This window comes from Pseudomonas sp. 10S4, assembly GCF_034344865.1.
GTDB lineage: Bacteria > Pseudomonadota > Gammaproteobacteria > Pseudomonadales > Pseudomonadaceae > Aquipseudomonas.
Map to the genome: position 1 here is coordinate 5048094 of NZ_CP133774.1, position 461373 is coordinate 5509466.

381 protein-coding genes, 3 tRNA genes and 51 pseudogenes (2 of these 435 running past the window's edge) are annotated in these 461373 nt (G+C 56.2%); 175 read left to right on the top strand and 260 right to left on the bottom strand.

Features of this window, described 5'->3' with window-relative positions; all coding sequences use genetic code 11:
* Together RHM58_RS23715 and RHM58_RS23720 are read right to left on the bottom strand one after the other, a co-directional pair.
* Positions 1–996, bottom strand: a pseudogene (locus RHM58_RS23715) (3-deoxy-7-phosphoheptulonate synthase); it reaches 94 nt to the left of the window's first position.
* 337 nt (positions 997–1333) lie between these two features.
* Positions 1334–1462 carry a hypothetical protein gene (locus RHM58_RS23720; RefSeq protein WP_277952909.1) on the bottom strand — a complete coding sequence of 43 codons (129 nt, stop codon included), beginning with the start codon at positions 1460–1462 and terminating at the stop codon, positions 1334–1336.
* A 160-nt stretch (positions 1463–1622) separates the two neighbouring features.
* On the opposite strand from RHM58_RS23720, the gene RHM58_RS23725 reads away from it, so the two are divergent.
* The 7 genes and pseudogenes from RHM58_RS23725 to RHM58_RS23750 all read left to right on the top strand — a co-directional run bounded on the left by RHM58_RS23725 (position 1623) and on the right by RHM58_RS23750 (position 7527).
* Positions 1623–2381, top strand: coding sequence for a carbon-nitrogen hydrolase family protein (locus RHM58_RS23725; protein ID WP_201256883.1), 759 nt, complete (start codon positions 1623–1625; stop codon positions 2379–2381).
* Complete coding sequence (locus tag RHM58_RS23730) at positions 2382–2825, top strand: GNAT family N-acetyltransferase (protein ID WP_322268336.1); 444 nt, start codon at positions 2382–2384, stop codon at positions 2823–2825.
* 127 nt (positions 2826–2952) lie between these two features.
* On the top strand, positions 2953–3594 hold the full coding sequence (gene uvrY, locus RHM58_RS23735; protein ID WP_082356623.1) for a UvrY/SirA/GacA family response regulator transcription factor: 642 nt from the start codon (positions 2953–2955) through the stop codon (positions 3592–3594).
* Between the two features lie 2 nt (positions 3595–3596).
* Positions 3597–5419 (top strand): annotated as a pseudogene (gene uvrC, locus RHM58_RS23740) (excinuclease ABC subunit UvrC).
* A 431-nt stretch (positions 5420–5850) separates the two neighbouring features.
* A complete protein-coding gene (locus RHM58_RS23745) occupies positions 5851–6579 on the top strand; it encodes a hypothetical protein (protein ID WP_322268337.1) in 729 nt (242 codons plus the stop codon).
* Positions 6580–6794: 215 nt separating this feature from the next.
* The gene (locus RHM58_RS34105) at positions 6795–6968 is read left to right on the top strand and encodes a gp19.5 family protein (RefSeq protein ID WP_369125115.1); all 174 of its coding nucleotides are present in this window, start codon (positions 6795–6797) and stop codon (positions 6966–6968) included.
* A 70-nt stretch (positions 6969–7038) separates the two neighbouring features.
* A complete protein-coding gene (locus RHM58_RS23750) occupies positions 7039–7527 on the top strand; it encodes a hypothetical protein (RefSeq protein WP_322268338.1) in 489 nt (162 codons plus the stop codon).
* Here RHM58_RS23750 and RHM58_RS23755 read toward each other — a convergent pair.
* From RHM58_RS23755 to RHM58_RS23770, 4 genes are all read right to left on the bottom strand, one after another.
* Positions 7524–8264 (bottom strand): hypothetical protein, encoded by a 741-nt coding sequence (locus RHM58_RS23755; protein ID WP_322268339.1) that lies wholly within the window; start codon positions 8262–8264, stop codon positions 7524–7526. The genes RHM58_RS23750 and RHM58_RS23755 overlap by 4 nt on opposite strands.
* 294 nt (positions 8265–8558) lie before the next feature.
* Complete coding sequence (locus tag RHM58_RS23760; RefSeq protein ID WP_416195270.1) at positions 8559–8972, bottom strand: hypothetical protein; 414 nt, start codon at positions 8970–8972, stop codon at positions 8559–8561.
* Positions 8973–9015: 43 nt separating this feature from the next.
* On the bottom strand, positions 9016–9441 hold the full coding sequence (locus tag RHM58_RS23765; RefSeq protein WP_322268340.1) for a hypothetical protein: 426 nt from the start codon (positions 9439–9441) through the stop codon (positions 9016–9018).
* Positions 9404–10549: a polymorphic toxin type 44 domain-containing protein gene (locus RHM58_RS23770; protein ID WP_322268341.1), complete on the bottom strand. Its 1146-nt coding sequence runs from the start codon at positions 10547–10549 to the stop codon at positions 9404–9406. Before RHM58_RS23770 ends, RHM58_RS23765 begins: the two co-directional genes overlap by 38 nt.
* A 288-nt stretch (positions 10550–10837) precedes the next feature.
* Here RHM58_RS23770 and RHM58_RS23775 point away from each other — a divergent pair, with 288 nt between their 5' ends.
* From RHM58_RS23775 to RHM58_RS23785, 3 genes are all read left to right on the top strand, one after another.
* Positions 10838–11203: a hypothetical protein gene (locus RHM58_RS23775; protein ID WP_201256879.1), complete on the top strand. Its 366-nt coding sequence runs from the start codon at positions 10838–10840 to the stop codon at positions 11201–11203.
* Positions 11204–11765: 562 nt separating this feature from the next.
* Positions 11766–12326 (top strand): CDP-diacylglycerol--glycerol-3-phosphate 3-phosphatidyltransferase, encoded by a 561-nt coding sequence (gene pgsA / locus RHM58_RS23780; protein WP_201196552.1) that lies wholly within the window; start codon positions 11766–11768, stop codon positions 12324–12326.
* A 63-nt stretch (positions 12327–12389) separates the two neighbouring features.
* A tRNA-Gly gene (locus tag RHM58_RS23785) sits at positions 12390–12465 on the top strand.
* Between the two features lie 147 nt (positions 12466–12612).
* Here the strand turns inward: RHM58_RS23785 and RHM58_RS23790 are convergent.
* From RHM58_RS23790 to RHM58_RS23805, 4 genes and pseudogenes are all read right to left on the bottom strand, one after another.
* Positions 12613–12963, bottom strand: a pseudogene (locus RHM58_RS23790) (pirin family protein); the annotation flags it as partial.
* 3 nt (positions 12964–12966) lie between these two features.
* A pseudogene (locus RHM58_RS23795) lies at positions 12967–15986 on the bottom strand (EAL domain-containing protein).
* Entirely contained in the window at positions 15974–16993 is a 1020-nt protein-coding gene (locus RHM58_RS23800; protein WP_201256920.1) for a substrate-binding domain-containing protein, read from the bottom strand. The pseudogene RHM58_RS23795 and the gene RHM58_RS23800 overlap by 13 nt, the downstream one beginning before the upstream one ends.
* A 637-nt stretch (positions 16994–17630) precedes the next feature.
* Positions 17631–17834 (bottom strand): hypothetical protein, encoded by a 204-nt coding sequence (locus RHM58_RS23805; protein ID WP_416195336.1) that lies wholly within the window; start codon positions 17832–17834, stop codon positions 17631–17633.
* A 247-nt stretch (positions 17835–18081) separates the two neighbouring features.
* Between RHM58_RS23805 and RHM58_RS23810 the strand changes: the two genes are divergently transcribed.
* Complete coding sequence (locus RHM58_RS23810) at positions 18082–18921, top strand: SDR family oxidoreductase (RefSeq protein WP_322268342.1); 840 nt, start codon at positions 18082–18084, stop codon at positions 18919–18921.
* An 850-nt stretch (positions 18922–19771) separates the two neighbouring features.
* Here the strand turns inward: RHM58_RS23810 and RHM58_RS23815 are convergent.
* The 14 genes and pseudogenes from RHM58_RS23815 to RHM58_RS23880 all read right to left on the bottom strand — a co-directional run bounded on the left by RHM58_RS23815 (position 19772) and on the right by RHM58_RS23880 (position 38935).
* Positions 19772–21011 (bottom strand): annotated as a pseudogene (locus tag RHM58_RS23815) (DUF2599 domain-containing protein).
* 170 nt (positions 21012–21181) lie between these two features.
* Entirely contained in the window at positions 21182–22876 is a 1695-nt protein-coding gene (locus tag RHM58_RS23820) for a DUF2599 domain-containing protein (protein ID WP_322268343.1), read from the bottom strand.
* Between the two features lie 253 nt (positions 22877–23129).
* Positions 23130–24185, bottom strand: coding sequence for a hypothetical protein (locus RHM58_RS23825; protein WP_322268344.1), 1056 nt, complete (start codon positions 24183–24185; stop codon positions 23130–23132).
* A gap of 33 nt (positions 24186–24218) precedes the next feature.
* Positions 24219–26026, bottom strand: a pseudogene (locus RHM58_RS23830) (hypothetical protein).
* A gap of 3 nt (positions 26027–26029) precedes the next feature.
* Positions 26030–27321 (bottom strand): annotated as a pseudogene (locus RHM58_RS23835) (hypothetical protein).
* A gap of 19 nt (positions 27322–27340) precedes the next feature.
* A pseudogene (locus RHM58_RS23840) lies at positions 27341–28263 on the bottom strand (hypothetical protein).
* A 67-nt stretch (positions 28264–28330) separates the two neighbouring features.
* On the bottom strand, positions 28331–30697 hold the full coding sequence (locus RHM58_RS23845; RefSeq protein ID WP_322268345.1) for a hypothetical protein: 2367 nt from the start codon (positions 30695–30697) through the stop codon (positions 28331–28333).
* A gap of 10 nt (positions 30698–30707) precedes the next feature.
* Complete coding sequence (locus RHM58_RS23850) at positions 30708–31847, bottom strand: hypothetical protein (protein WP_201256870.1); 1140 nt, start codon at positions 31845–31847, stop codon at positions 30708–30710.
* Positions 31826–33271, bottom strand: coding sequence for an alkaline phosphatase family protein (locus tag RHM58_RS23855; protein ID WP_322268346.1), 1446 nt, complete (start codon positions 33269–33271; stop codon positions 31826–31828). Before RHM58_RS23855 ends, RHM58_RS23850 begins: the two co-directional genes overlap by 22 nt.
* Positions 33261–34493: a metabolite traffic protein EboE gene (eboE, locus tag RHM58_RS23860; RefSeq protein ID WP_322268347.1), complete on the bottom strand. Its 1233-nt coding sequence runs from the start codon at positions 34491–34493 to the stop codon at positions 33261–33263. The genes RHM58_RS23855 and eboE overlap by 11 nt, the downstream gene beginning before the upstream one ends.
* Positions 34490–35373 (bottom strand): annotated as a pseudogene (locus tag RHM58_RS23865) (TatD family hydrolase). The gene eboE and the pseudogene RHM58_RS23865 overlap by 4 nt, the downstream one beginning before the upstream one ends.
* A gap of 36 nt (positions 35374–35409) precedes the next feature.
* On the bottom strand, positions 35410–36183 hold the full coding sequence (locus RHM58_RS23870; RefSeq protein ID WP_322268348.1) for an EboA domain-containing protein: 774 nt from the start codon (positions 36181–36183) through the stop codon (positions 35410–35412).
* Positions 36180–37070, bottom strand: a complete 891-nt coding sequence (locus RHM58_RS23875; protein WP_322268350.1) for a UbiA family prenyltransferase — start codon at positions 37068–37070, stop codon at positions 36180–36182. The genes RHM58_RS23870 and RHM58_RS23875 overlap by 4 nt, the downstream gene beginning before the upstream one ends.
* A complete protein-coding gene (locus tag RHM58_RS23880) occupies positions 37067–38935 on the bottom strand; it encodes a 3-dehydroquinate synthase (protein ID WP_322268352.1) in 1869 nt (622 codons plus the stop codon). Before RHM58_RS23880 ends, RHM58_RS23875 begins: the two co-directional genes overlap by 4 nt.
* A gap of 740 nt (positions 38936–39675) precedes the next feature.
* On the opposite strand from RHM58_RS23880, the gene RHM58_RS23885 reads away from it, so the two are divergent.
* Together RHM58_RS23885 and RHM58_RS23890 are read left to right on the top strand one after the other, a co-directional pair.
* Positions 39676–40827, top strand: a complete 1152-nt coding sequence (locus RHM58_RS23885) for a DUF2235 domain-containing protein (RefSeq protein ID WP_322268353.1) — start codon at positions 39676–39678, stop codon at positions 40825–40827.
* Between the two features lie 164 nt (positions 40828–40991).
* Positions 40992–41357, top strand: coding sequence for a hypothetical protein (locus RHM58_RS23890; RefSeq protein ID WP_201256862.1), 366 nt, complete (start codon positions 40992–40994; stop codon positions 41355–41357).
* 487 nt (positions 41358–41844) lie between these two features.
* On the opposite strand, the gene RHM58_RS23895 is transcribed toward RHM58_RS23890, so the two are convergent.
* The 8 genes from RHM58_RS23895 to RHM58_RS23930 form a co-directional block, all read right to left on the bottom strand.
* On the bottom strand, positions 41845–42543 hold the full coding sequence (locus RHM58_RS23895; protein ID WP_322268354.1) for an outer membrane protein: 699 nt from the start codon (positions 42541–42543) through the stop codon (positions 41845–41847).
* A gap of 87 nt (positions 42544–42630) precedes the next feature.
* Complete coding sequence (locus tag RHM58_RS23900; RefSeq protein WP_201256860.1) at positions 42631–43104, bottom strand: SRPBCC family protein; 474 nt, start codon at positions 43102–43104, stop codon at positions 42631–42633.
* Positions 43105–43163: 59 nt separating this feature from the next.
* Positions 43164–46580, bottom strand: a complete 3417-nt coding sequence (locus RHM58_RS23905) for a beta-ketoacyl synthase N-terminal-like domain-containing protein (protein ID WP_322268355.1) — start codon at positions 46578–46580, stop codon at positions 43164–43166.
* A 295-nt stretch (positions 46581–46875) separates the two neighbouring features.
* Entirely contained in the window at positions 46876–47739 is an 864-nt protein-coding gene (locus RHM58_RS23910; protein WP_322268356.1) for an acyl carrier protein, read from the bottom strand.
* Positions 47740–47857: 118 nt separating this feature from the next.
* Positions 47858–49618, bottom strand: a complete 1761-nt coding sequence (locus RHM58_RS23915; RefSeq protein ID WP_201256857.1) for an FAD-dependent monooxygenase — start codon at positions 49616–49618, stop codon at positions 47858–47860.
* A gap of 3 nt (positions 49619–49621) precedes the next feature.
* Positions 49622–50233: an HAD-IB family hydrolase gene (locus RHM58_RS23920; RefSeq protein WP_201256856.1), complete on the bottom strand. Its 612-nt coding sequence runs from the start codon at positions 50231–50233 to the stop codon at positions 49622–49624.
* Positions 50220–51743 carry a class I adenylate-forming enzyme family protein gene (locus tag RHM58_RS23925; protein ID WP_322268358.1) on the bottom strand — a complete coding sequence of 508 codons (1524 nt, stop codon included), beginning with the start codon at positions 51741–51743 and terminating at the stop codon, positions 50220–50222. Before RHM58_RS23925 ends, RHM58_RS23920 begins: the two co-directional genes overlap by 14 nt.
* A gap of 81 nt (positions 51744–51824) precedes the next feature.
* Positions 51825–52838, bottom strand: a complete 1014-nt coding sequence (locus RHM58_RS23930) for an SDR family oxidoreductase (protein ID WP_201256854.1) — start codon at positions 52836–52838, stop codon at positions 51825–51827.
* A gap of 201 nt (positions 52839–53039) precedes the next feature.
* Between RHM58_RS23930 and RHM58_RS23935 the strand changes: the two genes are divergently transcribed.
* The 4 genes from RHM58_RS23935 to RHM58_RS23950 all read left to right on the top strand — a co-directional run bounded on the left by RHM58_RS23935 (position 53040) and on the right by RHM58_RS23950 (position 54485).
* The gene (locus tag RHM58_RS23935) at positions 53040–53339 is read left to right on the top strand and encodes a hypothetical protein (protein ID WP_322268359.1); all 300 of its coding nucleotides are present in this window, start codon (positions 53040–53042) and stop codon (positions 53337–53339) included.
* Between the two features lie 192 nt (positions 53340–53531).
* Positions 53532–53648 (top strand): TetR/AcrR family transcriptional regulator, encoded by a 117-nt coding sequence (locus tag RHM58_RS23940; RefSeq protein ID WP_322270891.1) that lies wholly within the window; start codon positions 53532–53534, stop codon positions 53646–53648.
* A 32-nt stretch (positions 53649–53680) separates the two neighbouring features.
* Positions 53681–54049 (top strand): hypothetical protein, encoded by a 369-nt coding sequence (locus tag RHM58_RS23945; RefSeq protein WP_322268360.1) that lies wholly within the window; start codon positions 53681–53683, stop codon positions 54047–54049.
* A gap of 241 nt (positions 54050–54290) precedes the next feature.
* Positions 54291–54485 carry a hypothetical protein gene (locus RHM58_RS23950; RefSeq protein ID WP_322268361.1) on the top strand — a complete coding sequence of 65 codons (195 nt, stop codon included), beginning with the start codon at positions 54291–54293 and terminating at the stop codon, positions 54483–54485.
* Positions 54486–54562: 77 nt separating this feature from the next.
* Here RHM58_RS23950 and RHM58_RS23955 read toward each other — a convergent pair.
* Positions 54563–56175: pseudogene (locus RHM58_RS23955) on the bottom strand (carbohydrate porin).
* A gap of 206 nt (positions 56176–56381) precedes the next feature.
* On the opposite strand from RHM58_RS23955, the gene RHM58_RS23960 reads away from it, so the two are divergent.
* The 3 genes and pseudogenes from RHM58_RS23960 (at position 56382) to RHM58_RS23970 (ending at position 60266) form a co-directional block, all read left to right on the top strand.
* A complete protein-coding gene (locus RHM58_RS23960; protein WP_201256850.1) occupies positions 56382–57674 on the top strand; it encodes an MFS transporter in 1293 nt (430 codons plus the stop codon).
* A 13-nt stretch (positions 57675–57687) separates the two neighbouring features.
* A pseudogene (locus RHM58_RS23965) lies at positions 57688–59162 on the top strand (glycoside hydrolase family 32 protein).
* 105 nt (positions 59163–59267) lie between these two features.
* Positions 59268–60266 carry a LacI family DNA-binding transcriptional regulator gene (locus RHM58_RS23970; RefSeq protein WP_201256848.1) on the top strand — a complete coding sequence of 333 codons (999 nt, stop codon included), beginning with the start codon at positions 59268–59270 and terminating at the stop codon, positions 60264–60266.
* Positions 60267–60379: 113 nt separating this feature from the next.
* On the opposite strand, the gene RHM58_RS23975 is transcribed toward RHM58_RS23970, so the two are convergent.
* From RHM58_RS23975 to RHM58_RS24000, 6 genes and pseudogenes are all read right to left on the bottom strand, one after another.
* Positions 60380–61171: an ABC transporter ATP-binding protein gene (locus RHM58_RS23975; RefSeq protein WP_322268362.1), complete on the bottom strand. Its 792-nt coding sequence runs from the start codon at positions 61169–61171 to the stop codon at positions 60380–60382.
* 18 nt (positions 61172–61189) lie between these two features.
* Positions 61190–61927, bottom strand: a complete 738-nt coding sequence (locus RHM58_RS23980) for an ABC transporter permease (protein WP_201256846.1) — start codon at positions 61925–61927, stop codon at positions 61190–61192.
* A gap of 21 nt (positions 61928–61948) precedes the next feature.
* On the bottom strand, positions 61949–62665 hold the full coding sequence (locus tag RHM58_RS23985; protein ID WP_201113906.1) for an ABC transporter permease: 717 nt from the start codon (positions 62663–62665) through the stop codon (positions 61949–61951).
* A gap of 67 nt (positions 62666–62732) precedes the next feature.
* Positions 62733–63497 carry a transporter substrate-binding domain-containing protein gene (locus tag RHM58_RS23990; protein WP_416195337.1) on the bottom strand — a complete coding sequence of 255 codons (765 nt, stop codon included), beginning with the start codon at positions 63495–63497 and terminating at the stop codon, positions 62733–62735.
* A 293-nt stretch (positions 63498–63790) separates the two neighbouring features.
* A pseudogene (gene hutU / locus RHM58_RS23995) lies at positions 63791–65501 on the bottom strand (urocanate hydratase).
* Positions 65502–65978: 477 nt separating this feature from the next.
* Positions 65979–67519: pseudogene (locus tag RHM58_RS24000) on the bottom strand (HAL/PAL/TAL family ammonia-lyase).
* Positions 67520–67690: 171 nt separating this feature from the next.
* Here RHM58_RS24000 and RHM58_RS24010 point away from each other — a divergent pair.
* From RHM58_RS24010 to RHM58_RS24020, 3 genes and pseudogenes are all read left to right on the top strand, one after another.
* Positions 67691–68413 (top strand): LysR family transcriptional regulator, encoded by a 723-nt coding sequence (locus tag RHM58_RS24010; protein WP_322268366.1) that lies wholly within the window; start codon positions 67691–67693, stop codon positions 68411–68413.
* Positions 68350–68640, top strand: a complete 291-nt coding sequence (locus RHM58_RS24015; RefSeq protein WP_322270892.1) for a LysR substrate-binding domain-containing protein — start codon at positions 68350–68352, stop codon at positions 68638–68640. Before RHM58_RS24010 ends, RHM58_RS24015 begins: the two co-directional genes overlap by 64 nt.
* A gap of 159 nt (positions 68641–68799) precedes the next feature.
* A pseudogene (locus RHM58_RS24020) lies at positions 68800–69033 on the top strand (alkylhydroperoxidase); the annotation flags it as partial.
* Between the two features lie 22 nt (positions 69034–69055).
* Here RHM58_RS24020 and RHM58_RS24025 read toward each other — a convergent pair.
* Positions 69056–69256, bottom strand: coding sequence for a helix-turn-helix transcriptional regulator (locus RHM58_RS24025; RefSeq protein WP_322268367.1), 201 nt, complete (start codon positions 69254–69256; stop codon positions 69056–69058).
* Positions 69241–69768 carry an autoinducer binding domain-containing protein gene (locus tag RHM58_RS24030; RefSeq protein WP_322268368.1) on the bottom strand — a complete coding sequence of 176 codons (528 nt, stop codon included), beginning with the start codon at positions 69766–69768 and terminating at the stop codon, positions 69241–69243. Before RHM58_RS24030 ends, RHM58_RS24025 begins: the two co-directional genes overlap by 16 nt.
* Before the next feature lie 919 nt (positions 69769–70687).
* On the opposite strand from RHM58_RS24030, the gene RHM58_RS24035 reads away from it, so the two are divergent.
* The 3 genes from RHM58_RS24035 to RHM58_RS24045 all read left to right on the top strand — a co-directional run bounded on the left by RHM58_RS24035 (position 70688) and on the right by RHM58_RS24045 (position 73584).
* Positions 70688–71842, top strand: a complete 1155-nt coding sequence (locus RHM58_RS24035) for an aminotransferase class I/II-fold pyridoxal phosphate-dependent enzyme (protein ID WP_322268369.1) — start codon at positions 70688–70690, stop codon at positions 71840–71842.
* Positions 71843–72380: 538 nt separating this feature from the next.
* On the top strand, positions 72381–72953 hold the full coding sequence (locus tag RHM58_RS24040) for a phosphoglycerate mutase family protein (RefSeq protein ID WP_201256935.1): 573 nt from the start codon (positions 72381–72383) through the stop codon (positions 72951–72953).
* A 106-nt stretch (positions 72954–73059) separates the two neighbouring features.
* A complete protein-coding gene (locus RHM58_RS24045) occupies positions 73060–73584 on the top strand; it encodes a lysophospholipid acyltransferase family protein (RefSeq protein ID WP_322268370.1) in 525 nt (174 codons plus the stop codon).
* Between the two features lie 144 nt (positions 73585–73728).
* Here the strand turns inward: RHM58_RS24045 and RHM58_RS24050 are convergent, their stop codons facing one another.
* The 3 genes from RHM58_RS24050 to RHM58_RS24060 form a co-directional block, all read right to left on the bottom strand.
* Positions 73729–74160 carry a hypothetical protein gene (locus RHM58_RS24050; RefSeq protein WP_201256937.1) on the bottom strand — a complete coding sequence of 144 codons (432 nt, stop codon included), beginning with the start codon at positions 74158–74160 and terminating at the stop codon, positions 73729–73731.
* A 157-nt stretch (positions 74161–74317) separates the two neighbouring features.
* Positions 74318–75085, bottom strand: coding sequence for an L-iditol 2-dehydrogenase (locus tag RHM58_RS24055; protein ID WP_322268372.1), 768 nt, complete (start codon positions 75083–75085; stop codon positions 74318–74320).
* Between the two features lie 135 nt (positions 75086–75220).
* On the bottom strand, positions 75221–76531 hold the full coding sequence (locus RHM58_RS24060; RefSeq protein WP_322268373.1) for an ABC transporter substrate-binding protein: 1311 nt from the start codon (positions 76529–76531) through the stop codon (positions 75221–75223).
* A 237-nt stretch (positions 76532–76768) separates the two neighbouring features.
* On the opposite strand from RHM58_RS24060, the gene RHM58_RS24065 reads away from it, so the two are divergent.
* Complete coding sequence (locus RHM58_RS24065; protein WP_201256940.1) at positions 76769–77674, top strand: helix-turn-helix domain-containing protein; 906 nt, start codon at positions 76769–76771, stop codon at positions 77672–77674.
* A 298-nt stretch (positions 77675–77972) separates the two neighbouring features.
* Positions 77973–78800: an undecaprenyl-diphosphate phosphatase gene (locus tag RHM58_RS24070; protein ID WP_322268374.1), complete on the top strand. Its 828-nt coding sequence runs from the start codon at positions 77973–77975 to the stop codon at positions 78798–78800.
* Positions 78801–78836: 36 nt separating this feature from the next.
* On the opposite strand, the gene rfaH is transcribed toward RHM58_RS24070, so the two are convergent.
* The 3 genes from rfaH to galU (RHM58_RS24085) form a co-directional block, all read right to left on the bottom strand.
* Positions 78837–79367, bottom strand: a complete 531-nt coding sequence (gene rfaH, locus RHM58_RS24075; RefSeq protein ID WP_201256942.1) for a transcription/translation regulatory transformer protein RfaH — start codon at positions 79365–79367, stop codon at positions 78837–78839.
* Between the two features lie 96 nt (positions 79368–79463).
* On the bottom strand, positions 79464–79889 hold the full coding sequence (locus RHM58_RS24080) for a phosphomannomutase (RefSeq protein ID WP_201256943.1): 426 nt from the start codon (positions 79887–79889) through the stop codon (positions 79464–79466).
* 67 nt (positions 79890–79956) lie between these two features.
* Positions 79957–80790, bottom strand: coding sequence for a UTP--glucose-1-phosphate uridylyltransferase GalU (galU, locus tag RHM58_RS24085; protein WP_201256944.1), 834 nt, complete (start codon positions 80788–80790; stop codon positions 79957–79959).
* Positions 80791–81325: 535 nt separating this feature from the next.
* Here galU (RHM58_RS24085) and RHM58_RS24090 point away from each other — a divergent pair.
* The 19 genes and pseudogenes from RHM58_RS24090 (at position 81326) to RHM58_RS24180 (ending at position 100352) form a co-directional block, all read left to right on the top strand.
* Positions 81326–81701, top strand: a pseudogene (locus RHM58_RS24090) (low molecular weight phosphotyrosine protein phosphatase).
* A 44-nt stretch (positions 81702–81745) separates the two neighbouring features.
* Positions 81746–83974 (top strand): polysaccharide biosynthesis tyrosine autokinase, encoded by a 2229-nt coding sequence (locus tag RHM58_RS24095; protein ID WP_322268376.1) that lies wholly within the window; start codon positions 81746–81748, stop codon positions 83972–83974.
* A 190-nt stretch (positions 83975–84164) separates the two neighbouring features.
* Positions 84165–84755: a lipopolysaccharide biosynthesis protein gene (locus RHM58_RS24100; protein ID WP_322268377.1), complete on the top strand. Its 591-nt coding sequence runs from the start codon at positions 84165–84167 to the stop codon at positions 84753–84755.
* Positions 84728–85453, top strand: a complete 726-nt coding sequence (locus tag RHM58_RS24105; RefSeq protein ID WP_322268378.1) for a polysaccharide biosynthesis C-terminal domain-containing protein — start codon at positions 84728–84730, stop codon at positions 85451–85453. The genes RHM58_RS24100 and RHM58_RS24105 overlap by 28 nt, the downstream gene beginning before the upstream one ends.
* A 59-nt stretch (positions 85454–85512) precedes the next feature.
* Positions 85513–86493: a nitroreductase family protein gene (locus RHM58_RS24110; RefSeq protein ID WP_201256947.1), complete on the top strand. Its 981-nt coding sequence runs from the start codon at positions 85513–85515 to the stop codon at positions 86491–86493.
* Positions 86494–86529: 36 nt separating this feature from the next.
* The gene (locus tag RHM58_RS24115) at positions 86530–87663 is read left to right on the top strand and encodes a polysaccharide pyruvyl transferase family protein (protein WP_201256948.1); all 1134 of its coding nucleotides are present in this window, start codon (positions 86530–86532) and stop codon (positions 87661–87663) included.
* A complete protein-coding gene (locus tag RHM58_RS24120; protein ID WP_242486384.1) occupies positions 87663–88946 on the top strand; it encodes an O-antigen ligase family protein in 1284 nt (427 codons plus the stop codon). The genes RHM58_RS24115 and RHM58_RS24120 overlap by 1 nt, the downstream gene beginning before the upstream one ends.
* Before the next feature lie 2 nt (positions 88947–88948).
* Positions 88949–90043 (top strand): glycosyltransferase family 4 protein, encoded by a 1095-nt coding sequence (locus RHM58_RS24125; RefSeq protein WP_322268380.1) that lies wholly within the window; start codon positions 88949–88951, stop codon positions 90041–90043.
* A pseudogene (locus RHM58_RS24130) lies at positions 90033–91147 on the top strand (DUF1972 domain-containing protein). Before RHM58_RS24125 ends, RHM58_RS24130 begins: the two are co-directional and overlap by 11 nt.
* A 10-nt stretch (positions 91148–91157) precedes the next feature.
* Entirely contained in the window at positions 91158–92252 is a 1095-nt protein-coding gene (rfbB, locus tag RHM58_RS24135; RefSeq protein ID WP_201256952.1) for a dTDP-glucose 4,6-dehydratase, read from the top strand.
* A gap of 13 nt (positions 92253–92265) precedes the next feature.
* Positions 92266–93144: a glucose-1-phosphate thymidylyltransferase RfbA gene (gene rfbA / locus RHM58_RS24140; RefSeq protein ID WP_201256953.1), complete on the top strand. Its 879-nt coding sequence runs from the start codon at positions 92266–92268 to the stop codon at positions 93142–93144.
* The gene (gene rfbC / locus RHM58_RS24145; protein WP_201256954.1) at positions 93141–93680 is read left to right on the top strand and encodes a dTDP-4-dehydrorhamnose 3,5-epimerase; all 540 of its coding nucleotides are present in this window, start codon (positions 93141–93143) and stop codon (positions 93678–93680) included. The genes rfbA and rfbC overlap by 4 nt, the downstream gene beginning before the upstream one ends.
* 2 nt (positions 93681–93682) lie before the next feature.
* Positions 93683–94558 carry a dTDP-4-dehydrorhamnose reductase gene (rfbD, locus tag RHM58_RS24150; RefSeq protein WP_201256955.1) on the top strand — a complete coding sequence of 292 codons (876 nt, stop codon included), beginning with the start codon at positions 93683–93685 and terminating at the stop codon, positions 94556–94558.
* 484 nt (positions 94559–95042) lie between these two features.
* On the top strand, positions 95043–95273 hold the full coding sequence (locus RHM58_RS24155; protein ID WP_201256956.1) for a hypothetical protein: 231 nt from the start codon (positions 95043–95045) through the stop codon (positions 95271–95273).
* A gap of 88 nt (positions 95274–95361) precedes the next feature.
* Positions 95362–96474 (top strand): polysaccharide biosynthesis/export family protein, encoded by a 1113-nt coding sequence (locus tag RHM58_RS24160; RefSeq protein ID WP_322268381.1) that lies wholly within the window; start codon positions 95362–95364, stop codon positions 96472–96474.
* A gap of 14 nt (positions 96475–96488) precedes the next feature.
* Positions 96489–97148, top strand: a complete 660-nt coding sequence (locus RHM58_RS24165) for a YjbF family lipoprotein (protein ID WP_322268382.1) — start codon at positions 96489–96491, stop codon at positions 97146–97148.
* On the top strand, positions 97145–97912 hold the full coding sequence (locus tag RHM58_RS24170; RefSeq protein ID WP_322268383.1) for a capsule biosynthesis GfcC family protein: 768 nt from the start codon (positions 97145–97147) through the stop codon (positions 97910–97912). The genes RHM58_RS24165 and RHM58_RS24170 overlap by 4 nt, the downstream gene beginning before the upstream one ends.
* Positions 97909–99996, top strand: a complete 2088-nt coding sequence (locus tag RHM58_RS24175) for a YjbH domain-containing protein (protein ID WP_322268385.1) — start codon at positions 97909–97911, stop codon at positions 99994–99996. Before RHM58_RS24170 ends, RHM58_RS24175 begins: the two co-directional genes overlap by 4 nt.
* Entirely contained in the window at positions 99993–100352 is a 360-nt protein-coding gene (locus RHM58_RS24180) for a VanZ family protein (protein WP_201257174.1), read from the top strand. Before RHM58_RS24175 ends, RHM58_RS24180 begins: the two co-directional genes overlap by 4 nt.
* 26 nt (positions 100353–100378) lie before the next feature.
* Here RHM58_RS24180 and RHM58_RS24185 read toward each other — a convergent pair whose 3' ends face one another.
* From RHM58_RS24185 to RHM58_RS24270, 18 genes and pseudogenes are all read right to left on the bottom strand, one after another.
* Positions 100379–101167: a hypothetical protein gene (locus RHM58_RS24185; protein WP_322268387.1), complete on the bottom strand. Its 789-nt coding sequence runs from the start codon at positions 101165–101167 to the stop codon at positions 100379–100381.
* Positions 101152–101946, bottom strand: coding sequence for a twin-arginine translocation signal domain-containing protein (locus RHM58_RS24190; protein ID WP_322268388.1), 795 nt, complete (start codon positions 101944–101946; stop codon positions 101152–101154). Before RHM58_RS24190 ends, RHM58_RS24185 begins: the two co-directional genes overlap by 16 nt.
* Before the next feature lie 130 nt (positions 101947–102076).
* Positions 102077–103471, bottom strand: a complete 1395-nt coding sequence (locus RHM58_RS24195; RefSeq protein ID WP_201257173.1) for an undecaprenyl-phosphate glucose phosphotransferase — start codon at positions 103469–103471, stop codon at positions 102077–102079.
* Between the two features lie 506 nt (positions 103472–103977).
* On the bottom strand, positions 103978–104646 hold the full coding sequence (locus RHM58_RS24200) for a response regulator (protein WP_322268389.1): 669 nt from the start codon (positions 104644–104646) through the stop codon (positions 103978–103980).
* Between the two features lie 39 nt (positions 104647–104685).
* Positions 104686–105438, bottom strand: coding sequence for an EAL domain-containing protein (locus tag RHM58_RS24205; protein ID WP_201257171.1), 753 nt, complete (start codon positions 105436–105438; stop codon positions 104686–104688).
* Positions 105439–105468: 30 nt separating this feature from the next.
* Positions 105469–106182: a winged helix-turn-helix domain-containing protein gene (locus tag RHM58_RS24210; RefSeq protein WP_322268390.1), complete on the bottom strand. Its 714-nt coding sequence runs from the start codon at positions 106180–106182 to the stop codon at positions 105469–105471.
* A 756-nt stretch (positions 106183–106938) separates the two neighbouring features.
* Positions 106939–108082, bottom strand: a pseudogene (locus RHM58_RS24215) (alginate O-acetyltransferase AlgX-related protein).
* A gap of 5 nt (positions 108083–108087) precedes the next feature.
* Positions 108088–109497 carry an MBOAT family O-acyltransferase gene (locus tag RHM58_RS24220; protein WP_201257168.1) on the bottom strand — a complete coding sequence of 470 codons (1410 nt, stop codon included), beginning with the start codon at positions 109495–109497 and terminating at the stop codon, positions 108088–108090.
* A gap of 18 nt (positions 109498–109515) precedes the next feature.
* Positions 109516–110184: an alginate O-acetyltransferase AlgF gene (locus RHM58_RS24225; protein WP_201257167.1), complete on the bottom strand. Its 669-nt coding sequence runs from the start codon at positions 110182–110184 to the stop codon at positions 109516–109518.
* Positions 110181–110849, bottom strand: coding sequence for an SGNH/GDSL hydrolase family protein (locus RHM58_RS24230; protein WP_201257166.1), 669 nt, complete (start codon positions 110847–110849; stop codon positions 110181–110183). Before RHM58_RS24230 ends, RHM58_RS24225 begins: the two co-directional genes overlap by 4 nt.
* A gap of 17 nt (positions 110850–110866) precedes the next feature.
* On the bottom strand, positions 110867–114718 hold the full coding sequence (locus RHM58_RS24235) for a cellulose synthase subunit BcsC-related outer membrane protein (RefSeq protein ID WP_322268392.1): 3852 nt from the start codon (positions 114716–114718) through the stop codon (positions 110867–110869).
* A pseudogene (gene bcsZ, locus RHM58_RS24240) lies at positions 114694–115931 on the bottom strand (cellulose synthase complex periplasmic endoglucanase BcsZ). The gene RHM58_RS24235 and the pseudogene bcsZ overlap by 25 nt, the downstream one beginning before the upstream one ends.
* A 7-nt stretch (positions 115932–115938) precedes the next feature.
* Positions 115939–118188 (bottom strand): cellulose biosynthesis cyclic di-GMP-binding regulatory protein BcsB, encoded by a 2250-nt coding sequence (bcsB, locus tag RHM58_RS24245; protein ID WP_201257176.1) that lies wholly within the window; start codon positions 118186–118188, stop codon positions 115939–115941.
* Positions 118189–118229: 41 nt separating this feature from the next.
* A pseudogene (gene bcsA / locus RHM58_RS24250) lies at positions 118230–120460 on the bottom strand (UDP-forming cellulose synthase catalytic subunit).
* The gene (gene bcsQ, locus RHM58_RS24255; RefSeq protein ID WP_322268393.1) at positions 120457–121290 is read right to left on the bottom strand and encodes a cellulose biosynthesis protein BcsQ; all 834 of its coding nucleotides are present in this window, start codon (positions 121288–121290) and stop codon (positions 120457–120459) included. Before bcsQ ends, bcsA begins: the two are co-directional and overlap by 4 nt.
* Positions 121291–121312: 22 nt before the next feature.
* Positions 121313–121624, bottom strand: a complete 312-nt coding sequence (locus tag RHM58_RS24260; protein WP_322268394.1) for a hypothetical protein — start codon at positions 121622–121624, stop codon at positions 121313–121315.
* Positions 121625–122159: 535 nt separating this feature from the next.
* Positions 122160–122948, bottom strand: a complete 789-nt coding sequence (locus tag RHM58_RS24265) for a transporter substrate-binding domain-containing protein (RefSeq protein WP_201257161.1) — start codon at positions 122946–122948, stop codon at positions 122160–122162.
* A gap of 73 nt (positions 122949–123021) precedes the next feature.
* Positions 123022–123999 (bottom strand): NAD-dependent epimerase/dehydratase family protein, encoded by a 978-nt coding sequence (locus RHM58_RS24270; protein WP_201257160.1) that lies wholly within the window; start codon positions 123997–123999, stop codon positions 123022–123024.
* A 91-nt stretch (positions 124000–124090) separates the two neighbouring features.
* On the opposite strand from RHM58_RS24270, the gene RHM58_RS24275 reads away from it, so the two are divergent.
* Positions 124091–124981 carry a LysR family transcriptional regulator gene (locus tag RHM58_RS24275; RefSeq protein WP_201257159.1) on the top strand — a complete coding sequence of 297 codons (891 nt, stop codon included), beginning with the start codon at positions 124091–124093 and terminating at the stop codon, positions 124979–124981.
* Here the strand turns inward: RHM58_RS24275 and RHM58_RS24280 are convergent.
* Together RHM58_RS24280 and RHM58_RS24285 are read right to left on the bottom strand one after the other, a co-directional pair.
* Complete coding sequence (locus RHM58_RS24280) at positions 124974–125681, bottom strand: cupin domain-containing protein (RefSeq protein WP_322268395.1); 708 nt, start codon at positions 125679–125681, stop codon at positions 124974–124976. The two genes, RHM58_RS24275 and RHM58_RS24280, sit on opposite strands and share 8 nt — an antisense overlap.
* A 41-nt stretch (positions 125682–125722) precedes the next feature.
* Positions 125723–126580, bottom strand: coding sequence for a GNAT family N-acetyltransferase (locus tag RHM58_RS24285; RefSeq protein ID WP_201257157.1), 858 nt, complete (start codon positions 126578–126580; stop codon positions 125723–125725).
* 241 nt (positions 126581–126821) lie between these two features.
* Here RHM58_RS24285 and RHM58_RS24290 point away from each other — a divergent pair, with 241 nt between their 5' ends.
* The 13 genes and pseudogenes from RHM58_RS24290 (at position 126822) to RHM58_RS24350 (ending at position 143009) form a co-directional block, all read left to right on the top strand.
* Positions 126822–128294 (top strand): aldehyde dehydrogenase family protein, encoded by a 1473-nt coding sequence (locus RHM58_RS24290; protein WP_201257156.1) that lies wholly within the window; start codon positions 126822–126824, stop codon positions 128292–128294.
* Between the two features lie 505 nt (positions 128295–128799).
* A complete protein-coding gene (locus tag RHM58_RS24295; RefSeq protein WP_201257155.1) occupies positions 128800–129468 on the top strand; it encodes a haloacid dehalogenase type II in 669 nt (222 codons plus the stop codon).
* Between the two features lie 43 nt (positions 129469–129511).
* Positions 129512–130787 (top strand): annotated as a pseudogene (locus tag RHM58_RS24300) (NAD(P)/FAD-dependent oxidoreductase).
* An 83-nt stretch (positions 130788–130870) separates the two neighbouring features.
* Positions 130871–132508, top strand: coding sequence for an ABC transporter substrate-binding protein (locus RHM58_RS24305; protein WP_201257153.1), 1638 nt, complete (start codon positions 130871–130873; stop codon positions 132506–132508).
* A gap of 55 nt (positions 132509–132563) precedes the next feature.
* Positions 132564–133520 (top strand): ABC transporter permease, encoded by a 957-nt coding sequence (locus tag RHM58_RS24310; RefSeq protein ID WP_201257152.1) that lies wholly within the window; start codon positions 132564–132566, stop codon positions 133518–133520.
* Positions 133517–134392, top strand: a complete 876-nt coding sequence (locus tag RHM58_RS24315) for an ABC transporter permease (RefSeq protein WP_201257151.1) — start codon at positions 133517–133519, stop codon at positions 134390–134392. Before RHM58_RS24310 ends, RHM58_RS24315 begins: the two co-directional genes overlap by 4 nt.
* A 1-nt stretch (position 134393) precedes the next feature.
* Positions 134394–136235, top strand: coding sequence for an ABC transporter ATP-binding protein (locus tag RHM58_RS24320; RefSeq protein ID WP_201257150.1), 1842 nt, complete (start codon positions 134394–134396; stop codon positions 136233–136235).
* A complete protein-coding gene (locus RHM58_RS24325) occupies positions 136232–136540 on the top strand; it encodes a (2Fe-2S)-binding protein (protein ID WP_099238503.1) in 309 nt (102 codons plus the stop codon). The genes RHM58_RS24320 and RHM58_RS24325 overlap by 4 nt, the downstream gene beginning before the upstream one ends.
* Entirely contained in the window at positions 136522–137898 is a 1377-nt protein-coding gene (locus RHM58_RS24330) for an NAD(P)/FAD-dependent oxidoreductase (protein WP_201257149.1), read from the top strand. The genes RHM58_RS24325 and RHM58_RS24330 overlap by 19 nt, the downstream gene beginning before the upstream one ends.
* A complete protein-coding gene (locus RHM58_RS24335) occupies positions 137895–139049 on the top strand; it encodes an NAD(P)/FAD-dependent oxidoreductase (protein ID WP_322268396.1) in 1155 nt (384 codons plus the stop codon). Before RHM58_RS24330 ends, RHM58_RS24335 begins: the two co-directional genes overlap by 4 nt.
* Positions 139046–140203 (top strand): acetylornithine deacetylase, encoded by a 1158-nt coding sequence (gene argE / locus RHM58_RS24340; protein WP_322268397.1) that lies wholly within the window; start codon positions 139046–139048, stop codon positions 140201–140203. The genes RHM58_RS24335 and argE overlap by 4 nt, the downstream gene beginning before the upstream one ends.
* A 239-nt stretch (positions 140204–140442) precedes the next feature.
* Positions 140443–141902 (top strand): annotated as a pseudogene (locus RHM58_RS24345) (NAD-dependent succinate-semialdehyde dehydrogenase).
* Between the two features lie 27 nt (positions 141903–141929).
* On the top strand, positions 141930–143009 hold the full coding sequence (locus RHM58_RS24350) for a tartrate dehydrogenase (RefSeq protein WP_322268398.1): 1080 nt from the start codon (positions 141930–141932) through the stop codon (positions 143007–143009).
* A gap of 125 nt (positions 143010–143134) precedes the next feature.
* Here the strand turns inward: RHM58_RS24350 and RHM58_RS24355 are convergent, their stop codons facing one another.
* Positions 143135–144061 (bottom strand): 2-hydroxyacid dehydrogenase, encoded by a 927-nt coding sequence (locus RHM58_RS24355; protein WP_322268399.1) that lies wholly within the window; start codon positions 144059–144061, stop codon positions 143135–143137.
* 272 nt (positions 144062–144333) lie between these two features.
* Between RHM58_RS24355 and gabT the strand changes: the two genes are divergently transcribed.
* From gabT to RHM58_RS24395, 8 genes and pseudogenes are all read left to right on the top strand, one after another.
* Positions 144334–145626 (top strand): 4-aminobutyrate--2-oxoglutarate transaminase, encoded by a 1293-nt coding sequence (gene gabT / locus RHM58_RS24360; RefSeq protein ID WP_322268400.1) that lies wholly within the window; start codon positions 144334–144336, stop codon positions 145624–145626.
* Positions 145627–145721: 95 nt separating this feature from the next.
* The gene (locus tag RHM58_RS24365; protein WP_322268401.1) at positions 145722–146378 is read left to right on the top strand and encodes a 2-haloalkanoic acid dehalogenase; all 657 of its coding nucleotides are present in this window, start codon (positions 145722–145724) and stop codon (positions 146376–146378) included.
* Between the two features lie 45 nt (positions 146379–146423).
* Positions 146424–146912, top strand: coding sequence for an Lrp/AsnC family transcriptional regulator (locus tag RHM58_RS24370; RefSeq protein WP_008055821.1), 489 nt, complete (start codon positions 146424–146426; stop codon positions 146910–146912).
* Between the two features lie 398 nt (positions 146913–147310).
* Positions 147311–148081, top strand: a complete 771-nt coding sequence (locus RHM58_RS24375; RefSeq protein WP_242486246.1) for a DUF4198 domain-containing protein — start codon at positions 147311–147313, stop codon at positions 148079–148081.
* Positions 148082–148109: 28 nt separating this feature from the next.
* Positions 148110–149315: a DUF1624 domain-containing protein gene (locus RHM58_RS24380; RefSeq protein WP_322268402.1), complete on the top strand. Its 1206-nt coding sequence runs from the start codon at positions 148110–148112 to the stop codon at positions 149313–149315.
* A 66-nt stretch (positions 149316–149381) separates the two neighbouring features.
* Positions 149382–150726 (top strand): annotated as a pseudogene (locus RHM58_RS24385) (OprD family porin).
* Positions 150727–150953: 227 nt separating this feature from the next.
* A tRNA-Cys gene (locus RHM58_RS24390) sits at positions 150954–151027 on the top strand.
* A 192-nt stretch (positions 151028–151219) separates the two neighbouring features.
* Positions 151220–151306: transfer RNA gene (locus RHM58_RS24395), tRNA-Leu, on the top strand.
* An 818-nt stretch (positions 151307–152124) separates the two neighbouring features.
* Here the strand turns inward: RHM58_RS24395 and RHM58_RS24400 are convergent.
* Complete coding sequence (locus RHM58_RS24400) at positions 152125–152685, bottom strand: YSC84-related protein (protein ID WP_201255392.1); 561 nt, start codon at positions 152683–152685, stop codon at positions 152125–152127.
* Between the two features lie 516 nt (positions 152686–153201).
* Here RHM58_RS24400 and RHM58_RS24405 point away from each other — a divergent pair.
* Positions 153202–153573 (top strand): hypothetical protein, encoded by a 372-nt coding sequence (locus tag RHM58_RS24405; protein WP_322268403.1) that lies wholly within the window; start codon positions 153202–153204, stop codon positions 153571–153573.
* 62 nt (positions 153574–153635) lie between these two features.
* On the opposite strand, the gene RHM58_RS24410 is transcribed toward RHM58_RS24405, so the two are convergent.
* The 11 genes from RHM58_RS24410 to RHM58_RS24460 all read right to left on the bottom strand — a co-directional run bounded on the left by RHM58_RS24410 (position 153636) and on the right by RHM58_RS24460 (position 164744).
* Complete coding sequence (locus RHM58_RS24410; protein WP_201255394.1) at positions 153636–153920, bottom strand: hypothetical protein; 285 nt, start codon at positions 153918–153920, stop codon at positions 153636–153638.
* A gap of 304 nt (positions 153921–154224) precedes the next feature.
* Positions 154225–154455, bottom strand: coding sequence for a hypothetical protein (locus RHM58_RS24415; RefSeq protein ID WP_054050531.1), 231 nt, complete (start codon positions 154453–154455; stop codon positions 154225–154227).
* 130 nt (positions 154456–154585) lie between these two features.
* Positions 154586–154807 (bottom strand): hypothetical protein, encoded by a 222-nt coding sequence (locus tag RHM58_RS24420; protein ID WP_201255395.1) that lies wholly within the window; start codon positions 154805–154807, stop codon positions 154586–154588.
* Between the two features lie 72 nt (positions 154808–154879).
* Positions 154880–156529, bottom strand: coding sequence for an ABC-F family ATP-binding cassette domain-containing protein (locus RHM58_RS24425; protein WP_322268404.1), 1650 nt, complete (start codon positions 156527–156529; stop codon positions 154880–154882).
* Between the two features lie 252 nt (positions 156530–156781).
* Positions 156782–157813, bottom strand: a complete 1032-nt coding sequence (locus RHM58_RS24430) for a DNA topoisomerase IB (protein ID WP_322270893.1) — start codon at positions 157811–157813, stop codon at positions 156782–156784.
* A 75-nt stretch (positions 157814–157888) separates the two neighbouring features.
* Positions 157889–158968 (bottom strand): molybdenum ABC transporter ATP-binding protein, encoded by a 1080-nt coding sequence (modC, locus tag RHM58_RS24435; protein WP_201255397.1) that lies wholly within the window; start codon positions 158966–158968, stop codon positions 157889–157891.
* 3 nt (positions 158969–158971) lie between these two features.
* Positions 158972–159652, bottom strand: a complete 681-nt coding sequence (gene modB, locus RHM58_RS24440; RefSeq protein ID WP_322268405.1) for a molybdate ABC transporter permease subunit — start codon at positions 159650–159652, stop codon at positions 158972–158974.
* Complete coding sequence (modA, locus tag RHM58_RS24445) at positions 159653–160420, bottom strand: molybdate ABC transporter substrate-binding protein (protein WP_242486247.1); 768 nt, start codon at positions 160418–160420, stop codon at positions 159653–159655.
* Positions 160421–160701: 281 nt separating this feature from the next.
* Positions 160702–161766: an NAD(P)H-dependent flavin oxidoreductase gene (locus RHM58_RS24450; RefSeq protein ID WP_201203839.1), complete on the bottom strand. Its 1065-nt coding sequence runs from the start codon at positions 161764–161766 to the stop codon at positions 160702–160704.
* 224 nt (positions 161767–161990) lie between these two features.
* Entirely contained in the window at positions 161991–162245 is a 255-nt protein-coding gene (locus RHM58_RS24455; RefSeq protein ID WP_322268406.1) for a hypothetical protein, read from the bottom strand.
* A 33-nt stretch (positions 162246–162278) separates the two neighbouring features.
* The gene (locus RHM58_RS24460; protein WP_322268407.1) at positions 162279–164744 is read right to left on the bottom strand and encodes an autotransporter; all 2466 of its coding nucleotides are present in this window, start codon (positions 164742–164744) and stop codon (positions 162279–162281) included.
* 178 nt (positions 164745–164922) lie between these two features.
* Between RHM58_RS24460 and RHM58_RS24465 the strand changes: the two genes are divergently transcribed.
* Positions 164923–165906 (top strand): MDR family oxidoreductase, encoded by a 984-nt coding sequence (locus RHM58_RS24465; RefSeq protein WP_201255399.1) that lies wholly within the window; start codon positions 164923–164925, stop codon positions 165904–165906.
* A 79-nt stretch (positions 165907–165985) separates the two neighbouring features.
* On the opposite strand, the gene ada is transcribed toward RHM58_RS24465, so the two are convergent.
* The 5 genes from ada to RHM58_RS24490 all read right to left on the bottom strand — a co-directional run bounded on the left by ada (position 165986) and on the right by RHM58_RS24490 (position 169179).
* A complete protein-coding gene (ada, locus tag RHM58_RS24470) occupies positions 165986–167062 on the bottom strand; it encodes a bifunctional DNA-binding transcriptional regulator/O6-methylguanine-DNA methyltransferase Ada (protein WP_201255400.1) in 1077 nt (358 codons plus the stop codon).
* 87 nt (positions 167063–167149) lie between these two features.
* Positions 167150–167830: a DNA oxidative demethylase AlkB gene (gene alkB, locus RHM58_RS24475; RefSeq protein ID WP_322268408.1), complete on the bottom strand. Its 681-nt coding sequence runs from the start codon at positions 167828–167830 to the stop codon at positions 167150–167152.
* Positions 167820–168542 carry a 2OG-Fe(II) oxygenase gene (locus RHM58_RS24480; protein WP_201255402.1) on the bottom strand — a complete coding sequence of 241 codons (723 nt, stop codon included), beginning with the start codon at positions 168540–168542 and terminating at the stop codon, positions 167820–167822. Before RHM58_RS24480 ends, alkB begins: the two co-directional genes overlap by 11 nt.
* A gap of 126 nt (positions 168543–168668) precedes the next feature.
* Complete coding sequence (locus RHM58_RS24485; protein ID WP_201255403.1) at positions 168669–168845, bottom strand: hypothetical protein; 177 nt, start codon at positions 168843–168845, stop codon at positions 168669–168671.
* A gap of 28 nt (positions 168846–168873) precedes the next feature.
* Positions 168874–169179 carry a DUF1883 domain-containing protein gene (locus RHM58_RS24490; RefSeq protein WP_101208500.1) on the bottom strand — a complete coding sequence of 102 codons (306 nt, stop codon included), beginning with the start codon at positions 169177–169179 and terminating at the stop codon, positions 168874–168876.
* Between the two features lie 211 nt (positions 169180–169390).
* Between RHM58_RS24490 and RHM58_RS24495 the strand changes: the two genes are divergently transcribed.
* Together RHM58_RS24495 and RHM58_RS24500 are read left to right on the top strand one after the other, a co-directional pair.
* Complete coding sequence (locus tag RHM58_RS24495) at positions 169391–169747, top strand: hypothetical protein (protein WP_201203832.1); 357 nt, start codon at positions 169391–169393, stop codon at positions 169745–169747.
* Positions 169748–169818: 71 nt separating this feature from the next.
* On the top strand, positions 169819–170049 hold the full coding sequence (locus RHM58_RS24500) for a hypothetical protein (protein ID WP_322268409.1): 231 nt from the start codon (positions 169819–169821) through the stop codon (positions 170047–170049).
* A gap of 11 nt (positions 170050–170060) precedes the next feature.
* Here RHM58_RS24500 and RHM58_RS24505 read toward each other — a convergent pair whose 3' ends face one another.
* Positions 170061–170342: a hypothetical protein gene (locus RHM58_RS24505; RefSeq protein ID WP_201196760.1), complete on the bottom strand. Its 282-nt coding sequence runs from the start codon at positions 170340–170342 to the stop codon at positions 170061–170063.
* A gap of 140 nt (positions 170343–170482) precedes the next feature.
* Positions 170483–170671 carry a hypothetical protein gene (locus RHM58_RS24510; RefSeq protein WP_054050563.1) on the bottom strand — a complete coding sequence of 63 codons (189 nt, stop codon included), beginning with the start codon at positions 170669–170671 and terminating at the stop codon, positions 170483–170485.
* Positions 170672–170954: 283 nt separating this feature from the next.
* On the opposite strand from RHM58_RS24510, the gene galU (RHM58_RS24515) reads away from it, so the two are divergent.
* Positions 170955–171794: a UTP--glucose-1-phosphate uridylyltransferase GalU gene (gene galU / locus RHM58_RS24515; protein WP_201196763.1), complete on the top strand. Its 840-nt coding sequence runs from the start codon at positions 170955–170957 to the stop codon at positions 171792–171794.
* A 131-nt stretch (positions 171795–171925) separates the two neighbouring features.
* On the top strand, positions 171926–173284 hold the full coding sequence (gorA, locus tag RHM58_RS24520) for a glutathione-disulfide reductase (RefSeq protein WP_322268412.1): 1359 nt from the start codon (positions 171926–171928) through the stop codon (positions 173282–173284).
* Here the strand turns inward: gorA and RHM58_RS24525 are convergent.
* On the bottom strand, positions 173281–174291 hold the full coding sequence (locus tag RHM58_RS24525; protein WP_322268413.1) for a DNA-binding protein: 1011 nt from the start codon (positions 174289–174291) through the stop codon (positions 173281–173283). The two genes, gorA and RHM58_RS24525, sit on opposite strands and share 4 nt — an antisense overlap.
* A 177-nt stretch (positions 174292–174468) precedes the next feature.
* Between RHM58_RS24525 and RHM58_RS24530 the strand changes: the two genes are divergently transcribed.
* The 3 genes from RHM58_RS24530 to ahpF all read left to right on the top strand — a co-directional run bounded on the left by RHM58_RS24530 (position 174469) and on the right by ahpF (position 177827).
* The gene (locus RHM58_RS24530; RefSeq protein WP_201203822.1) at positions 174469–175413 is read left to right on the top strand and encodes a site-specific integrase; all 945 of its coding nucleotides are present in this window, start codon (positions 174469–174471) and stop codon (positions 175411–175413) included.
* A 145-nt stretch (positions 175414–175558) separates the two neighbouring features.
* Positions 175559–176122, top strand: a complete 564-nt coding sequence (ahpC, locus tag RHM58_RS24535; RefSeq protein ID WP_201203821.1) for an alkyl hydroperoxide reductase subunit C — start codon at positions 175559–175561, stop codon at positions 176120–176122.
* A 139-nt stretch (positions 176123–176261) separates the two neighbouring features.
* Positions 176262–177827: an alkyl hydroperoxide reductase subunit F gene (ahpF, locus tag RHM58_RS24540; protein WP_201203820.1), complete on the top strand. Its 1566-nt coding sequence runs from the start codon at positions 176262–176264 to the stop codon at positions 177825–177827.
* Between the two features lie 177 nt (positions 177828–178004).
* On the opposite strand, the gene gloA is transcribed toward ahpF, so the two are convergent.
* Positions 178005–178526: a lactoylglutathione lyase gene (gene gloA, locus RHM58_RS24545; protein WP_133836447.1), complete on the bottom strand. Its 522-nt coding sequence runs from the start codon at positions 178524–178526 to the stop codon at positions 178005–178007.
* A 145-nt stretch (positions 178527–178671) separates the two neighbouring features.
* Here gloA and RHM58_RS24550 point away from each other — a divergent pair, with 145 nt between their 5' ends.
* Positions 178672–179196 carry a DUF4946 domain-containing protein gene (locus RHM58_RS24550; RefSeq protein WP_201203819.1) on the top strand — a complete coding sequence of 175 codons (525 nt, stop codon included), beginning with the start codon at positions 178672–178674 and terminating at the stop codon, positions 179194–179196.
* A 221-nt stretch (positions 179197–179417) separates the two neighbouring features.
* Here the strand turns inward: RHM58_RS24550 and RHM58_RS24555 are convergent, their stop codons facing one another.
* The 3 genes and pseudogenes from RHM58_RS24555 to RHM58_RS24565 all read right to left on the bottom strand — a co-directional run bounded on the left by RHM58_RS24555 (position 179418) and on the right by RHM58_RS24565 (position 182483).
* Positions 179418–179780 (bottom strand): histone-like nucleoid-structuring protein, MvaT/MvaU family, encoded by a 363-nt coding sequence (locus RHM58_RS24555; RefSeq protein WP_201203818.1) that lies wholly within the window; start codon positions 179778–179780, stop codon positions 179418–179420.
* Positions 179781–180004: 224 nt separating this feature from the next.
* A pseudogene (locus tag RHM58_RS24560) lies at positions 180005–181539 on the bottom strand (EAL domain-containing protein).
* Positions 181540–181609: 70 nt separating this feature from the next.
* Positions 181610–182483 (bottom strand): annotated as a pseudogene (locus RHM58_RS24565) (LysR family transcriptional regulator).
* Between the two features lie 69 nt (positions 182484–182552).
* On the opposite strand from RHM58_RS24565, the gene RHM58_RS24570 reads away from it, so the two are divergent.
* Both RHM58_RS24570 and hppD read left to right on the top strand, forming a co-directional pair.
* Positions 182553–183497: a DMT family transporter gene (locus RHM58_RS24570; protein ID WP_201203812.1), complete on the top strand. Its 945-nt coding sequence runs from the start codon at positions 182553–182555 to the stop codon at positions 183495–183497.
* Between the two features lie 265 nt (positions 183498–183762).
* On the top strand, positions 183763–184839 hold the full coding sequence (hppD, locus tag RHM58_RS24575; protein ID WP_201203810.1) for a 4-hydroxyphenylpyruvate dioxygenase: 1077 nt from the start codon (positions 183763–183765) through the stop codon (positions 184837–184839).
* A 124-nt stretch (positions 184840–184963) separates the two neighbouring features.
* On the opposite strand, the pseudogene rarD reads toward hppD, so the two are convergent.
* From rarD to RHM58_RS24590, 3 genes and pseudogenes are all read right to left on the bottom strand, one after another.
* A pseudogene (gene rarD / locus RHM58_RS24580) lies at positions 184964–185846 on the bottom strand (EamA family transporter RarD).
* 217 nt (positions 185847–186063) lie between these two features.
* Positions 186064–187077, bottom strand: coding sequence for an aldo/keto reductase (locus RHM58_RS24585; protein ID WP_201203800.1), 1014 nt, complete (start codon positions 187075–187077; stop codon positions 186064–186066).
* 196 nt (positions 187078–187273) lie between these two features.
* Positions 187274–188584, bottom strand: a complete 1311-nt coding sequence (locus RHM58_RS24590; RefSeq protein WP_201203798.1) for an MFS transporter — start codon at positions 188582–188584, stop codon at positions 187274–187276.
* Between the two features lie 169 nt (positions 188585–188753).
* Here RHM58_RS24590 and RHM58_RS24595 point away from each other — a divergent pair, with 169 nt between their 5' ends.
* The 5 genes and pseudogenes from RHM58_RS24595 (at position 188754) to RHM58_RS24610 (ending at position 194362) form a co-directional block, all read left to right on the top strand.
* Positions 188754–189866: a sugar diacid recognition domain-containing protein gene (locus RHM58_RS24595; protein ID WP_201203797.1), complete on the top strand. Its 1113-nt coding sequence runs from the start codon at positions 188754–188756 to the stop codon at positions 189864–189866.
* Between the two features lie 140 nt (positions 189867–190006).
* Positions 190007–191150: pseudogene (locus RHM58_RS24600) on the top strand (glycerate kinase).
* 358 nt (positions 191151–191508) lie between these two features.
* Positions 191509–192276: pseudogene (locus RHM58_RS34110) on the top strand (MCP four helix bundle domain-containing protein); the annotation flags it as partial.
* Positions 192271–193134 carry a methyl-accepting chemotaxis protein gene (locus RHM58_RS34115; RefSeq protein ID WP_416195338.1) on the top strand — a complete coding sequence of 288 codons (864 nt, stop codon included), beginning with the start codon at positions 192271–192273 and terminating at the stop codon, positions 193132–193134. The pseudogene RHM58_RS34110 and the gene RHM58_RS34115, both read left to right, overlap by 6 nt.
* Before the next feature lie 40 nt (positions 193135–193174).
* Positions 193175–194362 carry a pyridoxal phosphate-dependent aminotransferase gene (locus RHM58_RS24610; RefSeq protein WP_201255409.1) on the top strand — a complete coding sequence of 396 codons (1188 nt, stop codon included), beginning with the start codon at positions 193175–193177 and terminating at the stop codon, positions 194360–194362.
* A 118-nt stretch (positions 194363–194480) separates the two neighbouring features.
* On the opposite strand, the gene RHM58_RS24615 is transcribed toward RHM58_RS24610, so the two are convergent.
* The 5 genes from RHM58_RS24615 to RHM58_RS24635 all read right to left on the bottom strand — a co-directional run bounded on the left by RHM58_RS24615 (position 194481) and on the right by RHM58_RS24635 (position 199845).
* On the bottom strand, positions 194481–195458 hold the full coding sequence (locus RHM58_RS24615) for an NAD(P)-dependent oxidoreductase (RefSeq protein ID WP_322268414.1): 978 nt from the start codon (positions 195456–195458) through the stop codon (positions 194481–194483).
* Between the two features lie 21 nt (positions 195459–195479).
* Complete coding sequence (locus tag RHM58_RS24620) at positions 195480–196778, bottom strand: MFS transporter (RefSeq protein WP_322268415.1); 1299 nt, start codon at positions 196776–196778, stop codon at positions 195480–195482.
* A gap of 122 nt (positions 196779–196900) precedes the next feature.
* Positions 196901–197875 carry a sugar kinase gene (locus RHM58_RS24625; protein WP_201255412.1) on the bottom strand — a complete coding sequence of 325 codons (975 nt, stop codon included), beginning with the start codon at positions 197873–197875 and terminating at the stop codon, positions 196901–196903.
* Entirely contained in the window at positions 197868–198650 is a 783-nt protein-coding gene (locus RHM58_RS24630; protein WP_322268416.1) for a sugar phosphate isomerase/epimerase family protein, read from the bottom strand. The genes RHM58_RS24625 and RHM58_RS24630 overlap by 8 nt, the downstream gene beginning before the upstream one ends.
* 169 nt (positions 198651–198819) lie before the next feature.
* Positions 198820–199845 (bottom strand): LacI family DNA-binding transcriptional regulator, encoded by a 1026-nt coding sequence (locus RHM58_RS24635; RefSeq protein WP_322268417.1) that lies wholly within the window; start codon positions 199843–199845, stop codon positions 198820–198822.
* Between the two features lie 271 nt (positions 199846–200116).
* On the opposite strand from RHM58_RS24635, the gene RHM58_RS24640 reads away from it, so the two are divergent.
* The 3 genes from RHM58_RS24640 (at position 200117) to RHM58_RS24650 (ending at position 206133) form a co-directional block, all read left to right on the top strand.
* Positions 200117–200989 (top strand): hypothetical protein, encoded by an 873-nt coding sequence (locus RHM58_RS24640; protein WP_322268418.1) that lies wholly within the window; start codon positions 200117–200119, stop codon positions 200987–200989.
* Positions 200990–201195: 206 nt separating this feature from the next.
* Positions 201196–203334, top strand: coding sequence for a hypothetical protein (locus RHM58_RS24645; protein ID WP_322268419.1), 2139 nt, complete (start codon positions 201196–201198; stop codon positions 203332–203334).
* A 351-nt stretch (positions 203335–203685) separates the two neighbouring features.
* On the top strand, positions 203686–206133 hold the full coding sequence (locus RHM58_RS24650; RefSeq protein ID WP_322268420.1) for an autotransporter outer membrane beta-barrel domain-containing protein: 2448 nt from the start codon (positions 203686–203688) through the stop codon (positions 206131–206133).
* A 109-nt stretch (positions 206134–206242) separates the two neighbouring features.
* Here RHM58_RS24650 and RHM58_RS24655 read toward each other — a convergent pair whose 3' ends face one another.
* From RHM58_RS24655 to RHM58_RS24680, 6 genes and pseudogenes are all read right to left on the bottom strand, one after another.
* Positions 206243–206419, bottom strand: a complete 177-nt coding sequence (locus RHM58_RS24655) for a hypothetical protein (protein WP_322268421.1) — start codon at positions 206417–206419, stop codon at positions 206243–206245.
* Positions 206420–206861: 442 nt separating this feature from the next.
* A pseudogene (locus RHM58_RS24660) lies at positions 206862–207498 on the bottom strand (LysE family translocator).
* 49 nt (positions 207499–207547) lie between these two features.
* Complete coding sequence (locus tag RHM58_RS24665; protein ID WP_322268422.1) at positions 207548–208387, bottom strand: AraC family transcriptional regulator; 840 nt, start codon at positions 208385–208387, stop codon at positions 207548–207550.
* A 76-nt stretch (positions 208388–208463) separates the two neighbouring features.
* Positions 208464–209105 carry a DUF1345 domain-containing protein gene (locus tag RHM58_RS24670; protein WP_201255419.1) on the bottom strand — a complete coding sequence of 214 codons (642 nt, stop codon included), beginning with the start codon at positions 209103–209105 and terminating at the stop codon, positions 208464–208466.
* 179 nt (positions 209106–209284) lie between these two features.
* Positions 209285–212382: pseudogene (locus RHM58_RS24675) on the bottom strand (multidrug efflux RND transporter permease subunit).
* Between the two features lie 15 nt (positions 212383–212397).
* Positions 212398–213555 carry an efflux RND transporter periplasmic adaptor subunit gene (locus tag RHM58_RS24680; protein ID WP_322268423.1) on the bottom strand — a complete coding sequence of 386 codons (1158 nt, stop codon included), beginning with the start codon at positions 213553–213555 and terminating at the stop codon, positions 212398–212400.
* A gap of 271 nt (positions 213556–213826) precedes the next feature.
* Between RHM58_RS24680 and RHM58_RS24685 the strand changes: the two genes are divergently transcribed.
* On the top strand, positions 213827–214528 hold the full coding sequence (locus RHM58_RS24685; RefSeq protein WP_027923024.1) for a response regulator transcription factor: 702 nt from the start codon (positions 213827–213829) through the stop codon (positions 214526–214528).
* Between the two features lie 4 nt (positions 214529–214532).
* Positions 214533–215834, top strand: coding sequence for an ATP-binding protein (locus RHM58_RS24690; protein ID WP_201255420.1), 1302 nt, complete (start codon positions 214533–214535; stop codon positions 215832–215834).
* Positions 215835–216020: 186 nt separating this feature from the next.
* Here the strand turns inward: RHM58_RS24690 and pncA are convergent, their stop codons facing one another.
* From pncA to RHM58_RS24715, 5 genes are all read right to left on the bottom strand, one after another.
* A complete protein-coding gene (pncA, locus tag RHM58_RS24695) occupies positions 216021–216662 on the bottom strand; it encodes a bifunctional nicotinamidase/pyrazinamidase (RefSeq protein ID WP_322268424.1) in 642 nt (213 codons plus the stop codon).
* Between the two features lie 49 nt (positions 216663–216711).
* Positions 216712–217488 (bottom strand): anti-sigma factor family protein, encoded by a 777-nt coding sequence (locus tag RHM58_RS24700; protein WP_201255422.1) that lies wholly within the window; start codon positions 217486–217488, stop codon positions 216712–216714.
* Positions 217485–217982, bottom strand: coding sequence for an RNA polymerase sigma factor (locus RHM58_RS24705; RefSeq protein ID WP_201255423.1), 498 nt, complete (start codon positions 217980–217982; stop codon positions 217485–217487). The genes RHM58_RS24700 and RHM58_RS24705 overlap by 4 nt, the downstream gene beginning before the upstream one ends.
* A gap of 52 nt (positions 217983–218034) precedes the next feature.
* Positions 218035–218565, bottom strand: coding sequence for a tetratricopeptide repeat protein (locus RHM58_RS24710; RefSeq protein ID WP_322268425.1), 531 nt, complete (start codon positions 218563–218565; stop codon positions 218035–218037).
* Positions 218566–218641: 76 nt separating this feature from the next.
* Positions 218642–219199, bottom strand: coding sequence for a cytochrome b (locus tag RHM58_RS24715; protein ID WP_322268426.1), 558 nt, complete (start codon positions 219197–219199; stop codon positions 218642–218644).
* A 136-nt stretch (positions 219200–219335) separates the two neighbouring features.
* Here RHM58_RS24715 and RHM58_RS24720 point away from each other — a divergent pair, with 136 nt between their 5' ends.
* The 3 genes from RHM58_RS24720 (at position 219336) to nudC (ending at position 221973) form a co-directional block, all read left to right on the top strand.
* Positions 219336–220109, top strand: a complete 774-nt coding sequence (locus RHM58_RS24720; protein WP_322268427.1) for a class I SAM-dependent methyltransferase — start codon at positions 219336–219338, stop codon at positions 220107–220109.
* Between the two features lie 214 nt (positions 220110–220323).
* Positions 220324–221136 (top strand): crotonase/enoyl-CoA hydratase family protein, encoded by an 813-nt coding sequence (locus RHM58_RS24725; protein WP_201203768.1) that lies wholly within the window; start codon positions 220324–220326, stop codon positions 221134–221136.
* Positions 221137–221142: 6 nt separating this feature from the next.
* Complete coding sequence (gene nudC, locus RHM58_RS24730) at positions 221143–221973, top strand: NAD(+) diphosphatase (protein ID WP_201203763.1); 831 nt, start codon at positions 221143–221145, stop codon at positions 221971–221973.
* On the opposite strand, the gene RHM58_RS24735 is transcribed toward nudC, so the two are convergent.
* Both RHM58_RS24735 and RHM58_RS24740 read right to left on the bottom strand, forming a co-directional pair.
* A complete protein-coding gene (locus RHM58_RS24735) occupies positions 221941–222720 on the bottom strand; it encodes a TSUP family transporter (RefSeq protein WP_201203761.1) in 780 nt (259 codons plus the stop codon). The two genes, nudC and RHM58_RS24735, sit on opposite strands and share 33 nt — an antisense overlap.
* A gap of 180 nt (positions 222721–222900) precedes the next feature.
* Entirely contained in the window at positions 222901–224139 is a 1239-nt protein-coding gene (locus tag RHM58_RS24740) for an acyl-CoA dehydrogenase family protein (RefSeq protein ID WP_322268428.1), read from the bottom strand.
* Between the two features lie 368 nt (positions 224140–224507).
* Here RHM58_RS24740 and sfnG point away from each other — a divergent pair, with 368 nt between their 5' ends.
* On the top strand, positions 224508–225602 hold the full coding sequence (gene sfnG / locus RHM58_RS24745; RefSeq protein ID WP_201203759.1) for a dimethylsulfone monooxygenase SfnG: 1095 nt from the start codon (positions 224508–224510) through the stop codon (positions 225600–225602).
* Between the two features lie 121 nt (positions 225603–225723).
* On the opposite strand, the gene RHM58_RS24750 is transcribed toward sfnG, so the two are convergent.
* Positions 225724–226203, bottom strand: a complete 480-nt coding sequence (locus RHM58_RS24750) for a DUF1348 family protein (protein ID WP_201203757.1) — start codon at positions 226201–226203, stop codon at positions 225724–225726.
* A 57-nt stretch (positions 226204–226260) separates the two neighbouring features.
* Entirely contained in the window at positions 226261–226824 is a 564-nt protein-coding gene (locus RHM58_RS24755; RefSeq protein WP_201205272.1) for a TetR/AcrR family transcriptional regulator, read from the bottom strand.
* Between the two features lie 218 nt (positions 226825–227042).
* Between RHM58_RS24755 and pssA the strand changes: the two genes are divergently transcribed.
* Entirely contained in the window at positions 227043–228386 is a 1344-nt protein-coding gene (gene pssA / locus RHM58_RS24760; protein ID WP_322268429.1) for a CDP-diacylglycerol--serine O-phosphatidyltransferase, read from the top strand.
* 105 nt (positions 228387–228491) lie between these two features.
* Here the strand turns inward: pssA and efeO (RHM58_RS24765) are convergent, their stop codons facing one another.
* The 4 genes and pseudogenes from efeO (RHM58_RS24765) to efeU all read right to left on the bottom strand — a co-directional run bounded on the left by efeO (RHM58_RS24765) (position 228492) and on the right by efeU (position 232707).
* On the bottom strand, positions 228492–229316 hold the full coding sequence (gene efeO / locus RHM58_RS24765; protein WP_201203752.1) for an iron uptake system protein EfeO: 825 nt from the start codon (positions 229314–229316) through the stop codon (positions 228492–228494).
* Positions 229317–229340: 24 nt separating this feature from the next.
* Positions 229341–230642, bottom strand: a complete 1302-nt coding sequence (efeB, locus tag RHM58_RS24770) for an iron uptake transporter deferrochelatase/peroxidase subunit (protein ID WP_201203750.1) — start codon at positions 230640–230642, stop codon at positions 229341–229343.
* Between the two features lie 18 nt (positions 230643–230660).
* Positions 230661–231859 (bottom strand): annotated as a pseudogene (efeO, locus tag RHM58_RS24775) (iron uptake system protein EfeO).
* Positions 231860–231867: 8 nt separating this feature from the next.
* Positions 231868–232707: an iron uptake transporter permease EfeU gene (gene efeU, locus RHM58_RS24780; protein ID WP_201203747.1), complete on the bottom strand. Its 840-nt coding sequence runs from the start codon at positions 232705–232707 to the stop codon at positions 231868–231870.
* A gap of 271 nt (positions 232708–232978) precedes the next feature.
* Here efeU and RHM58_RS24785 point away from each other — a divergent pair, with 271 nt between their 5' ends.
* The 6 genes and pseudogenes from RHM58_RS24785 (at position 232979) to RHM58_RS24810 (ending at position 240096) form a co-directional block, all read left to right on the top strand.
* A complete protein-coding gene (locus RHM58_RS24785; protein WP_201257224.1) occupies positions 232979–233995 on the top strand; it encodes an AraC family transcriptional regulator in 1017 nt (338 codons plus the stop codon).
* Positions 233996–234245: 250 nt separating this feature from the next.
* Positions 234246–235911, top strand: a pseudogene (locus tag RHM58_RS24790) (AMP-binding protein).
* A gap of 16 nt (positions 235912–235927) precedes the next feature.
* A complete protein-coding gene (locus tag RHM58_RS24795) occupies positions 235928–236689 on the top strand; it encodes an SDR family NAD(P)-dependent oxidoreductase (protein WP_201257225.1) in 762 nt (253 codons plus the stop codon).
* 12 nt (positions 236690–236701) lie between these two features.
* A complete protein-coding gene (locus RHM58_RS24800; protein ID WP_322268430.1) occupies positions 236702–237895 on the top strand; it encodes an acetyl-CoA C-acyltransferase in 1194 nt (397 codons plus the stop codon).
* Between the two features lie 163 nt (positions 237896–238058).
* The gene (locus tag RHM58_RS24805; RefSeq protein ID WP_322268431.1) at positions 238059–239186 is read left to right on the top strand and encodes an acyl-CoA dehydrogenase; all 1128 of its coding nucleotides are present in this window, start codon (positions 238059–238061) and stop codon (positions 239184–239186) included.
* 137 nt (positions 239187–239323) lie between these two features.
* Positions 239324–240096: pseudogene (locus RHM58_RS24810) on the top strand (enoyl-CoA hydratase).
* A gap of 125 nt (positions 240097–240221) precedes the next feature.
* Here RHM58_RS24810 and RHM58_RS24815 read toward each other — a convergent pair.
* Positions 240222–241372, bottom strand: a pseudogene (locus RHM58_RS24815) (acyl-CoA dehydrogenase family protein).
* A 3-nt stretch (positions 241373–241375) separates the two neighbouring features.
* Positions 241376–242482, bottom strand: coding sequence for an enoyl-CoA hydratase/isomerase family protein (locus RHM58_RS24820; protein ID WP_322268432.1), 1107 nt, complete (start codon positions 242480–242482; stop codon positions 241376–241378).
* 447 nt (positions 242483–242929) lie between these two features.
* Here RHM58_RS24820 and RHM58_RS24825 point away from each other — a divergent pair, with 447 nt between their 5' ends.
* From RHM58_RS24825 to astA, 7 genes and pseudogenes are all read left to right on the top strand, one after another.
* Entirely contained in the window at positions 242930–243709 is a 780-nt protein-coding gene (locus RHM58_RS24825; protein ID WP_322268433.1) for a transporter substrate-binding domain-containing protein, read from the top strand.
* 76 nt (positions 243710–243785) lie between these two features.
* Complete coding sequence (locus RHM58_RS24830; protein ID WP_201257229.1) at positions 243786–244511, top strand: ABC transporter permease; 726 nt, start codon at positions 243786–243788, stop codon at positions 244509–244511.
* The gene (locus RHM58_RS24835; protein ID WP_201257230.1) at positions 244508–245218 is read left to right on the top strand and encodes an ABC transporter permease; all 711 of its coding nucleotides are present in this window, start codon (positions 244508–244510) and stop codon (positions 245216–245218) included. The genes RHM58_RS24830 and RHM58_RS24835 overlap by 4 nt, the downstream gene beginning before the upstream one ends.
* Positions 245219–245270: 52 nt before the next feature.
* Positions 245271–246032 carry an ABC transporter ATP-binding protein gene (locus RHM58_RS24840; RefSeq protein ID WP_201257231.1) on the top strand — a complete coding sequence of 254 codons (762 nt, stop codon included), beginning with the start codon at positions 245271–245273 and terminating at the stop codon, positions 246030–246032.
* A 9-nt stretch (positions 246033–246041) separates the two neighbouring features.
* Positions 246042–246521, top strand: a complete 480-nt coding sequence (locus tag RHM58_RS24845) for an Lrp/AsnC family transcriptional regulator (protein ID WP_007974731.1) — start codon at positions 246042–246044, stop codon at positions 246519–246521.
* Positions 246522–246807: 286 nt separating this feature from the next.
* Positions 246808–247746, top strand: a complete 939-nt coding sequence (ctlX, locus tag RHM58_RS24850) for a citrulline utilization hydrolase CtlX (protein ID WP_201257232.1) — start codon at positions 246808–246810, stop codon at positions 247744–247746.
* Positions 247743–248776, top strand: a pseudogene (astA, locus tag RHM58_RS24855) (arginine N-succinyltransferase). Before ctlX ends, astA begins: the two are co-directional and overlap by 4 nt.
* Before the next feature lie 133 nt (positions 248777–248909).
* Here astA and RHM58_RS24860 read toward each other — a convergent pair.
* The 9 genes from RHM58_RS24860 to argH form a co-directional block, all read right to left on the bottom strand.
* On the bottom strand, positions 248910–249605 hold the full coding sequence (locus RHM58_RS24860) for an HPP family protein (protein WP_322268435.1): 696 nt from the start codon (positions 249603–249605) through the stop codon (positions 248910–248912).
* A gap of 173 nt (positions 249606–249778) precedes the next feature.
* On the bottom strand, positions 249779–250957 hold the full coding sequence (locus RHM58_RS24865; protein ID WP_201203732.1) for an MFS transporter: 1179 nt from the start codon (positions 250955–250957) through the stop codon (positions 249779–249781).
* 76 nt (positions 250958–251033) lie between these two features.
* Complete coding sequence (locus RHM58_RS24870; protein WP_322268436.1) at positions 251034–252431, bottom strand: MmgE/PrpD family protein; 1398 nt, start codon at positions 252429–252431, stop codon at positions 251034–251036.
* Positions 252428–253315, bottom strand: a complete 888-nt coding sequence (locus RHM58_RS24875; protein WP_201254959.1) for a polysaccharide deacetylase family protein — start codon at positions 253313–253315, stop codon at positions 252428–252430. The genes RHM58_RS24870 and RHM58_RS24875 overlap by 4 nt, the downstream gene beginning before the upstream one ends.
* Positions 253308–254156, bottom strand: coding sequence for a polysaccharide deacetylase family protein (locus RHM58_RS24880; RefSeq protein ID WP_201254960.1), 849 nt, complete (start codon positions 254154–254156; stop codon positions 253308–253310). The genes RHM58_RS24875 and RHM58_RS24880 overlap by 8 nt, the downstream gene beginning before the upstream one ends.
* Before the next feature lie 155 nt (positions 254157–254311).
* Entirely contained in the window at positions 254312–255136 is an 825-nt protein-coding gene (locus RHM58_RS24885; protein WP_201254961.1) for an ABC transporter substrate-binding protein, read from the bottom strand.
* A 53-nt stretch (positions 255137–255189) separates the two neighbouring features.
* The gene (locus RHM58_RS24890; RefSeq protein ID WP_127647236.1) at positions 255190–255954 is read right to left on the bottom strand and encodes an amino acid ABC transporter ATP-binding protein; all 765 of its coding nucleotides are present in this window, start codon (positions 255952–255954) and stop codon (positions 255190–255192) included.
* Positions 255955–255964: 10 nt separating this feature from the next.
* Positions 255965–256843, bottom strand: a complete 879-nt coding sequence (locus tag RHM58_RS24895; RefSeq protein WP_201254963.1) for an amino acid ABC transporter permease — start codon at positions 256841–256843, stop codon at positions 255965–255967.
* A gap of 86 nt (positions 256844–256929) precedes the next feature.
* Positions 256930–258357: an argininosuccinate lyase gene (gene argH / locus RHM58_RS24900; RefSeq protein WP_322268437.1), complete on the bottom strand. Its 1428-nt coding sequence runs from the start codon at positions 258355–258357 to the stop codon at positions 256930–256932.
* A gap of 296 nt (positions 258358–258653) precedes the next feature.
* On the opposite strand from argH, the gene RHM58_RS24905 reads away from it, so the two are divergent.
* Positions 258654–259619, top strand: a complete 966-nt coding sequence (locus tag RHM58_RS24905; protein ID WP_322268438.1) for a LysR family transcriptional regulator — start codon at positions 258654–258656, stop codon at positions 259617–259619.
* Here RHM58_RS24905 and RHM58_RS24910 read toward each other — a convergent pair.
* The 10 genes and pseudogenes from RHM58_RS24910 to arnB all read right to left on the bottom strand — a co-directional run bounded on the left by RHM58_RS24910 (position 259570) and on the right by arnB (position 270637).
* A complete protein-coding gene (locus tag RHM58_RS24910) occupies positions 259570–260133 on the bottom strand; it encodes a GNAT family N-acetyltransferase (RefSeq protein WP_322268439.1) in 564 nt (187 codons plus the stop codon). The two genes, RHM58_RS24905 and RHM58_RS24910, sit on opposite strands and share 50 nt — an antisense overlap.
* A gap of 99 nt (positions 260134–260232) precedes the next feature.
* Positions 260233–261861 carry an ArnT family glycosyltransferase gene (locus tag RHM58_RS24915; protein WP_322268440.1) on the bottom strand — a complete coding sequence of 543 codons (1629 nt, stop codon included), beginning with the start codon at positions 261859–261861 and terminating at the stop codon, positions 260233–260235.
* The gene (locus RHM58_RS24920) at positions 261834–263207 is read right to left on the bottom strand and encodes a UDP-glucose dehydrogenase family protein (RefSeq protein WP_201196867.1); all 1374 of its coding nucleotides are present in this window, start codon (positions 263205–263207) and stop codon (positions 261834–261836) included. The genes RHM58_RS24915 and RHM58_RS24920 overlap by 28 nt, the downstream gene beginning before the upstream one ends.
* A complete protein-coding gene (arnF, locus tag RHM58_RS24925) occupies positions 263204–263617 on the bottom strand; it encodes a 4-amino-4-deoxy-L-arabinose-phosphoundecaprenol flippase subunit ArnF (protein WP_201203717.1) in 414 nt (137 codons plus the stop codon). Before arnF ends, RHM58_RS24920 begins: the two co-directional genes overlap by 4 nt.
* Positions 263614–263958 carry a 4-amino-4-deoxy-L-arabinose-phosphoundecaprenol flippase subunit ArnE gene (arnE, locus tag RHM58_RS24930; protein ID WP_322268441.1) on the bottom strand — a complete coding sequence of 115 codons (345 nt, stop codon included), beginning with the start codon at positions 263956–263958 and terminating at the stop codon, positions 263614–263616. Before arnE ends, arnF begins: the two co-directional genes overlap by 4 nt.
* Positions 263955–265603, bottom strand: a pseudogene (gene arnT / locus RHM58_RS24935) (lipid IV(A) 4-amino-4-deoxy-L-arabinosyltransferase). Before arnT (RHM58_RS24935) ends, arnE begins: the two are co-directional and overlap by 4 nt.
* On the bottom strand, positions 265600–266484 hold the full coding sequence (gene arnD, locus RHM58_RS24940) for a 4-deoxy-4-formamido-L-arabinose-phosphoundecaprenol deformylase (protein ID WP_201203714.1): 885 nt from the start codon (positions 266482–266484) through the stop codon (positions 265600–265602). Before arnD ends, arnT (RHM58_RS24935) begins: the two are co-directional and overlap by 4 nt.
* Positions 266484–268475 (bottom strand): bifunctional UDP-4-amino-4-deoxy-L-arabinose formyltransferase/UDP-glucuronic acid oxidase ArnA, encoded by a 1992-nt coding sequence (arnA, locus tag RHM58_RS24945; protein WP_201203712.1) that lies wholly within the window; start codon positions 268473–268475, stop codon positions 266484–266486. Before arnA ends, arnD begins: the two co-directional genes overlap by 1 nt.
* Positions 268472–269492: pseudogene (gene arnC / locus RHM58_RS24950) on the bottom strand (undecaprenyl-phosphate 4-deoxy-4-formamido-L-arabinose transferase). The gene arnA and the pseudogene arnC overlap by 4 nt, the downstream one beginning before the upstream one ends.
* Entirely contained in the window at positions 269489–270637 is a 1149-nt protein-coding gene (gene arnB / locus RHM58_RS24955) for a UDP-4-amino-4-deoxy-L-arabinose aminotransferase (RefSeq protein ID WP_201203708.1), read from the bottom strand. The pseudogene arnC and the gene arnB overlap by 4 nt, the downstream one beginning before the upstream one ends.
* Before the next feature lie 385 nt (positions 270638–271022).
* Between arnB and RHM58_RS24960 the strand changes: the two genes are divergently transcribed.
* A complete protein-coding gene (locus RHM58_RS24960; protein WP_416195271.1) occupies positions 271023–271961 on the top strand; it encodes a site-specific integrase in 939 nt (312 codons plus the stop codon).
* 6 nt (positions 271962–271967) lie between these two features.
* Here RHM58_RS24960 and RHM58_RS24965 read toward each other — a convergent pair whose 3' ends face one another.
* From RHM58_RS24965 to RHM58_RS25000, 8 genes are all read right to left on the bottom strand, one after another.
* On the bottom strand, positions 271968–273020 hold the full coding sequence (locus RHM58_RS24965; protein WP_201203706.1) for an ABC transporter ATP-binding protein: 1053 nt from the start codon (positions 273018–273020) through the stop codon (positions 271968–271970).
* Positions 273017–274615, bottom strand: coding sequence for an ABC transporter permease (locus tag RHM58_RS24970; protein ID WP_201254968.1), 1599 nt, complete (start codon positions 274613–274615; stop codon positions 273017–273019). The genes RHM58_RS24965 and RHM58_RS24970 overlap by 4 nt, the downstream gene beginning before the upstream one ends.
* Positions 274616–274618: 3 nt before the next feature.
* Complete coding sequence (locus RHM58_RS24975) at positions 274619–275635, bottom strand: iron ABC transporter substrate-binding protein (protein ID WP_201254969.1); 1017 nt, start codon at positions 275633–275635, stop codon at positions 274619–274621.
* A gap of 299 nt (positions 275636–275934) precedes the next feature.
* Positions 275935–277461, bottom strand: a complete 1527-nt coding sequence (locus RHM58_RS24980; protein ID WP_201254970.1) for an ArnT family glycosyltransferase — start codon at positions 277459–277461, stop codon at positions 275935–275937.
* Positions 277462–277658: 197 nt separating this feature from the next.
* The gene (arnT, locus tag RHM58_RS24985; protein WP_201254971.1) at positions 277659–279383 is read right to left on the bottom strand and encodes a lipid IV(A) 4-amino-4-deoxy-L-arabinosyltransferase; all 1725 of its coding nucleotides are present in this window, start codon (positions 279381–279383) and stop codon (positions 277659–277661) included.
* Between the two features lie 322 nt (positions 279384–279705).
* Complete coding sequence (locus RHM58_RS24990; protein WP_201254972.1) at positions 279706–280374, bottom strand: histidine phosphatase family protein; 669 nt, start codon at positions 280372–280374, stop codon at positions 279706–279708.
* A gap of 305 nt (positions 280375–280679) precedes the next feature.
* Positions 280680–282053 (bottom strand): sensor histidine kinase, encoded by a 1374-nt coding sequence (locus tag RHM58_RS24995; protein WP_322268442.1) that lies wholly within the window; start codon positions 282051–282053, stop codon positions 280680–280682.
* Positions 282031–282723, bottom strand: coding sequence for a response regulator transcription factor (locus tag RHM58_RS25000; protein WP_201196894.1), 693 nt, complete (start codon positions 282721–282723; stop codon positions 282031–282033). The genes RHM58_RS24995 and RHM58_RS25000 overlap by 23 nt, the downstream gene beginning before the upstream one ends.
* A gap of 119 nt (positions 282724–282842) precedes the next feature.
* Between RHM58_RS25000 and RHM58_RS25005 the strand changes: the two genes are divergently transcribed.
* The 5 genes and pseudogenes from RHM58_RS25005 (at position 282843) to RHM58_RS25025 (ending at position 290593) form a co-directional block, all read left to right on the top strand.
* Positions 282843–283532: a response regulator transcription factor gene (locus RHM58_RS25005; RefSeq protein ID WP_322268443.1), complete on the top strand. Its 690-nt coding sequence runs from the start codon at positions 282843–282845 to the stop codon at positions 283530–283532.
* Positions 283533–283955: 423 nt separating this feature from the next.
* Entirely contained in the window at positions 283956–285053 is a 1098-nt protein-coding gene (locus tag RHM58_RS25010) for an efflux transporter outer membrane subunit (RefSeq protein WP_322270895.1), read from the top strand.
* A complete protein-coding gene (locus RHM58_RS25015) occupies positions 285050–286216 on the top strand; it encodes an efflux RND transporter periplasmic adaptor subunit (RefSeq protein ID WP_322268444.1) in 1167 nt (388 codons plus the stop codon). The genes RHM58_RS25010 and RHM58_RS25015 overlap by 4 nt, the downstream gene beginning before the upstream one ends.
* Positions 286213–289289 (top strand): annotated as a pseudogene (locus RHM58_RS25020) (efflux RND transporter permease subunit). The gene RHM58_RS25015 and the pseudogene RHM58_RS25020 overlap by 4 nt, the downstream one beginning before the upstream one ends.
* Positions 289290–289315: 26 nt before the next feature.
* Positions 289316–290593, top strand: coding sequence for a sensor histidine kinase (locus RHM58_RS25025; RefSeq protein WP_322270896.1), 1278 nt, complete (start codon positions 289316–289318; stop codon positions 290591–290593).
* A 33-nt stretch (positions 290594–290626) separates the two neighbouring features.
* Here RHM58_RS25025 and RHM58_RS25030 read toward each other — a convergent pair whose 3' ends face one another.
* The 7 genes and pseudogenes from RHM58_RS25030 to RHM58_RS25060 all read right to left on the bottom strand — a co-directional run bounded on the left by RHM58_RS25030 (position 290627) and on the right by RHM58_RS25060 (position 298420).
* Positions 290627–291175, bottom strand: a complete 549-nt coding sequence (locus RHM58_RS25030) for a PqiC family protein (RefSeq protein WP_322268445.1) — start codon at positions 291173–291175, stop codon at positions 290627–290629.
* 17 nt (positions 291176–291192) lie between these two features.
* A complete protein-coding gene (locus tag RHM58_RS25035) occupies positions 291193–292848 on the bottom strand; it encodes an intermembrane transport protein PqiB (RefSeq protein ID WP_201203692.1) in 1656 nt (551 codons plus the stop codon).
* Positions 292829–293485: a paraquat-inducible protein A gene (locus RHM58_RS25040; RefSeq protein WP_322268446.1), complete on the bottom strand. Its 657-nt coding sequence runs from the start codon at positions 293483–293485 to the stop codon at positions 292829–292831. The genes RHM58_RS25035 and RHM58_RS25040 overlap by 20 nt, the downstream gene beginning before the upstream one ends.
* Positions 293482–294078, bottom strand: coding sequence for a paraquat-inducible protein A (locus RHM58_RS25045; protein ID WP_322268447.1), 597 nt, complete (start codon positions 294076–294078; stop codon positions 293482–293484). Before RHM58_RS25045 ends, RHM58_RS25040 begins: the two co-directional genes overlap by 4 nt.
* A gap of 431 nt (positions 294079–294509) precedes the next feature.
* Positions 294510–295810 (bottom strand): annotated as a pseudogene (locus RHM58_RS25050) (NAD(P)/FAD-dependent oxidoreductase).
* Positions 295807–296895 (bottom strand): polyamine ABC transporter substrate-binding protein, encoded by a 1089-nt coding sequence (locus tag RHM58_RS25055; protein ID WP_322268448.1) that lies wholly within the window; start codon positions 296893–296895, stop codon positions 295807–295809. The pseudogene RHM58_RS25050 and the gene RHM58_RS25055 overlap by 4 nt, the downstream one beginning before the upstream one ends.
* Positions 296896–297061: 166 nt before the next feature.
* Positions 297062–298420 (bottom strand): glutamine synthetase family protein, encoded by a 1359-nt coding sequence (locus RHM58_RS25060; protein WP_201196915.1) that lies wholly within the window; start codon positions 298418–298420, stop codon positions 297062–297064.
* A gap of 161 nt (positions 298421–298581) precedes the next feature.
* Between RHM58_RS25060 and RHM58_RS25065 the strand changes: the two genes are divergently transcribed.
* From RHM58_RS25065 to RHM58_RS25075, 3 genes are all read left to right on the top strand, one after another.
* Entirely contained in the window at positions 298582–299505 is a 924-nt protein-coding gene (locus tag RHM58_RS25065) for a helix-turn-helix domain-containing protein (RefSeq protein ID WP_322268449.1), read from the top strand.
* A 221-nt stretch (positions 299506–299726) separates the two neighbouring features.
* The gene (locus RHM58_RS25070; protein WP_201257473.1) at positions 299727–300926 is read left to right on the top strand and encodes an alpha-xenorhabdolysin family binary toxin subunit A; all 1200 of its coding nucleotides are present in this window, start codon (positions 299727–299729) and stop codon (positions 300924–300926) included.
* A 27-nt stretch (positions 300927–300953) separates the two neighbouring features.
* On the top strand, positions 300954–301997 hold the full coding sequence (locus RHM58_RS25075; protein WP_322268450.1) for an alpha-xenorhabdolysin family binary toxin subunit B: 1044 nt from the start codon (positions 300954–300956) through the stop codon (positions 301995–301997).
* A gap of 60 nt (positions 301998–302057) precedes the next feature.
* Here the strand turns inward: RHM58_RS25075 and RHM58_RS25080 are convergent, their stop codons facing one another.
* From RHM58_RS25080 to RHM58_RS25090, 3 genes are all read right to left on the bottom strand, one after another.
* A complete protein-coding gene (locus RHM58_RS25080) occupies positions 302058–305123 on the bottom strand; it encodes an efflux RND transporter permease subunit (protein WP_201257471.1) in 3066 nt (1021 codons plus the stop codon).
* 8 nt (positions 305124–305131) lie between these two features.
* Positions 305132–306244 carry an efflux RND transporter periplasmic adaptor subunit gene (locus RHM58_RS25085; RefSeq protein WP_201257475.1) on the bottom strand — a complete coding sequence of 371 codons (1113 nt, stop codon included), beginning with the start codon at positions 306242–306244 and terminating at the stop codon, positions 305132–305134.
* A 92-nt stretch (positions 306245–306336) separates the two neighbouring features.
* Complete coding sequence (locus tag RHM58_RS25090; protein WP_416195272.1) at positions 306337–307887, bottom strand: efflux transporter outer membrane subunit; 1551 nt, start codon at positions 307885–307887, stop codon at positions 306337–306339.
* Between the two features lie 530 nt (positions 307888–308417).
* On the opposite strand from RHM58_RS25090, the gene RHM58_RS25095 reads away from it, so the two are divergent.
* The 3 genes from RHM58_RS25095 (at position 308418) to RHM58_RS25105 (ending at position 311082) form a co-directional block, all read left to right on the top strand.
* Positions 308418–308927 carry a cupin domain-containing protein gene (locus tag RHM58_RS25095; RefSeq protein ID WP_322268453.1) on the top strand — a complete coding sequence of 170 codons (510 nt, stop codon included), beginning with the start codon at positions 308418–308420 and terminating at the stop codon, positions 308925–308927.
* 557 nt (positions 308928–309484) lie between these two features.
* Positions 309485–310060 (top strand): hypothetical protein, encoded by a 576-nt coding sequence (locus RHM58_RS25100; protein ID WP_322268454.1) that lies wholly within the window; start codon positions 309485–309487, stop codon positions 310058–310060.
* A gap of 167 nt (positions 310061–310227) precedes the next feature.
* Positions 310228–311082, top strand: coding sequence for a hypothetical protein (locus RHM58_RS25105; protein ID WP_322268457.1), 855 nt, complete (start codon positions 310228–310230; stop codon positions 311080–311082).
* A gap of 745 nt (positions 311083–311827) precedes the next feature.
* Here RHM58_RS25105 and RHM58_RS25110 read toward each other — a convergent pair.
* The gene (locus tag RHM58_RS25110) at positions 311828–313438 is read right to left on the bottom strand and encodes a 3'-5' exonuclease (protein WP_322268458.1); all 1611 of its coding nucleotides are present in this window, start codon (positions 313436–313438) and stop codon (positions 311828–311830) included.
* On the bottom strand, positions 313438–313833 hold the full coding sequence (locus RHM58_RS34120; protein WP_416195339.1) for a UvrD-helicase domain-containing protein: 396 nt from the start codon (positions 313831–313833) through the stop codon (positions 313438–313440). Before RHM58_RS34120 ends, RHM58_RS25110 begins: the two co-directional genes overlap by 1 nt.
* A gap of 111 nt (positions 313834–313944) precedes the next feature.
* On the opposite strand from RHM58_RS34120, the gene RHM58_RS25120 reads away from it, so the two are divergent.
* Together RHM58_RS25120 and RHM58_RS25125 are read left to right on the top strand one after the other, a co-directional pair.
* Positions 313945–314211: a hypothetical protein gene (locus RHM58_RS25120; RefSeq protein ID WP_322268460.1), complete on the top strand. Its 267-nt coding sequence runs from the start codon at positions 313945–313947 to the stop codon at positions 314209–314211.
* Positions 314212–314500: 289 nt separating this feature from the next.
* On the top strand, positions 314501–315781 hold the full coding sequence (locus RHM58_RS25125; RefSeq protein ID WP_322268462.1) for a hypothetical protein: 1281 nt from the start codon (positions 314501–314503) through the stop codon (positions 315779–315781).
* A 357-nt stretch (positions 315782–316138) separates the two neighbouring features.
* Here RHM58_RS25125 and RHM58_RS25130 read toward each other — a convergent pair whose 3' ends face one another.
* The 4 genes from RHM58_RS25130 to RHM58_RS25145 form a co-directional block, all read right to left on the bottom strand.
* Positions 316139–316477, bottom strand: coding sequence for a hypothetical protein (locus tag RHM58_RS25130; protein ID WP_322268463.1), 339 nt, complete (start codon positions 316475–316477; stop codon positions 316139–316141).
* A gap of 247 nt (positions 316478–316724) precedes the next feature.
* Positions 316725–321311 carry an AAA domain-containing protein gene (locus tag RHM58_RS25135; protein ID WP_322268464.1) on the bottom strand — a complete coding sequence of 1529 codons (4587 nt, stop codon included), beginning with the start codon at positions 321309–321311 and terminating at the stop codon, positions 316725–316727.
* A gap of 186 nt (positions 321312–321497) precedes the next feature.
* Positions 321498–322532: a hypothetical protein gene (locus RHM58_RS25140; protein WP_322268465.1), complete on the bottom strand. Its 1035-nt coding sequence runs from the start codon at positions 322530–322532 to the stop codon at positions 321498–321500.
* 412 nt (positions 322533–322944) lie between these two features.
* Positions 322945–323913, bottom strand: coding sequence for a DNA-binding protein (locus tag RHM58_RS25145; protein ID WP_322268466.1), 969 nt, complete (start codon positions 323911–323913; stop codon positions 322945–322947).
* A 196-nt stretch (positions 323914–324109) separates the two neighbouring features.
* Here RHM58_RS25145 and RHM58_RS25150 point away from each other — a divergent pair, with 196 nt between their 5' ends.
* Positions 324110–325060: a tyrosine-type recombinase/integrase gene (locus RHM58_RS25150; RefSeq protein ID WP_322268467.1), complete on the top strand. Its 951-nt coding sequence runs from the start codon at positions 324110–324112 to the stop codon at positions 325058–325060.
* Between the two features lie 17 nt (positions 325061–325077).
* Here the strand turns inward: RHM58_RS25150 and RHM58_RS25155 are convergent, their stop codons facing one another.
* Positions 325078–325869: a hypothetical protein gene (locus RHM58_RS25155; RefSeq protein WP_322268468.1), complete on the bottom strand. Its 792-nt coding sequence runs from the start codon at positions 325867–325869 to the stop codon at positions 325078–325080.
* Positions 325870–326125: 256 nt separating this feature from the next.
* On the opposite strand from RHM58_RS25155, the gene RHM58_RS25160 reads away from it, so the two are divergent.
* Positions 326126–327664: an RNA-directed DNA polymerase gene (locus RHM58_RS25160; RefSeq protein WP_322268469.1), complete on the top strand. Its 1539-nt coding sequence runs from the start codon at positions 326126–326128 to the stop codon at positions 327662–327664.
* A gap of 128 nt (positions 327665–327792) precedes the next feature.
* On the opposite strand, the gene RHM58_RS25165 is transcribed toward RHM58_RS25160, so the two are convergent.
* A complete protein-coding gene (locus tag RHM58_RS25165) occupies positions 327793–328080 on the bottom strand; it encodes a hypothetical protein (RefSeq protein ID WP_322268470.1) in 288 nt (95 codons plus the stop codon).
* Here RHM58_RS25165 and RHM58_RS25170 point away from each other — a divergent pair.
* From RHM58_RS25170 to RHM58_RS25190, 5 genes are all read left to right on the top strand, one after another.
* Entirely contained in the window at positions 328069–328776 is a 708-nt protein-coding gene (locus RHM58_RS25170) for a hypothetical protein (RefSeq protein WP_322268471.1), read from the top strand. The two genes, RHM58_RS25165 and RHM58_RS25170, sit on opposite strands and share 12 nt — an antisense overlap.
* 458 nt (positions 328777–329234) lie before the next feature.
* Positions 329235–329510: a hypothetical protein gene (locus tag RHM58_RS25175; RefSeq protein WP_322268472.1), complete on the top strand. Its 276-nt coding sequence runs from the start codon at positions 329235–329237 to the stop codon at positions 329508–329510.
* Entirely contained in the window at positions 329507–330106 is a 600-nt protein-coding gene (locus RHM58_RS25180) for a DUF262 domain-containing protein (protein ID WP_322268473.1), read from the top strand. The genes RHM58_RS25175 and RHM58_RS25180 overlap by 4 nt, the downstream gene beginning before the upstream one ends.
* Before the next feature lie 522 nt (positions 330107–330628).
* Positions 330629–330901 carry a hypothetical protein gene (locus RHM58_RS25185; protein WP_322268474.1) on the top strand — a complete coding sequence of 91 codons (273 nt, stop codon included), beginning with the start codon at positions 330629–330631 and terminating at the stop codon, positions 330899–330901.
* A gap of 390 nt (positions 330902–331291) precedes the next feature.
* Positions 331292–331813 carry a hypothetical protein gene (locus RHM58_RS25190; protein ID WP_322268475.1) on the top strand — a complete coding sequence of 174 codons (522 nt, stop codon included), beginning with the start codon at positions 331292–331294 and terminating at the stop codon, positions 331811–331813.
* 81 nt (positions 331814–331894) lie between these two features.
* Here the strand turns inward: RHM58_RS25190 and RHM58_RS25195 are convergent, their stop codons facing one another.
* The 3 genes from RHM58_RS25195 to RHM58_RS25205 form a co-directional block, all read right to left on the bottom strand.
* Entirely contained in the window at positions 331895–332434 is a 540-nt protein-coding gene (locus RHM58_RS25195; RefSeq protein ID WP_322268476.1) for an RES family NAD+ phosphorylase, read from the bottom strand.
* Positions 332419–333105, bottom strand: coding sequence for a HEPN-associated N-terminal domain-containing protein (locus tag RHM58_RS25200; RefSeq protein ID WP_322268477.1), 687 nt, complete (start codon positions 333103–333105; stop codon positions 332419–332421). Before RHM58_RS25200 ends, RHM58_RS25195 begins: the two co-directional genes overlap by 16 nt.
* A 317-nt stretch (positions 333106–333422) precedes the next feature.
* Positions 333423–334049, bottom strand: a complete 627-nt coding sequence (locus tag RHM58_RS25205) for a hypothetical protein (RefSeq protein ID WP_322268478.1) — start codon at positions 334047–334049, stop codon at positions 333423–333425.
* A gap of 462 nt (positions 334050–334511) precedes the next feature.
* Here RHM58_RS25205 and RHM58_RS25210 point away from each other — a divergent pair, with 462 nt between their 5' ends.
* The 4 genes from RHM58_RS25210 (at position 334512) to RHM58_RS25225 (ending at position 337806) form a co-directional block, all read left to right on the top strand.
* Positions 334512–335009: a toll/interleukin-1 receptor domain-containing protein gene (locus RHM58_RS25210; protein WP_322268480.1), complete on the top strand. Its 498-nt coding sequence runs from the start codon at positions 334512–334514 to the stop codon at positions 335007–335009.
* Between the two features lie 27 nt (positions 335010–335036).
* Entirely contained in the window at positions 335037–336404 is a 1368-nt protein-coding gene (locus RHM58_RS25215; RefSeq protein WP_322268482.1) for an SIR2 family protein, read from the top strand.
* A 76-nt stretch (positions 336405–336480) separates the two neighbouring features.
* A complete protein-coding gene (locus tag RHM58_RS25220) occupies positions 336481–336924 on the top strand; it encodes a TIR domain-containing protein (protein WP_322268483.1) in 444 nt (147 codons plus the stop codon).
* A 60-nt stretch (positions 336925–336984) separates the two neighbouring features.
* Entirely contained in the window at positions 336985–337806 is an 822-nt protein-coding gene (locus RHM58_RS25225) for a toll/interleukin-1 receptor domain-containing protein (protein ID WP_322268484.1), read from the top strand.
* A gap of 208 nt (positions 337807–338014) precedes the next feature.
* On the opposite strand, the gene RHM58_RS25230 is transcribed toward RHM58_RS25225, so the two are convergent.
* On the bottom strand, positions 338015–338608 hold the full coding sequence (locus RHM58_RS25230) for a toll/interleukin-1 receptor domain-containing protein (protein WP_322268485.1): 594 nt from the start codon (positions 338606–338608) through the stop codon (positions 338015–338017).
* A 237-nt stretch (positions 338609–338845) separates the two neighbouring features.
* Here RHM58_RS25230 and RHM58_RS25235 point away from each other — a divergent pair, with 237 nt between their 5' ends.
* The gene (locus RHM58_RS25235) at positions 338846–340309 is read left to right on the top strand and encodes an SIR2 family protein (protein ID WP_322268486.1); all 1464 of its coding nucleotides are present in this window, start codon (positions 338846–338848) and stop codon (positions 340307–340309) included.
* Between the two features lie 89 nt (positions 340310–340398).
* On the opposite strand, the gene RHM58_RS25240 is transcribed toward RHM58_RS25235, so the two are convergent.
* Positions 340399–341274: a hypothetical protein gene (locus RHM58_RS25240; protein WP_322268487.1), complete on the bottom strand. Its 876-nt coding sequence runs from the start codon at positions 341272–341274 to the stop codon at positions 340399–340401.
* Positions 341275–342022: 748 nt separating this feature from the next.
* Between RHM58_RS25240 and RHM58_RS25245 the strand changes: the two are divergent.
* Positions 342023–342223: pseudogene (locus RHM58_RS25245) on the top strand (AbrB/MazE/SpoVT family DNA-binding domain-containing protein).
* Positions 342224–342880: 657 nt separating this feature from the next.
* Here RHM58_RS25245 and RHM58_RS25250 read toward each other — a convergent pair.
* The 3 genes from RHM58_RS25250 to RHM58_RS25260 all read right to left on the bottom strand — a co-directional run bounded on the left by RHM58_RS25250 (position 342881) and on the right by RHM58_RS25260 (position 345071).
* Positions 342881–343075, bottom strand: a complete 195-nt coding sequence (locus tag RHM58_RS25250; protein WP_322268488.1) for a tetratricopeptide repeat protein — start codon at positions 343073–343075, stop codon at positions 342881–342883.
* Positions 343076–343132: 57 nt separating this feature from the next.
* Positions 343133–343864, bottom strand: coding sequence for a hypothetical protein (locus RHM58_RS25255; protein WP_322268489.1), 732 nt, complete (start codon positions 343862–343864; stop codon positions 343133–343135).
* A gap of 70 nt (positions 343865–343934) precedes the next feature.
* Positions 343935–345071 carry a hypothetical protein gene (locus RHM58_RS25260; RefSeq protein ID WP_322268490.1) on the bottom strand — a complete coding sequence of 379 codons (1137 nt, stop codon included), beginning with the start codon at positions 345069–345071 and terminating at the stop codon, positions 343935–343937.
* A 124-nt stretch (positions 345072–345195) separates the two neighbouring features.
* Between RHM58_RS25260 and RHM58_RS25265 the strand changes: the two genes are divergently transcribed.
* Positions 345196–345810 carry a hypothetical protein gene (locus RHM58_RS25265; protein ID WP_322268491.1) on the top strand — a complete coding sequence of 205 codons (615 nt, stop codon included), beginning with the start codon at positions 345196–345198 and terminating at the stop codon, positions 345808–345810.
* Between the two features lie 393 nt (positions 345811–346203).
* Here RHM58_RS25265 and RHM58_RS25270 read toward each other — a convergent pair whose 3' ends face one another.
* The 7 genes from RHM58_RS25270 to RHM58_RS25300 all read right to left on the bottom strand — a co-directional run bounded on the left by RHM58_RS25270 (position 346204) and on the right by RHM58_RS25300 (position 351352).
* The gene (locus RHM58_RS25270; protein ID WP_322268492.1) at positions 346204–347124 is read right to left on the bottom strand and encodes a phospholipase D-like domain-containing protein; all 921 of its coding nucleotides are present in this window, start codon (positions 347122–347124) and stop codon (positions 346204–346206) included.
* Complete coding sequence (locus RHM58_RS25275; protein WP_322268493.1) at positions 347121–347387, bottom strand: hypothetical protein; 267 nt, start codon at positions 347385–347387, stop codon at positions 347121–347123. Before RHM58_RS25275 ends, RHM58_RS25270 begins: the two co-directional genes overlap by 4 nt.
* Before the next feature lie 154 nt (positions 347388–347541).
* A complete protein-coding gene (locus tag RHM58_RS25280) occupies positions 347542–348267 on the bottom strand; it encodes a restriction endonuclease (RefSeq protein WP_322268494.1) in 726 nt (241 codons plus the stop codon).
* Positions 348268–348269: 2 nt separating this feature from the next.
* Positions 348270–348503 (bottom strand): hypothetical protein, encoded by a 234-nt coding sequence (locus tag RHM58_RS25285; RefSeq protein WP_322268495.1) that lies wholly within the window; start codon positions 348501–348503, stop codon positions 348270–348272.
* Positions 348504–348715: 212 nt separating this feature from the next.
* Positions 348716–349882 carry a restriction endonuclease gene (locus tag RHM58_RS25290; RefSeq protein WP_322268496.1) on the bottom strand — a complete coding sequence of 389 codons (1167 nt, stop codon included), beginning with the start codon at positions 349880–349882 and terminating at the stop codon, positions 348716–348718.
* Positions 349883–349995: 113 nt separating this feature from the next.
* Positions 349996–350277, bottom strand: a complete 282-nt coding sequence (locus RHM58_RS25295; RefSeq protein ID WP_322268497.1) for a hypothetical protein — start codon at positions 350275–350277, stop codon at positions 349996–349998.
* 412 nt (positions 350278–350689) lie between these two features.
* Positions 350690–351352, bottom strand: coding sequence for a J domain-containing protein (locus tag RHM58_RS25300; RefSeq protein ID WP_322268498.1), 663 nt, complete (start codon positions 351350–351352; stop codon positions 350690–350692).
* Positions 351353–352528: 1176 nt separating this feature from the next.
* Between RHM58_RS25300 and RHM58_RS25305 the strand changes: the two genes are divergently transcribed.
* A complete protein-coding gene (locus tag RHM58_RS25305; protein ID WP_322268499.1) occupies positions 352529–353494 on the top strand; it encodes an endonuclease in 966 nt (321 codons plus the stop codon).
* Between the two features lie 181 nt (positions 353495–353675).
* On the opposite strand, the gene RHM58_RS25310 is transcribed toward RHM58_RS25305, so the two are convergent.
* From RHM58_RS25310 to RHM58_RS25330, 5 genes are all read right to left on the bottom strand, one after another.
* Complete coding sequence (locus RHM58_RS25310; protein ID WP_322268500.1) at positions 353676–354140, bottom strand: hypothetical protein; 465 nt, start codon at positions 354138–354140, stop codon at positions 353676–353678.
* A gap of 458 nt (positions 354141–354598) precedes the next feature.
* Positions 354599–355000: a hypothetical protein gene (locus tag RHM58_RS25315; RefSeq protein WP_322268501.1), complete on the bottom strand. Its 402-nt coding sequence runs from the start codon at positions 354998–355000 to the stop codon at positions 354599–354601.
* Between the two features lie 109 nt (positions 355001–355109).
* The gene (locus tag RHM58_RS25320) at positions 355110–355478 is read right to left on the bottom strand and encodes a hypothetical protein (RefSeq protein ID WP_322268502.1); all 369 of its coding nucleotides are present in this window, start codon (positions 355476–355478) and stop codon (positions 355110–355112) included.
* A gap of 194 nt (positions 355479–355672) precedes the next feature.
* The gene (locus tag RHM58_RS25325) at positions 355673–356476 is read right to left on the bottom strand and encodes a hypothetical protein (RefSeq protein WP_322268503.1); all 804 of its coding nucleotides are present in this window, start codon (positions 356474–356476) and stop codon (positions 355673–355675) included.
* A gap of 148 nt (positions 356477–356624) precedes the next feature.
* Positions 356625–359705 carry a TrlF family AAA-like ATPase gene (locus RHM58_RS25330; protein WP_322268504.1) on the bottom strand — a complete coding sequence of 1027 codons (3081 nt, stop codon included), beginning with the start codon at positions 359703–359705 and terminating at the stop codon, positions 356625–356627.
* 1631 nt (positions 359706–361336) lie between these two features.
* On the opposite strand from RHM58_RS25330, the gene RHM58_RS25335 reads away from it, so the two are divergent.
* Both RHM58_RS25335 and RHM58_RS25340 read left to right on the top strand, forming a co-directional pair.
* The gene (locus tag RHM58_RS25335) at positions 361337–362587 is read left to right on the top strand and encodes a hypothetical protein (RefSeq protein WP_322268505.1); all 1251 of its coding nucleotides are present in this window, start codon (positions 361337–361339) and stop codon (positions 362585–362587) included.
* A 54-nt stretch (positions 362588–362641) separates the two neighbouring features.
* A pseudogene (locus tag RHM58_RS25340) lies at positions 362642–362725 on the top strand (serine recombinase); the annotation flags it as partial.
* A gap of 5 nt (positions 362726–362730) precedes the next feature.
* Here RHM58_RS25340 and RHM58_RS25345 read toward each other — a convergent pair.
* Positions 362731–362949, bottom strand: coding sequence for a hypothetical protein (locus RHM58_RS25345; RefSeq protein WP_322268506.1), 219 nt, complete (start codon positions 362947–362949; stop codon positions 362731–362733).
* A 116-nt stretch (positions 362950–363065) separates the two neighbouring features.
* On the opposite strand from RHM58_RS25345, the pseudogene RHM58_RS25350 reads away from it, so the two are divergent.
* The 3 genes and pseudogenes from RHM58_RS25350 (at position 363066) to RHM58_RS25360 (ending at position 368994) form a co-directional block, all read left to right on the top strand.
* Positions 363066–365484: pseudogene (locus RHM58_RS25350) on the top strand (TerB N-terminal domain-containing protein).
* Complete coding sequence (locus tag RHM58_RS25355; protein WP_322268507.1) at positions 365481–366776, top strand: ATP-binding protein; 1296 nt, start codon at positions 365481–365483, stop codon at positions 366774–366776. Before RHM58_RS25350 ends, RHM58_RS25355 begins: the two are co-directional and overlap by 4 nt.
* On the top strand, positions 366751–368994 hold the full coding sequence (locus tag RHM58_RS25360; protein WP_322268508.1) for a DEAD/DEAH box helicase: 2244 nt from the start codon (positions 366751–366753) through the stop codon (positions 368992–368994). The genes RHM58_RS25355 and RHM58_RS25360 overlap by 26 nt, the downstream gene beginning before the upstream one ends.
* Positions 368995–369348: 354 nt before the next feature.
* Here RHM58_RS25360 and RHM58_RS25365 read toward each other — a convergent pair whose 3' ends face one another.
* The 3 genes from RHM58_RS25365 to RHM58_RS25375 form a co-directional block, all read right to left on the bottom strand.
* Positions 369349–370671 (bottom strand): nucleotide-binding domain-containing protein, encoded by a 1323-nt coding sequence (locus RHM58_RS25365; RefSeq protein WP_322268509.1) that lies wholly within the window; start codon positions 370669–370671, stop codon positions 369349–369351.
* Positions 370659–371213 (bottom strand): Pycsar system effector family protein, encoded by a 555-nt coding sequence (locus RHM58_RS25370; RefSeq protein ID WP_322268510.1) that lies wholly within the window; start codon positions 371211–371213, stop codon positions 370659–370661. Before RHM58_RS25370 ends, RHM58_RS25365 begins: the two co-directional genes overlap by 13 nt.
* Before the next feature lie 352 nt (positions 371214–371565).
* Entirely contained in the window at positions 371566–371820 is a 255-nt protein-coding gene (locus RHM58_RS25375) for a hypothetical protein (RefSeq protein WP_322268511.1), read from the bottom strand.
* 732 nt (positions 371821–372552) lie between these two features.
* On the opposite strand from RHM58_RS25375, the gene RHM58_RS25380 reads away from it, so the two are divergent.
* The 3 genes from RHM58_RS25380 to RHM58_RS25390 all read left to right on the top strand — a co-directional run bounded on the left by RHM58_RS25380 (position 372553) and on the right by RHM58_RS25390 (position 374015).
* Positions 372553–372867 carry a hypothetical protein gene (locus RHM58_RS25380; RefSeq protein WP_322268513.1) on the top strand — a complete coding sequence of 105 codons (315 nt, stop codon included), beginning with the start codon at positions 372553–372555 and terminating at the stop codon, positions 372865–372867.
* A gap of 141 nt (positions 372868–373008) precedes the next feature.
* Positions 373009–373752 carry a hypothetical protein gene (locus RHM58_RS25385; RefSeq protein ID WP_322268514.1) on the top strand — a complete coding sequence of 248 codons (744 nt, stop codon included), beginning with the start codon at positions 373009–373011 and terminating at the stop codon, positions 373750–373752.
* Positions 373753–373805: 53 nt separating this feature from the next.
* Positions 373806–374015: a hypothetical protein gene (locus RHM58_RS25390; RefSeq protein ID WP_322268515.1), complete on the top strand. Its 210-nt coding sequence runs from the start codon at positions 373806–373808 to the stop codon at positions 374013–374015.
* 140 nt (positions 374016–374155) lie between these two features.
* On the opposite strand, the gene RHM58_RS25395 is transcribed toward RHM58_RS25390, so the two are convergent.
* The 4 genes from RHM58_RS25395 to RHM58_RS25410 all read right to left on the bottom strand — a co-directional run bounded on the left by RHM58_RS25395 (position 374156) and on the right by RHM58_RS25410 (position 381230).
* Positions 374156–374389, bottom strand: a complete 234-nt coding sequence (locus RHM58_RS25395) for a hypothetical protein (RefSeq protein WP_322268516.1) — start codon at positions 374387–374389, stop codon at positions 374156–374158.
* 134 nt (positions 374390–374523) lie between these two features.
* Positions 374524–375459, bottom strand: coding sequence for a diguanylate cyclase (locus RHM58_RS25400; RefSeq protein ID WP_322268518.1), 936 nt, complete (start codon positions 375457–375459; stop codon positions 374524–374526).
* 11 nt (positions 375460–375470) lie between these two features.
* On the bottom strand, positions 375471–380015 hold the full coding sequence (locus RHM58_RS25405; protein WP_322268520.1) for a PAS domain S-box protein: 4545 nt from the start codon (positions 380013–380015) through the stop codon (positions 375471–375473).
* A 90-nt stretch (positions 380016–380105) separates the two neighbouring features.
* Positions 380106–381230 (bottom strand): response regulator, encoded by a 1125-nt coding sequence (locus RHM58_RS25410; RefSeq protein ID WP_322268521.1) that lies wholly within the window; start codon positions 381228–381230, stop codon positions 380106–380108.
* 541 nt (positions 381231–381771) lie between these two features.
* Between RHM58_RS25410 and RHM58_RS25415 the strand changes: the two genes are divergently transcribed.
* Entirely contained in the window at positions 381772–381954 is a 183-nt protein-coding gene (locus RHM58_RS25415; RefSeq protein ID WP_054044321.1) for a hypothetical protein, read from the top strand.
* On the opposite strand, the gene RHM58_RS25420 is transcribed toward RHM58_RS25415, so the two are convergent.
* Positions 381920–382858, bottom strand: coding sequence for a CHAD domain-containing protein (locus RHM58_RS25420; RefSeq protein WP_322270899.1), 939 nt, complete (start codon positions 382856–382858; stop codon positions 381920–381922). The genes RHM58_RS25415 and RHM58_RS25420 overlap by 35 nt on opposite strands.
* 262 nt (positions 382859–383120) lie before the next feature.
* Here RHM58_RS25420 and RHM58_RS25425 point away from each other — a divergent pair, with 262 nt between their 5' ends.
* A complete protein-coding gene (locus tag RHM58_RS25425; protein ID WP_322268522.1) occupies positions 383121–383387 on the top strand; it encodes a hypothetical protein in 267 nt (88 codons plus the stop codon).
* 137 nt (positions 383388–383524) lie between these two features.
* Complete coding sequence (locus RHM58_RS25430) at positions 383525–383764, top strand: hypothetical protein (protein WP_156339438.1); 240 nt, start codon at positions 383525–383527, stop codon at positions 383762–383764.
* Positions 383765–383867: 103 nt separating this feature from the next.
* Here RHM58_RS25430 and RHM58_RS25435 read toward each other — a convergent pair whose 3' ends face one another.
* Complete coding sequence (locus tag RHM58_RS25435; protein WP_322268523.1) at positions 383868–384740, bottom strand: patatin-like phospholipase family protein; 873 nt, start codon at positions 384738–384740, stop codon at positions 383868–383870.
* Positions 384741–384915: 175 nt separating this feature from the next.
* On the opposite strand from RHM58_RS25435, the gene RHM58_RS25440 reads away from it, so the two are divergent.
* The 3 genes from RHM58_RS25440 to RHM58_RS25450 all read left to right on the top strand — a co-directional run bounded on the left by RHM58_RS25440 (position 384916) and on the right by RHM58_RS25450 (position 386688).
* Positions 384916–385554, top strand: coding sequence for a cytochrome b/b6 domain-containing protein (locus RHM58_RS25440; protein ID WP_322268524.1), 639 nt, complete (start codon positions 384916–384918; stop codon positions 385552–385554).
* A complete protein-coding gene (locus RHM58_RS25445; RefSeq protein ID WP_054044311.1) occupies positions 385551–386336 on the top strand; it encodes a molybdopterin-dependent oxidoreductase in 786 nt (261 codons plus the stop codon). Before RHM58_RS25440 ends, RHM58_RS25445 begins: the two co-directional genes overlap by 4 nt.
* Positions 386337–386406: 70 nt before the next feature.
* Positions 386407–386688 carry a pentapeptide MXKDX repeat protein gene (locus RHM58_RS25450; RefSeq protein WP_054044309.1) on the top strand — a complete coding sequence of 94 codons (282 nt, stop codon included), beginning with the start codon at positions 386407–386409 and terminating at the stop codon, positions 386686–386688.
* Between the two features lie 753 nt (positions 386689–387441).
* Here the strand turns inward: RHM58_RS25450 and RHM58_RS25455 are convergent.
* The 3 genes and pseudogenes from RHM58_RS25455 to RHM58_RS25465 form a co-directional block, all read right to left on the bottom strand.
* On the bottom strand, positions 387442–387894 hold the full coding sequence (locus RHM58_RS25455; protein ID WP_322268525.1) for a DUF6392 family protein: 453 nt from the start codon (positions 387892–387894) through the stop codon (positions 387442–387444).
* Positions 387891–388238, bottom strand: a complete 348-nt coding sequence (locus RHM58_RS34125) for a hypothetical protein (RefSeq protein ID WP_323571089.1) — start codon at positions 388236–388238, stop codon at positions 387891–387893. The genes RHM58_RS25455 and RHM58_RS34125 overlap by 4 nt, the downstream gene beginning before the upstream one ends.
* A 123-nt stretch (positions 388239–388361) precedes the next feature.
* Positions 388362–389446, bottom strand: a pseudogene (locus RHM58_RS25465) (S-type pyocin domain-containing protein); the annotation flags it as partial.
* A 72-nt stretch (positions 389447–389518) separates the two neighbouring features.
* Here RHM58_RS25465 and RHM58_RS25470 point away from each other — a divergent pair.
* Positions 389519–389728 (top strand): hypothetical protein, encoded by a 210-nt coding sequence (locus RHM58_RS25470; protein ID WP_416195340.1) that lies wholly within the window; start codon positions 389519–389521, stop codon positions 389726–389728.
* A 42-nt stretch (positions 389729–389770) separates the two neighbouring features.
* Here RHM58_RS25470 and RHM58_RS25475 read toward each other — a convergent pair whose 3' ends face one another.
* From RHM58_RS25475 to RHM58_RS25485, 3 genes are all read right to left on the bottom strand, one after another.
* Positions 389771–389944, bottom strand: a complete 174-nt coding sequence (locus RHM58_RS25475; RefSeq protein ID WP_322268530.1) for a hypothetical protein — start codon at positions 389942–389944, stop codon at positions 389771–389773.
* Between the two features lie 295 nt (positions 389945–390239).
* Positions 390240–390443, bottom strand: a complete 204-nt coding sequence (locus tag RHM58_RS25480; RefSeq protein ID WP_322268531.1) for a DUF2934 domain-containing protein — start codon at positions 390441–390443, stop codon at positions 390240–390242.
* Between the two features lie 80 nt (positions 390444–390523).
* The gene (locus RHM58_RS25485) at positions 390524–390751 is read right to left on the bottom strand and encodes a PLD nuclease N-terminal domain-containing protein (protein WP_322268532.1); all 228 of its coding nucleotides are present in this window, start codon (positions 390749–390751) and stop codon (positions 390524–390526) included.
* 364 nt (positions 390752–391115) lie between these two features.
* Here RHM58_RS25485 and RHM58_RS25490 point away from each other — a divergent pair, with 364 nt between their 5' ends.
* Positions 391116–391334, top strand: a complete 219-nt coding sequence (locus tag RHM58_RS25490; RefSeq protein ID WP_322268533.1) for a DUF2934 domain-containing protein — start codon at positions 391116–391118, stop codon at positions 391332–391334.
* 455 nt (positions 391335–391789) lie between these two features.
* On the opposite strand, the gene RHM58_RS25495 is transcribed toward RHM58_RS25490, so the two are convergent.
* From RHM58_RS25495 to RHM58_RS25505, 3 genes are all read right to left on the bottom strand, one after another.
* Positions 391790–392041: a hypothetical protein gene (locus RHM58_RS25495; protein WP_416195341.1), complete on the bottom strand. Its 252-nt coding sequence runs from the start codon at positions 392039–392041 to the stop codon at positions 391790–391792.
* A gap of 19 nt (positions 392042–392060) precedes the next feature.
* Positions 392061–392759: a glycosyltransferase gene (locus RHM58_RS25500; protein ID WP_322268534.1), complete on the bottom strand. Its 699-nt coding sequence runs from the start codon at positions 392757–392759 to the stop codon at positions 392061–392063.
* Positions 392760–393357: 598 nt separating this feature from the next.
* Complete coding sequence (locus RHM58_RS25505) at positions 393358–393618, bottom strand: hypothetical protein (RefSeq protein ID WP_054052571.1); 261 nt, start codon at positions 393616–393618, stop codon at positions 393358–393360.
* A gap of 234 nt (positions 393619–393852) precedes the next feature.
* On the opposite strand from RHM58_RS25505, the gene RHM58_RS25510 reads away from it, so the two are divergent.
* Together RHM58_RS25510 and RHM58_RS25515 are read left to right on the top strand one after the other, a co-directional pair.
* Entirely contained in the window at positions 393853–394113 is a 261-nt protein-coding gene (locus RHM58_RS25510; RefSeq protein WP_054613986.1) for a hypothetical protein, read from the top strand.
* A gap of 37 nt (positions 394114–394150) precedes the next feature.
* Positions 394151–394681, top strand: coding sequence for a cupin (locus tag RHM58_RS25515; RefSeq protein WP_322268536.1), 531 nt, complete (start codon positions 394151–394153; stop codon positions 394679–394681).
* Between the two features lie 4 nt (positions 394682–394685).
* Here the strand turns inward: RHM58_RS25515 and cydB are convergent, their stop codons facing one another.
* Positions 394686–395687, bottom strand: coding sequence for a cytochrome d ubiquinol oxidase subunit II (gene cydB / locus RHM58_RS25520; RefSeq protein WP_322268537.1), 1002 nt, complete (start codon positions 395685–395687; stop codon positions 394686–394688).
* 12 nt (positions 395688–395699) lie between these two features.
* Positions 395700–397075, bottom strand: a pseudogene (locus RHM58_RS25525) (cytochrome ubiquinol oxidase subunit I).
* A gap of 451 nt (positions 397076–397526) precedes the next feature.
* Between RHM58_RS25525 and RHM58_RS25535 the strand changes: the two are divergent.
* The 3 genes from RHM58_RS25535 to RHM58_RS25545 all read left to right on the top strand — a co-directional run bounded on the left by RHM58_RS25535 (position 397527) and on the right by RHM58_RS25545 (position 400166).
* On the top strand, positions 397527–398003 hold the full coding sequence (locus tag RHM58_RS25535; RefSeq protein ID WP_054613982.1) for a hemerythrin domain-containing protein: 477 nt from the start codon (positions 397527–397529) through the stop codon (positions 398001–398003).
* 267 nt (positions 398004–398270) lie between these two features.
* Entirely contained in the window at positions 398271–399494 is a 1224-nt protein-coding gene (locus tag RHM58_RS25540) for a zinc-dependent alcohol dehydrogenase (protein ID WP_322268540.1), read from the top strand.
* Positions 399495–399755: 261 nt separating this feature from the next.
* Entirely contained in the window at positions 399756–400166 is a 411-nt protein-coding gene (locus tag RHM58_RS25545) for a response regulator (RefSeq protein WP_054052557.1), read from the top strand.
* 352 nt (positions 400167–400518) lie between these two features.
* On the opposite strand, the gene RHM58_RS25550 is transcribed toward RHM58_RS25545, so the two are convergent.
* Positions 400519–400785 carry a DUF1652 domain-containing protein gene (locus tag RHM58_RS25550; RefSeq protein WP_082356743.1) on the bottom strand — a complete coding sequence of 89 codons (267 nt, stop codon included), beginning with the start codon at positions 400783–400785 and terminating at the stop codon, positions 400519–400521.
* 326 nt (positions 400786–401111) lie between these two features.
* Here RHM58_RS25550 and RHM58_RS25555 point away from each other — a divergent pair, with 326 nt between their 5' ends.
* Both RHM58_RS25555 and RHM58_RS25560 read left to right on the top strand, forming a co-directional pair.
* Entirely contained in the window at positions 401112–401360 is a 249-nt protein-coding gene (locus tag RHM58_RS25555) for a DUF6555 family protein (protein ID WP_054052552.1), read from the top strand.
* Positions 401321–401650, top strand: a complete 330-nt coding sequence (locus RHM58_RS25560; protein ID WP_156339486.1) for a hypothetical protein — start codon at positions 401321–401323, stop codon at positions 401648–401650. The genes RHM58_RS25555 and RHM58_RS25560 overlap by 40 nt, the downstream gene beginning before the upstream one ends.
* A gap of 263 nt (positions 401651–401913) precedes the next feature.
* On the opposite strand, the gene RHM58_RS25565 is transcribed toward RHM58_RS25560, so the two are convergent.
* From RHM58_RS25565 to RHM58_RS25585, 5 genes are all read right to left on the bottom strand, one after another.
* Positions 401914–402303 carry a hypothetical protein gene (locus RHM58_RS25565; protein ID WP_322268541.1) on the bottom strand — a complete coding sequence of 130 codons (390 nt, stop codon included), beginning with the start codon at positions 402301–402303 and terminating at the stop codon, positions 401914–401916.
* An 880-nt stretch (positions 402304–403183) separates the two neighbouring features.
* Positions 403184–403423: a hypothetical protein gene (locus RHM58_RS25570; protein WP_322268543.1), complete on the bottom strand. Its 240-nt coding sequence runs from the start codon at positions 403421–403423 to the stop codon at positions 403184–403186.
* 30 nt (positions 403424–403453) lie between these two features.
* On the bottom strand, positions 403454–403672 hold the full coding sequence (locus RHM58_RS25575) for a hypothetical protein (protein ID WP_082356742.1): 219 nt from the start codon (positions 403670–403672) through the stop codon (positions 403454–403456).
* A 352-nt stretch (positions 403673–404024) separates the two neighbouring features.
* On the bottom strand, positions 404025–405536 hold the full coding sequence (locus tag RHM58_RS25580; RefSeq protein WP_322268544.1) for a PAS domain-containing sensor histidine kinase: 1512 nt from the start codon (positions 405534–405536) through the stop codon (positions 404025–404027).
* Entirely contained in the window at positions 405526–406347 is an 822-nt protein-coding gene (locus RHM58_RS25585) for an alpha/beta fold hydrolase (RefSeq protein WP_322268545.1), read from the bottom strand. The genes RHM58_RS25580 and RHM58_RS25585 overlap by 11 nt, the downstream gene beginning before the upstream one ends.
* Positions 406348–406702: 355 nt before the next feature.
* Between RHM58_RS25585 and RHM58_RS25590 the strand changes: the two genes are divergently transcribed.
* The 3 genes from RHM58_RS25590 to RHM58_RS25600 all read left to right on the top strand — a co-directional run bounded on the left by RHM58_RS25590 (position 406703) and on the right by RHM58_RS25600 (position 407884).
* Positions 406703–406927, top strand: a complete 225-nt coding sequence (locus tag RHM58_RS25590) for a hypothetical protein (protein ID WP_259495827.1) — start codon at positions 406703–406705, stop codon at positions 406925–406927.
* Between the two features lie 84 nt (positions 406928–407011).
* The gene (locus RHM58_RS25595; RefSeq protein ID WP_322268546.1) at positions 407012–407509 is read left to right on the top strand and encodes a short chain dehydrogenase; all 498 of its coding nucleotides are present in this window, start codon (positions 407012–407014) and stop codon (positions 407507–407509) included.
* Between the two features lie 54 nt (positions 407510–407563).
* On the top strand, positions 407564–407884 hold the full coding sequence (locus RHM58_RS25600; protein WP_322270902.1) for a hypothetical protein: 321 nt from the start codon (positions 407564–407566) through the stop codon (positions 407882–407884).
* Between the two features lie 96 nt (positions 407885–407980).
* On the opposite strand, the gene RHM58_RS25605 is transcribed toward RHM58_RS25600, so the two are convergent.
* The 3 genes from RHM58_RS25605 to RHM58_RS25615 are packed head-to-tail and all read right to left on the bottom strand — an operon-like array spanning position 407981 to position 410693.
* On the bottom strand, positions 407981–408436 hold the full coding sequence (locus RHM58_RS25605) for a response regulator (RefSeq protein WP_082356740.1): 456 nt from the start codon (positions 408434–408436) through the stop codon (positions 407981–407983).
* Between the two features lie 2 nt (positions 408437–408438).
* Positions 408439–409953 (bottom strand): ATPase domain-containing protein, encoded by a 1515-nt coding sequence (locus tag RHM58_RS25610; RefSeq protein WP_322268548.1) that lies wholly within the window; start codon positions 409951–409953, stop codon positions 408439–408441.
* Positions 409950–410693: a HAMP domain-containing sensor histidine kinase gene (locus tag RHM58_RS25615; protein WP_322268549.1), complete on the bottom strand. Its 744-nt coding sequence runs from the start codon at positions 410691–410693 to the stop codon at positions 409950–409952. Before RHM58_RS25615 ends, RHM58_RS25610 begins: the two co-directional genes overlap by 4 nt.
* A gap of 655 nt (positions 410694–411348) precedes the next feature.
* On the opposite strand from RHM58_RS25615, the pseudogene RHM58_RS25620 reads away from it, so the two are divergent.
* A pseudogene (locus RHM58_RS25620) lies at positions 411349–413654 on the top strand (FdhF/YdeP family oxidoreductase).
* Between the two features lie 581 nt (positions 413655–414235).
* Here RHM58_RS25620 and RHM58_RS25625 read toward each other — a convergent pair.
* Positions 414236–415420: a DUF2252 domain-containing protein gene (locus RHM58_RS25625; protein WP_322268550.1), complete on the bottom strand. Its 1185-nt coding sequence runs from the start codon at positions 415418–415420 to the stop codon at positions 414236–414238.
* 230 nt (positions 415421–415650) lie between these two features.
* Here RHM58_RS25625 and RHM58_RS25630 point away from each other — a divergent pair, with 230 nt between their 5' ends.
* Complete coding sequence (locus RHM58_RS25630) at positions 415651–416331, top strand: HAD family hydrolase (protein ID WP_322268551.1); 681 nt, start codon at positions 415651–415653, stop codon at positions 416329–416331.
* A gap of 112 nt (positions 416332–416443) precedes the next feature.
* Here the strand turns inward: RHM58_RS25630 and RHM58_RS25635 are convergent, their stop codons facing one another.
* The 9 genes from RHM58_RS25635 to RHM58_RS25675 all read right to left on the bottom strand — a co-directional run bounded on the left by RHM58_RS25635 (position 416444) and on the right by RHM58_RS25675 (position 424969).
* On the bottom strand, positions 416444–416809 hold the full coding sequence (locus RHM58_RS25635) for a histone-like nucleoid-structuring protein, MvaT/MvaU family (RefSeq protein ID WP_322268552.1): 366 nt from the start codon (positions 416807–416809) through the stop codon (positions 416444–416446).
* Positions 416810–417120: 311 nt separating this feature from the next.
* Positions 417121–418974 carry a lipase family protein gene (locus RHM58_RS25640; protein WP_322268553.1) on the bottom strand — a complete coding sequence of 618 codons (1854 nt, stop codon included), beginning with the start codon at positions 418972–418974 and terminating at the stop codon, positions 417121–417123.
* Positions 418971–419396, bottom strand: a complete 426-nt coding sequence (locus RHM58_RS25645) for a hypothetical protein (RefSeq protein WP_322268554.1) — start codon at positions 419394–419396, stop codon at positions 418971–418973. Before RHM58_RS25645 ends, RHM58_RS25640 begins: the two co-directional genes overlap by 4 nt.
* Positions 419393–420193 carry a hypothetical protein gene (locus tag RHM58_RS25650; RefSeq protein WP_322268555.1) on the bottom strand — a complete coding sequence of 267 codons (801 nt, stop codon included), beginning with the start codon at positions 420191–420193 and terminating at the stop codon, positions 419393–419395. The genes RHM58_RS25645 and RHM58_RS25650 overlap by 4 nt, the downstream gene beginning before the upstream one ends.
* A 40-nt stretch (positions 420194–420233) precedes the next feature.
* Positions 420234–421034 carry a hypothetical protein gene (locus tag RHM58_RS25655; RefSeq protein WP_322268556.1) on the bottom strand — a complete coding sequence of 267 codons (801 nt, stop codon included), beginning with the start codon at positions 421032–421034 and terminating at the stop codon, positions 420234–420236.
* Between the two features lie 25 nt (positions 421035–421059).
* A complete protein-coding gene (locus RHM58_RS25660) occupies positions 421060–421908 on the bottom strand; it encodes a DUF4123 domain-containing protein (protein WP_322268557.1) in 849 nt (282 codons plus the stop codon).
* Entirely contained in the window at positions 421905–423932 is a 2028-nt protein-coding gene (tssI, locus tag RHM58_RS25665) for a type VI secretion system tip protein TssI/VgrG (protein ID WP_322268558.1), read from the bottom strand. The genes RHM58_RS25660 and tssI overlap by 4 nt, the downstream gene beginning before the upstream one ends.
* Positions 423893–424477 (bottom strand): hypothetical protein, encoded by a 585-nt coding sequence (locus RHM58_RS25670; protein ID WP_322268559.1) that lies wholly within the window; start codon positions 424475–424477, stop codon positions 423893–423895. Before RHM58_RS25670 ends, tssI begins: the two co-directional genes overlap by 40 nt.
* Positions 424478–424753: 276 nt before the next feature.
* Complete coding sequence (locus RHM58_RS25675; RefSeq protein ID WP_123366397.1) at positions 424754–424969, bottom strand: hypothetical protein; 216 nt, start codon at positions 424967–424969, stop codon at positions 424754–424756.
* A gap of 210 nt (positions 424970–425179) precedes the next feature.
* Here RHM58_RS25675 and RHM58_RS25680 point away from each other — a divergent pair, with 210 nt between their 5' ends.
* Positions 425180–425521, top strand: a complete 342-nt coding sequence (locus RHM58_RS25680; protein ID WP_322268560.1) for a hypothetical protein — start codon at positions 425180–425182, stop codon at positions 425519–425521.
* A 118-nt stretch (positions 425522–425639) separates the two neighbouring features.
* Here the strand turns inward: RHM58_RS25680 and RHM58_RS25685 are convergent, their stop codons facing one another.
* From RHM58_RS25685 to RHM58_RS25705, 5 genes are all read right to left on the bottom strand, one after another.
* Positions 425640–426299: a DUF3320 domain-containing protein gene (locus tag RHM58_RS25685; protein ID WP_322268562.1), complete on the bottom strand. Its 660-nt coding sequence runs from the start codon at positions 426297–426299 to the stop codon at positions 425640–425642.
* A gap of 689 nt (positions 426300–426988) precedes the next feature.
* The gene (locus RHM58_RS25690; protein ID WP_322268563.1) at positions 426989–427717 is read right to left on the bottom strand and encodes a metallophosphoesterase family protein; all 729 of its coding nucleotides are present in this window, start codon (positions 427715–427717) and stop codon (positions 426989–426991) included.
* Between the two features lie 124 nt (positions 427718–427841).
* Positions 427842–428225 (bottom strand): hypothetical protein, encoded by a 384-nt coding sequence (locus RHM58_RS25695; protein WP_322268564.1) that lies wholly within the window; start codon positions 428223–428225, stop codon positions 427842–427844.
* A gap of 111 nt (positions 428226–428336) precedes the next feature.
* Positions 428337–428759, bottom strand: a complete 423-nt coding sequence (locus tag RHM58_RS25700; protein ID WP_322268565.1) for a hypothetical protein — start codon at positions 428757–428759, stop codon at positions 428337–428339.
* A 40-nt stretch (positions 428760–428799) separates the two neighbouring features.
* Complete coding sequence (locus RHM58_RS25705; protein WP_322268566.1) at positions 428800–429204, bottom strand: DUF6957 family protein; 405 nt, start codon at positions 429202–429204, stop codon at positions 428800–428802.
* A 341-nt stretch (positions 429205–429545) separates the two neighbouring features.
* Here RHM58_RS25705 and RHM58_RS25710 point away from each other — a divergent pair, with 341 nt between their 5' ends.
* Positions 429546–430019 (top strand): XRE family transcriptional regulator, encoded by a 474-nt coding sequence (locus tag RHM58_RS25710; RefSeq protein ID WP_322268568.1) that lies wholly within the window; start codon positions 429546–429548, stop codon positions 430017–430019.
* A gap of 94 nt (positions 430020–430113) precedes the next feature.
* Here the strand turns inward: RHM58_RS25710 and RHM58_RS34130 are convergent, their stop codons facing one another.
* From RHM58_RS34130 to RHM58_RS25750, 9 genes and pseudogenes are all read right to left on the bottom strand, one after another.
* Positions 430114–430236: a hypothetical protein gene (locus RHM58_RS34130; RefSeq protein ID WP_416195273.1), complete on the bottom strand. Its 123-nt coding sequence runs from the start codon at positions 430234–430236 to the stop codon at positions 430114–430116.
* Positions 430237–430624: 388 nt separating this feature from the next.
* Positions 430625–431038 carry a hypothetical protein gene (locus RHM58_RS25715; protein ID WP_322268570.1) on the bottom strand — a complete coding sequence of 138 codons (414 nt, stop codon included), beginning with the start codon at positions 431036–431038 and terminating at the stop codon, positions 430625–430627.
* Between the two features lie 11 nt (positions 431039–431049).
* A complete protein-coding gene (locus tag RHM58_RS25720; protein WP_322268572.1) occupies positions 431050–431724 on the bottom strand; it encodes a hypothetical protein in 675 nt (224 codons plus the stop codon).
* Between the two features lie 372 nt (positions 431725–432096).
* Positions 432097–432714 carry a hypothetical protein gene (locus RHM58_RS25725; RefSeq protein ID WP_322268573.1) on the bottom strand — a complete coding sequence of 206 codons (618 nt, stop codon included), beginning with the start codon at positions 432712–432714 and terminating at the stop codon, positions 432097–432099.
* A 101-nt stretch (positions 432715–432815) separates the two neighbouring features.
* The gene (locus RHM58_RS25730; protein WP_322268574.1) at positions 432816–433661 is read right to left on the bottom strand and encodes a TniB family NTP-binding protein; all 846 of its coding nucleotides are present in this window, start codon (positions 433659–433661) and stop codon (positions 432816–432818) included.
* Positions 433662–433667: 6 nt separating this feature from the next.
* A complete protein-coding gene (locus tag RHM58_RS25735; protein ID WP_322268575.1) occupies positions 433668–434387 on the bottom strand; it encodes a Mu transposase C-terminal domain-containing protein in 720 nt (239 codons plus the stop codon).
* 38 nt (positions 434388–434425) lie between these two features.
* Positions 434426–434737 carry a hypothetical protein gene (locus RHM58_RS34135; RefSeq protein ID WP_416195274.1) on the bottom strand — a complete coding sequence of 104 codons (312 nt, stop codon included), beginning with the start codon at positions 434735–434737 and terminating at the stop codon, positions 434426–434428.
* 313 nt (positions 434738–435050) lie between these two features.
* Entirely contained in the window at positions 435051–435491 is a 441-nt protein-coding gene (locus RHM58_RS25745) for a hypothetical protein (RefSeq protein WP_322268577.1), read from the bottom strand.
* A gap of 1332 nt (positions 435492–436823) precedes the next feature.
* A pseudogene (locus tag RHM58_RS25750) lies at positions 436824–437664 on the bottom strand (recombinase family protein); the annotation flags it as partial.
* Between the two features lie 184 nt (positions 437665–437848).
* Here RHM58_RS25750 and RHM58_RS25755 point away from each other — a divergent pair.
* Positions 437849–438196: a hypothetical protein gene (locus RHM58_RS25755; RefSeq protein ID WP_322268578.1), complete on the top strand. Its 348-nt coding sequence runs from the start codon at positions 437849–437851 to the stop codon at positions 438194–438196.
* A 494-nt stretch (positions 438197–438690) separates the two neighbouring features.
* On the opposite strand, the gene RHM58_RS25760 is transcribed toward RHM58_RS25755, so the two are convergent.
* Genes RHM58_RS25760 through RHM58_RS25770 form a run of 3 tightly spaced genes read right to left on the bottom strand, consistent with a single transcriptional unit; the run spans position 438691 to position 441789 of the window.
* A complete protein-coding gene (locus tag RHM58_RS25760) occupies positions 438691–440133 on the bottom strand; it encodes an MFS transporter (RefSeq protein WP_322268579.1) in 1443 nt (480 codons plus the stop codon).
* Positions 440134–440188: 55 nt separating this feature from the next.
* Positions 440189–441004, bottom strand: a complete 816-nt coding sequence (gene aroE / locus RHM58_RS25765) for a shikimate dehydrogenase (protein ID WP_322268580.1) — start codon at positions 441002–441004, stop codon at positions 440189–440191.
* 20 nt (positions 441005–441024) lie between these two features.
* The gene (locus tag RHM58_RS25770; protein ID WP_322268581.1) at positions 441025–441789 is read right to left on the bottom strand and encodes an SDR family oxidoreductase; all 765 of its coding nucleotides are present in this window, start codon (positions 441787–441789) and stop codon (positions 441025–441027) included.
* Between the two features lie 140 nt (positions 441790–441929).
* On the opposite strand from RHM58_RS25770, the gene RHM58_RS25775 reads away from it, so the two are divergent.
* Positions 441930–442829: a LysR family transcriptional regulator gene (locus RHM58_RS25775; protein WP_322268582.1), complete on the top strand. Its 900-nt coding sequence runs from the start codon at positions 441930–441932 to the stop codon at positions 442827–442829.
* A gap of 212 nt (positions 442830–443041) precedes the next feature.
* Here RHM58_RS25775 and RHM58_RS25780 read toward each other — a convergent pair whose 3' ends face one another.
* Positions 443042–443257 carry a hypothetical protein gene (locus RHM58_RS25780; RefSeq protein WP_322268583.1) on the bottom strand — a complete coding sequence of 72 codons (216 nt, stop codon included), beginning with the start codon at positions 443255–443257 and terminating at the stop codon, positions 443042–443044.
* Between the two features lie 410 nt (positions 443258–443667).
* Here RHM58_RS25780 and RHM58_RS25785 point away from each other — a divergent pair, with 410 nt between their 5' ends.
* Positions 443668–443859, top strand: a complete 192-nt coding sequence (locus RHM58_RS25785) for an MbcA/ParS/Xre antitoxin family protein (RefSeq protein WP_322268585.1) — start codon at positions 443668–443670, stop codon at positions 443857–443859.
* The gene (locus tag RHM58_RS25790; RefSeq protein WP_322268586.1) at positions 443843–444052 is read left to right on the top strand and encodes a hypothetical protein; all 210 of its coding nucleotides are present in this window, start codon (positions 443843–443845) and stop codon (positions 444050–444052) included. The genes RHM58_RS25785 and RHM58_RS25790 overlap by 17 nt, the downstream gene beginning before the upstream one ends.
* A gap of 150 nt (positions 444053–444202) precedes the next feature.
* Here the strand turns inward: RHM58_RS25790 and RHM58_RS25795 are convergent, their stop codons facing one another.
* The 3 genes and pseudogenes from RHM58_RS25795 to RHM58_RS25805 all read right to left on the bottom strand — a co-directional run.
* On the bottom strand, positions 444203–445384 hold the full coding sequence (locus tag RHM58_RS25795) for a hypothetical protein (protein ID WP_322268587.1): 1182 nt from the start codon (positions 445382–445384) through the stop codon (positions 444203–444205).
* A gap of 202 nt (positions 445385–445586) precedes the next feature.
* A pseudogene (locus RHM58_RS25800) lies at positions 445587–445733 on the bottom strand (IS3 family transposase); the annotation flags it as partial.
* Positions 445723–445794: pseudogene (locus RHM58_RS25805) on the bottom strand (LysE family translocator); the annotation flags it as partial. The pseudogenes RHM58_RS25800 and RHM58_RS25805, both read right to left, overlap by 11 nt.
* Before the next feature lie 334 nt (positions 445795–446128).
* On the opposite strand from RHM58_RS25805, the gene RHM58_RS25810 reads away from it, so the two are divergent.
* Positions 446129–446338, top strand: coding sequence for a hypothetical protein (locus RHM58_RS25810; protein WP_322268588.1), 210 nt, complete (start codon positions 446129–446131; stop codon positions 446336–446338).
* Between the two features lie 112 nt (positions 446339–446450).
* Here RHM58_RS25810 and RHM58_RS25815 read toward each other — a convergent pair whose 3' ends face one another.
* The 10 genes and pseudogenes from RHM58_RS25815 to RHM58_RS25865 all read right to left on the bottom strand — a co-directional run bounded on the left by RHM58_RS25815 (position 446451) and on the right by RHM58_RS25865 (position 459291).
* Complete coding sequence (locus tag RHM58_RS25815; protein WP_322268589.1) at positions 446451–446804, bottom strand: hypothetical protein; 354 nt, start codon at positions 446802–446804, stop codon at positions 446451–446453.
* 1035 nt (positions 446805–447839) lie between these two features.
* The gene (locus tag RHM58_RS25820; RefSeq protein ID WP_011333757.1) at positions 447840–448103 is read right to left on the bottom strand and encodes a PAAR domain-containing protein; all 264 of its coding nucleotides are present in this window, start codon (positions 448101–448103) and stop codon (positions 447840–447842) included.
* 69 nt (positions 448104–448172) lie between these two features.
* Positions 448173–448631 (bottom strand): SUKH-3 domain-containing protein, encoded by a 459-nt coding sequence (locus RHM58_RS25825; protein ID WP_322268590.1) that lies wholly within the window; start codon positions 448629–448631, stop codon positions 448173–448175.
* A gap of 22 nt (positions 448632–448653) precedes the next feature.
* Positions 448654–448905, bottom strand: a complete 252-nt coding sequence (locus RHM58_RS25830; RefSeq protein ID WP_322268591.1) for a hypothetical protein — start codon at positions 448903–448905, stop codon at positions 448654–448656.
* A gap of 218 nt (positions 448906–449123) precedes the next feature.
* Positions 449124–453451 (bottom strand): annotated as a pseudogene (locus RHM58_RS34140) (RHS repeat-associated core domain-containing protein); the annotation flags it as partial.
* Complete coding sequence (locus RHM58_RS25845) at positions 453448–456333, bottom strand: type VI secretion system tip protein VgrG (protein WP_322268593.1); 2886 nt, start codon at positions 456331–456333, stop codon at positions 453448–453450. The pseudogene RHM58_RS34140 and the gene RHM58_RS25845, both read right to left, overlap by 4 nt.
* Before the next feature lie 129 nt (positions 456334–456462).
* The gene (locus RHM58_RS25850) at positions 456463–456978 is read right to left on the bottom strand and encodes an Hcp family type VI secretion system effector (protein ID WP_322268594.1); all 516 of its coding nucleotides are present in this window, start codon (positions 456976–456978) and stop codon (positions 456463–456465) included.
* A gap of 369 nt (positions 456979–457347) precedes the next feature.
* On the bottom strand, positions 457348–457692 hold the full coding sequence (locus tag RHM58_RS25855; RefSeq protein WP_322268595.1) for a nuclear transport factor 2 family protein: 345 nt from the start codon (positions 457690–457692) through the stop codon (positions 457348–457350).
* An 80-nt stretch (positions 457693–457772) separates the two neighbouring features.
* A complete protein-coding gene (locus tag RHM58_RS25860) occupies positions 457773–458483 on the bottom strand; it encodes a glutathione S-transferase family protein (protein WP_322268596.1) in 711 nt (236 codons plus the stop codon).
* Positions 458484–458532: 49 nt separating this feature from the next.
* Positions 458533–459291, bottom strand: a complete 759-nt coding sequence (locus tag RHM58_RS25865) for an SDR family NAD(P)-dependent oxidoreductase (protein ID WP_322268597.1) — start codon at positions 459289–459291, stop codon at positions 458533–458535.
* Positions 459292–459448: 157 nt separating this feature from the next.
* Between RHM58_RS25865 and RHM58_RS25870 the strand changes: the two genes are divergently transcribed.
* Positions 459449–460363 (top strand): AraC family transcriptional regulator, encoded by a 915-nt coding sequence (locus RHM58_RS25870; protein WP_322268598.1) that lies wholly within the window; start codon positions 459449–459451, stop codon positions 460361–460363.
* A gap of 211 nt (positions 460364–460574) precedes the next feature.
* Here the strand turns inward: RHM58_RS25870 and RHM58_RS25875 are convergent.
* The 3 pseudogenes from RHM58_RS25875 to RHM58_RS25885 form a co-directional block, all read right to left on the bottom strand.
* Positions 460575–460862: pseudogene (locus RHM58_RS25875) on the bottom strand (transposase domain-containing protein); the annotation flags it as partial.
* A gap of 53 nt (positions 460863–460915) precedes the next feature.
* Positions 460916–461138, bottom strand: a pseudogene (locus RHM58_RS25880) (helix-turn-helix domain-containing protein); the annotation flags it as partial.
* Positions 461139–461151: 13 nt separating this feature from the next.
* Positions 461152–461373, bottom strand: a pseudogene (locus RHM58_RS25885) (carbohydrate porin) (it continues 1343 nt past the right edge of the window).

Sequence of the window (461373 nt, forward strand, 5' to 3'; positions counted from 1 at the left end):
GTTACAGATACACCGTACTGCAAGGATGAACCCAACGGTTGGCAGCCTTCGAACAGGTGACTTTCAATCATCATGCCGATCAGTGTGCGATCACCTTGCAGTCGCTGTTCGAGCACGTCGTTGAATACTGCTGGCTGGCGCAATGGATCTTTGCCGCTGTTGGCATGACTGCAATCGACCATGATCCGTGCCGGGATCTTCAGTTTGGTCAGGTCGTGGTTAATCCGGGCGACGCTGTCACGGTCGTAGTTAGGTCCGCGATGCCCGCCGCGCAATACCAGGTGGGTATCAGGATTGCCTGGGGTTTGAATGATTGCAGGATGCCCCTGGCTATCGACCCCGAAATGTCGATGGGGGTGAGCTGCCGAGCGCATCGCATCGCTGGCAACCGTGACACCGCCATCGGTGCCGTTCTTGAAGACCCACTGGCATGTTCAGGCCGCTGGCCATTTCCCGGTGGATCTGCGATTCGGTGGTACGTGCACCAATGGCGACCCAACTGAGCAAGTCGTCGAAGTAGCCGGCGGCCATCGGTTGCAACAGTTCGGTGGCAATTGGCAAACCGAGACGAAGCATTTCTCGCATCAGCTCGCGAGACAGGGTCAGGCCACCGGCCATGTCGTCGCTGCCATCAAGGCGCGGATCGTAGGCCAGGCCTTTCCAGCCAACCGTGGTGCGAGGCTTTTCGACGTAGGCACGCATCACCAGGAGCATTTCATCACTGACATCGGCGGCCAGGCGCGCAAGGTTCGCGGCGTATTCGAGGGCTGATTGTGGGTCGTGAATAGAGCAGGGGCCGACGATGACCAGCAGACGGGAATCTTCACCGTTGAGGATCGCGCGGACCGCATCGCGGTGGGCGGCGACTTGCCGGGTCAGGGCGTTGCTGAGTGGCAATTGCTGTTTGAGTTGCAATGAGCTGGGCAGACGCAGAGTCAGCGCTTCATTGGCAGGGCTCAGGGTGGACAGTGGCAGAGCAGAGGCGGACGAGTTCATATTCAGGCTTCCTGGGCTGGCAGCGGGTTCGTTCCCGCGTGCTCGGCCCTACTGGGGTGTTCGACAATTGGCCGGATTGGCTGCGTGTGTGTGCTTGCCACCTGTGGGTGACCGATCGGAGGCGGCAGGCTGTCCCGAGCGGAGGCTGGTAAATCGCCAGGCGGTAAAACTGTCGTAACGGTAATAAGTGGCGTAGTTCATTTTCTAAATCCTCAGATGTTTGGTGTGTCGCTAAAAATGTGCAGGGGCTGAAAAAACAAAACCCCCGGTCGGGAAGCCGACCGGGGGTTGAGAATTCTCTGGTGGCGACCCGTTTAAAGTGGGCGCCGTGTGGGTATCAGGCGCGCCAGTGGCTAAACCAATACCCAAAATAAAAGCTTGCCGGAGCACAAACGTCATTCACCCGGGCAGCCGCCACCGAGCGCAGGGCGCTGACGGTACGAAGCTGTGAGAGGGCGTTGAACATGGTCTGTCTCCGATGAATGCGCCGAGCTTACTCGAGGGCGGTAGGCGGATTCAATCAGAAAATGCTATCGAGTACTGACGGTGCTTTCTATCGCTTGAGTGCCTGTAGGGTTGTGACACACTTCGTGTTTCGCAAAAGCACACTGTCACAAGGACGCGTCATGACAACCCTGACCATCGCTGCGGCTCAATCGATCTCCATCGCCGGTGACCTTGCCGCCAATATTGCCTGGCACCGGCGCTTTATGCAGATAGCTGCGGAACAAGGTGTGCAACTGCTGGTTTTTCCGGAGTTATCGCTGACCGGTTATGAGCGTGGTCTGGCCGCAGAGTTGGCCATTACCCCGCAGGCCGGCATATTACAGTCGTTGCGAGATTTCGCGCGGGAGATCGGTGTGACGACTGTTGTCGGGATGCCGATTCGTCTGTCAGACGATTCGCCGGTTTTGATCGGGGCTTTGGTTCTGGGCGCGGATGGCTCGCTTGGGGTTTACAGCAAGCAGCATTTGCACCCTGGCGAAGAGGTCGCGTTTGCGCCGGGGGCCGGCGGCTCGACACTCTGGGTCGGTGCTGACACTGTCGCGCTGGCGGTATGCGCCGATTTTTCTCATGCAAGTCATGCGGCCGCGGCGGCAGAGCAGGGGGCGGACATCTATGCTGCAGGCGTGCTGATTACTGAAAAAGGCTACGCTGCGGATACAACGCTGCTTCAGGGCTATGCCAATAAACATTCAATGGTGGTGCTGATGGCCAACCATGGAGGGACTACGGGTGGCTGGGAGTCGGCCGGGCGCAGCGCCATTTGGGCGGCGGACGGTTCGCTGATTGGCATCGCGCCGGGTAAGGGCAACTTGATGGTCATCGCCCGCCGCAACGCCGATGGCTGGAAAGCGCAAATTGTGACCGTTTCGGAGCGTTGAATGGTTTTCGAATTACGCCCGGCGACATCCCGGGATCTGGGCTTCGCTCGGGACCTGACCTGTCAAAACATGTTGCGCTATTACATTCAGCACGACCTGCTGTGGCTCGACGAGGCGTTCGATGTGGCCTGGGCGGGGCGGGAAAACTGGTTGATTGTGCAGGACGACGTTGCGGTGGGCTTTTTCAGCCTGAGTCGTGATGCCAAGGCCCTATACATCCGCGAACTGCACTTGGCTGAAGCCTTTCAGGGGCAGGGCGCAGGTTCCTGGGTGATCGATCAGGTATGGACCATGACGTGCGCAGAGCGTAGGCCCGCGTTACGCCTGACCGTTTTCAAAAATAATCCGGCGCAGTCGCTGTATCAGCGAAAGGGCTTGGAGGTGGTCGGCGAGGACGAGTATTTCCTGAGAATGCAGCGCGAAGTCGATGTCCCTTGTCGCTGAAACGCACAGACGGCAAGCCCCCAAAGATGAATTGAAACTTTTTATATGTCGCTTGACGCTAGGTCTGCCAGTTGCTTTTTGCTAAGGTGTTCGGCAACCCAATACGACCATATCGCGAGGTGTCTGCTTGATTAGGGTGCTAGTAGTCGATGACCATGATCTCGTTCGTACAGGCATTACACGAATGCTGGCTGACATCGATGGCCTGCAAGTAGTCGGCCAGGCCGAGTCAGGGGAGGAATCCCTGCTCAAGGCGCGTGAGTTGAAACCCGATGTGGTTCTGATGGACGTCAAGATGCCCGGGATCGGCGGTCTTGAAGCCACGCGAAAATTGCTGCGCAGTCATCCCGACATCAAGGTTGTCGCGGTCACTGTGTGTGAAGAAGATCCGTTTCCTACACGGTTGTTGCAGGCCGGTGCGGCGGGCTATCTGACCAAGGGCGCAGGTTTGCCGGAAATGGTCCAGGCCATTCGGCTGGTGTTTGCCGGGCAACGCTACATCAGCCCGCAAATCGCCCAGCAATTGGCGATCAAATCGTTCCAGCCGACCAACGATTCGCCGTTCGACGCATTGTCAGAGCGTGAGATCCAGATCGCCTTGATGATTGTCGGCTGTCAGAAGGTTCAGATCATTTCCGACAAACTTTGCCTCTCGCCAAAAACCGTGAATACCTACCGTTACCGCATTTTCGAGAAGCTTTCGATCAGCAGCGACGTCGAACTGACGCTATTGGCGGTTCGTCACGGCATGGTTGATGCCAATCTCTGAAAATGACTGAAGTCTTCGATCCGAGTGCCTTCCTGTCGACCGTGAGCGGACGCCCCGGCGTTTATCGCATGTTCGACAGCGATGCGCGCCTGCTCTACGTCGGCAAGGCCAAGAATCTCAAGAAGCGCTTGGCGAGTTATTTTCGAAAAACCGGGCTTGCGCCCAAGACCGCCGCGCTGGTGGGCCGTATCGCCCAGATCGAAACCACGATCACGGCCAATGAAACCGAAGCGTTGTTGCTTGAGCAGACGCTGATCAAGGAATGGCGTCCGCCCTACAACATTCTGCTGCGCGACGACAAATCCTATCCTTACGTCTTTCTATCGGATGGCCAGTTTCCGCGCTTGAGCATCCACCGGGGTGCAAAAAAGGCCAAGGGCAAGTATTTCGGCCCTTATCCAAGTGCAGGTGCCATTCGAGAAAGCCTGAGTTTGCTGCAAAAGACCTTTTTCGTTCGCCAATGCGAAGACAGCTATTACAAGAACCGCACGCGGCCTTGCCTGCAATACCAGATCAAGCGCTGCAAGGCACCGTGTGTCGGGCTGGTGGAGCCGCAGGTGTATGCGGAGGACGTACGACACTCGGTGATGTTCCTTGAGGGGCGCAGCAACGCGCTGACGGACGAGTTGTCTGCAGGGATGGAGGAGGCTGCGATCAACCTCGAGTTTGAGCGTGCGGCCGAATTGAGAGACCAGATTTCATTGCTGCGCCGGGTCCAGGACCAGCAAAGCATGGAAGGTGGAACCGGCGATATCGATGTGATCGCCGCGTTCATCAATCCGGGCGGCGCCTGTGTTCACTTGATCAGCGTGCGTGGCGGCCGGGTACTGGGCAGCAAGAATTTCTTCCCGCAAGTGGGTATTGAAGAAGACGTTTCCGAAGTCATGGCTGCATTTTTGGGCCAGTACTTCATCAGCAGTCCTGAACGGGATTTGCCGAGCGAGTTGATCGTCAACGTGGTCCACGATGATTTCCCGGTCCTGATCGCCGCCATCGACGAGCTGCGCGGGCGCGAATTGTCCATCAGTCACCGGGTGCGCGGTACGCGAGCGCGCTGGCAGCAACTGGCGGTCACTAATGCCGAGCAAGCCTTAAGCGCGCGACTGGCCAATCGTCAGCATGTCGCCGCGCGTTTCGATGCTCTGGCGCAAGTACTGAACCTGGATGAGCCGCCACAGCGCCTTGAATGTTATGACATCAGCCACTCCAGCGGTGAAGCCACTGTGGCATCCTGCGTGGTGTTCGGTCCGGAAGGCCCGATCAAGTCTGACTACCGTCGGTATAACATCGAGGGTGTGACACCCGGCGACGACTACGCCGCAATGCATCAGGCTCTGACCCGACGCTTCAGTAAACTGAAGGACGGCGAGGGCAAGTTGCCGGACATCCTGCTGGTGGACGGGGGCAAAGGTCAGCTGTCCATGGCCCGGGACGTACTCAATGAACTGGCAGTGCCTGATCTGATTTTGTTGGGCGTGGCCAAGGGCGCGACGCGCAAGGCCGGTTTCGAAACCTTGTACCTGAATGACGCTGCACATGAATTCACGCTGCGCGGTGATTCCCCCGCGCTGCACTTGATCCAGCAGATTCGCGACGAAGCCCACCGTTTCGCCATTACCGGGCACCGGGCGCGGCGGGGAAAACCCGTCGTACCTCAACGCTTGAAGGCGTTGCGGGTGTCGGGCCGACACGTCGGCGCGATTTGTTGAAACATTTTGGTGGATTGCAGGAGCTGTCTCGTGCCAGCATCGAAGAGATCGCCAAAGCACCCGGGATCAGTAAAAAGCTCGCTGAGTCGATTTATGCAAATCTGCACAGCGAGTAGAATGCCTACTTGGTGACACATGAGGTTTAACCCAATGAATTCAGGGGTTTGACCATGCTGCACACCACCTCAACGACCCAAAGTGTTAGAACAGTGTTAGACCTTGCGTGTCCCTATCTGTATAGGCGTCAAGGTCGGTACACCCTCAGAGTCCGCCCAATGGGCTCGAAGAGAACCTGCACAATCTCCCTCAAGACAACCCACAGGCAAACCGCATTGGCTACGGCTTCACATCTCCTTGGCACACTCAGAGCGTTCCACCTCGACAATCCCGAAAAGACTTGGCCTGAGCTTAAGGGGCATCTTCAAGACATTGCGGAAGGCGTCCTACAGACTGGCTCTGTTTGGGACCAGATGGGCGGCTCGGGTCGAATCTATGCGGATGTGCGTTCTGACCTCAATGAAATCGCCTGTGGCGTCTGGCTGATCGCATGGCTGACGAAGTGGTTATTCGTCCTCACAAAGTGTCCAACCTCGACACCAAAGCTTTCGGCGTAGGTGTGAAGATGCTCATGCAGTTCAAGAGTTTTCTCGTGAAGTCGCTCAATGAGCGCCTGATGCGCGGTGTGAATGAGGCCCGCATGAATGGCCGGGTGATGGATCAGACCTACACAGCAGCTCTGTCGGCCCTGGCTGGCGGGAGCTTCTACGCCTCTACTGCCTACTTGAAAGCTCAGATGATGCCTACACATAGCCGGAAGCAGTACCTAAAAGACGCCCTTGATCCCAACATGATTGCCTATGCGGCTCTGACTCGTGGGTCGTACCTCGGAACTCCCTTTGGCCTGGCTAACATCGTAGCTGCACCATTGGGCTTTGATCAGGCGGCGATGGTGCGAACTTCGATTCTTCCTGAGGCAGCTCGCAAGAGGGACCCAAAGGAGAAAGCATGGTTGTATGGTCTGAGCGACATCGACAAGCCCGGTGAGATTCTTACAGGTGCCCTGAAGCAGGTTCCAGCGGCTGGCTTGGTTAGCAGTGCTGCGCAGGTCGGCTACAACCTTGCAGGCCTTGCAGGAACCATTAACAGTCCCGATATGGCCCAGCAATACCGAACGGGAGTCTTCAACGGATTCCGGGGGTTGATACCCAACGATCCTGTGAGCCAGCGAGCGACCGTTGAGATGTTTGAGCGGTGGGGCATCGACACCACGAAGTAAATCGCCGTGACTTCAAAGGGGACCTTAACGGGTTCCCTATTTTTTTAGAATGGCCACCTCTGAGAGGCCCGGCCTATAAGGCCTCCAAAAGTCCTCACTATAACCAGAGGGGACTTAAGGTTCTTACTACAGTTGACCCCTTAAGGCTCCTTAAAGGCTCTGTGAGAGGGTGGTTATCAACACTACCAAACCTACAGCTCAAGGAGGGCTATGCGATGACTACACGGTGGAATACCTGTGTTGCTGTACTCCGCACTCTGGCTACCCACCGTGTCACCTACCGATTTCTTGGTCTACTCCTTGTCACTCTGGGAGTTGCTCAAGGTGGTCCTTTGGTCGAAGGCCTTGGGGATGTCGTCTGCGTTCTATTTGGTGGCTGTGACGGGTGACCTTGCCGTTGTCCTTGCGGATGCGGCCTCTGATAGACTCGCCGAAAGGTTGGCAGGAGAGTGACTGCAATTGGACATCCAAGAATCATATTACTTTCTTCGAATGTACTCGATTGACCTAAACACGGCGCTGCACTCGATCAAGGTCCTTCGGCGCTACAAGCGGCCTGATGTCCAATACGCTTTGCTACGAGATTTAACGGTCACATATGTGCGGCCTTTCTCTGGGAACAAAGTAGATCAAGGCAACAAGCGCAAGCATATGCTTACCACGAAGAAACGTGTCCCTAAGCATCTGTTGCCACTGCACAAGGAACTCGAAAGGCTTCGAATGCAGCAGTTCGCGCACACGGACCTGAGTTACTACAAACCAAGAGCCGTGGGGATTAGCTTCGTTCCTTCAGGAGCCTATGGGATGTCCTTCAAGGGGTACGACTATGCAGCACTGCTCAGAAAGCTACCTCAGATAGAAGAGCTTATCCGAGCGGTCGAAAAGAGTGTGAATGCTGAGATAGCAGTCTACGAGGCAAACCCCACCTTATTAAACGAAGTTCCTTAGATATCCACCCTGCGCTGACTTACCTCAACCACCTCATTGAAGACAGTTTTGTAGATGAGAATTCGCTCGAAAGGGGTCTGCCCTACGGTCTCCTCTGTGGGCCAACGGATGTCCTGATCCTGAGCGGGCTCCCAAAAATCGACAATAATTAGAAGCCATAAAGCCTCGCAGTTCTGATACTCCAGGGCCTTCGCGGATTTATCCCTCACCACCTTCTTTACTCGCTCAACTAACAGCGCTGGCACGTCATAAACTTGCGGGATCTCCCAGTTACTGAGGGGGTACTCCTTGCCGTCGTGGTGGAGGTAGCTAATCTCAGGAGCCGCTTCGACAGGGCTGTATCCCGTGTAAAAATCCCTGTGAGTCGAGATTTCCAAAGCGAAGAGAGCCAAGCGCTCAGCGGTCTGCTCTACGTGGTCCTTACTGAGAATCGGATAGTTAGGATCGAAGGCAATATGTAGACAAATTTTCCGTCCACCTCTCGAGTGATAGATTTTCTCTGCTCTATCAATGACATTGCGCCGCATTTTGGCTTGTCTCTGTTCGCAGTCGGAGTCCTCACCGTCTTTTTTGTAAAGCTCTGTTATCTCTATACCGAGGATTTTCTTCGCGCCTTCACCACGAATGAGTACATCTGGTCTGTCACTGTGTTCGATGGTTCCGGGCGGCAGTGCATAGTGTTGGCGAAACGAATTAAAGCGTTTTTCCTCAAGCTCTCGGTTCGTCGTGCGTGCCATTTATGACCCCGAATCAGTGATATGGAACTTGTAGCGTAGCGTCAGATTGATTCCGCCCTTTGAGAATCTGACAGAAAAATCTGAATGACCACCTCACTACCCATACGTGCCAGGTTCCCCTGTAGGCCCTCGCGCCTGAGCCTTATCACCTTGAACGAACCAACAAGAGCCACTACGGGACTGGTCCAATGAGATGGGACGGTAGGGCTGCTTAGTCGAAGGCCTTGGGGATGTCGTCTGCGTTCTACTTGGTGGCTGTGATGGGTGACCTTGCCGTGGTGCTGGCAGGGCTCCTTAGGGGCGGAAAGGATCAGCATCACCCTCACACGGCTTCAAGCGGGCAATAACGTTAGGAGAGGTTTGAACAGTGTCGATGCGACCTGCTCCATTGAGGTAGATATCTAACGCGCTCCCCCATTTTGGCGTTATGTCGATGCACCTCTGGAAACCCTTGTCAGTCCACCAATCGAACATCATGAAGAAGTCCTCATTGGGGAAAATATGCCCATTATCAAATGTGGCTTGCCCCGGAAGCATCCTTTCTTTATGAATATTGTGCTGCGTGTTCCAGATTAACCGAAGTTCGTCTGTGCCCTCTTTGGAGTAATGGACACGGATGAGTGGGGTCGCCACGTACCAAAACAGCAACAGAGCTACTAAGACGAATAGAACTGCATGACGGAACTTAATTTTTCTCGCATTGATCATCAATGAAGCCTGCTCCCCATTCTTGTGATACTGGTAGGGCACCTTAGGGTCGGAAAGGGTCCAGTTCGCCTTTGCAAGGTTTCAAACGAGCAATAACGTCAGAGGAAGTTTTTGCAGTGTCGATCCTCCCTGTTTCATCAAGGTTGATTTCTGTCGTTGTCCCCCATTTAGGCGTGATGTCGATACACCTCCGAAGCTTCTTGTCGGACCACCAATCGAACATCATGAAGAAGTCCTTATCAGGAAAAATGTGGCCGATGTCTGCTGTCCCTTCACCGGGGAGCATGCCCCCTTTGTCGATACGGTGCTGGGTGTTCCAGATATAGCGCAGCTCCTCCTTGCCATCCTTGGGGTAATTGACGACTACTCGCGGCAGCGTTACATACCAAAATACAAGTAATGCGAGGAGGCAGAGCACTACTACCTTCCCCTTACTCAGCTTTCTTGCAAACGTGGACAATAACGCCATCGCCCCAATCCTCTGGTTTAACTGCAAGAACTTTCTCCATGATCATTTTGGCGGTGATGCCTCCGTTAGGATGCTCAGCGAATAGTTCGATCCCGATGCCAATCGATATCCGATCCGGTGCATCGTCGTAAGCCTTCATCCCATCGACACCTGGGGTTGCATGAGGTCCCCGACGTTTCTTCCAATCAAATACCTTTCGGATGGAGTCCGAGGCAATCTGCTCAACACCGGCACCGTCGGCCAACACGCTTTCGGAAAGGCCGCCAGCTCGTCCGACGTAGCCGTAGTGGATGTTCGACCAGATATCATAGAAATAGTCGTATTTACCCTGCTTTTGGTAATAATCGCCGAACCTCGCATAGATTTTCGGCTTGTGGTCCCAATCCCGCTTCTGCCCAACACGTTCAGTCCAAATCGCCATTGCAGCCGCGCCATTCGCAGCGCCAATAGCTTGAGGGCTCGTCGCGCCAACTTGGGCATACCAAGGCAGATCCATTTGCTTGCGGGTCTCTTTGGCAACGTCATAGCTGAGCAGCTCTTTCATCTTTAAAACGGAAGGGTGATGAATATTGCGATTCATCTCGTCCGCGATGTAGTCCGCCACCTTCTCCATCATGTCAGGGTCTTTGCAAACGACAGGTTCCGCTTTTGGCTCAGGCTTCGTCTCTGGCTGTTTTGAGGCTGCCTTGGGATCTACCAAAGCGTTCGCCGCTGTGGCTTTCTCTGTGAGCTTAGGGTCGGCCAACAAGGTCGCCATCTTCTCGTCGTCCACAGTGCCATCTGGCCGGAATGCTCCGAGGGCCATAAAGTTGATGATGGTTGCACCGCCAGCGTCACCCATGACAAAGCCACCACCGACGTCGCCTGACCCCGTGATGATTGTCCCGCCGTGACTGGTAGGGCTCCCTAAGTGGGCCATGGGGCGACCGTTCACTTGTATAGAAGGAAAGCCTGTAGTGATGACCGCGCCACATCCACAGGTATCGCCGACACGAGCAGAGCCCATGAAGTTGATGTTGGTATCAGCGGATGCGGAGGCAATAGGGGTGGTGCCGTGGCCTGGCAATGGGCAGACGTGTTTGTCACCCAATCGAGCAGAAGAAATCATTGAGCATCGTCCTTGCGTCTTTCGTCCATGGTCATGAACCAGTTTTATGCTGGCTCGCGGAAGGCTACCGGAAAGAGAAGGGCGGGTCTGTAGGAGAAATCCTAATGTTGGTCGAAGGCCTTGGAGATGTCGTCTGCGTTCTACTTGGTGGCTGTGATGGGTGATGTTGCCGTGGTGCTTGCGCCAGCTCAGGCCGAGAAAAAACTTAACGTCGTGTCCGGGATTAGTTGATCACTACAGTGTATATTTAGGCTCGTGTCCAAGCGCTTTGAATAACAGGGAAAAGCCATGAAATTTCGCTTTCTGATTTTGACTATGGTTGTTCTTACGGCCGAATCAGCAAATGCTGAACTTGCACCGCAACTGATGGATGCTTTGAAAGTCGAAAATGCTTGTGCGAGCGCAATGGTTCCAACTGTTGATGATGGTGTTTCTGACGCGGGAACGGTGGCCATAGCCCTGTCTCTGCGATGTGCGAAGGAATATCAAACCGTCACCGAAGCTTTCAAAACGACCCTTGAGAACGATACGCAGCGGAACATGCTTGCTCATCAGCGCATGAGCAACGATCAAAGGGAGCAAGAGTTTCTCACGGTTGTAATGGGCTATCGCCAGTGGAAGAAAACCCATCCAGACCAACCCTCCAAGCAATAGCCCTACTATGACTTGTCGTGGTGCCTTTCCTGTCCGAAACAGGCACGCTTCGTATGTGTCCGGGCATCCCGTCTTGCGTAATTAAACCGGCTGCCACCTATGCGGAAGCAACTGCTCCATTTCACTCGCCCGCTGCGTCGGCAGGAGCGAGACACATTGTCGCTTGCTCTGAATACGCTGGTGGGCGTCATGCGGCAAGCTCTGGAAGACCTCCACGGCCCTTACCGATAGCTATTACGGCCAGCTACCTGCTGAGGCTGTCTTGGGTCCTGATGAAGGCTACCCAGAAAATAGCGAAATTTTGGGAGACAACACCTCAATGCTTTAATAGCTGCAGGTTCCCCCGTAGGCCCCCGCCTGAGCCTTATCGCGCGTCTGCATGGGTCCTTACCGTGCCCGCGCAGGCCTCTGGATGAGGGCCTCTGAGATGCCACAAAGTGTTAGAACTCTGTTAGAACAGTGTTAGACATGGCCCGAAAGAAGCCCGTAGAATGGGCCAACACGCCTCATTGCCTGTCCTTTTCAAGTAGAATGCCAACTCACCTCGTAGCCAGTTGTGCCGATGAATATCCCTAATCTGATTACCGTTCTACGCGTCCTGCTCATTCCGATCTTCATTTTACTGTTCTACCTGCCGTACCAATGGAGCTATCTGGCTTCCAGTTCAGTCTTCGCATTCGCCGCTGCCACTGATTGGCTGGACGGATACCTGGCTCGCCGTTTGGAGCAAAGCACACCGTTCGGGGCTTTCCTCGATCCGGTGGCTGACAAGTTGATGGTCGCTGTCGCGCTGGTATTGCTGGTGCAAGAACACGGCAATCTGTGGCTCACGCTGCCGGCAGCGGTCATTATTGGTCGCGAGATTGTCGTCTCGGCGTTGCGAGAGTGGATGGCCGAACTCGGCGCCCGTGCTCACGTCGCCGTGTCGAACCTGGGCAAATGGAAAACCGCCGCGCAAATGCTGGCGCTGGTGATCCTGCTGGCCAATCCGTCGGACTTCAGCTTCTGGGTCCTGGTGGGTTACGCCTTGTTGCTGGTGTCGGCAGGCCTGACATTGTGGTCCATGGTCCAATATCTGCGGGCTGCCTGGCCACATCTGAAGACCGACGTAGAAAAGAAATAAAACTTTTTTGAATCAAAGGGTTGACGGGGCTTCTGGATTCTATAGAATGCGCCACACCAAGACGCGGGAATAGCTCAGTTGGTAGAGCACGACCTTGCCAAGGTCGGGGTCGCGAGTTCGAGTCTCGTTTCCCGCTCCAAATACAGAAAAAACGCCACTCAATGAGTGGCGTTTTTTTTGCGCGTTATTTTATTGTCAGCATTGTAAAAAGAGGCTTCGGTCTCTTTTTTCGTTTCAGTAAGTTCCACTCGAAACCACTACCAGTCGCGATTTTTAATTCGGCTTACAGCGTAGGGGAGCGCACCGGCACCGGTGATTCCAGGCAAAAGCCTGAACCGGCAATTATCCGGATCTTCACTCCAAGGTTATCGCTGAAGGGCAGGGGCTCGGTCGAGTAGTGGCTGTAATAGCCGTGGCCTTGTTCATGTTCTTTCGGCGAGGCCTGCCAGATTTGCAAGCTGTGCATGCGAAAGCCGCTGGCCATGAGTGATTTGGGGGGACGTTCGACATGGGCGATCGCGCTGCCGGCCATCATCCCGCTGACGTCACTCGGTTTCACCCATTGATCCGAGCCTAGGCTGTCCTTGTGCCGGATTTCTCCTTCGAGCAAGTAGGTCAGAGTAGACAGGCCAATATGTCATTAATGCCCGGGCATTGGACTGCTTGGGCGTTTTACATCGCGTTTTCGCTTTGCCAAGTCAGGGCTCGCAATGTGGCTCGGTTGAAGCAGCCGGGGTGTACGCAGTAACAGACTGATTTCCTCTGCGCTGACCGCTCTGCTGAAAAAGTGGCCCTGAATTTCATCGCAACCGTTTTCACGCAGGAAGGTTTGCTGCTCTTCGGTTTCGACACCTTCGGCAATGACCTTGAGGTTCAGTTTGTGTCCCAATGAAATCACCGCGGTGGCGATGGCTTTGTCGTTCTCGTTGTCGGGCAGATCGCGCACGAAAGACTGGTCGATCTTGAGTCTTGCGATCGGGAAGCTTTTCAATGCGGCGAGGCTGGAATAGCCGGTGCCGAAGTCGTCGATTGAGAGACTGATCCCCATTGTTTGCAGTTCTTTCATTTTGCTGATGGCTTGCTGAAGGTCTTGCATGATCAGACTTTCGGTCAGCTCCAGCTCAAGGTACATCGGGTCCAGTCCGGTTTCTTGCAAGGCATGCCTCACCCGGTCGATCAGATCCCTTTCGATGAACTGGCGTGCTGAAATATTCACCGACATGGTGATCGGTGGCCAACCCGCATCCTGCCAGTCCTTGTTCTGTCTGCACGCGGTATGAATCACCCAGTCGCCGATGGGCACAATCAACCCGGTCTCTTCGGCCTGCGAAATGAATTTGATTGGAGACACCATGCCGAGCTCGGGGTGCTGCCAGCGGATCAGTGCCTCTACGCCGATAATCTGACCTGACTGCAAATCCACCTGTGGTTGGTACAGCAGCAGGAATTCGTCATGGTTGAGTGCGTTTCGAAGCCCATCTTGCATGGCGAGCTTGCCCTGAACCTTGTTATTCATCTCGCTCGTATAGAACTGGTAACTGTTGCGACCCAACTCCTTGGCCCGGTACATGGCGGCGTCCGCGTTGCTGAGCAACGTGTCGGTATCGCTGCCGTCGGCAGGGTAGGTGGCCAACCCCATGCTGCAGGTGACGTGGAGTGTATGTCCGCTGAGCTGAATCGGCCGCAGGATGGCTTCCTGGATTTTGTGCAGGGCTGGAGTAACGCCGTCGAGGTCTGAGGGCTGGTCGAACAGGATAATCACAAACTCGTCGCCACCCAGTCGCACGACGGTGTCGGTGCGGCGTACACACTCCTGCATGCGCCGGGCGACGGTTTTCAGCAGTTCGTCTCCAGCACTGTGCCCAAGGCTGTCATTCACCAGTTTGAATTTATCCAGATCGAGAAACACCACCGTCACCAGGCGGTCGTAGCGCTGAGCATAAAGTATTGCCTGCTTGAGACGGTCTTCGAGCAGTGTGCGATTCGGCAACCCAGTCAGTGCGTCATGGTCGCCCATATAGCGAATGCGCTTTTCGGTAAGTTGGCGTTCTATCGCAATGCCGGCAAGAGGTGTCGCCATGTCGATCAGTCGCGTCTCGGTCGCGCGAGGGCTGCGTACGGTGTTGGAATACAAGGCAAACGTACCCAATACCTTTCGCTCATGGGACAGAATCGGCGTTGACCAGCAGGAGCGAAATCCATAGGGCGCAGCAACTGAGCGGTACGCCTCCCACAGCGGATCCAGCTCGATATCCGTGACGATGACCGGTTCTCGTCGATACACCGCAGTGCCGCATGAACCGACGTTAGGACCGATCGCAATCCCGTCAATGAGCTGGTTATAGGCTTTCGGCAAACTGGGGGCAGCCCCGTGCAGCAGGTGCTTGCCATCCTCATCCAGTACCAGGATGGACACCATCATCCCCTCCAGTTGGGACTCAACCAGGTGAGCCAGGCTGTCGAGGACTTCTGCAAGCTCGGTGCTCCTGGCAATTAGCTCCAGGACATGACCTTGTCCGGCGCGGATGATGGCTTCTTGCTCTAATCGGCTGTTTTGTACGGCGAGCCGCTCTGTGGCGATACTCAATTGGACCGTTCTTTTTCCAGCTGAAGTCGGTCTTTAAGGAATTGATTCACCGCACTCGCCATGTTGCCGATCTCGTCCTTCCCATGCTCTGCCATCACTAAATGCGTTTTGTCCGTGTGCTCCTGACGCAATTGCCGGCTTATTTCATTCAGGCGCACGAGCACATGACGGCCCATGAAGACCCGGGTCACGAACCAGGCGAACACCAGGCTGGCACCCAACATGATCAGCACCCATTGCTGGCTACGATTGGAGGCCTCGACCAGACGCTGCACAGCTTCGCGATAGTCTTCGGTGTAAGCACTGGATTGCGCACGGGCCACCGCGACCAGAACCCCGGCTTCATTCTTCAGTTCTTCATTGAAGCGCTGTATGACGTTGCGCTGATTGATGAGCCTCAGGTGCAGAGAGAAGAGATCAGGCGTCTGCACGTCAGCGTTGGGTAACTTGCCTGCGGTGCCTGACAGGCGCTCATACCGGATCCGCAGCCGTTCCACGGCATCACTGTCAACAGCCTGCGGCAGATCGAAAAGTAACACCGCCAGTTCCAGGCTGGCGCGGGTCTGGGTCGCGGTTAACCGGGCGGTATGCTCCTTCAGGGTTTGCTCGAAGGTGACCTCGGTTTGCAGCAGGCTTTCTCGCAGTTGCGCAACGATGTTGGCGGTGTTGCGGAACATCTGGCTCGACTGGTACATGTCAAGTATCGCCACGCCACTGTTCGAGGCAGTCAGCTGCTGCACCAGTTGATCAAGGGCTTCAAGCTGTTCGACGGTCGCCGCATAGCTTGAACGCAGGGCGTCGGGGGAGCGGGTTGTCAAAAGCTGATCGGTCTGGCGTTCGATCAGCAAGGTACGCTGCAGCATGTCTTGCCCATTTTGCATGCGGACCAGTCGTTCATCTGTCAGCTGGCGGGTGGCGCTGTTTGACGTGCGCAACGCGTAGACCGCAGTTGCACCACCCGCCAGGATCAGCAGCGCCAGCGTCAGAAACGCCAGCGTGAACTGCGCGCGTAGCGATTGCGGCAATAGCCAGCGTCCGAGTCGGGAAGTAACGTCCAATGTCAGGGATTCCATTGGTGGCGATAGATGTCTCGATAGCCATTGTCAGGGTCGTACTGGAATTTCTTCCCGCCGTCGAAGGCGATGTTGTCGGCATTGACTAGGTGAATCGGCGCTACGAAGCCACTCACCGGCTGACCTGCAAACAGCCGGTTCAATTCATCTATCACTTGCCAGCCATGCAGGTTGAGCGGCTCGGCCACGGTGACGGTCTGGTAGGTTTTTGCCTGTATGCGCAAGAAAGCCGAAGCGCTGCCATCACCGGCAGACAACAGACTGATGCCGTCACTGGGTATTGCAGCGTTGGTCAATGAGGCAATCGAGTAGTCGAAATAGATATCGTTGATGGCCAGGGTGTGGGTCCAGCGCTTGCCATAGCGCTGAAGCAGCTCCTTGGTGATCGCCGGCATCTTCTCGCTACTTTCGGAGATCGCGACATCGCGTACTTCCAGTAACGTACATTCCCGACAGGCCCGAATGACGTCTTCCATGGCCTTGGCTTTCGCCATGGCGATGCTGTACTTGGAGTCAGTCAGGATGACCACGCCGGCGTGTCCGTTTGACTGTGCCACTGCCGCCATGGCCGTGAGGCGCGCCACTTCTATCGGGTCGGTCGTGACGTTCATGGCCACTGGCGTGCCGTCAATCGGCCCGGGTCGTGCCCCGGCGTGCCAGCCAACCACCGGCACCTTCCTGTTGGCGAAGAGCATCAGCGCCGCATTGTTCTCAAGGGCGTCGGAGCCGCACAGAATGAGGCCGTCGGGTTTCGCCGCCAAGGCATCGGAAAAGGCCTTTGCACGCCCGGCCGATGATCCAGCGCCATCGAATATTTTCAGCGTCCAGCCCATCGCCTTGGCTGCCTCGCGAGCGCCCTGCGCGACACCGACAATTCCTCCGTTACGCAAATCTTCTGCGACAAAGGCGATGCTCTTGCCTCGTTGGGCTTGCGGACCAGATTCAGGACCGCTCCAGCGAACGGCTTCGAGGGTGGCCCTGGAAACGATTTCCTGCGCTTGAATCACCGTAACCGTGGCGTTTTCGGCACCCGCTGCGGCTGGCAGGTTCTGGCTGTATCCGGGAGTTGCTGTGAAAAGACAGAAAACCGCAATTGAGGCCATCCAGAGTCGCCTGGGCTTGATCAGATAGGTTCGATCACCGCATGTGAAGCCGGGGCTGGAGCCGATGGCGCGATCATAGTCTGGCATGGTGTCCCTTTTTGCCAAGAGTGCAGCGTTCACTGTCCGAAAGAATAGTCGGTTCTGCTGTCATCAGGTCGTTTGTGGGTGACGTGCTCGAATTTAGTCCTGAATATTCAGGAAATAGGGCAGGGTGCCATGGCACAAAACAAGGGACGAAGGCCAATTGCATCGTTGACTACATTGAGTGGTTTTACAAGGCTTCGACTTTGCACAAACGCCAGGCAAAAAAACGGCACCTGGCGTTTTTGTTTGTGTGTGATTTGTTGGGCTGTTCCGAGGAAAAGATCGCGATCTGTACATTCGTTCCGCCGCTTTCTGCGAAAACTATCCCTGAGGCCGTTTCTCAGGAAAGTTCGGCAGGCGGCTAGAGAGGACTGTCTCAATCTCCAGTCTTAAGGTGTCCACATAAGCACAGAGGTACGGTTTAGTACCTGAAAGCACCTGACCTTGATGGATAAACCTAGTTTACGTCGAGGTTCTTCTTGAACCCGCGAAGGTTCATTAGAAAAAGGAAAATCTGCAAGACGATGAGAGCATAGGCTTCTACGTACACCCCCCAAATCACCCACAGCAAATTGCTCAAACTGAAGCATACGAACCCTGTCATCCGCCTTGCGGGTCGTTGAGACCCGATAAGCCACGCTGCAAACACCGTTACCAGCATCGCAGGCCATTGAACCCAATCCAGGTAGCTCAAAATTACTCCCTAAATTTCTCCGAGAATAAAAGATAGAGGGTGATATTGACGAATGATTCAGAGTTTTTCGTGAGACGTACTCCGTAACCACTCGTCCGGGAATGATTAGATTTGTTGAACGTGTGTTCCTTTATCGCAGACAGATAAATCATGTGCTGACGAAACGCACTCCTCGTTCGGCTACCTCTTAAATATCACCATCCAGGAGAAAATCATGAGAGTGCTCGTTACGGGAGCAGGTACAGGGTTTGGCTATGAAGTAGCCCTCAGACTCGCCAAGAGAGGGCTGGATGTCATCGCCGGAGTCGAGGTCGTGGCCCAGGTGCATTCACTCGAACAAGAAGCGAAGCGTCGTGGGGTGAGTCTTCGTGTCGAGAAGCTCGACGTCACACACGAAGGCGACCGGCTAAAAGCTGCTGAGTGGGATGTGGACGTGCTGCTAAACAATGCAGGTATCTCAGAAGGCGGAGCGACAGTTGATATTCCTGCCGAAAATTTGCGTCGTCAGTACGAGGTCAATGTGGTCGGCCCGCTGATGCTGACTCAACTGATTGCTAAGAAGATGGTGTTGAAGAAAAAGGGCAAGATTGTCTTTATGTCCTCAGTCGCAGGCCTTACAGCCGATCCATTCGCTGGCGCTTATTCGTCTTCCAAGCACGCGGTGGAGGCTATTGCAGAAGCGATGGGTCTTGAACTCAGAGAGTTTGGTATCGAGGTGGCAACAGTGAACCCAGGGCCGTTCCTGACCGGGTTCAATGATCGTATGTTTGAGACGTGGAAAACTTGGCAGGACGATCCTTCCACGCGTCTCTTCGACTACAACAAACTAGCTTTCCCGCATGAACAGTACGATCCGGAACCGGTATTCGAAACTACCATCGGTGTTATCACCGGCACCGTCGACACTTACCGGAATGTTGAGCCAAAGGAAATTATTGATCAGCAACGTAAGCAGATCGACTCCGCTTGGACCCGCAAGAGCAGGGAAGGACTAGGTAAGCGCGCTGAACTTGTTCAGAAGGCGTATGACATTGAGCCTGGCACGCCTGTCTGACATTTATGAAAGGGTAAGGGGGCGCTCGCAACGTGCGGAATCCCTTGCCTTCAATTATTCCTAATCATGCAGATTTTCTTCGGGCACCCCGACTGTTTGTCAACGGGCGTGCCATCGACGGCGGCCTCTGACCGGTCGGGTACAACTATAAAAAGGGTGATCGCGATGAATTGTCTTATCTGTATAGGTATCGCTGAACGTATTCAATGCTCTGGCCCTTGGGAAGAAAGAGACTGCCTGGACTGCGGACGCTATCGCATCTCGGACGAACTCATATTGGCCTTGATGCAGCAGGGCCAGATTTTCGACGTCAGCGAAACTAGGAGGTGGCTTAACGGCCAGCGTCTAGAAGTTGCGATTCCTACTATTGAGATTCATCAAGCACTGCTGGCGTCTTAAGCTTTGTGCGGTTCGTTGGGAGGCAGTTTGTTGCTGGGTTTGCTGTGAGGTATTGGCGATTGGCATCGCAGGTCGCCTGGATGAAAAGAGTAAAAATTGTGAGTTGCCCAGATTTCCTAAGCGCACCCCACAGGCTGCTTTTGGCCCAGAGTGTGTAAAAACGCTGAGCCAAAATTGAAGTCTGCGTTTCTATGCCGAATCTGAAATTTATCGGCTGGTTGGCAGACCTGGATTTTGCGTAGAAACGCGATTTTCAGTTCTACTTTGGCGTGAGTAGATGAGGTGATAACTGATCGAGTGAAGCGCCGCCCCGCGGACATGACTGCGAGTACCTGTCACACCCTGGCTCCATGCACGGGCCAGGCAATCTGGTCCAGATCCCGGTTGCTGGTAAAAATGCAAACCTGCCGATACCTGGGTATCGGCAGATCGGGTTTTGCCGTTTAAAGCCTCAGTAGGGATTACAGTGTTGCGCTACGGCTGTGGCTTGGTCGACGTACGGCCGCGCCGGTTCAAGGTTCCATTCGGGCTTGTTCCTGACAGGCTTGCCGTCGACGGTTGCTGCCAGATGACAAACCATTTGCCGGCGCAGTGACCCGCCATTGACGCTGTACGCCCTCCATTGCTGATCGTCTTTATGTTTGTTGTACAACTCGGCAAACATTCTGTCGGTCTGATCATCCTTGATCGCGCGGCCGCAAGCGGTAGGCACCACCTGGAGCGACCAGGTGTTCGGTCCGAGTTTTGGATCGGGACGTTGTGCCCAGCTGCTTGATTCGATGTACTTGTCACAGAACTGTTGCGAGGGTGGAGGCGTGGTTTTGATGCACGAGAAGCTGGCCTTGCTCGTCGGGGTTCTTGGGAAATCAATCTTGACGATGTTACGGTCCTTTCCTGTCTTGTTTTTATAGTCCCGCTGATTGGCCAAGGCATCGTTCAAGCCACGTTGATCGCTGTAGAAAAAAGCCAGAATCGGTAGTTCGTCATCTTTCGGGTTACCCAAGCGTAATTCTGTCTGGGTTTGAAACTCACGGGTGTTGATGACTTTCCGTGCCTCCATGAAGTTGCGAAAGGCGTCTACTCGATCCTTGCTGCTCATGGGATTGCGCATATTGAAGCCACATTGCAACTGGTCTTGCTTGATGTCGTTGTTGAACTTGGTGAAATGCGCAACCCAGGCATTCGCGCTAAGGATAGGGGGTGCCATGGCTTGGCATACGGCCTCTGTCTGGGCGGTGTTTTTATTGTTGCCACAGCCCCGATCGTCTCGAAAATCGGTCCAGGCGTCGTTGGGAAACGCACAATAAACATGCACCGGAGTCTCGGGATCGCGTACCAGATCTCTCGGAGTGATGATGTAGCCGTTCTGCGTACTCATGCCAGGATCTTCATAGCTGATGCCATCGGCACGCATAAAAGACGCGGCAAACGTACCCAGCTCTTTGGCTTTAGGGCTTGGATTCCAGACATCCCATTTCTGCCCCTTTGCCGGGTCGGCTCGGTGAGTGCCCCGGATCATCAATCCCGAACAGTCCGACGCCGGATCCTGCCTCGCAACTATCGACTGTGTTGTTGTACAACGTTTCAACCCGTTTCAGCGTCTCCTCGCATGATTCGGCGTTGGCTAATGTCGTTTGCAAGAGCAACGGAAATATAAGTAATGACGTAATCCTGTTCAGACGTTTTTTCATGGGGCTACTTCCTTGTGGTTGGAACCGGTAGCCGGCGTGGGCGTCCATGCCGGTGCTACAGAAAACAGAAGGGTTCGTTGCACGCGCCAGCCTCATTCGCCGACGACTTGCGCGACCTGCCGCGGACAACCGCAGCGCCCTCGGCAAGGGCGCCACAGTGCCCCGCAAATTCAACGCTGCACTGGGTTGCAACCTGCGGCCCGGGTCTCGCTCTCCGACAACGCAGGCCTGAAAGGCTCGAGATTCCAGGGCGTCTTGCTGCGGTAGTTGACCAGTACGCAGCTCAATTGCTGGCGCATGCTGCCGGCGGAACTTTCATTGTCACGCCAGTTGCTATCTGCGCCCTTGAGGGTGAACAACTGGTCGTAAAAAGCCCCGGCCTGCTCGTTGGGCAACGCGCGGCCAGCCGCCGTGGGCACCACGCTCAAGGTCCATTCATCCTTGCGGGTGCCGGGGTCGTAACGCTTGACCCAATCGGCAGACGCGATGTATTGCGGTGCCTGTAGCGGCAGCGGATTGCAACCGGCCTTGGCCGCTTCCTGGGGTGTGACATTGGGGCGAAACGGTTCCAGGTTCCATTCGGTCTTGGCCGGATAGTTCTGCACCAGACAGCTCAGTTGCTGGCGCATGCTGCCCGGTGATTTCTCGTTGTCGCGCCACTGGCTATCGGCTCCACGCAGCTCGAACAGTTCCTTGTACAAGGCGTCCTGGTCGCTGGCCTGGATCGCCTTGCCCTGAGCGGTGGGTGTGACCTGGAGGGTCCATTCGTTTTTCTTGCTGCCCGGGTCGTAACGCTCGATCCAGGTAGCCGCAGCGATGTAGCTGGGCGCCGGTTTCGCCGGCGTCGGCTGTGCACCGCCAGCAACCGTCAGGTCTATCGCCTGGTCGGCGGCGACATAGCTGAAACGCTGCTCCGCCGGCTTGGTGAAGTCCAGCCGCAGGACCGGCACGCTGTAGCCCTGTGCCTGGAGTTTCTTCTGGAAGTTGCGCGCGCTGTTCAGGCCGTCCTCCGGTTTCGGTGGCAACTGGTCACCGCGGGTGGCGAAGTTTTGCGTGCTGTTGACGTTGTAGATGAAGGCATCGATGTACTTCATGTTTTCGCTGCCGTCGTTGGTCGCCGAGGCATTCTTCAACATGAACTCGTTGACCTGGGCACTGAAGGCGAAGGGATCCTTGTTGGTGGTGTTCGGCCGGGACTCGTGGACCCGGATCATGGCGTTCCAGTCACTCGGTTTTTCTGCGTTCCAGGAGCACTGGCTGTATTGGATCGGCCCCTTCATCAGTCCGGTGTATTTCTGGGTCCATTGCTCGGCGGTGCTGACTGTGGCTTCCGCGCAGGTGCCGTAGGCCAGGGCGGCGTTGCGGTTGTTCATCGCGCCCTGGGCCGCACGCGGTGGCTCGCGGCTGTCGAAGAAGCCGCAGCCGTACCATTTGCGCTCCGGCCCGGTACCGCCATCGAAGGCGTAGATGCAGGTCCAGCCCTGTTCCTTGATCGGCAGGTTCAAGGCCGCCGCATCGGTTGGGGTACGCAGGATAAAACCGGCCGGGTGAATGAGAATCCGGGTGCTCAGGTCCTTGCGGATCCAGGAGTAGGAGGTCGCGCCGATCTTGATCGCGTAGGGGCTGTAGTCCCAAGGGTTGAATGCCCCGTCGTTGACCATACGCAAGGTCACGCCGCTGCAGTAGTAGTGACCGCGCGCGGCACCGGTATCGGGTTCCTGGCAGGCGTCCTTGAGGACGTTGTAGTTGTGGTTGATGCGGTTCAGGGTCTGTAGCGGATCGAGCGGCGGCTGGGCGGCAACTGCACAGAACGCCAGGGGCAGGGTCCAGGCCAGGGCCATAGACGAACGAACGGCTGGGTACATTATCGACACTCCTTGTCGCACGAGATGATTTCCTTTAACGGATCAACGTAGTCAACTCAGACCTTCCGGTCAAATCAGTACTTGCTCACAGATCAACCTCCCGGTTCATAACCCTATCCATGACATTGGACCGCACGATAGGTTTGGGGCGACCCCGTAGCGGCAGCGTGAATTTCACCCCTGTAAAGGATGTCCCCGGTTTCTACCCGAGCCGGCCCTTTCCCGCGTAGGTCTGGCGCCAGACAGGTGCTTTTCAGAGCTGCACCCGACGGAGTCTGCCGCTCAACGGGACGACGTTGTTGTCTGGCGTAGGCAGTGGCCGGCCCGCTAATCCCATGCCTTCGCTCACCAGTACCGCATCCTTCAACACGCACAGGTTGGAAGGGGTATCCAGGTCGCGGGCGAGCACGGCCACTTGGGCTGTTTGCAGGTTGCAGCTCAACAGTCGACCCGTGAATCGGGTAAAGCCGCCATGGAGTACTTCGCCATTCCAGTCAGGCGGCAAGGGTTGCTGCAGACGGTTGCAGAGCTCCAGGACCAGCACGTTCCCCTGCGGACACAGCGCCAGTCCGGTAGGCAGTTGCAGACCGCGAATCAGGATGTCGATTTGCCCGCTGGCCGGCCAGACCCGAATCACTTGGCCTGCCTTGTCGGCAAAGTCGATGCCCTTGCGGGTCGGATCGCCTTGCAGTTCTCCGGAGAACAGGCTGATCAGCACGGCGTCTGTCGCCGGTTCGTACACCAGGGTCACGGGCACGGCTTCCTGGCCCAGCTCCAGTTCGGGTAATTGGACCAGTACGCGCTCGTTCTGGCCGGTGCTGAACTCCACCAATTGATTGGTATCGGGTTTGACGGCCAGCCAGCTGCGCCGGGTCGGGTGGTAACACAGCGCATTCAGATTGCCACGGCTGTGAAACACCGGCTCGGGCGGGGTGTATTGCAGGTCCAGCAGTTTAGAGCCCTCGACATAATCGGTCTGGCTGACCAGACAGCGCCCGTCACCGCAGGCGATGTCCGACAGCCCCATGATTTCATCGCGCAGCATGCGGGCCTGCATGTTCATGGCGCGAAAACCTTGCGCGAGTATTTCGCGGGGCAGATAGGCGCCGGGGCTGGACGGATCCGGTCGCAGTCGACTGATACGGCCGCTGAAGGGCTGGTCTGGCAGGCCTGAGCCGGCTTCGGTCAGCAGCAGACTGCCATCGGCTTGCACACAGACGCCGCGGGGGTTCAGCAGGCCTTCAGCGATGATGGTGCTCGGGCACAGGGTTTCGCTGGGTCGCGCAGGGATATGAACGGGAATTTGCATAGGTCTCTCTCCATGGGCAAGGGGTGGGCGCGACTACTGCGGCGGTTGCCACGGTTCACCCGTGAGATAGGCCCGCAGCAGTGCGCGCTGGCAGGGAGACATCGAGCGCACCACAGGCATGAACAGCGTGGTGCCTTTGTAGGCATCCGAGGTTCGGGCGAGGATCGGATTCTTGGCGGCCATGATTGCGTCGGGCTGATTGAGCGGGATGTAACGAGACATGGCGGGGAAGGCCAGGTAGTGAAAACGCAAGACGTTCGGATACATCAGCGGCCAGGTGATGGTGGTGCCCGCGGGGATGCCGAAGTCGGTCTGTGCGTATTTGCGAAAGCTGGTGAAATAGCTGCCACTTGCAAGGCCGTTGACTGTGTAGGTCAGGGCGACGAAACCCGCCTGGGCGGCAGTACCCGGTTTTACCGTGACGGGGAAACTGACGGCGAGCTGACCGGTGTTTACGGTCAGTGAGGCAGGGAAGTCGAGGAAGTCCCAGTTTTGCGGTTGATCGTATAAAGCAGGGGGGTTGCCTTCAGGTCGATTTCGGTAGCACTGTCGACCGGAACGCCCAGATGCCTGACCTGCAGGGTGATCGACAGGCCATTGGGGTGGTCCTCCAGATAAACGTTGCGCTGATCGGCATACACCCGATAGATCGATTCGGTTGCGTGAAGCGTCGACTTGTAGACCGTGTCGGGCGCGTTGATGGCCAGTGGGTTTTTCTGCACCGCTAGCTGCTGGCTGGAACTCAGGGGCAGGTCGACGATGCCGCCATACACGTAGTAGTTGAACAAAGGGCTGCTGGTCGGGTCGAGGGTGGTCAGGGTGGTAGCGCCTGCAGTAATGGTGACGGGACCGTAATTAGCGTTGGGTCCGATGGGGCTAGTGATGTCGTCCCTGACGACCCTGAAGTTTTGTTTCGGGATGACGTTCACCATGTCGATGCTCAGGAGGCCACTGTCGCCCAGATCGGCATAGCCGGTGCTATTCGTGTACTTGTTGACCAGTTGCCGGCCCGGCTGGCAGTTCATCGGTTCGTCGGCGAAGGCTGGGGCCAGTGTGCCGATGACCCGGCCGATGCTCGGGTTGGGGGTGTTTCTGCCAGCGGCATAATCGGCATCCAGTTGTTCGGTGGTCATCTCGGGGCACATTTCGAACATGACGAAGCGCAGGACGATCCCCGTTGCCCCCGGTGCCTGAATGATCGACTGCAGGCCACTGCTGTTCTGGTTCCAGCTCACGATGCTGCTCAGGGGAAAGGTCAGCTGAAACGTACCGCTGAGGCGGAAAGAACCCGGCGCATCCATATCCTCTGGCTCCAGAATCCTCTTTTTGACATCCAGGCTGCTGCAGACCGTGTTGGCGCGAATCAGCAACTGGATGTTGTCGCTCCCGCCAATCTGCAGGCCGCCGACGAATATCTGGGTGGTGTTTGTGGCGGTGGGGTCCAGGTCCACCATCATCGGGCCGGAAACAGGCCCCTGTCCGGTTACCGGGTCCACTGAACCGAGCAGATAGACAGGCTGGCCGACCTGATCGCCCGTCGTGCTGATGTTGCCCGGATTCCCCTGGGAACTGATCAAGGCGCTCTGCATATCAACGACATGCTGCCCGTAGTGATTCCAGCCGCCAGCGGTGTAGTAGTCGCCGTTTGGGGCATTGATCATGTCGTTCAGTTGATCGTCGGTGTAAGACTGGGCGCCCGGCGCCAGGGTCGAGGTGGTCAGGTCGAAGAGCGGCCAGCCGTCAGGCTCTCCTTGAGGGATAGTCGGGGAGTTGTTCGGCAAGCTGACATCCGTGCGGATGCCGCCCCAGAAATTCAGTCGTGGGCCGTTCAGGATGCTCATGATTTATTCCTCGTCCTTGATGGTTTTGCCGATAGGCGCATTGGCGAATTTGAACAGGTAGGAGTAGTCGGACTTGTAGGGGCTTTTGACCGGTGTCGCCATGGAGTGGCAGTTCATGCAACTGCTGTTGGGCTGGATATAGCTCTCCATGGTCACGTTGGCCGAGAGCGAAGGCGTCGGCTGGCCCAGTGGATTGCCAGGGTTGTCCGGCATCAGCGGGCGTTGGGTGGTGATGAGCTGGTAATACTTCAACGCGCTTCTTTGCAGCCCCGGATCGGAGCGGTAATTGGCGTTGACCCCATTGGTGACTTCGGCAATCGGGGTGACCCGGTTCAGCGGGTTCGGGGTCTGGAACGTGGTGCCGGGTTTGGGTACGCAGACCAAATGCGCGTCTTGAGTCTGCCAATCGCAGGGCGACTGGTTGAGGGTGACGGCGGGGGCCGCGGCGTTGAAGTAGGAATAGGCCGTGCCGGATGCCGGTTGGTCGACCCACTGGCCGTTCACCAGCGCCTTGGGCGGAACGTTATCGACCTGCTCGAATGTCGACCAGATCCACTGTGGATAACCGTTCGCCTTGGTGATGATGTGCAGGCCCACCAGACCCAGGTACGCCTCGGTGACACCGATGCGCTGGCCTTGGTCGTTGAACTTGGCCACGCGCGCGAGCATGGTTAGGTAGTGGCTGGCGTTGTCAGCGGTCGTGAGGACGCGCCAGCTCGATTTGACCTCAATGACGCCATAGGGAAACTGGATGTTGTTGGCTTTGGAAACGACATCGGCGTTATAAAAACTGTTGCCGACGATGTAGTTGTAAGAGGTCTCGTTGGCCGAGATGTCGTAGTAGGTCGGGTTACGGGCCTGGTCGATCAGCCAGCCGCCGACGGCCTGATCGACGGCATTCACCTGTGAGCTGTTCTTCAGCGCGGCGATGTTGATGATCCCCAGGCTTTTTGCGGCCTGCGGGCTATTCCACGGGCCAGGGTTGGTTGCTCCCGGCAGAAAGATTTCCTCTACGGTTTTGTAGGTCTGCCAGACGGTGTAGCCGGCATCCCCGGGCTGTTTGCTGCAGTCGGGATTACCTCGCTGCCCGTCCTGTGCCGGCCAGCTCAAGGCGATGAACATCTGCCAGCTGTATTGATCGAACAGATCCTGACTGGCGGTGGCGGCCGGCGCGGTGCTGGGGGCTGGCAATTCAGGTTGGTGGCCTGCGTCGACGGCATTGCCTGTTCCCGGGCCAGTGCCGGCAGACTGGCCAGGCCCAATAACATCACGGAGAGACGGAGTGTGGTTTTCATGGCGATCCTTCGTCATTGGTCAGGGTTTGCGTTGCATGAGCTTGTTCCATTGCGCCTTGTGGCCGTTGCTCTGTGACGCCGGTGGCTCAAACAATTGGCAGGGCGGCGGATTCGACGGGCACATGGCGGCTACCTGTGCCCAGGTCTGGGCCGGGTCCGGTTTGGCGATGCGGAAGTCGGTGTAGTTCTGGCTGACGATGGGCGCATTGGCGACGCTGGTGTCCCCGGAAAAAAGAACGACTGGGGATGCCGGTACGGCGGCTGTCCCGACGGTTTTTTGTAAAAGGCATAGCCGAACAGGATCGGACCTTGCGGTGATTCGAGGTCCAGGGCGTAGGCCTGCACGCTGGCGTCGAGGTTTTTGCTGCGTTCGGCGCTGTAGGGCAGGTGCTCGATGAAGTCTTGCCGAGGCGGATGATTCATCGGTGAAAACATGCAGCAGGCCGGCATGTCTTTGGGGCGGTCTTGCGGGTACGTCAGGAAATACGCCTTGTTGCCAAGGGATACGAACGAGCAGGTGTAGTTGTTGTTCTTGATCGGGAAGATCGGCAGACAGTACTTCTCGTAGTGCTCCATCATGGCGCCGAAGCCGTCGCCATCCGGCGGGATATAGGTCGTGTCGTAGTAGCTGGTCCCGCGGGAGACGGTGTAGTCCGCCGGGGTCAGAGTGGCAGGTGGGTTGCTGTACGGCGGCTGATTTTTTTCGTAGTTGTGCATCACTCGGTACATGGTCCAGTTGCTGATCCAGAACGCCGGAAAGAACGGATCGGAAGGGTCGCCCGGTGCGCGTTTGGCGATGCAGTTGCCGTTCTGCTCATCGCACCCCTGGGTGTTGTGCACTCCCATGGTGAAGTAGATGGCGCCGCTGTCCTCCTGGGCGAAAAGGGCTGGGCTGAGCAGCAGGGTCAGCAGCAACAGTCGGTTCAAGATGCTGGCTTTCATATGACACTCCTGTGAAATTCCGGGTGACAGGCTCGTCACCCGGTGGTCCTGCTTGAAGCGTTGTTGTTTAGCCTTGTTTGTAATCGCTCATGCTGAGGGGGAAGGGCGGGTAATTGCGTTTCACCAAGGACTGCGCCCAGAGCTCCAGTACTGCGCGTCGGCTTTGCGGCATATCTCGGGTAATGGGCATCGCCAGGGTGCTTTCTTCCTGATATTCCTTGCTGATCAGCACAATGAGTTGGTCGACGGCACCCTCTATCCGGTGCAGCGAATTGAGCGGCATATATTTGCTCATGATCGGGTACATGTAATAGAAGGGCTGCAGGATGCGTGGGTAGATGAAGGTCTCCCAGATCAAGGTGCTGGCATCCGGGCGCTGATAAATGCGGTTCCACTCATCGACAAAATCCTTCTGCATTTGCGGCTCCAGCGGCAGGATGCGCATCGGTGCGAGGAAGTCGGTATAAGCCTGCGAGAGCGGGAAACTGAAGGGGATGACGGGTGTCTGCTCTCCTTCATGCACGAAGAAACGCAAAGTCGGAAAGCCCGGGGCCTTTGCCTTGACGGTCAGTCGGGCGATGCCATTGGCGTCGGTTTGAATCTGCGTCAGGCAGTAGTGCACGGCGCTGTTCTGGGAGTCCTGCAGAACACCTTCCATACGGATTGGATTGTCGAACGACAGGCAGGGGCTCAGGGCGACCGAACCGGGTGTCGGCAGGTATTGCAGATAGCTCACCGGCACCTCGGTACCGGATGGCTCGGCGGCCCGCGTCGCCATGAGCCTACGGCCAGTGCCCTCCGTCACTTGGCTGGGTATCGCAGGGGTATCGCTAAATTGCGGCAGGTTGGATCTGTTCTTGCCGCGATTTTCCGGATCGTCGTAGAACAACGTAAAGTCGGCCGGGTTGCTGAACGCCAGATAGTAATCGGTCGTGCACATCATGTAGGCGTTGCCATACTCCGCCACCGATAGCACGGTGCCGGCCGGTGCCGGCAGACCGTCATATTGCACCATGATCTGCAGCGTCTTGCTGTCGCCGACGTCGATGAAACTTGCGCTCTCGACCACTTCTGCAGTCCACATCTGCTGGGCTGCGGCTAGCACCGGGTTTGTTCCCGCTAGTTGCAGCTCCAATGATCCGGTTTGCAGCTTTTTCTGTGCGTCGGCACTGAGAGGCAGATCAAGGATGCCGGAGCGTTTATCGAAAGCCGCCTGCTCATAGTCCTCAAAGCCAATACTCGCCAACGGAGTGAATTGCCCGTCTTGGCGTATCCCGAGTTGGTAGCTGCCGGCATCGAATTTTTCTGCCACCGGGATGTCAGCGGCCGGGTCGATCGGATAGCTCGGGAAGGTGTTGCCCAGATCCAGCGATAAGGTATCGCCATGGGCCTGTGCCGAGATTACGCCCAGTGTCGCCTGTTTGGGGGCGTCCCCGGTTTTTTGTAGAGTCACCGCGTCGCAAGGGATCAGACGCCGCCCGGCCGGCGCGGTGGGAAACTCGTCGTCAAACCACAGGCCCAGGGTGCCTACGGTGCTGCTGTAGGCGGGGTTGAAGAAAATGCTGGCGACGTTGTCCAGCCCTTTCTGATACATCTCCTGGACTTTGGCCAGGGCCGACGGGGTGGTGGAACGGCTGTTGAAGGGCGGGTAGTTGTTGAAAATGCCGTTTTTGTCGTAGCAGGTCAGGTAGGTGGAAAACCGGAACATCAGGCCTTTGGCTTTTTGTTGTTCCATCTGTTCCTGGAGATTTTTCAGCAGGGCCGAATTGCCGATCGCCCAGGCCAGATTTTCTTTCGGGAAGCAGGTTTGCCACGTGGTGGTCACATAGATCAGGCCACCCAGGTTTGCCCATTTGAAGTTCAGGAAGCGATCGAGCATCCGATATTGACGCTTGAGCGTCAGGCCGCATTGGTCGTCGCCCAACACCAGTTTGTCGAAGTACAACGCGGTGAAGGTGTTCTGCCAGGGGCTGACGTCGACAAAGCGGGCCGCGGTGGGGCTTGTGCTGCCAAAGGGATTGCCGAGCAAATTGTAGCTCTGGTTAATCAGGGCATCCTGGTCAACGTACCCACCGTTCGGGAGTTCGCCGCCGATGATGACGGACTGGGTCTGGTTGTAGCTGACGGTGCCACAGGCGTTGTCACCAAACAGGTTCCATTCTCCGGGGATCATTATCGGAGGATTCTGTGAGACGTTGCCCGGCACCTGCGTGACGTAATTGGGCGCCTCGTGTAACACCCGAGGGGCGATCGTCCAGGGCATCAGTGTGCTGGCGGCATTTTCTGGTGTGATGTTGTAGTAATCAAGAAACCGCCAGTTCATCCGCATTTTTACCGCATCGTAGAGCGGGTACATATCGTTGTTGTTGGCCGTCGGCGGGTTCCAGAACATATGGCCGTTGAGGTAGATGCGAGGGAAATTCAATACGCTCATGTCATGCTCCTTAGCGTTGCCACTGGGCGCGCTTCAGCGACCAGACAAAGTCCAGTTTGTTGTAACCGACAAAATCGGATGCCGGCAGCGGGGCAGTTGGGTAAACAAGGCCGCCCTGTTCTTTCAGAGCGAAATTGAAGTAGCCGTTCTTTTTTGAGTACGCGGCCGTACCGTGGCAGGCGAAACAGGAGGACTGGCTCTGAAAGGCTGACTCGAGCTGGGAGTTGGCGAGCAATGTCGGTGTTGTCTGGGATTGGGTGCCGATCAGTTCGTACTGCGCCAGGGCAGGGTATCTGGCCTGGAAGTCGGTGTTCACCGGTTGGGCAGCCGGTGTCGGTCCGGTGCTGTTGGTCATCGGGGTGGACGGGATCGCATTGGTCACGGTGTACTTACTGTTGTTGCGATTTTCGAAGGTGGTCCAGACCCAGTCGGGGTTTAGCTTGTTGATGACGTGCAAGCCACTCAGCGCGGCATAGCCGACCAGATATTCATTACCCTGCTGATAATAGGCCTGGGCGATGTAGTAACCATCGCTTGCCAGTTGCTTCTGGTAGCTCGGATTGTTGCCGATCCACAGCCAGGAGGCTTTCAACTCCCAGGCGCTGGAGGGGAATGTCAGGTCGCTGGTCAGGGCGGCTTGGCCATTCATGTTGTAGACCTGTTTCTGCACGATGTAATCGAACGTGTCTTGGCCCATCAACAGTTGGAAACGCACCGGCTGGCCTTTTTCTGCGTCCGGCACCGCGCCGCCCATCTCCAGGATCAGACCGTCCACCTGTTGCGTGGCGTTCAGGTTGTGGAACGTGCGATTGACGTCCATGCCCTGATCTTTGGCCTGTTTAAGCACGTCGGATGGAAGCGGGGCGCTCTTGCCGTATGGCAGGGGCGCGGCGCCGTTGCTCAGGTAGACCTGATCCGAGGGCTTCATGGTTTCCCACACCCGATCGGGACTGTTCGCGGCGGCAGGCTGGTTCAGGCAGACGAACCAGTTCCAGGTCAAGGTTTCGGGACCCTGGGTAAATTCGGCCCGGGTCTTGTCGATGTTTCCTCCAAACTGCATGAAATTGTTGCAGTCGAAGGTGTTGGTGTTCTCAGCCTGAGCCAATCCGGCCAGTGCACTGAGAACGGTTATAGAAATGGCTCGCCGCATGGAAGCTCCTTGGCATTGGCCAGGTCGGTGTGTGGGTGCCCCAGGAAATGCTGCAGGAGCAGTTGTTTCACTGCCGTGGCCGCAAGGTGTTGCGGCAACGGCAGATCACAATTGGTGATGAGCAGCGGGCCGGTCTGCGCGCTACCGGGCAGGCGGCCATGACTGCCGCGGACCAGTCCGGTGTCCAGCGGGATCAGGTCCATGTAGTAGCGAAAGCCGAGCTTTTTCTGCAGCAGGCGGCGCGCCACTTTCAATTTGGGGAAACGAATGGCCGGGTCGATGAACAGCTCCAGCGGGTCGTAGCCGGGCTTGCGATGGATGTCCACGGTGCGGGCAAAGTCGGGGGCCTTGCGATCATCGAACCAGTAGTAGTAATCGAACCAGTAACCCGCTGCGGCCACGGTCACCAACTCGCCACTGCGAGGATGATCCAGCTGCCAGGCCCGTTGCTCGGCCTTATCCAGCACCTGCTCGATGCCGGGCTGACACTGCAACAGCGCTTTGACGCGGGGGATGTCTTGAGCCTGCTTCACGTAGATATGCGCGATCTGATGATCGGCAACGGCAAAGGCTGCGCTGGCGCCGGGGTCGAGCAATTCCCAGCTCAACGATTGGCGCACCTCTAACAAACCTTCCGAGCGCAACACGCGGTTGATCGAAACAGATTGCTGGACGGCTTCGATCCCGTATTCGGACAGCAGCATCACCGCTGCGCCTTGCTCCTGGGCGAAGGTCAGCAGGCGACCGACTTCACTGTCGATAGCCCGTACCTCGTCAGCAATCGACGGATGATCGGGGCCCAGACGCTGCAGGCTGTAGTCGAGATGGGGCAGGTAGATCAACTGCAGGTCAGGGCGATCGAGCTGGAATTCGGCGATGGCGCAATCGACGATCCAGCGGCTCGACTTAATGCCGGCCGCCGGGCCCCAAAAACTCGGAAAAGGGAACTCGCCAATCTGCCGCTCGATACGCTCGCGCAACGATGCCGGTGACGAATACAGACCGAACATTTTGCGGCCATCGGCCGGGTAGTGAGGGCGCGGGGTGATGGCGGCATCCACGTCCGCGTACATGTTGTACCACCAGAACAACTGGCTGCAGCGAAACCCGGGTAGCTCACGCTTGAGTTCCTGCCAGACCTTTTCACCCTGGATCAGTGCGTTGGGTTGCAGCCAGAAGCGTACTTCGGCCTGATCGCGAAAATACCAGCCATTGCCCACGATGCCGTGCTCCGACGGCGGTAGGCCGGTAAGGATCGAGGCCTGCACCGTCGACGTGACGGCCGGAAACACCGGTTGCAGGCTGGCCATTTTTGCCGTTTTCAACAGGGCATTGATGTGAGGCGTCGCGGCTCCCAGCAGCGCTGGCGTCAGCCCGACCACGTTGATCAGCAGCAGCGGTTGACGCGGATGATCAGAGGGCATCGGCGTACGCCTCCTGCGCTTGTGGTTGCAGCAATTGCCGCTGCCGCAGTTGCTCTTCGACCCAGTGCAATTCTGCGGCGATCCCCTGGAGTTGGGCGTACTCGGTAGTGGGCCGCAACTGGACGGGAAGGACGCCCCAACTGTAGGTTTCCACTTCCAGCACCGGACGAAAATCCCCATGGCTGGCGAGAAAATCGAAGGTCTGCGACAGGGCGATCTGACTGCCGCTGAGCTCGGGCAACAGCAAGTGTTCGCTGAACAGTGGGATGTGGAAATGAATCCTCAGTTCGGGGTATTGCCCCGGGTGCTTTGCGCAATCGTCGAGGGCGGCGGGAAGGTCCGCCCAGGCCATTAACCGGTCCTGTGCATCGCGAGCTTTCACTTGATGCAGGTAGGTGGTTTCGGCAAATTCGCCCAAGGTCTTGAGAACGTGTTCACGCCGGTTGTCGTCTTGAGAGGGCAGGCGACAAATCAATGCGTTGGACAGCTGAATCTTGCCGATGGGCACCCGTGCCTGACGCAGCCTGTCCAGCGACTGATAGCAGTCTTCGAACATCACAGCCTGGTGGCAGACATCAAAACACAGCGCTAAATACTCATAGTGCGGGTCAGTGGTTTGCCAGCGGCGGAAGAAGGCGATGGCCTGGTCAGTGTTTTCCAGCACGCAGTCCGGCTCCATCTCCAGGCAGAACACGATTTTCTTGCCAGTCTTCAGATGCAGCCTGGCCAGTGAGGCGGTGAGTTGGCGCAGTTGATATTCGGCATGTTGCTGTAACGTCGGGTTCCAACTGGCGGCATAGCCCAGCGGCACGCTGGAAATCACTCCCTGATGGCAGTCTGGCGGCAAGGCCAGCGCGAGGATTTGCGCCAGATTCAGGCTGTACGCCAACCGTTTTGGTTCGGCCCAACTGGGCAGGTAGACCTCGGCTTTCACCGCGCCATCATGAAATTGGCCGTAGGGAAAACCGTTAAGCGAGGTCAGACGTAGCCCACTGCGTTGCAGCAGACTCAGGAACTCCGAACGCGCCGATGTCTGCTGTAATTCGGCCGCGGCGAGGGCACTGATCCACAGTCCACTGTCCTGCTCGTTCAGCCTGCGTAGCGTGCGCACGCCCTGAAAGTGCTGTTCGATGGAGGACCGTAGCCCGGCCAGGTCACGGGTCGGATGCACGTTGCTGCAATAACCGACCTGCGCGGCAGCCCACCCCGTGCCGGCATTCATTTGATCACCGGTTCCTGCCCCCGGAGGGCGGAGTTTTCCTGCCACTGCCGACGCTGATCGATGGGTAGCGGGGTACTGATCAGGGCTTTATCCATTTGGCCGCTTTGGGCAAAAAGTCCACCGGGTTGTGGAACAGCACCTGTTCGACCTGAGCCTCGCTGAAGCCGGCCGCCAACATGGCCTGGCCCGTTTTTGGCACCTTGAGCGGGTCGCTGATGCCCCAGTCGGCAGCGCTGTTGACCACCATTTTTTCGGTGCCGTACTGCTGGAGCAGGGCCACCATGCGCTGTTCCGACATTTTGGTGTTGGGGTAGATGGAGTGGCCGCGCCAGCAGTCGCTGTCCAGCACCAGAGGCAGCGTCAGTTCATTGAGGTGGTCGATGATCACCAGATGCTCGGCAATCCCCACTTCGCGAATCACTGCCAGGGTGCGTTTGGTGCCGCCGATCTTGTCGCGGTGCGGGGTGTGCACCAGCACCGGCAAATTGAATTGTTTGGCCAGCTCCAGTTGAGCGGCGAGAAAGCGATCCTCCTCGGGCGTGATGTCGTCGTAGCCGATTTCGCCGACCGCCACGACGCCGTCTTTCACCAGATAGCGCGGCAGAATCTCCAGCACCTCATTGGCCACCGACAAGTCATTGGCCTCCTTGGGGTTGAGGCCGATGGTGCAGAAGTGATGGATGCCGAACATGCTGGCGCGAAAGCGCTCCCAGCCCAACAGCGTGTCGAAGTAATCGATAAAACTGCCGACACTGGTCCTGGCCTGGCCCTGCCAGAAGGCCGGCTCGATAACCCCGGTAATGCCGGCGGCTGCCATGTTCTGGTAGTCATCGGTGGTGCGGCTGACCATATGAATGTGCGGGTCGAAGTACTTGAGCATGGTGAATCCTCGTCAAAGGAAGGGAGCCATTGAGCATTAGTTCGGTGAGGTGCCGGCCAAGCGGTCACGCCATTCCGGCGGCAAGCGTTGCTGCTGACTCAGGCCTGCCAGGCGCTGGTGTTGCGCCGGGCTGAGCAGGTTGAAGGCAATCGCCAGGGGCAACCCGGCGGACACCGTTCGTTCGGCCGCGAGCTGTTCGTCCAGCAGGTCGAGGGCCAACTGATTAAGGGGGACGCTGAGTCGTTGCGTCAGGCCGATCAGACGTCGTACGTCGAGCCCCATGCCCAACGCCTTCAGTACCAGTTGATGGAAGGCCCGTTCGGGGTAATGACGTGACGGGTAGTGGGTGTCGAGGGCGAGGGCGGCAAACACCTGGCTGTTACTGGTACGCCCGGCCTGCAACGCCAGCTCCACGCACAGCCCACGGCTATCGAGCCAGTCGAGGGCCTTCAAGGTGGCGATCTTTTCCTGATCGTCGCCCCACAGAAACAACTGGCGCAGCAGGGGCAGTTGCCCGTCGGCGGGCTGTTGCTCAAGGACCTGCGCCAGCAACAACGCGCGCGCCAGTTGGATGTGGCTCCAGCCGGCATTGTTGGGCAGTGCATGCTCCTTGAGGTTGCGCTTGCACTGACTGCTCAAGAGCGCCGCGGTGTTGGCGTTCGGGTGTTGGGTAAGCCGCTCCTGTGCCTGGCGCCACCACTGCTGCTCGGCTTCATCGAGCTGTTGGGTCAAGGCCTGGCGTTGTTCGGCGAGGCGGTCGTGGCGCATTTCGAGGGCCGTTGATGACGGCGCAGTGACGTCCATTTTCATGTCGGTTTGATCCAGCGCTGAAAGTGTGGGAGCAGGAAAAACACCAGGACACATAACAGGCTGCCCAAAGGCTGATTGGCCACGGCCATCACCAGGGCATCGAACAGGGGCAGGGCTGCCAGGCCGGCACCGATAAAGGCCCGAACCTTGCGATGTTGCGGGTTGGCCAGGTTGTGCCAGTAGTGCCAGCCCAGCCAGCCAAGCCATATCAGCAGCACCGGCCAAAACCAGAGGTTGTCGGAATAGATCGCCAGGGCCAGCGGACTCAGCATCAGGATCAGCGGGAGGCGGCTGAGCAACTGGTTGTTGTGTTCATTGCGGGCGAGGTAGGTCAGGCCGCTGATGTAGACGCCCAGCAAAATCGCGCAGAGCCAGATCGGTTCCGGAGGCACCGCCAGGCTGGCCGCCGCCGTGAGGTAGAGCGTCGAGCGGCAAGCGCCCATCAACCAGACGCTGTGGGCGTACTTCTTGTGCAGCAGGTTGTAGCCGAAGATGCAGCCCGCCAGCAGGGTGACGCTGCCCAGCAGCCAATGCGGCTGATCGATCAGTCGGCTCAGACCCAGCACCGAGGCTGCGGCCAGCATCAGCAACAACACAGTGGCCAGGCGCACTTGTTGTCGACTGACCAGGCCCAGGGTGATGGGCCGAGGGTTATGGTGTTGTTGGTCCCAGTCGGCATCCAGTAGATCGTTCAACAACATGCCGGCCAGATACAGCAGCGACAGTGTGGCCAGCAGCAGGATCCACACCAACGACGACGGCGGCGCCAGGGCCCCGGCACTGCTGGCCAGCAGCGCGGCGGCCAGGGTGTTGGTCCATACGGTGGGCAGGTTGGACACCCGGCCGAGGGTCATCCAGGTCTTCAGATTCAGCGGTGTCTGGCTCATTGCGCGAAGCCCTCGTTCAGGGTGAGCGCCGGGCCGCTGCGGGTGGACAGTCGCAACAGCGCTTGCTCCATCCGCGCGTCATCGATTTCATGCAGGTCGACTGACTCGCCGATCCGGCTAAGCATGGGGATGGAGAGTTGCCCGCCCAAGTGCTGGCGGAATTCCTCCAGCCCGAGCAACACCTGTGAGCGCCCCTGTGCATCTTTCAAGGTCAGTTCCGGCGGGCACAGGTTGAAACCGAGCTTGAGTAAAAGGTTCAGAACCCGTTCAGTGTCGGCGTCGCTCAATAGCCCCAACGCATTGGCATAAAGTCCATCGAGGGCCATGCCCACTGCCACGGCTTCGCCATGGCGCAGCCGGTGGTGACTGAGGTTTTCCAGTTTGTGCGCGGCCCAATGCCCGTAATCCAGTGGCCGTCCGTTACCGCGTTCGAAGGGGTCGCCGGCACCGGTGATGTGTTCCAGGTGCAGTTCGGCGCAGCGGCGAATGGCATAGCGGCTGGCCGGGTGATCGAAGTGGGCGAGGGCGTCGGCCTGTTGCTCCATCCATTGGAAGAATGACTGGTCCTTGATCAGCGCCACCTTGACCGCCTCGGCCAGCCCGGCGATCTGGTCGCGTCGGGTGAGGCTGGTCAGCAGCTGGAAGTCATTGATCACCGCAGTGGCGGGGTAGAAGGCCCCCAACAGGTTCTTCTGGCCGAAGGCATTGATGCCGTTTTTCACCCCGATGCCAGCGTCGTTCTGGGCCAGCACCGTGCTCGGGACGCGGATCAGGCGAATGCCACGGTGGAAGGTGGCGCAGGCGTAACCCACCGAGTCCAGCACTGCGCCACCTCCCAGCGCCAGGACATAGCAATGCCGGTCCAGCCGATGTTGCAGCATGTCGCTGTACAGCTGCTGCAACACCTGTGAATCCTTGCTCAGTTCACCGGCCGGAACCGCAATCGGCGCTGCCTGCAAATGCAGATCCGCAGCATGGGCGGCAAAGTAGGCGTCGATCTGTTCCAACAGGTGTGGGGCGCTTTGCAACAGTTGTTCATCGGCGAACACCAACACCGTCACCGGGCCTCTTTGCTGGGCGGTGAGTTGGCGGTGCAGACAGGGATTGAGCGGGTCGAACAAGTGATCGGTGAACACCACCGGGTAGTCATAACTGACCTCGAAGCGCCCGTGCAACGGTTGCTCCGCACCGAGCTTGCGCAAGGTCTTGAACAAGCTGTATCCGGCGATAAACAGTCCGGGCAGGACCATGCTGGCGAGGATGGTTACCAGCAGCGCGTTCTGCTCGACGAGGTAGGTGCCGATGGCGCTATAGGCCAGTGCCAGGCCGGCATTGGCCAGGGTGGTGACCAGTACGAACGCGCGCAGCGGATAGCGTTGCATACCGGCGGCCACTACTGAAGTTTCCGCCAATACCGGCACGCCGCGCAGGCAGATCAATGACAGCGTGCTCAGCCTATACGCCAGTTTCCCCGGCTGACGCAGACCGAGGCGGCCGGACAGCAGACGAAAATAGCCGGCCCCCAGCGCATAACCCAGCCCGGCACCCAGGCACAGGCCAATGAAAATCACCAGGTAACCGCCGACACTGCCAAGCATGGCCACGGCCAGCAGCGCTACCAAGCTCGAAGGCACAGGCAAAACTACGTCCAGCGCGAGCAGGGCGATCAGCAGCAGCGCCAGATTGAGTTGCTGGGTGGGTGTCGAAGGCTGGTACAGGTTGAGAGGGGTGAGGAAGTCCTGGATCTGTTGTTCGAACAACAGGAAGCTGGCGATCACCAAGCCTGAGAAGCAAAACAATGACAGCCAAAACTGTTCGGCTGGCCCTCTAAACGAGAATGCACGATACCAATGGCTGCGCTTCATCAAGCATCCCTCTTGATTGTTATGACTGAGTTCCGTTTCAGTAATTAAAAGCAGCGTCTGATGTGTTTTAGGGGAATAAACTCTCCCGCCTGAAGGGCTGGTTTTATGTGCGGTTGATAACGCTTGCGAAGATATTCATGAACTTAGACGGTTGTGGTGTTTTTGCAAGCTTGCTGGGTTGCAGAGTTTTAGATGAGCTGTTGGAACGACGTGAAGCAGTCGGGTAGGTGAGTGTTTAGGTTAGATTTATATTTAATATTATCAATGAGTTGGATGATTTTTTCGAGACTGTGAAGACAGTGTTGAGTGAGCGATATTCAATGAGTTTGCGGCAGCCATCCATAGCAAGCTAATGATGAGGTGGCCATATGGCATTAGCATTTGTTATGTGGGTTATTTCTACTGGCTATAAGCTTTTTTGATAGTTGACTAAATCAGTCGGTGAACTCGTCTCTGAATTTTATAAATGTTCAGCGAACAATTAAATAGAAGGTGCTGCTCCCTATTTTCTATGCGTTGTCTTACCTACTTGTTATTACTCCATCCAAGCGGATAGCGAGGGGTTGACCCCCTTCATGTCCGTGACATTTATTGTCGAGCGCTATGGCCAGGCGCCATTAATGCTGTTATGCATTGGATATGCCTTCCACGACTTAATACAGCAGTTGTCATAACTCGGACGTGGGGGAACTTCACTTGACTGTTTTGGGGGCAAAAAAGGTTTGGAAAGCACACAAATCATGACGCGCCAACTGATTATCTGTATCGATGGAACGAACAACCGCTTCAGTGACAAACCCACCAATGTCCTCCGGGTTTTTCGGTCATTACCCAAGAACAGCGACGCGCTGCTGGCCTATTACGATCAGGGCGTGGGTACGTTCGGGCTGAGTGAAACGCTGTTCGAATGGCAGAAGGTACCGTCGCGAATCGCCGGGCTGGCGTTTGGCTGGGGGATCAAGCGTAACGTGCTCAATGCCTACCGTTTTCTGATGGAGAACTATCAGAAAGGCGACCGGATTTTCATCTACGGCTTCTCTCGAGGTTCCTATGCTGCCCGGGTTCTGGCAGCCATGATCCATACGCTTGGGCTGCTTCCTGCCTGTCAGGTTCAACAACTGGATTTTGCCTGGTCATTGCTGACCACACGAACACGTGCTGAAAAAGATGCGCCTGAACCTTCCCTCAAGCGGGCATGGAGCTATATCTGGTGGCGTCTGACCGCGCGCAAACGACCGGACTTTTCCTTGATGGCGCAGTTCAAGGCAACGTTTTCCCAGGATGTCGATGTCCACTTTCTGGGGTTGTTCGACACCGTGAGTTCGGTGGGCTGGGTGTATGACCCGTTGGCTGTTCCCTACACCGCAAACAACCCTGGTGTGCGCACCATCCGTCATGCGGTGTCCATTGACGAGCGACGCTGTTTTTACCGCCAGAACTTGTGGAATGCCGCCAAGGCCGCAGATCTGAGGCAGGTGTGGTTCGCCGGCGTGCATTGCGATATCGGTGGTGGCTACCCGCCGGAAGAATCGCAGCTTGCCCTGATTACCTTGCGTTGGATGATCGGCGAAAGCCTGGAGGCCGGGTTGAACATCGACGTCGCATCGTGTCGTGGTGAGCTGTATCCACCGTCCTGCCCGGTGCCGGATCCGCTGGCACAAGCCCACCAATCGCTGTCTCGGCTGTGGATGATCGCCGAGTGGTTTCCGCGCCTGAGGTGGGACACCAAGACCCACACCCGAATCCTCAGGTTTGGTTCGATGCCGCCGTTCGGCAAACCCAGAGCGCGGGTGATGCAGCCTGAGCCAGGGCAAAAAGTCTCGGTGCATGAATCCGTGGTGGTCCGGCTGAAGGAGCCGTTGACCACCGGCCAGCCGTGGGGAAGGAGCTGAAATACGCACCTGAAAACCTGGTGCGCATTGATCCAGCACTGATTGATCAGGTTTTCGACTCTCCCGAACTTGCTCTGCGCAGGTTATAGATCAGAACCCCGATGCACTGGCTTAAGATAATCGAAGGCTTGAATGGACCATCTCTACCAAAGGACGTGACATTTATGGAAATTCCCTTTTCTCAAATCCGCGACCGTTTGCACAATCGCCGATTTGCGGTAGCGGACAACGCCCAGGGGCTATCCGGTGCAGGCACAGTATTTCATTACCATGTTGAGGAAAACGCCATTTCGAGCACTTACCAAGGCGGCCGGATTCGCTGGGGTAATCAAGTCGGGCGTGCGACAGGCCCCGATACCATTGAGCTTCTTTTTCAGTGCTTGACTACGGATGGCGAAATTCTTGCCGGCTGGTCGCGTGGCACGGTAGGCGTTGATCACGCAGGACGTACGACGCTGGCCTTCGTATGGGGTTGGTTGTCGGGCGCGACTGGAGGTGGGGAGTCTAGCTACGTCGAGCTTGTCGCGTAGTGGCTAAGGATTTTCTGATGACTCAGGAAGGGGCCTATGAACGCTGCCTTCATTTCCGACAGAGCAGCAGCGAGTAGCCTCAACCTCAGCACCTCACTGGATGACGATGCGCATCATCCAGTGCGCCCGGCTGTTACAGGATGTTCAGCGGATAGCTGATGCTCATCGCTGTCCCGTTGTGTGGACACTCCGGTGCGCAGTGAAGCGTGACGCACAAAATGGTTCGTGAAGACAAAGTGCAGAGTCTTGGCAACTTGAAGTTCGATCCGTTGCCTTAGGTCAACCAATCTTGCGCCTTGCCACGGAGAAAACACCTTCGAAGCGGTCTTTGAGCATTGACGTGATTTAAAGGCGTTGAGTCTGAGGATGTGTTGGCGGTGGTGCGCAAGATTGACGTTGTGGGGCGCAAGCCGGTGAGACCCTGGGTCGAAGCTTTTCACCGGCTTGTCGTCGTGACGCCTTGCAAGGCGCCGATCTGTTTAACCGCTTAGAACCAATAATGCAGGCCGAGCATCAATGACTGGGCGCTGTAGTCAGTGCGCACATCGCCTTGGGGCAGGCCCTGTATGTCACCGAAGTGCGCATCGCGAGTCTTGAGGTATCGATAATCCAGGGACGTGGACCATTGATCGGTGAGCTCGAAACTTACCCCGGCTCCGAGTTGATAGGCCGATACGTTGTCACGATGAGTATTGCCGAAGTGGACGCCGCCGGCTTCCAGGCCACTGATTGACACGGTGCTGTAGCCCAGGCCGCCGCCAATGTAGGGAGTGAACCGACTGAAGGGCGCCGGGAGATTCAGGAAGTCATACCAGAGGTTGGCCATCAGGCTGGTGACTTCCTCTTTGCCTTTGCCCGAGATGCTTCCGCCGCCTTCGTAGACCCGGTTATTGAACTGGGTCAGGGTGTTTTTGCGGTAACTGAGTTCCACTTCAGGTCTGAGCCCGACGGGGAATCGCCAGCCCAATGCCAGTCCAGTGGCGTAGCCGGAGTCTAACGGGTGGTTGAACTGCATCTCGACAAAATCGAGGTTGTTCTGGTTAAGGTCCTGCGGGGCAACCCAGTTCAGGCCGCCCATGACACTGATGTAGGGGCCGAGCGTGTCGGCGGAACTGGACGCAGGACTGATAAAGCCCATGCCAATGACGCCCATCACAAGATACTGAGTGTTTTTTAGTGGTTTCATGCTCGGTCCGAAGTGTGCCGTTATCGATAAGTAAGCGAAGCGTGCTCAGGCGCGAGCGTTCAACACGCCCGTTCCCGGGATGTTTCATTAGTGCTGCAAATGCGTGCCAGGCTTGTCGAGCACGAGGTTGTTCATCGCGTTCGCCCGTTGTTCCGCCAGAGTGCTCAGGTTGTCCAGTGCGGTGGTCATTGCTGCCGTCAGCATTTTTCGTAATAGCCCGCGGTATAAAAAACTTAAGGGGCCGGAGATCTTCGCGCTGTGGGTGACCCGGGTTTCATGCGGAGAAAGTCTATGCATCTGGTGATCGAACTCGAGGTCGATCCAAAGCAGTCTTGCCGTGTTCCGATAGCTTTCATGCATCCTCACCGCTTCCAGTTTCAGTGGCATGTTCAGGCCATTCTTGAGGACACACTTGCCCCGCGTTCCAGGCTGGAACGGGCCATCGAGTTCACAATGGCTGACGTCGGTATCCCATAACGGCGCTTCTGAGAAGTTGCTCCAGATCTTCCAGATTTCAGAAGGCGGCGATTTGACTCGGACTTGCACATTTACATCGTTCACGGCGACACCTTTGTTGTGTGGGGCGCTGTCATGCTGGAGAGTGAGATCAACTCAAAGCCTCACGCAGCAGGCGCGGATTGACTCAGCACTTGAGCGGTAATACTGGCTTGACCGATTTTTTCGCCCCGGTTGAACAGGTCGATGTAGATACGGTTCGTTTTGAATAGCTGATCCTGCCCGTCAAAACCGGCTTGCGGTGCCAACGACAGCGGGCTGTTCCTGGGGATTGGTCGATCCAGAGTGAAACTCAAGGCCAGCAGGTTCATCGGGGTATTGAGTGGGATTCGTAGATAACTGTGGGCAATCTGCATGTAGCACTGGCGGGCAACCTCGAGGAAATAGACCATCGAATAGTGCTCGGGGTCGCCCTCCTGGAAGATGTGCTCATCCGGCAGTTTGAGCGTGTCCACGCTCAAGCCCTGGGCGATACCGCTCATGTCACTGACGATGATGTTTTCTTCTCTGGCCTTGTGCAGCAAAGCCTTGTCGCGGCAGCGAACAGCCGTGAACTCGCCGGCGGGCGATGTCTCGAACGCCGAGTTGTAGGCCATGCCAAGGATGCACGTGCACATCAACTTTCCGGCCTGCATGACCTTGGCATTGAAGACCTGAGGGTCTTTGCCTTGTTCCAGATGAAGATCAATCGCACCCTGCTTCTGTACGTATTGCTGGAACTTGATGCTCAGATTTTTGACATAGGCCACTCGGCCGCTCAGTGGGGGCATAGCGAGTTCAATCAGTTGCAACACGCCCTCGAGCAATAAAATGCCGGGGATGTGATCAAGGGGATGGTCGAAGAAGTAAGGGTGCGCTTCATTCACCACGAGCTGGGCGTGCAGTGACTGAGGGCCACGCTGGACGTTGGCGATCACGATATTTTCCGGGCGACGTTGCCAGTGCACGGGGCGCTGGGCTTCAGAGCCACGGTGCAGGGCGAAAAGGCCCTCCATGGCGCGAGTTCTGACACGCAGCCCTGAGAGCAGGGTGCTGGTCAGCAAATCGCTGAGCGCCAGCACGTCGACGCCGTCGTGTCGCGGCTCCCTGACCAGGCTGACAGGTCGTGCAGGCAGGATGACCTGCTGCAGTTCTTGGGGCGCCGAGTGGGCGAAACGCAACATGAAGGGGTGCTTGACGGCAGGGGCGGGTTCGGCTGCGGCCGGGCGCCACTCCTGAAGCTTTTCAGTAAATAACCACATCACTGCCTTGCCGGCCTCGCGCACCTCGATCACCGTGTGAGCCGAGGTACTTAACAGCACCGCCAACAGGGTTTCGATGCCACTGGCTTCAGCCAGGAAGCCGGTCATTTCTTGCAGTGAGCTGCTGGCATGAGTTGCATCAGGCTGCAGCTCGCAGACTTCAATGTTCTGGTATTGACTCCGCGCTTTGCCCAGCAGTTGGCAAGCCTCTTCCAACGAGTTCGCGGCATGGGCCAAGACTGCCGCGCGGATCACCAGTAAAGGCTTGTCGCTGGAGTTTGGTAGATAGGGGCGCAGAGCAATCACCCCCAGCCCTTCGCCTTGCAGTGTCGCTGAGTGCCGGGCGCGTTCGATCTCTATTTCGCCACTGATAAAACGCCCTGCGCCGAGCAAGAGCGTCGTCACGCCGTCCTTGAACCATTGCTGCGATGCCAGCAAGGTTTGCCAGAACAAGCCAGGGGTGCCGACCAGAGTTTGATGGAAACCTTTGAAGTCAAAAATTTTCGCCGGGTAGCCGGACAACATGTTCGGCAACATGGTTGCCACGTCTGTCACCTCCACACCCGGCGGCATGCCTTGAGCCTGGGAGTAGAACGTGTGGGCGCCGCTATACGCATTGCTGAAGCGCTCCCCACCCATGTTGCAGCACATGACCATCGCAGTGCCGGGTGAGCCGGCCACACCCGGCAGGCGTTGCAGCAAATGATTGATTCGATCGGTGATCAACAGCTTGAACGGATCGACATGGGCCAGATGTTTGGGGCCCATGCCGAAACCGTCGATATCAATGACGCGATCCTGCGCCAGGAATTTTCCCAGTAACGGCTGACCCGCAGTGGCGGCGCAATCAACGAAGCGCCCATAAGGGAAACTGACTGACGGTGCTGCTGGCTGAGCGAGTTGTTGCTTGAGAGCCTGTAATGAGAAGTGACTGCCGATCGCCGCTTCAGCCTCGACAATGGCAAGGTCCAGCATCAGCACGCCGGGGGCGACCCGGGGGACGGCAGGGCGGTTGTCGGGAATGTATTCATCCACCACCAGATGCGCATTGGCGCCGCCAAAACCAAAGCTGGATATGCCTACCCGGATCGCCGACTGACGATCAGCGAGGGGTTGTACCTGCTCTGTGGCCAACTGCAGGCAGGTCTCATCGACTTTTGCGCTAGGGCGGTAGTCGGGCTGAGGTGGAATACCTTTGTGACGCAATATCATCAGCGCCTTGGCGAGCGAAGCGCCTCCGGCGGCGGCCAATGGGTGGCCAATGACGGATTTGATCGAACCGATCATTATCTTTTTGCCATCTGTGCGATGAGGGGCGAAGAAGCTGTTCAAAGAGTCCAGCTCTGTCGCATCCCCCAGCGGTGTACCGGTGCCATGGGTCTCGATGTAGTCCACATTGCTGGGGTCAAGACCGATATAGGCACGCTGGTAAGCCGTGCACTGAGCCTGTTTGCCAGGCGCAAACACTGAGCCTTCGGCGCCGTCGGCCGAAAGTCCCAATGCCCGCAAAACACCCAGGGGACGGCGCTTCGCAATCAGGGCCTGCGATACAGGCTCGACCAGAAAGGCGACCGCACATTCGCCCGGCACAATGCCGTCAGCGTCTTGGCCGAACGCCTGCATTTGGGCTCGGGAGGAAAAGGCGGTCAACTGCGAGAACCCCAGAAACAGCGCTGGCGGCAGTACGGTGTTCAGTGCCATGACAATCGCGTTATCCGCCTGTCCGCTGTTGACCAGCGCTTGAGCCATATCGATTGCATAGGGGAACGAACTGCAGGCGGTGTCTACTGATAACGCAGGGCCACCCAAAGCCAAAGCCGCCGCCAGTTCAGCAACTTGTTCACCCGGCGTATAACCCCGTGGTGCATCGGCTGTTGCGCAGACTCCGGTGACGAAGTAACTCTCATCACTCCAAGATGTCGCGACCACCAACGCAGTGCGCTCCTTGATCAATACCGAGCCTTGTGCGGCAAGCTGGGTGAGGAGTGTCTGGAGTACTTTCTTGCCGATGGCGACTTGCCGTCCTTCATGGCGTGACGGGGTCGATGCGTCATCGGCCAGGCAATAAGCACTGTCCAGGTAAGTACGATCCTTTTCGCCTTTCTTTGCTGAATAGATTGACGCCTTATCCAGTTCCCAGCGTGTCAGCATCGAATGGATGGGCGCTACCTGTCCCTGCGAAAGCAAGTGCCAAAGCGCATCTGTTGAGGGGGCCCCGGGAAACTCTCCAGCCATTGCACTGAAGCAAAAATCGCCCTCTGTCGTTACCGCGCCACTCATACCCGTTCTCCTGGTTGTCAAAATGCTGGGTGATCTTTGCGATCACCCGGATTCCATTCCATTTTTTACAGTGGCTCAGCCCAGTCTTGTCAGCAACGACATGGCGTCTTGCGGCGTACGACGCGACATCAGCGCCTCACCTGCAAATTCGCTGACAGGGCACTGCTGCGCCATTGATTGGCAGAGTGTTTCTCGGGCAAAACCGCTGAGCCCCAACTGTGCGAAAGGCGTCTCGATGTCGATCGACTTTGGGGCATCGGGGATCAGGGGGACAGGGTGTTTAAAAGCAGATTGCTTATCTGCTCCTGGGGGCTGTTGTGCTGGTTGGTTGCGCTTCGCAGGTTGTTACTGAGGTCGAATCGGGAGTGGCCAGAGCGACTTTAATCAATGCGATTGTTTCCTGTGGAAACTTGGCGTTGACCAGCTCAGTGCTGTTGGCCTTGAGTTGCGGCCACAAAGCGACGATCGCTTCCTGGAAATCCAGTTGCACCAAGGAGTCCAGGCCCAGGCTTTCATAGCTTTGCTTCTGGTCGATCTGGTCAACCGTAAAACCGGTGATATTCGCCAGTTGCTCAAGTACCCATACTTCGATATCCACGGCAGGTGCCTGCGGATTGGCTTCAAGCCGTGCCAGCAAGACGGTAGGCGAGGGCGCATCAAAGAGCGACGAGGTGAGTTCTTTCTTTTCCGGGAAGTGCTGAGCCAGGGATTCGAAAATATCGACCAGCCCCAGGGAGTCGATGCCCAGACTCTCGAAACTTTGATCGAAGTCGATTTGTTCCTTTTTGAAACCAGTGACCGAACTTATTTCGGCGCGCAACCATTGCCCGTAGCTGAGTGCAGGCGTTTGTTGCGCAACGGGTGCCGATGCCAGCACTACCGGGTTCGAGTGTACGGGTTCCAGGACGGGCAGGCTTCTATTGACGGGTGCTTCAACCCCGTTGGCATAAACGCCTTCCAGGACTTGTTGATGAGCGTTGAAGTAATGCGCAGTGACAGTTTCGGCCTGCTCCAGCACACGCATCAATATTGATTCTTTTTCGATATTGGAATCGCAAAGTGAATCAATGATTTTTTCTGAAAGAGAGAAATAGCTATGAGCTATTTTTCCATTGGACACGATGAATTCCTGCACAACATCGTTGAGTTGGACGCGCATGGGGTTCTCCTAACCAAAGTCGGTATATGTTTTCTATCAACAAGAAATCAAAAGTCATGGCCCAGGGCTGGGCCTTGTGTCACTCAATGAAGCAAACAGGCAGTAGCCATATAGAGACTTAAAATTGGAGTTCCACTGCGTCGATCTCGGAAGATGTTGTTTTTCTGGCCCCTTTGAGCAGCCCGGATCTTACGTTCAGATAAGTGAAGAGCGTGATTGCATCAGCCCCCTGAAAAGCGATGTAGCCGTCAGGACGAATCAGCATCAATGTGCCCTCTTTGGCATGGTAGCGCTTGTGCAGCCGCCAATCGGGGTCCAACAACGTTGAGTGCCAGAAAGGCAGCTCGGAGCTACCCAAAGCATCAATGACGCAATAAGCCTTGATGCCTGGGTAATCCTTCTCCACCGACTCGGCCAGCGAGTAGTAGCCCGGTAGCAAAGGGGAAAACTGATCGGCTGCGCTGAAAATCAGCAGCGTGAAGGTTCCTTGGAACAAGTCGATCAAGCGTTTTGGCGGCATACCTTGCAGTTGCCACAATTCAACATCGGGAGCCAGTTGACCTGCGCGAGGCGCAGACGTCTGGAATTCGGGTTTCTTCCCTTTTTTGTCCCAATTCATGCGCTGCTTTTTCGTCAGCGATTCTTGAATGTACTCACTTTTGCCATAGTGGTACTGATGACCGGAAATCATCGTGGGCAACTTGCGCTGAACCTTGCGCCTGTTGCTCAGCAGTGGCAGAACATTGTCGCGCAGCCAAACGAGGGCGCGATGCCTGAGGGTTATCAGTGCGGTCAGTCGGTGTGCCGTGTTCTCGACTTCCAGGGCGACCGGGTAGCGTTCTTCGTTGTAGCTTTCCAGCAGTGATTGATCCGCCAGGCCCTGATCGACATAGGCCATTTTCCACGCCAGGTTGTAGGCCTCGGAAACACCCAGGTTCATCCATTGCCCGCCGATCGGGCTGCCGATATGAGCCGAATCGCCCACCAGAAACACAGAGCCTTGTTGCAGCGACTGCACGCGACGATGTTGAAAGGAGGCGATGGTGGTCGATGAAATATTGGACAGCGTCATCTTTTGCCCGCGTCCTTCGCACAACCGCTGAAAATTCTCCAGGCTCAAGGAAGGGCGCTCATCTTCTGGCGGCAGGTCGTAGGGCATCTCGATGAACAGTCGATAACGGGATTGGGCGCTGATCGGTGCGACCGCCACATAACCATCCTGCGCACCCAGGAAGAAAGCCCCTTCGTCCTTGCTTCCAGACCACTCGATATCGGCATCGGCCAGCATGAAGAAACGGTCGTAGGACGATCCTTCGAAGGGCATCTCAAGACGTTTTCTAATGTTGCTGCGAGCACCGTCGCACGCGACCACCCACCGACTGGTAAAGGATTCGTCGTTGCCATCCGCATGATGGAGCGTCATTCGCACGGATCCCGGCTGGTTTTCTATATCGACCAGTTCGGTATTCCACTCGACATCCACACCCAACTTGTTAAGTCGCTCAAGCAGAATCTTTTCTGTCTGCGGCTGTGGCAGGCTGAGCAGCAGGGGATAGGTCGTATCCAGGTAGGAGAAGTTGTAGTTCAGCACCCGTTTGGCGTTCGACTGCACCGAAAACTGGTTGATCGTGAACCCGTCGTTGATGGCCTGATCGGCAACACCCAGATCGCGAAAAATTTCCAGGGTTCTGGAATGGATGGCCATCGCCTTGGTAGCGGTCGAGGGGCCGGCGTTCTTTTCAATAATGCGAAAAGAGACGCCCCACTTTTTCAGCATGATTGCCAGGGACAGGCCAATAGGGCCAGCACCGACGATCATTACTGTCGGGGTGTTACCGGGGCCGAAGTGCTTGGGTGCCAACGTGCTCAGAGTGTTCATCTGTTAGTACCAGTTTCTATAGAAGGGAGAGTTGGCAATGCCGAGCAGAGCATCGTCACCTGATGAGTCTCCGTAGGCATAAATGTAAAAGTCATCAAGGTTGCTCAAACAGCCTTTCAGCCGTGTGACTTTTTCTCTCTCAACACAGTTGGTACCTGATATCCCGCCAGTCAGTTTGTTCTTCGCAGTCGCCAGGCGGGTGCCGCATATATAGTCAAAACCTGCTGCCTGCCCCCAGGGAATCAGATAGTTCTCCGGCGAGTTGCTGACCAGCGCCGTGACATGTCCCATGGACTGATGCCATTGCAGCCGGCGCAAGGCCTCGGGCCTGAGCCAGAGCGGTAGCTGTTCGGTAATGAAATATTTGGCATGTTCGCGCTCTTGCTCAACTGACAGGCCGCCCAGATAGCAGGCAATGAACGCGAGGCGCGCCTGCATCAACGGTGTGATACCAAGGATCACACTGAGCATTTTGGGCAGTAGGGGAACGATCCTTAGCCAAAACGACTTGGTTCCCACGATAAAACGCATGTAGCGCCAGAACGTATGCCTGTCGGTCAGTGTGCCGTCAAAGTCGAAAACGGCCAGTACCGGTTGTGTGCTATTTGCTTGCATGGATCTCTTCCTTGAGAGAGATAATCTCGATAGTTCTGGGCAGTTTGAAGCCTGAGAGGTAGCGCGAGAGCAGGGTGGAGATAGCGCTCTGGGTCAGGTCACCGCTCCCTTCAACGCACAGGTGCAATACGTTGACCTCCTTGTTGTCAGGGACGATGTAAGCCTTTGCGCGCACCACGCCAGGATGCTTCAGGGCAATGGATTCGATTTCGGTCAGGTCGACCATTTGCGCTTTAATCTTCGAGATTCGCAGGCGTTGGCAATAGAAGAACACATGTCCATCATCGTCCCGCCAGACCAGATCCCCCGTGTGTAGCCAGCCATCACGGAAGAACCGGGCATTGGCGTCTGCTGCATCGTTATATCCGTCAATCACCATCGAGCCGCGTATCAACAGTTCGCCGATACGCCCAGTTGCGACGTCTCGACCCTGAGCATCGACGACCCGCAGTTCTACGTTGCGAATCGGCTGCCCCATGGCGCCTCGATGGACCTTGCCAATCGAACTCTGGACTATCACTGGCATGCTCTCGGTCAATCCATAGCCTTGCAGCACCGGATTGCACCCCAGCAGCCTTCCCAGTTTCTCGGCTTCGTCGGCCGGTAGATGGCTGCCACCTGAATAAATCATCAGTTGTGGGTGCATCGGCAATAGCGCGCCTTTGCGTTTGGCCAGTCGCGTATTGAAGTAGCGAATGACGTCAGGCACCAGGCAGGCAAAGGTGACCTGATGCTGGGACAAGACTTCCGCCAGATCCCTATTGAGCAGGGTGTTGGTCATTAACAGGGTGGCGCCCACGCTCAATGGAAAGACCATCATCACGGACAGTCCGAAGATGGCATACAGCGGCAGCGTCACCAGATGAACGGATCCGACCCCTTGAAGATGAAACTGCTCATGCAGCCCATCGCTCGATTGCGTCAGGTCAAGGTAGCGGTGAGAAACGGCCAGAGGTTTACCGGTGCCCCTATACGTGAACTGTACCGAGACGATCGGATTGCCTTCGGGCAGTAACAAAGGTTCGGCCTGTCGAGGAAGCTGTGAATCGGCCGTTGCGTTGTCGGGCAGGGGAGAGGATGGCTCGCTTGCGGTGTTCAACACCAAGGAGTGCTGAACGCCGTAGGCAGGCTGAAATGTCTCGCTATGTTGCTCGAATAGCGTTTCGGTCGTCACGACCAGCGTCGGCCGGGCAATACTGATGACGCTGCTCATTTCGAATGGCGTCAGTTTGTAGTTGAGGATAACCGGAGTCGCCCCACGCCCGATGATCGCCAGATAGTAAGCGATGAACTCCACCCCATTGGGTAGAACAACCGCCACTTTGTCGCCCGGCAATACACCTAGACTTTTGAGTGCGCCGTTGCACTCTTCAGCCTTTATTCGCAACCCACGGTAAGTGACGGTCTCTTCTTCCGCGTCCAGGTTCCTGATAGCAATGTGGTCTGGGAACGATTCTGAAAAACCGACGAACCGATGCAGAAAACCTTCTTTATATGAAAGGCTTTTCATTTACCAACCTCTCTCAATCCTTGAAGTAATGGTTAGACAAAAAAAGTACTACAGAGGCAGGCTATATATGAACTGTTTCAATTACGCATTTATGTAGTTATTTTTCCGGTACCAGTCCAGGGTGTCGGTCAATGTTTCAGCTACGGGGCGGAACTTGCACTCCAGCTCTTTTAGGCTTTTGTTATGGCTGAAATGAGTGCGCCCTTGCTCTTGCTCTATGAGTTTTACGGTGGAGGTACTGATGAGTACCGGCTTTTTCGTAACTCGGTAATAGCCTTCATATATCAAGGCAATTATTCGCAGCATGAACAACGGGATTTTTCGCTCCGGGGCTTTTACGCCGCTGACACTGGAGAGTGCCTGGAAAATGCTTTTCATGTTCATATGGTTACCGGCTGCCAGATAACGTTCTCCGGATCTGCCGCGTGTGATTGCTGCGAGCTGATGTTCCGCCACATCCCGGGCATCTACTACGGAAAAACTTCCAGGCAGCACGCCAGGCAATTTCATTCCGACAAAGTCGAGCAGGAACTGTCCTGATGAAGTTGGGCCGATATCCCCGGGGCCAAACATCCAGCCCGGTAATACCATGGCGATGAACATGTCCGGGTGTTGCAACAAAAATTCCTGAATTTTTTGCTCGGACAGTATTTTACTCAAGTAGTAATCGTCAGCATCCGATTCGCTGCGAGACATCGTCTCATCGATCACTTGGTCTTTATTGCCCTTCAATACGGCAATGGATGAAGTATGGACTGCACGACGAATGCCGGCGGCGTAAGCAGCTTGCAATAATCGCTCGGTCCCGGTGACGTTGGTGTCATACAGTTTCTGCCAGTGTTTTCCACCTTTGTAGCTGTCGCGGAAGTAGGCAGCTGTATGAAACAAGGCATCACAGCCTTGTAGGGCATGGCTGAAGGCGTCGACATTGAGCATGTCGCCTTCGACAAATTCGACAGGCAGATTGCCGAACTGCTTCTTGGCTTTCTCTACGGAACGAACCAGTGCTTTTACTTTGATATTTCGCTTTAAAAGCGCATGAACCAGATTATTACCGAGCAGGCCAGTAGCGCCTGTAACGAAGGCATATTCCATTAAAATCCAGCTCCTGTGGGGTAACCTGCTGCTGCATCGAGATTGATGTCACTGGTCTCGATGCTCTGATCAGGTGTTGGCTGAACCAACGACGCAAGTAAAAACCATTCGGTATCTGAAAATCAAGTGGTATTTCGTTATGAGCATAGAAGTGACGTCGCTAAATTTGACTTTAGGCTAGTAAAATCAGTGTTTTAGCGCTTGAACGGCAGTGAATGTTTCACCTGGATTGGGAGGATTAAGGCCATCGAAATAAATTTTTCGCCGCTCGCCGTCGGCCTCTTGGGGGTGTCACAAGACAACCTTGCTGATTCGATCGATCGGGTGGGCCACGCGTCAGGCTGGATACCGAAGTACCTGAGCGTGCGGGAGCTGACACCTCTTTTTGAGTTGCAAGCGCTTGCAATGCCGGCGCTGCATGTCGATGCAGTGCATCTCGCCGCCTCCGTCCCCATACATGGCATTTACATGGCACTTTTTAAAAGCTTAAATGTAAATTGATTAAGATGGTCATAGTATAAGGTATAGTCGTTAGATCCGTATTTGCAGTGAATAGCAAGCTTGTTGCATTCAGTTACAAATAGATATTTTTGTTTGGCCAGAGGAGCCGAAGGTGTGATTAAGAAGAGATTGGGTCGTGAAGAAAGTCAGCAAGTAACAAGAGACAAGTTGTTCGATACTGCCACTGATCTTATGGTTAGGAAAGGCTTTCACTCCGCCAGTGTCAATGCTATATCTGAGGAGGCCGGCTTTTCAAAGGGAGCATTTTTTCAAACTTTACAAGTAAGTCAGACCTGCTTCTACAATTAACCCAGAGATTCAAGCGAGTTGAGATCGATCGATTGGGTGTTACTCTGGCTGCTGGATATTCATCAGAAGAACTGGCTCATGGATTGAATTCTTATATTGATACACTTAAAGATAATGCCAGTTGTGCGATTCTTGATGCTGAGCTACAACTGATTGCCTTGCGTGATGAGGAGTTTTCAACGCATTACTACGCCCTGCATCAGGAAAATAGTGAGGCTTTGGGAAAGTTAATTACGATTATATTCAGTCATGCAGGTAAGAAGCCTCCTTTGGAATGTGCCACTCTTGCAAAGACATTCACCGCGCTGTCGGAAGGTTTGATACTGCAAGGACATAAAGACCCGGCTTCTGAAATAAAATTGGTATTAAACTCGCTTATTCAGACAGCAGAGCCCTTATAGAGTATTTTCCAATCTTGTGGCAAATGCATTATTCACATGTCCGAGGCCCAGATCTCGGACAGGATGTGAGTGGTCCCCCTCTGTGTTTCGACAAACTTTCGGTGCTGTTTTCGCTAACTAGAAACCTCCATTGGTTGTAGTGGTGCGTTGCTGCTTTATGCTTCAAAAAAAGTACAAAAACGCTCAGCGAAACACCGAGCGGTCACTTCGGGCAACTGTTCAGCACACCTGAACGAATGCCGTGGATGAATATTTTGTCCTGAACTCAATCGTGCTGGAGCAGGAAACGTTTCGCAACGTTAGTGCTGCCAATGTCGGTATCGATCAGGCTTTTCAGCTTGATCATAAGCTGGCCGGCGCGGCGCCTGACACCCACGAAGCCGTGCATTCGAGCATCGAGTCGTTCAATGGGCAATCATTGGCCAGGACAGTCTGAGGCAACTCAGGCAGGGCTTTGGTCGCGCAGCAACTAGCGATCAGTTCACATATAAGTTGTTGCCCGACCTAATACTTCTAGAACCAAGTCTCCATTTGCACTCCCAATTGCCACTCGCCGCCGGACTTGAAGTCCTTCAGACCAAAATCGTCTGTTGCGCTGAAGTTATCCAGGTCCCTGGACCAATTCATGTAGGTGGCGAACAGACGCAGTTCCGGGCGAATGAAAAAGTCACCGGTCTGGGCCTTGAAGGTCGGGGCGAAGGTGAGTTTCCAATAGTCGCCCTTGGCTGCCTGGCGGCCATCGTAGCCCAGTGCATTGAGGTTCATGGTCTGCCAGCTCAGTTCATATTGCATTTCGAAATTACTGGTCAGTTCGTTGGCCAGGCGCACGTTGAGCGTCGTGTAGCGATAGTCGTCGCCGGGGACGTAACGATTCTTGCTCTGCTCGGTTATCAAGGTCGGTGCGATGCGCCAGTCTTGATTAAGGCGGGTATGGCCATAGAGCGCCAGGCGCAATGTCTGAGCCTGGTCCAGCAAGTCGCCGTCGGCACCAATGCTGTTGACCTCCGCCCCCAGCCCTTGGCCATACAGCAGCGCCGCCTTGAAGTAGCCTTCTTGACCAAAGAAATCGGGGCGGTGGTAGGCGAGCATGCCATGGGCGCCACTCGTGGCAGGGCTGAATCCGGACTTGTTCACCCGAGTATCCCTGGCGAGTTCCTGCCTGCTCTTGTCGTTCAGGATGGCATCGTTCTGCCCTGAAGAAATGCCATTGAGCATGACCTGCCAGCGACCCTCGTCGAAAAATTGATTGAGGGTCGCGACATAGCTGCGGATGTCCTTATTTTCCTCGGTGCCGAAGTCACCGTAGGAGCGGCTCATCAACGATGCATTGATGCGCCAGTCTTCAGCCAGGTGCACGTCGTAGATACCACCGCCGGTCCCGGCCAGGAACACTATCCCCCTGTCGAGCCAATGGATATCGTAATTGTCCCGATCAAAGCGCTTGCCCGCCCACAGGGTGGCATCGCGCAGCAGAGGACTGTCTTGAAAGGACGTTAGGTGACTAAGTTCGGCGTAGGCCTGGCGCACATTGAGCGCACTTTGTGCCGCGGTCCAGTCGTTGGGCGTCTCCAGACCGTCGGCGAGCATCAGCGTGTACTTGGAGCGTGTTCCGTTGGCGGCTTGGCTCTCCTTGGTGAACTTGGCTTCCATGTAGGTATCGACTTCATTGCCCAAGCGGCCAACCGCGCCACCTACCGAGCCGGCGGGGTCACGTAAGGGCCGCCGCGACCGGCACCTGATTTGTTGCTCATGATCCCGGAGCGGGCATAGCCTCCGAAGGTGAAGCCATCGCTCAATTGCTCGGTCGGAGTGGCTGCAGAGGCGGTCGCCGGAGGAGGGCTTTGGAGGGACTGTTGATTGGCTTCTACCCGCGCAACGCGTTGGTCGAGGGCAGTTTGTGCAGGCGTCGGCAGCCTGCCGGTGACTTGCTGGTTGAGGTGTTCGACTTCCTCTCGCAATCGCGCTGCATCGGTTTCGGCCATCGAGGCTCTTGCTTCGGCGGAGGAGGTCCTGGCTTCAAGTCTGGCAAGACGCTCTTCGATGCTTTGCGCCGGCGCGGCGAACAGTTGCGGGGAGAGAACCAGCAAGGAAAATACAGCCAAAGGCCGGCAAACCTCAGTACGCATAAATAACCCTCTTGTTTTTGTATTTGGGTACCGCAAACACCTTTCGAACATATCCCCGGCTCCAGTCGGGCTGGGGCTTCTGCGGGATCGTTCAGCGCGATATCTGCGCCCTTTGCATTGCGCTCCACTTGACAGCTAACCGTTTGGGGATGCGTAATGTGGCGCGATGTTAACGTTAACTTAAATAAAAACAAGAGGGTCGTCACATGCAGCTTGCAGTCAAACGTGAGTACTGGCTTATCAGTGGTTTGTTGTTTTTCTTCTTCTTTTCGTGGTCATCCAGCTATTCGCTTTTCTCGATCTGGCTTCATCGAGTCATTGGACTGAATGGCACGGAAACCGGATTTATTTTCGCAGCCAACGCCATTGCGGCACTGCTGATTCAGCCGTTCTATGGCGCTCTTCAAGACCGACTTGGGCTGTCCAAAAAGCTCCTGGTGTGGATTGGCATCCTGCTCTGTGCCGCCGCCCCGTTTGCGATTTATGTATATGCCAGCCTGCTGGCGCAGAACGTGGTGTTGGGCGCCGTGGTCGGCGCGGCTTTCCTGGCGCTTGCAATGCTCGCGGGAGTGGGCGTGATCGAGTCGTATACGGAGAGGCTGTCGCGTCATGCGGGATTTGAGTTCGGGACAACCAGAATGTGGGGGTCGCTGGGCTGGGCCAGCGCGACAGGCATTGTCGGCGTGGTCTTCAACATTGACCCGGACATCGCGTTTTACATGAGCAGCACTGCCGGCGTCGTGTTCTTGTTAATCCTGTTTCGACTGGATTTGAGCAGGTTCAACCAACCAAAAGTGCAAACCGGTGAGGAAGCCGCCAAGCCCGTACGCCTGCACGATCTTTGGACATTGCTGACACTGCCGCGTTTCTGGGCATTCAGCTTGTACCTGACTGGTGTGTGTGGGATCTACATGATCTACGAACAGCAGTTTCCGGTGTATTTCTCCTCGTTTTTCCCCACCCCAGAGGAGGGCACCCGAGCCTACGGCTACCTGAATTCATCCCAGGTACTCGTCGAGGCGGTATTGATGCTATTCGCCCCCTGGGTGGTCAGCCGCACGGGCGCCAAATACGGATTGATCCTGGCCGGCAGCATCATGTTCGTGCGTATTCTTGGCTCCGGGCTGGCAACGGAGGCCTGGACCATCGCTGCCTGCAAGATGTTGCACGCTTTGGAAGTGCCAATCCTGCTGGTCTCGATATTCAAATACATTTCGTTCAACTTCGATTCCAGGTTGTCCGCCTCTATCTATCTGGTGGGATTCCAGTTCGCCCAGCAATTGACCGCAATGCTGCTGTCGCCGCTCGTGGGCTACGGCTACGACCATATTGGGTTCTCGAGCGTTTACGTGCTGATGGCTGGCCTGGTCGGTGGTTGCCTGCTGCTGTCATGGAACCTGTTGCGCACGGACCCGGTCCGAAAACCCTCCCAAGCAAAGGTTGCCGAATCGCTGGAGCTTCCTGCCATTGCTCAATCTGCCACTCGTTACGAACCCTAGAAAGGACCAAGCCATGCACGCTGCACTGCTGGACGAAGCGCATCGCGCCATCGAAACAAAGCTACCCGAACGCGGCGACGACTATCGCCTCGGTTATCACCTGTCGCCGCCGGTGGGATGGATGAATGACCCCAATGGACTGGTTTTTTTCGCGGTGAATACCATGTGTTCTACCAGCATCATCCTTACTCTGCGCAGTGGGGGCCGATGTTTTGGGGGCATGCCAAGAGCCGCGACCTGGTGCATTGGGAACATCTGCCCATAGCGCTGGCCCCCAGCGATTCCTATGACCGTGACGGGTGTTTTTCAGGATCGGCGGTGGTCGCGGACGATACGCTTTATCTGATCTACACCGGGCACACCTGGTTGGGAGAACCGGGCGATGACCAGAACATTCGCCAGGTCCAATGCCTGGCCAGCAGTACGGATGGCATTACCTTTACCAAGCACGGGCCGGTGATCGAAACACCGCCCGATCCGCAGATCATGCATTTTCGCGACCCAAAAGTCTGGCAGCGAGGCGAGCAGTGGTGGATGGCGCTTGGCGCTCGTCAAGGCGACGACCCGCAACTCCTGCTCTATCGCTCCGAGGACCTGCATCACTGGGAGTATCTGAGCTGTGCCCTGCAAGGTCAGCGAGAGCCGGACGGCTACATGTGGGAATGCCCGGATCTGTTCGAACTGGATAGCTGCGACGTTTTTCTCTATTCGCCGCAAGGCCTGAAGCCCAGTGGCTACGACAACTGGAACAAGTTCCAGAACAGCTATCGAATGGGCCTACTAGACGACACCGGGTGCTTCAGCGAATGCGGTAAGCTGCGCGAACTTGATCACGGTCACGATTTTTATGCCGCGCAGACTCTGCTGGCACCGGACGGGCGCCGCCTGTTGTGGGCGTGGATGGATATGTGGGACAGCCCGATGCCGAGTCAGGCGCAACACTGGTGTGGTGCGCTGTCGTTGCCCCGCGAGCTGAGCCGCGACGGCGAACGGCTGCGCATGCGTCCGGCCCGGGAGTTGGCGGCGCTAAGGACGTCACGACGGATGCTGCAGATCGGAGCAGTCGAATCCCGGAGCCACACACTTGATGTACGTGGTGCCCTGCTAGAGTTTGAGCTTGAACTGGATCTGGCCGGCAGCAACGCTGAGCGCTTTGGCCTGGCGCTGCGCTGCAGCGAAGACCAGCAGGAGCGGACATTGTTGTATTTCGATGCCATGGCCCGCCGACTGGTTCTCGACCGGCAAAACTCGGGAGCGGGCGTGAGCGGTGTTCGCAGCGTCCCGGTGACTGTCGAGCAAACGCGGATAGCCCTGCGGATTTTTCTCGATCGCTCTTCCATTGAAGTGTTCGTCGACGATGGCGCCTATAGCCTTACCAGCCGGATTTATCCACGGCCCGAAAGCCTCCAGGTCAGCGCTTTCGCAGTTAATGGGGTAGGGGTGTTCGGGGAAACTTCTGTCTGGAACCTCGCCGATCTCCAACTCTGAATGCACCTGAAGTGCCATTCATGCAGTCTGCTGCCAGGCATCGTGTTGTCATGCTTTTATCAAGCATGACATGATGCCCGGCCAGACAAGCAAGGGCACCCGCGAATGGCTTCAGTTAAAGATGTCGCACGGCTGGCGGGGGTTTCCTTCATGACCGTTTCCAGGGCACTCAACACTCCGGAAAAGCTGAACCAGGAAACCCTGGCGAAAGTTCGTCAAGCGGTCGAGGCCTTGGGCTATGTCCCCAGCCTTTCTGCTCGCAAGATCCGTGGTGGTCACTCCAGTGGCAAGACCATTGGCGTCTTCGCGCTGGATACCGCGACAACCCCCTTCGCCGTGGAAATGCTCCTTTCAATGGAGCGCACGGCACGAGAAAACGGCTGGAACGTTTTCATCCTCAACGTGTTCGAAGCGCCGCCGAGTCAGCAGGCCATCGACCTGATGCTGTCCCATCAACCCGACGGGATCATTTTCAGCGCCATGCAGTTACGCACCGTGGAGATCCCCCCGGTGCTGCGCAGCCTGCCGCTGGTGCTGAGTAATTGCATGAGTTCAGAACCCGGCGTGGCCTGTTACGTGCCCGACGACGCAGACGGTCAGTATCAGGCCGTGCGACAGGTGCTGAAACGAGGCTACCGGCATCCGTTGTGCATCAACCTGCCGCAAGCCAGCCTGGCCTGGGAGCCGCGCCAGATGGGATTGCGTCGTGCCCTCACAGAGGCCGGGATGTCCGCGGACGATGTTCCTCAATACAACCTGTCGACCGATGACGCCTATCAGGAAACGATTGGAGTACTGGAGAACCAATTGCGGGGATTAAAAGGAAGACCGGCATTCGATCTGCTTATTTGCGGTAACGACCGCATCGCGTTGGTCGCCTATCAATTCTTGCTCGGTCGCGGTTTGCGTATTCCGGCCGAGGTGGCGGTTCTGGGTTACGACAATATGATCGGTGTTGCCGAGTTGTTCTATCCGCCGTTGAGCACTGTGCAACTGCCGTATTACGAGATGGGGCGTCGCGCTGCCCAGTATGTGATTGAAGGCAGGAACGAAACCACGATTCACAGGGTTGAATGCCCGCTGGTTGAGCGTGAGTCCTGTTAACAACGATGTTGCATGGCCCGCACAGTTCAGTAGTCGTCCGAACGCCTTCACTCCTCACCCGATCTGAAACAGACCGACAAAGTGCGCGCCAAGACGCGCACCTTGATCAGTACTTACTCGGCACTTCTGTCGTTATGGCTGGAGACGAATTGCCGAAAGCGTTCGGTGGGCAAACCTTCGAACAGTTCTGCTGGCGTACCCTGGGCGTCGATCAGGCCACCGTGCATGAACACCACCCGATTCGACACGTGCCGGGCAAAGCCCATCTCGTGCGTGACTACTAGCATGGTGCGGCCTTCTTCGGCCAGAGAACGCATCACCCGCAACACCTCTCCAACGAGTTCAGGGTCAAGTGCCGAGGTCGGCTCGTCGAACAACATGACTTGGGGATTCATCGCCAGTGCGCGCGCTATCGCTACGCGTTGCTGCTGTCCGCCGGACAAGTGCGCGGGGTAATAGTCGCGGCGATCGTACAGGCCGACCTTGTGCAACAGGGCCTCAGCTTCCTCGATACATTCGGCACGGGAGCGCTTGAGAACCCGCATTGGGCCCTCAATGACGTTCTGCAGCACCGTCATGTGCGCGAACAGGTTGAACGCCTGGAAGACCATGCCCAGGCAACTGCGCATGCGTTCAACCTGGCGGCCGTTGCTCGGGGTCTGGCGGCCGTCGGCATGCTGCTTCATTTCGATCACTTCACCATTGACGCTAATGATGCCTTGATCGGGCGTTTCCAGAAGGTTAATGCAACGCAGGAAAGTACTTTTACCGGATCCACTGGCGCCGAGGATCGAGATCACGTCGCCCTTGTGGGCTTCCAGGGAAATGCCCTTGAGGACATGTGCGTTGCCGAAGGACTTCTGAATGTTAGTTACCGACAAGGCTGAAGCGGGCTGAGTGCTCATGGCATGCTCCGTATCAAATCAAGAATGGGTAGGCAGCGAAGGGCTGGCTTTTTTGATGGCGTCGACCGGCCGCTCACGCAAGTGCGGCGAGAGGCGATACTCGAGCCAGGCGACAGCACGCACGACCAGGAAATTCAGCACCAGGTAGATCAAGGCCGCGCAAATGAACACTTCCATCGTGCGATAGGTGCGCTGGATGATCTGTTGAGCGACGCCAGTGACGTCCCAGACAGTCACCAGGCTGGCCAGCGCCGTGGACTTGACCAGCAAAATGGCTTCGGTGGAGTAGGCCGGCAGGGCCTGGCGCAAGGTAACCGGCGCAATGATCCGGCGTAGCAGTTCCCAGGGCGACATGCCCACGGCCTTGCCCGCCTCAATCTGCCCCTGTGGCACGCTGAGCAGTCCGCCGCGAATGATTTCGGCGGTATAACCAGCAGTACACAAGGCCAGTGAAGCTACCGCGCAGCCATAGGGCGACCGAAGCAGTACCCAGGCGAAGCTGTCGCGAATGGCCGGGAACTGGCCCAGTCCGTAGTAAATCAGGAACATTTGAATCAGCAGCGGCGTACCGCGAAACAACATGATGTAGAACCGCGCTGGGTAGCTGAAAAACCACCAGCGGCTGACCCGCAGGCTGACAATGCCGACAGACAGGGTCAGGCCGATCACCAATGAGCTGAAAAACAGCGTCAGCGTGGTGGGTAGCGCGGCCAGAAGCTTGAGCATGGTGTCCGCGAGGAACGGAAAATCGATCATAAGTGTCGCTCCCGACTCGAACTAGACTGGGCTGCGCTGACGCGTACGGCGCACGCGAGCTTCAGCCATATGGAAAAGCCGACCGGACAGGCCAGTGAGAATGAGGTACACAGCGCCCCCGATGATGTAGAACGTGAAATATTGACGAGTGGATCCGGCCGCGACCTGACTGGCACGCATCAACTCCACCAAACCGATGACTGAAATCAGCGCTGAGTCTTTCAGGCTCATTTGCCAGACATTGCCCAACCCGGGCAGCGCGAATCGCAGCACCTGGGGGACCAGAATCCGTTTGAAGCGCATCGCGCGGGTCATGCCAATGGCCAGCCCGGCTTCAAGTTCGCCTTTGGACACCGCGAGAAAAGCGCCACGGTAGACTTCAGCCTGATAGGAGCCGGAAATCAGCCCGACCGCCAACGCCCCGACCAGAAAGGGCGGCACGTCGATATAGCCTTCACCGCCGAACCAGTGGCCAACCGCGGTCACCACACTGGCTCCACCAAAATAGAACAAGTAGATCACCAGCAACTCGGGGATCCCCCTGAACAGTATCGAGTACAGATCTCCCAGCCAGCGCAAACTGCGCTGGCGGGATAGCTTGGCAGCAGCGACCAGGCTGCCAAATACCGCCCCCACCAGCAGGGCTGCCAGGGTCAATATCACGGTCATGCCCGCTGCCTTGAGCAGCGCCATTCCCCAGCCTGAGTCACCGAAACTGAGTAGCTGCAAGAGGTTCATAGAGGGTCCCACTTATGAAAAGGTTTAAGCAGGCCCGGCAACCATTACGGTGCCGGGCCATTCAGAATCATTGCTTAGGGGTAAGGTCTGCCTTGAACCACTTCTCGCTCAGTTTCTTGATCGTACCGTCAGCCATGGCTTCCTTGAGGGCTGCGTCGAACTTGGCTTTCAGCTCAGGGTCTTTCTGACGGAAGCCCAGCGCTTCGCCTTCACCCCAGATCGGACCTTTGATGACAGGCCCGGTAAAAACCAGCGGTTTGTTCTCAGGCTTGTCCATGACCGAGTTGAAGAAAGTCACGTCATCGAACGATACGTCGATACGGCCGGCAAGCAGATCGAGAATGGCTTCGGCGGAGCTGCCGTACTCACGGATAGTCGCCACATCCTTGAAGTTCTGATCAATGAATGAGGTGTAAATCGTGCCCGAGGCGATACCAATGGTTTTGCCCTTGAGTGCCTTGCGCAGCTCTTCAACGCCGGCGCGTACTTCCTTGGCATCGGAACCCAGCGTAATGGCGGCATCGGCACCGGTTTTACCCGGCAACAGATCGGCTTTGAGCGCGACGAAACTGGCCGGTGTCTGGGCGTAAGGCGTCGAGAAGGCCATGACCTTCTGGCGTTCTTCGTTGATGACAATGGCGTCCATCAGCACGTCGAATTTACCGGCATTGAGGCTGGCGATCATCCCGTCCCAGTTCTGTACGACGATGTTGCACTTGAGCTTCATGCGCGGACAGATGACATCCATCAGCTCCGGTTCGAAGCCGCCGATTTTTCCACCCGGGAGCGTCAGGTTCCAGGGCTCATAGGCGCCCTCTGTTGCAATATTCACCGAGGTCCACTCTTTGGCCTGCAGTGCCGGAGCACAGGCCAGAACCATTGCACTGAGCGCTACAGAACCCAACCAGCTTGATTTCTTCGACATCTTGATACTTCCTGCCTAATCAATGGAGTGTTGCGAACTGATCCGGCTCAGGCCGAATCTCCAATGTCTGTGCGTACAATTATTTTTGTGTACACAAGACAAAACCATAAAAGCCAACCGTCAGTTAAGCCGGTCAATTCGCACCCATAATGGTTTCAGCCTGGACAGCTTCCCCATCTCCATGTGCCCTGACCGACTGATTAACCGGTAATCATCGGCAGGTTCAGGCCTTGTTCCTTGGCGCAGTCGATCGCGATCTGGTAACCCGCATCGGCGTGACGCATAACGCCGGTCGCCGGGTCGTTGTGCAGGACGCGAGCGATACGCTCGGCCGCTTCGTCCGTACCGTCGCAGACAATCACCATGCCCGAGTGCTGGGAGAAGCCCATGCCGACGCCGCCGCCGTGGTGCAGGGAAACCCAGGTCGCGCCGCTCGCGGTGTTCAGCAGGGCGTTGAGCAGTGGCCAGTCGGACACAGCGTCGGAACCGTCTTGCATCGACTCGGTTTCGCGGTTCGGGCTGGCTACCGAACCGGAGTCCAGGTGGTCGCGACCGATGACGATTGGCGCGGACAATTCACCGCTGCGAACCATTTCGTTGAACGCCAGACCGAGCTTGGCGCGCAGGCCCAGGCCAACCCAGCAGATACGTGCCGGCAAACCCTGGAAGCTGATGCGCTCGCGGGCCATGTCCAGCCAGTTGTGCAGGTGCGCGTCGTCCGGGATCAGTTCTTTGACCTTGGCGTCGGTCTTGTAGATGTCTTGCGGATCGCCCGACAGTGCAGCCCAACGGAATGGACCGATGCCGCGGCAGAACAGCGGACGGATGTAAGCCGGGACGAAGCCTGGGAAGTCGAATGCGTTTTCCACGCCTTCTTCTTGCGCCATCTGACGGATGTTGTTGCCGTAGTCGAAGGTCGGTACGCCCATTTTCTGGAAGTCCAACATCGCTTGAACGTGCACCGCCATCGATTGCTTGGCGGCTTTCACCACGGCGGCCGGCTCGGTCTTGGCGCGAGCGCGGTACTCTTCCCAAGTCCAGCCGGCTGGCAGGTAGCCGTTGAGCGGATCGTGGGCGCTGGTCTGGTCGGTGACCATGTCCGGGCGCACGCCGCGCTTGACCAGTTCCGGCAGGATTTCAGCAGCGTTGCCCAGCAGGGCGATGGAAATCGCCTTGCCTTCCTTGGTGTATTTGGCGATGCCGGCCAGCGCGTCGTCGAGGTCGGTGGCTTGTTCATCGACATAACGGCTGTTCAGACGGAAATCGATGCTGACCTGCTGGCATTCGATGTTCAGCGAGCAAGCGCCGGCCAGGGTCGCGGCCAAAGGCTGAGCGCCGCCCATGCCGCCGAGGCCGGCAGTCAGGACCCAACGACCGGTGAGGTTGTCGTTGTAGTGTTGGCGACCGGCTTCAACGAAGGTTTCGTAGGTGCCTTGAACGATGCCCTGGGTGCCGATGTAGATCCACGAACCGGCGGTCATCTGGCCGTACATGGTCAGCCTCTGGCCTGCTCGAGCTTGCGTTGAACTCGTGGCCACGCTCGCCCAGTGCCCCGACGAGGTTGGAATTGGCGATCAGCACCCGTGGCGCCCAGGTGTGGGTGCTGGAAGACCCCGACCGGCTTGCCGGACTGCACGAGCAGGGTCTCGTCGTCGTTCAGGTCTGGTCAGGCTTTGCAACGATCTTGTCGTACGCATTCCCAGTTACGCGCTGCACTGACCGATACCACCGTAAACCACCAGTTCTTTAGGGTTCTCGGCGACTTCGGGGTCGAGGTTGTTCATCAACATGCGCAGCGGCGCTTCAGTCATGCCAGCTCTTGGCGGTCAATTTGTTACCGCGGGCAGCGCGGATTTCGACGTCACGCCGCTTTGTAAACGTAGGCGTAGGTTTCTGGGTATTGTCAGTCACGAAAAAGACTCCTCAGCAATCAATCCAAACCAACCCTGGCAGTGGGCAAACAGTGGACGATGGTCGAGTCTCCGTGACTCATACTCATACGTCTTTACTTGTACATACAAGCATATGCAATCAAGCGGCCAACTTGTTGGTGTGGCGTTCAATAAAACTCGGGTTTTTGCTGAAACGCCCTTGATACAAGGGTTTGCCGGGAGGCGTTTTTTTTCTGAGGTTTTTTGCGGCGGGGGGCGATTGTTACTTGAGCCTGGAATTGCGCCACTCTGGGGCGCTCGGTGACAGTTTGGGAGAATTTAGTGCGCGTTGGGAAACAGTTGGAGCCCATGAGTGTGTGGCGAGGAGGGAGGGTGCGCGGCACTGCAAAGCCCGGATTCGGTTCCAGGCTCGGCCCCAAGGCAATCCTTCAGTCGTCGAGAAGCCGCGAAACGCATCCTCTTGACGGCCAAAGGACAGCCCTGGAGTACAACCGTTTTACTTCAGGGTTTTCTGCACCGTGGCCAGGATTTCACCACTGCGTACCTGTTCGGTAACACTCACCATGTCCAAATAGAATGCACGATCATTGTCGGCGACCGGCACTCGGCTACGCACCAGATCATAAACGGCCTTGGTGACACTGGAAGCCTTGTGCACATCATGGAAGTCCAAGGCTTGGCAGCCCACCAGCAGTTCAATCGCCAGCACCGACTCAAGTTTTTCGGAAACCTTGTAAGCCTTGATGACGGCGTTATAGGCGAGGCTGACCAGATCCTCCTGGTTGCCGCAGGTCGAGAAACTGTCAACAGAAGAAGGGAACGACAGCGTCTTCATTTCCGCATACAGGCCAGCGGCCGTGTATTGAAGGATCATGTACCCGCTGTTAAGGCCCGGGTTGCGTACCAGGAAGGCCGGCATTTCACTGAAGTGCGAGTTGACCATGCGGTCGATACGGCGCTCGGAAATCTTCGCCAGGCTGGCCAGCGCCACGCACAACGAATCCGCTGACATGCCGATGTAGGTGCCGTCGAAGTTGGCGCCTGAGATGGCAATGCCGTCGCCGTCATCAAGCGGGTAGATGACCGGGTTGTCGCCCGAGGAGTGAATTTCGTTTTCGATATTTTCCCGGGCGTGATCAATGAATTTTTTCGAAGCACCATGCACCTGGGGAATGGCGCGCAGGCTGTAGGCGTCCTGAAGTCGGTAATCGATGTTTTCGGCGACCAGTTGGCTATCGTGCAGCATTGCTTTTATATGCTTGGCAGTTTGCGCCTGTTCTTTGTGTGCCTTGACCGAATGATAGCGAGGGTCGAATGCGCGAATCGTGCCCTTTAACGCTTCAAGCGAAAGCGCCGCGGCGACATCGGCAACGGAGGCTGTCTGCATGGCGTTGTAGAGCGCCAGAATAGCGATAGCTGTAACTGACGTGGTGCCATTGAGCATGGCTAATCCTTCTTTGCACTGCAGGTCTGTCGGTTGCAGGCCGACCTGTTCAAGTGCAGTGGCGCCATCCACCCATTCGCCGCCGTTGACCCTGGCTTTGCCTTCGCCCAGCAGTACCAATGCCAGGTGCCCCTCGACTGCCAAATAGCCCACCGAGCCCTCGCCTGGCGCAAACGGCACCACTTCGTTGTTGAGCAGGCTGGCAATCAGCTCCAACAACTCCAGGCGCACCCCGAAAAACCTTTGCCAAGACTGATCAGAATCATCAACTGGATAGCACGAACCTGTTCACGCTTTAGCGGCTCGCCCACTGCGACGGCGTGGGAGCGCACGATGTTGACCTGAAGCTCCTTGGCATTCTGCGGCGAAATCACGTGCCGAACGTTATCGCCGAACCCTGTGGTCACTCCATAGACCAAGCGATTCTCTTCGAGGAAACGCTCAACCAAACCACGGGATTTTTTCACGCGGTTCTTGTAGGTCTCGGAAAACGACACCTTGGCTGAATAACGGGAAACAGCTACGAACTCTTCGATGGAAGGTTCTCTACCACCGAGGACGACCTGAGTGATCTGCTGAGGATGAGCTTTCATTGCGAACTCCCAAAAAACCAAATGATTGAGGGTGCCGGGCCGACTGAGCTGTCAGCCCGATTGAGTGCGCAAGAAGACTAAAACGATTTAATAATTAAGAAAATATGGTAATTTCTGTCAGTTTTATTAGAAAAACTAAACATAAAATACTTTCGAGACCTTCGCATCGCCATGAGCCGCTTACCGCCCTTACGAGCCCTCCAAATATTCGAAACCGTTGGTCACTGCGGCGGTATATCCCAAGCCGCAAAGCGATTGAACATCTCTGTGGGCGCGGTGAGTCAGCAGATGAAGTTGCTTGATGAGGCGCTGGGCATGAGCTTGACGGTCAAGGAGGGACAGCGCTTGCGACTGAATGCCATTGGCCAGCGTTTTCATGCGCGGTGTTCTATCGCGTTTGAAGAATTGAGAGCCGCCGTTTCCGAAGTAGAGCGTTCGAAAAACCCCAACAATTTGTATGTCAGTGGCCTGCCTTCGCTCATGACCAAGTGGCTGGCGCCGCTCACTTACGAATGGCGGCACGAGGATGGTGATCTCGACATCTATCTCGATGGCACGCTGGCAGATACTTCGGAGGAGGAAAACGCAGATTTTCGTATCGGCTATGGCGAACCTGGCCAATATGCCGGGCATAGCGTTGTGCTGTTCCGCGATTGTGTGGTGCCGGCATGTTCACCGACGCTTTTAGGCCATCCGGGCAATGTGGAACACGCCGGTGACCTGCTCCAATACCCACTTATCCGTATCGATTCGCGGCCGAAATTTGACTCACCCCCTCATGGGCCGAATGGTTTGAACTGGAGGGCGCTGCCGTCGAGCAGACGATTGCCATACGTCGTAGCTTTTCTTCGTCCAGCATGGCTATTCAAGCCGCCATCGATCACCAGGGAATAGTGCTGGCGCAGTTTTCGATGATAGCCCGTGACATCGATGAAGGGCGCTTGATCATTCCTTGGCAGCGAGCCATGCCGCTGCCCTCGCCGTATTACCTGAGTTGGCACCCGAATACTTTGCAGAAAGCGCAATGCCGGGCATTTCAACGCTGGCTGATTGGCCGAGGGAGAGCACAAGAGAACATTACCGACGCCTTGATAGCGGCACAGCCCGCTGGCAAAAAATGATTCGCAACCACAGGGTGCTAGCGGGTTTCGAGCTTTGACAATCAGGGCCGATTGCACACCGGGCCAACACGCGTGAGCGCAACGGCATAAGTCAGCACGTTTGATTATTGGACAGGGAAAGTTCACCCGGTCGATGCTGGGGATCATCTTGAATAGGGAGTGTTTGCCGACCCGGCAACCGCCGGCACCACCGATCGGGAAAAGGCCATCGTGCAGTTCGCCATTGACCTGCCCCTGGAGCCGGCGTCGCTGAACGCCAGTCACATCCTCACGCTTCGCGATCAAGGGCTGGACGATGCACATGTTTTGGATCTGATCCACGCGATCTTGATTTTCGTCTGGGCCAATCGACTGATGTTGAATCTCGGTGAGCCGGTGTTTACCTCTCCATAGCACCCATCAAGCGGATTTTTGCTTAGAACAGCAAACCCATCAAGGACGCTTTGACTGCTGCTTCGGCTTTGTTCGATGCTTGAAGTTTGCGCATGGAATTAACCAAATGAAATTTCACGGTCCGCGTGTCGATATTTAGAATAATGCTGATTTCGACATAGGTTTTTCCAACGGCCGTCCATTTCAAGGTTTCTTTTTCGCGTGCGGTCAGTGGCCTATACATCTCAGGTATGCTTTTTTCGGAAAAAAACGCGTCATGGACTCATGCACTAACTGGGTCAGCCAAATTAACTTGGTTTCTTTATTTTCCAGTTCTGTCGGTGAAATATATTCACTGGAACGGGAAACGGAGAGTAAGCCAATGCTGTTGAATCCGCGTTGCGAAGAAAGACACCAGCCATGATTGAGGTTGTAATGTCGCGCTTCTTCCCAGAATTTCAGACTTTGACTTTGCTGTTCAGCAGACCAAGTCATGGGGATGGAGCGTGTTAGCCCATGTTCAACGGTGGGGTCTTGGGAGAAATAATTTTCGGCTACATATCTTTTTTCCCAAGGGGCGGGATAGTTTGAAAGTAGAAAGTATTGCGGGGATGTTAACGGCAAGTGGGTTTTTAGTCCGTAGGAACAGAACTCGAACCCCAAGTTGGAAGTTATTTTAATCAGTTCATTGAATAATTCATTTTCTGAGCAGCAGCCAGAAACTAACTCAATGAAGTCTTCGCGCCATTCTTTCACCAATATTACCTTCCGTGGTCAGCGCCCTTAGTGAGAAGGGCGGCGGCTATTATACAGAATTGGAGCGCGGCAGGGAGGTAGCCCTGATTTGTATCGGTTTTGATGTATGCAGCGGCAACGCCACGTTCGGTAAGGGCTGTAGCCCAGATGACTCTCCTGCAAGGGCGCAGTAGTGCGCTATATTTTTTAGTACTGAAGTGCTAGAAAGTCCGTATTTTTAAGTTCCGGAGTTTTTGCCCGCGCCACAGAGGTGACAGCACTTTCAACTCGTCCAGCTAAAAAATTAATCATTATCGAGCGATCGGTGTTGCTCGTTATTGGATGTTGATTTAATTAACCTGCCCATTTGGGCAGCTACTAACACAGCATTCGATTTGTTGTACTGGTTAAATAATATTTGCTGAGTGACTGTCATGCTAACTGCGGTAACAGGGGCTGTTAGTGATCTATTGCCTGGGATGGCTTTTGCGCTCGCTAAATATAGATGTCAGGTGTTCGTTAAAGAGTTAGGGTGGCCGTTGCATTGTGAAGCTGGGGGTGTAGCCCCGAATCCAAAGAACAGTTTGAAATCGCTTCGCGCAATATATGAAAACATATCGGCGCTGATTGCCGAGCATGACGCTAAAATTGTCGGCTTTACTATGTTCGCACCCGCCATGAATGAGCACGGGTTGTACGGTCGCGCTTTTTACGGGCGTCGCGCCTGAGTATCAACGAAAAGGATTGTCGATAGCGCTGATCTTAAAGTTGTCTGCTGTCGCGTTGAACAAGGTCGGTCGTAGCAAAATCGGCCTGCCCTGGATGGTGGAGGATAACGTCATGGTTCTTCGAACGATGCGCCATCTCACCCGGGACGGTATTTGCAGTGAAAGAGCCTATCGCATTTATAGATATACCGCGCCGGTAGAATGAGAGCCTTATGCGTATTGATGACGTTGCATTAAAATCGAAAGAGTTGGGTTATTACACATATTTTCCTCAAGTCCGTTCAGCCTGTGGTCGGGACATGACGCTCGCTGATGGTCGGAAAATGTTGAGCTTTGCATCGTGCGATTATTTAGGGCTTTCAAATCACGAGCGCATGAAGGAATCAGCTATTGCTGCCATTCGGGAATACGGTTCAAACATCGGCGGCCCCATGATTTTCAGTGGTTTCACCGAATACCACGAGCGTCTGCAAAATGGCTTTAACGAATTGTATGCAGGACGTACATCGCTCATGTTTACTACCTCATATCAGGCGAATTTTGGTGTTATTCCATTGGCCGCCGAGCGTGCTGACCTGATTTTGTTGGACCAGTTGTCACATGTGTCGATCTGGGACGGCGTGAAATTGTCGGGCTGTCCATTCAGGGCCTACATTCATGCCAATGTCGAAATGCTCGAGCAATTAGTTCGACTGAATCAAGACAAGAGAATTTTGATCATTACCGACGGGGTTTTCTCGGCAGACGGTGATGTCGCCGACCTCAGAAAAATCACCCGGTTGAAACAGATCCATCCGAGCCTCGAAATCTACATCGATGATGCTCACGGTGTCGGTATGTTGGGCGGCTCAGGCCAAGGGGCCTGCGAATCGGCTGGAGTGGTCTCGGATATCGATTACATCGTCGGCACCATGAGCAAAGCCTTTGGCTCATCCGGTGGGTTCGTTGTATTCAAGGATGAGGCGTTCGCTGAAAGAGTCCGGTTCCGTTGCCCTACCTACAACGGTTCCCAATCGGTTTCACCGGGTGTCGCTTCAGCTTCATGCACGGCACTAGAGATCAACGCTACGGAAGGGGTTGTACGTCGGCATCAACTTGCTGAACTCACCCGCTATACACATGAGAAAATTGACTCACTTGGCGTTGATAAGCTCTATTCGAAGACTGCCGTGATCCCGGTGATATTCAAAGATCCGATGGAGGCCGCCCGGGTCAATGCCGAGTTGGTTGGTAAAGGGATCATGGGTTCACTGTTCGTGCCGCCCTTTGTGCCGAATCATCAATCCAGGATCAGATTGTGTCTGACGTACAACCACACCATTGCCGACGTGGATTACTGTGTTGATGCATTGGGAAAAATTATTTAAGTAGCCTATATTTGTCCGCTAGTCGTAACGGTGCGGTGCAGATCCGCCTATTACTCAAGCTATCGATGAAGTGGTAACAAAATGGTCCAGGTGGGTTCGGCTCTGTTAGGTATTGTTTTTTCTATTTTATGCTGTGCAAAGGTTTGGGGCTGTTAGTCATCAATAAAAGAGTGCGGGGCAACTATACGAGCAAGGTTGGGCATTTTGCGATGTTTCTGCTGCCCAGCCTGTTTTTCGCGTTATTCAATATTTAGAGTACTCATGAGTGATTGCTGTTATCTGTGGTGTCCACCGCTATTCTATTCTTGGCCATGTGTGGATGGTTGCGTCGGCGCTATCTTACGGCTCAGCATATGTTTGCGAGTATAGATCGGCCCGAAGACGCACCGCATACACTTTCCTGGTTGGTGAGCCCAACCGTGCTGTGTGCCATTTTTCTTCTTGCTCTTACCCTGACGGAAGCAAAGTCCGCTAATACGTGGGATACACCGTTTCTGTTTATTGTCGATAACGGGATTGTAACGGGGGTCTATTTGCTGTGATTTATTTAATACGACACGCCTCACCGCTGGTCAATTACGAGCGCTGCAACTCCGCCTCGGCCAAAGTGCTTCTGGATGAATATAACCAGACCTCACGTATCGATGAGGATGAAATTACCGGTTTCTTGAACCAGCCGGACTTGTCGCAGCCATTGTTAGCATCTGAGGCCAGCGTCTTTTCCTCCCCGGTCAACAGAGCCTATGCAACGGCGTGCAGGCTGTTTGAGGTTGCGCGTATTCAACAGGATAGCCGGTTACAAGAATACGACCTGCGGTTAAGCGCCATTCCCTTCCTGAAAATGGGGTTAAGGCAATGGTTCGCGTTGCACAGAATTCTGTGGTTGCTAGGGGTTTCGCTGGGAGCTGTTTCCCGAAAAGCAGAATACCTTCGGGCTGTAGGTGTCGCCGAGGAGCTTTACAAATCCAGCGCCGAGGCAGGGAAAACGATGATTGTCATATCCCACGGTATGTTCCTTAGAACCGTCAGGAAAACACTGCAAAAACAGGGCATGCAGGCCCGCACGATTTATCGCTCAGGGTGTTTCACGGTTGAATCTTTAACACCATGAAAGGGATTGCGCGCACGTGAAGAAGTTACTGCTTTTAAGGGCCAGTGGTTTTATTGGACGGGGTGTCTAGGAGGCTCTGACTCTGTCTTTGGTGGGCGCCTATCAGTTGGCCGAAATCGCGAATGGCCTCCGGCCCCAAAGTTTTGGGGTGATGGTGTGTGTTGATGTTCTGATTGTTGCTGAGGCGCTGAAACCAGGTATGGTTATTGTCGGTAAAAAATCACTCAAATGGTTGCCTCTGGTTGGGCAACTGTATTGGCTGACGGGCAGTCTGTTCATTGACAGAAACAGCCCCCGGGCTTCTATTCTGAGCTTGCGCAAAATTAGCAAGAGTGTGGTTGCAGACAATACTTCCATCTGGATCTTTCCTGAAGGTACCCGAAACAACGGTGGGGAAATGCTGCCTTTCAAGGCAGGGGCCTTTCGGATTGCCAAGGACATGGGCGTGGGGATCATTCCCGTTACGATCAGTCCTGCTGTTGGGAGTATCGCTTACAACTCATTGCGCTCTACTGAAGTCAGTATCGTCGCCCATCAACCCATTGAGGCGGATGAGGTCGCAAGCATGAGTGCCAAGGAACTGGCTCGTTACACACGGGAGATCATCAACAATATGATCCCGGTCATTTAGTTGGGCGGCCCCCGCAAACCTATCCCTAAACCCTCTATTTTCGGGCTGTAAGAGCCTTGATGAGCTGCATCCCAAAGGTTGGATGCAACCGAAAAGCGCCCACTCAATCGAGTGGCGCTTTTATTTGCGCGTTTGGCGGGATTATCAGCCAGCGACTTGTGGCTGCATCTGCAGGTTGCCATCCACATCCTTGACCAACCCGCTGGCCAGAAACAGTGGGGCCAGCCGCTTGTGCAACTCGGGCTCGACAAACTCTTTGACGGTCGCCAGCGCCAGGTGGCCGTGAAGCTCCAGCTCCGCTTTGGTATACGACAGCCAGGCCTTCTTCAGCACCATTAGCACATCGCTACCGGCGGTGGATGCGAAGCGGCGGTTGAGCACTTGCCCGGCGAGGTTGAAAGTATGCGCGTTCTCGTAGCCGGTCTCGTCGCCAACGCTGTCGACACAACGGATGCAGGTACATTTACCCTCGCCGAAGGCCGCGCGCAGGTAGGTGTTGAAGTCCACGACAGGTTTGAGCCCCAGGCGTTTATCGACTTCGAACAAGTCCCCGGTCAGTTTTTCTTCAGTGCTCAACGTCAAATCCTCACAGTCATACGGCGTATTTTTACAGCGCTGCACAATACCAGCCGGATCGGCTTTGCGGGTATTTTCCGGGCGGCCAAAGGATCGCGAGCCAAAAAAGCCACTCAAGTGAGTGGCGTTTTTGTTTGGGCTACAGGGGTTGATCAGCTCAACCAATTCCCCCATCAACGTTGTACGTCTGCGCGACGATGTACTCACTCTCGGACGACGCCAGGAATATCGCCATGCCCGCCAGATCGTCTGCGGTGGCCATGCGTCCAAAAGGCACTTCCTCGCCAACCAGTTTTTTCTTCTCCCCGAGCGGTCGGCTTTCATATTTGGCGAACAACGCATCGACGCCATCCCAATGCTCGCCGTCGACCACACCCGGTGCAATGGCGTTGACGTTGATCCCATGTTTGATCAGATTCAGACCGGCCGATTGCGTGAGGCTGATCACCGCCGCTTTGGTCGCGCAATACACCGCCACCAGCGACTCACCCCGGCGACCGGCCTGGCTGGCCATGTTGATGATCTTGCCACCGTGCCCCTGGGCAACCATTTGCCGGGCGGCGGCCTGCAACGTGAACAGGGTGCCGGCGACGTTGATCGAGAACAGGCGCTCGTAGCTGTCGCGGGTGATGTCAGTGATTGGCGCCAGATCAAACAGCGCGGCGTTGTTGATCAGAATATCGAGCTTGCCGACTTTTGCGACGACGGCTGCAATGGCGGCGTCGATGGATGCCTGATTAGTAACATCCATCTCCACCGCATAGGCCTGGGAACCCAATTCGGCTGCGGTCGCTTGCGCCCGTTCCAGGTTGATATCGGCAATCGCGACGTTAGCACCCTCGCGGATGTAAGCCTGTGCGAAGGCTTTGCCGATGCCCCTGGCGGACCCGGTAATCAACGTGCTTTTTCCTTCCAGACGTTTCATTTCTTTCTCCGCTTATTGAAGCCATAGAGACGATCCAATGTGGGAGCGGGCTTGCTCGCGAAAGGGCCCCGTCAGTCAGCATTAATGTTGAATGACACACGGCATTCGCGAGCAAGCCCGCTCCCACATTGATTGCTACTTGGGGTACCCGGCGCGTTTCATCTCGCGTTCGGTGCTCTGTTGGGCATTGGCCAATGCTTGTTCAACCGACATCTGCCCGGTGAGGGCCGCAGACATCTGCTTGCCGACCGATGTGCCGATGGCCTGGAACTCGGGAATGGTCACGTACTGGATGCCGACGTAGGGCACAGGCTGGGCGGACGGATGCGCTGGGTCGGCGTTCTGCATCATTTGCAGCGTGACCTTGGCGAAGGGCGCGGCCTGCAAGTAAGCGTCGCTGTAGGTCGACTTCCGGGTGCCCGGCGGTACGTTGGTGATGCCATCCTTCTCGGCGACCAGCTGGATGTATTCCTTGGAGGTGGCCCAAGTCACGAAGGCTTTTGCAGCTAATTTGTGTTGGGAGCTGGTCGGGATGGCCAACGACCAGGCATACAGCCACGATGAACCCTTGTCCGTGACCTCGGTGGGCGCCGCAACGAAGCCGGCCTTGTCGGCGACATTGCTCTGGGTTTTGTCTGTGATGAAGGAACCCGCCACACTGGCATCGACCCACATCGCGCACTTGCCGCTGTTGAACAGGGCCAGGGTCTCGTTGAAACCATTGCTCGAGGCACCCGGCGGGCCGTAACGCTTCAGCGTATCGACGTAGAAGTTGGCAGCGGCGGTCCATTCAGGTCCGGTGAGTTGCGGTTGCCACTTTTCGTCGAACCAGCGCGCACCAAAGGCATTGGCCATGGTCGAGAGCAACGCCATGTTTTCACCCCAGCCGGCCTTGCCGCGCAGGCACATGCCGTATTGCTCTTTGTCCGGATGGTTCAGCTTGCCGGCAAACTCGCCGAGCTGGGTCCAGGTCGGGTGCTCGGGCATGCTCAGCCCGGCGTCCTTGAACAGGTCGGTGCGGTAATAAGTGACCGTGCTTTCGCCATAGAACGGCAGGGCGTAGAGCGTGTCGTTGAGCGAAAGCCCCTGGCGCACCGAAGGAAAGATGTCCTCGACGTCATAGCTGGCGGGCAGGTCCTTCATCGGTTCCAGCCAGCGCTTTGCCGCCCACAGCGGCGTTTCGTAAGTGCCAATGGTCAGCACGTCAAATTGACCGCCCTGAGTGGCGATGTCGGTGGTCAGGCGTTGGCGCAAGACATTCTCCTCCAGCACCACCCAATTGAGCTTGATGTCGGGGTGCGAAGCCTCGAAGGTTTTCGAGAGCTTTTGCATGCGGATCATGTCGCTGTTGTTCACTGTGGCGATGGTGACGGTTTCGCCGGCCTGGCAGAGCAGGGCGAAGGAAATACCGGCGGACAGGAATAGGACGTTGGGCAATAGCTTCATCGTGTTCTCCGCTCTGCGGCGTGGGCAGCAGAATCTTTTATTGTTGTAATCCGGGATGGCGAACCGATTACAACAGCTACCCACGTGCCCAACAAATGAACGGCATACGCACTACTGATACTTTTTTAACCGAGCACTTGCGCGGCAAAAAGTATCAGTCACCACCGCTTATAGGGCTAGGCAACCCATACGCTTTGGTGTGAACCTTGGGCCAACGCTTGCCGGAGACTGTCCACAGTGACGAGCCAATACACAAAAACGGACAAACCGCCCGCGCTCGAAGTCATTCTCAACGAGCCACAGCACAGCTTTCGCTGGTATCAGCATGACTATCCCTTCGATCTGGCGCGCTGGAATCATCATCCCGAGTTCGAGATCCATCTGATTCGCGAAGGCAGCGGTCGGCTGTTGGCGGGTGATTACATCGGCCTGTTCGAGGCCGGCCATGTGGCGCTGATCGGGCCGGGCCTGCCGCACGACTGGATCAGCGATCTGGGTAAAGGCGAGCTGATTGCGGGGCGTGACGTGGTGTTGCAGTTCGACGGCCAGGCGCTGATGCAACTGCGCAACCTGGTGCCTGAGCTCAATGAGTTGCAGAGCCTGTTCCGGCAAGCGGCCCGGGGAATCGAGTTTGGTGGCGTTACCCGAAAGAAAGCCGCCGAGCTTCTGGAACAGATCGGGTTGAGCCAGGGGTTTGAGCGGTTGTGCCTGTTTTTGTCGTTGCTGCAACTGCTGGCCTCAGCGCCTGAAGCCGAAAGAAAGACCCTCGCCAGCCTGCAATACGCGCCGATGCTCGACGCCTTGACGGCCCAGCGCATGAGCATCGTTTTTGACTACATCCTCAACGACCTCGCCGACGAACTGCGGCTGTCCGTCATCGCCCAGCGTCTGGACATGAGCGAACCGGCGTTTTCCAAGTTCTTCAAGCGTGCCACCGGCCACACCTTCGTCGACCTGACCCGCAAGCTGCGGGTGCAGCGAGCCTGCCGGTTGTTGGCGCAAAGCGGCTTGAGTGTCGCCAACATCTGCTTTGAGGTGGGTTACGCCAATCTGTCGAATTTCAATCGGCACTTTCGGCATGAAATGCAGGAGACGCCGAGCGAATATCGGCAGCGGTTGCAAAAGGCCGTGGCGGCCGGTTAAAGAATCCCGGCAATCACGTACTGGATCAGCGCGTAAAGCTCGCCTGAATCTGGTGCATTGCTCACAGCTGCTCGCGGGCGTGTTGTTTGATCCAGGTTATATCAAGGCCGCGCAAATAGAGTGCAGTTGTGGGCATTTTATAACAACTAGATAAATTCGATAGATAACGCGTTTTAATTCTCCGCGGTCATAAATTCAATCGCGAAAAAAGAGAATAGGGCGCCCGCGTGCCCTCATCAGTTTAAATACTCAAAATAATTATCAGACCTTTCAGTCGAGAGCGTCTAACGGAGGATTAATGGATTTTTGGACGACCCTGCAAGTATTGATTTTAGGGATGGTTGAAGGCCTCACGGAATTTTTACCCGTCTCCAGTACAGGTCATCAGATTATTGCCGCGGATTTGCTCGACTTCGGCGGAGAGCGAGCCATGGCCTTTAATATCATCATTCAGTTGGGGGCTATCCTGGCTGTCGTCTGGGAGTTTCGCCGCAAAATTCTCGAGATCATCACGGGCTTGCCAACCGAGCTTAATGCTCAACGTTTCAGCCTGAATGTGTTGATCGGATTCTTGCCGGCCGTTGTACTGGGGGTGATGTTTGCCGACAGCATCCATGCACATCTTTTTAATCCGATCACGGTGGCCATAGCGCTGGTGGTGGGCGGGATTGTCATGTTGTGGGCTGAACAACGTGAACATGTGGTGCGCATCGTTCACATTGACGATATGCGCTGGACCGATGCCTTGAAGGTCGGTTTTGCACAGTGTCTGGCGATGATCCCCGGCACTTCGCGCTCCGGGTCGACGATTATCGGCGGGCTGCTGTTTGGTCTGTCACGCAAGGTGGCTACCGAGTATTCGTTTTTTCTGGCGATGCCGACGATGGTCGGGGCCGCGGTTTACTCCGGCTTCAAATATCGCCATTTGTTCCAGGCCAGCGACCTGCCGGTGTTTATCTTGGGGTTTGTGGTGGCATTCTTCTTCGCGATGATTGCCGTACGTGGTTTGCTCAAATTCATCGCTAACCATAGCTATGCCGTGTTTGCCTGGTATCGGATCGGGTTTGGCTTGCTGATTTTGGTAACCTGGTGGTTGGGCTGGATTCAATGGTCTGATCAACCCTAGGCAAGCCGATCCCCTGCGGCTGGAAGAGCAGGGGGGTTATCTGCCGTTGCAGGACGCCAGCCGAAGCTTGCTGATGCCTGCCAGCGGCAGGCTGATTCGCTGTTCACGGTGCAGAAAGTTCATCAGCAGCAACACGCGTTCCTCACCCTCCATGGCCAGGAACACTGCTTCGAGTTCGGCAAACGGGCCTTCATTGATGCGCACGTTTTCCCCAGGTTTCAATAGTGTTGTCACGATGGCCTGGTTGTCCCGCTCCTGGAGATCGTCGATCAGCGTATCGCTGATTGGCATTGGATGACCGCCGAATGCGACGACTCGTGACACGCCACGGGTCGAACGCAGAGGGCTCCAGCTGTCTTGCTGGCTCAGTTGAATAAACAGGTAGCCAGGAAACAGCGACTCGCTGATCAGCTGTCGCCGCCCCTTTAAAATGCGCTCACGTTTGTAGGTCGAGCGAAAACAGGCATAGCCTTGGCGCTGCAGATGTTCTTCGGCGCGTTCGTCTTGCCGGGATTTGCACTGGACCAGATACCAGGCTTTGGCGGCGTGTTGTGCATTGGCGTTCATGCGACGTCCTTCGTGTCTATGTGTCGATGTTCAGTCGACCGGAGTAGCAGGCGGGCGACAGGGAACCCCATCGTCAGCCTGCGCCGCCTCGTGGTTTCAGTCTGTTGCTGCGTCGATCTGCTCCAGCAGCTCGACAGTTTTACGCTGCATCAACGTGATGTCGCCGCGACTTTCCACATTCAGGCACGTCGTGCCGCCATTACCCGAAAGGCACAAGCTGAAGCGCCAGTCTGCAAAAACCAGGCTCAGCCCGTCGTCCTCGTTGATTTCCAGCGCTTGGGTGATGTAGCAGTTCTTGATACTTGCCAGCAGCGTGGCGCCATCCTTGACCTCACGGCGAATCTCCCCGGAAGAAGGAAAGACGCCGATGCGCTCTACCAGCAACGCTGGCGTTTTCGGCGCGCGGGGGAAGATCAGCTCCGAGGCGTAGGCACGGACGATAAGGTACGCAAGGTTGTTTTTAAGGTCAGCGCCATACGGCTGGCGACTGTCACCGGCCTTGAAACCGCTCAATGTCTTCATAGAGGTTTCATTCCTCGGGAAGAGAGGTCGCGTTGATGGCACGCAATCTGACGCGGGGCCAGATCCATCACAGGTTGTTTTGATGCAGGTTTTCGAAGCAGAAATTGGTCGCTTCGATATACCCTTCGGCACCTCCGCAATCGAAGCGTCGGCCCTTGAATTTGTAAGCCAGCACACAACCGTCCTTGGCCTGTTTCATCAGCGCATCGGTAATCTGGATTTCACCGCCCTTGCCAGGTTCGGTGTCGGCGATCAGGTCAAAGATGTCGGGAGTCAGAATGTATCGGCCGATGATTGCCAGATTGGAAGGTGCGTCCTCCGGACGAGGTTTCTCAACCATGCTGCTGACCCGATAAATGCCCTCACTCAGCAACTGGCCGGCAATCACACCGTACTTTTGAGTCTGCTCGAGGGGGACTTCCTGGATCGCCACGATTGAACAGCGGTACTGCTCGTAGAGCTTGAGCATTTGCGCCAGTACGCCATCACCACCCAGGTTCAGGCACAGGTCGTCCGCCAGGACCACCGCGAAGGGTTCATCACCGATCAGCGGGCGACCGCTGAGAATGGCGTGCCCCAGGCCCTTCATCTCTACCTGACGGGTATAGGAAAAACTGCAGGTGTCGATCAGCTCCCGAGTACCGGCCAGAAACATCTCCTTATCGGTGCCGCGAATTTGATGTTCCAACTCGAAGCTGACATCGAAATGGTCTTCCAGCGCTCGCTTGCCGCGACCGGTGACGATGGCCATATGTTGCAGGCCGGCATCGCGCGCTTCCTCGACGGCGTACTGGATCAGCGGCTTGTTGACGATCGGCAGCATTTCCTTGGGCATGGCCTTGGTCGCGGGTAAAAAACGGGTTCCATAGCCGGCAGCGGGGAACAGACATTTACGAATCATGAAAGCGTCCTTGAAAGTAGACTTATGTATTGGCTAGTGGCAGTAAGAAAATTCGATCCAGGCTGGCGGAACCGGCAACGCTGGGTGATTGGGAGCACTAAGCACGACCAATCACTTGACAAAAAATGCTCGCAACGCGAACTGCTAGAACGGCTATACATTATCCATTCGCTAAGTACCGGGTAATTTAGATGGATCGCCCGCGGGAAAACCGCAACTGTTAGAAACTGTCTGAATAAATATCGGTGATTGCTAACTTCTGCTTGTCTTCAGGCTGAGGTGTTATTTTTTGTCCGGAGAAAAACTTGGGTGCAACTCAAGTGTCGTGGTAATAAATATGTCCTTGGTGTTGTAAAGCTGATGCTGCAATTCCTGGGCTTATAGAGGCTCAGGTTTATCCGTGGTTAAAAACTCTTATGTTCGGCAAGTGCATGTCACCGCCAATGTTGACAAGACGGGGAAATTTATCTTGCTTAAAAGGGTTTTGATTGTCTGTGTTGGCAATATATGCCGAAGCCCTACCGCGGAAAATCTACTGCGCGGGGCACTCGCTCATTCCGATATCCACGTCAGTTCAGCCGGTCTTGCCGCTTTGGTCGGTAAACCGATCGAGCCAACGGCGCGTGCGGTACTTGAAGCGCATGGTCATTCGCCCGATGAACACCAGGCCATTCAGCTTGAGCCTCAAGCGATCAGCGAGGCCGACCTGATTCTGGTCATGGAACGACAGCATGTCAGCGGCGTGCTCAACCTCGCCCCTGAAGCACGGGGCAAGGTGCTGATGCTTGGGAAATGGCAAGGCGAGCGCGAGATCGGCGACGCGCACACCGGCAAGGCAAACCCGCTTTTTTCACGCTTATGCGTTGATCGAAGAAGCCGTAAACGCATGGGCACAGCGCCTAGCACGCTGACGCCACTACTTTTTGAATCGTAATAAAGGCAAAGAATCCGACTTATGCAACAAGCGCCAGTAGTCACCGTACGGGAAGACGACAACGACGAGATCGATATCCTCGGTCTGTTTGGAACACTGATCGACCATAAATGGTTGATAGCCGCGATCACTGGCGCCTTTATGGTGGCAGGGGCCGCTTATGCGGTGCTGGCAACGCCGGTTTTTCAGGCGAATGCACTGTTGCAGGTCGAAGCAAAAAAGAATGACCTACTGGGTTTTTCGGATATTGGCAGCATGCTCGGCAAGGAGTCGCCGTCGGCCACCGAGATTGAGTTGATCCAGTCGCGCTCGGTGATTGGCAAAACGGTCGATAACCTCAAGCTCGATATTGTCATACAGCCCATTTACTTCCCCGTTATAGGCGAGTTTCTGGCACGTCGATTCAAAAATAACAACCCGGGTGAAATAGCCGATGCCTGGCTGGGACTTAACAGTTTTGCCTGGGGAGGGGAGTCGCTGAAGATATTCAAGCTGGACCTTCCCGAGTCGCAACTGGGCAAAAAGTTGACGCTGACGGCGGGTGAAAATGGTTATTTCACCTTGGTCGATGAAGATGACAAGTTACTGGCCGCGAGCCAGGCTGGTCAACTGTTCGAGAAAAACGGCGTCACGTTTCAGATCGAGGAAATGCGTGCCAATCCCGGGACTCGCTTCAGAATCGTCCGTAATTCTCGCCTGACCAGTATCCTTGACTATCAAGAGGCACTGGATGTCCTGGAGCGCGGAAAAGAGTCGGGCATGATTGGCTTGGCACTGGAAAGCACCGACCCGGACCAGGCTATAAAAATCCTCAATGAGATCGCCGACATCTATGTGCGGCAAAACGTCGAGCGTACTTCAGCAGAGGCAGCACAGAGCCTGGCTTTTCTGAAAGAGCAACTTCCAGTGGTCAAAAAGGACCTGGAAAGGGCTGGAAACGCCTTGAATGAATACCAGACTCGCAGCAAGTCGGTGGATATCACCCTCGAAACCAAAGCCATTCTTGATCAAATTGTCGGCCTGGATACCAGCATCTCCGAGTTGAAATTGCAGCAAGCCGAGATGGACCGCAAGTTCACCCGGCAACATCCGGCTTATCGCGCGTTGTTGACTCAGATCGGCGAGTTGAGCAGTAAGCAGAAAAGCCTGGCCAGCAAGGTCGAAAGCCTTCCGTCCACCCAGCAAGAACTGCTGAGCCTTACCCGGGATGTTGAGGTCGGCACCGCCATTTATACCCAACTGTTAAACAAGGCCCAAGAACTGGACGTGATGCGGGCAGGGACCGTGGGTAACGTGCGTCTGATCGACACGGCGGACGTCAATTTCCTGAAACCGGTCAAACCTAAAAAGGCCTTGATTGTATTGGTCGCCACGATTCTCGGCGGCTTCCTGGCGGTAGCTCTGGTCCTTGTGCGCAAGGCATTGAACCGTGGTCTTGAAAGCCCGGAAGCCATCGAGCAACTTGGCTTGCCGGTATACGCGTCGATTCCCTACAGCATCTTGCAGAAGGCCGAAGAAGAAAAAATCGGCCGCGCAAAGGGACGTGCCGCTACAGGTTATCCGTTGCTGGCCATCAACCACCCCACTGATTTGGCGGTCGAAGCACTGCGCAGCCTGCGTACCAGTCTGCACTTCGCCATGCACGAGACCGACAATAATCGGCTGATGATTTCCGGTCCAAGTCCGCAGGTGGGCAAAACGTTCGTCTCGGCAAATCTCGCTGTGGTAATAGCGCAAACCGGCCTGCGGGTATTACTGGTCGATGTCGATATGCGCAAAGGCTATCTGCACAAAGTCATGGGCATTTCTTCGGATAACGGGCTCTCCGATATTCTGGCGCGTCGCTGCGATTTGGCCACCGCAATCCATAAGACCAACATCGAGAATTTTGACTTTGTCAGTCGAGGGCAGATCCCGCCCAACCCTTCAGAGTTGTTGATGCATGCCAACTTCAGCGCGCTGTTGGCGCAGGTGAGTGAGCTTTATGACCTGGTGATTCTCGACACGCCACCTCTACTGGCGGTAACGGATGCGGCAATCGTGGGACGCCAGTCAGGGACCAACTTGATCGTTACGCGCTTCGGTCTGAACCCCGCGAAGGAGATCGAATTGACGGTCCGTCGGTTCTCCCAGAATGGCGTTGCCATCAAAGGGGCGATTTTCAACGGTGTGGAGAAAAAGGCCTCCAATAAGTATGGCTACAACGATTATGGCTACTATCACTATGAATATGCTTCCGACAATGCTTGATGCTTATTGATTAACTCAGCACGACAGTTGCTCAAGATGCTGAAGTTATAAACGCTGTCAGTGGTTATTGCCGAACGGGTTCAACAGCCTTTTAGGCACGAATAAGCCGACATTTCATAGATGCACCACGTCCTGAGGAATATGACGAAAAATCCTGGGGCGGTAGCGTGATCACAAATGACATAGGTTAATGAATAAGACAACAGCGTTCAAAGCTATATCGCTTCTCTGGATGGGCTCGCTGGCAGGCGCCGGATTTGCTTTTTTAACTCAGGTGTTACTGGCCAGGAAACTGGGCAGCAATGATTTTGGTGCTTTTTCGTCAGCACTCACGACCATTACCTTGCTCGCGCCACTGGCGGGCTTCGGAATATCGCAATATTGGCTCAAGGCTTTTGGCCAAGAGGGCTGGGCAGCCAAACGCTGGTTAAAGCCTTCTTTCGAATTCATTGCTCTGAGTACCTTGTTTCTCATCTGCGCCATCGTCGCCTGGGCTCTGCTTACAAACCATGACCGGTTAACGCAGCACCTGCTTCTGATACTTTCCCTGTACATATTGGGGCAGCTGTCAGTGGAGTTGGTAAGCAGTAAATTACAACTTGAAGAGCGCTATCTGCGTCTGGCTCTTTGGCAGTTTTTGCCGCACTTTCTTCGTTGCTCGATGGTCTTCATCGCCGCGGTCGTAAGCGCTACGCCAATCGCCGCGGAGCTTTATGCGGTATTTTTCTCCGTTATTGCCCTGGTGTTTTTTTGTTGGCAATCCCCCAGTTGCTGCAGATGATCAATGGGCGTTTGACCTTGAAGGGGCACGAGCTGACCGCTGAATTCAAGGATTTTGCTGCAAGGCCGGGGATGTTAAGTGTTGCCAGTGCCAGTTGGCCATTTGGGATCGCGGCGTTCTCCCATCTGATTTATTTCCAAAGCAACATTATTTTGCTAAAACACCTTTCAAGTAACAGCGCCGCAGGCATATACAGCGTTGCCTTTACCATCATGACAGCGGTGTACTTGCTGCCCAGTGTGATTTATCAACGCTTTCTACTGCCGAAAATGCACCGTTGGGCCAACCACGATCCAGACATGTTTTATCAGATATACCGTAAGGGTAACTGGATGATGTTGCTGCTCGGAACGCTGGCCATGTTGGTTATTTTATTATTTGCAGACTGGGCAGTCCCTCTGCTGTTTGGTGAGGCGTATCGCGGCGCCGCAGCGGTGTTGAAAATTCTTTCCATTTGCGCGCCGGTTATATTCCTGGCCTTCAGTGCGGGGGCTACATTGGTAACCCAGGAACACATGAAAGTGAAAGTCAAATACATGGCGCTGGTTGCGGTCATCAATGTGCTGCTCAACCTTACATTAATTCCCCTGTTTGACCTGCGTGGCGCTGCGATCGCGACGGTTGTCAGTAATGTACTGTTGTTGTCCTTATATTTTTATGGCGCACAACGACTGGTTTTCAAAAGCAGACTTCGATAGCAGGTGCAGTCCCATATTTAAACTAACCATGACTATCGACTATCTGGAGATCAATTTACATGATGGATAACGTAAAAATTTATGCCCGGACAGTATTGGCAGGGTTCGGCTTTTTGTATGACCTGAGCCGATATGTAAGGTACTCGGGATGGCGATCTTCACTCAGTTCGGTGGAGGCCAGAAACTATTACATGGTCAAGGTGTATCACACACTTGAAAAGAGTCTGAGCTTTACCAATCGCAAACCAGGTTCCGGTTGGGCGGGTGCCAATACGCTTATTCATGCATTGGAACGTTCATTCATGCTCAATGGTGCGGGCTACCACGATCTGGTAGCAATCACCGTATTAAAGAAGTTTGCTGAAGCCGAAAAGGCCCACCAGCCGGAAAAAACCGCTGAACTTATAAAGCGTCTGGTAAAAGTTGAGAGTCTTAGCAACAACGCCGTTCCTTTTTTCTACAACAGTGGTGCAATCAACCATTCCAAGTCGGAATTCAATCAGGGACGACTGCTGGTTCCGGAGAGTTTCTTCATGTCTCGCTATTCGCTTCGTGAATTCTCTGATGCAGAGATCAGTGCGCAAGAGTTGAGAAGGGCGATGGAAATGGCCATGAAATCACCTTCTGCCTGTAACCGGCAATCGTGGCATGTTTATCATGTGGAAGGTGAATTGGCACAACAGGCTCTGGCGTTCCAGGATGGTAATCGCGGTTTCGGGCATAAAATAAAAGACTTGCTGATTATCACCACCGACTTGCGTGCCTTTGTTTCTCCGCGAGAGCGCTACCAGCACTGGATCGACGGCGGGATGTTCTCGATGTCGCTGATTCTGGCGTTGCATTCAATAGGCATAGCCTCGTGCTGTTTGAATTGGAGTCAGTCGGGCAGCGCGGATATTAAGTTTCGCAAGGTGATCAAGATAAGCCCGCAACATACAGTGATGATGATGTTGGCGATAGGTTATCCGAATGCGCAGAATACCGTATGTGCTTCTCCGCGGCGCCCTGTTGATGAAGTTTATACAAAACTCTCAAGTTAATACGTACTCATTCCGGGTTACAAAGGATTCAGCACCTTGAAAATTGCATTGATTACGATTCATCACGCCAACAGTTATGGCGGAACTTTACAAGCGCTCGCGAGTCAGGCAGTTCTGTCAAAATACGGTGATGTAAAAATTATTGATTACAAAAGCAAGGAGTTGGAACAGACCTTGAATTTGATTCGGATTGACCGTAATCCTCGCAGCATTTTTAGAGCGGGCAAGGATTTCTTTCGACTCCTGCCCAGAAAGAGACTGATCGCCAAGTTTAAAGAGTTTATGCGGGTCAACTATAAGCTGACCCCGGCATGTCCCGACTTACAAAGCCTTCAATCGATATCCAGTGATTTCGATTGCGTGGTGTGTGGTAGCGATCAGATATGGAACCCGAATATTACGGGGCAACTGGACCTGAACTACATGCTGGCGTTCTCCCGAGCGAAAAGGAAGATTTCGTTTTCCTCAAGTGCAGGCTCCTATAGCTATTCCGACGAGGAGACGGCCAAGGTCAGGAAGGCGCTGTCTACTTTTGACAGTATTTCCGTGCGCGAAGAAGACACGGCGCGCAAGTTGCGCAGCATGCTAGGCAACCAAAAGGTCGCTCACACCCTCGACCCTACTTTGATGCTCGACAAGCGCCAGTGGATGCAGGGTTTGCTGCTTACCGAAAAAGCGCCGGTACCTGCTGATCAATACATTCTCGTGTACACGCTGAAGAAAGACGCCTTGGTCAGGGAAACAATCAATCGGATAAAGACCCTGTTGGGGCTGCGAGTAGTGGCCATCGATCAGGACCCTTTCCTGGGATACAAGAGCGACAGGCATATCATGGATGCCAGCCCTGTTGATTATGTTTCGTTATTCGCCAACGCCTCTTTCGTCATCACCAATTCGTTCCACGGCACTGCATTTGCGTTGAACTTCGCCATTCCCTTTGTCACGGTGCTGCCCGAGAGCGGGTTGAATAGAATCAAGGGCCTTCTGGATAAAGTTGATTTGGCCGATCGCTTGGTCAGTCACCTGAGTGAAGTCGGCTCGGTAGTGGGGAAGCCCATAGACTTTACCTCCAGCCATAAAAAGCTGGATGCGTTGAGGTTGGTAACTTGGGATTACCTCGATGGCGCATTTTCAATCAATACAGTTAAAAAGCCCGTTAAGACTTCATGATGAATCAGCGTTCCGCCAGCTTGAAATTCCCGAGTGTCAGCCCACGTTACGTGCTGGCTGTCATCATCGGCATAACAGTGGTTTTTAACAATATTGAATGGTCGTTGGGCGGCAATAACCTGACGTTGGAACGATTGCTGGCTGCGCCAATATTTTTGATGGTCGTATTGCTGTTGGTTAGCTCGAACATCCCCCTGCGCCTGCCAAAAACAGGGGTTGTCCTGAGCATCTGGATTGTACTGGCTTTTTACGCGTCTGCTTCGGGCCCGGTTGCGGCCTGGTCGCTGAAAATGTATGCAGGTTTACTGTTCGCGGCCTCGTTTTATTATGTGGTTATCTGGTTAAAGGCTAATCCCTTTACGATTTTTAAATCCAGGACCTATCTGCTTCTGGCATGGTTTTGTGGCCCGTTTTTGTCGTTGATTTATATTCTTTCAATCTTGAAATTTCAACTTCCGGATTTGGCCGTTCACTGGTTGCAGGAAGGCAGTGGGGGGACTCGCATCCGCGGCGGGATTTATGAGGCCAATCTGTTCGGGGTATTTATATCGCTGATTACGCTGACGGTGCTGGCGCTGGCTTACCACCGAAAATTGTGGTGGTGGGTCCTCGTTATCGGTTTGCACACCTCGCTACTGTTTTCGTTCTCAAGAGCACCGTGGGTTTCCTACATTATTTCCGTCTGGCTTTACCACGGGCTGAGTTACCCAAGGAAATACAAAAACAGGGACTTGGTGAAGTATTTGCTGGGCGCTGTCCTGTTAGTCGTCGTCATGATGTCCTTGTCTTACTTGATCGTTTCTTCTTTTGGCGATTATGAGCTGATCGGCAGAACCCACTCGGTCAAGACGCGGTTCATCATGTGGGCGTTGGCGGCGAATTCCATTCTGGAAAACCCCATGTTCGGAAATGGTATCTACAGCTTTAGCGAAATATATTCTTTTGCACCGGAGTTGGTCGGCTCGGAGAATCATCGCAGTGCATGGATATCCAACTTGCCCTTGGCAATACTTAATGACACTGGCGCTGTTGGCTTCATCGTCTTTTTCACGTTTATCATTTTGGTGATCAAGCGCAGTTGGACCGCGGTCAGAAGAATAGCGGTTGATCCGGATGTCGATCGCTATCACGTCAGAGTGGGGGCGGCCCTGGTCGCATTTTTTCTGGCCATGGGTTTCTCAAGTCAAACCATTCCCGCGCATTCGATCGCTATTTTTTGGGTGTGTATGGCCCTTACCGAGCGATTCTCAACACTTAGTCGCTCCCTCATCAAAAGAGCATAAGCATGCCTGTAAAGAAGATGGTTTTCATTCATCTGTTCAACGACAGAAGTGGAAGCCCCAAGGTTTTGTCGCAAGTGATCAAGGCCGCGGCTGATAACAATATAGCCACCGAAGTGATTACCAGTGCTCATGGCGACGGTTTCTTGTCAGGGGTGGCGGATATCCAGAGCAAGCTTTTTTATAAACGATCGGAGAATAAGCTGCTGACCCTGGGTTATTACGTGATTTCTCAGGCGTTATTATTTATTCAGTGCTTGAAGTACAAGAAGCAGAATGTGGTGTTTTATGTTAATACCATGATGCCTTTTGGCGCGGCTCTGGCGGGGAAGTTACGAGGCATACCGGTTTACTATCATGTGCATGAGACATCGATAAAACCCAATATCTTGAAGAAGTTTCTCAGATTCATCATTGAAAAAACCAGCACAAAGGTTGTCTTTGTTTCGCATTACTTGATGCAGGCGGAACGCTTTGCCAGGCTCCCCCAGATAGTTATTCATAATGCTTTGGATGCGCTGGATGCAACGCCCTTTCCGATCAAGGAGGAGGCGGGCTTTACTTGTTTAATGATCTGCTCCTTGAAGGCTTACAAGGGAGTCCATGAGTTTCTGGCGCTTGCCCGCCGCAGCCAGAATGACAAAAACCTGAACTTCACCCTGGTGCTCAATGCCAGCCGAACTGAAATCGATAGTTACTTTTCGGGTGTCGATGTTCCGGGCAATCTGGCGATTTACCCGCGTCAGATCGATATGTCGGACTTTTATTCAAGATCCGATTTGCTGCTGAACCTCTCCCGGCCGGATGGCTGGATAGAAACATTTGGTTTGACCATTCTTGAGGGGATGTCACATGGCTTGCCCGTTATAGTTCCCCCGGTGGGTGGGCCTGCCGAGTTGGTCCGCAGCGATGTCGAAGGTTATCTGATTTCTTCATATGACATAGAAGAACTCTACCGCACGATTTGCAGAATCTCGTCGGACCCGAAGAAATATAAGTTGTTATCTGATAATGCCTTGTCCCGCACTCGGGATTTTAGCCTGCAAGCTTTTGAAGATAAATTCTTGAAATTATTTAACGAGATGCAGCATGACGTCTAAAAAACTTTATATTCTGGGCATAAGAGGCGTACCCGCCCAGCATGGTGGTTTCGAAACCTTTGCAGAAAAGTTATCTCTTTATCTGACAGCGCAAGGCTGGCAAGTCTTTGTCTACTGTCAGGAAGAGGGGAGCGGGGGAATCACCCACAGTACCTGGAATGATATCAACAGGATTCATATTCCGGTTACCCAGGGGGCGCGTCAGGCACGGTTGTTTTTGACTGGAAGGCTACGCGGCATGCGACATCGCAACAGGGGTTGTTTCTGACCCTTGGTTACAACACGGCTGTCTTCAGCTTGCTGCAAAGGCTTAAAGGGCAAACCAACATTATTAATATGGATGGTATCGAGTGGCGGCGCGACAAGTGGGGAGTCATCGCCAAGACCTGGTTCTGGCTCAATGAGCGAGCGGGCTGCTGGATGGGCAATCATCTGGTCGCGGATCATCCCAAGATAAAAGAGCACTTGGCGACGCGGGTTTCTGAATCCAGGATCACCATGATTCCCTATGGTGGCGATGAGGTCAGCGGTGCAGACGCGACGTTACTGGCACGTTACGCCATAGAGCCCGGCAAGTTTTCGGTCATCATTGCGCGGCCGGAGCCTGAGAATTCGTTTCTGGAGATGGTTCGCGCGTTCAGCTCCAGGCCTCGCAATCATAAGCTCGTTGTACTGGGCAACTTTCAACCGAACAATACTCCATACCATAAACAGGTCATGGCAGCGGGCAGCGCAGAAGTCATCTTTCCGGGTGCTATCTATGAGACCGCGGTGGTCCAGGCACTGCGTTACTACTCTCGGTTTTACCTGCACGGACATCGTGTCGGCGGGACCAATCCATCGTTAGTGGAAGCGCTCGGTGCGGGTTGTGCGGTCATCGCCCATGACAACCCATTCAATCGCTGGGTGACGGAAAGCGCTGCTGCTTACTTTAAGGATGAAGCGGCTTGTGCCGCGTTATTTGACCAACTGCTTACCGACGATTCGGCGCTGGAGCAAATGAAAGCCGCCAGTGCTGCACGCTTTCGTCAGCGCTTTACGTGGAATCAAATCTTGCTCCAGTACGAAAAACTATTGACTGACTGGTATCCGAACAATCGATAGAGAGGCCGTTATGACTATCCGTATCCTGCTGACTGGCGGAGCCGGTTTTATTGGTTCTGCGGTCGTTCGTCATCTGATCCAAAATACTCGATATGAAGTTGCCAACCTCGACAAGTTGACCTACGCCGGTAATCTGGAGTCCTTGGCCAGCATCGCCGAGTCGCCGCGATATCATTTCTTTAGCGTCGATATTTGCGACGCTCAGTCGCTGGATCGTGTATTCACGGAGTTTCAGCCGGATGCGGTAATGCACTTGGCCGCAGAGTCGCACGTTGATCGTTCCATCGATAGTCCCGCGGACTTTATCCAGACCAACATCGTCGGGACCTATGTTTTGCTTGAAGCGGTCCGGCGTTACTGGAGCGGATTGCTGCCGGAGATCAAGCAGTCGTTTCGCTTCCACCATGTCTCGACGGACGAAGTCTATGGCGACCTGGAAGGCACTGACAGTCTGTTCACTGAAACCACGCCCTATGCGCCCAGTTCCCCCTATTCGGCGTCCAAGGCCAGTTCAGACCATCTGGTTCGGGCCTGGCAACGTACTTACGGCCTGCCAGTGCTGGTGACCCATTGCTCGAATAACTATGGTCCTTATCACTTCCCCGAGAAGTTGATTCCCCACGTGATTTTGAATGCCATTCAGGGCCGGCCTTTGCCGGTCTATGGCGATGGTTTGCAGGTTCGTGACTGGTTGTTTGTGGAAGATCATGCGCGCGCGCTGTGCGAGGTTCTATGTCGGGGCAAGATCGGCGAAACCTACAATATTGGTGGCCACAACGAGAAAACCAATATTGAGGTGGTGGAAACCCTTTGCGATCTGCTCGAAGAATTGGCTCCCGACAAACCTGCTGGCGTCGAGCGTTATCGTGACCTGATTACCTTTGTTGAAGATCGGCCAGGTCATGATCTTCGTTATGCCATTGATACCAGCAAAATTGCCCGCGATATCGGTTGGCAGCCAGAGGAAACCTTTGGAAGCGGCATTCGAAAAACCGTTCAGTGGTATTTGCACAATAAAGAATGGTGGCAACGCGTACTCAACGGCCAGTATCGGCCAGAGCGCTTGGGCCAGAAACACTGTCTCCCCAGTTCTCGACATTCATAGAAGGGAATCCTAGATGAAAGGTATTATTCTCGCGGGCGGCTCCGGCACTCGCTTGCACCCCATTACACGCGGCGTGTCCAAGCAACTGCTACCGATATACGACAAGCCGATGATCTACTACCCATTGTCGGTTTTGATGCTCGCGGGTATTCGCGAGGTCTTGATTATCTCCACCCCGCAAGACTTGCCCAATTTCCGCAATTTGTTGGGTGATGGTTCTTCTTTTGGTATCGAGCTCAGCTATGCCGAGCAGTCCTCCCCAGATGGTTTGGCACAAGCCTTTATTATTGGCGAGAGTTTTATCGGCGACAGTAATGTCGCACTGATTCTGGGCGATAACATCTTCTACGGTTATGGCTTCAGCGCCTTACTGCACGAAGCCTCGCAACGAAAGACCGGCGCTACCGTTTTTGGTTATCACGTCAGCGATCCGCAGCGTTTTGGCGTTGTCGAGTTCGACAGTGACGGCAAGGCGGTTTCAATCCAAGAGAAGCCTGAGCGTCCGAAGTCCAATTACGCGGTCACCGGCTTGTACTTCTATGACAACGATGTGGTGAGCATTGCCAGGCAAGTCAAACCGTCGATTCGCGGCGAACTTGAAATCACTGATGTGAACAATGCGTATCTGCAGCGCGGGGATCTGCACGTCAGCGTGCTGGGGCGCGGTTTCGCCTGGCTGGACACCGGGACCCATGATTCGTTGATGGAGGCCGGGCATTTCGTCCAGACCATCGAAGCGCGCCAGGGAATGAAAGTGGCCTGCCTTGAGGAGGTTGCTTACCGCCAGGGTTGGTTGTCGGCTGAACAACTGGATAGACAAGCCACCGCTTTACACAAAACCGGTTACGGCCAGTATCTGGCACAGGTGCTATCGACGGAGCCTGCGAAATGAATGTGATCAAAACCAGGTTGCCAGGCGTACTGATAATCGAGCCTAAGGTGTACGGCGATGACCGCGGGTTCTTTCTTGAGAGCTATCACCACCAGCGTTATCGCGACGCCGGTATCGAGTTGCCGTTCGTGCAGGACAATCACTCGCGCTCCCAACGTGGCGTATTGCGCGGTCTGCATTTCCAGCGCACCCGGCCTCAGGGCAAGTTGGTCCGGGTCACTCGCGGCGCGGTTTACGACGTCGTCGTAGACATCGATCCGGCGTCTGCAACGTGCGGTGAACACGTAGGGATCGAATTGACCGCCGAGGACCATCTCCAGCTGTGGGTGCCGCCGGGTTACGCCCACGGTTTCTGCGTGCTGACTGATACCGCCGATTTTCAATACAAGTGCACCGATCTGTATTACCCGGAGGACGAGGGTGGCTTGCTCTGGAATGATCCGGATCTGGACATAGCCTGGCCTCTGAGTTCACCACAACTCTCGGAAAAAGACCGGCAGCATCCGCGCCTGCGCGCGCTGTTGAAAGGGGAATGACCATGCGGGTTCTAGTGACCGGAGCACAAGGGCAGGTCGGGCGCGAGTTGCTGCAGAGAGTGCCGTCCGGGTTCAGCGTGATTGGCTATGGTTCGGGCGAACTGGATATCAGCGACCCGGCTCAGGTCCAGGATGTTTTGGTCCGGACCAAGCCGCAGTTAGTGATCAATGCGGCGGCCTATACCGCAGTGGACAAGGCTGAAAACGAGATCGAGCGAGCTTATGCGGTGAACCGCGACGGTGTTACGCACCTGGCGCTTGCAGCCGAGGAGCGGGGTATCGCGCTGCTGCATATTTCCACCGATTACGTGTTCAGTGGCGACAGCGATTGCGCCTACAAACCCGACGATGTCACTGCGCCTACAGGCGTGTATGGGTTGAGCAAGCTGGCTGGTGAGCAGCAACTGCAGCAACACTGTTCACGCCATTTGATTCTGCGAACCAGTTGGGTGTTCGGCGTCCAAGGCAACAACTTCGTCAAAACCATGCTTCGCCTTGGTCGCGACCGCGATGAACTCGCCGTGGTAGCGGATCAGCGTGGCTGTCCGACTTCCGCTGGCAGTATTGCCGATACCCTGTGGGCGCTGGCGGCGATTTTTCAACGTGATGGTGCGCTCAAGTGGGGCTTGTATCACTACAGCGGCGAACCCGCCTGTACTTGGTACGACTTTGCAGATGAGATTTTCAGCCAGGCCCAGGCGCTGGGTTTGCTTGAAAAGAGCCCAAGTTTGAAGGCGATTACCACCGCAGGTTTTCCGACTCCGGCCAAGCGACCCGCCTGGTCGGTGCTCGATTGCCAAGCCCTGGAACTCGACTATGGTTTGGCACCGCGAAGCTGGAAGCGCGAGTTGCATCAGGTATTACAACAACTGAGCTGAACCGCCTCCGAATTTTAATATATCGCTCACCGTCACAGCTCTGAATATTCAGGCTATTGTTACTAATGGTCTATGTTTATTCGGCGGATGTTGTTGTCAGTCGCTGTTTTTTTCTGAAACTTACGGCTGTGCAAACACTTCAAGGGCCATTGGCCAGAAAGAATCCTGACGAATAATAACAATCAGTGCCGGGTTCGAATGACGCCCACTTGAAACTTTGCACGGAAAACGCCTTGTCAGGGGGTGGATGTCGTAAAACGTCGCCAATATCCTCCAATAAGCCCGTTCGTGCAGCTATTTTGCTCCAAGGGCATGAGGCGGGCGGTCTATGGCTTGCGACACCTATAAATGACATGCTCCAAAGGAGGAAAGTGCAGGGGCTGGCGCATTCGACCCTTGGGTTTGAGTCCATATACCTGCTGTTCCATTACTAGTCCCTTAGTATCAAATCTTATATAGAGATGATGTCGAGAAGGAGTCTGATATGAAAAAACTGTTTGCTGTCGGCTTGCTGGCGTTGATAAGTACCGCGGCGCTGGCCGAAGAGCCTCTGAGCTTGAACACCCCGTTGGTCGGGTCTGTCACTGTCGGGCATGGTGTCCTGGCAGGCGTGGCCATTATTGGTGGCGCGGTGGCCGCATCCAACTCCGGTGGTAGTTCCAATGGCGGGACCACTGGGTCCACGGGCACTACCGGAACTACAGGTACTAACTGATTCTCCCTGCGAAGTGTGTTGTTCAAGATCACTCAGAGTTCTCTGGGTGATCTTTTTTAGCCTTGCCCTCGACTAGCGTAGTGCCATTATGATCCGTAGGTTTTCTGTTGTGATGCTGGCAAGTATTACCTTGCACGGTTGCATGTTTTCCCCTGGCCAACATATGGATACCAGCCAACTGGTTCGTGACGGTTCTCCCGAGAGTAGTCGGGTAGAGCTTATTCCCATCACGCCTAAATTGATTGCCATGGATGCCGCCTCGCAAGTTCGCGAGTCGGTGCCTTCTGAGTTGTTGTCCTATACGCCGGGTGGTTATCGCGTAGGCGCCAATGACTTATTGTTTATCACGGTTTGGGATCATCCCGAATTGACGGCACCTTCGGGGCCGCAACAACAAATTGATGCCAACGGTCGTCTGGTTCGTCCGGACGGTACGCTGTTTTACCCCTATATCGGTAATGTCCAGGCCGCCGGTAAAACCATCGAAGAGTTACGGGCCTTTATCGCCGAACGCTTGTCGCAGTTTATCGAAAGCCCTCAGGTTGACGTCAGCGTATTGCGTTTCGCCAGCCAGACCGTGGTGATTTCCGGTGCGGTGGCGAGAGCGGGTCAACAGTCGATCACCACCAATCCGCTTAGCCTGGTGGAAGCCATCGGCGCGGCCGGTGTGGATCCGCTGAATGCGGACCTGGCAGGGTTGACGCTGACGCGCGACGGGCGCGAGTACCGGCTTGATCTGGACACGCTCAATCGACGGGACTCGCAGTTGCACAAGGTCTACCTCAAAGGGGGCGACCAGTTGTACCTGCCCTATAACGATCTGAAGCGGATTTATGTCATGGGCGAGGTCAACCAGCCACGTGCCCTGAGTTTCAAGAGCAAATCGATGAACCTTTCCGATGCCCTGGGCACGGTGGGTGGCTTGAATCAGACCACCTCAAATGGCAACGCGGTGTACGTGATTCGGGGCGCGGATAATCTGGAAACCGAGCCGGCCAAGGTGTTCCAGCTCAATGCTGAATCACCTTCTGCGATGGTATTGGCTACTCGTTTCGACCTGCAGCCGCAAGACATCGTCTATGTCGGCCCGGCCGGCGTAACGCGCTGGAATCGCTTGATCAGCCAGCTTCTGCCTACGGCCAGTGTCCTCGGGACCGGTGCCAGCTCTGTCAACAATCTCAGTGAAGCCAACAGCAGATAAGGCTCAATCAATCCGTGAAAACTTTGCATACCTGCGCCTATCTGACGACGGCGCTCTTGCTGTGTGGGTGCAATCCGTTGATGACGGCCTCTTGGCAGACGCTTAAAGCGTCTGCCACCGGGCCAGCTCCGATCGAGTTGACCCGCGCCGGGGTCGATGCCGTGCCGTATCCGCAGATTCTGGTCACCACTACCACCAGCGAAGGGGTGATGGCCATGGCACGTCGGCGTGGCGACCTGGAGTTCTGGGTCGCTTCCGGCAAGCAAGTATTGATGATGCGTGACGGCCTGGTGGTGCGCAGTGTCGGACTGGGCGTTTCCCTGGATGGCACGCGCTTCAATGGCGAGTCACCGTTCAAGCGCGGTCTCCAGCATTTGCCCGACGGTTATACCAGCACTCGCTGGATCGATATCTACGATGGCTACCGCGTCGGCATTGCGGTCAATAGCCGTTTCAGCATGCACGACATCGAACGCATCAGCATTTTGGACAAGGATTACGCCTTGCTGCGCATTGATGAGCAGGTGGATGCACCCGCCCTGGATTTCCACGCAACCAACCGCTACTGGGTCGACCCTCAGGACGGTTTTATCATGCGTAGCGAGCAACATCTGACGCCGCAGATTTCCCTGAAGATCGTGCAATTGCGCCCTGATCGGGGAGCGGTTCGGTGAAGTGCCAACAACTGTTATTGCTTGGCCTGCTATTGATCGGCCCGGGCTTGAGCCAAGCGGCCGTTACGGTCAGTGGCGATGTTCGAAGCCCCGGCGACCTCACCCTGAAACCCGGCACACGCCTGCGGGATGTGATCATCGCCACCCAACCCAACGCTGAAAGTTACTGGCTGGGCGCCGCGTGGCTGCACCGCTCACTGGAAGACAAGCAGACTCGGTTGAAGGCCGGGGTGTTATTCGATTTGAAACTGCTGCAGCGGGTGGCCTTGCTGGATGGACGGGACACGCGAGCAGCCTTGAGCGCGCGCCTGTATGAGCAGATTGAGCGGATGCCGGTCACCGGCCGCCAGATCGCGGCGCTCGATCCGATCGCCCTGGAAACCGGGTTCGCGCTCAATGCGCTACTCGACGATGGCGACCGTCTGATTTATCCAGCCCGACCCTCCACCGTGGAAGTCTGGGGGGCCGTCGCGCAACCTTGTCATGTGCCTTTTGACGCCATGCAAGAGGCCCGTGCCTATGCCGAACATTGTGCCGTCCTCAGCGACGCTGAAAGCGATTATCTGTGGCTGATCCAGCCCGATGGCCAGGTGCGGCGCGTCGGCGTGGCGGCATGGAATCGTGAGGAAGGCATCGTGCCTGCTCCCGGCAGCAGGATCCTGGTGCCAATCAGGATAGACGATCTGGAATCGCCGACTCCTGAGCTCAATCAACAATTGGCCGAGTTTCTCGCCACGCAACCGCTGGCTGAGGTGGCCCCTTGAAGATACGTTTTGCTGCTGTTTTGCTCCTTCCCTGTGGATTGGTTCATGGCGAACCGCGTTACACCCAGAGTGATTTTGGTGGTGTCGGTTTATTGCAGACCCCTACAGCGCGGATGGCCCCGGCGGGCGAGTTGAGCGTCACTGCCAGTCGTACCGACCCCTATTCGCGTTACAGCTTATCCCTGCAACCGTTCGATTGGCTGGAAGGCTCGTTCCGTTACACCGCGATCACCAACCGCAAGTACGGCACCGAGGCGTTGAGCGGCGATCAGTCTTTCAAAGACAAGGCCATTGACGTGAAGGCTCGGCTTTGGGAAGAAAGTCACTGGGCGCCGCAAATCGCGTTGGGGGCTCGGGACATCGGCGGCACCGGATTGTTTTCGAGCGAATATTTCGTCGCCAACAAGCGTTATGCCGACCTTGATTTCAGCCTCGGTATTGCCTGGGGCTATTTGGGTAACCGGGGGATTTCAGCAACCCGCTGGCGGTACTCGACAGCAAGTTCAATGATCGGCCCCAGAGCGATGCGGCCGTCGCCAGGGCCGGGGGTGAACTCCAACGCTTACTTCAGGGGGCATCCTTCGTTGTTTGGCGGTGTTGCCTATCAAACGCCCTGGAAACCGCTGAGCCTGAAACTCGAATACGAGGGTAACGACTACAAGAATGAGCCACTGGACAACCCGATCAAGCAAGACTTGCCGATCAATATCGGTGTGGTCTACAAGTTGGCCGACAGTATCGATTTGAGTGCGGCCTGGGAGCGCGGCAATACCGCGATGTTCGGCATCACCTTGCACACCAATTTTGTCAGCCGCAAGGCTCCGGCCAAAACCTACGACCCGCCTGCCGAGCCACTGCCGGCACAGGCGCCGTCGACCCCGCTCGATCAGGTCAACTGGGCGAATGTCTCCAGCCGACTGCAGCAAAATGCCGGTTACAAGGTCAAGCGTATTGCCCAGCGCGGTTCGGAGTTGTTGGTGTATGGCGAACAGTCCCGCTACTTCAACCCGGCCAAGGGCGTGGGGCGGGCCAGCCGGATTCTCGATAACAGCGTTAATCAGGACATCGACTGGTTCACCCTGATTGACCAGCGTTATGACATGTCGATAGAGGAAACCAGCGTGCCTCGGGAAACGTTCCGCGCGGTGGTGAACAATGATCAACCACTGAAGGATCTGCACCGCTCGACTGAGGTCAATCCGGCACTGGCACACCAGGAAAACACCCTCTATTCCCAGGCCCTGGACCCGTTCAACTACGGCTTTGGCCTCGGCTACAAACAGAACATCGGCGGCCCCGACGGACTGCTCTATCAGTTCACCGCCGACGCCGATGCGCAGTACCGTTTGACCCGAAATATCTGGTTGAGCGGCATGCTGAGCGCCAACCTGCTAAACAACTACGACAAGTTCACCTACGATGCGCCGAGCGGGTTGCCCCGTGTGCGTACCGATCTGCGCAAATACCTGACCACCTCTGATGTAACGATGCCGACGTTCCAGCTCAACCACGCTGTGCAGCTGGATCAGAACCTGTATGGCATGGTTTACGGCGGCTACCTGGAATCCATGTTTGCCGGGGTCGGCAGTGAAGTCCTGTATCGGCCCATGGGGCAACGTTGGTCGGTGGGTGCCGACTTGAACTTCGTCCGCCAGCGCGACTTCAATCAGGGCTTTGGACTGCGTGATTACCAGACTGTCACGGGGCATGTGACCGGCTACACCGAGCTGCCCGGTGATGTGCATGCGGCAGTCAGTGTCGGGCGTTATCTGGCTCGTGACTGGGGCACTACCGTGGATTTGTCGCGCGAGTTCAACAACGGCGTGAAGTTCGGTGGCTGGGTTACGCTGACCACCGCCTCGAAAGAAGACTATGGCGAGGGCAGCTTCGATAAGGGGATCTACATTTCCATTCCGTTTGACGAATTGATGAGTACCTCGACGATGCGCCGGGCCAATGTAGTCTGGGCACCATTGACCCGCGATGGTGGCGCACGCCTGAACCGCGCCTACTCTTTACAGACCATGACTGACGGGCGTGACAGCGACCTGTTCTACAACAACTTCGAGAAAATCACTGAATGATTGTGCGGCTCAAGCGTTTGGTCGAATTGCCATTCTGGTGTCGGGGGCTGGCCTTTGCCGTGGTGAGCTTGATCCTGTTGACTGCCGGGTTGCGCCCGCAGCCAATCCCGGAGCTGTTTGTCCAGGAAGATAAGCTCCATCACTGGGTGGGTTTCCTGGTCTTTGCGTGTAGCTGTCGCCTGGCGTTCCCGGGGGTGAAGTTGCTGTGGATAGCCCTGGGGTGTTTGCTCACGGGCGTGCTCATCGAGGGTGCGCAGGGCTTGATGCCGCTGCGCACAGCTTCGCCTTACGACATGCTGGCAAACAGTCTGGGCGTGCTGACGGGATTGCTGATTGCCTGGCGCTGGATGCGCTGAGGAGAGGGCGGGTCGGGTTTGCTAACTCATACCAGCCCTATGCATTGCCAGGCGGCGACGCCTGGTGCGTCGGTTCGAATGAAGGTGATCGCGGAGCCTGGCGCCAACACTTTAAAAGGGCCCTGGTTCCCGAGCGCGAGGTTGCCCCCAGAGATGAATCTCACCGGATTGGAGCTCACCAGCAGGGTCAAGGTTTCGCCCGGCATGTGGTAGCCGTTGATGGTGTCGATTGTCAGCCCCGGGCCAAACTCGACGTTGACGAAGGCATGAGCTTTTACCTCCAACCCGCGTCCAGCGTTGAACGACATAGTAGAATGCACCCCCGTCGTCCCGACGCCGGCCTTGGACGGTGAGTCGAGCCTGACGCCGCCATGATTCTTGCCGACCACCAGGTTCGACATGCTGCCTGCCACGATAGGGGAGCGAATCGACGCCATGCAGTTTTTGCCGCAATCCAGGCCAGTGACGACGTTGGCGAAACGCGGTGCGATCAACTCCAGCCCGGACGACGAGTTATTTTGCCGGACGGCGGTAATGACCGTTTCAAACCATGGCGCAATCATCACGATATTTTCGCAACGGTCGATATCGATGCCGACGCTGGCGCGCTGAAAACTGGGGTTGGTGAAGGTAATGTTGTTGGGCCGTATGTCGTAGGCGGGATTGAACCTGCCGATGTAGGAGCCGACACCCACGGAACCCAGCCCGTACACACCGTCAAATCGACACTCGTCGAATTCGATATGTTCGCATTGTCCCATCAGCACCAACCCTCGCGATTTCGCCAGCGGCCGCTCGATCAGTACGTGGTCCACAAGACCAAATTGAATGGGCGCCTGAGTATTTTTATACCCCCCACGAGCCGTAAACCGTCACCGGCAAATCCTTTGACGAATAGTCGCCGCAGCTCGAAATCCCACAAGCCACCGTCCGGCCCGCTTACCTTGCCCTCCAGGCTGATGCCATCTTGCAAAGGGTTATGTACGTAGTCGCCGGCGAGGGTAAAACCCTCCAGCAATACGCCCCTGATTTTCCCCTCCTGCATGCGCACGAATTGTGTGTGCGCAGACGCCAGGGCGCGGATCACGGTGCCGCTCCACTGACGTGTATCCTGGCGTCCCGCAATGTGCCCTTTGCCTATGGCGCGCGTGCCGTCGACCAGTTCGATGTACTGGGCATTGAGCACCCCGTCAGGCAATTCGATTTCATAACCCGAGGACAGGGCTCGATTGATCGCTGTCGTGTGGTCGAGGAGCGAGGCACCGGAGGTCACATCGCCTCGCTCGGCTTTCGTCATGAAGTCCAGCAGGCTGTGACTTTCCCGCAGCTTATCGCCAACGGTGCGTGATTCAGCGCCCGTTCCCGATTGCAGAAAACCCACCATGTTCGGCCCCATCTTGGGGTCCATGGAGTTGGCAAGGTCTTGCTGTAAATCCTGTGTGGGAACCAACGCCTGATTGGTATCGGCTTTGCGATTGCTCAGAGATGGCTGCGAGCCAGGCTCCGTGGGAATCCTTTCATCGGCCCCCAGCGCCAGGCCAGCGGTGGCGCCGGCGGTGGCAGCGAGTAGCTGGCGTCTGGTGAGAGGGCGCATGATCATCCTGATAGTGGAAGGACGGCGATCCGGGGCAGTCCGGCGCCGTCAGTGGCGTTATTGCCCGCGCCGGGGCGCCGTCGGGAACAGGCTCAAGCGTAGACCGCGTATGGGCGCAGGGGCGCCGTTGTTAATAGATGTCCTTGGAAAACAGCGTGAAGGGCGTCTTGATCAGAATCTTGATATCAAGCCACAACGACCAGTTGTTGATGTAGTTGAGGTCGATTTCCACGCGTTTTTGCATCTTGTCGATGGTCTCGGTTTCGCCGCGGCAGCCACTGATCTGCGCAAGCCCGGTGATGCCCGGTTTGATCCGATGGCGCGCCATGTATGCGCGAATTTTGCCGGTGTAGTAGTCGTTATGGGCGACGGCATGCGGACGAGGTCCGACCAACGCCATATGCCCTTGCAGAACATTGAAGAACTGCGGCAATTCATCGATGGAGGTGCGCCGTATAAAGCGCCCGATCGGTGTAATGCGAGTGTCCTGACGGCTGGCCTGTTGGACCTCGTGATCATCGTGCAGGCGCATGGAGCGAAACTTCCAGACCTTGATGATCTTGCCATTCCAGCCGTGGCGCTCCTGTTTGAAGATGACCGGGCCGGGAGAGGAGATTTTCACCGCTAGCGCAACAACCAGAAGCAGCGGACTGAAGCCGATCAGTGCCAGGGCCGCCAGGCTTCGATCGAGCAGGGCCTTGCTCAGCGCCGCCGTAGGGTAACTGGTCAACGGACTTTCATTGAGGTGGATGGCCGGCAAGCCATCCACCTCACTGATGGAATGATTGAGCAGGGTCATGCTGCCCAGGTCGGGAACCCAGACGACGTCCACATTCGAGTCAAGAAGATCGATGTACAGCGCTTCGACCTGTTTGGCTTCGCTCAACGACAGCGCAATGTATAGCCGCCGGATGTCGTGAACCCTGATGAGTTCGCGCAGCTCCTCCAGCGGGCCTATGACCCTGTGGGTGTTGACGCTGGTCGACAATTGGTTCGGTTTAGAACTGATCAGGCCAATCAGCGGCGGATACTCGGTCATGGCCAGCTTGTCCGCCAGTTTTACCGCCAATGGGTCGGTGCCGATAATCAGCGTGTTGTTTTGGCTGTGCAACTGCCGATGGTAGTGTCTGGAAATGGTGTGCAGCGGCAGATACAGCAAAGCCTGCAGGAAATAACCGGCAAAGGCCCAGATCAGGATCACCTCCCGGGAAAACAGCTCGCTGGTCTTGCTCAGGAATCCGATGCTGGTCAATCCCGTTAACGTCAGCATCCAGCCAAGCAACAGCCGTCCCAGGCCGTTAAGGTAACCATGCCGTTTGTGATAGACCTGCAGCAGCGAATAGGACGGAACCGAACCCAGGAAGGTGAGAACCGTCAGCACCCGATAGTGGGCGTCGATTTCACCGGTTTGATACAACGCGAGCGCAAATAGCAGTGCATTGACCGAAGTAATGGCAATTGCCCATTGCCCCCAAAAAGTGAGCCCTTTGGTTATGCTTTTGCGATTAATACGATGATGTTCCATAGCGGTATCCCTCGAGGGCGTGCGCCACGTTGTATTCAAGTCGACGGTTAATAACTGGCAGCCGCGCGCAAAGAGCCAATGTGATTCCACCAACAGTTTTATTGTCGGGAAGGAATAACGACGGGCATCTAATGAGTCAGGTAGTTTTATTCTTATGAGGGCATCAGTTGGCAAGCTTTCTCAGTGAACGGTTTTATACTAATGCCTTAATCTTTGCGGGTGTCAGACGAATTATAACGGTCGTGGTTTTTCCAGGGAGTTATAAAAGGTCGTGCATTTTTATTTGGCGTGTGACGCAAAGGCTTCTATAACGATATGACATTTACGTGTGTGCTTGCCGAATAGCAAGCAGGCGGCGGGGGGATGAAAAAAGACGGGTGTCATAACCGTTGCGCGCGGCAGTACAGGAGAGGCGAGAACACAGGGAGGGTCGGCAGTGAAAGTACGCGGTGTATCTGTTGGTGTGGGTTGTCGCTATATTCTTGTTTTTGTCGCGACGTCAATAATCAGTGAGCCACTCTAATCCTTTGTGCCAGGCAGTAGCCGCGATTCCGGACTGAACGTAGCAGCCGCTCTCCATTCGCCGCATTCTTGAACTTTGTCTGAAGCCGGCTCAAGCACATCTCCAAGCCACTGTAGTGTTCAGGGTCTTTATCAATACGCAGAATGAGATCTGTCTTGCTGAGTACTCGTTGGTCGTTAAGTACCAGTTGTGTGAGCATCAACGCTTCAGTGCCAGTCAGGGGGATAGTGATATCTTCTTTGACCAACGTGCGCTCATCGCCGTTGAACCACCAGGTTTCGGGGTTATGCGGTAATTCTTTAATTCGACTGACCGCAGAGATGAACTCTTCATCGGCCACCGGTTTTTTCAGAAAACCATCGACGCCAAAGTGAGAGAAGTGATTGAGTTCAGAGTGCTCTGAGTTGAGTGTGATCAAGATGATTTCTGCGTCTTTCTGGTTTTTTCGAATAAAGCTGACGTCGTTCAACGATATGTCTGCCTGATCGAGCAGAATATGACTGAAGCGTTTCTTTTTTATCCGTTCACAGCTGAGTTTCCCAGACTCGATTTCGAATTGAGAACACAGGCGTTGTGCAAGTAGCGCCTCTATAGCTTGTCGGGCAAGTTGGTCGCGGGTAAAAACTAGAAAGTTACTGCTGGGGGTATTCACAATTAAGGCTCCTTCCTACATAGGTGAAATCATTAAGGCTTAAGTAACCTCGGTGGGCGAGTAGTACCTGCCCTGGAAAAAATCGAAGGGCATGCTTCGGGCCAGCGTATGCAGCGCGCTATGCTCTACGCGGTCGGCGATGAATTTGATTTTGCTGTTGTGGATCATGCTGCTCAGGCAGTCATAGGACCGGTTGAAAAAGTCCTGGCTTTTGTCGACCATGATGTCGAAGTTCGATTTTGTCAGGTCGACTTTTACATAGTCGAAAAAGTCCAGGCTGATCAGTGTCTCGGCACTGTCATCGCTCAGGTCATAACCATCGAATGCGATTTCGACCCCGTTATCCTTCAACAAATGAATGTGACTGATAATGGTTCTTTTTTCTTTTAAGTTGATAGCCCTGAACGAGCCTTCCTGAATGCTGGGTACTAATTGTTGCCCAAGACCCTTAAGTGTCACCTGCAGGCTGGTCATTTCCTTGATCAAGGCGTTATCCAATAAAGAAGAATGACTCATGGTCACAAACTTCCGGTTCGGGGTCGTCGCGAACGCTGTTGGAGTAGCGGCAGAATGCGGAGTGGCATTCAATTGAATTCGCGCCAGTACCTCACGATAGAGGGCCAGCGGATGAGTAGGGCGCAGTGGCTGATACGCGTTAAGGTGCGCGTGATGTTTTATGGCCTTGGCATAAAACTCACTACCAAACAAATCATTGTTGCGTCTGAGTATCGACTGCCTGAAAAAACTTAAGGTGAAGCTTTCTTGAATTGAGTGTTGCTTGCTTGGTTCCATGACTCAGCTCCTTTGAGGGGATTAAGTTTTCTATTTGGCAGACATGACGCCTCGTAACAGTCGGTAGCCATAACCTCGAACGCTATGGATAATGTTGATTCCAAAGTTTCTTTTTATTTTGTTTCGAAGGCGGCTGATGGACTTTTCCAGGACGCGCGAATCGTAGAGTCTTATATTCAGTCCCATGGCTTCGGCAATACTGTCATGGTGCAAAATATTGCCTTGCGCGTTGATAAGCGCATCCAGTACTTTCATTTCTTGATAAGCAAGGTCCAGTTTTAGTTTGTCGTCACTTAAATGCAGGCACGTTTGATCCAGGGTTAACCTGATCGAAGGTCGCCATTCAGGACTGTCGAACAAGACAGATATCAACTCTGCCTTTTTGTCCGGGTCGTTAGGTGCGTAGATGCAATGATCGGCGCCGGCCCGGTAACATTCAATCTTGGCGTGCGGAGAATTATAGTTAATATTGGTGATGACAACTAACTCTGCATATTTCTCGCGTAACGTTCCGATAAGTTCCAGAGTGTCACTAAGAGCATAGGCATCGTCGATTTCTATCACTATGGCGCCAGGCGCCTCGCCTTCAACATCAGGTTTTAGAACATTAGTGCGATCTAATGTATGCGCGTGTATAGGGTTTGTTACGCTTCGCGGCTCTAACGCCTCTCCCGAATTCCAATTGTGTCCAATGGCAAGAATGCTCTTTTGGTCATTTTTGATCGTGTTATCCGTACTCATCATGCTAATGACTCTTATGTGCTGGCGTCGCAATCTTAATACACAAAATACTGAAGTTATCTGACGTTTTATAACATTCGCCTCGCTGGGAGACCCGCCGAACTGGTCAATTCGTAGCGATCAATTTCATTCGGCTCAACGACATAGCTACTTATCGAGGTTGTATCTCGCTTGTTTTTGTGAGAGGCGACTAGTTGATACGAGATTTGTCAGGCTGCCCGGGATCTCCGGGTTGACTTTTTCAAGGCTGCACTAGCAAGGGCTTCAAAAGTGGGATATGAGTGGGCCGCGTATCAGGCGCCATAAGGGGGCAGATCCAGAGAATTTCGGGTAGAAACTGTGCAGTGTTCGCATTTTTTATGCCTTGAAATTCACTTATAAGAATATTCTAGAATGTTCTATGAGTGATGCCGGTGCGCCGTTCAGAGTAGTCACCGCAATATCGCCTCTTTTTAGGGCGGAATGAGTGGTGGCGTATTTTAGTTAAGGTTTTTTGTATTGAGTTTGTAATGCGCAGCTAAAAAAGTCGGTTTTTTAACTAGTAGGTATTCTGCCTGATTATCGAAGAAACGATAAGTACTGATATCATTATGATATTGAAGTGACATCAATTTGACGTCATTCTTTATGTTGTTCGGAGCATCGCGTTTCGCTGTAGTGCTCGTGGGCACCAAGAGGGATGGCAGCGATGCATTCTGGTGCAGAAAGCAGATGATCCAGCGCCAAACCCGATCAGCTCTGGTAATCAAGAGCACTGACTTAGTGTCGGCCCAACGCAATGGGGTCGGTGTACGGCGACTGCAGATCCCGCTCCGGGATTTCCCAGATGATCAGGTTCGGCGGTGTCTCTTTGAAGGCTGGGTTATTGATATAGCTGTTTACGGCACCGGAAAACGCCCCCATCTTTTGCGAAATTGCCCACGGTGGCGCCCAGTGCCTGCTGCATGAACCCTGCGAAGTTCGAGTTGCGCGAAAATGAGGTTCCGATCAGAGCAGTGCCGGGCAGGTTGGCATCGCCAAACAGGGTGCCTTCATCGTCGGGGTTGTTGGCTGACACACCGGGAAGTTCGCGGATGCTGGTTTGGGCGACCATTTCGGGCGTCGGTTGCCATTTGAGCGGCAGCCAGTCGATGCCTGCCAGATGCACCAGATCCCCAGGCCGTAGCGCGAACGGAGCATGACTTTCGGTGAACGACCTGCGTGGCGTTGCGCTAATACCCAGGGTTTTCAGGTGCTGTGCGATGGACTCGGCGGCAGCCTTGGCGCCGGATTCGCTCCAGTGCGTGTCGGTACGTAAGTAGGCTCGGGGCCCCAGCGATGTCAGTGCGCCGGTCAGGTCCAGATTCGCCACCCCGGCCACATTCAGCTTCGAGGTCCATGCCTGGATTCGCCCTTCGAGAGACGCCGGGCGGTACAGTGAACAACGTTGCACAGAAGCGATGCGGCTCTTGTCTGGAACGATGACTACGAGCAGGTTGATGCCTTGTCGGAAGAGCTGCTCCTTCAGATCAATGACGGCCTGGGCCTTGGCATCGGCATTGAGTTGCGCCTGATGGTTGACCTTGAGTTCATCAGCCAGAAATAACCAGTCAGTGCAGCCTGTACGAACCCTCGGCCCCGTGTCGCCCAGGAGCAGCCAACTCGCCCCGCGCTCCAGCTCGGCGAACAGGGTCGCAACGGAAGCTTTCGACAGCGCCTTGGCGATTTCATGGGTGACACCTCCGTCGAGAGTCTGCGCAGTAGATAAATTTGCCGATACTGCGTCGAGTTGCCCTGATCCGATCAGCCGTCCAGAGGACAACAGCCCGAAGAACAGAAATATCAACAGCGCCGCGCCTGCCAATGGGCTGCCGCGTGCAGCCAAATCATCTGGCTGAGTTGGGGGAGTGCTGTGCTCTGTCATTGTCATCAGAATTGAAAGTACAGGAAGGGTACGGTTTCGCGACTGGCGATCAGCGCGAACGACAGCATGAAACCGACGATGGGCCAAAGGGCTGCGGTGCAGAACGCCAGGCCGGCCAGTTGTTTTTCAGCATAAGGGCGTAGCAGCGGCGCAACGACACCGAATACACCCAGCAAGGCCGCAAGGCCGTGTATCGGGCGCAGGGTCGTGGACAGTTCCTCGCCGAGAGCGATGCCTTGCAGGCCGAACTGTCCGGAATAGAGGCGCAGCGCGCTGTGAAAATCGGGGGCGCGGAACAGGGTCCAGGCCAGGCAGACGAACAGCAGTGTCAGCCCATGGGCAAGCACTGGCGGTATCGGGGGCAGGGTGGAACGGCTCCAGGCACGATCAATACACAATGCGATGCCATGGACGCAGCCCCAAAGCAGATAATTCCAACTATCGCCACCATGCCAGAGGCCGGCGATGGCCATGATCAGGAACAGGTTGCGATACGTTGTCCAGGGACCGTTGCGATTGCCGCCTAGCGGAATATAAAGATAGTCGCGTAACCAGCTGGACAGTGACATATGCCAGCGGCGCCAGAAGTCCTGGATGCTGTTGGCCAGATAAGGACGGTTGAAGTTCTCCGGAAAGTGGAAGCCGAGCATCAGTCCCAGACCAATGGCCATGGCGCTGTAGCCGGCGAAGTCGAAGAACAGCTGCAAGGAATAGGCAAGGCAGCCCAGCCAGGCGTCAGCCAAGCTTGGGTTCTGCACCTTGAACGCCACATCGACCACGGGCGACAGGGTGTCGGCCACCAGAACCTTCATGCACATCCCGACCATGAAACGGCGTGCACCCAGCGAAAAGTTCTGCACGTTGAAGTAACGCCGGCGCAACTCTTGCCGGACCCAGTCATAGCGAATGATGGGGCCGGCGACCGAATGGCCAAACATCGAAATATAGGTCGCGTAATTGATGAAACTGCGTTCGACCGGCACGGTGCGACGATGCACATCCACCAGATAGGAAATCGCTTGTAACACGATAAATGACAAGCCGGCCGGCATGATCACTCGCTGCCAGGACAACGGCATGGCCCCGTACCAGACAATGGTTTCGTTCAACGTGCTGGCGACGATGTTGGCGTACTTGTACCAGCAGAGCACGGCGGTGTTGAGCACGATCAGTGCCACGAGTCTCCGCACACGGCCCTTGTCATCTTGTCGTGAAGCATCAATCAGCAAGCCGCCCACCCACGCCGTGATGGTCAGCATCACATGCACCGCGAGGAACCGTGGGCTCAGCCAACCATAAAACAGCCAACTGCCGATCAGTAGCGTGACGTTGCGCCAGTCGGGTGGGCTCAACGCGTAGGCGAACAGGAACAGCGGCAGGAACAACGTCAGAAACTCGAGAGAGGCAAAAACCATGGTGGTGACGCAATCCGATTAGTGGGCCAGGACGTCAGTCGCAAGCAACAGGTACGGGCCATTAGCGCCAGGCAGGAGCACCACGCTGTAGCGCTCACCGGCCTTGAGCTGACCGAGATCCAGCGGCACACCGACATCGGTCTGGGAGCAGACCAGTTGCACCGAAAGGCTGACGGGATTAATCGCGCGGCGCTGCACGCTACCGCTGGCCACATCCTTGAACAATTCAGCGTTCACCCGTGCGGCGCGCAAGCCGGCCTGGGGGCAAGTGGGATCGGCGTTAATAAACGCCAGTGAGGCTCTCAGGCTATTGAAATCATCGGGCTGCTCGCGGATGACAATCGGGCGCAGACCGTCAGTGCCGTCCGGCAATGCAATCACCGTAGCGAATTCACCGGCCATGACCTGAATGTTCAGCGGCTGGCTTTTGCCGCTGCGTTCAAGGGTGCCCTTGATCGGCTTGCCGACGGGCACCGAGAGGTAGTCGGACACGGCATTCTGGCCTTCGAGTTGCAGGTTTGCCCGCGAGCCTTCGGCCTGAATCTGCAGCGGTTGGTCGGCGGCGTTGATGAAGCGCAGGAACGCCGAGTCCTGATCCGGGCCCGTCGGGTACAAAGTAATGTCAGCGCCTTGGGCATGCAGGCTCAGCAACAAGGACAGGGCCGCTGCAAGTTCGGCTCGGGTCATTTGCCGGCTCCTTTGCTGGCGAGGCTGGCGGCGGGCAGTTTGGCCAGTGCGCTGCCGATCGCAGTGCCCCACGATTGATAGCCAGCGACGGTGAAATGCTGCCCGTCGGTGGTTATCCATTGCCCGGGTTTGGAGAACGCCAGCGAATCGATGAAGGTGCACGGCGCAACGTTGGCGGCCAGAAACTGAGACATCAACTGGGTGCGGGCATCGTTTTTCTGGTACATGCCACCCGCTTTGCCCCAGGCAGGACCTACCCAGGCGCAACGGGTGCCTGTGGCGGCGATGGCCTTGGCCAGGCCGGTGACGCTTTGCCAGGCCCAGGCTTTCGGAAACACCGGTTTGTCATAGGACGCCATGGTGTCGCCGATGACCAGTACCACCAGGTCGGGTTTGTCGGCGGCGATCAGGTCCTGGATCGGTGTGGTGCTGGCTTCGCGGCCCTTGATCACCATCTTGTCGCTGCCTTTGCGCTCGGCACCGCAGTCGACCTTCTTGCTGATCAGCCAGTCGGCTGCGCTGGCACCGCAGGCACCAATGGAGTGAACGAGGGCGCCTTGGCGGGTCAGGTTGTCGTGCAGTGGCTCCAGCAAATGGTCCGAAAGGCTCATATGGCTCTCCCCAAGGACAAGGAGGGTCAGGCCGGCGAGGGCAGAAGTGGGCATCGAAAACTCCTGAATGATCAGTTGGAATAAGGTGAGGTATAGGGGCTGACCGGCAGGCTCATGGGGCCGCTGATGTCCTCGAAGAGGTAGCGCAGCGACAAGGCGCCGCTGAGTTGCTGGTAGTCGCGGGCGTTGTCCAGGCCCAGGTTGGCGCCCAGCAGGAAGTTCGAACCGAACTTGTATTCGGCCGCCGCGGCGAGGCTGTAACCGATCCCGGTTTTACTTTGCTCGGCGTAGCGCAGTCCCGATGCCGCTTGCAGGGTTTTTTCGGTAGGGAAATAGTCGGCGCTGTCTTGCTCGAAATGCTGCACGCCGACAGACGTCTTGACTTGATAGGTCAAGCGCCCGGTGCGTTGTGACCAGATCACCGGGATGCCCAGGGCAAAGAATGTCTGTGGGCTGAAATAGCCGCCGTGGCCGTAGGTGAAATAATCCTGATTGTTGGCGTAGCTCATGCCGGTCATGCTCAGGCCGACGGTCAGCTTGCTGTCTGTCACATTTTGCAGATACCAGTAGACGCCGCTGCCCAGTTCACTGCGGTTGTTGGCCTCGACATGGTTGCCCAGCAGTTGGTGCCAGGATGCGTAGCCATAGGCGCCGACTTCGCTGTCGTCATAACTCAACTGGCCGCGCGCGCCATTGGCGGTGACACCACCCCAGGACTGGCCGCTGCGTTTGTCTGTGGTGCCGGCAAACGAGGTGACGCTGTCGGTCACCGGGCGCCGGGAAATGTTCACGCCGTAACGGACATTGGAGGTGTCGCTCAGCGCTCGGTCGACGCTGATGCCACCCGTGGCGGTGGTGTATTTGAAGCCGAGCGGGGTGCTGCCAAGATCGGCTTTGAGTCCTTCAGCGGGTCTTTCAATAGCGACGGCAACGCCGACACCCTGGGCTTTTTGCGAACCGGCACTGCCGCCCTGTGCTCCGTTGCCAAACCGCTGCAATGACTCGCCGCTGACGCTGCCCGCGTTCAGCGAGACCGGCGTCACGCGCAAGGCGAGGCGACTCTCTTCCAGCGGGATGTTGATTTGCAGGGGCGTTTCAATATCCGTCAGTTTGCTCAGGCCGGACTCACTGTTGTTGGTGCGTATGCTCAGTCCCTGGACGACGTAGGCGCTACGCTCCTGGAGGAGCTGATTCAGTGCTCGTTGTGCGGGGCTGATGTCCTCGCTCACCACCACGGTGCGCGGCAGTCGCGACTCGAATGGATTACTCACCAGTGGTTGCCTCGCAGAGGCATCGACGCCCATGACAGGGGACGTGGGCGTTTCCTTGGCCTGCTGCGGAATGACGTCCGAGGATGTTTTGCGGCTGACATCGCTGCGTTGGCCGGATATCCCCGAAAAAGGGTTGGGCGCCACCCCCGAACCTGTCAGTTGGCCGTTCTGGAGTCGGCGTTTTTCGCTCTGCTCGATGGCCACGGCTTTGCTCAGTAGATCAGTCGCCGTGCCGGTCTGGCCCATGTCCTGGTAAAGGCGTGCGGCTTGCGTGAGCATTTCAGGGCTGCTGGAATCGATCTTGAGCAACTGTTGCAGCGCTTGTTGGGCAAATGCAGTGTCATGGGCCAGCACCGCGGCGTTGGCGGCACCCAGCAGCAATTGCGGGTCGGCGGGCTGGCGCTGCAACAGCGGCTTGTAGAGTTCAAAAGCTTTTGCTGTGTCGCCATTGGCCGAGTACATCCGCGCCAGGGCCGCGACTGCCGCGCTGTCACCGGGACGTTGCGCCAGTGCGGGCGCCAGCGTGTCATAGGCACTGACCAGATCGCCTCGTTCGCGCAACTGGTCAGCCTGACGGATGCGATAAAGGAAAAGCAGGTCGTCGAAACGCTTGCGAGTCGGCACGCTTAAAGGCTGGTTCTGAAGGTCACGCAGAATCGCGTTGACCTGGGCATCCTCTCCGGATTTCAGCAGCAGGGTGGCGTATTGCAGAACGAAGTCTGCCGTGGGCGCCGTTGCCTGATGCAGTTGGCTGCGCATAAGGTTGAGCGCTTTGCCCGAATCACCGACGTCGAGATAGGCCGAGGCCAGGCTGGCGGTGCGCTGCGGGCTATTGCTGGCCAGCGGTTGAAGGCGATCGAGCAGTGCCAGGGCTTCCTGACGTTGCCCGCGTTTACCTAACTCGATCGCATGGCTCAGTTGCAGGTTGAGATCGACATCCGCGGCCAGCGCGTCCATGTCCGGTGTGCGCTGGTCAGGACGCAAGCGTCTCAGGGTCGATTGGGCGTTGCTCCAGTCGCCCATCTGAACTGACAACAATGCGCTGACATACAGCGCATCGGCATTGTCGGGCCGGGCTTCAAGCATCGTGTTGATTAGACTTCGGGCCTTTTGCGGCTCGCCCATCGCCAGAGTCAGGCGGGCCAGGGCGAAGCGCGTCCAGATGTTGTCCGGCTCGTATTGCAAGGCATCCTGCAAGGCGCTTCGCGCGGCAGGCAGGTCGTTACGTTGCTCGGCGAGATTGGCCAGTTGCACCGAACGCAAGGCTTGCAGGCGTCCCGACTGACTAAACGTTGCCTGTTGGGACGCCGGCAAGGTGTTGAGCAGTTGCAGAGCTTCATCGCCTTTGCCATTCGCCACCAGAACATTCACCAGCCCTTCCAGTGCCTGCGGGTCATCCTTGCGCTGGCTTAGCACATGGCGATAGCTACGTTGTGCGTCATCGAACGCGCTCTCGCGGGTCTGAACATCGGCCAGGGTGAGACGAGCATCCAGCCCGTTAGGGACCAGCTGCAGCGCCTGGTTTACCAAGCTCCGCGCCTGCGTTGCCTGGCCTTTGACCAGAGCGTCCCGAGCCTGCTGCAATGCAAGCCAGTAGCGAACATCGGTCAGCGCTGTTTGCCATTGGTTGGCGCCATTTTGTCGTGTGGCCTTGGCCAAGAGCTTTTCCGCTTCGGCCAGTCGCTGTTGTTGCTGGCGGATAACACCAAGCCCACCCAACGCATCGGCATCGTCCGGCCGGGTATTCAACCGCGCCTCAAAGGCTTGTTCGGCCGTGACCTGATCGCCTTCTTTCAGCGCTTTCAGACCGCGAGCCAGCTCGGCTGGCGGTTGCCAGTCCTTGCTGCCCGCCGTCGTTACCTGTTGCTTGCCCTTGTTCATTTGCGCCCGGATTTCTACGTCATCCGGATGAGTCTTGAGGTACGTCTCGAACAACGGGATTTGCGTGGCATCGGGCGGGCCGATCCAGCTCAACGCCAGGCGCCAGCTTTCGTCGGCATCCCCGCTGATATCGGCACGCCGGGTCAGCCCGGCCAAGGTGCGGATGCCCTCGGCGCGGCTGTCTTCATGGCGTACCAGATGCTTGGCGTAAAACAGCGCGACGATCGAGTCGTCGGGCATTTCACGCTGCAGGCGCTGAAACCCGCTTCGCGCTTCGGGCCAGTCAGCCTGATTGAAGGCCAGGTTGTTGTAATACTCTCGGCCAATCACGCCTTGAGCGGAACTGGCGCCAAATAGCCCACGAAACACGGCGGTTGCCTTGTCACGCTCGCCGGCATCGACGAGACGGCGTGCCTCCTCCAGACGCTGGCGGTTCTGCGGTTGTGCCAGAGCGATGTCCTGCGCCAGTTGGAGTGCCTGGCGCGGCAGTGGCTGGACCGCTTGCAGGCGGACGAGGTATTGCTGCGCCTGCTGTGGCTTTTCCAGCTGCACACCGATCAGGCCCAGGCCATACAGGGCATCGACCTGGACAGGGTCCAGCAGCAGCACTTTGAGCCAGACTTCCGCCGCGCGTTGTGGGTTTTTATGCAACTGCCAGTATTGTCCCTGCTCGATGAGCAATGTCTGCGGCGTCGGGTTTTGGGCGTGGGCAGCCGTGGCTGTCAACGCGCTCATCACGGCGATGGTTAGCGTGCGGTGGTGCGCGTGCATGGGGTCTCCCAGGACAGTTTTAGCGTTCCGTCTTCCCGGAATCGGTAGTTTTTATCTGCCCAGCCGAGCGCGAACAGGCTGAGCATCAAGTTGTAGTAGCGAGGCGGGCCCGCGCTGGCATCGGGTCTGGCCAGCGCTTCACGCAAGGCTTGTTCCGTGTTGTGCCGCAGCATGAGGGCGACACTGGATTGTCCCTTGGCATGAAAGTAAGGAATCAGGGCTGCGTGGAATCCGAACGGGCCCTGACCTTGAACACGGCCATGCAGAACCTGTACTGATTCCGGTGGGAAACCGTTCGCGGCACTGAGGCGTGCCATACCGTCGAGCTGCTTTAACAGTGGCGTCGCAAGTCTTTCCCTGGCGTCACTCATACCCAGCCAGAGGTATACGCGAATGGCGTCGTAACTCCCCGTTTCGCCCTTGATCGGATCGCTGACGAAGCCCCCCGATTGGGTTGAAGTACCTTGATAGCCGACCCAGTCGGCAACGAAACCGTGGTGGCTTGATTGGCTAATCATCGTCGCCGTGTTGCGTGCAATGGCTTGCCAGGGGCCGGAAGGTGCTTGCTTGGCCAGTCGCCGCAACAGGGGAGTGGCAGATAACTGGGGTTCAGCCGCCAGAGATGATTGGGCTGGATGAAGCCCTCTGGTCCGGGCAATAGCATCGGCCCCAGACCGGGCAGATCAACGACCAATTGCGTTTCGATTATCGCCATGAGCCGCAGGGCGTCCTGGCGGTAGTCCGGCCGATGCCACAGGCGTGCGGCTTCGAGCAGGGCGTAGGCGAACCACAGGTCGGCGTCGGAGGCCGAGTGGTTGTCTTGCAGACGCCATTGACCGTCCTCGCCTTGCCCCCATAACCAGCCCGGCAGGCGTGTGCCAATGGATGACTCGGCGAGGTTCGCGGTGGTCCAGCGCCACAATTTGTCGAAGCGTTGCGGATCGTTGCCGATAAGGGCGAAGAGCATGCCGTAGGACTGGCCTTCAGACGTGCTGTGGTTTTTCTCGAGGCTGGACTCCAGAACCCGGCCATCGGCCTGAACGAAGCGCGATGCATAGGCTTGCCACAGCGGCCACGCCGACTCTGCGCAAGGTTGGCCGGCCGCCATCGCGGGTGTTACCAGCGCCAGCGCCAAAACGTTCAACCAGCGCACGGACCCGCGCAGGCACTGACGTAATGACGCGCGCTGGCAGTCCATGGCCGACGACGGCATGCGCGGCTTACTGACCAAGACGACGCTTGGCCCGCATGCGCAGGGACAGGTAGGCCAACGAGGCCAACAGCAGGACTCCGATAAGTGTGACCAGTGTGAGCGCCAATACGTTTTGCGAGAGATACCACTGCACAAAACGCAACGGCCCCAATCGCCCGACGTAGTAATCCTGTTCGGCGACCAGCGATTCAACGTGCTTGCCTTTGATCACCACCAGACTGCCTTGCAGTGCGTGGGTGTTTGCCTCGCTGCTGAGCAAGGCATCGGTCACATCGGCGAGGCCACTGGGCCTTGCGCTGGCGATAAACACCACACTGCGCCCACTCTTGAGTGGCGATTCGAATCCCGTCAGATAAGCACCGCCGTCTTCGGCGGAGAACCTGAGGCTGTTGCGCGCCTTGCGCACATTGATTTGCGTATCCGGGCTGAACCAGTTGCGCACGCGCAAGGACAGGTCGGACAGCTCGACGTACTGCTCATCCCCTTCGGCCCTGGCCGGCAGAAAACTCTGCCATTGCTCCAGCAGCGGCTGGTTATTGCCTGACGCGAGGACCAGTAAATCCCGATCGCGTTGCTCGGCCAGTTGGTCGGCGTGGACCACTTTCAGGCCCGTGGCCGGGTATCCGGTGGAGTCGCCGAAGCGACCGAGCAGGGTCAGGTAGGTGCTGAGGTCGGCCGGGCCCGGATCATTGGGTAAAATCACCGAGGTTTCGGAAAGATCGGCCATGCGTGTGAACGGAAAACCGCTGTCCTTGAACACACCGAGATTGGGCATGGCCATAAAGTGGTCGTAATGGCTGAGGTCCAGCGTCGAGTCCGGATCGATCGCACCGCGCATGTTGTCGATAATGATGTCGCGGCAATCGCCCTGCTTGATGTAGTCATACATAAAGCGCAATTGCAGGCGCGATTGCAGGGCTACCGAATTGAGCGGTAAAAGCATGCGCGATGTGCGGGCCAGGCTGTCGTCGGTTTTGAGCATCGCCAGCAGGCTGTCGCTATTGCCGAGTTTCTCGATGGAGGGGAGTTCGATCGACTTGATCAAAGTGTCGTTGAAGCTGACAAGTAACGAAGAGTTGGTGGCAATCGGTTGGGGTGTGTATCGGTACTTCAAATCAAGCTGCGCACCAGGCTCACGCCAGTTGAACAGGTCCGGTGGCAAACGCAGGGCAACCGTCATTTGCCCCGGGTTATAGCCCGACACGTTGAGTTCGGCAGCCTTCGCCAGTTCACCCAGACGAACCGGGCGATCAGAGGGCAGCCAGTTGGGCGCATCGTAAGGCTGGCGTGGCTTGATCGAGTCGATGCGATCAATCGCCACGCTTTGTCCGGAAAAGGCTGATCCGCCGAGCGCCAGTGCTGTTGCGGCGATTTTCAGATCGGCGCCATCACGCCCGGAAACGACCAGAAGCTTACCTTGAGGGTCATTCGGGTTGCTGATGATCGTCAATCTCGGACCCGCGACCTCTTTGATCTTGAGACCACTCAACGTCGCTGATTCGTTACTGCTGACAAACACCACGGCGTTGCCCGTGGGCGGTAGCTGGGTAAGATTGACGGGGAAGTTCGCGCCACGATAGCTGGCCAGGGCGCCAAACCAGGAGGACAGGATACCGGCGGCTTCCAGTTCGGCTGTACCAGGCTGTGAGATAAACACGAACGGCAGCTTTAAGGGCAACGCGTCTCGTGGATCGAACAAGGGCAGTGGCAGCGCGGACAGATCATTGGGCTGTGGCACCGAAGACACTTGGAGGCTCAACTGGCTGGCGTTGTCGATCCTGGCCCACAGACTGGAGTGCAAAGGGTCTTCGCATTGCATCGTGTAGTGACCGATGAATTGCAGGCTGAGCCGATTGAATTCGGTAATCATCTGCGGCGGGATCTGCACGGTCCGGGTCTGCGACCTGCCGGCCTCTTCCTTGGGCAGGGGCAGGCTGGCGGCTACCTGATCGTTAACCAGCACGTTGATCTGCGAAAGGTCGGCCAGCAGTGCCGGCGAGTAGCTGTATTGCAGCGTGACCTGCGCCGCCGTGACGACTTCATCGGCGCGCACATCGAAGTTCACGCTGTCCGTTGCCTCCACACCCTTGAGACTCATCGAATAGTTCTTGCCCAATTCCTTGAGCGTGCGGGTATAGCGGCTGGTCGCCGCATCGGTCAGAGGCTGCGGTGTGATCGTCGCCGTTGTGGTGCTGGTTTGGGTGACAACACTCAAGGCCACATCGCTCCAGCCCAATAGGGTGCAGGCGATAAACATGAGTGAGCGGCGAGGGGTAGAGGTCTGGCGAGAGGAGCGGTTCAAGATCGGTGCATTTCCGCAGTAGAGTCGATAGGTGATGGTGTGTTCGAACGCTTGCGCAGCAGCGCCTGGCCGTCTTTAAGGGTGGCCATGAACAAGCCGAGAATGGCGCGCAGGCCGATGCGGCTGACTTCCCGCAGCGCCGACATCGGGGCGTCGAGACGGCCGTTACCCCAAGAGCTGGCCCAGGTATCGGCCCGTGAAAACGTGAGTCGCACCAGTTCGCTTTGCAGGCGCAGCGGCATGGCATCGAATTGCACGCCTGCCACATTGCCGTGGTTGAACATCGCAGTTGCAGGAAAGAGGCTTGAGGGCGGTGTACACAGAATGCTGAGTTGCAGCGACTCATCGGGACAGAGTCGAGTGTCGTCTGGCAGGTTGAGACCAACGCCTTTCTGCGAGAAATTCTGGGTTGTGCAATCGAACCACGTGCCATCTTGACGGTGGACGCGCACGGGAAGATCGGCGGGCACCCTGGGTTCGGAGCGTATCTGGGAGGACTCACTGGCGACCGCTACAGCGGTGCTGACGATGATGATGTTGTAGAGAGTCCAGACCAGATTGATCATCAGGGTAGCGACCTCGGCGCCATCACCCCCGATCAGTTTCACCGAACCGATTGCCAGGCCAAGCATGTTTAAGGTCAGCAAAACGATGTAGGGCCGCGCGAGCTTCCAGTCGAAATATTCCTTTTCGGTGGTGCCACCCTTATCGGTCACGTTGAAGGTCCCCAGCGAAGGGTTGATCAGGGCGAACAGCACGGGCCGCATGATGTACCAGGCCAAAACCGACTCATAGACTTCGTTCCAGAAGGAATGACGAAAGCGTCCCTGGATGCTGGAGTTGGTCAGGCTGGAATGAAAAATATGTGGCAGCACATAGACCGTCACCATCAACGCGGAGGCGTGGAAAATCTGCGCGCCGAAAATCAGATAGGCCAAAGGTGCGGTCAAGAACACCAGGCGAGGCAGGCTGTAGAAAAAATGCATCATGGCGTTGAGGTAACAAATGCGCTGGCCCAGGTTCAGGCCTTTGCCAAGCAGCGGGTTGTCGGTGCGAAAAATCTGCGCCATGCCCCGCGCCCAGCGTATGCGCTGACTGATGTGGCGAGAAAGGTTTTCCGTGGCAAGACCCGCCGCCTGCGGAATAGCGAGATAGGCGGTATTGAAGCCCCGGCGATTGAGCTTGAGCGCAGTGTGCGCATCCTCTGTCACGGTTTCTGTGGCGATACCGCCGACTTCCAGTAGATGAGTGCGTCGCATGACCGCGCAGGAGCCACAGAAGAATGTCGCGTTCCAAAGGTCGTTGCCATCCTGCACCAGGCCGTAGAACAACTCACCTTCGTTGGGGACCGATCGAAATGTATCGAGGTTTTTTTCGAATGGATCGGGTGAATAGAAAAAATGCGGTGTTTGCAACAATGCCAGGTTCGGATCCTTGAAAAACCAGCCCATGGAAACTTGCAAAAAGGAGCGGGTGGGAACGTGGTCAGCGTCAAATATGGCGATGAACTCGCCATCGGTAACTTTCAGCGCTTCGTTGAGGTTACCGGCCTTGGCATGCTGATTGTTGTCGCGGGTGATGTAGTTGACACCGATCTGCTCGCAGAAAACCCTGAACTCCTCCCGACGTCCGTCATCGAGGACATGCACCCGCAACTTGGCCTCTGGCCAGTCGATGGATTGGGAGGCGAGCACGACCAGTTTGACGATGCTCAAGGCTTCGTTATACGTGGGTATAAAGATGTCTACCGTCGGCCATTGATCGGGCGCCTGCTGCAAAATCTGTGGCTTGCGGTGCAGCGGCCAGGCTGTCTGGACATAGCCAAATACCAGGACGAGCAAGGCGTACAGCTCGGCCAGCACCAACCCGTAGCCAAATACGGCATCCAGCCAACTGTCAAAATCCAGGGTGTCGGTCAGGCGCCAGTACATATAGCGTAACGATGCAATCAACGAGAGGGTGATCAGGGTCAGGATCGCTAATCGCCCGGCGTGTTTGCGGATGATCAGGCTCACGGTGAAACACACCGCGGCGAACGCAGCCTGGGAATACAGATCAAGGGGGCGGTAAGGATGCCCAGCAGCAACAATGCTGCCATCAGCCCGGCCGAAATTTTCAGGCCCTGGCGACAGCGCTTGGGCCATCGGCTGAATCGAGCGTGGAATGTTTCCAGTAGCCCCTGCAACCGCCAGGTCTGCGCGGGACGCACATTGAGCTGGGCCGTCATGGCGCGAGCTGCCCGTCGGCTAGATCCGGCGCAAGCAAGGCGCGAACCATGCGCGCGAGCGAAAATATGTCCTGACAGCCAATGCAATCCGGTGAGAACTGCAGCGGGTCGCGGTTATAAGCCAACGATTCGTTGAGCTGGTGATCGAGACGAATCGTGCTGATCAGATCACTGCCGAGGCGCCGCTGAAACAGCAGGCTCATGTCCCGGCTGAACGAACGGGAACCCTCCTGTTGGTTGAGCACATACCGGTGCTGTTGCGCACGTCTTCTGCTGGTTTCAAGCCACTGCGCCATGGTATCGAGCGCCAGGTAGGAGGCCGCATCGGCCACCGTGATGACCAACACCAGATCGGCAGCATCCAATGCCTGTTGCGAATAGACGTTCGCACCTGAAGGCGTGTCCAGGATCACGGTATCGTTTTCACTGAGATTCATCGACACAAGGTGCTGATTCAGCCAGTCAGAATCCTCGAACATCTGCAGCTTGAGCGACCTGCGATCGTTTGCGCTGCCAGCCCCAAAGGGCAGGTACTCGCTGTCGCAATAGCCAGGCAGACAATGGGCGCTCCAGTCGGCGTCGGGCTGTTTCAGCTGGATCAGCCCAGGCCCCTGTTTAATGGCGCTCAAGTGACTGGCCAGGGCGTTTTGAGGATCGAGGTCAATCGCGATGGTTCGCCCGCCAGGGTGCCCTAGTGCTTTTGCCAGCCCGGCAGCGACAGTGCTTTTACCCACACCGCCGTTTGCAGAAACGATAGCAATGACCTTTGCTTTGGTCTGCTTGCGGGGCATTGGCAGACCGTCTCTGCGAATCTGGTTCAGTTCGCGCAAGAGTTCGCTCAAGCGTTGGTTGTCACCCGGTGTGGAGGCCGTCGTTGCCTCGTTCGGCAAGGGGGCCGTCACGGGTGAAGGTAACGAAGTGACAATGTTTGTTGCACGTTCCATGTGCGGGCCAATCAGTAATAAAGGGGGTGGGTGCATCAAGCAGAAACACTGCGGTAGTTGCTTGGGGCAACGCCTCGGTGAAGTCTTGCTCAATCATGGATGTTGCAAGTGGGGTCAAGCCATCTTTGAAATTTTTGTAGCTGGGTTGTATTTCCTGGTAACTACCCGCAGTCTCACCGAAACTTTCAAAAAGTTTAGTCACGTCGTCTACATATTTCATGCGTTATACCGGGAATGAAATAATTCAGGAACTCAGAGTTCGTTAACCTGACGAGGCGGCTGCTTTTTGGTTGATGGCGTTATGGCGCCATCTTCTGGTGTCTGTGTCTGGGTGTCAATGATTGTTATAAAATGTCAGAGATAGTTGTGGGTCGTCCGATGCTGAAGTTTTTGATACAGCGGAGGCTATCGATGATGAGCCTGTAGGCCTTGTGCTAGACGCTGTACTGTGGAAGCTATTTAGGGGTTGGAAGTTTTATTCCGTCAATAGATGAGTGCGCTGAATTAAATGAGCTTCCCTGAAGGAATGACGGGTGGTGAGGGTTTTATATGTGCGAGAAGTACTGGGTAGTTGGTTTTGTGATGGATGCGTATCTATTGAAATGTGGGGTTTGATAGGGGCGGGGTTTGTTATTGGGCTGGCGGCCGCAAATCTTCTATTGTTTTGCGGGGAGCGAGTGCAACACGCCCGTCTTGTCGTCCGGGCGGTTGCGTTGCTGTTTAGTCTTTGAGTCAACAACTAGTTGCTTTCACCATTATTGTTCAGGTGATGCCAGCCATTCACCGACAACTTTCTGATAGTTTCCGGTAACCTTGGTCAGGTGCAGCCACTGATCGACGTATTGCTTCCAGGTAATGTCGTCGCGTGGCAGCAAATAGGCTTTTTCGCCGTACTGGAAGTAGTGGCCTGGGTTGACCGCGCAGAGCCCGGGTTTGAGTTTCTGCTGATAGAGCGCCTCTGAAGCATCAGTGATCATCACGTCAGCCTTCTTGTCCAGCAGCGCCTGGAACAGCGTCACATTGTCGTGAAGCATCAGCTGCGCCTTGGGCAGGAAGGCATGCACGAACGCCTCATTGGTGCCGCCCGCCGGCTCGATCAACCGCACCGACGGCTGGTTGATTTGCTCGATGGTCTGGTAACGCGCCTGATCTTCACAGCGCACCAATGGAACCTTGCCATCGACATCCAGAGTGCTACTGAAATAGGCCTTTTTCTGCCGTTCCAGCGTCACCGAAATCCCGCCCATCGCGATGTCGCATTTGCCCGCGAGCAGGTCGGGCATCAGGGTTTTCCAGGTGGTCTGTACCCAATTAACCTTGGCCCCGAGGCTGTCGGCCAGGGAGCGGGCCATCGCGATGTCGATGCCTTCGTACTCGCCGTTTTCATTTTTGTAGGTGTAGGGCTTGTAGTCGCCGGTGGTGCAGACCGTCAGCAGACCTTGCTGCATGACGCTGTCCAGATGCGAAGGCGTTTCCTGTGCTTGCACGCCCCAGGGCAGGGCGAGCAATCCACAGAGGAGCAGGGCGTGTGGTTTGTTATTCATATGGTCGGCGCTCACTTTCAAATCCTATGAGAGGTGCGCCGAGTATCGCTGAAACCGACTGTCGTTTGTTGCTTCAACGATCAGTCTGAGGAAGACATCCCAATCCCTTCAACGTGGCTTCAACCGCTTGAGCCAACGGCGTGTGGGGTTCTGTTCCGAGCACGGCCAGCAGGCGACGGTTGTCCATGCGCAGCGGTTGTTGCCACAGGTAACGCATCTCCATCAATTCCCGCAGGGTGACCATGAAGGGGGAGGCCAGACGCGTCAGCCACCACGGGAAGGCACGTTGTTTGGCGTGCCCGCCAGCCTGTTCGACGCACCGGGCAATGGCTGCGGCCATTTGCCTGCCATCGGCGTCCCAATGCCCGGCCATGTGGAAGGTCGAGAAGGGCGCAAGACCTTCCCGAACGTTTAGCAGTTGCACCATGGTCTGCGCGACATCCGGCAGATAATTCCACTGATGACCGACGCCAGGATCACCCGGCAAGTTGATGTGTTTTACTGCTTGCCCAGGCTTGATCAGGCCCATGGAAAACCAGTTGTTGCCGGACTGCGGACCAAAGAAATCCCCGGCCCGCAACACAATTGCCCGCGCACCTTGCTGCGTCGCGGCGTGCAATCGCTGTTCGAGTTGCACGCGGATCTTGCCTTTGCGGGTCAGTGGCCGCTGCGCAGCGTCTTCGGTCAACAGCGGGAAAGCGTCCGGGCCGTAGTTGTAGACCGTGCCGGGCAAGACAATGGTTGCGCCTTCTTTCTGGGCCGCGGCGATGGTGTTGTCGATCATCGGCAGCACCCATTCATTCCAGCGACGATAGCCCGGCGGATTGACCGCGTGGACCAGCACGCTGCAACCCTGCGCGGCGTGCATTACGTCCGCGCGATTCATTGCATCGCCTCGCAGATAAAGGATGCCTTCGCGAGTTTCGCTGCTCTGCGTGAGCCCGCGCTGCAAGGCCTGGACTTGCCATCCAGCGTCGCGCAACTGACGCGCCACTTCGCCGCCGATGCCGCCCGTTGCGCCCAGTACCAAAACCTTATTGCTCAGCGTCATTTCAGGAACTCCCAAAGTTGAGAGTCGATTCTGCTGCGCGGGCGTGATGAAAGAAATTGCCGAATTCTCTGTACTAGCTATACATTTATGTATGACTAAAAATATCGGTTGGGAACTCTATCGAAGCTTTCTGGCGGTGCTGAGCCACGGCTCGCTGTCGGCTGCTGCCCGTGCGCTGGGCATTACTCAGCCGACCGTGGGCCGGCACATCGCCGAGCTGGAAGCGTCGTTCAAACAAACCCTGTTCACCCGGTCAAGGACCGGGTTGATGCCCACCGAGGCGGCGCAGACCCTGCGCACTTACGCCGAAGCCATGCACAGCAATGCGGCCGCCCTGGAGCGAGCGATGGCCGGGCAGGGGCAAACCACGGGCGGCACGGTGCGTATTACCGCCAGCGAAGTGATTGCCGTGGAGGTGCTGCCATCTGCTTTGGCCCAACTGCGCCAGGCGTATCCGCAACTGACGATTGAACTGGTCGCTACCAACCGCGTGCAGGATTTGTTGCAGCGCGAGGCTGACATCGCGGTGCGCATGACCCCACCGAAACAGGAGCAACTGATTGCGCGCAGCGTCGGCAATATCGAGGTCGGGCTCTATGCGCGCGCCGATTACCTGAGCCGCGAGGGCACGCCGGCGATGCCGGCGGACCTGGCGCGGCACACGTTGATCGGTTTCGATACTGAAACACCGTTCGTGCGCGCTGCCAGCAAGCATGCGCCAGGCTGGACGCGTGAAGGGCTTTCACTGCGCGCCGACAGCGACCTGGCCCAGCTCGCCCTGATCCGCGCGGGCGCGGGCATTGGATTTTGCCAGTCGGCACTGGCCAAACGCGACACCCGCCTGGTGCGGGTATTACCCGAGCACTTCCCCTTCCACCTGGAAGCCTGGGTCACCATGCATGAAGACCTGCGCAACAGTCCGCGCTGCAAAGTGGTCTTCGATGCCTTGGTTCAGTGTTTGCTGGGGCATACCGCTATTTAACGGCATACACCTTGCGCACATACCGCGTGCTTTTCCAGGCGCACGGCGCACCTTGCGGCACGAACACACTGTCGCCGGTGCTGACCGTCACGCTGGATCCGGCGGGTGCGAGTAGCGTCACGCTGCCTTCGATCAAGTGCATCAGTTCATTGAGCTTGTGCGCCCGGCCGTGGCGTTCGTAAGGCGTCGAATCCCAGACCCCCACGCGCAGATCGGTTGCCGCGTCTTCGAAAGCATTGCGCGACCGGCATTGCGGCGCTGGGCCGATCAGGATTTGCGGTTCGGGCGCGGCGGAAGGCGAGAGCATCGCCAGCGGATCGAGAAAGGTCAGGCCGGGAGTCGGTGTTTCGGTGCTCATGGCACAAAAGGCCCATTGTGTGCCGGCGTGCGCTTCAATCCGCAAGGTGGTCCCGCGACCGATCACTGCGCTGGCGCCAACCCCCAGTTCCAATGTCTGCTCCTGGGTTATCAGCTTCACGTGGCCGGCATGCACCACGATCACTTCGGTGTGCGGGAAATCCTCGATATCAACGACTTCGCCTGCGTCGACGATACCGGCAGATACACCATCTGCCCCGGACCAGGCGATCTGGCGGGTATCCATAAACGGATCGGCCGCATTCAATGGCAGGGTTTTGAAAGGCGTGGCAACGCGGCTGCCGTCGGCGCGAGCCAACAGCAGAACGGTAGGTTGGGACATACGGGTGATGCTCCGTGTAAATGAAGGTGTCAGGTAGTCCGTCAGCCGATGGCTTGGGTCACCAGTGCAAACTGGCGCACGCCGTTGGCCGCTTGCGGCGGTGTGCCGCGAGCCATTTGTGCCACGGTGTCGACTTGCTTGAGGCCGGCGTCTGCCAGCCAGTCGCTCAAACCGCAGTCCGATGGAATGTCGATGCGCACAAAGGTGTCCGGCACTTGAGCCAGCAATACGGCAATAAGGTGTTGCGCCTGTTCGAGGTTTTCTGCGACTACCGGGCCAATCCCGCGGCCACGGCCGTAGGGGCGGAGTATGGCGAAGGCGCGCACTTGACCGCCGCGCTCGATAACGACCGAATGCTCGACGACATCAAACAGATCGGTGAGCACTGCATGACGGTCCAGTCCGGTACCGGCGTTAGCCAGTTCCAGCACACGAGGCTTGTCGGTCTCTCGCAGCGGCCGACATTCTTCTCCGTCGGCCAGCGGCGCAGGGATTGGAGCTTGGGCCAAGCCCTGACACTGCTGAATCCGCCCAAACTCGACAAAACCCTGACTGACATAAAGCGGCGCACCGGCGAGGGTCGCATTCAAGATTGGCGTGCGCGATTGGCACGCCTCAAGCGCCAGTTCCATCAGCTTGCGACCGACGCCCTTGCCTTGATAATCATCGCTGACAATCACCAAACCGATGGTCGCGAAATCGCCTTGTGGGCAGGCGAACGCCGTGCCGATCAAACGCTCGCCATCCAGTGCCACAAAGCCGTCGCTGATGCGCAGCACCATGGCCCAGTCGTCCAGCCGATGGGGCCACTTCAACTGCACGGACAAGGCATGCGCTGCCGGGAGATCGGCCTCGGTCATCGGGCGATAAAGATAAGCAGAAGGTTGCGGGGCGGACATGGCGAGTCTCCGTTGAACAGTGTGCGCGAACGGCCGGTTTTCCGGCGTGATGGTGCCTGTATCCCATCTGTACGAAGGCCTGACAAGGGGCCTTGGAACATTCGGCAGATTCCGCGAGGCAGAGCCCACAAGACCACACTTACTACTTAATTGCACCGCAAGGTCGGCAGCAAATGCTTGGGCTTTTTTCTACGATGGAGGCCTGAGTAAACGCCCCGCCGATCCTTTTTTGGAGTGCTCCATGGATAGCTTCGATCCTCGTTTTATCGCTGTGCGCAGCGCTCACTTTATCGGCGGAAAATACCGCGACGCTCAACCGGGACTGGAAGTGGTGCGGCCCTCGGATGGACAGGTGTATGCCGGGTTGCCGATTGCCGATGCCAATCTGGTGGACGAGGCGGTCAACGATGCCTGGCAGGCGTTCAACCGCAGCGATTGGGCCAGCCGTCCACCACGGGAGCGCGCGCGGGTTATGCGCCGTTGGGCCGATCTGATCGAAGCAGATGCCGAGATCCTTGCACCGCTTGAAGCCGTCGGCTCGACCCGTCCGCATAAAGATGTGATCGCGTGGGACATTCCCTATGTCGCCGAAGGCATTCGTTTCTTTGCCGAACTGGCAGACAAGCACGGCGGCCAGGTCGCCGCGACCCAGACCGATCGCCTGGGCATGCAGATCGCCGAACCTTACGGCGTGATCGCGGCCATCGCGCCGTGGAATTTTCCGTTGAGCATGGCCTCCTGGAAAGTCGCCCCGGCGCTGGCCGCAGGAAATGCCGTGGTGCTCAAACCATCGGAACTGACACCGTTCTCCAGCCTGCGCTTTGCCGAACTGGCGTTGCAGGCGGGTATTCCGGCGGGGATTTTCAACGTGGTTCAGGGCGATGGTCGCACCACCGGCGATGCCTTGTGCCGCCACCCGCGTGTGGGCAAGGTGACCTTTACCGGCTCCACCGCCACCGGGTCGAGCATCATGTCGACCTGCGCGCTGGTGGGGCCGAAACCGGTGACCCTGGAACTTGGCGGCAAGAGTCCGCAACTGGTGTTCGCCGATATCCCGGACATCGCCAAAACCGCGCGCACCGTGGCACTGGCAATTACCGGTAATGCCGGACAGGTTTGCGTGTCCGGTTCGCGGCTGCTGATTCAGCGTTCGATCATGGAACCGTTTGTTGCGCACTTGCAGGCGTACTTCGAGGAGCTGCGTCCTGGCCCGACCTGGTCGCCGGAAAGCACGCTGTCGCCGATCATTTCCCGGCTTCAGGCCAGTCGTATTGACGGCATCGTCCAGCGTTCGCGCCAGGCCGGGGCTGAAGTGCTGACCGGTGGCGGATTGTTTGAAGGTTTGGGCGGTGCTTATTACCAGCCGACGCTGCTGGCCGGCCTCGATAATGAAAACCCGGCAGTCTGCGAGGAAATCTTCGGCCCGGTGCTGACCGTGCAGGCATTCGATGACGAAGAACAGGCGCTGAGCCTGGCTGCCCACGCGACTTATGGCTTGGCGGCGGGTGTGCACACTGCCGACATCAATCGCGCCTTGCGCCTGGTCCGCAAGTTGGAAGCAGGCACAGTCTGGGTCAACCGTTATGGCCGCAGTAACGACTACATCCTGCCGACTGGCGGCTACAAACGCTCAGGCATCGGCAAGGACCTGGGCCGCGAAGCGTTCGAAGCCAACCTGCGCTTTAAAAGCGTGCTGATCGACATCCTCCAATAACCCACAGTGGATCGGTTTTGTCTGCGAGGATTGGGCTTCACGCCGGACAAATGTGGGAGCGGGCTCGCTCGCGAAAGCGGTGCATCAGCCAGCATTGATGTCGACTGACACTCCCTCTTCGCGAGCAAGCCCGCTCCCACAGGTTCTCGGCAACTTCCGGATCTTCAATCAGCACCCAAACGGGCGCTTCCTCAGGGAAGCGCCCGTTTTCATTCACCCCGGCGCAGTTTCTGCGGCCAATGGCGGCACATGCAGGCCGCACAGGGCTATAAAGGTCCATAAGAGCGCACAAATACGGGGTTTGCCCAAGGCTGGAGCGGGCCGCAAAGTCTGCTGAGGGGGACGGCTAAAACGGTGGTTTGTATCGAGCGGAGGTCGCTTTTAACGCCATCTGCTGATTTCACGGTGTTGTAATGACGGTGTGCTGCAGCGTTGCATCACCGCTTCGAAACCGAAGCGAATGCTTGTCGCGCCATGACCTCAACGAACTTCAGGACCGCACTCAATGAGCTTCCTTCGCCCCAAATTCATTACGTTCGACTGCTACGGTACGCTGACCAACTTCCACATGGGCACGATGACCCGCGAGATCTTCGCTGAGCGCGTCCCGGCGGAGCAGATGGACCAATTCGTCAAGGATTTCTCGGCCTATCGCCTGGACCAGGTCATGGGTGACTGGATGCCTTACGACGAAATTCTCAAGACCGCCCTGGCGCGGACCTGCAAACGTTGGGGCATCGAATACCGCGACGAAGGTCAGCTGTATTACGACGCCGTCCCGACCTGGGGCCCGCACCCGGACGTACCGGCGGGCCTGTCGAAAATCGCCGACAAGATCCCCCTGGTGATTTTTTCCAACGCCAGCGACAGCCAGATCATGTCCAACGTCGACAAGCTCGGCGCGCCGTTCCACAAGGTCTTCACCGCCGAACAGGCCCAAGCCTACAAGCCGCGTCTGGCCGCGTTCGAGTACATGCTCGACAACCTCAACTGCGGCCCGGAAGACATCTTGCATGTGTCCTCCAGCTTCCGTTACGACCTGATGCCGGCCCACGACATGAAGATCAAGAACAAGGCTTTCGTCGCCCGTGGCCATGAAGTGCCGGGCAACGCGTTCTACGGCTACCAGCAGATCACCGATATCGGCGGTCTGGCTGCGTTGGTCGGGCTCTGAGTCGCAACGGTAACGGCACTTTTCCTGGCATAGGCGGATAGACATGGGCAGTGAATCCTACTGGCTCGACACCGCACCGGCCTTCACCGGTGCACAGCTCGGCGCATTGCCCGGGCAGGTCGACGTGGCCATCGTCGGTGGCGGTTTCACCGGGTTGGCGGCGGCTCGGGCGTTGGCCTTGAAGGGCGCCAGTGTGGTGGTGATCGAAGCCGGGCGAGTGATCGGCGAAGCCTCGGGGCGCAACGGAGGGCAGTGCAACACCGGGGTGGCCCAGGATTACGCCGGCCTCAGCGCCAGCCTCGGTGCCGATAAAGCGCGGGCCTATTACCAGGCCTACGAAAGCGCAGTGCAGAGCGTGGTGACGCTGGTGGAACAGGAGCAGATCGCCTGCGACCTGATCCGCAACGGCAAGCTCAAGTTGGCCGCCAAGCCGATGCACTACGAAGGCCTGGCACGGACCTGCGAGTTGATTCGCAAGGAAGTCGATGCCGACGTCGAATTGCTGTCCGCCGAACAGACCCGTGCCGAAGTGAATTCGGCGCAGTTCCATGGTGGCTTGCTGCAACGCAACGGTGTGCAGATGCATGTCGGACGCTTCGGCGTCGGGCTGGCCGAAGCGGCGGCGCGTCACGGTGCGCTGGTCCATCAAGGCACCTCGGTGCTGGACTGGAAAGCCCAGGCCGGCGGCTATCAGGTCAACACCAGCAAGGGTTCGTTGCACGCCGGGCAAGTACTGCTGGCCACCGGCGCCTGTCAGCACGGTGGCTTGGGCTGGTATCGGCGGCGGATCGTGCCGGTGGGCAGTTTTGTCATAGCCACCGAAGTGCTCTCAAAGGAGCTGATCGAGCAGTTGCTGCCCGGCCGTCGTGCCTATGTCACCAGCCGCATGATCGGTAACTACTTCCGCCTGACTCCAGACAACCGCCTGCTGTTCGGCGGCCGTGCGCGGTTTGCCATGTCGGACAGCGTCAACGACGCCAAGAGCGGCAAGGTGCTGCAAGCCGCGATGGTGCAGATGTTCCCGCAGTTGACCAACGTGAAAATCGACTACTGCTGGGGCGGACTGGTGGACATGACGTCCGACCGCTTGCCGCGGGCCGGCCAGCACGGCGGGGTTTATCACTCCATGGGCTACAGCGGCCACGGGGTGCAGATGTCAGTGCACATGGGCCAGGTCATGGCCGAGGTGATGGCCGGCAACGTCGAGGCCAACCCTTGGCGTGAACTCGACTGGCCGGCGATCCCCGGACACTTCGGCAAGCCGTGGCTTCCTGCCGTTCGTGGGCGCTTATTACCGCTTCCAGGACTATTTGCATTGAGTTGATGTTGTGGCGTCACCGTCGTTTGCGTTTCAACGCCCCGGATAACCGGAGCCTTCTCCTTCTCGACAGGTACAACTGATATGACTGACAACAAGATCGACTCACCCCTGATCTCCGGCCAGGACAGCATGCGCGTGTTCGAAGGCCTCAATCGCGGCATGTCGCGCCGCAACGCCCTGCAAATGCTCGGCGTGGCGGGCGTTGCCGCCGTGGGCGCCGGCAGCCTGTTCGGCGCCGCCGGCAAGCTGTTCGCTGACGAAGCCGCGACCCCGGGCAAAGGCAAACCCGGCGGGCGGATTCGTGTTGCCGGCATGTCCAGCTCCACCGCCGACACCCTCGATCCGGCCAAAGGCGCGCTGTCCACCGACTACGCACGCCACTACATGTTCTACAACGGTCTGACACGTTTTGACCCGCACCTGGTGCCGCAACTGGAACTGGCCGAGCGCATCGATAACACCGACGCGACGCTGTGGACCATCACCCTGCGCAAGGACGTGACCTTCCACAACGGCAAAACCCTTAGCGCCGCCGACGTGGTGTTCTCGCTGTCGCGGCACAAAGACCCGCTGACCGGTTCCAAAGTCATGCCGCTGATGGAGCAGTTCGTCGAGATTAAGGCCACCGGCACCAATGAAGTGCAGATCCGCCTCAGCGCGCCGAACGCCGAGTTGCCGTCGATCCTCGCCGTGTCGCACCTTTTGATCGTTCCCGAAGGCACCACCGACTTTAATGCGGGCGTCGGCACCGGGCCGTTCAAGGTCAAGGAATTCAAACCGGGCGTGCGTTCGGTGGCTGTGCGCAACACCGGCTACTGGAAACCGGGCCTGCCATACCTCGACGAGATCGAATTCATCGCCATTGGCGACGAAGCGTCACGGGTCAACGCGCTGCTGTCTGGCGACGTGCACATGATCAACGAGGTCAACCCGCGTTCCACCACTCGGATCAAGGCCAGCGCCAAGCACCGGGTCGTCGATGCGCCGTCGGGCAACTACACTGACTTGATCATTCGCCAGGACCAGATGCCGGGTAAAAGTGCGGAATTCACTCAGGCGATGAAGCACCTGATGGACCGCGAGCAGATCAAATCCGCGGTGTTCCGTGGCTTTGCCGTGGTCGGTAACGACCATCCGATTGCCCCCGGTTCGCGCTACTACAACGCTGACCTGCCGCAAACCGTCTACGACCCGGAGAAAGCCAAGTTCCTGCTGAAGAAGGCCGGCATGGAAAGCATCAGCATGCCGCTGGTCGCGTCTCCAGCCGCCACCGGTTCGGTGGACATCGCGGTGCTGTTGCAGCAGTCGGCGAAACAGGCCGGGCTCAAGCTTGACGTCAACCGCTTGCCGAGCGACGGCTATTGGTCCAACCACTGGATGAAGCACCCGCTGAGCTTCGGCAACATCAACCCACGGCCGAACGCCGACGTGATGTTCTCGCAGTTCTTCCAGTCGAAGGCGCCGTGGAACGAGTCCGGTTGGCAGAACGACCAGTTCGACCAGTTGCTGATGCTCGCCCGCGGTGAAACCGATGACGCCAAGCGCAGCAAGATGTACGCGGACATGCAAACCCTGGTGCACGACCACTGTGGCATCGGCGTGCCGGTGTTCATCAGCAACATCGATGGCGTCGACCAGCGCATTAAAGGCTACGGCAGCAATCCGCTGGGTGGCTTCATGGGCTACATGTTCGCCGAGCAGGTCTGGCTGGACGCTTGATAGGGCCTTGATGGGCAGTCGGTAGTACGTCAGGGACAGTGCAGGAGGGTAGGCGATGAATAGCAACACACTGTGGTTGATCGGCCGGCGTCTGGGCGCCGCGATCGTGACCTTGTTGATCGTGTCCATGGTCGTGTTTGCGATCACGGCGGTACTGCCGGGGGACGCGGCGCAACAATCGCTCGGGCAGTTCGCCACACCGGAACAAGTGGCGGCGCTGCGCCTGAAACTGGGGCTCGACCAGCCCGGTGTGCTGCGTTACCTGCACTGGCTGATGAACCTGCTCAGCGGCGACATGGGCTTGTCGGTGTCCAACGCGATGCCGGTCACCGAACTGATGGCCGGCCGCGTACCGAACACGCTGATGCTGGCGGCCGCTACGGCGCTGGTCTCAGTGCCGGTGGCGCTGGTGTTGGGCATCGGTTCGGCGATGGGCCGCGGTGGGCGGATCGACAGCTTTCTGAGCTTCTTCACCCTGGCCATGGTCGCGGTTCCGGAGTTTCTGGTGGCGACCCTGGCGGTGCTGATTTTCGCGGTAAACCTCGGTTGGTTGTCGGCGCTGTCCTATGCCAGCGACATCACCTCGCCGTGGCAATTCATGCGCACCTACGCTTTGCCGGTGATGACGCTGTGCTGCGTGATCGTCGCGCAAATGTCGCGCATGACCCGCGCTGCAGTCATCGATCAACTCGACAGCCCCTACGTGGAAATGGCCCGGCTAAAAGGCGTCAGCCCGATGCGTATCGTGCTGCGCCATGCCTTGCCCAATGCGATCGGGCCGATAGCCAACGCCATCGCCCTGAGCCTTTCGTATCTGCTGGGCGGGGTGGTTATTGTCGAAACAATATTCAACTATCCCGGTATCGCCAGCCTGATGGTCGATGCCGTGACCAACCGTGACATGGCGCTGGTCCAGGCTTGCACCATGCTGTTTTGCACGGCGTACCTGGGGTTGGTGCTGATTGCCGACCTGTGCGCGATTCTGTCCAATCCGAGGCTGAGAAACCAATGAACAATCTCATTGTGAAATCGACGCCCAAGACCCCCGACCTGTCGGCTGGCAAGGTGTCCCATGGCCCGGCATGGCTGGGCCTGATCGGCGCAGCGATGTGTGTGGTCTGGTTGCTGGTGGCGATCTTCGGTCCGTGGCTGGCGCCGCACCCGGTGGGTGAAGTGGTCTCTGACAATGTCTTCGACAGCATCAGTGCGCTTTACCCGTTTGGCACCGATTACCTGGGCCGCGACATGCTCAGCCGGGTGTTGGTTGGCGCGCGGTTTACCGTGGGCCTGGCGTTGGTGGCGGCGATATTGGCCAGTGGCCTGGGCACCAGTTGCGCGCTGCTGTCGGTGGTTTCGCCGAAGTGGCTGGACGAAGTGATCAGTCGCTTGATGGATGCCTTTATCTCGATCCCGAGCAAGATGTTGGCGCTGATCATGGTCTCGGCGTTTGGCTCCTCGGTGACGTTGCTGATCTGCACCGCAGTCCTGAGTTTCGCCCCCGGCGCGTTCCGTATTGCTCGCAGCATGGCGGTGAACATCGAAGCGCTGGAGTACGTGCAAGTCGCCCGCACCCGTGGCGAACGCCGGTTGTACATTGCTTGCGTGGAAATCCTGCCGAACATGCTCAACCCGGTGCTGACTGACCTCGGCCTGCGTTTCGGCTTCATCGTCTTGCTGCTCAGCGGCATGAGCTTCCTCGGCCTCGGTGTACAACCGCCGGATGCCGACCTTGGTTCGCTGGTACGGGAAAACATCGGCGGCCTCAACCAGGGCGCGCCGGCCATCGTGATTCCGGCGCTGGCTATCGGCACGCTGACCATTGGTGTGAATCTGTTTATCGACAGACTGTCGTCCCGACGTAGTCGCCGTACGGGAGGTCATTGAGATGAGTGAATTGATTCGAGTCGAAGACCTGCGCGTCGTCGCCTGTGGCGAGCGCGGCGAGACGGAAATCGTCAAAGGCGTGAGTTTTTCCCTGGAAAAAGGTGAAGTACTGGCGTTGATCGGTGAGTCCGGTTCCGGCAAGACCACCATCGCATTGGCGCTGCTGGGCTATGCACGTCGCGGTTGCCGGTTGTCCGGCGGCGTGGTGCAAGTCGGCGAGCACGACATGCTGGCGCTGAGTGAAAAGGAACTGCAAGGCCTGCGCGGCAATCGGGTGTCGTACATCGCCCAAAGCGCGGCGGCGGCCTTCAACCCGGCGAAGAAACTGATCGATCAAGTGGTGGAGGGCGCGTTGATTCATGGCCTCGGTACTCGTGCGGTACTCGAAGCCAAAGCCATCGAACTGTTCCGCGACCTGGCGTTGCCGGACCCGGATCACATCGGCCAGCGCTACCCGCATCAGGTGTCTGGCGGGCAACTGCAACGGGTGATGGCGGCGATGGCGCTGATCAGCGATCCATTGCTGGTGGTGCTCGACGAACCGACCACTGCCCTCGACGTCACCACCCAGATCGACGTGCTCCGTGCCTTTAAACGCGTGGTGCGGGAACGTGGGGCGACGGCGGTTTATGTCTCCCATGACCTCGCGGTTGTTGCTCAGATGGCCGACCAGATTGTCGTGCTTAACGGTGGCCAGATCTTCGAACAGAGCGCTACCGCGCCGCTGCTCAAGGCCCCAGCGCACGAATACACCCGCAGCCTGCTGGCAGCGGCCCGGCCCGACACGACGATTCGTCCACCCAGCGGCATCGCCGAAGACGAACCGCTGCTGACCATCAAAGGCCTGACTGCCGGTTACGGCAACAAGAACATGCAAGGCATGCCAGCGATTCGGGTGCTCGAAGACATCGACCTGACCGTGCGCCGGGGCCAGGCTATCGGCGTGATTGGTGAGTCGGGTTCCGGCAAGTCGACCCTGGCGCGGGTAGTCGCAGGGTTGCTGACCCCGGCGCTCGGCGGATTGACCTTTGACGGCCAGCCGTTGGGCGGCTGCCTCTCCGAGCGGACTGACGAACAGTTCCGCCGCATCCAAATGGTCTTCCAGAACGCCGACACGGCGCTCAACCCGATGCACAGCGTCAGCACCATTCTGAGCCGTCCGCTGAAGATGTATTTCGGGCTCAAAGGTGCGGCGTTGCGCGAACGTATCGACGAACTGCTGGACTTGGTGCGATTGCCTCGGACCCTGGCAGAACGGCGGCCAAATGAGTTGTCCGGCGGGCAAAAGCAACGGGTCAACCTGGCTCGGGCCTTGGCGGCCAAACCGGATTTGATTCTCTGCGATGAAGTGACCTCGGCGCTGGACACAGTGGTCGGCGCGGCGATTCTCGAACTGCTGCGCGATCTGCGTCAGCAACTGGGGGTTTCCTATCTGTTCATCAGTCATGACATCTCCACGGTGCGGGCGCTGTGCGACGACATTGTGGTGATGTACAGCGGCCACAAGATTCAGGCCGGCTCCCGACAGTCGTTTGCCCAGGCACCGTTTCATCCGTACACCGATTTGTTGATTCATTCCGTGCCGGAACTGCGCCAAGGCTGGCTGGAAAACTGCGGCACCACCTGTGGCGAGCTGCCGCCGATTGGCGCCCGAGCCAACGTGCCAGAGCTGTGTACCTTCCTCAGTCGCTGCCCGGTTCGGGTCGATGGCTTGTGCAATCGCACCGCGCCGAACCGTCGGCTCATCGACGGTGGCAGTGAAATCCTCTGCCACCACGACAGCGCCGAGTTGCTGAAAACCCAGCAGGATCTGATCACCATGACCCAGGGAGCCTATGCATGAAGGGGCGTTTTGTGAGACTGGCCGAGCAGGGCCGGCCGACCGTCAGTTTGACGGTGGACGGCGCAGCCATCGAGGCGTTGCAAGGCGATACGTTGATGGTCGCGTTGCTGACCCAGGGCAATGCGTTGCGCCAGTCGGAATTTGATTCGGGGCGACGTGCCGGTTTCTGCCTGATGGGCGCGTGTCAGGATTGTTGGGTCTGGACCCGCAGCGGCGAGCGTTTGCGTGCCTGCTCCAATGAAGTCCGCGAAGGGCTGGACATCGTCACCACACAACCGGAGGCGACATGGCCACTGCACGGATAGTCATTGTGGGCGCCGGGCCGGCGGGTATTCGCTGTGCCGAAACCCTGGTGGCGGCGGGGTTCAAACCGATGTTGATCGATGAAAATCGCCGGGACGGTGGGCAGATTTACCGTCGGCAACCGCAAGGGTTTACCCGTAATTACGCCACGCTGTACGGCACCGAGGCACGCAAGGCGCAGGACCTGCACGAAAGTTTTGATCGCCTGCGCGGTGCTATTGATTACCGCCCCGACACCTTGGTGTGGAACCTGACAGCGGGGCAGTTGTGCTGCGTCAGCCAGGGCAAACATTCGACGGTGGATTACGACGCGCTGATCCTCTGCACCGGCGCCACCGACCGCTTGATGCCGATTGAAGGCTGGCAGTTGGCGGGCACCTACAGCCTCGGCGGGGCGCAAATTGCGCTCAAGTCCCAAGCGGTGTCCATTGGTCACAGCGTGGTGTTTATGGGCAGTGGGCCGTTGCTGTACCTGGTCGCGAGCCAGTACGTTAAGGCCGGCGCGAAGGTGGCGGCGGTGCTCGACACGTCGCCGTTCAGCAAGCGCATTGGCGCATTGCCAAAACTGCTGGCGCGGCCCGGATTGCTGTTCACCGGGATGAAGCTGTTGGCACAGCTGTATCGGGCGAAGATTCCGGTGCACCTGGGGATCAAACCGCTGGTAGTGCAGGGCGATGCGGAGACCGGCGTCAGCGGTGTGCGGGTACTGACTGCGCGTGGCGAGACGTTGAATGTGGATTGTGATGCCGTGGCTTTGGGGTACCACCTGCGCCCGGAAACCCAATTGGCCGATCTGGCTGGTTGTCGCATGCGTTTCGATGAAGCCTCCGGCCAATGGTGGCTGGCAGTGGATGAAGAAGGTCGGACCTCGGTCAGCGGCGTGTATGCCGCTGGTGACGGCTCGAAAATTCGCGGTGCTGACGCCGCTGAACACGCCGGACGCCTGGCGGCCATGGCACTGCTGGAAGACCTGCATCAACCCATCAACGCCGGATTGCGCGACGAACAACGCCAGGCATTGGCGGTGATGGACCAGTTTCGCCTCGGTCTGGCCCAGGCGTTTCCCTGGCCTGCCGAGCAAGCCAAAGCCTTGCCCGACACCGCCATCGTTTGCCGGTGCGAGATGATCAGCGCCGGTGAATTGCGTGCGGTGGTCAGCGAGAAGGGCGCCTGCGAAGTCAATCGGGCCAAAGCTTTTAGCCGAGTCGGCATGGGCCGTTGTCAGGGCCGTTATTGCTCCCAGGCTGGGGCCGAAGTGATTGCCGCCGCCGCTGGAGTCAGCGTGCAACAGGTCGGCCGCCAACGTGGCCAGGCGCCGGTCAAACCCCTTTCGATACTCACCGAGGAGGTCTCGCCATGACCGTTCAAAAAGCCGATGTGGTGATTGTCGGCGGCGGCTTGATGGGCTCGGCGGCGGCGTTTTTCCTGCGCCGTCGCGGGCAGTCGGTGATCCTGCTGGAACGTGACCAGATCGGTCAGTACGCCAGCGGCGTGAACTTCGGCAACGTCCGGCGTCAGGGTCGCTATTTGGGGCAACTGGAACTGGCCAACCGTTCCTGGGCGCTGTGGAAGCGCTTGCCGGAACTGATCGACGATGACCTCGAATTCATCGCCAGCGGGCACATGCGCGTGTGTTATCGCGAAGACGAAATCGCTGAGCTTGAGACGTATGCCGCTGCACCTGAGGCGGCGCAACTCGACCTGAAAATCTATCGCGGCGCTGAGTTGCATCAGCGCTTTCCGTTCCTCGGGCCGGACGTGAAGGGTGGTTCCTACGCGCCTCACGATGGCCACGCCAACCCGCGTCTGGCCGCCCCGGCGTTTGCCCGTGCTGCCCGTCGACTCGGCGCGCAGATTGAAGAACAGACCGAAGTCGCCGAAGTGCAGAAGGTCGGCGGCGAGTTCAATATCACCACCACCGATGGTCGTCAGTTCAACGCCGCACAACTGCTGATTACCGCCGGGGCCTGGGGGCAGAAGCTGTCCCAGCAATTTGGCGAGCCGGTGCCACTCGACACCCACGGCCCGCAAATGGCTGTGACCGAACCGGTGCCCTACGCCTTGCCAACGGTAATCGGCGTGTACACCAAGATTCCCGAGGAAGTGATCTACTTCCGGCAGATCCCCCGCGGCAACATCGTCATCGGCGGCGGCTACCGCAGCAAACCGGACATGCTCAATCGCCGGGCCTACGTTGAGCCGCGCAGCATACTCAACCAGATGGAGCAAATGCGCCGTCTGCTGCCGGGCATCGGCAACCTGAACATCATCCGGGTCTGGAGCGGTATCGAAGGTTACCTGCCGGATTCCTTGCCGATCATGGGCCCAAGCGGTACGGTCGACGGCTTGTTCTACGCGTTCGGCTTCTGCGGCCACGGCTTCCAGCTCGGCCCCGGCGTCGGCGACGTGATGGCCGAACTGATCAGCACCGGCAGCACCAGCACTTCGATTGAGCCGTTCTCTATCCGTCGGTTCGCCCATTTAGCCGAGCAACGGAGCAAGGCCTCATGAAAGCCCGTGTACTGGATATTCTCAAACGTTTGATGGCGTTCGACACCGTCTCTTCGGAGTCGAACATGGCCCTGATCGAGTATGTGCGCGACCTGCTGCTGACCAAGGGCATCGAGTCGCTGATCGTCAAGGATGAAACCGGGAAGAAGGCCAACCTGTTTGCCAGCACCGGGCCGAAGTCGTTGCCGGGGATTCTGCTGTCCGGGCACACCGACGTGGTGCCGGCGGCCGGGCAGGCCTGGACCGTCCCGGCGTTTCAGGCGACGGTGCAGGACGGCAAGATTTACGGGCGCGGGAGTTGCGACATGAAAGGCTTCATTGCCCTGGCCATCGACGCGATGCTCGATGCCGCCGACCATTCCCTGAGCCGGCCGCTGCAACTGGCGCTGTCCCATGACGAAGAAACCGGCTGCGTTGGCGTACGTCGTTTGCTTGACGTGTTGCACTTGGCGCCGGTGCGGCCGTTTTTGTGCTTGATCGGTGAGCCGACCAATATGCAATTCGTGCTCGGGCACAAGGGCAAGGGCTCGTATCGCACCTATTGCCGGGGGCTGGAGGCGCATTCGTCGCTGGCACCGCGTTCGGTCAATGCGATCCACGTGGCTTGCGATTTCATCGCGGCGCTGCGTCAGAGCCAGCAGCAACTGCAAGAGCAGGGCGCTCAGGATGCTGACTACGACGTGCCTTACAGCACCGTGCATGTCGGGCAGATTGGCGGCGGTCGGGCGCTGAACATTGTGCCGAACCTGTGCACCCTGGATTTCGAAGTGCGCAATTTGCCGGCGGATAATCTGGATCAGTTTTTGGAACAAATGCAGGAGCGGGCGGAAGTGATCGTGCGCGAGGCCCGGTTGTTGTCGAGTGTCGCCGCCATCGAAATTGAAACCCTCAACGTTTATCCCGGCCTCGATACGCATCCGAGCGTTGAAGCGGTGCGCTTTCTGAAAAACTTCGCGGCGCCGGATACCGGCACCGCCAAGGTTTCGTTCGGCACCGAAGGCGGATTGTTCAAGCAGCGGCTGGATGTGCCGGTGGTGGTCTGCGGACCGGGCTCGATTGAACAGGCGCATAAGCCGGATGAGTTTATCGAGATCAGCCAGATGGAAGCCGGGGAGCGGTTTCTTGAAGGCCTGCTCCATTCCCTGAAGCAGTGATGTTCCCCTGTGGGAGCGGGCTTGCTCGCGAAGGCGTCGTGTCAGTTGATATTGATGTCGACTGATACACCGCTTTCGCGAGCAAGCCCGCTCCCACAGGGTTTTGTGTTTTCTAACGGGCCACAATTCTGCCGTTACACCGCAAATTTCAGCATCCGAAGCTGTACTCAAATCGCTTTCAGCATCCTCCCCCGCAGCACCTCCATAGACTTAAGCATGTCTCGGATCAGGACTCGACCATGCTCAAGAATCGTTTGAAAGACCCCAGCCTTCTGGCAGAACTCGCCTATGTGAACGGGCAGTGGATCGGCGCCGATAACGCCGCGACCCTGGACGTCATAGACCCGGCCAGCGGCCAGTTGCTCGCCCGGGTGCCGGCCATGCAAGGCGCGGAAACCCGTCGGGCCATCGAAGCCGCCGACAAAGCCTGGCCCGCCTGGCGTGCACGGCCAGCAGCCGAACGTGCGGCACTCCTGGAGCGCTGGTATCAGGCCATGATCGACAACCTCGACGACCTGGCGCTGATCATGACCTGCGAACAGGGCAAACCGCTGAACGAGGCCAAAGGTGAAATCCGCTACGGCGCCGGCTTCGTCAAATGGTTCGCCGAAGAAGCCCGGCGGGTCTACGGCGAAACCATGCCGGCCCCCAGCGGCGACCGCCGGTTGCTGACCCTCAAGCAACCGGTGGGTGTCTGCGCCGCGATCACCCCGTGGAACTTCCCGCTCGCGATGGTCGACCCGCAAGATGCGCGCCGGCCTTGGCAGCGGGCTGCCCGATCATCGTCAAACCTTCGGACCTGACCCCGTTGTCGGCCCTGGCGTTGGCAGTTTTGGCCGAACGCGTCGGCATCCCGGCCGGGGTGTTCAACGTGTTGACCGGCATGCCCGCCGGCATCGGCGAAGAACTGACCAGCAACCCGACGGTACGTAAGATTTCCTTTACCGGTTCCACCGCTGTCGGCCGTTTGTTGATGCGCCAAAGCGCTGAACACATCAAGCGCTTGAGCCTGGAACTGGGCGGTAACGCGCCATTTATCGTGTTTGACGACGCGGACCTGGAACAGGCCGTCGCCGGGATCATGCTCAGCAAGTTCCGCAACGCCGGCCAGACCTGCGTCTGCGCCAACCGGATTCTGGTGCAAAACGGCATCTACGAACGCTTCGCCCGACGCCTGGTGGAGGAGGTGGGCAAGCTCAAGGTCGGCAACGGCCTCGACGCCGACGTCACCATCGGCCCACTGATCAACCCGGCCGCCGTGAGCAAAGTCGCCCGGCACATCGATGATGCCCTGAGCCAGGGCGCGCGGTTGCTCTGCGGCGGCATTCCCGAGGGAGACAGCCAGTTTGTGCTGCCTACGGTGCTCGGCGAGACCCACGCCGGCATGCTGCTGGCCAACGAAGAAACCTTCGGCCCGGTGGCGCCGCTGATGCGCTTCACCGACGAAGCCGAAGCCCTCGCATTGGCCAACGCCACGCCTTACGGTTTGGGCGCCTACTATTTCACTCAGGACTTGCGCCGTTCATGGCGTTTCGGCGAGGCGCTGGAGTTCGGCATGGTCGGGCTCAACACCGGAATCATTTCCATGGAAGTCGCGCCGTTCGGCGGCATCAAGCAATCGGGCCTGGGCCGCGAAGGCAGCAAGTACGGTTTGGATGAATACCTTGAAGTCAAAGCCTTCCACATTGGCGGGCTGTAATTCACAGACACTGGGGGAGGCAAGTTGATGAGCAAGACATTCAGAATCGCTGCGATTGCCGGCGATGGCATTGGCAAGGAAGTCCTTCCGGAAGGCTTGCGGGTGCTGGAGCAAGCGGCGAAGAAATGGCAGCTGGATTTGAGCATCGAAGTGCTCGACTGGGCGCACTGCGATTACTACCTGGAACACGGGCAGATGATGCCCGACGACTGGTTCGAACAGCTAAAGGGTTTCGACGCGATCTACTTTGGCGCCGTGGGCTGGCCGGACAAAGTGCCGGATCATATTTCCCTGTGGGGTTCGTTACTGAAGTTTCGCCGCGACTTCGACCAGTACGTGAATATCCGCCCGGTGCGGCTGTTTCCCGGTGTGCCGTGCCCGCTGGCCGGACGCAAGCCGGGGGACATCGATTTTGTGGTGATCCGAGAAAACACCGAAGGCGAGTATTCCTCGGTCGGCGGCAAAATGTTCGAAGGCACCGAGCATGAATTCGTGCTGCAAGAGTCGGTGTTCACCCGCCGTGGCGTGGACCGGATTCTCAAGTACGCCTTCGAACTGGCCCAGACCCGGCCGCGCAAGCGCCTGACGGCAGCGACCAAATCCAACGGGATATCCATCAGCATGCCGTACTGGGACGAGCGCACGGCATTGATGGCGGCGAAGTACCCGGAGATCACTTGGGACAAGCAGCACATCGACATTCTGTGCGCGCGTTTCGTGCTGCAACCGGACCGGTTTGATGTGGTGGTGGCGTCAAATCTGTTTGGAGATATCCTTTCCGACCTTGGGCCGGCGTGTGCCGGGACCATTGGCATTGCGCCTTCGGCGAATCTTGATCCGGAGCGGCGGTTTCCGTCGTTGTTTGAGCCGGTGCACGGCTCGGCGCCGGATATTTATGGGCAGAACATTGCCAATCCGATTGCGATGATCTGGTCGGGGGCGTTGATGCTGGATTTCCTGGGCAATGGCGATGAGCGCTATCGCGCGGCGCATGATGGGATTCTGCAGGCCATCGAACGGGTGATTGCAGAAGGGCCGATCACGCCGGATCTGGGCGGGAAGGGCTCCACTCAAGACGTGGGCAAAGCCATCGCCGCCAAACTCTAAACCCAACACATAACCAATTGTGGGAGCGAGCTTACTCGCGAAGGCGTCTTTCCAGTCAATATTGATGTCGACTGACACACCGCTTTCGCGAGCAAGCCCGCTCCCACAGTTGTTATGTGTTCTGGTCAGTAACCTTGGGTGCGGTTGATCTGGCCCACCATTGGCTCGCCCCGTTCAAACCGCCGAATATTCTCCAGCAACACCCCAAACGCGCTCTCCGGCTGGGTCATCGCCGCAATATGCGGGGTCAGCAGAATCTGCGGATGCCCCCAAAACGGATGATCCGCTGGCGCCGGTTCTTCCTGCAGCACATCCAGCACCGCGCCGCTGAGCTGCCCGCTGTCCAGCGCGGCCAGCAGATCAGCTTCCACCAGATGCCCACCCCGACCCATGTTGATCAACGCCGCACCGTGGGGCAGTTGCCGAAACAGCTCACGATCAAGAATGCCCTGCGTCTGCTCGGTCAGCGGCAACACGCACAACAGGATGTCGCACTGGCTAAGAAACGCCGGCAGTTGCTCATTACCGGCATAGCAATCCACGCCATCAATCCGATGCGCACTGCGCGCCCAGCCCTTCAACGCAAACCCCATCGGCTGCAACGTCGCCAGAATCTGCTGCGCCTGGGTGCCCAGCCCCATCACACCGACCCGACGCTTGCTTGCCGGTTGCAGCAAGTGCGCCTGCCAGCACCGCGCCAACTGCTGCTGACGATAACGCAGCATGTCCCGGTGCAAACTCAGCACGGCAAAACTGGCGTACTCGCACATGCCTCGGGTGATGCCCGGGTCCAGCAGACGCACCACCGGCAGGCTCTGCGGAATGCGACTGAGGTCCAGTTGATCGACCCCGGCGGACAGCGCGAACAGTACCTTCAGATTTGGCAGCAAAGCTTCGAGATCATCCGGCGCCTGCCACGCGGCCAGGTATTCAATCTGCGAAGGATCGCCAATGTCCGGCCAGGCACGCCATTCGATATCCGGGGCGTGTTCGGCGAACAGCGCTTTCCACTGTTCGCCGCGTACAGGGTCAGCTTTATAAACCAGGGCCATGGGCATTTCCTGAAAGGGTGAAGGTGCTCTCATCATCGCGCACTGCCGGCGCAGGATCTGTCGAAAGCGCCGGGTTAAACGGCTTGCGTCACGCTGGATCAGTATGGCTGCGGCAGATTCGGCGGGCTGAAGGAATCTGCCGTTTGGCAGGGTGAAAACAGTCGATCCGAATTTCTCAGGGGCCAAGTTCGGCGTAGTTCGTTTCGCGCAAGCCTTAACCTGAACACCATCGCAACCACCTCCCGGTTGCCGGACTCACGATGGGAAATGCCATGAATAGCAAAGTCGACGACACCCCACATTTGCTCCGTCAGCGCGATCAATTCGTGCCGCGTGGCCTGGTTACCGCTCACCCGCTGGTGATCGATCGCGCCCAAGGCGCCGAGTTGTGGGACGTGGACGGCAAGCGCTACCTGGATTTTGTCGGCGGCATTGGTGTGCTGAACATCGGTCACAACCACCCGAAAGTGGTCGAGGCGGTGCAGGCGCAACTGCAGAAGGTTTCTCACGCCTGCTTCCAGGTGGTCGCCTATAAACCCTACCTCGATCTGGCCCAGCGCCTGTGCGAAATGATCGGCGGCAAAGAAGCCTATAAAGCAGCGTTCTTCACCTCCGGCGCCGAGGCCGTGGAGAACGCGGTGAAGATCGCTCGCGCTCACACCAATCGTTCGGCGGTGATTGCCTTTCGCGGCGGTTTCCATGGTCGGACGTTACTCGGTACCACGCTGACCGGCATGAGCCAGCCGTACAAACAGAACTTCGGGCCATTCGCGCCAGAGGTGTTTCACACGCCTTATCCGAATGCCTATCGCGGTGTCACCAGCGAGATGGCGCTCAAGGCGCTGGACGAATTGCTCGCGACCCAGGTTGCGCCGGAGCGAGTCGCGGCGATCATCATCGAACCGGTGCAGGGTGACGGCGGTTTCCTGTCGGCACCTGTCGAGTTCCTCAAGGGGCTGCGTGCGTTGACTGAAAAACACGGCATCGTGCTGATTCTCGATGAAATCCAGACCGGTTTCGGTCGTACCGGCAAGTGGTTCGGTTTCCAGCACGCCGGCATCCAGCCGGACCTGGTGACCGTCGCCAAAAGCCTGGCCGGTGGTTTGCCGTTGTCCGGAGTGGTTGGTAAAGCCGACATCATGGATGCGCCGTTGCCCGGTGGTTTGGGCGGTACCTATGGCGGTAACGCGTTGTCTTGTGCAGCGGCGTTGGCGGTGATCGATGCCTTTGAAGAAGAAAAACTGCTGGCACGCGGCGAAGCGTTGGGCGAGCGGCTGCGCCAGGGACTGCTGCGCTTGCAGAGCCGTCACCCACAAATCGGCGACGTGCGCGGCGCCGGGTTCATGCTGGCCATCGAGCTGATCAAGAACGACGAGGCCCGTACCCCGGACGCCGACTTGAACCAGCGCCTGATCGATGAAGCCCGCAAGGGTGGTTTGCTGGTGATCAAGTGTGGCGTGTACCGCAACGTCCTGCGCTTCCTCGCGCCACTGGTGGCCACCGAAGCACAGGTCGACGAAGCCCTGCAAATTCTGGATGTCGCTTTGGCACGCGTCTTGAACTGAGCTCCTGCAGGCTCGGGGCGCTGCTGCAAGGCATCGCCCGTGAGCCTTTATGGAGCATGGAGGGATGGAATGCATCATTGGAGGCTTTGCACACCATGGGGCTGACTGATTATCGAGCGCTGCTCATCGATTGCGATGAAGTCCTGGTCGATCGCGACTCGGGCGTCTGGGCGGCGTTGCAACCGCTGCTCGACAGCCGGGGCGGGCACCCGGACAAGGAACAGGTGCTGGCCGAATACGGCGAGGTGGTGCGCGCACTGTATCCGCGCTTCGGTGAGCTAGGCTTCAGTGGACTGCTGTGTTTCGCCCATCGCCAGTTGGCCGAGCGCTGGGGCCTGAAAGCCAGTTGGGAGGAGGGCATGAGCTTCGCCCGTTCGGTGGCCGGCTGGTCGCTGTTCGAGGACGCGCCGGGGGCGATGTTGTACCTGCGCAAGTTCTATCGCTTGCTGGTACAGGGCGACCGGGATGCCGAGGATCGTGGGCTGCTTTGCGAACGATTGGGGATCATGGCCGACGATTTTATTTCACTGGCCAGCGACCCTTTGCAGGACCCGGACTGGCTCCAGGCCAATACGCTTAAGCCAAGCGAAATCCTGCAAGTGACTCGGCCTTCAGCCAGTCGGCAGGCGAGCAGCGATGTGTGCCTGATCTGTCGCAGCCGGGTCAAACACCCGACGCCATGTGCTGCGGATTACTGCATCAACAGCATGGCGGATCTGGTGGCTCAGCATCAGCTGTCTTTACGGCGCTGATTTTGCTAGAAGATTGTCTTACAAACGGCAGTCAAGAGGTACGCAATGGAAGGTTTAGTCAAACTGGACCGGATCGACATCAGCATTTTGGTCGAGCTGCAAAAGGACGGGCGCATGACCAACGTCAGCCTCGCCGATGCGGTGGGATTGTCGGCCAGCCCCTGCCTGCAACGGGTCAAGCGGCTGGAATCGGCTGGTTATATTTCCAGCTACAAGGCGCACCTGAACCTGGCGAAGATCACCGATTCGGTGACGGTCTTCACCGAGATCACCCTGAGCGATCACAAGCGCGAAGACTTCGCCAAATTCGAGTCCAACATTCGCCTGGTCGATGAAGTGCTCGAATGCCATTTGATCAGCGGTGGCTACGATTACCTGGTGCGCTTCATGACCCGCAGCATCCAGCATTATCAGGAAGTGATTGAAAGCCTGTTGGACAAGAACATCGGCATCTCCAAGTACTTCAGCTACATCGTCATCAAATCCCCCGTGCTCAAGGACGGCGTGCCGTTGCGTAAATTGCTGCGGCACTGACAGCCCCATTCCCAATCCCAACACAAATCCCTGTGGGAGCGGGCTTGCTCGCGAAGAGGCCGTGTCAGTCGATAGAGATGTCGACTGACACACCGCTTTCGCGAGCAAGCCCGCTCCCACATTTGTTTTGCAGCGCTGCATGCACTGCGTTTGGACATTGCCTCGCTTGAACTCCTCAACCCGCCTCATCCTGGCGCAAGCCGCATAAACATCTGTTTCAACCCGAAAAAACAGTCACCGATGACTCCTCACGTACCGATTTCAGAACAAAGCGCAAAAGTCTCTGCGCTGTAATGCGTGCAGAGAGAGGGAGCGGTTTGTGAAGTTGCTGATTTCGGGAGGATGAAGCGACTGCAACGAACCGCTGAATAACACCAATCGGAGCCAAAAAAATGCGAATGAGCAACGCAAAAGCACTATTGGGTTACGGCGTCTTCATGCTGGCCAGCAGCAGCGAGGCGCACCAGATCTGGTACGAGCAGCCACCGGGGCAACCCTTGGCGTTGTACTACGGCGAATATGACAAGAACATGCTGGAAGTCACACCGGGCGGGATGGACCGGTTCCAGCAACTCAAGGGCTGGTCGATTGGCAACAATTCGAAACCATTGAATCTGACCTTACAGCGTCAAGCGTTTGCGGTGGCGCATCAGGCGTCGGGCGATGACTCGCTGTTGGCCCAGGACCCGCATTATCCGATCTTTGACCTGCATGAAGCCGACAAAACCCTGAAAACCCACTGGACGCCGGCGACCCGATGGGTCGGCGATTTGCGTGTGCGAACCCCGGAACTGACTCTGGACATCGTGCCCACCGGCCGCGTCGACGGCAACAAGGCCCAATTCCAAGTGTACTATTCGCAAAAACCGCTGGCGGATCAGGACGTTATGCTGGAAACCGGCTCCGGCGAAGTCTTCACCCAGCGGACCGATGCGGCGGGCAAGGTCACCTTCGAGTTGCCCTGGCAGGGCACGTATGTGGTGGCGGTCGAATACAAGGACCGCACCCCCGGTGAACGCGTGAGTCCCCAAGGCAAGACCGAGCAGTACGACTTGAAGAGCTTCAGCTCGACGCTGTCGTTCTATCGCACGCAAGGCAAACAATCGTTGCCACGGGCCCCGTCGCAACTGCCAGCCTCCGAAGTCGCCCGGTTGAAGAAACAGGCCTGATCCATCGCCCCCTACAGGAGTTACCGATATGTCCCAATCATCAGGATTGGCCGGGCAGGCGGGAAGTGTTTCCGCTGCGCTGGCTGCCCCGCTGGTAAAAGCCAACACCCGGATGTTGGCCATCGATGCCTTGCGCGGTTTCGTCATGCTGTTGATGTTGATCGACCACGTGCGCGAAACCTTTCTGCTGCATCGCCAGGTCACCGATCCAATCGACGCCTTGAGCGTAACGCCCGACTTGTACTTCACCCGGATGCTCAGCGAAATCTGCGCGCCAGTCTTCATCTTCCTCACTGGCCTGTCGGCCTGGCTCTACAGCCAGAAACACACCGCCAGTGAAACCTCAGTGTTCCTGCTCAAGCGCGGGTTCTTCCTGGTGTTTCTGGAAATCACCTTCGTCTGCTTCGCATGGAACGCCGAGTTCCCGCCCAAGACCTTGTGGTTGCAGGTGATCTGGTGCATCGGCATCTGCATGATCGTCCTCGCCGGGTTGCTGCACTTCAAGCGCAGTTGGCTGATTGTGCTGGGGCTGGTCATCGTCGCCGGGCATAACCTGTTCGATAACGTCGTCGTCGGGTCAGAGTCGTCATTCTATGTGCCGTGGTCGATCCTGCATCAGAAGGTGTTTATCGACATCACCGAGTTCACCCGGGCGCGCACCACGTATCCCGTGTTGCCGTGGATCGGGGTGATTCTGCTGGGTTGGGCCATCGGGCCGTGGTTCGGCAAGGACATGGAGCCGGCCGAGCGCATTTCCCGGCTGGTCAAACTTGGCGTCGGCTTGCTGGTGGCGTTCGTGTTCATCCGGTACCTGAACGTCTACGGCGAGAAACCTTGGGTGCAGACCGGTGATTCGTTGCGCACCTTCATGAGTTTCATGAGCGCCAAGAAGTACCCGCCGTCGCTGATGTTCCTGATGCCTACCCTCGGTTTGGGGCTGCTCCTGCTGGCGTTGTTCGAGAAGCTGCAGGATCGCTGGTCCACCGCGACGCTGGCGATCTACGGCGGGGCGCCGATGTTTTTCTATCTGCTGCACCTGTATGTGCTCAAGGCCATGTACCTGGCGGCGGTCGCAATCTGGGGCGCCAATCAGGGCGCGTATTACGGCTTCGATAACCTGCCCACGGTGTGGCTGTGGAGCGTGATTCTTGGGGTGTTGTTGTTCTTCCCGACACGCTGGTTCGCTGCCCTCAAGCAGCGGCGTCGCGACATCGCGATTCTCAAATACCTCTGATGTGCCGAACGGTGTCCCCCGTTCGGCGGGACACCTTGCAGACCTCGAATTCTGTGGAGTTGCACTGTGAAAACCCTATCGACGCATACCCTGCTATTGGCATTGGGCGGGCAGTCGCTGCTCGCCTTCGCTTCAGAGCAAGACAACGCAAAAGGCTTTGTCGAGGACAGTCAGTGGAGCCTGCTCAACCGCAGCGTCTACGACCGCCGCGACTATGAGCACGGTTCGCTGAGCAATGGCGCACGCAATGCCTACAAACCTCGCGCCCAACGCAGCGACCTCGCCGAGGAATGGGCCTACGGCTTGATGGCCGATTTTACCTCCGGCTACACCCGCGGCACCTTAGGATTTGGCCTCGATGCTCACGCCTATTCCGGTTGGGAGCTGGACAGCGGAGGCGGGCGGGCCGGCAAGGCTGCGGCTGCTCGGCGTCGACAATGACGGCCACCCCAAGGATGAATTCAGTCGCGGTGGCGCCGTGGCCAAACTGCGGTTTTTCTCCACCGAACTGCGCTACGGCGAACAGCGAGTGAAAACCCCGGTGTTCGGCTCATCCGATAGCCGCCTGCTGCCCGAAACCGCCACTGGCTGGTTGCTGACCAGCCGCGAACTTCCGGCCACCACGCTGTACGGCGGCCACTTCAACGAAAGCACCGACCGCAACGCCAGCAGCCATGACCAAGGCTTTGTGGTCAATTACTCCAATGGAAAACAGGGCGACAGCTTTGATCTGGTGGGCGTGCGCAACACGGCACTCAAAGGGCTCAACGCCAGCCTGTTCAGTGCGGTCTACGCCGACACTTGGCGCCAGCACTACCTCGGCGCGGTTTATACCCAGCCGTTGGCCGATGGCCAGGACCTGACTTTCGACCTTAACCTCTATCGCACCCAAGACACCGGTAAAGCCTTGTCCGGCCGGATCGACAACACCACCTGGAGTTTTCTCACAACCTACAAGGCCGGCTCCCACAGCTTCGGCCTGGGTTATCAGAAAGTCGACGGCGACACGCCCTACGACTACGTCACCCGCGGCGCAATCTACCTGAGCAACGCCGTGGCGCTGTCCGACTTCAACGCCCCGCAAGAAGCGTCCTGGCAAGCTCGCTACGACCTGAACATGACCGGCTACGGCATTCCCGGCCTGACCTTCGGCGCACTCTATGTCCGCGGCAGCGGCATCGACGGCAGCCACATGGACCCGAATGGCGGCTACAAATGGCTGGGTTACGGGCAGGGCGGCAAACATTGGGAACGCGACATCCAGGCCAAATACGTGGTGCAATCCGGCGCGGCGAAGAATCTCGCGTTTACCTTGCGCCACGCGGTACATCGCGGGAATGCGGCGCAAGCGGAACTGGATGCGAACCAGATCAGGCTGGCGATTGAGTATCCGCTGGGTGGGGAATTCTGATTCGCGAACATGACGTAGCGTGAAACCGGGTGCGATCAAGCGGGCAGAAATTTTTTGAAATCAAGGGGTTGCCAGCCTCGGGAAATCAGTACATAATTCACGCCATCGAAAGCACAGACGGCTGAAAAAGCCTAATGTTTTCAAAGAGTTAGAGAATGATTTAATCAACTCTCGAAGCTCAGCGTTTGTACGCATTTGGTGTCGTGCTACTGACATCAGATGTTTGAGGCCGAGTAGCAAAATGGTTATGCAGTGGATTGCAAATCCACCTACGCCGGTTCGATTCCGACCTCGGCCTCCACTTTAAACGAGCTCCGTAGATCTTTGATCTACGGAGCTTTTTTATTTTCGCAGTCCTGCAAGATTTTGTCTTGAAAAGGGCATTTGCGAACTTGCTTCACCGGGGCGGGGTGTATATATTTCCCCTCTGTTGCACAAGCGTCAGAACTGCCAGGTTTTTTGGGCAGCCGTAAGACCGCTTGATCGCGCTACCGCCCGAATGGCGAAATTGGTAGACGCATGGGACTTAAAATCCCCCGCTCGTAAGGGCGTGCCGGTTCGATTCCGGCTTCGGGCACCATCTTAAATCAAGGGTTTGCGGGCGAAAGCTGATGCAAACCCTTGTTTGTTTCTGGGTCGCAAAAATAGACATGGGTCGCAACTCACTTGGTTGGCGACACTTTTTTGCTCTTGCCCGCCACATCAGAAAGAACACTCCAGTGGTTGTTACTCGGACGGCTCGTGCTCCATGTCCGTTCACTTGACTCAAGTAACGGCCAACGTCGTTTGAGGATGTTAAAGCTGTTCCGGACAGGCGGGCTGAGCGTGCAGCGCTTTTTCGTTTCTGGTAGTCAGCAAAAAGCCTGGACGTTGCCAGGCTTCATTGGAAAATCACTCAGCGCGAATAAAGCTTCCTCACTTGCTCCGTGCGTTCGAGAGAGGATTTACTCTTTCGCCTTTGAACCCAACTCCAGAAGGCGTGTATGGGGTGAAGAAAGGCTGCAAGTACGCAAACCAGCATGATGATGAAGAGTGAAATCAGCGGGAAGCTTTCGTGCGAGAACATGGTGGGTTACTCCTGTATTCACTATGTCGGAATACTTGAGGGTAGTCAGCTAAGCCCATGTTTGCATGAACATTCTTTAAAGGTTTGTTCATTTTTAATGACTTGAAATATGCATCTTTAGCTGTTATTCGCGTAATTTTGCCACTCAGTCATGAGTCAATCGCCAGAGCTGATCCGGCTCGTGCTTGATTGGATCAGCATTACGTTATGGTCGATTCCTGCCTGTTACGTCTGACAGAAATCGACCAGAACGAGATTTACCTGACCGGGCAACCAAACCTGTGTTGGCGTAGGCCGCCATCACTCGCTCGAGCCCAACCAAATAGCTGGTTTTAGCGCTTGATCAGGGAAATCTTCGTGCCTTCGATGCTGACCCCGGCCATTAACCCTTGCTGGTCGAAGATGAACGCGTACGCGTCGTCTTTCAGCGTCGAGCTGGACAGGTTTTTCGAAATCCCTTCATCAACCACAACAACAGTTGGCCCTACACCGATTTCCCAACCTTTGGTCTCACTTACATATTTCACAGCTTTGTCGGTCATCAGAAAAACCACATAGCCGTACGACTGAGCGCCTGCCTGCAGCCCCCATGATCCGGTGACGGAGTTGTAATAACCCGCTACTTTCGAGCCTTTCAATAGTTCACCTTCGCCATAGCTGCCGCCGAACACAAGGCCCGCCTTGATGATGTTGGGGAAGACAAGCACCGCTTTGGCTTTGTGCGAGATGGTTTCGGCAAAAGGAGTGGCTTTGTAGAGGTTTTGCAACGCTTGCCGAGAGCTGGCATTCAGATCTTCGGCGGTGGCTGCACTTGCATTGTTCAGGAGGCTCGCCGATGCCAATGAGGCAGTCGCGAGGAAGAGCGATAGGAAGAACCGCATTGATTGAGTCATTTCCGTACTCCGATAAGGGAGCATTGGATGAGAGCAGTAGACAGCGCCTGCGTCAGGCAGGAACCGAATCTACTGAAAGTTACCCGGCGCACCCTAAAGTGTGTGAATCGCAAGCTTCGCTCCTGAAGGAAGCAGGCCAAAGGCTGCTGATCAGTCGCGATGCCGTCAATTGTATTGACCACTGTGTAAGGGCCGGGTTCGTCGTCAGAAGTTGCTTTTGGCCAATAGCAGTGATTCCGGTGTTCAACTACGCATTGGTTTTTGTTGATTTTGTAATGCCTGGAAGGGAGTAGGTCGGAATTTTGCATTGCGATTACGCTGTGGAGAGCTCAGCGTTGGAATAGGCTGTTTGGTCGGCGGAACGCCGGAGGCACCATGCCCTGCTTGGCGTCGTAAGAAAGTGCCGGTTCAGTTCCGTCTTCGGGCACCCCTATATATCGAAGGCCTGCATGAAGTTTATCATGCAGGCCTTTGTCGTTTTCGTTTCGCTATTTTTGACAGCATGGAGCTTCAGTTTTGATTTCAGTGATGAAAAAAGCAGTATTTGTATTCGGCGCATTGTTGGGGCTGAGCTACATCCCGATCTCCGTGGCCGAGGTATTTACCGATCGAGAAATCGCCGTCAAGGTCATCGCGGGGCAGAGGGCTTGTTCCCACGTGTACCCTGCGGGCACCTATTCCTTTCAGAACTTCATGAATAACCCGGAAATGGAGCTGGCGGATGAGGTAAAAGCAGAAACACTCACTGCCGAAAAATCGCCGGACTATCAAGAAGAAATACGCTTGGCTCAGGAGGAGATGGAGAGTGACGTGACCGGTAGAGCGGCACTTTCCCTTCTTTGCTCGTACTACAAAGCGCCCAAAGGATTTAGTTTTTGGCGTGGGTAAGGTGGACTTTGTGCTGCAGGGTAAATACATCGGGCCGATCAGATCGGCCCGAGAATGAGGGTCTAGACGAATGCCTGGCCGCGAAATCCGCGCGGCAATCTTTGCCGCCCGGTCATGGCGGTCAGCCGCTGAACCCACTCCGCGCGCCAATCATTTGCAGTATGAGTAACCTTGGCTTTACGCGCCGCGCGTCGTGCAGCATTGCGCTCGTCTTTGCGCGCGTCCTTGAACGCATCGGTGTTGCGGCAGCTTCTGCATTTAACCTGGGTGAGTACGTTACTCGAAACCAGTTTGGTGCCTGTATGACCGCAGGCAAGATGCCCGCCAACTTTGAAGTGAGTGACCATTGGAACGTCTCCTTCGTGACGTGTGTTCGTTTGACCTCCCGCCGCCGGCGGCGTTCGTTAATGAAATTCAGGGCAAAAAAAGCCCGCATGCGGGCGGGCCAAGGGATTCTTCAAAGGAGTAGGGCCACAGTAGGGCGTGCGTTGTGAACGCTGTGTGAAAGGAATGTCGCAAAAAAAGCCCAGCACCAGGCCGGGTTGCGTTGTGGCAGGAGGCTATCAGGCAGGCAGGGTCTCGGTGACAAGATTGTCGCCGTTCATGCTTCCTGAATCAGGCCTGTCCTTGAGTCGGGGTGTCCGGTTTGAACTATCTGAACCGTGGCAGCGGCGGTTCGACAGGGCGCAGCGAAGACAGCGTGCTGCGAATCAGCGGTGCGTCTTTCTCGATGTCGTTCAGTCGGTCACGAATTTTCAGGGCCGTAGGGTGCCCGCCTTGATGATCGACCCAGTCGGCAATTTCCTTGCAGGCGGCCGCGAGGCGAGCCTGACGAGAGTCAAGCAGGGTGAGCAGGGTGGTGATGGACTCTTTTTCGGACATGGCAAACACCTCCTTCGAAGGAATCTGACAAGTGGCAGCAAAAAGCCCGCGGGTGCGAGCTCTCTGCTGATGGGGTCGCTGGTCCTTCAGCTGATTTCAGTATAGACCCGGTAAAAAATTATGAACTTTTTCAGCTTTGCCGAGCTGTCACTTGTGAGCGGGCATTGAGCTGGCGGCATTCACGTCTGGCATCTTCTTCAACATCGAAACCGTCACCGATGAAGCCGCGGGTGCGGGTGTCAGCGATGCGGTACCAGACGGCGGCATCGGGTGGTGCGTGGCTGACTTCTCCGGCTCGGCGGCCATGGATGATGATTTTGTTGCAACGCTTCACAACGAAAATGTCTTCCATGGCACCACCGCCGCTAATTCGTGTTCAGATCAACTATAGAAGCCCTTTGCAATCGTGCAAAAAATAGTCAGGTCAGTTCGTCGGCTGGCTGCCTGATGGATCGGCGACAGGTTGTAACTGCCAACCCTCTGGGTGCCAATACAAAGTGTAAGTCGGTGCCAGCGCCGTGAGAAAGGCCTGATCGTGGGAAACCGCGATGATCGCGCCGGGAAAACTCCGTAAGGACTGTTCGAATGCCTCTATGGATTCAAGATCGAGATGATTGGTCGGCTCGTCGAGCAATAACAATTGCGCCGGTATTTTGCGCCAGAGCGCGATGGCGATGGCCGCTTTGAGCCGTTCGCCGCCACTGAGCGAGCCGCTCGGCCGGGTGACGCGGCGTGCATCCAGTTGCAACTGAGCCAGGTGACTGCGCAATGTACCCTCGGTCAACGGTGTGTCGAGCAGGCCCAGTTGCTCGACGATGGAGCGTTGATCGTCTACTAAGGCCAGTTGCTGATCAAGAAAAGCACTGGGGAGATGGGTGATGCATTGCCCGCTGCGGGGCGGATAGTCGCCGGCCAGCATGCGCAACAAGCTGGATTTGCCGCAGCCATTTGGGCCGCTGACGGCAATGCGCACAGGGCCTGCAAGTGACAATGTCAGGCGGGACGCAGACCAGGGCGGCTGTGCATCCACCAGCGTTATTACCTGTCGAGTTGTCGGTACCACGGTGCCCGGCAGACTCACCACCACGCATTCTTCTGGCAGCACCTTGGCATTGGCTTCCCGCACCTGTGCGTCGAGCCCGTTTTTACGGGCTTTATGCGCTTGACGCACCGGCCCCATGGCGTCCCTTGCCGAGCCTTTCATCTTGGCCCGCTCAAAGCCTGAGACATTGGCGATGTCAGCTTTTTTAAGTGTTCCAGCCGCGTGTCGCTGGATCGTGTCGTGCTCGCGTTGCAATCGGCTACGTTCGCGAATGCGTTCGGTTCTGGCCTGGTCGAGGACCATTCGAGCGGCGCTCTGGTCGATCTCCCGTTGTGCCCGAAACGCCGGGTAGTTACCGCCAAAGACCTTCGCGCCGTGCGGGGTCAGCTCGACGATTCGTTGCATGCGGTTCAACAGCTGCCGATCATGGCTGATCACGATCAATCCGCCGCACCACTGTTCAAGCGTATGCATGAGCCAGCGGCGTCCGTCAGCGTCCAGATGGTTGGTGGGCTCATCCAGCACCAGCATCTGCGCGTCGCTGAGAAGAGCGCCGATCAAGGCGACACGTGCTTGCTGTCCTCCGCTCAGGGTTTGTGCCAGATGTTCGGGACCGATTTCGTCCAGGCCCGCCTCATCCAATAGCAGGCGCAAGCGTTCGGGCAGGTCCCAGCGGTCTGCCAGGGTGTCGAAATCTTCGCTGGTGGCATCGCCGAGATTCAGTCGGGCAAGAGCCTGGAACGCTGGTGCGCAACCGGTGGCGCTGGCGACGGTTTGCCCTTCGATGATCGGAAACGTTTGTGGCACATACGCAATGTGGCCCTGACAAGTCAGGCTTCCGGATGAAGGGGCGAGTTGCCCGGCAATCAACCGCGCAAGGACGCTCTTGCCAATGCCATTACGGCCGACGATCGCGGTGGGAACGCGGTCGAAACTCAGGCTCAGTGAATCGAAAACAGTTTCGCCGTTGGCGAACTGAAAACCCAATTGGTTCAGGGAAACGAGTGCAGGCAGACGCGTGACGTGAGTCATCGGCACCTCCAGAAAATGTCGAAAAACCAACAAGCGCCGTTGGCAGCTTGTCGCGAGAACATTTTGGAAGGCTTAGTTGTTCACGTTTGCGGTCGTCCTGAGAGATGAGCAGGCCGCAAGCCTAGTCGAGGAATCCAACTCGATCAAGGTCCCGCGTAGGAGCTGCCGAAGGCTGCGATCTTTTGACCCTGTTTTTAAAAGTCAAAGTCAAAAGATCGCAGCCTTCGGCAGCTCCTACGGGAAATGTGGCGTCTAAGGCGCGGCGCTGAGCATTTTCTCCAGGTACATCGCCAGTCCGACTTCTTCGGCCCGGAGCCCTTTTCGTACCCGCGGCCGAGGCAATTGGGCCAATGCGCCGAGCAGAAATCCATCCACCACCGCCGGGTGGATGTAGCATTTGCGGCACACCGCCGGAGTGTTGCCCAGCTGCTTGGCGACATTTTTGACCATCTCAACCACATGCCGCTTGGCGTCGGATTCCGGCTCCCATTGCAGTTCTCGCAATAGCGCCAACGCCAGAGCGCTGCCGGCCCAGGTGCGGTAGTCCTTGGCAGTGAAGTCGGCACCGGTGAGGGTTTGCAGGTAGGCGTTGACGTCGGAGGAGCTCACGGTGTGGCGCTCGCCGTTTTCGTCCAGGTACTGAAACAGGTTTTGCCCGGGGATTTCCAGGCAGTGCTTGACGATCCGCGCCAGGCGTCGGTCTTTCACGGTGATCTGATGTTCGACGCCGCTTTTGCCACGGAACTGGAACTTGATTGCACTGCCATTGACCTCGACATGCCGACTGCGCAGGGTGGTCAGGCCATAGGAGCGGTTGTCCCTGGCATATTGGGTGTTGCCGACGCGGATCAGCGTCGCATCGAGCAGCGTGATGACCGTGGCCATGACCTTGTCGCGGCTGAAGCCAGGCGCTGCCAGCAGGGCTTCCAGCTGTTTGCGCAGTTTCGGCAGGGCCAGGCCGAAATCCCTTAGGCGCGAGTACTTGTCGGCATCACGCACCTCGCGCCAGCGCACGTGATAACGGTATTGCTTGCGACCCCGGGCATCGCGGCCGGTGGCTTGCAGATGGCCGCGCGGGTCGGCGCTGATCCACACGTCGGTGTAGGCCGGCGGCACTGCCAGGGCGTTGATGCGTTTGATTTCGACAGGGTCGCTGATGCGTTGACCCGCCGGATCGAAGTAACAGAATTTGCCGCGCAGTTTTTTGCGGGTGATGCCGGGCTGAGTGTCATCGACGTAATGCAGGTCGGGCGGCAGCACATCGGTCAGCGCGGTATCGGGCATGGCGGTGGTCCTGGGCAGCAATTCGAGGGCTTGTACAGCCATTGACCGCGCGCTGTCGCCGTGGTGCCAACGAATTCAGGCCAGTACGGCCACCGCTTTGATCTGGGCCCAAAGTTGTTGGCCGGGATGGATGCCCAGTTGATCGCGGGAGTAGCGGGTGATTCGCGCCAACAGCGGTGTGCCGCCAGCCTCAAGGCGAATCAGCACGTGGGCCGCGTTGTCGGCGCCCAGTTCACTGACCACTGTGACCGGCAAGCGATTGAGGATACTGCTGTGTTCGACGCTGTGCAGGCTCAAGCTGACATCCCGCGCCTGCACTTTGCAGCGCAAGGCTTGCCCTTCGGTCATTGGCGAATGGGCGACCCGAATGCTCAGGGCGGTGTTCGGCAGTTGCAAGGTCAGCAGTTGATAGTCGGCATCGTAGGCACTGACGTGGCCCTCGATCACTACGCCGGCGTCGTCACCCATTGCCAGCGGCAGGTCGAGGCGGGCCAGGGTTTCGCCGATCGGGCCGCTGGCCAGGGCCTTGCCTTCACTGAGCAGGACAATGTGGTCAGCCAATCGCGCGACTTCATCCTGGGAATGGCTGACGTAGAGCACCGGAATATCCAGTTCATCGTGTAGCCGTTGCAGATACGGCAGGATTTCGTTTTTGCGTTGGCTATCCAGCGCCGCCAGCGGCTCATCCATCAGCAACAGTTTCGGGCTGGTGAGCAGGGCGCGAGCGATGCCGATGCGCTGGCGTTCGCCACCGGACAGGTGCTGCGGATGACGGTCCAGCAGATGGCTGATGCCCAGCAGTTCGGTGGCGTGCGCCATATCGACCCGGCGTTGCTGTTTGGGGATGCGTTTGAGGCCGAATTCCAGGTTGGCCAGCACCGACAGGTGCGGGAACAGGCTCGCCTCCTGGAAGACGTAACCGATTGCACGTTTGTGCGGCGGGACGAAAATCTTCTTGCTGCTGTCTTGCCAGACTTCATCGTTGACCTGGATGAAACCTTCTTCGGCTTGCTCCAGGCCAGCGATGCAGCGCAAGCAGGTGGTTTTGCCCGAGCCGGAGTGGCCAAACAGTGCCGTGACGCCACGGCCAGGCAGTTGTAGATCCACATCCAGGGCGAACCCCGAATAGTGCAGTTTCAGGCGCGTTTGAATCATCGATCAGCTCCAGCCAGCTTTGGTTTTACGGCTGGAGTAGAGCGCCAGCAATACCAGGAAGGAGAACACCAGCATCGCCCCGGCCAGCCAATGGGCCTGTGCGTATTCCATGGCCTCGACATGATCGTAGATCTGCACCGACACCACACGAGTCTTGTCCGGAATATTGCCGCCGATCATCAGCACCACGCCGAACTCGCCGACCGTATGGGCGAAGCCGAGAATGGCGGCGGTGATGAAACCGGGGCGGGCCAGCGGCAGGATCACGCTGAAAAACGTGTCCCAAGGATTGGCGCGCAAGGTTGCGGCCACTTCCAGTGGGCGAGTACCGATGGCGGAAAAAGCGTTTTGCAGCGGTTGCACCACAAACGGCATCGAATACAACACCGAGCCGATCACCAACCCTGCAAAACTGAATGTGAGGGTGCCCAGCCCCAGTGACTGGGTGAACTGACCGACGAAGCCGTGAGGCCCGAGCGCCAGTAACAGATAAAAGCCAATCACCGTGGGCGGTAGGACCAGGGGCAGGGCGACGATCGCCCCGACCGGGCCGCGTAACCAGGAACGGGTGCGCGACAGCCATAACGCAATTGGAGTGCCGATAACCAAGAGGATGACGGTCGTCAGGGACGCCAGTTTCAGGGTCAGCCAGATGGCGGAAAAATCGGCACTCGATAGCGTCATTTAGAGTTGGTAACCGTAGGACTTGATGACAGCAGCGGCTTTCGGACCCTTGAGGTATTCAACCAGTGCCTTGGCGGCCGGGTTGTCTTTGCCTTTGTTGAGGATCACCGCGTCTTGTTTGATCGGGTCGTGCATGCTCGCCGGAACGATCCAGGCCGAACCGCTGGTGACTTTGCCGTCTTTGTAGATCTGCGACAAGGCCACGAAGCCCAGTTCGGCATTACCGGTGGAGACAAACTGGTAAGCCTGAGTGATGTTCTGACCTTCGACGATCTTGTCCTTGACCTTGTCGGTCAGGCCTTCTTTGGCGAGCACCTGAGTCGCAGCCAGGCCATAAGGCGCGGCTTTCGGGTTAGCGATGGACAGGTGCTGATATTCGTTTTTCTTCAGCACGTCGCCCTTGGCATCGACGTAACCTTCCTTGGCCGACCACAGCACCAGGGTGCCGATGGCGTAGGTGAAGCGCGAACCTTTGACGGTGTCGCCTTCGGTTTCGAGTTTTTGCGGGGTGGTGTCGTCTGCCGAGAGGAACACTTCGAACGGCGCGCCATTTTTGATCTGGGTGTAGAACTGACCGGTCGCGCCATAGGCCGCTACCAGTTTGTGCCCGGTGTCTTTTTCGAAATCGGCGGCGATCGCCTGGATCGGCGCGGTGAAGTTGGCAGCAACCGCCACCTGGACTTCATCCGCCTGGGCCGAGCCCAAAGCGAATACAGCGAGCAGGCTCGCCAGGCAAGTAGGGGCGAAACGTGAGGCACGAATGGTCATGAAACGGCTCCGTGGTAGGCAAGTGCAGTGGGCAGTTTTTATAGGGGGTGAACTGCGCCGATGCGAGGGGTGAAACGCTATATATCGGAATATATAGCGAAATGCCTGTAAACGGAACTTTGCCGGCGTGGCTGAATGTTGACGCTGCACCTGTGGCGAGGGAGCTTGCTCCCGCCGGAGCGCGAAGGGCCCCCGCTTGTTCCCGGAAAAGAAGGGGACTGCTGTGCAGTCTGACGGGAGCAAGCTCCCTCGCCACAATTTTTGTATTCGCGTTGGGAGATTTAGCGGCCAGTTAGTTTCGCCAGCGCTTCTTCAGCCAAATGCTTTGTTAGCTCAGCCGTCGTCAGTTCAACGCCCAGAGTGAACGCCTGCCCAGCCCACAGATTGGCGAATTGCGCCGGTTCCTTGGCCCGCAACGGCATCAGTGCACCACCGGCCAGCGGAAAGGCTGGTGCCTTATCGCTCATCGGCCCCAGTTCACGCATCACCCGATTCAGAATCCCCCGCGCCGGGCGCCCGGTGAACAGGTTAGTGATTGCCGTCTCGCTGTCCTTGGCCGTGCGCAACGCCTTGTGGTGGGCCGCGCTGATCTTGGCTTCCGGGGTGAACAAATACGCTGTACCCACCAGCACCGCCGAGGCGCCCAGGTGAAACGCTGCGGCAATCCCTCGAGCGTCACCAATCCCGCCCGCGGCAATCACCGGGACTTTCACCGCGTCGACGATCTGCGGCACCAGTGCAAAAGTGCCCACCTGACTGCTTAAATCTTTACTGAGAAACATCCCGCGATGACCGCCAGCCTCGTAACCCATGGCGATGATCGCGTCGCAACCGTGTTGCTCCAGCCAGATCGCTTCTTCAACATTCGTCGCCGATGACAGAATCTTTGCGCCGGTGGCTTTTACCCGATCCAGTAGCGACTTCTCTGGTAGCCCGAAGTGAAAACTCACGACCGTCGGACGAAATTCCTCGATGACTGCGCAAGCCGCGTCATCGAACGGCGCCCGATTGGATACCGGCGTCGGTGCGTCGAAATCGATGCCCAGTTCGCGATAGTACGGCTCCAGCAGATTTTTCCAGTCCCGGGCCTTTTGCTCATCGGCGGCTGGCGGTTGATGGCAGAAGAAGTTGACGTTGAACGGGTGCTGGCTGTGCTGGCGAATGGTTTTCAGCTCTTCGCGCAACTGCTCGATACTCAACATCGCGGCGGGCATTGAGCCCAGGCCACCGGCGTTGCTCGCCGCAATTACCATCGATGAATCGGTCGCGCCGGCCATGGGCGCCTGAATAATCGGCAGTTCGATCCCGAGCAGGTCAAGAATGCGGGTGTCTGGCCATTGGCTCATTTGAAAGCTTCTCCGACGTCAAAACAGGGCAGGGACGGTAGTGCCGGTTTTGTATCAGCAATGATGGCTGCCAGGCCAGTTGGTTTTTCTGAATGGTCGGCGTCGGTTTTTCTGAAAGGCCTGAGTCGCAGCTTATGCCTTGGGCAGCCAAGGTGCAGCGAGTGCCAACGCTCCATGGCCGCCACGACGGACACAGGCCAGTACTGGCATCCACGCCAGATCAGTCAGACGAACCTGAGCACCAGGCACCACGCGCACTTCTCCGGAGGAACCACCCGCCGGGCCTGCATCGGGAATATAGACAGAGAACCAGTCGTGCTGTTGCTCAAGCACCAGGCAGAACAGGCAAACATCGGCAGCAGTTTGTGAATCGGTCCGCGCAACAGGCGCACGGCTTTTTCCAGCAGCAAAAAGATCAGCACCAGTGGCAGGATGAACAGCAGTCCCCCGGCCACTGTGGTTTTGATAAAACGAAACATGACTGCCCCTTTCAACGGTTATTCAACGGGATTTCAACGACGATGCAGTCCGCCGCCGCCGCCGCCGCCGCCACCGCTAAACGAGCGATTCATGACCTGGGAAGAGTTGTGATAGTTGTTGAAGCGTTCGTTGCCGGCAGAGCGCGCCGCTGAATCGCGGTTGAGGTTCTGAACCTGTTGGGTATTTGCAGGATTGACCCGCGTCGCACCGCCCTTGACCATCGACTGCCAGCCGTCGTTGGTCTTTTTGTAGACGTTACCGTCATGCCCGGCGTAGACATTGTCGCCGATCTTGGCGGCGCTGCTATTGCGCCCTTGGACACCTTTGTACTGGGTGGTGTTGCCGGTGTTGGGGTTGTAGACCGCACCGCGGCTGGCAGTGACTTGAGTGCCATTGCGCACGTTGCCCGCCGTGACTTTCTGACCGGCAATGGCCCCGCCGTTGGGACCTGCCGCGACCCCGCTGCGTCCCGCCGCATAGTTGCCGGTGTAGACGTTGTGCACTGCGCCGCGCTGGCCAGCCGTGGCGACACCTGTGCGTGAGTTGTAGGAAGAACCGACCTGGCCGGCCCAGCGATTGCCGGTCCAGGCGTTGTAGCCGGCACCGTAGCGGCTGACCGAGGCGCGATCACCCCATTGGCGGTAGATGTTGCCCGTGCTGCCGGCCCAACCACCCGGACCCCAGGCCACCGCGCCGCCGTGATAACCATAGGCCGCGCCACCCCAAGGCATTGGCGCTGGATACAGGCGTGGTCCCCAAGCGTAACCCCAGCCGTAATTGCCCCACCAAGGGTAGGCGCCCCAGCCCCAGCCCATGGCCACGGTGCTGCCTCCCCAACTCCAGCCGAAACCGAAACCGAAGGTCCAGCCAGTCCAGGGCGTGTAGCGAATCGCGACGCCAAAACCGTAGGTCACTGGCGGCCCGTACCAAACGTTGCCGACCCAAGGTGTGTAAGGGTAACCGGTGCCATAGACCACCACACCGCTGGCCGGGTCCACCGTAGAGCCTTGGTACCCCGGCGTGTAACCCACCACCACGGTGTCGCCGTTGGCTTCATAGACTTTGACATAGGTGATGTAGTGCATTGGTGAGCTGGGCGGAATCGAGTAAATCACCGCCGGCACCGAAGTCGCCACCGACCATGGCCCCTGAACCGAAGTGGCGCTGAACCAGATACCGTTCTCGACTGCATACCAGCTATTGGCATCGACCATGATGATCGGCGTTGGCGTGTTCACCACATATTGCAGCGGCGTACCGCTGATAGCCTTGAGTTGCGGTTGACCATCGAACTGCGGCGCGGTCATTTTCACCTGGCTTTTCTTTATTGCCGAGGTCTGCGGGATGGTTGCCGCAATCGCTGCTTCCCGGGCCTGAGGCGTACCGGCCACCGAGGCTTTGACGTTCTCTTTGGCGCTGTCATCGGGGATGTTGGCGAAGTCGGCCGGTAATTTGTCCGCCGGGGCGAAGGTCCAGGGCCCTTTCAAGTCAGCCGCTTTGAACCAGCGTCCGGAGATCAGCACATAGCTGTCCTGATCGCCGACTTCCTTGAAGATATGCCCGGTGGTGTTGGTCACATAGAGCAGTTGGGTGCCCTGGATCGGCTGCCATTGAGGTGCGCCGTCGGTGACGATCAATTCAGTGGGCGCAGTTGCGATATGAATCTGTGGGATCGGTGGCTTGGCCAGTGTCGGAATTTTGTCCTTCGGGTCGCTCTGACCTGTTAGCAGATCCACCTGACGACTCTGGATCGCCGCTTTCTTGGCTTTTTCCAGATCGGCTGAAGGCGAGGGCAGTGGTGTGTACTGGCCGCCCAGTTCATCGGCCACCATCCAGCCATCGAACACATGCAGATAATGTTTGCCCTGGGCATCCTTGAGCAGCAACGGACGGGTGTTGACGACCCGCTGCAACGCAGTGCCGTCCACCGGCCGGTAAGCCGGCTCGCCATCGATGTACACCAGCAGCGCCGGGACGTCGGAAGTGATGATGGTCGGCGGGGTATTTTCAATGGGGTCGCTGCTGGATTTCTGCTCGGCAGCGAGTACGCCGACGGCGGCTTCGAGCTGATCCAGAGAAATGGTTTTCTTGCGGCTCGCCGCGTCTTTTTTCAGCGCGGCGACCCAGCTATCTGCCTGCGCTGCGCTGGATGGGAAGTCTGCTTTGGTGAGGGTGTATTGATCGAGAACGACCCAGCGTGTGGCCTTGTCCACCAGGGTGTGAGCGCTGAACTGCACAATGCCGTAGGTGGATTTGCCATCGGCCCCGGTGGCCTCGACCGCTGCCCGCGCCTGCAGGGTATAGCCGTCCCAACTGTCGAGTTGCGGCTGATAGATCGTCAGCTTGGTATCGCCGGCGGTCAGTACCTGCGGCCAGGTCGGGCTCGCGGGAGCCTGTGCGGCGGGAGTTGCCGAAGCGGCTGGCGGTGCGGCCTGGACGCTACCGAAAGCCATCAGGCAAAGCATCAGCAAAACGGTTAGCGAGCGAGGGTAAGGCATTGTCAGCTCCATCGACGGGGCGGTTTTTCAGGTATTTCAGGGCCGCGAAAAAAGCATAGCCGCCGGTATCGGAAATGCTCGGTGGATTTAGGGATTGGATGAAAGTCGGGTAGGGCAATGTGTTGCTTTGTGTTATTTCAAGGACACCACACCTTCAACGAATCCATTGGAGACAGCGATGTTCAAAGGCATTTTGATCGACAAAGACGACAGCGGTTACCGGGCCACGCTGCAAGAGATCAGTGAGGATCAACTGCCCGAGGGCGACGTGACGGTGCGCGTGGCGTACAGCACACTGAATTTCAAGGATGGCCTGGCGATCACTGGTAGCAGTCCGGTGGTGCGAAAATTCCCCATGGTGCCGGGGATTGATCTGGCAGGCAGCGTCGAAGTCAGTGAGCACCCGGACTACAAGGTCGGTGACCAGGTCCTGCTCAACGGCTGGGGAGTAGGCGAAGGACATTGGGGCGGACTGGCGCAGAAAGCGCGGCTCAATGGCGACTGGCTGATTCCACTGCCGAAGGCCTTCACGGCGGCTCAGGCCATGGCAATCGGCACGGCCGGTTACACGGCGATGCTCAGCATTCTGGCGCTTGAGCACAACGGTGTAACCCCAGAGCAAGGCGAAGTGCTGGTGACCGGCGCCAATGGCGGGGTCGGCAGTTTTGCCATCGCACTATTAAGCAAACTTGGCTATCGGGTGGTGGCGTCCACCGGCCGCACCTCGGAACACGACTACCTCAAACAGTTGGGCGCCAGTGAGATCATTGATCGCGCGGCCCTGTCCGAACCGGGGAAACCCTTGGCCAAGGAACGCTGGGCCGCCGTGATCGATTCGGTCGGCAGCCACACCTTGGCCAACGCCTGCGCCAGCACTAAGTCCAACGGCACCGTCGCCGCGTGTGGTCTGGCGCAAGGCATGGACTTTCCGGCCTCCGTTGCCCCGTTCATTTTGCGCGGTGTAACCCTCGCCGGGATCAACAGTGTGACCCAACCTAAAGCAAAACGAGTTCTGGCCTGGAGTCGTCTGGCCGAGGATCTGGACTTCGCCTTGCTGCCACTGATTAGTCGCGAAATTGGCTTGAGCGAAGCCATCGAAGCCGCTCCGCGCTTGCTCGCGGGTCAGTTGCGAGGAAGGGTTGTCGTCGACGTCAATCGCTGACAATGTAGGCGCCGTTGCGGCTCGTCAGGGCCGCAAATCCCAATCAAAGGAGTGGCGCGGCAATGGAAGGCAAACAGGTTTACGTGCAGCCGTTCAGCGCTTCACGATCCAGCAACTGTCGCTTACGCTCCACGCCCCAGCGATAGCCCGACAGGTTGCCGTCGCTGCGTACCACTCGGTGACACGGGATCGCCACTGCAAGGCTGTTCGCACCGCAGGCCTGGGCCACGGCGCGCACCGCTTTTGGCGAGCCGATGCGCTGGGCGATGTCGGCGTAACTGGCGGTGCTGCCGACGGGAATCTCGCGCAAGGCTTGCCAGACACGCTCCTGAAACGCCGTACCACGCACGTCCAGTGGCAAGTCCAGGCCGATGGCCGGTGCTTCGATGAAACCGACAACCTGGGCGATCAATTGCTCAAATCCGTGATCGGCGCCAATCAGATTGGCCCGGCGAAACTTGTCCTGCAGATCGCACACCAATTGGTGTGGGTCGTCACCCAGAAGAATTGCGCAAACACCCCGATCACTTTGCGCCACCAGAATCGCTCCGAGCGAGCACTGGCCGACGGCAAAACGAATGTCGTTATTCTGGCCTTCGGCGCGGTAGTCGCCGGGCTTCATGCCCAGCAATTGATCGGCGGCTTCGTAGAAGCGGCTGTTGGAATTGAAGCCCGCGTCATACAAGGCATCAGTCACCGAGCCGCCATCGCTCAAACGCTCGCGAACCCGGCGTGAGCGGTGGGCGCTGGCATAGCCCTTGGGCGTCAGGCCGGTAACGGCTTTAAACACGCGATGGAAATGGAAACTGCTCAGGCCTGCGGCGTCGGCCAGTTCACTCAGCGCCGGCAGATTCTCGGCCGATTCGATCTGACGGCAGGCAGCTGCCACCGTGGCGGCATGTTGGGCGGCGAGGTCAGTTTGATCCTTTGCAGTGCGTTTGCTGGGGCGGTAACCCGCGGCCTGGGCCTGCTCGGCCGTCTCGAAAAATTCGACGTTCTGCGGTTTCGGCAAGCGCGCCAGGCTGCTGGGGCGGCAATAGATACCAGTGGTTTTCACCGCGTAGACAAACTGCCCGTCAGCCGACGGGTCGCGAGCTACAACGGCGGCCCAGCGTGGGTCGTTTTCGGTGGCGATCTGGTTCGAAGAGGTGGTCATGGCTTCATGTCCGTTGACGGGTTTCAAACAGATTAAGCAGTCGGTCGCGATGCAGCACTCCGGGTCTTGCGGTCAAACTCGACGATTTCATCCAGCAATACGAAACGTAAAGTTGATCCGTTGCTCGCCCAGTCGCGGATGCTGTCCGTCCTTGATTGGCAACACACCGTGGTAACGCAAACGATCGACACCGCCCCAGACCACGATGTCACCGTGAAACAACGGCACCCGCTGGCTCTTGTCGCTGCGTTCGAAACCGCCAAACAAAAACATCGCCGGCAAGCCTAGCGACACTGAAACGATCGGCGCGGCGTAGGAACCTTCGTCTTTATCCTGATGCAATGACATCTTGGCCCCTGGGATGTAGCGGTTGATCAGGCAGGAATCAGGCACAAAGTCCTGAAATCCTGCTTCTTGCGCCGCCGTTTGCGCCAATTCGAAAAACACCTCGGGCATTTCGGGCCAGGGTTGCCCGGTTTGTGGATCGTTGCGGGTGTAGCGGTAGCCGCTGCGGTCGGTGGTCCAGCCTAGTGTGCCGCAACTGCTCAGCGCCACCGACATGGTAAAGCCGCCGGGCGTGACCATTTGTCGAAACGGCGCGGCCGCCAGAACCTGTGCCAGTGCCGGCAACAGTCGGTCGATCAGGGGCAGTGCAAAGCCTCTGAGGACGTAGGACTGTTCGCCGATCTGCTCGCGCCGGGGCGGTTGCTCGGGCTCAAGGTCGACGAATAAATCGAGGGTGATCGGGGTCATTGGGTCATAGCGCATCGTGAAAGATGATTCCAAGGGTATGCCGTTTTCCGCTGTGCAGGCGACTGACGCCGTGGCGCAGGGTCACGCGGTAATAACCGCGAACGCCTTTGACCGGGCGCTGGTTGACGGCAAAGATCAATCCGTCACCTTTCTTTAGTCCGATTACCTGAGGGCGCGACTGCATGCGCGGGCGCTGCTCGGTCAGCACGAACTCGCCGCCAGTAAAGTCTTCATCCGGTTCTGACAGCAGAATCGCCACTTGCAGTGGGAAAACGTGTTCGCCGTACAGGTCCTGATGCAAGCAGTTGTAGTCCTGAGGGCCGTATTGCAGCAACAACGGTGTCGGCCGCTCCTGACCGGCGGCATGGCAGCGTTCGAGAAACGCTTCGTGGTTGTCGGGGAAACGGGTCGGCAGGTCCATGTGCTCGTACCAGCGATTGGCGATGGGCACGAGACGAGGGTAGAGCGCACAGCGCAGCCGGGCGACCGTGTCCGGCAACGGGTATTTGAAGTACTTGTACTCCCCGCGCCCGAAACCGTGACGGGCCATCATCACCTGTGAGCGGAATGGCTCGTGCCGTGAGTAGAGTGCGCTCACTTCGTCGCAAGCCTCGTGGCTCAACAACGAGCGAATGATGGCGCAGCCGTCCTGGTCGAGTTGTTGTTCCAGCAAGGTCCAGTCTGGCGTAGAAAAGCCGTCGATAGAGTGAGCCGGGAAAGTAGACATTTTCTGAAGCCTTAACCAAAGGTTGAGGCGGCCAGTCTGGCAGGCGGCGATTGAGCGAACACTCCGGCGCTTGCGGTCAAATATCAGGCGGGGGAGCAGACGTCCATGTTGCCGCTCCCGATCTCGTTACAGCGCTTTGCTGACGCTGATGTCGCTGATCACGTCTTCGCTTGAACCGTGAATCGCGTCCAGCGCGGCTTTGGCTTCTTCCTCAGTACCCTTTTCAAGCTGGGCAAATTCGAAGCGGCGTTCGCCGTTGAGTTTGTATTTGATGACGTACTTGGTCGTTTGGGCCACGGTCATGACTGCCTGTTCACGTGTATGGGCGTACTCAGCTCAGTTTTGTGCTGGAACGGCGGACGATTTTGATTGAGTGAGTCAGGGTCGGCTTGCGCGTCACGCTGATGGCCTTGCGGCTGTTGACCATGTCGATGGTGATGTTCCAGAAACCGGTGCTCGGTGCAGTAATTCGTGCCGGGAAGGTGTCGAACGCTCCGCCGTGATAAGTGTGGCGGCCGCCATTCTTGAAGCTGCGGAAGTTGGCGTCGTTCATCAAGCGGATGTTGCAGGTTTGGGAGCACTGGATGACGACAATGTCGTCCTCATTGAGGTGCTCGCGCTGGTGGATAAATTTCATGAGGCGCCTCCAGAAGGGCTTTTTCTACAAAATCAAAACGATAGCAGGGCAATGGGCGCAGTTTATCAGCCCGAACAGGTTATTATCTGGCTGTCGACGTCGTGTTTGACAATTAAAAACAGTTATTCGGAATTCTATGAGCGATAAAAGCAACGAGCCTCGGAGAAAAACAGCATTTACGCTGTCGGAGGGTCTTTATCGGAGGTTTTGTATGAAGTGGGGTGTTCTGGTCCTGCCTTTGGCGCTAGCGGTGAGTGGTTGTGCAAATGTCGCAGAAATCAACGAGTCGCTGCCGACCATGAGTGTGATCTCAGGCAAAAAGCCCCATGAGTACGCGCAGTGCCTGGTCGAGAAGCTGGCGTCCAGCCGTGGCGCCTTGCAGCTTGAGCCGCACAAGGACGGTGTGCGAGTGATCGTACCCGGCAAATTTTCCTCGGGTCCGGCGGCCGTTTTCGATATCGAAGAACGCTCAAGTGGCAGCAGCATCAAGTTGCATGAGCGCATGTCCAACGTGCCAGTACGTCCTAAGGATGTACAGGGCGCCGCCAACGCGTGCATTTCCGGCTGATGGACTATCGGCAGTCAGCCTGATGCCGCCAAAGCGTTGCTTTGGCGGCATTGTCATTTCTGGAGTCACGCATGAAGCGCGAGCAAATACGGGAACGCCATGCAGAGGGCCATATCTCTGCCACGCACGTTATTCAGAACCCGGCCAATTCCGGGGAATGGATCGTGTTTTTCAAGAAGAGCGCCGGGCGCAGCTATTTTCTGGTGGATGAAAGCGATGAAGTTGAATCGTTCGCCCGCCTGGACGATTTGATCGAGACCGTGCGCGGCCTCGGGATCAAATTTGCCGAAATCCACATGTAGGGCAGGGCGCCCTACTTGCAGACCACCACTACGCTGCGGTTCTTGAAGTTGCCGACATCCACACCCAGGGTCTTGTCGCTTTCCTTGGTGGCGGGGCTGCCGTTGGTGCTGACGATTCGGTAGCCGGTGCCAGCACACGAGTCATCGGCTTTTTCGTAGCAGGTGGCCCAGGAGTTGGCTTCTCCGGAACAGTCGATGCTCAGGCCCTGCTCGCCGTTTTTCAGGTAAGTGCTTTCTGATGTGGCGCAGCCAGTGAGCGCCAGTACCGCAATCAGTGCCAGAAATTTGTTCATGTCGTTGTCGTCGTCAAGGGAAGGGCTAAACGCTATGACAGCGCCGGAATTGAAAGGTTATGGCGAGTGGCCAGTCCTGCGAAAATAAACCATAAAAAAGCCCTGCTTCAAGGCAGGGCTGCGTTCGTGTCAGGAACCGTTCAGGATTTGTCCTTGCCGCGCCGCTTTGGGCCTGCAGGTTGATCCTGCAACACCGATGCCACTTCAATCGCCAACGCTTCGGTCGGGAAAGGTCCGGCGATATTCTCGCCAGCGACGCTGTCTACCCACCATTGGCCGTCTTTCGCCTGATTGATCAAGTACCCGTTGACGCTTTTTGCTACCGACATCTATCTGCCTCGTTGGCTGGTTCAATCGCGCCATGATACCGCCAAATGCACTCAACAGGTGCTGATGGGCGTATGGTGGTGCAGATTCTGCGCCTGGTTGAAGACGGTGCACAATGCCCGGTCTCTGCTATCTATTAATAGGCAACGGAACGACTTGCGGAACTATCCGCCAGAATATTTCTCTATGATGGCATCGGTTAGCCAGTGCGGGGCATTGTAAGGTGCACGCCGCCTGATTAGACTGCGCCGAAACTCGTACAACACAGCCCTTTCAAGGACTTATATGATCAAGAAATGCTTGTTCCCAGCAGCCGGTTACGGTACTCGCTTCCTGCCAGCGACTAAAGCCATGCCCAAAGAAATGCTGCCGGTGGTAAACAAGCCACTGATCCAGTACGGCGTCGAAGAAGCACTGGACGCAGGCTTGACCGAAATCTCCATCGTGACCGGTCGTGGCAAGCGCGCTCTGGAAGACCACTTCGATATCAGCTACGAGCTGGAAAACCAGATCAAAGGCACTGACAAGGAAAAGTACCTGGTCGGTATCCGCAAGTTGCTCGACAACTGCTCGTTCTCCTACACGCGCCAGACTGAAATGAAGGGCCTGGGTCACGCGATCCTGACCGGTCGTCCGCTGATCGGCGACGAACCGTTCGCTGTGGTGCTGGCGGATGACTTGTGCGTAAACCTCGAAGGCGACGGCGTACTGACCCAGATGGTCAAGCTGTACAAACAGTACCGCTGCTCGATCATCGCGATCCAGGAAGTCGACCCGCAGGAAACCAACAAGTACGGCGTCATCGCTGGCGACCTGATCGGTGACGATCTGTACCGCGTACGCAACATGGTTGAAAAACCAGCGCCTGAAGATGCACCGTCGAACCTGGCAATCATCGGTCGTTACATCCTGACGCCGGACATCTTCGACCTGATCAAGCAAACCGAGCCAGGCAAGGGCGGCGAGATCCAGATCACCGACGCCCTGATGAAGCAGGCGCAGAACGGTTGCGTGATCGCCTACAAGTTCAAAGGCAAGCGTTTTGACTGCGGTGGCGCTGAAGGCTACATCGAAGCGACCAACTTCTGCTTCGAGAACTTCTACAAGACTGGCAAGGCTTACTAATAGCGCCTGACCCGACTTGTACTGAGAAAGCCACCTTCGGGTGGCTTTTTCATTTTCCGGCCCCATATTGTTTGCAGTGCTTGCCCAGCGGGCGTCTGCGGGTATGCTGATGGCCTGCCGAGGAGATAGAAATGGCCTACGATTTTGACCTTTATGTGATTGGCGCCGGTTCTGGCGGCGTGCGGGCTGCGCGATTTGCAGCCGGTTTTGGCGCAAAAGTCGCCGTGGCTGAAAGCCGCTACTTGGGTGGCACCTGTGTGAACGTCGGCTGCGTGCCGAAAAAACTGCTGGTCTACGGCGCACACTTCGCCGAAGACTTCGAGCAGTCTTCCGGTTTCGGCTGGACGCCTGGCGAGGCGAAGTTCGATTGGGCGACGCTAATCGCCAACAAGGACCGCGAGATCAATCGCCTGAACGGCATCTATCGCAACCTGCTGGTCAACAGCGGCGTGACCTTGCATGAGGGGCACGCCAAGATCATCGACCCGCATACCGTCGAGATCAACGGCGAACGCCACACCGCCGAACACATCCTGATTGCTACCGGCGGCTGGCCGCAAATTCCGGAGATTCCGGGACACGAGCACGCAATCAGTTCCAATCAGGCGTTCTTCCTCAAGGAACTGCCGAAGCGCGTTCTGGTGGTGGGTGGCGGTTACATCGCGGTGGAATTCGCCGGGATCTTCCACGGCCTGGGTGCTGAGACCACGTTGTTGTATCGCGGCGATCTGTTCTTGCGCGGCTTCGATGGCGCGGTGCGCAAGCACTTGCAGGAAGAACTCACCAAGCGCGGCATGGACTTGCAGTTCAACGCGGACATCGAGCGCATCGAGAAGCAGGCCGACGGCAGCCTGAAAGCGACGCTCAAGGATGGTCGTGAACTGGAGGCTGATTGCGTGTTCTACGCCACGGGTCGACGTCCGATGCTGGACAACCTCGGGCTGGAGAACACCGGCGTCAAACTCGACAAGAAAGGTTTCGTCGAAGTGAATGAGCAGTATCAGACCGCCGAGCCGTCGATTCTGGCGTTGGGTGATGTGATCGGTCGCGTGCAACTGACTCCGGTGGCGCTGGCCGAAGGCAAGGCTGTTGCGCGACGCTTGTTCAAGCCAGAGCAGTATCGCCCGGTGGATTACAAGATGATCCCGACGGCCGTGTTCAGCTTGCCGAACATCGGCACCGTCGGTCTGAACGAAGAAGAAGCCCGGGAAGCCGGGCTCGATGTGGTGATCTATGAAAGCCGTTTCCGGCAGATGAAGCTGACCCTGACTGAATGTCAGGAACGCACGCTGATGAAACTGGTGGTGGACGCCAAGACCGACAAGGTTCTGGGCTGCCACATGGTCGGCCCCGACGCCGGCGAGATCGTGCAGGGTCTGGCAATTGCCTTGAAGGCGGGTGCCACCAAGCGCGACTTCGACGAAACCATCGGCGTGCATCCAACGGCCGCCGAAGAGTTCGTTACCATGCGTACGCCGGTCGCGAGTTAATCGTCCTTCGCTGTGTCTGGCGCGGTCGCAACGACCGCCGCCAGACGCACGCTTTCATCCAGGCTGGCCTGGGTCTTCGCCAATTCGATTTCCAATGACTGATTGATCTGCGACTGCTCGTCGACGTTCTGCTTGAGCGCCTGACTTTCCAGCAGGGCAATGCGCAAGCGTTCCTGGAGGAGGGTGCGTTCACTGTCGACGCGGTTGGCTTGCTCCAGCAGTTGATCCTGCCGACTGTTGGCTTGCTTGAGTTGCTCCTGCAACAGGCTCAGCTCTCGCAGCGTTCCGCGGTTTTCGGTCAGCAAGCGTTCGTTGTCGCGGTGCAACTGCGTGATCTCATCCTGGCGGACGAGGGCGCTTTGCTGGGCCTGACGCAATTCCATCTGAATTTGTTGTACCTGGCCTTCGTGACGGCGCTGTTCCTGCTCGCGCTGTTCCTTGACGGCATTGCGATAGTGTTCAAGCGCATCGCGGGCGTGCAGGTGTTTTTCTTCGAGGGAGCGGATCTGCTCGTCCTTGTCTTTCAAGCGTAACTCGAAATCGGACAGCGCCTGATTCAGCCCCGCATTGCGGGTCTGCTCGGTCTGCAGCATCGAGCGGGTTTCCAACAGCGCATCGGATTCCTGCGTCAGTGCCAGGCTTTGAATCTCGTATTGCTGGTGCAGTTCGGTGTTCGCCTCGCGGGCTTCATCGAGCTGTGTTTCCAGCGCTTTTCGTTGGCGATCAAACTGCTCGCGCGCTTGGTCGATGGGTTCTTGCGCTTGCTCTTTCAGGCGTTGCGCTAGGCGCGAAACCAATCCTGCCAGCTCATCATCGATGGGTTCGGACGTCTCTTCAGCACGCTCCGGGCCGCCATCCAGCTCCTTTAGATAGCGATGAATTGTGGTTTTCGAGCCTGTATTGCCCATCTCGATCCGTACTGCGTCGATGCTTGGGTTTTCGCCACGGGCGAGGATCGCCAAACGTGCCGCTTGCACCACTGCTTTATTTACACCGCCACGAGCCATGAGTTCTCCTACGATTTCGTACTGTGGTACGTAACATAAATTACACATTGTACCATTCAACTTTAAAAGTTAAATCCTTTAAGTTCTTGACGCGGGATATACTGGTATTACCCCGTGTGATGAGCGTTGCGCACGGTTTTCACCCGCCAAAGCGGTACGTTTTCGAGAGCAGAGCCCATGACCGATCTGGATCGCTACCTGCAAGCCGCCACCCGCGACAACACTCGTCGTAGCTACCGGGCGGCCATCGAGCACTTCGAAGTCAGTTGGGGCGGGTTCCTGCCGGCGACCAGCGACAGCGTTGCGCGCTATCTCGTCGCGCATGCAGGCCTGTTGTCGATCAATACCCTGAAGCTGCGCCTCTCGGCATTGGCGCAATGGCACAACAGCCAGGGCTTTGCCGATCCGACCAAGGCGCCGGTGGTGCGTCAGGTGTTCAAGGGCATTCGCGCGTTGCACCCGGCGCAAGAGAAACAGGCCGAGCCGTTGCAGCTTCAACACTTGGAGCAAGTGGTGGCCTGGCTTGAGCAGGAAGCGCAAACCGCCCGTGCTGACGGTGATCAGCCCGGGTTGCTAAGAGCGAGGCGCGACATGGCGCTGATCCTGCTGGGCTTCTGGCGTGGCTTTCGCAGTGATGAGCTGTGCCGCTTGCAGATCGAACACGTGAAAGCCATCGCTCAGTCGGGTATCACGCTCTATCTGCCGCGCAGCAAGAGCGATCGGGAAAACCTCGGCAAGACTTTCCAGACCCCGGCGTTGCAGCGTTTGTGCCCGGTGCAGGCCTACATCGACTGGATCACCGAAGCCGCGTTGGTCCGTGGGCCGGTGTTCCGTGGCATTGACCGTTGGGGCAACTTGAGCGAGGAGGGCTTGCACGCCAACAGCGTGATTCCATTACTGCGCCAGGCGCTGGAGCGTGCCGGCATCCCCGCCGAGCACTACACCAGCCACTCCTTGCGGCGCGGCTTTGCGACCTGGGCTCACCAGAGCGGTTGGGATTTGAAGTCGTTGATGAGTTACGTGGGCTGGAAGGATATGAAGTCCGCCATGCGCTATGTTGAGGCCAGCCCGTTTCTCGGGATGACGCCACTCGCGGAAAAATCCATTGGCGCTGCTCAGTAAGTTTTCTTCTATTAATACGTTCCGCTAATAGCGAAAACCAATGAGCAGCATGAGGTTTGCCAATGAGCCATCCGGCCATCGGATGGGTAGGATTCACCCCATCAACTTCTTAACCAAACTTTTCAACCCTGACGGAGAGTCACCGATGCCTATCATCAACAGCCAAGTTAAACCGTTCAAAGCTACCGCCTACAAAAATGGCGACTTCGTACAAGTGTCGGATGCTGACCTGAAAGGCAAGTGGTCTGTCGTGTTCTTCTACCCAGCTGACTTCACCTTCGTTTGCCCGACCGAACTGGAAGACCTGGCTGACAACTACTCCGCGTTCCAGAAACTGGGCGTCGAGATCTACAGCGTTTCTACTGACACCCACTTTGCTCACGCTGCCTGGCACAACACTTCGCCAGCTATCGGCAAAATCCAGTACACCATGATCGGCGACCCGACCCACGCCATCTCCCGCAACTTCGATGTGCTGATCGAAGAAGTTGGTCTGGCTGACCGCGGCACCTTCGTGATCAACCCAGAAGGCCAGATCAAAATCGTCGAACTGAACGACGGCGGTGTTGGCCGCGACGCTTCCGAGCTGCTGCGCAAAATCAAGGCTGCTCAGTACGTTGCTGCTCACCCAGGCGAAGTGTGCCCAGCCAAATGGAAAGAAGGCGAGGCCACTCTGGCTCCGTCCCTGGACCTGGTCGGCAAGATCTAAGTCTGTGACACACGCATCACCGGGGCGGGTTTCCGCACCTCAGTAAGCTGCAACCGCCCAATAAAAACGCCCGGGCGAGATTCGCTCGGGCGTTTTTTTCGCCTGCTTTTCATGAAACTGCATAAAGGAAATCGCCCGTATGTTGGACGCCAATCTTAAAGCCCAGTTGAAATCGTACCTGGAACGGGTCACCCAACCGATCGAGATCGTCGCCTCCCTCGACGACGGTGCGAAATCCCAGGAAATGCACGAACTGCTGAAAGAAGTTGCCAGTCTTTCTACTCAAATTACCTTGCTCGATAACGGTGACGATGCACGTAAGCCATCGTTCTCGATCAACCGCCCGGGTGCCGATATCAGCCTGCGTTTTGCCGGCATCCCGATGGGTCACGAATTCACCTCGTTGGTGTTGGCCTTGCTGCAAGTCGGCGGCCACCCTTCGAAAGCCAGCGTTGAAGTGATCGAACAGATCCGCTCGCTCAAAGGCCAGTTCAGCTTCGAGACTTACTTCTCGCTGTCCTGCCAGAACTGCCCGGACGTGGTCCAGGCGCTGAACCTGATGGCCGTGCTCAACCCGAACATCCACCACGTCGCCATCGACGGTGCGTTGTTCCAGGCCGAAGTCGACGATCGCAAGATCATGGCGGTGCCAAGTATCTACCTGAACGGCGAAATCTTCGGTCAGGGCCGCATGGGCCTGGAAGAAATCCTCGCCAAGATCGACACCAGCGGTGCCGAGCTTCAGGCCGAGAAGATCAGCGCCAAAGAAGCCTTTGACGTGTTGATCGTCGGCGGTGGCCCGGCCGGTGCTTCGGCTGCGATCTACGCTGCCCGTAAAGGCATTCGTACCGGCGTGGCCGCTGAGCGTTTTGGTGGGCAGGTGCTGGACACCATGGCCATCGAGAACTTCATCTCCGTGCAGGAAACCGAAGGGCCGAAACTGGCCAGCGCCCTGGAAGAACACGTCAAACAATACGACGTCGACATCATGAACCTGCAACGCGCTACTGCGCTGATCCCGGCGAAGAATGTCGGCGAGTTGCATGAAGTTCGCTTCGAAAGCGGTGCCAGCCTGAAGACCAAGGCGCTGATCCTTGCCACCGGCGCCCGCTGGCGCGAAATGGGTGTGCCGGGCGAGCAGCAATACAAAGCCAAAGGCGTTTGCTTCTGCCCACACTGCGACGGCCCGCTGTTCAAGGGCAAACGTGTGGCGGTGATTGGCGGCGGTAACTCCGGCGTTGAAGCGGCCATCGACCTGGCCGGCATCGTCAGCCACGTCACGCTGCTGGAATTCGACAGCAAGCTGCGCGCCGACGCTGTGCTGCAACGCAAACTGTACAGCCTGCCGAACGTCAACGTCATCACCAGCGCGCTGACCAGCGAAGTGAAAGGTGACGGGGAGAAAGTGACCGGTCTGGTCTACAAGGATCGCGATTCGGGTGAGTTCAACACGGTCGAGCTGGAAGGGATCTTTGTGCAGATCGGTTTGCTGCCTAACACCGACTGGCTTAAAGGCACCGTCGAATTGTCGCCGCGTGGCGAGATCATCGTCGATGCTCGTGGTGAAACCTCATTGCCGGGCGTGTTCGCTGCCGGTGACGTGACCACCGTGCCGTACAAGCAGATCGTGATTGCAGTGGGCGAGGGTGCCAAGGCTTCCCTGAGCGCATTCGATCACCTGATCCGGACCTCGGCCCCGGCTTAAACGCCAGCGCTGAAAACACAAAACCCCATGAGTGATCATGGGGTTTTTTGTGTCTGGCGCGTCCCCAATGTGGGAGCGGGCTTGCTCGCGAAAGCGGTATGCCAGGCAACATTGATGTCGACTGACGCCCTCTATTCGCGAGCAAGCCCGCTCCCACAAGGGGATTTGTGCCGAGTCTTACATCGGCGCTGGCTGAATGATCTCAACCCAGTAAGCATCCGGGTCCTTGATAAACGCCAGGCTCTTCATCCGGCCATCGTTCAAACGCTTCTGGAAATCACAACCCAGTGCTTCAAAACGCTCGCATGCTGCACGAATGTCCGGCACTGAGATGCAGATATGACCGAAGCCACGCGGGTCGGTGTTGCCGTTGTGGTAGGCGAATTCCGGATCGTTCTCGGTGCCGTGGTTGTGGGTCAGCTCCAGAATGCCGGGAATCGATTTCATCCACTCGGTACGTGCGGCGGCGTCGGCCGGGATCTGGTTTTTATCGACCAGCGCCAGGAAGTACAGACTGAATTCGGCTTCCGGGAAGTCGCGCTTTTCAACCAGCGAGAAACCGAGGATGCGCGTGTAGAAATCCAGCGACTTGGTGATGTCCTTGACCCGCAGCATGGTGTGGTTGAAGACGAACTTCTGAGTGGCGGTGTCAGGTTGGGCAGTCACGCCCGGGAAGGTGTTCAATTCGTGCAGGCTCATGGGCCCTCCGGAAAATAAGTGGGGCTGGCGAATGGTCGCAATGATACGCAAGCGTCCGGGCATCGCCAAACCAAAACGGCCAGCTATTGCCTGGCGGCCGAGTGAGGCTCAGACTTTGTGGTTCAATCTGTGAGTACCCCTCGTAATGATCCGACCGTTCAAATCGCTGTTCGTTTTCATGGGTTTGTTTGCACTGGCCACTGCGGCGCAAGCAGACACCCCGAGCATTGCCTGGCCAAGTGGCTGGGAGGTGGAGGCCGTAGCGCCCAATGACACCACGCCGCAGGTATCCCGCCAACGCGCGGTGAAAAACGATGCCGATGGCAACCAGGTATTGGTGATGGAGCTGACGATGACCCAAGTCGAAAGCGGCCATCAGGTGAATTTACAGGGCGTGTTGCTGGAGATGCGCAAGTCGGTGCAGAAGGACTTCTTCCAGGGCGGCTATCAAAGTGTCTGCAACAAGATTCACCCGGCCACGTTGAGTCAACTGCCAGCACTTGAAACCACTTGTACGGTTACCCAGAACGGTCGACACGTGCTGTCGCAAACATTGGTCGCTGCGGTGGAGGCGGACAAGGCCTATGTTCTTTCCTATGCCGGGCAAGCTGAGGTTTATAAGGCAAGTCAGGACGAAATACAGGCTGCCCGTAACAGCTTGAAACTGTAGATGAAGAATTGAGTCGGCGATCGATTGCGCCAAGCCCCGGCCTCTTTAGATACCCAAAGGGATTAAGCACAAAGTTAGCCGGAAAGTATTGAGTTCTTGCAGCGGCGACATCCCCGTTAGAAGCAATTTCCAACTTTATCGACGACTATCGTTGCATTTGTTAGATGTCATCCACAAAAAAAGCCCTGCATTAGCAGGGCTTTTTTTGTTGTTGCAAAGGGTTAGCCGCGCAACCAGGAATCAACGGTAGCTGCACCGTACTGCTCCTTCCAGGCTTTCAGGCCACGGTGGTTGCCGCCCTTGGTTTCAATCAGTTCACCTGTGTGCGGGTTGTGATAGACCTTGACCACACGGGCGCGACGGGTTTTAGGCGCGGCCTGTTGAAGCCCCGACTTTGACGGGTTCGGGTCGAGGATGGCGACGATGTCGCGCAGGCTCTTGCCGTAGGTTTTCATCAGCCCCTGGAGCTTTTCTTCGAATTCGATTTCTTTCTTGAGCCCGGCATCGTTCTTCAGGGACTCCAGCTGCTTGAGCTGTTCTTGAAGGGCCTTTTCAGCGGCACGAAATTCAGCGAGTCTGGACAATATCTTTACTCCAATAGTGTGTTTGGCTGATACCAACCGCAAACAAAGCTATAAGCCAAGAGCCTTGAAGCGACTCGGTGATAATGGCTCACCTGCCAATTTTGCACAGGTAAGAAAAATTGTAGTAGTTAATTGGCCAAGAGTAAATCCTGTCTTTTTCTTCATGTAACAACAGCAGTGTTTTGATGCAATTTGGTGCAAGATTTCGTTATTTGCCAAGCCGGTTAATGGTGACTTAATGCATTAATGAAGTCGGCGCCGGGCATTGGCCGGCCAAACAGGTAGCCTTGCAGAAAGTTCACGTGGTGCGCCGTCAGGTAATCGCTTTGCGCCTCGGTTTCTACACCTTCGGCAACAATTCCCAAGTCTAGCTTGGCCGAGAGTTCGATAATGCTGTCCAGAATGTGCCCGGAAAGAGCATCGGCACCGATCATCGCAACGAAGCTCTGATCGATTTTCAGGAAATCCACATTGAACTGTCGCAGATAACCCAGGCTTGAATGGCCGGTACCAAAGTCATCGATCGCGATCATCACGCCCAACCCGTGAAGCTGCTCGAACAACTGGTGAGTGATGTCTGTCGGCTCGATGAGTTCACGCTCGGTCAGTTCCAGCACCAGGCTGATGCTGCCCGGCACGAAGGCCCCGAGGAATTCGCGGCAGTCTTGCACCAATGCCAGGTCCTGACAGTGGCTGGCTGTGATGTTGATGCCGATGTGAAACGGCTTGTCGAACGATGCCGACACCGGTGCCAGCAGGGCGCAGGTTTGCTGCATCAAGGCGCGGGTCATCGGTACGATCAGCCCCGAGTGTTCTGCAAACGGGATAAACAGATCCGGCCGCACCAGACCTTCCTTGGGATGATTCCAGCGCATCAGCACCTCGGTGCCACTCCACTTTTTGGTATCGCCATGCACCACCGGCTGAAAATATGGAATGAACTCCCCAGCCTCCAGCGCCCGCTGCAGCTCAACGCTGGGCGACGAGGCACGTTTTTGCAGGACATGCCCAATCAAGCCCGACACCACGCCGAAAAAATCAGCAGGCTGAACAGCGGCGGATACTCACTGCTCATATAGCGCCAGGTTTCGCCCTCGGGAAAACCGGCGGCTACGGTAAAGGCATACGGCCCGGAAACCCGCGTGCTTTGCGCCACCGGCAAGGCGGGCAGGGGGCCTTCATGGACTTTTCCGTCGGCGGATAACCAGTTATTGCCCACTTGCAGCAACAGCGAAGTCCGGCGCCCGATCAGGCGCAGCACGTTGCTCAGGTGATAACCGTCGAGCGTGGTTAGCGCGCCTTTTTTGTCATCACTGAGGCGATACACCAGTAGCGCGGTGTTGGGCGTCACCGGGTTGCCGTTCATTAACCACAACTGCCCTCGGGTATAGTCGCCCGGGTTAACCTGCTGCTGATAGTCCCCAAATAACGAGCTGCAATAGAGGTTGTTGTCATACACCAGATTGGTCGAGCGCACGAAGGGGCGGCGCGTCACCTGCTCTCGCAGGGCCAGTTTGGCGTCGTTGCAACTGCCACCGGCGAGGGGCAGCAACACCTGCGCCGCCTCCGCTGTGTTGTCGAGCATCAGATTGAATTGGCGCAGGGCTTCGTCGGCGGTTTGCTCGGTGCTTTGTTTCAGTGCGCGTTCGGCTTGCATATAGAGGATGGCGAACCCCAACAGCACCGGCAGTACGCCGCTTAAAACGGTCACAGCAATCCGGATGCTGCGCTTGCGGCGGGACTTTACGGTCAGTGGCATCTGCGAAACCTGCGGCGATGGAATAAGGCTTTCAATGGCCATGATAGTTGGCTGTTTGCGCTTATGCCGCTCAGCGGTAGCTCAGGCTCGAAGCCAGTTTGATAAAGGCCAGCGTTGCCGGCGAAGACTGTCGTTGATCCAGCACCGCCAACCCGATTTGACGTTTGACCGACGGTGACAGCGGTATCTTCACATAGCGGCGGTCGTTGCCTTCCGGCAATGAGCTTTCGGCGACGACAGTCAGGGCATCGCCACGGCCTACGGTGTCCACGGTGCTGAGCAATTGCGAGCAGCGAAAGCGGATGTTCGGCGTCAATCGGGCGGCATTGAACAGGCGGCAAACCAGCTCCGAAGAGCCGGCCTCGGTCAGCACGAACGGGTCATGGCACAAATCGCTCAAACTCAGGCTGTCGCGCTTTGCCAAGGGATGATCGGCGGGCAGCAGCGCGACCATTTGGTCCTCCAGCAGCGCAAAGGTGTCGAAGCGTTCCTCGAGGCAGCACTACAAAACCAATGTCGATGCGCCGCTCTTCCAGCCACTGAATCACCTGTCGATCCGGGCCTTCGTCTATATGCACTTCGATGCCGGGATGAGCCGCACGGTACTGCTTCAGGATCGTTGGCAGCAATTTTATCGATGATGTCGGACCGAACGAGCCGATGCGCAGTGTGCCGCGTTTCATCCCTCGAGCATCGGCGGCTTCCTGGCGCAAGGTGTTGGCCAGCCCGAGCATCGCCCGAGCGCGCAGCAACAGTTGCTGGCCGATGTCGCTGAGTTCGACCAACGACTGATGCCGGTGCAGCAACTCGACGCCCAACTCTTGTTCGAGTGACTTGAGGGCGTGAGAAACCGCCGATTGCGAGATCCCGAGGCGATTGGCCGCAGCCGTGAAGCCGCGCAGTTCAGCAACCAGCGAGAAGATTTCCAGTTGAGTCAGGGTCATGAGTGTTTACTCATTTTACGATGATCGAGCATTAGCCAGATGATACGGCATCTTTTCTTCTGGTGACTTATGAGTAGCTATGAGCAAAACCCGACAAAGCCGTCGGATGTGCCGGTTTACCTGAAGCTGGCAGCGGTGACCATGATCTGGGGCGGGACCTTTGTCGCCGGGCGCTTCCTGGGCGGCAGTCTCAGTCCGTTGTTTGCCGCCAGCCTGCGATTTTTGCTCGCCAGCATCGCGTTGTTGCTGTTTGTGTGGCTGGCCCAGGTGCAGCTGCTGCGACCAAGCCTGAGGCAATGGTTACAATTGGCATTGCTGGGATTTTTCGGCATCTTCTTCTACAACCTGTGCTTCTTTTACGGGCTGCATTACATCAACGCGTCACGGGCGTCGTTGATCGTGGCGTTGAATCCGGCGGTGATTGGCTTGGCGTCGTGGCTACTGTTCAAGGAACGCTTGGGCCGGGCGAAAGTGGCTGGAATTGTGATCTGTATCGCCGGGGCCAGTATCGTGATCGTCAGCCGAAATCCGCAATTGCTGGCGACCAATGCCGATGCGTGGATCGGCGATCTGCTGATTTTCGGCTGCGTCCTGAGTTGGGGCGTTTACTCGCTGTTTTCCAGGGAACTGAATCAAACATTGGGGCCGGTGCAGACGGTGACCTACTCGATTTTGTTGGGCACGGCGATGCTCTGGGCGACCAGTGCGCTGCGGGGCGAACTGAGTGTGGATACGCTTGTCAGCCTCGGCCCGCAACAATGGCTGAGCCTGATGTACCTCGGCGTGCTCGGCTCGGCGCTGGCCTATATTGGCTACTACGACGGCATCCGCAAGATCGGCGCGACCCGCTCGGGCGTGTTCATTGCCCTGAATCCGCTGACCGCCGTGATCCTCGGCGCGTTGCTGTTGGGCGAGCAACTGACATTGACCATGTGCCTGGGCGGCGGGCTGATTTTGACGGGGATTTACCTGTGCAACAAACCGCTTGCGCCGTCCACGAAAAAGGGGATTTGATACAGAAGGCGGACAAACCGTTTTACGCTGTGTAGAATCGGTTTACGCATACAATAATAAACGTCTTCTGGCAGCAGAAGCCTCGCCCGCAAGAGCCTTGGGTCGACAATGAAGAGTTTTGGGTTTCAATTGATCTACGGTGACTTCCTCGCCCGCAGCGTTCGGGGCATCTCCTGCGCGCCACCCGCCAGTCTCAGCATTGCTAGCAACTAACGATCCGTTAATTCAGCCGTTAATTTTAAAAGCAGATGATGAGGCGCCAACCATGGCAGATTTATACGAAAACCCAATGGGCCTGATGGGCTTTGAATTCATTGAGTTTGCATCGCCGACCCCGAACACCCTGGAGCCGATCTTCGAGATCATGGGCTTCAGCAAGGTCGCGACCCACCGCTCCAAAGACGTGCACCTGTATCGCCAGGGCCAGATCAACCTGATCCTCAACAACGAACCTCACAGCGTTGCTTCGTATTTCGCGGCCGAGCACGGTCCGTCGGTGTGCGGCATGGCGTTCCGCGTCAAGAATGCCCAGCAGGCGTTTGCCCGTGCCCTGGAACTCGGCGCCCAGCCGATTCATATCGAAACCGGCCCGATGGAACTGAACCTGCCGGCGATCAAAGGCATCGGCGGCGCGCCGCTGTACCTGATCGACCGTTTCGGCGAAGGCAGCTCGATCTACGACATCGACTTCGTGTTCATCGAAGGCGTGGACCGCAACCCGGAAGGGGCTGGCCTGAAGATCATCGATCACCTGACTCACAACGTGTATCGCGGTCGCATGGCCTACTGGGCCAACTTCTACGAGAAGCTGTTCAACTTCCGCGAAATCCGTTACTTCGACATCAAGGGCGAATACACCGGCCTGACCTCCAAGGCGATGACCGCGCCGGATGGCATGATCCGCATCCCGTTGAACGAAGAATCGTCCAAGGGCGCCGGGCAGATCGAAGAGTTCCTGATGCAGTTCAACGGCGAAGGCATCCAGCACGTTGCGTTCCTCAGCGACAACTTGATCGACACCTGGGATCGCCTGAAGAAAATCGGCATGCGCTTCATGACCGCGCCGCCAGAAACCTACTACGAAATGCTCGAAGGCCGTTTGCCGAACCACGGTGAGCCGGTCGATCAACTGCAAATGCGCGGGATCCTGCTGGACGGTTCGTCCGAGTCGGGCGACAAGCGTCTGTTGCTGCAGATCTTCTCGGAAACCCTGATGGGGCCAGTGTTCTTCGAATTCATCCAGCGTAAAGGCGATGATGGCTTCGGCGAAGGCAACTTCAAGGCGTTGTTCGAATCGATTGAGCGGGACCAGGTGCGTCGCGGTGTGCTCGCTACCGAGTAAGCCGCTAGTGTTGTAAAAAATGTGGGAGCGAGCTTGCTCGCGATAGCGTCTTCAGATTCAACACGGATGTTGGCTGACAGACCGCTATCGCGAGCAAGCTCGCTCCCACTTTGTTTTTGGGCGCCTAAGGTCTGCGGTTGCGCATCATGTGTTTGAACCCTTCAAACACCAGAACCACCACTGCCAACCAGATCGGAATGTAGGTCAGCCATTCGCCAGGCTTGATGCTTTCCCCCAGCAGCAACGCCACGCCGAGCAACAGCACCGGTTCAACATAGCTCAACAACCCGAACAGGCTGAACGGCAACAGTCGGCTGGCAATGATGTAGACCACCAGCGCCGAAGCACTGATCAACCCCAGTACAGGGATCAGCAGCGACAGCCACGGGTATTGATCGAATACGCCGAAACCTTGTTCACCGCCCCAGACGAACCAGAACGCCACCGGCAGCATCAAGGTCATGTCCAGCCACAAACCGCCGAGGTTGTCGGTCTTCAGCCACTTGCGCAGCACGAAGTAGGTGGGATAACCGACCACCACCAGCAACGTCGCCCAAGAAAAACCGCCAACCTGGTACAGCTCGTTGAGCACGCCGAGGGAGGCAAAAAACACCGCGACTTTTTGCAGGTAGGACAAACGCTCGCCGTAGGCAATCCGCCCGGTCAGCACCATCGACAGTGGCAGCAGGAAATAGCCCAACGAGACGTCGAGGCTGTAGCCGTTGAGCGGCGCCCACATAAACAGCCAGAGTTGCAGGCCCAGCAGCGTCGCAGACACTGATCAGGGCAGCGAGCAGTTTCGGTTTGCCGGTCAGGCGCTTGAGGATCTCGACCGAGCGCCGCCATTCGCCGGACACCACCATGAACACTGTCATGCAGGGCACGGTCAGCAACATCCGCCAGCCGAAGATTTCTACGCCGCTCAACGGGGTGAGCAACGAGGTGTAGTAATACATGACGGCAAACAGCACCGAGGCTGTGACCGATAAAGCGATACCTTTAGACAAACTGTCCTCGCGGGGTTGAACGTGAAACGGGGTGCGGAGGATACGTGGTTTTAGCGTAGAACATTGTCCGATTGATCAAGAACGAACATGGATTTTGCATTCAACACAAAACCCTGTGGGAGCGGGCTTGCTCGCGAAGGCGGCGGGTCAGTCAATATTGATGCCGGCTGATCCACCGCTTTCGCGAGCAAGCTTCGCTCCTACAGGATGTATGTCTTCAGGTATTGCGGGGTTTACGGCCGGACACGAAGTGGCTCACGTCATTGAATCCCGGTGTCGAGGAGTGCCCAGGCGTTACCAGCGAATCGATAAACGCCTCATCTTCTGCCGTGATCTTCACCGCTTGGGCCTTGGTGTATGCGTCCCATTGTTCCTCAGTGCGCGGCCCGACGATGGCCGAGGTCACGGCGCTGTTGTTCAACACCCAGGCGATGGCGAATTCGACGATGCCTACGTCACGCCCCTGGGTGTATTGCTGGATTTGCTGGGCAATGCGCAGCGATTCAACGCGCCATTCGGTTTCGAGGATGCGTTTGTCCTGACGCCCGGCGCGGCTGTTGGCGTCCGGCTTCACGTCCGGTGCGTATTTGCCGCTGAGCACGCCGCGGGCCAGTGGACTGTAAGGCACAACACCCAAGCCATAGGCGTGAGCCGCGGTAATCTGCTCGGTCTCAGCCTGGCGATTGACGATGTTGTACAGCGGTTGGCTGATCACCGGCCGATCGACGCCGAGTTTGTCGGCCACGCGGATCACTTCGGCGATGCGCCAGCCACGGTAGTTGGACAGGCCCCAGTAGCGGATCTTGCCTTGGCGAATCAGGTCGCCGATGGCCGAGATCGTCACTTCCAGCGGCGTGCTGTGGTCTTCGCGGTGCAGGTAATAGATGTCGACATAGTCGGTGCCCAGACGCGTCAGGCTGGCGTCGATGCCGTTGAACAGGTGCTTGCGGCTCAGGCCGCTGCGGTTCGGCACGCCGTCCACGGGGCCGAAACCGACCTTGGTGGCGAGTACCCATTCGTGACGGTTGCCGGCAATGGCTTCACCGACGATTTCTTCAGAGCGGCCGCCGGTATAGACGTCGGCGGTGTCGATGAAATTGATGCCCTGGTCCCAGGCCTTGTCGATGATCCGCAGGGAATCTTCGGTGCTGGTCTGTTCGCCGAACATCATGGTGCCCAAGGTCAGGGTGGACACCTGCAACCCCGAATGACCCAGTGTGCGGTAACTCATGACGAAATCCTTTTGCCGATGGGAAAGGCGTCAATCAAATACCAGAACGGCCGCTTGGATCAAACTGATTTATCGAACAGCGCGAATCAAATGTGGGAGCGGGCTTGCTCGCGAAGCGGTCATGTCAGTCGACATCTATACTGCCTGACACACCGCATTCGCGAGCAAGCCCGCTCCCACATTGGTCCGCGCAATATCAGGCGCGAAGGGTTCGCGTCATCCGCAACGCCAACACACTCCCGCACACGATCACACCCGCCAACAGATACAACGCCGCATCCGTCGACCCGGTACTGTCCTTGACCCAACCAACAAGGTACGGGCTCAGGAAGCCCGCCATCTGCCCCATCGAGTTGATCAACGCCAAACCACCCGCCGCCGCGCCCGCGCTCAGCAGCGCTGTCGGCACCGGCCAGAACATTGGCAGGCCGGTGAGGGCGCCCATGGTCGCAATGGTCAAGCCGAGAATCGCAATCGCCGGCGTAGTGGCGAAGTTCACCGCGATCAACAAGCCCACTGCGCCCATCAGCATCGGCACCACCAGGTGCCAGCGACGCTCTTTGCGCAGGTCCGCCGAACGACCGACCAGCAACATAAACACTGCCGCCAGCAGGTACGGAATCGCGCTCAACCAGCCGATTACCAGGTTATCGCTGAAACCGAGGTTCTTGATGATCGACGGCAGCCAGAAGTTGATCGCGTAAACGCCGCTCTGGATGCAGAAGTAGATCAGACCGAACGCCCAGATCGCCGGGTTCTTGAACACCGCCGCCAACGAGTCCGTGGTGGTTTTCGGCTTGCTGGCCAAGTCTTCAGCGTGGTCGGCTTCCAGCACGGAACGCTCGTGCGGGGTCAGCCACTTGGCATTAGCGTAACTGTCACTGAGCAGGAAGTAGGCGAGGACGCCGAGGATTACCGTCGGAATGCCTTGCAGCAAAAACATCCACTGCCAGCCCGCCAAACCTGCGTGGCCGGCGCCGAAGTGGTTAAGAATCCAGCCAGAGAACGGGCTGCCAAGCAGGCCGGACACCGGGATCGCCGACATGAACAGCGCCATGATGCGGCCACGGCGGAAGGTCGGGAACCACTGCGAAAGATAGAGCACCACGCCCGGGAAGAACCCGGCTTCGGCCGCGCCGGTGAACAAGCGCAAGGTGTAGAACTCGGTCGGCGTGGTGACGAACAACAGGCAGGTCGACAGCGAGCCCCAGACGATCATCATCAGCGCAATCCAGCGCCGTGGGCCGAACCTGGTCAGCGCCAGGTTGCTCGGCACGCCGCATAGTACGTAGCCAATAAAGAAGATCCCGGCCCCGAGGCCGTACACGGTTTCGCTGAATTTCAGTGCGTCGAGCATCTGCAGTTTGGCAAATCCAACGTTCACCCGGTCGAGGTAGTTGAACAGGTAGCAGATGAAGATGAAGGGGATCAAACGCAGGGTAATGCGTTTGTAGACGGCGTTTTTATCGTCAGCGATGGCCTGGATAGCTGCGGCGCTCTGTGACATGGCGGCTCTCTCTTTATTATGATTTTTTGCGATGCAAAGGGTAACGTTGATCGCCCTGTGAGTCTCGGCCACCCTTCGGGTGATTGTCTTTGTGCCTGAGCACAGGGTTTGCCAACAAGGCCTGTGCGGGTGAACAACCCGTCCCACCACGTTTTCAAGGATTTGCCCAATGTTTGAACTCGATCACGACCTGGCCCAGGACATCGTAGACCGGGCGATGGCCATCCTGCCTTACAACGTCAACGTCATGGACAGTCAGGGGCTGATCCTCGGCAGCGGCGAGCCCGAGCGGATCAACACTCGCCACGAAGGTGCGCAACTGGTGCTGGCCAACGGGCGGGTGGTGGAGATCGACGCACAAACGGCGATTCACCTCAAAGGCGTACAACCGGGCATTAACCTGCCGCTGTTGCTCGATCAACGGCTGATCGGCGTGCTGGGCATTACCGGCGAACCGGAGCAACTACGCACTTACGCCGAACTGGTGCGCATGACCGCTGAAATGCTGGTGGGCCAGCGCAACCAACAGGCCGAGCAGCAATGGCGGCGTCAGCGCTGCGATGATTTGCTCGCGTTGCTGCTGACCGACGCCGGGGATTCGCCGCGCTTGGTCGACGAGGCGCAACAATTGGGGCTCAAGCCACAACTGACGCGGGTGCCGTATCTATTTGAGTTGGGCATGGAGCACGGGCCGGGGCAGACCGTCGAAGCCCTTAGTGCCTGGTTGATCAGTCGTTACCCGGACAGTTGGTGCGTCAGTTCGGCCAAGTCGTCGCTGCTGTGGTGTCGGCCGGCGAATCAGGTGATTGAGCATGAACGCTTGCTGGAAAAACTCGATGGCCTGGGCTGGAACATTCTGCGTATCGCCGTGGGCGGGCAGGCCGATGGGTTGCCGGGTTTGCGCCGTTGCTATCGTCGGGTCGGGGATTTGTTGGCCTATGGGCGCGATGTGTTGCCGCGTTCACGGTTGTTGACGCTGAACCGTTATCGACTACCCGTGATGCTCTGGCGCCACCGCAACGACGATGCGCTGGACGAATTGCTCAAGCCGTTGCGCAAAGTCATCGCCAAGGACAACAACGGCCAACTGCTGGCGACATTGCGTTGCTGGTGCGACCACGACGGCCAGAGCCAGGCCTGTGCCGATGCGTTGGGCATCCATCGCAACAGTTTGCGTTATCGAATGGAGCGGATTGCCGAGCTGAGTGGGGTTGATCCATTGCGGCTGGATGGGATGTTGGCGCTTTACCTGGGTGTGCAACTGCTTCCGCAAACCGACTGAGAGATGTGGCGACTGGAAGGACGCCATCAATAATGACTTTGTATAAATGAACAATAAACGCCATACCCGCTTGTGCAGCGGACCGGCGTCATCGTTCCGGGCAACTGGCAGCATGGAGGCATTGGAACTGGAGAATTCTCATGAAAATCGTCATCGCCCCCGATTCGTTCAAGGACAGCCTGAGTGCCCAGGGCGTAGCCGATGCCATCGCGCTCGGGTTGGCCGAGGTCTGGCCGGATGCGCAATTGGTCAAATGCGCCGATGGCCGACGGCGGGGAGGGAACGGTCGAGTCGATTCTGGCGGCGTGCGCCGGTGAATTGCGTCGCACCAATGTGCGCGGCCCGCTGGGCGCATCGGTCGAAGCGGCTTGGGGTTGGTTGCCACACAACCACACAGCGATCATCGAAATGGCTGAAGCGAGCGGCTTGCAACTGGTGCCACCGGGGCAGCGCGATGCCTGCATTAGCAGCACGTTCGGCACTGGTGAACTGATCCGCGCCGCGCTGGATGCCGGGGCACAACGGGTGATCCTGGCGATTGGCGGCAGCGCCACCAATGACGGCGGCGCCGGGGCGATGCAAGCCTTGGGCGTGAAGTTGCTCGACGCGCAGGGCCAAATTCTCGCCCCCGGTGGCTTGGCACTGGCACAACTGGCCCGCATCGACTTGAGTGATATCGATCCACGCCTGAACACAGTGCGCTTCGACATCGCCGCCGACGTCAACAATCCGCTGTGCGGTCCCCACGGCGCCTCGGCGATTTTCGGCCCGCAAAAAGGTGCGTCACCGCAGCAGGTCCAGCAACTGGACCAAGCCCTTGGGCACTTTGCCGATCTGTGCGCACAGGCACTCGATAAAGACGTACGCGACGAGCCGGGCAGCGGCGCGGCGGGTGGTCTGGGGTTTGCGGCCAAGGCGTTTCTCGGTGCGCAGTTTCAGGCTGGTGTAGAAGTGGTCGCCGAACTGGTGGGGCTGGCTGACGCCGTCAACGGTGCGGACCTGGTGATTACCGGCGAAGGCCGATTCGATGCGCAGACCTTGCGCGGCAAGACACCGTTTGGTGTGGCGCGGATTGCACGGCAGCAGGGTGTGCCGGTGATTGTCATTGCTGGAACGCTGGGTGAGGGTTATCAGGCATTGTACGAACACGGCATCGACGCTGTATTTGCATTGGTGAGCGGGCCAATGACACTGGAGCAGGCGTGTACCGAGGCGCCGCGGTTGTTGCGGGAGCGGGCGGCTGATATTGCGCGGGTTTGGCGCATCGCAACCAGGCCAATCTGACTTCGACCCTGTGGCGAGGGGGCTTGCCCCGTTGGGGCGCGAAGCGGCCCCCTACAATCGCCCTGACATACCGCACCGTATGGTTTTACGACTGTTTCGCAGCCGGACGGGGCAAGCCCCCTCGCCACAACAGTGGTGTCTTCCATGATGCGAGTGTTTCACCGCTGAAACACTCGTAACCCCTTGAAATATATTTCCACTTGCCCCGAAAAAAACCTCAAGTCCGGCCGATAACCCTCATAGGCGCGCACGAAACCAATTCCAACTGCAGCGCCAAGCTGATCCGGCCGGCCTCCATGCCCGCCCGACAGCTATCACGGCACGGATGCTCGAAGCCTCAATCACCGAGAATCATCCTATGTCCTTGCGTAATCTGAACATCGCGCCTCGAGCTTTCCTGGGTTTCGCCTTCATTGCCTTGCTGGTTATCGTGCTGGGCGTGTTTGCCGTGAATCGTATGTCGCTCATCCGACAGGCGTCCGTGGACATGGAAAGCAATCAGCTTCCCAGCGTCGGTTTTTTGGGCAACATCACTGAAAACGTCCTGCGCCTGCGCATTCTCTCGTTCCGTATTTTGATCAACCGTGATACGGCCTCGTTGCAGGACGCTGATACCCGGATCTCGGTGTTGGTGGACAAGGTCAAGCAGGCGCAGGCAAGTTACGCGGCACTGCCTGCGGGCGGCGAAGAGGCGGCTTTGTACAAGACGTTCGCTGCCACGCTGGACAACTACCTGCAAGCCCAGCGCGAGATGATGGATCTCTCACGCCAGAACAAGGTTGAAGACATGCACACCCTGATCAATACACGGATCAAGGACGGCACCGACCTGATGGGCGAGCAGTTGAATAAACTGATCGCCATCAACAAGGCCGATGCAACGGCTGCCGATGCCGAGGCTCGCGATCAGTACGCCTTTGCCACCAACGGCATCATCGCCGTCTCCGTGGTCGCGGCCCTGATGACTGTGCTGCTGGCCTGGTTGCTGACCCGCAGCATCGTCGAACCGTTGAACCGTGCCGTGCAGGCAGCCGAAACCATTGCTGGCGGCAACTTGACCAAAACCATCGAAATCGATGGCAAGGATGAACCGTCCCGCCTGCTCGGCGCTTTGTCGGTCATGCAAGCCAACCTGCGCAAAACCATCGAGCAGATCGCCGGTTCCGCCACTCAGTTGGGTGCCGCCGCTGAAGAGCTCAGTGCAGTCACCGAAGAAGCCTCGCGCGGCCTGCAACAGCAGAACAACGAAATCGAACAGGCCGCCACTGCAGTCAATGAAATGACCGCCGCCGTCGAAGAAGTGGCACGCAACGCGGTGTCGACCTCCGAAGCCTCGAACCAGTCGACCCAGGCTGCCCGTGAAGGTCGCAACCGCGTGGTGGAAACCGTTGACGCGATCCAGACTATGACCCACGACGTGCAAAACACCTCGGTGATGATCGAAGGCCTGGCGGCTCAGGGTCGCGACATCGGCAAGGTACTGGACGTGATCCGCGCCATCGCCGAGCAAACCAACTTGCTGGCGCTCAACGCCGCAATCGAAGCGGCTCGTGCCGGTGAAGCCGGACGTGGTTTCGCGGTGGTGGCAGACGAAGTTCGGGCGCTGGCCCACCGCACCGCGCAATCGACCCAGGAAATCGAAAAAATGGTCGCCGGCATTCAGAACGGCACCGGTGAAGCAGTCTCCTCGATGCAGCAAAGCAATCAGCGCACCCACAGCACCCTGGAATTGGCCCGCGCCGCCGGGGTTGCGTTGGAGCAGATCACCCAATCGATCCATATGATCAACGAGCGCAACCTGGTCATCGCCAGTGCTTCGGAAGAACAGGCCCAGGTGTCCCGCGAAGTCGATCGCAACCTGGTCAACATTCGTGACCTGGCTATCCAGTCCGCCGCCGGTGCCAACCAGACCAGCACCGCGACGCATGAACTGTCGCGTTTGGCGGTGGATTTGAATGCGATGGTGGCGCGATTTGTAATTTGAGATAGGGTTGTGACTGGAACACGCGCGATAGGAGAAGTACATGCGCTATTCAGCCCTGACCCAACGCATCGCCGGTGACGGAGCGGCGGCCTGGCAGATTCATGATCGAGCGCTGGAGTTGCGCGAGCAGGGCGTTGATGTGCTGCTGCTGTCGGTGGGCGATCCGGATTTCGATACGCCCAAGCTTATTGTGCAGGCTGCGATCGACAGCCTGCTGGCCGGCGACACTCATTACTCCGACGTACGCGGCACCCGGGCGCTGCGTAACAGCATCGCCAGCCGGCATCGGAGACGCAGCGGTCAGGCGGTGGATGCCGGGCATGTGATCGTGTTACCGGGTGCGCAATGCGCGGTGTATTCGGTAGCGCAATGCCTGCTCGATCCGGGCGATGAAGTGATCGTCGCCGAACCGATGTATGTCACTTACGAAGGTGTTTTCGGGGCCTGCGGGGCAAAAGTGGTTCCGGTGGCGGTGCGTCCGGAGAATGGTTTTCGGGTGGATCCGGCCGATGTCGCGGCGCTGATCACCCCCAAAACCCGGGTGATTCTGCTCAACAGCCCAAACAATCCGTCTGGTGCCAGCCTTCCATTGTTGATCTGGCAGGAACTGGCGGTGCTCTGCGTTCGTCACGACTTGTGGCTGATCAGCGATGAGGTCTATAGCGACTTGCTGTACGAAGGTGAGCACATCAGCCCGGCCAGTTTGCCCGGCATGGCCGAGCGCACCGCGACCATTAATAGCCTGTCAAAATCCCACGCCATGAGCGGTTGGCGGGTCGGTTGGGTGATCGGTCCAAAACCCTTGGCCGAACACTTGGTGCACCTGTCGTTGTGCATGCTGTTTGGGATTCCGGATTTTGTGCAGAACGCTGCGCAAGTTGCACTGGACGGGGACTTGCCGGAAGTGGCGCAAATGCGTGAAGAATATCGCCAGCGCCGGGACCTGGTGTGCGCACGATTGAGCACGTGCCCTGGCATCCGGCCGATCAAGCCTGATGGCGGGATGTTCGTGATGGTCGATGTACGCCAGACGGGGCTGTGTGCCCAAGGGTTTGCCGAGCGGTTGCTGGAAGGGTATGGGGTGTCGGTGCTGGCGGGCGAGGCGTTCGGGCCGAGTGCGGCAGGGCATATTCGACTTGGGTTGGTGGTGGATCAGGTGAAACTGGCGGATGCGTGTCGGCGGATTGCGCTGTGTGCGGCGGATCTGCTTGAGGCTCGGCGGGCCTGACGGAAATGTGGTGGGTTTGAGGGCCTCTTCGCGGGCAAGCCTCGCTCCTACAAGGATACGCATCCCCCTGTAGGAGCGAGGCTTGCCCGCGAAGGCGCCCTGACAGGCACCAAATTTCTTAAGCCTTCCACGCCTCGGCATTCACCAGATTCACCGGCCGCTCACCCGCCAACGCCATCAGCAGATTGTCCACCGCACACTTGGCCATCGCTTCCCGCGTTTCATGGGTCGCCGAACCAATGTGCGGCGTCGCCACCACGTTGTTCAACTGCATCAACGGCGAATCCTGGTTCAGCGGCTCTCGCTCAAACACATCCAGCCCGGCCGCGCGAATTTTCCCGTCCTGCAACGCCTGGATCAGCGCTGCTTCGTCCACCACTTTGCCCCGTGAAATATTGATAAAGATCGTTTCAGGGCCCATCAAGGCGAACTGTTCGGCGCCAATCAACCCTTCGGTTTCAGCGGTCAGCGGCAAGGTCAGGCAGACAAAATCCGCTTGCTGCAACAGCTCGGGCAGGGTGCGGTATTGCGCATTGAAGCGCTGTTCGACAGCCGGTTTCGGCGAGTGGCTGTGATAAATCACCGGCATGCCAAACCCGAAATGCCCACGCTGGGCCAGCGCTTCACCGATGCGGCCCATGCCGATGATGCCCAGCGTCTTGCCGTGCACATCGGTGCCAAACTGCGCTGGGCCGATGTTGCGGCTCCACTGGCCGGCGCGAACCAGGTTGGCCAGTTCTACTACGCGTCGGGCGGTGGCCAGGATCAGCGCGAAACCGGTGTCGGCCGTGGTTTCGGTCAGCACGTCGGGAGTGTTGCTGAGCAGGACCCGTCGTTCGGTCAGGTAATTGATGTCGTAGTTGTCGACGCCCACCGAGACGCTGGCAATCGCTTCCAGATTCGGTGCGAGGTCGAGCAATGCAGCGTCCAGTTTCAGACTCGCACCCAGCAAGCCCTGAGCCTGGGGCAGGGCCGCGCGCAACTTGGCGAGGCCCTCGGCATCCAGGCTTTCGATCAGGGTCACGTCGGTCTGCTCATGCAAGCGAGCCATCAGCAGCGGCGAGAGTTTCTTGTACAGCACAACCTGCTTTTTCATCGTCATCGTCTCAACTTCAATTCAAGGGTGAGCAGCCATCGGCCGTTTCACAACAGCCTTGGCCACGACCCGGTCACTGGCGCCGGGCTTGAGGAAAATCGTCAGCACCACCGAGAGCATCAACGCGCCGCTCATCAACAGATACGACGCGCCGGGCGAACCGGTGGTGCTGTTCAAATAGCCGACCAGATAAGAACCGCCAAACGAGCCAAGTGCGCCCATGCTATTGATCAGCGCCATGGCGCCACCGGCAACGTTGGCCGGCAGGATCTCCGGGACGATCGCAAAAAACGGCCCGTAAGGTGCGTACATGCAGGCGCCGGCGATCACCAGCAAGGTGTAGGACCACCAGAAGTGTTCAGCGCCCAACGCGTAAGAGCCGTAGAACGCAATCGAGGCGATGAGCAGCGGCGGCCACACAAAGCGTTTGCGCTTCTGCAATTTATCCGAGCCCCAGGACACCGCAAGCATGCCGATCACCGCTGCCAGGTACGGCAGCGCCGAGAGCCAGCCGGCTTCGACCATGTCCATCTGCAAACCAGCCTTGAGGATCGACGGCAGCCACAGCACAAAACCGTAGACGCCAATGCTCCAGCAGAAAAACTGCAAGGCCAGCACGATCACTTTCGGCGAGCGGAAGGCTTCGGCGTAGTTCTTCACGGCTTTGATGCCAACCTGTTCGGCGGCCAAGGCGCTTTCCAGGTCTTGTTTTTCCTGGTCGCTGAGCCACTTGGCCTGGGCTGGACGCTCATCGGCCAGACGCCACCAGATAAACGCCCAGATCACCGCCGGCAGACCCTCGATGATGAACATCCAGCGCCAGCCAACGCTGCTGACGAGGTAGGCCGAGACGACGGACATCCACAGCACCGTGACCGGGTTGCCGAGGATCAGGAAGGTGTTGGCTTTGGAGCGTTCGCCGCTGGTGAACCAGTTACTGAGCAGGATGAGCATCGCGGGCATGATGGCCGCCTCGACGATTCCGATCGCGAACCGGATGACGAATAGCACCCAGATGTTCGTGACGATGCCGATGCAGCTGGCCAGGATGCCCCACAGGATCAGCGCGTAGAAGATCAGCTTCTTCGCGCTCCGCCGTTGCGCGTAACTCGCGCTCGGCACCTGGAAGAAGAAGTAGCCGAGGAAGAACAGGGCTGCAAGGAAGGCCGAGGCGCTGGCCGTGATGTTGAGGTCTTTCGCCATCCCCGCGGCGGCGCCCAGACTGTAATTCGAGCGGTCGAGGTACGCCAGGCTGTAGGTGATGAATACGATGGGCATGATGTACCACCAGCGGCGGGCGGCGAGTGTTGCAGTTTTCATGATGGTGCTCCTGAGCTTGTTGTTTTTGTCGCAGCAGGTAACGGTTTAAATCTTCAGTGGTTGGGCGGGCCTCTTCGCGAGCAAGTCGAATCGTCGCACCGTTCGCTCCTACAGGAGATGTGCTAACCCTGTAGTAGCGAAGCTTGCTCGCGAATGGCGTCCTGAAACTCGGCGGGTAACTCACGGCGGGTCGGCAATCCCTCCATATCCCCCCGACTCTGCACTGCACGACTGCCAATCCAGTTGGCGCGCTTCACGGCGTCGGCAAAACTGTGGTTTTCCAGCAGAGCGCTGATCATCCCTACGGCAAAGCCATCGCCAGCCCCGACAGTATCGACAACCGTTTGCACCGGTACGCCAGCCACAAAACCCTGATCCAGATGTGTGCGGTAATAAGCGCCGTGCGGCCCGAGTTTGATCGCCACGGCTTCGGCACCTTGGTCGAGGTAAAACGCCGCAATGTCCGCCGGGTCTTCAAACCCGGTCAGCAAACGACCCTCGCTCAAACCCGGCAGCACCCAATGGGCGAGGGCGGCGAGGCGGTTGATCTCGGTAATCATCTGTTGCTCGCTGGCCCACAGGCTCGGGCGCAGGTTCGGGTCGAAAGACACGCTGCGACCGGCCGCGCGCATGCGGGTCATTAATTCGAAGGACATTTCCCGAGCGCTGGCCGACAGTGCCGGCGGAATGCCGGTGGCGTGCAAGTGCCGGGCGTTGAGCAGTTGCGTGGTAATCGACTGCACCGACAAATGGCTGGCTGCCGAACCACGGCGGAAATATTCGACCACCGGGTCGCTGCCATCATCGGTACGCGACTTGAGCTGAAACCCGGTGGGGTGCGCCGGGTCGATAGCGACATGGCGGCAATCCAGGCCTTCTTTCTCCAGCGTATCGATCACAAAGCGACCCAGGGAATCAGCGCCGACCCGGCTCAGCCAGGTAACGTTGAACCCCAGTCGCGACAAGCCGATGGCGACGTTGCTGTCGGCCCCGGCAATGCGTTTATGAAAATGGCCAACCTCGGCCAGGTCGCCGTTCTGCTCGGCGACGAACATCGCCATGGTTTCGCCGAACGACAGAATATCGATCTCAGACATGCGTGCTCTCCAACCGTGATTGACCGAGGCGGGCGAGGGTGGCGACATGCTCGGTGGTCAGTTGCACCAGGTCATCGCCTTGCAGCGGATATTCCGCCGCCCGCATTACGCCTTGGGCCATATGCCGCAGCAGTTGTTCCCATAAATGCAGGTCGGCGGCGCCGGGCGGTATCGCCACCAATTTACCGTCGGCCCGGCGGACCACCGCTTTGCAATGCACGTAACCGACATGCCGACCGAGCAACCGCGCGGCGCTGGCGGCGGACTGGTCCTGCCATTGCCAGTTGCCGATGTCGAAGGTCATTTTGATCGGCAGGTTGTGCTGCTCGACTTCATTGAAGAAACGCTGGAACGGTTCGATGCGGCCGCCGTGCAAGGTCTGGTCGTTTTCGACCAGCAGTTGCACCGGGCTCTGGCTCAGCTGCCGCGCCAACGCCTGGAGATCGTTGTTGTCGGTGAAGTAGCCGAGGGAGACTTTCAGCCATTTGGCGCCGAATGTTTGGGCCCGTTGCAGGGTTATGGCCAGCTCGGGATTGGGTTTCGATTGACCGGCGAGCCACAGCTCGGTGGGCGAGGAGTAGACGCTTTCCAGGCCTTGGGCCTGGGTGGCGTCGGCCAGTTGCGTCGGGTCTTCAACCGTCAACAACTCTTCGCGCCATTCGATGCGCGTGGCGCCGGCGGCGGCCAATACGTCGACAAAACTGCCTTGACCGAGTTGACGGACCAGGTCGGCGCCGTAGCTCGACAGGCTGATGGAAACGGGTGGTTTATTCATTGTTATCTACCTCTGAAACCGGTTTCATTTTTGTTCAAAAAAAGGGATTGCCTTCAAGCGGGCGGCGTTTTCAAGGACGCCTTCGCGAGCAATCCCGCTCCCACAAGGGATTTGTGTACGCCGCCGATCCAATGTGGGAGCGGGCTTGCTCGCGAAGAGGCCGGAACATTCACTGAAAATCCCCAAGCGTCGACCCACGCACCACCAACCGCGCCGCAAAATCCACCGTCCGCACCGGCCCGATATCCCCGCGCAACCGTTTGAGCAAACACTCAAACGCACTCGCACCAATCTCCGCCGTCGGCTGGGCGAGGGCGGTAATCCCGCTGCCTACCAACGGATACCAATCCAGATCATCGAGGGCAATCAGCCCGACATCCTCGAACAACTTGCAGCCCAATTCACGCAACGCATGGGTACTGGCCAGCGCCGCAATCCCGTTGGCACAGAACAGCGCTTTCGGCCCCGGGCCGGGTGCATCGAGGAAGGTTTTCAAATGTGAGGTCAGGTCGCTGCCGGTTTCGACCACAGCCCCTTGTAGCGCAGGGCGTTGCTGAATCTGCGCCTTGAAACTGCTCACCCGCTCGATCCGCGAACTGGTCCCGTCAAACGGTTCAGTCACCAGCAACACATCGCGGTAACCGCGCTCTTCAAGGTGGGCGAGGGCCAGTTCAACGGCGGCCGGATTATCCAGCCCGACCAGGTCGCTCTCGAGTTGCTCAACCTTGCGGTCTACCAATACCAGCGGCATTTCCCGATGCAGTTCGCGCAGTTCATCGCGGTGATGACCCAAGGTGTTCACGATCAAGCCTTCGATGTTGTACGAGCGCAGCAACGCCAAGTGCTGACGTTCCTGCTCGTCATCGCGATCGGTGTTGCACACCACCAAGCTGTAGCCGTGCTGGCGGCAAGCGGTTTCCACGCCATGCATCACGGCAATCGAATAAGGGTTACGGATATCGGCCACCAGCATGCCAATCAGGCGAGTTCGCCCGCGTTTAAGGCCACGGGCCATTTGGTTGGGGCGATAGCCCAACTCGCTGATGGCTTGCTCGATGCGCAAGGCAGTGGCATCGGAGAGCAGCGCGCGGTCGTCGCCGATAAAGCGCGACACGCTGGCCTTGGACACGCCCGCGTGTTCGGCGACATCGAGCATGGTGACGCGGCTGCGCTGGGCGGCGGAGAAATCGTTCACGGCTGGGCGACCTTGTTATTGGAATTATTTGAGTTCCAGTTCGTATTCGTCTGAAACCGGTTTCAGGAAACCTCACAAGGTAGGTCTTCGTCAAGCTTGCTTTGGTGCAGATTCACTCAAAAACTGGACGACAGCCGACAAGCGGTCGGGAAACCTGTCAGATCTGACAGTAGGCAGCATCTGCGTTTGACCGTCTAATTTCCTACCAGAGGAACAGGAAAACAAAGGCTTTGGAGATACGCACAAAAGCCGATATGACGGAGTGACGCAGATGGTTTCTAAAGAAGATTCAAGTAGCGCTGCAACGTTATCCGGCGGCGGTGTGCTGGCATTGCCGCTGACGATTGATGGCGTCAATCCTGGCGATCCGCTGCAGCTGATTCCTCCGGGAGCCTCCACCACCGGCGCGATACTGAGGATTCCACCCTGGACGCCCTCTACCATCGCTGGACGCAACGATCTGTTGGAAATATGGGTACTTGAGCCAGGTGCCACGGCGGAAGTCCTGTTCTACAGCAATCCGTTTCCTGTACCGATCGCGTTTCCCTCATCGATTACATTGCCTGCTCAGTACTTGCAGCGTGCCGGTCAAATCCAATTGAAATATCGCGTGACGCTGGGTGATAACGGGAATGAGGACTCATCCGTGCCACAACGGTTCACCGTCAGCCCTCCCGTTGTCGTCAATCTGCTGGCACCGAAATTTACAGTGGAGTCGTCCCATAACGGTGAATTCGAAATTCGGGGATACCTGAACTGCAGAGTTGTGCCCCGGATATGGGTAAGGGTGTTGTTGCATATACCCGCTCAACCCGGACGCTTTAACGTCAATGACGAATTCATTCTGGACTGGGAGGGTTTCAGGAGCCTGAACGGTACCGAACCCATTCCGGGCACAGCGGGGCGGTTCTCCAAGTTTTTGACCCAGGCAGAGGCCAACTCTCCAACCGGGTTCATTTTTGTGGTGGACAGCGACAAGTATATTCAATACATCGAACCCATTACATTCGGTTCGGCGCAGGCCTTTTATACCTTGTACCGAAACGGCGTCCCATTGGGTCGCTCACGAACAGATACCGTGAAAATCGATCGTAAAGTATCGGGGGAGGGGTTGTGTGATGCGAACTTTGATCCTTATCCCTGAACAACTGGGCAACGCAAGTAAATAGACAAACAAGTACGCGTGAGCATTTTATACCTTACAAACCTTGCACGACATCCATGCCGAATGTCGTACAGGGTGCTGAATAACTATTCAGCTCTCGGAGTATGCAGTTTGAAGTCGCGTAGTTCTCCATGAAGTAAGCGCATGTACAGATCGGCAATGAACTCACCGATGGAGAAACTCAAATGAATCAGAAAGTGAACGAAGTACTCGCGGAACAACCGATAGTTATAGATAATTTGGCGGACGGCCGTCTGACGTACAAACAATTAAGAGTTGATGGCACCATAGAAGTCGAACTGTCTAAGGTCGCAGATCCGGATTCAACGCGTGTAGAACTTCAAATGTTTCCACCTGGCGGGTCTCCCATCCCTGATTCTCCTGTTTTCGTCGTTGCCAGTAAGGATAAGGCAACCGAACCAGGAGGCGTGTGGACCTTTCCACTCTCGTTCACAGTCGATGTCAGCAGGCTCGCCGATCGGTTCGACGCAGCGGGTAACTATGTGGGATGGGAACTGGCGTTTGTTGTTTATGAACCCAGTGGCAACCCCGACACATCAAACCCACACACCTTGATTTTTGTCGATCTGACAGCCCCCTGGCAGCGGCAACCGGGAGCTGGCAATCGCACGGGAACCCGGCCGCCAGCCCTGCTACCCAGCACACCGCCAGTGCCAAGCGTCATTAATGACGCTTGGCTTAATGACCCTGCCAACGCTGGTGGCTTGAACCTGGTCATCTCCACGACCTATACAAAGTTTGAAGCGGGCCTGGATCAAGCGACGGTCTATATTTCCGAACAGACGAATTATCCGGCCATGCGCGCCGAAACACCGGCATATGCAGGACCATTAAATGCCGGTGGTGTTGTCAACGTGCCCTTGACCTTCCTCAGGGGGTTGAGCGATGGCCGTTTTTATTATGCCTACGACCTCCAGGATGCTCCTGGCAATATCAGTAATAACTCTCAGATCAACCTACTGTTTCAAGTGGTCAGAGCACCAGCTCCCCTACTCAACGTACCAAGGATTCCGGTGACCGGGGCAGATGGTCGTACTCCCATTACGCTCTCGACCGTAGGCGCTCCGCCGCCCTCGCGTGCCGTGATTGAAATTGATATTCATAGCACCTGGTTGCCAGGTGATCGCATCATCCCCTACATGCAGGCCGTGGGCACCACCAACCTGGTGCAGGTGCCGGAGCAACCGGTTCCCGCCCCCGGCGGCGCGACCGTGCTGCGCTTCGTGCTGGACTACGACAAAATGAATGAGGTCTTCGACGGCGACGATGGCCAGGACGAAGTTGAGTTCGAATACTGGTATGAGCTGGAGCGCAGCTCTATTCCAACCAATCCTACTTCAAGGTCGGTATTCGGACTGGTTGACTTCTCTTACGCCGGCCCCGAACAGCCAAACTTGCCGGACCTCGAAAACCCGAACATACCGGTGGTTATCGTGCAGGGGGCAGGTATTCCAACCCCCGCTCCGAATACGCTGGGGCCAGATCAGGCAGGCCTGGATGCAGAAATGCAGGCACCTATCAGGACCAGCCCAGCCAGGCCGGTTACCGGTCGCGAAATCTATACGTTTTATTATCAAGGCAAGGAAGTGGGCGTTCGCAGCCCAACGGCCGGACAAACCACCCCTGTGACCTGTCCGCTGCCATGGCAGACCATCCGCGATGAGGGCAATGGCACAATCGCGAACGGTAATCCGAGAAAGGCCTATGTGACCATCGAGTTGCCGGGGGGCAACAACGTGATGCGGCAGACGCCGGATACCGATGTGAGCGTCACGGCGATCATCATCAACTTGCCCGTACCACAGGTGATTGTTTCGGCGTATTTACTGAATATTCCTGGCCAGGCGCCTATCTTCGTACCTGAACGGGTCGCTACTCTGGTCAACTGTCCATCCCTGGATCATCCGACTGTGCCAGGTGGATCAGCTCCACCCTATCTACCGCGCCGACTGCGTATCAGAATCCGCCGCGACCCCAATATTCCGACTGGGACACCAGTGGCGGTGACGTTTGAAGGGCGCACGACAGATACCCCGGCAGGTGCGCTGATTCCTGGCACCGAAATGAGCGATACACAGAACATGCCGCCGACGGGAGATCTGGAAATATTTCTCACGGATTATGCCCGGATCCGACTCATCCAGTTGCCGCCTACGGGGACCCCTCCACAGCGTCCAGCCAATCGATACGCACGTATCGCGTATACGGCGAATGGTATTACGGCAGTCGTCACCCTGCCGGTCTCGCTGTTGAATGCCAGCCTGGTGTATTGCGAACAGGAGCGTCCGGAACCATCGCCTTGATTTGACTGGAAACCTGATTTCCTGCCAATGGGAACAATGTGTTTGTTGTTCCCATTGGATGGAAATTTTACTTCGGCATACAAATTAGTATTTCTTAAACAACTCTCGGAAAAGTCGTACGCAATAAGGGATTTGTCCTACAGCGTATGAAGGAGGCAGGTCTTAGTCTGGCGGCCGTTCACAAGCCCGGCTCATTCACTAATCGTTTCGGAGGGTTCGCCCATCCTAGACGCATTCGCGCAGGAAGTTACTATGTCGTCGAAGTTAATCGCAGTTCCCAAGATAAGAGGCGATGCACTTGCTGCGTCCATTACCCTACTTCTTGGTACATCCTTTGCCCAAGCGGCTAATTTGCCGCCTAATACCTCGCAGACAATTGATGGCTCCACTGCGGTGGAGACCTGGCAACTGCAAAATAATGCCTCTCTGACGGGCACCAACGCCCAAACATTGAATATCGCCGCCGCGGCCGGCAGCACCGTCAACCTGACCAGCTCGACAGTCAACTCTGCGTCGGGACAAGGTATTTCCTTGAGCAGTGCTACGGCATTGCTAAACAACACCACCGTGATCAGCAACGTCGGCATCGGTATATCGGGCCTGCGAAATGTACAAAGCCCTGGTGGCTCGCGGATCAGCTTGAGCAACAACAGTACGGCGCGCGGGTTGCTTGGAGGCATTGCAGGCAACCGTTTCAGTGATATCTCCGTTCAAAACTCCACAGTACAGGGCACGGGCGCGACGAGTTTCGGCGTGCGCTTGCTTGAAGGCTCCCTGACTGCCAGCGGCAGCATCATCACCGGTGGGCAGAACGGTATTATCGTTGGCAACGACACGGTTGCCGCCAGCGTGTCACCGAGCACCATCATCTTGGACAGCACTCGAGTGGAAGGCACGACAGGTTCGAGCATAGTAATCGGCAACGCTCCCCAAACCACTCAGGCCCGCGCCAATATCGAGGTTCGCAACGGCTCGACACTGGTCAGCGGCAACAACACAGCGCTGCAAGTCAGCAACGGTGCTTCGGCGACGCTGCTGGTCGATAACAGTGCCTTGACGGGCAATGTCGTGGTCGATCAGGGCAGTTCCGGGACCGTGACCTTGCAAAATAACGCATCGCTTACCGGTGACATGCAAAACGTCAACACCGCCACGCTCAACAATCAGGCACAGATGCGCGGCAATGTGCTGGGGGCGGACAGTGTCGTGATCGACAATCGCTCGACACTGACGGGCAACCTGCAAGACATTGGCAGTACGACGCTGAACAATCAGGCACAGATGCGCGGCAATGTACTGGGGGCGGACAGTGTTTTGATCGACAACGGCTCGACGCTGACGGGTAACCTGCAAGACATTGGCGCCGCAACGCTGAACCATCTGAGCAACATGACCGGTAACGTCACAGCGGCGTCGGGCTCGGCATCCAGCCTGACGCTGGACAATGGTGCGAGTTTGACCGGCCAGGTCAATAACGTTGCCAACTTTTCCATCAGCAACCAGGCTCTGTGGCAAATGACTGACAGCCAGTCGGTCAATAACCTCACGCTTAATGGCGGCCGAGTGCGGTTTGGCAGCAATCAGGAATATTTTCAGTTAGACGTCGCGAACCTGTCTGGCAATGGCACGTTCGAGATGAACACCGACTTCAAACAACGCATCACGGATCTGTTGAACGTCACGGGCAGCGCATCAGGCAATCATCAGTTGCTGGTGGCGAGCAGTGGTGCCGATCCGGTGAGCGATGCGCCGATTAAAGTCGTACAAACCACGGGTGGTAGTGCCCATTTTGGGCTGGTTAACGGCCCGGTCGATGTCGGCGCGTTCACCTATGGCCTGGTCAAGGAGGGTGAGGATTGGTATTTGCAGCCCGACAGGGAGGTTGTCAGCACCCCGACCCGCTCGGTTTTGGCGATATTTGGCACAGCCCCCACCGTGATCTACGGCGAAATGGCCACGTTGAACAACCGTATGGGTGACCTGCGGGTCAACGGCGGGCAGACCGGTGGTTGGGTTCGCAGTTTTGGTAGTCGCTACAGCATCGGCGGTAACGCCTATGGTGGTGGTTATAGTCAAACCCAGTCCGGCATTTCGATGGGGGTTGATACGCCGGTGCAGATCGCTGGCGAGCGGGTGTTGCTCGGCGCATTTGCCGGCTATAGCAAATCCAATCTGGATTTGAGCCGTGGCAGCTCTGGGGAAATTGGCAGCACATCGCTCGGTATGTATGGCACCTGGCTGGGTGACAGTGGTTACTACCTGGATACCGTGGCCAAGCTCAACCATTTCCGCAACGATGCGAAGGTCACGATGAGCGACGGCACCCAAACCAAGGGGAATTACAACAACCTGGGCGCCAGTGCGTCGGTGGAATTCGGTAAACACATTGAGCTGGATTCGGATTACTACATTGAGCCATTCACCCAATGGCAGGTGGCCGCGGTGCAAGGCAAGGACTACAGCCTCGACAATGGTCTGCGTGCGGATGCCAATACCACACGGTCCATGCTCGGGAAAGCGGGCATGAATGCGGGACGTAGTATGACCCTGGCCAATGGAAGCAAACTTCAACCTCATCTCACTGCCGCCGTAGTACGTGAGTTTGCCAGAAATAACGAAGTTCGCGTCAACGACAACAAGTTCAATAATGACTTGTCCGGCAATCGTCTTGAACTGGGCGCGGGTGTTTCTTGGACGCTGAACGACCGCTGGCAACTCCACGCAGAACTGGATACCAGCAAGGGCGATAGTGTGACAAAAGACTATGGCGTGAACATTGGGGCTCATATACGATTTTAAGAGGTGCCCAGTCCTGAAAATAGCTCAGAAGGTGTAAACCTTATTCAGGACGAGACAGAGGCCATCAAAAAGGGAAGCATTAGCTTCCCTTTTTTATTTCGGAATCTACTCAACGCACCGGTAATTTGACTTTGAAATGTCCTTTCAGAACAAAGGTTTTATCCTCCTGCCCACGAATTTCAACAGCGACATTGAAGCTTCCACCCACTTTACCGTCCAGTTGTGGATCCAAAGTAACAGTGCCTGAGATCGCTTCAGAGATAGCACCATCAACTTTAATGCTCAACGAAACGTCAGACTCGCCGCCCACCGGGTAATTGGCTGAAGCAAGTGAGTCAGGAAGGGAAATAGTAATTTCCCTGACGGCAATAGTGACTCCCTGATGAGTTAGCCTAACAGGACGCTCTACGGCTACCAGTTGTGTGAGGTGGATTTCCTCACGGCTGATAAAAAAGCCGACGTCGCAATGAACTCCGGAAATTCATGAGTGCTGGAGGTACGAAAGTGTTCGCCGGGGGCGAAGCCAAGGGTTTTCACGATTAGATTCATGGGGAGGCTCTCCGATACTTTAAGTAGGGTATCCAAAGGCCATATACGTTGACCTTAATTCTGGATGAACAATAAAAGCGCCAATCAGGGTGGCTTGTAAACTGTAAGATCTAACAGTTTACAGTCGGTGCGAAGTGTGCTGGCAAGAGCGTCGAGTTATTGAAGTAACTGGCGCCGGATTATGGCGTTGACTTATAGAGTGATAATTGCGGTAGCCATACAGAAACGAGCAACAATAAACCCATGTTGTAGTTGAGAATTCTCTGTGCATTGGGGGCTTTCAACAGAACTCGGGAGCGGGCTCCCAGTACCGCCCAAGTGGAAAGGCAGGGCAAGGAGACCAAAAAGAAGGCGAGCGACAGTATCATCACATGCATCCATTTTTCCTGACCTTGGGCGGCAAACACACTGATCACCGCCAACGCCATCATCCAGCTCTTGGGGTTGATCAGTTGCAAACTGGCGGCGCCCTTGAAACCCAGTCGTTGTGATTGAGGAGGGCGGGACGATGGTTCATGGGCATTGACCGGCGCCCAAAAGATCTGCCAAGCCAAATAACTCAACCACGCGACGCCTGCCCACTGCATTGCGGTTTGCAGGTGGGGGTGGGCACTGAGAACGTGGCCAAGACCGCCGCCCACGGCCAACACGAGCAGCGCCGCACCGGTGGCAGGCCCCAAAAACGATCGGTAGCGCAGCCTTGAAACCATATCTGGCGCTATTGCTCAGCACCAGGATATTGGTCGGGCCGGGGGTGATGGACGCGACGAAAGCGAATGCCAAAAACGGCAACAAGCTGGAAAAAGTGGAAATCATAATCATGGACTCCTTGGACAGTCAGGAGCCGATCTTCACAAAGGCCAGGTCACGCGTCTGGAAGATTTGAGCAGCGCTTGCGGTACATCGCCGGGGTCAGCCCATAGGCGCGAACAAACCAGCGCCCCAGATGGCTTTGATCGGCAAACCCCAACTCCATCGCCACCGTCGCCGGTTGCAAGCCGCTGGCGAGCATGCGCCGGGCCTTGGACAGGCGCAGTTGTACCAGGTAAGCGTGTGGGGCCAACCCATAAGCTGCCTTGAAGGCGCGGGTCAGGCGAAAGCGATCTACGCCAGTGGCGGCGGCCAATTGATCGAGGCCGATATCGAGATGGGCGTTGGCATGCAAGTACTCCCGGGCTTTTTGCGCCACCAGCGGCAAGCGTGGATCTTCGCTGTAGCGGGTGCGCCAGTGCAGATGGCGGGTCAGGTGTTCGAGCAAACCGTCGAGGGCGGTCTGACGAACGATTTTCAGCTCGCCACCGTGCAAGGTCTGGAAGGCCAGGCTGGTGGCCTGGGCCAGTTGCGGGTCGGGGGTCAGGGTGTTGGCGAAACTCAGTTGGCTGTTGAGTGGGGCGTCTTCGAACAGCTCGCCCAATTCCCGTTCCAGCCATTGCGGGTCGAGGTACAGCATGCGGTAAGTGAAGCCGTCCTCGGTGGGCGCTTCACCGTCGTGGATGTCGCCCGGTTCCAGCAGAAACACCTTGCCCGGCGTGCTTTGATGCCTGGCCCGCCGGCAGTTGAATTGCTGTACGCCTTGCTCCGTCACGCCCACCAGATAACTGTCATGCCAGTGCGGGTCGTAGGCGTGGCCCTCGAAATGCGCGCGCAAGGTTTCGATGCCGGTGTCGGTGTCCTGGGCCAGGTCGATCCAGTTGTGCGAAGTCATGCTGCACCTGTGAGACGGTTTACCGACTTATTTAACGCCTGCAACCCGGTGGCTGCCTAGAACGTTTGTGCAGCCACTAACCGAACAGTCCCGCCGCGATGTTGATCGAAAACCCGAGAATCGCCGTGTTGAACACAAAACCGATCAGCGATTGCGCCAACACAATCTTGCGCATGGTTCGGGTGGCCACGCCCACATCCGCCGTCTGCACCGCGACGCCGATGGTGAACGAGAAGTACAGAAAGTCCCAGTAGTTGGGAGTGGTCAGGCCCTCGGCAAAACGCAGTGCCGGCTCCTTGCCGTCCCAGGTGTAGAACAGGCGGGCGTAGTGCACGCTGAAAATCACCCCGATCAGCAACCATGAACCAATGACCGTCGCCGCGGTAAAGGCGTAATGCAGCAGCTTGCGCGATGTTTCCAGGTCTTTGCTGCCGGCCAGTTCGAAGGTGATGGTCGCCAGGCTGGCAATCGCCGCAATGCTCACCATGAACAGCACCAGCCCGGCGTTTTCGTCTTCGATCTCCGCAAGGCGTTTGACGTCCGGTGCCTTGGCACGCGTGGCGAGCCAGACCATCAATACGAGGTAAGTCCAGACCCCGGCGTTCCAGCCGATGAGGATTTTGCTGATGATCGAATCGGCCGGAGCCAGAATGCCGACCGCGATGCCAAGTGTGGCAGCGGCGGTCAGGCGAGGGTGGGTGCGGGCGAGGAGGGGCATAAAGGCTCGATGGGTCAGTTGCTTTGCAACACCTTAGCGCAGGGCGATGCGCCGTGACCACAAGGCTGAAGCCAAGTGCCCTTGTAGGAGCGAGGCTTGCCCGCGAAAGCGGTGTGTCAGGCAACATCAATGCTGACTGACACGGCCTCTTCGCGGGCAAGCCTCGCTCCTACGGGGACTTAGGTGTCTTTATGGCGCTTGCCCACCAGTTTCATCACCACCACAAAAAACACGGGTACAAACAGCACCGCCAATGTAGCGGTAATCATCCCGCCGATCACTCCGGTGCCAATCGCTTGCTGGCTCGCGGAACTGGCCCCGGTGGCAATTGCCAGCGGCACCACGCCGAGGATGAACGCCAGTGAGGTCATCACAATCGGCCGCAACCGCAACCGCGCGGCTTGCAGCGTGGCGTCGATCAGGTCGTGGCCTTCGTCGTACAGGCTCTTGGCGAATTCGATGATCAGGATCGCGTTCTTCGCCGACAGGCCGATGATGGTAATCAGCCCGACCTTGAAGAACACATCGTTCGGCATCCCGCGTAACGTCACCGCCAGTACCGCACCGAGCACGCCGAGCGGCACCACCAGCAACACCGACGTCGGAATCGACCAGCTCTCATACAGCGCCGCCAGGCACAGGAACACGATCAGCAGCGACAAACCGAGCAGAATCGGCGCCTGACTGCCGGACAGACGTTCCTGCAACGACAGGCCGGTCCATTCCTGGCCCAACCCCGCCGGGCCTTGCGCCACCAGCCGTTCGATTTCCGCCATGGCTTCACCGGTGCTGTGGCCGGGTGCCGGCTCACCGGAAATACTGATGGCCGGGTAACCGTTGTAACGGGTCAGTTGCGCCGGGCCCTGTGTCCATTTGGCCTGGACGAAAGCCGACAGCGGCACCATTTTGCCGTCGTTGTTGCGCACGTGAATCTTCAGCAGGTCCGCGACCTGGCTGCGCTGATCACCTTCGGCCTGAACCACAACGCGCTGCATCCGTCCCTGATTGGGGAAGTCATTGATGTAGGCCGAACCGACCGCCGTGGACAGCACGCTGCCAATATCCGCAAAGGAAACCCCAAGCGCGTTCGCCTGCTTGCGGTCGACTTCCAGTTGCACCTGCGGCGCTTCGGCCAGGGCGCTTTCGCGCACGTTGGCCAGGATCGGACTTTTTCGGCCGCTGCCAGTAACTGACTGCGAGCCTGCATCAACGTGGCATGGCCGAGGCCGCCGCGATCCTGCAGGCGGAACTCGAAACCACTGGAGGTGCCGAGGCCGTTCACGGGTGGCGGCAGCACGGCAAAGGCCACGGCGTCCTTGATCTGGCTCAGGGCGATGTTGGCCCGGTCGGCAATCGAACTGGCCGAATCATTGCTGCTGCGCTGCGACCAGTCCTTCAACGTGGTAAACGCCAACGCCGCGTTCTGGCCGCTGCCGGAGAAGCTGAAACCGAGAATCACCGTGCTGTCGCCCACACCGGGTTCCGTGGCGTTATGCGCTTCGATCTGCTCCACCACCTTCACCGTACGATTTTTGCTTGCGCCTGGCGGCAGTTGAATATCGGTGATGGTGTAACCCTGGTCTTCCACCGGCAGGAACGAGGAGGGCAGGCGACTGAAGCAAACGCCCAGACCAATCAGCAGCACGCCGTAGATCAACAGATAACGCCCCGTGCGCTTCAACGCATAGGCGACCCAACCTTGATAACGCTCGGTCAGTTGTTCGAAGCGGCGGTTGAACCAGCCGAAGAAACCGCCCTTGGCATGGTGTTCACCCTTGGCAATCGGTTTGAGCAGGGTGGCGCAGAGTGCCGGGGTCAAGGTCAGGGCGAGGAACGCCGAGAACAGGATCGAGGTGGCCATCGACAGTGAGAACTGCTGGTAGATCACACCCACCGAACCCGGCATGAACGCCATCGGGATGAATACCGCCACCAGCACCAGAGTGATGCCGACGATGGCGCCGGTGATCTGCTTCATGGCCTTGCGCGTCGCCTCCTTGGGCGACAGGCCCTCGGTGACCATGATCCGCTCGACGTTCTCCACCACCACAATGGCGTCGTCCACCAGAATGCCGATGGCCAGTACCATGCCAAACATGGTCAGCACGTTGATCGAAAAACCCAGCGCGAGCATGGTCGCAAAGGTGCCCATCAACGCCACCGGCACCACCAGGGTCGGGATCAGCGTGTAACGGATGTTTTGCAAGAACAGGAACATCACCGCAAACACCAGCAACATTGCTTCGCCAAGGGTGTAGACCACTTTGGTGATCGAGACCTTGACGAACGGCGAGGTGTCGTACGGGATCTTGTATTCCACGCCTGCCGGGAAGTAGCGCGACAGTTCGTCCATTTTCGCCCGCACCAGCGTCGCGGTGCTCAGGGCGTTGGCGCCCGGTGCCAGCTGCACGCTGACGGCGGTCGACGGTTTGCCATTCAGGCGAGTGGAGAACTGATATTCCTGACTGCCGATTTCGACCCGTGCCACGTCACCGATGCGCACTGTGGAACCATCGGGGTTGGCCTTGAGCACGATGTCGGCGAACTCTTCAGGCGTCGACAACTGGCCTTTGACCAGGATGGTCGCGGTGATTTCCTGAGTGGTGCGGGCCGGCAGGTCGCCGATGCTGCCGGCCGACACCTGGGCGTTTTGCGCAACGACAGCGGCATTCACATCGGCGGGCGTGAGGTTGAAACCGATCAGCTTTTGCGGGTCGATCCAGATCCGCATGGCACGCTCGGCACCATACAATTGCGCCTTGCCGACGCCGTCCAGACGCTTGATCTCGTTCATCACGTTGCGCGCCAGATAATCGCTGAGCGCCACGTCGTTGAGCTTGCCGTCATTGGAGGTCAGGGTGATCAGCAGCAGGAAACCGGCGGAGACTTTCTCCACTTGCAGCCCTTGTTGCGTGACCGCTTGCGGCAGGCGCGATTCGACGATTTTCAGACGATTTTGCACATCCACTTGAGCCATCTCCGGGTCGGTGCCCGGTTGGAACGTTGCGGTGATGGTGGCGCTGCCAAGGCTGCTCTGGGACTCGAAATACAGCAGGTGATCAGCGCCGTTGAGTTCTTCTTCGATCAGGCTGACCACGCTCTCGTCCACGGTTTGCGCCGAAGCGCCCGGGTACACGGCGTAGATTTCAATTTGCGGCGGCGCGACCACCGGGTACTGCGCCACCGGCAACTGCGGAATGGCCAGGGCGCCGGCCAGCAGGATGAACAACGCGAGCACCCAGGCAAACACAGGGCGGTCGATAAAGAACTGCGGCATAAAAAAGCGTCCTGCTTACTGACCAGTCACCTGGGCAAGTGGAAGAGGGGTGTCGTCGATCTGGACTTTGTCACCGGGCTTGGCGTGTTGCAGGCCTTCGGTAACGATGCGGTCGCCCGGCTTGAGACCACCGATGACGATCCAACGATCGTTCTGCACCGCGCCCAGTTGCACCGGTTGCTGGCCGACACGCTGATTGGCGTCGAGCAGCAGCACCTGGGCAATCCCGGCGCTGTCACGCTGGATGGCCCGTTGCGGCACGCTGATGCCTTGCTGGTTCACGGCTTGTTCCAGTCGCACGCGAACAAAGCTGCCAGGCAGCAGGTCGAGGTCCGGGTTAGGGAACTCGCTGCGCAGGATGATCTGCCCGGTACCCGGATCGACGGTGATGTCAGCAAACAGCAGTTTGCCCGGCAGCGGGTAGAGGCTGCCGTCATCCTGAATCAGCGTGGCCTTGACCTGGTCCTGGCCGACCTGCTGCAACTGACCGGAACGGAAGGCCCGACGCAGGTCGTTGAGTTCCCGGGTCGATTGGGTCAGGTCGGCGTGAATCGGGTTCAGTTGCTGGATCAACGCCAGCGGGGTGGTTTCGTTCTGTCCGACCAACGCGCCTTCGGTGACCAGTGCCCGCCCGACGCGTCCGGAAATCGGCGCAGTTACGGTGGCATAACCGAGGTTCAGTTTGGCTCGCGCCACGGCTGCCTTGTTGGCGGCCACGTCAGCGGCGGTTTGCCGGGCATTGGCCCGGGCGTTGTCATAGTCCTGGCCACTGATGGCATTGCCTTCGATCAACTGTGAATAGCGCTGCTCTTGCAGTTTGGCCTGGAACGCATTGGCCTCGGCCTTGCGCAAAGAGGCTTCGGCGCTGTCGAGGTCAGCCTTGAAGGGTGCAGGGTCGATGCGGAACAGTACGTCGCCCTGTTTCACATCGCTGCCTTCACGGAAGGTGCGCTGCAACACAACGCCGGCCACCCGGGCGCGGACTTCGGCGATACGCGGCGCAGCAATCCGCCCGCTCAGTTCGCTGGTGATCGCCAGTGGCCGTGCTTCGATGGTTTCGATGCGCACGGTGGCCAGTGGTGCCGCTTCTTCAGCGGTCGAGGACTTGTCACAAGCGCTCAGTGTCAACGCCAGTGCAATCAGGCTGAGCGTGGCAAGCAGATTCTTTGACATGTGAATACCCCAATAATGACCCCCAGCATCCTACGGGGAGGCGACGAGAGTAGCGGTGAAGCTTTGTAGGCGCTGTGTGAAATTGTGTAAGGGTTTTACTCGCGGGTGCGTGAGGGCGTATATCCTTGGCGCCTTGATTTTTTTCAGCGACTGGCAGGCCGCCTTCGCGGGCAAGCCTCGCTCCTACAGGAGAATGTGATACCTCTGTAGGAGCGAGGCTTGCCCGCGAAGAGGCCCGAACAGTCGCCACCGCACTTTCTGGAAACACCCCATGCCCAACATCCTCCTGGTCGAAGACGACACCGCGCTCTCCGAATTGATCGCCAGCTACCTGGAACGCAACGGTTACTCCGTGAGCGTGATCAGCCGCGGTGACCATGTGCGCGAACGTGCCCGGGTCAATCCGCCGGACCTGGTGATCCTCGACTTGATGCTGCCCGGGCTTGATGGCCTGCAAGTCTGCCGGTTGCTGAGAGCCGACTCGGCGACCTTGCCGATCCTGATGCTCACCGCACGGGACGACAGCCACGATCAAGTGCTGGGCCTGGAAATGGGCGCCGACGATTACGTCACCAAACCCTGCGAGCCGCGGGTGTTGCTGGCACGGGTGCGCACCTTGTTGCGGCGCAGCAGCCTCGGCGAACCGCAGACCGCCAACGATCGCATCCTGATGGGCAACCTGTGCATCGACCTGTCCGAGCGCACCGTGACCTGGCGTGAACAACTGGTGGAGCTGTCCAGCGGTGAATACAACCTGTTGGTGGTGCTGGCCCGGCATGCCGGTGAAGTGCTGAGCCGCGACCAGATCCTGCAACGCCTGCGCGGTATCGAATTCAACGGTACGGATCGCTCGGTGGACGTGGCGATTTCCAAGCTGCGGCGCAAGTTCGATGATCACGCCGGCGAGGCCCGCAAGATCAAGACTGTGTGGGGCAAGGGTTACCTGTTCAGTCGCTCCGAGTGGGAATGCTGAATCGATGTTCAGAATCCTGTTTCGCCTGTATCTGGTAACGATCGTCTCGTACAGCGCGGCGATTTATCTGGTGCCGGATGTGGTGATCAAGCTGTTCCATGAGCGCTTTGTCTCCTACAACCTCGACTATTCCCGTGGCTTGCAGACGTTGATCGTCAAGCAGTTCCACGCCGTGCCAGTTGAACAGTGGCCAGCCTTGGCCGCCGAAATGGACAAGGAATTCCAGCCGCTGCAAATCGTGCTGGCCCGCAATGACGATGCGGATTTCACCCTTGATGAGCAGGAGCGTTTGCAGCGCGGCGAGAACATCGTGCGTATTGGCGATTGGGGTTGGCGGACCTTGGCGGTCGCACCGCTGAACGAGCAGGCGGTGGTGCAAATGGTGGTGCCGCCGGATCCGATGGACGTCAATTTGTTGTACTGGAGCATCAACGTGCTGATCGGCGCGACGATGCTCGCGTGCCTGCTGCTGTGGCTGCGCCCGCACTGGCGCGACCTCGAACGTCTGAAAGGCACCGCCGAACGCTTTGGTAAAGGCCACTTGAGCGAGCGCACCCAGATATCCAAAAACTCAAACATCGGCAGCCTGGCCAACGTATTCGACACCATGGCCGGTGACATTGAAAACCTGCTCAACCAGCAGCGGGACTTGCTCAACGCGGTGTCCCACGAACTGCGCACGCCGCTGACACGGCTGGACTTCGGCCTGGCCCTGGCGTTGTCCGATGACATGCCGGCGCCAAGCCGCGAACGCCTGCAAGGGTTGGTCGCGCACATTCGTGAACTGGATGAATTGGTGCTGGAGCTGCTGTCCTATAGCCGCTTGCAGAATCCGGCGCGCTTGCCGGAGCAGGTTGAAGTGTCGCTGGATGAGTTTATCGACAGCATTTTGGGCAGTGTCGATGAAGAGTTGGAATCACCGGACATCGTCATCGACGTGCTGCTGCATGGTCAGCTCGAGCGCTTCACCCTCGACCCACGCCTGACCGCGCGCGCCCTGCAAAACCTGCTGCGCAATGCGATGCGCTACTGCGAAAAGCGCATTCAGATTGGCGTGCAAGTGTGCCCCAAAGGCTGCGAGATCTGGGTCGATGATGACGGGATCGGCATTCCGGAAGATGAGCGGGAGCGGATTTTCGAACCGTTTTATCGGTTGGATCGCAGCCGGGATCGCGCCACTGGAGGCTTCGGTCTCGGGCTGGCGATCAGTCGCCGGGCGCTGGAAGCGCAGGGCGGGACGTTGACGGTTGAAGCGTCGCCGCTGGGTGGGGCTCGGTTTCGCCTGTGGTTGCCGACACCGGCCTGAATCCAGAGTCCACTCTGAACTGTGGGCCACAACGCTGCCCCTGTGGCGAGGGAGCTTGCTCCCGCCGGGCTGCGAAGCGGCCCCAATTCCAGCGAATACCGTGTCTCCTGACACACCGCATTCAAAGGTTTTGCGACTGCTGCGCAGCCGAGCGGGAGCAAGCTCCCTCGCCACAGGGATCAGGTCTCACCCCAAAATTTCATTCGCTGAAATTAGTTTCACCCCGGCCACCTGCATCCGCTCAATCGCCGCAGCCAGCGACCCATCGAGATCAATCGCCCGGCATGCATCCAGCACTACAAACGCATTGAACCCGGCCGCTCGTGCATCGAGCGCCGAAAACATCACGCAGAAATCCAGCGCCAGCCCAACCAGATAAACCGTGTCGATCCCACGTTCCTTCAAGTAGCCGGCCAGCCCGGTGGTGGTCGTGCGATCGGCTTCGAGGAACGCGGAGTAACTGTCGATATCCGGATTGCAGCCTTTGCGAATGATCAGTTGCGCATGTGGCAAATCCAGATCGGCGTGCAAATCGGCACCGGGTGTACCCCGTACGCAATGAACCGGCCACAGCGTCTGCTCACCGTAGGGCAACTGAATGACGTCGTAGGGCTTGCGACCCGGATGGCTGGGGGCAAACGAGGCATGCCCCGCCGGGTGCCAGTCCTGAGCAATGATCACCTGACTGAACTGCCCACCGAGGCGATTGATCAATGGCACGATCAAGTCGCCTTCGGGCACCGCAAGTTGGCCGCCGGGGATGAAGTCGTTCTGTACGTCGATCACCAGCAGGGCTGTACGCGAAGCGTGGAGAGATGGATGTGGCATGGGGTGATTCCTCCTTGGAAGTCAGTCGATAGGATAGTGACGATTTGCGTTATGCGCTCAGCCGACTTCTCAAAACCTTGGCGATGTCCTCAAGGTCCGCCATCGAGTTGTGCCCGATCAACATCCACGCGTGTTCCGTGTCAGCCCAGTAGACAACGTTCATGTTGTGTCTACGTTCCTGGGCAAAATGCCGGCTGCCACTGTTGGAACGGGTGACGCACAGCGCCATCGGGCCGTGGGCCGGGTCCAGATAGGTGATTTGCGCGATGGGCACGCCGTCGTATTCGAGAATTTGTGCACGCTTGAAATCCAGGCGCGGCAGGGTCAGTTGCGCCGGCGCCAGGTTCAGGCCCAGACGGGCGTCGATGGTGCGCAGTTGGGCACGCTGGGTTGCCTCGTCGGTGGGCAAGTGCTCCAGGGTTTGCGGTACATAGAGCGACATATAGTCAGCCACCAGCCCGCGCCAGTTGGTTTTTTGCTGACTCAACTGCCAACCGAGGAACAACCGGTCCGCCAGCACACCGCTCACTACAAGGCCAGCCGCTGCGGCCAGAAACCAGCGCCGACTAAGTGCCGGGCGGGCAGGGCTGGGCAAGGTGTCGAGCATGGCGTGCAAGCGATCCATTGGCGCTTGCTGACCCAATTCGTCGTAAGCATCCTTGAACGGCAGGCTGCTGCGGGCCAGCCATTGCAGGCGCAGGTTGAGCGCCGGGTCTTCGTTAATGGCGGCGTTGATGCGGGTGCGCTGTTCAGTGTCGAGTTGGTCGTCGAGGTAGGCCACCAACTGTTCATCCGAAAGGATCGTCGGGCGTAGGGGGTCGGTCATCGACGTTCTCCAGAGGTAGAACTCGGTACAGCGTGCAGGGGTGGGTACTCCGCAAGTTTCAGGCGGGCGGTAGCCAGTCGGCTCATGACGGTGCCGATCGGCACTTGCAGCACCTCGGCCACTTCGCGGTAGGACAGGCCTTCGACGTAGGCCAGGTACACCGTTTCGCGTTGGGTTTCGGGCAAGGCATCGACGCGCCGGATGACCTGCGCGGCCAGCACATGGGTTTGCGCCGCGTGCTCGCCGTCGAACGACAGCGCCTCGTCGGCATTCACCAAGCCCTGGCCCAGGCGCACACGGCGGGCGCGCACTTCATTGAGCCAGATCGAGTGCAAGATACTCAGCAGCCAGCGGTCCATGCGCGTACCGGGCACAAACTGCCCGGCCCGTTCGAGCGCCCGTACGCAGGTGGCTTGCACCAGGTCTTCGGCCACATGCCGTTGTCGGGACAGCAGCAAGCCGTAACGCCATAAACGCGCCAGATGCTGGCCCAACTCTGCTCTAAATGCCTGATCGCTGGCGATGGCGACCTCCGTCCGTTCGGTGTCAGGTTTTCGATGAATCGTTGATGGCTTCGGCCAGGTCCTGGTATTCCTCGCAGGTGCTGCCGCAGATCGACTTGATGTGCTGCAACTGCTCCTGGGCCAGGTCGATACGACCTTTGATCACATAAGCCTCGCCGAGGTATTCGCGTACTCGCGCATACTGCGGGTCGAGTTTGACCGATTGCAGGTAATAGCCGATGCCTTCGTCGGTGCGGCCTAGTTTACGCGTGGCGTAGCCGCGATAGTTCAGTGCCTTGGCGGTGTTGGGATTTTTAAGCGTATCGAGCAGGGCCAGGGCTTCTTCGTAGCGACCGTCCTTGGCCAGGCGATAGGCGTAGTCCACCCGGTCGTTATCCGGCACCAGGCTGCTGGTTTGCAGCACACACTTGTTCGATTTGCTGTCGAACACCTGGCCTTTGGGGCAATTGGGCTTGGCGGGTGCGGCGTCGTCACCGTGGGCGAACACCAGCGTGCTGGACAGCGCTGCGACCAACAGCAGCGGGGTGGCGAAAACAGCGAAACGGATATTCATGGGCGAAACTCCATTCAAAAAACAGAATTCAAGGGTAGGCATCCATAGAACACCCGGCCTCGGTGTTTTATTCGTTTCAGATCGAATCGCTTCCCGGCAGCATCCGGCGCAGTGTGCCGTCGCGCAGGCCGTAATGGTGAACCAGCGCCATCACCGCATGCAGCCCGGCCAGAATCACAAGGGCCCAAGCCACCTGTTCATGCAGGCCACCGAACACCGACTTCATACTCTTATCGAACGTCATCAGGGTTGGGACATCGAACAGCCCAAAGAAGTTGAACGGTTCGGCCTGAGCCCAACGAAACAGGAAACCCAGCACGATCTGACTCAACAGCAGCAGATACAACGCCAGATGCGCGGTTTTCGCCGCAATATTCATCAGGCCTTGATTGAGCGCAGGCAAACGCCGGCCTCGGGACAGGCGCCAGAGCAGCCGACCGATGACAATCACCGCCAGCAGGATGCCGCAGGAAATGTGCACCGACTGCAACCCCTTGCGCAGGGGCGTGCCTTTGGCCAATTGGTCCCAGATTTGCGAACTGGCGAACAGGAAAATCACCAACACGGCGGTCAGCCAGTGCAGGCTCATGGTCAGGCGGTCGTATCGAGTTGGCGGGTTGTTCAGGGTAGTCATGGGCAATCCTCTAAGGCGATGGCAGGTGAACACCGCTGTATGAACAATTATTCATTTCTTTGTGAAGGTCTTTGCAGGGAAAGCATTAAGCCAGACGCTATGCTCGACAGCATTGATGTGTATCGGGAGAACTGTGATGAGAGAACACATTCACCATGCTGCCGCCGATGGCTATAAAACCGGCGCCGACACCTACGTGCGTGGCCGCCCGGATTATCCACCGCAAGTGGCCGATTGGCTAACGGGCACCTTGGGTCTGGATGACGACAAAACCGTGATTGACCTCGGCGCCGGCACCGGCAAGTTCACCGGGCGGCTGGTGGCCACAGGCGCACAGGTAATTGCCGTGGAACCGGTGCCGCAGATGCTGGAGAAGTTGTCCGCCGCTTATCCGCAAGTGCTGGCCGTCAGTGGCACGGCCACCGATTTGCCGCTGCCGGACGCCTCGGTGGATGTGGTGGTTTGCGCCCAGGCGTTTCACTGGTTTGCGAGCCCGGCAGCGCTGACCGAAATTGCCCGGGTGCTCAAGCCGGGCGGCAGGTTGGGCCTGGTGTGGAACCTGCGCGATACCCGGGTGAGTTGGGTGCCAAAACTGGATTCGATCGTCAATGCGCTGGAAGGTGATACCCCGCGCTATTACACCGGTGCGTGGCGGTTGGCGTTTCCGCACAAGGCGTTTGGGCCGTTGCAGGCTCAGCATTTCGCTCATGGGCACACGGGCTCGCCCGAGGATGTGATTTTCAATCGGGTGAGATCGACCAGTTTTATTGCTGCGTTGCCGCAAGCGCAGCGGGACAGGGTGGATGCGCAGATTAGGGCGTTGATTGACGGCGAGCCGGAGTTGCGCGGCAAGGACGTCATCACCGTGCCGTATGTGACAGCAGCATTTGTGGCGGTGAAGGGCAGTTAGATCAGCGTTGCGGCCAATCGCGAGCAAGCTCGCTCCCATAGGAGATCAATGGCGTTCATAAATCCCCTGTGGGAGCGAGCTTGCTCGCGATGAGGCCCGACCGGCCACCACACATCCCAGGTCAGTCCCGCATTTGGCCGAACCACTGCCTTACTCCCCCGTGATGCCTTGTTATAGTTCGGGCTTCATTTCTGCCCGGTAAAGGATCACTGCCATGTCTCAGTACACCGCGTTCACCGTCGAACTCGCTGACAAAATCGCCCATGTGCAGATCAACCGCCCGGACAAGATCAACGCGATGAACGCGGCGTTCTGGAGCGAGATCATCGAGATCTTCCAGTGGATCGACGACACCGACGAAGTGCGGGTCGTTGTGCTCAGCGGCGCCGGCAAACACTTTTCCTCAGGCATCGACCTGATGATGCTGGCCGGCGTAGCCAACGAGCTGGGCAAGGACGTCGGCCGCAACGCGCGCCTGCTGCGCCGCAAGATCCTCGCCCTGCAAGCCTCCTTCAACGCCGTCGACAATTGCCGCAAACCAGTGCTCGCGGCGATCCAGGGTTACTGCCTGGGCGGCGCCATCGACCTGATCGCCGCTTGCGACATGCGTTACGCCGCTGAAGACGCGCAATTCTCGATCAAGGAAATCGACATCGGCATGGCCGCCGACGTTGGCACCTTGCAACGCTTGCCGCGGATCATCGGTGACGGCATGCTGCGTGAACTGGCTTACACTGGTCGCCAGTTTGGTGCCGAGGAAGCGCACGGCATGGGCCTGGTCAATCGCGTCTACAGCGATGCTTCCAGCCTGCTCGACGGCGTGATGGGCATTGCCCGCGAGATCGCCAGCAAGTCGCCGATTGCGATTACCGGCACCAAAGAGATGATCAGCTACATGCGCGACCATCGTATCGACGACGGCCTCGAATACGTCGCCACCTGGAACGCCGCCATGCTGCAATCCACCGATTTGCGCGTGGCCATGGCCGCCCATATGAGCAAACAGAAACCCGAATTTCTGGACTGATGAAAAATGACTTCACGCTGGACCACCGCAGTACTGGACACCGATCAACCCGGCGGCTGGGCCGTGGCACGCAGCCCCGAAGGCTTTCTGTTCGATGACAATGGCGCGCTGTTCCCACGGGAATGGCTCAAGCGCCAGGACTTGTCGATCCTGGCGGAACACGGTATCGGTCACCTTGATGGCGAACCGGTCTATCTGATCGAGTTGAGTAGCCACAGCGAAGTGCCGGGCTGCAACTGGAAAGGCCTGCGGGCGTTCATGCTGGAAGGCGATCACACGGTGTACCGGATTCTCGGTTATGCCGCGCAGATCGGCACCTGGTACCGCGAACACCGTTTTTGCGGTAACTGCGGGCAGGCGACCCAACAGGTTCCCCGTGAGCGGGCGATGTACTGCGAGCCTTGCGATATCCGCTATTACCCGCGGATTTCACCGAGCATGATCGTGCTGGTCACCCGTGGCGATGAAGTGTTGCTGGCCCGTTCGCCACGCTTTGTCACCGGGGTCTATAGCACGCTGGCCGGGTTTGCCGAACCGGGGGAGTCGGCCGAGGAATGCCTGATTCGCGAGGTTCGCGAAGAAGTGCAGATCGAGGTCAAGAATATCCAGTACATGGGCAGCCAGTGCTGGCCGTTCCCGCACTCGATGATGCTGGGCTTCCACGCCGAATACGCCGGTGGCGAGATCGTCTGTCAGGAGGACGAGATCGAAGACGCCCAGTGGTTCAACATTCACGCGATGCCGCCATTGCCGGCATCACGCTCGATTGCCCGTTATCTGATCGATGTCTACCTGGCGCGGCGCTTAGGCCACGCTGAACCAGTGCTGCCAGGCTAGGCGCACGGTCAGGCCCAGCACCACGGTGATGAACACCGGGCGAATGAACTTGGCTCCGCCGCTGATGGCGGAGCGTGCGCCGAAGAATGCACCGACCATCACCGAAAGGCCCATGCTCAGGCCGATGATCCAGTCCACTTGACCCGAAAATACGAACACCGACAGCGCCGCAATGTTGCTGACGAAGTTCATGCTGCGGGCTACGCCGCTGGCTTTCACCAGGTCAATGGGGTACATCAGCATGCTGCTGACGGTCCAGAACGCACCCGTGCCGGGGCCGGCCACACCGTCATAGAAACCGAGGCTGAAGCCTTGGGTCGATTGCCACTTTTTCTTGATCGGAGCGTCGCTGTCCAGCGGCGCTTTTGGCGTGCCACCAAACAACAGGTAGATGCCACAGGCGAAGACAATCACCGGCAGCATCTTGTTCAGCCATTCCGCCGGCAGATAGTGGGCGACCACCGCACCGGTCAGCGCGCCGACCAGGGTGCCAATAATGGCGTGCACCCACTGTTTGGGGTGAAACAGCTTGCGGCGGTAGAAGGTGAAACTGGCGGTGGCCGAGCCGAAGGTCGAACTCAGTTTGTTGGTGCCCAGCACCAGGTGCGGGGGCAGGCCGGCGGTCAGCAAGGCAGGTGTGGTCAACAGACCGCCGCCGCCGGCAATGGCGTCGATGAAACCGGCAATGAAAGCGACGAAGGCCAGAATGGCCAGAGTGGTGAGGTCAACGCTAAGTTCGAAAGGCATGGAATCGGCTTATTCGGCGGGGCGCAGAAAGTGGGCTGCGGGGAAGGCCGATATCTTACCTATATCCAACCTTTGCGGCGACCCGTCTGGCCTCTTCGCGGGCAAGCCTCGCTCCTACGGGGAACACGATCAACCGTAGGAGCGAGGCTTGCCCGCGAAGGCATCATCCCAGCCAATACATCACTTAACCTGAGGCCCATTCCCGATCTGCCACACAAACGGCGGCTCAGCCCCGTTAATTTCCCAATCCCCGATAATCCGGGCCTTGTAGATCACCGGGTTATGCGACGACACCGTCCGCGCATTGCGCCAATGCCGATCCAGGGATTTACCCTGACGAATATCCGACGCCCCGAGCGCATTGAACAGTTCGCTGGTAGCGCGTTGAATCAGTTCCGTCACCACCACTTGAGCCTTGGCCGATTCGATCTCTGCTGCAACATTCGCCGCCCGCTCCAACACCTCATCACCAGAGAAACGTGCCTCGTAAGCGCGCTGTGCCGGTTGTGCGGCTTTTAGCGTGCTGGCCTCGGCGGCATACACCAACGCCGAGATTTCCCCGACCACTTGCTGTACTTGCGAATCCTGACTGACATGCTGGGCGTTGCCATGGCTGTAGATGCGTTTGCGCTCGCGCACTTGATGCGCCACATCGCGCAACGCCGCGCGGCCGATCCCGGCGAGGGTCGCCAGCAGCACCAATTGATAGAACGCCGTCTGGTATTTGAAGCGGGTGGCGAAGTCGATGATGTTTTCGGCGTCCACTTCGGCATCGGTAAACCGCGACGTACCGCTGCCGGTGGTGCGCTGGCCGAAACCGTCCCAGTCATCGCTCTGCACAATGCCAGGCTGGCGGGTGCGCACCGCAGCAATCACGTCGCCGCCGGTATCGCTGCGCTGGGCGTAGACGTCGATCCAGTCAGAGAAAATGCTGCCGGTGCTGTAGAACTTCTCGCCGTTGAGCCGCCATTGATCGCCGTGGGGCGAGACTTTGGTGATCACATCGCCGATGGACACGCTGCCAATTTCGGTCCACGCGCAGCCGACGAAGTCGCCGGCCACGAAGCGCTTGAACCAGACATCCCGAGCCGGGCCGGGCGCAGCGTTGAGGCGGTCCTCGGCAAACGCGAAATGTCCGCGCAAGGCTTGGGGGACGTTGGAATCGGCTTCGGCCAGTTCGATCAGCAGTTCAAATAATTGCGGGACCGAAGCACCGCCGCCGCCATATTCCACCGGGACCCGGATGGCACCGAAACCGGCGTCCTTGAGCCATTGGATGGGTTCGTAAGGCAGGCTGCGGGTTTGTTCGCGTTCAACGGCGCCGGCGGCGATTCGTTCGAAGATCGGCCGGAAGCGTGCGGCCAGGGTTTCGTAGTCGGTGCCGGTGGATAGGGGGTTGATAACGTGGTGTTCGGTCATGGGACGGTTCCTCGGGGCGGCAGTAAAAGGCTTTGAGTCTGCCAAGAGCGATTGCATGGTCCATGCCGAAGTTGTCAGGCCATGGTTTGTTGGAGGATGTAGGTTTTAACGAGGTATGAACTGTTGCTGTACCAACAGCGCAGCAGCAAATTGCCCCTGACACACCCTCGACCTATGGCAAAAGGCATTCCTGTGGAGAGGGAGTTTGCTCCCGCTTGAGTGCGCAGCGCTCACAATATTTTGGGGCCGCTGCGCAGCCCAGCGGGAGCAAGCTCCCTCGCCACAAGTGTCATACGCCACAAGGAATCAGTGCTGGCACGGTTGCTGCTCTGGTCCAAGGACTTCCCAAAAGTCCCGAGGACAAGCCTATGAGTCAGCAAGCCGTCAAATTTGCCTATTGGGTGCCGAACGTCAGCGGCGGGCTGGTGGTCAGCAAGATCGAGCAGCGCACCCACTGGGGCATTGATTACAACCGCAAACTGGCGCAACTGGCCGAAGAGGCCGGGTTTGAATACGCCTTGACCCAGATTCGTTTCACCGCCGGTTACGGCGCCGAGTTCCAGCATGAATCGGTTGCCTTCAGCCACGCGCTGCTGGCGGCCACGACCAAACTCAAGGTGATCGCCGCGATCCTGCCCGGCCCGTGGCAACCAGCGCTGGCGGCCAAGCAACTGGCGACCATCGATCAACTGACTAACGGCCGGGTGGCGGTGAACATTGTCAGCGGCTGGTTCAAGGGTGAATTCCAGGCAATCGGCGAGCATTGGCTGGAGCACGACGAGCGTTATCGCCGTTCGGAAGAATTCATCCGCTCGCTCAAGGGCATCTGGAGCCAGGACAACTTCACCTTTCGCGGCGACTTCTACCGCTTCGACAATTACAGCCTCAAGCCCAAGCCACTGGGTCAACCGGAAATCTTCCAGGGCGGCAGTTCACGCGCCGCACGGGACATGGCGGCGCGGGTGTCGGACTGGTATTTCACCAACGGCAACACCCCCGAAGGCATCAAGGCTCAGGTCGACGACATTCGAACCAAGGCTGCGGTGAACAATCATTCGGTGAAGGTCGGGGTGAACGCTTTTGTCATTGCCCGTGACACCGAAGAGGAAGCGCGTGCGGTGTTGGCGCAGATCATCGACCAGGCCGATCCGGAAGCGGTGAATGCCTTTGGCGACGCAGCGAAACAGGCGGGCAGGGCGTCACCGGAAGGCGAGGGCAATTGGGCCAAGTCGACGTTCGAGGATCTGGTGCAGTACAACGACGGGTTCAAGACCAACCTGATCGGCACGCCGCAACAGATTGCCGAGCGCATTGTGGCGTTGAAAGCGGTGGGCGTGGATTTGGTGTTGGCGGGGTTCCTGCACTTCCAGGAAGAAGTGGAGTACTTCGGCAAACGCGTGTTGCCGTTGGTGCGTGAGCTAGAGGCCAAGGCCGGCGTGAAGCAGCAAGCTGCGATCGCCTAAACACCACAAAACCCCTGCGGGAGCGGGCTTGCTCGCGAAAGCAGTGTGTCAGTCGACATTAATGTCTACTGACACGGCCTCTTCGCGAGCAAGCCCGCTCCCACATTGGAGCTGTGTGGAATTACAGACCGAGGTCCGACAGGCCCGGGTGATCGTCCGGACGACGCCCCAACGGCCAATGGAATTTACGGTCGCTTTCCTTGATCGGCAGGTCGTTGATGCAGGCGTAACGGTTGAACATCAGGCCTTGCTCATCGAACTCCCAGTTTTCGTTGCCGTAGGAGCGGAACCAGTTGCCCGAGTCGTCGTGCCATTCATAGGCGTAGCGCACGGCGATGCGGTTGCCGGTAAAGGCCCAGAGTTCCTTGATCAGTCGGTAATCCAGCTCCTTGGCCCATTTACGGGTCAGGAACCCCTTGGCTTCTTCGCGGTTGTTGGCGAACTCGGCGCGGTTCCGCCATTTAGTGTCCAGGGTGTATGCCAGGGACACGCGCTGCGGGTCGCGGGAATTCCAGCCGTCTTCAGCCAGTCGAACTTTTTCGATGGCCGATTCACGGGTGAATGGCGGTAATGGCGGACGAACTTCGGCATTAGATGACATTTAAATGTCTCCTTCTCAAAGTAAAGTTCAAGCAAGTTGTCGGGCTTGATTAAGCGGTTACAGGTCCAATAACTTTCGCGCCATGCATTGCGCATTATCGGCGGCACTGTGATCACCCATCACAAGCGCAACGGTAATGGCACCATCGATCAGGATCAGCAGCTGTTGGGCCAGTGCCTGCGGGTCGGTAGCGCCATGTTCGGTGCAGAGCTCGCGCACGTAGTCGAGCAGCTTTTGTTTATGCTCTTTGGCGACCAGCCGAACCGGGTCTTGCGGGTCGCCGGTTTCGCCGCTGGTGTTAATGAAGGCGCAGCCGCGAAAGCCTTCCGAGTCGAACCAGGCCTTGAGCACGGTAAACAGGTTAAGGAGCCGGTCGGCCGGGGTCGCGGCTTTGTCGACTTCAGTCCTGAACCAGAGCATCCAGCGCACATCGCGGCGTTGCAGGGCCGCGACGGTGAGCTCCTCCTTGTTGGCGAAGTAGCGGTAGATACTCTTTCTGGAGACGCCGGCAGTTTTCACCAGGAGATCCATGCCGGTGGCTGCGATGCCACTTTTGTAGATCAGCTTTTCGGTGACGTCCAGAATGATGTCGCGTGTGTCGTTGCTAGTGATTTCGTTCATGCGACAAACAGTAGAACGATCGTTCTCCTTGGTCAAGCAGGTATTTGCATCGCACATGAAATCGCCATCGCGAGCAAGCTCGCTCCCACATTTAAAATGCATTCCCCCTGTGGGAGCGAGCTTGCTCGCGATGGCGGTATTACTGACACCGAGAAGACCCAAACCCACACATGGTGTAAGCTCTCGGGTTCTTCGGATTCGACCTTTTTGCGAGCCTTATGCCGTCGCTTTTCAAACGCTCTTTGCTGCCCAAACTGCGCAGTTTTCCGCTGACCGCCGATGCCGTGACCATTCTGTCCGGCGCCGCCGAGTACCGTCGTTGCCTGCTTGAGAAAATCGCCCAGGCGACCCAGCGCATTTATATCGTCGCGCTGTACTTGCAGCAGGACGAAGCCGGCCAGGAAATCCTCGATGCCTTGCACGCCGCCAAACTGGCGCGTCCGGAACTGGACGTGGTGGTGGTCGTCGACTGGCTGCGCGCCCAGCGTGGCTTGATCGGCGCCGGCAAGCAGCCGGGTAACTCGGCCTGGTATCAGGAAATGACCCGCACTCACGCAAGCGAAGTCCCGGTGTACGGCGTGCCGGTGCAAACCCGCGAGCTGTTCGGTGTGCTGCACTTGAAGGGTTTGGTGATCGACGATTGCGTGATCTACAGCGGCGCGAGCCTGAACAACGTTTACCTGCACAAATTCGACAAGTACCGCTACGACCGTTATCACCTGCTGCAGAACAGCGCGCTGGCCGATTCCATGCAGCACCTGATCCAGCACGGCCTGATCGCCTCCAAAGCGGTGCATCGCCTCGACCTGCCGAACCTGCCGACCACCCGCAGCCTGCGCAACGACATCGGCGACCTGCGCAGCCGTCTCAAACACGCGACCTACGACACCACCCAAGGCAGCACCGCCAAAGGTGAACTGTCGGTCAGCCCGTTGCTCGGCGTCGGCAAGAACAATCCGCTGAGCCGGGTGATTTGCGAGTTGATCGCCAGCGCCCAGCATCAGCTGACCATCTGCACGCCGTACTTCAACCTGCCGTTGGCGGTGACCCGGGAAGTCAACCGGGCCCTGGCACGTGGGGTGAAGATCGACATCATCGTCGGCGACAAGACCGCCAACGACTTCTACATCCCGCCGAGCGAGCCGTTCAAGGTGATCGCCGCGCTGCCGTACCTCTACGAGATCAGCTTGCGCCGCTTTGCCAAGCGTCATCAGCACAACATCGACAGCGGCCAGTTGAACCTGCATTTGTGGCGTGATGGCGACAACACCTATCACCTCAAGGGCATGTGGGTCGATCAGCGCTACACCTTGCTGACCGGCAACAACCTCAACCCGCGGGCGTTCCGTCTCGATCTGGAAAACGCCTTGCTGATTGATGACCCGAAAAGCGAGCTGATGGAGCCGCGCCGCAAAGAGCTGGCGGAGATCTTCGAGAACACCCGGCGTATCGAGCGTTACCTGGACCTGGAAACCCTGCCGGAATACCCGGGGGCGGTGGCCAAGTTTCTCAAGCGGGTGAGCCGAGTGCGGATCGAGCGATTGCTCTACCGGATGTTGTAAGCCCAAAAGCAAAAGATCGCAGCCTCCGGCAGCTCCTACATTAGAGGGTGTACACCCTGTAGGAGCTGCCGGAGGCTGCGATCTTTTCGCAAACAACGCCGATATTTAGTTCAGACCCAGCTTGCCACGCAGCGTCGACAAGTCTTCAGCCAAGGTGTTAACCGGGCCAACCAGCGCCTTACGGTCAGCCTCTTTCACTTTGTCATACGTTTCGAAACCGCCATCCTTGGTTTTGTACTTGGCCAGGATCTTGTTCACAGCAGCGAAGTTCTTGTCGACTTTGGCGACGAAGGCTTTGTCTTGCTGCTCGATCTGCGGACGGAACAGGTCGACGATTTTCTTCGCGCCGTCGATGTTGCCCTGGAAGTCATACAGGTCGGTGTGGCTGTAACGGTCTTCTTCACCGGAGATCTTGGTGGCAGCGACTTCTTCCAGCAGTGCAGCAGCACCGCCAACGACTTTTTCAGGCGGGAAGGTCAGGCCGGCAACGCGGGTTTGCAGGTCTTTGACGTCATTGTTCAGCTTGTCCGCCAGCGCGCCCAGGTCCTTGGTGCTCTTTTCCGAGAACAGGGTGTATTCGATGCGGTGGAAACCGGTGAAGTCATCGGCTTTCACGCCTTTTTCGTGGTCGTCGACACGGGAGTCGATGGACGCATCCAGGTCACTGAACAGCTCGGCAATCGGCTCGATCGACTCGTAGTAAACGCGGGTCGGTGCGTAGAGCTTTTGCGCGGTGGCCAGGTCGCCTTTTTTCACTGCATCAGTGAACTGTTGGGTGTGGCTGCCCAGTTGGTCCAGTTGTTCGGTGACGTAGATCTTGTAGTCCGAGACTGGCCCCACCAGATCCAGCGGCGCCGTCGCCGCGAAAGCCGAAAACGGGGTGTTGAGCAAGCCAAGGGTCAGCAGTAAAGCGAGTGGCGACTTTTTCATGGGACGGTACCGTGTTGGGGGTTGTTATGCGTTTGTTGTTGGTTGTGTAGCGTTCAGCAGCGAGCGACCGATAAAGTCCTTGTCGCCCGTCACACCCGGCAACGTGAAGAAGTACCCGCCGCCCACTGGCTTGAGGTATTCCTCCAACGGCTCGCCGTTGAGTCGGGTTTGTACGGTGATGAAGCCTTTTTGCAGGTCAGCCTGGTAGCAGATGAACAGCAGGCCCATTTCGAGCTGGCCGTTCTTGTTCACGCCGTTGGAGTAGTTGAACGGCCGGCGCAGGATCAGGTTGGCCTGGGTTTCGGCGGTGCGCGGGTTGGCCAGGCGAATGTGCGCGTCGAGCTTGGTTAGCTTGCCTTCAGGGTCCTTGGCGTAGTCCGGGACTTCGGTTTCGTGCTGGCAGCCCATGGGCGCGCCGGTGCTCTTGACCCGACCGAGGATGCTTTGCTGTTCCTGCAATGGCGTGCGGTCCCAGCGTTCGACGAAGTTGCGGATGATCCGCACGGCTTGGTAGCTGCCATTCGCGGCCCAGGCCGGTTCATCGCTGTCAGGCTGGACCCAGACGATCGCGTCCATGGCTTTGCCATCGTTGGAATCGGGGTTGGCCGAGCCATCGCGAAAACCAAGGAAGTTGCGCGCGCTCTGCGCCGGCACACCGGGTTTTGCCGGGGCTTGCGGCGGTACGCTGCCTTCCTGCTTCCAACGCACCAGCAGCAGGTCCGGCAGGTTTTTCACGATGTCACGCAGGGCGTGGATGTTGGTGTCGGTGGTGTTAGAGCAGAACTGCAAACTCAAGTCACCGTGGCAGCAATCGGCTTCCAGGGCATCGTTGGGGAAACCGACCATGCGGATCAGTCGCTTGGGTTTTGCACTGGCCAGGCCGAAGCGCTCGTCGAACAACGACTCGCCGACCGACACCGTAATAGTCAGGTTGTCCGGGGTGACCACCGGGCCGAGAATCCCCGAATCCACCGGCGGCAGTTTCGGATCAACCTGCGTGACTTCGCCGCCCTTCATCAGGAACGCGATGCGCTCGTTGAGGGTGCGGAACAGTCGCTCCAGGTCTTCACGATCGCTGGCCAACACATCGAACGACACCAACATGCCCGACGCCGGGCGCGGGGTGGTGATACCGGTCTGGTGCTTGCCATGGAAATCGTGGCGGTCTTCGGTCTTGTCGCTGCTCGGTGCTTCGGTAACCTGTGCAGGGCTGGCGGCGGCCATCGCCGGGCAGCTCAATGCAGTGCCGGCCAATGCGACACCGGCGGCGCCCATGCCCATTAATACGCGGCGACGCTGGGCTGAAAACTGTTCTAAATCTTTCATGTAAAAGGCGTCTTCTGCTTAAAGGCCGGAAAGGCCGAGGGCTGGATCGATTCCATCGAGTACGTCGGCCAAAGCCTTGGCCTTGTCAGCAATTTGCTTGCGCTGCTCGGCACTGACCGTGTCGTAGCTGGCGTAGCCATCCTTGACCTTGAGTCCGTTGAGTTCGGCGTCGAAAGCAGTGAGGGCCGCGTCGATTTTCGGCAACAGGTCGGCGGCGGACTTGGTCAGCAATGGCCGCAGCAGGTCGACGACTTTGCGCGCGGCATCGAGGTTGGCGGCGAAACCGTTCAGGTCGGTGTGGCTGTAGCGTTCTTCTTCGCCGCTGCTGGCGCGCACTTCGGCGATGCTCTTGAGATTGCGCACCACAATGCTCACCAGTTGCTCCGGCGGCAGCGACTGCGCGAGCAGTTGCTGTTTCAACGTGGTGATGTCGATGATCAATTGCATAGCCACCGGCGCCAGGGCGTCGAGTTTGCGTTGCTGAAACAGTGCGTATTCGAGGCGGTGGAAACCGACGAAGGCCGGGTCCTGTTCGCGTTTCTCGAAGTAATCGGCGCGGGCGTTGATTGCATTGTCCAGCTCGGCCAGACGCTGGGCGGCCGGGGCGATCCGTTGATAAGCGGCGCGGGCCGGCACGTAAAGGGCCTGGGCCTGGCTCAGATCGCCGGCTTCGATGGCTTGTTCAAGGGCGGTCACGGCTTTGATCAGCGCGCTGCTCTGGCTGCTCAGGTACACACGGAATTCCGACAGCGGACCGATAAACGCGACCATCGATGGACGCGCCTTGGCGGCGGCATCTGAGGCGGCGGTCGGGGTCACGTGCAAGGTGCCGCGCGGGTTGCTCAGCAAACCGCAGGTGATCGCGTAGTCGCCGGGCGCCAGGTTGGCGTTGATCACCTGGCTCAGGCCGGGCGCAATGTTTTCCCGTTCTTCGAGCACCAGCACGCCGTCGAGGATTTCCCATTCCACGGCACGGTCGGAGCGGTTGACGATGCGGAAACTGCTGCGCCCGGCCGGGACCGTCAGCGCATTCGGTTCGCAACTTTTAGGGTGAATGTTCACCACCACTTCGTCGTGGTTGGTCTGGCGCTTGGCAGCGGCCATTTTCGAGGCGTAGTAGAACAGGCCACCGGCGGCAATCATCACGATCACCGAACCGGCCACCGCCCAGCGCAACGCGCGGGGAGGGAAGCCACGGGAGGAGTAGGCGTTGACATGAAAGCCCTTACTGGCTGGAAACGGAAGTTGCTTGCTTGGTGGGCTCGGCAGCCGGGAGGAAGAACATCACCAGCGCCACCACCAGATAAATCAGATACGCCCCGAGGGTGCTGACGGTCGGCGCGTCCTGGTAACCGAACATGCCGGCCAGCACCGAGCCCAGCGGGCCGTCCATCGGCAGCGTGGCGCTAAAGTCGAAGAGCACGGTTTGCAGGTGATTCCAGACGCCCGCTTCATGCAGCGCTTGCACCGAGTTGGAGAGGATGCCGGCGGCGACGACCAGGATGAACAAACCGGTCCAGCGGAAGAACGCGCCGAGGTTGAGGCGCATGCTGCCGGTGTAGATCAGGAAACCAACGATGATCGCCAGAATCAGGCCGAGCAGGGCGCCGATCGGTGCGGCGGGGCCTTCACTCTGCTGAAACACCGCGAGCAGGAAGAACACCGTTTCCAGACCTTCCCGGGCCACGGCGAAAAACACCATAGCGATCAGCGCGGTGACCTGATGCTTGGAGCCGGCCAAGGCGTGATCGAGGGAGACATGCAGGGAATGCTTGATCGAACGCGCAACTTTGCGCATCCAGAACACCATGGAACTGAGGATGCCGACAGCCACCAAACCGACGATGCCTTCGAACAGTTCCTGTTGTTTCTGCGGGAATTCGGCGCTCATGAGTTCCAGGCCACCACCGACCAGCAAGGCCAGTGCAGCGGCGAGGAACACGCCGATCCACACGGCAGGCATCCACTGGCCGCGGCCGGTTTGCTTGAGGTAGCTGGCGATGATGCCAACGATCAGCGCGGCTTCAATGCCTTCGCGCAGCATGATCAGAAAGGGAACAAGCATTCAGCACCGTGGTGTCGTTAGAGAGGATGCTAATTTGTAACATAATGACACTCATTCTCAAACAAGTCTGATTGACTTTTATCTGAACCTAAGCTGAACGGCTCAAAAGATCACCTCCGTCCTTTGTGGGAGCGGGCTTGCTCGCGAAGGGGTTGTGTCAGTCGGCATTGATGTTGGCTGACACTCCGTCTTCGCGAGCAAGCCCGCTCCCACAGGGATCTGCGCTGGGCTAATATGCCCACCACTCCAAGAACAAGGCTCACCCCGCTAAATGTCGGAAAAAGACACCATCGCCATTCAACTGGTGCGTGAAGCCCTGTTGCAAAGTTGCGCCCCGGGGGCTGCCACCGAAGAGGTGTTGCACAAAGTCGGTATCGATCCGGCGCTGTTAAACTCGCCCGACGCCCGAGTCCCGGCCACCGCGTATGCACGGTTGTGGCGTCTGCTGGCCCGGCGCGGGGACGATGAGTTTTTCGGCATGGACCCGCGCCAGCTCAAATCCGGCAGCCTTGAGTTCTTGTGCCGCTGCGCCATGGTCCAACCGAACCTCGCCGCTGGGCTCACCTCGGGCCTGAGCTTTTTGTCGTTGATGCTCGAACACCTGCCCGCGCAACTGGTGCACCAGCAAAGCCTGGCCGAAATCGTCTTGCTGGAAGATGAGCAGGACCCGCGCCGGGCCTTTACCTATTTCACTTATTGGATGATCGTCCACGGCGTCGCCTGTTGGTTGGCGGGGCGGCGGATTCCGATTCTGGCCATCGAACTGCGCTGCCCGGCGCCGGATTTCTGCGATGACTATCAGGTGATGTTTTCCGAGAACCTGCGCTTCGACCGTCCCCGCACGCGGATGATTTTCGCCGCCGATTGCCTGGACCTGCCGATCAAGCGCAGCCCGGAAGAACTCAAACGGTTCCTGGCCCACGCACCGGCCAATATCCTGGTCAAATACCGCGACCCGGAAAGCCTGGCCAGCCGGATCAAACACGATCTGCGACAACTGCCCGCCGAGCAATGGCCGGAAACCGAGGCTTTGGCCCAGCAACTATGTATGTCGGCCTCGACCCTGAGGCGGCGTCTGGCTGAAGAAGGGCAGACTTGGCAGGGCCTGAAGGACAGCGTGCGCAAGGAATTGGCCATCGTCTGGCTGGCAGAACCTTCGATCAGCTTTGCCGAGATTGCGGCGCGGTTAGGGTTTGCCGATACGAGTTCGTTTTATAAGGCGTTTCGCAAGTGGTCAGGGTCGAATCCGGGGCATTACCGGAGTTTGATTCTTAACGAAGCGAGCTGAGCCAGCACTTGCGTTGATGGAGCCGGCCTCTTCGCGGGCAAGCCTCGCTCCTACAGGGATCGCGTAAACCCTGTAGGAGCGAGGCTTGCCCGCGAAGGCGCCTGACCAGACAACACACCTCTCAAATTTTGGCCAAACCAGTCACGCAACTTGATAGCTTTGACCATTGCCCCACACCCCGCGCAGCGCGAGTATTCCTGTGTTAATTACGGTTCCCCCAACCTAATAAAAATACAGAGGGATTCTGGCAATGCGCGATTACTTGTCTGCTACATCACCGTTCGATTACCAGCACACTGTGGAGGCCGCACTTGCCGGCGATTTGACTGCGCTTAACGCCTGCGTCGAGTGTTGCGACCGTCACGCGTTGCCAGGTCGCATCGCGCTGTTCTGGGAGGGTCGTGACGGCGCAAGCGCGACGTACACCTTCAGCGATTTGCAGGACAAGGCTGCGCGTTTCGCCAATTTCCTTCTCACACAGGGCGTGCAGAAGGGTGACAAGGTCGCCGGCCTGCTGCCACGCAACATTGAATTGCTGATCACTGTATTCGCCACCTGGCGCATCGGCGCGGTCTATCAGCCGCTGTTTACCGCGTTCGGCCCGAAAGCCATCGAACATCGCTTGAACAGCTCCGGTGCCAAAGTGGTCGTGACTGACGCGGTCAATCGGCCGAAACTCGCTGAAGTCGCCGATTGCCCAACCATCGTTACCGTTGGCGGCGCTAAAGGGCAGGGGATTGTCCGTGGCGATTACAGTTTCTGGGCCGAACAAGCCAATTATTCCCCCGAGTGCGAACCGGTACTGATGACCGGCGAAGACCCATTCCTGCTGATGTTCACCTCGGGCACCACCGCGCCCGTCGAAAGCGCTGTCGGTACCGCTTAAAGCCATCGTCGCTTTCCAGAGTTACACCCGCGACGCCGTGGACTTGCGCCCGGAAGACGCGTTCTGGAACGTTGCCGATCCGGGCTGGGCTTATGGCATTTACTTCGGCGTGACCGGGCCGATGTCGATGGGGCACCCGATCACCTTCTACGATGGCCCGTTCACCCTCGAAAGCACCTGCCGGGTGATCAACAAATACAACATCACCAACCTGACCGGCTCGCCGACCGCTTACCGTCTGCTGATTGCCGGTGGCAACGAATTCGCTCGTTCGATCAAAGGCAAGTTGCGCATCGTCAGCAGCGCCGGCGAGCCGCTGAACCCGGAAGTGATCCGCTGGTTCGCCGACAACCTCGATGTGGTTATCCACGACCACTACGGCCAGACCGAGCTCGGCATGGTCCTGTGCAACCACCACGGCCTGGAGCACCCGATCCACATGGGCGCCGCCGGTTTTGCTTCGCCTGGCCATCGGATTGTGGTGCTTGATGACGACTACAACGAACTGAGCGTCGGCCAGCCGGGCATTCTGGCCATCGACCGTACCCAGTCGCCGATGTGCTGGTTCAACGGCTACGAAGGCGCCCCGACCAAGGCCTTCGTCGGCAACTATTACCTGAGCGGCGACACCGTCGAGTGGAACCCGGACGGCAGCATCAGCTTCGTCGGCCGTAGCGACGACGTGATCACCACCTCCGGCTACCGCGTCGGCCCGTTCGACGTCGAAAGCGCGTTGATCGAACACCCGGCCGTGATCGAAGCCGCAGTGGTCGGCAAACCCGATCCGGAACGCACCGAACTGGTCAAAGCCTTCGTGGTGATTGGCGAGCAATACCGCGCCACGCCGGAACTGGCCGAAGAACTGCGCCAACACGTGCGCAAGCGCCTGGCCGCGCACTCGTACCCCCGTGAAATTGAATTTGTCAGCGAGTTGCCGAAAACCCCAAGCGGAAAATTGCAGCGCTTTATCTTGCGCAACCAGGAAATCGCCAAGGCTCAAGAGGCCGCGGCTCACAAAGCTTCTGCTTGAATCGAAGGAAACAATGATGCAGATCGAAAACAAGGTTTTTCTCGTCACCGGCGGCGCATCTGGCCTCGGTGCCGCCACCGCTGAAATGCTGGTGGCTGCCGGCGCTAAGGTGATGCTGGTGGACATGAACGCCGAAGCCGTTGCGGCCCAGGCTGAGCGTCTCGGCGCACACAGCGTCGTGGCCGACATCAGCAACGAAGCCGCTGCCGAAGCCGCCGTCGCCGCGACGGTGAAAGCCTTCGGTGGCCTGCACGGTCTAGTGAACTGCGCCGGCATCGTCCGTGGCGAGAAGATTCTCGGCAAAACCGGCCCGCACGCCTTGGTCAGTTTCAGCCAGGTGATCAACGTCAATTTGATCGGCAGCTTCAACATGCTGCGCCTGGCCGCAGCAGCCATCGCCGAAACCGAAGCGGACGCTGATGGCGAACGCGGCGTGATCATCAACACTGCTTCGGCAGCAGCTTACGACGGCCAGATCGGCCAGGCGGCGTATGCCGCGTCCAAAGGCGCGATTGTCAGTCTGACCTTACCCGCCGCCCGTGAACTGGCGCGCTTCGGCATCCGTGTGATGACCATCGCGCCGGGCATCTTCGAAACCCCGATGATGGCCGGCATGACCCCGGAAGTCCGCGCGTCCCTGGCCGCTGGGGTACCGTTCCCGCCGCGTCTGGGCAAGCCGGGCGAGTATGCCGCGCTGGTCAGGCATATCATTGAAAACAGCATGCTCAACGGCGAGGTGATCCGTCTCGACGGTGCCTTGCGTATGGCCGCCAAGTAAGGAGGATTTTTCATGAGCCTTTCCAACGATCCGATTGTTATTGTCAGCGCCGTCCGCACCCCGATGGGCGGCTTTCAGGGCGAACTGAAAAGCCTGACCGCGCCGCAGCTCGGCGCCGCCGCGATCAAGGCTGCGGTTGAACGCGCCGGTGTCGCCTCAGATGCCGTCGACGAAGTCCTGTTCGGTTGCGTGTTGCCCGCCGGCCTCGGCCAGGCGCCTGCGCGTCAGGCAGCACTGGGCGCCGGGCTGGATAAATCGACCCGTTGCACCACCGTAAACAAAATGTGCGGTTCCGGCATGGAGACCACCATCCTCGCCCATGACATGCTCGTCGCCGGCAGTGCCGACGTGGTGATCTCCGGCGGCATGGAAAGTATGTCCAACGCGCCATACCTGCTGGACCGCGCCCGTAGCGGTTATCGCATGGGTCATGGCCGGGTGCTGGATTCGATGTTCCTTGATGGTCTGGAGGATGCCTACGACAAGGGCCGCCTGATGGGGACCTTCGCCGAAGATTGCGCCGAGGCCAACGGTTTCACCCGTGAAGCCCAGGATACGTTTGCCATCGCTTCGACGACTCGCGCCCAACAAGCGATCAAGGACGGCAGCTTCAAGGCTGAAATCGTGCCGCTGACCGTCACCGTCGGCAAAGAACAAGTGCTGATCAGCCACGACGAACAGCCACCGAAAGCCAAACTCGACAAGATCGCCTCGCTGAAACCGGCGTTCCGCGAGGGCGGTACGGTGACAGCGGCCAACTCCAGCTCGATCTCCGACGGCGCGGCGGCACTGGTGTTGATGCGTCGATCCGAAGCGCAGAAACGCGGCCTCAAGCCATTGGCGGTGATTCACGGCCACGCGGCGTTTGCCGATACACCGGGCCTGTTCCCGGTGGCGCCGGTGGGGGCGATCAAGAAACTGATGAAGAAAACTGGCTGGTCCCTGGACGAAGTCGAGTTGTTTGAGGTGAACGAAGCGTTCGCCGTGGTCAGTCTGGTGACCATGTCCAAACTGGAAATCCCCCATGAGAAGGTCAACGTTCACGGCGGCGCTTGCGCCTTGGGCCACCCGATTGGTGCGTCCGGCGCGAGAATTCTCGTGACCTTGCTCTCGGCCCTGCGCCAGAAAGGCCAGAAGCGCGGCGTTGCAGCGATCTGCATTGGCGGCGGTGAAGCGACGGCCATGGCCGTGGAATGCCTGTATTGAGACTGACGCTATCCCCATGTGGGAGCGGGCTTGCTCGCGAAGAGGCCGTGTCAGTCGACTTAAATGCTGAATGACACACCGCATTCGCGAGCAAGCCCGCCCCCACAGGTCCGGCGTTTCAACCAGGCATTTTGTGCGAAAGGCTCATATTTAAGGATTTGCCATGATTCCCAATGACGAACAACTGCAGATCAGCGAAGCGGCCCGGCAATTCGCCCAGGAACGGCTGAAACCGTTCGCCGCCGAATGGGACCGCGAGCATCGCTTCCCGAAAGAAGCCATCGGCGAAATGGCCGAGCTGGGCTTCTTCGGCATGTTGGTGCCGGAAGAGTGGGGCGGTTGCGACACCGGTTACCTGGCCTACGCCATGGCCCTGGAAGAAATCGCCGCGGGCGACGGCGCGTGCTCGACGATCATGAGCGTGCACAACTCGGTGGGTTGCGTGCCGATCCTCAAGTACGGCACCGACGATCAGAAAGAACGCTTCCTCAAACCACTGGCCAGCGGTTCGATGCTCGGCGCCTTTGCCTTGACCGAACCGCAAGCAGGTTCCGACGCCAGCGGCCTGAAAACCCGCGCCCGGCTGGAAGGCGATCACTACGTACTCAACGGCTGCAAACAGTTCATCACCTCCGGGCAGAACGCCGGGGTGGTGATTGTCTTCGCCGTAACTGACCCGAGCGCCGGTAAACGCGGGATCACCGCGCTGATCGTGCCCACTGATTCGCCGGGCTACAAAGTCGCGCGGGTCGAGGACAAACTCGGGCAGCACGCCTCCGACACTTGCCAGATCCTCTTTGAAGACGTGAAGGTCCCAGTGGCCAACCGCTTGGGCGAGGAGGGCGAAGGTTACCGAATCGCCCTGGCCAACCTCGAAGGCGGACGCGTAGGCATCGCTTCGCAATCGGTGGGCATGGCCCGCGCCGCGTTTGAAGCGGCCCGTGACTACGCCCGCGAGCGCGAGAGTTTCGGCAAGCCGATCATCGAACACCAAGCTGTCGCGTTCCGTCTGGCGGACATGGCGACCCAAATCGCCGTCGCCCGGCAGATGGTGCATTACGCTGCCGCGCTGCGTGACAGCGGCAAACCGGCCTTGGTCGAAGCTTCGATGGCCAAGCTGTTTGCCTCGGAAATGGCCGAGAAGGTTTGCTCCGCCGCGTTGCAAACCCTCGGCGGTTACGGTTACCTGAACGACTTCCCGCTGGAGCGGATCTACCGCGACGTACGGGTGTGCCAGATCTACGAAGGCACCAGCGATATTCAGCGCATGGTTATTTCGCGCAATCTTTGAGAAGACCCCCCGTAGGAGCTGCCGCAGGCTGCGATCTTTTGACGTTGATTTTAAAAAGCGAGATCAAAAGATCGCAGCCTCGTTTCACTCGGCAGCTCCTACAGGGGATCGAGCCTTATGCAAAACAGGAGTTATTTATGAGTTACGAAACGATTTTGCTGGAAACCCACGGTCGTGTAGGCCTGATTACCCTCAACCGTCCGCAAGCCTTGAACGCGTTGAACGCGCAGATTGTCAGCGAGCTGAACCACGCCCTCGATGGCCTGGAAGCTGATTCGAACATCGGCTGCATCGTGCTGACCGGCTCGAAAAAGCCTTCGCCGCTGGTGCCGACATCAAGGAAATGGCCGAGCTGACCTACCCGCAGATCTATCTCGACGACCTGTTCAGCGACAGCGATCGTGTGGCTAACCGCCGCAAGCCGATCATCGCCGCCGTCAACGGCTTCGCCCTCGGTGGTGGCTGTGAACTGGCGCTGATGTGCGACTTCATCCTGGCCGGCGATAACGCCAGATTTGGCCAACCGGAAATCAACCTCGGCGTGCTGCCGGGCATGGGCGGCACCCAGCGCCTGACCCGCGCCGTGGGCAAAGCCAAGGCCATGGAAATGTGCCTCAGCGGCCGCTTGATCGATGCGGTGGAAGCGGAGCGTTGCGGGATTGTCGCGCGGATCGTGCCGGCGGATGAGTTGCTGGAAGAAGCGCTGAAAGTCGCGACGCTGATTGCCAAGAAGTCGCTGCCGATTGCGATGATGGTCAAGGAAAGCGTGAACCGGGCGTTTGAAGTCAGCCTGTCAGAAGGTGTGCGCTTTGAGCGTCGGGTGTTCCATGCGGCATTTGCGACGCAGGATCAGAAGGAAGGGATGGCGGCGTTTATTGCCAAGCGTGAGGCGGAGTTCGTCGGAAAGTAGTTCGGCGTATCCAATGACGCCATCGCGAGCAAGCTCGCTCCCACATTTGGTCTCTGGTGGACACAGCATTTGTGAACACCAGAGAACCCTGTGGGAGCGAGCTTGCTCGCGATGTTTTTAGGGCTTCACACCAAGTAGTTTTTCAACTCCCGGGCAATCACCATCCGCTGTATCTCGCTCGACCCTTCATAAATCTGCGTAATCCGCGCATCCCGGTAGTAACGCTCCACCGGGTAATCCTCCAAATATCCATATCCGCCATGAATCTGCATCGCCGAAGAACAGACTTTCTCGGCCATTTCCGATGCAAACAATTTGGCCTGTGAGGCCTCCGACAGACACGGTTTGCCGGCACTGCGCAACCGCGCAGCGTGCAGGATCAGCAAGCGTGCGGCGTTCAACCGCGTGTGCATGTCCGCCAGCATATTGGCGATGCTCTGGTGCTCGTTGATCGGTTTGCCGAACTGCACCCGATCCCGGGAGTAGGCCAGCGCCGCTTCAAATGCTGCACGGGCGATGCCCAACGCTTGCGCGGCGATGCCGATGCGGCCGCCTTCGAGGTTGGAGAGGGCGATGGCCAGGCCTTTGCCGCGATCACCCAGCAGGTTGGCTTCTGGGATGGTGCAGTTGCTCAGGGTTACTGCGCAGGTATCGGAAGCGCGAATGCCCATTTTGTGTTCGGTGCGATCAACGATAAAACCAGCGGTGTCGGTCGGCACGAGGAACGCCGAGATGCCTTTCTTGCCCAGGTCCGGATCAGTCACCGCAAACACAATCGCCAGTTTCGCCCGCTTGCCATTGCTGACGAACTGCTTGGCGCCATTGATCACCCACTGGCCATCCCGCAGTTCGGCGCGGGTGCGCAGGTTGTGGGCTTCGGAACCGGCTTGCGGTTCGGTGAGGCAGAAGCAGCCGATGGCTTGACCGCTGGCCAGGTCCGGCAGCCAGGTTTTTTCTGTGCTTCAGTGCCGTAATTCAGCACCGGCCCGCAACCCACCGAGTTGTGAATGCTCATCAACGCGCCAGTAGCGCCGTCGCCAGCCGAAATCTCTTCCACGGCCAAGGCGTAGGCGACGTAATCGACATAGGTGCCGCCCCATTCCTCGGGCACGACCATGCCCAGTAGACCCAGCTCCCCCATCTTCGCCACCAGACCGTCATCGATCCAGCCAGCCTTTTCCCAGGCTTGTGCGTGGGGCGCGATTTCGCCACGGGCAAAGTCCCGGGCCATATCGCGGATCATCACTTGCTCTTCGCTCAATTCAATATCGTGCATGGCTCAGCTCCCGCTCTGCTCAAAACCTGTGAAGAAACTCTCGACGTGCTCGGCGTGCAGCGCCTGCAGGGTCGGCGGGTTCCAGCGCGGGTTCTTGTCTTTGTCGATCAACAAGGCGCGCACGCCTTCGATCAGGTCGCCACGCTCGAACCACTGGCGGTCCAGGTGCAGTTCAAGGGCGAAGCATTGTTCAAGGCTCAAGTGGCGGCCGCGACGGAGCATTTCCAGGGTCACGCCCATGGCCAGCGGCGAACGGCTTTCCAGAAGATCGGCGGTGGTTTTCGCCCATTCGTGACTGTCGGCGACGGTCACTTCGCGTAGTTGTTCCACCATACTCGCCACGTCCGGCAGGGCGAAGAAGTGGTCGATGGCCGGGCGCAGCGCAATCAATGGCGCGTCAGGCAGTTGCTGCGCGGCGAGCTTGGCCAGCACACCTTGCAGGTCCTTGAGCGGTGTTTCGTGCCATTCGAGATGATCGAGTTGTTCGTCCAGGGTGCCGAGTTTATCGCTTTCCAGGTGCCAGTCGGCCAAGCCGCAATACAGCGCATCGGCGGCGCGGATCTGCACGCCGCTGACACCGAGGTATATCCCCAGTTCGCCAGGAATGCGGGGCAGGAAGTAGCTGCCGCCAACGTCCGGGAAGTAACCGATGGCCACTTCCGGCATCGCCAGGCGACTGCGCTCGGTCACCACCCGCATATCCGCGCCTTGCACCAGGCCCATGCCGCCGCCCAGTACAAAGCCGTCCATCAAGGCCAGGACCGGTTTGCAATAGTTGTGGATAGCGAGGTCGAGGGCGTATTCCTCGACGAAGAAGTCTTCGTGCAGGCTGTCGCCGTTTTTGTAGCTGTCGTACAGCGAGCGGATATCGCCGCCGGCGCAGAAGGCTTTCTCCCCGGCGCCGCGCAGCACCACCGCGTTGACCTGTGAATCCTCGGCCCAGGCGTCGAGCTGATTCTGCAGGCGGCGGACCATGTCCAGGGTGAGGGCGTTGAGGCCGGCGGGGCGATTGAGGGTCAGGTGACCGATGTGGTTGCGAACCTCGGCCAGCACTTCGTTTGCCGTGGCGTCCCTGGCTTGAGCCTGCGGAGATGGAACCTGAGCAGTCATCGATAACTCCCTGCTTTTATTGTTCTTTATAGAGAAGCTCGCGCGCGAGCGATGCTGGATCGTATCAGTGCAAATTTGTGATGTACAACCGGCATACGTGCAGGTCCCGTCTGCATTTTTGCAATGCCGGTGATGAATGTGCGCGCCAATACGCCCGCCGGTGACCTTCGCGACCGAATCGGCTGTGTGAACAGCTCAAACAGCGCAAGCGGGGTGTCTGCGCCGGCCCTTACGACACCAGCAGCCAATCGTCTGTTGGCATTCTGGCTGCGGGTTTGAAGCCGTCTGTGCCGAGGGTTTCAGGCCGGGTGCCGGCTGCGGGGCACCCTGTGCAAAACAATAAGAACGCTGTTGCGGTGCGAGCCGCATCGACTCTCTGTTCCTGCCCATAAAGGTAGCCGGGTTCGCCAGGCTGCGATAACTCCAAACAAATCGGGACTCAAGAAGATGAAAACTGGATGGCTGACCTTATCGGTATTGGCTTTGCTGTGCTGCACCACCGGCGCCAACGCCAAAGAATGGAAAGAGCTGCGCTTCGGCGTCAACCCAAGCTACCCACCGTTTGAATCGACCACCGCTGATGGCGGCGTGCAAGGCTTTGGCGTGGATCTGGGCAATGCAATCTGCGCCGAACTTAAGTTGACCTGCGTCTGGGTCAGCAATGACTTCGACGGGCTGATCCCGGCACTGAAGGCCGGCAAGTTCGACGCCATCGAATCGTCAATGACCGTCACCGAAGCGCGCAAGAAACAGATCGACTTCACCGATCGTCTGTACGCCGGCCCGACCGCCATCGTCACCCGCAAGGATTCCGGCTTGCTGCCGACCGCCGAGTCGCTGCACGGCAAAACCATTGGTTACATGCAAGGCACCATCCAGGAAACCTACGCCCGAGCCAAACTGGCGCCTGGCGGCGTGAAACTGCGCGCTTATCAGAATCAGGATCAGGTCTACGCCGACCTGGTGTTCGGGCGCCTAGACGCGTCGATCCAGGACAAGATGCAAGCGCAAATGAGCTTCCTGAATTCACCTCAAGGCGCTGACTTCAAGAACAGTGAAGGCATCAGCGATCCGCTGGTGCCGTCGGACATCGCCATTGGCATCCGCAAGGACAACGAAGAACTCAAAGGCATGCTCAATGCCGCCATCAAGGCCCTGCACGAAAAGGGCATCTACGCACAGATCCAGCAGAAGCACTTCGGCGATCTGGACCTCTACAACAACTGATCCTCGCGCCCCGAGCGCTGTGCCGCGGTAACCGGCACAGCGTTTCAACGTGGGCGCCTCAAGACAGGTGACTGGCGTGAATTCCTTCCTGAATCTGATCGGGCTCGATGTTTCGGCCCTGCAAGGCTATGGCCCATTGTTGCTGCACGGCACCTGGGTCACCCTGAAATTATCGGCGCTGTCGCTGTTGGTGAGCATGGCGCTGGGCCTGCTCGGCGCGGCGGCCAAGCTGTCGCCGCTCAAGCTGTTGAACCTGCCGGCGACGTTCTACACGACGCTGATCCGTGGCGTGCCTGACCTGGTACTGATGCTGTTGATTTTCTACAGCCTGCAAGGCTGGCTGAGCAGCCTGACCGAAGCGATGGGCTGGCCGTACATGGAAATCGACCCGTTCGTGGCCGGGATCGTCACCCTCGGTTTTATCTACGGCGCGTATTTTACCGAGACCTTTCGCGGCGCAATCCTCAGCGTGCCTCGTGGCCAGCAGGAGGCTGCGGCGTGTTTCGGTTTGAACCGCTGGCAGCGTTTCCGCTTTGTGGTGTTCCCGCAAATGATGCGGTTCGCCTTGCCGAGCCTGGGCAACAACTGGCTGGTACTGCTCAAAGCCACCGCGCTGGTGTCTATCATCGGTTTGTCGGACCTGGTCAAAGTCGCCCAAGAGGCGGGCAAGAGCACCTTCAACATGCTCGATTTCCTGCTGCTGGCGGCGGCGCTGTACTTGCTGATCACCAGCGCCTCGAACTATGTCCTGCGGGTGCTGGAGCGCCGCTATAACCAAGGCGTGCGGGGGATGGCGCGATGATCGAATTGATTGCCGAATACTGGAAACCCTTCCTGTTCAGCGATGGCTACAGCCTGACCGGGTTGGCCATGACCTTGTGGTTGCTGGTGGCGAGCATCGTGATGGGGTTCTTCCTGTCGTTGCCGCTGGCGATTCTGCGCACCTCGCGCTGGGGCCTGTTGCGCTGGCCGGTTCAACTGTTCACTTACGTGTTTCGCGGCACGCCGCTGTATATCCAGTTGCTGATTTGCTACAGCGGGATCTACGGCATCGCGGTGGTGCGTTCGCAACCGTTGCTCGAAGCGTTTTTCCGCGACGCGATGAATTGCACTTTGCTGGCGTTCACCCTCAACACCTGCGCCTACACCGTGGAGATTTTCGCCGGGGCGATCCGCAGCATTCCCTACGGTGAAATCGAGGCCGCCCACGCCTATGGCTTGAGTGGCTGGCGCTTGTATCTGCGGCTGATCCTGCCCTCGGCGTTGCGTCGGGCGCTGCCGTATTACAGCAACGAAGTGATCCTGATGTTGCACGCTACGTCGGTGGCGTTCACCGCGACCATCCCGGACATCCTCAAAATCGCTCGGGATGCAAATGCCGCGACCTTCATGACCTTTCAGGCATTCGGCATCGCCGGGTTGCTGTACCTCGCGATGTCGTTCGGCCTGGTCGGGGCGTTTCGCCTGGCGGAAAAGCGCTGGCTGAACTTCCTCGGTCCCGCTCACTAATTTATTTGTCCAGAGCTGCGCCGTAACAGGCGCGGTGGCAGGAGAGGTTTGCATGAACAAATTGACGGTCGAAAACCTGTTTAAACGCTTCGGTGACAATGAAGTGCTCAAGGGCGTCTCGTTGAAGGCCAAGGCAGGGGACGTGGTGAGCATGATCGGCGCCAGCGGTTCGGGCAAAAGCACCATGCTGCGCTGCATCAACTTTCTGGAGCGGGCGGACGAAGGCGCCATCGAACTCGACGGCGAACGCATCGTTACTCGCCCCGGCATCGGTGGCATGCGCGTCGCCAATCCGGCACAGTTGCAGCGCTTGCGCACGCGTCTGGCCATGGTGTTCCAGCATTTCAATTTGTGGAGCCACCTGACCGTGCTGGAGAACATCATCCTGGCGCCGTGCCGGGTGCTCGGGATCAGCCGCAAAGCCGCCGAAGAAAGTGCCCGGGCCTATCTGGACAAGGTTGGCTTGCCGCAACGAGTCGCCGATCAATACCCGGCGTTTCTCTCCGGCGGCCAGCAGCAACGGGTGGCGATTGCCCGCGCGCTGGCGGTGGAACCGGAGATTCTATTGTTCGACGAGCCGACCTCGGCACTCGACCCGGAACTGGTGGGCGAAGTGCTCAAGGTGATTCAGGCGCTGGCCGAAGAAGGCCGGACGATGTTGATGGTGACCCACGAAATGGGCTTTGCCCGGCAGGTGTCCACCCAAGTGTTGTTCTTGCACCAGGGACGGGTTGAAGAGCAGGGTGATGCGACTATCCTCGATCAACCCAGCAGCGAACGTTTACAGCAATTTTTATCAGGCCGTTTGAAGTGAGAGACGTACATGGCGGATATCCGCGATCTGTCGATCGTGCTTGATCGTATCGATCAAGCCATTATCGAAGTGCTGCGCCACGAAGGGCGCATCACCTATCAAAAGCTTTCCGAGCGCGTGCACCTGACCCCCAGGCCTTGCCTGGAACGGGTGCGCAAACTTGAACAGCTCGGGGTTATTCGCGGGTACGGGGCGATTCTCGACGAAAAGAAGCTGACACCGGGGCTGTCGCTGCTGGTGTTGGTGGCGTTGTCGAACCAGAGCGGGCGGGCAGCGCAAAAGGCTTTTGAAGCCAAGGTTCGTGCGTGTCCGCAAGTGCTGGAGTGTCGGTTGATCAGCGGCGCGTTTGATTACAGCCTGCGCATGCGCTGCCGGGACATGGAGCATTACCGGGTGCTGACCGAGGTCTGGTTTGATGATCCGGATCTGCACATCGACAAGTTGGTGAGCCATCCGGAATTGGCGATGGTCAAGACCACGATGGAGTAAGCACCAAACGACACACAACCTGTGGGAGCGGGCTTGCTCGCGAAGGCGTCATGTCAGTCAACATTGATGTTGGATGACACACCGCTTTCGCGAGCAAGCCCGCTCCCACATTGGTTTGGTGGGGTTCCGGATACCCGTATTTTCAGGATTCCCGACCCTCGCCGAATCGGCTGCCCCATCCAAAATCTTCAGCCGTTTCCATCACCCGCAACCCCCTTATCAACCGGGTTTTCCCGCCTCCGAAACAGACAATGAGCCTCTCTCAACCCTCATTGAATCTGTGCCCATGCAAACCACCAATACCGTTTTGATGATTCGCCCGACACGTTTCTCCTTCAATCAGGACACGGCGGCGAACAACCGTTTCCAGCGCCCGGCGGCAGTGGCCGAAGACGTCCAGCTCAAGGCCCTGCAAGAATTCGATGGCTATGTCGCCGCACTGCGCGGGCACGGCGTTGAAGTGTTGGTGCACAACGACGCCGAAGCGCCGCACACCCCGGATTCGATCTTCCCCAACAATTGGTGGAGCAGCCACCCCGACGGCACGCTGGTGCTGTACCCGATGCAGGGCCACAACCGGCGGCTGGAGCGGGACAAAGGTGTGCTCGACTGGTTGCGGGATGAGTACCGGGTGGAACAGCTCCTCGACTTGTCCAGCCTTGAACAGCAGGAAGTGTTCCTCGAAGGCACCGGCAGCATGGTGCTGGATCGTCAGCAACGGATTTGCTACGCCGGTTACTCCACCCGCACCCACGCCAAAGCGTTGGATCAGGTAGTCAGTCATCTGGGTTACGAGCTGTGCGCGTTCAACGCGATGGACCGTCAGGGCGTCGCGATTTACCACACCAACGTGATGATGAGCGTCGGCACACGCCTGGCCATCGCCTGCCTGGCGTCGGTCACCAATCCCGGCGAACGCCTGGCCCTGCGTAAACGTCTGGAAGACAGCGGCAAGCAAGTCATCGCTCTCGATTGGGCGCAGCTGGAATCCTTCGCCGGCAACATGCTGGAAGTCCACAACGCGGCGGGCGAGCCGGTGCTGGTGATGTCGCGCACCGCCTGGCAGTCGCTGGATAGCGCTCAACAGCGTTTGATCGAAACCCACACCACGCCGCTACCGGTAAACATCGACACCATCGAACGCATCGGTGGCGGCAGTGCGCGCTGCATGTTGGCCGAGGTTTTCCTGCCCAAACAACGAGCACTCAAGGAGCACCAGCGATGATCGTCCGTCCCGCCACACCTAACGATTTACCGGAACTCCTGGCGCTGGCCCATAGCGCCGGCACTGGTTTGACCACGTTGCCCGCCGACGCCGCACGCTTGCGCCAACGCCTGGAATGGGCGGCGAAAACCTTTGCCGGCGACGCTGAGCGCGCCGATGCCGATTACCTGTTTGTGCTGGAAAACGATGCGCACGAAGCGATCGGCATCTGCGCCCTGGCCGGTGCCGTCGGGCTGCGCGAGCCTTGGTACAACTATCGTCTGGGGTTGTTTGTGGCGGCCTCGAAAAACTCGGGATCAATCAGCAGATGCCGACGCTGTTCCTGGGCAACGACATGACCGGCCATTCGGAACTGTGTTCGCTGTTCCTGCACGCCGATCATCGCAGCGGACTCAATGGCCGTTTGCTGTCCAAGGCGCGGTTTCTGTTTCTGGCGGAGTTTCGTGAGAAGTTTGGCGACAAGGTCATCGCCGAGATGCGCGGTTACTCGGACGACGAGGGCGTTTCACCGTTCTGGGAAGGCTTGGGGCGGCACTTTTTCAAGATGGATTTTGCCGACGCCGACTACCTGACCGGGCTGGGTAACAAGACCTTTATCGCTGAGCTGATGCCCAAGTTCCCGTTGCCGACCTGTCTGCTGCCGGAAGAGGCGCGCTCGGTGATTGGTCGGGTGCATCCGAACACCGAACCGGCGCTGGGCATGCTCAAGGCCGAAGGGTTTGAGCATCGGGACTACATCGACATCTTTGACGGCGGGCCGTTGATTGAATGCGCCACCGGGGATATTCGGGCGGTGCGCGATAGCCAGGTGCTGCAACTGAGCATCGGCACGCCGGGGGAGCAAGCGGCGACTTATTTGATTCACAATCGCCAGTTTGCTGACTGCCGGATTACTGCGGCTGCGGCGCGGGTGGCGGCAGGGACGTTGATTGTGGATGCGCAGACGGCTAAGGCGCTGGGGTTGGGTGTGGGAAGTTCGGTGCGGGCGGTGAGTCTGGCGGTGCCGGTGCAGCAACAATCGGCAGCCTGACCGGTTTTTTGGCCCGACACCGTACATGTGGGAGCGGGCTTGCTCGCGAAGGGGCCGTGTCAGTCAACAATGATGCAACATGACACACCGCTTTCGCGAGCAAGCCCGCTCCCACATGGGGTTCTGTGTTGTGTCAGGTTCTGCTGCTGAGCACTTCACCAATGCTGCGCCGCTTGGCATGCAGCTCACTGGCATGGATCAGCTGTTCAAGGTCTTGTGGCGTGACGTCGATGAAGGCCTCCATCTCCGCCAACGCCCGTTGTAAATCCTCGGCGGTGATGGCCTGGCTGTCGGCCGACGGCATGACCGGTTCAGGCTCGGCGGGTCGTTTGGGATAGCGAATGAGCGTCAAGTTGTTGTACGCCAGCGCGCTGAGCAGCATCGCCGAGGCGCCGAGCATCACCGGGCCGAGGGCTTTCCAGTCCAGGGCGATGGTTGCCGGGTCGGCCAACACCAACAGCAGCGCCAACGCTCCGGCCGGGGGATGCAGGCAACGCAGCCAACACATCAACATCAACGCCATACCCGCTGCCAGGCACGCGCTGCCCAAAGTTCGCCCGAGCACATGAGCGACCAGCAGTGAAATCACCCCGGCGCTCAAGTAACCACCCAAAATCGACCAGGGCTGGGCGAGGGCGCCGGAAGATACGGCGAACAACAACACCGCCGACGCACCCAACGGACCGACCAAGTGCTGCGCCACTTCAATGCCGAATACCTGGCTGCACAGCCAGACGCTGAACAGCGTGCCCAGGGACATACCGATGGCTGCGCGGCTCCATTCCGAGGGGCGGGTGTTGATGGCGGCGGGTAACCAGCGAGCAAGCATGATGACAATCGATCCGTTGACAAAACCCTTGGCCCAAAAACATGAGCCAAAAAAGGCTTAGCTGGGAAACCCAGAAAGCCCTTGAAGTTGTTCCAACTATTGGGGGAGGAACGGGCACAGTGTGCCGTTCATTCCTGATGCTGACAAATTCATATTAATGCAGCTTCAGTGCATTATTTTTGCAGTATTGCCACCCGCCGGCCCGCCATGAAGCACAGGGTTCCGCCCATCGCGGTCAATGCGCAGAGGGCGTAGAACATTGTCGGCGCCGGGGTGTGCATTAACAGGTAGCCACAAATCACCGGGCTCAAGGCACCGCCCAACGCCGCGAGGTTTTGCGCGCCGTAGTAACTGCCGCGCAGTTCTTCCGGGGCCAGGGTGTCGACGAAGAGGAATTCCGCCGGGTAAATGATCATTTCACCGAGGGTGAAAATGAACATCGCCACACACCAGCTCACCAGACCGTCGGCCAGGCTGAAACCGATCAAACCCAAAATGAACAAGCCGGTGCCGCCAGCAATCCAGTAGCGCAGTTGCTCACGTTTGAGGAAGCGGCCGATCTGGTATTGCAGCAGGATCACGCTGATAGCGTTGCAGGCGAGCAGGGCGGCCATGGTTTCCAGGGCGCGCTTGGAGTCATGGGTCACCAGCAGGTATTGCGACAGGTACAAGGTGAAACGGCCATGGACCACGGTGCTGAACAGGCAGCCGCAGGTGAACATGATCAAGGTGCGGTCGTTTTTGAGGGTGGTCAGGGTCTTGAGAAAGCTCTGGGGCTGGCCGAGGGTAGTTGTCTGCGCCGGGTCTTTCGGAATCCCGCTCATCAAGAAGATACTGAAGAACGCGATGCCGCCAGCAATCAGGAACGGTGCAATCGGATACACCCCGGCGATCACCACACCGAGCATCGGCCCGGTGGCGTAGCCGATATTGGTCAAGGTGTAGCGCAGGGAAAACGCCTTGGCCCGTTGGCCCATGGGCAGGTTTTCGCTGAGGATCGCTTTTGAGCCGATCAGAAATAATGCGGAGGCGGTTTCGGTGATCACCAGGGTCGCGGTGGTCAGGTACAGGTTCTGGGCGAAGGTCAGCAGCACGAAGCCGATGGCGCTGGAGAGCATGGCCAGGATCAACAGCCGACGCTTTTCCAGACGGTCGATAATGTAACCGCCGTAAAGGGCGAGCAGGGTGGCGATGAACACCGCGATGCCCAGCAGCAGACCAACGTCCTGTTGGTTGAGACCGAGTTTGTTGCTCAGAAATAGTGTGAGCAACGGGCTGGTGATGGCGCGGCTGACGACGATGGTCAGCGAGCAAATCATCAACCGGCGGATAACGAGCGAGTAAGTGGCCACGGTGGTGCAAATGTCCTTATTCAGATGTTAACGAGGTGTCGCCGCCAATCGCGAGCAGGTTCAAGCAACGCCTTTCTCATGTCAGCCACCGATCAAGCAGGCAAACCGATTCCAACTCTTCAACCCGCCACAACTGCTCAAGCAATTCTTCAGCCTGGTGCCGCGACATCACTCGCTCAGCCAGACTGAAAAACTTCTCCTCCAGCGCCCCATCACTCAACGGATTCCCCGGCGCCCCCAACGGCACCTCAACACACAGGCTCGCCTGCCGACCGTCCACGGTCCGCACGCTCACGACGGGCTCGCCATCCTCTGACAGTTGCGAGTCCACTTCAAGCCGGATACGCGACATCCAGTGCGCCATTCGTGGGTCGCTGCGTTGAGCCTCGTCATACGCTTCCAACCGGCAATGCCCCAGGACCAGCCGCGCCGCAAGCGCATACCGCAAACTCATCTGCGCTGCCGCCAGACTGGCGACTTCCTGCCCGCCGCACATGTCCTGCAAAAACCCGCACAGCGACACCTGAATGTCTTCGACTTGATCAGCGCTGACCTGCAACTGCGCCAGCAACAGCCCCAGCGCATCAATCGCCGAGTGCGTCCCGCGGCACGCCGCGTAAGGCTTGATCGAGCAGCGGGCGAGTTTCCATACCCGGCCCAAGTCAGCGTCCAGCGCCTCAGGCACGGCGGTATTACCCGCTAGCGTCTTGAGAAATCCACCCCAGACGTCTTCAAACAACTTCGTCGGCCCGGTGATGCCGCACTGGGCAAAGCGTGCGGCCAGCAAACCACCTTCGGCCGCTCGACCACTGTGGAGTTTTTTGCTTTGCGAGCCGTCATGAATGAACGCCCAAAGTCCGCCGCTGAAGCTGCCGGCGATACCAAGTGCTGACAAGGTTTGTGCCGCATCGAGGCCGAGAATCCGTGCACTCGCCGCCGCTGCACCGAACACGCCGCAGGTTGCTGTGGAGTGCCAGCCAGCGCCGTTATGCGCCGAGTAGCTGCCGCAGGCTTCCAGCACCCGACGGCCGATTTCATAGCCAATGACCACGGCGGTGATGAACTCCCGGCCGCTGACGATTCTTTCCGACATCGACACTGCTGCCATGATTGCCGGCAGCACGACGGCGCCGGAATGATCGCAGCCACCGGTATCGTCCAGTTCCAGGGCATGGGCGGCGATGCCATTGAGCATCGCCGCCTGCGCAGCACCGACCCGCCAATCGGTGCCCCAGACCGGCGTGTTGCCGGTTTCACCTTCAAACACTGCCCGTGCCTGTTTCGCCACTTCACTGCCAGCCCCGGCCAGGGTCGCGCCGAAGGTATCGAGAATATGCCGCTTGGCTCGCTCCACCAGCGCCACCGGCAAATCCTCAAATCGCGTATCGACACAAAACTGCGCCAGGTGCTCCATTCGAAGCACCCCACTGTAGGAGCTGCCGAAGGCTGCGATCTCTTGATCTTGCTCGCTCATACCCCGTAATCCCGATAATGCCGCTCGTAAACAGCCGCCGGGTGATCTTCGGCCACAGCCGCCGCCGAATCCGCCCACCACTTCGATACTTCGCCCGCCGTGGCGATCCAAACGTCGTTGTGCTGCTGAATCCCTTCCAGCAACTCGCGCAACACGCCGATGCGTCCTGGCGTTGCGATGATTTCCGGGTGCAGTCGCAGTACGTAACACAGGCCGAATCGGTGAAACCCGGCGAAGTCCATTTGCAGGTTGCCCAGGGTATGGCTGTAGGAGGCGATTCGCGATTGCGCCGGTGGCACGGCCGGGCTGAGGTTGAAGGCGAAGTAAGGTTCGTCTTCCAGTTCGTAATGCAGCGGCAACTCGATCACCTCGGGCGCCGTAGGGTGAGAGAACGGCAAATCATCGCCTCGCCACGACGAAGACCAGCGGATACCTTGATCCCGCAACGCCTCGATAAACCCCGGCGCACCGTTGCCGGCCGGGATGCGAAACCCGGTCGGCCGTTGGCCGGTCAGCGTGGTCAAGGCTTCGCAGCCCTTGGCGATCTCGGCGCTTTGCTCGGCCAGGGAAAGATTGTCGTAGTTCTGATGGCGATACCCGGCACAGGCAATCTCATGTCCACCGGCCTGGATCGCCCGAATATGCTCGGGGTTTTCCTCGGCGACGATGCCGGGAATGCACCAGCTACTGGTGACGCCGAGTTCTGCGAACAACCCGAGCAAACGGTCGACGCCGCGTTGGCTGCCGTACCGCCAGACGGACAGGGTCTTGTCACGCCCGGCGACCTCCGGAGCCTGGGTCAGGATGCCGTGGATGTCGTTGTAATCGACGGTCAATACGACGGCGCAGCGATAGCCGTCGGGCCAGGCTGTGGAATCAACCATGGTGATGCTCCTTCAGCCACCACTGGGCGACATCGCGGCAGGTGGCGAACCACACGTCATCGCGCTGGCGCATGTGGTCGAAGAGTTTTTCCAGCAACAGGATGCGTCCCGGTTTGCCGGTGATTTTGGGGTGGAACAGGGTGGTCAGGCACAGCCCTTCGTTCATGGCGCCGTCGTATTCGCGGCGCCAGTTGTCCAGGGTCAGCTCGTAGCTTGCGGTGCGGTCCAGCCCGGAAGGGAAGTCCGGCGCACGGGTGTAGGCGAGGGAGGCGTAGTCGTCCATTTCCCAACGGCCGGGGATTTCCACCAGCGGTGTGTCGAAGCCGGGAACATTGACGAGGTACGGGCGGTCATCGCCGCGCATGCTGCTGGAATAGGTCACGCCGGCCTCCACCAGCATCGCCGGGGTTTCGGCGCGCCAGTCGCCGGACGGCGTGCGAAAACCTTCGGCGCGGATGTTCAGGTGCTTCCAGAACACCTCGCGGGATTTCTTCATCACGTCCTTTTGCTGATCCAGCGTCAGGGCGTAAAAGGATTCGTGTTTGTAGCCGTGGTACGCCACCTCATGCCCGCGCTCGACAATCGCCTGGCACTGTTTCGGCCAGTTCTCCACGACCCAGGCCGGGACGAAGAACGTTGTCGGGATCTGGAACGCGTCGAGCAAATCGAGGATTCGCGGCAGGGCGCGGTAGGGCCCGTACCCGCCGAAGCCAAAGTACTCGGGCTTGTGCCAGATCGAGCCGTTAAGCATCGCATCGCCGGTGGGGCCATCGAGGTCGAAGGCCAGGGCGAGACAGGCTTTGTGCTGGTCGGGCCAGGTGGGTTGGGGTGAGGAGGACATCTTTGCGCTCCAACAATTTATAAGTAAACGACGAACCCTGTGGGAGCGAGGCTTGCCCGCGAAGGCGGTGTGTCAGTCAACGGCGATGTTGGATGTGACGGCCTCTTCGCGGGCAAGCCTCGCTCCTACAGGGCAAGCATCCATCCCTTGCAGGTTTATTTGCCGGCGTTGATGGTCACCGTTTTGATCGCACCCAGTTCCAGGTCCCATTTCTTCAGGATGGTCTGGTAGCTGCCGTCATCGATCATGCTCTGCAACGCCACTTTCACCGCTTCACTCAGCTCAGGCTTTTTCTTGCTCAAACCCATGCCGGAGAACTGCACGGAAATCGGTTGGCCTACGGTTTTGTAGGTGTCCTTTTCCTGAGTCTTCAGGTACGACAAGGTCTCGCTACCCTGCATCGCCGCATCGATCCGGCTCTGACGCAGTTGCGCACGGGCATCCGCCGAGCCCTCAGTGCCGACCACCACAATCGCCGGTTTGCCGGCTGCTTCACAGTGAGCCTTGCTGTATTCAGCAATCTCCGCCGGGAAGGTGGTGCGTCGGCTGGTGCCGACTTTCTTGCCACACAGGTCGGTGATCTCGTTGGTGTCCTTGTTTTTCTGCAAGGTGTAGAACTGCGGGCCGCTGGTGAAGTAGTCGACGAAGGTCACGCTGGCCTGACGTTCGACAGTGTCGGTCATCCCCGACAGGACCATGTCGACGCGGTCAGTGGTCAGCGCGTTGATCATTTGCTCGAAGCCGGTTTCCTGCCATTTGATCTTCACGCCCAGGCGCTCGGCCAGGGCGTTGCCCAGGTCGTAGTCCAAACCGGTCAGGGTGTTGGTGGCCGGGTCTTTGAAATCCATCGGCGGATAGTTCGGCATGATCGCTACGACGATCTCGCCCTTGGCCTTGATGCTGGCCGGCAACTCGGCGGCAAACGTGACGCTGGAAGCCATCAGGCCGGCGAGTACTGCTGGAATAACGAAATTCTTCATGGTCGTTCTCTTATGAGTGTTGTGAGGCGGCTCTTGTTTTCCAAGCACGGCACCTAGGTTCGAACGGCAGAAATGAAGCTTTGGGTGCGCGGGTTTTGTGGGCTTATTAGTATTTCTTCGGGGCTTCCAGCCTCCACGATCTGCCCGCCGTCCATAAACACCATGCGGTTGGAAACCTCGCGAGCGAAGCCCAGTTCATGGGTGACGACGATCATGGTCATGCCGGTTTGCGCCAGATCGCGCATCACCGACAGCACCTCACCGACCAGTTCCGGGTCGAGTGCCGAAGTGGGTTCATCGAACAGCATCAGCTTGGGCCGCATCGCCAGGGCGCGGGCAATCGCCACCCGTTGCTGCTGGCCGCCAGAGAGTTCAATCGGGTAGCTGTTGCGTTTGTCGGCCAGGCCGACGCGGGCCAGTAATTCCAAAGCTTCTTCGTGCGCTTCTTTGGGCGAGCGCTTGAGCACCTGGCACGGGCCTTCGATGATGTTTTGCAGCACAGTCATGTGCGGGAACAGGTTGAAGCGCTGGAACACCATGCCGGTGGCCAGGCGTTGCCGGGCGATCTGCGATTCGTTGAGCTCGTGCAGTTTGTTGCCGACCACGCGGTAACCCACCAGCTCGCCGTCGACCCAGAGGCCGCCCTTATCAATTTTCTCAAGCTGATTGACGCAGCGCAGCAAGGTGCTTTTGCCCGAGCCGGACGGGCCGATGATGCACAGCACTTCGCCTTGCTCGACTTCGATGTTGATGTCCTTGAGCGCGTGGTACTGGTCGTAATATTTGTTCAGGCTCACAGCCTTGACGATGCTTCTCATGTCGGATTCCTCAAGAACGCTTGCCGGCGCCGCGAGCGAAACGACGCTCCAGACGGCTTTGACCAAAGGACAGAACGGTGACGGCGGCCAGGTACCAGATACCGGCGACGATCAGCAACTCCATGACCCGGGCGTTGGCGTAGTAGATGTTCTGGGCGTTGTAGAGCAGTTCCGAGTACTGGATGACGCTCGCCAGCGAGGTCATTTTCACCATGCCGATGAACTCGTTGCCGACTGGCGGAATGATGATCCGCATGGCTTGCGGCAAGATGATCCGGCGTAGCGCCTGCAAGCGCGGCATGCCGATCGACTTGGCGGCTTCGTACTGGCCGGTGTCCACCGACAACAGGCCGGCGCGCACCACTTCAGCGGTGTAGGCGCCCTGGTTGATGCTCAAGCCGAGCAGGGCGGCCACGAACGGCGTCATCAGGCTCACGGTGTCGAGTTCAAACAGGCCAGGGATTCCGATGGTAGGAAAAATCAGCGCCAGGTTGAACCACAACAGCAGTTGCAGGATCAGCGGCGTACCGCGGAACAGCCAGGTGTAGGTCACCGCCACGTAGCGCAGGATCGGGTTGGCCGACATGCGCATAATCGCAGTAATCACCCCGAAGACGATGCCCAGCGCCATTGCCAACACTGCCATGACGATGGTGTTGAACAAACCCCACATAATCGCCTGCGAGGTGACGAACTGGCCGATGTAGGACCATTCGATCTTGCCTTCGGCAAAGGCGCGGACCAGGCCGAGAATGGCGATGACGATCACGGTGGCGAAGAAAATCCGCCCGTAATAGCGCCGTGGCACATGGTGGTACTGGGTGATATCGAACTGGTTGTCCGCCAGTTTGCGCTCCGCCTGGAGTCGTTCTGCCTGAGTCTGGCTCATGATGTTTCTCCGTACACTGGTATTTCAGATCGGCACGATCACTGTGGGAGCGAGCAAGCTCGCTCCCACAGGTGCTTCGTCTTGGCTTAAAGACGAAAGCCCTGATAGCTCTCGGTCCACTGCTGCTGGGCGGCGAGGGCGGTTTTCAAGCGACCGATCTGCTCGCGCACCTGTTGCGGCGCGGTGCCGCCCCAGCCACTGCGTGCAGCGATGGCGGCTTCCAGCGTCAGGCTGTCGCGCACTTCCGGGGTCAGGCGTGGATCAATCTCGGCCAGCAGCGCCGGGGAGGCTTCCCACAATTCGATGTCGTGTTTCTCACAGGCCTGGACCAGCGCGCCGGTGATTTCATGGGCTTCCTTGAACGGCACGCCGCGCATGGCCAGCCAGTCGGCGACTTCGGTAGCGAGGGTGAAGCCCAATGGCGCCTGGCGCCGCAGTTCTTCAACGTTGACCTTCATGGTCGCGACCATCCCCGCCATGGCCGGCAGTACCAGCAGCAGGGTGTCGACGCTGTCGAGCACACCGTTTTTGTCCTCCTGCAGGTCGCGGTTGTACGCGAGCGGGAGACCCTTGAGGGTCGTGAGCAGGCCGGTGAGGTTGCCGATCATGCGACCGGACTTGCCGCGGGCGAGTTCGGCGATGTCGGGGTTCTTCTTCTGCGGCATGATCGAACTGCCCGTGGCGTAGGCATCGTCCAGTGCGACCCAGCGAAATTGCCGTGACGACCACAGGCAAAACTCTTCGGCGAGGCGGGAAATGTTGATCCCGAGCATGCTGGCGATAAACAGGAATTCCGCGACGTGGTCACGACTGGCTACAGCGTCGATGGAGTTTTCGCACACGCCGCTGTAGCCCATTTCCTTCGCGGACTGCTGCGGCAGGCGAGCGATGGCGGAACCGGCCATGGCCGCCGCGCCGAGTGGCGACAGCGAGGTGCGCACGTCCCAGTCCACCAGGCGTTGTACGTCACGCAGCATCGATTGGGCGTGAGCCAGCAAGTGGTGAGCGAAAACGATCGGTTGCGCCTGCTGCAAGTGGGTGAAACCCGGGCAGATGCTTTCGATGTGTTGTTCTGCCTGATCCACCAGCGCTTGCTGCAAGGCCAACACTTCAACGGCCAGGGTGCGGACGTGATCACGCAGAAACAGGCGCAGGTCGTTGGCGGTCTGGTCGTTACGCGAGCGGCCAGCACGCAGCTTGCCGCCAAGGGCGCCGAGGCGTTCGGTCAGCAGGCGTTCGATGAAGGTGTGGACGTCTTCATCGTCCAGGGTCGGGGCGATGCTGCCGGCGCGGAAGTCAGCGCCGATCTGATCCAGAGCGCCAAGCATGGTCTGGGTTTCTTGCTCGCTCAACAGACCGGCGCGTTGCAGTTCCCCGGCATGCGCCTTGGAACCGGCCAGGTCGTATGGGGTGAGGCGAAAGTAGCGCTCAGGACAACGGGACAGGGCCGCCAGGGCTTCGGACGGGCCGCTTTTGAAGCGAGCACCCCAGAGACGGTCGGTGGTTTGAGACATTGTTATTTTCCTCGTCGGTAAAGCGAACTGAATACGGTCTGTAAAGCCCTGAACACTCGCCGGAAATTATTCGGGCGTGGTTAGGCCAAAGCAGTTTTCAAGAGGGCAGTTTCATCGTTACGAGAGCTGATCGAAGTGTCAGCTTTTAATGGTGCGGAATCAGTGAGTTGGCACTCAGGTACGGAATTTATTAGCGGTTGCCAAGCCTGGTTTTCTGTGTTCATTATTATTAGCCAGCGTTATTTTTGTTGTTGGACACAGAGTGTTGAATAGGGCGTCAGAGGTAAATAAGCATTATGGAAACCCCACTTTCCAATTCCGGAAACCCGCCGCCAAAACCGCCTCATCGGGCACCGTTGGCGCTCAGTGGTCTGGACTTTAAATTGCTCAAAGTGTTTAAGGCCGTGGTCGAGGCCGGCGGCTTCAGCGCCGCCCAGAACGAGCTGAATGTGGGCCTGGCAGCCATCAGCAAACAGATCTCCGACCTTGAGATTCGCATCGGCATGCGCCTTTGCACCCGCGGTCGAGAGGGGTTTCACCTGACCGAAGAAGGGCGTCTGGTGTATCAGGCGTCAATTGATTTATTTGCCTCGGTCGATAACTTTCGTGATCGCCTTAGTTCTGCGCAGAATGAACTGATTGGCGACTTTGGTGTAGGGGTTATTGATAACACCATCTCCGATCCTAATTCGCCGTTAGTTGCAGCGCTTAGACGAATTAATGAGGAGTCGCCGAGAGTAAGGTTTCAAATTCAAGCTTCGCAACTGGATGAAGTTGAACGTGGCGTAGTGGAGGGAAGACTAGTCGCGGGGATCGTGCCGGTTTATCAACGACGGGAGGAGTTCGATTACTACGCGCTGTATGAAGAACGCTCCGAGGTTTACTGCGCGGTCGGGCATCCGTTGTTCTCAGTGCCAGAGGCGGAGATCGGCACCAATGTGCTCAAGGACTACGAGTGCATCAACCACCGTTACGCGATACACCGCGACAAACTGAATTTCGCCCACTACGACAGCTTTTCAGCCTCGGCGACCCAGGTGGAAGCTGTAGCGCTGCTGGTCAAGACCGGCCGTTTTGTGGGCTTCTTGCCGCAACATTACGCTCTAAACCTGGTGGCCCAAGGACAGTTTCGGGCGGTCCGCCCGGACCTGATCAGCATCGTGACGCCGTTCAATCTGATCCTGCGGCACAACACTGTACGCAGCCCGCTGGTCAAGGCGTTTGCCCTGGCGCTGGGGGTCGATTTAAAGGTGCCGGCCTGAGGATTAAACACATTGCGCAACGCCGTTCGGCAGGCAAATCGTGGGCGACTTCGTTGCTCAATACCGCCGTTAAACGTGAGTCCAGATATGCGTGGCTTAGTGTTTCAAAGCCCAAGCGTTGATAAAACGCTTCATTCCACGGCAGGTCGCGAAACGTGGTCAGGGTCAGACCGTAGAGTTCTCGTTTTCGCGAACATTCAATCGCCGTCAGAAGTAACTTTCGACCAATACCCTGGCCCTGAAAGTGTTGGCTGACAGACAGTTCCTGAATATGCAGTTGGTTGTCGACTTCAATGGCGCTGAGAAACCCCGTAAGTGCGCCATCGGCGGATTGCGCGACCCAAACATCTGCGGTTTCTATGGCGTGCAGGTGTTGTTGTGTGTCTGTGACCGAAGCGTCGGCTAACCAGGCGAGTGCAGGGTCGGCGCGAAACAACGCCGCTGCCGAACGCTCGATGGCGGGGAGGGAGTCTGCGTCGGTGGGTTGGGCACGGCGGAGGGTGATGATGTTCATGCGGGCATGATAAATGCGTAGGAGTTGCCGAAGGCTGCGATCTTTTGATCTTAAAAGGTCAAAAGATCGCAGCCTGCGGTAGCTCCTACATGGATCGCGTCAGGGTTTGAGATGCAGCAAGACGTAATCGTTTTTATCAAAACGTCCAGTTAGCGCGGGTTCCAACATTCCCAACGACGTGCCTTTCAAGGCCTTGTAGTCGTTCTGATCCATGATCACCCAGGCAGGCGCCGCGATACTGTCCAAGTCCTGAGCCGATTCGGTGAAGACCGGTTGCAGGTCTTGTTCGATATTGACCATAAACTTGATCGCCTTGGCATCTTTACCCATGCCAAACAACACCAGCGGAGCGGGTTCCTGCTGAACCTGTGCAAAAGCCGCACGGCTGAAGCTGCGCGAATCGTAGAGCTGACGCTCCACTGGTTCGAACACCAGGATGTAAACCGACCACAGCCCCAGTACTGCGCAAAACGCCAGTGCTTGCGCCCGCCATGCAGGCCGGAACAGCGCGGCGATGGCTATCGCTTGCAGCACGCCGAGCACGATCAATACCGGCGCCAGGCCAGTGAGCTGTTCGGGGAAGCGCCGCTGGCCAATCACCAATGCGACGATCAACAAGCCCGGGATCAGCAGCCACAACCCTTGCATCACACCACGCAAGGCGCTGAACAAACGGCCCCGAGTCGCCTGAAACGGATACGCCGCGATGATCGCTGCCATTGGCAGCATCGGCAGCACGTAACGGGCTTTTTTCGCCAGGGGAATCGACAGGCCGACCATCACGATCAACCCGGCGGCCGCGCAGTACAGCACCAGGCGCAGTTGCGGCCCGGCTTCGCGTGGTGTGGTCAGGCAAATGGCGGCCAGCGCCAACAAGCCCAATGGATAGGCCAGCGCATAGTTGCCCATTGAACTGGTGAAGTAATACAGCGAATCGCTGGCGCCCTCACTGCCATCCATGCGCCCCATGAACTGCATGCGAATGACATCCTGCATGAAGGCTGGACCACCGCTGATCTTGGCCAGCAGCAACAGCAAACCGACACACACCACCAGCAGTCCGGCCGCGAGTAGTCCGAAGCCGAACAACCGTTGCCACTGACGATTGAGCAGGAAGTAGCTGCACAACATGCCGGTAGGCACTACCAGGCCAATCGGCCCACGGATCCCGAAGCCCAGCAGCAGCAAGGCAAAAATCAGCAACCAGCGACGGGGAGCACCGAATTGATCTGCGGCATAACCGAGGTAGAACACGGAAAACGCCACCGCGGCGAGCATCAGGTCCAGGGACACTGCCCGTGTTTCGGTGACAAACGTGTTGGTCAGCAACAGCAGGGCGATGCTCAGCAACGCCCAGCGAGTGGAGTAGGGCGCCAGCAGCCGGTACATCAACGTAACGATTACGGAACCTGCAATCGCACTCGGCAGCCAGGCACTAAACGCATTCACCTGTCCGAATGGCAGCGATAGCAACCAGATGAACAAGGTGGTCACCGCCGAATAGTCAGCGTAAGGCTGACCATAGGTGGTCGGGAAAAACGTCGGTCCGTGGCGCAGCATTTCCTGGGCAAACAACACGAACCGCGAATCAAAGCCGATTGCCGTCTGCTGATAAACCCCGACCATGAACAACAGCAGTGCCAACAGCCCCAGAACCAGGGACTGTCGGCGGATCATGTCGGTTGGTTGAACCACCACCGTCAGGCAACCACAGGTGCGGAAGGCCATTGCTGATGAGGAATCGGCAGTTTGCGAGATTCACCGCGACCCATCGGGAAGTACAGGAAGCCGCTGCGCGCCAGGCGCTCTGCGTCATACAGGTTGCGGCCATCGAAAATCACTGGTGCTGCGAGGCGCTCACGGATCAGGTCGAAATCCGGCGCCTTGAATTGTTGCCACTCGGTGCAGATGATCAGCGCATCGGCGCCGGTCAGTACCGATTCCGGTGTGCCCATGAGCGCCAGCTTCGATTCGTGCGGATACAAATGCTGGGTTTCCTGCATCGCTTCCGGGTCGAACGCGCGTACATTGGCGCCCGCCGCCCACAGCGACTCCATCAGTACGCGGCTAGGTGCGTCGCGCATGTCATCGGTGTTCGGCTTGAACGCCAGGCCCCACAAGGCGAAGGTCTTGCCAGCCAGATCACCCTTGTAGAACGCATTGACGCGCTCGAACAGCTTGTGTTTCTGGCGCTCGTTGATTGCTTCCACCGCTTGCAGCAGGTCGCTGGAGCAGTTCGCTTCCTCGGCGCTGTGAATCAGTGCGCGCATGTCTTTCGGGAAGCACGAACCGCCGTAACCGCAGCCCGGATAGATGAAGTGATAGCCGATGCGCTGATCGGCACCGATGCCCAGACGCACGGATTCGATGTCGCAACCCAGGTGCTCGGCCAGCTCGGCGATCTGGTTGATGAAGCTGATTTTCGTCGCCAGCATGCAGTTGGCGGCGTACTTGGTCAGCTCGGCGCTGCGCAGGTCCATGAACATGATGCGGTCATGGTTGCGGTTGAACGGCGCGTAGAGCTCGCGCATCACTTCACGTACTTCGTCACGCTCGCAGCCGACGATGATGCGGTCCGGACGGCGGCAGTCGGCAACGGCGGTGCCTTCCTTGAGGAATTCCGGGTTGGAGACGATATCGAACTCCAGTTCGCGGCCGTCCAGTTTGCCCAGGATATGTGCGCGCAGGGTGTCGCCGGTGCCAACCGGAACGGTGGATTTTTCCACCAGGATCACTGGCTGCACGCGGTGGCGGGCTACCGCATCACCGACCGACAACACGTAGCTCAGGTCTGCCGAACCGTCTTCACTGGACGGTGTACCAACGGCGATGAACAACACTTCGCCATGTTGCACGGCAAGTTTTTCATCGGTGGTGAACTGCAGGCGCTTGGCCTCCAGGCTTTCCTTGACCAGACTGGCCAGCCCCGGTTCAAAAATGCTGACATGGCCTTGCTTGAGCAATTCCACCTTTTTGGCATCGATGTCCATGCAGATCACATCGTGGCCGACTTCGGCCAGAACGGCAGCCTGAACGAGGCCAACGTAACCACTACCAAATACACTGATTTTCATGGGGCATTCCTAAGAACAGGTGCGCGAGCAGGTCGAGAGTTGATGGTGATGACCCCGAGGATGACAAGGGCCACCCCGAGGCTTTTTGCAAGACTGAAATGTTCGTTAAATGCCGGCAGACTAGCGGCCAGCAGGTACACCAGCGCATAGCTGATGCTGAGCAGCGAATAGGCCCGTCCCAGTGGCACGTCCCGCAGAGCGAGCAGCCAACTGAGCATCGACAGCGCGTAGGCAAGGATCGCCGCCAGCACCACGCCGATGGCGGTCAGGTCGACGCTGCCATTGCTCAGAGCTGTCAGCCATTGATCGGGGTGCGGCAGGCGGCTCATGCTCCAGCGCATGCCAAGCTGGGCGGCGCTGGCCAACATGACGCTGCCCAGGGCAAAGGTAATTCCACGGCGCAGGTTCATGTTTGTTGCCCCAGCAAAACCACGCCACCGATTACCAGTACGACGCCCAGCCAATGGCGACGGTCGACGGTTTCGTGAAAGACGAAGCGGGCGACCAGGGTAATGAGTACGAAATTGAGGCTGAGCATCGGATAGGCGACACCGACTTCCAGGCGCTGCAACACCAGCAGCCAGACCAGAAGGCCAAAACCGAGCGAGAACAACGCCAGCCACAGCCACGGCGAGCGAAGTTTCTCGCCCAAGCCGGTCGTTTTACCGCGCCAGCTTTCCACTGCGCACTTCTGGGCCACCTGGCCCAGGCAGGTCAGCAGGCACGCGGTCAGCAACAGAATCAGGCTCATGACGCATCCTGAGGGATGATCAGAATCACCAGATTGCCTTGCTCATAGCGCTTGCCATCTTTAGGCAGCAATTCGAGTTCTTGCAGTTCGTCGTCACCCTTGACCCGCATGACCACGCCGACCGAACCGGTCTTGCGAGCTTCTTGCATCCACTGTTGCACCTGATCCGTGGTGATCCGTCGATTGCCGGTGTCAGGAAAGTCCAGGCCGTATTTAAGCTCGCCGACCGTGTTGTACAGCGCCACTTGTGGACGTCCCAGGCGCCAGGACAGTGCTGCCGCTGCGCCCAGATCATTGCTCAGCAGTTGGCCGGTCTGACCCAGTTCCTGAACGTGTTCGAGGATGAACTGGTCAGGCATCTTGTTGGAGACCACCGAGTTGGGCAGTCCTGCGGGTATCAGTCCGATCAGGATGAGACTGCCAAACGCCGGTGCTGCCCAGCATTGCAGGGGCCGGAAGGCTTGCAGCAAATTGGCCATGATCCAGCCGATCAGCGCGATAAACACCAGAATCAGATGATGCAGCTCAAGTTCGTACACCGGCTTCTTCAGTTGCACGTAGACCAGCGCGAGCAATACGACGACGCCCATCACCAGGTTCAGCAAACCGTTGATTCCCAGCGCCCGACCTTGTTCAAGCTTCAAACGGTCCGCCAGCGCGTTGCCGAGCAACAGCGCCAAGGGCAACAGGCAGGGCAGGATGTAGGCCGGCAATTTGCCCTTGCTCAGGCTGAAGAAAATCAGCGGCATAACCATCCACAACAATAGAAAGCCGATGCTCGCCTGGCGACGGCTCTGCCAGGCTTGTTTCAACGCCGTTGGCAGCAACACCGCCCAAGGCAGGCTGAACGCGACCAGCAGCGGCAGGTAATACCACCAAGGCGCGTCATGCTGGGCGTCTTCGCCAGCGAAGCGCTGAATGTGTTCGTGCCAGAAGAAGAACCGCCAGAAGTCGGGCTCCTGAGAGTGCACGGCCAAGACCCACGGCAGGCTGATTACGATGGCCACGACCACAGCAACCGGGCCGTAGACCAGCAGTTCACGCCAGCGTTTTTGCCAGATCATCCACGGCAAGGCGATCAGCACCGGCAGCAGCCAGGCCAAAAACCCTTGGTCATGAACCCCATGCCGCAGGCCAGCCCCAACGCGGCCCAGCCCAACAGGCGCTGACCACGGCTCTTGCTGTCCAGTGCAAACCACAGGGCAACCAGGCTTGCGTTGACCCAGAAGGTGAATTGCGGATCGAGGTTGGCATAACCGGCCTGGCCGGCGATGACGGTGAAACTCATGTACAGCAAAGCGCAGGCAAAACTTTTGCGCGGGTCGTTCCACAGGCGTCGGGCGATCAAATAGCACAGCAACACGCTCAGCCCGGTGGTCAGGGCTGAGGCGAAACGTACGCCGAACAGATTGTGGCCAAACAACGACTGGCCGATGGCAATCATCCAGTAGCCAGCCACCGGTTTTTCAAAGTAGCGCAAGCCCATGAAATGCGGCGACACCCAGTTGCCGCTCAGGAGCATGTCCTGGCTGATCTGGGCGTAGCGGGTTTCGTCGGGAATCCACAAACCGTGGGTACCCAACGGCAACAGATAGGCAAGCAGCATAACGACCAGCAACACCGGTAATGCCCAGCGTTTACTCATGCGCCTTGCACTCCCAGCCAGCCTTCACGGCCTTCAAGGGCGCCGCGAACTACGCGGCCGGCCGGCAGGGTAGCGAGTGACTCGGGCAACAAGTCGCCCAAGGGTTGGAAATGAATGTCGCGCTGGCGTGCATCGGCCAGCAGCTGACGAAAATCGTTGGCCATCAGAATCCCTTCTACCTCGGCATGGATCGTGTAGACGTTCAGTTTTTCGGGGGTAAAGCGGTCCAGGATGAAAGCGTTGAAATCTTTGGCAACCACGGTCGGACCGACCACCTCGTCAAAGGTAGGCAGGTCCACCGGGATTTGTGGCGCACCGAGGCGGCCATCGGCCAATGTCGGCTGGAACAGGCTCTGGCCCCGGCAATCGCTGTTATAGCGAAAGCCGAAACCTTGCTTGGCTTCGATCACACGCTCGTCAGCCCGCCAACCGGCAGAAGCCGAGCAGTCGACTTTTTGCCCGAGGATATCGCTGAGGCAATCAACGCCCCGGCGAATCTGCTCGATCAATTGCGCATCGCTCCAGCGCCCGGCGTTGGCTTGCCAGCCATGGTGATCCCAGGCGTGCAGGCCGACTTCATGACCGGCGTCCCGGGCCTGACGCATCAGGTGCCCGAGGTCGCGACCAATGGGTTTGCCTGGCCAGGCAGTGCCGGCCAGCAAAATATCCCAGCCATACAGGCCGGCGGCGTTGGAACGCAGCATCTTCCAGAGGAATTGTGGGCGGATGAGGCGCCACAAGTGGCGCCCCATGTTGTCCGGCCCGACGCTGAAGAAAAACGTCGCCTTGACCTGAGCCTCATCGAGCATTTCCAGCAACCGGGGCACCCCTTCACGGGTGCCTCGGTAGGTGTCGACATCGATACGAAGGCCTGCCTGCATTAGCGCTTGTCCGCGATTTCGAGCATGGCTTCGCGCAGGAAGAAGTCCAGCGTGTTGCCGATGGTTTCGCTCATTTCAACGGTAGGCTCCCAGTCCAGCAGGCGCTTGGCGTTGGCAATGCTTGGCTTGCGGTGTTCCACGTCCTGGTAACCGGCACCGTAGAACGCCTTGCTTTCCACGTCGCGGAAACCGGCGAACGGAGGGAAGTTGGCACGCAGTGGGTGCGCTTCGAACTGACGCAGCAGCTCTTCGCCCAACTGACGGATGCTGGCTTCGTTTTCCGGGTTGCCGATGTTGATGATCTGACCGTTGCACGCGTCGTTTTCGTTGTCGACGATGCGTGCCAGGGCTTCGATGCCGTCAGCGATGTCAGTGAAGCAGCGCTTCTGCTCGCCACCGTCGAACAGACGGATCGGAGTACCTTCCACCAGGTTCAGGATCAACTGGGTGATGGCACGGGAGCTGCCGATACGGGCCGAATCCAGACGGTCCAGACGCGGGCCCATCCAGTTGAATGGACGGAACAGGGTGAAGTTCAGGCCCTTGGCGCCGTAAGCCCAGATCACGCGGTCCAGCAGTTGCTTGGAGACCGAGTAGATCCAGCGCTGCTTGTTGATCGGACCAACGATCAGGTTCGAGGTGTCTTCGTCGAAGTTCTTGTCCTGGCACATGCCATAGACTTCGGAGGTCGACGGGAAAATCACGCGCTTGTTGTACTTGACGCAGTAGCGAACCAGTTTCAGGTTCTCTTCGAAGTCCAGTTCGAATACGCGCAGCGGGTTGCGGGTGTATTCGATTGGCGTTGCGATGGCTACCAGCGGCAGGACCACGTCGCACTTCTTGATGTGATATTCGATCCACTCGGAGTGAATGCTGATATCGCCTTCCACGAAGTGGAAGTTCGGGTGGCTGCGCAGGCGCTCGATGGCGTCGGAACCGATGTCCAGGCCGTAGACGTCGTACTTGTCGTCACGCAGCAGGCGCTCGGACAAGTGGTTACCGATGAAGCCGTTGACGCCCAGGATCAGTACGCGAGTACGACGTGGAGCACGGCCGGATTCGGCACCGCGCAATACTGAACCGTCTACCAGGCCCAGTTCAGCAGCCAGTTGCGGGCCGCTGAGGTACAGGCCGTTATCGTTACGCTGACCGGAAGTGATGACCAGCGAGTCTTCGCCGCAAGCGATGCGCAGCGGATCAACACTGATTACACGGCCAGGTGCTTGACCTTCGTTGCCCTTGGCGACTTCAGCGCTCCAGACAATCAGTTTGTGCTCGCCCACTGCGCAGAACGCGCCCGGGTATGGCTGAGTAACAGCGCGAACCAGGTTGAACAGCTCTTCAGCCGGTTTCTTCCAGACCAGTTTGCCGTCGGCCGGAGTGCGGCGACCAAACACGGTAGCTTTGGATTCGTCCTGGGCGGTCTCGGTGACTTTGCCTTGCAGCAGGGCTGGCAGGGTGTCACGCAGCAGGGAAGCGGCGGCTTCGCGCAGTTTGCCATGCAGGCTCAGGGCGGTATCGGCACGGTCGATGGCGACCTTGTGCTGAGCGATGATTGCGCCAGCATCGGCACGTTTGACCATGCGGTGCAGGGTCACGCCGGTTTCGGTTTCGCCGTTGACCAGCACCCAGTTGGCCGGTGCGCGACCACGGTAGGTTGGCAGCAGCGAGCCGTGCAGGTTGAACGCGCCTTTGCTGGCGGTGGCCAGCAGTGGCTCGCTCAGCAGATTGCGGTAGTAGAAAGAGAAAATGTACTCAGGGTTGAGCTTGGCGATGCGCTCGATCCACAGCGGGTGGTTGACATCTTCCGGCGCATGAACCGGGATGCCTTTGCGAGCGCACAGTTGCGCAACGGAGCCGTAGAAGGCGTTTTCCTTCGGATCATCGGCGTGGGTGAATACCGCGCCGATTTCAAAACCTGCGTTTAACAGGGCTTCAATGCCGGCACAGCCGATATCGTGGTAGGCGAAGACAACAGCTTTTGCGCTCATGAGTGAACCTGATCTGAAGAAGTGGAAGTGAGACCGTCAACGGTAACAACGGGAGCAGGGGAAGCGGGTTCGTTACGCAGGACCTTCTCGATGAAGAACCGTGGACGCGCCCGAACATCGCTGTACATGCGGCCCAGGTATTCACCCAGAAGGCCCATGCCGATGAATTGGCCGCCGGTGAAGACGAACAGCACGGCGAACAGCACGAAGGTACCGCCGCCAGCCCAACCAGAGCCGAAGGCCAGGCGCAAGACGATCAGCGCAATGGCAAACAGTACGCCAAGGCCCGCCATGCAGAAGCCGACGATGCTGAGCAGACGTAGAGGGGTGGTGGTCATGCAGGTGATCAGGTCGAACATCAAGTTGACCAGACGCATCGGGCTGTACTTGGATTCGCCGTGTTCACGTTCGGCGTGGGTCACCAGGATTTCCGTGGTGTGCCGGGCGAAACTGTTGGCAAGGATTGGAATGAAGGTGCTGCGTTCGCGGCAGGCGAGCATTGCGTCGACGATGGTGCGGCGGTAAGCACGCAGCATGCAGCCGTAGTCGCTCATGGCCACGCCGGTGGAACGTTGCACGGCCAGGTTGATCAACTTCGATGGCCAGCGGCGCAAGGCCGAGTCCTGACGGTTGTTGCGCACGGTGGCGACCACGTCATAACCGAGTTCGGCCTGGGCCACCAGTCGCGGGATTTCTTCGGGCGGGTTCTGCAGGTCAGCGTCGAGGGTGATGACCACATCGCCCTTGCACTGTTCGAAACCGGCCATGATCGCCGCGTCGCTGACCGTAGTTGCGGTTGAGAATGACCGCCACGACGTGGCTGCCTTGACGATTGGCAGCATCTTCGAGCAGTTGCGCCGAATTGTCGCGACTGCCGTCGTCCACCAGCACGATTTCGTACTCGTGGGTCAGTTGCGCGCAGGCTGCTTCGGTGCGACGCAACAATTCGGGCAGGCTTTCTTCTTCGTTGTAGACCGGAATAACGATCGACACGCAGTTGATTGGATAAGGTCTCAAAGGCTTCTGTCCATAATGTTTTCGATGGCACCAACAACGCGATCAACGTCGTCGGTGGTCATGTCGGGGAACAAGGGAATCGAACACAGCCGCGCCGAGTTCCATTCGGTATTGGGCAGATAGATGTCCGGGAAACGTTGACGATAATAGGTGTGCAGGTGCGTGGCAATAAAGTGAATGCCTGTTCCGATATTTTGTTCCTGCAAAGCCTTCATGAACGCTTCACGATCCAGCCCGCAACGTTCGGCGTCGATACGCAGAATGAACAGGTGCCAGGCGTGTTGTTGCGGATACGTCGGAATGGTCAACGGCTGCACGGGCAGGCCTTCCAGGCGCTGCAAGTAGGTCTGGGCCAGTTGCGTGCGTTTGGCGTTGATTTCGTCCAGTCGCTCCAGTTGCACCAGGGCGATGGCGGCATTGATGTCGGCCAGGTTGTACTTGAAGCCTGGCTCGATAACCTGGGCCTGCGGCTTGCGCCCGCCAGTCAGTCGATCGTAGGCGTCAACGCCCAGACCGTGGAACTTGAGCATACGCACACGAGTGGCGAGGGCTTCATCGTCGGTGACGAACATCGCGCCTTCGGCGCAGGTCATGTTCTTGATCGCGTGGAACGAGAAGATCGCCGTGCCTTGGGAACCGACGTGACGACCTTTGTAGAAAGTGCCGGCCGCGTGGGCCGCGTCTTCGATGACGGCGATCCCGTGCTTGTCAGCCAGGGCATAGAGCGGATCGAGGTCGAACGCCGCGCCGGCGTAATGCACCGGAATGATCGCCTTGGTACGGGGCGTGATCGCCGCTTCAATGCTTTGCAGGTCGGTCATCAGGGTGTCGCGATCGACATCGACAAAAACCGGTGTTGCCCCCAACAGGCAGATCATGTTGGCGGTGGACACCCACGTCTGGGACGGGGTAATGACTTCATCCCCGGGGCCGATGCCCAGGGCCAGCAAGGTGATGTGCATGCCACCGGTAGCGGACGACAATGCCACGGCATGCTTGCAACCGACGTAGTTGGCGAAGTGTTCTTCCAGTGCCTGGTTTTTTGGCCCGGTTGTGATCCAGCCGGAGCGTAATACTTGCTCGACGGCCGCAATTTCTTCATCGCCGATACTGGGGCGAGAGAAGGGGAGAAAAGCCTGACTCATGGGGACCTCGGGTCTGAAGCGTCAACGGAATTTCAGCTGTAAAAGTTTGGATCCACTCAAAGCGTAGACGCTAAAACGAAAGCTGCATCAATTAGTTACCGCGGAAATGTGACAAATTACGTGGTTGACTTTCGGCTCCTTGCTCGTCAGGTTGGAATTGAGAATCGATGGCTATCCGATCCGTTCAGATTAAGCGCGAAAATGTGAAAGGGACATGAAAAACCGGTCGGTGAATCGTTTTTCTGAAGTTCAGACAGCCAAAGTTCAGACTTCTACCGTTTATCGCGCCTTATCAGTGGCTTGCGTTCGGAGCGCAACCCCTTACAGCAAGTAGTAAAACTCATTAGTTGTTGTGTTGAACCGTTTTCATTCAAGGTTTTTTCGTTTGATTGACTTATCTGCTACCGACTCCATAGCTACCAAAGCCAACCCGCTGGCCCTATATCTGACCCGCCTTGCGCAGTCCAGTCAACTAACCATGCGGTATGTTTTGCAAGACGCGGCGGATCGACTGGGTTTTGAAGACATGAACATAGAGGAAATTCCCTGGCACGAACTCCAGCCTGAGGACGTCGTGGCGTTAGTGGCTGCTTTGCGCACTGATGGTTACGCGCCTAATACGTCTTCGCTGTATGTGAACGCGGTGCGCGGGGTCATGAACGAAGCCTGGCGCATGAGCCTGATCAGCCAGGAGCACTTACTGAAAATGCGCTCAGTCAAAGGCATTGCCGGCACGCGGCTCGCCCAAGGGCGCAACCTCAAGCGCTCGCTGATCAAAGAACTAATGGAGGTCTGTGCCGCCGATCCGCGGCCACAAGGGCTGCGGGACGCGGCGATCATTGCGGTGCTGTATGGTTCGGGGATGCGCAAATCGGAGTCGGTGAACCTGGACCTGAACCAAGTGGATTTCACCGAGCGCAGCTTGCGGGTCACCGCCAAGGGCAACAAACAGTTGATCAAGTACGCGCCGGCCTGGGCGTTCGCCAAACTGGAGGCGTGGCTGGAGTTACGCCGTTCGCAATTAGGGGAAGGCCAGGAGGACGATCCATTCCTGTTCAACCGCATCCGCCGCGGCAGCCACATTACCCGCGAGCGCATCACCAAACATGCGATCTATTACATCGCCAGGCAGCGCGGCGCCCAGGTCGGGGTGAAGATTATGCCCCACGACTTCCGGCGCTCATTCATCACCCGAGTGATCGAAGAGCACGATCTGTCGATAGCCCAGAAACTGGCCCACCACAGCAATATCCAGACCACCGCCAACTATGACGTGCGCGATGACAATGAGCGCCGCCGGGCGGTGGACCGCTTTGACCTGTGAGCGATGTCAGCCAGTCAGCACATGGGCATTACCGAGCGTTGTGACATGAACGGCACTGCCAGCCGGCGGGGCGTGCATGCCGGAGCTGCGAACCAGTAATGATCGGCCCGGCTCGGATTTACCGGGCAGCAACTCCACCGTCAAAGTGCAGGTGTTGCCACCGAAGTCGCGATCGGTGACCACGCCAGGACAGCCAAGGGAATCTGTTGGCGAGCTGTTGATCTGTAATTGCTCGGGTCGAAGCATGATCTGCGCCGAGCCGTTGCGGTCCGGGCTATTGACCGGAATACGGCCAAGGTCGCAATGGGCCCAGCCGGCCTCGATCCGCGCAGGCATGACCACCGCATCGCCGAGAAACAGCGCGGTTTGCTCGTCGTCCGGGTAGCGGTACAAATCCATCGGATGGCCTGATTGCACCAGCCGGCCCTGACGCATCACCGCCAACTGATCAGCAAACGACAACGCTTCGCTTTGATCGTGGGTCACCAGAATGGTGGTCACGCCGGCATCTGCGAGTAGGCGGGCGACCATTTTGCGCATGGCTGCGCGCAACCCGGTGTCGAGCGCCGAGAATGGTTCATCCAGCAGCATCAGTCGTGGCTGCTGGGCCAATGCCCTGGCCAGGGCAACCCGTTGTTGCTGACCGCCAGACAGTTCATGGGGCCAACGCTTGGCCATGTTCGAATCCAGGGCGACGCTGTCCATCAGTTCGGCGATACGATCCTGCCGGGTCGGGCCCTTGTCCGCCAGGCCGAAACCGATGTTGGCGGCGACGGTCATGTGCGGGAACAAGGCGCCGTCCTGGGGCACATAACCGATCAAACGCTGGTGCGCCGGTACCGAATGCGTGCCGTCGACCAGTATCTGGCCGTTGAGCGAGAGGCTGCCCGAGTCCGGGAATTCGAAGCCGGCAATCATCCGCAGCAAGGTGGTTTTGCCTGAACCGGACGGCCCGACGATCACCGTTCGACTACCAGTTGGCACCGACAGGTTGATGTTTTCCAGGGCGCGCTGAGTGCCAAAGGATTTGTGGATCGAGTTCAGTTCGAGGGCGTTCATCGGCCAGCCGTGCGTTTGGATTGGTGATAAAGAAGGCCGGTCAGTGGCAACGACAGCAAGATCATGATCAACGCGTAGGGCGCTGCCGCCGCGTAGTCGATTTCACTGGTCATGGCCCAGAATCCGGTGGCCAGGGTGCGTGTGCCGTTCGGTGCCAACAGCAGGGTGGCGGTCAACTCGTTGGTGATCGCCAGGAACACCAGCGCGGCGCCGGCAGCAGCACCCGGAGCCGCGAGGCGCAAGGTGATCAGCCAAAGAGCCCGGCCGGGGGATCGACCGAGGCTGCGGGCCATGTTCTCCAGTTCCACCGGTGCCTGAGCGATGCCGGCACGCAAACTCACCAGTGCCCGGGGCAGAAACATCAGCAGATAAGCCAGCAGCACGGTGATGGTGGTCTGGTAGATCGGCCGGGCAAAGTGAATCGTCACCGTCACCAAGGCCAGGGCAACCACAATGCCGGGCAACGAACTGGTGATGTAGTTGCAGCTTTCCAATACTCGTTGCAGACGGCCCGGCGAGCGGATCGACAACCAGGCAATCGGGATCGCCGCACAGGTGGTGAGGGCTGCGCCAGCGACACCCAGCAGCAGAGTCTGTTGCAGGGCCGGCAGCAAATCAGCCGCCTGCCAGACTTCACTGCCCCCGGCGATCAGCCATTTGCTCAGAGTGATCAATGGAACGCCCAACGCCAGAGCGCAAGTCACGATTTGCAGCGTGAGGGCGAGCAGGGTGGTGTTGGCATCCAGACGCACGATGCGCTGATCCCGAGCACTGCCTGAGCCAACCCTGGCGTAACGAGCGCTGCCGCGCGCAGCCGATTCGGCGGTCAGCATGGCCAGGCAACACAGCGCCAGAACCCCGGCCAGCATGTTCGCGGCAGGGCCGTTGAAGGTGGATTTGAATTGATCGAAAATCGCGGTCGTAAAGGTATCGAAGCGAATCATCGCGTACAGACCGTATTCAGCCAGCAGGTGCAGGCCCACCAGCAACGCTCCGCCGCAGATGGCCAGGCGCAATTGCGGCAGCACCACCCGGAAAAACACGGCCCAGGGCTTGAGTCCGAGGGATTCGGCGACGTCTTCGATGGCCGGGTCGAGCCGGCGCAAGGTCGCGGCAACCGGTAGATAAAGAAACGGGAAGTAAGCGATCACCGACACCAGCACGCCGGCCGGTAACCCATGAATCGACGGCACCAGGCTGACCCACGCGTAACTGTGAACGAACGCCGGCACGGCCAGTGGCGCAGTGGCCAGTAGCGACCACCAACGCCGTCCCGGCAGGTTGGTGCGTTCGGTCAGCCACGCCAGCGCAACGCCCAATACGACACACAAGGGCAGGGTGATCACCACCAGCATCACGGTGTTGATCAGTAATTCGGCTACCCGCGGCCGAAATACCAACGTCTCGATGGCGGCCCAGCCGGTTTGCCAGGACACGCCCATCACGAAAATAATCGGCAGCAGCGACAACAGCGACACCAGTACCGATAAACCAGTCACCCACGCGCCTCCGCGACCAATAAACAGGCCACGGGAGCGTCTTAGTGAGTTCGCGGGTATCGCCGAAGCGATACCCGACGGCAGTGTTTCAGGCATCAATTAGAGCAGTCCGGCCTGGGTCATGAGTTCCACCGCTTTTTTGCTGTCGAGCTTGGAGGCATCGACGGCCGGTGCGTCAAGTTGCGAAAGCGGCGTCAGTTTCGGGTTCGATTCAGCGTTCTGGCCCACAGCGTATTCAAACGAGTTGCCGTTTTTCAGAATCGCCTGGCCGTCCTTGCCGGTAATCCACTTCAGGAAAGCCTGGGCTTGTTCCTTGTGTTTGCTGGAAGCCAGAACACCGCCACCGGAGATGCTGACAAACGCACCCGGGTCTTTGTGCTTGAAGTAGTGCAGGCTGGTGTCTTTGCTGTTTTCGCCGGTCTTGGCCTGATCGACGAAGCGGTAGTAGTGGTAGATCACGCCGCTGTCGATTTGCCCGGCATTCACGGCTTTCAGCACCGCGCTGTTGCCACGGTAAGCCGTGGAGTTGACTTTCATCGCTTTCAGCCAGTCCAGCGTTGCGGCTTCACCCTTGAGTTCAAGCACGGCAGCGACGATCGCCTGGAAGTCGGCGCCACTTGGCGACGCGGCCCAGCGGCCTTTCCAGCTCGGCGAGGCGAGGTCCATCAGCGATTTTGGCAGATCTGCTTCAGTCAGCTTGGCTGGGTTGTAGACAAACACCGTGGAGCGCGCGGCGATGCCAACCCATTTACCGTGGGCCGGACGATAAGGTGAGCCAATTTGTTCCAGGGTGGTTGGCGCAACCGGGGCGAACAGCCCTGCGTTCTCTACAAGGACCATGGCCGGGGAGTTCTCGGTCAGGAATACGTCTGCCGGGGAGGCAGCGCCTTCCTGGACGATCTGGTTACCCATTTCGGTGTCGTCGCCGTTGCGCACGGTGACTTTGATCCCGGTTTCCTTGGTGAAACCCTCGACCCAGGATTTGGTCAGGCTTTCGTGCTGCGCGTTGTAGACCACGATGCCGTCAGCCTCGGTGGCGGCGTAGACGTGCCCAGCGCTGACCAATGCAGTCGCCAGCAGTGCTTTTTTCAGAAAAGAAGGAATACGGGTAGTCATGCTGAGCCAGCTCCGGATTTTTTTGATTTTTACATGCGCAATGCTTGCAGAGAGATTCTCATTAACTCTAGATCAATAGGAATCATTTGCATGTTTGAGGCGCGGCGAATGTAGATCCGAGAATGTGAAAAAAATGTCAAAAAAAACGTTAATCCGTGTGATGACGCAATCGGGAAGGTGTCTGGAAACGAACTGTGGGAGCGAGCCTGCTCGCGATGGCGGCATGACAGTCAACGATGATGTTGAATGTAATGCCCTCATCGCGAGCAAGCTCGCTCCCACAGGGTTATCGGTACAGGTCAGGATTGGGGAATAAACGCCACACTCTGGTCTTCACGACCATGGAACATTCGCTCACCGTTGGTGGGCGTGGTGGTGATGACCTGATGGTCGGCACTCAGGTAGTTCAGGGGTAGGTCACCGCCATTGCGGTATTGCGCCACAATGATGGTGCGCTGAGGATCCCAATGCTGGCCGCTGGTGGTCTCAAGCCAAGCCATCAACGCAGCGCTGTCGCCGGTGCGGGGGAAGTCCTGGTTTTCCTGCACGTAATAGAACGGCGCGCCCCCGGTTTGCAGGTACATCGGTACTTTGTTATCGACTTCGATCATAACCATGCGCCACTCGTTCAACGGCGCACGCTTGCTGGCCTCGAGCTTGACCGTCTCACCGAACTGGACCACGCCGCCACCGCCGTTGGTCCATGGGTAGAGCACACCCAGCACCGCAAGCATCAGCACCGTGGCCGCGCCAACGCCGATCTTCATCCTGCGACTGCCAAACCGACCCGCCGCGTTGCGTTCCGCCATTCGCTTGGTAATCCACCAGGCGCCAAGCAATTGCGCGAATGGCACCAGTGGCAACACGTAATAACTGCGGCGACTTCCGCTGGCGGTGAAGAACAGCATCAGCAGACCCAGGCCCCAGATCAGCCAGCGGGTATTGGGTTCGACATTGCGCCAGTGACGTATGGCGACCCACAATCCGATGATCCAGCACGGCGCCCAGGGCAGGGTGTAGACCGGCAGGTAAATCAGATAAGTGTAAATCGGGCCAATGTTGTCGAACGGCTGGAAAAACCGCACGACGTTTTCCCGCAGTACCAGGCCCAGGCCACTTTCGCCGTAGGTCGGCGCGCCGTAGAAGTGGGACAGGATGAATGGCGTCATGTAGAACACGCCGGCAATCACCAGGGCCAGACAGAGCCGCAGGTTGAGGTGGCGCTTCCAGCGACCTTCCTGCAACAGATGAGGCAACAGCACCAGGCCCGGCAAGATGAAGCCGATCAAACCCTTGAACAGCGAGGTCAGCGACAACAGCAGGAAAAACACCAGGTAGCGACCCAGGCGCGTGTCGTCCGGTCCACGCCAGTACCACCAGACCGCCGCGAGTACGCCGCACACGGTCAAGATGTCGGCCGTGGCAACCCTCGCCCAGAATATGAAGTAGAAAGTCGTCGCCAGCATCCAGCCAGCGATCAGGCCGGTGCCTTTGCGAAACAATTGTTCGCCGATCAGGTACACCAGCCAGACGCTCAGCCACGCCGATATCACCGACGACAGACGCAGCGACCAGTGACCCAGGCCGCCGGTCAGCCACGCCGTGGCGGTGATCAGCCAATAGGACGGCAGCGGTTTATCGTAATACGGCCCGCCCTTGAGATAAGGGTCGAAGTAGTCACCACTCTGGAGCATCTGCAGGGCGATGTTGGCCCAGCGGGTTTCCGCGCCCCACAACTCCCGAGTGCCCAAACCCAACAACAACATCAGCGCAGTCGCGCCCAGCAGGAGCCACAGCGCGCCCCTGTCACTTGCCCAAAACTTCATTGAGGGTTTCCCTGTAGAACTTTAAGTAGTTGCATACATTGGTAGAGGTGGCGAACACCGCATTTGTGGCGAGCGAGCTTGCTCGCGCCGGGCTGCGAAGCGGCCCCAAAATCCTGCGAGCGCTGCGCACTCGAGCGGGAGCAAGCTCCCTCGCCACAGGCAGCCGCTCCCACAGGTTTAATTTTTGTTGTTACAACTCAGGGCTGGGTTTGCGGGAAGATCAGAATTTCCAGGTTGCCGCGCTGGTAGCGTTTGCCGTCCACGGGCAACAAGGCGACTTCCTGAACTTCCTGAACACTGTTGACCCGCATCACCACCCCGACCGAGCCTTTCTTGCGCGCTTCGGTCATCCATTGGCCGACGTTATCCATGGTGACTTTGCGCGAAGCCATGGCTGGGTCGTCGAGACCATATTTCAGCTCACCGATAGTGTTGAACAGATCGACTTGCGGACGCTTCAACCGCCAGGACAACGCCGACGCCGCGCCCAGGTCGTTACTGAGTAATGAGCTCGTTTGACCCAAGGCATCCAGGTGTTCGGCGATAAACTGGTCAGGCATCTTGCTGTTGACGATCTTGCCGGGCATCGCGGCCGGCAGCAGCGCCACCAGCAGAAAGATCCCCAGCGCCGGCGCCGCCCAGAGCGTCAATGGCCGCGAGACTTGCACTGCGTTGGCGATGATCCAGCCGGCCAGCACGATGTAGCCAAGGGACAGGCTGAACATCTCCGTGTTTTCGAAAATTTCCCGGGTCGCTTGTACGTAAACCAAGCCGATCAGCGCAGCGCTGGCCAGCACCACATTGAGTACACCGTTAATACGCAGGGCCCGGCCTTTCGCCTGTTCAATCAGACCCACCACGGTATGCCCCATCAGCAACGCCAGCGGCAGCAGGCACGGCATGATGTAGGTCGGCAACTTGCCCTTGCTCAGGCTGAAAAACGCCAGCGGCAACAGCATCCACAGCAGCAGAAAGCCAATCGCCGGTTGGCGCTTGTTCTTCCAGGCCTGGATAAAGGTCGATGGCAGCAACGCGGCCCACGGCAGGCTCGATACCACCAGCATTGGCAGATAGAACCACCACGGACGGGTGTGTTGTGCATCTTCGGCGGCGAACCGGCGAATGTGTTCGTGCCAGAAGAAAAACCGCCAGAAGTCCGGTTCCCGATAGTGAATGGCAAGCACCCACGGCAAGCAGACCACGGCCGCCACGACGACCGCTATCGGCCCGTAGCGCAACAATTCGCCCAAACGTCGCTGCCACAGCATGTAGGGCAGGGCGATCAACACCGGCAACAGCCAGGCGAGGAATCCCTTGGTCATGAAGCCCATGCCACACGCGGCGCCCAATACGGCCCACGCACCAATTCGTTCTTTGGACGATGAGCTATCGATGGCAAACCACAACGCAACCAGGCTCAGATTGACCCAGAGCGTGAACTGCGGATCGAGATTCGCATAACCGGCTTGCCCGGCGATCAACCCAAAACTCATGTAGAGCAACGCACAGGCGCCACTTTTACGCGGGTCGTTCCAAAGGCGACGGGCAATCAGGTAAGTCAGCCAGACGCTCAGCCCGGTGCTCAACGCCGAGGCGATTCGTACACCAAACAGGTTATCGCCGAACACGGCCTGGCCGATGGCGATCATCCAGTAGCCGGCGATGGGTTTTTCGAAATAGCGGATGCCCATGAAGTGCGGGGACACCCAATTGCCGCTCAGGAGCATCTCCTGGCTGATCTGGCCGTAGCGGGTTTCGTCGGGGATCCACAAACCGTGGGTGACCAGTGGCACTAAATAGAACACCACGAAGGCCAGTAGCAAGCCGGGAACGATCCAGCGTTCGGCGGCTGTGGGTTCTGGCGTAGGGCGGCGGGACGCATGCGCCGCAGGATGTTGCAACAGATTGTTATGGGACGTCATGAATCGACCTTAACGCAGGGACGTTGCTTGGTTCAGCGAGGAGCTCGGCGCAATCCTGCGCAGGCACAACGCTGGTTTGAGTGAATGCAGGCATATCGGCAGCTGAATGTGCGTGTTTTCCCTGAATCCAGAGAACTATCAACCTTCCCGGCTGAACGGTTCCTGAAGGAATTCAAGCTTGGAATCCGCCAATGTCCAGTTATTCAAGTAAAAGACAAACTTTCTTACATAGATCTGTCAATGAGCAGCAAACTAATTAGCTTGCTACTCATTGCCGTTGATTATTTTGACCTTGTATTACGTTTGGCATCTAACAAGTGATTCACTGCGCGTTCGTTACTTCAGCGTTTTTTTCGCGCAACAGCGAATGCCAATCACCGTCATTCAGTATACCCAGCACCTGAAGTTGTCCGTTAGCGTCAATGCTGACAAACAAGGAGCTGCTGTATTCGCTGGCGGCAGCGTGCTTGAAACCGGTCTGCTTTTCAAAATCACCGATGCAGCCGCTGTGTGTGACCAGTACCGAATTGCGATGGGGAACCTTATGCGCGACGACATCGTTACGCAGGGTACTGCCACAACTGGCCAGCCATTCCTGAGTTACCGCTGCTTTACCAAACATGGCGTGTGCCGATTGCTCGGTGCGGGTCACCGGGCTGACGAAGACATCAGTCTGTGCCATGCCCAGGCTCACAAAGCCTTGGCCTACCGCCGCGGAAGCCTGGCTGCCGAGTTGGGTAATGCCGTCGGCCGGACCCAGGCACGGGTTACTGGAACGGTCGCAACGTTCGGCGTGGCGAACCAGCACCACCACGTCACCGGCCTGCCAATGCTTGATCAGTTCGGCCTGGACCTTGGAGCTTGCACTGCCAAGATCTGTCGGGGATCGATGCCACCACATGAAGCCCGTCACCAGGACGGCCACCGTCAATAAGGCTGACACACTGATGATTTTGGTGAGTCGCGATGGCGATCCTCGACGGGACGGCATTGCGGATGTCACTGATTCGACCACGGTCTTGCCCCTTTGAATAACCCGAAAACTGCACGCAACGCAGCCTTGGCCGGGAAAGTTTCGACGAAAATTGAAGTTGCTTAGTCGTACTTCTAACGATGAGCAACACACTAAGGGGCGGGGCGTATGAGCGCGGTGAAACGAATGTGAAAAATTTGCGGAAATTCATTGTTATTCAAGAAACCCTCTCCCTTTAGTTTCAGTGACAGCAGCGTAGTCCATTGACGAGTAATGATACGGAGTATTTGAAAATCACTATCAAATACGCCGTGTAGATTATTTCAAGTTGTTTCCGTGGAGGGTCTGCCAAGCAAATCGACTCGGCAGCCAGGCGCCGCATCACTGACGGCCAGCTCCATGTCGTGCAGGCGCGCCACCGCTGAGACCATGCTCAGTCCAAGGCCGTTACCCGGCGTATGCCGGCTGGATTCGGCGCGGTACAGCCTGCGCAATACCGCTTCGCGCTCAGCCGGCGCAATACCCGGTCCGTTATCCGTCACGCGAATCCCCACAGCAATCTGGTCAGCGATCACCGTCAGGTGAATGTCGCTATGGTCCGGTGAAAACTTGATCGCGTTGTCCAGCAAGTTGCAGACAGCATCGAACAACAGTTGCGCATCACCGGCTATAACGGCCGGCATCTGGCTGCTATTGAATGTCAGGCTGATGCCGCGTTCCTCGGCCAGCGGTTCATAGAGCTCCGCAGCATCGGCCGCTATTACATTCAAATCCAGCGGCGCAAAGTGACTGCGGCGCGCGCTGTTTTCGATTTCCGAAATGCGCAGCAAGGCTTTGAACGTTAACAGCAGGCCCTTGGCTTCGGTGAGTGCCGCGTCAATGCTGGTGGCATATTGGGCTTCATCCAGACCACGCCGCTGGGCGCGCTCAAGGCCTGCGATCAGCCGGGTCAGCGGAGTGCGCAGGTCATGGGCGATGTCATCGCAGACACCTTTGACTTCGCTCATCAACCGTTCCAGCTCATCCAGCATGCCGTTGACCACGCCAGCCAGACGGTCGATATCGTCGTTGTTACCAAGGATCGGCAGCCGACCGGTCAAGTCACCCTCGATGATGCCTTTGATTGAACGACTCAGTTTATCCAGGCGCCGGTGGGCCGAGTAACCCAGCAGCACCGCACCGAACAGACCGACTACCAGCAACAGAACACCGCCGGAATACAAAGCATTGATCAGCAGTTCATCGAACTCGCGAATATCGTGCATATCCTGGGCGACCAGCAACGTCTTGCCGTCGGGCAGGCGATGCACCATGAACCGTACCGGACGATGGTGGCCATTATCCTTGAGCCAGCGAAACTCCTGCGGTTTGTCGTATTCGGCGAACGGCGGCAGGCGATGAATCGCTCCGGCGATAAACTTGCCTTGTTCGTCGAACAGGCTATGAGGCAGTCGGCCTTCGACATCCTGCACGGCATGCTTGCGAATCTCGGCCAACTGCAACTCCGGTGATTGCAGGCTGCGGTTTTCGACTTGCCGATAGAGCGCCGTATCGGCTTCGGTTTTCAGGTAGAACGCCGTTTGCCAATAGATGTAGCCGAACAGCGCCAGGAACGAGCAACCGAATAGCCCAAGAAACAGCAGGCCGGTGCGAAAACTGATGGTGCGCGGTATTTCACTCAGGTGAACGGAGTACATAGCCGGCTCCACGAATGGTGTGAATCATCGGCAGATCGCCTTCGCCATCAACCTTGCGTCGCAAGCGGCTGATGTGGACCTCGATCACATTCGTGCGCTCGTCGTAGGCGTAACTCCACACCGCTTCAAACAACATGGTACGCGTGATGACTTGCCCGGCATTGCGCATCAGATGCTCGAGCAAGGCGTACTCGCGAGGCACCAGTTCGATGACCCGTTCACCACGGCGTACTGTTCGCCGCAACAAATCGATTTCCAGGTTGGCGACTCGCAGTCGGGGTTCCTGAGTCGTCGCGGGCGGCTCTGCACGGCGCCGGCACAAGGCATCGAGGCGTGCTGTCAGCTCGATGAACTCAAACGGTTTGGTCAGGTAGTCGTCACCCCCGGCGCGCAAGCCGCGAACCCGCTCGTCCAGCGCACTCAAGGCGCTGAGAATCAGCACCGGAGTGCTCACGCTGGCCGCTCGCAATGCGGTGAGCACACCTAAACCATCCAGGCCGCCAGGCAACATGCGGTCCAGGACGATCAGGTCGAAGGGTTCACTCAAGGCTTTCAACAGGCCTTCGCGGCCATTGTCGACACAGCTCACCGTGAAGCCGTGATCACACAGGGCCGCTTCGATTTCGCGGGCAGTAGGCAAGTCGTCTTCGACGACCAAAACATGGGTCATGGCAGTTGAACCGGTCACGTAGTCGGGACAGAGGTGGCATAGTGTGTCAAAGCCTTGGGCGAAGCTACGTTCCCGCCGGTTAAATAAAAGTTTAGGTTGGATTTCATGGAGACCGTTCCTTGCGCATTCTTGTGGTTGAAGACGATGCCCAGACCGCCGCGTACCTGCTGCGCGGGTTGACGGAAAGTGGCCATGTCGTCGATATCGCCAGCGACGGCAACAGTGGCCTGGACATGGCCCTGGAAGCGATTCACGACGCGTTGATTGTCGATCGACGCTTACCCGGGCTCAACGGCATCGAGTTGATCAAGGCCTTGCGAAGTCGTGGCCAGCGGGTGCCGATCCTGATGCTCAGCGCCCAGGCGTCCACCGCGCAAAAGGTCGAAGGCCTGCAAGCCGGTTGTGACGATTACCTGGCCAAACCTTATGCATTCGCCGAAGTGCTGGCGCGTCTGGATGCCTTGATGCGCGGCCGCGATCAATCGAACGGGCCGGTACGTCAGCTAGAGGTCGGAGAGTTGCGACTCGACTGCGCCACGCGTACCGCCGTGCGCCAGGGACGGGTTATTGCCTTGCAGCATCGCGAAGCCCTGTTGCTGGAAAAACTCATGCGCCACAGCGGCCAGGTGGTGACCCGCGACATGCTGCTCGACAGCGCCTGGGACTACGCTTTCGACCCCAACGACAACGTGATCGACAAACACATCCATCGCCTGCGGCGAAAACTCGATGAAGGTTTTGATGACTCGCTGATCAAGACTGTGCCCGGCGTCGGCTACAGCTTTCAGGTCAACACGCCGCAAGATTAAATAAAAGTTTATCTACCGACGAACGCTCTGGCAGGCACTCCTCGCTATCTTCGCCTCATTCGTGGACTAGTCCACAGAGGCTCAAGCGGGAGATAGCTAGCCCATGTCCGTTGCAACCTTGGCGGTGCGCACCTTACGTTCCGCGCGTTATTCACCGATGTCTTTGATGTTGCTCGGCGTGCTGGCGCTGAGCGGCTGCTCGATGGTGCCCGAGTATCGGCAACCCGAGTTGCCCGTGGCCGCACAGTGGGATGGCACGCCAGACAGCCAATCAGCGCCGGGCGGGCAGTGGTGGCGCGAGTTTCACAGCACCGAACTCGACTCGCTGATCACCCGTGGCCTGGCCTCCAATTACACCCTCAAGGCTGCGGTCAGTCGGATTGACGAGGCGCGTGCTTCAGCACAAGTCGTGGGCGCCGGCCAATACCCGGCGCTGAATCTGGGGGCAATTTCCAGCGTCAGAACAACTACGGCACCACGGCAAAACGCAGCGTCTTTGCCGAAGCCACCTACGAGGTGGATTTCTGGGGCAAACAGCGTGCGGCAGCCGATTCCGCCGACGCCCTGGCCAACGCCAGTGTGTTCGACGCCCATACATTGCGTATGACTCTGGGCGCGAGCATTGCTGACAGTTACTTCCAGGTGCTGTCGCTGGAAGAACGCCTGCGTCTGGCCCAGTCGATTGCTGACGATGCCCGGCAAGTGCTCGACCTGGTGGAAGTCCAGGCCAGCCAGGGCGCGGTGTCGAATCTCGAAGTCGCTCAGCAACGCAATGCCATGCAGACCTTTGAAGCGGCGATGCCAGGGTTGCGTCAGCAACGGGATTTGGCGCTGTACCAATTGGCGGTACTGGTCGGCGCGCCACCCCAAGGCTTTCATCTGCAAGGTAACGGGCTCGACACCTTGCAAGTGCCGCAGCCTTCGACCGGCCTGCCGATTGGCTTGTTGCGTCAGCGTCCAGACATTCAAGCAGCCGAGGCGAGGCTGACGTCGGCGAACTTCGATGTCGGTGTGGCCCGTGCCGCGTTTCTGCCCAACCTCTCACTGGACCTGCTGGGCGGTATCGATACGATCGCCGGCGGACAGATCTGGAGCGCTATCGGCACCCTAAGTCAGCCGCTGTTCGCCGGTGGCCAGCTCAAGGGCCAGCTGCATTTCGACGAGGCTCATGTGCAGGAGCTGACCGCCAATTACCGTGAGTCGATCATCGAGGCGCTGCAAGACGTCCAAACCCAGGTCAGCGCCGCCCGTGAGCTGGACAAGAGTTACGCCTTGAACCAATCGGCCGTCGATTCGGCCCGCGAAGCCGCGCGGCTGGCACAGGTTCGCTACCGGCTGGGCTCTACCGATTTCCAGACCTTACTGATCGTTGAGCGCACCCAGTACCAGGCCGAAGACACGCTGTTGCAGGTGCGCCTGCAACACCTTCAGGCCGCTGTCGGTTTGTTTCGCGCCTTAGGCGGGGATTTTTCCGCCGCCACCATCGCTTCCAATTCTCCTTCCCAGGTGGCTCACCCATGAATGTTCTACACCCACGTCGTCGCGTTGCTCTCTGGGGCCTGGTGATTGTGTCGCTCGGCGCAGCCCTCGGCGGTTTTCAATGGATCAAGCGGGCCCAGGCAGCGCCGGCGAAGTCTGAAGCAGCGGCGGTGCCGGTGCAGATGACCCAAGTCAGTCGTCAGGACTTGCCGGTCTGGATCAGTGCCATCGGCAATGTGCAGGCCCTCAACAGTGTGAATGTGCGGGTGAGGGTGGACGGCGAGCTGCAAAAAATCCTGTTCAATGAGGGACAAACCGTCACCGCCGGCAGCCTGTTGGCGGTGATCGACCCGAGGGTTTATCAGGCCCAGGTTGCTCAAGCCCAAGCCTTGGTCGCCAAGGATCAGGCGCAGTTGGCCAATCTGAGGGTCAGCCTGGACCGAGCCAGCAAACTGGCCGCTGCCAAGGCCGGCCCGACCCAGGACGTTGACACTTTCCGCGCTAATCTGGCGGCCCAGCAAGCTACCGTGCAGGCGGATCAAGCAGCACTGGATACCGCGCGCCTGCAATTGGAATTCACCCAGGTCAAGGCGCCGTTGACCGGCCGCACCGGCCAGCGCCTGCTCGACGTCGGTTCCATTGCCCATGGTGCTGAGGCTACGGGGCTGGTGACGATTACCCAGATGAATCCGATCTCCGTGGCTTTCGCGGTGTCCCAGGATGATCTGGCAGAAATCCTCGAAGAAAACGCCAAAGGCGCGTTACAGGTTGTCGCGATGACGCGCGACGGTCACCAGGAAATCGCCCATGGCCAACTGAGTTTCATCGACAGCCAGGTGGCCGCTGCCAGTGGGCAGATCCAGCTCAAGGCCCAATTCGACAATGCCGCCGGTCAACTGTGGCCGGGGGAATTGGTGAGCGCACGGTTGCTGGTCCAGACCCGCCGTGACGTCACCGTGGTGCCGGCCGATGCGGTGCAATTCGGGCGTCAGGGCAACTTTGTCTATGTGGTCGATGCTGATCAGCGGGTGCAGCCGCGCCTGGTCGATGCCGCGACGGTGGTTGAAGGCAAACAGTGGATTCGCCAAGGCCTGGCGGCCGGCGAAACCGTTGTGGTGCAGGGGCAATCCCGCGTCGCGCCTGGGCTGAAAGTCACGCCGGTCACGCCTGACAATTCGGCGGCACTGGTGGAGGCTTCACAATGAATGGGCTGGCCGGTCTGATTCAACGGCGCGTCGGTCTGAGCTTGCTGGCCCTCGGGGTCATGCTGCTGGGCGCCTTCGCCTATTTTCAACTGCCGGTGGCGCCATTGCCGACAGTGGACTTCCCGACCATCCAGGTCACCGCCAAACTGTCCGGGGCGAGCGCCGAAACCATGGCGTCCTCAGTGGCCACGCCACTGGAGCGGGCGTTTGCCGCTGTACCGCAAGTCACGTCGATGACCTCGTCGAGTGCAGCAGGTAAAACCCAGATTGTGCTGCAGTTCGACCTGTCGCGGGATATCGATGGCGCCGCCCAGGATGTGCAAACGGCAATCAACACGGCGACACCCAATCTGCCCAAGACCATGTCCAGCGCGCCGACCTTCAACAAGGTCAACCCGGCTGAAGGCACCGTAATGTCCCTGGCCGTTACCTCACCGACCCGCACGCTGCCGGAACTTGATCGCTACGCCGACAATTACATCGCCCAACGTCTGTCGCAGATGCCCGGCGTGGGCCTGGTGGATTTTCACGGCGAACAGAAACCCGCCGTGCGGGTGCAGATCGATCCCGATGCGCTGGCCGCTCGTGGTCTGACCCTGGAAGACGTGCGCAGCGTGATTGGCGTCAGCACCCTGGATCAGCCCAAAGGCAGCCTGGACGGACAACAACGGTCGATCACCCTCGGGGCGACCGACCAGTTGCTCGACCCGCAGCATTACCGCGACCAGATCATTGCCTATAAAAACGGCATGCCGATCAAGCTCGGCGATCTGGGCCGGGTGATTGCCGGCGCTGAAGACACCCAGCAAGCCGCGCAGTTGGGCGCCGAGCCAACCGTCATTGTCGACATCCACAAGCAACCGGGTTTCAACCTGTTGTCGACGATCGCCACGATCAAGGCAAAACTTCCCGAACTGACCGCCTCATTGCCGCGAGATGTGCAGGTTCAGGTGGTGGGCGACCGCACCCAGACTATCGAAGCCTCGGTCAATGACATGCAATTCACTTTGCTGCTGTCGATTGCACTGGTGGTCGTGGTGATTTTTGTGTTCTTGCGCAAAGCCACCGCGACGCTGATCCCCAGCCTGACCATTCCGTTGTCCCTGGTGGCGACGTTCGGGGTGATGTACCTGTTGGGCTACAGTCTCGACAACCTGTCGATCATGGGCCTGGCGATTGCCGTCGGGTTTGTTGTGGACGACGCCATTGTGGTTATGGAAAACATCGTCCGACACCTTGAAATGGGCAAATCGCGCCTGCAATCGGCGGTCGATGGTTTGCGTGAGGTGGCGTTCACTATTGTCTCGATGACGGTGTCGCTGATCGCGGTGTTCTTGCCGATTCTGTTGATGTCCGGGATTGTCGGCCGACTGATGCGTGAGTTTGCGGTGACCGTCAGCGTGGCGATCATCATGTCTTGCATCGTTTCGCTGACCATCACCCCGATGCTCTGTGCCTGGCTGCTCAAGCCCCACGCCGAAACCGAGGAAGGACGTTTTGCCCTGGCTTGCGAGCGGGCGTTCACTGGGTTGCACAATGGCTATCGACGCAGCCTCGACTGGGTGCTTGATCACCAGCGGCTGACGTTGGCGGTGGCCGTGGCGACGCTGGCGGCGACGGCGGTGTTGTATGTCGCGATTCCCAAGGGTTTTTTCCGCAGCAGGACAACGGTTTGATCCAGGGCGTCGCCGAAGCGGCGCCGGATATCTCACCTATCGCCATGCGGGCGCAGGTCAACCGTGTTGCCGAAGTGATCGGCCAGGATCCGGCGGTGGCTCGGGTGTATTTCTGGATCGGCCCGAACCCGACGGTCAGCCAAGGCAAGGTGATGATCAACCTCAAGCCGTTCAGCGAGCGCACCGCCAGCGCCGGCGAGGTCATCCGCCGCTTGCAACCGGCCCTCGACAAGTTGTCCGGGATCAAGGTCTACATGCAGGCCAACCAGGACATCCAGATCGGTGGCCGGGCCAGCAAAACCCAGTATCAGTACACCTTGCAGGACCCGGACAGCGTCGAGCTGGACCACTGGAGCGGCGTATTGCTGGAAAAACTCAAGACGTTGCCACAGTTGCAACACGTGACGTCCGACCAGCAACAAGCTATTGCCCAATCGACCCTGGTCATCGACCGGCCGACGGCGGCACGCCTCGGGGTGACGGTGCAGGCCATCGACGATGTGCTGTACGACGCCTTCGGCCAACGGCAGATTGCGACGATGTTCACTCAGTTGGATCAGAACCATGTGATTCTGGAACTGGACCCAAGCTGGCAAACCTCCACCGCGACGCTTGCGCATCTGTTTGTGCGATCAAGCTCTGGCGCCCTGGTGCCGCTGAGCCTGCTGGCGAACGTCAAGACCGAGCAAGTGCCGATCATCATCAACCATCAGGGCGTGTTCCCGGCCATTACGCTGTCGTTCGACCTGGCACCCGGTCACGCGTTGAGTGAGGCGGTCAGCGCAATCAACCAGGCGTCCCTGGCCGTGGCGATGCCCGACACCGTCGTCGGTAGTTTCCAGGGCACCGCCCAAGCCTTTCAGGATTCACTGAAATCGCAGCCCTGGTTGATTCTGGCGGCCATTCTCACGGTCTACATCGTGCTCGGTGTGCTATACGAGAACGCCATTCACCCGCTGACGATCATCTCGACGCTGCCATCTGCCGGTTTCGGTGCGCTGCTGGCGCTGATCATTTGCGGTCAGGACCTGTCGGTGCTGGGGATGATCGGCATCATTCTGTTGATTGGCATCGTCAAGAAAAATGCGATCATGATTGTCGATTTCACCCTGCAAGCTCAGTTGACGGGCTTGTCACCCCGTGAGGCCGTCCGGGAAGGTTGCTTGTTGCGTTTGAGACCGATCCTGATGACCTCGCTGGCAGCCTTGCTCGGGGCTGTGCCGTTGGCGTTCGGGCATGGTGCCGGTTCCGAGTTGCGCCAACCGCTGGGTATTGCGATTGTCGGTGGCTTGGCGGTTTCACAAATTCTGACGCTTTACACCACGCCCGTGGTCTATCTTTGGTTCGAACGTCGGCGCCGCAGGACGCAGCCCGACACCGCAGGTGTCCCAGTTTGAAACCGGCAGTGGAGCCACGCATGGGTATGGATTTCAAACAGAGCCTGACCAAACGGATTGTGATCGTATTTGCCCTGATGAGCGCCTTCGTCGCCGGGATCTTTGCGCTGGGCATTATCGCCACGGTGCATGTGGTCGAGCGCAAGCTGACGACCACCAGCCTCGGTGGCGGGCTAAACCGCCTGCTGCTGATGGATGACACCAGCGACTGGAGCCATCGACCTGAAAAGGACGAGCTGTTTTTTGTCCAGGGCGGGCAGGGGGCCTTGTCCATGGACTCTGAACTGGAAGCGCTGGCCCCGGGTTTTCAGGAAATCGAGTATCAGGGCGACGACTTCTACGCCATGGCCGAGGTGGTGGGCGGGCGCAAATACGTGTTGCTGCGTAACCAACTCAGTCTCGAACAACGTGAGCATGTGTTGTTCGCGGTGGTGATTGTCGGTTTCGTCTTGAGCATTGCGCTGGCGGTCACCCTGGGCTGGCTACTGGCGCGACGGGTGATGGCCCCGGTGATTCGACTGGCACGCCAGGTGCGCCATCGCGATCAGTTATTGGACTTGGCGCCTCCGCTGCACCCCGATTATGCGGTGGACGAGGTCGGGGAACTGGCGCTGTCGTTCGACCAGACCCTGGGCCGGCTGCGTGCTGCGCTGGGCCGGGAAAAGCTCTTTACCAGCGATGTCAGCCACGAGTTGCGCACACCGTTGATGGTACTGGCCAGTTCCTGTGAATTGCTGCTGAGCAATCCCTCGCTGGACCCTCGTTCATCGGCGCAGGTCAGTCGTATTGCCCGGGCCAGCCACGAGATGCAGCAGTTGGTCGAAACATTTCTGATGCTGGCTCGCGCTCGAGAGGATTCCGGCACCGGTGCTAGCGCGACCTTAAAAGAAGTCGCCGATAGCCTGGCCGATATTTGGGGGCGATTGATCCGGGAAAAGGGTATCGAGTTCATCTACGATGCCACCCACACCTCAGCGCAGCAGCATAACCTGACGTTCCTGCAATCGGTCATGAGCAATTTGCTGCGCAACGCCTGGCACTACACCGATCGTGGCTACATCCGGCTGACGTTGTGTGAACACGGTTTCAGTGTCGAAGACAGCGGCATCGGTATTCCCGAAGAAAAGCGCCACGCGATGTTCCAGCCATTTGTCCGGGGTGATGAAAGCCGGGGAGAGGGGCTCGGATTAGGGCTTTCACTGGTTCAGCGCATCTGTACCAAGCAGCAATGGCGGGTGGCGCTCAGCAGCCTTGAGCCAAACGGTTGCTGTTTCACCGTTGAGCTGATGCCGCACGACTTGTAGGAGCAAAGCTTGCTCCTACAAGGATGGTGTTTATCACAGGGCCGCCGGGCAACCCCGTTGCGCGGCGGCCGCTTGGCTGATCACCGCGGCCAGGCGTTTGACGTTGTTCTGCTGGGCGGTCACCAGATCGTCGATGGACGGCCCTGACGGCGTCTGCAACGTGCTGCGGCAGGTGACCAGCGTGTTATCGCCGGCGCCGAGTGGCCGCAGGCGCCATTTGACGTCGATCAAGCCGTACTGGCCTGGAATCGAGTCGAAGCGCTGCACATCCACCCGCAGCGACACTTTGTGCTGCGGGTTGGCGTTCGACAGTTGGTCCACCAGAGCGCTGCGCAATTCATCCGCAAGGCTTGCACCCCACCAGTCGGTTTCGAGGATCGCCAAGCCACTGCTGCCTTGGCGAATGACGATCTGCGGACGATCCACCTGAGGCGGCACGCTGATGCCTTCGATCTTGATCTCGTCGCCGCTGCCGCGTGCAGGTTGTGCCGGGGTCAGGGTGTGAAAGTGAATCGGATCGCTGCGGCACGCCGTGAGGAGTAACAACGCAGCAACCAACGTAAACTTTGGCGAAAAAGCCATGGGTGTTGCTCCTGTGGTCAGTTACGCGGTGGCCCTTGCAGGTCCGACGGCGCCGCGTTGTCGGGGCGGCCGCGAATCAGCGATTCCGGGTGCCGTCCCAGGTAGTCCGAGAGTTCACGCAGGGAACGCGACATGCGTTTGAGTTCGTCCAGGGTCTGGGTCAGCTGTTCGCGTTGCGGCGAGTCTTCGGCGAGGGTCGAGCTGGCCGAGTTCAGGGTCTTGCTGACGTCCGCCAGAGTGGTCTGCACGCCGGGCAGAGTCTTGGTATTGAATTGCGCCAGGCTTTTGCGCAGCTCGACGAGGTTGCTGTCGAGGTTGCTGGCAATCCGTTCCACCGGCAGTTGGTTGATCTTGTTGACCATGGCCTCCAGTTTTTCCTGCAATTGCTCGAGGCTGCCAGGGATGGTCGGGATGCTGACCGGCCGGGCATTTGGATCGAACGTGACTTTTTCCGCTTTCGGGTAGAAATCCAGCGCGATGTACAGTTGACCGGTCAACAGGTTGCCGTTGCGGGCCTGGGCGCGCAGGCCGTTTTCAATAAAGGTGCCCATCAGGCGTATGCCTGCGGCCTCGTCATTGGGGTCATGCATCAAGGCCTTGATCATTTTGGTATGCGCCTGGCCGAGGCGTTGCGGGTAGATCACGATGCCGACGTTGACCGGAAAGCTGCGTTTCTTTTCGTCAAAATCCAGATTGATCGCCACCACCTTGCCGATTTCCATGCCGAGGAATTCAACCGGCGCATCGACCTTGAGCCCGCGCAGGGCCTGGTCGAAACGCAGGCTCAGGTACTGCGGTTTGCCGTTGGGCGGGGCGAGGGCAGTTATCTGGTCGTCGAACAGCTCGAAGGTTTTCTCCTCTGCGGCTGGCTGATCGTTGGGGCTGTAGTCCGGAGCACGAAAGGCGATGCCACCCACCAGCAATGAAGACAACGATTCGGTCTTCACCGCGAAACCGTTGGCGCCGATGTTCAGGTCGATGCCGCTGGCGTTCCAGAACCGGGTGTTCTCGGTGACATAGGCGTCATTGGGCGCGTGGATAAAGAGTTCGAGATTGACGCCTTTGCCGTCGGCATCCAGCGCATAAGCCACCACTTGGCCGACCGGGATCTTGCGGTAATAAATCGGCGAGCCGATATCCAGCGAACCGAGGTCCTGGGAATGCAGGCTGAAGCGCTTGCCAGGCTCGCCATAGGTGATGGGCGGCGGGTTTTCCAGGCCTTTGAAGTTCTTCGCGCGACCATCGGCGTGCCCGATATCGGCGCCGATGTAGTCGCCGGACAGCAGAGTATCGATGCCCGAGACGCCGCCAGCCCCGATACGCGGGCGCACGACCCAGAATTGCGAGTCTTCGCGGGTGAAGGTTTCGGCCTGTTTGGACAGCTTGATCGTGGCATCGACACTCTTTTGGTCGTTGCTCAATTCGACATCCGAGACCTGGCCGATAACCACATTGCGGTATTTGACTTCGGTCTTGTTGGCGGTCAGGCCGCTGCCGGTCTTGAAGGTCACGATGATGGTCGGGCCTTCCTGCATCAGGCTGTGCACCACCAGGGAGATCCCCACCAGTACGGCCACAATCGGCACGATCCATACCAGCGATACGCTGAAACGACGGGTCTTGATACTGGCCTGACCTGGGGCTTGCGGCCCGTCAGTGGCTTGCGACTTCATCCATGACCTCCTCGTTATTTGGTTTATCTAGCTCGCTGTCCCAGATCAGCCGCGGATCGAAGCTCATCGCCGAGAGCATGGTGAACACTACCACCAGGCCAAAAAACAGAATGCCCGGACGCGGTTCGATATCGGCCAGGGCTTGAAACTTGACCAGGGAGGCCACCAGCGCCACCACGATCACATCGAGCATTGACCAATAACCGATAACCTCGACGAAACGGTACAGCTTCGACCGCTCCTTGCGCGCCCATTGGCTGTCACGCCGAACAGTCACCAGCAGCAACGTCAGGGCGACGAACTTGATGCCAGGCACCGCGATACTGGCGATAAAAATGATCAAGGCAATGTCCCAGGCACCGGATTCCCAAAACTCCAGCACGCCGCTGATGATGGTGCTGTCGGCGCCGTTGCCGACCATTTGGGTGTTCATCACCGGCAACAGATTGGCCGGGACGTAAAACGCCAGGGCCGTGAACATATAGGCCCAGGTCCGGGCAAGGGAATTCGTCTTGCGCCGATGCAGCGGCGCACCGCAGCGCTCACATTCGTGAGGGTCGTTGGTCATGTCGCAGGCCAGGCCACAGCTGTGACACAGGCACAGGCCGAGTTCGCTGGCGACCGGAGGCGTTGTCATAAAATGTCCCACAGTTCACGGATATCGCGCCCGGCGATGCGGATCATCATCAGGCTGAGAACGGCCAGGGCGAACAGGCCGATACCGGGCAGTACATCCAGCAACCCGGCGAGCTTGATGACCGCGACCATCGCACCCAGCAGGCAGACTTCCAGCATGCTCCAGGGCCTGAGCGCTTCCAGCCAGCGCATGCAGAACCTGAAGCCCGGCGCGCGCTGGCGTGCAAGGGCGAAGCTCAATACCCAGATCAGCAGCAATAACTGGAAGATCGGCGCGATGATCATGGCGATCGCCGCCACCATGGCGATGAACGTGATCGGCCCCAGACTCAGGGCCAGCACCGAGTCCCAAAGCGTGGCGCTGTTTTTCAGGCCTTTTAGGTTGATGCTCATGACCGGATAGAAATTGGCAAAAACCCACAGCACCAATGCAGTGAAGGTCAAGGCCAGGCGCTGCTCTACCGTCAGGCCGTTATAGCGCTGGAGCACGCCGCCGCAGCGGGTGCACAGGGTTTTCTGATGTTTGGCGAGCGTGACTTTTTCATACACGCAGTCGCAGTGCTCGCAGATGATCAACTGGTCAGTCGTGGCCATGGGTCGCATTCGCAAGGAGGCTGGAAAGTCAGAGCACCTCATCAATATAGAAGTGCCTTGCGATTGAGCAAATTAAAAGGCTGAAGACTGGCAGAGTCGCCATGTTGCAGGAGCCCGTCAGGTAAGGCGCAAAACTGTGGGAGCGAGCTTGTTCGCGATGGCGGCGTGACAGTCAACAAAAATGTTGAATGTTATGCCCTCATCGCGAGCAAGCTCGCTCCCACAGGGATTGCGGTGTTAGGTCCTTAACTGATCGGCCCGGCAGTGCCGTTGTTCAGGCGCCCCCGCAGCGAGAACAACCACCACAGATATCTTCGACGTTTGCACTGTCGACCCGTAGGAGCGAGGCTTGCCCGCGAAGGCGATTTCAAGGACGCCTTCGCGGGCAAGCCTCGCTCCTACAGGATTCGGTTTTACAGGGAGGAGGGGAGTTAACCGAGCATTTCGCGCAGCCGATACCAGAACATACCCAGCGCCAGCAGCGGTGAACGCAGGGCGCGGCCACCGGGGAAGGTCATGTGCGGCACCGCGCTGAACACATCGAAACCTTGGCTGTGCCCGGCATGGATTGCCTCTCCGAGCAATTTTGCACACCAGTGAGTCACGTTCAGGCCATGGCCCGAGTAACCCTGGGCGTAGTAGACGTTCGGGTGCTGGCTCAAGCGCCCAACCTGAGGAAAGCGATTGGCCGAGATGCCGATCTTGCCGCCCCATTGGTAGTCGATGCGTACGTTCGCCAGTTGCGGGAACACCTTGAGCATCTGCGGGCGCATATACGCCGCGATGTCCGCCGGATCGCGCCCGGAGTAGTGGCAGGCACCGCCGAACAGCAAGCGTCGGTCCGCCGAGAGCCGGTAGTAATCCAGGCCGACTTTCTGGTCACACAGCGCCAGGTTCTGCGGGATCAATTGCGCGGCGACCTCGGCTGACAGCGGTTCGGTGGCGATGATGTAACTGCCCGCCGGAAGGACCTTGCCGCTGAGCTTCGGCTCGAGCTCTTCCAGATGCGCGTTGCACCCGAGCACCACGCTGCCGGCGCGGATCGTGCCGCCGGCACAGCGAACTTGCACGGTACTGCCGTGGATGATCTCCAGCACATCGCTTTGCTCGAAGATCCGCACGCCGAGGGATTCGGCCAGCCGCGCTTCGCCGAGGACCAGATTGAGCGGGTGCAGGTGACCGGAGCCCATGTCGATCAAGCCGCCGGCATACACCCCGGAATTCACCACTTGCTGGCGGATCTGCTCTGGGCCGACGATTCGGGTTTCATGGGCGTATCCGGATTGAACCAGCTCCTCTTGCTCAGCCTTGAGCACAGCGAACTGCGCCGGCGTATTGGCCAATTCACAGAAGCCCCAGCGCAGGTCGCAGTCGATCCCGTGTTCGCGGATTCGATTGCCCACCAGCGCCACGGATTCGACCCCGGCGCGTTCCATGTAATCCACGCCTTCAGCGCCGACATAACGAGCGAACCCGCTAACGTCATGGCCAATACCGCGAATCAACTGCCCGCCATTACGCCCGCTAGCCCCCAACCAATGCGCCGGGCTTCCAGCAGGATCACCGAGAGTCCGCGCTGCGCAAGCTCGATGGCGGTGTTCACTCCGGTAAACCCGCCGCCGATCACGCAGACATCGGCATCAAGGTCCGAAGCCAGCGTGGGGTAGGGCGCCAGTTTTTTTGCACTGGCGGCGTAATAGGAACGGGCGTGTTCGTTGCGGTACTGATTCATTTATTGGACTTCACTTTGCTCCAGGAACGGGTCATCAGTCGCATGATCGCCTGGGGCGGGGTGGTGGAAATGTAGAGTTTGTCGAGCACTTCCTGGGAAGGGTAGACCTCTGGGTTGTTCACCAACGCCACGTCCATGTACTGCTTGGCGGCCGGGTTCGGGTTGGCGTAGCCCACCGAGGCGCTGACCTTGGCGATGACTTGCGGGTCCAGCAGGTAATTGATGAAGGCGTGGGCTTCTTTGGGGTTGGCGGCGTCGGCAGGAACGGCCAACAGGTCAAACCACAAGTTACTGCCTTCCTTCGGAATGGCGTAAGCGATGTTCACGCCGTTCTTCGCTTCTTTGGCGCGGTTGGCGGCCTGGAACACGTCGCCGGAGTAACCGAACGCCACGCAGATGTCGCCGTTGGCCAGGTCCGACACGTACTTGGAGGAGTGGAAATAGGTGATGTAAGGCCGGATGCTCAAGAGCTTGGCTTCGGCTTTTTTGAAGTCTTCAGGGTTTTCGCTGCGTGGGTCCATGCCCATGTAGTTGAGGATTGCCGGGAATACTTCATCCGCCGAGTCCATCATCGACACGCCGCACTGGCTGAGTTTCTTGATGTTCTCCGGTTCGAACAGCACGGCCCAGGAATCGATGTGATCGATGCCCAACACTTGCTTGACCTTGTCGACGTTGTAGCCGATGCCGTTGGTGCCCCACAGGTACGGCACTGAGTGTGCGTTTTCCGGATCGTTTTTCTCCAGCAACGCGAGCAGTTTCGGGTCGAGGTTTTTGAAGTTAGGCAATTGCGAGCGATCCAGTTTGAGGAACGCGCCGGCCTTCACCTGGCGAGCGAGGAAGTGGTTGGACGGCACCACCACGTCATACCCGGTGCGGCCGGCGAGCAGTTTGCCCTCCAGGGTCTCGTTGGAGTCGAATACGTCGTAAATTACCTTGATCCCGGTTTTGCCCTGGAAATCGGCGAGGGTGGTCTCGCCGATGTAATCGGTCCAGTTGTAGACGCTGACGGTGGGTTGGGCTTGCGCGACGGCGCTGAACAACAATGCCAGCGTGACCGGAACCACGGATTTCAATAGACGCATATCGACACCTCTTCGGGTTGTTGGATTTTAGGCGTTGGCATTCTCCCTGTGGGAGGGGGCTTGCTCGCGAAAGCGGTGTGTCAGGCGACATCAATGTTGACTGTGCCGCCGTCTTCGCGAGCAAGCCCCTCCCACAGGGAGAATGCAATTTCATGCGGGAGATTGCTTAGACGCTAAGCAACAGGAACTCACGCTCCCAGGAACTGATCACGCGCTTGAAGTTTTCGTGTTCGGCGCGCTTCACCGCGACATAACCGCGAACGAATTTGCTGCCCAGGTAACGCCCGACGGTTTCGCACTCTTCCATCTGGGTCAGGGCGTCTTCGATGGTGATCGGCAGGCGCAAGTTGCGACGTTCATAGGCGCGGCCCTGCACTGCAGCGCTCGGCTCGATCTTTTCGACCATGCCGAGGTAACCGCACAACAGGCTGGCAGCAATCGCCAGATACGGGTTGGCATCAGCGCCCGGCAAACGGTTTTCCACGCGCATCGCGTCCGGGGTTGAGGTCGGAACGCGCAGGCCGACGGTGCGGTTTTCTTCGCCCCATTCGACGTTCACCGGTGCCGAAGTGTCCGGCAGGAAGCGGCGGAACGAATTGACGTTAGGCGCGAACATCGGCAGCACTTTAGGGATGTACTTTTGCAGGCCGCCGATGTGGTGCAGGAACAACTCGCTCATCTTGCCGTCGGCATCGGCGAAGATCGGTTGGCCGGTGACAATATCGACCACGCTCTGGTGCAGGTGCATGGCACTACCCGGCTCGTCGCCAATCGGCTTGGCCATGAACGTCGCGGTAACGTTGTGCTTGAGGGCCGCTTCGCGCAGGGTGCGTTTGAATACGGTGATCTGGTCCGCGAGGTCGAGGGCATCGCCGTGACGGAAGTTGATTTCCATCTGCGCCGGGCCGTCTTCGTGGATCAGCGTGTCGAGGTCCAGACCCTGGAGCTCACACCAATCGTAGACATCTTCGAACAGTGGGTCGAACTCGTTGGCGGCGTCGATGGAAAACGACTGACGACCACTTTCCGCACGACCGGAACGGCCCAGCGGCGCCTTGAGCGGCAAGTCCGGGTCTTCGCAGCGCTGGGTCAAGTAGAACTCCATTTCCGGCGCAACAATCGGCTTCCAGCCTTTGTCGGTGTAGAGCTGCAGAACTTTCTTCAGCACGTTGCGTGGCGACAGTTCGATCGGGTTGCCGAACTTGTCGAAGGTGTCGTGGATCACGATAGCGGTCGGTTCGATTGCCCACGGAATCACGTAGACCGCATCAGCAACAGGCCGGCAGATCATGTCGATATCGGCCGGGTCGAGCAGGTCGTAGTAGATGTCGTCGTCGACAAAGTCCCCGGTTACTGTTTGCAAAAGCACACTTTCCGGCAGGCGCATGCCTCGCTCATGCAGGAACTTGTTGGTGGGTGCAATCTTGCCGCGAGCGATGCCGGTCAAGTCGCTGACCACACACTCGACCTCAGTAATCTTGTGATCTTTCAGCCACGTGAACAGCTGATCGAAAGGGACATTCATAAAGACCTCGTTATTGGTTTTAGTAACGCCGGGGAGGGTGGTTTCATCCGACGGACACTTCCCCTGAGACGCGTTGACGACTATCTTGGGCGAGCCTTGCGGTTCCATCTATCCACTTTAAGCAGCACCAAAACGCACCAAACGAGTGCGTAAGGTCACCCATGACAGCGTGCAATCCGTTACAAGTCCAAGCGTTCAACACCGCCGATGTGGCCGAGCAAATCCGCGCCACCCCGGGTTGGGTACAGCATTACCAGCAGATGTCGCCGGGGCATTTCGCCGGGCTGGTGCGCTATCTGGATTTGCAAGGCGTGGAGATTTACGAAGAGCACATGAACACTCGGGTCGAGCAGAATTTCAGCGCGCCGCAAGGTTCGTTGGCGTTCTGTTTTGATCGCAGCGACAACTCGCTGTACGTGTTGAATGGTGAAAGTCGCAACATCTGGATCACCCCCGAGAACTACCAGGAGATCGCCGTGGTGTTCGGTCCGGAGTTCGTTCAGCGTCATGGTTTGAATGTGGCACGGCTGGAAGGGCTGTTCATGTCGGCGCTCAATTGCCAGCAGAACGCGCTGTTCAGCCGCTGGTTAAGCGCCACGTTGACGCAACTGGCGCAGACACTCGATCCGCCGAGTCGTGAGGCGTTGACCCTGCAACTGTTGGAAGACTGTCTGTACATCCTCGACAACGCTTGTGTGCGTCTGGACCGCGGCGGTTTGCAGCGCCGTTCCGAAGAGCGAACGATTATGAAACGCGTCGGAGAATGGGCCGCCGATGCGCCGGAAGAAACCCTCAACCTGCTGGAGCTTTCTCAGGTCGCAGGGGTGTCGCTGCGCCAGTTGCAGCATGCATTCAAGGCCTTTACCGGGATGACACCGACTCATTGGTTGCGCTTGCGCCGGCTCAACAGCGCGCACCGCGAACTGCTCAGCCGCACAGCGATGGAAACGACGGTCGCCGAAGTTGCGATGCATTGGTCGTTCTGGCATTTGGGGCGGTTTTCCAGCAGTTATCACGCCTTATTCAAAGAACTGCCGAGTGAAACTCTGAAGCGTGCAGGTCGGGTTAATAGAATGAAATTTTGATTGTTTATCCGGACTCTAATAAGCCCTGTCTGTAGGACTTGTCTTGCATATGTAGCTCAATGTTTCCATTGTTGATTGAGTACAGCGAGTATTTCCTTATCAATCAATCATCTGAAAGATTTTCACAGTCTTTCAGGTGGTTTGACGCAACACAAAGGTCATCTAGCTTTTGTTCATCGATACAACGGGTGTATCGATCTTAATGAACCGAGGCAAACTCCATGGCTGTTCTTTTGAAAGATTCAGAAAGTAGCAACGACCTTCCCAAAGCGGTACTTCATCTGATATCGGGTGAGTATCCCGGTGTTGCACGCGGTGCAGGGGTTTTCACCAAAGAAGATGTCATCAAAATAAAACAATATGTAAAGAAAGGCCTTTCGCTGCCCAGCGAATTACCGGAAGTCGAGGCCTACCTTAAATACAAAAAAATTGATATTGCCGGGCTTGAGCCAAGCGACATTCAGGTTTTGTTCAAGAAAATAAAAATCCATGCTTCCAGTTGGGATGCGGTGGAGAACAAGATTGTCCAGCAAAGCATCGACTTGAGTTCGGCGGCTAAAAACATCGTCAGCAGTGGTAGTGAGGCCATTTCCATCATCAAGGAAATGCCTATCATGGAGCGGGTGAGGACCACTCTGGGCGGGCTGAGCAATACTGATCTGGAGGGCCTCAAATACACCTCTGATGACGGCGAAGTGGCTACTTCGGTGACTGAAATAATCGAGTTGATGAAGGTCGATATCAAACGTCAGCAAAGCGCAACGAAAGAGCTCAAAGACCGTATTTCCAATTTCAAAATTGAACTGGCGGGCGGGGAGTTGTCGACTGGCAAGCGCGCATTTGGATTGCAGTCCGAGGTCAAGGGCAAATATGACTTGATGGAACGAAACAATTTGCTCGAATCCATCGCCAGTTCCAAAGAGACCATTCGTACAAAAAAAGACAGGATCACCCAACTGGACAAGGACTACGACTATTACGTCGGTATGTCGTTCTCCGGTGGCTTGCCGATTTTCTGGCCGATTTCTGGTTCGATATTTGGCCCGAAAGCGGAGGCCGCCCGCAAAGAACGCAACACGTTGAAGGGCGAGGTTGATGCCCTGGAGTTGTCCGTCAGTGGCAAGGAAAGTTTGCAGAGCGCCATGGAAAGCTCCCTGTCGAATTTTGGCGATATCGGTATTCGCATGGCCGGCGCCGAGGCGGCACTTAATATCCTGAACACAATGTGGCAAACCATCCTGAGCAAGATAGATTCCTCGGCTGAACAGTTTGGACGTATCAACAATGCCTTGCGCCTGACTTCATTTGTCGCTGAGTTCGCGCAGGTGATTGACCCGTGGCGCGATGTAAAGAACACCGCCGGTGAACTGGTGGCCGTTTTTAATGAAGCCCTGGAAGAATACAAGAAGAGCTTTAACTGACCGCGCGGCCAACCAGAGGATACTGCGATGAACACTGTGACAGCGATCGACACTCACCTTATTCCATACATTGATGTAAAGAAAATAATCCAAACCATCCGTGACGTCTCGAGACTCGCCAGTTTCAGACAGGACCGGGCTGACATTTTGCAGGACCGGGCGCAACGAGTCGCTGCGTATTTGAACAATATCGATCAAACCATGCGCGAATCGTTTCCCGTGTTGCTGACCGCGCTGAATAGCGCATCCGGGCAGAGTTATTTTGATGCGCTCGCCGAGTTGAACGACGCCATGGCCAGGAACGATCTGACGTCGCAAGATCGGGACATGGTCAGCGAAGAAATCCTGAATATCAAAGGCAACATCGAGGCGATGCTGGCGGGAGTCGAGGCAAAGTTCACCGATCGTTCGCGCTTTCTTGAGAACGAAGTGCGCAGCTTATATAAGGTCGAGATTGATGAGCGGGCGGATGAGCCGTTGAAAGTGGCACGGGAGCGTAAAGCCAGATTGCTGGTGGCGTTGAATGATCACAGCCTCAGCAAAGCGACGTGTGTGGAGCAGCGCGACACGCTTATCAAAGCGCAGGACGTGATTCGCGAATTTAATCTGGCCGACATGTATAAAGATTACATACCTGACAGCAAAGCACTCGATGGCCTGGACATGGAGAACCCGAAAAAAGAGGCGGTGAAGCAAGGGGTTGAACTGGTTAGAAAGGTCTTGGGCGTTGTATCCGGCGGTATTAAGTACATCGAGCTTGCGACGTCACGGAACAACCTGGACAAAGAAATTCAGGCACTCACCCAATTGATGGAGGGGTTGAACAAGAACCTTCAGACCGCAGAGGATGCTTTATCCGATATCAACGCCGTCGTAGAAATTGGCCGCCAGCGCCGAGTAGTCGGTGAGGAAGTCATTGCGGTGGTGGGTGTGTGGCTGGGCTTTTCCATGAGCCTCGATAAATTGAAAAGCACGGACTACACACAATCTGAGCTGTCCAGATTTCTGAATCGCTATAAAACACACCTGGAGGGACTGACCGCTGACTACAACAGCATCATGATCAACTAAGGCACAGCCAGGGTTGACTGTGAGAGCGGCGTGCCAGTTGCGCCGCCGCTCCCACGCCGATCACTCAGCGCCATCGATCACTGGCTCTGTTGTAGCCTCGGTCTCCTGATGGTGAGTCGAGCCAATGAACAAGTACATGGCGGGCACCATGAACAATGTCAGCAGGGTGCCAATAGATAGGCCGGAGAAAATAACCAGGCCCATGTCATGACGTCCCGCCGCTCCCGCGCCGGAGGCCCACACGAGTGGCGCCACCCCCAGAACCATCGCCGCAGTGGTCATCAGGATCGGCCGCAGCCGTACGCCTGCCGCTTCTTCAATGGCCTCGCGCTTGCTGTGTCCGGCACGTTGCAGTTCGTTGGCGAACTGTACGATCAAAATCCCGTGTTTGGTGATGAGGCCGAGGAGGGTGACAAGACCCACCTGTGTGTAAACGTTGATCGAAGCGAACCCCATGGTGATGAACGCCAGCGCACCGAAGAGCGCCGGAGGCACTGAAAACAGGATCACCACGGGATCTCGGTAACTCTCGAACTGGAAGGCCAGCGCGAGATAGACGATGAGGATCGAGAACAACAGCAGGCCCACAAAGCCGCCGGACTCTTGAATGAATTGGCGTGATTCACCGGAGAAGTCGGACGAATAGCCGGAGGGCGCCACGTTTTTTAGAATACCGCCCAGTTTTTGCAGCAACTCGCCCTGAGCTGTACCACTGACCCCGGAAATGGTCGCCGAGTTGAGTTGCTGGAAGTGATTGACCGATTCCGGCTCCGTTGACGTCTCGATATGCGCCACGGTGCGCGCTGGAATCATTGCCCCTGATGGCGTGCGAATGTAGTAGTCGAGAATCTGGTCCGGGTTGAGCCGATTGATCTGCGCCACTTGAGGAATGACTTTGTACGAGCGCCCGGCGGTCGAGAAGTAATTGACGTAGTTGCCACCCAATGCGGCCGACAACGCTGCGCCAACGTCTGCTTGAGTCATGCCCAGGGCGGCAATTTTCTCCCGGTCAACGACCAGTTTGGCCTGCGGTTTGTCGAGTTTCAGGTCCAGATCCGAGAAATAGAACAACTGTTGTTTCGTCGCCTCGGCCAGCACTGCTTTGGCCACTTCATTCAAGTTCTCGACCGTGTCGGTGGTGGTGATGACAAACTGCACCGGCAATCCCTGAGCGCCCGGTAACGACGGCAACGGGAACGCCGCGATAGACGCGCCGGGTATCTGACTCCACTTCTGTTGCAGTTCCAGGATCAACTGCGCCTGGGACCGATCGCGGTCGGCCCAGGTCTTCATCAACACGCCGCCCAGGCCCTGGTTCAGCGCGGGCAAACCGGTCAACTGGAACATCTGCGCATACTCAGGCTCCTGTTTTGCGATCTGGAAGACCTGATCTGCAATCCTTTCCATCTGCTGGGGCGACGCCGTCGGCGGGCCTTTGATCTGCATGAACACCAGCCCCTGATCCTCGGTAGGCGACAGCTCGCTCTTGGCGGTCATGCCACTGGCCGCCACCAGCAGGAATAGCAGGAAGCCGAAGGTCACCAGCACCGGCCAGGCATCCAGCCCGGCGGACAGCACGCGGTGGTAGCGGCCACGGAGCCAGTCGAAATACTCATCAAGCTTGCGGGCGAATTTCCCTTCTTCCTGACCTGTTTTGAACAAGCGCGAGGTCATCATCGGCGACAGGGTCAACGCCACCACCGCTGACACCGATACCGCGCCAGCCAGCGAGAAGCAGAACTCCTTGAACAGCGCACCGGTCAGGCCGCTGCGAAGGCCGATCGGCACGTACGCGGCAATCAACACCACGGTCATGGCTACGATCGGGCCACCCAACTCCCGCGCCGCGTGCAGCGCAGCCTCCAGTACACTTTTGCCTTCCTCCTTGATATGTCGGTCAACGTTTTCCACCACAATGATCGCGTCGTCCACCACCAGACCGATCGCCAGTACCAGCGCCAGCAACGTCAGCAGGTTGATGGTGTAGCCCAGCAAAAACATGATGAAAAAGGTGCCGATCAGCGACAGCGGTATCGCCACCAACGGCACAATCACCGCCCGGAACGAACCCAGGAACAGGTAGATCACTATCGAGACAATCACCATGGCTTCGGCCAGGGTTTTGACGACTTCCTGAATGGACGTGTTGATGAACGCCGTGGAGTCATAAACGATTTCGCCACGAACACCCGCAGGCAATTGCGATTGCAGTTCGGGGAACACTTTGCGCACGTTATCGGCGACATTCAGGATGTTGGCCGTCGGCGCAGTCTTGATGCCGATGAACACTGAGCGCTTGCCGGAGAACGCTACGCTGCTGTCGTAGTTTTCCGCTCCGAGGCTGACGGTCGCGACATCTTCCAGGTACACCAGCGCATCGCCGTTCTGCTTGATCACCAGTCGCTTGAACTCATCCACTGTGTGCAAATCAGTCCCGGCGGTCAGGTCAACAGTGATCATTTGCCCTTTGGTCGAGCCGACAGCGGACAGGTAGTTGTTGTTGGCCAGGGCCACGGAAACGTCCTGTGCCGAGACGTTATGCGCCGCCAATTTGTTGGGGTCCAGCCAGGCCCGCATCGCAAATTGGCGAGCACCGAGGATTTCCGCCGTCTGTACGCCTTCCAGGGAATCGAGTTTGGGTTTGATCACCCGCACCAGGTAATCGGTGATGTTGTTGGTCGGCAAGGTATCGCTGTAGAAGCCAAGGTACATGGCGTCAGTGGTCTGCCCAACGGCCACCGTCAGCACTGGTTCCTGCGCCTGCGCCGGCAGCTGGTTCTTGACCGAGTTGACCTGGGTATTGATCTCGGTCAGCGCCTTGCTGGCGTCATAGTTGAGACGCAGCGTCGCGGTAATGGTCGACGTACTGGTAATGCTGGAGGAGGCCAGGTAGTCGATCCCTTGTGCCTGGGCAACGGCCGCCTCCAAGGGTTGGGTGATGAAGCCTGCGATCGTCGAAGCGTCTGCGCCGTAATAGGCCGTGGTGATGGTCACTACGGTGTTTTCGGTGCGTGGCCACTGATTGACCGGCAAACCGAAGATCGAGCGCAGCCCCAGTATCAGGATGAACAGCGAGATGACGACGGCCCAGACCGGTCGCTTGATGAAGGTATCGGTAAATTTCATGGGACACCTTATTGTTCTTGTGGCGTCGGGGCAGCGTCGTTCAGGGGCGCATCGGTGTTATCGACCTTCACCGACGAGCCGTTTTTAAGCTTCATCTGGCCACTGGTGATCACCAGATCGCCTTCCTTCACGCCGGAGACAATGGCCACCTGATCACCACGGGTCGGGCCTGTCTGGATGAAGGTCTGTTGCGCCGTGAGCACGTCCTCGCCCTTGTCATTTTTTGTCGTCGTGGCAATGAATACGGTAGTCCCGTAAGGGTTATAGGTGACGGAAGTCTGTGGAATGGTGAGGTAATGCTGCTTGTCGCCGGACTCGACAGAGGCCCGGGCAAACATGCCGGGCACCAGGCGTTGTGCGGGGTTGCCGATGGTTGCCTCGACAGTGACGTTGCGTGTGGTCAGATCAAACTTGGTGTCGATGGACGTGACCTGCCCGGTGAATGTCTGCTTGGGCAGACCGTCCGCCGTGACGGAGACGGGTTGTCCGATGGCAATCGATTGCAACTGAGTTTGTGGGACGTTGAAGTCGATGTAGATGGGGTCGAAGGTTTGTAGCGTCGCGATCTTGTCGCCGGGGTTGAGGTATTGGCCGGGATTGACGCTGGTAATGCCGATGCGTCCGGCAAACGGTGCGCGAATGCTTTTCTTCGCTACCAGCGCCCGTTGTTGCTCGGCGGCGGCGAGTTTGGCTTTCAGGTCGGCATCGTCGGCGTCGACCAGTGCTTGCGACACGGCACGCACCGCCAGTTGAGCCTTGTCACGTTTCAGAACCGTGCCGGCCAGGTCCGCCGTGGCTTCCAGCGAATGCAACTGGGCGATGTCGGAATCGGCATTCAACTGGACGAGGAGGGCTTGGGCCGCAACTTCTTGCCCGGGTTTGAAGCCGATAGTGCGAACAATGCCGCCGACTTCAGTCGTCACATCGACCCCGCGCACGGCCTTCATCGAACCCACCGCCGAGACGCTTGGCTGCCAATCAGCGAACTGTGCCTTGATAGCGGTCACTACCGACGCCGGTTGTGGCGCTTTTGATTGGGCGATCAGCTTCGATATCTGGGTGAACTTCACGCCGGCGATGATTGCGACGATGATCAGGACCACTGCGATCATGATGAGCATCGGTCGAAGCAGCCGCCGTTTGCGCGGGCTGCCTGGCTCGGGCGACCGAGGGGGCAGGGCGGTGTCAGTCTTGACGTCATCCATGGAAGTTCTCACTGGTTCGGTTGTTCGAGTCGGGCGGCAAGCGTTTTATCTGAAGACGTATTCCGTGCTGGTTGCTGAGCGCTGTCGGGCATGATTTCCTTTAGCGACGGCAGACCAAAACGGTCAGGCTTGCCCGCCGTGGCCGGATCGACGTCGGTACGGTTCCACCAACCGCCGCCCAATGCCTGGAAGAGTGCAGTGGTGTCGCTATAGCGCGCGCCCTGAGCCTTGACGCGTGCGACGATCGCATTCTGGTAGGTTTGCTGCGCGGTGAGCAGATTCAGATAATCGACCGCACCGAGCCGAAACTGAGCCTGCGCCAGGTCCAGGCTCTGCTGGGCCGCACGTTCGGCGATAACTTGTTGATTGAGCGCATCGGCATCGGCTTGCAGAGCCCTCAGTGCATTGGCCACATCCTGAAAAGCCGAGACGACGGCGCCGCGGTAAAGGGCCGCCGATTCGTCATAGGCCGCTACGGCGGCGCGCTTGCGATGTTCGAGTGCGCCGGCGTCAAAGATCGGCTGGGTGATCGATCCGGCGAGACTCCAGACACCCGTGCCCGAGGAAAACAGGCGGGTGCCGGCCAGTACCTCGGAGCCCAGCGAACCGGTGATGCTGAATTGCGGCAACTGGTTGGCCACGGCCACGCCAATGTTGGCACTGGCCTGATGCAATTGAGCTTCAGCGGAGCGCACATCAGGACGTTGCTCGACGATGGCCGAGGGCAGGCTGACGGGCAGTTCCTCGGGCAGATGGAGCGAAGCCAACTCGAAGCGTTCGCCCTTGTCCTGATTCGGAAACCGCCCAAGATAGGCCATCAACTGGTTGCGCGTTTGGGCGAGTTGTTTTTGTAGCGGCGGCAAGGTGGCGCGTGTTTGCGCAAGGCTTGCCTCTTGCGTGAGTACGTCGGTATCGGCGATTGCGCCCAGTTCGCGGCGTGATTTCAGCAAGTCAAGCTGGTCGCTCTGTAACTGGATAATTTGCTCGGTAGCCGTCACCTGATCGCGCAAGGAGGCCAGTGTCACGGCGGTATTGACGACGTTCGAACTCAATGTGAGGTAAGTCGCTTCGAGCTGGTAACGCTCGTAATCGGCTTGCGCAGCTGTTGATTCAATCTGGCGCCGGACGCCACCGAAAACGTCGGGCGCATAAGAAACGCTCAAGCTGGCCGAATTGACGGTCAGAATCGGGGCTGAGGTACTACCGGCCCCGGCTGAGCCGAGCGTGACCGGCGACACCTTCTCCCTGGTTTTCGACGCCGAGCCACTCAGCGAAGGAAACAGCGAGGCCTGATCTGCATACACCAGTTCGTTGGCCTGACGCAGCGCCGCTTGCGCCGCCGCCACATCAGTATTGGCGCGCAGGGCTTCTTCGACGAGCGCATTGAGCGTCGGCGAGCGGAACAGCGTCCACCATTGGCCGGGGATATCCATCCCGGTGACCAGTCGTTGCGCCGCGCCACCTGCAACGTTTCCTGCCGAGGCGGTGGTTGAAGGCAGTTTTTCCCGTGAGTAATCGGCGTTCTGAGCGACGTCAGGACGGGAGAAGTTCGGTCCCACTTTGCAGCCAGCGAGCACGGCCAGGCACAGACAACACACAAGTACGGGAGCCAGCGTGTGAGGCTTGGTAACGCGCCGGCTTGGGGATTTGAAATTAACCACTTTTTTTACTCTCTCGGGAATGCGGCGTTTGCACATTTGAGGAGGGACAGCCCGAACCGGTCATGCCGTTTTTTTGTGCAAGCTGTCCAACAGGATAGGTGAGTTCGCCAGTTTTGCCGTGGTCGTAGCATGAAGAACTGGTCAGTTGGCTGGGGTCGTTGTGATATGAGACGAATCGTTTGGCCGCCCAGCGTCGGGGGGCGATTGAGATCCGATGTGACGCAGGAACACACTATTTGATGGCGGCGAGAACGCTATAACGACAGGGCTTGCCGTTGGATCTAATATTTAATCGGAATCAGGATCGTTTATATGCAGGAGGGCAATACCATGCCGACGGGACTAATTATATAACTCAACCAAACAGTCATTTAGTTTAGTTACTGAAAAGCACGCTCATACTGGTTTCATTACGAAGGGCACACAGGATGACGCACAGCCATTCCAACATTCAAGAACTTATCGTTGCACTTGAGCTGGAGCCACACGTGGAAGGCGGTTACTACCGCAGAACCTTCCAGTCGGATCACGGGGCAATGGTTGAAACCGGGCGTGGCCAGCGTTATTCGATGACGTCCATTTATTACCTGTTGACCGAAGATTCACCCATTGGCTATTTCCATCTGAACCAATCCGACATCGTGCATTACTACCATGTGGGTGATGCGATCCAGTACAGCCTGATTTTCCCGGACGGCACATTGAAAACCGTGGTAATGGGCAGCGATGTTATTGCTGGTGAATGTCTACAGCTGCATGTGCCTGGCGGCATCTGGAAAGCTTCGCAGCTCAGGGATGGTTCTACGGGTTACGGCCTGATCAGTGAAGCGGTGTCACCCGGGTTTGATTTTGCAGATATGGAAATGGGCCGCCGACAGAAACTCACGGAACAGTTTCCCCAGCATTCGGTGCTGGTTGGAAAGTTGACGCAAGGTTGATGGTGGAGATTGGCAAGCGACAGAAATCTTTCACGCAAAGAGCCGGTTCGCACGGAATGCATTTGTTGTCGAGAAGCAGGACGCTGAGCCGTCAAATCTTTGGGTAACCGGGCTAATCCTGAAATACGATGTTACGTGTAATGTATATTATGTTAAATCTTGTATCTGGGTGGAGCTTCTCACATAGGTGTCCAACGCCACTAACTGTGAACGCTGGGAATTAATTGGAATGGAGTTCAACTCATCTGATTCCTTTAACAATCAGGCGATTACCGTTTCTCTTCGAGGTTTTTCATAAGTGTGTAAATGGCGTGTGCTAAAAATAACTGGATTGCTAGAACGCCTAGCGTGATGATTTATATATGTATTTTTGAATTGCAGAAAAATAGGATCGTTTCTATAAAATAAGTGGAAGAATTTTCTACGGCTGATTCAAGTCATTGGATTTAATAGCGTCAGGTTTACATGGGGCAATCGTTCTTTTCTGTTGAACGGACTGCCGTGCGATAATTAAATGGAAGAATATTCCTCGCTTTGACCTTGCTTTGCCTACACACATGACTATGTTTTACTTTTTAGTGATCTGGTTTGTGGAGATTGTTTTGGTTGCGCTTATTCACCCAGTGCCTTTGTTTGGGCAGCACGCATCGTTCGCTGCTGCTACGGCCAGTGATAGTACTGACGAATGTGTGCTTGTGGCACTCACGCTGAGTACTTTTGATGACTCTCTTTGTGCGACTGAAAGCCATAGGGTGGCGTGCGAGTTTCTTCAGATTGTGGCTAAAACGCGCCGTGGTGCATTGAAAGATTACCGATCTGTGATTGAAAAAATGCTGCTTTGGTGCTTGCTGATTAAAAAGAAATCGATATTTGAAGTTGATAATCTTGACCTGGCTGAATTCATCTCATTTATTGAAGCCCCACCCGAGAGCTGGGTTGCCATATCAGGTCGACGATTCATACATTCACGGACGGATGTTGTAGTTAACTCCCTATGGCGCCCTTTTCGCTATGCGAGAAATAGCTCAAAATGGTGTCGCCCGCTAGTTAATTATTTCTTGTCTACAATGAGAGGTTATTTTCAAGAGGGTATTAGCATTCCGAAGAGCATGCCCCTTAAAAAAAGACAGTAGCTCCAAATTTAGCAACGCTTGAGGCCGAGGCTGCGGAGTATCTAAAGTTTATTTCTTCCTATACATCGGTAAGGGGGCGTCATGAAAAACAGCTTTTTGTTTTCGTTTGCGCTTACTATCTGCGCATTTCATTGCCTGAGTTTTCTAGATTGGTGACTTACATTCATATGGATGACTTCTCACCTCTCTCGAACGGACAGTGGGCCGTGTCAGTGAGTTCACCCGAAGGGTGTATATTTGCAAATCTTCCAAGTGAATTCACTGATTTTTTTAATCGCTATAGATCCCATCTGGGGTTGCCAGTCGCTTCAATAGCTAATGAACATGCTGCTCTATTCTCTTACAAAGGGTGGGACGATCAACCCGATAGCAGCACAATATATGACTGGGGGGTGAGGCTTCCGCAAGTTTGCACGCTAGGGGTTTCTGCGCCAAAATTATTGAACTGGTTGTCGAATGCATATAAAAATATTCAAGGGCACCAGGATCTGGTCAACTATGCTAGAAACAAATCGCAGAAAGATAAGCTTCACTTTGAAAGAGCGTACCGCACCATTAAACAATTTGTAGCCCTGCACGAGGCTAAGAAAATTGAAAAAACATCCCCTTATCTTAGCTGCTCCCCAGTGCCATTTTTCAAATTTCCTTTGCTGTCCGAAAAAATTAAATGGCGCGTTGACTTTGATAGTATCTTTGATGTACTTCAGTGGCATATAAAGTCAGATGCGCATGATGAGTACATTAGTGTAATTTTGAGTTATATAAAATTTTCGAGCACTATGGAGTTCGGTGCGTCTCATCTTAGGTCGATCGCTTATGAGAAATTTATTCTGTGGTCTCTACTGGTTAAAAAAATTCCGCCACGTGAGATGTCAGAATGTGACGCGACTGAGTTCTATTTTTTTTGCGCGTCCCCTCCTGCTTCTTGGATTTCAAATAAACCTGTAAGAAGATTCGTTAAAGCCTTGAATTCGTCCATGCTGGATCCTAATCCTGAATGGAAACCTTTTTTATCAAGTTAGATTCCAATCGGGACATGTCATTCGTGCGTGCTGCAAGGATAGTTTCTTGGTGTAAATCAACTCAGGATTGGTTGGTCTCAAATAATTTAATTGATAAAAATATCTTTAATTCATTGGCTGCCCACTTATGGCAGAATCGTAAAGCCGTTCAGCATAGATCAGCTATAATCTGCAAGCTGTCAGAAAGTCGGCCCGAGGCATTGGCCAACGAGGAGTAAATGCCTACTCACCATGCCGGTCTACCTCGACTGCCCGCCCTCCTCCAGCCCGCTGCGAGCGATTCCAGCTAAACAGTAAGCTCTGAGATTCATACTACCCGACACGCGCCCATATAAGGATAATATCTTTCTCAGTAAGCCACTCTAATTACTAGCCTGCAGCGTGGTGCGATCAGCCCCCAATCGTGATTGATGTCGAGACGCTTTGACAGCAATTTGACAGCCCTAGGTTTCGAGCCCTGCGATCTGGTGCATCTACCTTCAGCTCTCTACTGGAAAACCAGCATACTTGCAGGCTGGTGCGTTTTCGATGGCGCCGAGCAAACCAAAGCCACACAGCTGTATTACTGCGACATCCATAATTACTGGCTCAACACCGTATTTTTAATCGCTCTGGGAAAAGAAAGTGAATCAATGGGCTTCTAGCGTCACTGGAAAGCAAGCCCGCTCCGGCCACAGCAAGTATTCTCAGCGATTTCTCAAATCCTCAAAATATGGGTGTTGGAACCGCACCCGGGCCAGTGCGCTTACCAGCCCCCTTTTGCAGGCTTTGCGAGCTCAACGAACCAATAGCAGTGTCGTTTGGCGCGCGTGATGGCGACATAGGCCAGGCGCAATGTCTCTTGGCCCTGAGCAGTGTCATAGGGCGCAGGATCACCGGGCTCACCCAGCCGAGCTTGCTCATATGCCATGTTTCGATGAGGCGATGTGGACATCTGAGCGCAGTCTCCGACGAGGAGCACCGCGTCTGCCTCCAAGCCTTTGGAGCCATGATAGGTCAGTAGCTTGATGCTGCTGGCGCGCTTAAGCTTTCTTGCCTTAGCCAAAATCGAGCTGAGCTTGATCCGAACTTCCTTCTTGGTGTCATTTTTGCGATACAACACAAGTACTGTCTGCCCCTTGTCGAAATGCTGCTCCACGAGATCGGCGAGCTGGTTGTCATCTCGATCCAGAACTTGTACTGGGAAGGCAAGATCCTTGACCTTGGGATGCGCTGCGATTCCGTGCTTGTCTTTGTTGGTGGTGATCGATTGCACCAAGCTTTCGGCTGCGTCGATCACCATCTGTTGGGAGCGGTAGTTTTCCTTCATAAGTACGTGAGTAGTGCTCGGTGAAGGGAAGTACGACTCAAAGTTTTCGAAAAATTTAGGAGAACTCCCTCTCCAGCCATAGATGCTCTGCCAGTCATCACCCACCGCCATGAGCGATGCAGGGTAGACTGCGGTATCAGTGGTAACGCTAAGCCCTCGATGCCGAGCTTCCCGAAACACTGCCCGCAGCCATGAGATGGTATTGGCCCCGCAGTCCTGGAATTCGTCTACAAGCAGATGCAGCATGGGCATGAAAATTTCATCCGGGAGTTGTTCCAGGTTGGCCGCACCTCGTTCGCCGAACATTTCGAACATCTTGTTGAAGGTGAAAATAGGAGGTGATTGGCTGGCGAGGTAGTCGTTAAAGGCTGGCCAGAAAATGGCGAGTGCATGGAAGAAAATCGCATCGGTGCTTTTCTGCGTAAAACTCATATTTCTCACGGCGTCAGTCACATCGAGCCCTAGGTTTTCCAGGAATGATGCCGTGGAATGGAACGCCTGCATGACGGGCGCCTCGCCCAGTTCACCCTCGAGCTCATACTCGAATTTTGGGCACTTTCTGACGTACCCTCGAAGTGCGTCGAGCGTCGCAACCCCTTCAGCGTAGTTATCCAGAAACAAGATGCCCTTGTCGCAATACACCTGGAACAGAGTTTTCTTCATGGTCGTGGCCCCCGTCAGCTTCATCCAGGGCATGGATTGCAAACACAGCTTTCGATCGTTGCTACCCACCCCAAGAATTACGTAGGCCTTCAGCTCTTCGCAGTAGCCGTTGGCGAAGAAGGTCAATCCCTTCAGGGTAACTGGAAACGGGCCGGCCTCAATACCCTCTATCGGCCAGGCACCTGCCGCACGCCAAAGGCGATCGACCGCGTCGGTCAGCTCCTCATCCCGCTTGGAACAATCAAGGATGCGGCCGACGCGCTTTCTTGCTTCTGCAGAGTTCGGACTCAATGGGAGTGGCTTAGCTGACGCGCGCACCAGTTGGGCTATGAGGCCCTGGAACGTCTCGTTGGTCTCATAGACGTGTTGATACGCTGCGTTCATCAGGTCGAGTTGTTCGGTGGTGAGGCGGATGTCGAGAGCATTTTCGACCTCGTTACCCTCTTCGTCTTCGGTGTTGCTGATCGAGAAAACTCGAACGCGGTAACCTTTGCGTGGGGCTGGCTACAGCGGATGAAGTCAAGGATCCTGGAGTGGAACGTTCGAACGATGCGGCCTGTGACCTCCTCGGTAAGGGTTACGCCCCAGAGCGCGAAGACCTCAGCTAGCTTGCGCCTGAAGTCCTTCCTGGATTCGCGGGTGAAGGTGACTACTGCGATTCTTTCTTTGGGTATGCCCAAGTACTTGTGCAACACCAGCAGACGCAGCACCATCGTGGTGGATTTTCCGCTGCCGGCGCCGGCCACGATGCAGGTCGAAGGATCTCTGGAAAAGATCATTTTCCACTGATCGTCCGTGGGCTCCTGCCCACTTAGGTGTTCGGCGACTCTATCTCTGATCTCCCGCTCAACCTCAGGGGTAATAGGGAATCGCCAGTTGGCGAAAAGATTGTGATCAACCTGAGGGCCTTGAGCTTGTACGGCGCGGCCTGGACGCAGCTCGATGATGCGCTTTCCAGCTTCAATGCCTTCGGACAGTCCCTGTTGGTGGCCTACAAGAGCGCCAACCTCTTGCCCTTTTTCAAGGCCCTTCTCAAGTCCCAGCGTGTAACCGGCATGATTGCCCTTTTTCCAACCATCTTCGTATCCACGCCGACATCCGTGCTGCCACGACTCCTCGTCATGAGCACGCTGGGAGCGAAGGACAGCAGACGCTAGGGCCGACAAAATGCGGGCCCCAATTCCTCGCGGTAACAAGATGTCACCTGCCCGTTCCTCTTGTCGTCCTTGTTCTGCAGATCCCACGCTGTGCCCCTCTGTATGTTCATTTTTTCTGCTGCAAGTCAACCGACCATCACTGGTCGCAACCGCTCTAGGTCGGTGGTAGACGCTGATGGTAATCGCCGAAACAAAAATTTACGACTCGCAATTCCCAATCGGTTGATTGCACCCGGTTTCGGTTAAAGTCGTCGCCCTTATCCTCTGCATTGGCTTACGGACTCGTCAAATGCCCGGCATCAAGCTCAATAACAGCACCCTTGCGTACTATGAACACTTCACGCAGACCATCAGTCTGAAAAGAGCCGAAAGGCCCGACCTCATAAATCTTGCGAATGCGGTCTTCAACCCCAACTGGAACGCTGGGTTGTTGCTGGTTGATGGAGCCGAGAAAGTGCTTACTCCGCTGGCGCACGAGATGCGGCACTGGGTAGACATGAACTGCTCAATCAGGGGCCTGAAAACACTTCAAGACATCTTTAGACTGATTGCAGACCCCAGCGATACGAATGCTGCCATCAGGCCCTTGAAGCAGGACTTGAAGCTGGATCACTTCATTGAACCGTATGATCACGCTGATCCTGCTGTGCAGTACCCTTGGCAGGTGGGTTTTCACCTGAGTCAGCCGAGATTCCACGAGCCAATCGAGCATATCTCGTTATGTTTCTTTGGTAGCCGTGACCTCCAGCGCAGGCGTGTGCTCTTCAAATCGCCCGTTTACCTCGGCAGCATGCTCGAGACCTGTGCGGTCTACCAGGAACAACGGGATGTCATGCCCCTCTTCCTCGACGAAAAACTGCCAAAGGATGCACGTCGCGGCGCCGAAGCAGCGGCTTTGAATTTCCTTCAGGATCCGACAGCGCCAGAGTACCACTCCATCATCCACGCGATTTCGATCGGGGCAAAGCAGCGCGAGGGTGTCCACGGCGTATCACTTGCTGCGGGGCTTTGCACCCTGCTACTCAACATGCCGCCGCAGATGCTAAAAGAAAGCTGCCGGCGAATAGAGGATGCTTTGAAGAATCGCAGGTATGGCAACGGGGCGGTTTTGGCCGCAGACCAAATGCGCGCGATGACCGCAATCAATCCGGAGGCTGCTCTGATCCATAATGCGGTGACAGAGCTCGCCCACCGCTCGAAATCCGGTGCGCTCCCCTACAGTGATGACCTGATATTCGACCTAGTGCCTTTTTGGAAAAAGCGGCAGGCCGAGTTCTTCGAGCGCAGCCACATGCATTTTGTCGCTCAGATCAATGCCATCCAGGGGCCGGAGTATTTCCATACTTCTATCCCTGCATTGATCGAAAATAATAAATGGATCATGGAGCAAAAAACGTTAGCGCTGACGCTCAATCGGCTGCCGAAGCGTCCGCCGATACTATTTGGCGACGGCTTCGTACTGGAGGGCGCTCCAGAATTTTGCGGCGTCGTGCCCAACTATTTAGATGCCGATTTTTCGCTGGCTGGTTCAAGGCTGGAGATCCGCGAGCTTGCTCCAGAGGTCGCATAGATCCGGGCTCAATTGCACCGTACGCGACTGGCTTTAGACCCGGCGGGCAGCGATGCCGTCGGTTGGTGTCGATGGTGGGATGGCTCGCCGAGTCCCGAAACTGGGTGACCAAGTCAAGCAGGTACCGGCCCTGGGCTAGGGGCATTTGAACACCGCAGTAAACTCGGGGCTCTTCTTGGTCAGAGTGATCGCCATTCTTGAGTTCTTGCATCACCTGATTCTCCAGCTGGTGGAATTGACCGAAGAGACTAGCCGCGGATGGGGTGTTTTGTGCTTCCCTCTAAGCCATCACGCGATCAACGGAGAGCGACTCCGATCATCATTTCAGCGAAGTCTATGCAGCCGCCACAAATGGCATCACTTCGAAATGGATTCGACAGAGACCAGCTCCAGGTACTTGTATTTTTTCTTCTTTGCGGCGGCCTTGGCCTCCTGCTCAGCTATCAGCTTGCTTAGGCTGCTCGAGTCGTGCACAAACACTTCAACATCGCCTTCGTACACCTGTGACACATGCAAGGTCACTCGAAGCTTGGACGTATGGTAGGCACTGGTTTTCTTCAAGCGAACCGGCGTGCTTGGAGCTGGTGGAGACTGGGGTATTTCAGGTGCTGCAGGTGGCGCTGGCGGCGCTACGGGATCCACCCTGGCTCCGAAGAGTGCCTTTCGCATTTCTTCTTCACTTAATTGAATAGTCATAGATCTACCTTGGAAAGCATTAGAAACTGTCACGGGTATGAGTGCCAGTCGTCCTGCGGTTGGCGATTTTATAAGGGGGATTGATCGACTGCGTGGTCGAGATCTGCGGATGCCGACGATAGCACTGGGATTGCAAGCCATGCTCCCGCCGACCACCACACCTTATCTTCATCGCCAGCTGTTCCGCTGGGACAGCCGGCTTGGCACTGCCGCACACAACCGATCGCGCGCGCGATGAGTCAACTCTTCAGATCGCTAGGACTTGCTGCTCCTCACCGGCAGTCGGTGGTGCTGCCAACTCGCCGATGTCCTCGTCATCTTCATCCATGGGTGTGCTAACCGCGGATGACCATTCCCGTAGCTCTACTACAGCCGGGAGCTTTTCCAAGGCATTAGTCGGTTCGATCCCGAGCTCAGCTAGGCGCTGCAGAAGTTCTCCGAAGATTTCCTCTTTATGCATGCTCCAGGATGAAGCAAAACACCGCCAGAACGTCCAGCCCGCACGCTCGAGAATACGTTGGCGATTCATGTCTGCCTCCCAGCGATCGGGGCCATGGAAAGCGTCCCCATCACACTCGATGGCCAGACGATTATCGTTGGCACCTTCTACGACCATGTCGAGCCTGAATGCCCCACTCTTCACCTGCGGGATGACGCGGTATCCCCGCTCAACCAATCTGCTGAAGACCTGCTGCTCAAATCCAGACTCGCACAGCTTGATGAGGCCATCCTGATCGACCTCCTGCTCAGTTAGCGGTTTGCTGAAGTACTCGAGAAGTGTACGACGAACATCTTTCTGGGAGAGGTGATCGAGGGTGACCGAGCGAATCAGGTACATCCTGTCGCGCGCACGGCTGGCTGCTACGTTGAACCGCTGTTCAGCAGCATTACCTGACAGCGGATGGCAGTTCTCCGGATCTGCAACCATGGAAATGAAGATGATATCGCGCTCGCTTCCCTGGAAGGTGCTGGCGTCACCACACGCGAATTCGCGAGCGTGGAGCTCCACGGCCGGGCATCGTTCACGTACTAGCGAATCGATGAATTTGGCTTGTTCCATGCCCCCTAGCAGTGTCACCACACCAATCGAGCGACCCGCATACTTGTCGTCCTTGATAAGTGCCTGGATTTCTTCAACGATGGCTTCTGCCTCAAGCTTGTTGCAGCCCTTCTTGTTCCTCACTCCGTCTTTGACATAGATGTCCACCAGCGGTGGATCGAGGCGCTCGGATGGTCGAGGGATTCGAAGGGGCTGGATCGCACCGCCGTAGAACTGGTTGGAATAGGAAATGATGGGAGGGACGCAGCGGAAGTGCTCACGCAGCATAACCATGTGACCAGCGAAGACTCGCGATGCCAAATCGTAAAGAGATTTATCCGGCGTCATGTCGGCGCCATAGGGCTGGTCATTCAGGAACCGGTTACGAAGCTCGCCGATCCTCTTGCTGGATTTGAAACCACCATCGGGAGAAACCTGCTTGTCATCCCCTACTACCAGTACCTTTTTGGCCCTGACGATAGCCGGCAAAGCCCATAAGTCTGACTGGCTCGCCTCATCCACAATCACCAGGTCGAAGGCGCCTATTTCCGCCGGCATGGACTCAGAAATCTTGGCGTGACTCATGATCCAGCATGGCACGGCGCCGGCAGCATCCTGCATGCACTGTTGAGCATCGCGGCGATAACGCTCCGCGTTCGGCCCTGTCCCCTGCCCTATCTTGCGTATCGCTGTCGAGTAGCCGGCTAACGCTTGCAGTACCATCGGGCTGGCATTGGCCTTAGTGGACAGCCACGCCGCTCGGCTCACCACTTCCCGATACATACGCGCCAGGCCAGCTTCGAGTTTTACTCGCTTGCCGTTTAGCTCGACGAGTTCATGACGCGCTTCGATGCTTTGCAGATGAGAGCGTATCTGCGCATGCTGCCACGCCTCCTTCCAACTGCTTGGGAAAGCCAGGTCTTCAGCACCGTTCTCAACAGGGACAGTCAACAACCGCTCGGAGAGCTTTTCCGCCCCAGCTATCATCACCCGATGCGCGCCCTCCCTGACATGATTCAGGTGGCCACCGAGTTCTTTAATCCGCTGCAGTTCTGTCAGCAGGTCTACATACTGGGATACGATCCGATGCGTATCCTGATCCGGGCTGCCCAGGCACTCCAGAACGAATGTACGAAGCCGGCTGGCGATGGGGCCCTCACCCGCGATTTTGGCCTGCAGAGTCGCGAGCGAGGCGCCCGCCATACTGAGATCTAATCGCGCAAGGTTTTGAGTGAGGTGATCCCGCAGGCCACGAATCTCGGCGATTGTCAGCCGATGCATGTTATCCGGTGGGTCTGCGAAGACCTCCTCGCAGAGCGGCTGTACCTTATCGACGTACTGTGAGGTGAGATCGAGGGCCGCCTGAACTGTACTAATGGTCAGCTCCAGTTGCCTCAAATGGGCCATGCCCGCTTGAAGTCGCGGGATCCCCAGGGTCTCGGCCAGCGGGTTCCAACGCGCAGTGAAGGATCGCACGTTCACGTGAAGCTTCAGGTAGTCCTGAACGGTTTTCCAGTGCTCGGCAGACTTCGGCGCTGAGCCATTGATCCGGACATGACTGATGTGTGTCTTGGCTTGGGATGCCCCGAAGCTCATCAGACCAAACGGCTTTCCTGTTTCGGAAGCTCTATCCACGGCCTCGGACGTTTTCTCGCAATCCAAGGCTTCCTCTGGGAATTCAACAAAGTTTTCCAGCATGGCCTTGCGCCGTTGCATCAACGCCTGCGCGGCTGGAAGCATGCCTACAAGGACTGAGATCTCACTGTCGTAGCGGCGACCTGCCGCTTTGAGGCGCAGCTCCAGCGACCAAGGAATTTCGCAGTCCCCGCCTTCGTGCAACACCTCAAGCTTTTCTTCGCACTGACCCAGTTCCAGATCCAACTCCCTGGCGGCGGCGACAACGGCTTCACTGTCGGATTTCAGGGGCATGAGATCACCCTGGCCCAGGGCATGTTCAAGCGACTTTAACTGGCAGAGTGAGCCATGGAGCTTGCCGATATCCGCCGCTGCCGGTAATTGCTCCATCTCAGGCAGACTGGAGTTGACGTAGACAAGGTCATGCCCGAGGTCGCGACGGGCCTGTCTTAAACTCCTTCCGAACTCATCGTCGAAAGGCAGGGAGTGTTCGGAAGACAATGAAAGTTCGTCGGCAAACCAGGCGTATTGGTCGCCGCCCTTCATCAGGAGCTCAGCAAGCTCTTCCGCACGATACTTGGCATCGCCTACCTGGATATCCGAAAGCTGATTCAGGGCAATCTCATTGACGCGGCGATCAAGCCTCACCAGCTCGGTATGAGCAAGATCAATGGACTGGTGCAGGCGATCAATCTCTCCCCGAGCAAGTGATGGATTGATTTGCGAAACTTGGTGTTGGATAGCCTCAATCGAGCCTTGGAATTGCCGGATCCCCTCGCGGTCACTGGTCAGCAGTGCAACCGTCAGTGGCCGAACCTCAGCCGGTATTTTCGACTGGAGTACCTTCAGGGCCTGCTCGCCACGTGAGGTGACAAGCACACGTTTGCCAGTCGCCAGGTAGTGGCAGATGATGTTGGCGATCGTATGGGTTTTGCCGGTACCGGGAGGGCCCTGAACCGCCACGCCTGGTGCGTGCTCCAGACGTTGAACGATAGTGACCTGCTCGTCATTGTATGGGAGAGGAAAATACAGTTCCTTGGGCTCAGCCCTCGATCCATCCATACTTCGGCTGGACAGCCCGCGGAAGTTGACGTGCTGGTAATCGATTGCAATCGTCGATGCCGGGGTCACCAACGCAAGCGGGCCGGCAGGCAGCTCTAGACAGTCCTTAAGTTTCTCTCGGATCTTGCGAAGGTCGTTGATCAACCAGTTGCTGGGTTTGGGGCGCGCAAACACGACCCACGAATCGCTTACCTGCAGCGTGTCACCTGGTTCCGGGAAGCCCTGGGCGCCGTCTCCCATCACCTCCAGATATTTGCCTTTGCTGTCTAGGCTTCTGGCCGAGAGCTTGAGTACATCAGCAAAGGTTGATGGCAAGAATGGGTTCAAAGGGGAGTCGGCATGCCTGCCCAGGTGATCGCGAATAGCTCTTTCGCACTCGCTGGCGCCAGGGATATTGGCGTTAATCAGAGCATCGAACTCGATCATCGGCTCTGTAGCACGCGGGCGGACTTCGACCGCCATGCTCTCCTCGTTCAAAGAGATGTCGAGCGCCTGGGTCAACAAAGGATAATTGAATCCCTGCTGCGCATCGTTGATTGTTAGCGTACAAGCGCTGACGCCGATGCCCCATACCAACTCCCGGGCAGATTTTCCCGTCTCCATCTGCTGCATCAATGCAAACATGTCGCCATAGAGGCTGATGGTCTTGCGACGGGGCTTCTCAAGCTCAGCCCATTCGTGCCACTGGATAAGGTATGTCGTAAGCGCAGCCGAAGCTTGCGTGCGCACCTCGGATTCCACTGCGCCGATATCGCCCTCCGGATCTTTGTCCTGCTGCTCGCGGATAAGCTGGAGGAGTGCCTGCTCGGAGAGCGCTGGGGGCTTGGCGGGATTGTCACTGACTTTGATGAGGGAGCTGTAGCCGCCATCAACTGGTGCTGGAGCACGTGATTCTTCGAGCCGTTCGATCTGCAGCCAGACATTGTCGCCTGGGAATTGGAGATCAAAGTGCAATCCAGGGAGACCTAGAATGCCCGCCGGTGGATACACGTCATTAACAGAGCTCGTTAGCTGAAAACGCGACGGATCAAGCTCCTTGAGGCTTTCCTCTGCATACTCAAATAGCCGGCTGAGGAGCTCGTTAGGCGTCCGTTGCATGTTGATACTCCGTAATAATTCAGGGGTGCGATTACATCGGTAAAGATGGCGCCAAGGATGCCATATTGCCTCTACACGTGGTCTCGAAATTAATCTCTTCCGACGAGTGTCCAGACTTACTGGGCAAGTTCAGATTGAACCGCAGGTACCAGTCTTCCGCAGATTAGGCGTAGAGGCATGTACGTCCTATCTATAAGTGTGTAAATCGCTCGATCCGTCTTGGACAGAATCAAATGTCCAATCGGCCAGCCCTTCACAGCCACGGGCAAGGTAGTCAGATGGTACGCCTACTCTTGGATCAGCCCCCACTGCCAATGCGGCAAGCCCTGCACTCTGGGCCGACGGGTTTAATCCATCCCACCAAGAGATACGGACAGCATGATTCTCACAGGCCAGTGAAATTCGCAGCAGCATATCTTCAAGCTTTGCACCGCAGCGGAAGCCTTCTTGTAGCGACTGACGCACCAGCTGACAGGTCTGGTCGCTTGACTCGTGCCAGGCGAGAACATACGCCCACCCTTGATCAGTGGGGGCCGTAAAAAATGTCAGTAAATCGAGCGCTTCAGCCTCTGGCCCCAGATCCTGGATCTTGCGCCCAAGAAAATCATAATCTGGGAAAAGCAGGCCTGTGGCTTGTATCGAGCAAGGAGAGCTTGACCAAAAGACAATGAATCGGAATTCAGCAAAATTCCTCTGGGCGAGTGCCGCGTCGTAGATGACTTTGTGCCAGTGGAGATGCTGAAAACCAAACGCCTGACCTTGAGCAGCAACCTGTAGTAATTGGCGGTTGGCTTCAGGCAAATCTGGGTGGTCGATCATAGCTGCCAGGGAGCGTGCGGCATTCTCTTTGACAAAGTACTCACGACAAACGCTGCGGTAGGCGTAGAGGGCAACCTGTTCATGATCGAATGTCAGTGGCCTGTCATCGATAGGCGCGAACAGCCTGTTGTCGTGGTGCTTGCACATGCCACGGAAGGTAGAAACCTTATTGATCCCCGCTTTCTTCAGTTGAGGCTTGCCCCCGGTAGCTCTCAACGTGGTGAGATCTGCGGAGAGCCGGTAAACGTGACCCTGTTCCTCGATCAGACTGAGCTGGCCGCCCTTCTGGATCGAATGCGCAGAGATGATGGCGTCGCAGCGGGCCCCATTTTCGTGATGGAGGCATCGCCCCCTGTTGCGCTGCTGCGCCATTGCTGCCTGATGCACCTTAGTAAAGGACATGACGGTCTCTATGTATTGGTGCCTACTCAGAGGATGCATTCCGGCACTATAGGTCGCTAGATGCCCGGGGCACCTTTCAAACCGATAAGAGGGGCATGTTCTCTCAGGCTCTTACGGCCTTTCTATCTGCCGATGGGGCGGACGGCCATTGGTATCTGGTGCCGGCAGCATCCAGCTTCATAATCGGAGCCAGGGGGCCGAATGGCTCAACCTTTTCCATGAGCATTTGGGATAGACGCTGATGAGCGAATCTCCAACCTGACGTGCCTTCATCATGGCTACGCGGATTTCCTTTGATCTGATGCATGCTTCATCTCCTAGGTCGTTTCGAAGGCTTGGCGTGCCCGGCAATTTGCTGATCCTCTACCCCTGAGGAGGCATCGCTACCCTCCTCCAGGCCTGGTTCATCAATCTAAGCCTGCCGCAGTTGCTCATTCTCTTTTTGAAGCGACGCTACCATCGCCACGGTTTCTTGCTCACGTAGATCGGCTACAGCGGCGGCCTTGTGGAGTGCCTTTACCTCTTCACGCAGAGCTGAGATCTGCTCCATGAGGTGTTCAGCCACCCCTGCGGACTTGGCCTCACCCTGGCGTAGTGCCTCAATTTGAGTGTTAAGAGACTGAACCAAGGTTTCCTGAGTGTGCAGGGCTTTGGTTTGCTGCCTGGCTTCACCGAGCAGGCGTTCATTGTCGCGATTCAGTCGGGTCAAATCGTCCTGTTTTACGGCAATGGTCTCCCGCAGCTTGCGCTGCTCAACTTGCATCTCATGCAGTTGAGATTCGTGCTTGCGTTGATCCTGATCCCGCTGCTCCTTCGCCGCCTCGCGATAATGCTCGAGCGCTCCACGCGCCTGAACGTGCTTTTCCTCCAGCGATTGGATGTGCTTGTCCTTTTCAGCAACGAAGGACTCTAGGTCGGAACAACGCTGACTGAGGCCTGCGTTGCGGGTCAGCTCAGCCTGAAGCGAGGACTGGGTGGTTGCGAGTTCAGCGTTCTGCGTCTCTATCGCGGCCTGTTGGGTGGCCGAATTACGTTGAGCGGTCGCTAGCTCCGATCTGAGCTCGATGATCTGGTTTTCCAGCGCGGCCCGCTGCAGGTCAAAAGCTGCGGTCGCCTGGGAGATTACATCCTGGCCCTCCTCCATAAGCTGATCCAGCAGCGTTTGCACCATGCCGTTGAGCGTGTCGCCCATACGTTCACGTGATGCCGCGGGCTCTGGACTGGAGGGCTCAAGCTCTTTTAGGTACCGAGAAATCGTTGTCTTGGAGCCCGTATTTCCGAGCTCTACGCGCACTGCGTCGATGCTGGGGTTGGCTCCCCTGGCTAGCAGCGCCTGACGTGCTTCTCGCACAACAGCTTTATTGATTCCGCCTCGGGCCATGGGGTCTCCTACGATTCAGTACTGTGTTACATGTCATGTAAGTACATAACACTGAATTGAAAGTTTACGCTGTTTGATCTTGATTTTCCAGAAGACCATAATAGTGCTTTATGGCTTCTTGACTCTTTGAGACGCCCGGAAAATCGCCCATAGGCGCATGCAGGCAGAAACGCTCCGATTTTGAAGGCAAAGTACGATGGAAAAGGCAGATCGGTACCTCAGCGCCGGCACCCGGGAGAACACACGAAAAAGCTATCGGGCGGCGATCGAGCACTTCGAGGTGACTTGGGGCGGGTACCTGCCCACGACCGGCGCGGGCATCGTTCGCTACTTGGCGGAGTACGCCGACAAGCTCTCCATCAACACTCTGAAGCAGCGCCTAGCCGCCCTGGCGCAATGGCACATTACTCAGGGTTTCCCTGATCCAACCAAGACCCCTGACGTTCGCCAGATGATCAAGGGCATCAGGGTCGTGCATCCTGCAAAGGTGAAACAGGCCGCCCCACTGCTGCTGAAGCACCTGGAGCAAGCGGTCACATGGCTTGAAGGGGAAGCTGCAGCTGCGATTGAACGGGGAGATTACAAATCGCTGGTGCGTCATCGTCGCTCGGTGGCGATTATCTTGATTGGGTTTTGGCGTGGCTTTCGTGGCGATGAGTTGGCCAGGCTAACGGTCGAGGATACCCAAGCTATAAGTGGTGAAGGCATTACCTTTTTCCTGCCCTACACCAAGGGTGACCGCCAGCATGAAGGAACTACATTCCAGACGCCGGCGCTCGCCATGCTCTGCCCAGTGGAGGCCTACATCAACTGGATAACAGTTGCCGGAATCGCGAAAGGCCCGGTGTTCCAGCGGATTGATCGCTGGGGCAATCTGTCAGGCAAAGCCATGCAGTCGCACAGCCTGATCCCTGTGCTGCGGCGCATTTTCAAAGAAGCTGGGTTGCCTGAAGAGCTGTACAGCACCCATTCCATGCGTCGAGGCTTCGCGACATGGGCATCGGCAAACGGATGGGACATCAAGGGCTTGATGGGCTATGTGGGCTGGAAGGACATGAAGTCGGCGCTTAGGTACGTGGACTCGGGCACGTCGTTTGGCGGCCTGGCGTTGCGCAATACAACCCCCAAGCTCGTGCCCCATGCCTGAACAAAGATCAGATCGCCCTATGAGGTCGGGGGCCGAACGGATGCGTACATCGGCCCGACATACTTGATGGGGGCTCCATTGAACGATTCGGCCATCTGATTTTTACCCGCCATCCAATCCTCGAAATCTTGCGCCCGCTCATTCAGAAAAGGGTGGTCAGCAACTGAGGCGGCGATCAAGAAAGCAACGGCTTGACCTGTTTCCACGCAAACCAAAAGCTCACGATTTACGTGCCAGCTGTTACAGCCTTGTACGCCGGTGAGCGAAAATCCGAACTCATCGTTTCCCTCGGGCCCGGTCGCCTCTATATGGCTCAGCACCGACAGCGGGTTCGGGTGAGCTCCATAATCAATTGAAGCGTCGTACATGCCTCTGACGTACTCCGCCATCACAGGCTGAAAGGGCTGCAAAATCTTGATTGCCTTATCGACAACGAAGACATTCCTGCAAGCTTTAAGGTCGTCAGTGCTCCGATGGCGATTGAGCCATATATCCGCCCTTGTCTCATCCTGACTGACCAAAAATGCATAGCAAGCTGATTCAAGGGCGGCACGGGCTACGGGAAAAACCAGTACCACATGACCTGACAGGGCCTCGCGCACGGCGCCGAGAAGAGCTGTATAGGCATTAATCGCAAGCAAGGCTGCGACTGGCGTCAACTCCAAGGGGCGGTTGAAAAACTCACGATGAAACACAGCGTCCATTTCATGCACAAGGTGCATCAATTCAGGCGGAGCAGCCGCATGCCCTTGGGAAACCTCTGCTGTTGCATCAAGGTATTCAGCCAGCGTGCCTGCAGTCATTTTCATCAGTCTAAACTCCAGGGCAAAATGGTTTGATGCTCTCACGACTCCGCGGCGACGTATTATCACAGCTATCCAGCAGCCGTATACCTGCTGGCAGCGTGGTCTGGCTTGGAAAGAGCCTTCCGGGCTTGGTACGTTTGTCTCGTCATCCAAGCTCAAATCCGGCCGAACCACCTCGGCAGACGGGTGACCACTGGCGAAATCCCGAATATGCTCAGCAGACGACCACCTCCTCCCAGCGAAGCTCAAGGTTAATAGAATGCTGCTCACGGAAGATGCCCTTGAATTCGCCCGCCGGCACATCGGTGCTTACTACGACACTGACTTCTTCCCGAAGCCCTTCGAATTTATGGCTGTCTGGCACTGCTGGGACGAGGTCAAAGCCTACCTGCTGGCAACGCCTCTAAAAGACGTTTTGAGCAGTCAGCCCCGCGTCTTACCGTGGCACAAGGCGCGAGGAGGATGCCGAGTTGTCCATCAACTCGAGCCACTCGACGCGTTGATCTACACCGCCCTCGTTTCCCTGGTGGCCGAAAAGGTCGAACAGGCGCGCATGGGGCCGGAGGTGTCCTGTGCCTACCGTATCCAGGTCAGTTCCAACAGTTTCTTCTCACGGGGATCGGGCTTTGACACGTATCGTGAAAACTGTGAGCGGCTGGCGAGCCAACACAGCCATGTGCTGTCCACTGACATCAGCGATTTCTACAACCAGATCTACTTGCACCGCATCCGTAATGGGCTGGAGGAAATCGGCGCTGGTGCCGCCCTCTCCAAGGAGATCGAATCCTTCCTGATGCGGCTCAACATTAAGTCCTCACAAGGGTTGCCCGTGGGCCCCGCGGCCTCGATCATCCTTGCGGAAGCGGCGCTGATAGACGTCGACCAATTCATCGCGCATAGGGGGCTCGAGCATGTCCGTTACGTTGATGATTACCGGATATTCAGCGACGACGAGGCGGAGCTGAAGGCCATCCTGGAAGATCTGGTGGTGTACCTGCACCAACAGCACCGGCTAGGTCTGGTCTCGGAAAAGACCAAGATTCAAGACTCTGCGACCTTCCTCCATGTGGAGCTGAAGAACGCCTACCAACTGGAGAAACTTGATCTGATGCGCAGCATTGAGGCCGGCAATCAGTACGGTGAGTACCAGGACGAACAGGCAGAACACGATGAAGATGAGGAGGAGGATCCGGAAGACAGCGATGAGTCCAGCCTTGGGGAACGCCTCTCTGAAGCCCTCATGCGCGCAAAAGAATCAGGCGTGATCGACCTTGGGGTGATGCGAGCCATCATAAGACGGGCTAAGAATGCCCGAGACTATACGATTGCCCCTCTCCTCACAGAAGATCTCGAGTTCTACCTGCCGGTGATAAATGACGTAGCACTCTATTTTGATTCCCTTCCCCCTGCTGACCATTTTGTGTTGGCGCCAGCTCTATCCCACGCATGCCGTCAGGGCCATCTGGAGAGCCAAAGCGCAAGGGTATGGATGGGTTGGTACCTTGCAAGGCATGTGGGTGCGAACACGCCAGTGTTGAAGCAGTACCTCCAACGGTGCGGTATCGCCATCGCGACTGCGGCCGAGCTTTCCAGAGGGAACCGCGCGTGGTCAAAGGAAGCAAAGCAAAGGGTATCCGGTACCGCTTCCTGGGATCGAAGAGCCTTCATATTGGCGCTCAGCGGACTGTCTGAAGATGAACGAAAAGTGAGTCTGCAACTGCTGAAGAACAGTGTGTCATTGACCAAGCTGGATGGCTGGGTCTGCAAATGGGTGCAAGACGGCGCACCGGGCTTCTGAGCTCAGGCAACCGCCTGGGCCTTGGTGAGGTGGTTTACGTTACATCAGCAGAATCTGAAGCCGTGGAGCGCATGATGAGAGGCTATTTGGCGTGCCATCCACCAATGCGCAGCCGGATCGCCAGCCGATTAGGTTTCGGTATGCACCGCTTCGTCATCTGGCTTTAGCTCTCTTGGCTTACCCGGTTGGAACAGGTACCGCCCGTTCGCCATCAACACCGTACCCACGAAATGCGGGATCGCTAGACTCTGCAGATCTCGTTCGCGGGCATCACCTTCCATCCGGTGCTGCACCAGGTCGTTGTTATAGAAGCGCAGGGTTTTGGCAAAGGCCAGCGCCATCGATTCAGGTTGGGTGGAACGAGGATTCGCATACAACAGTGAAAATGATTCACCGAACCACCAGTGAGCGGTCAATTTGTCCCTCTTCTCTACCGCCTTGTGACGGTGGTAAAGGTTGGTCAGGACGACCATGTCGACGTTGGAGTATTCATCCGCCGGCGCATAGGATTGATTGGTAAACAGCCCTCGGCTTCCAGTGAGGTAAGGGGCCGCCGAGTCGCCATCAAGTCCCTACCGGGGCGACCTTTGTTGCTTGGAGATACCCCATTTACCCTGCCCCCGGGCGTCAATTTGGACGTTGATCGCCAGTGGGTCGTAGAGCACTGCCGGCATGATGCAGTACTCCTAGTCGAAAACTGGGAGAACTTCGAGCTAACCGAACAGACGCCAATCCTCAAATCGGTGCCTGGTAATCCTCTGGTGGTATTCCGTGGGGCACCAGGTAGCTACAAGATCGACAGTGCGCATCGCCTTCTGAAGGATCTTGGTTTGCCAGTCATCGCGTTCACCGATTATGACCCTGAGGGTCTCGCGATCGCAGCCACTCTGCCTTTTTTCAGCCAGTACCTTGCTCCCGGGACGCAATGCCTGGAAAAACTCTGCAGCAGATTGAGCACTCAGCGCAGGTATCGCGAACAGATCGTTCAAAAGCGCTCGATGCTTGAGGCGCTTGATGATCCCGAGCTGAAGCGTGTGTTTGAAATTATCAAAACTGCGGGCAAGGCCCTACCTCAGGAAAGTCTGATTGGACTGTCGAATTGGCAGGAGTAGGCAGTAGACCTTCAGCTTTTGCAGGAAAAGCGGGCCGCGGTATGCCGCTCTCACCCCCGCGGAGGACACCGTTCAATATGGGAGCGAGGGCTGTAGAGCCCTATACGTGCCCACGCGGGCGTTCATCATGAAAAAAGCGATTTTCGGCTACAGAATTCGACGGCGTAATTTCAATCAAAATCGATGAGTCGCGTTTTTGGCTCGCGCCTCAGCAGGCGACAGCGCTAGCCTCAATACTCACCGAGCGAACAAGAGATCAAGGATGACTCCCGCTTTCTCCTTGCGGGAATGGCGCTGTGAGACAGCAGCTCTTCATCGCAGAAAGATGAGCCTCTGAAAAAAATTCCCAATCGGGCTCAAGGTTTCTCAAAACGAACCGTTTGTCATACCTATGACATTTTGAGAATCCAGCTTTGAACCTACCAACGATCCCATTCCCCCGTTGCTTGAAAGGCGCCATGTCGTTTGCCGACTCCATCCAAGGTCGTCGTCAGCGTGGGGCGTGGGAGCGCCTGATCAGCTACATCGAGTCATCTGACTCCCTTTCTGACTTCGATAAAGCTGCAGCCTTCGCAGAAGGTTATGCGCAGGGGCTGGTAGACAGCGAACAGATCGAAATCTCCACAGAGCGTGACTTATTGATCATCTCGATCGTTGACGAGTGGCGGCGGCATTTCATCCACTCCAATGTTTCGTCCACCTGTAGCACTCTCCTTCTCCAAGGACATTCATGACTTCAAAATTTCAGCGCTACGCCGATGATGAAATTTCAGACCCAAGCATCCAAATGCCTCATCAATTTTTGGCCACCAGCACCCAGCAATATCCGATTGATATCTTGGTTTCCCGTTTGGAAAAACACTTGGCAGACCCTTCTTCTGCTCACGAGAAATATCCTTGGGCAGCGGGATTTGTGATGGGCATCCCTGTTCCATCTTGGCAGCGTCAAGTGGTCTGGAATGTAGGTCAAAAGACTCGGTTTATTGTTGCTGTGTGGTCTGGGGCGGATCTCGGGAGCTATCTCACTAATGCATGGTGCGATTCCGGCGTGGGGCGAGCTTTGGCAGAGAACAGTGACATTCTGATCGATGGGCAACAGCGTCTGCATAGCTTTGAAGAGTATTTCCTTGATCGCTTGGCTGTCCCAGATGTTCAAGGGCAGCCGAGGGTGTGGTCTGAAGTTGGTAACGGAGAACGCAAGCGGTTCTTGTCGACGGTCTTTACGCACGCCCATGTATCATCTGATGACGAACTGTTGTTACGCAAAACGTATGATCTTTGCGCCATGGGTGTAGCTCCTCGTACTAACGATCAGCGCGCGGCTCGATAACCTTTAGAGCCTAGCTGTTGTGGCATGCCCCTTTGGGGATGGCTGTCGTAAACCCAGCCCTGTCTTTCGACAGGGCTTGGCCCTATGGGCTTCCATCCTCATGCCCTTCGACCGTCCAGGTCTGCGCGCTCCGCTTGCACGATGACCCGGGTCACTTCTCGGTTTGTACATTACCCGCACCTTCATGCACCCATCAAAAAATAGGGCATTTATTTAGCCAGTGATTGCAGTGGAGTGTCCATGGTGCTCGACGAGTCCGCGAACTCGTTAGATGGTTTGAGTTTCACTGTCTTTGAATCTATCAAAAACTCGAAATCTCGCGGGCTAATGCCCAACAAAAGCTAGTCGGGCGTTTCCGCCTCTTGGCTAGCCTGCTCAGAGGTCAGATCATTGGTGGCAAAAGAAAGTTGAGTAATCGCTAAAGCTTTCGGACTTTCCTTCCGTTTAGTAAATAACGGCGAAGCTGATGCGAGCCGCCGTCAAATCCCATTTATTTCACTGGAAAGAAAAGATAGGAAAAATATGAAAGAGCTCGAAATTTTCAAAGACGAAAATAATCTCCGATTTTCAGTTGGGCGCTTCAAAAATCTGCCAAGAGACTCGCAAGAGTTATCTGTAAAGGCTAAATACTATAACGTCATGGTTGCCGAACTAACTGAAAAAAGAGTCGAGATCACTCTGGGCGAGTTCCAAATTGTGCTATCGGCAGAGCAAGCGCATGAGCTGGCCTGCCATCTTGTTCTTGCCGGCTTCGATGCGGAAAAATTTGAAAACCAGATGGCACCAATCTTGTAAAGCTTGAGATTTTTAAGCTCGCTAGAAATCACCCTACAACGGTCACTCCTTTTCTATCAAGGGGGAATGGTGCACCAGCCCTTCTCCTGAACCTAATCAATCTGCCCCACCCTCGCGAACGTCGACGGCTTCAGGCAGTTGCTCTCCCATGTCTCCCGTAAATGCCTCGCGGCGGAAAAGACCTGGTGATAGCAGAAGGAAGTCCACCGTGATGACCGGGGTGGTTGACGGATTTTGATGCAGAGGCCTCACGATGGATGGCTCTGTACACCAATCCGACCTGAACCTTGAGAAGAGAAGAAAAAGGTCAGGACATTTTTCGCGCCATCACTGAAAATGCTCTTCAGCATCGAGGTAGGGGTAACGCGACATGAAATGGCTTCTAGATCTATGGGCTCGATTTTTCCCAGACAACAGGCCGGAATGGGAGAAGAAAAAGACCTCAAATTCATCACGGCGCTAAACAATCTTAAGAATTACTCCGTGACCGACCGTGGCGGATTATCTATCGATCCTGAAGAGCTGCGCGGGCAAGCAATGGCTGACCGCGTAGAACTTAAGCACCTCGTACAGACGCGTTCACAGCCCATGCCTCAGTCCTCCGCTGAATCGCGTAGTACCTCTCATAAGCATGCGTCTCTGGCCTCCGTGAAGGTCGGCGACTATGTCCAGCTCGTGACCTGGCGGCAGTTGAACGCTGATGCATGCGTGCGCTACGTGTGCCTCGAGTCATTGGCTTCAAAGCAGTTCGCCGTCGCTTCCACAGACTACTTCTCCCTGCTTGAGGATCGTGACGAAACTGCTCTCGATGCGAAGGTAATTCAGCGAGTCGCACGGGCTGTGATTTCTACTGAACTTGAGTGGTTCGACTCACCCAGCGCAGCTATGGATGCGTCCGACGCGAGCATTTGAGATGCCTTGAGCAGTCGCATCACGCTTTGCGATGACTCGCACACCAAGCATTCATCATCTAGCGCCATGCTCCGATTACGCTCAAAAGTTTTCGGTGCCTTCAACAGCTGCATATGCCTCCAAGCTGACATCAACCGCCCTGTCCAACCTAAGTAGCGCCCCACTCCCCTGCGTTTCTTCGGCATCAATGCAGGCTGCAGAGTCAGCGAAGATCACGATCGCCTTCTGCCCAGTCTTTGAGCTGGGGTAAATGATCCCGTCTATCTGAGCTCCATCGCCCGTACGGTAAACATGTCGAAAATATTCGGTCACCACCTGGGTGGGCACGTACTCAGCGTGTGCCCTATCACTACGCTCAATAGGCTTGGTGAAATCGTTGATAAAGTTATTCATGAACCGGTAATAGTTACGCAGCGTCTGGAGCTTTGGATCGAAAAGACTGGGTATAGGAAGCGACTTCGATAGATCCACCACCCTAAGATTTCGAAGGGCAGTGAACTCACCCGAGGCGACCTTCTTTCCCTTCGCATTGTCGGGTTCGTAAATCTCACGAATGGCTGTGTTGAGATCGAATGCGCCATAGAACATCGGAATGCCAACTGGACTCATCCTGTTTGGCATATTTGCTCGTTCGGCAGGAGGGGGCCCAGATCCTTAGCCTGCGTTTTAACCTCGTCCTGATTGACGATCCGAACTCGATAAATTTTTTCCCCTGCCGGAACCGTATCGATAAGACCCAGATCTCTCACAACCCGGCCCAATGTCTCCAAGATGTCAACCGGGTTCATTTCGTCATGCTGGTCATGATCGTATGTTGGGTTAACTGCCTTGAAAAAAACGAATCGCGCGGTGTGAGTGATGAATCTACTGAAGCTCTGCCAGCCGTAAACCAATATCTTGTGAACAGGGAGGGAATACGGGTCTTTCTCGCACCATCCTGCGTCATGAATTGACCCGGCAATGGTATCTAGAATTTCTTCGGGGCAATCGGGGCCTACGTCGTAAAGCAGTTCATAGATGTTGTAAACATCCCCCTGCCACCCACCTTCCCGGGTCTCGTAGGGAAGTCCTTCACTGGCTGGATCGCCCCACTCCAAGAACAAGCTGTTCACCACGTGCTCTATCACACTATCCATGTCGGATACTCTGACTGATCTTTGGCAGTAGGTGCAGGTACCGGGGCTACGATTCCTCCTAACGAATTTTTTCAGTCCAGGGTCTTGAGCGCATCTCTCGCAGACAAAGGTATTCTCAACGCTCGAATAGCCGTGTCCCATTTCCTCGTCCAACATCCTTTTGACTCCACCCATCCCGGAAATCTCACACTGTAGTGGATCTAATCGACAGGCTTTTGCCGACGAAAAAATCTGGAGTATATCGAGACCGGTGAGCCCTACACAGCCTTCAAATGGTACAGGTGAAATCGCAGGCATCGACTTTAGCCATGCGGCGGCAATTGGCCAAATCTACTGAGACTGATCGCGAACGTCTAGAACCAACGCTTAGCCTCTTCAAGGAGCTATCGACTCTATCCGATCCGTGTAGCGACGTGCCTCGCGACTTCACCCTGGTACAGCCAACACACGAGCTTAAGACACGGCCCATGCAGCTAAATTTGCGTGAGTTTGCCTTGGTCGTTTATCCACGGCACTTTAACCGTGGATTTACTCGACTGCACGGTCTGAGCCAGAAGAGATCCCGCGGCCCAAAGCTGCTCCATCAACCAAAACGCCTCCTCAAAACTGAGTGAGAACGAGCGACCATCAATGCTCAAACATGGCAGGTCAAGATCATCATCTAGAGCGATCGCGAGCTTGTAATAAGTCGGCTCACCATGAAGCGATTCTGGATGCCGAAATGATCCCGAGGCGCAAAACTCGAATCCTTTTTTCTCCGACTCAAAAGTCTGCAATGAGTCACGCTCAGTCGGTAATGTTCGCGTTTGGATCAGCTGGCACCAGGAGGCATAGGCCTTCAACTGCGAGATCGATTCCGCGGCACCCTGCAAAACCCCGAGATGCGAGTAGGTCAACAACACCCTGGCAAGACTTTTAGTCACCTCGGCGCACTGCTGCCCCGTAAAGCAATACTCGGAATCATCAAGGACAAGAGAAACGTGGTTATCTACCACTTCGACCGACGCCATGTACGGTTCATGATCAGCAAAACCGTGCCACCTCATCGGGCGCTCGACCATGAAAACGACATTGCTTGCAGCAAAAACCTCACCATTCATAAAGCATCCACCAATTAATTTGAATGCAAATACAAACGGCTCGCGGCGCCTAAAACTTTAGCAACAACCAAAAAATTACCGATCCACTAAGAAAGATGGCCTCATCAGCTATCGCCCCTATCCTAGCCAACCTCTTCACTCACCCTTCACACGAGCGCCTCCAAAGCAACTGTTTGTTCTCAATCGTGCAATATCTCTGTCGTCACTTCCCCCTATTGCACCTGCCCGGCCGAATTGGGCCGAGATAGCCTCATTGATCTGACGTAAGACTTTAGTCGTAGAGTGCATTGTTATGGAGTGATGATGAACACTCTTCCCACTCCCGGTTTTATGGGCAATAGCATCCAATGGATGGGTAATTCGATGCATCCACCACGCAATACGGTGATTCGCGTCGTGAGAGTAGCTTGAGTACCGTTTGCAAAAGTGGCATTTTGCCCACCAAGTGCAAAGGACGCCCACATGCCGATTCGTCAGTCAGACCTGCTCAATGCAGGCTACAGCCGCTCTATTCAGGGGCGAATCGCCAAACGTGCCGGGCAAACCACCGCCTTTCTGAGTCATAGTCACAAGGACGCGACGCTCGCCCTAGGCTTGCAGGAAATGCTCAAGAATCAAGGCTGGGACGTCTACATCGATTGGCAAGATCAGACGATGCCCGACACGCCGGACGGTGAAACGGCATTCAATATCAAGGTCGCCATTGTCCGTGCGGACTGGTTCCTTTTTCTCGCAACACAGAACTCGATGGCATCGCGCTGGTGTCCTTGGAAAATCGGCTTTGCAGATGGGAAAAAGGCCCATGAGCGCATAGCGATCGTCCCCACCATGGATAACCATGGCCATTTCTATGGCAACGAGTATCTGAGCCTTTACAACAAAATTGATGTACCTACTGGTTCCAGCGGTCTTGCTTTCTATGACACTCGGGGCAATGGCAAGTGGGTGCGCACTCTTTAACTTCCACCTACCGGTAGTGCGTAAAATATGAAAAAGGAACATCTGCGGCTCATCGACACCCTGTCCAAGGAGTTGGCCGAAGGAAACCTGGCAATTTTCGCAGGTGCAGGCTTTTCCCGAGCAGCAGGCTTTGTAGACTGGAAAACGCTGCTGAAGCCGATCGCTGACGATCTGGATCTCGATGTCGAGAAGGAATGGGATCTGGTGACGTTGGCGCAATACCATGCAAACGCGAACGCGACCAACCGTTCGAAGCTGAACCAGATGCTGGTCACGGAGTTCTCGGCCGGTGTGGCACCGACTGAAAATCACGTGATCCTGGCCAGGCTACCGATCCAGACGTTCTGGACGACGAACTACGACAAACTCATCGAAACCTCGCTTGAGCGCAACGAGAAGGTTGCCGACGTCAAGTACACCACCAAGCAGCTGGCGACTACCCGTCCCAAGCGAGACGCTGTGGTTTACAAGATGCATGGCGACGTCGAACACGCGTCCGAGGCGGTGCTGATCCGTGATGACTATGAACGCTATCACGTGAAGATGCAGCCGTTCATCACTGCACTCAGTGGCGACCTGATCGCCAAGACCTTCCTCTTCCTGGGCTTCAGCTTCACTGACCCAAACCTTGATTACATCCTGAGTCGAGTCCGGATTCAGTTCGCGCAAGATCAGCGCCAGCACTATTGCATTCTTCGCAGAGCGGACAGGATGGAGGGCGAGGAGCAGGCGGATTTCGAGTATCGCCAGCGCAAGGAAGATCTGTTCAAGCACGAGCTGCTGCGAGTTGGGATCAAGGCCGTCTACGTAGATCAGTTCTCGGAGATCACCGACATCCTAAGAGAGATCGAGAACCGCCATAAACGCAAAACCATCTTTATCTCGGGGGCGGCTCATGACTACAGCCCTTGGACAGAGTCTGAATCCGAACAGTTCGTCTACAAGCTGAGCAAGGCGATCAGCAAGGCACAGTACCGGGTCATATCCGGATTCGGTCTGGGGATCGGCAGTGCCGTCATCACGGGCGTGCTCGAACAGACCATCATGAACGGTGGCCGCCTCGACAGCGATCAACTGATCCTACGTCCCTTCCCGCAAAGTCAGTCTGGCGAGCGCCCATTGCCTGAGCTCTGGACGGAGTATCGCCACAACATGCTCGCTCACGCCGGCATCGCGCTCTTCCTTTTCGGCAACAAGCTCAACAAAGACGGCGAGGTGGTACCGTCTAACGGCATGCGCGAAGAGTTCGATATTGCGGTGGCCAACGGCATCTTCGTCATTCCAGTCGGCATTACCGGTTCGATCTCGGCTGACCTCTGGAATCAGGTCATCCAGTCGTACGACGAGTCGAAGCACGAGCATGGCAAGAAGATCACCCCCTGCTCCACGAGCTAGGCACCGCGGGCACCGACCTGACGCGCGCTCACGACATCATCCTCTCCCTGCTGCCCCTCATTTAAGGACGATCATCATGGCAAGAAAGGTATTTTTTAGCTTCCAGTACGAAGACGTGCACCGTGCGATGAACGTGCGCAACAGTAACGTGATTGCAGCTGACACTAAGGTAGGCTTCATCGACAAAGCCGATTTCGAGGAAGTCGAGCGCAGGGGCGATGCAGCCATCAAGAAATGGATCAACGATCAGCTGCACGGCACGAGCGTCACGGTGGTTCTGGTTGGGGCGACTACCGACAAGAGCAAATGGGTGCAGTACGAGATTGAGCAAAGCATTGCGCGTGGCAATGGCATTCTGACCATCGACATCAGCAAGATCGCAGACCTCAACGGAAAAACGACCGATTGCTGCTCCCTTCGCGTCCCTGACGCCCCCCACTTTCTGTGGAACAACAACAACGGCCGCGAAAATTTGGGCAAGTGGGTTGAGGCTGCGGCGAAAGCGGCAGGCAAGCCGTAATAGGTTCGTTTTCGAGGCGCCGACTGGCGCCTCCCCTTTACCCAAGACAAGGACTTTCTAATGTACCTCGGTTTTGAAATCGAACAATTTGTGCCCCTCAATGGCTACGTACAAGTAGACCGCTACGTTGACCAAGCAAAGGGACGGGTCGAGAAGCTCGCTCGGTATATCATCGGCACCTACAATGGGCACCGTGTGCTCGATGCCGAGTCGCTGTCCGCTGAGATTTTCCCCGAAGCCCAATACGATGTGTTCCTCTCACACTCCCATGCAGATCAGCGCAAAGCTATCGATCTTGCGATTGCCTTGGAGAGCCGCGGCCTGAAGGTATTCGTGGACTCGACGGTATGGGGATATTTTGGTGACCTCGTCCGCATGATCGCCACGGAGGCGCGACCATCAGTTGGTGAGACCAAGGATCAACTGATCCAGCGAATCAATGCGGACGTACATATGATGCTGGCCGGTGCCCTTCACCGGATGATTTCGAGGGCGGAAACGTTCATTTTCGTCCGTTCTGAAAGGTCTGTGCCGCTGACCTACGGCATTAGTGGTAAAACTTTGTCGCCGTGGCTCTTCTCCGAGCTGCAATTCAGCTTTCAGGTTCAGCATGCGACGCCAAAGAGGATTAGGGACAGGATCGAGGGCAGCGTTCTTGATAGCGTGAAAGGATTCAACAACCTCAGCCTTGAGAACATGCAGTACCTAATGGCCTTCAAAGCTTTCAACGACCACCTGCCTCCCGTATGCGGTGACAAACTGCACGAGTGGTTTGCTCAGCTTCCAACAGGCACCAAAGGCAGCGCAGTGCTGGACTCGCTTTACAGTAAGTTCAACCTGACCATCGAATACTATCGTCGTAGGGATTCGCTCAGGGTTTAGTAGGCATCACACCAGCGATCTCTTGAGGCGTGTGCCTTTCCAGGGGAGATCGCTCTCTAGCCATAAGCACAAGCATTTGAATGCCCCAATCTGCCACTGATGGCACGGAGGGCAGCGTATCGTGTCGACCAACCAAGGAAACATGGAGAGCATGCCGAATCGGTGATGCAGCTCTTCCCTCTTGGTCAACGTCCAGCTCTGATATGGATCAGAGGTAAATCCTGGGCCCGCCCAACGGAAAGGTAGGAAATCCTGGGTCAAATGGAGTTCCTGAGCGAGGTCGAATGACTCGGGTACTGGTCTGCTTAACATTGCTCTGCGTGAGCTTTTCTTTGGTGATGATTGGGTAAAGCCCCAGGTATTCCTGCCCCTCGAAGGGAGAGTCCGATTTTTCCAACACCGGCAAGATCGATACGCCGCCATTTTTGAAGCCATCAAAGTACCCCAGCTCCCATGGCATCCACTTGGACTTTGAGGCGTTATCGGAGGCCAAGTAGAGCAGTGACTCAGATTGCCGCATGCGCTTGCGCAGAACATCCGCGGTTTTCTCAGTGACCTGATCACGCTCAAGCGCTTTATCGTCCACCCAGTCCACGTATACCCTCAGGCCCTGCGCCTCCAACAGAACTTTGACACCGAGAACGAGTTCGGCATCCGCGAAGGAGTGAGAAAGAAAGATATCGAATCGATCCTTCTCTTTGTAAGTCTTACGAGCATCACTCAAAACGTCTCGTGCACTGCGGTTGGCTCCAATGGCTTGCTGGGCAGCCTTACGCACTTCTGCCTTGGTGAAAAACGCCATCCTTCATCTCCTTTTGCACGGAATTATCCAGAGTTTTCCGAGGACGTCCCGTGGTACAGCGGACTCACCCGATTGATATATTTCCAAAAGGTGGTACCTGGCGTCATAAACCGGCTTCTCTCGCAACAAGAAAAGGCCCGACTCAGAACACCACATGGCCAATTGCCGCCCTCAGCTCAACATTGTACATTCCCTGCGCGCTGGACACTGACAAAGCTTTGCCCATAAGGAAACGGCATGACCGCAGCTAATCGGAAGCATTTTCTAAAAGAATTCCCCAAGGCCCTGAACGATGGTAATGGTGCTGTATTTGTCGGAGCGGGAGTGTCCATGGCGGCGGGCTATCCCTCCTGGGCCAAACTGCTCAGGGAGATTGGACAAGAGCTCGGCGTCGATTCCACGGATGTTCAGGATCTCACGGCCCTTGCGCAATGGTCGATCCAGGACAACGATGCATCTCGCGTGCAGAACGTCATCCTAAATGAAATCAGTCCTAACAAAGACATTCCTCCAGTCGTACGGATTCTGGCGAGACTACCCCTTCGTCATATCTGGACGACCAATTATGACCGTCTGATTGAGCGGGCTTTCGAGGAAATCAAGCGACCGCTCCACGCCATCTCAAAGGGTCAAGAACTGGCACGAAGACTCCCTATGCCCGGTGCAGCACGCCTCTATAAAATGCATGGTTGCGTCACTGCTCCAAGTGAAGTAGTGATCTCCACCGATCACTATGAGCGTTATGGGCGCGAGCGAGGGCAGTTCCTTCCGTTATTTCAGGCCCACCTCACAGGCATGTCCATGCTGTTCATCGGTCTCAGTTTCACTGACCCGAACATCAAGCATGTGCTCTCGCTGATCAGAGACAGCTTTACGGATGCCCCTCCCGAACATTTCGCGATTGTACGGCCTCCCCATCGCGATGATTTCCGCTCTGCAAAAGAACACAAGGCACGCCTAACACAGCACACCCTATGGGCTAAAGACCTGCGCCGCTACGGCCTGCGAGTGGTCGAAGTCGATACCTATGACGAGATCCCAGAGCTGATGGAGCAAATCGAGCGCAGATTATCTGCCCGTCGTATCTGGGTGAGCGGCAGTTGGCCCGTGGACAGCGACTCAGCGGACTCATCGAACATTTACAAATTTTCGGAGAAGCTCGGGAAAGCCATCGCTGAAAACCAGCGCGACCTAGTAACCGGAGCCGGCCTCCTAGTGGGTTCCGCCTCTTTACAAGGCTTCGTGGCTGCCCTTCGGCATGGCGCGGAATGGGACATCAACCAGCGGCTGACCGCACGCCCGTTCCCACAACCCATCAAGGGCCAGCCCCCGAAGCGCGAGGAATGGACAAAACTCCGTCAGGAGCTTGCAAGGCTTGCAGGAGTCATCATCTTTGTTGGTGGATTGAAAATGAAGGACGGAGAGCTTGTGCTAGCAGATGGCATGCTCGAAGAGTTGGAGTTTGCCCGCCAGCAGGGTGCCTTCCTGCTACCCATCGGCGCCACCAAAGGCGTCGCTGAAGAAATCTACAAACGCTTAAAGGGTTCGGACATACCGGTAAAAGGGAAGAAGGTGCAACGCCCAACGGATGCAGAGTTAGACTCCCTTGCCAACCATGAGCTTTTGCTGGGCGAGGACAATCATGAAACACTCCTGAAGCGAGTGTTCAAAATTATCGACCGAGTTTACAGCGACGATTGAGTTACGGCTTTGACCACTGCCCCTAAGTGGCGGGCGTAGATATTCGCGATTGGGGCGGCTTAAGCGCTGCCCCTTCCGCTGATGCAATCTTAGCCCTTGCTCTTATCGGATTCCTTCAATTGACGCTCTAAGTCTGAGTATCGGCCCGGCAGGTCTTGGGCTTCATACAGCGAATCTAGCGCTACTTCTGCCTTCGAGCGGCCGCGGCTAGCGAAGACGGGCTGATCATACCAACGCCGCATCTCGTCGCCCGTCACCTTAGGAAGGTGCCGGTTGAAGGCTTTAAAGGCGAGCACGACGTCAGATCGGGTCGCAGCCGTTGACTTTATAAAACGTTCCGTACCATCGTAAGACTCGTTGGTTACCCTGAGATGCCTATCAGGAGTATTACGCTCAACAAAAGAGCTGAACTGGAGTTCAGAGTAAATCCAGGGCGAAAAAGTACGATCAAAACTTTGATAATCTTCGAGGGGAACTGATTTTTCTGTATTGAGAAATATAAACAGCTCAGAACGTTGAATCATCTGATGAAGGGCACCGGACAACATCATGTGCACGCCAGCAGTCAGACCCGTGGCCTTACGGTAATCATAGATTACTCGACCTTCCTTATACTTAGGCTCTGCATAGACCGTATTCAGTTCGTCAAGCAACTCATGAAAGTATCCCCAGACACAAGAATCAACAAAGACGTTGAGGCCTTTGTTCTGTAGGGAAACCGCGAGCTCTATCGCCTTGTCTTCATCGGCATGCGAATGAGACAGAAAAATGTCAGCTTTTTGGGTGGGGAAAATATGGCTCGCGATTTTTTCAGCGTCAATCACCTCCTTATTTTCAAAAACGCCAATCAGATAGCTTGACAGCTCATTGAAGCGGCCCTTAGCTTGCTGACGAAACTCATCAGCCTTGGGCTTCAGTACAGTCGATACACCGCTGTACTTATTCAACTCAAAACCTACGTACATCGCTCATCCCTATTCGAACTTTCATTGTCTTGAGCACATTGCAATGCAATTCGCTTTCAAAAGAAGCGATACAGACTGGTGCGGGGAGCCACTCGGGTAAATCCACACCGCACTTCCGAGCCCGGAAGCTTACAGCAGGCCTACTATAACGAATCAAGGTGCTAATGCGGCTAACTGCCACTGCTTATTTGATGGGTCGATAATCCTGGATGGATACAAATGCAGCTTCAGCGTCCAACGGCCAGGTAAAGGAGCTCGTTCACCTACCGACAAAAGAGCGTGGCCCAACTGTGATGCCCTGGATAAAGGTCTAACGGAAGTTGAGGGGCATCAGGCGAACGCTGATGCTTTGACCGGTCAGGAAGCTGATCTGAACGATCTGGCCACCCGGTTTGAGCTGCGATGGAGATTGGTTGATGTTGTCACCGCCGACGACGTCCAGGAGCAGATTTTGATTCGCGGTGGGGTAAGGTCAAAACGCTTAGAGGTTATCCCATCGTGGAGGGATTCCCGCTGTTTACCCTTGGTGACCTTCTCCTGCTCTGCCCCAAGTCGCTTACTCCAACCGATCTACCTGATTGGCCATCGGTGGCCCATGCGTGTCTGATGGTGGACGGTAAGACCACGAAGAAGATGCCGGAAAAGATAGGGATGGTCTCGAAGGCGCAGGACAACACATGAGAGCCGAAGCATTAGGCCGCTATCGCGGTAGCGATAGCGACCCGACTCAGACGCAATGGAGCCACACGTGAGAAAGCCACCTATGAAAATCATATCGACGAGTGTGATGGTGACGGTGCGATTCAAATTCCCGATGAAGCGTTGCAGGAGTTGGAGCTGGATGTTGGCGACACCATGTATTTGATAGAAGAATCTGTCGGCAACACGCGTTGCCCTAGTTCTATCAAAAAAGCCTCAATTCTCGGATCGAATACACGACCTCACTTAAGCTTGGAATAGCGAACAGCGCGGTAGCGCCGAGGACAGTTGAGTATTCAAGGAAGGGCCAAGGAAGGGCGGATTACTACTCGGTATCGGGCTCTAATTATGCTCGCCTCTAGCAACCCTATGCTTTTCTAACAGCCGCATTTCCTTCTGCCACTCGACAAGAAATTTATTCCAATCATGCGCGTATGGCCCCTCCGGAACACGAGTCGATCCAACACTGGCCAGCAGGAAACGCTCACGCCATGGCTGCGGAATGCTTGACTCCCGAACAATGCGGCAACCTACCGAATGTGGCTCAGTCGGTACGAAACGTAGAGCGTCCTCAACGCTGAGAGGCTGTTCTATTGACGCAGTGTCAAGCCGTTCTCGCTGCTCAATATCGTCAAGAACGTCCAGCGCATCGAGCGCCCTGAGATCGCCAGGAAGGATATAGGCAAGTCTCCAAAGTGCATTTCGCCTTGCGGTCTCACGATGCCGGAGTTCTGTATCAGATGTCATCGCGATCAGCTCCTGCCTGCATTGGGTACGTTGGTAGCCTTGATGTCTTCTGCTTCACACCTACTCACTCTTCGGCTGCGATGTCTATATTGTCTCCTTCACACGCTAGGCTCCAAGCATTAGCAGGAGGTACTGGCCAGGCGGCATGAGCCACGAGTCGTCAGCCTACCCTTTTCTTAAGAATATCCAGCCTGCGCTTCACCCCTATTTTTGGATTCAAAGCGAGTGCCTGCTCATAGATATGGATTGCCTCACGAAGCTGACCCAATGTCTCGTGGGCAAGACCCTGAACCTTAAGCGCATTTGGCTTCCATGCAGGGTTGGCATCGGCTCCAAGCGACCTAGCTCGAATCACAGCGTCAAGAGCTTCCCGAGCACGGGATTGGGAAATGTCGGGCTCGTTCAGTATCTTTTAAGCTGCTCGAATGATCCGACTGTAATCGGATGAGTTAAGGTTAGCCTTGTCCAAATTCTCGGCATCGACAAAGTTACCGCCCCTGTCATACCGGAATTTACCCACTCCCTTCACGCCTGCAATCAGTAGCTTTCTGTCCTCGTCAAATGCATAGCTTTCAATGCCTCCGGTTCGAGGGGTTATGCAAAACAGTTCCTCGCCGGTCTCTAGGTCGAACAGGAAAATTTTGTAGCTGTGTTCGGTCTTGCTGTTGGCTGTCGCGCAATAGGCAAGCTTGCCATTCCTTGAGATACCGCTGTCGAGGATGTTCGCCGTCAATTCTTTGTTTACGATGGGCGTGCCTGTGTTGTCGAAAACGCTGAAGGTTCCTGACAGCGTATTTTCAAAGTGCCAGTCCTCAAGGCTGAAGGAGCCATTGTCTGCGACAGATCCATTATTAGGTCTTTGCATCTTTCCATGCGCAGGTACGAGATCACCTGCTAGGTCGGCGAGAACAAATTCGCCAAGCCCACTTTCACGCAGCCCTCCCCGACCGGCAGCAGGGTCTGAGTCCCTCCAAGAAACAGCCCATTTTTTTGATTCGGAAAGACTGTAGAGGCCGCCGTAATCCATGGTGCTGACATGTAGGAAAGGCTTCTCTAGCTCTATCATCTGAGATCTGGTTCTGACGGCGCCCATCTCTGGCTTGTCTGCATTTCTCTTTTTGAACAACCAGTCGAAAATCCGCATCCTTGCCCCCTCCATTATTCTTGGCCACTCAAAATGGCTACGAACCAATTGATCATGAACTATCTAGAGCTTAGAAAATTCTGTTTGCGAAGACAGGAAGCAAAAGTTCGCGCTCGACCCGATTCCACCAAAGATCCCTTTCTTCCTCATCCGCATAGGCTAGAAGGTCATACGCGAAAAAAGCCTCAAACCCGCGCCTAGCTACCACGTCCTCCTCCTGCAACTCGTACAGGCCCTCGTCGGACAGCATTTTCTTCACCATTAATGGGAACAGCCAACTGCTGAACAACAAATGATTATGCCGTTGCCAAACAGAGGATTCTGACTCTCCATGAGGGCCATGCGCAGCGGCGTTTCTCGCGGCACTGAAGTCCTGTACCCACGCGTCTAGCGGACGCTCAACATATTTAGGCCATCTGGCCCTCCATTGAGCTTCATTCAGCGATCCAATAGCCCAAGAGGGTTTGATAGGCAGTTCGGCTTGGAAGTGTTTTCGGAAACAGCGGCGCAAGCCTGGAGTGTCGTGCGATGAATTCAGTAATGTCTCGAATGCGACACGCATAAGAACCAGTTCGGATCGTTCTTGCATGGTCGAAGAGTCGGTATTCGCTCGAAGAAACACGTCTATGGCTTCGCCGATGCGATGTTTCAGCTCACAGTCAGGTAGACCTAACAGTGCAATGACCAATGGAGCGTCCAAGGACAAAAATAGTCGACCATCAACATGCTGAGGTCGAATAAATCTCGGGGTCTCGGCAGATCCAACAAAATGCTGTCCGCGACCATCGCGCCTTCGAGTGGTCAACGTGGTGTCCCCGGGTCGGTCTTCCGAAAAACGCTGAGCAACGACTTGGTAGCCGTCTGAATTGCAGTATTCATAATGACTACAGAATCTGCGCTGGGACAACGCAGAAAACGCCAAGTAGTTCGCCATCCCCAATCGAGCGGTAATTTGTTCCTCCGACAGATCTAGCCTCTCGGCATCGCTTTCCCAGGTGATGATGGTGCTGTGGCTCACATGAGCGCTAGTGCGGGAGCGAGAGAAGGTTTGATTCCCATAGCTTCCAAAGATGCCATCAAGCACTCCTTGAGTAACGCCATGGAGCTCGCTCGGTGCCTCTCCACGCACATATGGCACCAACCTCATGCTGCCTAGCTGCACTTCTTCCGCAGTTGTAACCCAGGGCAGAAAAAATAGAACAGACATGTCAACTCCTCGGTGTATACATCGATGGTTCGCAATCATCGAGTTGCCTATGTGGCCAACATGATTGACCCTAGACTACAACCAGAGTCGACTGGAAGTCGGACTGCATATGACAGGAGCAGTGATGCGCGTACTCATAAAATACCACGATGGCTCAGGCCAGATTACGGAGCGGGAAATCTCGGATCTGCGAAAGGAGAACGAGTCCAATATTGATGCTTTTTGCCATACCCGAGAGGAGCGCCGAACGTTCAACCTCGATCGGATATTGCATGCAGTGTCCCCTGATACAGGAGAGTTACTGAACCCATATCAACTGGTGCCGTTGATGCGTGATTCCGAATCGCTTGACACCCTAACCTGGAAAAGTCGCCAGGCTATCAAGGCTTTAAAATTTTTCAGCCTTACTACTCGCGGCTTCGCCAAGCGAGAGCGCAAACACATAGACGCCTTCGTCAAATCCTTAGTCAATACCTCGTCACACACAGATGAAGATATCAGCGAGTGGGTCTACTGTCTCTGGTGCGCAGACCTGTATGACTACCGTAACGGTAACGTTCAAGAATACAAAGGATTGTTAGAACAGATCCCAAACTCACTGCTTGATGAGTGCCGAGCATTCGCTGTACGGATCGTTATGGGTTCCGCTAGACAGCCAGAAAACCTCGACTGGATGCAGAGGATTGATGAAGAGTTTTGCCCCCGTCCCGTGGTGCGGAAGCCTTTGCGACCATACTGAGATGACTGACGCACGCCCAGAGGCTAGCTATCAGTATTAGGTCTTACTGACTGCCCTTGGGCGCAGCACTCAAAAATTTCTTGTTCGGATTGTGCCTCACATTTGCGAATCAGCCCCGAAGTGTACAGTCCGATATCGTACCCGCGCTGTTTGAGGCCGGTTTCTGCATCGCGGATACACTCCTTACAGCGTGGATTATATGTCCATCCAATTTGCGCGCCGCCCGAGTGGCTCGGTGCTTCTTAAGAAGCAGGATTTCATTTGTTCAAGCATCAAGAAATTTTTTCCAATCTTGCGTGCATAGCCCCTCCACTACTCGTGTTGAGCATAAGCTTGCAAGCAGAAGTCGCTCACACCAGGGTTGCGGAATGTCCGCCTCGCGGACTACGCGACCTAATCATTAAGCCAATATACGTAGTTGAACAGAGCGTCTAACTCAGAGAGATTTTCCAACTCTAATTGGGTTTGAACCTCCCTGACGTCTCGGCAAAATTGCTCGTAAAGCTCGGGGGTAACATTGGTCTTCAATGGCCGGAGGGGGTATTGATCGTAACCGGCGACGATCAACCCGCTCACCGCGTTCCGGTTCATGACCCCAAATCGCTTGTTGTCCAACGCGTGGAGGATCTCCGTCAAGACATTGATGCCTGCTCGTTCAATATCTTCGAAATGGCTGTGCAATAACTCAAATGCTTCGGCGGGTGTTGCGCGTTTCAGCTCCAATAACTCCGCAAGGGCACTGATGACGAGGTTCGATTTCTGCGACACGATACCCTTGCCGCGATGTAGCCCTCCGGAATGAAAGCATCCGAGCAATCCTTCATAAGCCTCAAGGAAAGTATCGCGGGTGACCTTACCTAATCCCGCGATCTCTTTGACCCGTCGCCTCGCTATCAGCCGATCTCTCGCCCGGTAGGTTTGTTGGGCCGTAAACCCGCAGGGCGAATCGTCAGCTTTCATGTCAGCCAACCAATCAGCCAACACCTCCAAGCTGTGCATGTCACCCCGGCAGATTTTTTCCGCACGTCGACTTGCCATTTTCCGCCAAGCCTCGTGAACGGCATAGAGTTTTGCGTACTCATTAATGCGTGGCATTGTTGCGCGAGCGAGCGCACCCTCTTCGATCAACCCTCCAAAGTGCTCTTGGATAGACGCCATCAATGCACCGTCGCGGTCGTTGACCAAAACCGATGCCTCGTAGTTGTTGGAAAAGCCGCCAGCAGTCATGTTGGCGGAGCCAACGATTACTCTGTGGCCTCCCGGCTCGCGCACTGCGTAGACCTTGGGATGAAAGGTTTCTTCTGTTGAACTCATATAGAGTTCCAGTTTGTTTTGGGAATTTTTTCCAACTTAAACAGCTCATACAGCATCGCGGGGTCGGTCACGAACAGGCTCAGACCAACCGCCATCCGGGCTGTCATCCCACGAGCAATCGCCTGCTTGAGAGGCTCGAGGATCGTTTCGCTTGCGGAAGACTTAGCAAACGCAACCATGCACTCCAAATGCTCAGCATTAGCCAGTAACCCGATGATTTCGTCGCCATGACCTGAGTCATAGCCATTCAGTAACAGCTTCAATCCTTGTACCATTACATCGCTCGCAGTTTGTGCCGCAGACTCGGTGTAATCGAAAATGATGATCTTTTTTGGTTGCCTAGAAGACGATGTAAGCGCTCCCTCTACAAGGGGGTAGTCGCTACGAATGTTCGAGGTCGACTCAGAGAGATGCTGGTCACCACTTCCCAATGCCCTGCTCGATCAGAAGCTTCGCGAATTGATCACCATCTACCAGCTCGATCTGAATCCCGGTAGCTTCGGCATAGTCCTCGGCCGCCTTTACAGCGCTTTCCGCAATTGTGCCGGACGTGATAACCATCCCTAGAGTGGCGTTCGCCGCCTCTATGCCGTCAATTAGCTGCTCGACGACCTTGTTGTTCACCGGGGCTTTGTCATTCCAGTGTTTGGCTTGTACGGCGAGTGTGTATTGAAAGGTTTCGGCAACACGAAACGTGGCAAGTATGTCCGCACCTTTATCCAAAAGTCTGGGAACAACCGTTGCTGTCTTTGCGCCCATCTGGATCAGCAAATCCTTAATCAGATGCTCGAAAGAGAAGCTGTCCATATGGCCTGACCTGAGATGCTGAACTGTCTCTTTGACCAATGCGGTCTGCAGCTCGTACTTAAACGATGGTTTGTTCCCGGCCTCCGCCCGTGCAAGAGCATCTCGAATGTCGTCGAGCACATCGGTTGCCAGGGCAGTCGTACCATATACCTTCATTCTGGAAATCAATGGAGCTTTTGCGAAATCACGTGGAATCGCTTTCTTATTGTTGAGCCACCGTACGTTGCGCCGATAGCTCGTATCCTCGCCAGTGTGTTCCGGGAGATACAACGCGTCGCTTGTGATTTCAGCCAGGTAAAATTTTGGGCCGTTTGGAACGACCACCAGATCGCCCATCTTCATGTCTCGGACAAACCGCCACATATGTCCGGCAGCACCACCAGCACGGCGGAGATTTTTTCGGGCGCGTAATGGGTGTCATGGAGTTTCTTTCTAAACGCCTTCCAAGATAGCGTTAGATCAAGAAGTCCGGCGGTTGCAGACCAGCCGATGATTACTTGATCGCTTTTCAGCGCCAGCGGCACCTTGTTTACGTTGCTGGGTGCAATTCTGAGAATAAATGCCTGTTGCATGCTTACCGCCGTTTACCAGCCTATGTATCGCCCTAGGGCGTAGGCTGGATGGGTTGATTACGTCCGACTCCATGCGTGGAGAACACAAAGATGGTAAACCTCTTGATGCCTTTGATTGCGCCTCCCGGCCACTGATGGGAGGCTGTACCAGAACTGCCCTAGGCTTTCATTCCTTTCTTCTTTTTACCCGTCGTTGCTAGCCCACGACGTGACTATGCTGTTTCCTCGTCGGCCTGAAAAACCTCGATCAGTTTCTGATTGTAGTCATCCAAATAGCTCTGAAGCCCTTCCCGATCAACCAGCCGCACAGCTGCCGTACTCGCTAATTCTTTTGCAGACCTGGTGAAGTACGAGTTGGTAACGACCATCGCCTCATCGCAACCGTAAAAAGCTTTGGCGGAGATGGCTTGCTGCACAGCGGAATTGCCCACCGAGCCAGAATAGTTTTTCGCCTGGATCACCATATTCTTGCCGAACCGGCTCACGAACAGATCAGCTCCTTGATCAGCCGTTCTTTTGGTCTCTTTGACGTCGTAGCCAATGGTTTGGAAGATTTCGACAAGGAAGTCCTCAAACTTGAACCCGTCCATGGCGTCCACGAGATACATCGTGATGAACTGGTTTGGATCAAAATGCTCGAGTTGGCTCTCCAGGCGCTCCACCAAAATATCGAAATGAATCTCCTCACACAGGCTCAATGCGTTTCGAAATGCTTGCATTGGCAGTAGCGGGATTCCCGCCGTGGTGGCAGCTTGAGGGTTGAGTTGGATTCCTGAGAAAGAGACGTCGTTCTCCCATAGGAAGTAGTAGAACAAAGCGAGGTTAGCTCTGAAGCTGACACCAGCTTCCTCTATCCAAGATCGCAAGGTATCAGCCAGATTCACCTTGAGATGACGACTGAGCTCAACAGAGAAACCGTAGTATTCCGAGTTAAACGCAGTAGTCATTAACAGCTTATCTAGTAGAGATGGAAGCTCTTCAAGCTCATCGAATCCCTTGCGGATTAGAACCTCCCTGAATAGCTCTCGCTCCGAATAGACGCCGTCCATTCTTGGCCCTGGCGCCCCGTGCCCATCTGCGCTCCCACCACCCTCGCGTGTCGTGTGAATGAAATTAATGAAGTACGGCTGCTTCAGCTCAGAATACTTTCTAAGGACGTTATTCAGCAGATCATTGAGCTGGGCCTGTTCTTTTTTCTTCCCAAAAAAATCTTGTAGGAGACCTTTCGACCTGTACTGAAAGTCCGGATAGAAAGATGGGTCGATAGGGGTCAGGTGGCGAGAGCTAAGCTCAGGCGACGGTGAAAGCTCAGAGCTTGTGCACCAGGGGCATGCCGTTTCAAACGTTGTTCGCTTGCATCCGTTGCATTGGTAGATCATGGAATTCCTTCCCGTTGTAAAGGTATCGCGTTTGAGATTACTCAAACTCGTCTTCAGATAGGTTGTAGGTCGCCATGTTGCCGTTTTGGACTTTATACAGAGTGAGCGTGAGGTCACTGTATTGCGTGCCCCGGGAGGTTTTTCTCTTCAAGCGTGAATTGCTCGGAGCGCGACAGGTAGCCAGCGACAAGATCCCTGTAGCGCACATCATAGCTACCAGGTGTGACTGCTTTGATCGTGAACCGCCCGTGCGCAGGAATGAACACAAAGCGAGCTGGTTTGGCGTAGTTTCCGGTTAGAGACACGAGCTTTACAAAGACATCTGAATTGTTCTGCCCATTGTCGATGGTGACAGTAGAAAGCCCATTGGAATTGGTTTGAGGGTAACCCTTCACATAAGACGCCAGCGTTGGCCACGGTTGCCCATTTGGCGCCTTTGGAGGTCGCGTCCAAGCTCGCTTAGCAGTAGTGCCAGCACTCGTGGTGGGCGCTTGAGCTACAGGTTGGCGAGTTGTGGCTGTGCCGGCCGCATTTGATGCAGGTAGTCCAGTGGGCGAAGCCAGCTTGCCTTGACCGCCATTCGCAGTAAATTCAGAGAGGTATGGCTTAGGGCCTCGAGGTGGTGAATACGTGTGCGTCTGCGCGTTCATAGCTGCGAATGTAATGCCGCCAGCTACCGCAGCCACTACAGCTAATTGCACAAAAAACCGACGTTGCGTAAGCCTCCAGGCATTCCTGAGGCGGATAGTGTTGCCGCCGAGCGCGGTTAAGAACGCTTCAATATTTGCACGCAGCTTAGCCCCTTCATCATCGATGTATCCACCGCCGGACTTTTTTGCGAGGAATTTTTTGCGCCAAACGAAGCGCGTCCATGGCGACCGCACGAGCCATATCTGGGCGGCCAGAAGCAGCGAAATACCATGCCTGATGAGCAGCCAATCGCGCGTTTGGTAACACGGGTTGACTGCCACCGAGCAAATTCACCCAGAGGGCATGGATGGAATAGATTGGGCCCCACGGGACACCCCACCAACCCAATGTCCAGGTAATCGCAGATGCCTGGAGAGCTTTCTTTTCTGCACAGGGGCTACAGAAAATCCCTTGGCTCATGGAACGTAGGGTGAAAACCAAAAAACTTTTGGCCTTTAAAAATATTACGTAGCGAGGCTGCGCAGATACTTTGCCACAACGGGAGCAGACGATCGGTTCGGGAACCTCAAACGTTTCGGCCGATCCTTCTTCGGCGGCCTCTACCGACATCGTGTCGTATTCGGCTCGAGACTCTGGTTCGCTCAGTACGGCATAGGCTTCATTAAGATGCTGAAATTGGCTGGTGGCACCAGTTGACGCGTTTCGATCTGGATGTAGCTCCATCGCTCGCCGGCGATAAGCAGCTTTGATCGATGCCCCATCAGCCTCAGTATCTACTCCGAGAATTGCGTAGAAGCCCTTAGGATCCTTGCTGCCCATCACGCCGCATCCCTGTCTTGTTTTAGTTTTTTCGTACGCATGATGTGGCCATCGACAAGAATCAAAGTCCCTTGCGTCGTGCCATATCTAGCTTTCTGTTTGTAACCAAATTGGTTCGAACTGATTCTAGGGCAAATCGCCACTATTCAGAAGGATCGAATCTGTTCGGACTCACGCTCCTATTTTCAATCCGGAAGTTGTGTTGCTCTCTTACCTGCTGTGAGTGCGATCGAAAGATCCATGGCCAGGCACCACCAGGTGAGCCTAGGAACGATCGCTCAGGGCATGACGGGGCTGAAAGAGTATTGTCGAGGTGTTCTACATCACGCAGTTGAAGCGCACAGAGGCTACGTGTAACGCAGTTTTGTGCGATGTAACACACCCAACGTTACAGTGAGAAAAGTACGTTACAAACCAATGGTATGAGGGTGAAACCTCTAAATTGTACCGATAAGGGAACCCGATTTGTTGCAAGCGCCAGCCTTTCCGATGCAGCCGTAATCACCTTGAACGACACAATATTTACCGCCGTCGATAACCTAAGTCAGCAGGTGATCTTGATCTCTATGAATGCAGGAAACCCAGGCTGCGCTCTCCAAAGATTTCAGGTGGCTTAAAAGGCTAGCCGCGACTCACGTCGCGAATAAGCGACCTGCCCTTCTCTACGAGTCGAGTTAGGCGTTCACTGCGGTCTTCACTTTTCATTGCCAAAGAGCCGGATCCTAGGCAAAAGCAGGAGAAGTCAATCGAGCCGGCTGACCTGAAAACTATGAATGCCAAAATATGGTGGAGGCTCCAAGATCTCTGCTTTTGTTTTGCTATCAAATAAGAACTCCGATTTCTTTTTTGGATTCAAGGGGCACTGCCAAAATAATTTTTTGGGTGGCTTCTTGGCGCTGCTTATCGCTAACTGATTCGGACGGTGCTGCCACGCTTTCCTAGCTAGTCTTGCTGGCTCTGGGGCCTTGTGCCAAAGCGGAAGCCGGCCACCATCTTCCCCACTTCAACATATTCAAGGTGCTCGGCATGACCAATGCCGACACGGCCGTACGTAACGCTCTACGCCGCAACACGCGCGCCTGTGACGCACCTGCATCTTCGCGTTCGGTCGTTCTCCTTCGGTAGATATGGAGTCGTGCGTATACTTCACCCCTCCTCAACCGCTTAAGCTTTCCAATGAAAAAACTGCTTTCTGTAGTAGCGCTATTTCTCTCGGTAATTACCCCCGCTTTTTCAAACCCTCCATCGACCTTTTCCGAAGCAAAGGTCGTTGCAAAACAAAAGATCTACCTCGATCAAGCCGACAGCTCCATGGGCGAGCTGTATTGCGGCTGCAAATGGACGTGGGTAGGTAAGTCCGGTGGCCGTATCGATGCTGAGTCATGCGGCCTTAAGGCCAGAAAACAAGAGAATCGGGCAGAACGGACTGAGTGGGAACACATAGTTCCAGCCTGGACATTCGGTAACCAACGCCAATGCTGGCAGAATGGCGGTCGAGAGAACTGTGTGGATGATGATCCCGTTTTCCGAGCCATGGAGGCCGATCTTTTTAACCTCTATCCATCTGTAGGTGAGGTGAACGGCGACCGTAGCAATTTCAATTACGGTATGGCCTCCGGGGTAGCGCCTCAGTATGGTCAATGCAAAACCCGAGTTGATTTCGATCAACGAGCTGCGGAACCGCGTGATGAGGTCAAAGGGCTGGTCGCGAGAACAACCTTTTACATGTTCGACAGATATAAACTGAGCATGTCTCGTCAGCAGCAACAGCTACTAATGGCCTGGGATAAGCAGTACCCGGTTTCGTCTTGGGAGAAAGAGCGAGATCGCCGCATTGCAGCAATCATGGGGCACTCGAATCCATTCGTAACTGGCGAGCGGCGATGGTCGCAGGGGTACAAGGCAGTTGGTGATGGGGTGGTTAGCACCGTTCCAATCAATCCTCCGCGGACACCAGTCCAGCCATCCCTTGCGAGCGCATCCGCAGTAGGCTCGATCATTGGTAACCGTAAAAGTCAGGTCTACCACCTCTCAATGGGGTGCCCAGGTTATGGGCAGGTGTCAGCGAAAAATCAGATTTCCTTCACTTCGGAATCGGAAGCTCAAGCGGCGGGATACCGAAAGGCAGGCAACTGCAAATAATTGCTTCTCGTTGAAAAAGGTCTCGTGAAAACGAGGCTGTCTCCGATTCAACTGGCACCTTCAGATCGTTTTTTGGGGCACCGGTGATCCGCGGAGTGTCGGGAGCAATCCGTGGATTGTGTCTGTTTTTTGTGTTGTCGCTGCCTCACAGAAGGTGTTTGCCAGAGTTGTTATTTTCAGCTTACTTTTCCTTGATCGACAAGATTGTTACGTCTGCTGGTACGAGCTTTCCGTTCTCTACCGCGTAGAGAGTCGCCTCCGGGGGACAACCAGTATCTCCAACGCTCTGTGTTTTTTTGGTAGCCGAATAGGCCCCCGTTAAAGCAGCCACCATTTCAGGCACTTTGGTATCTGTGGTTTGCCCAACAGTAGCAATCATGCCTTGCGAAAGCGTAACGGTCAGATTCGATGATCCTATTGCTCCCGACTTGAGCTTGAGGCGCTTCTTTTCAGTCGGAACCATCAACACTTGAGTGTTGTAAGTGCAATCCTTTGTGGATTGAATCAACACGTATGGCGTGCCCTCGTAATACAACATCCCATCGTTCGTCTCGTCGCTCTCGCCGTGGTAGTCGAAGTCAATTGAGGCGCAAGCGGAAAGAGCGCAGAAAGGAAAGATCAACAGCCCCAGGAATCGACGATCCATGATTTTCTCCAAGTGGCGGCGGCATACTGTCCGCACTGGGATTCTAGTCGCACCCTAAGGATTTTCCTGCGGAGAATCGATCGGTTCGCGCTTGAGTGAATTCGGCCCCCACTCTAACGGCCAATTACGGTCGTTTCACATTTCAACACGAGGAAATGGCAAAACGGTCTTTACGAGAATCAACCGAAGGGATTTAAGAAAACGGTAGAGTCGTTAGGCTTGGTTTGGCAGTGATACCTATCACTGAGGGATTGACGACGCTAGAAATGTTGCTTCCATCGTTAACAAAATACTGGGGTGACTAGGTGAGCCGGGCTTTACGGCCCGAAGAAACGACCTGCACATTCATGGCTTTACCTAACCAAAGTCGGGCGTTGGCTACGATTGCCTCCTCTCAGCTAGCTGTGATCACTCCTCCAACGTCGAGTCAGGCTCACACTCGTTCAAGATCAGTAATCTTATGCAGCACCGGCATAGCAAGCTTTGCACTTGGGGCATGTCCATTTTCCAGCGAAATCAAAATCTGCAGGCATACTCGAGAGCCTGACTCGCTTCTTGCCATCATCCCAACAAGATGTACAAAAGCGTCCGCTTTCGCCCGCAAAACTGTAAACCCCTTCTTCAGTGTATGAGGGCTCACCTGCCTGGCGCTCCGCCAGTTGCTGCTCAAGATCAAGTACCCGTTCCTGCGCTGCGGCCAGCTTCATTTTCAGATCTCCTGACTCTAACTTCGCATCAGCCAGTGCAGAATGTAGATCGGCGAGCAGCATCCTAAAATCGGCGTCCTCAATTTTCTTGGATAGCTCCCGCAGCTTCGTTGATGCATCGAGCGCCTGCTGGAGTAAGGCCATAACATCCATTTTCGAACCCTCTAATTTGGGTATGCCAGGTTGGCTCCGCCCGACCATACGCCTAGCGCGTTACAAGGCGTTACTAATGATGGGTACATCGACTTCAAGAGATTTTGCGCTATTGAGTAGCCACAGTCGAACCGGGAGACGGGCCTTCGCTGAAGGTATAGTTAATGACGACGTCATTTCTGATCAGGACATCCAGAGTCTTCTGAGTACCCGTTGTCGTTACCTTCATCGTCACGACGTAGCTCTGCGCATGAGCTGAGCCGTTCGTGTATGTGTAGATCCATTTCTCGTCGGTTTCGCTCACAGCGCTCTTCGCGTATGGCTCACCAAAGAGCGATTTGAGCTCCGCAGTAGTCGTCTTCCCCTTCTCTAACCTGATCACATTTGCTGAGGAGAAATCCCGGCCAGCGGTGAAGTGGGAAGTGGCGCATCCGCCGAGCACGAAGCACATTCCAATTGCTACGATGAGTTTGTTCATGGTCATCCCTGGTGAAGTAAAGAGTCTGAAGACTAATGCCCGCGACATCAAAATGCTATCACTCCAGCTGGGCCAATTTAAGCATTGCTATTATCGCAGCTTGCGAGTGCCTGCGACGTGATAGGCAACTGCCCTGAAGAAAATACAATAGAATCGAGCGATTTAGCGTCTGGCGCGATACTCGAATGCTAGGTTCATGACTGCTGGCGCCGCAGTCGGTCGTTTTCATCCAGAATAAACAGTCCCGACCAGATGGCAGCCCAGAACTGCAGCGTTACTATCCAGGGGCTGGACATGAGCCAAACCACCGTCCTACGCCAAAACGACCAGAACGTCTTCTTCGAAGACCGCCTGCTTGGTAGCGGGGTGTAAGCAGATCCCCCACGAATGCCGAATCCCCATCTCCAATACATCTCTATTTCGCGCTTCGCGTAGGCAATCGAATTGGAGTTCCAGCAAACACCCCACCGACGACTCCACGTGTCCTGCAGCAACCACGTGTGAGTAAGGTGAGAGGTAAGTGAATCGAATTCCGTTACGCTTTGACCTCCTACCAGCTCAACGACACATTTACGAAATTGGTAGCTCTCCACGGAAAACCGAATATCGTTCTCAAGGTGCGAAAGGAATTTTTGCGAAGGAATGCTCACAAGGTTAAAAACGATCGGAGAGCGATCTAGGTCATGCACAGTTATCGCGTCTTGATATCGAACACCCGCGCCCACTGCTTCAAATACGCATTCAAATTTCGTGACTCCAATCTCCACTGCTCGGAACGCCACCTTGGAAACTCGAGGCTCGGTGTCGGTAGGCTTTGCCAGATAAAGGGAATACTCGACATGCTGTCCTAGCTTTTGCCATCGAGCTCCAAGTCGGTGACGCTTCGTCCATCGTTGATGCGCGTCGGAATAGGTTTTATAGAACATCGCCTTGGTAAGGCGTTGCCAGCCCCATGCGACTGCCTTGAAAACTACTCCCCATAGCGTCGGTATCGTCATGTTCGCTCCTAGCAAATGTTTGTAATTACGTACCTAGCTACGTCAAACCACACCACCTGGCCATCTGGTAGGCCAAACCGACGGAACTTCCTATACCCGTATCGCGAAGGCCAACGATATAGTGCGGCACTCATGTTCTGCCATCAGTTTACTGCAATCGATACTTACCTTGCCGGTTCTTGAAAGCAGGCTCAGTACCTTCAAGAATTTCGACCACACGTGCTTTGATGTCGGGATGCTCTATCGCCCCGGCTTCATAATCGAACCGACTCGCAGCCTTGTCACACGCAGCATGGATGATCTGCTCAGCATCACACACCACGGCTAGATTGGGGTTGTGCGTCACCATGATTACTTGCCGGCGCTCCTTCGCTCGCTTGATGCACTTCACCATAACTCGAAAAATAGTCTGGTTGTCCAAGTTCTCTTCGGGCTGATCAATGACAATCGGAATATCATCCTCATCCACCAAAAGGTAGAAAACCAGAAGGAGCAAGCCGCGTTCGCCGGGCGAAAGCTGCCCGATCTCCTGCCCCTCGTAAGTCAATGAGTACCGGGGAGCCAGGTAATCCAGGCAGTACAAATAATCCAACAATTCCTGTGCAGTCACGGTTCGAGCGAGCTGGTCGGCTAAGAGAATCTGTTTTTCGGGCTGCCCTTCTCGACGGTCGAAGTGAAGCAAATCGTCAATCGCGTCGGCAAAGGCCACGGCCTCATTCGCCGTTTCGAAACTGGCGGCCAACAGTAGGTTGCGCAGCATCTGAGAGCTCTCGTCGACGCCCATGAATGATCCCCTAACCCTCTGATTGATTCGTTTCAGAAGCTGGTCGGCAAACCCTGTTTCTTCAATTCGAACCTGGAAATCCAGAGGAAGGTTGAGCTCGCGCTGCTCCTCCGAGTTAACGAAACGCTGTACAGGTAAATAGAGTCGGCTGAACTCATCAACCATGGACTGGATCAAGCCGTGCATCTCACAAGCTTTGTCAAAACGCTCAGCACGAAGTACCGTCTGCTGCGCTGGCAGGTCTGCCAACAATTCTATCTCGGCTTGCAGCTGCACAAGACTTCCCGGCTTGTCTGCAGCGCCAATGAGCTCTGCTTTGGCGCGCTCCCAGCTTGCCAGGTTTTCCCTGTAGACCACATACAGCCTTTGCGCTTCTCCTAACTTGCTTTTAGCTTCTACAAGTTGAGACGCAGCCAGCGCCTTGCGTTGTAAAATACTGCCCTGCTCCTCACTTCCCAGGTCGATATCAATCGCCTTGACTTGCGCTTGAGCCGCTGCGGCGATGGCGTCAACCGGCCCGGTATCGACCCTCATGGTTACTAGGGAGTCGATGGGTAACTCCACATCGAGATCTGCCATCAATACTTTCAGGTCACCGAGGAAGGCCGCATGCTGCTTGCCGTAATTGACTAAAGCAGTAGAGATTCGTTTGGCAACCGCTTCTCTCTTAAGCGAAACCGATCTGGCGGTCTTGAGCGCTGCTTCCTCGCCTTCGATCTTGCGACCTTCGCCTTCAAGGACGGCCACTTGCTCTGCCGCCTGTTTCGTTTCAGCCAAGGCCTCAGGAGAAACACTTGGATCTAGTACTGGCTGCGGTTGAGCTTCATTTAATGCCGCAAGCTCTCCTTGCTTGGCAGCCAATTGCTCCTGCAGAGATTTAAGGAAATCTTTTGTCGACCGCCGTTCTGCTTCAATGATTTCTGCGTTGATCTTGCCAATGCTCTCCCTCAAGCCTTTGCGAGCCTTTTCTATTTCTGCGACCTTGAATTCTAGGAGTTCGTCCATAGAGGCTTTACCAAGCCGTTCCTCTTCAGGGACATGGGAGTAGATGATTTTTCGGAGCTCTGCATCAAAGGTTGAAGATCCACCCTCCCCAAGCTCATTACACAAATCTTCCAGATAACTTTGAGGGAGATACTTCACTCGTTCCACACTGCTGGGTTCAGGATCCTCTTGCAGAGATCTCTGCGTGACAGAGCCGTCCAGCCAAGTCAATGCACCTATGAAATTCTCCGCGAACTTCCGTTTTGGGCTGCGAAACCGTGTGTTTTTAAGGAATGAAAACTTCGCATGGTGCTTGGTGTTTCCCACCAGCGCGATGACATCGGATAGGGCGCTTTTACCACTGCCCTTGTTGCCAATGATCGCCACCAAGTCTGGATTTAGAGGAATATCCAAATCGAACCAGGGCTCCGGAAGAGCGGAGTCAGCCACCTTGCTAACTTTGATTGAGCTTATGAATTTGGTTTTGCTCTGCTCAATCATCTTCTGCTTTGGTGGAGCATCGCCGACATACACCCGGTCATCGAACTCATGAATGGCTTGAAGCAGGCCCTGAAATGTAGAGTCGGCTTTGATCCATGTGAAACAGTTTCCGACACGGTCTTTATCTTTCGAGGTACTGAGCGAATGCGCATCGGAGCAATCAAGAAGGCGGGCATTGACCTGTGCCGCCTTCAATCCATTGCGCGCCTTCAAGTAGGCTTCCGGATTAGCAGCGGCGGTAAAAACTAGATCTGCGTCATTAATTATCGTCTTCTTGTCCGCGATCGTATGGTCGTTCCAGCGCAGACTGTCCCACTCGCTTTTTCCCAAGGCGATGATGTGCTTACCATCAAAATGTTGTGTCTTAAGAGCCGCTCGGACAGCCTCGAAACTGACATTCAAGTTATTGAACCCGACCTTCAGCGCTGAAGGTGCACCGGCCCGCAATGCTTCCGGCATTGACTTGAGGACTCGCTCCCCAAGGTCGATCAGATTGACTTTTGTAATGACTCCGGCCCAACGCCCGCCTGGCGACTCAGGTACGAGGGAGTACCCCTGAGAAATTGCAGGCATAAACTGCTCACGAATCAGTTGAGGGTCTACCTCATCGAAAACAACATGGAGGTTGATCCGGCTCCAACTGGAAGGCTTATAACCCTCCTCGCCTTGCTCCAATATTCCGCCGAACTTATCTAGCCGCAGCTCCACTACAGGAAGAACAAGCTCAATATTTGCAAGACGCCCCTTACGCCGCTCCTCCAGAACACGGGCATATCCATCTACGAATAGGTAGTCGTTGATGCCTAGAACTTTGAACTCGGCTGGCAATCTCTCAAGGTCGTCTAGAAATGCCTCCCACGCCGCCTCCTTTTCGCCGGGGTAGTGGTGAACCAATGACTCGGGGGTGTGGACGTGAAGATCCCATTTTTTCCATGTCGAGCCCTGCAAAATTACTGGCATCGCACTTTCCCCGATATCCCGATCAGAACCTCAGAGTGAAGCTCCTTCCGCCACTGAGGAAAGCTCATCGAAGCGACTTCTGCCGGGAAATGCACAAATTTGGCCACATGAAAGTGGGAAGAACGTTTTTTGGACGAGATCAATCAGACTCAACTGCAGAATCATTCTGCCAGCAGTATGGTACCTAGGCGCACACATGACGGCGAGCCGGGCTGTAGCCCGAAGAAGCGACAGTCCAAGGCACTGTCCAATAACTACCTTATGAACACAATCAGCCCTTCTCCAATCCACCGACCGCCCATCAAGAAATGGCTCATGAGCCTGAATTTCTGGTCGTAGCTGGGAAGGTTGTTGCTAAGAGGCTCAAAGTCGCCCGGGAAAGCCGCGCACAATTTGATCTTTTTTCCAGCCATCAAGTCAGTGTTCATCTTGCCGATACAGCACGCAATTCAGTGAGTAAAGGTTGCGTGTGGAAACTTTTCGAAAATCGTTGCCGGTCGTCGCTAGATGGGTTGGGATAGCTTGGAGATGTTTTTCCAGTACTAGCGTGCTGGGCGTGCTTTCAGTTATAGCGACAACAATGTCGGCGTACGCTGCCTTTCTTTCCTTTCAGGCTACCCAGAGCGCCACCCGCGTGGCCGAAGCGTCCCAGGCTTTTTCTCAGAAAATCTATAGTGATCAGATCGCGATGGGGCGCCCATCCATATCTATTCTTTCCGGAGAAACATCGATTTTTGAGGTGTTAGAAAACTCGTACTCAAATCGAACTATAAAAAAATACACTGCGTCCCTCATTTTGAAGAACTCTGGACTACGTGACACACAAAGAGCCTGGATCGCCTTGTCCAGTGCCGGCTCCAAGGTTTCAGTCGCTACCCTCCCAAAGGATACCGAATACAGTGTTCCATTCGACATTAGCTGGGCATCAGAATCGGACTTAGACAGGAGCTCGTGGTATGCCGCAATTGTGTACGAAGACCAAGTACCAGTCGAAGGCCCCGCGCCGACAGCCCCTTCTTCAAGTCAAGAGGTGTCAAAGCCGGCACCCCTTCGTGTAGTTTGCTCAGATGTAGCCGTTTTCGAGATGACATCATGGCCAAAAGACCCAGCTCAAGATCCTTCAGTCAGAACCCTCTCCTCCGGCTCACCTGTTGCAGTCAGGCGAATGGCATCAGACAAGGAAAGCATTAATTGGGGCTCAGAGGATTATTCAGTCAGAAAGAGTGTCGTTGCTGCTATTAGAGATGCAAGGGCGTGTTCGGATAAGGTGTTTTGAACGCAAGGGACACATCATTGAGGCATCGATGACGCTCGAAACGTAGTTCAAGCGACGACTCGAGCGCAGAGCATTTTGAATACAACCTCTCCTCTCGCCGCCCGCGAAGTCTGCCAGGTACTGACGGACTTCGCGCTCGGCAAACGCATCATGATGGGAAGCACCGTCTACCACACTGAGCCAGCAATCCTGAAGGATGTAAAACAAGAAGCCAACGCTGATGAAGCTGCCGTAGCTTCGTCGACGTATCGTTACAGTGCTAGCCCACCACTTTCACATTCTCGAAACTCAAGCGTTTCAGGCCTGATAGCGAAACGCTATTCTCCCCGGCTATACCTCTTCGGATTGCATTGCTATGGATGACGCTCTGGTGGTCTTTTCACGGAAAGGCCTCTTCCAAACTCCGATTACGGCTTACGAAATTAAAAGCCGGGAGCATTATCGAAAGATGTGGCCCTTGGTCACTGCTGACAAACCCCACCGCCTCGTAAGCTGGGTGAGCCCTTGTTTCAATGATGATGGAAAGCTGAAAACACGCAGCTATTTCAGAACGTACACTGGCAAACGCGGCGTTCGAGCCGCGGACTATTTCGACAGCCAGGAACAAGCTCGACAACGTCATATTGGCGAAAGCGAGGAGCACAGGCGAGCCAAGCAGCTGATAGCCGATGAGCTTCAGCGCCGACTCGACGCAGGGCTCGCTATGCCCTGGTACTACAGGGATGACACGATTAGCCAGTATCACCTGGCCGGCAATCTTCTGCTCGGGGCTAATGGCGTTACCCAAGAACAGAACATCAAGACACCGTTTGGCAACTCCTATCGCCTTGATGTGGCGGTGCTTGGCAAGCCCATTCTTCGGCATCCGATGGTGCTGGCGGGTATCGAAATTGAGCTTGGCCACGCATTTGATGGGCGAAAGGCTCTGGCTAGTCGCTCAATGGGCTTTCCTCTCATATCCATCGACATCACCGACATGAGTCTGGATCAGCTGACACCACAGTGGGCCCGGCAGGCACTGACTGCAACGAAGTCCAGTGATGATGAGAGCCGGCGCAAGACGTTCATCTACCTGAATGACCTGCTCTATCCACTGTATGTTCAGTTGCCCTCTACGCTGATCGAAGGGGATGACTTCCGACACCAGTTCATTGTATTTGCCGCTGATGAACATCTGGAGCGGGTAAAAGCGACGCTGGCCAAGGTCAGTTCGGCACTAGGGCTTCAGAGCCCTACGGTTCTACTGGGAGTCGTCAACGGCAAAAGCGAGTCAGCAGCCAAGCAAGTTGCCAACCTCGGCGACATCGCGGGGCCGGATTGGCGTGAGTTCAACGAGCACCGCTGCCTGACGATCACCTTGGATCGCCCCAGGACACCGCAGGACGAGCCGAGTCACCTCATGCACATTGCCATTGCCGCATTACTGGCTGGCAAGGGCAATGCCTTGGTGGGTTACAAGAACCGGCTCGGTATCATTAACCATCGTCCCGAAGAAGACGTCTGGAATGAGTATCGACGTGGAACCTGGCACCGCACCTTGCCCAAACGTCTTGCGGAGCCATTCCAGCGCTACTTGGCAGTGATTGACCAGCTACATAGCCAATAAGCTCCATCCCTATCGGCTCTGAGCCGGATGGCACAAATCAGGGCCATTTCTCCGTCAATCGCACGCAAGGATTACGAACAACGCCGCGAGCGCCAGGCACAGGACATTGCAAAGGTTAAAGCCGATGGCATCTATAGACGATGCTAAAAATGTCGCTTCAACCGTGAAAGAGATGCTCGCCTGACTCCCTGCTTGAGCCGGGCCCAGGTGCCCGAAAAAGCGACTTCTCCATCTGGCGTACCTGGCACCGCTAAGTGATGGGTAATCTCACCGCACGCGATATTAAAGGACATCCAGCGCAGCGCATTCGCCACGGCTAGAGATCGTTCGAGATCGACGGTTGAGAATTCATCTTCTTCCATTACTGCAACTGCTTAGATTTCCGATCAACAGCCTTGCGCAGCCCATAGATCTAGCAATGCAATTATCAGATACTGCCATAGCGCCAGCACCCATCTTTCAAGGTTGAAAACGAATCATGGCAAGGAAAAAGGCAGCAAATTCCGGCGGCACCGGCATCCTGATAATTTTTGCGCTGGCTTTTGGTGCGTTCGCTTCGATCCCGAAGAACGCCTGGGTCGCCATTGGCATCGTCGCTTGCATCGGCGCCATTATGTCGTTCTTCGCCAATCGTACAAAACGACAGCTTGAGCAATTGCAGAGGCCTGCTCCAGTCGCAACGCGCCAGCTGGAGCAGCGAAGGAAAGATGTGACCGTCTCTACACATGAGGTTTCGTCGAGCAATACTGCTGAAGAAACGTCCGACTTTTATACCGTCCAACTCGGTTCCCTCCCTTCCGACTCCTTTAAGATTCCAGATGTAAGCAAACAGAAATCCGATACTCGCTGGGTGCAAGCGGGCGAATCGGTTGCTGTGTCTGGCTTTTCACTTCCCGGGGGAATGCTCTATATCGGAAGTGCGCTGGGTGGCCGTCACGATGCGCAAGAACCCTCACTGATCAACCCCAAACTTCGTATCGCCAAGACACATGTCGATATTGAAAAGCGACTGATGCCTTACTGGCCAAGCTTTCACACCATCACACCTGAAGCTCGGCGTGGGTACCTCGAATGGTTGGCAGGAGGTCGCCGCCACCCTCTGGCGGACACTGGCTACGTTTTTTTGTTTTTCTATGGATTGGAGCGTCGAGCCCTTACTGATGCAATAAAGGATCCAGAGGCGAAGGCTGAGCTCTCTTTGATCGTCCAGGAAGTCCAACGCCTGCTCAGAATTTATGGGGAAAACAGGTCGTTCAGGGGGTATGCGGATGGTTTCCTGGATTACCTCAGCAACACCACGGTTGATCCAAACCTCTACCTTGCCCCCCTCCCAAAGTTGCTGCTTACAGCTTCGAAATGCCACTGCCGCTGCGCGTCGGTCTGGGGCAACACGCCTCAAACAAGCGACCTCTCGATGCCGATTGGGCATTAGCATGGGCGCTAGCTGACCCCAACATCAATAAGCGTACGCCAGTCACACGCTGTAGAGATGTCTTTTCGAGACTGTTCAAGCTCAAATACACAAGTGCCCATCCAGCGGGTCTTATCCTGGCGCAAAACAAGACCAAGCTTAAGACCAGCTATCGGCCGGCCTCAGCAGTCCTAATGGCGCCCACACTTAGCTTGGGTGATCTTCCTGATGTCATGGCCACCTCCGGAACACGTAAATGCCTGCAGTTGCTAGTTGAGCTATGCACCAGCGAGCTTGAACCCTATAGCCGATATTTGGGCCGAAACCCTGAAAGCGCAGAAGCCCTTGAATGTCTTTTACAGCTTCCTGTCACTCTCTGGCCAGCGGCAGCTCGTACAGAATTGAACGAGCTTCAATTCAGGATCGGCGACGACCTTATTGTCATGAGCTTTGGCGAACTCGCAGGTCGATTCAAGAGCGCTGGAGCCTTGTCCCGGGACAAGGTACTCGCGCTTGCTCGCGCACTAGAATCGCTTAACATCGGTATGGAACCTGATGTACTGGCTGGCAGCAAGACACCGAAAGCTGAAGATCGTATCGCGCTGTTCGTTACCCAGCCCGAAGACGGATCACTACGGGCCTCAGCGGCCTACAACGCGGCCTCAGTCACGCTTGATCTGGCCAGTGCAGTAGCATGTGCCGATGGCGACACCTCCAATGAAGAGGTCACATTGCTTGCTAAGCACATCGATTCCTGGAGTCACCTGAGTGTTGCCCATCGCAAACGTCTCAAGGCGCACCTGCGACTCCAGATCCAGCAACCACCAACGCTGGCAAGCCTGAAGAAAAAACTCGATCCATTAACTGTCGAAGCCAAGCGCACGATTGCCAGCTTCCTTGCCCACCTGGCGCAAGCCGATGGAATCGTCAGTCCTTCGGAAGTGAAACTTCTTGAGCGCGTTTACAAGGCGCTGCAACTAGATAGTCAATTGCTGTACAGCGATCTACACGGGGCTGCATCCGGAGCGAGGATTCCCCCATTAAACCTACAACAAGCTCTACTCAAACCGTGCCGGGCACACAGTCAGCTGCCATTGCGAAGCAAGGCTTCGTGCTCGATCACGAGCGAATTGCTGAGCTGCAACGTGAAACGGCTGAAGTCTCTGCCCTCCTCGCCCAGGTATTCACTGATGCCCAGGTGGAGGAACCGGAACAGTCCGTTGAGGCTGTGGAATCGGCGACAGAAACGAGCGCTGACGTTGCCGGCCTCGATCTAGATCATTCTGCATTCCTACGCTTGTTAATCTCGCGTGCTGAATGGAGCCGATCCGAACTTGAAGCCGCCGCCAGCGACATGGAACTGATGCTCGATGGAGCCTTGGAGCAAATCAACGACATGGCTTTTGAACGTTTCGACATGCCCGTCACTGAAGGTGATGATCCCATCGAGATCAATACAGACATTCTGGAAGAGTTAGCCCTATGAGCACTATCAGAGCCAAGGATCGCGACGCGGTCATCCAATCATTGCGTGCTGGCGTTGTTCCTCGCGTCGGTCAACACTTGATTCAGGTCGGCCGGGTGGGCGAGCTCGATGCACTGATCAAAGACGTCAATCGACTGGTCGAAAGCGGATCGGCATTTCGAGTGGTGATTGGCGAATACGGTGCAGGCAAGACGTTCTTTCTGAACTTGGTTCGAGCCATCGCCATGGAGCGAAAACTCGTGACCATGCACGCGGACTTAAACCCAGATCGCAGGCTGCACGCCACCGGCGGCCAGGCACGCTCGCTTTACTCCGAGTTGGCCAAGAACATGTCGACACGCACGAAGCCCGACGGTGGGGCCATGCAAGGCATTGTGGAAAAATTTATCTCGCAAGCCAAAACCGAAGCCAAGGCGGCAGGAACAGACAGCGAGACTGTCATCCGAGCACACTTAGCTGAGTTGACGGAGATGGTCAACGGCTATGATTTCGCTGAAGTGATCGCTGCGTATTGCCGAGGTTTCGAGGAAGGCAACGAACAACTCAAGGCTGATGCGATTCGTTGGTTACGTGGCGAGTTCACCACCAAGACCGATGCCCGAGCGGCCCTGGGTGTACGAACCATCATTGATGATGCCTCCGTTTACGATCAGCTCAAGCTGCTATCGAGATTCGTCAGACTCGCAGGTTTTGGCGGCCTGATGATCTGCCTCGACGAACTGGTAAACCTCTACAAGCTGGCCAATACGCAGGCACGCAATGCCAACTATGAGCAGATCCTTCGCATCCTCAATGATTCGCTGCAGGGATCGTCTGAGGGGCTTGGATTTGTCCTGGGTGGCACTCCCGAGTTTTTGATGGACACTCGCCGGGGGCTGTATAGCTACCCTGCCCTGCAATCGCGACTGGCAGAAAACTCGTTTGCCAAATCAGGACTGGTTGATCTTTCGGGCCCGGTTATTCGCCTCACCAGCCTCACGCCAGAAGACTTCTACGTGTTGCTTCAGAAGCTCCGTCACGTCTACGCAGCCGGTGATACTGAGAAGTATTTACTGCCTGACGAGGCGATTCCATTATTCATGGCGCACTGCAACCAGCGATTGGGTGAGGCCTATTTCCGCACACCTCGCACGACGATCACCGCCTTCATCAACCTGCTGGCCATCCTGGAGCAAAACCCGGGTGCTGATTGGCGCGCACTGCTTGGAGCTGTAGAAGTAGCCAAGGATATGGGCGGCGAAGAAGATACGAAAGTCGATACGGACGATGAACTTGCCACCTTCACACTCTGAGTCATCGTGCTTCGATCAGCTGGAGCCACGAATCCAGCGATGGATTTGGGCTGAAGGCTGGACGTCCTTGCGAGACGCCCAGGAAAGAGCTGTCCCGGTGCTGATGGATGCTGACCAGGATGTCATCATCGCTGCAGCAACAGCTGCAGGGAAAACTGAAGCTGCCTTCCTACCCATACTCACCAATTTACTCAACAGCAACGACCCGCCGGGTTCGGTGTTGTACATCAGCCCGCTCAAGGCCTTAATCAATGACCAATGGGACAGGTTAGGCCGCCTCTGTGAGCAGCTTGAAATTTCCGTAGTGGCTTGGCATGGGGACATTTCATCGAGCAAAAAGCATCGCTTCCTGAAGTCACCTGAAGGGGTTCTACTGATCACGCCTGAATCCCTTGAGGCACTGTTCGTCAATCGAGGTTCCAGCCTTACGGGGGTGTTCCAGAATCTGCGCTATATCGTCGTGGACGAACTGCATGCGTTCATTGGAAGTGAGCGAGGCAAACAGCTTCAGTCCCTGATGCACCGCGTAGAGCTCGTTGCCGGGCGTCGACTCCCCAGGGTAGGGCTTTCGGCCACACTCGGAGATATGACGTTGGCGTCAGAGTTTCTGCGCTCAGGAGGCGTCGACGGGGTGACTGTCATTGAGTCCAAAAACTCAAACCAGACACTCCAGGTGCAAATTCGCGGCTACATCCAGCCGCCCATGAATGAGCTCAGAAAGGCTCACGTCCAGCCTTCTAATGAGGAAGGCGACGAAGACGAAACGGAAAACAAAGCAAGCCCAGACTTCGCTATCGCTGATCATCTCTACAAGGTATTGCGTGGCAGCAATAATCTGATTTTCCCAAACAGCCGCCAGCAGGTTGAATGGTATGCAGACCAATTGCGTCGGCGCTGTGAGAATGATGGTTTGCCCAACGAGTTCTGGCCTCATCACGGCAGCCTTTCGAAAGATCTGCGGGAGCAAGCTGAGCATGCACTCAAGGCAGGTGATCATGCGGCATCGGCAATATGCACCACGACGCTTGAGCTCGGCATAGACATCGGCAGCATCAAGACAGTGGTGCAAATTGGCGCCCCACCATCGGTAGCGAGCCTGCGCCAGAGATTGGGGCGTTCGGGCAGACGCCCGGGGGAAAACGCTGTCTTGCGCGTTTACTGCAAAGAGTCTCCACTCAAAGATGGATCAAGCATTTCAGATCAGCTGCGCCAGGGATTAGTTCAGACCATTGCGATGGTTCGTCTTTTAATTGGAGGGTGGTTTGAACCTCCTCGGGCTCAGGGTATTCATGCGTCCACTCTCGTTCAGCAATGCCTCTCCGTAATTGCTCAGTGCGGTGGCGCTTCCGCTGCTGATCTTTGGAAAAGCCTTATCGCGGAAGGAGCATTCCAAAACGTCGAGAAGGCAGACTTCATCAAGCTGCTCAAGTCTCTAGGGGAACATGAACTCATCGTTCAGGAAAGCTCAGGATTGTTGCTTCCAGGGACGGTTGGTGAACGCCTGATCAACCACTATGAGTTCTACAGCGCATTCACCAGTGACGAGGAGTTCCGACTGGTGTGCGACGGTAAAGCACTTGGTTCAGTACCCGTAAGCCGGCCGCTGACCAAGGATCAACGCATTATCTTCGGAGGCCGAAGGTGGCAGGTTCGCGATGTTGATCTCCAAGCCAAGGTCATCATTGTTTCCGCCGCACGCGGTGGTGCCCCTCCTCAGTTCGATGGTCTGGGTGCGATGGTGCATGACAAAGTGCGCCAAGAAATGCGAGCCGTCCTGGCAGACCCTATCCCCTGCCCATTCATTGATCGCGATGCCCAAGCGTTGCTCGACGAGGCTCGCAAGACATTTAACGCATTAGGCCTTGGTGAGCGCTACGTCATTGAGTCCGGCGGTAAGTGCTATCTAATCAGTTGGCTGGGTGATTACGCCAACGATGCACTGCGCCTGTTACTCAATCATGTGGGCCTTTCGTGTAACAACGTGGGCTTGGCGATTGAGGTTGACGCCAACATCCATCGGACACTGGCGGCACTCAAGGATGTAGGTGGCTTGGACGCGAGCGATCTCGATGCGGTTCTCGCGGATGTAGAGAATATGCTGCGGGAAAAATGGGATTGGGCATTGCCGGAGTCATTATTGATGAAATCGTTTGCTTCAATATCTCTGGATATCTCTACCGCAACCGGTTTTGCGCAGAATGTGACTTTGGCTGAGTAAATTGATAGGCCTACGCGAGTATCCGTACTGTCAAGCAAGCTCGTGAGAGGCTGCTCGATCAGTCAAACATCGAGTCATCTCTTATCGAAAACTCATCACCGACATTCTGAAGATACTAATGTGCATTTGTTCCGATTGCATAGCTTGGGCGACTGAGCCCAGAACACGAAAAAGTGGAGACTCATGATCGTGCCCTATGATTTCCATTACAGGGCACTCGATCAAATTTGGTACATCGAGAAGCAGGTAGGCCCAGCTATCGAGCGTTCAGTTCTCTTGTCCGTGCTTATTGCTACTCTGCAGATGTGTGCCAGCAAGAATTTCAAGCTGGTATCTTCATTTTTCAACCTAAGCCTACGAGTTCGCGCCGATATACACCCCAAAGTCCTGCTCCCGGAGGTAAATCGTGCCATCAATCAGCACTGAAACTGACATGTAGTGCAGACCGGTATAAGCTGTGTCTCGCCAATACTTGGCAAAATATTCTCCTCGCTCATGGTTGTAGGCTGGCTCCACTTCGTCCTCGTACTTACAGTGTGTCAGCCCAAGTGACTCAGCATCGTTACCGTGATTGGTAACGCGAAAATTAACCGTTACTTTCCCAGCCGTCTTAGGCATTTTAAAGCGCGCCTTGAACTCTATACCTTGACCCTTCGGAATAGATCGCGAACATGGATAGTAATTTTCGCCAGTACCGATTGCGTCTTTATTTGCCTTCAATACTGCCGCCAACTGAATTGGTGCATGGCTCCACTCAGGTTTTGGAAGCAGACCAAAATAATGCTTTTGCGAAAGGACAAATTTCCTGTAGTTTACTGGTTTGCCATCCGCACCGGTGTAATTAGGGTAGATAAAACGTTCAAAAATATCTTCACCTGCCTCCTTCACTTTCTTCAACTCGACGACACCGTCGTGCAAGTCAAGAAGAGACTTCAAGGACTCACCAATCATCACCCTGTTACGAGGAGCTGCTTGCTGTAGTTTCGCAGCGACATCCACATAGAACGATGTCGCAGTAACCTCCGAAGACCCCTCAAAGCCGTACATCCCCCAGAGGACTTTGTCGTGCTGACCATAGTCAACACCCACCCGGATTCCAACATCTTCCGCAACGTTGTTATCACGTAGCTTAGGCGCCACTAACTGGCGCATGAACTCAACCAGATAACAGCCACAATTCACTGCATCAATAGCGGCATTTCGAGCCGAAACACCATCTCCTCGAAAGAATGCAAGAACAGCATCCCCCATAATTCGATGCACATGCCCATCAAATGCGCGAATCGTTTCGATAGTACAGCGAATAATGGTATTTTTAATGAAGAACACTTCTTCAGGGCTATAAATTAAGCCAAGCTTTGTCGACCCCTTAATATCCATGAAAAGCGAGACATTAAAGCCGTATTCTATCGCACCAGGCTCTTTCAAATGATCAAAATGCGGATGCCCGCCGATGCTATGCGGATTAATATCCTTCTTCCCAAAGAGGCCCCGTATGGCTTGTTGAATTCCAAATTCTGCTCCTGCGGCGCTATCGAGAAATTGCTGACTGTCCATGGCATATGCAGTGTTCCCTGTAACGGACTCAAATACCATGCTCCTAGACTGCATACTCTTTGTAAGAGTTCGATCAAACACACTATCGAATGACTTATAAACATCTTTTAACGAAGACATAGCTCGATCCCCATGCTATTTTTCAAAACTACTACAAAGATCAGGGCCATCAATAGCAGACTCCACTTTACAGCCCGGGCCGCTTTCGACACTACTTTAAATTTCTTAGTAGTTACTTCTGCCACCTCATGCACCTGTATAGCCAAATCCCTTTCCAAGTCATCCATTGATATGGAATGAACAGTGTCCGCATAGCTTTTTGAATCGAACTTACTGGCAACGGAGTGAAAGAAAAACAAAGATGGCTTGTTTACCCCAGACTTGTTCGTAGACAAGTCCGGCCATATCGTGCGCACCACCCAATAGATACTGAGCAAAGAGAGAAAAACCAAACCACACAAGAGAACAACTAAAACATAATCCAACCCTCCTCCGATCTTGATAAGCTCATCTGCCTTTAGCAGTACACCACCGAAGATCGCGGCAGAAAACGATGTAATCAATCCGCATCGAAAATTCACCGTAGAAATATAACCATCGTAGCGTTTCAGCGTATCCCACATTGCTGACATACGAATTTTCTGCTCATCATCTATAGCCACCTAAATCTCCTGTAGGTATCGCTAGATTAAAACACAACTTTCACTTAGGGCTCGACGCATATTAAATCATTAAGAATTTTATAACATCTTGGAATAGTGTCTCACTTAGAAGCCCGCTACTCTAGCAACGGGCCTCTGCAGATTTAGCTGGTGTGACACAGCGAAGAACACCAGCGGGAGCCATTCGACTGGCGATAGGTGAGACGTGCCTGGCGTACCGCCGACGAGCAGGTTGCGTGCAGACCAAGATCGAGACGATTTATCGCCAAGGGCAGATAGCTGCAAGTGCTGGTATGCACCTCGTGATCACCGTTAGTCTGGGCATTCTTATTGACCAAATACTGAGCCATGATCAGTTACCTCGCTCTTTGTTGGATTGCGAGAGAACCACCCCTGCGAGGGTCTTGGTCGTAGCGTTGTACTTATCGCTTTCCAGCACGTGGCTAGCCTTCGTTTCCATCTCGGCACTGGTCTGCTTGCCGGTGGAAGCTTGTGCCATCGCGGAGGCGGCCAGTTGCTTTTGGATAGCCGAAGCGCTCGAGCTGCGCAGGGTTTCGGAAGCCAAAGTAGCGACCGAAGAAGAGGTTTCTTTGGTGTTCTTAGACATGGTACTGCACTCCACATACTGCTCAATTTTGATAGCAGACAGGAACCCCCTCTATCGATAGCTACGCAGGGCGTTGACACCCCCAGCATGAGTTATCTCTAATGCGCATCCCGCCAGTGTTTGCATTTGGGTTCAGGGTAGTACGTGCGCGCGTTCCGTCTCCAAACATAGCGCGTGCACTTACTGACATTACCTTAGCCTTCGACAGCCAGACAAAACACAAGATGTGGTGCCTAGATTCGGCTTCAACACAAGATAATGTGCTTTTTGGGGTTATGCAAGGTGACAGCCTGTGGATAACCTGTGCATTTGTGCCGAACTGGATCCACAAAATAGACTGTACGTATCCACAGCTTTGATTCTCAAGACTTTCTTCGAAAAAACCTGAAATATCTTGTTACGAATTGTGCTGGCTATGTCCTTAGCCAGTGATTATCGAACTAAACCCGAACTAGAACTGACGCATAAATGGCGCAATGAAATGCCATTTTTATGGCGAGGACTGTTCATTCCTCAAGGAGCCCAACATGGTCATGTCGCAGCAATCGACCAAAGCAGCCGTTCAAGCAAATCGAACGGTAACGTAAATCCGGCCTCTTTTCTGTCTACCCCCTTTTCCGTCCTTTTTCCACTTTGCAGGGCATAGCGACGCAAGCCGAGTTGAAGTCAACGCGCCATAAAAGGCAACATGCTGCGCAAACCATAAGATTGTAACGCCGCAAGGAAGCCCTCATGGCCCGGACTATTTACGACAAGCCTACCCGTGCTCTGCTCAAGGACATGCTCGTGAGCTGGAATCTCCAGCCCGGTCAAGTATTCACCGCTGCTCGCGCGATACAGTGGTTTGCGACGCACTACCCCAAACTGAAGCCAGGCAGTATCCGCGCGCATTTAGTCCAGGCTGCCACGAACGATCCTAGTCGCTTGCATCATCCTTCGACCAATAGCACTGATGACATTCTGTTCAAGGTTGCCCCTGGGGAGTTTCGATGCTATGAAGCGGATAAGGATCCGGCGCCCATTCGTGAAATGGTAATGACTTTTTGATCAAACAGTACAAATAGAGCAGATCTATTTTTTGTAGATTTCCCGTTCTTACCGGCCTCATCGAGTCATTACCGGTAGCTTTGGGTCGTTCTCTGCCCGCCACTGATTCTCCGCTCACACAACTTCTACCTAAGGACGCTCATGGCCGATTCCAGCACCAGCATTAGTAAAGCCATCACCACTAGCACCACCTTCGTCGATAAAGCGGTTGAATTTCGACACTTCATACTGCTGATATCCTTCCTGCTTGCACTAGATTCTTGTCTGATGATTTTTCACCAAAAAAACCTGCTGCAGTCGTTCAGCAAATTGGACGCTCCCGAGGTCAACGCAGGAGGAGCATTAGTTTTCCTGGGGATTTTTGCGTTTCTAATGACCTTGTTTTTTCCTGCTTTGCGAAAGGTATTACTAGCATTTACCACAGCGATCAAATTGATGTGCGGAAACAAAGGCAAGGAGATCAACCATGACTTTCGCGATACGGCCACGGCGCGCCGAGAAGCGCTCATTCATAGAGACAAGCTAATAATTGAGCTGCTGGACAAGCAGGAGGCACAGAGAAAGGATCACGATACCAACATGAATATTGCCTTTGGTCTGGTGCTGATGTTCGCTATCAACTTTCTGAATCTTGGAACCTCCCAGGTGTTGTCGCTCACCCAAACGGCAGCCTCGTTGCCGGGCAACATCACCGGCTTCTGGGTCAATGCTTTCATCTTAGCGGCGTTGTTCACATTCACCGCATTCCTATTAGCAATGCTCGCCATGTCGCTGACACCTGAAACTAGCGACAAACTCTACTTGCCTGAGTCCAACGAAGAGAAGGCTGCGCGAATAGAAAGAGAAAAGAAGATGCGGCTGCCAAATGGTGTCTACCTAGGCTAAAGACCATCTATGTTTTTCACTGCCATGCTGTCACCGCTCACGGAGAAATCGCGATGTCAAATTCAGACCTGCTACCCTCCCTGCTTTTCAAGATCAACGAAAATCAGCTAGCCCTTGAGGCTGCCATCATGGAGCTCACACTTTGGGTGGAGCAGCGTGGATCTGCGGACGTCGCCGACAACGTGCGCGGGGCCCTGGCCACAATCGATAAAAACGAAGAGTTCGTCAAAATGACGCTCGCGGTATTGATGACACCGGAGTGAATCCCCCAATACGTCGAAGAAGCCTGTTGAGTAGCCGGATGTGTGCCTTAGTAGACGCCGGCCATACGCATGTCGATTCGCTGCGGCCATTAAAGCGAATGCGCATCAGAGGGCATACATATCGCTCAGACAAAACCAATTCACGGCTCCAGTAGCGCCTCGTGGATCTCAATAGATGGAATGGCTACGTCCTTACGTTTGTTGGCAAGCCAAATCCTTGTTTTACTCACATCGAAAATCTGCCCCTGCTCCATCAGCGTCAACACCAGCGCATCTGAAACTCGATAGCGACCACAGGCCGGACAATCTCTCTCCTCCCACGGGCCACGGCACTGAATGCGTTCAGCGACACCCGCACAAATAAGACAGCTCATGGGATCACCATTTTTTTAGTCTGCACCCGATCCGTCTTTTTTCCAGCCGCTTTCCATCTGATAGGCACTGCCATTGGCGCGTCGTTGCCAGTAGCAGGCTCCAATCAATAATGAAGTCAGCAACGGGAAAACTTTTAACTGGAAGACATTGCAGATGAACATACCCGCGCCCTGCCCGCGTTCTTAGCTCCGTAAAGTTGCTTGTCCGCGGCTTCTATCAAAGCCTCGAATCCATGTTCGCCAGCGGGCGTCAATGTTGCGACGCCTAGAGAGATAGTCATCACGCGATCGACATCAGAAGCAGAATGCTCGATGCCCAGCGACCGGACACGCTTTTGCATTTTTTCTGCAATGTCGACCGCACCCGAAAGAACGGTATTGGGCAGAACGCAGGCGAACTCTTCGCCACCGTACCGAGCGACCAGGTCGTAGGGGCGTCTAACCGTTTCAGCTAACGCTTGGGCAATGGATTTCAAACAGCCATCTCCAGCCTGGTGCCCGTACTGGTCGTTGTAGCGTTTGAAATAGTCGACATCCACCAAAATGAGCGATAGCGGCTTGTGCTCTCGAAAGCACTGACGCCAATCCGCCAATATATCCTCATTAAATTTTCGTCGATTGGCCACCCCAGTAAGACCATCTATCAACGCCATGGAACGCAGCAGATCGCTCTGTAGTTTCAGGGTTAGATGTGTTCGTACCCGTGCTTTAACAATGACCGGGTTGATGGGTTTGGTGATGAAGTCCACCGCGCCAAGCTCCAGAGCTATCACTTCATCTGACTCCTGCTGCTGTGCGGTAATGAAGATGATGGGGATGCTCTGGGTCGCAGGATCAGCTTTGAGTCGACGGCATACTTCATGCCCGTCCATACCCTCCATAACCACGTCCAGAAGAATCAAATCAGGTAGCAGGGTCTGGCATACGCTGATTGCCTGCTCACCGCTGGAGGCCATGAAAACATCACAGTCCTCACGAAATAGCTCATGAAGTACCCGGATATTAGTCGGTTGGTCGTCGACAATAAGCAGCTTTGGACGGCTAAATGAATGCGGTATCCAGGTTTCCATTGATTGTTCCATCAGGCAGATCTCAACAGGTCGCGACCAATCGGCATCGCAGCGGAAAAGTCTAGAGACTGCACCCTTTCAACGAGTTCGTCGAACTGTCGGCGCAAGGATTGCGGCGTTTTTGACACCAACGCGTCTGCCAGCTCTATGGCTTGAAGATTACCGGCTTCCAGCAATAGCAAAATCTCTTCGAGGGATTCCTTCCACTGCGTCGGTTCCATGATTTGGTTGCCAGCACTGATCTTTGCTCGCGGGCTCTGACCAAAGTCGACACTCATCTGCTCAAGACTGAGTTGCAACAACCTGCTTAATTCGTCAAACCAGGTGACGTCAGCAAAGATGCTCGCTGCAGACGCTGGATCTTTCAGAGTCTGCTCCAGGTTGCCGGCCAGCTGTGACAGCGCCTTGGCGCCCATGGTGCCGCTGCTGCCTTTAATGGAATGGAGTACAAAAGCGGCCCCCGATGCGTCTTGATGCTGGATCTGATCGTGCAACCGGACTAGCTGCTTTTCCAGCTCCGGGCCGAAGTTTTTCAGCACGATGCGGATCAAATCGAGGTCGCCACCAAAACGATCAATGATTGACGCCCGGGAATCGATGACGCCTTCGCCCATCATGGTTTGCCCCAGGCCTGAAGCTGCTTGGCTGCCCTCGCGGCCCACTTGCAAGAGCAACGTTACGACGAGTTGCTCTAGGTCTATAGGTTTGCCGACATGATCATTCATCCCCGCAGCAAGACAGGCTTCACGGTCGGTATTGGAGGCATTTGCGGTCATTGCCACAATCGGCAGCGTTGCGAAGCGTGGGTTCGATCGAATGCGACGAGTCGCCTCCAAGCCATCAATATCCGGCATCTGGATATCCATTAATACGACGTCGAAGGGCACATGCTCATTCATCACCTTACTCACACCTTCCAGCCCGCCTTCAGCCAGCGTCACCTGCGCGCCTTCTCTTGTCAGTAACTCATCGGCTACCTGGCGATTGAGCATATTGTCTTCCACCACCAATAGTCGCAGCCCGGCCAGACGCTGCGGCCTGTCAACCGTTGACCGGGGAAGAGGAGAATGCAGCAGGTCTTTGCCCTTGAGTGCTCGCTGAACTGCGTCGGCTAGCTGCTTGGGAGTGACAGGTTTGGTGAGGAACCCCACGAAGGGAGCGTCTCCCGCCTGGTGGGCGTCAGCCAATACCTCGCGACCGTAAGCAGTGATCATAATGACCATTGGAGGTGGGACACCGTTGCCCTGCTGATGGATCAATTGCGCAGCGCTCAGCCCATCCATATCGGACATCCGCCAGTCCATCAGCACCACGTCGTAGGCTTCACCTAGCGCCTGGGCTTTCCTCACCCATTCCACCGCTTGCGTGCCACCACTCACGCGGTCAGCGTTCCATCCCAATGCATGTACGGTTCGCAACAGCAATTCACCCGCCATGGCGTTGTCGTCGACGACCAGAATCCGTAAGGACACATCGACTCCTGTACAGGCGGAGCTCAGCAGTGACGTCGGCGCTACATCCAGAGTGATATCAAACCAGAAACGACTCCCTACACCTTGCTGGCTCTCCACCTGAAGTTCACCACCCATCAAGGCGACCAACCGCTTGCAGATCACCAGACCCAAGCCTGTGCCACCAAAGCGCCGGGAAGTTGAAGCCTCGGCCTGAGTGAATCCTTCAAAAATACGCTGAAGCTGTTCGGTGCTGATACCGATGCCGGTATCAGAAACGGCGATGCGCAAGCTCACGGCATTTTCCGTGCGTTTCAGTTGTTCAATGCTGACCACAATCTGGCCTTCCAGGGTGAACTTGAGGGCATTACCCGCCAGGTTGATCAGTACCTGTTGCAGTCGCAGGCTATCGCCGATCAGGTCGTTGGGTAAATTGGAGTCCAGGTCGAACATGACCTCAACCTCCTTCTCGCCCTGGTTACCTGCAAGCACTACAGCGAGGTCACGCATGAGCGGTTCGAGCTCGAACGGGTGCACATCGAGTTGCAACTTGCCAGCCTCAATCTTGGAGTAATCAAGGATGTCATTGAGCAACCCCAGCAGTGATTTAGCAGCAGTCTGCGCTTTGGTCACATAATCGAGTTGGCGACCATTCAGGTCGGTGTTCTGCACTAACTGCAACATACCCAACACGGCGTTCATCGGTGTGCGTATCTCATGACTCATGTTAGCCAGGAATGCAGACTTGGCCGCACTCCCGGCATCGGCCTGTTCCTTGGCGTAAAGCAGATGTGACTCTAGCTCGCGTTGAACAGTGATGTCCCTATTGATACCAGTAACGCGCAAAGCTGTACCGTCTGGACTGCGTTCTATCTGTGCGCCGGCATGTATGAAGCGGAGTTGGCCGTCCGGGCGAACGACACGGAAAATGGTGTCATACACATCAGTCCCCTCGACGGCGGCATTCAGCTTTGCAGCCGCTGCCACGACATCCTCGGGGTGAACACGCGAGTACCAGTGCATGTAGTTCAGACCTGTATCGCGCAACGATAGTGGCTGCCCGTAGAACTCGAACATGCGGTCATTCCATTTCAAAGCGTTGTCTGCCAATGTCCAAGACCAGACGCCCAATTCGGCCACTTCAGCAGCCATCAGCAGCTGATCGTGCACCGTCATCAGTTCGCTACGTTGTTCCAGTGTCGTCTTCAGGCTCGCGGCCAGTTCCTTTTCTGCCGCTTTACGTTTGGTGATGTCTACCGCGATACCCAGGTAACCGCTCGATACCCCATCGGCATTGCGCATGGAGGTGACCACTAGCGTGACAGGAAACCGAGAGCCATCCTTGCGAATGTAAGTCCACTCTCGGGTTTCTGCGCCTTCAAGCTCAGGTTTATGGGTAAACACACGGAAACCGTCGATGGGCTGGGCGTATTCCTCGCTCAGCTCAACACCACGGGCAGCGATGTCTTCGGGTACATGGAAGAGCGCTGGGGTGTCTTTGCCCACTACCTCATCGGCGTCATAACCCAACAAATGCTCGGCGCCTTTGTTGAATACACGGATAACGCCATCGAGATCCGTCGCAATGATCGAAACCTCAGTCGCCGAACTCAGCACGGAGCCCAACAACAGATTGAGATGCCGCAACTCGGACGTTCGCTGTGCAACCTGCTCCTCAAGGTTGGAATTGAGTTCGAGAATTCGAGCCTCTGCTGCTTTTTTCGCCGAGATATCCCTTAACGTCTTGGAGGCGCCAATTACGCGACCACCCTCGCCATAAATAGGGGAGATGCTGGTGGATACGTCGATCAGCCGGCTATCTTTTCGGCGGCGTTGAGTATCAAAGCTGGTGATTCGCTCTCCCGTCCTTATGCGCGCAAGGATATGGGCTTCCTCAGCTACAAGCTCCTCAGGAACAATCAAGCTGGCCAGTGTGTGGCCGACCGCCTCCTCAGCGGTATAGCCAAACAGATGCTCGGCGCCCTTGTTCCAGTTGGTGACGACGCCATCGAGTGTTTTTCCGATAATGCCATCTGCCGAGCTTTCAACGATGGAAGCCAGCCTTGCCTGCTCTGCAAATATCTGCCGCCGACGTTGACGGCTGACACTCACGACACTCGCCAAGGTCGCCAGAAGAAGCGTGAGAAAACCACCGAAAAACAGCACAACTTTTGGTGAGACCTGATGCAGGCGCTGAATGAACAGCGAGTTTGCGTCGAGTTCGATTTCCCACCGCCTCCCGTAGACCTCGCGCTCCAGCTGATGGGTCATCAGCGTTTCACGGCGAGCCGAGTCGTCAGTGCTTCCATAAAACAGCGTCTCTTGCCCTGGGACGGTGATATCCCTTAATCGTAGATGTACCGCCTCATTTTCTATGCGCAGGCCTTTGAGCACCTCCTCTGTCCGTAACACGACATAGCTCCAGCCAAAAGCTGCGGCCTCGCGTTCAGCAGCAGTCACCGGAGTGACTCCATCGCGAAAGATGGGCATCAACACCAGGAATGACTGCTGCGGTTTCCCCTGGGCCTGTATTAGCGTGATGGGCCCAGTGATCCGTGCCGCACCGCTTTGTATCGAGGATTGTGCCGCCTCTCGCCGCGATGTTTCCGAAGCGATGTCCAAGCCAATGGCGGCCTGGTTTTCTTCAGCCGGTTCGACATACTGGACAACGTAACGCTCACCTGAATGGGGCGAGAATTGCCGAATGGAGAAATCAGCTTTGCCGTCGGCCCGAGCATGCTTGAGAAACTCACTTTCATCCTGCTCCAGCACACGCCTGATAAAACCAAAAGCACTGGCGCCGGGGAACTCGGAAGCGAGGTCACGGGTTCTATGATATCGGCGAAACACTTCACGGCTAATGCCATACTCGCCCGCTGTCAGCACAGCGCCACGAGCGCCTCGCAATCCGTATTGGTAAAGATTGAGACGTGTTAAAACCAACTCTGCGGCGTCTTCGGTCGCCGCTGCGATCGCTTCTTGAGCCTGCTCTTCGTTGATACGTTCAAGGATCCAGCCACCCAGAATGCTTACCCCTAACCCCACGGCCAGAGTGATGGCTACTCCCCAGTTGAATGCAAAAAACTTATACTTTCTCACCCGCATTGTCCCATTGCAGAAGGCCTGAAGCCTTCAAGATTAAAGTTCGAGCCCTGTTGGTATGGCCGATATCCAACCTGCAAGCCCCGAATACGCTCAGGTCAGGCCGGCTAATCGTTGAAGTCTTTCAATGTCTGCTTCGGGTTCGCCGTTGTTCATAGCAGCGGCAAGGCGCATCACCACTTGTTCGCGGCGGACTTGCATGGGCGGCAAGGCATAAATAGCACCTATCAACTCACGTAGAACCATTGGCAGCCCCCAGCTTGCTTTCAAGCGAACGGCAAAAGGCGCTGCAAAATCACGGACAGCGTGCGTGAGCGTTTCTTCGGTCACGCTATTGCCCTGGTTCTCCCATTTCTGAGTTTGGTACAGCACACAGAGTTCGCCCATGCGGTGCAACAGGGCGGCACTTTGCAGCGGCGCGGGATCCAGACCGCTTTGTTGAGCCAGGAGCACAACCCTTTCAGCCAAACGCTCAGCATCATCCAAATGAGTCTGGATGAAAGTCATCAGCATGCCGTCAGGTTGAGTATTGGTTTGTCGCAGGGCCTGGCTAATTGCAAGATTCACACTGGTAAGCCCTCCCAGCCGTGTCAGGGCACCGTTCAAATTCGTGCAGGGCTGGCCGAGCCCGAGATACGTAGCACCGTTGGCGGCGGCGATCAAATGGGCGCACAGCGCCGGGTCATGCTGCCAGTCATTGGCGAGTTCTCGCAGATCCAATAAGGCCCCGCCATAGCCGAGCTGAAGCTTGTCTTTGACCGAGGCCAGTAAAGGCAAGTCCAACTCAGCCGCAGACAAACCACTGAGATAGTTGATCAGGTCTTCAGTGTTGATAGTGGTGGCGCGTGGGGGCTCGTCAAGCGGAAGGAGACTTTCCAGGCATTGTACGACCCGCGAAACCTGGAATGGCTTCGTGAAAAAGGCGCTGACTCTCAGCGACTTTACCGCCAGTACGCTGTCTCGATCAGCGCGCCCGGTGATCATGATCAGCGGCGTGTCTTGATCTTTTTCGCGAATTTTCTGCAGCAGGTTGACGCCGGGGGCATCCGGTAGATTCCAGTCGGCCATCACCAATTGATAGGTGCTTGGCTGCCAAGCGTCTAAAGCACTAGCGACATCGGCAAAGCAATCGACTTGGGCAACCGGGCGGATGCTCAACACGAGCTGTTTTAAAAGATCTGATATCCAGGGGTCATCATCCAGAATCATCACTCGCATTCGGTAATCCTCACTGGATTGACGCGCAACTTCGCAACGTCTTAGTGGCTGACTAGCAGCCAACAGCAACGATAGTCGACGCTGAGGTCAGAGGGAGGGGTTGTAACCGAGCGAATTTGAGTAAGTCACGGCAATTTCCCTTTGACTGATGGCTAGATGGCATCCTTGAAAGGTTGAATCTATTCCTGACCAGCTAACTATACAAGCAAGCAAACAGCTCGCAGGTGAAAAGGAATGCGGAGGTTAATGCATGAACGCCGCAATGGCGGAATTGCTTGAGTGGTTCCATTGAGTCGATAACGATGTGGGTCGATCAGAGGGGATCCACTGGCGTTTCAAGCACCGTCCTTGGTGCTATCGCCACGCTCGACTTGAATACCGAGTCCGTCAGAAAGGGAATTGAGGCACTGAGAAAAACCATCAGATGAAACCTAGCCCCCAATTCCCTGTATCGCTTGAGTCAATACTTAGACCTCGAAAGGGTGCGAGCTCTTTTCAGGCTCGTCATTGACCCGAGCTACCTCATGAAAGGATTCTCGTGATGCTGATCAAAATCGAAGAAGCGAACACGCCCGAGGGTTGGCTTGTGTGGATGGATGCATGGTGCGTCAAATTTCGCAGCTATGCCGAAGCCGAAGCGTTCGTAAAAACGCTGGAAGATCGTGTAAATGCAGCCCACCCCTTGCCTATCAGCATAAACAGACCTGTGGTTGAACTGTCTTAAGGTGCTGGCATTGATGGAAAAACCAATCATCGATTTGTAACTTTCTGCCCGCCATACTCAGGCCATTCAAAACGCGCTCATTCTTTCGCTGCCACTTTAGGCAGCTTTTTTTGCCCGAAGATTTTGGCAACCGTGCTGCCAAGTTTTTTAACTGGATCTCAGCTTTTTCGAGTGCGGTTGCTGCACAGCGCTGCCAAACCTTTTCCAGCGGGAGCAGGTCAGATTCGATCAGTGCCCTTTGGCACCACTGATAATGGTCATGCCAGGCACCCAAAGCCGATTGCAGGGTTTTGAGAGAGCTCGCCGCTTTTCCCGAAAGCGGTGACAGTTTGGGAAAAGCCTCTGTCTGGTAACGAGTTCGCTTGACCAGGATTCTTAACTCGTGCCGATCACTTTCAGCGTCATCTACCGCCGCATGCAATCGGTCGATCTGCTTTGTCAGCGCTTTTTCAATTTGAGTCTGGACATGCTTCAAACCACCGTTGACCTCAACCGAGCGAAAGGTTGTAGGCCACTCATCCAAGTGAATGAACAGGTTCTTGAGAGCCGGGCTTTTTAGAATTTTGGAGTAGTCCGAATCCAGATGCGCTTTCCTGAACTGCGCCTGGTCAGGAAAGCCCCTCTCCTCTAGCTCTTCGATCAATACCTCAAGATCGCGAGCCGGCGTGGTCAGCCTTCCCACTTCCGCCGCAGCATTATTCAGCGCGGTGACCTCACTCATCGAACGCATCGGTCGGAGGAGGCTCCGGATGCGCCTCACAGATATCCTGAGGTCATGCAAAGCCTCGCTATCAGTCCTGGCCTCCAATCGTGCACGGGAGTGATACAGGGCGACTTGAAGCGTCAGTATCTCAGCAACGAACTTGTCAACGAAGGACATGCAGTCATCTCTTTGAAACGCCATGGGCACGAGCTTAGCAGAAGCGCTAGTCGCCAAATATTGACCCTGCTCGCGGCTTGATAAGGTCATCAATGATCTAGCCTCAGCGCATTGACCTGTACCGTGCTCGGCATGGCGGTGCGCTACAGCGATTACTCACTATAGGCTACTATTTTGCTTCAGTTTTAAGTCAGGCACGTTTGACCGTACAACCCTACGTTGACCAATCTAACCACCGCCTGATTCAAATAGAACCGTGACGAAATCGCCCTACATGGATGTTGCTATGAATTCAACGCTAGACGTAGTACGTGCTCAAATGCAAGAGGCAGAGCCGGTATTGAAGCAGCTTGATGTGGAGCTGGAAGCTATCAACTTTGATCCCTTTATCCCCTCAAGCGTTGACGCAGCCATCGAGAGGGTTACGGCAGTCATAGATACCCTTCTGGTGAACTTTCGAGCCAATCCGATACTCAGCCCGATGGCCGACCAATTGAAAACTCAATACCTCGACGCGATTCATCATCAGGTTGATTCAGCTCAAGGCGGGTGAGGTGACCGCCCCCTGGCGCTTTTGGGCGCCCTGCTTGGCTTTAAAAAATAGCCACTAATCTGATATCGCCAACTTGTCTCATTTCTGTCACGTAAGCCCCGTAGCGTTCGCTAGCCAAGACGCTGGAGGGTGATCTTATGAATGCAGAGAGCCGGGTAAAAATTCGACGTTTAGCTGCAAACGCAGACGTCCGAAAGAGAGTGATCGGTGCTTTCTGGAGAAGCCAAATGCTGGTGCGGCAGACCGCGGAATACAGGATTGCGCTTTTGCACCGATATCCTGCTGGATTGGTAAACGATGCTGAAATTGAAGCCTTGCTGGAAAGCTGGCCCCTCCAACGTACCCTTGCACATACCTATTCAGCTGCGGCGGCTTGATTAAGTCTCTGCGATTTTCCGGGCTACTTAACGTTGTGCAAATACGCTCGACTGGAGAGACCTCCACCAGAACCGCTTTATCCGTTTGGGTGCGATGATGAATTCACTCGTCAGTAAAATGATGAGTATGCGCCAGCAACGAGTCGGGTATCCCGTCGCGGATCAATCCGCCCTCCTGTATCCAAACTAGGGTTGATTGATAAGCACGCTGCAGCAGTTGATCTGTCTGGTTGAAATCGAACACTGAAGCGTCCAGTGGGCACAAAGGCGGGACGACATGGATGGCTGCACGTGTGCGGTACAACTCGATGTCTCGCACCAGTTGACGCATGCTCATCAAATTGAGCGTGTGCAAGGCCAGCGCAACGAGTCCGTTGGGCGGACATGGGCAGGCACAACCGAACCCGGTGGGCAGCACCAGAACCCGTGTTGCGCCCAATGCCACCGCACTGGCAATCGGCGTGTTGCTGCTGACGCCGCCGTCGACCAAGAACTTTTCTCCGACTCGCACGCTGGGAAACACCAGCGGAATCGCAGCGCTGGCGAGCAAAGCCTGTTCAGCGCTGCCACTGGACAATAGCTCCTCGGCACCGCTGAGCAGATTGGTGGTGACGATATAAAGCGGCAACTCAGTGTCTTCAATCCGTTTGACTGGCAGTGACCTGCTCACCAAGCGATGCAACGCGGATGCACTCAGCAGGTGACCGCGACGATTGAGAATGCCCTTGATTGTGTCGAACGCCGAGAACGGAAACACATCCGACTTGCGCAGGCTGCGCCAGAAGTCCGCAAGTTCGCTCACGCCTTGGGCATTCGGTCTGGCGGCGAAGTAGGCGCCGTTGATGGCGCCGACCGATGCTCCCACCACCAGGTCGAACACGACTTCAGCCTCAACCAGAGCCTGTAACATCCCGACTTGAACCGCGCCCAGGCTGCCACCTCCGGCCAGGACAAGCGCTGTTTTCGCAATTGGCATAACCCCGCCCTCACCTCATCGGCTTCTTCAGGCTACAAGCCTAGCTGGCTGGCGACCGTTTCCACGAGAATGATGACGCTACGCTACACCCACACTTAATTGAGCATCGTGGTTTAGGTTAGCGTCTACACTCGAACTTAGGTTATGACGTTATTCAGATTTGGAGCTTTCTCCAATGCTTGGTGCACCAGAAACGACCAGTACCAAAAAGCTGAATTCGCAAAACAGCCATCCTCGCTGGTTGAGGCTGGCCCATTGGCTGAACGCCCTGGCGGTGTTGGTCATGGTCACGAGCGGATGGCGTATTTACAACGCCTCTCCCCTTTATGGTTTTGATTTTCCAAAGTCGATTACCTTGGGCGGCTGGTTGGGAGGCGCGTTGCAATGGCATTTCGCAGCCATGTGGGTGCTGGTTGTAGTCAGCCTGTTCTACATACTTTTCAATCTTTTTAGTGGTCGGCTGTCACGACGTTTTTTCCCTGTATCACCCAAAGGCTTTTTTCATGACCTGTGGTCTGCACTCCATGGTCGGCTGGGGCATGACGATATAAGCCATTACAACCATGTGCAGCGTGTGGCGTATTTGTTCGTGATGCTCGACGTTACCGTTCTGGTGATTTCCGGGTTGGTCTTGTGGAAGTCAGTTCAGTTTCCGCTACTACGCGAACTGCTGGGCGGCTACGACAGCGCACGGCACGTGCACTTCATTGCGATGTCTCTGCTGGTGGCGTTCATCGCAGTGCATCTGGTTATGGTCGCACTGGTTCCAAAGACGTTATTGGCCATGATTGTCGGCCATAGGGAGCGCGTATGAGGAAGCGCGAGCAAAGCCCAGAGCTGGATGAGTCGTCCATTTTGAAGGATGCACGCAAAATTATTTCGCTCCAGGTCGAAGATCGCTCACGGCGCGCCTTCCTGCTGCGTAGCTTGACCCTGGGCGGAGTGGCGATGCTGTCCGGCTGTAACATTTCCGATAACGATCAAGTTGAAACGGCTCTGTCCTTCATGTCGCGCTTCAATGACAGGGTGCAGGGCTGGCTGTTCAACCCGAACGCCATGGCCCCGACCTACGCAGAGTCGATGATTACACGGCCATTTCCCTTCAATGCCTTCTACGGCATCGACGAAGCGCCCGTCGTCGATGAAGACTCCTATCGACTGGAAGTAACCGGCATGGTCGCCGACAAGCACAGCTGGAAGCTTGATGAACTGCGAGCCATGGCCCAGACCGATCAAATCACCCGGCACATCTGTGTCGAGGGCTGGAGCGCCATCGGTCGATGGGGTGGCATACGCTTCAGTGATTTCCTCAAGCGCGTTGGTGCTGAGACCGACGCAAAGTACGTCGGCTTCAAATGCGCCGACGATTACTACACCAGTATCGACATGGCCACGGCACTGCATGCTCAAACGCTGCTGACGCTGACCTACGACGGTGCCGTACTGCCGCGTGAATATGGCTTCCCAATGAAGCTGCGCATGCCCACCAAGCTTGGTTATAAGAACCCAAAACACATACAAGCGATTTTCGTCACTAATACCTATCCGGGTGGTTACTGGGAAGACCAGGGCTACAACTGGTTCGGTGGCAGCTGACGTCCATGGCAACCTCATTGCGCGGCCCGGGCTGCGCTTATTCGCAACCTGAGCTTCAAGGAGCCTCAATATGAAAACTTTAACTACCGCAATCCTAGGTTTTTGCTTGGCAGTGGGCGTCGCAACTGTGTATGCCGATGACACGATGAACAACGACACTATGAAAAAGGACTCCATGTCCAAAGATACAATGCAAAAGGACACTATGAAAAAGGATGAAATGCACAAAGACTCAATGAGTAAGGACGCGATGAAGAAAGATAGTATGGGCAAAGACACGATGAAGAAAGATTCCATGTCCAATGACGGCATGAAGAAAGACGATATGAAGAAGAATGATATGTCCCAATAGATCAGAGCTTCATAGGAAAAATCAAATGCGTTTGGAAAGCCCGCCTCGGCGGGTTTCCTCGATGGCATTTACAGGTACTCTCCTGCTTCAACGCCGATGGTATGGGGAGTAAGCTGGAACGCTCTACTCTTCTCGGCAACGCGCTTGTAGTTCCGAACACAGGAGATTTTTTGGTTGGCCAAGATAGTTATTTTAATGCTTACTCGAGGGAGGACTTTTTGATCAGATGAAAACTATTGATACTAACCAATAAAAACCACCTCAATATATAAGAATCAAGGATTCACTCATACATTGCGAAGGGAGGAATTCCAAGCGAATGCTAGTACCTACTCATGTGCTCTCAACGGTTACCCGACCGTCATGCAGTTACATAATTGAGCGAAATATTGCTAATCCCAGGCCACCAGAATCATCTGACTGATTGAGTGACGGGGCGCACCGATACAAGCGCTCAAACAGTCGAGGTAGATATTCCGCTGAAATCAGCTGGTCTTGTTTGTGCGCAGTGACTACACAAGACGGAGAGCACGATTATAAAGACTATCCAACCTTGGCTGAACCCCGGCAACACCTACAAGCCAAAATGGCCTTGCCCAAAAACCCGAAGGCAAAGATATTTTTGACTTAAATGCATAGGCCGTTTCAATGTGCTCAACTGCTGTGAGCACCTTCAGGCTGCTGATGCCGCCCGTCTGTCAAGACACGCACCAAGTTCAGGGGTAGAACTGTTGAGCCCTATCCCTTAACTATTTATTGGCGTTTGAAGTGAATGACGTTGACAGCCAACGACTCGGTATATTGAAAGATCATCCGAACTGATCCATAAATCTTCGGATCTAGACTATAAGCATCCCAACCGCCTTTCTTGCCGAGCACTGGAAGCGTTACGGGCCCTTTTGAGTCTACCGGGGCACCAAATCTTTCTCTCACCCAGCTTTGGTTTATCTGTTTGACCAAGGGCTCAGGCAAGGGGCCTTTATACTCTTTGGTGCCCTCAACAGTTGTAAGAAGTGTCACATAGACATGCTGAAGTATCTTCTCCTCAGAAAAGCTCAAGCTCAAACCGTCCTCAACAGTCAAATATGGCTCATTATCACCTTCAAATAAATATTGAAGACTCTTTTTAGGAATTTCACCTTCCGCCAGCAATACGGAATAGCTCTTGCCGATACTTTTTACGTACTCGTCTACTTTAGTAGTCATTTGTACCACCCCTGCTCTTTGTGCAGATTATGCAATTCTTCGCGAGCCTTTTCAATATCACTTTCTGCGTAACCCTCTTCGAGCAATCCTCGCTTGATAGCCTCAAAGTTACTATCAACTGCTGCTTTTAGATTTGAGGCGTCGAGTCTTTGTTTGGCCTTTACATTTCGACCCGCGTAGGTTTCGCCATACTTCCTGTGAACCGATTGCGGAATCGCGATACTTGGAGCCTGAGACAGTAGATACTTAATCTCCTCTGGCGTCACGCTGTCGAAGTTATCGACGATATATGTTCTTAGGGCGGCTTGAGAAGTGATGTGATCAATATCAAGCGTGTCCTTCACACTTCTGTTGCTTAGATCCTTGTACACCCCGACTTCTAAAGGATTTACTGCCGGCTTTGCAAAAACAATATAAAGCGGTGGAACGCCTGACTTTGGCGGGAATACCAGGATGCAGTCCTGCCAGGTTATGTCATTTTCGGCGGGATAAATCTCGATCTGGGCATCAGTGTCCTCGGTATTGGGTGTACCAATACTTTTGAAAGCTCGTCTGACACACCAGGATACGGCGATGGAGCAGTGATTACAGGGCCATCATTTGGAGTCCAGATGACAGTAACGCCGCCCACATGCGCTTCGATGTGCTGCTTGTCCGCACTCCACTTAGCATTCACAACAGGAACACTTGCCATCCCAGATGACTGGGCCGTATGTACTCCGTAGACCTGAGTCTCTCCTTTTTCGTCTTTTCGGAATTGGAAGCGAACCCTCGTCGCCGCCTCGCTCATACCTCTCAGTTGCTCTTCGGTATAGAGACTGCCGTCAGCTATGTCTCTAGGCAAGAACGCGAGAAGCAATCCGGTAGCGACAGAACTAGCTGTCACAGCACTACGAAGGGCCCACGTGCCAAGTCCCTCAGTGCCAAGCTGCCCAGCGATTCGACCAAGATAAGTTATTCCATCGGAACCAGCCTCAACACTTGCAGGGGCTCCAACAGCCCCAAGAACCGCGATCTTACCGAAATTATCTGCCGGCTCTTTACCCTTCCCAGCGTCTATCGAGCCAGCAGGGACTGTGCAGGACTTCGCGAACACGCAGAGTTTCGGGGACTTGTAACCACATAAATTATTGGTAGGAATGCCTGCCGTGAATTCGCTTTTATACGACCCATCGCTGATGGCTTGAGCCCAGATGTGGGTAGCAGCTTGGGCTTTGGCAGCAAAGTCAGGAGCAATGGCAACACTCACATCTTCAGCGGCCATTGTACTGGTCTGGGTGGAAATAAGACGGTTGCTACCGAAGGGACAACCACACTGGACAGCATGGCCATGTGTAGCAATAGCTACGAACTCATCGATGACTGTGGGGTTGCCCTCGGCGATAAAACCCATCGAACTGCATTTGGGGCACCACACCGGATCACTGATGCGTGCTGCCTTTTGATACTCGACAGTGGTGTTCGTGGAGTCAGCTCCACCCCTGCTACGTTCTCGGGAAATCGAATGCGTCACCCAACCATCAGAAACCAGGTTGATTAGCGTGGCATCCACATAGCGATTCAGCTCACGAATCTGTGCTGGGAGGATATTTTGGCTAATCTGGATTGGGTTCAATGGCCAGCGATGGTTGTGACCGTTCTCGCTGCATGGCTAATCGGATCGCAGCGACCAGAACGGCGAATGACCGGGTTTGTATGCTTCAGTTTGAGCAACGTGTTGTGGATGACTTGGGGAGTTTACGCGGGGGCGTATGCGCTAATCGTCTTGCAGATTTGCCTTTTCCTTATGAACTTACGCGGGTTCAAAAAGAATTTTAAAGTCCAGCAGACGTAAGCCCCTCACGCGCGTCGACGGCTCGCAGCTTTTCTCAACTCTCTAGGTTCCCTCACCAATGCCCTCCACAGCTTGGGCATACCGTTTAGTCGTCTCGATCACCAAGCTTTCCCGTTCTTCGCGACTGATGAAACCTTGTTTTAGATATTCTTCGGTAAGCCTCAGTAATTCTTCGTGTTGCACTTGAACAGTCTTTCGAATTTCAGGCTTGTCCATCAATGACTGCCACGTCTCAAGCGCCCATAACTAACGCTCCCGACTATGTGCGGAGAACCGTGGAGCGGCACGATATTCATCTGATACGCGTGTGGCAAACTCAGGCCATCATCTGAATAAACACAGGCCACCAGCCTCCAAAGCAAGGTTGCAGGGTTTGGATCTGACCTTATAAAGGATCGGCATATCAAAGCTATCACCTAAGGCGCTTCTCCCGGATAAGAAAGAATTTGGGTGCTAACCCTTCGACGCCATCATCTTCCCCACCTTTCTAGATGCAGCGTCTCCACGCAAATCACGTGGAGAAAGCAAAGGTATCAAGTACATCGCTTTTCACGTTATCAAATGCAAGATTACGCGCATCAGATTCTTGCGCTTGCACCTGGGTTAGAAGCTGCTCCCGCGCCAGGTGCCAGTAGAATTTCGCAGCTCCTTCCGGACAAGCATCCTTTTCCCACAGTGCATACGCTCGTTCGCGGATGGCTGAATCGTCAATCATGACCTTCTCCTCGGTGATCAAGGTGCCGCACCACAGCCCTCGATTTGAATTTGATGTAAACGAAACTTCTGCTCCTTGTACTAGCCTTTGCTGTGCTCCGGAGAGGTTGGCCCCTCCTTGATTCCCCGTGGCCCTGCCACCCCCCAAACAATCAATCCCAAAACGGGAAAGATTATGAGACCGATGGCCCAGGCTGCTTTTATGCCCACGGTTTTGTCACTACGAAAAACGCTGATCATTGCCCATAGATCCAAAAGCAAAATGATCACAGCGACGGCGATAGCGAAGTAAGTGGTGGCTTCCGACATGATTCGACCCTCCAAGCGCTAGTAAAACTTAGGCCTCGGCGTCACGCCTGCGTTCAAACCAATTTGTTTTTGCAACGTGCGAAGTAATGCAACGCGTGGCCTCCATGACATCGACTTCTGACAAACGGGCGAGGCGCATTGCATGGGAGCAGAACTCAGCCGCTAGTCGGATTGTTTTTTCTCCAACGTGCCGCCACACATTCGTGGCTTGACCGAGACATAAATGCGCATGCGAAATCTGACGAGCAGCAATGATGGAGCCTGTCATGGCGCCTATGCTAAATGTTGTGTCGAATAGGGGGCACCACTGCTTTCTCCCGTTGACCCGAAATTATCTCACTGAGCCAATGGGAGGAAATTTACGATGGATGAGCAAAAAATTCGAGAAGCGGCCTATTGGCTTTGGGAGAGCGAAGGCAAGCCGCAAGGGCAAGATCTGGAGCACTGGCTCACTGCTGAAAAATCAGCCGGCGAAGAAGATTTTGACAGTTCAACCTCCGGCTCAACATTAGGGAGCGAAAATGCCCCGTCTCAAGCTGACTCTACCACCGAGCCTGAAAACCCAGATATCGATGGTCGTTAAACCTTGAGTTGGATGAAGCAACCACTGGCGGATACCCACCGATGGCGCGCACGCATCGAATGAGCCCTATCACCGCGAATTTAGAAGGTGTCCGGGGGTGAGGGGACACTCTGCAGCCGCCGCAGGTTTAACCACTGGCACTCAGCCTCAGCCTCTTGTCGACTCAGAAAGGTAGCTTGCGAGCGCAACTTTTTCTCATTGTCGTAAATGTTAAAACCTATTGGTGCTGTTTTGAAGTATCCGGGCATTTGCCTACGCGAGGAGCCAGTTTCAGTGGGAACTGCAGGGACAACAACGAATCTTTGGATCATCTTCACGTCCTCACAGAGATACCTTCACCATAGGTCACATCTGCAAAAGTCTTCGTCTGTTTCCGATAAAACACGCGAGCTTGCGATTACTCTCTTTCAGTTCTTTCGTGTGGACAGTCGCGCTTGGTCTATGGCGCCATGTCGTCAGGATGCTCGATACCCGTTGAGATTCTTTTTGAAACCTCGGGCGTTCATTCCCAGCAGAGCACAGTCAAGGACTATCAACGCGTAAGCATTTGCGTTGAATCCCCAAATAACCCACAACGCATTACTCACGATGAATCCCCAAAAGGCGATCATGCGCCTACGGGGTCTTTGCGAACCGACAAACCAAGCGGAGATCACCGTCACCACCATGGCGGGCCATTGCACAAAGTCGATGTATTCCAAATTCATCCCCCACCAGGCCTGCAATTCAGGAAGCAACAGCACTGACCAGAGGGTTAAGTAGAGGGACTCCAAGCGTAGTGCCGAGAGAGGTCAAATACTCGCCAAACCCGCCCCGACATTTGAAATCCAGACGTGCGCTGGTAATCACCGGGTTCGTCGCTGTCCAAACAATGCGTGCACCGATCCTCTCAAGATCGGCCGCCAAGTGAACGTCTTCATGTGCGGCAAGATGCTGAAAGCCACCGGCGTTTCGATACGCTTCGGCGCTTAGTCCGAGATTAGCTCCGTGAATATGGCGATGGTTCTCGACGAATTGGTATAACTCGAGATACTTGGAACGTACCAGGTCTCCATGCTCATTCCAGTTGTCCACTTCAACCGTTCCACATACCGCATCAGCTTTGAACTCAATCTGGCGAGCGAGCCAGTCGTGAGGAACGACTGTGTCGGCATCGGTGAAAGCTAGCCACTGTGCGCCTGCATTAAGCAATTCCTGCGCTCCAGTCGCTCTGGCCTTACCCACATTCTGAAAAGTGGCCTCGAGCTTTGCGACACCCTGAGCCGAGACCAACTGCGCGGTTTTGTCCGAACAATCGTCCAAGACGACAAGTATCGTGACCAATTGACCATGCAAGTCTGGATGCCCCGCAGCCACCAGGACAGATGACAGGCAGTCGGTGATGTAGTTTTCTTCGTTATGGGCGGGTATCACAACACCGATCATTGGCGTTCTCTCGTTCAAGCAAATTTTTAGCTCTCCAGTTATCGACACCCGGCTTTAAATGAAGGTTTAAAGAATCTACATCATCGCAAGGATCAGCTTCATGACGTCCTCAGCAGGAAAAAATCATTCGGATCAAGCTTCAAAGTCCCAGTCCTATGACTGAGTCATCAAACGAAATGCAGTGGGGCTGCAAATCCATCGATTGGGCATACACTCAGAGCCGGGCTTTTATGACGCTGGCACGTTTTTGCACTACTAAGGAATCAATGAGTGAATGTTAATTGGGAAAGCATTTGCCAACTCTAGGAGTCGTAGTAGCCGTAGAAGACGATCCGACCTTGCGTTCACTGATGGTGGATATCGTCGCTGAAAATAGGTGCCAAGGCTCTACCGACACGCGCTATGCGCTATAGACCTGTCGTTCTGACCCTGATACTCATCTCCCTAATTTTGGCAACGGGTGCGGCATTGAGTTTCTTTAGCCTGTTCGGGCCTAGTAAACCTCCGACGGGAGCTGGTTCATAAAATCACTAACCAGCCCCCCTAATCGCTCGGCGTTTATGGCCAAAAGCGGTACCTAAAATTGGCCGAGTCGCGCCTACTGGTTGTTTCGACTGCCATCAACACTGGGTTGATCGACGACCATAATCTGTGCCAGCCCTACCAGTTCAGCCTGCTTCAAAATCTCGTCTGGCGTCGCGTCAGCAGTGGGCATGATCAAGCTGTTCTCACCGTCCCCAAAATGGAGCTGTAGCAAGTGCATCGCGGCCTCATGAGCGGACAACCGAGCCTGCTTGATTTCAAATTGATGCGTGCGGGGCTCGCCTTTGAACAGGTATTCAATCTTGTAAATCTGCATGGTTGGATTCTCCTATCGGGTGCCATTAACAAATCTGACTTACAGGTCAGTTTTTAGTTTAACTGCAGATCCAAAAATCGGTTATCGACGGAGCTTCATGCGCCTTGATACGCGGCCTGCAATCGCCAAGTGCCGTCAGCCCTTGGCGTTGAACTCTTCTGTCATGGATACCGTCTAGCACATAGAAGCGGATAGAAATTAAGCTTTAAATCCCTGGCGTTATAGGACATATCCATGACCGACCGCGCACGTTTGAGTTACTTAAACGACACCCTCTTCGGCCCCATCGCTAAAACAATTGAATGCGACGTACTCATCACGCCCATTACGCCAGGTGCCTTTCAGGTACAGGTTATGTCGCCGGTGCCAGATGACCTACACAAGGCCCACTCCTTGACCATTATTCTTTCTTCAGGAGGACAGCGCTTGAACGGCACGGTGGCTCACGCCCGCAGACTGGAAAATGCTGATTTGGAGTTGCAGATCGATACATGAAAAACCATCGCCGCATCTAGGTCTCGGAGATCCTTAAATGAACAAACCGCGAGCTGAGACAGCTACCGTTCAAACCCTGATGCTTGAACGCAACCAATGGGTTCCCAACAACCCGCGACTGCCGGTACTCATTTACCCAACCGCGATTGCAGTTCAAGGCAACGATCCGGCTGCACTGTTCGAGCGAACCTTCATCGCCAATGGCTGGCCACCACAATGGCGATATGGGGTTTACAGCTACCACCACTACCATACTGAAGGTCATGAAGTGCTTGGCGTCGCCAGTGGTTGGGCTCGGTTGATGCTGGGTGGCCCGGATGGTCATGTACTTGAAGTCAGTCCAGGCGACGTGTTGCTACTGCCTGCCGGCACTGGCCACTGCAATTTAGACTCAAGCGAAAACTTTCTGGTCGTCGGTGCTTATCCGCCGGGACAACATGCAGATATCTGCCGCGAGGCACCAACCAGAGCCCAACTGGCGAGCATCGACACGCTGCCGTTTCCCGACCAGGATCCGGTGCAAGGCTCGCAAGGCGCCGTACACCGGTATTGGGCTGGCCAGCGTTGAGAAGTCAATCACGAACGGCGCGAACCTTTCCGCTGAAGACTCTGAAACCGTAGGTGTTGTAGATAAGCGTCACCGGGATCAGCACGGCGAAACCGACCAACATGAACATCTGACTGGTGGGACTTGAGGCGGCTGCTTGCAAGGTCAGGTTAGGCGGGACAATCAATGGAAAGAGCGCTGCGATCATCAAGGCGAACGCCGAGATGAAGATCCCCAGTGCGGCGAATAGAGGCAGATAGTGCCGGCGGCTTCGAAAGCTCAAGGTGAAGCTGATCAGCAGTGCAGTGGGCAATATTGCGGCTGGCAGCCAGACCAGTGGATTGGAAAGCCGCTGCGCATATCGAGCATCCAGCGTCGCTGTCCAGACCACTAACACGGCCAAAAGCACCGTGGTTACGATGGCCAGCACCCTCGCCTGTCGACCTGATCGACATTGCAGATCATCTACAGTACGCCAATACAGCCAGCACGCGCCCAACCACATATAGCCCAATACGAGCACGGCGCCACAATACAGCGGAAACAGGCCCGACCATTCCCAGCCGTTCCCGCTGTACTGCCCGTTCTGATACGGCACGCCTTGTACAAGCGTTCCCAGCACTATCCCCTGAGTAGCCCCGGCTAGCAGTGAACCGATCAACAGCAAGCCATCGACCATTCGCTTCACACGATAGCTTTTCGAGTAATCGCGAAACTCCAGCGCTACTGCGCGAAGAATCAATGCCAGGAACATCGCGATAAATGGCAAATAAAGCGCCGGCAACAGGATGGCGTAAGCCAGCGGAAACAACGCCAGCAGACCGCCGCCACCGAGCACAAGCCACGTTTCATTGGCGTCCCAAATCGGAAGGATAGTCACCGCCATGGCCCGTCGATGCTTACTGCAACGAGTAAGACCCAGCAACACGCCCACACCAAGATCAGTGCCATCCAACAGCACGTAGTTCAATACCGAAAACCCCAGCGCGGCAGCGGACAACAGTGTTATCCAGTCAGTGTCCATCATGGATGTCAGCCCTCAAGATTTACCTGTCTCGTCCGCCAAAGTAGGTTGTGGCCCAGGCTCGTCTTCGTGAGGCGGCTCGCGCAATAATCGCAGCAGCACCCAAAGCCCCACACCGAAGATCACCAGATAAAACGCCAGGATTGTCCACGTCGCCCCTATTACCTTCTGACGTGACACCGAAGACAGACTGTCAGCAGTGCGCATCAACCCATAGACAGTGAAGGGCTGACGGCCAACCTCTGTAACAACCCACCCACTCAGCATCGCCAGAAATCCGGCAGGTGCCATCAGCACACACCCTCGGAGCATCCAGCGCGCGGCATATAAACGATGTCGCCAGCGCAGTACCACACTGAGCAGCCCCTGCCCCATCATCAATAGTCCCAAACCGACCATGACACGGAACGCGAAGAACACCGCAGGCACCGGCGGGATGTCCTCAGGCGGAAACTCATCAAGCGCAGCTATGGTGCCGCTCAGGTCATGTCGCAAGTACAACGACGCTACACGCGGAATCGCCACCTCCCAATGGTTGCGTCGCTCAGCCATATCTGGAAGGGCGAATAAACGTAATGGCTCCCCCTCACCGTCCGCTGGTCGTGTCCAGGAACCTTCTATGGCGGCAACCTTTTGCGGCTGAACTTTAAGGCTGTGCTCACCATGAAGATCCCCCACCAAGATTTGCACAGGTGTAAGCACCACGATCAACCACAACGCCATGGAGTATGCGAGACGAGCTCGCGGGTTCTGCCGTTCACCTAATAACTGCCAAGCGCTGATACCGGCCACTAGCGTGGCGGTGCCTATAAACGCGGCCAACGTCATATGCGTTAACCGGTAAGGGAACGAGGGATTAAAGATGATCGCCCACCAGCTTTCGGCTATGAAACGCCCATTGGCTCCGAGGGAATACCCGGCGGGTGTCTGCATCCAGGAATTGGCCGACAAGATCCAGAAGGCGCTGATCAAAGAGCCGAGGGCGACGGCGCAGGTGGCGAAGAGATGCAGACGAGGGCCAACTTTTTCATTCCGAATAACATGATCCCGAGGAAACCTGCCTCCAGGAAAAATGCCGCCTGCACTTCGTAGAACATCAACGGGCCAAGAATATCTCCTGCCTGAGTCGAAAGCCGCGACCAATTCAGCCCGAACTGGTACTCCAAAATCAGACCTGACGCTGTGCCTACCGCAACGTTAAGCGCAAATACTTTTAACCAGTAAAGATAAACATCCAGGTAGATCCTTTGACCGCGCCATAGCCACAGTGCCTCCAACACCATGAGAAAATTGGCTAAGCCAATGGTGAAGGCCGCCAGCACGATATGAAAGCTTATAGCAATCGCAAACTGAGCACGCGCTGCCGCCAGAGCTGAATCAACTGCGTTCATACCACCCACCCACCGTTTGCAAGAACGTCAGCGACGTCGACCGTTTTTTGAAGAGTGCAACGACTAGAGACATTGCTAAACGGGCTATCGAAGGTAAGCATTACAGATGTCCAATGTGCAGTATTGTCGGTTGACTCTCGCAATCCGCAATGATTCATAACGCCAAGAGAAGGCCAAATACCGCACATTGTGAAACGGACTCGAAGGTTTCTCCGGAAAATTATTTATCTTGAATCAGTACAACTGCGCATCCCGTAAACTGCAACCCATGAAAATATCAACCTTGCAAAATACACGAGAAAATCAGTTCAAAAGGCAACTCAATGTATTGAATTAATTGAGATTTATCCGATGGTTATGGTTGGCACATCCTATGCAATCTAACGTTTCTGCGTAGCGTTGGCAGACTGATCGACGCGCGTCTAACCGTGATAACCAGAGGAGTCTCGACATGAACGCCATTGACCTCTTGAAAGCAGACCACGAGCGCGTGAAGGCCATCCTCACCCAGCTCAGTGAGTCGACTGAGCGAGGTATCAAAAAGCGCACTGAATTACTGGCCAAGCTAGAGATGGAAATCACCATCCACACCAAGCTGGAGGAAGAAATCCTCTACCCAGCATTCAAAGAGGCTGGGGGTAAGGAGCAGGACGTAATGTATTACGAAGCGAAGGAAGAGCACCGAACTGTAGACTCTCTGGTACTCCCAGATCTGAAAGCGACAGATCCTGGCACGCCAGAATTCTCTGGTCGTGTGAAAGTAGTGAAGGAACTACTGGAGCATCACATCGAGGAAGAAGAAACAGAAATGTTTCCTCAAGCTAACAAGCTCCTCGGTAAGGCCAAACTGAATGAACTCGGACAGCAGATGGAAGACATGAAAGCGGCGTACAAAAAAGCGCTTTCGAGCTCAAGTCTCGCGGCTTAGTTGAACTGAATGGCCTGGCTAAGCGCCGGGCCTTTTTGTGTCCAAAAAAGCCCGCAATTTCTGCGGGCTAATGAGGTCACTCACGCGAGCAATCCCGCTCGTACATGTTTGAGGTTCATCCATCGCAGAACGTTTAACTGAATAGAGATCAGTCAGACCAACGGCACGGCGCAGCCCGCTAGTCATCTCCCGTTCTATTTCTCTGAACTAACCTTTCCCATCGCTCCTCTCCCACTTACCACTAAGTTATTGAGGGGGCAAGACGTCATGAGAGCACTCACCTACCACGGCGCGCACAGCGTAAAAGTCGATACTGTTCCTGATCCAGTTATCGAGGATAGCGACGACATCATTCTTCGAGTAACAGCCACCGCGATTTGTGGATCCGACCTTCATCTTTACCGAGGGAAGATCCCAACCGTCGAACATGGCGATATCTTCGGCCACGAGTTCATGGGCATCGTTGAGGAAACAGGTTCAGCTGTCACTGCTGTACAGGCGGGTGACCGGGTGGTGATCCCTTTCGTGATCGCCTGCGGCAGCTGCTTTTTCTGCCAAATGGATTTGTTCGCCGCGTGTGAAACCACCAATACGGGGCGCGGCGCCATTCTGAATAAAAAGGCCATCCCACCGGGCGCCGCCCTTTTTGGCTTCAGCCACATGTATGGCGGCATTCCTGGAGGGCAAGCCGAGTTCGTGCGTGTTCCCAAAGCTAATACCGGGCCTTTCAAAGTCCCTGGGACGCTGTCGGACGAGAAAGTTCTGTTCCTCTCGGACATCTTGCCGACCGCCTTCCAGGCCGTGACAAACACCGGCATTAGCGCTGGATCAAGCATTGCCATCTACGGCGCAGGGCCGGTCGGATTGTTGAGCGCCGCCTGCGCGCGAATGCTGGGTGCTGATCAGATTTTCATGGTTGATCACCACGCCTATCGCTTGGCTTATGCACAGAAAACTTATGGCGTGATTCCGATAAATTTTGACGAAGACGATGATCCTGCAGACACGATCATTCGACAAACCAAAGGCATGCGGGGCGTGGATGGTGTCGTGGATGCAGTAGGTTTTGAAGCCAAAGGCAGTACCACCGAAACGGTGCTTGCGACCCTCAAGCTCGAAGGCAGTAGCGGCAAGGCATTACGCCAATGTATCGCAGCGGTTAGACGCGGCGGAGTTGTGAGTGTGCCTGGTGTGTACTCGGGCTTCATTCACGGATTCCTATTTGGTGACGCGTTCGACAAGGGGCTGACCTTCAAAATGGGACAAACCCATGTGCAACGTTTTCTTCCAGAACTACTCGGCCACATCGAGACGGGTCGCCTTGCCCCGGACGTCATCATCAGCCATCGCATGTCGCTCGAACAGGCAGCTGAGGGCTACAAGATTTTCGACAAGAAGGAAGAGGATTGCAGAAAGGTCATTCTGACACCTGGCGATAGCCACATCGCTAGTCCGGAGCGCGATAGCAGCGCAACACTGTTGACCACCTAAGTCTATCGGTAAGTGGAAAGGACGAGATGGTTCGGTTCTTTACCGAAAACTCTCGTCCTTTCATTTGGGGGGCGATCCGAAAATGGTAACGGTTTTCCACCCTGGTCGGCCTCGACTCTCCAGTTCGTTCAGGTATTGAAGACGATCTGTGATCTGTGTCATCAATAGATTCGCAAGGGGCCACAAAATCCTGAAATGCGAATACACTCACAAACTGACTCATCAAACGCCGGCAGGTGCGCTCGGCTAAGGGATCTCTGATTGATCGTACAGTGGGAAGGTTTTCTGCCTATTGAAGGATCGGTGATCGTCATCGAAGACGATCCGACCTTGCGAGCATTGATGGAGGAAATCGTATCGGAGGTCGGAGGGAAGGCAATCTCCTTTGAGACAGCAGATGATGCGTTAACCTATTTGCTTCAAACTCATGAACAGTGTCGTTTGGTGATCGCAGATCACGGCGTACCCGGCCAGATACAAGGGATCGAATTTATCGAGATGGTAGGTAGTCGATGGCCATCGATTTCGGCAATCCTGACCTCTGGATATCTGATAGATCCTGAGGCAGTGCCGGCTTCTAGCATCTATCTGCACAAGCCGTGGTCATTAGATGATCTGGTTATCGCAATGGCGACTTTGTTGCAGCCTGGCATCGCGATTCATAAAGCCTGATTCACAGGATCGGAGCTGCGAGGTAGACTGGGATGGACTCGATTGTTCCTCTCATCAGAAGCTTGGTTAAAGCTTCCTCTATCTCATCAGCGGCACCGTGTTTGTGCTCCGTGAGTGACCACTGCCAGTAACGATCTGCCATCAGGCCGCCTACCGCTTCTGCACATAAGGCATCACAGCTCACGCCCATCTTTGTGGCTGATGCGATGACCGCTAAGAGTGCTTGCTCAAGTTGCTGAGTTCTATCGGAGGACAAGATACCGACTCCATGAAAAATGAAGCCGTAGCATGAGCCGATATCAATTTGACATCAAAGGCGATCTATAAGGTTGATCCTCCCGCATCTATCTGCTCAATGTCCCGGAGCTCTGCATTCGCTTGATTCAAAGCTGGTTTTACGTGCAGCCATCTCACTGCGAAGCTCGCCTATCAGTTCGGCAATCGCACGACTCGAATTAAGTGGGGCCGTCGACACACCAGTGACCAAAAGCTCAACGCTACCTGATGAAGGCTCTGTGACCTTGATCATCAGCGAACCATCCAGGTTCAGGGTGCAAGAGCAGGACAGAGGCAGGAAACCGCACTCAATAATATGTCGGAGTTCAAGAGCGGAAATCATCACGTTCTCCTAAGGGCAGTGTTCATTGATTGTTGTCCAAATTCGCAGCTAGTCAAAGGCTCGATGAAGCAATTTCGACACGCATTTTAAGACTACTTTTGCTGAAACGTTGCTGCTGCCTGTGTGCACTGCAACGCATTTCTGACAAAGAATTACGCATCGCTCTGACCCTTCTATTTCGCAGCTGTTCGGGGTGCCAATCAAAAAACGAGGAGATTTCGAACGCAGAAAGCCAGGCTAAAAAACGCCCTCAAAGAAAGACAGAAAAACGTTGGAATTTTTTCTGAGAGCACCACTCTGTTGCCTATGAGCGTAAGGAGGGACTCATGAGCCTAACGGATATTTTCGTCATCGAGTACAAGCTTCACGGGCAGCCAAAGTCATTCGTCATTCGCGCCAAAACAATGCGCAATACAGACGCATGGCATTGGGCAAGCTGCGATGCAGGCCTAGCCCCAATTCCTAAACCTGGTAAACCTCCGTTGAAGGTCGTGTCAAAACCTCAGGCAGAGCGGTACGGTGTCACAGATGTGAAATGGCGCGAGACAGCTGCCCTGAATTGGACGGATGCATAGACAAAGATATTTTACGTAGCGATATCCCTGCGAGTTTTAGTGCAGAAGAGGAGCAGTCAGATGCTGAAGCAGATGCCCGCGATGAACAAACCGACATTCTTGCGAGCCAAGTGGGCATCGACGTGCGACAGCTAATCAGCACCTTTCGCGCAAAGGTTTTCCGCCAAACCCGTCATGGGCTTTGCCATCATAGTCAGACAATCGGCTATGCCCAGGCGCCCCCTTCTTCGATTTTCGAGATGAAGCTTTTGCGCCTTCTGCCAATGCTTCGACTTGGTCGGCAGCGGTAACGCCGAACTGGCCAAATTGCGCACCTGCTTTCTATCTCAGACAGCCGAGCGCCTCAGGGATGTCCTACTGCAGCTGTTGAAAATCCTGAAGCGTCCCATCATGGTGGCGCGAATGTCAGGCAATCGGCACCTTCATGAGAAAAGTGGTGCCTTGCTCCAAATCAGAAATAACGTCGATGGATCCTTTATGTGAGGAGACGATTTCTGAAGCCATAAAAAGGCCTAAAGGAAGAGTCGCGATATTAGTAGCTTACCCATGAACTTCAAATGGGGACTGAGCCCCAGCCTTTCTCATTGATGTACATGATTGACGCATCGCCGGTTTTCACAGCTATTTTGATGTTCTTGATCAATAAGTCAGAGCAGCCTTGAGCCGGTAGCGCTGAAAGCCTGTGCACGCCCATAGTAAGTCCAAAATTGGCTACCTCCCCCGCTTCAAAATCGGCAGCGGGCGTCCCATCTATAAAAAAATGGATCGTGCACTGGCCATCATCTGATTCGTCACGCACCACGACCAGATGGGCATCTGATCGATTGGTGAAACCGTAAAGCCTCGACGTTGGAACCAGGTCGGCTTGATCTGGAGAATAATGTGACAACTGAACGCATCCTGAAATCGCAGCAACTGCAGCAAGGAAAATGATAGATTTCATCCCTTCCCCCAAAAGTTCTTGCACCAGAATGTGGAAATGTTAGAGGCCTAACGTCAAGGATCTAAGCCTCTTTTCAAGCACATCCTCGAAATGCGCTAAAAGCAAATCACATCGATCTTGGGTGAGGCCTGACCAACAAGAAATTCCCAATATGAAACCCTCGGCCTTCGCTCCATTTTTCACAGCAAGAATCATCGATCCAGCATTTTCAATATCATGGATTATCCTCTCTGCTCGACGCCTTATCTCCTTAGGCAGATCGCCTGTATGGTCGCTCATGGCTTACCTCCCGCCTCCTCCAATAATGCATTTCGCTGGCAGCCGGAGCATCACGGCCATATGCATTAACGGACAGAAATGACCGGTTGTAGTTTCGATTTTTTGGAGTACAGGAGAGTCGTTGGGGGCCCATCAAAGCGGTCGGCAGACGCTGGGGCGCTCATCACACAACCGCGCTGGCTTAGACAGCTTCTTGGATTCTTAGCGTGGCAGCCCGTCAGGTGCGATTGCAACGTTGCTGGTTAGCAGACGAAAAATCCTAGAAAACTGCGCATGGCCGCCCTAATTGCTGGAGTTCAGAACCTGAATTGGCCTCGAGCCTGTAGGTTTGGGGAGTACATTGTTAATCGCTGCTACGGCGTTCGATACCACTTATGACGCACAGACCTATCTGTTCAAATCATACGACCAGTGCCGGCTGTGAGTCGCAAACCACAGGGCTTCTGGTAAAGTTTCGAGCTCACCGAACAAATGTGAAGTGCCTGCCGGTGCATGAGATCGGCCATCACGCCTGGGACATTTTGTGTAATACAGCTCGGGATGTCTCAGTCACCTAAATCAAAGCAACATTTCTACCAGCTATTCTTCGAAGTCGGAGGAGCTAACCTAGGCCCCCTCGCGTGTCGTTTGAATGCTGCTCCAGCTCAATGGCCTCAAGTAGATATTCCCGGAGCACACTCATCAGGCGAAACGAAGCGAAGCTAGCCTCCGCATCGGATTCTTCCTTAAAAGCTTCCGCCTGCTCGGGAGTTTTGCACCGGTATCGATATCCTTCACGGTCTGTTGCTTCGCCATAGAAAACATCGCCATCGGGACTGGTAAGCCTCACTACCCAGGTCATAACGGCTCCATCGAGCACATAGCGCCGGCCTCAATCATGTGGTGAAACACGTTTGGGGTGATCTTCTGCAGGTGTACTCAGAAATGCATCCCAGAGTGCATACGCATTACGCTGTCTATTGGCCGCCGCATCCCATTGATGCCCTGACACACATCTCGATGCAACCAGCGTCATCATTCCCATCGTAGCGGCGTCAAGCTCAATCAAAAGCTCGTGAGATTTGATCCTGAAATCTTCAATCGATGTCATTGCTTTTTCCTCCCTTGGAAATTGAGCCTATGAACTGATGTCTCATAGGAGGTTGAGTATGGCAATTCGAAAGTATTCAAGCGCCCTGACCGCCGGCAAATTACTCCAACGGAAATCTGTCACGGCTATTCGACGACGCTAGGGCATCAATTCATCGCCCTAGTACGAGGTGCGCGCAAATTTTCTTACGATTTCCGTTCGAAGAATATTGATAAACGCAGACGCGGATGCCTGTTCAGCTTTCGGGCAACCAGTAGATGCGCCCCAGGAAAGTTGCTTAGTCACGCCCCTAGCCGGTGACGGTGACTATGACAGCTGAGATTTGATCACGGAGTTCTGTGAGTGCCTTCCCTCAGATCGGAAACAAAGCCTTGAATGTTGTCCCAGCATCAATTGTAGAGGTAACGGAAACCGTGCCACCGTGTGCCTTTACGATTTCGCTTACGATGAAAAGCCCCAAACCTACGCTGCGGGTATCTTGAGGAAGATTGACTCCGCGAGTCATCGGGCTAAAAACAGTGGCAAGGAAGTCTGGAGAAATCGGTGTACCCCAGTTGTGCACCAACAACTCAAAGCCCAATTTCGTAATGGAGGATGTAACCGTCACGGGACGGTCTTCCGCACCGTAAGTGACTGCGTTAGAAATTAAGTTACCTGCCAATTGCGCAAGCCTATCGCCATCCGCGATACATAAACCATTGCCATGTGTTGAATGGACAAGCTCTCGTTTGGGATAAACGATTCTGAGTTGCTCGACGGTTCCCGCGATGAGCAGATGAAGATCGGTGGTCGCTTTCGTAATTCCGATACCACGCCCTATACGCGCCTGCGTGAAGTCCAACAAATCGTTGATGAGCCTGCGCGCTCTTAGCGCCGCGTCCTGAGCGTGACGAACAAATTTTTGCTGCTTCGGCGTTAATGCCTGGCGATCAAGCATTTCCATGGACATTGATATCACCGAAAGAGGGTTACGCAGGTCGTGACTTACGATCCCGATCATCTGCTCGGAAAAAAGGGCGCGATCTTCAGCCGCAGCTTGCTCACGTTTTACGTCGGTAATGTCATGAAGGATGCCAACAAACCGAACAAGCTTATTATCAGGATCGAATGCGGCGCGACCAGTCGACAGCACGGTACGCTGAACGCCGTCAATTCCGTTCAATCGATAGATGCAGCGATATTCCTGAGCTACCGACTCAAGAGCCGCCGAAAAGAGACCGGCTTCCCGGTGCTGGTCTTGGGGCTCAATGAAGGTTGAGTAAGCGGCTGCGGAAACAAACTGGCTAGATGAGTAACCAAGCAGGCGCGCGACGCTCTCATCGTAACGGCGCTCGCGTGTCACAGGGTCGACATCCCAGACATGCATCTGGGCAGACTCTAACGCAACCCGCAGCCTGGCATCGGCTACCGAAAGATCTCGCTGGAGCGCTAAGTGTGCTTCGAGTGAATCCTCTGCCTGCCGCTTGGAAATCAATACTTCTTGCTCGAACCGGTGCCTCTCGATCACCACAAATGCCGAAACCTCATCGAAAGTGCCACCCGAGTGCTCTCTTCTTCTCACGTTGACAATCATCGGCACTTTTTTTCCGTCAGACGTTGCAAACTCAAGCTTTACCTCGGAAATGGAACCTTGCATTTCCAATAAAGGTATCCAATGAGTTTGATGAAAAATTCGCCCCCCGATGGTAAGCAATTCTTGCAATTTACGATGGCCAATTAACTGGTCTTTCGGGTATCCAAGCCATTCGCAAAAAGTGGTGTTCACCCGGAGGATTACTCCGGCCTTACTCGTGACAATAAGGGCACAGGGAGCGTACTCATAAAGTGGATCAGCACCAGGAAGCGAGTCGGCATCAGCCTGCATCAGCAATTCGACTCTGAACGCTTTCAATAAAGCTTTGGATCGCATTAATGCAGAGATCAGGTGCACTGAGGTGTGGACAGTGGCCCATGTTTTCAATCACCTCAAGTCGATTATCTGGGATCACCTTATGGAGGTAGTGACCAACCTCTACAGGCGCGATGATGTCCTCGGACGACTGAATAATCAGCGCCGGCGCCTGCAACCTAGCGACATCACTACGATTGTCCGAAAGGAAGGTCACCCTCGCGAATCGCTTTGCAATGTCCGGATCTGTCTGACAGAAACTGTTAGTCAACTCGACGCCAAGGTGTGGTTGTCCAGGCGCGCCCATGATGGCGGGAGCCATGGAGCTCGACCAGCCAAGGTAATTGCTTTCCAGAGTATCCAAGAGAGAGTCGATGTCTTCCCGGCTGAATCCGCCAAAGTAATCCCCATCGTTGATGTAGGAGGGAGAAGGCCCAACCATCACATGCGCTCCGATAAGGCCCGGACGCGTATTGGCAGCGATTACTCCAGCCATAGCACTGACTGAATGCCCCACAAATATGACCGGCCCGCTGGCAAACTCATTGATGATTTCGACGATGTCCTGTGCGTATCCTTTCAAGGTTGAATATCTTGCAACCTCATAAGCCGAAAGGTCAGACTTACCACACCCTACAACGTCGAAAAGAATCGTTTGATAGCTTTCTGAAAAAGCAGGCTCAACCAGTCTCCACATATTTTGATCGCAACCAAAACCGTGCGCAAAAACCAAAGTGGCAGGGCCCGAACCTCGAACGCGAACGTTGTTGCGAATTTGTATAGACATGTTTGACCCTGCGTCGATGGGGATTGGATTCGTTGAAGCGGGTTTTGGCAGTCTACGTCGTGTGCCTCAACTGCAGCTGAGAGGGGGCTGCATAGCTCGCTCGCTACCTTGTGAAAGATATTATAGGTACGGGGCGGCCAACGAAGCATGAATAGGCATCAGACAAACAAGACGCCAATGAATTCATTCGAGCGGATGGTTAGCAGTGAGCCACCAGTATAACGCCTTGTGAGCTTGGGCTTATGTCCATGACTATGCCTGCTCATTGCACCAAGAGCTCACTGAAAGACGACGGTTCAGCTAGGCTTTCCTCATCGAAAGCTCAAGCCTCATCGAAAGCTCAAGGAAGATCCCCATGCCAGATAGCTCTGAAGCGAACATAGCAGCAGCAGACGCTCTCACACTGCTACTTCACAACCAACATGCAATCTGCGCGGCCATTGAAGAGGTAACCAACTGGCTCTCTGAAAGCGGAGCGGAACACATCGCCGCCAATGCAATCGCATCGATGGAAACGCTCGACAAGAATGCTCAAGGCATCACAGATGCCATCATGCGCCTACGTCAATCCTACGCTTAAACGTCAGCCTTTCAGTCATCTCGATGGAACGTTGCGCCAGACCCCATCCTCTATCGCAACACCAGCGTATCTGAGGACTTCATCATGATTGACCCAGCAACCGGTATGAAGGCAGGCGAGCGCTACATCGTAAAAAGTCTCGGACGCACACGACATTTCCCAGGCTTCTTCCTCGACGGGAAATATTACCTCTGCCCCGAATTGATGACGGCCATAGGTTGGCTGGAAGGACAGCAGTTTTATTACGATGAGCTTGATCCCACGGGTGAGCCAGTATTTCCCGATCGACTTGCCGGCACTGTCGAAGACCTCACCCTGATTCTCGCGGACGGTGCGCGTTTGCCGTTAAACGAAATGCAGTACGAAGCAGAGATCGATCTCTCTGACATTCCGATCAGTCTTACTCCACCGGCATCAGGAGAACGACATGCTCCGACAAGCGATCAACACGGAGCTGAGGGCATCCGGATGTCAGGTAAACATCCCTACCCAATACTCCTGGCGGCGGGCGCTGCGCTGATACTGGGAATACTGTTTGGGGTCAAACAAGCTAAACGCCTTCCTACCCGAAAGCTGAGGTAGTCGTCCTTCGTGAATTCTCTGCAGAAGCGCCCTTTGAAAGGTCGTAGAGAAGTAATGCATCCAGTGACCCCTGACGGTCGTTACTTCGTTGTCCAGGGACAGCTGTGGCGATGTTCCAATCCTGCCCTGAAAGACGATGAGCGGCAGAGTCTTGTAAACGAGCTTATGGCAGCTCGACGTGACGTTAAGAAAGCAAAGGCTTCGGGAGACGCCTCGCAGGTTAAGTTGGCTCGGGAAAACGTACTAAAAGCCAAGGTAGCCCTCGGGGAACGGGGCCCTGTTTGGTGGAACGATGGGAGGCAAGACTTCAATATGCACCAGGTCATCAATTCACCCTATGCTGAGTGGTTCAGCTCGCTTCTTGAATCTGATTAATTTCCGGTTCAAGGTCGATATCTAATTAACACAGTCGGCTAACAAAAAAGGCCCTCAAGGGCCTTTTTTGCAATCAATGCTGGAAGACCGACTCTTTCAACACAATCGCCTTCCACGCGTCCCCACCGCAAGAGCGGATTGCAAGAAGATATCGATTGCAATCGAAGTCATATGATACGCACTGCGCTCAATTTTTTTTGCAAGCAACTTTTCGACTAAATCTATGACTTCCAAGATTTTGAAAGGCTTGCGCAGGAATGAAGCGTAGCCAGAGCATCTTTCCGCCACAGTAGGCTCGGGCAAGGAACTCATCAGAATTATGGGAATTTTCTTTAGCTCTGGATGGTTGGACAGGGAGGCAATTAGCGCAGCCCCATCCATAACCGGCATCATAAAATCGGTGATCACCAGATCTGGACGCGTTTCACCCGCTTTTTCTAATGCTTGCCGTCCGTTAGCAGCAAGGATCGAACGATGGCCCTCATCCTCAAGTACGTCCTCAAGGAGGCTGGCAATACCAAACTCATCATCGACGATCAGGACGATAGCCATAATTAGTCCTTGCCTTTCGGTTGCAGCGCAGCCGAACTTGCAACTGTGATCCGCTCCGCTGTTGGGTCGACTTGTGACAGGATGGTTTCGGCAGTTTCGTATGTATCGTTAATGACCAGCCCGGAATTAGTGATGGTGTATTCGTGTAGCGACGGATTGAAATTGCTGTTTCTCACTTTCAAAATTGAGAGCAGCCGGTACAGACTGGATCGTACTTCGACGAAACGTAACAGCACCATATTCTCAGCGATGCTAGAGATATCATTGACAGGTATTCGAATAGCCGGGCCCAAGATGTCAGGCACTTCCAAAGAATAAACAGTCGTTACGCCTAGCACTCGCAGCTCATTAGCCAGCGCGGTGAAAAAATGATCCATTCTCGCTGGCTCAACTGCTGCCTTGGTAAAGCCTCCAAGCCCGTCTATGAACAGTCGACGAACTCCGCGTCGTCGGATGGCCGCCAGCAATCTTTCACCGTAGGCGTCAAGCAGGTCGTCGGTGGGAGGCTGCCACATGATTTCCACGGTGCCTGCGTCGATCATATTGGCTAAAGCTGTGCTCATCACCTCGACTTTGGCCCGAGTGCGCTCGGGGGTTTCATAAAACCCGAACATTAGGCCAGGCTCATCTTCTGATGACTCAGATAGGAAGTGCAGACCAATTGTTGTCTTTCCGGCTCCCGATGGCCCCATGACCATGGTCGTTGACGCAGCAGGAAGGCCTCCATCAAGCATTTCATCCAGCCTGGCGAGTCCGGTTGATGCTCTTTTGGTTATAAGTGCTTCCTTCTGAGAGGGGCGGCCAAGCAATGCCTCTATTCGGGGGTGCACGACAAAACCTGCATCCGTAATCTTGTATGCGTGACGTCCGCGCAGAAACGCGCCGCCACGAAATTTGGTCACTTGCAGGTCGCTCTCTGAGCGCCAACCGTAATTTTGATCTCTCAGCCTTATTAACCCATCCACCATTGTTTGCTCGGGTGATACCTCGCCCATACCAGCATTGTTCGTCATGATCATGGTGCAATCGGTTGCGAGCGCGATTTCCTGCAAGCTGTGAATAAACTCTTTGAATGCCTGATCAGATTCCGCAGTGGTTTGCGCCGAGACTATTCCGTCAATCACCAGCAACGAACATCTGCGGCGTAATATTTCACGGCGCAGGAGAGTGGTGAGCCCTTTGGTGCCATCCTCCCGCAGCGCGTTGAAGGCGCTGAGATAGGTCAATCCATCGGGAATGCGACTTTGATCGAAGAAGGAGAGTCCGCGCAGATTACTCATCATCCGAGCATGGTTCTCGGCGAGTAGGGTAACGAACAGTGCTCGACTACCTTCCACCTTGGAAATATGGTGGAAGCAGATCTGATTCGTAAGGATCGTCTTACCTGCTCCGGGGTCGCCTTGGACGATGTAAATTCCTCCCTGCATAAGACCACCATTTAAGATGGTATCGAGTCCCGAAATGCCCGTTGGCAATCTCTTAATTTCCGACTCTTTTGATAAGACAGGGGTGTTCATTTTGTGTCCTTCGCTAGTTGCAGAGGCATCGTAATAGTAAAAGCCGAACCCATGCCTGGTTCAGAGTACACCGTGATTGCGCCACCCATCGCCTCTGTCAGTTGACGCACAATCCACAACCCGACGCCAAAACCTGTCACCTGCTCCCCTGGTCGCACCGCTCTTTCAAAACGCTCGAAAATACGGCTCTGATCGGCAGGTGCAATACCTGGCCCGTTATCGCGGACGCAGATAACAGCAGTGTCGTTTTTAAAGTCTGCGGTCGAAGTGATCAAAATCGGAGTTCCACCTCCGTACTTGACGGCGTTGGAGATCAGGTTGTCGATGATCTGTTCCAGTGACAGGCGGTCACCAAGAATGGTCAATCCTTCCGGTTGGAGCTGAAGATCCAGAGTCGAACCCGCATGCTCAGCAAGAGGACGAACGCTTTCGGCTATCTCCCGGATGAGTGGGCAAACATTGACTAGGACTGGATCGAACTTGAGGTGCCCGGTAGTGACTCGCGCTATGTCGAGCAGCGTGGTCGCTCGCTGGATATACCGCGAAATAAGCCATTCAATGTGCCCAAGGCTTTTCTCAATCTTATCTGCTGAGCAGTCAGGTTTGCCAACCATGTGGCGCAGAAGGCTCACCCTTCCAAAGATAGGTGTCATCGGATTTCGAAGTTCGTGAGCAGCAATTGCAAGAAAAGCATCGCGAGACGAGATTGCCTCCCGCAGCCTGGCGTTTTCTTCCAGCAACTCCGCATTGCGGGTGCGAAGCTCATCAGGGCTTGGGCAATTGGGTGGCACGGAATTTTATTCCAATGTTCGATCATACCTGGCTCGGCTGCCGAGTTTCAGATAGTCACGTGTGTGGTACACGATATCACATTATCACCATAGCCGATCCTACTACCGGTATCGCGATCACGCCGCCCTTTTCTACAAAACCCGAGCTGCTGTATAGCTTTGTAGGTTGCTCAGCCACTGGTTAAATTCATTTTGCTGTCAGTTATTGAAGGGTGGGCATTTCAGGTTGTACATGCCTTTGGCGTCATAAGCTGGCCACCACAATGGCGATATGGGGTTTCAGCTACCGTCACTGCCTCCGAAGGTCATGAAATGGTGGGCATTGCCAGCGGTCGGGCTCGTTGCTACTCGGCGGCCCGGATGGTCATGAACATGAAGTCAGTCAAGCGACGTGCTGCTACTGTCTCCCGGCATTGGCCACTGCGTTTTAGAATCAAGCTGACACTTTCTGGCTGTCGTTGCTTTTCAACATTGAGCTCACCGCGTGCCATCCAATACTCTCGCGCCAAATTGATTGATACCCCTCAAATCCACTCGAACCATTCCTTGCAGCCATTCGTCCTATCTATACCAATATCCCCCGATAAGCTTTCCGGAGCCGCCAATGCTCATTCATCCAAAAGCCCATTTCAAACCATATAGACATGCAAGTGGTGGCTGGGGATCCGCGAACTCCGTGATGAAAATACTTTGGCGTGAGCAAGCTTTTTCCAAGGCTCCCAAAGCCCTTCTAAAGCAGAACAAGCCGGATGGTTTCGCCTGCGTCAGTTGTGCTTGGGCGAAGCCAGGACACCCACACGCATTGGAGTTTTGCGAGAACGGTGCCAAGGCAACTGCCTGGGAGCTGACATCGAAAAAACCGACCCTGCTTTTTTTGCCAACCACACCCTGAGTGAGCTTCGGCAATGGCAGGATTATGATCTGGAGCAACAAGGTCGGCTTACCCACCCAATGCGATACGACTCGACGAGTGATCGGTATCGGGAAACTACGTGGGAAGAAGCGTACCGCGATATTGGTGCGAAGCTAAAAACTATGGAGCCCGACAGTGTGGTGTTTTATGCCTCGGGCCGTGCCTCCCTGGAAACCTCGTTCATGTACCAGTTATTCGCCAGGGCTTATGGCACCAACAACCTGCCCGACAGCTCGAATATGTGCCACGAAAGCACGTCTGTGGGTTTGCAAGAAAGCATCGGTGTGCCGGTCGGTACAGTCACGCTGGATGATTTCAACCACACCGACTGCCTATTTTTCTTTGGCCAGAACGTCGGCAGCAATGCTCCGAGGATGCTTCATCAGTTGCAGGACGTGCGCAAACGTAACGTCCCCATTATCACCTTCAACCCGTTACGTGAACGAGGGTTAGAGCGCTTCGTTAACCCGCAGTCACCCACAGAGATGCTGACGCCAGAATCTACTGTCATCAGCACCCAGTATCACCAGGTCGCCATCGGTGGTGACACCGCAGCTATGATCGGCATTGCAAAGGCGTTGCTAGAACTTGACGATGACGCGCAACGAGATGGCGGCAATTCAATTCTCGATAACGACTTCATTGCCAAGCACACCGAAGGTTTCGAGGCTTTCGCGACCTCAGTTCGCACTCATCATTGGCAGCACATCGAACGTAAATCTGGTTTGACTCGCGGCGCACTTGAAGCGGCGGCTACCACTTATGCACGTAGCAAACGGGTGATGATGATTTACGGAATGGGCTTGACCCAGCATCGGCACGGCGTTGAGAACGTGCAGATGGTGGTAAATCTATTGCTGATGCGCGGAAACATTGGCAAGCCCGGTGCCGGTGTTTGCCCGGTAAGGGGCCACTCTAACGTCCAAGGTCAGCGCACCGTAGGCATTACTGAAGACCCTAAAAAAGTACCCACCGAGTTGATCGAGCAGCATTTCGGTTTCAAGGTGCCGCAGCAATTGGGACTGTGCACTGTCGACGCCTGTGAAGGCATTCTGGCCGGTGAAGTACGAGGCTTCATTGGCTTGGGTGGCAATTTTCTGCGAGCTATTCCCGACACGGCACGAATGGAACCCGCTTGGCAGACGTTGGAACTGAACGTGCAGATCGCAACCAAACTTAATCGCACTCACTTAATTCCAGCAAACAACGCCTGGCTTTTGCCGTGCCTGGGACGGATTGAAATCGATAGGCAGAATGGGACAGAGCAAACCTATACCACGGAGGACAGCACCGGCTGCATCCACGGATGGCGTGGCAATGCCGAACCGGTTGGCCCACACATAAAAGCAGAAACCAGCATCGTCGCTGGCTTGGCTCTGGCCACCCTTCCCGCTGGTCATTCAATCGATTGGCAGGCATGGTGCGACGACTACTCAAAGATCAGGACGGCCATCAGTACTATTTATCCGGCAATCTTCCATGACATGGAGTCCCGCATGGCGGAACCAGGTGGATTTCATCGGCCCATCGCTGCCGCCAGGCGGGAGTGGTCGACTAAAAGTGGCAAGGCTCAATTCATCACCCCGGTCACTCTCAACGAAGATGACGACACCACGCCCGAAGTCATGCCGCGCGATGTACTGCAACTGATGACGTTACGCAGCAACGACCAGTTCAACACCACCATTTACGGATACGAGGATCGCTTTCGCGGTATCAGCGGTACGCGTGAGGTGGTTTTCATGCACCTCAACGATATCGTTCGGCTGGGATTTGAAGTCGGAGAACGAGTGTTGATCACCACGGCTGTAGAACCTGAAGTGAAGCGTCAAGTAGGGCCATTCGAAATCGTTGCCTATGACATTCCAGAAGGTTGTGCCGCTGCTTACTATCCAGAATGTAATTCGCTCGTACCGCTCTGGCACCATGCCGAGCGCAGCAAGGTGCCAGCGGCTAAATCGGTGCCGGTGCGGATGAGTTCAGTACCACTCTACTGAGGAATTTGCGCGCAATGGTTGCCCATACATATGACGCTGGTCTGGTTTGTGGATACGGTCTAAAGAATCGGGACTGAATACAGTCGGATTTGCTGAAAATCTGAGCGGCCTGCCTCCATTCGTAGGTCACGCCACCCCGCCCAAATAATTATGCATTGCCGAGCCGTTCATCATCTAGACAGAGAAATTCCGCCTGGTCGTTTGCAAAGCACAAAGCGGCGAATTCAGTGCGCGGTTTTTCTGTATCCAGAGGATGCATGTTCGAACTGGTAGAAAATATGGACGGCCATCGGTATCTCTCACAGAAATTTCGAGATCCATTCCCACGACATTTGTAGTGACGACCAAGGGACGAAAGCGAGATGAACAGCAATGACCTTGTTTACGACTTCGGAAAAAGAGGTGGCGGCGTAGACGTAGTGGGAGCAACGCGCGGCGAACCGTTGCCCGGGCGCAAAAAGGTCTAAAGATCAGCGCCGTGAAGGTCTGTTATTAAGGGCGAGCCCCTAGCCAGGTTCAGCCACATCGAGTTGACGCGGCACGTGCGATTTTGCAAAGACTTACCGCACCCGACCCTTCAATTAATGTTCAAGCGCATAACGACGACAGTGCTCCAAGTAACCTCTCTCATGACTTCCGACCAACTGAACAACGCTCGACCAAAGCCAAGAAGGTGCATCGAGTGTCTTTGATCGGCAAGCTTGCAGGTCGCCAATCCAAGAAGACCGAGTAGCCATGTCCATCTGCCTTGCGTGAGCAATTCCAACCACTCTCGCCAGGTAACCGGCCGCAAGCATTGCATCTCGTTGGCTCAACTGATCCAGTTCCAGCTTCATGTCTTGAGGCAGCAGCTCGCGAATGAAAAATCCATGATCTAGCATACGTGTCGCCAGCATCCGATTTCCCAAGCCGGGCGAAAGAAAACGAGCGCCCTCGACGACTCGCTTACCATTATCTCTTGGCATTCCAGCTCTGGCTGCCCGTGGAGCTGCTGCACTGATTGCCTCTTTTATATCTAGCAGGCAAAATTCTTGATCGTTTTCATCACCCACTCCTAACAGCACTGCGTACCGCTTTAAGCCCAGCGAGCTGCAACCTTTTACCCAATACGCAGAGTCGAGCATTTCGACAGGGTCATCTTTCGACCGCCCTTTGAGTGAGGTAACCAGGGTATGGATTTCAGAGGTGGCGCAAAGTGCTTTTAGAGCATCACGCTCAGCTCGGGAAAGAGACCAAAAATGCTTACCCAAGGGAATGGTGGGACGAGTGTCCTCAATGCGCTCTTTTGCTAAGTGCTTCCACGTCCTTTGCACCGCGTTACGCATACCAGCTTTAACCTGAGCAGGTCTAGGTGGCTCTGTATCTACGTCGTCTACGAACGCTTGCTCATACCCACGCATCATTTCTTCAAGCATTCGAGCAGTCGCGACGCCAGGCAGATCAGACCCACGGGCTGCCGTTGCTAATGACAAAGCAAGCCTGACCAGGTCGTGTGCTGGATTGCCAATAACGGTCTGATCTAGATCGCGAATATGGATATCAATCCGGCCCTTCAAATCACCAGTCGGCCCAAGGTTTCCAGCGTGACAATCCCCACAAATCCAAACGGGCGGCCCACTAGGGAGACGCCTCCCCGACTGACTATGTAGCCATTCATAAAACTGAATAGTGCTCCCTCGCACATAGGCGTGAGCAGATCGAGCCATCTTCAAATTTCTAAGCTGAGCAAGTGGTTCAAGTCGTGCGGATGGACGCGGGGTTTTCATGAGAAATTCTTAGAGGGCTGAAACCTGTTGACTCCCGCGAACCCTCAAATGTTTCAAAATATTACAGCGCATCAAAATGATCCAGTCGGGCTATCCCAGGCGCGGTTGTGCCGCATCGGGCACGCATAAACACGCTGTAAATATCCTGAACTGTTGAGCACTCAGGGCTTCTATCGATAGACCGCGCTGGTCATCGAACGCTTGAACTTTACTTTAAGGAGGTGACACGCATGCGCCTGCAAACCTCATTCATATTTGATCTGGATGGCACCCTGACTGATAGCGTTTACCAGAATGTCTCTGCGTGGAAAACTGCGCTGGATTCAGAAGGCATTCCCTTGGCCATGTGGCGCATTCACAGAAAGATCGGTATGAGCGGTGGGCTGATGCTTAAGATGTTAGCCCGTGAAACCGGACTGCAGATCAATCCAGATCAGGCTAAAAGGCTTAGTGATAAACATGCCACAGCGTATAAGGATCTGCAGGGTCAGATCAGCGCTCTCCCTGGCGCCGTCGAGCTTTTGGATACCCTGAACCACGACCAGTTCAAGTGGTGTATTGCTACAAGCGGAGGGATGGATACCGCAGCAATAAATCTCAAGGCACTAAGTCTCGACATCGCGGACGTCACTCTCATCACCCGCGATGACGTCAAATCTGGCAAGCCCGATCCAGACCTGTTCCTCGCGGGCGCAAGCAAACTCGCTGTGCCCATCGAAGAATGCCTAGTGATTGGCGATGCCATCTGGGACATGCTCGCCGCCAGACGATGTAAGGCTACAGGTATAGGGCTGCTTTCTGGTGGCTACGACACGGGTGAGCTCGAGCGTGCAGGGGCACTCAGAGTCTACGAAGATCCACTGGCCCTGCTGCAGCACCTTGATGAGGTTGCCTCCCGTCCGAGCCCCTAGCGCAGTTGAGCGCCTATGATGCAAGTGATAACCGAAATGCCAACAGCCTGAGACCGACTATACATCGATAATAAAAAAGGCCCTCGCGGGCCTTTTTGTACTCAAACCAAACTCACTTGGTCAGCCAGGACTCGACTTTGTCGGAACCGTGTTCCGCCTTCCACTCTTTCAAAGTTTTGTGGTTGCCACCTTTGGTTTCAACGACTTCACCGGAGTGAGGATTTTTGTAGACCTTCACTTGGCGAGGCTTGCGCGTGCTTGATTGCGACTGGGCAGCGGTAGCACGACGACCGGCTTGTGGATCAAGCAGGTTGATTACGTCTTTCAGGCTGTAGCCGTACTTGGCAAGCAAGTCGCGCAGCTTCGATTCGAATTCAATTTCTTTCTTGAGGCCAGCATCGCCTTTCAGTGCTTCGAGCGCTTGGAGCTGTTCAGCAAGGTGTTTTTCGAGCTGGCGGAATTCTGCAAGTTTGGACATGGAAAACCTCTTCTGGATTGATGTTTTAACGGCACACAAAAAAAGACTGTCATTAACGGCAGGGACAAGTGGCCGACATTTCCACCAATAATTTGAATCGTGCAGGTGGCACAATGTCACCAATTAATAGAATTAGAAGACGAATTCAAACATGAGATTGCAGATCTCGTGCTCAATCAAGGCTGTAGCCTAGATCATGTTATCCGCCTCTGAGGGGCTTGTGGGGTGCCTCCTAGCGGGGGAATTCCAGAGGTGCGGGACGGGCCAGCACCGCCAACAGCTCCCGCCCCCTGCAGTAAGCCGGCGAAGATCTAGGCGATAGAGTCGACGTCGAAATGGCTAGGAGCGCCAATGACGTGCCCACCAGTCATTGAAGCAACGGCTCTATCGTGACTATCCGCTTCTGGAGGCGCCATGGCCAATTGCTCAAGTGTGGTGTTGATAGTGTGAAATCTCCACCGCTCAAGGTTTATCGCTAGCGCCTCAGGTACTGCTGCAGCCAGGCCATAAACTTGAGTTTCAGTCGCCTTTGTGAATCGAAGTGTGCCTAAGCGGTCACGGGTCTCTTGAATTTTACTTCTTTCATCACTGAGCGCCCGCTTCTGCGCTTCGACCTGAGATTCCATAGCCTGCATCGTGAATTGGCGCTCTTTAGCCTCCAGCTGCTTATTGATACTCGCTAATGCATCGTCGACCCAATGAAACTCCCGCTCGGTTACCAGGTTGCGCTTGAGCTCCTGTGATTCCTGGTAGCGCCGAAAGACAGCCCAGCAAGCTGGGATATAGCTCACGACCATTTTATGGTTAGCGTTGTCGACAATCTGGCGAAGTGTTCCGCCACGCTTCGGGAGGCCGTCTTTCTGCTGCAGCGCAACGCTGCATGCCGCATGTTCTGTAACTGTATCGCAGCCAGGCTCCCACAAAATTGAGGACTTATGCCCATCAGCAAACGAGACTGGCATGAAATGGCGCAGCTTGCCGTGGTGGGTATAAGGCTCCCCAGTCAAATTAGCTATGCCTCCTCCAAACACTGCTAAACCAATTGGCACATTGACGAATGTCAAAATAGCTCCTGTGATGTACACCTTCTTAGAGGTGTTCATCCAGGTGGTTGGCACGCTAGGCACCGGGTCGTTGTGATTGACTGTGCGATGATGAATCAAGGCAGAAGCGGCAGTGGCAAATGTCTCATCAACAGCCCGTGGTGCGCCGTACGTATAAAGTACGATGTCATAATCATAACCCTTCCTGCGCCGTAGCATTTCGGCAAGCAAGAAGGCAACCGCACCACCCAAGCTATGGCCAGTAATAATCACTTTTTGGCCGACATGGAATCTATCCAAGTAGCTGGTTACAAAGTTGATAACAGCCTTTGCCGATCCATAGAAACCGTTATGAACCTTGCCTACACCTTGCTCAAAAGGAACCTGCGCGGCATCCAGGTCGCGAAGCGCATCGGGAGTGCCGGCTGTACCCCGGACAGAAAGCAAGACGATCTCATCATGGTGCGTGATGAACGCCTGAGTATCGGTACCGTTTTTCGAAACTGTGTCATCGAAAAAATGAATCTTCGCGGGATGCTCCTGACCGTTGCCAAGACTCGGTCTATTTACCTCCGGGTAGAGATCAGGATCGAAAGGTACAATCTCCAAGCGTTTGGAGTAGGCAACCTCTTCATAGAGAGGATAATAATCCTTTCCTCCAGCTTGACCTGCATCGACCTGCCAAAGCTCTTCAAATTTTGAGAGCGTATTGCCAAACCAGTTACCGACACTTGGTTGCAAAGGAAAGCTTACCGTATCGGCTTCTAACGTATTGGTTTCCCCCGAAGCGCTTTTTAGTTCGAAGAGATCCGGCTTCTGACCAAAATCGCTATAGCTCAATGTCGCCATCAGTGCTAGCTGGTAAAGGTTCAGGGCGCAAAACTCGCTGTCGGTTGACAGGACAGGTCGCAAGGCCCTTAAAGGACGCACTTCAAGTACATGGTTTTTGTTCGGCAGGAGGCCAATTCCGTACACCCTCGCAGGTTTTGGCCCAAATCCAATCTCACCAGCTCCGACATCCTCTGGAGGCCTCTGCATCAGGTTGTGAACGTACTCATTCGGCGGAAAATCTCGGTCGACCATCGGAGGAAGGTGGCACGCATGTTTTACGAGCTCACTCACTTCGACTTGGCAGAATTCGTCAGCTTTGCTTTGAGCCGGATTAGATCTTGTACGAACACCAGACTTATTGGAAAAGCGAGTCTTCTCGGCGCGAACTTGAAGTTCAGTGATAGGCAGCGGGTAGCTCCCCTACCGCTCAAAGCGGTATAGAAATCATCCGCCCCTACATATTCTTCACTTATTTTCAGCACAACAGGGCCACAGTAATGGTTTTCTACCTTGCCTGATCCTGTTGCATCGAGTTTTCCAGGGTAAATAACCCCTTCGTAATCTATGACTTCGTAAGCTAGGCCAGCATAGGGCTTACCATCCCCAAACTCATCAACAAGCTGAAAGCTTACTGAGTGGCCATTCATAGGGCAGGCGTGTATGCGGTTATTGAAAAACGGTTTTTCCCACGTCTTTATAGGCTTAACTGTCATGGAGTGACGTCCTTGTTTTCAGTGCATCCAGGATAAATTGTGCAGCTTTTGCCATCCGGCATAATGAAGCTGCTGAAGTCCTTGTCGCTGCCATAGCAAAATGCGTACTGATCCTTAAATCCTTTACCCATGCAGCGTTTCCAGCCATTAGGTACTTTGACCCAAGTGTCGTCGATGGCAGGCTTTTCCTCATCCGCCAGATTGATTTTCAACCTTACGGTCTTATCTGGCAGCTGATCTAGGGTAAACGCGGCAGATGGCTTACCTGGTATTGGCTTTCCAGCCTGGTCGTATGTTTTACAGCCGAGAATTTTTGTCAGTCGACGCAAGCCACCAGCAGTCCGGAACATCCATTGGCACTGGCCAGAAAACTCGCTCTCGCCTGCTGTGTTGAAGACACCTTTGTCCATGTTCAAGAGATCCTCGCGCACGGAAATTCCCGCCGAGTCTCTCCCCATGTCTCCGAAATCATCACCATAGGTAGCATTGATTTCCAGGTCTATCTGATTGATCACCAACTCACAGCCCTTACTAGAGCGTCGTATTTCAATCTGCGAATCCGGTTTGTATTCCTTACGCCACTCACGGTTGAATTGCGGATTTAGATTGTCGCGCTTAGCCAAGTCGCACGTTTGGCCTTTGGCTGGCACGTAACTCACCGTCGCCACGTAGGCGAAATTTTTCGGTAGATCAGCAGTGAAGGTGAAGGTGTTCGACTTGTCAGACGCCGTGGCTGTGCAGCCAACCAAAAGCATCATACAACCCGTAAAAGTCAGCCCCAGAACTGCACTTTTCACAAGGTTTCTCCTCTTGTCATGTGCAGATTTTCTATATGCGTCATGGGGTTTTTTTCTTATTTTCGTTGCAGCCGGGGTAGATGGTGCAACTACGGCCGTCTGGCATGAGGAAAGTGCTGAAATCCTTCTCATTACCACGACAAAATGCGTACTGATCCTTGAATCCTTTGCCCATGCAGCGCTTCCAGCCATCGCTTACTTTGACCCAGGTATCCTTCATGTAAGGTCGCTCTTCATCAGCGAGATTAATTTTCAACCGTACGGTCTTACCAGGGAGTTGATCCAGGGTGTAGGCGACTGAGGGCTTACCTGGTATTGGCTTTCCAGCCTGGTCGTATGTTTTACAGTCGAGAATTTTTGTCAGTCGACGCAAGCCACCAGCAGTCCGGAACATCCATTGGCACTGGCCAGAAAACTCGCTCTCGCCTGCTGTGTTGAAGACACCTTTGTCCATGTTCAAGAGATCCTCGCGCACGGAAATTCCCGCCGAGTCTCTCCCCATGTCTCCGAAATCATCACCATAGGTAGCATTGATTTCCAGGTCTATCTGATTGATCACCAACTCACAGCCCTTACTTGAGCGTCGTATTTCAATCTGCGAATCCGGTTTGTATTCCTTACGCCACTCACGGTTGAATTGCGGATTTAGATTGTCGCGCTTAGCCAAGTCGCACGTTTGGCCTTTGGCTGGCACGTAACTCACCGTCGCCACGTAGGCGAAATTTTTCGGTAGATCCGCAGTGAAGGTGAAGGTGTTCGACTTGTCAGACGCCGTGGCTGTGCAGCCAACCAAAAGCATCATGCAACCCGTAAAAGTCAGACCAAAAAATGCACGGTTCATAAGCTTTTCCCTTGAGCGACAGATTTCATACCGAAACCTCGCCCTGCCAGTAGAGCGACTCTTCATAAATGCGCTCGAAGTGTGCTGTTGGCGTTTCGGCGTGGTGCGGGAACCATGACTTAGGCAGGTGATACTCCGGGGCCTTCAAACTCTGATCGACAAAGAAGTGAAGCTGCTCCGGCTCCTTCCAGCCCCAGCTGCGAGCCAGTTCCAGCTGTGTGCGCAACCAAGCATCAAAATTTTCCTGCTCAGCAAGCTTGGCTAGCGTCTCGGTGTGCTCGACCATGAGGTAGCGACGGATATTATCAAACTCTACAGCCGCGCTAGCTGCCTCAGATTGAGGAATGGTCAGCCACGCAGGACTGGCTGGTAATGGGTGCTCGCCAGGATTGGAGTTTTCCGTGACAGCCCACTGCGAACCGTCCCAGTAACACACACTGGATATTGGCCCGAGGTATTCAAGGTACTGATCAGCATTGAGGTGAGTCAGGGCGCGAGTCAGCACTCTGTTGTCGTGGAGTCTGTAGATGGCCTGATTTGGGCGCTCGCCGGCCACAAGACGCTCACGCATATGAGTCGCGATAACTTCGACATCATGAATCGGAGAACTGGCAAACCAACCCCAGTTACGCTCAGGGCTCGTGATCAAATCCTTAATCAAAGGGAGATCGGCTTCCACGAGCTGAAAAATGAAAGGGCCGGAATCCGCCAAGGAGCTGGCTGGCGTACCCAAGAACAAATTCCGGAACCGGTCGTTTGAAACCGAATTGATCAGCGCGTCACGCTCCTCGATCTGGCCATCGGAGTCGAGAACCAGATAAAGGGACAACCTAAGTTTGGTTTGTGCGCTCGACCAGAGTTGAGGCGTAATCATGCTATCTCTCCAATTTTGCATTGGCCATTCAGGCAGGCCTCACAGAGCGGACAAAAGTCCGCCGCCTGTTGCTTGGCAGCGGCAACGATAGAGCGCGGGCTGGCGATAATTGTGGGGACTTCGGTCGATAGAGCCTGCAGGGCCTGTAGAGGTGAAACACCCGCCATCGGCGACCCGCCCTGTACGATTGGTACGCTACTGAAGATCCCGCCAGAGCTAATCACAATGTGGTTACCACCGGCCTGAAGCGTGAGACTCATACCTGCGTTGATAACAACGTTTTCAGCGGTGACGTGAGCCTGAGATCCAGCCTGAACAACCAGGGTTCCGCCCGACGTGACGCTAGTGTCTCCAGTAACCGAAATCAGCTCATTGCCACCGATGACTGTGTTTCGCACACCATTGGTGGTGTGCGTCTCGTCACCCTTTATGAGGCTTGAGCTGTTGCGGCCCACTTGGGAGGATCGATCATTTCCAATATGACTTACGCTATCGTTGAGGATCAGTTCCTCAAAGTCGCGTTGGGCCCGCAGGTAAATCTTCTCCTGTCCGGCACGATCCTCTACCGACACTTCGCTGAAGCCGCCATTGTGCGGAGAGCTGTGCGTACGAAGCACGGTCTTCGTTTTATTCGCCGGCAGCGGGTAGGCCGGAGCGTTTACCTTGTTCGTGACGCAACCTGTGATTAGGGGCTTGTCAGGATCCCCTTCCAGATAGGTGACAACGACTTCCATCCCAATACGTGGGACAGTCACCGAACCAAATCCCTCTCCTGCCCAGCTTGAGGCCACTCTCAACCAACAGCTGCTGTGATCGCTATTCAGCTCTGCCCTGTCCCAGTGGAATTCGACTTTGACGCGACCATATTCGTCGCAAAAGATCTCTTCATTAGCCGGGCCAGTAACACGAGCCGTCTGACTCACCAGGACAGATCTACGCTCAGGCATTGGCGGACGGTAAAATACATCCCACGGAATCGCACTGAAGGTATTGCGGTAGCCCTGAGTGAAGCCATCCGCTGGGCTGGTATCACTTGTAACGGACTCCTCAAGCGCTTGGGGTTGCTTGCCTTCGTGCTTAACACCTACCAGCAACCATAAGTCGTTGCAAAGCTTGCGCGGGTGCTCAACCAGATTGAAAAAATGGCCGCTACGCAATGTAGGCTGATCGCTACTCCCTTCAGCCAATTGGTAGTCGACGCGATGTCGCTCAAGCCCCTGCTGGGCGAGCTGCTTACCAAGCTTTTCATTCTCGATTAGCTCGGGATAGCGATAATCCTCCAGCTTTGGAGTGAACTCGGCAGTGAAAGCGCTCTCAAGCAGTACGCTGGGGCGCTTGAGATCGTAGCCACGACGCGTTGTGGTGCTGGTGCGGGTACTGAAGCGCATCGAGAACTGGCTGACCACTTGCTTGTCTGCAGCGAGCCCTGAGCCCTGCTGGTAAGCGGTATCGCCAAGCTTTGGGAAGAAGGTCTGATCATCCGTGAACACCAAATGATGACCATCCTGACTGTGCTGGTGATGCCAGGCGATGCCGTCCTCGGCACACAGCCGCTGGATGAACTCGTAATCACTTTCCCCGTACTGAGTGCAGTACTCGCGAACGGGGCTGGTGGAGACGTTAAAATTGAAGGTATCTGACTGAATCCCGTGCCCATTCAGTACCTGTGCGACGATTTGCGGGACGGTCAGATTCTGGAAAATACGTTGGTTGTAGCTGAACTGCAGGTAGTGCAAAGCTGGAACCAGCGTCAAGTGATAGCGGGTAAGACGCTTTCCGGCGTCACCGACTAGAACGTCTTCGATGAGCCCGTGAATGCCTTCTCCGTTCAGCCCGAACTGAAGAAATGCCTGCTGACTGAGCAGACTCTCTAGGTCAAAGTCAGGGTACTCGCTAACCAGTTCAACTTTTATCGCATAGAGGGTACTGATGGCTTCAGCGCCATCAAACGCCAGTACTTTGAAATCGTTCCGAACGGAAGGGATCAGTAATGCAAAGTGCGCGGAATTTGCAGGCGCAAACATAAGCTTATCCTTAAGCCGAAAAATGAGAATGAGGAGTTTTGATGCACTCTATTCTGAGAGCTGGTAGCCGCTTCGAATGAACCGATATCCATCAACGCAGTTGGCTTGAGAAAGGGCTCATTATCTTCAGCAGTGCAGCGGTCTCCACAGGACACACCAGCAGCAATAGGAGCCACACCGACTAGAAGAGTTCCGAGTGCAGCAGGTAAAGTGCTACCACAGATTTTTTTGAGGGGGATGTTCGCGTCCGCATCTGTTTCACGACCACCAATAATGGAAAGCTCGGCGTAGTTGGCCATTCTCTCGACAGGGATATTCCCGGCTGGTTTCTTGTGGTTGGCCACACCGCCAGGGAGGTCACAGCTCCTTACGAACATACAGCCCACGGCGCTGGGCGCAGCGTCTTGCTTCGATGGGTAGTTTTTGTATTCCGTCCAATACGGAGCATGAATATCAACAGATGCAACACACCAGGTGCAGCAGTTTTTAGGCGTGTTTGGCAAGCTGTTTTTGGCACATAACCACTCATGCAGCTTCCTTTTCATCCATGGGGAATCCGGCCTGTAGCTGGGCAGAATGACTTTACTTGGAAGCGCTAGCGCAATGCTGTAGGAACATTCCTAAATGTCATGCTCCGATTTCCTTTCCATGTCATAGCTGGCTAAAGGATACCCGCTCTCGTGCTAGTTATAGAATGGTGGCGATTGGCCGCTGACTCGGAAGACTAAAAATCCACGTCGAGAAATTGGCTGTCCATTCGTAACCGTCCGGGCAACATACCTTCCTGATGCCATCGCATAAGGCGATGGCTTAGCCATTCGCTAAGCAAGCACGAACTGCTTCATCGCTGCCATCATTGCAATGACCAAAACGGCTAGCCCAATCGCAGACGTCCATTGGGCTGAAGGGCTTTCTGAAAACCAGGAGCCTTTAGCGGGGTATTTCCCTAGGGTAAGGGCCTTCATCAAAGGCCAGCCGATAGGGAAGCAAATCGCTTGGAAAACAAAGTCAGCCAGTACACCCAATAGTTCACTCACAGGCCAGATCCCGCTGAATTACCAGTCCTTAAAGCTTAATCATGCTGCTCCAACCTAGCGATGACAAGGGGGAACCGATGGGCAAACGATACCGAGCTAACTGCTTGCATATCAGTTGATATCTGGCGGAATCACGCAAGGTGACTTGGCTGAACGCTTACAGATATCACGTACCTAGAAAGCACGAAGGCGAACGATGGAGCTTCAGAGATGAGTCTCACCACTCCTGACGGTCGCTACTTTGTGGTCAAAGGGCAGCTCTGGCGATGCAGCAACCCATCGCTGAGGGAGGATGTGCGGCACCAACTCGTCGACGGACTCATGGCGGCCCGTCGTGAGGTAAAAGCAGCGAAGGTCTCCGGCGATCATGCGCAGCTAACGACGGCAAGGGCACGCGTTCAAACGGCCAAGGTTGCGCTGGGAGAGCGAGGGCCGGTTTGGTGGGTCGGTGGGAGTCCTAATTTCAATAGATGTCAGGTCGCCAATACACCCTATGCTGATTGGTATCCCTCATTGAGAGCTGCAAACTTCAGAACACCAGGGGAAAAATGAGCTGGGGAAAAGAACAGCAGCAGCGCGGCACCCCAGAGCATTTATGTTTATGGATACCCGCTCGATTGAGAGGCCGCAGAGTCAACACCGCTGTGTTAACCCTGGGCTTGCTGAGAGTCTATTTTTCCTGCTCTATTTGGCTCGCTTTTTCGAGTCTCAGCCGGCTGGACGCAGTCAGCTTCTGAAGCCCCAATTCCCGCGCCATGGCGTGGAGCAATGTCTCCCCTTCTTTCCCTTTGGCGCGAAGTTCCCAAACCAATGCTGCCAGCTCTTCACCGCAGATCTCATCAACCGGGCGGATGCTCGACTCATCTCCTGGGCGCCGGCAGACAACGGTAGATGAATCACTAAGATGGTTCGGCCAATAGAAATCCCCAACACTATCAATCGTCATACGGTGCGCATTTTGCGCCATCACTGACACTCTTTCTCGGATCTTGGAGCCGGTACGCACCCAACCATGAGCCCTGGCAATTCGCCGAGCAAGAATTACATCGAGAATAGGCCCTTCTTCGCTGATCACGTGCTCGATGAACGCGCTTAAAACGCCTGAGTAACTCGCTTCAAAAAACGCATCCGGATCCACCCCTAGGACAGTGGAAGCAGGATCTGACTCTCGGTAGTAAACAACCTCCACCGGAGAGTAATGCGATTGGGGGCTCCTCACAGGCTGAGGTGCTGAAGCCACTGCTGCGTATTGCTGGCTCTGAGGAGCATCTGCCTCGTCATTGGCACTTTTCAGCGACTCAGTGATTGAACCTGTGACCTCCTCGATCAACTCAACGACCTTCAGTTCGAGGGCATGGTGGATTTCATGGGGGAGCCGTCCCTTGAGTGGCCCTCCAATATGATGTCATCGCGTGAAAACCCAAATCAAAGCTGGATATCGGAAGCCCAAGCGGTGAGATCAGACTGCTGAATATACGAGGATAGAGGTAGCAATTGGCTAGGTGCCAGATATTTGAGGATCCATGTCGATTACAACCATTTTCTCAGCGGTCTCAACCTCCATGCTCGATAGATCAGCCCACGGCTCAACTGCTTCGTAAGTGGCAACGATGCGCCCCCTGCAAATAATATCCTCATAGCACGCCACTACGTCCTCCAGCCCCCTTCCGACCTTGGAATGACCACAGTCAACTCGGGGTCGAAAGCTTCCAATGCTCTGATCAATTCTCCAACTTTCATTTACTTCATCTCGCTCAAGGAGCGTGGCAAACCGGATGATAGCGGCGTCCACATTTGGGCTCGTCTGGGGCACTTTGATTCCCGCCTCGAGTGTGCCTCACTCGCCTGCAGCCAGGAGCGGTGTATCAAGGTTGACTTCAACATCAAGGACTAGCGGTCGAATACCCTGTGCAGCCAGTTGACATCAAATTTACCGTCGCCGTATCGCCCAGCGGAGCACCAACGTTTGTACGCACTAAAATCCAGTCCGCTGAGGTTCTTCGCTAGATGGCTTGCTTTTCAAAGCTCGATCAAAAAATTAGGATCGAAACCAGTTATTTGATCCGGGTAGCCACGAGGATTGGAAACGACTCGGCATCCTCGCTTTAAAAAATCGGCTGCGATGTGGGTATGTCCGTAGACCCAAAGATCGGCCTTACCCAACAGCTCCGGCCAATCATTCGCATAGGCTGCGATTAGGTGTTCGGGGAGATCATCACCCACGTGATCCAACGCTGGCGCATGGTGCGTAACTACAACTGTTTTGCCTTCGAATGGCTTGTCCAATTCTTCAGAAAGCCAACCATAGGCAGCCTTTGATTTAGCGATCAAGTCATCGGGACGAAGGCGTCGACAACTTGCATCTGTTCTGATCACGGTGAAATCGTTCATCCACTCCCAAGCGATGCGTTTTGCCGCAACGACATTTCCGGTTGACGAGAAATCTGTCCACGCTGTAGTGACCAAAAACCGGGTCTGATCCAGGATTAAAACCTCGTTTTCGAGTACGTGGACGTGTGGTTTTGCCGCCTCCTTCATCTTCCGCAGCGTGTGGTCAAGGTGGCCACCGTAGTACTCGTGATTTCCACACACATAGATCACTGGACACTGGAAAGTTTCGTTCGCCCATCTCACTCCGCGTGATCTCAGATCAATGTCACCCGCGAGAATGACAATGTCAGCATCGCTTGCAGGTGGATTGAATTGAGCAAACTCATTGTGCAGATCTGAATAGATTTGAAGCTTCATTGGAATAACCGCCTTGACGGGCCTTCGGTGTACCAGCTTTGTGGAAATCGTGGTTGCCGTCGATCAAACTTGACGAACCTATAGATTTCCCGAAAGGTTCCCGCCCTATCAGGCACACATCCCTCTACTGCAACACTGGCGGTGTGAAGTGATAACGCCCCTGCGCTGATCGTAGGTAGGTTTGGAGGCTAGCCCTACCAACCTCCTTCTTGAAAGATGCAACCACGTAACGCGAGCGCATGGTCGTAAGCACCCAGAATCGGCCTTCTTTGCGAGCGAACCGAATATCGGATGTGCGCATCAGATGGCCATCTTCGAAGCGTCCAAACTGATCCGCTCTCTCATGACCGAACACTATGCCAACGGCGGAACATGAGGAAATGAAGACGTCACTTAGATAAGCGGTGATAGGAGCCGAGTAGGCCTGATCATAGGCGCGAGAGATGCGCTTAAGGTGGAACTCAGTGAGGCTTTTGCCGTGCAGCTCAGCATTGATCGTGTTCAGCATTTTTATGCTCCTGAGGCGTAATTGCTGGTTCGTAACACGCTTTATGCGCTGTAACACAGCTCCTGTTACAGTGGAAAAATCGCGTTACATGTGTAGCGCCACTGCATCTGTTCAGTAGATTCTTCGGAGGTCAGTCAGGGCTCCGACGTCGAAATTCCGGTCGTGAGTGTCGGAGTAGACCGCGCCACCTTCGACTTGGAGGAGACATACCACTACGTCATTTTTGTCGAAGCCAACAGAGACTGACGCCAGCTTCTCCATCTTCCAGTTCTCGCACTTATTCATCCATGGTGGAGTAACCACTTGGACATCGGTGACGATCAACTCTTGGCTTTGGTTTGTTAGGAGGTCATTTAGTCTGACCTCATCATTGATCATGTGGACGAAGGTGATGAGGCGACCTTCATGAAACTCCTGGACACTCACGTGATACCAGTGCATTGCAAGAACGCGCGACACGGAATTCCAGTGCGTAAGTCCTTCGCCAAACATCTCGGGAAGCCCGGCCATTTCTGAATTCTGGGTTCTAAACATTTCATGTCTCGACTCAAGCCAACGCCTGCGCAGTGACTTGTCAAAAGAAGGAGAAAATCGTTTTTAGGTCGGCCTTTTTTTCGTGGCCAAGGCCCATGAGGACGTAAACGGTGTGCTTGGTTTCAAACATCACGCCGTCCTCAAAAGAGATGCACATGCTGCTGCGTACCCAGTCGCCGGGTTGGAAACGTTGTCTGCTGTCTTTGATGACTTTGTGGGCAAAGATGAAAAGCGGGCGGTGGCCGGCTGCTCGGACTTTGTTGAGTTCCTCTTCAGTGACGTCGACGTTGAAGATTGTCCAATCCTCTACTAAGCAATACGGTTTGCGCGGATAGAGAGCCAGCACGAGTCCGATGAGAATCTCTTCTGAGTCCATCGATCCTTGGCGGGGCTCGCCAGGGCCAGCGAGCAGTTCGTCAGCACCTTTGCTTTGACCTGGGCTCAACCTCAAATCTCCGTTAATACATATGCTGTGTTCATTACTTGATCCCACCCAGGCTACGCAACCGTAGGCCTGAACCGTTCTCGAATAAATGTGATTGGCTGATCACGATCCTCGCTCGCTCAAACTCGGTGCTTGAGGCATCTGAAGGACTTGAAAACTGGCGTGCGCACCATGAATACCCCGGTTTCATGCTCCTGCAGAGAGGCCTTGGCGGTGTCCTGCCACTCACTCTCAATCACTGTGCACCATCCCTTAGAACACTCGATATTGCGGATAATACACTATATTGACGTTTATCCGTAAAGCTCAGTTATGGCTATATCCTGACTTTTGAGAAAGTCATGGAACTGAGAACCGCATTTGCAGGCGTACTTCGGGCGCTCCGTCTCGTCCGGCGCGCCAGGTATGCTGACGTCTCGGATGCGACCCACCGACGTAAAGTCAGTGCTCTCGAGAACGCGCAGACCAGCATCACCGTCGAGCAATTTGACGAGTTGGCGCAATCCCTTGGCCTGGATCCGATAGCCATGCTTACCCTCTGCATTGCCCACCGCCAGGGTGAGCAGCCACTCACCGTAATCGGCCGGGCATTGACCGACGTGGCGGCCTTCGAAGCTGAAGGTGGTATGAAGGTGCTCAGTGACCAGTTCGATGCAGACGGTAACCTCATAAAACGAGGACGCGGCAAGCCGCTAAACGCAGATAATGAGAGAGCAGTACTGGTACTCAAAGCGGAAGGTGCGACGCAGCAGCAGGCAGCGGCGCAATTGGGGCTGGCTTTGTCGTCGGTGAGGGAGTATTGGAAAAAGAACTGATATCAGGAGTTTACCCTTGGCAAACGAACTCACACTTCAAACTCTGGCGTGCTGCCTTAGTAGTGACTTGATCAAACACCAGGCTTGGAGTTTGCTAAATTCGCCTCCACGCCTCTACTAACTCTCGGCCATGAGCCGGTTTCCACTCTCTTAGCTTTTTGTTGTTAGTTCCCTTGATCTCAAGAGCTAGCCCCGTGAACCGATTTCTATAGCGCATTAAATTTCTACCCTTTGGGGTCACCGGCGCTGGGCTTTCTTGGCATGTAATCGCCTGTAGACTCTCTCACCCGTCTCACTGTAGCGGCGAGCCTTTACCGTGGGCAGTCCTATTAGCAGCTACTCAAATATCTTGGTGAGCAAGGAAAAAATTGCTGCAATGGCGTTTGTAGGAAGTGGCCAAACGAGTTTCAGGACTGCCTTCTTGTACGAATGCAGTCAGGTAGAAGAACTCCATTCCCAAAGATACAAGCGATCCTGGCGTGTCGAGAGCGCGGTATGAGCCATAAAGAAACGGCACAGAAGTTCAGTATCTCGACGTCGACCGTGAGCTGGGACTGGAATAGTGATTTAGAGTAGATACCTATCCGCCCGCAGTTCTGCACGGACTAAATATTTGTGCGCCAGTCGTTCACTAAGCTAATAGAGCTTTCAATGCGACAGATCAAATCACAAATATTAGTTACAAATAAATTCTGCCTGGCGCCAACCAGAGAAATTGGCCAATCATAAAGATAATATTGAAACAGAATCAAACTATCTGATGCAGCGCTCTTGGTATCTAAATTCATAACAAAGCTATCAGGAGATAGTTTACGAGTGACAAATATAGGGTTCCGATATTTTTGGTGCTTTGCGAAAACAACTTCATATCCAGAACTTCGCGCCAAGGAAATATTATAATTCACTATAAGTCCTTGGCTAGTGATGGCGAGTTGCAATAACGTGGCCCGCGTATAAAGGCGCGGCAAGTCAACTACGTCAACTTCCAGAGGTATCGTTGTTTTTGAAATAAAAATCATACCAAACGCCCTCAATAATTCTTACTGCAATAGCCCCTAAGAAACTCACTAACACCGCAATATTTTATATGCCGGCCGAAAATATATAGCAAGTCGTACACATCGCTACTTCCAATCACGTTAGAAACTTGCCCCAGTTCGAAAAATGTCTTAATGTCCTCCGCATTTACTATTTTTAGGCCTGAATCACTTAACCCAAGAACCCACCCCAATAGCGATATCGCCGCGTATCTTTGTTGCGCGGAAGCAAGATAAGGCCCGAACCGTAGTTTCTTCCAAAACCCCAGATTGCTTTGCCCGCTCTTTGCTCTTGAGTAGAGACGTGAACAAAAACCAAAATCAGGATAGAGCATTATTTCCAGAAATAATCTACAAAATTGATATAGAAGGTCTGGATTTTTAGTTTCTTGGCATGTCACATTCATCTCAGATTTTAGTAACAGACGTTGTACCAAATTAGCAACATGCCATTCTTCAGAAGAAACCCTAAGCGATTCTCGTCCATTCAGAACTTCGTTGTGAAAACTAAATAATTTGGAGCCCATCGCTAGGTGTTTTCCGATGCCATAATCCGCATCTTGGAAAAAACTTTTGTGTTTTGAGCAAATCGTATGATAAGTAACCGCCCATTCCCTAAGCACCGCTGGGTGCCCGGCCTGAGGAATTTGCTCTACAAAAACACTCATAGCAGTATGACCGTCGATAATACCTCGGAATTATCCAATGAGACATAGGGTAAAAAAATTGTTATATGTCTTCAACGAACAGAAAATTAAATCCCTGCATTTAGTGGAAAAAATTACAGTCAGAATCAAAGTCAACATCGAAGCTTCCTTGACTCACTGAAAACAAAAATAAATCACTCAGCGCGTCAACTCCGAGCATCGGTAACTTATCAAATACTGCCAAACGATACATCCAACTAGAATATGTTTCATCTTCAAAGGGTGAAGTTGCGCTCATTTCCGTCGCACCCGCAATAAATCAGTAACGTATTTCACTGACGACAACAGTTCCATATTGGAACTCGACTCAATTTTCTCTGCAAGCATGTCACATCATGGTAAGCCGGCCAATTGATCCATCTGCCGACTGGAAAAGCATGTCAACAACCGAGGGGTATCCAGTATTTCACGCATCACACCGCTCGATAAATTCGCATGTTGAGCAATAAAATCTTTAAACGACCTATCATTCTGTAAAGGCTCTAGCATTATCAAAAATGGGATTAGCGGCGAGTCATCCAAGATGCTTTTCAACCAAGCTAATGAAGCACGGTTTATAGTTATGAGTATACACAGCTCAGGTATCGCATCACGCATCCTAGCTAAATCGTCAATCAACTTTGCTAAATGTCTTGAATGAAAGACTTTCAAGTCCTGGAAGTCTTCAAGCACAACCAATTTAAGATTGACCAGCTTAGTCATAGCAATTAGTGTGCGTAATAGCTGCCCTTTGGGACGTTTAATATTGAACAGCCCAAAATACTCTGTTAGCCATTCGGAAGGATAAAAGCTAGATTCTACCGATTGAGTGCTGAGAGCTACTGCTCTACATCCAAAATCAGCACATATAGAAGAAACACAAGTAGACATACCAGCGCCTAATGGGACAACCAATACTATAATTTCTGGAAGCCCGCCAACTGTCTTCATGGTGAATTTAGCTTTAATCATGTTCAATGCCGCAAGTTGCTGGCGCGTAAAAAAATTGAACATTCTAGTTGCGACGCTTAACAGGAGTGGCAGTCTTCAATGGCACTAGACTAAGGCCATACTTAAGGCAAAGCATGCGCAATATCATCGTTGACTTGCTCTACCATGATACGTTCTTGCCCCGTGACAATGGCATCAATGGCACACGCTTTAATGATTTTGACAATGTTGTCCATGTTTCCATGCGAATGCTTAAGAATACGTCTCCTATGCACTTTACTTGCCAGATCTGAACATAGACGCAGCGGCAGATGTGATTCATAGGTAGCTAGAAAGTCACAGAAATCCGCGTCATCAGTCCAAAGCGTTAACGGCCAATATATGTAACGTCGAGATATTTGGTCATCTTTATCGAGCACTGCTTTGGCTCGTTCATCTCCGAAACATATTAAACAGAGAAATAACGGAGGGCCGGCCAAATGTTTCATCAGTGATAACGAAGTAGTTTGTTGCGACAAGGTCTTGAAACCCGTGTCATGAAGCTCATCAATGAGCAGCGCTACGAATTTTTCAGATCGAATGATATGAAGCAAGCGAGAGGTTCGCTCTCGCGTGTTGCGTCGATTGGAAAGTTTGATGCCAAACGCATCACAGATCAGATCCCGGAGTTTGCTATTGTCAAGATCTTCGCCTACGCCGATTGCTTTAATTCGCTGATCGCCTACAGCATACATTTGTTCGAGGCGTCGAATTATCGCAGACTTTCCGTAACCTCCATTACCGAATATAAGCATGCCAGGTGCCTGCAACTGATCCTCACTCATCAAGACATAATCTATCGTCTCAAACAGTGGATCAAGCCGCTTTGTAGGAATCCAAATATCCTTTTTGCAAATCTTAATGCGCTGCCGATCATCAAGATCTGCCTGCGAACGCTTATCGGTTAGAATATGCTCGTATTTTTCCATGGTTAATCACCTCAGTCGTCTAGAGTATCGATCAGAATCACCGGCTTGTAGTCGTCTACCTCTGATGGAAGCTAGGTCTTCATGCGAAGAAAGATCTTTTGATTTATCAAGCTGAACTACAGGATCAGGCAGCAGCCAAGGTATATTCTGATGATTATCGGTAGTTTTTTCCGACTTTTTGTTTTTATACTGTAGTGTTTTCTCAATGGCGCTCTCTACAATTGCATCCTGACTATCCATAGCCTCGAACGCATACTCATCAACTATTGCACCATCTGGCATGTTTTTGTGGTCTGGGCTTGCCCTAGAGATCCATAGAGACTTGCTGTAAGCCTCCCAATCGTTAGATAAGCCGACGCGAATCCTCGTACAAGGGATTTCATAAAAGAAGTCTCCAAGCATTATCCATACCGAAGATAGATCGTACGGGTTGTACCTCAACTGGCAAGTTTCACCAATGTATGCGCTTATAATAGAGCCTGAGTATCTACGGCTGGCAAAATTAATACCGTACGGATGAATTTTATGGCCATATGAAGAAGGCATAAAGTCCAGCATAAAAGACCTTTCAGAATTTTCCTCGACCATAGATATCAGATCATTACGACCTAATTTAACAGCGTGAGTCCATGCTGCGCGAGGGGAGCATTTTAGTGATGAATGTATTTTTCCGTGATATTCAGTAACCTTTTCACCAAACCAAGCTCTGCACTCATGAATATCCATGCAAGCATTGAGTTCACTCTCAAAGCTTTGCCGCTCCTCTACGTTACTACCGGTAGCCCCAGGTAAGAAGTGAACTCCCCGAACCATGAATACACCGATAACACGTTCGATAATTCCGCCGTACCACTTTTACCAATAGGTCTGTGATCCCAATCAATCCCATGGCGAGCGCATTTAGCCATGAGTTCCGGACTGATGAACTCTGCGGCATTGTCAGTATAAATCTGACTCGGCAGTCCGCAAAAAGGATATAAATTCGGATCAGTTTTCATCGGATTGAAAAAACTATCTTTTCGAAGAATGGCTGAAACCAATGCAAGTTGCACTGTTATTACGTTAGGATTAGTCATACTCAAATAGAATCCAAGTATCACTCTAGTCATTGCGCAAATGATCATCGTCACCCAAGGACGGCCTATGATCAAATCTCTATGGACTGTGTCTACCAGTAAAACATCAACCTGTGTATGATCCATGATAATAGATTGAAGAGGTTTCTCGAAATCGACGAAATCATCTCGCTGATCATATTTCTGGTCTCCTTTTCTTTGCCAAATCTGCGATAGAATTTATCTCGCTCTGGCTTTTGTGCAAGAAATTTACTTACTGCATACCGGGTCGGTCGGCTTAGCCCTTTTTTATGGCAAAGCCTACTCGCATAATCTAAAACAGACTTGCGACGCCTGCACGTAGTCCAATATATTTTTTCTGATATGCAACTTCGAAAATATCTAACATTTCTTGAGTTGTACGGCTAGAGCCTATTGAAGGCCCTCTTTTCTGTCTGACCAAGCCCCTATAGTCCGAGCTTTTTCTGAAGTTATCTAACAACTCGTAAAACCTTGATTTTTCAACTCCCAACAACTCAATAGCATGTTTGCGCGATATCAAACTACTCTCAAAGTCTTTAAGCGTTTTACGGCGACTGATTGCAAGCATTTCTTCATCTAACGATGCGCTTGATTCGAATACAGCGGTCGGTGTGTTGTCCACCGCAGTTCGAGCTCTAACCATCGGAGCTGGCACAATTGGAGCGCCAGCCACGCTACGACCTTCGTTAGTTTGCTGATCATCCGTTTCCTGCTTTCGAGATTTTTCGATCATGCTTTTAGATTTTCCGAAGCTGTAGGCACTTCGTATAATCAACACATGTTCGGCGAACAATCAACTATCAACAACACTTCAAGCCAAGGGGGATAAATTTTTTAACCACAGTGCAAGTGCGTGTTTTAATTCACTATTAATTGACAGCCAGCTTACACTTAGAGCTTCACTCTTTGCAATCAACAAGTTAGTTTTTTGTCAATATTAGCCATGACTTTCACGGCTGTCTTTTATGAGTTTTTTTATAGCGGCATGGCTAATAATCGAGAAGCCAAAATAACTAATAATTCTAAAACTAGCGCAGGAAATCTACACATTATTTCATTTAACGATAATTGACGTAGCGGGTCGTGTCTTAAATCCCTTACAAAAACATGAGGTTAATTAGTGTGTCAATTTATGCAACCTTTTAATCTGCATTTCCGCCAACGCCTCCTTATAATTTTTGTTTAGACTTATCTGTTTTTTTATTTCGAAAAAATCTTCATGGATTGATTGCGCTGGTTTTCCGATACCAATTTATCTACAACGCGTCTTCGCCATGAACGGGTAACTCAGTCCTTTTACTGAGAGGTTTGTTGGATGTCTTACCACTAGAGCAAGATCAGCCAAGATCTTACGCGCGAAATTCAAGCGAATTCTTCCATTTAATTTTTTAACGACTTCAAATAGCGAAGATAAGTGGACGAATATTATTTCGTCCACTTAAATAATGCATTTTTTAGCACAAATTCTATTTAATCAATCAGTTAGCGCTATCCAGAGAATTACCAGCGTTTACACTAACCTCCGGTCACGTTTGCACAAAACCCCGTTTCTCAAAAAATCAGCAATTTGAAGGCTTATCCTCATCCCCTTTCCAATCTTTCCATCGTACGACCATTGGCAGCCCAACCAAGTAAAACGGTTCCCGGTCAATGCTTACGTCTCAGCCCGCCTGAACGAAGTTGACGAGTCGCGCCATCCATTCATCAATGCTTGGTACGCCGATAGGTACTTGAACTGGATTGCTCATAGTTGGAGTCCACAGACGCCACACCTTCAGTATTACAAGACCATCAACGGTCTGGAAAAGATGCTCAACTGGAGTTTCGCGAACAACCTCTCGTTGCTGGACTGGACAGACGCCGACTTCAGAGACTATGTGGGCTTTATCCAAAGCCCTGGCAGTGACTGGGCCAGTCCTAGCATTCAGCCGCGGTTCCTGGTCAGCCCCGGCAAGGATTACCACGATTACCCTATAAATCCTGAATGGAAACTATTCCATTCCACCCGTGCCTCGAAGTCCAGCGACGCCATAGACAGGAATGTTTGGAAGCGTGAGATCACGCTGACTATTGGCTGGAAGACTCCGTCGGCCCTCACCCACTCCTCTGGACGGTTGCGCTTGCGCGTCAGCTTCAACTTAAAGGAACTGTGGTTCCAGACGTTGTTGCCTATGTATTTTTCATTGATCAATACCTGGTGAACCGCACCTCGCGACCACAATGCGGATCGGTACATTAAGTACGCCCTGAGTATTGAGCCAATCAGCTATTTCGCGTTCGCTCCTGCCCTCTTCCACGAACAGCTGGTAAATGTGCTGCACCGTCGCGATTTCACTTGCAGGGCCAGGTATCAGGATGACTCTGTCTGTCTGAATACTTTTATGCTCGCCCAGACCCAATTCATTTTTGGGTTGTCCGGTTGCATCCACCAATTGACGTCTAAGCCCAAAACCCGCCGGCCCTCCCCGGCGATAGCCCATCTCGATCAATCGCGATTGCCCAGCAAAGACCTTCACCGACAACTCTCGACTGTATTCACCAGCCATCATGCGCTTAACGCTTTTGACGATATTCGAGACGGGAGAGCCATCGTTGGTGAATTGTTCTGCGCAATATTGGACGGAAACGCCCGCCTGGCGACATCGAACCTCATAGCTTGCGCTGACATCAGGATCCTGGAACCGCCCCCAACGACTCACGTCATAGACCAGCACCGTCGAGTACTGCGCACGACCAGTCTCGACATCGGAAAAAAGCTGTTTGAGTGCATCACGGCCTTCCAGACGCAGGCCGCTTTTTCCGGCGTCCGTATAAACCTTGATAATCTCCAAGCTGTGCGTGACCGCGTACTGCCGAATGGTGTCCAGCTGATTTTCAGTCGAGTACTGCTGATGCTCCGTAGACATGCGGGCGTATGCCGCAGCCAAGGCTACAGTCGATTCAATGTGATCCACACCCTCACCAATGAGCGTCCGCACTGGCATTACCCTCGTCCTGATCCACGGTCGACGTAACACGTCACAGGCCGCGAACAGTCACTGCGTTTCTTCGAAATAGCCCTTAAGAAGGTAGAAGACCGGGGAGCGAAAAATGTTCACTAAAACGGGCAATTCTTTTCTGACCCAAAAAAAGTATGCCGCTGAGATCGCCCGAGCTCTGCAAATGGAGCTTGGAGAAACCCATCAGGCGACCAAGACACTGATGCGCTGGACAAATGCGGACGAGAGAACAGTGAAAAACTGGATGGCGGGGAGCAACGGCCCCCGAGGTGAGCACCTAGTGGCCTTGGTTAAGCACTCCGACTTTGCTCTCGCTGCCCTTCTTGGCATGGCAGAAAGGCCTCAGGCATTGACCGCTTCTGAACTGCCTCTACTCAGACAAAACCTTCAGATGGCCATAGATAGAATCGATTCATGCATGTGCCGAGCACAGACCTAACACCACCGAAAAAGCCAGTGACACACTTGCATCCCACCTCGGCAGGCCGTGGGTGATAGACCGCGTGACGCACCGGGCCAGCGGTGTCCGTCGTCCCCCAGCGCAACAACAACGACCAGACCTTGTCGGTGTATTGCAGGTCTTCGATGGTTTCTTGGGGAAGGTGAATGACTTCCCTGCGGCGATAACCAGGGCGGCCAGCAGCTGGTTGCGGGGCACCGGCGACAGCAACTGGCCCCACCCAAAACTACTTCAATCGCCCCGCTCCATCCAGCCAACCTAGAGCTCCTTTTTACAACCATTCAGTGGCCGCGGGATTGTGTTTAATGCGGCTATCCAGAAACGCCGCACCAATTGCTGAATCGCAGCAACTTACTTGGGATCGGGGCCGGCTCGCCCACCACAGGGCTATAGACATCGCCGCCTAATTTGGCATTGCGCTTGTGCCCTCTACCTTTGAGAGCATCGCCGAACGAATCGCTACCCTTACGCCGTCACGCTGTTCGTGTACTTCTGATGCTTCTGGACTGGACATGTACTGGTGATCCGGCACTGGCTATTTCCCAGGCATCCCGGGGTTCGTCCAGGTCGCGATTGAGGGTTTCCGGGGTCTTGAATGTGGTGTACAGGGTGATCAGTGTGAGCAGAGTCAGGTAGCAGGCAATTGGCAGCCAGGCGCCGATACCTGCGCTGGCGTCGCCGTCATGGCTCGCCACCACCAGGGCAATGATGCCGGCACCGATCATCGGTGCAATGCCACCTGCGATCACTGCCGACGCTTCCCGGGCAATGGACACACCCATGTAGCGGTGACGCGAGCCGAACAATTCAGACATCAGCGCCGCTTGGGTACCGAACATGCCCCATGTACCGATACCCAGCGCGATGGAGATGGCAATGACGCTAGCTACGACATTGCCCAGGCTGAGTACCCACCACACAGGGAAGGCCAGAGCTAGTTGCACCAGCGCGAAGGCCCGGTAGACCACAACACGACCAAACCGGTCGCTGAGCTTGCCGGCAATCGGCACGGTAATCGCTCCAAGGCTGGCCGCGCAGATAAGGGTCAGCACGCCCACTGGCCCCTGAAGACCCACCACGCCAACGATGTAGCTCACCGCCAGGGCCTGGTAAATCGACGAACCACCATTTTCTCCCAGGCGCAGCCCGATGCCGATCAACAACGTGGGTTTGGAGTGTTTCATCGCACTCTTCAACGGGTTCTCGCATACGCGCTTGAGCGCCTTGAGGCGGATGAAAGTCGGCGATTCCTTGAGTGACAGACGCATGTACAGGCCCAACGCAACGATCACCACGCTGCTGAAGAACGGCAACCGCCATAGCCCGCTTTCGATCACGTTGTCATTGCCGCTGACCACCAGGAAATACACCAGCGCTGCGAGGATGGTGCCCAATTGGATGCCAAGGAACGGCAGCGCAGCGTAGAAACCGCGCCGGCCCTCGGGGGCGTATTCGGTCATCATTACCGCCGCTCCGGCCTGTTCGGCACCCGCGCCCAGCCCTTGGAGAAGACGCAGGATCACCAGCAGCACAGGTGCCAGGTAGCCGACTTGATGGAAGCTTGGCAGTGCACCGATGAGCGTGCTGGAAATGCCCATCAGCAGCACGGTCGATGCGAGCACGAACTTACGCCCGACGCGATCCCCGATCATGCCGAACAGTACCCCGCCCAGCGGCCGTATCGCAAAGCCCAGGAAGTAGGTACCAAAACTGGCGATCAGGCTCATGGCGCGGGTCTGTTCAGGAAAGAACAGCGGCCCGAAAATCAGTGCCGAAGCCAGGGTGTAAAGCGCAAAGTCGTAGTACTCCAGGGCACTGCCCAGAGAGCAAGCCCAAGCCGCGCGGTGCAAGTCTTTCTTGTGCTCTTTCGCGTCGCTGATCGTGGCGATGTCGGATGCTGGATGATCATGAGTCATGGGGTAACTCCAGGTGCCTTTATGGCATCTTGTTATTGACAGGTAGTTGGATTGCTTACAATTTCAACCGCTGTATTTCCTGGAGCATGGCCTGCTCCATGATGTCGATGGGCGCCTCTTTCCCGGTGTACAACTCGATTTGCCGACACGCCTGGTGCACTAACATGCGGGTGCCGGGCACAGTGCGGCACTCCAGCGCTGTGGCTTGCAGCAGCAGCGCGGTTTGCACCGGCATGAACGCCACATCCATGACGATCAGGTGACTGGCCAGACGGCCGTCCAGCGGGTTGCTGTCCGGCTGCTTGAAGCCAACAGAGGTGGCATTGATGACGATATCGAAATTCCTGGCCGTGAACGCCTCGACGCTGCCGCCCCACCGGGCACCCAGATCCTCGGCCAGGACGGCACCGCGCTCGACACTGCGGTTGAATACGGTGACCTCGGCGGCCGCTTGCAAACATCCGTAAACCACCGCACGAGCAGCGCCGCCTGCACCGATCACGGCGATGCGTTTGTCTTTCAGTTCAGTGACTTCCTGCAGGGCGCGTATCGCGCCCAGGTAGTCGGTGTTATAGCCGGTCAGTACGCCGTCGACGTTGTTGATGGTGTTGACCGCGCCAATCACTTGGGCCGACTCGTCGATCTTGTCCAGGTGAGGCATTACTGCAGTTTTATAGGGCATGGAAACGTTCATGCCGCGCACGCCCAGAGCGCGAATAGCCGCTACAGCGGCAACAGGATCTTCGACGCCAAAACAGACAAAAGTATAGTCCAGGCCCAAGGCCGCGTAAGCGGCATTGTGGATCTTTGCCGAGAGCGAAAACGGCGAGCCCATGATGGAGCCGCAGAGGGTTGGCAGGGATTGAGGCATCTTGGAATCCTTTGCGAGAGTTAGACGACGCTGGTCAAGCCGCCATCGACGAAAAGGGTCTGACCGTTAACGAAGTTGGATGCTGATGAGGCGAGGAAAACTGCCGCGCCGCAGAGTTCTTCTACATTGCCCCAACGCCCGGCGGGGGTGCGCTGCACCAGCCATTCGGAGAAAGCCGGATCGTCGACCAGCGCCTGATTCAATTCGGTCTGGAAGTAACCGGGGGCTAGAGCATTGATCTGAAGACCATGACCGGCCCAGTCGGCACACATGCCACGGGTGAGCATGCGCACGGCGCCTTTGCTGGCGGCGTAAGGCGCGATGGAGCGTCGGGCCAGCTCGCTTTGCACCGAGCCGATGTTGATGATCTTGCCGCGTCGGCGCGCGATCATATGGCGGGCGACAGCTTTGGACACATTGAACACGCCATCGAGGTTGGTGCCCATCAGCTGGCGCCAATCTTCGGCACTGACATCTTCGAGCGCCTGCCGATGCTGCAACCCGGCGTTGTTGATCAGAATGTCTATTGGGCCCAAGTGGTTTTCCAGAGCATCTACCGCCGATGCGACGGCCTGGTGGTCGGTCACGTCGAACACCGAGTAATCGACGTCCAGCCCTTCATCGCGCAACTGCGCGCAAGCACCTTGGGCGCGCTCGGCATCGCGGCCATTAAGCACCACCTGGGCACCCGCTTGTGCCAACCCACGGGCCAAGGCCAGGCCAATGCCGCGTACCGAGCCGGTGATCAGCGCTCGACGCCCGTTCAGACGAAAGCTGTCGATCATGTAAGTCTCCCTGCGCTGAATTTTTGAGTGGGCTATGACGCCACTTTCAACCGCTATCGCGCTGGCGTTCCAATCGTTTATGGTGATGTCGTGATCACCCTTCGTGATCACCAAGCGGCCGTACTGCATCGGGAGAAGTTGTGGAACTCAAGCATCTGAAAGCGTTTGCAACCCTGGCCGAAGAGCTCCATTTCGGTCGTGCGGCGGTGCGCCTGCACATTGTCCAGCCGGCCTTGAGTGCGCAAATACGTGCTCTGGAAGACGATGTCGGAGCGCAGTTGTTCGAGCGTGACCGGCACCGAGTCGAGTTGACAGAGGAGGGAATGCTGTTTCTGCCCGAGGCCCTGGCGACCTTGCGCCAGGCTGGACGCGCCCTTGAGGTGTTACAGCAAGCGGCGGCCGGAGAGGTTGGGATCTTGCGTCTGGCATTTGTGTCTTCAACGTTGTCGCACTTATTGCCGCTACTCGTGCGTACGCTGGAGCAGCGCTACCCGCGTATCGAACTGGAACTCAAGGACATGCCTTCGCTACCACAGGCTCGGGCCTTGCTGGACAATGCCCTAGATTTTGGCTTGGTACGCCTGCCCTTGAACGTGTCTGGCGTGCACACACGAATGCTCTTCGAAGAATCATTGGTGGTAGCGCTGCCGCAAGAAAACCCGCTGTGCACTCAACGTCGTATAAAACCTCAGGACTTGGCCGGGTGTCCGGTACTAGTGCTGGCGCGTAAGTTCGCTCCGGGTTTGTATGACCAAATGCTGGCAGGTTTTCACAGACGCAAAGTTACCCTGACCATTGCACGGGAAATGGGCGAGTTCACCACCCAGTTGGCGTTAGTGGCCGCCGGTCTAGGTATCGGAATCTTGCCAAGCGGCGCCGCATCGGCACTGCCAGTCGGTGTAGTGACTCGACCACTGACTCTGCCCATGAGCGGAGCTGGTATCGGTGTGGCTTGGCTCGGTCTGGAAAACCCGCGCAAGCGGGCGCTGATGATGGTGCTAGACGAACTTTATCCCGCGTCGAGTCCTGAGCTAACTTAGGGGCTGTAGGGAGAAACCTCGACTCACCAGATCAAATACCTGGAAAGAGAGCCTAGGACTGTTGATTCTCACCGCCGGCCACAATTAGCAAAAAGCGTCGTTTGCTAGCTTGAAGCATCGCCGTCCAGCACTACCAGAATTCAGATAAAGCTGTTCATCGTGCGACCTAGTGCGTGGTTTAGGCGGATGAGCTTAAAAGTGGTGGGCTCGGGTCAGGCGAGCTTGATGGCTCCGCCTTGGATATCGTCCCGTGCTGTTCGCAAGTCATTGGCATCTTGGTTGAGCCGATGAATCAGGTTGAGCAATCGTTGCCGCAGCACCTCATCTTGGAGCTGCTCGGCAGCACGCATCACATCAAGCGCCGCGACCTCATTGTTGGTGGCTACGGAGTCAAGCAGTTTGCGCATGCTTCTTGATGGCCGATTCATCTCCAACCCTCCTAGGTTTCGGTGTCGCGAATCATATGGCCGGAATGTTTCATCAGTGTTTCAGTTGCACTAAATGGTTTTGAGTCACCGGTTCGGGCTGATTTTACGCAGCTGGAGGGGCGCCCAATGAGGGGGCGATTACGCTTGTAGCGCCGACCCGTGATGAATCTAAAGCGCTACCATCAAGCCGGGCCTAGCCCGAATGAGCGATTACAACAATCAACATCAGGTGCTACCGCTGAGTGAGGTACGTGACGAAGCTTAAGCGAGCCCTCCCTCTCCAGTCGACCAATAGGTCGATAACACTCCCCCTAGTTCCAAACATGTCGAGTGGGCGCTTCGACCCCAGCATCGACCTCGACCGCAAACTAAAACCGAACGGACGTCGGCAATCCTCACGAGAGCCATAAATGAATTACGTTGGGTTGATTCAGCATCAAGCCGAGCAGCTCTTTGGCAACAAAGCGAAAGCCGCCACATGGTTGACCCAACCGAAAACCACCTTCAGTGGACGCACACCATTGCAGCTGGCTTTCACTGAAGCGGGATATGAACTCGTGAAAGCGGAACTTGAAAGAATCGGCCATGGGTACGCCTGTTAGCGCCTCCCATCCTCCCACCGAACTCAACATGATCGTTTTTGATCTCAACACCAACGACAGCGAAGCCTTGATCCGGCATGTCGAAGAATTCAGACCTGCGTGGGGGGACGCGCGCGAAGACTCTCGACTGCGTGACGCGTTGCTCGAATTGAGAGAAGCTTTGGTGTCGCACCTTAAAGATTCAGCTTGCTAAGCTACGTCCCTTACCTCGTTTGTTTCGCAGTCGACCGAAACAAGGCTCCAGCCAAATCTTCATTTCGCGTGATGTTGTCGGTTGAAACGATTCCAGCAGCGAAACTCGCCTGTCGAAAAAAGCCCCGTATGACGGGGCTTTTTGGAGTACTCAGGCCACTTTTTTCTGCAGCGATACCTGATTGTAGTAGCTGATTAGATCGACCGTTTGTGCACCGGCCATGGCTGTCTGAACCTGATCCGACGACATGCCGTATTGGAGGTTGGCGTTGTTGACCTGCAAATCTAGCTGCAACGAACCCGCTTGCGCATAAGAGTCGTTCCATTCACTAATGGCTTCATTGACGTCGTTGAGTACTGCTGAGAAGTTGCTCGCGCTGGCGTCAGATATAGCGGATCGGATGTCGGTTACTGCCGCGTTGACATCATTTTCAAGAGTTTGCCACTCGGCCAGCACCGCCTGCAGGCTGGCCTCGATGGCCACCGACTGAGTAGCAAGGTCGGCAAAACTGTGCGCCAACACATGCAATGTAGCGACATCGGCAGTGATCCCTTGGATGGTGGCAAGGGTCGCAGTAATCGTCGCCTTGTCAGCTTCAATTTGCTTGGCGTCCAGCGCAATGTAGGTGCTTGCAACAGCAATGGCTGGGCCGAGCATAAACCAAACAAGCGCACCAACAGGCCACAGCGCGATCGTCGCCACTACACCCAACGTCAATGCCACACCATCAGCAATACCGAGTGCGATAATGGCAGCAGTGAGGCTCTTTATATCCGCCTTAAGCTGATCGATTTGTGCGTTGAGCGTGTCGATTTGGGTTTGGTCAGCATTGGCATCGACCGTCGATTTATCAGCGATGCTTTGAAGCTGAGCGGCCATATCAGGCAGCGTATCGCTCGACTTTTGTAAGGCGCTAATCGCCCCACTGATGAACGAGGTCACCAGTCCCAGCTGCCTAGTGAGCGTGGTCAGATCTTGGTTGAGTGTCGCCAAAGCTACCTGATTACTGGGTTGAGCGATGAGTGCCTCGCTCTGATTTTTAGCGTCTTGAAGAACCTGACTGATCACTGCGTTGTAGCCAATGACGTCCTGAGGAACATTCAGCAAGCGGGCCATAACCGTGTTGACCCAATTCAAGGCGTCGCCGTTGGCAGCTTCAAAAGCGCTAACAAACGCAGGCCAATCGGGAGGCACTTGGTTGAGGGTAGGCAGGCTGGATCCCAGCACGCTGGTCATAACAGTGTTAACCGCCACTACATTTTGTTTGTAGTCAGATTGCACTTGGGTGAGTGAAACGGAGTTTTTGCGGATTGCATGGGCGAGAGACAGCATGAGATGTTACTCCTTTTAATTGCTGCGGCTGGGTGATCCATCAACTGCAACCTAGAGTAGCGATACCGAAATGGGGCGTAGGAATAATTGGATTTATGGATGAGAACGAAAGGAAATGAAGCAGAGAAGTCTGCCAGCCAACACCCCCCAATGATTCCGAACTGAAGGCAAATCAAAAAAGCTTTAGCAGACACTGTAGTGGTCAACTAATCCCGGACACGACGTTAAGTTTTTCCTCGGCCCGAGCTGGCGTCAGCCCACCGTTGAATTGGTGAGGCCGAATCCAGTTGTACCGATGCATCAAAAAATGGCTGATGTCGCGCTGTGCTTCCTGCACAGTTGTTAGGCCCTGGCGCCATATTCAGGGCAAAGCAGGCGGGCAGGAATAACGCTAGCGTCGCAAGGTTCATATGGATATCCATAACCATTTTTCGTCAATCCTATTGAACTGCCGCATGTGCCACCGTCCTTAGGGTCATGAGCGGAGCACGTGCAGTCAGCACGCCGGCGCATTCAGAAAGGTGTGTCCCCCGGACGCTTACCGTTCTGCTTCGTATTGAAGCGGTACTGATTGGCCTCAGCGGTTGGCGGTCATAAGCCCAAATACCGTATCAACCTTGCTGGGGTAAAACCCTCGCAGGGAATGCTTCCTCTTTGAGCTTCTCCATTACCAATCCAATGAATGCTGATACCGCCAACGGCAAATGCTCCCGGCTTGGGTAGGCATACGGATCATGCCCATTCATGCGTGCTGACTGGATCAGAACTCATGATCGTCGCTATGCGCTCCCCATCGTTTTGGAGGCTGCAATCTCGACCATTGGTAATGGACGATCCTTCGAGCACGAACCGCGTTTACTTCCCAAGCGTCAGCTCAATATTCGCTTACGCTTAAGCGTGCTGTTTGGCGTAGTTCTCAATGGAACAAAAGCCGGAAGCGCTACTGGTGGTTGACCCCGGTAGAGTGGCAACCATGGTTTGAACCGCCATCACACAATGAGTTAGATGGTGACAGCAGCGCTGAAATGGTCGTACCTCACGGCATCCATTTACCCCTGAATACCTGTCATCCCTCCCCCGTGTAAGGCTGAATATTGCTCATCGGAATCTTGGTGAGGAACGAGACTTCAGCATCGTCTTTGGGGCCATGATTGAGCGCAATCACTTGCGAAGTTTCAATACTTGAACCATCCAGCAAGAGTGAGAACTCCATGTTTTTGCTCCTGCCTTCAGGCAGCGGCTCGAGACCATCTCGACCGATTTTAAATTCATTCAGAACCATGGATATTTCATAGAGCGGCGCACCAGCGCTCTGTCCCCCGGCTTCGGTATTGATGGCGGTAGAGACCCAAACCGTAGACTTGTCTTTTGTGTATTTTATGTACGTGGACAAGTCGTTAAGCTTTGGTTTACCCCCCATTTACCTATGTTCTCAACAATATGTTTAGGCAAGCCAGAGGTGTCCTTGCCGCCTACGAAAATACTCGCAAATTTTCGTGCCTGCTCTGTATTCAATGGAACCCAGGCGGTGAAGCCCCTGGTGAGGATTGTTGTAGGTTTTCGTATGTTCGCTTGTCGGCTCGATATAACGTGAACTTCGTTCCAGACTGAATTGAAGAGGTCGTCACAGCCTCCGTGGATGGCGCTTGCAGCGAAGGCGCTGATGGAGGAGGCGCACAGGGGCCTTGGTGATATGTTCCGCACGCGGAGCAGGTCTTAGGGATTGAAAACGGCACAGGTTTTGAAGCGATGGCGGGCGCGGCTCGATGGGATGGTACCAACCTGCTAGATGAAGACGCCTGGGGGCTTTCGATTGGAGGAAAAATCTTGCTGCTCCTGAGTTTTTGACTCGCAGGCGGCGTGTTGGGTCTTGCAGGCGATGGGAGGCTGGGCATGGGGCCTTTGCCTGCATTCGATCCAGAATTTTTCAGCACAGTAGTCAGTCCCTTGTAATAGACGGTGTTAAAACCGTCTTGATGCGATTGCTCACGTTTATAATCGAAGTCGGTATGAGAGTTGCTCGAGGAATTGTTAGAGGGTATTTCCTATACTGAGGAGTTCTTTGTATTGTCAGTATCCGCCGAACCGGTGAGTGCACCATCATTGAGATGCTCATGAAAAGGGAGGCTGGCATCGGCGATATGGTGTTCAAGATCTTCCCGGAGATGACACGGGAAGCTGCAACAGACTGCTTAAGCTTCACTTGGACGCAGACGCACTTCGCCGGCGAGCCTACCGCTGAAAGTCATGTCGTGGCTTTGGGAGCAAGGCATCAAGGCTGGAAACCCCACCAGCGTGGATGAGCCAAAGTGTGGCTACTTTTCAGCCATAGAGGCGTCTTACCAGCCAGTAGGCTCGGGGGAGCAAAAAGTGTTGTGTAAGGCACAAGCTCTCCACCAAGCGCCCGACTGAAAGCCACGCTCGGGAGCAATAAAGCCAAATAAAAGCCAGAAATTCAGCTGACGACGGCGCCTTTAGGGCCGCTGGCAATCAGTGCCGCCCCGCAGGCGGTTTTCATCCCGTCCAGAGCGATGGGGGTTCCATCAACGGTGTAGGTGCTGCTGCCCTCGGCAATAGGGAAAATCCCTTTGCACAACGGGCAGCTGACCTTGTGACCGACCCCGGCAATCGGCTTGCCGTTGAGATCGGTTCGGGAGAAGGCTTCGAGCACCTTGCCACCGTGTGTGGTGGAGTCGCCCAAACGGATTGCGTCTTTCATGTCGTCACTCCTTTGACTAAGTTACTCAGCCATCCAAACGTCTTCGTCAGCTTGGGTACCTAGTGCAACTCAAATGATCGGTATCGCGCCTGGCGTGGCGAGTCGCACCGGCTCACCGCCCTTACGGCCAAATATCAGGTTTTCCATCGCTTGAATAAAGTTCAGTCCCTGTATCCAAAGCCCGTCGTGAATGAGGCTCAAGACGTAGCAGCAACCCTGTTCGTCCATCAACAGCGCGCCATGGCCGTGTTGGACTTCGGCAATGCTCACCAAGGTACTGCTTAGGCGTTGCTGCCACTCAAGGAACTCCTCGCTATCATGCAGATATTCAAATGTACCAAAGGCGACATCGCTCGTAGCACACTCCTCCCCTGCGCTGCAGATGCCCACCTGCACCCCGACCAGCTGCTCAAGTAGAGCAGCGGCAGGATGTTCCGGTGGGACGTAACACGCTACTGGTTCGGTGCAAGGGGTGGGCCAGCCTGCGGCGAGAAACAGTGGGCGCAGGCTCTCAGGAAGCTCGATCATTGGGAGCACGTTCAGCGTCCGGTCACGATTTCACCAAGCAATTATTGAGTGCTATAAAGTCCACATTCGCTTCATAGTCGAAGTCTTCCACGATATCTTGAAGGTGCATATGCTCAAGACCATGCGCTGACATCTCATATGATGCGTTAATAAGAAAAACACCAAGTTCTCTAATCGTTTGTGGATCAGCAAGAATCGAAACCTCATCCAGCTGAATATTTTTATCACTCCCGACAGCGGTTCCGTGCACACTGAATTTATTTAACTTTTTCATAGATTGAAACCTTGTTCCCGAAGGTAATCTTTTTCTTTTCGCGTGAGTTCAGAGACGCTACCCCGCGTACCATGACTCTGAGATCCATCCTTATTCACTACAACTTCAGCCTTCCTTGACTTGCATTGACAGTGAGCATGAACCTGTTGGTTCGTATTTTCCACATGCGGTGGGTCTATTCGAATCCGGCCATTGCCAACCGGCTCCCAACGACCAGATTTTGCTAACCCAAGCGGGTCAATCCAATTTACTGGGTTTGGTGCATAAGCATATAAGTTCAACCCACCCGCAAAGCCAATAGGGTCTTGGCTAACGAAGCGACCATTCGCAGGATCATAATAACGGTGCCGATTGTAATGTAGACCAGTCTCATGATCATGATACTGCCCCTGGAATCGAATTGGGTTCGCAATACCTTGCTGCCGCGCCCATTCAGAACGCTGCTCCCGCACCTCCCCCAAGCCTTGTACTGCGCACTCCACGCCACCTCACCGTTCTGATCCGTTAGCTCTTGCGGCGTACCCAGGTGGTCGCACTGATACCACGTCAGGACATCAACTGGCGGGGATACCGGTGAGTGATTCCACAGCGGATCCTGATCAAGGCTGTAGTCCTCGTCATAGCTTGGCAATCCCATCAATTTGATGGCGCTGTGCGTCAGTGCTTGGGCCACGGGATTGAATGTGCCCGGTTCAAAGAAGTAATGAACCGTTTTCCCCGCCTCGCCATCCTTCTGTGCAAGACTACTTTCCCATGCCAGGTTGTCACCATCCCAACCGTAAAGGGTAAAGCCGCAGCCATGTTCACGCTGCGCCCGTGCGTGTTCATTTCTGTTCCACAGCGAGCCGGCCTCTGGTCGCTGTTTGTAGTGCACGTTCGAGTGCTTGAACAGGCGCCGCCCCAAGGCGTCGTAGGCGTATTCCACCGACAACCGGGCATCATTGAAATGCACCAGACGATCAAACAGATCCCAGCGCATCTCGCAGTTTGCTCCGCTATGCCAGCGTTTGACCTGATTGCCGCGATCGTCGTATTCGTAATGGGTGCCGGCGAATTCGCGCAGCAGGTTATCTAGCAATTTGCTGCGCGGTGGTGTCAGCTCCAGCGGACGGCGGCTCTCGGCAGCTCTCTCGTCCAGCAAATTGCCCGCAGGATCGAAGTCGAAGGTTTCTACACCCAAACGGCTCGCGGCACTGAGCAATCTGCCGACCGGATCATAACGATAAGACAGCGAACCCCGACGACTGTCGTTGATATCGGTCAGTTGGCCGGCACCGTCGTAGGTGTACTCACGCTTGAGCAGTACGGATTTGTCATCACTTCTTCCGAGCAATTGCTCCTGCAATCGTCCTACCGGATCCCACTTCTGAGTCTGTACCAGTCGGTTGCCTTGATGGCGCACCACCTCCCGATGCATGTCATCTCGCTCGTAGCCAAGCAACTCATGTTCGTTGAGACGCAATGCCAGGAGATGGCCGCTGCCATAGGTCAGCCAACTGACCCGATGACCATCCGGGCGCGTGGTCGCAATACGCTGGTTGAGTACGTCGTACTCATGCTGCCAGACCGCAACCAAGGGTTTTTCCAGCCCCAGATAATGCTGATGCTCGCGCACCAGGTTGCCCGCCGGATCGTGGAACCACTGCACGCGACTGTCAGTGTTACCAGCGAGGATCAGATTACCGTTGCCGTCATAAGCGAACGTCTCAGTCTGGGACATCTCTTCCTTGCTGGCACGACGCTCGGTGACACGGCCCATCTCGTCGAGACTGATGCCAATAACTCGGTCACCATTGATGATTGAGGCCAGGCGCCCTGTTTCAGGTTCATATTGATAGCGGGTTATGCGCGAGTCGAAACCGGTTTCGGCCAACAAGCGCCCCATCGGGTCGTATTGGAATTGCGCCGAACGATCGTTCTCGTTTTCCAGTGCCTGCAATCGACCCAGTCGATCCCAGCGATAACGCAGCGTCTGCTCGGCTGCATCCACACGCTCGGCGATAAACCCGGCAGCGGTATAACTCCAGGTAGTGCAGCGATCCAATCCATCGACATGTGTCAGCAATCGGCCTTCGGCATCGCGCTCAAAATGCTCTTCGGTTTTATCGGGATGTTTGATCAAAACGACCTGTCCAGCCGTGTACTCGTACTCGGTGGCGCTCCCCGCAGCGTCGGTGAAGCAGATCATCTGCCCCCGTTCGTCATACTCCCAAGCGCTAGCCTTGCCTGAGCAATCGACGTACTCGACCAACTGACCGGCATCGTTGTAGTCCAGCGTCTTCTCGTTGCCATTGGCATCCTTGATAGCCGTGGGTTGACCGGCCTTGTTGTAGGCGTACTCCGTCTTGTTCCCCAGCGGATCGGTGGTTTCTATCAGGTTGCCGACATCGTCATAAGCGCGTAGCCAGAGACCGCCCTCCGCATCCATAATTTTGATCACTTGGTCATGATCGTCATAGGCGAAGTGCACAACGGTATTGTCCGCGCGAATGTGTTCGATCAGGTTGCTACGCTCGTCGTAGCTATAACGATCTGTCGTGCCGTCCGGGTGCACATGGCGCACAACATTCTTGGCTTCATCTCGGAACAGCCATTCCGATAGTCCATCGGCTTGACGAATCCGATAGGTATAGCCAAGGATGTCGTAGTAGTGCCAGGTCTCGTTGCCGTGAGCATCGGTCACGTAGGTCAGACGGATGTTTTCGTCCCACTCCAGACGCGTGTCGAAGCTTCCGTCATCGGCCCATTCACGCACGGCTTTGGCATGTGCGCCGGTTCCTTGCCATTCCAGGTTCATGCCGCGCCCAGTACGGTCGGTATAACGAGTGATCAGGTGATGCTTGTACTGATACGACCAAACTGCGCCGTTCTCATCCTGAGCCTGAATCAGATCGCCGCAAGCATCGTACTGGTAGGCACAGAGTTGTCGCTGCGGTTCGCCGTCGCGGATTTCCCAGAGGCCGGTCAGTCGGCCATGCCCGTCGATCATCGTGCCGAGGTGCAGGTGAACCTTGGTGAAGTCGTTTTCCTGATACGTGATCAGATCCGAAAGCACCGACTGTTCGCAGTGGCGATGCTCGTAGTGCAGCATGATCCCGGCGCCGTTGCGCAGCGAGATGTTGGTCAGCACAAAACGCTGGCCACGACGGACGTAGGTTTCCTTGCGTTCGAAACCATGGCACAGCAATAGCTGATCTTCGCTAGCACGAACGAGGGTGATGTTTTCGATGGTGTCGTAGTGAAACAGACCGACTTTGGGCAACGGATAGCTGTGGTCACGGCCGTCAGCGCCGTAGAAGGTCAGGCCATCATCCACGCAGTCGAAACGTGTGGTGAACTCGCTGATCCAACGGGCGCCGAGTTCGCCCTGATCGTAGGCGTCGAGGCGTGAGTTGTAAGTGCGTGTCCATTCGATCGGGAATGGGCCGGGCAAGCTGAAATCGGTATGGCTGAGGCTTTCCGAACCCAAGGCGAAATTGATGCTAAAGTCCGTGGCGCATTCGCAGGGGCCTTTCTTTGGATTGGGCGCGCCTTTCGCCGGAGCTTGCTTTTGGTTAACACCCAACTGGCCCTCTGAAGCCGTGTGCGTGGCTTGATTGGTCTTCTCCGTATGGACTGCGGCGCTCTGGCCATGGGCATTGCGCTTGCGCCACAGTGTGACGGCGCTGGAGAGGATCAGCAGCAACCAGCCGATGGAGTTCTGGACGGACTCATCATCCAGCTTGCTCAACTGAGTACGCAGTTCCGGGCCCATCGCCCGCAGTTTTGCGGTTTCCGTGGCAACCCGCTTCTTCACATCATCGGGAAGCAGGTGATCGGCCGCGCTGTTGGCCAAGCCCTTGCCAGCAGCCTTGTACGCGCTGGCAGCGGCTCCGAATATATTGTCGATCGCCGCAAGTGGATCGTTCAGGAGCTGGTTGCCAGCAGCGCTGATTTTTTGGCTGGCCGCCTGCGCATCACCCTTGGCATCGAGCTTGCCATTGGCAACCGTGTCGAGGCCTTTGGCAATCTCGTTGATAACGTCTTCACCCAGCTTGCCGGCATCCGCCAGAATGCCCGGCAGCTTGCCTTTGGCCTGGTCAACGAAATCGTCGAGCGTGCCGATGATGGACTCGTTCAAATGCCCGATCAGGATCTCGATGACCGACGAACTGATCAGCATTTTACTGCTGGCCCTCATCTCCTGACGTACCAGAAACAGTGTTGGGCGCAACGTCATACGGGCTGCTGCCATCGCCGGTGGCAGCGGCAAAACACCGATCAGGTTGATACCGAGACTGGCCCAAGCGAGCAGATCACGTTTCTGCGCGTTCGACAGCGTGACGATGTCACCCAGCGCATCGACCAACGCCATGATGTTGCCCACCACGGGTAAGGCGCCGGCGACGTTCTTGATCCGGTCAAGAGTGACCACCCCGCCACTAGCGGATTGAAGCCAGGCATCGAAAGTCGCTGCACCGCTGGCGACATCCTGAATGTCGATGGCATTCAGGGGAACAATGGCAACCTGAGGTTCACGTTTTACAGCAGCACTTTCAGTGGTCATGACAGCATCTCACCCGCCAACAGGCCCGGGGTTTTCAAGGAAGGTTTGGGAAGCGTCGGTGCGGGAAGCGCCGGTAACTGGCCACTCTTGCTCGCGGCGCCTAGGATGTTCGATGCGCTCGGCATTGCCGCACTCGCCAGCTTCGGAAGCCCGGCCACCCCGCCCTGCACCACGCCTTTCACTTGGTGCGCCGTTTGCATCGCACTCATCCCTGTTTGCACCATGTCCTTGCCCTTCTCCAAAACATCCCAGTTCTTGCTCGGCAACACCTGCGCGACCATCGCCTGCACCTGACTCGGCACGTCTTCGGCCCCTGGTGGACTCAACGGCCATTCCGGTTTACCGATATAGCTGCCCTCACTCCAGGTGTCCGCCGGATCCTTGCCGAACAACACACGCGCGGGCCCCGGTGCGGCGCTGGCGACGCTGGCGAAGCCCTTGGCGTCAAGCTTGCCCTTGATGCTTTTGCCGAGGGCGTCGATGACTTCGTAGTCGCCTTCCTTAATCCCCTGGCGACCGGCGTACTGGTTGAACAACTCCAGATTACCCTTGCCTGGCTTCGGCGGTTCCGGGAACACGCCCGCCAGGCTCTTGGCCCCGGTGTAGGCGAAGTTCGCCGCGTGCGCCGTGTACGGGCCGCTGGTGGCGTGGGTGATGCCGCCGGCGTTGTAGGTCGTGGCGCTGCCGCCGCCCTGGATCACCAGTTCGGTCTTGGCGGTGATGGTGATGCGGTCGGCGTTGGCGGTGATGTTGAGCTTGGCCAGCAGGTTGATGCTGTCCTTGAGCGCCTTGACGTCGATGTCGCCGGACGCCGCCACCAGCCGCCAGCCCATGCTCTGCACGAACAGGCGCATGCCACGACTGGCACTGGCCAGCAGGCGTTTGCCGATGGAAAAACTGGTGTGCCCGGTGCTGCTCAGCGCCAAGTGTTCGCCGGTGGCGATGTGGCTTGAGCGCGGTGTGGTCAGGGCGATGCCTGCCGGACTGGCGAGCACCAGGTGCGGTTCTGTGAACTCGGGAAATTCGTTAGCGGTGAGGTTCGCTGGGCCACTGCCGAGCACGCCCTGATGCTGCGCGTGCAACGCCTTGGCCACGTCGTCCTGATCGCCCGCTTCCTGTGCTTGCAGTTCTTTGGCCTGCGTGGCGAAACCGTCCTGCTGATCGCTGGCCGTGGCCAGGCGTTCGGCGGTCTCCGGCAGATCCTTGTGGTGCTTGGATTCGTTCGGACGCGGCTCGGTAGTGATCAGCAGACCGGCACCGGCACGCACCGCGCCGTGGCGGTCGGTGCGCAGCTCGAAACCTTCACCGCGTGGCTGTCCACCTGAAGGACGCGGATGAGTCAGGTAGCCGAGGTTGATCGCACTCGCACCGTGGTCACTGCGCAGCGCGATGCTGATCTCGCTGGTGGTGTCGTCGATGCGCAGTTCGTTGGCGCGGCTGCCCTTGTATTCCTTGCTCTTGACCGTGGCCAGGGTCTTGAAGTCCGGCAGTTTGTACGGTGGCAGGTTCGCACCGTGGTACAGGCAACCGGTAATCAACGGCTGATCGGGATCACCTTCGAGAAACGACACCAGCACTTCCATGCCAACGCGCGGAATGTTGATCGAGCCAAACGTCTCGGCAGCCCAACTGGAGGCCACGCGCATCCAGCAGGTGGTCTTGTCGTCGTGCTCACCTTCGCGATCCCAGAAGAACTGCACCTTCACACGGCCATACTGGTCGCAGAAAATCTCCTCGCCTTCCGGGCCGGTGACCACGGCACTCTGCGAGCCGAGCACTTTCGGTTTCGGATGATCCAACGGCGGGCGGTACGGCACGTCCCACGGGATTGCGCTGAAGCGGTTGCGATAGCCCTGGTGGAAATCGTCTTTGTGATCGGTGGTATCGCTGGTCACCGACTCTTCTAGCACTTGCGGCTGCTTGCCTTCGTGGAAGATCTCGGTCAGCAACCACAAGTCGTTCCAGGTAGGGTTGGCGTGGCCAGTCAGCGCCAGGAAGTGGCCGGTGACCAGTATCGGTTGGTCACTGTTGCCCTCGGCCAGGCGGTAGTCGCTGCGGTGGCGTTCCAGCGCACGGTTGGCCAGGTGGCGGCCACGGTCGCGATCCACGAAACGGCCGGGATAGTCGTAATCCTCCAGATCCGGCGAGGCCGAGCTTTTGGCATCGCTCTCAAGCTCGATCTTCGGCTTGATGAAGTCGTAATCCCGGCGCGTCGTGCGGCTGGTGCGCGTGGTCAGGCGCAAGCCGAATCGCTTGATGACCGATACGTCGGCCACCAGACCGGAGTCCTGCTGATAAGCCACGGGCGCCAGTTTCGGGAACACGGTCTGGTCGTCACCGAACGTCAAATTGTGTCCGCTGGCCGTGTGCTGGAAGTGGTAGTGAATCCCCTCCTCCTCGCACAGACGCTGGACGAAGTGCAGATCCGACTCGTCGTACTGCACGCAGTAGATTCGTTCCGGATACACCGCGCTCAGTTGAAAGTGGTAATCACTGGCCAGGATGCCGTGCTCTTCGAGCACCTGGCTGATGATTTGCTGCACGGTCATCTGCTGGAAAATGCGCTGGTTGACCCGATGCGCGAGATACGCCATTTGCGGGCGCAAGGAAATCCGGTAACGGGTCAGACGCTTGCCCGCCTCGCCTTGGGCGATGCTGTAGACCAGTCCGTGAATGCCCGTTCCACTTGGCGAGAGCTGAAGGAACGCCAGTTTGTGCAGCAGGCTTTCGAGGTTGATCGAGGCCTTTTCGCTAACCAGTTCCAGCTCGAACTCGAAGGGTGTGTTGAGTGCCTCGCGACCGGTGAACGACAGCACCTGGAAGTCGCTGTCCACGCCATTGACGGTCAGGTTGAAATGAGGCTGATTGGCCGGTGAGAACATCCCTTGTTCCTCGCGCAATGCTGCAACGCGCGCCGATCCCACAAAGCGTGGCGCACGCAAAAAAATTCAGTAGGTCAAAGCCGCCTCTACCAGCCGCGCTGGCCGAGGCGGTACAACAATCAGCCGTAATTAAACGACTGGAGAACGCCAGTCATCAGAACCCGAAGTACCAGAGACTTCGTGAGTCCAAGTGATTTTGCGGTAGGTGAACTGCACTTCTTCCAGGTGCGTGAAGTGGGAGTTCGACGGATCCTGGCAGTTGTGCATTTTGTTGTTGATGGCGACGATGATCGCGTCTTCCAGTTTGGTGGTGTAGTAGTGCTCTTGGGTACCTTGAGCCGAAGTGCGGTACCACTGGATAACGATTTCGCTCATGCGCTCGCCGGAGGTCAGCGCGGCTTGCAGCAGTGGCGAAGCCTTGTCGTAGACCTTGGTAATCACAACTGGTTTGTGAACGCGCTGACCGGTTGGTTGGCCGGACTGTGGGTCACGCGGGATGATCACGTCGTGGCTGAACGCCTGAACCATGACCTGGTCTTCGTGACCTTCCTGGTAGGTGTTGCCAACCGAGTCGGCAGTGAACGCGCCGGCAGTGATCAGACCTTGTTTCTCGCCAGTAACAGACATGTACGCTGGTGTTGCCATAAGTGCTCTCCTTGCTGATGGATGGGGGCGCTGGTAAGTGAAATTACCTGACAGGCGGCCAATTGCTATCAAAAAGTGCGCCAACTTTTATCGAACCCTTATAAACCAAGGGTTTGGTGATATTTTTCCGAACAACCGGCGAAATTGGCGAAGGAATCTATCGAAAAGTGCGCAAGAAGTTGCGCAGTGGTGTGCAAGAAGTTGCGCACTTGGCTGGAAGCCTTGAAATACTTGGGGTGTAGAGATTTATTGAGGGAAAATGACGGGGCAAGTGCGCAAGAAGTTGCGCACTTCCGAAATGACCTGTCGACTCTTCTCGCGGATGACAAAAATCCTAACGAAAAGATGGTCAATGGTTTCCGGCAGAAGCTACTTTTTGTTGTGACTACAATACCAAGGGCGATTCAGTATTCCCATTACCGTTGGCGCTCCGACCTCGCTGCCATCAGCGCGTTCGAACCTATCCAGGCGTTCGGTGAGCACCTTGTTACCGTCAACGGCGATGGCAAGCATTTCAAAGCGCACCGTAGCGATGCCCGAAGCCTTCTCAAGCGCATCAATGAACGCAATCGCTTCATCGATCCCGGTAGTGGTGGCCACACCTTCATTGACCCAAACCGTGCTGGGCGTGAACCAACGCCGTATGGCAACCCTACCGCCATCTTCAGGATAAGCAGCAAAAAAAGCGGTGACACTCTCAATTGGTGTTGGCATTGAGGTGTCCTCTATCAAATGAAATGAGGTATAGCGGCGACAACGCTTTCCTGCAGTGGATCTCCGGAGTATCTGAGATCCTATCTACTCAAGCCTGCCACAAGGTCGTTACGTATCGAACCTGAAAGCAGTGCCTGCTGGTTAACGAGATGCTGCTGGAGTCGATTGGCGTAATCGTCTTCCACGGCAGACATGACACTTGGCCTGTCTGCCAATGAAGATCGCCACGCCGATACGCGGGGAAGATCGTTGAAGATCGGCTGGGAGACGACTGGGCTCAGCAAGTCGAAGTATCGAAAAATAGGCGCAAACACCGCATCGACCATACTGAACGCTGATCCTGAAAAATAGGGTTCTTGATCAAGCTTACCCTCAAGCTGATGCAATTTATATCGAAGGGCGGCCCTCCTGATACCAGCTATAGCGAGATCCTGGGCATTGAGGAACTGCCAAGCATCGGCGAGCACCGCCACACCGAACTCCACCCATGCACGCTGTTGTGCGCGGGCGAGCGCGTCGTCGGAATACAGGCTGACACTACCCTTCGTTTCGTTGAGATACTCGCAAATGGCCGTGCTCTCGAACAGTATCGTGTCTGCCCTATCTTGCAGCTCCACCTTGAGTAAAGGCACCTTTCCCATTGGCGAAAGCGCCAGAAACCAGTCTGGCTTGGCAGAGAGGTCGACGTTGATCCTCTCAAAGGGCACATGTTTTTCCAGGAGCACGATAGCTGCTCGTTGAACGAACGGGCACAGAGGATGGCTGATGAGTGTAAGTTGAGCATGCGGCATGGGGGGCTCTCGAAAGGGCAGCGACGGGATAGAGTGAATCCGGCTGTGGCTACAGCAATTGCCCGCCCGAGATATCAAAAGTCGTCCCGTTAGCCCAGGCCATGTCATCGGAAAGGATGGCGGCTACCGCACCGCCGATGTCGTCCGGCAGGCCCACACGCCCCAGCGCGATGCCCTGTGCAACGTAGGCGTTCACATCCTTGTTGTCGCGCACTGCACCACCGCCAAAATCGGTTGCGATGGCGCCCGGTGCAATTGCATTCACCCGAATTTGGCGCGAACCCAGTTCTACGGCCATGTAACGGGTGAGCACTTCAACTGCGGCCTTCACCGCCGCGTAAAGGCTGTACCCCGGTAATGTAAAACGCACGAAGCCGGAGGAAACGTTCAGGATGCGACCGCCGTCTTCCAGGAGCGGTAACAGCTTCTGAGTCAGGAAAATCGGGCCGCGAAGGTGCGTGGCGACCAATGAGGCAAACTGCTCCTCGGTCGCGTCAATGAAGTTCGAAAACAGACCATTGCCGGCATTGTTGACGAGGAAGTCGAAGCGCTCGCGACCGAAGTCGGCCTTCAGGACATTAGCCACTGCGCTCGAAAAATCCTTGTAGCTGGCGGTATCGGTGATGTCGAGCGCAAGCATAGCCGCCTTGCCGCCCTGCGCTTCGATTTCCCGGATAAGCGATTCCGCTTCTGCTGCGCCGCTGCGATACGTGCCAATGATGTATATGCCGCGTTTGGCGAGGTGAATAGCCATATTGCGGCCAAGGCCACGGCTGGCGCCTGTAATGAGTGCGATTTGATTGGTCATGGGTTGTCTCTGCTGATTTAGGCACGCCTTTTGGCGCTTTGTTGACCTACCCAAGATAAGCAATAACCGGTTTGCACCCCACGCCCAATAATCTCAATTTATTGCCTGATTGTATCAATCAGCTTGCGTGGTGAGTTGCCGTCGGCATAATCACTCCATGACCAAAGATCTAGCTCCGCACCTTGATATAGCTCTGCGCACTTCGCCACCGGGCTTGACTGCCACACGGATCCCGCGTGTAGACATCTGTGTCGGACAAGGCTCTACAGATAAGGCACCGTGCCTATATCGCTCGATGATCTGCTTCATCCTGCAAGGCTCGAAGCGCGTCGCGCTTAACGACCGTCTTCTGAGCTACGACAGTGAACAGTATCTCATCAGCGCTCTGGATCTGCCTCTGATCGGCCAGATTCTTGACGCTGAAGACGGACAGCCCTACGTTGCGGTATCGCTCGTGCTGGATCCGGCCATACTGGCGGAGCTGGCGGCGAACATGCCGCCGGTTCGCGAGAGTTTACATACAGGAATTGGCATCACGATTAATCCGATGACCGCTTCGCTTCGCGATACGTTACTGCGCCTATTGTCATTGCTCGACACGCCTGCCGATATCCCTGTTCTCGGCCCCATGGTTGAACGGGAATTGCTTTATCGTCTTCTACTGGGCCCTCAGGGGCGGCTGCTGCGGCAGATTGCGCAACCCGATGGCGCACTTGGCAGTATCCGTCGTGCTGTCGCCTGGATCAGGGACAATTACAACACTCGACTTCGCATCGAGGCGTTGTGTGATGTAAGTGGCATGAGCCGGGCGAGCCTGCATCGCCACTTTCTGTCGATGACAGGCCTCAGTCCAATCAAGTATCAGAAGCAGCTTAGATTGCAGGAAGCCCGCCAGCTATTGCTTGCTGGCGAGCATCGCGCGTCAGATGTGGCATTCGTTGTCGGCTATGAAAGCGCATCACAGTTCAGCCGCGAATACGTACGGCAGTTCGGTGCTTCGCCTGCCCGCGACGTGCGCGCGATACGGCAAGCGATCACTGGCGAGGCTGCTCAAAATGAATTCAAGGCTTGATATCCGTTAGTGAAGCAGGCCACGACTAATTAGCTGGTTATGTTAGGCACGATTAATTCGAAGTCCTATCGCCAACCGGCGTTCCGAGACTCTGTCTACTCGCACATTGAGGTCTAGCTCCAGTCGCAGTCCTTTCACAAAAATTGGAGTGAGTTCCATAGGCGTTACTCAAGAGGCTGAAAAGGTGATTAATCGTATGCGCGCTCGGGTATCAAGCCTTGCGTAAGTAGATAGGTTGCCACCTGTGTGGCAGCAATTGATAGATTTCACTCGCCCGCTGCGTAGGTAGGCTCGTGAGAACATCCTTCAGATACACATACGGATCGTGCCCATTGAGACGCGCAGATTGGATCAAACTCATGATCGCTGCCGCCCGTTTGCCGCCGCGTGACGACCCTGCGAAGAGCCAGTTCTTGCGCCCAAGAGCCCATGGCCGGATCTGGTTTTTGGCCCAATTGTTGTCTACGGGTACAGCCCCGTCATCAAGGTAGCGCGACAGCTTTGTCATAGGGATAACTGCTGGCTGATCAGCTTCGACCGGTAATCACTCACTCAATGCGCATTGGTGAAAGGCAGGGATCGATGAGTACCGTTTCGATTGAATAATCGTCATCGCTGTTCCGCGACGATATTCGCTCGGTGTCTGTTCCTTTTCGATGCGAAAGTGTCTGTTGAAGTTAGAGAGATTTTCATAGCCAACCTCAAAGCAGATTTCTGCAACCGACATTTCTGTTTGCAACAACAGCCTGCAGGCGCGCTGAAGGCGTGTTGGCCGGCGCGTTCAAATATTAAAACCAGGTTTCCATTTGTATACCGTATTGCCATACACCTCCGGCGTTGAAGTCCGTCTTGCCGAAGGAGTCTGAGGTACTGTATCTGTCCAGATCGGAAGACCAATTCATGAAGCTTGCGAACACTCGCAATTCGGGACGTGTGAGAAGGTCTCCAACGTCAAGTTTGAATGTCGGGGCAACCGTGAATTTCCAGAAGTTACCGTCGACCGCATTACG

What these genes read in the sequence shown, in the direction of transcription:
- RHM58_RS24665 (WP_322268422.1), bottom strand. Translation starts at nt 208,387, where the DNA reads ATGACTTCGCACAACTGGATCGACCTGGCCCAGGACACCGACACCGGC.
- RHM58_RS24260 (WP_322268394.1), bottom strand. Translation starts at nt 121,624, where the DNA reads ATGAAATATGTAGACGACGTGACTAAACTTTTTGAAAGTTTCGGTGAG.
- RHM58_RS25255 (WP_322268489.1), bottom strand. Translation starts at nt 343,864, where the DNA reads ATGCGGATTTTCGACTGGTTGTTCAAAAAGAGAAATGCAGACAAGCCA.
- RHM58_RS24270 (WP_201257160.1), bottom strand. Translation starts at nt 123,999, where the DNA reads ATGACGCTGAGCAATAAGGTTTTGGTACTGGGCGCAACGGGCGGCATC.
- RHM58_RS24330 (WP_201257149.1), top strand. Translation starts at nt 136,522, where the DNA reads ATGGCCACTGCACGGATAGTCATTGTGGGCGCCGGGCCGGCGGGTATT.
- RHM58_RS25185 (WP_322268474.1), top strand. Translation starts at nt 330,629, where the DNA reads ATGAAAGAGCTCGAAATTTTCAAAGACGAAAATAATCTCCGATTTTCA.
- RHM58_RS25125 (WP_322268462.1), top strand. Translation starts at nt 314,501, where the DNA reads ATGCCCGGCATCAAGCTCAATAACAGCACCCTTGCGTACTATGAACAC.
- sfnG (WP_201203759.1), top strand. Translation starts at nt 224,508, where the DNA reads ATGAGTCAGCAAGCCGTCAAATTTGCCTATTGGGTGCCGAACGTCAGC.
- RHM58_RS24965 (WP_201203706.1), bottom strand. Translation starts at nt 273,020, where the DNA reads ATGAACGCCCTCGAACTGAACTCGATCCACAAATCCTTTGGCACTCAG.
- ahpF (WP_201203820.1), top strand. Translation starts at nt 176,262, where the DNA reads ATGTTGGACGCCAATCTTAAAGCCCAGTTGAAATCGTACCTGGAACGG.
- RHM58_RS24220 (WP_201257168.1), bottom strand. Translation starts at nt 109,497, where the DNA reads ATGGTTTTTGCCTCTCTCGAGTTTCTGACGTTGTTCCTGCCGCTGTTC.
- RHM58_RS25045 (WP_322268447.1), bottom strand. Translation starts at nt 294,078, where the DNA reads ATGGCCACGACTGACCAGTTGATCATCTGCGAGCACTGCGACTGCGTG.
- argE (WP_322268397.1), top strand. Translation starts at nt 139,046, where the DNA reads ATGAAAGCCCGTGTACTGGATATTCTCAAACGTTTGATGGCGTTCGAC.
- RHM58_RS24060 (WP_322268373.1), bottom strand. Translation starts at nt 76,531, where the DNA reads ATGAAGCTATTGCCCAACGTCCTATTCCTGTCCGCCGGTATTTCCTTC.
- RHM58_RS24825 (WP_322268433.1), top strand. Translation starts at nt 242,930, where the DNA reads ATGAAAACTGGATGGCTGACCTTATCGGTATTGGCTTTGCTGTGCTGC.
- RHM58_RS23855 (WP_322268346.1), bottom strand. Translation starts at nt 33,271, where the DNA reads ATGCCCTCTGATCATCCGCGTCAACCGCTGCTGCTGATCAACGTGGTC.
- RHM58_RS25590 (WP_259495827.1), top strand. Translation starts at nt 406,703, where the DNA reads ATGCCAGATAGCTCTGAAGCGAACATAGCAGCAGCAGACGCTCTCACA.
- RHM58_RS24320 (WP_201257150.1), top strand. Translation starts at nt 134,394, where the DNA reads ATGAGTGAATTGATTCGAGTCGAAGACCTGCGCGTCGTCGCCTGTGGC.
- RHM58_RS24415 (WP_054050531.1), bottom strand. Translation starts at nt 154,455, where the DNA reads ATGTCCGAAAAAGAGTCCATCACCACCCTGCTCACCCTGCTTGACTCT.
- RHM58_RS25180 (WP_322268473.1), top strand. Translation starts at nt 329,507, where the DNA reads ATGACTTCAAAATTTCAGCGCTACGCCGATGATGAAATTTCAGACCCA.
- RHM58_RS25230 (WP_322268485.1), bottom strand. Translation starts at nt 338,608, where the DNA reads ATGGCGTTTTTCACCAAGGCAGAAGTGCGTAAGGCTGCCCAGCAAGCC.
- RHM58_RS25475 (WP_322268530.1), bottom strand. Translation starts at nt 389,944, where the DNA reads ATGGACAAGCCTGAAATTCGAAAGACTGTTCAAGTGCAACACGAAGAA.
- RHM58_RS24720 (WP_322268427.1), top strand. Translation starts at nt 219,336, where the DNA reads ATGAGAGAACACATTCACCATGCTGCCGCCGATGGCTATAAAACCGGC.
- RHM58_RS25425 (WP_322268522.1), top strand. Translation starts at nt 383,121, where the DNA reads ATGAATTCAACGCTAGACGTAGTACGTGCTCAAATGCAAGAGGCAGAG.
- RHM58_RS25310 (WP_322268500.1), bottom strand. Translation starts at nt 354,140, where the DNA reads ATGGATCGTCGATTCCTGGGGCTGTTGATCTTTCCTTTCTGCGCTCTT.
- RHM58_RS23890 (WP_201256862.1), top strand. Translation starts at nt 40,992, where the DNA reads ATGGAAATTCCCTTTTCTCAAATCCGCGACCGTTTGCACAATCGCCGA.
- RHM58_RS23765 (WP_322268340.1), bottom strand. Translation starts at nt 9,441, where the DNA reads ATGGCGTTATTGTCCACGTTTGCAAGAAAGCTGAGTAAGGGGAAGGTA.
- RHM58_RS24670 (WP_201255419.1), bottom strand. Translation starts at nt 209,105, where the DNA reads ATGCCCCTCCTCGCCCGCACCCACCCTCGCCTGACCGCCGCTGCCACA.
- RHM58_RS25860 (WP_322268596.1), bottom strand. Translation starts at nt 458,483, where the DNA reads ATGCCGCATGCTCAACTTACACTCATCAGCCATCCTCTGTGCCCGTTC.
- RHM58_RS23875 (WP_322268350.1), bottom strand. Translation starts at nt 37,070, where the DNA reads ATGAGCCAGACACCGCTGAATCTGAAGACCTGGATGACCCTCGGCCGG.
- RHM58_RS24355 (WP_322268399.1), bottom strand. Translation starts at nt 144,061, where the DNA reads ATGGCCCTGGTTTATAAAGCTGACCCTGTACGCGGCGAACAGTGGAAA.
- RHM58_RS24615 (WP_322268414.1), bottom strand. Translation starts at nt 195,458, where the DNA reads ATGAAAAAGCAGGTTGTGCTGTACAAGAAACTCTCGCCGCTGCTGATG.
- RHM58_RS25400 (WP_322268518.1), bottom strand. Translation starts at nt 375,459, where the DNA reads ATGGAAACCTGGATACCGCATTCATTTAGCCGTCCAAAGCTGCTTATT.
- RHM58_RS25065 (WP_322268449.1), top strand. Translation starts at nt 298,582, where the DNA reads ATGACAGCGTGCAATCCGTTACAAGTCCAAGCGTTCAACACCGCCGAT.
- RHM58_RS25390 (WP_322268515.1), top strand. Translation starts at nt 373,806, where the DNA reads ATGTCAAATTCAGACCTGCTACCCTCCCTGCTTTTCAAGATCAACGAA.
- alkB (WP_322268408.1), bottom strand. Translation starts at nt 167,830, where the DNA reads ATGCGCTATGACCCAATGACCCCGATCACCCTCGATTTATTCGTCGAC.
- RHM58_RS24885 (WP_201254961.1), bottom strand. Translation starts at nt 255,136, where the DNA reads ATGAAGAATTTCGTTATTCCAGCAGTACTCGCCGGCCTGATGGCTTCC.
- RHM58_RS25145 (WP_322268466.1), bottom strand. Translation starts at nt 323,913, where the DNA reads ATGGCCCGAGGCGGAATCAATAAAGCTGTTGTGCGAGAAGCACGTCAG.
- RHM58_RS25140 (WP_322268465.1), bottom strand. Translation starts at nt 322,532, where the DNA reads ATGTCCTTTACTAAGGTGCATCAGGCAGCAATGGCGCAGCAGCGCAAC.
- RHM58_RS23805 (WP_416195336.1), bottom strand. Translation starts at nt 17,834, where the DNA reads ATGCTGGTAACGGTGTTTGCAGCGTGGCTTATCGGGTCTCAACGACCC.
- RHM58_RS24800 (WP_322268430.1), top strand. Translation starts at nt 236,702, where the DNA reads ATGAGCCTTTCCAACGATCCGATTGTTATTGTCAGCGCCGTCCGCACC.
- RHM58_RS25585 (WP_322268545.1), bottom strand. Translation starts at nt 406,347, where the DNA reads ATGTCTATACAAATTCGCAACAACGTTCGCGTTCGAGGTTCGGGCCCT.
- RHM58_RS23910 (WP_322268356.1), bottom strand. Translation starts at nt 47,739, where the DNA reads ATGCGCGTCCAACTCAACGATGTTGTGCAGGAATTCATCGTGTCCAAT.
- RHM58_RS25080 (WP_201257471.1), bottom strand. Translation starts at nt 305,123, where the DNA reads ATGAAATTTACCGATACCTTCATCAAGCGACCGGTCTGGGCCGTCGTC.
- RHM58_RS24210 (WP_322268390.1), bottom strand. Translation starts at nt 106,182, where the DNA reads ATGATGAGTACGGATAACACGATCAAAAATGACCAAAAGAGCATTCTT.
- RHM58_RS25285 (WP_322268495.1), bottom strand. Translation starts at nt 348,503, where the DNA reads ATGCAACAGGCATTTATTCTCAGAATTGCACCCAGCAACGTAAACAAG.
- RHM58_RS25825 (WP_322268590.1), bottom strand. Translation starts at nt 448,631, where the DNA reads ATGATCGAGCTTCCTGAGAGCCTGCGCCCACTGTTTCTCGCCGCAGGC.
- RHM58_RS24190 (WP_322268388.1), bottom strand. Translation starts at nt 101,946, where the DNA reads ATGCGCCCTCTCACCAGACGCCAGCTACTCGCTGCCACCGCCGGCGCC.
- RHM58_RS25035 (WP_201203692.1), bottom strand. Translation starts at nt 292,848, where the DNA reads ATGAAGTCGCAAGCCACTGACGGGCCGCAAGCCCCAGGTCAGGCCAGT.
- RHM58_RS25820 (WP_011333757.1), bottom strand. Translation starts at nt 448,103, where the DNA reads ATGAAAGACGCAATCCGTTTGGGCGACTCCACCACACACGGTGGCAAG.
- RHM58_RS25265 (WP_322268491.1), top strand. Translation starts at nt 345,196, where the DNA reads ATGCGCGTACTCATAAAATACCACGATGGCTCAGGCCAGATTACGGAG.
- RHM58_RS24835 (WP_201257230.1), top strand. Translation starts at nt 244,508, where the DNA reads ATGATCGAATTGATTGCCGAATACTGGAAACCCTTCCTGTTCAGCGAT.
- RHM58_RS24315 (WP_201257151.1), top strand. Translation starts at nt 133,517, where the DNA reads ATGAACAATCTCATTGTGAAATCGACGCCCAAGACCCCCGACCTGTCG.
- RHM58_RS24740 (WP_322268428.1), bottom strand. Translation starts at nt 224,139, where the DNA reads ATGACCGAACACCACGTTATCAACCCCCTATCCACCGGCACCGACTAC.
- RHM58_RS25730 (WP_322268574.1), bottom strand. Translation starts at nt 433,661, where the DNA reads ATGGAAAAATACGAGCATATTCTAACCGATAAGCGTTCGCAGGCAGAT.
- RHM58_RS25565 (WP_322268541.1), bottom strand. Translation starts at nt 402,303, where the DNA reads ATGAAATCTATCATTTTCCTTGCTGCAGTTGCTGCGATTTCAGGATGC.
- RHM58_RS25085 (WP_201257475.1), bottom strand. Translation starts at nt 306,244, where the DNA reads ATGCTCATCATGATCGCAGTGGTCCTGATCATCGTCGCAATCATCGCC.
- RHM58_RS24645 (WP_322268419.1), top strand. Translation starts at nt 201,196, where the DNA reads ATGAATCAGAAAGTGAACGAAGTACTCGCGGAACAACCGATAGTTATA.
- RHM58_RS24095 (WP_322268376.1), top strand. Translation starts at nt 81,746, where the DNA reads ATGCAACAAGCGCCAGTAGTCACCGTACGGGAAGACGACAACGACGAG.
- RHM58_RS24525 (WP_322268413.1), bottom strand. Translation starts at nt 174,291, where the DNA reads ATGGCTCGTGGCGGTGTAAATAAAGCAGTGGTGCAAGCGGCACGTTTG.
- RHM58_RS25260 (WP_322268490.1), bottom strand. Translation starts at nt 345,071, where the DNA reads ATGTCTGTTCTATTTTTTCTGCCCTGGGTTACAACTGCGGAAGAAGTG.
- RHM58_RS25785 (WP_322268585.1), top strand. Translation starts at nt 443,668, where the DNA reads ATGAATTACGTTGGGTTGATTCAGCATCAAGCCGAGCAGCTCTTTGGC.
- RHM58_RS25865 (WP_322268597.1), bottom strand. Translation starts at nt 459,291, where the DNA reads ATGACCAATCAAATCGCACTCATTACAGGCGCCAGCCGTGGCCTTGGC.
- RHM58_RS25100 (WP_322268454.1), top strand. Translation starts at nt 309,485, where the DNA reads ATGACTATGTTTTACTTTTTAGTGATCTGGTTTGTGGAGATTGTTTTG.
- RHM58_RS25135 (WP_322268464.1), bottom strand. Translation starts at nt 321,311, where the DNA reads ATGCAACGGACGCCTAACGAGCTCCTCAGCCGGCTATTTGAGTATGCA.
- RHM58_RS25480 (WP_322268531.1), bottom strand. Translation starts at nt 390,443, where the DNA reads ATGATTGACGATTCAGCCATCCGCGAACGAGCGTATGCACTGTGGGAA.
- RHM58_RS24630 (WP_322268416.1), bottom strand. Translation starts at nt 198,650, where the DNA reads ATGAATAAACCACCCGTTTCCATCAGCCTGTCGAGCTACGGCGCCGAC.
- RHM58_RS24080 (WP_201256943.1), bottom strand. Translation starts at nt 79,889, where the DNA reads ATGAAGACATTGAGCGGTTTCAAGGCCGGTGACAGTCGCCAGCCGTAT.
- RHM58_RS23915 (WP_201256857.1), bottom strand. Translation starts at nt 49,618, where the DNA reads ATGAACACTCTGAGCACGTTGGCACCCAAGCACTTCGGCCCCGGTAAC.
- RHM58_RS23720 (WP_277952909.1), bottom strand. Translation starts at nt 1,462, where the DNA reads ATGTTCAACGCCCTCTCACAGCTTCGTACCGTCAGCGCCCTGCGCTCG.
- RHM58_RS24585 (WP_201203800.1), bottom strand. Translation starts at nt 187,077, where the DNA reads ATGAGTTACCGCACACTGGGTCATTCGGGGTTGCAGGTGTCCACCCTG.
- RHM58_RS23825 (WP_322268344.1), bottom strand. Translation starts at nt 24,185, where the DNA reads ATGCAAATTCCCGTTCATATCCCTGCGCGACCCAGCGAAACCCTGTGC.
- RHM58_RS24895 (WP_201254963.1), bottom strand. Translation starts at nt 256,843, where the DNA reads ATGAGCCAGACTCAGGCAGAACGACTCCAGGCGGAGCGCAAACTGGCG.
- RHM58_RS24980 (WP_201254970.1), bottom strand. Translation starts at nt 277,461, where the DNA reads ATGAAGTTTTGGGCAAGTGACAGGGGCGCGCTGTGGCTCCTGCTGGGC.
- gabT (WP_322268400.1), top strand. Translation starts at nt 144,334, where the DNA reads ATGAATAGCAAAGTCGACGACACCCCACATTTGCTCCGTCAGCGCGAT.
- RHM58_RS24235 (WP_322268392.1), bottom strand. Translation starts at nt 114,718, where the DNA reads ATGCACGCGCACCACCGCACGCTAACCATCGCCGTGATGAGCGCGTTG.
- RHM58_RS24205 (WP_201257171.1), bottom strand. Translation starts at nt 105,438, where the DNA reads ATGGAACCAAGCAAGCAACACTCAATTCAAGAAAGCTTCACCTTAAGT.
- RHM58_RS34130 (WP_416195273.1), bottom strand. Translation starts at nt 430,236, where the DNA reads ATGCGCTATAGAAATCGGTTCACGGGGCTAGCTCTTGAGATCAAGGGA.
- RHM58_RS25385 (WP_322268514.1), top strand. Translation starts at nt 373,009, where the DNA reads ATGGCCGATTCCAGCACCAGCATTAGTAAAGCCATCACCACTAGCACC.
- RHM58_RS24025 (WP_322268367.1), bottom strand. Translation starts at nt 69,256, where the DNA reads ATGTATAGGCCACTGACCGCACGCGAAAAAGAAACCTTGAAATGGACG.
- RHM58_RS24905 (WP_322268438.1), top strand. Translation starts at nt 258,654, where the DNA reads ATGGAAACCCCACTTTCCAATTCCGGAAACCCGCCGCCAAAACCGCCT.
- RHM58_RS25375 (WP_322268511.1), bottom strand. Translation starts at nt 371,820, where the DNA reads ATGTCTAAGAACACCAAAGAAACCTCTTCTTCGGTCGCTACTTTGGCT.
- RHM58_RS24795 (WP_201257225.1), top strand. Translation starts at nt 235,928, where the DNA reads ATGCAGATCGAAAACAAGGTTTTTCTCGTCACCGGCGGCGCATCTGGC.
- RHM58_RS25455 (WP_322268525.1), bottom strand. Translation starts at nt 387,894, where the DNA reads ATGACTACTAAAGTAGACGAGTACGTAAAAAGTATCGGCAAGAGCTAT.
- RHM58_RS24700 (WP_201255422.1), bottom strand. Translation starts at nt 217,488, where the DNA reads ATGACCGACCCCCTACGCCCGACGATCCTTTCGGATGAACAGTTGGTG.
- rfbC (WP_201256954.1), top strand. Translation starts at nt 93,141, where the DNA reads ATGAATGTGATCAAAACCAGGTTGCCAGGCGTACTGATAATCGAGCCT.
- RHM58_RS24725 (WP_201203768.1), top strand. Translation starts at nt 220,324, where the DNA reads ATGTCTCAGTACACCGCGTTCACCGTCGAACTCGCTGACAAAATCGCC.
- RHM58_RS25630 (WP_322268551.1), top strand. Translation starts at nt 415,651, where the DNA reads ATGCGCCTGCAAACCTCATTCATATTTGATCTGGATGGCACCCTGACT.
- RHM58_RS23755 (WP_322268339.1), bottom strand. Translation starts at nt 8,264, where the DNA reads ATGGCACGCACGACGAACCGAGAGCTTGAGGAAAAACGCTTTAATTCG.
- RHM58_RS23940 (WP_322270891.1), top strand. Translation starts at nt 53,532, where the DNA reads ATGGTTAGGAAAGGCTTTCACTCCGCCAGTGTCAATGCTATATCTGAG.
- RHM58_RS25405 (WP_322268520.1), bottom strand. Translation starts at nt 380,015, where the DNA reads ATGCGGGTGAGAAAGTATAAGTTTTTTGCATTCAACTGGGGAGTAGCC.
- RHM58_RS23810 (WP_322268342.1), top strand. Translation starts at nt 18,082, where the DNA reads ATGAGAGTGCTCGTTACGGGAGCAGGTACAGGGTTTGGCTATGAAGTA.
- RHM58_RS25315 (WP_322268501.1), bottom strand. Translation starts at nt 355,000, where the DNA reads ATGGATGTTATGGCCTTACTCCAGCAGGCGCTCGATGCATCAACGAAG.
- RHM58_RS24280 (WP_322268395.1), bottom strand. Translation starts at nt 125,681, where the DNA reads ATGTCCCAACCTACCGTTCTGCTGTTGGCTCGCGCCGACGGCAGCCGC.
- RHM58_RS23970 (WP_201256848.1), top strand. Translation starts at nt 59,268, where the DNA reads ATGGCTTCAGTTAAAGATGTCGCACGGCTGGCGGGGGTTTCCTTCATG.
- RHM58_RS25105 (WP_322268457.1), top strand. Translation starts at nt 310,228, where the DNA reads ATGGATGACTTCTCACCTCTCTCGAACGGACAGTGGGCCGTGTCAGTG.
- RHM58_RS25645 (WP_322268554.1), bottom strand. Translation starts at nt 419,396, where the DNA reads ATGACAGTTAAGCCTATAAAGACGTGGGAAAAACCGTTTTTCAATAAC.
- RHM58_RS24860 (WP_322268435.1), bottom strand. Translation starts at nt 249,605, where the DNA reads ATGCTTGCTCGCTGGTTACCCGCCGCCATCAACACCCGCCCCTCGGAA.
- RHM58_RS25495 (WP_416195341.1), bottom strand. Translation starts at nt 392,041, where the DNA reads ATGAATTTGGAATACATCGACTTTGTGCAATGGCCCGCCATGGTGGTG.
- RHM58_RS24640 (WP_322268418.1), top strand. Translation starts at nt 200,117, where the DNA reads ATGGTTTCTAAAGAAGATTCAAGTAGCGCTGCAACGTTATCCGGCGGC.
- argH (WP_322268437.1), bottom strand. Translation starts at nt 258,357, where the DNA reads ATGTCTCAAACCACCGACCGTCTCTGGGGTGCTCGCTTCAAAAGCGGC.
- RHM58_RS24265 (WP_201257161.1), bottom strand. Translation starts at nt 122,948, where the DNA reads ATGAATAACAAACCACACGCCCTGCTCCTCTGTGGATTGCTCGCCCTG.
- RHM58_RS23975 (WP_322268362.1), bottom strand. Translation starts at nt 61,171, where the DNA reads ATGAGCACTCAGCCCGCTTCAGCCTTGTCGGTAACTAACATTCAGAAG.
- RHM58_RS25570 (WP_322268543.1), bottom strand. Translation starts at nt 403,423, where the DNA reads ATGACCTGGGTAGTGAGGCTTACCAGTCCCGATGGCGATGTTTTCTAT.
- RHM58_RS25360 (WP_322268508.1), top strand. Translation starts at nt 366,751, where the DNA reads ATGAACTTGCCACCTTCACACTCTGAGTCATCGTGCTTCGATCAGCTG.
- pssA (WP_322268429.1), top strand. Translation starts at nt 227,043, where the DNA reads ATGCCGTCGCTTTTCAAACGCTCTTTGCTGCCCAAACTGCGCAGTTTT.
- gorA (WP_322268412.1), top strand. Translation starts at nt 171,926, where the DNA reads ATGGCCTACGATTTTGACCTTTATGTGATTGGCGCCGGTTCTGGCGGC.
- RHM58_RS25450 (WP_054044309.1), top strand. Translation starts at nt 386,407, where the DNA reads ATGAAAACTTTAACTACCGCAATCCTAGGTTTTTGCTTGGCAGTGGGC.
- ahpC (WP_201203821.1), top strand. Translation starts at nt 175,559, where the DNA reads ATGCCTATCATCAACAGCCAAGTTAAACCGTTCAAAGCTACCGCCTAC.
- RHM58_RS25365 (WP_322268509.1), bottom strand. Translation starts at nt 370,671, where the DNA reads ATGTCTTCGTTAAAAGATGTTTATAAGTCATTCGATAGTGTGTTTGAT.
- RHM58_RS25485 (WP_322268532.1), bottom strand. Translation starts at nt 390,751, where the DNA reads ATGTCGGAAGCCACCACTTACTTCGCTATCGCCGTCGCTGTGATCATT.
- RHM58_RS25605 (WP_082356740.1), bottom strand. Translation starts at nt 408,436, where the DNA reads ATGGCTATCGTCCTGATCGTCGATGATGAGTTTGGTATTGCCAGCCTC.
- RHM58_RS24870 (WP_322268436.1), bottom strand. Translation starts at nt 252,431, where the DNA reads ATGAGCGAGCAAGATCAAGAGATCGCAGCCTTCGGCAGCTCCTACAGT.
- RHM58_RS25130 (WP_322268463.1), bottom strand. Translation starts at nt 316,477, where the DNA reads ATGACTATTCAATTAAGTGAAGAAGAAATGCGAAAGGCACTCTTCGGA.
- RHM58_RS25500 (WP_322268534.1), bottom strand. Translation starts at nt 392,759, where the DNA reads ATGATCGGTGTTGTGATACCCGCCCATAACGAAGAAAACTACATCACC.
- RHM58_RS25470 (WP_416195340.1), top strand. Translation starts at nt 389,519, where the DNA reads ATGGTTGTGACCGTTCTCGCTGCATGGCTAATCGGATCGCAGCGACCA.
- RHM58_RS24295 (WP_201257155.1), top strand. Translation starts at nt 128,800, where the DNA reads ATGAGCTTCCTTCGCCCCAAATTCATTACGTTCGACTGCTACGGTACG.
- RHM58_RS24735 (WP_201203761.1), bottom strand. Translation starts at nt 222,720, where the DNA reads ATGCCTTTCGAACTTAGCGTTGACCTCACCACTCTGGCCATTCTGGCC.
- rfbA (WP_201256953.1), top strand. Translation starts at nt 92,266, where the DNA reads ATGAAAGGTATTATTCTCGCGGGCGGCTCCGGCACTCGCTTGCACCCC.
- RHM58_RS24510 (WP_054050563.1), bottom strand. Translation starts at nt 170,671, where the DNA reads ATGTCGGTAGCAAAAAGCGTCAACGGGTACTTGATCAATCAGGCGAAA.
- bcsB (WP_201257176.1), bottom strand. Translation starts at nt 118,188, where the DNA reads ATGTTTATCGCCTGCACCCTATTGGGCTGGAGCGATGTGGCCTTGAGT.
- RHM58_RS23725 (WP_201256883.1), top strand. Translation starts at nt 1,623, where the DNA reads ATGACAACCCTGACCATCGCTGCGGCTCAATCGATCTCCATCGCCGGT.
- RHM58_RS24120 (WP_242486384.1), top strand. Translation starts at nt 87,663, where the DNA reads ATGAATCAGCGTTCCGCCAGCTTGAAATTCCCGAGTGTCAGCCCACGT.
- RHM58_RS25660 (WP_322268557.1), bottom strand. Translation starts at nt 421,908, where the DNA reads ATGATTACGCCTCAACTCTGGTCGAGCGCACAAACCAAACTTAGGTTG.
- RHM58_RS24750 (WP_201203757.1), bottom strand. Translation starts at nt 226,203, where the DNA reads ATGTCATCTAATGCCGAAGTTCGTCCGCCATTACCGCCATTCACCCGT.
- RHM58_RS24490 (WP_101208500.1), bottom strand. Translation starts at nt 169,179, where the DNA reads ATGAAATTTATCCACCAGCGCGAGCACCTCAATGAGGACGACATTGTC.
- RHM58_RS25790 (WP_322268586.1), top strand. Translation starts at nt 443,843, where the DNA reads ATGGGTACGCCTGTTAGCGCCTCCCATCCTCCCACCGAACTCAACATG.
- RHM58_RS25160 (WP_322268469.1), top strand. Translation starts at nt 326,126, where the DNA reads ATGCTGCTCACGGAAGATGCCCTTGAATTCGCCCGCCGGCACATCGGT.
- RHM58_RS24370 (WP_008055821.1), top strand. Translation starts at nt 146,424, where the DNA reads ATGGAAGGTTTAGTCAAACTGGACCGGATCGACATCAGCATTTTGGTC.
- RHM58_RS25855 (WP_322268595.1), bottom strand. Translation starts at nt 457,692, where the DNA reads ATGCCAACACCAATTGAGAGTGTCACCGCTTTTTTTGCTGCTTATCCT.
- eboE (WP_322268347.1), bottom strand. Translation starts at nt 34,493, where the DNA reads ATGAATGCCGGCACGGGGTGGGCTGCCGCGCAGGTCGGTTATTGCAGC.
- RHM58_RS25190 (WP_322268475.1), top strand. Translation starts at nt 331,292, where the DNA reads ATGGGCTCGATTTTTCCCAGACAACAGGCCGGAATGGGAGAAGAAAAA.
- RHM58_RS25610 (WP_322268548.1), bottom strand. Translation starts at nt 409,953, where the DNA reads ATGAACACCCCTGTCTTATCAAAAGAGTCGGAAATTAAGAGATTGCCA.
- RHM58_RS24755 (WP_201205272.1), bottom strand. Translation starts at nt 226,824, where the DNA reads ATGAACGAAATCACTAGCAACGACACACGCGACATCATTCTGGACGTC.
- RHM58_RS24400 (WP_201255392.1), bottom strand. Translation starts at nt 152,685, where the DNA reads ATGACTCAATCAATGCGGTTCTTCCTATCGCTCTTCCTCGCGACTGCC.
- RHM58_RS25075 (WP_322268450.1), top strand. Translation starts at nt 300,954, where the DNA reads ATGAACACTGTGACAGCGATCGACACTCACCTTATTCCATACATTGAT.
- RHM58_RS24010 (WP_322268366.1), top strand. Translation starts at nt 67,691, where the DNA reads ATGAGCCGCTTACCGCCCTTACGAGCCCTCCAAATATTCGAAACCGTT.
- RHM58_RS23870 (WP_322268348.1), bottom strand. Translation starts at nt 36,183, where the DNA reads ATGAAAATGGACGTCACTGCGCCGTCATCAACGGCCCTCGAAATGCGC.
- RHM58_RS25535 (WP_054613982.1), top strand. Translation starts at nt 397,527, where the DNA reads ATGAACGCCATTGACCTCTTGAAAGCAGACCACGAGCGCGTGAAGGCC.
- RHM58_RS24420 (WP_201255395.1), bottom strand. Translation starts at nt 154,807, where the DNA reads ATGGAAGACATTTTCGTTGTGAAGCGTTGCAACAAAATCATCATCCAT.
- RHM58_RS24620 (WP_322268415.1), bottom strand. Translation starts at nt 196,778, where the DNA reads ATGAAAACTGCAACACTCGCCGCCCGCCGCTGGTGGTACATCATGCCC.
- RHM58_RS25755 (WP_322268578.1), top strand. Translation starts at nt 437,849, where the DNA reads ATGTTCACTAAAACGGGCAATTCTTTTCTGACCCAAAAAAAGTATGCC.
- RHM58_RS24820 (WP_322268432.1), bottom strand. Translation starts at nt 242,482, where the DNA reads ATGACTGCTCAGGTTCCATCTCCGCAGGCTCAAGCCAGGGACGCCACG.
- arnT (WP_201254971.1), bottom strand. Translation starts at nt 279,383, where the DNA reads ATGACGTCCCATAACAATCTGTTGCAACATCCTGCGGCGCATGCGTCC.
- RHM58_RS25335 (WP_322268505.1), top strand. Translation starts at nt 361,337, where the DNA reads ATGGATGACGCTCTGGTGGTCTTTTCACGGAAAGGCCTCTTCCAAACT.
- RHM58_RS25870 (WP_322268598.1), top strand. Translation starts at nt 459,449, where the DNA reads ATGACCAAAGATCTAGCTCCGCACCTTGATATAGCTCTGCGCACTTCG.
- RHM58_RS24975 (WP_201254969.1), bottom strand. Translation starts at nt 275,635, where the DNA reads ATGACTACCCGTATTCCTTCTTTTCTGAAAAAAGCACTGCTGGCGACT.
- RHM58_RS25725 (WP_322268573.1), bottom strand. Translation starts at nt 432,714, where the DNA reads ATGATTAAAGCTAAATTCACCATGAAGACAGTTGGCGGGCTTCCAGAA.
- RHM58_RS24845 (WP_007974731.1), top strand. Translation starts at nt 246,042, where the DNA reads ATGGCGGATATCCGCGATCTGTCGATCGTGCTTGATCGTATCGATCAA.
- RHM58_RS24910 (WP_322268439.1), bottom strand. Translation starts at nt 260,133, where the DNA reads ATGAACATCATCACCCTCCGCCGTGCCCAACCCACCGACGCAGACTCC.
- RHM58_RS34135 (WP_416195274.1), bottom strand. Translation starts at nt 434,737, where the DNA reads ATGACTAATCCTAACGTAATAACAGTGCAACTTGCATTGGTTTCAGCC.
- RHM58_RS24680 (WP_322268423.1), bottom strand. Translation starts at nt 213,555, where the DNA reads ATGTCAAAGAATCTGCTTGCCACGCTCAGCCTGATTGCACTGGCGTTG.
- RHM58_RS25680 (WP_322268560.1), top strand. Translation starts at nt 425,180, where the DNA reads ATGAGTCTCACCACTCCTGACGGTCGCTACTTTGTGGTCAAAGGGCAG.
- RHM58_RS25850 (WP_322268594.1), bottom strand. Translation starts at nt 456,978, where the DNA reads ATGGCAACACCAGCGTACATGTCTGTTACTGGCGAGAAACAAGGTCTG.
- RHM58_RS24450 (WP_201203839.1), bottom strand. Translation starts at nt 161,766, where the DNA reads ATGAGCCAATGGCCAGACACCCGCATTCTTGACCTGCTCGGGATCGAA.
- arnE (WP_322268441.1), bottom strand. Translation starts at nt 263,958, where the DNA reads ATGAGCCTGATTCTGTTGCTGACCGCGTGCCTGCTGACCTGCCTGGGC.
- RHM58_RS25795 (WP_322268587.1), bottom strand. Translation starts at nt 445,384, where the DNA reads ATGCTGTCTCTCGCCCATGCAATCCGCAAAAACTCCGTTTCACTCACC.
- RHM58_RS24715 (WP_322268426.1), bottom strand. Translation starts at nt 219,199, where the DNA reads ATGACTACCCTGAACAACCCGCCAACTCGATACGACCGCCTGACCATG.
- RHM58_RS25015 (WP_322268444.1), top strand. Translation starts at nt 285,050, where the DNA reads ATGAATGTTCTACACCCACGTCGTCGCGTTGCTCTCTGGGGCCTGGTG.
- RHM58_RS24365 (WP_322268401.1), top strand. Translation starts at nt 145,722, where the DNA reads ATGGGGCTGACTGATTATCGAGCGCTGCTCATCGATTGCGATGAAGTC.
- RHM58_RS25410 (WP_322268521.1), bottom strand. Translation starts at nt 381,230, where the DNA reads ATGCGAGTGATGATTCTGGATGATGACCCCTGGATATCAGATCTTTTA.
- nudC (WP_201203763.1), top strand. Translation starts at nt 221,143, where the DNA reads ATGACTTCACGCTGGACCACCGCAGTACTGGACACCGATCAACCCGGC.
- RHM58_RS23960 (WP_201256850.1), top strand. Translation starts at nt 56,382, where the DNA reads ATGCAGCTTGCAGTCAAACGTGAGTACTGGCTTATCAGTGGTTTGTTG.
- RHM58_RS23885 (WP_322268353.1), top strand. Translation starts at nt 39,676, where the DNA reads ATGACGCGCCAACTGATTATCTGTATCGATGGAACGAACAACCGCTTC.
- arnD (WP_201203714.1), bottom strand. Translation starts at nt 266,484, where the DNA reads ATGCAGGCAGGCCTTCGTATCGATGTCGACACCTACCGAGGCACCCGT.
- RHM58_RS25550 (WP_082356743.1), bottom strand. Translation starts at nt 400,785, where the DNA reads ATGATTTCCGCTCTTGAACTCCGACATATTATTGAGTGCGGTTTCCTG.
- RHM58_RS23820 (WP_322268343.1), bottom strand. Translation starts at nt 22,876, where the DNA reads ATGTACCCAGCCGTTCGTTCGTCTATGGCCCTGGCCTGGACCCTGCCC.
- RHM58_RS25025 (WP_322270896.1), top strand. Translation starts at nt 289,316, where the DNA reads ATGGATTTCAAACAGAGCCTGACCAAACGGATTGTGATCGTATTTGCC.
- RHM58_RS25240 (WP_322268487.1), bottom strand. Translation starts at nt 341,274, where the DNA reads ATGTACGTAGGTTTTGAGTTGAATAAGTACAGCGGTGTATCGACTGTA.
- ada (WP_201255400.1), bottom strand. Translation starts at nt 167,062, where the DNA reads ATGACCACCTCTTCGAACCAGATCGCCACCGAAAACGACCCACGCTGG.
- RHM58_RS24610 (WP_201255409.1), top strand. Translation starts at nt 193,175, where the DNA reads ATGCGCTATTCAGCCCTGACCCAACGCATCGCCGGTGACGGAGCGGCG.
- efeB (WP_201203750.1), bottom strand. Translation starts at nt 230,642, where the DNA reads ATGAAAGATTTAGAACAGTTTTCAGCCCAGCGTCGCCGCGTATTAATG.
- galU (WP_201256944.1), bottom strand. Translation starts at nt 80,790, where the DNA reads ATGATTCGTAAATGTCTGTTCCCCGCTGCCGGCTATGGAACCCGTTTT.
- arnB (WP_201203708.1), bottom strand. Translation starts at nt 270,637, where the DNA reads ATGAGTCAGGCTTTTCTCCCCTTCTCTCGCCCCAGTATCGGCGATGAA.
- RHM58_RS25415 (WP_054044321.1), top strand. Translation starts at nt 381,772, where the DNA reads ATGCTGATCAAAATCGAAGAAGCGAACACGCCCGAGGGTTGGCTTGTG.
- RHM58_RS25720 (WP_322268572.1), bottom strand. Translation starts at nt 431,724, where the DNA reads ATGAGTGTTTTTGTAGAGCAAATTCCTCAGGCCGGGCACCCAGCGGTG.
- RHM58_RS25690 (WP_322268563.1), bottom strand. Translation starts at nt 427,717, where the DNA reads ATGAAGCTTCAAATCTATTCAGATCTGCACAATGAGTTTGCTCAATTC.
- modA (WP_242486247.1), bottom strand. Translation starts at nt 160,420, where the DNA reads ATGACCATTCGTGCCTCACGTTTCGCCCCTACTTGCCTGGCGAGCCTG.
- RHM58_RS25575 (WP_082356742.1), bottom strand. Translation starts at nt 403,672, where the DNA reads ATGACATCGATTGAAGATTTCAGGATCAAATCTCACGAGCTTTTGATT.
- RHM58_RS25430 (WP_156339438.1), top strand. Translation starts at nt 383,525, where the DNA reads ATGAATGCAGAGAGCCGGGTAAAAATTCGACGTTTAGCTGCAAACGCA.
- RHM58_RS24595 (WP_201203797.1), top strand. Translation starts at nt 188,754, where the DNA reads ATGTTTGAACTCGATCACGACCTGGCCCAGGACATCGTAGACCGGGCG.
- RHM58_RS23880 (WP_322268352.1), bottom strand. Translation starts at nt 38,935, where the DNA reads ATGAAGCGCAGCCATTGGTATCGTGCATTCTCGTTTAGAGGGCCAGCC.
- RHM58_RS23845 (WP_322268345.1), bottom strand. Translation starts at nt 30,697, where the DNA reads ATGAGCGTATTGAATTTCCCTCGCATCTACCTCAACGGCCATATGTTC.
- RHM58_RS25445 (WP_054044311.1), top strand. Translation starts at nt 385,551, where the DNA reads ATGAGGAAGCGCGAGCAAAGCCCAGAGCTGGATGAGTCGTCCATTTTG.
- rfbB (WP_201256952.1), top strand. Translation starts at nt 91,158, where the DNA reads ATGACTATCCGTATCCTGCTGACTGGCGGAGCCGGTTTTATTGGTTCT.
- RHM58_RS24410 (WP_201255394.1), bottom strand. Translation starts at nt 153,920, where the DNA reads ATGGTCACTCACTTCAAAGTTGGCGGGCATCTTGCCTGCGGTCATACA.
- RHM58_RS24590 (WP_201203798.1), bottom strand. Translation starts at nt 188,584, where the DNA reads ATGTCACAGAGCGCCGCAGCTATCCAGGCCATCGCTGACGATAAAAAC.
- RHM58_RS24125 (WP_322268380.1), top strand. Translation starts at nt 88,949, where the DNA reads ATGCCTGTAAAGAAGATGGTTTTCATTCATCTGTTCAACGACAGAAGT.
- RHM58_RS24880 (WP_201254960.1), bottom strand. Translation starts at nt 254,156, where the DNA reads ATGTCCTCCTCACCCCAACCCACCTGGCCCGACCAGCACAAAGCCTGT.
- hppD (WP_201203810.1), top strand. Translation starts at nt 183,763, where the DNA reads ATGGCAGATTTATACGAAAACCCAATGGGCCTGATGGGCTTTGAATTC.
- RHM58_RS25715 (WP_322268570.1), bottom strand. Translation starts at nt 431,038, where the DNA reads ATGATTTTTATTTCAAAAACAACGATACCTCTGGAAGTTGACGTAGTT.
- RHM58_RS25830 (WP_322268591.1), bottom strand. Translation starts at nt 448,905, where the DNA reads ATGAAAAAGTTAAATAAATTCAGTGTGCACGGAACCGCTGTCGGGAGT.
- RHM58_RS23925 (WP_322268358.1), bottom strand. Translation starts at nt 51,743, where the DNA reads ATGAAAAGCCTTTCATATAAAGAAGGTTTTCTGCATCGGTTCGTCGGT.
- RHM58_RS24455 (WP_322268406.1), bottom strand. Translation starts at nt 162,245, where the DNA reads ATGTTTCGTTTTATCAAAACCACAGTGGCCGGGGGACTGCTGTTCATC.
- RHM58_RS25700 (WP_322268565.1), bottom strand. Translation starts at nt 428,759, where the DNA reads ATGTTTAGAACCCAGAATTCAGAAATGGCCGGGCTTCCCGAGATGTTT.
- RHM58_RS23770 (WP_322268341.1), bottom strand. Translation starts at nt 10,549, where the DNA reads ATGATTTCTTCTGCTCGATTGGGTGACAAACACGTCTGCCCATTGCCA.
- RHM58_RS25000 (WP_201196894.1), bottom strand. Translation starts at nt 282,723, where the DNA reads ATGACCCATGTTTTGGTCGTCGAAGACGACTTGCCTACTGCCCGCGAA.
- RHM58_RS24920 (WP_201196867.1), bottom strand. Translation starts at nt 263,207, where the DNA reads ATGAAAATCAGTGTATTTGGTAGTGGTTACGTTGGCCTCGTTCAGGCT.
- gloA (WP_133836447.1), bottom strand. Translation starts at nt 178,526, where the DNA reads ATGAGCCTGCACGAATTGAACACCTTCCCGGGCGTGACTGCCCAACCT.
- RHM58_RS25175 (WP_322268472.1), top strand. Translation starts at nt 329,235, where the DNA reads ATGTCGTTTGCCGACTCCATCCAAGGTCGTCGTCAGCGTGGGGCGTGG.
- RHM58_RS25735 (WP_322268575.1), bottom strand. Translation starts at nt 434,387, where the DNA reads ATGGATATTCATGAGTGCAGAGCTTGGTTTGGTGAAAAGGTTACTGAA.
- RHM58_RS24160 (WP_322268381.1), top strand. Translation starts at nt 95,362, where the DNA reads ATGATCCGTAGGTTTTCTGTTGTGATGCTGGCAAGTATTACCTTGCAC.
- RHM58_RS34105 (WP_369125115.1), top strand. Translation starts at nt 6,795, where the DNA reads ATGACTACACGGTGGAATACCTGTGTTGCTGTACTCCGCACTCTGGCT.
- RHM58_RS25555 (WP_054052552.1), top strand. Translation starts at nt 401,112, where the DNA reads ATGAGCCTAACGGATATTTTCGTCATCGAGTACAAGCTTCACGGGCAG.
- RHM58_RS25600 (WP_322270902.1), top strand. Translation starts at nt 407,564, where the DNA reads ATGCATCCAGTGACCCCTGACGGTCGTTACTTCGTTGTCCAGGGACAG.
- RHM58_RS25345 (WP_322268506.1), bottom strand. Translation starts at nt 362,949, where the DNA reads ATGGAAGAAGATGAATTCTCAACCGTCGATCTCGAACGATCTCTAGCC.
- RHM58_RS25510 (WP_054613986.1), top strand. Translation starts at nt 393,853, where the DNA reads ATGACCGACCGCGCACGTTTGAGTTACTTAAACGACACCCTCTTCGGC.
- RHM58_RS24505 (WP_201196760.1), bottom strand. Translation starts at nt 170,342, where the DNA reads ATGAACAAATTTCTGGCACTGATTGCGGTACTGGCGCTCACTGGCTGC.
- RHM58_RS25810 (WP_322268588.1), top strand. Translation starts at nt 446,129, where the DNA reads ATGCGTGCTGACTGGATCAGAACTCATGATCGTCGCTATGCGCTCCCC.
- RHM58_RS25110 (WP_322268458.1), bottom strand. Translation starts at nt 313,438, where the DNA reads ATGAACGCAGCGTATCAACACGTCTATGAGACCAACGAGACGTTCCAG.
- RHM58_RS24685 (WP_027923024.1), top strand. Translation starts at nt 213,827, where the DNA reads ATGCCCAACATCCTCCTGGTCGAAGACGACACCGCGCTCTCCGAATTG.
- RHM58_RS25070 (WP_201257473.1), top strand. Translation starts at nt 299,727, where the DNA reads ATGGCTGTTCTTTTGAAAGATTCAGAAAGTAGCAACGACCTTCCCAAA.
- RHM58_RS25505 (WP_054052571.1), bottom strand. Translation starts at nt 393,618, where the DNA reads ATGCAGATTTACAAGATTGAATACCTGTTCAAAGGCGAGCCCCGCACG.
- RHM58_RS24840 (WP_201257231.1), top strand. Translation starts at nt 245,271, where the DNA reads ATGAACAAATTGACGGTCGAAAACCTGTTTAAACGCTTCGGTGACAAT.
- RHM58_RS24500 (WP_322268409.1), top strand. Translation starts at nt 169,819, where the DNA reads ATGAAGCGCGAGCAAATACGGGAACGCCATGCAGAGGGCCATATCTCT.
- RHM58_RS25325 (WP_322268503.1), bottom strand. Translation starts at nt 356,476, where the DNA reads ATGACGATACCGACGCTATGGGGAGTAGTTTTCAAGGCAGTCGCATGG.
- modC (WP_201255397.1), bottom strand. Translation starts at nt 158,968, where the DNA reads ATGATTCAAACGCGCCTGAAACTGCACTATTCGGGGTTCGCCCTGGAT.
- RHM58_RS24530 (WP_201203822.1), top strand. Translation starts at nt 174,469, where the DNA reads ATGACCGATCTGGATCGCTACCTGCAAGCCGCCACCCGCGACAACACT.
- pgsA (WP_201196552.1), top strand. Translation starts at nt 11,766, where the DNA reads ATGAATATCCCTAATCTGATTACCGTTCTACGCGTCCTGCTCATTCCG.
- RHM58_RS24285 (WP_201257157.1), bottom strand. Translation starts at nt 126,580, where the DNA reads ATGTCCGCCCCGCAACCTTCTGCTTATCTTTATCGCCCGATGACCGAG.
- rfaH (WP_201256942.1), bottom strand. Translation starts at nt 79,367, where the DNA reads ATGAACGCCAATGCACAACACGCCGCCAAAGCCTGGTATCTGGTCCAG.
- RHM58_RS23760 (WP_416195270.1), bottom strand. Translation starts at nt 8,972, where the DNA reads ATGATCAATGCGAGAAAAATTAAGTTCCGTCATGCAGTTCTATTCGTC.
- RHM58_RS23745 (WP_322268337.1), top strand. Translation starts at nt 5,851, where the DNA reads ATGGCTGACGAAGTGGTTATTCGTCCTCACAAAGTGTCCAACCTCGAC.
- efeU (WP_201203747.1), bottom strand. Translation starts at nt 232,707, where the DNA reads ATGCTTGTTCCCTTTCTGATCATGCTGCGCGAAGGCATTGAAGCCGCG.
- RHM58_RS25695 (WP_322268564.1), bottom strand. Translation starts at nt 428,225, where the DNA reads ATGCTGAACACGATCAATGCTGAGCTGCACGGCAAAAGCCTCACTGAG.
- RHM58_RS24380 (WP_322268402.1), top strand. Translation starts at nt 148,110, where the DNA reads ATGTCCCAATCATCAGGATTGGCCGGGCAGGCGGGAAGTGTTTCCGCT.
- RHM58_RS24785 (WP_201257224.1), top strand. Translation starts at nt 232,979, where the DNA reads ATGTCGGAAAAAGACACCATCGCCATTCAACTGGTGCGTGAAGCCCTG.
- RHM58_RS25040 (WP_322268446.1), bottom strand. Translation starts at nt 293,485, where the DNA reads ATGACAACGCCTCCGGTCGCCAGCGAACTCGGCCTGTGCCTGTGTCAC.
- RHM58_RS25235 (WP_322268486.1), top strand. Translation starts at nt 338,846, where the DNA reads ATGACCGCAGCTAATCGGAAGCATTTTCTAAAAGAATTCCCCAAGGCC.
- RHM58_RS25760 (WP_322268579.1), bottom strand. Translation starts at nt 440,133, where the DNA reads ATGACTCATGATCATCCAGCATCCGACATCGCCACGATCAGCGACGCG.
- efeO (WP_201203752.1), bottom strand. Translation starts at nt 229,316, where the DNA reads ATGAAAAAGTCGCCACTCGCTTTACTGCTGACCCTTGGCTTGCTCAAC.
- RHM58_RS25815 (WP_322268589.1), bottom strand. Translation starts at nt 446,804, where the DNA reads ATGGGGGGTAAACCAAAGCTTAACGACTTGTCCACGTACATAAAATAC.
- RHM58_RS25215 (WP_322268482.1), top strand. Translation starts at nt 335,037, where the DNA reads ATGAAAAAGGAACATCTGCGGCTCATCGACACCCTGTCCAAGGAGTTG.
- modB (WP_322268405.1), bottom strand. Translation starts at nt 159,652, where the DNA reads ATGACGCTATCGAGTGCCGATTTTTCCGCCATCTGGCTGACCCTGAAA.
- RHM58_RS24875 (WP_201254959.1), bottom strand. Translation starts at nt 253,315, where the DNA reads ATGGTTGATTCCACAGCCTGGCCCGACGGCTATCGCTGCGCCGTCGTA.
- RHM58_RS24990 (WP_201254972.1), bottom strand. Translation starts at nt 280,374, where the DNA reads ATGCCGTCCCGTCGAGGATCGCCATCGCGACTCACCAAAATCATCAGT.
- RHM58_RS25320 (WP_322268502.1), bottom strand. Translation starts at nt 355,478, where the DNA reads ATGAACAAACTCATCGTAGCAATTGGAATGTGCTTCGTGCTCGGCGGA.
- RHM58_RS23985 (WP_201113906.1), bottom strand. Translation starts at nt 62,665, where the DNA reads ATGAACCTCTTGCAGCTACTCAGTTTCGGTGACTCAGGCTGGGGAATG.
- pncA (WP_322268424.1), bottom strand. Translation starts at nt 216,662, where the DNA reads ATGCCACATCCATCTCTCCACGCTTCGCGTACAGCCCTGCTGGTGATC.
- RHM58_RS24275 (WP_201257159.1), top strand. Translation starts at nt 124,091, where the DNA reads ATGACTAAAAATATCGGTTGGGAACTCTATCGAAGCTTTCTGGCGGTG.
- RHM58_RS25770 (WP_322268581.1), bottom strand. Translation starts at nt 441,789, where the DNA reads ATGATCGACAGCTTTCGTCTGAACGGGCGTCGAGCGCTGATCACCGGC.
- RHM58_RS24710 (WP_322268425.1), bottom strand. Translation starts at nt 218,565, where the DNA reads ATGAATATCCGTTTCGCTGTTTTCGCCACCCCGCTGCTGTTGGTCGCA.
- RHM58_RS25225 (WP_322268484.1), top strand. Translation starts at nt 336,985, where the DNA reads ATGTACCTCGGTTTTGAAATCGAACAATTTGTGCCCCTCAATGGCTAC.
- RHM58_RS25540 (WP_322268540.1), top strand. Translation starts at nt 398,271, where the DNA reads ATGAGAGCACTCACCTACCACGGCGCGCACAGCGTAAAAGTCGATACT.
- RHM58_RS24625 (WP_201255412.1), bottom strand. Translation starts at nt 197,875, where the DNA reads ATGTCTGAGATCGATATTCTGTCGTTCGGCGAAACCATGGCGATGTTC.
- RHM58_RS24100 (WP_322268377.1), top strand. Translation starts at nt 84,165, where the DNA reads ATGAATAAGACAACAGCGTTCAAAGCTATATCGCTTCTCTGGATGGGC.
- RHM58_RS25095 (WP_322268453.1), top strand. Translation starts at nt 308,418, where the DNA reads ATGACGCACAGCCATTCCAACATTCAAGAACTTATCGTTGCACTTGAG.
- RHM58_RS25595 (WP_322268546.1), top strand. Translation starts at nt 407,012, where the DNA reads ATGATTGACCCAGCAACCGGTATGAAGGCAGGCGAGCGCTACATCGTA.
- RHM58_RS24805 (WP_322268431.1), top strand. Translation starts at nt 238,059, where the DNA reads ATGATTCCCAATGACGAACAACTGCAGATCAGCGAAGCGGCCCGGCAA.
- RHM58_RS24915 (WP_322268440.1), bottom strand. Translation starts at nt 261,861, where the DNA reads ATGGCCTTCCGCACCTGTGGTTGCCTGACGGTGGTGGTTCAACCAACC.
- RHM58_RS25055 (WP_322268448.1), bottom strand. Translation starts at nt 296,895, where the DNA reads ATGCGTCTATTGAAATCCGTGGTTCCGGTCACGCTGGCATTGTTGTTC.
- RHM58_RS25435 (WP_322268523.1), bottom strand. Translation starts at nt 384,740, where the DNA reads ATGCCAATTGCGAAAACAGCGCTTGTCCTGGCCGGAGGTGGCAGCCTG.
- RHM58_RS24230 (WP_201257166.1), bottom strand. Translation starts at nt 110,849, where the DNA reads ATGCCCACTTCTGCCCTCGCCGGCCTGACCCTCCTTGTCCTTGGGGAG.
- RHM58_RS24290 (WP_201257156.1), top strand. Translation starts at nt 126,822, where the DNA reads ATGGATAGCTTCGATCCTCGTTTTATCGCTGTGCGCAGCGCTCACTTT.
- RHM58_RS25205 (WP_322268478.1), bottom strand. Translation starts at nt 334,049, where the DNA reads ATGAATGGTGAGGTTTTTGCTGCAAGCAATGTCGTTTTCATGGTCGAG.
- RHM58_RS24110 (WP_201256947.1), top strand. Translation starts at nt 85,513, where the DNA reads ATGATGGATAACGTAAAAATTTATGCCCGGACAGTATTGGCAGGGTTC.
- RHM58_RS24495 (WP_201203832.1), top strand. Translation starts at nt 169,391, where the DNA reads ATGAAGTGGGGTGTTCTGGTCCTGCCTTTGGCGCTAGCGGTGAGTGGT.
- RHM58_RS25655 (WP_322268556.1), bottom strand. Translation starts at nt 421,034, where the DNA reads ATGAACCGTGCATTTTTTGGTCTGACTTTTACGGGTTGCATGATGCTT.
- RHM58_RS34120 (WP_416195339.1), bottom strand. Translation starts at nt 313,833, where the DNA reads ATGATCTTTTCCAGAGATCCTTCGACCTGCATCGTGGCCGGCGCCGGC.
- RHM58_RS25845 (WP_322268593.1), bottom strand. Translation starts at nt 456,333, where the DNA reads ATGTTCTCACCGGCCAATCAGCCTCATTTCAACCTGACCGTCAATGGC.
- RHM58_RS25420 (WP_322270899.1), bottom strand. Translation starts at nt 382,858, where the DNA reads ATGGCGTTTCAAAGAGATGACTGCATGTCCTTCGTTGACAAGTTCGTT.
- RHM58_RS23775 (WP_201256879.1), top strand. Translation starts at nt 10,838, where the DNA reads ATGAAATTTCGCTTTCTGATTTTGACTATGGTTGTTCTTACGGCCGAA.
- RHM58_RS23730 (WP_322268336.1), top strand. Translation starts at nt 2,382, where the DNA reads ATGGTTTTCGAATTACGCCCGGCGACATCCCGGGATCTGGGCTTCGCT.
- RHM58_RS24195 (WP_201257173.1), bottom strand. Translation starts at nt 103,471, where the DNA reads ATGGAACATCATCGTATTAATCGCAAAAGCATAACCAAAGGGCTCACT.
- RHM58_RS24055 (WP_322268372.1), bottom strand. Translation starts at nt 75,085, where the DNA reads ATGAAACGTCTGGAAGGAAAAAGCACGTTGATTACCGGGTCCGCCAGG.
- RHM58_RS24155 (WP_201256956.1), top strand. Translation starts at nt 95,043, where the DNA reads ATGAAAAAACTGTTTGCTGTCGGCTTGCTGGCGTTGATAAGTACCGCG.
- RHM58_RS23895 (WP_322268354.1), bottom strand. Translation starts at nt 42,543, where the DNA reads ATGAAACCACTAAAAAACACTCAGTATCTTGTGATGGGCGTCATTGGC.
- ctlX (WP_201257232.1), top strand. Translation starts at nt 246,808, where the DNA reads ATGCAAACCACCAATACCGTTTTGATGATTCGCCCGACACGTTTCTCC.
- RHM58_RS25580 (WP_322268544.1), bottom strand. Translation starts at nt 405,536, where the DNA reads ATGCAGGCTGATGCCGACTCGCTTCCTGGTGCTGATCCACTTTATGAG.
- rfbD (WP_201256955.1), top strand. Translation starts at nt 93,683, where the DNA reads ATGCGGGTTCTAGTGACCGGAGCACAAGGGCAGGTCGGGCGCGAGTTG.
- RHM58_RS24690 (WP_201255420.1), top strand. Translation starts at nt 214,533, where the DNA reads ATGTTCAGAATCCTGTTTCGCCTGTATCTGGTAACGATCGTCTCGTAC.
- RHM58_RS25030 (WP_322268445.1), bottom strand. Translation starts at nt 291,175, where the DNA reads ATGGCTTTTTCGCCAAAGTTTACGTTGGTTGCTGCGTTGTTACTCCTC.
- RHM58_RS24425 (WP_322268404.1), bottom strand. Translation starts at nt 156,529, where the DNA reads ATGACTCACGTCACGCGTCTGCCTGCACTCGTTTCCCTGAACCAATTG.
- RHM58_RS24035 (WP_322268369.1), top strand. Translation starts at nt 70,688, where the DNA reads ATGCGTATTGATGACGTTGCATTAAAATCGAAAGAGTTGGGTTATTAC.
- tssI (WP_322268558.1), bottom strand. Translation starts at nt 423,932, where the DNA reads ATGTTTGCGCCTGCAAATTCCGCGCACTTTGCATTACTGATCCCTTCC.
- cydB (WP_322268537.1), bottom strand. Translation starts at nt 395,687, where the DNA reads ATGATGGACACTGACTGGATAACACTGTTGTCCGCTGCCGCGCTGGGG.
- arnF (WP_201203717.1), bottom strand. Translation starts at nt 263,617, where the DNA reads ATGAACCTGCGCCGTGGAATTACCTTTGCCCTGGGCAGCGTCATGTTG.
- arnA (WP_201203712.1), bottom strand. Translation starts at nt 268,475, where the DNA reads ATGAGCGCAAAAGCTGTTGTCTTCGCCTACCACGATATCGGCTGTGCC.
- RHM58_RS25305 (WP_322268499.1), top strand. Translation starts at nt 352,529, where the DNA reads ATGAAAAAACTGCTTTCTGTAGTAGCGCTATTTCTCTCGGTAATTACC.
- RHM58_RS23905 (WP_322268355.1), bottom strand. Translation starts at nt 46,580, where the DNA reads ATGAGTGGCGCGGTAACGACAGAGGGCGATTTTTGCTTCAGTGCAATG.
- RHM58_RS25280 (WP_322268494.1), bottom strand. Translation starts at nt 348,267, where the DNA reads ATGGGCGATCTGGTGGTCGTTCCAAACGGCCCAAAATTTTACCTGGCT.
- RHM58_RS25355 (WP_322268507.1), top strand. Translation starts at nt 365,481, where the DNA reads ATGAGCACTATCAGAGCCAAGGATCGCGACGCGGTCATCCAATCATTG.
- RHM58_RS25560 (WP_156339486.1), top strand. Translation starts at nt 401,321, where the DNA reads ATGGCGCGAGACAGCTGCCCTGAATTGGACGGATGCATAGACAAAGAT.
- RHM58_RS24180 (WP_201257174.1), top strand. Translation starts at nt 99,993, where the DNA reads ATGATTGTGCGGCTCAAGCGTTTGGTCGAATTGCCATTCTGGTGTCGG.
- RHM58_RS23850 (WP_201256870.1), bottom strand. Translation starts at nt 31,847, where the DNA reads ATGCGGCGAGCCATTTCTATAACCGTTCTCAGTGCACTGGCCGGATTG.
- RHM58_RS24550 (WP_201203819.1), top strand. Translation starts at nt 178,672, where the DNA reads ATGATCCGACCGTTCAAATCGCTGTTCGTTTTCATGGGTTTGTTTGCA.
- RHM58_RS24480 (WP_201255402.1), bottom strand. Translation starts at nt 168,542, where the DNA reads ATGTCTACTTTCCCGGCTCACTCTATCGACGGCTTTTCTACGCCAGAC.
- RHM58_RS24485 (WP_201255403.1), bottom strand. Translation starts at nt 168,845, where the DNA reads ATGACCGTGGCCCAAACGACCAAGTACGTCATCAAATACAAACTCAAC.
- RHM58_RS23980 (WP_201256846.1), bottom strand. Translation starts at nt 61,927, where the DNA reads ATGATCGATTTTCCGTTCCTCGCGGACACCATGCTCAAGCTTCTGGCC.
- RHM58_RS25440 (WP_322268524.1), top strand. Translation starts at nt 384,916, where the DNA reads ATGCTTGGTGCACCAGAAACGACCAGTACCAAAAAGCTGAATTCGCAA.
- RHM58_RS25780 (WP_322268583.1), bottom strand. Translation starts at nt 443,257, where the DNA reads ATGAATCGGCCATCAAGAAGCATGCGCAAACTGCTTGACTCCGTAGCC.
- RHM58_RS23930 (WP_201256854.1), bottom strand. Translation starts at nt 52,838, where the DNA reads ATGGAATATGCCTTCGTTACAGGCGCTACTGGCCTGCTCGGTAATAAT.
- RHM58_RS25270 (WP_322268492.1), bottom strand. Translation starts at nt 347,124, where the DNA reads ATGAGTTCAACAGAAGAAACCTTTCATCCCAAGGTCTACGCAGTGCGC.
- RHM58_RS25195 (WP_322268476.1), bottom strand. Translation starts at nt 332,434, where the DNA reads ATGCCAAACAGGATGAGTCCAGTTGGCATTCCGATGTTCTATGGCGCA.
- RHM58_RS24460 (WP_322268407.1), bottom strand. Translation starts at nt 164,744, where the DNA reads ATGCCTTACCCTCGCTCGCTAACCGTTTTGCTGATGCTTTGCCTGATG.
- RHM58_RS24570 (WP_201203812.1), top strand. Translation starts at nt 182,553, where the DNA reads ATGAGTAGCTATGAGCAAAACCCGACAAAGCCGTCGGATGTGCCGGTT.
- aroE (WP_322268580.1), bottom strand. Translation starts at nt 441,004, where the DNA reads ATGCCTCAATCCCTGCCAACCCTCTGCGGCTCCATCATGGGCTCGCCG.
- RHM58_RS25210 (WP_322268480.1), top strand. Translation starts at nt 334,512, where the DNA reads ATGCCGATTCGTCAGTCAGACCTGCTCAATGCAGGCTACAGCCGCTCT.
- RHM58_RS24225 (WP_201257167.1), bottom strand. Translation starts at nt 110,184, where the DNA reads ATGACCCGAGCCGAACTTGCAGCGGCCCTGTCCTTGTTGCTGAGCCTG.
- RHM58_RS24305 (WP_201257153.1), top strand. Translation starts at nt 130,871, where the DNA reads ATGACTGACAACAAGATCGACTCACCCCTGATCTCCGGCCAGGACAGC.
- RHM58_RS25670 (WP_322268559.1), bottom strand. Translation starts at nt 424,477, where the DNA reads ATGAAAAGGAAGCTGCATGAGTGGTTATGTGCCAAAAACAGCTTGCCA.
- RHM58_RS24350 (WP_322268398.1), top strand. Translation starts at nt 141,930, where the DNA reads ATGAGCAAGACATTCAGAATCGCTGCGATTGCCGGCGATGGCATTGGC.
- RHM58_RS24325 (WP_099238503.1), top strand. Translation starts at nt 136,232, where the DNA reads ATGAAGGGGCGTTTTGTGAGACTGGCCGAGCAGGGCCGGCCGACCGTC.
- RHM58_RS25155 (WP_322268468.1), bottom strand. Translation starts at nt 325,869, where the DNA reads ATGAAAATGACTGCAGGCACGCTGGCTGAATACCTTGATGCAACAGCA.
- RHM58_RS25710 (WP_322268568.1), top strand. Translation starts at nt 429,546, where the DNA reads ATGGAACTGAGAACCGCATTTGCAGGCGTACTTCGGGCGCTCCGTCTC.
- RHM58_RS34115 (WP_416195338.1), top strand. Translation starts at nt 192,271, where the DNA reads ATGCAAGCCAACCTGCGCAAAACCATCGAGCAGATCGCCGGTTCCGCC.
- RHM58_RS25490 (WP_322268533.1), top strand. Translation starts at nt 391,116, where the DNA reads ATGGATGAGCAAAAAATTCGAGAAGCGGCCTATTGGCTTTGGGAGAGC.
- RHM58_RS25300 (WP_322268498.1), bottom strand. Translation starts at nt 351,352, where the DNA reads ATGGGCAGCAAGGATCCTAAGGGCTTCTACGCAATTCTCGGAGTAGAT.
- RHM58_RS24970 (WP_201254968.1), bottom strand. Translation starts at nt 274,615, where the DNA reads ATGCCTGAAACACTGCCGTCGGGTATCGCTTCGGCGATACCCGCGAAC.
- RHM58_RS25150 (WP_322268467.1), top strand. Translation starts at nt 324,110, where the DNA reads ATGGAAAAGGCAGATCGGTACCTCAGCGCCGGCACCCGGGAGAACACA.
- RHM58_RS25625 (WP_322268550.1), bottom strand. Translation starts at nt 415,420, where the DNA reads ATGAAAACCCCGCGTCCATCCGCACGACTTGAACCACTTGCTCAGCTT.
- RHM58_RS25200 (WP_322268477.1), bottom strand. Translation starts at nt 333,105, where the DNA reads ATGTTGGACGAGGAAATGGGACACGGCTATTCGAGCGTTGAGAATACC.
- RHM58_RS24070 (WP_322268374.1), top strand. Translation starts at nt 77,973, where the DNA reads ATGGATTTTTGGACGACCCTGCAAGTATTGATTTTAGGGATGGTTGAA.
- RHM58_RS24310 (WP_201257152.1), top strand. Translation starts at nt 132,564, where the DNA reads ATGAATAGCAACACACTGTGGTTGATCGGCCGGCGTCTGGGCGCCGCG.
- RHM58_RS24430 (WP_322270893.1), bottom strand. Translation starts at nt 157,813, where the DNA reads ATGCCCGATACCGCGCTGACCGATGTGCTGCCGCCCGACCTGCATTAC.
- RHM58_RS25515 (WP_322268536.1), top strand. Translation starts at nt 394,151, where the DNA reads ATGAACAAACCGCGAGCTGAGACAGCTACCGTTCAAACCCTGATGCTT.
- RHM58_RS24995 (WP_322268442.1), bottom strand. Translation starts at nt 282,053, where the DNA reads ATGTACTCCGTTCACCTGAGTGAAATACCGCGCACCATCAGTTTTCGC.
- RHM58_RS25060 (WP_201196915.1), bottom strand. Translation starts at nt 298,420, where the DNA reads ATGAATGTCCCTTTCGATCAGCTGTTCACGTGGCTGAAAGATCACAAG.
- galU (WP_201196763.1), top strand. Translation starts at nt 170,955, where the DNA reads ATGATCAAGAAATGCTTGTTCCCAGCAGCCGGTTACGGTACTCGCTTC.
- RHM58_RS25290 (WP_322268496.1), bottom strand. Translation starts at nt 349,882, where the DNA reads ATGATCTACCAATGCAACGGATGCAAGCGAACAACGTTTGAAACGGCA.
- RHM58_RS25745 (WP_322268577.1), bottom strand. Translation starts at nt 435,491, where the DNA reads ATGATCGAAAAATCTCGAAAGCAGGAAACGGATGATCAGCAAACTAAC.
- RHM58_RS24890 (WP_127647236.1), bottom strand. Translation starts at nt 255,954, where the DNA reads ATGAGAAGCATCGTCAAGGCTGTGAGCCTGAACAAATATTACGACCAG.
- RHM58_RS25380 (WP_322268513.1), top strand. Translation starts at nt 372,553, where the DNA reads ATGGCCCGGACTATTTACGACAAGCCTACCCGTGCTCTGCTCAAGGAC.
- RHM58_RS24335 (WP_322268396.1), top strand. Translation starts at nt 137,895, where the DNA reads ATGACCGTTCAAAAAGCCGATGTGGTGATTGTCGGCGGCGGCTTGATG.
- RHM58_RS23920 (WP_201256856.1), bottom strand. Translation starts at nt 50,233, where the DNA reads ATGCAAGCAAATAGCACACAACCGGTACTGGCCGTTTTCGACTTTGAC.
- RHM58_RS25220 (WP_322268483.1), top strand. Translation starts at nt 336,481, where the DNA reads ATGGCAAGAAAGGTATTTTTTAGCTTCCAGTACGAAGACGTGCACCGT.
- RHM58_RS25635 (WP_322268552.1), bottom strand. Translation starts at nt 416,809, where the DNA reads ATGTCCAAACTTGCAGAATTCCGCCAGCTCGAAAAACACCTTGCTGAA.
- RHM58_RS24375 (WP_242486246.1), top strand. Translation starts at nt 147,311, where the DNA reads ATGAGCAACGCAAAAGCACTATTGGGTTACGGCGTCTTCATGCTGGCC.
- RHM58_RS24465 (WP_201255399.1), top strand. Translation starts at nt 164,923, where the DNA reads ATGTTCAAAGGCATTTTGATCGACAAAGACGACAGCGGTTACCGGGCC.
- RHM58_RS25395 (WP_322268516.1), bottom strand. Translation starts at nt 374,389, where the DNA reads ATGAGCTGTCTTATTTGTGCGGGTGTCGCTGAACGCATTCAGTGCCGT.
- RHM58_RS25330 (WP_322268504.1), bottom strand. Translation starts at nt 359,705, where the DNA reads ATGCCAGTAATTTTGCAGGGCTCGACATGGAAAAAATGGGATCTTCAC.